The 404,939-nt window shown below is 64.0% G+C and carries 358 protein-coding genes, 4 pseudogenes and 2 riboswitches (1 of these 364 cut by a window edge); of the genes and pseudogenes, 173 read left to right on the plus strand and 189 right to left on the minus strand.

Annotated elements, in window-relative coordinates:
- From F474_RS10875 to F474_RS22665, 7 genes and pseudogenes are all read left to right on the plus strand, one after another.
- Nucleotides 1–353: the 3' portion of a ShlB/FhaC/HecB family hemolysin secretion/activation protein gene (locus tag F474_RS10875; RefSeq protein WP_305881861.1), read on the plus strand. The gene continues 1,336 nt to the left of window position 1, outside the view; only the last 353 of its 1,689 coding nucleotides appear in the window; its start codon lies beyond the left edge, outside the window; it ends in the stop codon at nucleotides 351–353.
- Between the two features lie 30 nt (nucleotides 354–383).
- Nucleotides 384–8,366, plus strand: a complete 7,983-nt coding sequence (locus F474_RS22660; RefSeq protein WP_097084422.1) for a filamentous hemagglutinin N-terminal domain-containing protein — start codon at nucleotides 384–386, stop codon at nucleotides 8,364–8,366.
- Nucleotides 8,367–8,377: 11 nt separating this feature from the next.
- Entirely contained in the window at nucleotides 8,378–8,725 is a 348-nt protein-coding gene (locus F474_RS10935) for a hypothetical protein (protein ID WP_097084423.1), read from the plus strand.
- Between the two features lie 438 nt (nucleotides 8,726–9,163).
- Nucleotides 9,164–9,391, plus strand: coding sequence for a deaminase domain-containing protein (locus F474_RS23260; protein ID WP_371916128.1), 228 nt, complete (start codon nucleotides 9,164–9,166; stop codon nucleotides 9,389–9,391).
- On the plus strand, nucleotides 9,391–9,744 hold the full coding sequence (gene imm2 / locus F474_RS10945) for an Imm2 family immunity protein (RefSeq protein ID WP_097084425.1): 354 nt from the start codon (nucleotides 9,391–9,393) through the stop codon (nucleotides 9,742–9,744). Before F474_RS23260 ends, imm2 begins: the two co-directional genes overlap by 1 nt.
- Before the next feature lie 2,236 nt (nucleotides 9,745–11,980).
- A pseudogene (locus tag F474_RS10965) lies at nucleotides 11,981–12,157 on the plus strand (MafI family immunity protein); the annotation flags it as partial.
- A gap of 83 nt (nucleotides 12,158–12,240) precedes the next feature.
- Nucleotides 12,241–12,381: pseudogene (locus tag F474_RS22665) on the plus strand (S26 family signal peptidase); the annotation flags it as partial.
- 49 nt (nucleotides 12,382–12,430) lie between these two features.
- Here the strand turns inward: F474_RS22665 and F474_RS10970 are convergent.
- Both F474_RS10970 and F474_RS10975 read right to left on the minus strand, forming a co-directional pair.
- Nucleotides 12,431–14,200: an ABC transporter ATP-binding protein gene (locus tag F474_RS10970; protein WP_097084428.1), complete on the minus strand. Its 1,770-nt coding sequence runs from the start codon at nucleotides 14,198–14,200 to the stop codon at nucleotides 12,431–12,433.
- Between the two features lie 53 nt (nucleotides 14,201–14,253).
- Complete coding sequence (locus F474_RS10975) at nucleotides 14,254–15,600, minus strand: PLP-dependent aminotransferase family protein (RefSeq protein WP_097084429.1); 1,347 nt, start codon at nucleotides 15,598–15,600, stop codon at nucleotides 14,254–14,256.
- 130 nt (nucleotides 15,601–15,730) lie between these two features.
- Between F474_RS10975 and F474_RS10980 the strand changes: the two genes are divergently transcribed.
- The gene (locus F474_RS10980; RefSeq protein WP_116562245.1) at nucleotides 15,731–16,981 is read left to right on the plus strand and encodes an MFS transporter; all 1,251 of its coding nucleotides are present in this window, start codon (nucleotides 15,731–15,733) and stop codon (nucleotides 16,979–16,981) included.
- Here F474_RS10980 and ppk2 read toward each other — a convergent pair.
- The gene (gene ppk2, locus F474_RS10985; RefSeq protein WP_097084430.1) at nucleotides 16,899–17,813 is read right to left on the minus strand and encodes a polyphosphate kinase 2; all 915 of its coding nucleotides are present in this window, start codon (nucleotides 17,811–17,813) and stop codon (nucleotides 16,899–16,901) included. The two genes, F474_RS10980 and ppk2, sit on opposite strands and share 83 nt — an antisense overlap.
- 52 nt (nucleotides 17,814–17,865) lie before the next feature.
- Nucleotides 17,866–18,888: a transporter gene (locus F474_RS10990; RefSeq protein ID WP_097084431.1), complete on the minus strand. Its 1,023-nt coding sequence runs from the start codon at nucleotides 18,886–18,888 to the stop codon at nucleotides 17,866–17,868.
- A gap of 152 nt (nucleotides 18,889–19,040) precedes the next feature.
- Between F474_RS10990 and ssuE the strand changes: the two genes are divergently transcribed.
- From ssuE to F474_RS11020, 6 genes are all read left to right on the plus strand, one after another.
- Nucleotides 19,041–19,634, plus strand: a complete 594-nt coding sequence (gene ssuE / locus F474_RS10995) for an NADPH-dependent FMN reductase (protein ID WP_097084432.1) — start codon at nucleotides 19,041–19,043, stop codon at nucleotides 19,632–19,634.
- Nucleotides 19,635–19,714: 80 nt separating this feature from the next.
- A complete protein-coding gene (locus tag F474_RS11000; protein WP_097084433.1) occupies nucleotides 19,715–20,680 on the plus strand; it encodes a sulfonate ABC transporter substrate-binding protein in 966 nt (321 codons plus the stop codon).
- A 25-nt stretch (nucleotides 20,681–20,705) separates the two neighbouring features.
- Complete coding sequence (gene ssuD / locus F474_RS11005; protein WP_097084434.1) at nucleotides 20,706–21,854, plus strand: FMNH2-dependent alkanesulfonate monooxygenase; 1,149 nt, start codon at nucleotides 20,706–20,708, stop codon at nucleotides 21,852–21,854.
- A gap of 10 nt (nucleotides 21,855–21,864) precedes the next feature.
- Entirely contained in the window at nucleotides 21,865–22,653 is a 789-nt protein-coding gene (gene ssuC / locus F474_RS11010; RefSeq protein ID WP_097084435.1) for an aliphatic sulfonate ABC transporter permease SsuC, read from the plus strand.
- Nucleotides 22,650–23,456 (plus strand): aliphatic sulfonates ABC transporter ATP-binding protein, encoded by an 807-nt coding sequence (gene ssuB, locus F474_RS11015; protein ID WP_097084436.1) that lies wholly within the window; start codon nucleotides 22,650–22,652, stop codon nucleotides 23,454–23,456. Before ssuC ends, ssuB begins: the two co-directional genes overlap by 4 nt.
- Nucleotides 23,457–23,483: 27 nt before the next feature.
- Nucleotides 23,484–23,699, plus strand: coding sequence for a molybdopterin-binding protein (locus F474_RS11020; protein ID WP_097084437.1), 216 nt, complete (start codon nucleotides 23,484–23,486; stop codon nucleotides 23,697–23,699).
- 3 nt (nucleotides 23,700–23,702) lie between these two features.
- Here the strand turns inward: F474_RS11020 and F474_RS11025 are convergent, their stop codons facing one another.
- Both F474_RS11025 and F474_RS11030 read right to left on the minus strand, forming a co-directional pair.
- Nucleotides 23,703–24,332 carry a TetR/AcrR family transcriptional regulator gene (locus F474_RS11025; RefSeq protein WP_097084438.1) on the minus strand — a complete coding sequence of 210 codons (630 nt, stop codon included), beginning with the start codon at nucleotides 24,330–24,332 and terminating at the stop codon, nucleotides 23,703–23,705.
- 105 nt (nucleotides 24,333–24,437) lie between these two features.
- Nucleotides 24,438–25,814: a glutamine synthetase family protein gene (locus F474_RS11030; RefSeq protein ID WP_097084439.1), complete on the minus strand. Its 1,377-nt coding sequence runs from the start codon at nucleotides 25,812–25,814 to the stop codon at nucleotides 24,438–24,440.
- A 605-nt stretch (nucleotides 25,815–26,419) separates the two neighbouring features.
- On the opposite strand from F474_RS11030, the gene F474_RS11035 reads away from it, so the two are divergent.
- The 8 genes from F474_RS11035 to F474_RS11070 all read left to right on the plus strand — a co-directional run bounded on the left by F474_RS11035 (nucleotide 26,420) and on the right by F474_RS11070 (nucleotide 35,645).
- Complete coding sequence (locus tag F474_RS11035; protein WP_097084440.1) at nucleotides 26,420–27,778, plus strand: glutamine synthetase family protein; 1,359 nt, start codon at nucleotides 26,420–26,422, stop codon at nucleotides 27,776–27,778.
- 40 nt (nucleotides 27,779–27,818) lie between these two features.
- Nucleotides 27,819–29,183 carry an aspartate aminotransferase family protein gene (locus F474_RS11040; RefSeq protein WP_097084441.1) on the plus strand — a complete coding sequence of 455 codons (1,365 nt, stop codon included), beginning with the start codon at nucleotides 27,819–27,821 and terminating at the stop codon, nucleotides 29,181–29,183.
- 114 nt (nucleotides 29,184–29,297) lie between these two features.
- Nucleotides 29,298–30,398, plus strand: a complete 1,101-nt coding sequence (locus F474_RS11045; RefSeq protein ID WP_097084442.1) for a polyamine ABC transporter substrate-binding protein — start codon at nucleotides 29,298–29,300, stop codon at nucleotides 30,396–30,398.
- 162 nt (nucleotides 30,399–30,560) lie between these two features.
- On the plus strand, nucleotides 30,561–31,655 hold the full coding sequence (locus F474_RS11050) for a polyamine ABC transporter substrate-binding protein (RefSeq protein ID WP_097084775.1): 1,095 nt from the start codon (nucleotides 30,561–30,563) through the stop codon (nucleotides 31,653–31,655).
- 56 nt (nucleotides 31,656–31,711) lie between these two features.
- Nucleotides 31,712–32,854 (plus strand): polyamine ABC transporter ATP-binding protein, encoded by a 1,143-nt coding sequence (potA, locus tag F474_RS11055; RefSeq protein WP_097084443.1) that lies wholly within the window; start codon nucleotides 31,712–31,714, stop codon nucleotides 32,852–32,854.
- Nucleotides 32,855–32,889: 35 nt separating this feature from the next.
- A complete protein-coding gene (locus F474_RS11060; protein ID WP_256577716.1) occupies nucleotides 32,890–33,771 on the plus strand; it encodes an ABC transporter permease subunit in 882 nt (293 codons plus the stop codon).
- Nucleotides 33,768–34,655, plus strand: a complete 888-nt coding sequence (locus F474_RS11065) for an ABC transporter permease subunit (RefSeq protein ID WP_097084445.1) — start codon at nucleotides 33,768–33,770, stop codon at nucleotides 34,653–34,655. Before F474_RS11060 ends, F474_RS11065 begins: the two co-directional genes overlap by 4 nt.
- Before the next feature lie 63 nt (nucleotides 34,656–34,718).
- Entirely contained in the window at nucleotides 34,719–35,645 is a 927-nt protein-coding gene (locus F474_RS11070) for an alpha/beta hydrolase (protein WP_097084446.1), read from the plus strand.
- Between the two features lie 5 nt (nucleotides 35,646–35,650).
- On the opposite strand, the gene F474_RS11075 is transcribed toward F474_RS11070, so the two are convergent.
- A complete protein-coding gene (locus tag F474_RS11075; RefSeq protein ID WP_097084447.1) occupies nucleotides 35,651–36,391 on the minus strand; it encodes a DUF2059 domain-containing protein in 741 nt (246 codons plus the stop codon).
- Nucleotides 36,392–36,513: 122 nt separating this feature from the next.
- On the opposite strand from F474_RS11075, the gene F474_RS11080 reads away from it, so the two are divergent.
- A complete protein-coding gene (locus tag F474_RS11080) occupies nucleotides 36,514–37,146 on the plus strand; it encodes a 2OG-Fe(II) oxygenase (protein WP_097084448.1) in 633 nt (210 codons plus the stop codon).
- Nucleotides 37,147–37,196: 50 nt separating this feature from the next.
- On the opposite strand, the gene serA is transcribed toward F474_RS11080, so the two are convergent.
- Nucleotides 37,197–38,426, minus strand: a complete 1,230-nt coding sequence (gene serA, locus F474_RS11085; protein ID WP_097084449.1) for a phosphoglycerate dehydrogenase — start codon at nucleotides 38,424–38,426, stop codon at nucleotides 37,197–37,199.
- 202 nt (nucleotides 38,427–38,628) lie between these two features.
- Here serA and F474_RS11090 point away from each other — a divergent pair, with 202 nt between their 5' ends.
- From F474_RS11090 to F474_RS11100, 3 genes are all read left to right on the plus strand, one after another.
- Nucleotides 38,629–39,297 (plus strand): fumarylacetoacetate hydrolase family protein, encoded by a 669-nt coding sequence (locus F474_RS11090; RefSeq protein WP_097084450.1) that lies wholly within the window; start codon nucleotides 38,629–38,631, stop codon nucleotides 39,295–39,297.
- Nucleotides 39,298–39,394: 97 nt separating this feature from the next.
- Nucleotides 39,395–40,288 (plus strand): SdiA-regulated domain-containing protein, encoded by an 894-nt coding sequence (locus tag F474_RS11095; RefSeq protein ID WP_256577705.1) that lies wholly within the window; start codon nucleotides 39,395–39,397, stop codon nucleotides 40,286–40,288.
- Between the two features lie 78 nt (nucleotides 40,289–40,366).
- The gene (locus F474_RS11100) at nucleotides 40,367–41,275 is read left to right on the plus strand and encodes an SdiA-regulated domain-containing protein (protein WP_097084452.1); all 909 of its coding nucleotides are present in this window, start codon (nucleotides 40,367–40,369) and stop codon (nucleotides 41,273–41,275) included.
- Here the strand turns inward: F474_RS11100 and rpiA are convergent.
- Entirely contained in the window at nucleotides 41,253–41,927 is a 675-nt protein-coding gene (gene rpiA, locus F474_RS11105) for a ribose-5-phosphate isomerase RpiA (RefSeq protein ID WP_097084453.1), read from the minus strand. The genes F474_RS11100 and rpiA overlap by 23 nt on opposite strands.
- 118 nt (nucleotides 41,928–42,045) lie before the next feature.
- Between rpiA and ilvA the strand changes: the two genes are divergently transcribed.
- From ilvA to ptsP, 4 genes are all read left to right on the plus strand, one after another.
- On the plus strand, nucleotides 42,046–43,560 hold the full coding sequence (ilvA, locus tag F474_RS11110) for a threonine ammonia-lyase, biosynthetic (protein ID WP_097084454.1): 1,515 nt from the start codon (nucleotides 42,046–42,048) through the stop codon (nucleotides 43,558–43,560).
- Nucleotides 43,561–43,575: 15 nt separating this feature from the next.
- Complete coding sequence (locus F474_RS11115; protein ID WP_097084455.1) at nucleotides 43,576–44,019, plus strand: DUF2269 family protein; 444 nt, start codon at nucleotides 43,576–43,578, stop codon at nucleotides 44,017–44,019.
- A gap of 117 nt (nucleotides 44,020–44,136) precedes the next feature.
- Nucleotides 44,137–44,616, plus strand: a complete 480-nt coding sequence (locus F474_RS11120; RefSeq protein WP_097084456.1) for an RNA pyrophosphohydrolase — start codon at nucleotides 44,137–44,139, stop codon at nucleotides 44,614–44,616.
- 23 nt (nucleotides 44,617–44,639) lie between these two features.
- Nucleotides 44,640–46,919 carry a phosphoenolpyruvate--protein phosphotransferase gene (gene ptsP / locus F474_RS11125; RefSeq protein WP_097084457.1) on the plus strand — a complete coding sequence of 760 codons (2,280 nt, stop codon included), beginning with the start codon at nucleotides 44,640–44,642 and terminating at the stop codon, nucleotides 46,917–46,919.
- On the opposite strand, the gene F474_RS11130 is transcribed toward ptsP, so the two are convergent.
- Nucleotides 46,891–47,655 (minus strand): NRDE family protein, encoded by a 765-nt coding sequence (locus F474_RS11130; RefSeq protein WP_097084458.1) that lies wholly within the window; start codon nucleotides 47,653–47,655, stop codon nucleotides 46,891–46,893. The two genes, ptsP and F474_RS11130, sit on opposite strands and share 29 nt — an antisense overlap.
- A 147-nt stretch (nucleotides 47,656–47,802) precedes the next feature.
- Here F474_RS11130 and lgt point away from each other — a divergent pair, with 147 nt between their 5' ends.
- The gene (gene lgt / locus F474_RS11135; RefSeq protein ID WP_097084459.1) at nucleotides 47,803–48,612 is read left to right on the plus strand and encodes a prolipoprotein diacylglyceryl transferase; all 810 of its coding nucleotides are present in this window, start codon (nucleotides 47,803–47,805) and stop codon (nucleotides 48,610–48,612) included.
- A 46-nt stretch (nucleotides 48,613–48,658) separates the two neighbouring features.
- Nucleotides 48,659–49,630: a thymidylate synthase gene (locus tag F474_RS11140; RefSeq protein ID WP_097084460.1), complete on the plus strand. Its 972-nt coding sequence runs from the start codon at nucleotides 48,659–48,661 to the stop codon at nucleotides 49,628–49,630.
- A 104-nt stretch (nucleotides 49,631–49,734) separates the two neighbouring features.
- On the opposite strand, the gene F474_RS11145 is transcribed toward F474_RS11140, so the two are convergent.
- From F474_RS11145 to F474_RS11175, 7 genes are all read right to left on the minus strand, one after another.
- Entirely contained in the window at nucleotides 49,735–50,916 is a 1,182-nt protein-coding gene (locus F474_RS11145) for an NAD(P)/FAD-dependent oxidoreductase (protein ID WP_097084461.1), read from the minus strand.
- Complete coding sequence (dbpA, locus tag F474_RS11150) at nucleotides 50,913–52,250, minus strand: ATP-dependent RNA helicase DbpA (protein WP_256577717.1); 1,338 nt, start codon at nucleotides 52,248–52,250, stop codon at nucleotides 50,913–50,915. Before dbpA ends, F474_RS11145 begins: the two co-directional genes overlap by 4 nt.
- Before the next feature lie 104 nt (nucleotides 52,251–52,354).
- Nucleotides 52,355–53,755, minus strand: coding sequence for a multidrug transporter subunit MdtD (gene mdtD / locus F474_RS11155; RefSeq protein WP_097084463.1), 1,401 nt, complete (start codon nucleotides 53,753–53,755; stop codon nucleotides 52,355–52,357).
- 90 nt (nucleotides 53,756–53,845) lie between these two features.
- Entirely contained in the window at nucleotides 53,846–55,612 is a 1,767-nt protein-coding gene (locus tag F474_RS11160; protein WP_097084464.1) for a molecular chaperone, read from the minus strand.
- 157 nt (nucleotides 55,613–55,769) lie between these two features.
- Nucleotides 55,770–56,633: an archaetidylserine decarboxylase gene (gene asd, locus F474_RS11165; RefSeq protein WP_097084465.1), complete on the minus strand. Its 864-nt coding sequence runs from the start codon at nucleotides 56,631–56,633 to the stop codon at nucleotides 55,770–55,772.
- Nucleotides 56,634–56,642: 9 nt separating this feature from the next.
- The gene (locus tag F474_RS11170) at nucleotides 56,643–57,458 is read right to left on the minus strand and encodes a rhodanese-like domain-containing protein (RefSeq protein WP_097084466.1); all 816 of its coding nucleotides are present in this window, start codon (nucleotides 57,456–57,458) and stop codon (nucleotides 56,643–56,645) included.
- A 45-nt stretch (nucleotides 57,459–57,503) separates the two neighbouring features.
- Complete coding sequence (locus F474_RS11175) at nucleotides 57,504–59,024, minus strand: HDOD domain-containing protein (protein WP_097084467.1); 1,521 nt, start codon at nucleotides 59,022–59,024, stop codon at nucleotides 57,504–57,506.
- A gap of 146 nt (nucleotides 59,025–59,170) precedes the next feature.
- Between F474_RS11175 and motA the strand changes: the two genes are divergently transcribed.
- Nucleotides 59,171–60,022 carry a flagellar motor stator protein MotA gene (gene motA, locus F474_RS11180; RefSeq protein ID WP_097084468.1) on the plus strand — a complete coding sequence of 284 codons (852 nt, stop codon included), beginning with the start codon at nucleotides 59,171–59,173 and terminating at the stop codon, nucleotides 60,020–60,022.
- A 3-nt stretch (nucleotides 60,023–60,025) separates the two neighbouring features.
- Entirely contained in the window at nucleotides 60,026–61,093 is a 1,068-nt protein-coding gene (gene motB, locus F474_RS11185) for a flagellar motor protein MotB (protein WP_097084469.1), read from the plus strand.
- On the opposite strand, the gene F474_RS11190 is transcribed toward motB, so the two are convergent.
- The 4 genes from F474_RS11190 to rsgA all read right to left on the minus strand — a co-directional run bounded on the left by F474_RS11190 (nucleotide 61,090) and on the right by rsgA (nucleotide 64,095).
- Nucleotides 61,090–61,575, minus strand: coding sequence for a toll/interleukin-1 receptor domain-containing protein (locus tag F474_RS11190; RefSeq protein WP_097084470.1), 486 nt, complete (start codon nucleotides 61,573–61,575; stop codon nucleotides 61,090–61,092). The genes motB and F474_RS11190 overlap by 4 nt on opposite strands.
- Nucleotides 61,576–62,535: a caspase family protein gene (locus F474_RS11195; RefSeq protein WP_097084471.1), complete on the minus strand. Its 960-nt coding sequence runs from the start codon at nucleotides 62,533–62,535 to the stop codon at nucleotides 61,576–61,578.
- 10 nt (nucleotides 62,536–62,545) lie between these two features.
- A complete protein-coding gene (locus tag F474_RS11200) occupies nucleotides 62,546–62,944 on the minus strand; it encodes a TIR domain-containing protein (protein WP_097084472.1) in 399 nt (132 codons plus the stop codon).
- Between the two features lie 122 nt (nucleotides 62,945–63,066).
- Nucleotides 63,067–64,095 (minus strand): small ribosomal subunit biogenesis GTPase RsgA, encoded by a 1,029-nt coding sequence (gene rsgA, locus F474_RS11205; RefSeq protein WP_097084473.1) that lies wholly within the window; start codon nucleotides 64,093–64,095, stop codon nucleotides 63,067–63,069.
- A 102-nt stretch (nucleotides 64,096–64,197) separates the two neighbouring features.
- Between rsgA and orn the strand changes: the two genes are divergently transcribed.
- Nucleotides 64,198–64,740, plus strand: a complete 543-nt coding sequence (orn, locus tag F474_RS11210) for an oligoribonuclease (RefSeq protein WP_097084474.1) — start codon at nucleotides 64,198–64,200, stop codon at nucleotides 64,738–64,740.
- An 88-nt stretch (nucleotides 64,741–64,828) separates the two neighbouring features.
- Here the strand turns inward: orn and F474_RS11215 are convergent, their stop codons facing one another.
- A complete protein-coding gene (locus tag F474_RS11215; protein ID WP_371916129.1) occupies nucleotides 64,829–66,085 on the minus strand; it encodes an MFS transporter in 1,257 nt (418 codons plus the stop codon).
- A 115-nt stretch (nucleotides 66,086–66,200) separates the two neighbouring features.
- Here F474_RS11215 and F474_RS11220 point away from each other — a divergent pair, with 115 nt between their 5' ends.
- Nucleotides 66,201–67,082 carry a LysR family transcriptional regulator gene (locus F474_RS11220; protein ID WP_097084475.1) on the plus strand — a complete coding sequence of 294 codons (882 nt, stop codon included), beginning with the start codon at nucleotides 66,201–66,203 and terminating at the stop codon, nucleotides 67,080–67,082.
- Between the two features lie 251 nt (nucleotides 67,083–67,333).
- Here the strand turns inward: F474_RS11220 and F474_RS11225 are convergent, their stop codons facing one another.
- The 20 genes from F474_RS11225 to F474_RS11320 all read right to left on the minus strand — a co-directional run bounded on the left by F474_RS11225 (nucleotide 67,334) and on the right by F474_RS11320 (nucleotide 84,619).
- Nucleotides 67,334–67,774, minus strand: a complete 441-nt coding sequence (locus F474_RS11225) for an excinuclease (RefSeq protein WP_097084476.1) — start codon at nucleotides 67,772–67,774, stop codon at nucleotides 67,334–67,336.
- Nucleotides 67,775–67,791: 17 nt separating this feature from the next.
- On the minus strand, nucleotides 67,792–69,021 hold the full coding sequence (locus F474_RS11230; RefSeq protein WP_097084477.1) for a beta-ketoacyl-ACP synthase: 1,230 nt from the start codon (nucleotides 69,019–69,021) through the stop codon (nucleotides 67,792–67,794).
- Complete coding sequence (gene fabG / locus F474_RS11235) at nucleotides 69,021–69,749, minus strand: 3-oxoacyl-ACP reductase FabG (protein WP_097084478.1); 729 nt, start codon at nucleotides 69,747–69,749, stop codon at nucleotides 69,021–69,023. Before fabG ends, F474_RS11230 begins: the two co-directional genes overlap by 1 nt.
- Nucleotides 69,742–70,206, minus strand: coding sequence for a hotdog family protein (locus tag F474_RS11240; protein WP_097084479.1), 465 nt, complete (start codon nucleotides 70,204–70,206; stop codon nucleotides 69,742–69,744). Before F474_RS11240 ends, fabG begins: the two co-directional genes overlap by 8 nt.
- Nucleotides 70,203–71,381 (minus strand): beta-ketoacyl-[acyl-carrier-protein] synthase family protein, encoded by a 1,179-nt coding sequence (locus tag F474_RS11245; RefSeq protein ID WP_097084480.1) that lies wholly within the window; start codon nucleotides 71,379–71,381, stop codon nucleotides 70,203–70,205. The genes F474_RS11240 and F474_RS11245 overlap by 4 nt, the downstream gene beginning before the upstream one ends.
- Nucleotides 71,378–71,863 carry a hypothetical protein gene (locus F474_RS11250; protein WP_097084481.1) on the minus strand — a complete coding sequence of 162 codons (486 nt, stop codon included), beginning with the start codon at nucleotides 71,861–71,863 and terminating at the stop codon, nucleotides 71,378–71,380. Before F474_RS11250 ends, F474_RS11245 begins: the two co-directional genes overlap by 4 nt.
- The gene (locus F474_RS11255; RefSeq protein WP_097084482.1) at nucleotides 71,848–72,591 is read right to left on the minus strand and encodes a class I SAM-dependent methyltransferase; all 744 of its coding nucleotides are present in this window, start codon (nucleotides 72,589–72,591) and stop codon (nucleotides 71,848–71,850) included. The genes F474_RS11250 and F474_RS11255 overlap by 16 nt, the downstream gene beginning before the upstream one ends.
- Nucleotides 72,588–73,835 (minus strand): NAD(P)/FAD-dependent oxidoreductase, encoded by a 1,248-nt coding sequence (locus F474_RS11260; RefSeq protein ID WP_097084483.1) that lies wholly within the window; start codon nucleotides 73,833–73,835, stop codon nucleotides 72,588–72,590. Before F474_RS11260 ends, F474_RS11255 begins: the two co-directional genes overlap by 4 nt.
- An 80-nt stretch (nucleotides 73,836–73,915) precedes the next feature.
- Complete coding sequence (locus F474_RS11265; protein ID WP_097084484.1) at nucleotides 73,916–76,240, minus strand: MMPL family transporter; 2,325 nt, start codon at nucleotides 76,238–76,240, stop codon at nucleotides 73,916–73,918.
- Complete coding sequence (locus F474_RS11270) at nucleotides 76,224–76,823, minus strand: outer membrane lipoprotein carrier protein LolA (protein ID WP_097084485.1); 600 nt, start codon at nucleotides 76,821–76,823, stop codon at nucleotides 76,224–76,226. Before F474_RS11270 ends, F474_RS11265 begins: the two co-directional genes overlap by 17 nt.
- The gene (locus tag F474_RS11275) at nucleotides 76,820–77,245 is read right to left on the minus strand and encodes a thioesterase family protein (protein ID WP_097084486.1); all 426 of its coding nucleotides are present in this window, start codon (nucleotides 77,243–77,245) and stop codon (nucleotides 76,820–76,822) included. Before F474_RS11275 ends, F474_RS11270 begins: the two co-directional genes overlap by 4 nt.
- Nucleotides 77,238–78,773 carry a histidine ammonia-lyase gene (hutH, locus tag F474_RS11280; protein ID WP_097084487.1) on the minus strand — a complete coding sequence of 512 codons (1,536 nt, stop codon included), beginning with the start codon at nucleotides 78,771–78,773 and terminating at the stop codon, nucleotides 77,238–77,240. Before hutH ends, F474_RS11275 begins: the two co-directional genes overlap by 8 nt.
- A complete protein-coding gene (locus F474_RS11285) occupies nucleotides 78,766–79,695 on the minus strand; it encodes a glycosyl transferase (protein WP_097084777.1) in 930 nt (309 codons plus the stop codon). The genes hutH and F474_RS11285 overlap by 8 nt, the downstream gene beginning before the upstream one ends.
- Entirely contained in the window at nucleotides 79,692–80,426 is a 735-nt protein-coding gene (locus F474_RS11290; RefSeq protein ID WP_097084488.1) for a glycosyltransferase family 2 protein, read from the minus strand. Before F474_RS11290 ends, F474_RS11285 begins: the two co-directional genes overlap by 4 nt.
- Nucleotides 80,419–82,089, minus strand: a complete 1,671-nt coding sequence (locus tag F474_RS11295; protein ID WP_097084489.1) for an AMP-binding protein — start codon at nucleotides 82,087–82,089, stop codon at nucleotides 80,419–80,421. Before F474_RS11295 ends, F474_RS11290 begins: the two co-directional genes overlap by 8 nt.
- The gene (locus F474_RS11300; protein WP_097084490.1) at nucleotides 82,086–82,622 is read right to left on the minus strand and encodes a hypothetical protein; all 537 of its coding nucleotides are present in this window, start codon (nucleotides 82,620–82,622) and stop codon (nucleotides 82,086–82,088) included. Before F474_RS11300 ends, F474_RS11295 begins: the two co-directional genes overlap by 4 nt.
- Entirely contained in the window at nucleotides 82,619–82,873 is a 255-nt protein-coding gene (locus tag F474_RS11305; RefSeq protein WP_097084491.1) for an acyl carrier protein, read from the minus strand. The genes F474_RS11300 and F474_RS11305 overlap by 4 nt, the downstream gene beginning before the upstream one ends.
- A 9-nt stretch (nucleotides 82,874–82,882) precedes the next feature.
- Nucleotides 82,883–83,143, minus strand: coding sequence for a phosphopantetheine-binding protein (locus F474_RS11310; protein WP_097084492.1), 261 nt, complete (start codon nucleotides 83,141–83,143; stop codon nucleotides 82,883–82,885).
- Nucleotides 83,124–83,933 carry a 1-acyl-sn-glycerol-3-phosphate acyltransferase gene (locus tag F474_RS11315; RefSeq protein WP_097084493.1) on the minus strand — a complete coding sequence of 270 codons (810 nt, stop codon included), beginning with the start codon at nucleotides 83,931–83,933 and terminating at the stop codon, nucleotides 83,124–83,126. Before F474_RS11315 ends, F474_RS11310 begins: the two co-directional genes overlap by 20 nt.
- Entirely contained in the window at nucleotides 83,909–84,619 is a 711-nt protein-coding gene (locus F474_RS11320; RefSeq protein WP_097084494.1) for a beta-ketoacyl synthase chain length factor, read from the minus strand. Before F474_RS11320 ends, F474_RS11315 begins: the two co-directional genes overlap by 25 nt.
- Before the next feature lie 302 nt (nucleotides 84,620–84,921).
- Here F474_RS11320 and F474_RS11325 point away from each other — a divergent pair, with 302 nt between their 5' ends.
- Nucleotides 84,922–85,692 carry a ParA family protein gene (locus F474_RS11325; RefSeq protein WP_097084495.1) on the plus strand — a complete coding sequence of 257 codons (771 nt, stop codon included), beginning with the start codon at nucleotides 84,922–84,924 and terminating at the stop codon, nucleotides 85,690–85,692.
- Nucleotides 85,693–85,779: 87 nt separating this feature from the next.
- On the opposite strand, the gene cadR is transcribed toward F474_RS11325, so the two are convergent.
- Nucleotides 85,780–86,229 (minus strand): Cd(II)/Pb(II)-responsive transcriptional regulator, encoded by a 450-nt coding sequence (gene cadR, locus F474_RS11330; RefSeq protein ID WP_097084496.1) that lies wholly within the window; start codon nucleotides 86,227–86,229, stop codon nucleotides 85,780–85,782.
- 88 nt (nucleotides 86,230–86,317) lie between these two features.
- Between cadR and F474_RS11335 the strand changes: the two genes are divergently transcribed.
- A complete protein-coding gene (locus F474_RS11335; RefSeq protein ID WP_097084497.1) occupies nucleotides 86,318–88,561 on the plus strand; it encodes a cation-translocating P-type ATPase in 2,244 nt (747 codons plus the stop codon).
- On the opposite strand, the gene F474_RS11340 is transcribed toward F474_RS11335, so the two are convergent.
- Entirely contained in the window at nucleotides 88,533–89,915 is a 1,383-nt protein-coding gene (locus F474_RS11340; protein WP_097084498.1) for a DUF3482 domain-containing protein, read from the minus strand. The genes F474_RS11335 and F474_RS11340 overlap by 29 nt on opposite strands.
- Nucleotides 89,908–91,275 (minus strand): DUF2868 domain-containing protein, encoded by a 1,368-nt coding sequence (locus F474_RS11345; protein ID WP_097084499.1) that lies wholly within the window; start codon nucleotides 91,273–91,275, stop codon nucleotides 89,908–89,910. Before F474_RS11345 ends, F474_RS11340 begins: the two co-directional genes overlap by 8 nt.
- Nucleotides 91,276–91,331: 56 nt before the next feature.
- Here F474_RS11345 and F474_RS11350 point away from each other — a divergent pair, with 56 nt between their 5' ends.
- Together F474_RS11350 and F474_RS11355 are read left to right on the plus strand one after the other, a co-directional pair.
- Entirely contained in the window at nucleotides 91,332–91,844 is a 513-nt protein-coding gene (locus tag F474_RS11350; RefSeq protein WP_097084500.1) for a dihydrofolate reductase, read from the plus strand.
- A 91-nt stretch (nucleotides 91,845–91,935) separates the two neighbouring features.
- A complete protein-coding gene (locus F474_RS11355) occupies nucleotides 91,936–93,009 on the plus strand; it encodes a phosphorylcholine phosphatase (protein WP_097084501.1) in 1,074 nt (357 codons plus the stop codon).
- 41 nt (nucleotides 93,010–93,050) lie between these two features.
- Here the strand turns inward: F474_RS11355 and ilvD are convergent, their stop codons facing one another.
- The 3 genes from ilvD to F474_RS11370 all read right to left on the minus strand — a co-directional run bounded on the left by ilvD (nucleotide 93,051) and on the right by F474_RS11370 (nucleotide 97,611).
- Nucleotides 93,051–94,889, minus strand: coding sequence for a dihydroxy-acid dehydratase (ilvD, locus tag F474_RS11360; RefSeq protein WP_097084502.1), 1,839 nt, complete (start codon nucleotides 94,887–94,889; stop codon nucleotides 93,051–93,053).
- A gap of 206 nt (nucleotides 94,890–95,095) precedes the next feature.
- A complete protein-coding gene (locus F474_RS11365; protein ID WP_097084503.1) occupies nucleotides 95,096–96,265 on the minus strand; it encodes an MFS transporter in 1,170 nt (389 codons plus the stop codon).
- A gap of 149 nt (nucleotides 96,266–96,414) precedes the next feature.
- Nucleotides 96,415–97,611 carry a class I SAM-dependent rRNA methyltransferase gene (locus tag F474_RS11370; protein ID WP_097084504.1) on the minus strand — a complete coding sequence of 399 codons (1,197 nt, stop codon included), beginning with the start codon at nucleotides 97,609–97,611 and terminating at the stop codon, nucleotides 96,415–96,417.
- Between the two features lie 191 nt (nucleotides 97,612–97,802).
- On the opposite strand from F474_RS11370, the gene F474_RS11375 reads away from it, so the two are divergent.
- From F474_RS11375 to F474_RS11385, 3 genes are all read left to right on the plus strand, one after another.
- Nucleotides 97,803–98,615: an HDOD domain-containing protein gene (locus tag F474_RS11375; protein WP_176510721.1), complete on the plus strand. Its 813-nt coding sequence runs from the start codon at nucleotides 97,803–97,805 to the stop codon at nucleotides 98,613–98,615.
- 1 nt (nucleotide 98,616) lies between these two features.
- Nucleotides 98,617–99,429 carry a bifunctional DNA-formamidopyrimidine glycosylase/DNA-(apurinic or apyrimidinic site) lyase gene (gene mutM / locus F474_RS11380; RefSeq protein ID WP_097084506.1) on the plus strand — a complete coding sequence of 271 codons (813 nt, stop codon included), beginning with the start codon at nucleotides 98,617–98,619 and terminating at the stop codon, nucleotides 99,427–99,429.
- A 97-nt stretch (nucleotides 99,430–99,526) separates the two neighbouring features.
- Nucleotides 99,527–99,871, plus strand: a complete 345-nt coding sequence (locus F474_RS11385) for a multidrug transporter (protein ID WP_097084507.1) — start codon at nucleotides 99,527–99,529, stop codon at nucleotides 99,869–99,871.
- Here the strand turns inward: F474_RS11385 and F474_RS11390 are convergent.
- Both F474_RS11390 and coaD read right to left on the minus strand, forming a co-directional pair.
- A complete protein-coding gene (locus F474_RS11390) occupies nucleotides 99,868–100,119 on the minus strand; it encodes a YfhL family 4Fe-4S dicluster ferredoxin (RefSeq protein ID WP_010222176.1) in 252 nt (83 codons plus the stop codon). The genes F474_RS11385 and F474_RS11390 overlap by 4 nt on opposite strands.
- Nucleotides 100,120–100,209: 90 nt before the next feature.
- Nucleotides 100,210–100,689, minus strand: a complete 480-nt coding sequence (coaD, locus tag F474_RS11395) for a pantetheine-phosphate adenylyltransferase (RefSeq protein ID WP_097084508.1) — start codon at nucleotides 100,687–100,689, stop codon at nucleotides 100,210–100,212.
- A 144-nt stretch (nucleotides 100,690–100,833) separates the two neighbouring features.
- Between coaD and F474_RS11400 the strand changes: the two genes are divergently transcribed.
- The gene (locus tag F474_RS11400) at nucleotides 100,834–101,493 is read left to right on the plus strand and encodes a TetR/AcrR family transcriptional regulator (RefSeq protein WP_097084509.1); all 660 of its coding nucleotides are present in this window, start codon (nucleotides 100,834–100,836) and stop codon (nucleotides 101,491–101,493) included.
- 57 nt (nucleotides 101,494–101,550) lie between these two features.
- Entirely contained in the window at nucleotides 101,551–102,405 is an 855-nt protein-coding gene (locus F474_RS11405; protein ID WP_097084778.1) for a sulfurtransferase, read from the plus strand.
- Here the strand turns inward: F474_RS11405 and F474_RS11410 are convergent.
- Genes F474_RS11410 through F474_RS11425 form a run of 4 tightly spaced genes read right to left on the minus strand, consistent with a single transcriptional unit; the run spans nucleotide 102,387 to nucleotide 106,777 of the window.
- Nucleotides 102,387–103,385, minus strand: a complete 999-nt coding sequence (locus F474_RS11410) for a hydrolase (protein WP_097084510.1) — start codon at nucleotides 103,383–103,385, stop codon at nucleotides 102,387–102,389. The genes F474_RS11405 and F474_RS11410 overlap by 19 nt on opposite strands.
- A 4-nt stretch (nucleotides 103,386–103,389) precedes the next feature.
- The gene (gene rsmD, locus F474_RS11415) at nucleotides 103,390–103,980 is read right to left on the minus strand and encodes a 16S rRNA (guanine(966)-N(2))-methyltransferase RsmD (RefSeq protein WP_097084511.1); all 591 of its coding nucleotides are present in this window, start codon (nucleotides 103,978–103,980) and stop codon (nucleotides 103,390–103,392) included.
- The gene (locus F474_RS11420) at nucleotides 103,980–105,428 is read right to left on the minus strand and encodes a pitrilysin family protein (RefSeq protein ID WP_097084512.1); all 1,449 of its coding nucleotides are present in this window, start codon (nucleotides 105,426–105,428) and stop codon (nucleotides 103,980–103,982) included. Before F474_RS11420 ends, rsmD begins: the two co-directional genes overlap by 1 nt.
- Entirely contained in the window at nucleotides 105,425–106,777 is a 1,353-nt protein-coding gene (locus F474_RS11425; protein WP_097084513.1) for a pitrilysin family protein, read from the minus strand. Before F474_RS11425 ends, F474_RS11420 begins: the two co-directional genes overlap by 4 nt.
- Before the next feature lie 223 nt (nucleotides 106,778–107,000).
- Between F474_RS11425 and ftsY the strand changes: the two genes are divergently transcribed.
- From ftsY to rpoH, 4 genes are all read left to right on the plus strand, one after another.
- Nucleotides 107,001–108,350 (plus strand): signal recognition particle-docking protein FtsY, encoded by a 1,350-nt coding sequence (gene ftsY, locus F474_RS11430; protein WP_097084514.1) that lies wholly within the window; start codon nucleotides 107,001–107,003, stop codon nucleotides 108,348–108,350.
- A complete protein-coding gene (gene ftsE / locus F474_RS11435; protein ID WP_097084515.1) occupies nucleotides 108,347–109,018 on the plus strand; it encodes a cell division ATP-binding protein FtsE in 672 nt (223 codons plus the stop codon). The genes ftsY and ftsE overlap by 4 nt, the downstream gene beginning before the upstream one ends.
- Complete coding sequence (gene ftsX / locus F474_RS11440) at nucleotides 109,015–110,046, plus strand: permease-like cell division protein FtsX (protein WP_097084516.1); 1,032 nt, start codon at nucleotides 109,015–109,017, stop codon at nucleotides 110,044–110,046. Before ftsE ends, ftsX begins: the two co-directional genes overlap by 4 nt.
- Before the next feature lie 116 nt (nucleotides 110,047–110,162).
- Nucleotides 110,163–111,017: an RNA polymerase sigma factor RpoH gene (gene rpoH, locus F474_RS11445; RefSeq protein WP_097084517.1), complete on the plus strand. Its 855-nt coding sequence runs from the start codon at nucleotides 110,163–110,165 to the stop codon at nucleotides 111,015–111,017.
- 50 nt (nucleotides 111,018–111,067) lie between these two features.
- On the opposite strand, the gene mtgA is transcribed toward rpoH, so the two are convergent.
- Complete coding sequence (gene mtgA / locus F474_RS11450) at nucleotides 111,068–111,787, minus strand: monofunctional biosynthetic peptidoglycan transglycosylase (RefSeq protein WP_097084518.1); 720 nt, start codon at nucleotides 111,785–111,787, stop codon at nucleotides 111,068–111,070.
- Nucleotides 111,788–111,858: 71 nt separating this feature from the next.
- Here mtgA and F474_RS11455 point away from each other — a divergent pair, with 71 nt between their 5' ends.
- From F474_RS11455 to trmB, 4 genes are all read left to right on the plus strand, one after another.
- Nucleotides 111,859–112,230, plus strand: a complete 372-nt coding sequence (locus tag F474_RS11455) for a DUF423 domain-containing protein (protein WP_097084519.1) — start codon at nucleotides 111,859–111,861, stop codon at nucleotides 112,228–112,230.
- Nucleotides 112,231–112,314: 84 nt separating this feature from the next.
- Nucleotides 112,315–112,515, plus strand: a complete 201-nt coding sequence (gene thiS, locus F474_RS11460; RefSeq protein ID WP_097084520.1) for a sulfur carrier protein ThiS — start codon at nucleotides 112,315–112,317, stop codon at nucleotides 112,513–112,515.
- Between the two features lie 50 nt (nucleotides 112,516–112,565).
- Entirely contained in the window at nucleotides 112,566–113,360 is a 795-nt protein-coding gene (locus F474_RS11465; protein WP_097084521.1) for a thiazole synthase, read from the plus strand.
- A 9-nt stretch (nucleotides 113,361–113,369) separates the two neighbouring features.
- Entirely contained in the window at nucleotides 113,370–114,089 is a 720-nt protein-coding gene (gene trmB, locus F474_RS11470) for a tRNA (guanosine(46)-N7)-methyltransferase TrmB (RefSeq protein WP_097084522.1), read from the plus strand.
- A gap of 80 nt (nucleotides 114,090–114,169) precedes the next feature.
- On the opposite strand, the gene F474_RS11475 is transcribed toward trmB, so the two are convergent.
- From F474_RS11475 to F474_RS11500, 6 genes are all read right to left on the minus strand, one after another.
- Nucleotides 114,170–114,493, minus strand: coding sequence for a DUF3392 domain-containing protein (locus F474_RS11475; protein WP_097084523.1), 324 nt, complete (start codon nucleotides 114,491–114,493; stop codon nucleotides 114,170–114,172).
- A gap of 9 nt (nucleotides 114,494–114,502) precedes the next feature.
- Nucleotides 114,503–115,666 carry a radical SAM family heme chaperone HemW gene (gene hemW, locus F474_RS11480; protein ID WP_097084524.1) on the minus strand — a complete coding sequence of 388 codons (1,164 nt, stop codon included), beginning with the start codon at nucleotides 115,664–115,666 and terminating at the stop codon, nucleotides 114,503–114,505.
- Nucleotides 115,663–116,256, minus strand: a complete 594-nt coding sequence (gene rdgB, locus F474_RS11485; RefSeq protein ID WP_097084525.1) for an RdgB/HAM1 family non-canonical purine NTP pyrophosphatase — start codon at nucleotides 116,254–116,256, stop codon at nucleotides 115,663–115,665. The genes hemW and rdgB overlap by 4 nt, the downstream gene beginning before the upstream one ends.
- Nucleotides 116,257–116,280: 24 nt before the next feature.
- Complete coding sequence (gene metW / locus F474_RS11490; protein ID WP_097084526.1) at nucleotides 116,281–116,901, minus strand: methionine biosynthesis protein MetW; 621 nt, start codon at nucleotides 116,899–116,901, stop codon at nucleotides 116,281–116,283.
- A gap of 7 nt (nucleotides 116,902–116,908) precedes the next feature.
- Nucleotides 116,909–118,048, minus strand: coding sequence for a homoserine O-acetyltransferase (locus F474_RS11495; RefSeq protein WP_097084527.1), 1,140 nt, complete (start codon nucleotides 118,046–118,048; stop codon nucleotides 116,909–116,911).
- A 67-nt stretch (nucleotides 118,049–118,115) separates the two neighbouring features.
- A complete protein-coding gene (locus F474_RS11500) occupies nucleotides 118,116–118,895 on the minus strand; it encodes a helix-turn-helix transcriptional regulator (protein WP_097084528.1) in 780 nt (259 codons plus the stop codon).
- A 201-nt stretch (nucleotides 118,896–119,096) separates the two neighbouring features.
- Here F474_RS11500 and F474_RS11505 point away from each other — a divergent pair, with 201 nt between their 5' ends.
- Nucleotides 119,097–120,458, plus strand: a complete 1,362-nt coding sequence (locus F474_RS11505; protein ID WP_097084529.1) for an APC family permease — start codon at nucleotides 119,097–119,099, stop codon at nucleotides 120,456–120,458.
- A gap of 17 nt (nucleotides 120,459–120,475) precedes the next feature.
- Nucleotides 120,476–121,582, plus strand: coding sequence for a P1 family peptidase (locus F474_RS11510; protein WP_097084530.1), 1,107 nt, complete (start codon nucleotides 120,476–120,478; stop codon nucleotides 121,580–121,582).
- Here F474_RS11510 and F474_RS11515 read toward each other — a convergent pair.
- Genes F474_RS11515 through F474_RS11530 form a run of 4 tightly spaced genes read right to left on the minus strand, consistent with a single transcriptional unit; the run spans nucleotide 121,575 to nucleotide 124,188 of the window.
- A complete protein-coding gene (locus F474_RS11515) occupies nucleotides 121,575–122,045 on the minus strand; it encodes an RNA methyltransferase (protein ID WP_097084531.1) in 471 nt (156 codons plus the stop codon). The genes F474_RS11510 and F474_RS11515 overlap by 8 nt on opposite strands.
- 2 nt (nucleotides 122,046–122,047) lie before the next feature.
- Nucleotides 122,048–122,638 (minus strand): YggT family protein, encoded by a 591-nt coding sequence (locus F474_RS11520; RefSeq protein ID WP_097084532.1) that lies wholly within the window; start codon nucleotides 122,636–122,638, stop codon nucleotides 122,048–122,050.
- A gap of 10 nt (nucleotides 122,639–122,648) precedes the next feature.
- On the minus strand, nucleotides 122,649–123,467 hold the full coding sequence (proC, locus tag F474_RS11525) for a pyrroline-5-carboxylate reductase (protein WP_097084533.1): 819 nt from the start codon (nucleotides 123,465–123,467) through the stop codon (nucleotides 122,649–122,651).
- Between the two features lie 31 nt (nucleotides 123,468–123,498).
- Entirely contained in the window at nucleotides 123,499–124,188 is a 690-nt protein-coding gene (locus tag F474_RS11530) for a YggS family pyridoxal phosphate-dependent enzyme (protein ID WP_097084779.1), read from the minus strand.
- 64 nt (nucleotides 124,189–124,252) lie between these two features.
- On the opposite strand from F474_RS11530, the gene F474_RS11535 reads away from it, so the two are divergent.
- A complete protein-coding gene (locus F474_RS11535; RefSeq protein ID WP_097084534.1) occupies nucleotides 124,253–125,287 on the plus strand; it encodes a type IV pilus twitching motility protein PilT in 1,035 nt (344 codons plus the stop codon).
- A gap of 60 nt (nucleotides 125,288–125,347) precedes the next feature.
- On the opposite strand, the gene F474_RS11540 is transcribed toward F474_RS11535, so the two are convergent.
- Nucleotides 125,348–126,070, minus strand: coding sequence for a C40 family peptidase (locus F474_RS11540; protein ID WP_097084535.1), 723 nt, complete (start codon nucleotides 126,068–126,070; stop codon nucleotides 125,348–125,350).
- Between the two features lie 248 nt (nucleotides 126,071–126,318).
- Between F474_RS11540 and F474_RS11545 the strand changes: the two genes are divergently transcribed.
- The gene (locus tag F474_RS11545) at nucleotides 126,319–126,732 is read left to right on the plus strand and encodes a TM2 domain-containing protein (protein WP_097084536.1); all 414 of its coding nucleotides are present in this window, start codon (nucleotides 126,319–126,321) and stop codon (nucleotides 126,730–126,732) included.
- A gap of 46 nt (nucleotides 126,733–126,778) precedes the next feature.
- Here the strand turns inward: F474_RS11545 and F474_RS11550 are convergent, their stop codons facing one another.
- The 7 genes from F474_RS11550 to gshB form a co-directional block, all read right to left on the minus strand.
- On the minus strand, nucleotides 126,779–128,041 hold the full coding sequence (locus F474_RS11550) for a dihydroorotase (protein WP_097084537.1): 1,263 nt from the start codon (nucleotides 128,039–128,041) through the stop codon (nucleotides 126,779–126,781).
- Complete coding sequence (locus F474_RS11555) at nucleotides 128,038–129,042, minus strand: aspartate carbamoyltransferase catalytic subunit (protein ID WP_097084538.1); 1,005 nt, start codon at nucleotides 129,040–129,042, stop codon at nucleotides 128,038–128,040. The genes F474_RS11550 and F474_RS11555 overlap by 4 nt, the downstream gene beginning before the upstream one ends.
- Nucleotides 129,043–129,052: 10 nt before the next feature.
- Nucleotides 129,053–129,568: a bifunctional pyr operon transcriptional regulator/uracil phosphoribosyltransferase PyrR gene (gene pyrR / locus F474_RS11560; RefSeq protein WP_097084539.1), complete on the minus strand. Its 516-nt coding sequence runs from the start codon at nucleotides 129,566–129,568 to the stop codon at nucleotides 129,053–129,055.
- Between the two features lie 30 nt (nucleotides 129,569–129,598).
- Nucleotides 129,599–130,027, minus strand: a complete 429-nt coding sequence (gene ruvX / locus F474_RS11565) for a Holliday junction resolvase RuvX (RefSeq protein WP_097084540.1) — start codon at nucleotides 130,025–130,027, stop codon at nucleotides 129,599–129,601.
- The gene (locus tag F474_RS11570) at nucleotides 130,027–130,596 is read right to left on the minus strand and encodes a YqgE/AlgH family protein (RefSeq protein ID WP_097084780.1); all 570 of its coding nucleotides are present in this window, start codon (nucleotides 130,594–130,596) and stop codon (nucleotides 130,027–130,029) included. The genes ruvX and F474_RS11570 overlap by 1 nt, the downstream gene beginning before the upstream one ends.
- Before the next feature lie 64 nt (nucleotides 130,597–130,660).
- On the minus strand, nucleotides 130,661–131,563 hold the full coding sequence (locus tag F474_RS11575; RefSeq protein ID WP_097084541.1) for an energy transducer TonB: 903 nt from the start codon (nucleotides 131,561–131,563) through the stop codon (nucleotides 130,661–130,663).
- 98 nt (nucleotides 131,564–131,661) lie between these two features.
- Nucleotides 131,662–132,612 carry a glutathione synthase gene (gene gshB, locus F474_RS11580; RefSeq protein WP_097084542.1) on the minus strand — a complete coding sequence of 317 codons (951 nt, stop codon included), beginning with the start codon at nucleotides 132,610–132,612 and terminating at the stop codon, nucleotides 131,662–131,664.
- 175 nt (nucleotides 132,613–132,787) lie between these two features.
- Between gshB and pilG the strand changes: the two genes are divergently transcribed.
- From pilG to F474_RS11615, 7 genes are all read left to right on the plus strand, one after another.
- Nucleotides 132,788–133,195, plus strand: coding sequence for a twitching motility response regulator PilG (gene pilG / locus F474_RS11585; RefSeq protein WP_097084543.1), 408 nt, complete (start codon nucleotides 132,788–132,790; stop codon nucleotides 133,193–133,195).
- 31 nt (nucleotides 133,196–133,226) lie between these two features.
- On the plus strand, nucleotides 133,227–133,592 hold the full coding sequence (gene pilH / locus F474_RS11590) for a twitching motility response regulator PilH (RefSeq protein WP_097084544.1): 366 nt from the start codon (nucleotides 133,227–133,229) through the stop codon (nucleotides 133,590–133,592).
- Nucleotides 133,593–133,601: 9 nt separating this feature from the next.
- Nucleotides 133,602–134,141, plus strand: a complete 540-nt coding sequence (locus F474_RS11595; protein WP_097084545.1) for a chemotaxis protein CheW — start codon at nucleotides 133,602–133,604, stop codon at nucleotides 134,139–134,141.
- Between the two features lie 21 nt (nucleotides 134,142–134,162).
- Nucleotides 134,163–136,202, plus strand: coding sequence for a methyl-accepting chemotaxis protein (locus tag F474_RS11600; protein ID WP_097084546.1), 2,040 nt, complete (start codon nucleotides 134,163–134,165; stop codon nucleotides 136,200–136,202).
- The gene (locus F474_RS11605) at nucleotides 136,199–140,428 is read left to right on the plus strand and encodes a response regulator (RefSeq protein WP_097084547.1); all 4,230 of its coding nucleotides are present in this window, start codon (nucleotides 136,199–136,201) and stop codon (nucleotides 140,426–140,428) included. Before F474_RS11600 ends, F474_RS11605 begins: the two co-directional genes overlap by 4 nt.
- The gene (locus tag F474_RS11610; protein ID WP_097084548.1) at nucleotides 140,421–140,885 is read left to right on the plus strand and encodes a chemotaxis protein CheW; all 465 of its coding nucleotides are present in this window, start codon (nucleotides 140,421–140,423) and stop codon (nucleotides 140,883–140,885) included. The genes F474_RS11605 and F474_RS11610 overlap by 8 nt, the downstream gene beginning before the upstream one ends.
- Nucleotides 140,886–140,948: 63 nt before the next feature.
- A complete protein-coding gene (locus tag F474_RS11615; RefSeq protein WP_097084549.1) occupies nucleotides 140,949–141,566 on the plus strand; it encodes a hemolysin III family protein in 618 nt (205 codons plus the stop codon).
- A 41-nt stretch (nucleotides 141,567–141,607) separates the two neighbouring features.
- Here F474_RS11615 and F474_RS11620 read toward each other — a convergent pair whose 3' ends face one another.
- Together F474_RS11620 and F474_RS11625 are read right to left on the minus strand one after the other, a co-directional pair.
- Complete coding sequence (locus tag F474_RS11620; RefSeq protein ID WP_097084550.1) at nucleotides 141,608–142,321, minus strand: 16S rRNA (uracil(1498)-N(3))-methyltransferase; 714 nt, start codon at nucleotides 142,319–142,321, stop codon at nucleotides 141,608–141,610.
- Nucleotides 142,322–142,339: 18 nt separating this feature from the next.
- A complete protein-coding gene (locus tag F474_RS11625; RefSeq protein ID WP_097084551.1) occupies nucleotides 142,340–143,746 on the minus strand; it encodes an adenosylmethionine--8-amino-7-oxononanoate transaminase in 1,407 nt (468 codons plus the stop codon).
- 214 nt (nucleotides 143,747–143,960) lie between these two features.
- Here F474_RS11625 and F474_RS11630 point away from each other — a divergent pair, with 214 nt between their 5' ends.
- Both F474_RS11630 and F474_RS11635 read left to right on the plus strand, forming a co-directional pair.
- Nucleotides 143,961–144,512: a cytochrome b gene (locus F474_RS11630; protein ID WP_097084552.1), complete on the plus strand. Its 552-nt coding sequence runs from the start codon at nucleotides 143,961–143,963 to the stop codon at nucleotides 144,510–144,512.
- 36 nt (nucleotides 144,513–144,548) lie between these two features.
- On the plus strand, nucleotides 144,549–145,154 hold the full coding sequence (locus F474_RS11635; RefSeq protein ID WP_097084553.1) for a YceI family protein: 606 nt from the start codon (nucleotides 144,549–144,551) through the stop codon (nucleotides 145,152–145,154).
- A gap of 70 nt (nucleotides 145,155–145,224) precedes the next feature.
- Here the strand turns inward: F474_RS11635 and F474_RS11640 are convergent, their stop codons facing one another.
- From F474_RS11640 to ahcY, 4 genes are all read right to left on the minus strand, one after another.
- Entirely contained in the window at nucleotides 145,225–147,111 is a 1,887-nt protein-coding gene (locus F474_RS11640) for a DEAD/DEAH box helicase (RefSeq protein ID WP_097084554.1), read from the minus strand.
- Between the two features lie 259 nt (nucleotides 147,112–147,370).
- The gene (locus F474_RS11645) at nucleotides 147,371–148,138 is read right to left on the minus strand and encodes an ABC transporter substrate-binding protein (protein WP_256577709.1); all 768 of its coding nucleotides are present in this window, start codon (nucleotides 148,136–148,138) and stop codon (nucleotides 147,371–147,373) included.
- A 71-nt stretch (nucleotides 148,139–148,209) separates the two neighbouring features.
- Entirely contained in the window at nucleotides 148,210–149,055 is an 846-nt protein-coding gene (gene metF, locus F474_RS11650) for a methylenetetrahydrofolate reductase [NAD(P)H] (protein WP_097084556.1), read from the minus strand.
- Between the two features lie 99 nt (nucleotides 149,056–149,154).
- Nucleotides 149,155–150,564 (minus strand): adenosylhomocysteinase, encoded by a 1,410-nt coding sequence (ahcY, locus tag F474_RS11655; protein ID WP_097084557.1) that lies wholly within the window; start codon nucleotides 150,562–150,564, stop codon nucleotides 149,155–149,157.
- Between the two features lie 22 nt (nucleotides 150,565–150,586).
- Nucleotides 150,587–150,686, minus strand: a riboswitch (S-adenosyl-L-homocysteine riboswitch).
- Between the two features lie 180 nt (nucleotides 150,687–150,866).
- On the opposite strand from ahcY, the gene F474_RS11660 reads away from it, so the two are divergent.
- Nucleotides 150,867–151,265, plus strand: a complete 399-nt coding sequence (locus F474_RS11660) for an acyl-CoA thioesterase (protein ID WP_097084558.1) — start codon at nucleotides 150,867–150,869, stop codon at nucleotides 151,263–151,265.
- Nucleotides 151,266–151,464: 199 nt separating this feature from the next.
- On the opposite strand, the gene F474_RS11665 is transcribed toward F474_RS11660, so the two are convergent.
- From F474_RS11665 to F474_RS11685, 5 genes are all read right to left on the minus strand, one after another.
- The gene (locus tag F474_RS11665; protein ID WP_097084559.1) at nucleotides 151,465–152,706 is read right to left on the minus strand and encodes a sodium:proton antiporter; all 1,242 of its coding nucleotides are present in this window, start codon (nucleotides 152,704–152,706) and stop codon (nucleotides 151,465–151,467) included.
- A 163-nt stretch (nucleotides 152,707–152,869) separates the two neighbouring features.
- Nucleotides 152,870–154,597, minus strand: coding sequence for a biotin carboxylase N-terminal domain-containing protein (locus tag F474_RS11670; protein ID WP_097084560.1), 1,728 nt, complete (start codon nucleotides 154,595–154,597; stop codon nucleotides 152,870–152,872).
- Between the two features lie 2 nt (nucleotides 154,598–154,599).
- Nucleotides 154,600–156,201 (minus strand): urea amidolyase family protein, encoded by a 1,602-nt coding sequence (locus tag F474_RS11675; RefSeq protein WP_097084561.1) that lies wholly within the window; start codon nucleotides 156,199–156,201, stop codon nucleotides 154,600–154,602.
- Between the two features lie 9 nt (nucleotides 156,202–156,210).
- A complete protein-coding gene (locus tag F474_RS11680; RefSeq protein ID WP_097084562.1) occupies nucleotides 156,211–156,981 on the minus strand; it encodes a LamB/YcsF family protein in 771 nt (256 codons plus the stop codon).
- Nucleotides 156,982–157,001: 20 nt separating this feature from the next.
- Nucleotides 157,002–158,234 carry an NRAMP family divalent metal transporter gene (locus tag F474_RS11685; protein ID WP_097084563.1) on the minus strand — a complete coding sequence of 411 codons (1,233 nt, stop codon included), beginning with the start codon at nucleotides 158,232–158,234 and terminating at the stop codon, nucleotides 157,002–157,004.
- 260 nt (nucleotides 158,235–158,494) lie between these two features.
- On the opposite strand from F474_RS11685, the gene F474_RS11690 reads away from it, so the two are divergent.
- Genes F474_RS11690 through F474_RS11700 form a run of 3 tightly spaced genes read left to right on the plus strand, consistent with a single transcriptional unit; the run spans nucleotide 158,495 to nucleotide 160,531 of the window.
- On the plus strand, nucleotides 158,495–159,157 hold the full coding sequence (locus F474_RS11690) for a GntR family transcriptional regulator (protein WP_097084564.1): 663 nt from the start codon (nucleotides 158,495–158,497) through the stop codon (nucleotides 159,155–159,157).
- Nucleotides 159,158–159,175: 18 nt separating this feature from the next.
- Nucleotides 159,176–160,117, plus strand: coding sequence for a DMT family transporter (locus F474_RS11695; RefSeq protein WP_097084565.1), 942 nt, complete (start codon nucleotides 159,176–159,178; stop codon nucleotides 160,115–160,117).
- A 27-nt stretch (nucleotides 160,118–160,144) separates the two neighbouring features.
- On the plus strand, nucleotides 160,145–160,531 hold the full coding sequence (locus F474_RS11700) for an MAPEG family protein (protein WP_097084566.1): 387 nt from the start codon (nucleotides 160,145–160,147) through the stop codon (nucleotides 160,529–160,531).
- 4 nt (nucleotides 160,532–160,535) lie between these two features.
- Here the strand turns inward: F474_RS11700 and F474_RS11705 are convergent, their stop codons facing one another.
- The 4 genes from F474_RS11705 to F474_RS11720 all read right to left on the minus strand — a co-directional run bounded on the left by F474_RS11705 (nucleotide 160,536) and on the right by F474_RS11720 (nucleotide 164,962).
- Nucleotides 160,536–160,919, minus strand: coding sequence for a DUF1090 domain-containing protein (locus F474_RS11705; RefSeq protein WP_097084567.1), 384 nt, complete (start codon nucleotides 160,917–160,919; stop codon nucleotides 160,536–160,538).
- 13 nt (nucleotides 160,920–160,932) lie between these two features.
- Nucleotides 160,933–162,663 carry an NAD-dependent DNA ligase LigB gene (gene ligB / locus F474_RS11710; RefSeq protein WP_097084568.1) on the minus strand — a complete coding sequence of 577 codons (1,731 nt, stop codon included), beginning with the start codon at nucleotides 162,661–162,663 and terminating at the stop codon, nucleotides 160,933–160,935.
- Between the two features lie 92 nt (nucleotides 162,664–162,755).
- Nucleotides 162,756–163,946, minus strand: coding sequence for a methionine adenosyltransferase (gene metK / locus F474_RS11715; protein ID WP_097084569.1), 1,191 nt, complete (start codon nucleotides 163,944–163,946; stop codon nucleotides 162,756–162,758).
- 20 nt (nucleotides 163,947–163,966) lie between these two features.
- Nucleotides 163,967–164,962, minus strand: coding sequence for a metalloregulator ArsR/SmtB family transcription factor (locus tag F474_RS11720; RefSeq protein ID WP_097084781.1), 996 nt, complete (start codon nucleotides 164,960–164,962; stop codon nucleotides 163,967–163,969).
- Nucleotides 164,963–165,192: 230 nt separating this feature from the next.
- Here F474_RS11720 and tkt point away from each other — a divergent pair, with 230 nt between their 5' ends.
- The 6 genes and pseudogenes from tkt to fba all read left to right on the plus strand — a co-directional run bounded on the left by tkt (nucleotide 165,193) and on the right by fba (nucleotide 171,543).
- Nucleotides 165,193–167,190, plus strand: a complete 1,998-nt coding sequence (tkt, locus tag F474_RS11725; RefSeq protein WP_097084570.1) for a transketolase — start codon at nucleotides 165,193–165,195, stop codon at nucleotides 167,188–167,190.
- Between the two features lie 60 nt (nucleotides 167,191–167,250).
- Nucleotides 167,251–168,316: pseudogene (epd, locus tag F474_RS11730) on the plus strand (erythrose-4-phosphate dehydrogenase).
- A 3-nt stretch (nucleotides 168,317–168,319) separates the two neighbouring features.
- On the plus strand, nucleotides 168,320–169,483 hold the full coding sequence (locus F474_RS11735; RefSeq protein WP_097084572.1) for a phosphoglycerate kinase: 1,164 nt from the start codon (nucleotides 168,320–168,322) through the stop codon (nucleotides 169,481–169,483).
- 5 nt (nucleotides 169,484–169,488) lie between these two features.
- Complete coding sequence (locus F474_RS11740) at nucleotides 169,489–169,710, plus strand: lipoprotein (RefSeq protein ID WP_097084573.1); 222 nt, start codon at nucleotides 169,489–169,491, stop codon at nucleotides 169,708–169,710.
- Between the two features lie 329 nt (nucleotides 169,711–170,039).
- Nucleotides 170,040–170,372, plus strand: coding sequence for an MliC family protein (locus tag F474_RS11750; RefSeq protein ID WP_097084575.1), 333 nt, complete (start codon nucleotides 170,040–170,042; stop codon nucleotides 170,370–170,372).
- Between the two features lie 106 nt (nucleotides 170,373–170,478).
- Nucleotides 170,479–171,543 (plus strand): class II fructose-bisphosphate aldolase, encoded by a 1,065-nt coding sequence (gene fba, locus F474_RS11755; RefSeq protein WP_097084576.1) that lies wholly within the window; start codon nucleotides 170,479–170,481, stop codon nucleotides 171,541–171,543.
- A 74-nt stretch (nucleotides 171,544–171,617) separates the two neighbouring features.
- On the opposite strand, the gene F474_RS11760 is transcribed toward fba, so the two are convergent.
- The gene (locus F474_RS11760; RefSeq protein WP_097084577.1) at nucleotides 171,618–172,316 is read right to left on the minus strand and encodes a polysaccharide lyase family 7 protein; all 699 of its coding nucleotides are present in this window, start codon (nucleotides 172,314–172,316) and stop codon (nucleotides 171,618–171,620) included.
- Nucleotides 172,317–172,622: 306 nt separating this feature from the next.
- Between F474_RS11760 and F474_RS11765 the strand changes: the two genes are divergently transcribed.
- The 4 genes from F474_RS11765 (at nucleotide 172,623) to F474_RS11780 (ending at nucleotide 176,459) form a co-directional block, all read left to right on the plus strand.
- Nucleotides 172,623–174,758 carry a bifunctional diguanylate cyclase/phosphodiesterase gene (locus F474_RS11765; protein WP_097084578.1) on the plus strand — a complete coding sequence of 712 codons (2,136 nt, stop codon included), beginning with the start codon at nucleotides 172,623–172,625 and terminating at the stop codon, nucleotides 174,756–174,758.
- 30 nt (nucleotides 174,759–174,788) lie between these two features.
- The gene (locus F474_RS11770; protein ID WP_097084579.1) at nucleotides 174,789–175,283 is read left to right on the plus strand and encodes a M48 family metallopeptidase; all 495 of its coding nucleotides are present in this window, start codon (nucleotides 174,789–174,791) and stop codon (nucleotides 175,281–175,283) included.
- 23 nt (nucleotides 175,284–175,306) lie between these two features.
- Nucleotides 175,307–175,621 carry a helix-turn-helix domain-containing protein gene (locus tag F474_RS11775; RefSeq protein ID WP_097084580.1) on the plus strand — a complete coding sequence of 105 codons (315 nt, stop codon included), beginning with the start codon at nucleotides 175,307–175,309 and terminating at the stop codon, nucleotides 175,619–175,621.
- Nucleotides 175,622–175,718: 97 nt separating this feature from the next.
- Nucleotides 175,719–176,459: an ABC transporter substrate-binding protein gene (locus F474_RS11780; RefSeq protein WP_097084581.1), complete on the plus strand. Its 741-nt coding sequence runs from the start codon at nucleotides 175,719–175,721 to the stop codon at nucleotides 176,457–176,459.
- A gap of 50 nt (nucleotides 176,460–176,509) precedes the next feature.
- Here the strand turns inward: F474_RS11780 and yccS are convergent, their stop codons facing one another.
- The 6 genes from yccS to putA form a co-directional block, all read right to left on the minus strand.
- Nucleotides 176,510–178,711: a YccS family putative transporter gene (gene yccS / locus F474_RS11785; protein ID WP_097084582.1), complete on the minus strand. Its 2,202-nt coding sequence runs from the start codon at nucleotides 178,709–178,711 to the stop codon at nucleotides 176,510–176,512.
- A 51-nt stretch (nucleotides 178,712–178,762) separates the two neighbouring features.
- Nucleotides 178,763–180,226, minus strand: a complete 1,464-nt coding sequence (gene selO, locus F474_RS11790; RefSeq protein WP_097084583.1) for a protein adenylyltransferase SelO — start codon at nucleotides 180,224–180,226, stop codon at nucleotides 178,763–178,765.
- A gap of 25 nt (nucleotides 180,227–180,251) precedes the next feature.
- Entirely contained in the window at nucleotides 180,252–183,554 is a 3,303-nt protein-coding gene (gene mscK / locus F474_RS11795; RefSeq protein WP_097084584.1) for a mechanosensitive channel MscK, read from the minus strand.
- A gap of 33 nt (nucleotides 183,555–183,587) precedes the next feature.
- Nucleotides 183,588–185,330, minus strand: a complete 1,743-nt coding sequence (locus F474_RS11800; protein WP_097084782.1) for a potassium/proton antiporter — start codon at nucleotides 185,328–185,330, stop codon at nucleotides 183,588–183,590.
- A 128-nt stretch (nucleotides 185,331–185,458) separates the two neighbouring features.
- Entirely contained in the window at nucleotides 185,459–187,969 is a 2,511-nt protein-coding gene (locus F474_RS11805; protein WP_097084585.1) for a dermonecrotic toxin domain-containing protein, read from the minus strand.
- A 127-nt stretch (nucleotides 187,970–188,096) separates the two neighbouring features.
- Entirely contained in the window at nucleotides 188,097–192,047 is a 3,951-nt protein-coding gene (gene putA / locus F474_RS11810; protein WP_097084586.1) for a trifunctional transcriptional regulator/proline dehydrogenase/L-glutamate gamma-semialdehyde dehydrogenase, read from the minus strand.
- Nucleotides 192,048–192,371: 324 nt separating this feature from the next.
- Between putA and putP the strand changes: the two genes are divergently transcribed.
- The gene (gene putP / locus F474_RS11815) at nucleotides 192,372–193,859 is read left to right on the plus strand and encodes a sodium/proline symporter PutP (protein ID WP_097084587.1); all 1,488 of its coding nucleotides are present in this window, start codon (nucleotides 192,372–192,374) and stop codon (nucleotides 193,857–193,859) included.
- 89 nt (nucleotides 193,860–193,948) lie between these two features.
- A complete protein-coding gene (locus tag F474_RS11820; RefSeq protein WP_097084588.1) occupies nucleotides 193,949–194,788 on the plus strand; it encodes a 23S rRNA (adenine(2030)-N(6))-methyltransferase RlmJ in 840 nt (279 codons plus the stop codon).
- A 23-nt stretch (nucleotides 194,789–194,811) separates the two neighbouring features.
- Here F474_RS11820 and msrA read toward each other — a convergent pair whose 3' ends face one another.
- The 4 genes from msrA to aceE form a co-directional block, all read right to left on the minus strand.
- The gene (gene msrA / locus F474_RS11825; protein ID WP_097084589.1) at nucleotides 194,812–195,456 is read right to left on the minus strand and encodes a peptide-methionine (S)-S-oxide reductase MsrA; all 645 of its coding nucleotides are present in this window, start codon (nucleotides 195,454–195,456) and stop codon (nucleotides 194,812–194,814) included.
- Nucleotides 195,457–195,519: 63 nt separating this feature from the next.
- On the minus strand, nucleotides 195,520–198,195 hold the full coding sequence (locus F474_RS11830; protein WP_097084590.1) for a bifunctional diguanylate cyclase/phosphodiesterase: 2,676 nt from the start codon (nucleotides 198,193–198,195) through the stop codon (nucleotides 195,520–195,522).
- Between the two features lie 376 nt (nucleotides 198,196–198,571).
- Nucleotides 198,572–200,545, minus strand: coding sequence for a dihydrolipoyllysine-residue acetyltransferase (aceF, locus tag F474_RS11835; RefSeq protein ID WP_097084591.1), 1,974 nt, complete (start codon nucleotides 200,543–200,545; stop codon nucleotides 198,572–198,574).
- Between the two features lie 11 nt (nucleotides 200,546–200,556).
- A complete protein-coding gene (gene aceE, locus F474_RS11840) occupies nucleotides 200,557–203,205 on the minus strand; it encodes a pyruvate dehydrogenase (acetyl-transferring), homodimeric type (protein WP_097084592.1) in 2,649 nt (882 codons plus the stop codon).
- Nucleotides 203,206–203,705: 500 nt separating this feature from the next.
- Here aceE and glnE point away from each other — a divergent pair.
- From glnE to F474_RS11880, 8 genes and pseudogenes are all read left to right on the plus strand, one after another.
- Nucleotides 203,706–206,513 (plus strand): annotated as a pseudogene (gene glnE / locus F474_RS11845) (bifunctional [glutamate--ammonia ligase]-adenylyl-L-tyrosine phosphorylase/[glutamate--ammonia-ligase] adenylyltransferase); the annotation flags it as partial.
- Between the two features lie 54 nt (nucleotides 206,514–206,567).
- Nucleotides 206,568–207,617 (plus strand): lipopolysaccharide heptosyltransferase II, encoded by a 1,050-nt coding sequence (waaF, locus tag F474_RS11850; protein ID WP_097084594.1) that lies wholly within the window; start codon nucleotides 206,568–206,570, stop codon nucleotides 207,615–207,617.
- Nucleotide 207,618: 1 nt separating this feature from the next.
- On the plus strand, nucleotides 207,619–208,680 hold the full coding sequence (gene waaC, locus F474_RS11855) for a lipopolysaccharide heptosyltransferase I (protein WP_097084595.1): 1,062 nt from the start codon (nucleotides 207,619–207,621) through the stop codon (nucleotides 208,678–208,680).
- Nucleotides 208,680–209,804, plus strand: coding sequence for a glycosyltransferase family 4 protein (locus tag F474_RS11860; protein WP_097084596.1), 1,125 nt, complete (start codon nucleotides 208,680–208,682; stop codon nucleotides 209,802–209,804). The genes waaC and F474_RS11860 overlap by 1 nt, the downstream gene beginning before the upstream one ends.
- Complete coding sequence (gene rfaP, locus F474_RS11865) at nucleotides 209,801–210,607, plus strand: lipopolysaccharide core heptose(I) kinase RfaP (protein WP_097084597.1); 807 nt, start codon at nucleotides 209,801–209,803, stop codon at nucleotides 210,605–210,607. The genes F474_RS11860 and rfaP overlap by 4 nt, the downstream gene beginning before the upstream one ends.
- Entirely contained in the window at nucleotides 210,607–211,341 is a 735-nt protein-coding gene (locus F474_RS11870; RefSeq protein WP_097084598.1) for a lipopolysaccharide kinase InaA family protein, read from the plus strand. Before rfaP ends, F474_RS11870 begins: the two co-directional genes overlap by 1 nt.
- Nucleotides 211,338–212,090: a lipopolysaccharide kinase InaA family protein gene (locus F474_RS11875; RefSeq protein WP_097084599.1), complete on the plus strand. Its 753-nt coding sequence runs from the start codon at nucleotides 211,338–211,340 to the stop codon at nucleotides 212,088–212,090. The genes F474_RS11870 and F474_RS11875 overlap by 4 nt, the downstream gene beginning before the upstream one ends.
- Nucleotides 212,090–213,547, plus strand: coding sequence for a lipopolysaccharide kinase InaA family protein (locus F474_RS11880; protein WP_097084600.1), 1,458 nt, complete (start codon nucleotides 212,090–212,092; stop codon nucleotides 213,545–213,547). The genes F474_RS11875 and F474_RS11880 overlap by 1 nt, the downstream gene beginning before the upstream one ends.
- Here the strand turns inward: F474_RS11880 and F474_RS11885 are convergent.
- Both F474_RS11885 and F474_RS11890 read right to left on the minus strand, forming a co-directional pair.
- A complete protein-coding gene (locus F474_RS11885) occupies nucleotides 213,534–219,566 on the minus strand; it encodes a membrane-targeted effector domain-containing toxin (protein WP_097084601.1) in 6,033 nt (2,010 codons plus the stop codon). The genes F474_RS11880 and F474_RS11885 overlap by 14 nt on opposite strands.
- Nucleotides 219,567–219,663: 97 nt before the next feature.
- Nucleotides 219,664–222,594 carry a dermonecrotic toxin domain-containing protein gene (locus tag F474_RS11890; RefSeq protein WP_097084602.1) on the minus strand — a complete coding sequence of 977 codons (2,931 nt, stop codon included), beginning with the start codon at nucleotides 222,592–222,594 and terminating at the stop codon, nucleotides 219,664–219,666.
- Between the two features lie 167 nt (nucleotides 222,595–222,761).
- Between F474_RS11890 and F474_RS11895 the strand changes: the two genes are divergently transcribed.
- The 7 genes from F474_RS11895 (at nucleotide 222,762) to F474_RS11925 (ending at nucleotide 230,846) form a co-directional block, all read left to right on the plus strand.
- On the plus strand, nucleotides 222,762–224,519 hold the full coding sequence (locus F474_RS11895; protein ID WP_097084603.1) for a carbamoyltransferase: 1,758 nt from the start codon (nucleotides 222,762–222,764) through the stop codon (nucleotides 224,517–224,519).
- The gene (locus F474_RS11900) at nucleotides 224,503–225,630 is read left to right on the plus strand and encodes a glycosyltransferase (protein ID WP_097084604.1); all 1,128 of its coding nucleotides are present in this window, start codon (nucleotides 224,503–224,505) and stop codon (nucleotides 225,628–225,630) included. Before F474_RS11895 ends, F474_RS11900 begins: the two co-directional genes overlap by 17 nt.
- Entirely contained in the window at nucleotides 225,630–226,526 is an 897-nt protein-coding gene (locus tag F474_RS11905) for a GNAT family N-acetyltransferase (protein WP_097084605.1), read from the plus strand. The genes F474_RS11900 and F474_RS11905 overlap by 1 nt, the downstream gene beginning before the upstream one ends.
- Nucleotides 226,523–227,938 (plus strand): PIG-L deacetylase family protein, encoded by a 1,416-nt coding sequence (locus F474_RS11910; protein WP_097084606.1) that lies wholly within the window; start codon nucleotides 226,523–226,525, stop codon nucleotides 227,936–227,938. The genes F474_RS11905 and F474_RS11910 overlap by 4 nt, the downstream gene beginning before the upstream one ends.
- Nucleotides 227,939–228,002: 64 nt before the next feature.
- Nucleotides 228,003–228,821, plus strand: coding sequence for a DUF6625 family protein (locus F474_RS11915; protein ID WP_097084607.1), 819 nt, complete (start codon nucleotides 228,003–228,005; stop codon nucleotides 228,819–228,821).
- Nucleotides 228,818–229,972 (plus strand): glycosyltransferase, encoded by a 1,155-nt coding sequence (locus tag F474_RS11920; RefSeq protein WP_097084608.1) that lies wholly within the window; start codon nucleotides 228,818–228,820, stop codon nucleotides 229,970–229,972. The genes F474_RS11915 and F474_RS11920 overlap by 4 nt, the downstream gene beginning before the upstream one ends.
- Nucleotides 229,965–230,846: a glycosyltransferase gene (locus F474_RS11925; protein WP_097084609.1), complete on the plus strand. Its 882-nt coding sequence runs from the start codon at nucleotides 229,965–229,967 to the stop codon at nucleotides 230,844–230,846. Before F474_RS11920 ends, F474_RS11925 begins: the two co-directional genes overlap by 8 nt.
- Here F474_RS11925 and F474_RS11930 read toward each other — a convergent pair whose 3' ends face one another.
- Nucleotides 230,847–232,670: an O-antigen ligase family protein gene (locus F474_RS11930; protein WP_165830306.1), complete on the minus strand. Its 1,824-nt coding sequence runs from the start codon at nucleotides 232,668–232,670 to the stop codon at nucleotides 230,847–230,849.
- Nucleotides 232,671–232,800: 130 nt separating this feature from the next.
- On the opposite strand from F474_RS11930, the gene msbA reads away from it, so the two are divergent.
- The 4 genes from msbA (at nucleotide 232,801) to hldE (ending at nucleotide 237,514) form a co-directional block, all read left to right on the plus strand.
- Entirely contained in the window at nucleotides 232,801–234,606 is a 1,806-nt protein-coding gene (gene msbA / locus F474_RS11935) for a lipid A export permease/ATP-binding protein MsbA (protein WP_097084611.1), read from the plus strand.
- Nucleotides 234,607–234,724: 118 nt separating this feature from the next.
- Nucleotides 234,725–235,429: a sulfotransferase family 2 domain-containing protein gene (locus F474_RS11940; protein WP_097084612.1), complete on the plus strand. Its 705-nt coding sequence runs from the start codon at nucleotides 234,725–234,727 to the stop codon at nucleotides 235,427–235,429.
- A complete protein-coding gene (gene cysC, locus F474_RS11945; RefSeq protein ID WP_097084613.1) occupies nucleotides 235,422–236,021 on the plus strand; it encodes an adenylyl-sulfate kinase in 600 nt (199 codons plus the stop codon). Before F474_RS11940 ends, cysC begins: the two co-directional genes overlap by 8 nt.
- Before the next feature lie 71 nt (nucleotides 236,022–236,092).
- Nucleotides 236,093–237,514 carry a bifunctional D-glycero-beta-D-manno-heptose-7-phosphate kinase/D-glycero-beta-D-manno-heptose 1-phosphate adenylyltransferase HldE gene (gene hldE, locus F474_RS11950; protein ID WP_097084614.1) on the plus strand — a complete coding sequence of 474 codons (1,422 nt, stop codon included), beginning with the start codon at nucleotides 236,093–236,095 and terminating at the stop codon, nucleotides 237,512–237,514.
- Between the two features lie 21 nt (nucleotides 237,515–237,535).
- Here hldE and F474_RS11955 read toward each other — a convergent pair whose 3' ends face one another.
- The 4 genes from F474_RS11955 to F474_RS11970 are packed head-to-tail and all read right to left on the minus strand — an operon-like array spanning nucleotide 237,536 to nucleotide 240,886.
- Complete coding sequence (locus tag F474_RS11955) at nucleotides 237,536–238,495, minus strand: metal ABC transporter ATPase (RefSeq protein WP_097084615.1); 960 nt, start codon at nucleotides 238,493–238,495, stop codon at nucleotides 237,536–237,538.
- Nucleotides 238,496–238,531: 36 nt separating this feature from the next.
- Nucleotides 238,532–239,341, minus strand: a complete 810-nt coding sequence (locus F474_RS11960) for an aldo/keto reductase (RefSeq protein WP_097084616.1) — start codon at nucleotides 239,339–239,341, stop codon at nucleotides 238,532–238,534.
- Nucleotides 239,338–240,513, minus strand: coding sequence for an FAD-binding oxidoreductase (locus F474_RS11965; protein WP_097084617.1), 1,176 nt, complete (start codon nucleotides 240,511–240,513; stop codon nucleotides 239,338–239,340). The genes F474_RS11960 and F474_RS11965 overlap by 4 nt, the downstream gene beginning before the upstream one ends.
- A 40-nt stretch (nucleotides 240,514–240,553) precedes the next feature.
- The gene (locus tag F474_RS11970) at nucleotides 240,554–240,886 is read right to left on the minus strand and encodes a multidrug efflux SMR transporter (RefSeq protein WP_097084618.1); all 333 of its coding nucleotides are present in this window, start codon (nucleotides 240,884–240,886) and stop codon (nucleotides 240,554–240,556) included.
- Between the two features lie 95 nt (nucleotides 240,887–240,981).
- Here F474_RS11970 and F474_RS11975 point away from each other — a divergent pair, with 95 nt between their 5' ends.
- A complete protein-coding gene (locus F474_RS11975; protein WP_097084619.1) occupies nucleotides 240,982–241,872 on the plus strand; it encodes a LysR family transcriptional regulator in 891 nt (296 codons plus the stop codon).
- A 25-nt stretch (nucleotides 241,873–241,897) separates the two neighbouring features.
- Nucleotides 241,898–243,178: a lipid IV(A) 3-deoxy-D-manno-octulosonic acid transferase gene (gene waaA / locus F474_RS11980; RefSeq protein ID WP_097084620.1), complete on the plus strand. Its 1,281-nt coding sequence runs from the start codon at nucleotides 241,898–241,900 to the stop codon at nucleotides 243,176–243,178.
- Here waaA and F474_RS11985 read toward each other — a convergent pair.
- Nucleotides 243,121–244,578, minus strand: a complete 1,458-nt coding sequence (locus F474_RS11985; protein WP_256577720.1) for a TolC family outer membrane protein — start codon at nucleotides 244,576–244,578, stop codon at nucleotides 243,121–243,123. The genes waaA and F474_RS11985 overlap by 58 nt on opposite strands.
- 149 nt (nucleotides 244,579–244,727) lie before the next feature.
- A riboswitch (TPP riboswitch) is annotated at nucleotides 244,728–244,834 on the plus strand.
- A 124-nt stretch (nucleotides 244,835–244,958) separates the two neighbouring features.
- Between F474_RS11985 and thiC the strand changes: the two genes are divergently transcribed.
- Both thiC and cytX read left to right on the plus strand, forming a co-directional pair.
- Nucleotides 244,959–246,845 carry a phosphomethylpyrimidine synthase ThiC gene (thiC, locus tag F474_RS11990; RefSeq protein ID WP_097084622.1) on the plus strand — a complete coding sequence of 629 codons (1,887 nt, stop codon included), beginning with the start codon at nucleotides 244,959–244,961 and terminating at the stop codon, nucleotides 246,843–246,845.
- Between the two features lie 66 nt (nucleotides 246,846–246,911).
- Complete coding sequence (gene cytX, locus F474_RS11995; RefSeq protein WP_097084623.1) at nucleotides 246,912–248,198, plus strand: putative hydroxymethylpyrimidine transporter CytX; 1,287 nt, start codon at nucleotides 246,912–246,914, stop codon at nucleotides 248,196–248,198.
- On the opposite strand, the gene F474_RS12000 is transcribed toward cytX, so the two are convergent.
- Complete coding sequence (locus tag F474_RS12000) at nucleotides 248,167–248,904, minus strand: RsiV family protein (protein ID WP_097084624.1); 738 nt, start codon at nucleotides 248,902–248,904, stop codon at nucleotides 248,167–248,169. The two genes, cytX and F474_RS12000, sit on opposite strands and share 32 nt — an antisense overlap.
- A gap of 184 nt (nucleotides 248,905–249,088) precedes the next feature.
- On the opposite strand from F474_RS12000, the gene F474_RS12005 reads away from it, so the two are divergent.
- The 9 genes from F474_RS12005 to F474_RS12045 all read left to right on the plus strand — a co-directional run bounded on the left by F474_RS12005 (nucleotide 249,089) and on the right by F474_RS12045 (nucleotide 258,232).
- Nucleotides 249,089–249,709: an NUDIX domain-containing protein gene (locus F474_RS12005; RefSeq protein WP_097084625.1), complete on the plus strand. Its 621-nt coding sequence runs from the start codon at nucleotides 249,089–249,091 to the stop codon at nucleotides 249,707–249,709.
- Nucleotides 249,700–250,152, plus strand: a complete 453-nt coding sequence (locus tag F474_RS12010; RefSeq protein ID WP_097084626.1) for a DUF1249 domain-containing protein — start codon at nucleotides 249,700–249,702, stop codon at nucleotides 250,150–250,152. Before F474_RS12005 ends, F474_RS12010 begins: the two co-directional genes overlap by 10 nt.
- A 109-nt stretch (nucleotides 250,153–250,261) precedes the next feature.
- On the plus strand, nucleotides 250,262–251,074 hold the full coding sequence (gene cpdA / locus F474_RS12015) for a 3',5'-cyclic-AMP phosphodiesterase (RefSeq protein WP_097084783.1): 813 nt from the start codon (nucleotides 250,262–250,264) through the stop codon (nucleotides 251,072–251,074).
- Complete coding sequence (locus tag F474_RS12020; protein ID WP_097084627.1) at nucleotides 251,074–251,664, plus strand: YqiA/YcfP family alpha/beta fold hydrolase; 591 nt, start codon at nucleotides 251,074–251,076, stop codon at nucleotides 251,662–251,664. Before cpdA ends, F474_RS12020 begins: the two co-directional genes overlap by 1 nt.
- A 12-nt stretch (nucleotides 251,665–251,676) precedes the next feature.
- Entirely contained in the window at nucleotides 251,677–253,581 is a 1,905-nt protein-coding gene (parE, locus tag F474_RS12025) for a DNA topoisomerase IV subunit B (RefSeq protein ID WP_097084628.1), read from the plus strand.
- Entirely contained in the window at nucleotides 253,578–254,558 is a 981-nt protein-coding gene (locus F474_RS12030) for an esterase-like activity of phytase family protein (protein ID WP_371916130.1), read from the plus strand. Before parE ends, F474_RS12030 begins: the two co-directional genes overlap by 4 nt.
- Nucleotides 254,555–255,082, plus strand: coding sequence for a TIGR02281 family clan AA aspartic protease (locus F474_RS12035; RefSeq protein WP_097084629.1), 528 nt, complete (start codon nucleotides 254,555–254,557; stop codon nucleotides 255,080–255,082). The genes F474_RS12030 and F474_RS12035 overlap by 4 nt, the downstream gene beginning before the upstream one ends.
- A 7-nt stretch (nucleotides 255,083–255,089) precedes the next feature.
- Nucleotides 255,090–257,348: a DNA topoisomerase IV subunit A gene (gene parC / locus F474_RS12040; RefSeq protein WP_097084630.1), complete on the plus strand. Its 2,259-nt coding sequence runs from the start codon at nucleotides 255,090–255,092 to the stop codon at nucleotides 257,346–257,348.
- A 179-nt stretch (nucleotides 257,349–257,527) separates the two neighbouring features.
- Nucleotides 257,528–258,232 (plus strand): membrane integrity-associated transporter subunit PqiC, encoded by a 705-nt coding sequence (locus tag F474_RS12045; protein WP_097084631.1) that lies wholly within the window; start codon nucleotides 257,528–257,530, stop codon nucleotides 258,230–258,232.
- A gap of 33 nt (nucleotides 258,233–258,265) precedes the next feature.
- Here the strand turns inward: F474_RS12045 and F474_RS12050 are convergent, their stop codons facing one another.
- Nucleotides 258,266–259,579 carry a bifunctional DedA family/phosphatase PAP2 family protein gene (locus F474_RS12050; protein WP_097084632.1) on the minus strand — a complete coding sequence of 438 codons (1,314 nt, stop codon included), beginning with the start codon at nucleotides 259,577–259,579 and terminating at the stop codon, nucleotides 258,266–258,268.
- On the minus strand, nucleotides 259,558–260,286 hold the full coding sequence (locus tag F474_RS12055; RefSeq protein WP_371916131.1) for a DNA-3-methyladenine glycosylase: 729 nt from the start codon (nucleotides 260,284–260,286) through the stop codon (nucleotides 259,558–259,560). Before F474_RS12055 ends, F474_RS12050 begins: the two co-directional genes overlap by 22 nt.
- 142 nt (nucleotides 260,287–260,428) lie before the next feature.
- On the opposite strand from F474_RS12055, the gene F474_RS12060 reads away from it, so the two are divergent.
- The 13 genes from F474_RS12060 to F474_RS12120 all read left to right on the plus strand — a co-directional run bounded on the left by F474_RS12060 (nucleotide 260,429) and on the right by F474_RS12120 (nucleotide 272,505).
- On the plus strand, nucleotides 260,429–261,700 hold the full coding sequence (locus tag F474_RS12060) for a glutamate-5-semialdehyde dehydrogenase (RefSeq protein WP_097084633.1): 1,272 nt from the start codon (nucleotides 260,429–260,431) through the stop codon (nucleotides 261,698–261,700).
- Complete coding sequence (gene nadD / locus F474_RS12065; RefSeq protein ID WP_097084634.1) at nucleotides 261,697–262,359, plus strand: nicotinate-nucleotide adenylyltransferase; 663 nt, start codon at nucleotides 261,697–261,699, stop codon at nucleotides 262,357–262,359. Before F474_RS12060 ends, nadD begins: the two co-directional genes overlap by 4 nt.
- 55 nt (nucleotides 262,360–262,414) lie before the next feature.
- Entirely contained in the window at nucleotides 262,415–262,795 is a 381-nt protein-coding gene (gene rsfS / locus F474_RS12070; protein ID WP_097084635.1) for a ribosome silencing factor, read from the plus strand.
- Between the two features lie 9 nt (nucleotides 262,796–262,804).
- Complete coding sequence (rlmH, locus tag F474_RS12075; RefSeq protein WP_097084636.1) at nucleotides 262,805–263,272, plus strand: 23S rRNA (pseudouridine(1915)-N(3))-methyltransferase RlmH; 468 nt, start codon at nucleotides 262,805–262,807, stop codon at nucleotides 263,270–263,272.
- 18 nt (nucleotides 263,273–263,290) lie between these two features.
- Nucleotides 263,291–265,186, plus strand: coding sequence for a penicillin-binding protein 2 (mrdA, locus tag F474_RS12080; RefSeq protein ID WP_097084637.1), 1,896 nt, complete (start codon nucleotides 263,291–263,293; stop codon nucleotides 265,184–265,186).
- 31 nt (nucleotides 265,187–265,217) lie between these two features.
- Nucleotides 265,218–266,321, plus strand: a complete 1,104-nt coding sequence (gene rodA, locus F474_RS12085) for a rod shape-determining protein RodA (RefSeq protein WP_165830311.1) — start codon at nucleotides 265,218–265,220, stop codon at nucleotides 266,319–266,321.
- A 17-nt stretch (nucleotides 266,322–266,338) separates the two neighbouring features.
- Nucleotides 266,339–267,343, plus strand: a complete 1,005-nt coding sequence (mltB, locus tag F474_RS12090) for a lytic murein transglycosylase B (RefSeq protein ID WP_097084639.1) — start codon at nucleotides 266,339–266,341, stop codon at nucleotides 267,341–267,343.
- Nucleotides 267,344–268,351, plus strand: coding sequence for a septal ring lytic transglycosylase RlpA family protein (locus tag F474_RS12095; RefSeq protein ID WP_097084640.1), 1,008 nt, complete (start codon nucleotides 267,344–267,346; stop codon nucleotides 268,349–268,351).
- Nucleotides 268,352–268,442: 91 nt separating this feature from the next.
- Complete coding sequence (locus F474_RS12100; RefSeq protein WP_097084641.1) at nucleotides 268,443–269,606, plus strand: D-alanyl-D-alanine carboxypeptidase family protein; 1,164 nt, start codon at nucleotides 268,443–268,445, stop codon at nucleotides 269,604–269,606.
- Nucleotides 269,607–269,683: 77 nt separating this feature from the next.
- Entirely contained in the window at nucleotides 269,684–269,959 is a 276-nt protein-coding gene (locus F474_RS12105) for a DUF493 domain-containing protein (protein ID WP_097084642.1), read from the plus strand.
- The gene (gene lipB / locus F474_RS12110; RefSeq protein WP_097084643.1) at nucleotides 269,959–270,606 is read left to right on the plus strand and encodes a lipoyl(octanoyl) transferase LipB; all 648 of its coding nucleotides are present in this window, start codon (nucleotides 269,959–269,961) and stop codon (nucleotides 270,604–270,606) included. The genes F474_RS12105 and lipB overlap by 1 nt, the downstream gene beginning before the upstream one ends.
- Nucleotide 270,607: 1 nt before the next feature.
- The gene (gene lipA / locus F474_RS12115) at nucleotides 270,608–271,615 is read left to right on the plus strand and encodes a lipoyl synthase (protein WP_097084644.1); all 1,008 of its coding nucleotides are present in this window, start codon (nucleotides 270,608–270,610) and stop codon (nucleotides 271,613–271,615) included.
- Nucleotides 271,615–272,505, plus strand: coding sequence for an LD-carboxypeptidase (locus tag F474_RS12120; RefSeq protein WP_097084645.1), 891 nt, complete (start codon nucleotides 271,615–271,617; stop codon nucleotides 272,503–272,505). The genes lipA and F474_RS12120 overlap by 1 nt, the downstream gene beginning before the upstream one ends.
- Nucleotides 272,506–272,551: 46 nt before the next feature.
- Here the strand turns inward: F474_RS12120 and F474_RS12125 are convergent, their stop codons facing one another.
- The 4 genes from F474_RS12125 to leuS form a co-directional block, all read right to left on the minus strand.
- Nucleotides 272,552–273,868: a lytic murein transglycosylase gene (locus tag F474_RS12125; protein ID WP_097084646.1), complete on the minus strand. Its 1,317-nt coding sequence runs from the start codon at nucleotides 273,866–273,868 to the stop codon at nucleotides 272,552–272,554.
- Between the two features lie 65 nt (nucleotides 273,869–273,933).
- Nucleotides 273,934–274,971: a DNA polymerase III subunit delta gene (gene holA / locus F474_RS12130; RefSeq protein WP_097084647.1), complete on the minus strand. Its 1,038-nt coding sequence runs from the start codon at nucleotides 274,969–274,971 to the stop codon at nucleotides 273,934–273,936.
- Nucleotides 274,972–275,016: 45 nt separating this feature from the next.
- Nucleotides 275,017–275,625 (minus strand): LPS assembly lipoprotein LptE, encoded by a 609-nt coding sequence (gene lptE / locus F474_RS12135; protein WP_097084648.1) that lies wholly within the window; start codon nucleotides 275,623–275,625, stop codon nucleotides 275,017–275,019.
- 66 nt (nucleotides 275,626–275,691) lie between these two features.
- Nucleotides 275,692–278,298, minus strand: coding sequence for a leucine--tRNA ligase (leuS, locus tag F474_RS12140; RefSeq protein ID WP_097084649.1), 2,607 nt, complete (start codon nucleotides 278,296–278,298; stop codon nucleotides 275,692–275,694).
- A gap of 207 nt (nucleotides 278,299–278,505) precedes the next feature.
- Between leuS and F474_RS12145 the strand changes: the two genes are divergently transcribed.
- On the plus strand, nucleotides 278,506–278,808 hold the full coding sequence (locus tag F474_RS12145) for a hypothetical protein (RefSeq protein WP_256577712.1): 303 nt from the start codon (nucleotides 278,506–278,508) through the stop codon (nucleotides 278,806–278,808).
- Between the two features lie 73 nt (nucleotides 278,809–278,881).
- Nucleotides 278,882–279,643: a YdcF family protein gene (locus F474_RS12150; protein ID WP_097084651.1), complete on the plus strand. Its 762-nt coding sequence runs from the start codon at nucleotides 278,882–278,884 to the stop codon at nucleotides 279,641–279,643.
- Here the strand turns inward: F474_RS12150 and lnt are convergent.
- The 5 genes from lnt to miaB form a co-directional block, all read right to left on the minus strand.
- Nucleotides 279,637–281,163: an apolipoprotein N-acyltransferase gene (gene lnt, locus F474_RS12155; protein WP_097084652.1), complete on the minus strand. Its 1,527-nt coding sequence runs from the start codon at nucleotides 281,161–281,163 to the stop codon at nucleotides 279,637–279,639. The two genes, F474_RS12150 and lnt, sit on opposite strands and share 7 nt — an antisense overlap.
- 14 nt (nucleotides 281,164–281,177) lie before the next feature.
- Nucleotides 281,178–282,017, minus strand: coding sequence for an HlyC/CorC family transporter (locus F474_RS12160; protein ID WP_097084653.1), 840 nt, complete (start codon nucleotides 282,015–282,017; stop codon nucleotides 281,178–281,180).
- Nucleotides 282,014–282,517 carry an rRNA maturation RNase YbeY gene (gene ybeY / locus F474_RS12165; protein WP_097084654.1) on the minus strand — a complete coding sequence of 168 codons (504 nt, stop codon included), beginning with the start codon at nucleotides 282,515–282,517 and terminating at the stop codon, nucleotides 282,014–282,016. Before ybeY ends, F474_RS12160 begins: the two co-directional genes overlap by 4 nt.
- Nucleotides 282,510–283,499, minus strand: a complete 990-nt coding sequence (locus tag F474_RS12170) for a PhoH family protein (RefSeq protein WP_097084655.1) — start codon at nucleotides 283,497–283,499, stop codon at nucleotides 282,510–282,512. The genes ybeY and F474_RS12170 overlap by 8 nt, the downstream gene beginning before the upstream one ends.
- 99 nt (nucleotides 283,500–283,598) lie before the next feature.
- Nucleotides 283,599–284,927, minus strand: coding sequence for a tRNA (N6-isopentenyl adenosine(37)-C2)-methylthiotransferase MiaB (miaB, locus tag F474_RS12175; protein ID WP_097084656.1), 1,329 nt, complete (start codon nucleotides 284,925–284,927; stop codon nucleotides 283,599–283,601).
- Between the two features lie 124 nt (nucleotides 284,928–285,051).
- Here miaB and F474_RS12180 point away from each other — a divergent pair, with 124 nt between their 5' ends.
- Complete coding sequence (locus F474_RS12180) at nucleotides 285,052–285,378, plus strand: DUF1820 family protein (RefSeq protein WP_097084657.1); 327 nt, start codon at nucleotides 285,052–285,054, stop codon at nucleotides 285,376–285,378.
- On the opposite strand, the gene F474_RS12185 is transcribed toward F474_RS12180, so the two are convergent.
- From F474_RS12185 to F474_RS12200, 4 genes are all read right to left on the minus strand, one after another.
- A complete protein-coding gene (locus tag F474_RS12185; protein ID WP_097084658.1) occupies nucleotides 285,379–285,930 on the minus strand; it encodes a tetratricopeptide repeat protein in 552 nt (183 codons plus the stop codon).
- Nucleotides 285,931–286,075: 145 nt separating this feature from the next.
- Nucleotides 286,076–287,356, minus strand: a complete 1,281-nt coding sequence (gene hemL / locus F474_RS12190; protein ID WP_097084659.1) for a glutamate-1-semialdehyde 2,1-aminomutase — start codon at nucleotides 287,354–287,356, stop codon at nucleotides 286,076–286,078.
- 27 nt (nucleotides 287,357–287,383) lie between these two features.
- The gene (gene thiE / locus F474_RS12195) at nucleotides 287,384–288,007 is read right to left on the minus strand and encodes a thiamine phosphate synthase (RefSeq protein ID WP_097084660.1); all 624 of its coding nucleotides are present in this window, start codon (nucleotides 288,005–288,007) and stop codon (nucleotides 287,384–287,386) included.
- Between the two features lie 22 nt (nucleotides 288,008–288,029).
- Entirely contained in the window at nucleotides 288,030–288,827 is a 798-nt protein-coding gene (locus F474_RS12200; protein ID WP_097084661.1) for a hydroxymethylpyrimidine/phosphomethylpyrimidine kinase, read from the minus strand.
- Nucleotides 288,828–289,049: 222 nt separating this feature from the next.
- Between F474_RS12200 and F474_RS12205 the strand changes: the two genes are divergently transcribed.
- From F474_RS12205 to amn, 3 genes are read left to right on the plus strand one after another with little or no spacing between them, the layout of a single operon-like run.
- Entirely contained in the window at nucleotides 289,050–291,437 is a 2,388-nt protein-coding gene (locus F474_RS12205; RefSeq protein ID WP_097084662.1) for a hybrid sensor histidine kinase/response regulator, read from the plus strand.
- Nucleotides 291,438–291,487: 50 nt separating this feature from the next.
- Nucleotides 291,488–293,122: an acyl-CoA dehydrogenase family protein gene (locus F474_RS12210; RefSeq protein ID WP_097084663.1), complete on the plus strand. Its 1,635-nt coding sequence runs from the start codon at nucleotides 291,488–291,490 to the stop codon at nucleotides 293,120–293,122.
- A 53-nt stretch (nucleotides 293,123–293,175) separates the two neighbouring features.
- Nucleotides 293,176–294,648, plus strand: coding sequence for an AMP nucleosidase (amn, locus tag F474_RS12215; RefSeq protein WP_371916132.1), 1,473 nt, complete (start codon nucleotides 293,176–293,178; stop codon nucleotides 294,646–294,648).
- 87 nt (nucleotides 294,649–294,735) lie between these two features.
- Here the strand turns inward: amn and F474_RS12220 are convergent, their stop codons facing one another.
- On the minus strand, nucleotides 294,736–295,614 hold the full coding sequence (locus F474_RS12220) for an acyltransferase (RefSeq protein WP_097084665.1): 879 nt from the start codon (nucleotides 295,612–295,614) through the stop codon (nucleotides 294,736–294,738).
- 194 nt (nucleotides 295,615–295,808) lie between these two features.
- Between F474_RS12220 and F474_RS12225 the strand changes: the two genes are divergently transcribed.
- Nucleotides 295,809–296,318 carry an ATP-dependent zinc protease gene (locus tag F474_RS12225; RefSeq protein WP_097084666.1) on the plus strand — a complete coding sequence of 170 codons (510 nt, stop codon included), beginning with the start codon at nucleotides 295,809–295,811 and terminating at the stop codon, nucleotides 296,316–296,318.
- A gap of 4 nt (nucleotides 296,319–296,322) precedes the next feature.
- Here F474_RS12225 and F474_RS12230 read toward each other — a convergent pair whose 3' ends face one another.
- Both F474_RS12230 and F474_RS12235 read right to left on the minus strand, forming a co-directional pair.
- Nucleotides 296,323–297,027 carry a PolC-type DNA polymerase III gene (locus tag F474_RS12230; protein WP_097084667.1) on the minus strand — a complete coding sequence of 235 codons (705 nt, stop codon included), beginning with the start codon at nucleotides 297,025–297,027 and terminating at the stop codon, nucleotides 296,323–296,325.
- Complete coding sequence (locus tag F474_RS12235) at nucleotides 297,024–298,961, minus strand: putative nucleotidyltransferase substrate binding domain-containing protein (protein ID WP_097084668.1); 1,938 nt, start codon at nucleotides 298,959–298,961, stop codon at nucleotides 297,024–297,026. Before F474_RS12235 ends, F474_RS12230 begins: the two co-directional genes overlap by 4 nt.
- A gap of 197 nt (nucleotides 298,962–299,158) precedes the next feature.
- On the opposite strand from F474_RS12235, the gene F474_RS12240 reads away from it, so the two are divergent.
- The gene (locus F474_RS12240) at nucleotides 299,159–299,602 is read left to right on the plus strand and encodes a response regulator (protein WP_097084669.1); all 444 of its coding nucleotides are present in this window, start codon (nucleotides 299,159–299,161) and stop codon (nucleotides 299,600–299,602) included.
- A 30-nt stretch (nucleotides 299,603–299,632) separates the two neighbouring features.
- Here F474_RS12240 and F474_RS12245 read toward each other — a convergent pair whose 3' ends face one another.
- Nucleotides 299,633–301,810: a malate synthase G gene (locus F474_RS12245; RefSeq protein ID WP_097084670.1), complete on the minus strand. Its 2,178-nt coding sequence runs from the start codon at nucleotides 301,808–301,810 to the stop codon at nucleotides 299,633–299,635.
- A gap of 195 nt (nucleotides 301,811–302,005) precedes the next feature.
- Here F474_RS12245 and F474_RS12250 point away from each other — a divergent pair, with 195 nt between their 5' ends.
- Nucleotides 302,006–302,524 carry a glycine cleavage system protein R gene (locus tag F474_RS12250; protein ID WP_097084671.1) on the plus strand — a complete coding sequence of 173 codons (519 nt, stop codon included), beginning with the start codon at nucleotides 302,006–302,008 and terminating at the stop codon, nucleotides 302,522–302,524.
- Between the two features lie 217 nt (nucleotides 302,525–302,741).
- Here the strand turns inward: F474_RS12250 and rarD are convergent, their stop codons facing one another.
- The 3 genes from rarD to F474_RS12265 all read right to left on the minus strand — a co-directional run bounded on the left by rarD (nucleotide 302,742) and on the right by F474_RS12265 (nucleotide 306,611).
- Nucleotides 302,742–303,632 (minus strand): EamA family transporter RarD, encoded by an 891-nt coding sequence (rarD, locus tag F474_RS12255; protein WP_097084672.1) that lies wholly within the window; start codon nucleotides 303,630–303,632, stop codon nucleotides 302,742–302,744.
- A gap of 26 nt (nucleotides 303,633–303,658) precedes the next feature.
- Nucleotides 303,659–304,633, minus strand: coding sequence for a serine/threonine protein kinase (locus F474_RS12260; protein WP_097084673.1), 975 nt, complete (start codon nucleotides 304,631–304,633; stop codon nucleotides 303,659–303,661).
- A 76-nt stretch (nucleotides 304,634–304,709) separates the two neighbouring features.
- On the minus strand, nucleotides 304,710–306,611 hold the full coding sequence (locus tag F474_RS12265) for a PhoX family phosphatase (RefSeq protein WP_097084674.1): 1,902 nt from the start codon (nucleotides 306,609–306,611) through the stop codon (nucleotides 304,710–304,712).
- Nucleotides 306,612–307,088: 477 nt separating this feature from the next.
- On the opposite strand from F474_RS12265, the gene F474_RS12270 reads away from it, so the two are divergent.
- Complete coding sequence (locus F474_RS12270) at nucleotides 307,089–308,309, plus strand: MFS transporter (RefSeq protein ID WP_165830307.1); 1,221 nt, start codon at nucleotides 307,089–307,091, stop codon at nucleotides 308,307–308,309.
- On the opposite strand, the gene F474_RS12275 is transcribed toward F474_RS12270, so the two are convergent.
- A complete protein-coding gene (locus F474_RS12275; protein WP_097084676.1) occupies nucleotides 308,300–309,061 on the minus strand; it encodes a TOBE domain-containing protein in 762 nt (253 codons plus the stop codon). The two genes, F474_RS12270 and F474_RS12275, sit on opposite strands and share 10 nt — an antisense overlap.
- A gap of 51 nt (nucleotides 309,062–309,112) precedes the next feature.
- On the minus strand, nucleotides 309,113–309,838 hold the full coding sequence (locus F474_RS12280) for a ComF family protein (protein ID WP_097084677.1): 726 nt from the start codon (nucleotides 309,836–309,838) through the stop codon (nucleotides 309,113–309,115).
- Between the two features lie 92 nt (nucleotides 309,839–309,930).
- Between F474_RS12280 and bioB the strand changes: the two genes are divergently transcribed.
- The 9 genes from bioB (at nucleotide 309,931) to F474_RS12325 (ending at nucleotide 320,063) form a co-directional block, all read left to right on the plus strand.
- The gene (gene bioB, locus F474_RS12285) at nucleotides 309,931–310,989 is read left to right on the plus strand and encodes a biotin synthase BioB (RefSeq protein WP_097084678.1); all 1,059 of its coding nucleotides are present in this window, start codon (nucleotides 309,931–309,933) and stop codon (nucleotides 310,987–310,989) included.
- Nucleotides 310,990–310,995: 6 nt separating this feature from the next.
- The gene (bioF, locus tag F474_RS12290) at nucleotides 310,996–312,168 is read left to right on the plus strand and encodes an 8-amino-7-oxononanoate synthase (RefSeq protein WP_097084679.1); all 1,173 of its coding nucleotides are present in this window, start codon (nucleotides 310,996–310,998) and stop codon (nucleotides 312,166–312,168) included.
- Nucleotides 312,161–312,844: an alpha/beta fold hydrolase gene (locus tag F474_RS12295; protein WP_097084680.1), complete on the plus strand. Its 684-nt coding sequence runs from the start codon at nucleotides 312,161–312,163 to the stop codon at nucleotides 312,842–312,844. Before bioF ends, F474_RS12295 begins: the two co-directional genes overlap by 8 nt.
- Nucleotides 312,837–313,628 carry a malonyl-ACP O-methyltransferase BioC gene (gene bioC / locus F474_RS12300; RefSeq protein ID WP_097084681.1) on the plus strand — a complete coding sequence of 264 codons (792 nt, stop codon included), beginning with the start codon at nucleotides 312,837–312,839 and terminating at the stop codon, nucleotides 313,626–313,628. Before F474_RS12295 ends, bioC begins: the two co-directional genes overlap by 8 nt.
- Nucleotides 313,629–313,640: 12 nt before the next feature.
- Nucleotides 313,641–314,378, plus strand: coding sequence for a dethiobiotin synthase (gene bioD, locus F474_RS12305; protein ID WP_097084682.1), 738 nt, complete (start codon nucleotides 313,641–313,643; stop codon nucleotides 314,376–314,378).
- A 33-nt stretch (nucleotides 314,379–314,411) separates the two neighbouring features.
- Nucleotides 314,412–314,678 carry a flagellar basal body rod C-terminal domain-containing protein gene (locus F474_RS12310; RefSeq protein ID WP_097084683.1) on the plus strand — a complete coding sequence of 89 codons (267 nt, stop codon included), beginning with the start codon at nucleotides 314,412–314,414 and terminating at the stop codon, nucleotides 314,676–314,678.
- A 220-nt stretch (nucleotides 314,679–314,898) separates the two neighbouring features.
- Complete coding sequence (locus tag F474_RS12315; RefSeq protein WP_097084684.1) at nucleotides 314,899–316,704, plus strand: phenylacyl-CoA dehydrogenase; 1,806 nt, start codon at nucleotides 314,899–314,901, stop codon at nucleotides 316,702–316,704.
- 202 nt (nucleotides 316,705–316,906) lie between these two features.
- Nucleotides 316,907–318,193 carry a GGDEF domain-containing protein gene (locus tag F474_RS12320; protein WP_097084685.1) on the plus strand — a complete coding sequence of 429 codons (1,287 nt, stop codon included), beginning with the start codon at nucleotides 316,907–316,909 and terminating at the stop codon, nucleotides 318,191–318,193.
- 100 nt (nucleotides 318,194–318,293) lie between these two features.
- Nucleotides 318,294–320,063, plus strand: a complete 1,770-nt coding sequence (locus F474_RS12325) for an acyl-CoA dehydrogenase C-terminal domain-containing protein (RefSeq protein ID WP_097084686.1) — start codon at nucleotides 318,294–318,296, stop codon at nucleotides 320,061–320,063.
- A 253-nt stretch (nucleotides 320,064–320,316) separates the two neighbouring features.
- Here F474_RS12325 and F474_RS12330 read toward each other — a convergent pair whose 3' ends face one another.
- The gene (locus F474_RS12330; RefSeq protein ID WP_097084687.1) at nucleotides 320,317–321,201 is read right to left on the minus strand and encodes a LysR family transcriptional regulator; all 885 of its coding nucleotides are present in this window, start codon (nucleotides 321,199–321,201) and stop codon (nucleotides 320,317–320,319) included.
- A 168-nt stretch (nucleotides 321,202–321,369) separates the two neighbouring features.
- On the opposite strand from F474_RS12330, the gene F474_RS12335 reads away from it, so the two are divergent.
- Together F474_RS12335 and F474_RS12340 are read left to right on the plus strand one after the other, a co-directional pair.
- Entirely contained in the window at nucleotides 321,370–322,590 is a 1,221-nt protein-coding gene (locus tag F474_RS12335; RefSeq protein ID WP_097084688.1) for an aspartate aminotransferase family protein, read from the plus strand.
- Between the two features lie 123 nt (nucleotides 322,591–322,713).
- Entirely contained in the window at nucleotides 322,714–322,872 is a 159-nt protein-coding gene (locus F474_RS12340; RefSeq protein ID WP_097084689.1) for a YqaE/Pmp3 family membrane protein, read from the plus strand.
- Between the two features lie 53 nt (nucleotides 322,873–322,925).
- On the opposite strand, the gene F474_RS12345 is transcribed toward F474_RS12340, so the two are convergent.
- The 25 genes from F474_RS12345 to F474_RS12465 form a co-directional block, all read right to left on the minus strand.
- Nucleotides 322,926–324,776 (minus strand): prolyl oligopeptidase family serine peptidase, encoded by a 1,851-nt coding sequence (locus F474_RS12345; RefSeq protein WP_097084690.1) that lies wholly within the window; start codon nucleotides 324,774–324,776, stop codon nucleotides 322,926–322,928.
- Nucleotides 324,742–325,893: a pyrroloquinoline quinone biosynthesis protein PqqE gene (gene pqqE / locus F474_RS12350; RefSeq protein WP_097084691.1), complete on the minus strand. Its 1,152-nt coding sequence runs from the start codon at nucleotides 325,891–325,893 to the stop codon at nucleotides 324,742–324,744. The genes F474_RS12345 and pqqE overlap by 35 nt, the downstream gene beginning before the upstream one ends.
- Nucleotides 325,865–326,140, minus strand: a complete 276-nt coding sequence (pqqD, locus tag F474_RS12355) for a pyrroloquinoline quinone biosynthesis peptide chaperone PqqD (protein ID WP_097084692.1) — start codon at nucleotides 326,138–326,140, stop codon at nucleotides 325,865–325,867. Before pqqD ends, pqqE begins: the two co-directional genes overlap by 29 nt.
- On the minus strand, nucleotides 326,137–326,886 hold the full coding sequence (gene pqqC / locus F474_RS12360; protein WP_097084693.1) for a pyrroloquinoline-quinone synthase PqqC: 750 nt from the start codon (nucleotides 326,884–326,886) through the stop codon (nucleotides 326,137–326,139). Before pqqC ends, pqqD begins: the two co-directional genes overlap by 4 nt.
- Before the next feature lies 1 nt (nucleotide 326,887).
- On the minus strand, nucleotides 326,888–327,799 hold the full coding sequence (gene pqqB / locus F474_RS12365; RefSeq protein ID WP_097084694.1) for a pyrroloquinoline quinone biosynthesis protein PqqB: 912 nt from the start codon (nucleotides 327,797–327,799) through the stop codon (nucleotides 326,888–326,890).
- A gap of 75 nt (nucleotides 327,800–327,874) precedes the next feature.
- Nucleotides 327,875–327,946: a pyrroloquinoline quinone precursor peptide PqqA gene (pqqA, locus tag F474_RS12370; protein WP_097084786.1), complete on the minus strand. Its 72-nt coding sequence runs from the start codon at nucleotides 327,944–327,946 to the stop codon at nucleotides 327,875–327,877.
- 155 nt (nucleotides 327,947–328,101) lie between these two features.
- Nucleotides 328,102–330,528, minus strand: coding sequence for a pyrroloquinoline quinone biosynthesis protein PqqF (gene pqqF / locus F474_RS12375; protein WP_097084695.1), 2,427 nt, complete (start codon nucleotides 330,526–330,528; stop codon nucleotides 328,102–328,104).
- Between the two features lie 115 nt (nucleotides 330,529–330,643).
- Nucleotides 330,644–331,723, minus strand: coding sequence for a polysaccharide biosynthesis/export family protein (locus tag F474_RS12380; protein ID WP_371916136.1), 1,080 nt, complete (start codon nucleotides 331,721–331,723; stop codon nucleotides 330,644–330,646).
- Nucleotides 331,724–331,763: 40 nt separating this feature from the next.
- Nucleotides 331,764–332,921, minus strand: coding sequence for a glycosyltransferase family 4 protein (locus tag F474_RS12385; protein ID WP_097084697.1), 1,158 nt, complete (start codon nucleotides 332,919–332,921; stop codon nucleotides 331,764–331,766).
- Nucleotides 332,918–334,030, minus strand: a complete 1,113-nt coding sequence (locus F474_RS12390; RefSeq protein WP_097084698.1) for a glycosyltransferase family 1 protein — start codon at nucleotides 334,028–334,030, stop codon at nucleotides 332,918–332,920. Before F474_RS12390 ends, F474_RS12385 begins: the two co-directional genes overlap by 4 nt.
- A gap of 4 nt (nucleotides 334,031–334,034) precedes the next feature.
- Complete coding sequence (locus tag F474_RS12395; RefSeq protein ID WP_097084699.1) at nucleotides 334,035–335,360, minus strand: hypothetical protein; 1,326 nt, start codon at nucleotides 335,358–335,360, stop codon at nucleotides 334,035–334,037.
- Nucleotides 335,347–336,657 carry a hypothetical protein gene (locus F474_RS12400; protein WP_125483379.1) on the minus strand — a complete coding sequence of 437 codons (1,311 nt, stop codon included), beginning with the start codon at nucleotides 336,655–336,657 and terminating at the stop codon, nucleotides 335,347–335,349. The genes F474_RS12395 and F474_RS12400 overlap by 14 nt, the downstream gene beginning before the upstream one ends.
- Nucleotides 336,626–337,873, minus strand: a complete 1,248-nt coding sequence (locus F474_RS12405; RefSeq protein WP_097084701.1) for a glycosyltransferase family 4 protein — start codon at nucleotides 337,871–337,873, stop codon at nucleotides 336,626–336,628. The genes F474_RS12400 and F474_RS12405 overlap by 32 nt, the downstream gene beginning before the upstream one ends.
- A complete protein-coding gene (locus tag F474_RS12410) occupies nucleotides 337,870–338,871 on the minus strand; it encodes a glycosyltransferase (RefSeq protein ID WP_097084702.1) in 1,002 nt (333 codons plus the stop codon). Before F474_RS12410 ends, F474_RS12405 begins: the two co-directional genes overlap by 4 nt.
- Nucleotides 338,872–338,883: 12 nt before the next feature.
- On the minus strand, nucleotides 338,884–339,369 hold the full coding sequence (locus tag F474_RS12415) for a transcription termination/antitermination NusG family protein (protein WP_097084703.1): 486 nt from the start codon (nucleotides 339,367–339,369) through the stop codon (nucleotides 338,884–338,886).
- Between the two features lie 29 nt (nucleotides 339,370–339,398).
- On the minus strand, nucleotides 339,399–340,136 hold the full coding sequence (locus F474_RS12420) for a WbqC family protein (RefSeq protein WP_165830308.1): 738 nt from the start codon (nucleotides 340,134–340,136) through the stop codon (nucleotides 339,399–339,401).
- Between the two features lie 16 nt (nucleotides 340,137–340,152).
- Entirely contained in the window at nucleotides 340,153–342,360 is a 2,208-nt protein-coding gene (locus tag F474_RS12425; protein ID WP_097084705.1) for a polysaccharide biosynthesis tyrosine autokinase, read from the minus strand.
- Nucleotides 342,357–342,812 (minus strand): low molecular weight protein-tyrosine-phosphatase, encoded by a 456-nt coding sequence (locus tag F474_RS12430; protein ID WP_097084706.1) that lies wholly within the window; start codon nucleotides 342,810–342,812, stop codon nucleotides 342,357–342,359. The genes F474_RS12425 and F474_RS12430 overlap by 4 nt, the downstream gene beginning before the upstream one ends.
- Nucleotides 342,813–342,815: 3 nt before the next feature.
- Complete coding sequence (locus F474_RS12435) at nucleotides 342,816–343,745, minus strand: glycosyltransferase (RefSeq protein ID WP_097084707.1); 930 nt, start codon at nucleotides 343,743–343,745, stop codon at nucleotides 342,816–342,818.
- Complete coding sequence (locus F474_RS12440; RefSeq protein WP_097084708.1) at nucleotides 343,742–345,262, minus strand: lipopolysaccharide biosynthesis protein; 1,521 nt, start codon at nucleotides 345,260–345,262, stop codon at nucleotides 343,742–343,744. The genes F474_RS12435 and F474_RS12440 overlap by 4 nt, the downstream gene beginning before the upstream one ends.
- Before the next feature lie 22 nt (nucleotides 345,263–345,284).
- Nucleotides 345,285–346,394 (minus strand): DegT/DnrJ/EryC1/StrS aminotransferase family protein, encoded by a 1,110-nt coding sequence (locus tag F474_RS12445; RefSeq protein ID WP_097084709.1) that lies wholly within the window; start codon nucleotides 346,392–346,394, stop codon nucleotides 345,285–345,287.
- A 67-nt stretch (nucleotides 346,395–346,461) separates the two neighbouring features.
- A complete protein-coding gene (locus tag F474_RS12450; RefSeq protein WP_097084710.1) occupies nucleotides 346,462–347,235 on the minus strand; it encodes a hypothetical protein in 774 nt (257 codons plus the stop codon).
- Between the two features lie 623 nt (nucleotides 347,236–347,858).
- Complete coding sequence (locus tag F474_RS12455; RefSeq protein WP_097084787.1) at nucleotides 347,859–348,653, minus strand: carbon-nitrogen hydrolase family protein; 795 nt, start codon at nucleotides 348,651–348,653, stop codon at nucleotides 347,859–347,861.
- 64 nt (nucleotides 348,654–348,717) lie between these two features.
- Nucleotides 348,718–350,400 carry an NAD(P)/FAD-dependent oxidoreductase gene (locus F474_RS12460; protein ID WP_097084711.1) on the minus strand — a complete coding sequence of 561 codons (1,683 nt, stop codon included), beginning with the start codon at nucleotides 350,398–350,400 and terminating at the stop codon, nucleotides 348,718–348,720.
- Nucleotides 350,401–350,542: 142 nt separating this feature from the next.
- Nucleotides 350,543–351,001 carry an Lrp/AsnC family transcriptional regulator gene (locus F474_RS12465; protein ID WP_097084712.1) on the minus strand — a complete coding sequence of 153 codons (459 nt, stop codon included), beginning with the start codon at nucleotides 350,999–351,001 and terminating at the stop codon, nucleotides 350,543–350,545.
- Between the two features lie 236 nt (nucleotides 351,002–351,237).
- Between F474_RS12465 and F474_RS12470 the strand changes: the two genes are divergently transcribed.
- Nucleotides 351,238–352,659, plus strand: coding sequence for a DUF2723 domain-containing protein (locus F474_RS12470; RefSeq protein WP_097084713.1), 1,422 nt, complete (start codon nucleotides 351,238–351,240; stop codon nucleotides 352,657–352,659).
- Between the two features lie 12 nt (nucleotides 352,660–352,671).
- Here the strand turns inward: F474_RS12470 and F474_RS12475 are convergent, their stop codons facing one another.
- Nucleotides 352,672–353,907 carry a TIGR03862 family flavoprotein gene (locus F474_RS12475; RefSeq protein ID WP_097084714.1) on the minus strand — a complete coding sequence of 412 codons (1,236 nt, stop codon included), beginning with the start codon at nucleotides 353,905–353,907 and terminating at the stop codon, nucleotides 352,672–352,674.
- A 160-nt stretch (nucleotides 353,908–354,067) separates the two neighbouring features.
- Complete coding sequence (locus tag F474_RS12480; protein ID WP_097084715.1) at nucleotides 354,068–354,979, minus strand: histone deacetylase; 912 nt, start codon at nucleotides 354,977–354,979, stop codon at nucleotides 354,068–354,070.
- Nucleotides 354,980–355,049: 70 nt separating this feature from the next.
- On the opposite strand from F474_RS12480, the gene F474_RS12485 reads away from it, so the two are divergent.
- The 3 genes from F474_RS12485 to F474_RS12495 are packed head-to-tail and all read left to right on the plus strand — an operon-like array spanning nucleotide 355,050 to nucleotide 357,108.
- Nucleotides 355,050–355,655 carry a GNAT family N-acetyltransferase gene (locus F474_RS12485; protein WP_097084716.1) on the plus strand — a complete coding sequence of 202 codons (606 nt, stop codon included), beginning with the start codon at nucleotides 355,050–355,052 and terminating at the stop codon, nucleotides 355,653–355,655.
- Nucleotides 355,652–356,521, plus strand: a complete 870-nt coding sequence (tesB, locus tag F474_RS12490) for an acyl-CoA thioesterase II (protein ID WP_097084717.1) — start codon at nucleotides 355,652–355,654, stop codon at nucleotides 356,519–356,521. Before F474_RS12485 ends, tesB begins: the two co-directional genes overlap by 4 nt.
- The gene (locus F474_RS12495; protein ID WP_097084718.1) at nucleotides 356,518–357,108 is read left to right on the plus strand and encodes an HAD family hydrolase; all 591 of its coding nucleotides are present in this window, start codon (nucleotides 356,518–356,520) and stop codon (nucleotides 357,106–357,108) included. The genes tesB and F474_RS12495 overlap by 4 nt, the downstream gene beginning before the upstream one ends.
- 9 nt (nucleotides 357,109–357,117) lie before the next feature.
- On the opposite strand, the gene plsY is transcribed toward F474_RS12495, so the two are convergent.
- Nucleotides 357,118–357,687 carry a glycerol-3-phosphate 1-O-acyltransferase PlsY gene (plsY, locus tag F474_RS12500; RefSeq protein WP_097084719.1) on the minus strand — a complete coding sequence of 190 codons (570 nt, stop codon included), beginning with the start codon at nucleotides 357,685–357,687 and terminating at the stop codon, nucleotides 357,118–357,120.
- A gap of 74 nt (nucleotides 357,688–357,761) precedes the next feature.
- On the opposite strand from plsY, the gene folB reads away from it, so the two are divergent.
- On the plus strand, nucleotides 357,762–358,118 hold the full coding sequence (folB, locus tag F474_RS12505; RefSeq protein ID WP_097084720.1) for a dihydroneopterin aldolase: 357 nt from the start codon (nucleotides 357,762–357,764) through the stop codon (nucleotides 358,116–358,118).
- Nucleotides 358,109–358,615, plus strand: coding sequence for a 2-amino-4-hydroxy-6-hydroxymethyldihydropteridine diphosphokinase (gene folK / locus F474_RS12510; RefSeq protein WP_097084721.1), 507 nt, complete (start codon nucleotides 358,109–358,111; stop codon nucleotides 358,613–358,615). Before folB ends, folK begins: the two co-directional genes overlap by 10 nt.
- 46 nt (nucleotides 358,616–358,661) lie before the next feature.
- Here folK and F474_RS12515 read toward each other — a convergent pair whose 3' ends face one another.
- The 11 genes from F474_RS12515 to F474_RS12565 form a co-directional block, all read right to left on the minus strand.
- Nucleotides 358,662–359,756, minus strand: a complete 1,095-nt coding sequence (locus tag F474_RS12515; RefSeq protein WP_097084788.1) for a multifunctional CCA tRNA nucleotidyl transferase/2'3'-cyclic phosphodiesterase/2'nucleotidase/phosphatase — start codon at nucleotides 359,754–359,756, stop codon at nucleotides 358,662–358,664.
- Between the two features lie 59 nt (nucleotides 359,757–359,815).
- Nucleotides 359,816–361,378, minus strand: coding sequence for a SpoVR family protein (locus F474_RS12520; protein WP_097084722.1), 1,563 nt, complete (start codon nucleotides 361,376–361,378; stop codon nucleotides 359,816–359,818).
- Nucleotides 361,375–362,646, minus strand: coding sequence for a YeaH/YhbH family protein (locus F474_RS12525; protein WP_097084723.1), 1,272 nt, complete (start codon nucleotides 362,644–362,646; stop codon nucleotides 361,375–361,377). The genes F474_RS12520 and F474_RS12525 overlap by 4 nt, the downstream gene beginning before the upstream one ends.
- 123 nt (nucleotides 362,647–362,769) lie before the next feature.
- Nucleotides 362,770–364,692 carry a PrkA family serine protein kinase gene (locus F474_RS12530; RefSeq protein ID WP_097084724.1) on the minus strand — a complete coding sequence of 641 codons (1,923 nt, stop codon included), beginning with the start codon at nucleotides 364,690–364,692 and terminating at the stop codon, nucleotides 362,770–362,772.
- Between the two features lie 282 nt (nucleotides 364,693–364,974).
- Nucleotides 364,975–365,304, minus strand: coding sequence for a thiosulfate sulfurtransferase GlpE (glpE, locus tag F474_RS12535; RefSeq protein WP_097084725.1), 330 nt, complete (start codon nucleotides 365,302–365,304; stop codon nucleotides 364,975–364,977).
- Nucleotides 365,305–365,329: 25 nt separating this feature from the next.
- A complete protein-coding gene (locus F474_RS12540; protein WP_097084726.1) occupies nucleotides 365,330–366,139 on the minus strand; it encodes a symmetrical bis(5'-nucleosyl)-tetraphosphatase in 810 nt (269 codons plus the stop codon).
- Nucleotides 366,139–366,519: a Co2+/Mg2+ efflux protein ApaG gene (apaG, locus tag F474_RS12545; protein ID WP_097084727.1), complete on the minus strand. Its 381-nt coding sequence runs from the start codon at nucleotides 366,517–366,519 to the stop codon at nucleotides 366,139–366,141. The genes F474_RS12540 and apaG overlap by 1 nt, the downstream gene beginning before the upstream one ends.
- Before the next feature lie 89 nt (nucleotides 366,520–366,608).
- Nucleotides 366,609–367,424, minus strand: a complete 816-nt coding sequence (rsmA, locus tag F474_RS12550) for a 16S rRNA (adenine(1518)-N(6)/adenine(1519)-N(6))-dimethyltransferase RsmA (protein WP_097084728.1) — start codon at nucleotides 367,422–367,424, stop codon at nucleotides 366,609–366,611.
- A complete protein-coding gene (gene pdxA, locus F474_RS12555) occupies nucleotides 367,424–368,407 on the minus strand; it encodes a 4-hydroxythreonine-4-phosphate dehydrogenase PdxA (RefSeq protein ID WP_097084729.1) in 984 nt (327 codons plus the stop codon). Before pdxA ends, rsmA begins: the two co-directional genes overlap by 1 nt.
- On the minus strand, nucleotides 368,404–369,708 hold the full coding sequence (locus tag F474_RS12560) for a peptidylprolyl isomerase (protein WP_256577714.1): 1,305 nt from the start codon (nucleotides 369,706–369,708) through the stop codon (nucleotides 368,404–368,406). Before F474_RS12560 ends, pdxA begins: the two co-directional genes overlap by 4 nt.
- A complete protein-coding gene (locus F474_RS12565; protein WP_097084730.1) occupies nucleotides 369,683–372,460 on the minus strand; it encodes an LPS-assembly protein LptD in 2,778 nt (925 codons plus the stop codon). The genes F474_RS12560 and F474_RS12565 overlap by 26 nt, the downstream gene beginning before the upstream one ends.
- A 128-nt stretch (nucleotides 372,461–372,588) precedes the next feature.
- Here F474_RS12565 and F474_RS12570 point away from each other — a divergent pair, with 128 nt between their 5' ends.
- Genes F474_RS12570 through F474_RS12580 form a run of 3 tightly spaced genes read left to right on the plus strand, consistent with a single transcriptional unit; the run spans nucleotide 372,589 to nucleotide 375,034 of the window.
- Nucleotides 372,589–373,602, plus strand: coding sequence for an aminoglycoside phosphotransferase family protein (locus tag F474_RS12570; RefSeq protein WP_097084731.1), 1,014 nt, complete (start codon nucleotides 372,589–372,591; stop codon nucleotides 373,600–373,602).
- Nucleotides 373,599–374,270 (plus strand): N-acetylmuramate alpha-1-phosphate uridylyltransferase MurU, encoded by a 672-nt coding sequence (gene murU / locus F474_RS12575; RefSeq protein ID WP_097084732.1) that lies wholly within the window; start codon nucleotides 373,599–373,601, stop codon nucleotides 374,268–374,270. The genes F474_RS12570 and murU overlap by 4 nt, the downstream gene beginning before the upstream one ends.
- On the plus strand, nucleotides 374,270–375,034 hold the full coding sequence (locus F474_RS12580) for a DnaJ domain-containing protein (RefSeq protein ID WP_097084733.1): 765 nt from the start codon (nucleotides 374,270–374,272) through the stop codon (nucleotides 375,032–375,034). Before murU ends, F474_RS12580 begins: the two co-directional genes overlap by 1 nt.
- A gap of 4 nt (nucleotides 375,035–375,038) precedes the next feature.
- Here F474_RS12580 and F474_RS12585 read toward each other — a convergent pair whose 3' ends face one another.
- A complete protein-coding gene (locus F474_RS12585; protein WP_097084734.1) occupies nucleotides 375,039–375,992 on the minus strand; it encodes an alpha/beta hydrolase family protein in 954 nt (317 codons plus the stop codon).
- An 89-nt stretch (nucleotides 375,993–376,081) separates the two neighbouring features.
- Between F474_RS12585 and F474_RS12590 the strand changes: the two genes are divergently transcribed.
- The 9 genes from F474_RS12590 to trpE all read left to right on the plus strand — a co-directional run bounded on the left by F474_RS12590 (nucleotide 376,082) and on the right by trpE (nucleotide 386,329).
- The gene (locus tag F474_RS12590) at nucleotides 376,082–378,061 is read left to right on the plus strand and encodes a PAS domain S-box protein (protein WP_165830313.1); all 1,980 of its coding nucleotides are present in this window, start codon (nucleotides 376,082–376,084) and stop codon (nucleotides 378,059–378,061) included.
- Nucleotides 378,058–378,687, plus strand: a complete 630-nt coding sequence (locus F474_RS12595; protein ID WP_097084736.1) for a response regulator transcription factor — start codon at nucleotides 378,058–378,060, stop codon at nucleotides 378,685–378,687. Before F474_RS12590 ends, F474_RS12595 begins: the two co-directional genes overlap by 4 nt.
- A 207-nt stretch (nucleotides 378,688–378,894) precedes the next feature.
- On the plus strand, nucleotides 378,895–380,007 hold the full coding sequence (locus tag F474_RS12600; RefSeq protein ID WP_097084737.1) for an ABC transporter ATP-binding protein: 1,113 nt from the start codon (nucleotides 378,895–378,897) through the stop codon (nucleotides 380,005–380,007).
- Nucleotides 380,008–380,055: 48 nt separating this feature from the next.
- Nucleotides 380,056–381,087 (plus strand): ABC transporter substrate-binding protein, encoded by a 1,032-nt coding sequence (locus F474_RS12605; RefSeq protein WP_097084738.1) that lies wholly within the window; start codon nucleotides 380,056–380,058, stop codon nucleotides 381,085–381,087.
- Between the two features lie 55 nt (nucleotides 381,088–381,142).
- Nucleotides 381,143–382,387, plus strand: coding sequence for an ABC transporter permease (locus F474_RS12610; RefSeq protein WP_097084739.1), 1,245 nt, complete (start codon nucleotides 381,143–381,145; stop codon nucleotides 382,385–382,387).
- A gap of 10 nt (nucleotides 382,388–382,397) precedes the next feature.
- On the plus strand, nucleotides 382,398–383,225 hold the full coding sequence (locus F474_RS12615) for an ABC transporter permease (protein ID WP_097084740.1): 828 nt from the start codon (nucleotides 382,398–382,400) through the stop codon (nucleotides 383,223–383,225).
- Between the two features lie 72 nt (nucleotides 383,226–383,297).
- On the plus strand, nucleotides 383,298–383,972 hold the full coding sequence (gene rpe / locus F474_RS12620; RefSeq protein WP_097084741.1) for a ribulose-phosphate 3-epimerase: 675 nt from the start codon (nucleotides 383,298–383,300) through the stop codon (nucleotides 383,970–383,972).
- Complete coding sequence (locus tag F474_RS12625; RefSeq protein WP_097084742.1) at nucleotides 383,969–384,787, plus strand: phosphoglycolate phosphatase; 819 nt, start codon at nucleotides 383,969–383,971, stop codon at nucleotides 384,785–384,787. Before rpe ends, F474_RS12625 begins: the two co-directional genes overlap by 4 nt.
- A gap of 66 nt (nucleotides 384,788–384,853) precedes the next feature.
- Complete coding sequence (gene trpE, locus F474_RS12630; RefSeq protein ID WP_097084743.1) at nucleotides 384,854–386,329, plus strand: anthranilate synthase component I; 1,476 nt, start codon at nucleotides 384,854–384,856, stop codon at nucleotides 386,327–386,329.
- Here the strand turns inward: trpE and F474_RS12635 are convergent, their stop codons facing one another.
- The 8 genes from F474_RS12635 to F474_RS12670 form a co-directional block, all read right to left on the minus strand.
- Nucleotides 386,330–386,938, minus strand: coding sequence for a response regulator transcription factor (locus F474_RS12635; protein ID WP_097084744.1), 609 nt, complete (start codon nucleotides 386,936–386,938; stop codon nucleotides 386,330–386,332). It lies immediately after the preceding gene.
- Entirely contained in the window at nucleotides 386,935–387,966 is a 1,032-nt protein-coding gene (locus tag F474_RS12640) for a sensor histidine kinase (protein ID WP_097084745.1), read from the minus strand. The genes F474_RS12635 and F474_RS12640 overlap by 4 nt, the downstream gene beginning before the upstream one ends.
- The gene (locus F474_RS12645; protein ID WP_097084746.1) at nucleotides 387,956–388,684 is read right to left on the minus strand and encodes an MgtC/SapB family protein; all 729 of its coding nucleotides are present in this window, start codon (nucleotides 388,682–388,684) and stop codon (nucleotides 387,956–387,958) included. Before F474_RS12645 ends, F474_RS12640 begins: the two co-directional genes overlap by 11 nt.
- Nucleotides 388,685–388,702: 18 nt before the next feature.
- On the minus strand, nucleotides 388,703–389,431 hold the full coding sequence (locus F474_RS12650; RefSeq protein WP_165830309.1) for a CorA family divalent cation transporter: 729 nt from the start codon (nucleotides 389,429–389,431) through the stop codon (nucleotides 388,703–388,705).
- 98 nt (nucleotides 389,432–389,529) lie between these two features.
- Nucleotides 389,530–390,438 carry a CorA family divalent cation transporter gene (locus F474_RS12655; RefSeq protein WP_097084748.1) on the minus strand — a complete coding sequence of 303 codons (909 nt, stop codon included), beginning with the start codon at nucleotides 390,436–390,438 and terminating at the stop codon, nucleotides 389,530–389,532.
- Entirely contained in the window at nucleotides 390,435–390,710 is a 276-nt protein-coding gene (locus F474_RS12660; protein WP_097084749.1) for a hypothetical protein, read from the minus strand. The genes F474_RS12655 and F474_RS12660 overlap by 4 nt, the downstream gene beginning before the upstream one ends.
- A gap of 18 nt (nucleotides 390,711–390,728) precedes the next feature.
- Complete coding sequence (locus tag F474_RS12665; RefSeq protein WP_097084750.1) at nucleotides 390,729–391,556, minus strand: CorA family divalent cation transporter; 828 nt, start codon at nucleotides 391,554–391,556, stop codon at nucleotides 390,729–390,731.
- A complete protein-coding gene (locus F474_RS12670; RefSeq protein WP_097084751.1) occupies nucleotides 391,540–391,800 on the minus strand; it encodes a hypothetical protein in 261 nt (86 codons plus the stop codon). Before F474_RS12670 ends, F474_RS12665 begins: the two co-directional genes overlap by 17 nt.
- A gap of 893 nt (nucleotides 391,801–392,693) precedes the next feature.
- Between F474_RS12670 and F474_RS12680 the strand changes: the two genes are divergently transcribed.
- The 4 genes from F474_RS12680 to F474_RS12695 are packed head-to-tail and all read left to right on the plus strand — an operon-like array spanning nucleotide 392,694 to nucleotide 395,850.
- Nucleotides 392,694–393,293, plus strand: a complete 600-nt coding sequence (locus tag F474_RS12680; RefSeq protein ID WP_097084752.1) for an aminodeoxychorismate/anthranilate synthase component II — start codon at nucleotides 392,694–392,696, stop codon at nucleotides 393,291–393,293.
- Nucleotides 393,294–393,302: 9 nt separating this feature from the next.
- Nucleotides 393,303–394,352, plus strand: coding sequence for an anthranilate phosphoribosyltransferase (gene trpD, locus F474_RS12685; protein ID WP_097084753.1), 1,050 nt, complete (start codon nucleotides 393,303–393,305; stop codon nucleotides 394,350–394,352).
- Entirely contained in the window at nucleotides 394,349–395,152 is an 804-nt protein-coding gene (gene trpC / locus F474_RS12690) for an indole-3-glycerol phosphate synthase TrpC (protein WP_097084754.1), read from the plus strand. Before trpD ends, trpC begins: the two co-directional genes overlap by 4 nt.
- 5 nt (nucleotides 395,153–395,157) lie before the next feature.
- Nucleotides 395,158–395,850, plus strand: a complete 693-nt coding sequence (locus F474_RS12695) for a biotin/lipoate A/B protein ligase family protein (protein WP_371916133.1) — start codon at nucleotides 395,158–395,160, stop codon at nucleotides 395,848–395,850.
- Here F474_RS12695 and crp read toward each other — a convergent pair.
- Nucleotides 395,847–396,485 carry a cAMP-activated global transcriptional regulator CRP gene (gene crp, locus F474_RS12700; protein WP_097084755.1) on the minus strand — a complete coding sequence of 213 codons (639 nt, stop codon included), beginning with the start codon at nucleotides 396,483–396,485 and terminating at the stop codon, nucleotides 395,847–395,849. The two genes, F474_RS12695 and crp, sit on opposite strands and share 4 nt — an antisense overlap.
- A 175-nt stretch (nucleotides 396,486–396,660) precedes the next feature.
- Here crp and F474_RS12705 point away from each other — a divergent pair, with 175 nt between their 5' ends.
- Nucleotides 396,661–397,083 carry an OsmC family protein gene (locus F474_RS12705; RefSeq protein ID WP_097084756.1) on the plus strand — a complete coding sequence of 141 codons (423 nt, stop codon included), beginning with the start codon at nucleotides 396,661–396,663 and terminating at the stop codon, nucleotides 397,081–397,083.
- A 32-nt stretch (nucleotides 397,084–397,115) separates the two neighbouring features.
- On the opposite strand, the gene coq7 is transcribed toward F474_RS12705, so the two are convergent.
- The 5 genes from coq7 to hemJ form a co-directional block, all read right to left on the minus strand.
- On the minus strand, nucleotides 397,116–397,763 hold the full coding sequence (gene coq7, locus F474_RS12710; protein ID WP_097084757.1) for a 2-polyprenyl-3-methyl-6-methoxy-1,4-benzoquinone monooxygenase: 648 nt from the start codon (nucleotides 397,761–397,763) through the stop codon (nucleotides 397,116–397,118).
- 36 nt (nucleotides 397,764–397,799) lie between these two features.
- A complete protein-coding gene (locus tag F474_RS12715; protein WP_097084758.1) occupies nucleotides 397,800–398,138 on the minus strand; it encodes a histidine triad nucleotide-binding protein in 339 nt (112 codons plus the stop codon).
- Nucleotides 398,139–398,208: 70 nt separating this feature from the next.
- On the minus strand, nucleotides 398,209–398,970 hold the full coding sequence (locus F474_RS12720) for an SDR family oxidoreductase (RefSeq protein WP_097084759.1): 762 nt from the start codon (nucleotides 398,968–398,970) through the stop codon (nucleotides 398,209–398,211).
- Nucleotides 398,971–399,058: 88 nt separating this feature from the next.
- On the minus strand, nucleotides 399,059–399,613 hold the full coding sequence (locus tag F474_RS12725) for a DUF805 domain-containing protein (protein WP_097084760.1): 555 nt from the start codon (nucleotides 399,611–399,613) through the stop codon (nucleotides 399,059–399,061).
- A gap of 77 nt (nucleotides 399,614–399,690) precedes the next feature.
- Nucleotides 399,691–400,113 carry a protoporphyrinogen oxidase HemJ gene (gene hemJ / locus F474_RS12730; protein ID WP_176510722.1) on the minus strand — a complete coding sequence of 141 codons (423 nt, stop codon included), beginning with the start codon at nucleotides 400,111–400,113 and terminating at the stop codon, nucleotides 399,691–399,693.
- A gap of 161 nt (nucleotides 400,114–400,274) precedes the next feature.
- Between hemJ and erpA the strand changes: the two genes are divergently transcribed.
- A complete protein-coding gene (gene erpA / locus F474_RS12735; RefSeq protein WP_097084762.1) occupies nucleotides 400,275–400,625 on the plus strand; it encodes an iron-sulfur cluster insertion protein ErpA in 351 nt (116 codons plus the stop codon).
- A gap of 7 nt (nucleotides 400,626–400,632) precedes the next feature.
- Here the strand turns inward: erpA and F474_RS12740 are convergent, their stop codons facing one another.
- Both F474_RS12740 and F474_RS12745 read right to left on the minus strand, forming a co-directional pair.
- Nucleotides 400,633–401,724 carry an anhydro-N-acetylmuramic acid kinase gene (locus tag F474_RS12740; protein WP_097084763.1) on the minus strand — a complete coding sequence of 364 codons (1,092 nt, stop codon included), beginning with the start codon at nucleotides 401,722–401,724 and terminating at the stop codon, nucleotides 400,633–400,635.
- A gap of 1 nt (nucleotide 401,725) precedes the next feature.
- A complete protein-coding gene (locus F474_RS12745) occupies nucleotides 401,726–403,126 on the minus strand; it encodes a peptidoglycan DD-metalloendopeptidase family protein (RefSeq protein WP_097084764.1) in 1,401 nt (466 codons plus the stop codon).
- Nucleotides 403,127–403,347: 221 nt separating this feature from the next.
- Between F474_RS12745 and tyrS the strand changes: the two genes are divergently transcribed.
- On the plus strand, nucleotides 403,348–404,547 hold the full coding sequence (tyrS, locus tag F474_RS12750; protein WP_097084765.1) for a tyrosine--tRNA ligase: 1,200 nt from the start codon (nucleotides 403,348–403,350) through the stop codon (nucleotides 404,545–404,547).
- Nucleotides 404,548–404,939 lie beyond the last annotated feature (392 nt).

Below are 404,939 nucleotides of genomic sequence, written 5' to 3' on the forward strand. Positions count from 1 at the left end.
GCATGAGCCTGGGCGGCCAGGCCTCGGTGCGTGGCCTGAAAGACCAGTACCTGACCGGCGACTCCGGCGGCTACTGGCGCAACGACCTGCGCTGGGTGCGCCCGGTCACCCAGCCTTCGCTGCAGCCGCTGTTCCAGCAGTACGGCGCCGGCATCGGCTATGACCAGGGCGTGATCGAACACGGCCGCTACAACAGCGGCGCCAGCGGCCGGGTCACTGGTAACGCTTTCGAGCTGTTCGCCCGTGGCCAGCATGTGGCCGTAAGCCTCACCTTGGCCCGCTCGCTGGAGCGCCCCGAGGCGCTGCCCAAACGCGAGCACCCGCTGTACTTCAGCGTCGATTTTTTCCTGTAACCCCGTTTACCGCTCTTTAAAGGACACGACATGGACGCCCACCCTCGCCCAGCCACCTTCTGGGGCCTGCCCAAGCGCGGCATTGCGCTGCTGTTGATCAACGCCCTGTTCTGGCAGCCCATCTGGGCCCAGGGCGCCACCGGTATCGTGGTGAGCAACGGCGCCACCCAGGTGACCCAGGCCGGTAACGGCGTGCCGGTGGTCAATATCGCTGCGCCCAACGCCAGCGGCCTGTCGCACAACCAGTTCCAGGCCTACAACGTCGGCCAGGAAGGGGTGATCCTCAACAACGCCACCAGCAACGTGCAGGCCACTCAGCTGGGCGGCATCATCGTCGGCAACGCCAATTTGCAGGGCCGCGCCGCCGGCACCATCCTCAACGAAGTGAATGGCGGCACCCCCAGCCAGCTCAACGGCTACACGGAAGTGGCCGGGCAAGCAGCGCGGGTCATCGTTGCCAACCCTTACGGCGTGACCTGCAACGGTTGCGGCTTCATCAACACCCCACGCGCCACCCTCACCACCGGCAAGCCAGTGCTCGATAGCAACGGCAAGCTCGACCACTACCAGGTCGACGGCGGCCAGGTGAGCATCGAAGGCACCGGGCTAGACGCCAGCAATATCGACCAGTTCGAGATCATCACCCGCTCGGCGAAGATCAACGGCGAAATCCACGCGCGCAAACTGGCGCTGGTCACCGGCAAGAACGACGTCGACGCCGAAACCCTGGACGCCACCGCCCGCGCCGCTGACGGCAACGCCCCCACGCTTGCGGTAGACGCCTCCGCCCTGGGCGGCATGTATGCCAACACCATCCGCCTGGTGGGCACCGAAGCCGGTGTGGGCGTGAAGCTCGACGGCAACCTGGCCGCCAGCGCCGGCGACATCCAGCTCGACGCCAACGGCCACCTGAGCGTGGCCCAGGCCGCTGCCAGCGGCAACATCGACGCCCACGGCCGCAGCGTGGAGCTCAACGGCCCCACCTACGCCGGCGGCAACGTCACCGCCCGCGCCGACGATGCACTGGCGAACCGCGGCACCCTCGCCGCCGCCGGCAACATCAACCTGACCGCCGGCGGCACGCTGAGCAACGGCAGCACGGTAGAAGCCGGGGTGAACCCGGACAACAGCCGTAATGCCACGGCAGACGTGGTGTTGCGCGCGGGGGAGATCGCCAACAGTGGGAAGGTGATTGCTGGGCGTGACCTCGATGCGAAGGCCACCGGCACGCTGGATAACCGAGCCGGCGTGCTATCGGGCCGCCAAGGCGTCACGCTGGCCGGCCAGCACCTCGACAACCGCCGCAGCGGCACCGTTGCCAGCGCTGGCGGGAACGTGAAAGCCACCTTCACCGGCACCCTGGACAACAGCGACCAAGGCGCCCTGGTTGCGCAAAACGCCCTCGACGCCAGTGCTGAGCGGTTGGACAACAGCAACGGGGTGATCTCCAGCGGCACCGCGCTGACCCTGGCCACCAGCACCGCCCTGCTCAATGCCAGCCTAGGCCTGATAGATGCCGGCACCACGCTCGACCTCACCGCCCATGGCTTTGACAACAGCGGTGGCAAAATCCAGGCCCAGGGCCTGGCCAACCTCATCCTGAGCGGCGACAGCCACAACGACCAAGGCAGCGTCTACAGCGCCACCGAGTTGGCCGTCGACAACACCGGCGCAGCCTTCAGCAACCAGGGTGGCAGCCTCAAGAGCGCTGGCGCCCTGCAACTGCTGGCCGATAGCTTCGACAACAGCCACAACGGCACCACCGCCAGCGCCAGCCTGCTCAAGCTCGTGACGGCAGGCGCCCTGGCCAACACCGACGGCGGCCTGCTCTACAGCCAGGCTGGCACAGTGGCCATCAGCGCCGGGCAGTTCGATAACAGCGGCGGCACCACCCAAGGCGAGGCCCTCAGCCTGGCCGGAGGCAGCGCCAGCAACCAGGGCGGCAGCTTGGTTGCCCGCAGCGGCGACGCCCAATTGACCGTTGCAAACTTCGACAACGGCACCGGCACCCTGGCCGCCCAAGGCCTGCTCAAGGTCGTTGGTGACAGCTTCGCCAACCACGGCCAGGTGGCCGCCAATCGCATCGAAGCGCAGCTGGCCGGCGCCCTGGATAACCAGAACGGCATCCTCGAAAGCACCCAAACCCTGAGCCTCAGCGCCGGCTCGCTCAACAACAATGCCGGCAAGGCCCGCGCCCTGGGCCGCAGCGGCAACACCCAGCTGAACCTGCAAGGCCAGCTGGACAACCAGAACGGCACCCTGGAAACGGCCAACGACAACCTCACCGTGGCGGCCGCCAGCCTGAGCAATGGCGGTGGCCAGATCACCCACGTCGGCAGCGGCCAGGTGGGCATTGCCCTGGCCCTGCTCGACAACGCCGGGGGCAGCCTCACCACCCAGGGCGCGCTGAACCTGCAAGGCGACAGCTGGACCAACAGCACCGCCATCCAGGCCAGCACCCTGAGCGTGGACGTCACCACCCTCACTCAGACCGCCAGCGGCAAGCTGCTGGCCACCAGCGGCTTCACCGGCCAAGGCCGCGACTGGGCAAACGACGGTGAAATCGCCACCAACGGCGACCTTGGCCTGAACCTGACCGGCGCCTACGGCGGTGCCGGCAAGGCCGATGCTGCCGGCGCCCTGGCACTCACCGCCGCCAGCGCCAGCCTGGCCAGCACCGCCACCCTCGCGGCGGGCACCACCAGCAACCTGAACATCACCGGCACCTTCGAAAACGCCGGCCGCGCAACCGCCGGCGGCGCCATGCTGCTGCGCGCCAATGCCGTCACCAACCGTGGCACCCTCGGCAGCGCCACCACCCTGGAAAGCTTTACCGACACTCTGCTCAACGATCACGGCCTGATCTTCAGCGGGCAAAGCATGGCCCTGCACACCCGCGCCCTGACCAACCGCTACGGCAACTTCTACAGCTTCGGTGCAATGAGTGTGAACGGCGCCGATGGTACCAGCCGCGCCGACAGCCTGGAAAACATCTCCGGCACACTGGAATCCGGCGCTGCCATGGCGCTGCAGGCCAATACCGTCACCAACCGCAAAGACGTTTTCAACAGCGTCGATGAACTCACTGCTGGCAACCTCTCGGTGACCTGCTACGACTGCGGCGGCGACCACCACAACGTCGACTACGTGGCCCATGAAACCTACGAAAGCCGCGTGACCGACGACTCCCCGGCCGCCACCCTGCAAAGCGGCGGCAACCTGACCGTAGAAGCCAGCACCCTGGCCAACCGCTACAGCACCATCGCCTCCAACGGCGACATCACGGTCACCGCTGACAACGTCACCAACGAAGGGGCCGCCAGCAGCACCACCGAACGCACTCGCACCTGGAACACCGGGCGCATCACCGACGGCACCGATGATCGTTTCCGCGGCGCCTACATCTACCCCTACAACAGCCAGGCGCTGCCCAAAACCCTGCCACTGGCCGCGCTCAACCAGTGGCGCCTGGTCAGCGACATCTCCACCGTCACCGACAACGGCACCGCTTCCAATGCCGTGATCCAAGCCGCCGGTAGCGTACGCATCAGCGGCAGCCAGAACATCAGCAACGTGGTCGAGCACCAGGCCAGCAGCGCCGGTGCCAACCAAGTGGCCAGCACCACCGCCGACGGCGTTACCCAGCCACTGGTGGTGCAGCTCAACGCCCAACTGCCACCGGACCTCGCCCAGCAACAGGTGAACCCCACCACGCTGCCCGGCTTCGTGCTGCCCAGCGGCGACAACGGCCTGTTCCGCCTGAGCGACCCCAGCACCTCCACGGGGGTGAGCGGCGTGACTGCTGCGGCCAACCCGGCCATTCCGCACCGCTACCTGATCGAAACCAACCCGGCGCTCACCGACATGCGCCAGTTCATGAGCTCGGACTACCTGCTCGGCCTGCTCGACTACAACCCTGACAGCAACTGGAAGCGCCTGGGCGACGGCCTCTACGAGCAACGCCTCGTCCAGCAAGCCATCACCGCCCGCACCGGCCAGGCCCTGCTCGACGGCATGGCCAGCAACGAGGCGCAGTTCAAGTACCTGATGGACAACGCCCTGGCCAGCAAACAGGCGCTGAACCTGAGCGTGGGCGTGGCGCTCACCTCTGAACAGGTCGCCGCACTCACCCACGACATCGTGTGGATGCAAGACCAAGTGGTGAACGGCGAGCACGTGCTGGTGCCGGTGCTGTACCTGGCCAACGCCAACGACCGCCTCGCCCCCAGCGGCGCCCTGGTACAAGGCCGCGACGTGACCCTGATCGCCGGGGAAAACCTCAGCAACAGCGGCACCCTCAAGGCCAGCGACAACCTCACCGTGCAAGCGGTGAACGACCTTGCCAACAGCCGCCTGATGCAAGCCGGGCAACGCCTGGACCTCACCGCCGGCGGCAGCGTCAGCAACCGCGCCGGCGGCATCCTCAAGGGCCGCGACGTCAGCGTGACCACCCTGACCGGCGACATCAACAACGCACGCAGCATCGCCAGCACCGAAGCCAGCGGCCAAGGCTTCAGCCAGCGCACCAGCGTGGTCGACAACGCTGCCCGCATCGAAGCGAGCAACGACCTGACCCTCACCGCCGGCCACGACATCAACAACGTCGGCGGCGCCCTGCAAGCCGGCGGCAAGGCCACCCTCACCGCCGCCAACGACGTGTTGATCGCCGCCGCTGAAGAAACCAACAGCAGCAGCCGGCAAGACAAACGCCACAGCTTCAGCCAGAGCAACACCACCCAGCACGCCAGCGAAGTGACCGCCGGGACGGACCTGAGCGTGAAGGCAGGGAATGACCTGAGTGTGGTGGCCAGCCATCTGAAAGCGGGTGGCAACGCAAGCCTTGAGGCAGGTAACGACCTGAACTTGGCCTCGGCCGCGAACGAAACGGCCAGTGCGTACAACTACAAAGGGCATGGCAAGAAGGTCAAGCAACAGGAAGACCACATCAGCCAGGTGGCCACCACCGTAGAAACCGGCGGCGACGTCACCGCCAAGGCCGGGCAGAACCTGACCCTGGTGGCCAGCCAGATCGATGCCGGCGGTGAAGCCTACGTGTACGCCGGCGACCAGCTGAACGTGCTGGCCGCGCAGAACAGCGACTACTCGCTGTACGACATGAAGAAGAAGGGCAGCTTCGGCAGCAAGAAGACCAAGCGCGACGAAGTAACGGATGTCACCAATATCGGCAGCCAGGTCAAGGCCGTCGGAGACATCACCCTGGCCAGCGGCGGCGACCAGACCTACCAAGGTGCCCGCCTTGAAACCGCGAAGAACCTGACCCTCGACAGTGGCGGGGCGATCACCTTCGAAGCGGTGAAGGACCTGCACCAAGAGAGCCACGAGAAGAGCAGCAACTCCCTGGCCTGGACCTCGATGTCAGGCAAGGGCAAGACCGACGAGACCGTACGCCAAACCCAGATCATTGCCCAGGGCGCCGTGGCCATCAAAGCCGTGGACGGCCTGCACATCGACGTGAAGCAGGTGAACCAGCAGACGGTCAGCCAGGCGATCGACGCGATGGTGAAGGCTGATCCGCAGATGGCGTGGCTGAAGGAGGCTGAGGCCCGCGGCGACGTGGACTGGCGGCAGGTCAAGGAAGTGCACGACTCGTACAAATACAGCCACTCGGGGCTGGGCGGGGCGGCGCAGTTGGTGATTGCGATTGTGATTGCGTACTTCACGGCAGGTTTGGCCAGTGGGTTGGTGGCGGGTGCGGCAAGCAGCGCAGGCGCAAGCGTGACCGCCGGCAGCGCTTGGGCCGCCGGTACTGCTGCAACCGCGACAACCGCCGGAGCTGCGGCCGGGTGGGCGAATGCTGCCGTCACGGCGGTATTGGTCGGGATGGAGACCAATGCGGCGATCGGGTTCATCAACAACGGCGGCGACCTGGGGCTGACGCTCAAGCAGGCGGTGGCCAAGGATGCGCTCAAGGGCTATGCGGTGTCTGGCATCACGGCTGGGCTGACTACCGGGCTGTATGACAAATGGACCAGCACCGAGACTGGGCAGAGCGCCGTGGAGGGGGTCGCAAAAACCTCCAGCACGACAGGTGCCTTGAGTAATACCGCCGCTGTTACCGCGAAGAATGGTTTGTCCACCTGGTCGGGTATTGGCCAGTTCGCAGCCGGCCAAACGCTGCAAAACAGCACGTCCGCGTTGTTGAACAAAGCGCTGGGGCAAAAGGGCAGCCTGGGCGATGCGCTGCAACAGAGCCTGGTGAACACCTTCGTGGCCGCAGGCTTCAACCTGGTGGGCGACATCGGCAAAGAGTACGACCTCGACGACGGCAAAGCGGCGAAGATCGGCCTGCACGCGTTGATGGGGGGCCTGGCTGCTGAAGCCATGGGCGGTGACTTCAAGACGGGTGCGCTGGCTGCGGGTGTGAACGAAGCGATCGTGAAGTCGCTGTCGGACGCCTACGGCGACATGGACCCGAACGAGAAGAAACGCCTGCTGGTGATGAACTCGCAGCTGATCGGTGTGCTGTCGGCCTCGTTGCAGGGCGGTGATCAGAAGAGTGTGGAAGTGGCGTCGGCGGTGACCAGCAGCGCTACGCAATATAACTGGTTGCTGCATGGAGAGATTGAACAGGCGGATAAGGCTCGAAAAGCCTGCGAGAGCCAGGGCGGAGATGTCGCAAGCTGCAAGGCAAATGTAACGCGCGCTATCGATGAACTCGATAGGCTGAGGGACTTGGACTACAAGAACCATGCGCGCGCGGTTCAAATGCAGGCCTACAGCGAGGGAGGGTGGACTAAGGAAGACTATGACAAGGCAGTAAATGCTGATTATTTCTCATCCAAGGGCATCGACCGAAGTGATGTGACGTTTTCGGGATATGCCCCTGCCAAGACGCCGTGGTATGTGCTTTCGAACACGGCCAACGGAGCCAAGGATTATCTCGTAAATTGGCCTGGCAACGTAGCCGATGGTATTTCGAATGTAGCTAATGACCCAATTGGGGCCGCGGAAAGCGTATGGGACGGGATGCTTGACAAGCTCAAGTGGGGTAAAGACTACCTGACCAGCCCTATTCCCGCACAGCTGATAGATCAGTCAGTAGACAATCTTCAAGCGAAAAGCCCCGAGGAGATGGGGCATTTCCTAGTCGATCAAACGACTGGGTTGATCACTGCCGAGCTGGGTGGCGTGTTGGTTAAGTGGGTGGGGGGACGTTGGGTCGAGTCAAAAGTAGGGGCCACCACGCCAGTAACGAAGGGCCCTTGTTGCTTTGCTGCGGGTACGAAGGTTTCTACACCTCAGGGTGACCGCGCCATCGAGTCGCTCAAGGTAGGGGATGTTGTCTGGAGCAAGCCTGAGAAAGGGGGTAAGCCGTTCGCGGCTGCGATTCTGGCCACGCATCAACGTTCGGATCAGCCGATCTACCGGCTCAAACTTAAAAGTGTGCGTGGCGCAGGCACAGCGGAAGGCGAGACCTTGCTGGTCACGCCGAGCCACCCCTTTTATGTACCTGCCAAGCGCGACTTCATTCCAGTCATCGATCTGAAACCGGGTGATCTGCTGCAGTCGCTGGCCGACGGCGACACCGAAAATACGTCGTCGGAAGTCGAGTCGCTTGAGCTGTACCTGCCAAGGGGCAAGACATACAATCTGACGGTCGATGTGGGGCATACGTTCTATGTTGGGGAGCTGAAGACCTGGGTTCACAATACTGGGCCTTGTGATTTGCCTCCCGGCAAGTTTGATTATTTGTTCGGCCGTGTGTCTAGTGATTCACATAATGCTGCGCGTTCGAACCAGCTTGCGCTTGAAATGAAAAGACTAGGTGTTCCGGATAATGCAGTTGGTCGTCAAATGCTGACTGACCATTTGACCCTTTCCGCCAAAGCTGAGGGTAACGTTGTTAATACTTTTACCAACCAGTATGGAAGATTTGAAGTTAGAGAGTCGCTTTTCATAGGTCCGTCAGGTAAAGCTGCGAATTTCCAAAGTACATTCCAGGTTCTTGAAGATGGGACCCGTAGGCTCAGTACATTAATACCGCTTCATTGAGGATTGCTATAATGGTGTTTCCGACCACAAATGATTTTTTAGAGATGTTTGGTATCGAACCTGTTGAGGTGGATCCGAGTTTGGCGTTTTCTCGTTATATAAAGAAGTCAAAAGATAGTGGGATTGAGGTTGATATTTCCTTCAGCGCTGTCATGGCATCCTTTCAGGTTGTGCTAAGACTTGCTATGCACGAGTTGGCAGTTATTTCTTCGGAAAATGTTAAAGCTATTGAGCTGTTGCAGGAGGGCTCGGAGGCGGGCGTTCGTGTTGTTTTTGATTTGCCCAATTCAACCTCAGAAGCTCGGGTGATATTTGAGCCTGAAGTTAGCTGTCGGTGGTGGACGTTGCGCAATATGTAAACTCCGCCGGAGACATCACCCTGGCCAGCTGGGGCGACCAGACCTACCAGGGCGCCCATGCAGTACAGGATGCGCTGGCCGCCGCTGGTCTAGGAGCCACGGCAAAAGGGCTGATTACGGCCGGGGGGGGCGTTTCTGCCGGTGGCGGCACGGTGGAGAGGGCGTATTATGCGTCTGAGCTGGTTGGACCTGCAGGAGGTGCAGGAGCGACTGCGACCGTGATTGACACTGCTCAGATGGCCCAACGGGTCATGGACGTTCGAGCTGGCTTGCCGTCTGGTTTACGGCGAAGTGGTAACGTAGCTGTCGCGGAAATAGATATACCCGGAATACCTACACAGATGGCCGCACAGCCAAGTTTCTGATGCTGGTAAGGGGCTTATCGGCTTTGGAAATGCGAATTTTGTCGCTCAATCTGTACCTAATAAGGCTGGAGACTTGGTTTATCGGGGAATAGATACTGAGTACAAAATTCTAGATAATATCGCTCACCAGTTAGGAGGAGATACCTCCGACAGAGGAACAGTAAATATCCTCATGGAGAAAGCGGCTTGTGCCAGCTGTCTGAATGTGGCGGGGCAGTTCAGGGCGAGGTATCCCAATATTAGTGTTAATATTCTTGACAATCAGGGTGTTATGTTGCGCCCTCCGAGGAAGACGCCGTAATGGAAGACAGAGTGACTTATGGTGAAATTCGGGCTTGGTTTTTGGGGCGCTATTACAGCTATTGCAAAGTCAAGCTAAGCCACCAAAGCTCATGGGCTGAAGGTGAAAGTGAAGTGGGTTATGCCTATGGTGAGCTAGAAAATTCATTTGAATTACCTGTTGAAAGGCTAATGCTAGAAGTTACAGCGCTTATTCTTTCGGCAGGGCGTTCTCCGGAAAAAGTCAAAGAATATCATCTGCATGCCATCTCTAAATTGTTAGATGATATTGAGCTCTCTTATATTTTGGAAGGCCTGCCTTCTGATGAGGTGGCAGAGCTTAAAGATGACCTTAAGTTATTAGGGATAGGTTAAGACGTTATGGTAGTTATAGTCCCAAAATATTTTGGTGCAAAAGACACAGTACTGGCCAGTACTAGTCCTAACGTGCTACCAAAACTGCAACCTTTCACTAACCACCTCAAGGGCCAGTAATTCCATCAGGCGGGATAAGTCGTCCAGGTCGGACGCCTGGGAGCACCGTTTATTACGTACCGGTAACTGATCCAAGCGCTTCCGGAAGCACCTATGCATCGACTGGTGCCTTCAGCTTCTACCCCTGCTCCTGATTTAGAAATGACAAAGCAAAGCAATACATCATCAGCAATAACCATACGCAGATCCGGGCTAATATCGGTCAGCCTGCGCTTGAGTTTTTAGGCAGTTTGCCAGGGCGCGCGATTCAAGTCTTATTGCTAAGCGCGATGGGTCAGTCATCGGCGGCCTGAAGGCTATTGACGACAGGAATGTATGGGCGCCATAGCCGATGGTGTTTCGAACGTAGTCCCTGATTTCTCAGGGGCGGCAAAGAGTGTCTGGGACGGAATCGTCGATAAGGCAGACTGGGGCTACGACTATGTGACCAGTCCGATTCCTGCCCAACTGATAGACCAATCAATAGACGAGATTCAAGCGAAAAGCCCGGAGGAGATGGGTCATTTCTTGGTCGACCAAACGACTGGGCTGGTCACCGCTGAACTAGGTGGCGTCCTGTTCGAATGGGTGGAGGGCGTTGGGTCGGGTCAAAAGGAGGGGCTGCCACGCCGGTGACGAAGGAGTCTTGCTGCTTTGCTGCGGGTACGAAGGTTTCTACGCCTCAGGGCGACCGCACTATCGAGTCGATCAAGGTGGGAGATGTTGGTAGATGGAGTTACAACTAGAAATGGGGTTGCGGTTGTAGCTATTCGCGATCCACATGGGTTCCAATATTTTAGTCCTGTCGATACCTTTCAAAGAACTTTTTCAGGTGAGGTTGTTGTTCCTAGGAGTGCACTCAGGTGAAATTAAATATTGACTTTCCTAAAACATGATTACGGATGAGTTGCTCAAGCAAGAGCGGATTCCCTGCTTTTGTAGGGTTTCAAGTGAATTTGAAATTTTATTTTCGGATACTATACCTGAGTCGTTAGGTACCGTGTCAGACTGGGATCGTAGAGAGCTAGAATTAAGAGCAGTTGCAGGGGCGGGCGGTGGATATACGCATTTCTCTAATGGTTTGATCACATTGCAGAAAGTTGATGAAAATGTTTACAGAATCCTTGATCTGGAGATGTTTTATAGAAGCTACGGTTGGTGCGTTGTCTTGCGGGATGGGGAGTACGCGCCTCCAGGCGATTTTTGGGATGAGGAGTAAGATCCCGATGTAAGGCTCGCGGCTACCTACGGAAAGAAATTCCGGGATGGCAAAGCGTTAGGAATTGTGGGAGGAGGTCTGGGATGGAGGTCTCCGATCGCTTCATTCGAACTCATAGTAGAGGGCGGGCACGCCTGAGCAACTGTCTGATGCTTGATGGCGTGCTCAGAGCACGTCACTCGGGTGCTGCATGGCGAGATGTCCCCAAATGCTCCCGCCCACTATCTAGCTTGTATCAACAGTTGGCAGCTGTCTAAATCAGGAGGACGTTCAATCAGGTGCTAAATAAAGCCCGGAAGGTGCAGACGGAGGTCAGGCTAGAAAGGTCTCCCGAGCAGCGCTTCTACTGCTCAACGATGGTTGCCGAGTGCGGGGTGTCATCGAAACGCAGCTCTCGAGACTGGACGTGAGCCCCATTGCCAAACAGCGTGTGCCTGAACCTGACTTAAACCAAGGCTTCCAACCCTCCGCAGGGAGGGGATGTCTTTGCGTCCTGGGGTGCCGTTTGCACGGCTGTTACCGCTACCCCGTCCGGCGATCCCGGTCAGAAACATACAGGGCGCTGCGCTCGGCCAGCTCCAATACTGGTTCCGAGGCCTTGGGCAGCATAGCCAGCCTCCCCCGGCGACACCACCAGCCTGCCCGGCGCTGGCTCCACCGCTCGAGTCCAGAGGCTGCCGACCACCGCCTGTAACCCTGACAAGTAGCTGATCGAAATCAACCCTGCGCCCACCGACCTGCTCCTATTCGGCGCGACCTTCGACGGCATGCTGGGCAACAACCAGAACGCCCAACATGCCAGCAGCAGCCAGACCAGCATGCGCGGCTCCAGCATCGAAGCGGGCAACGACGTGAGGTTGTTACTGCATTTCCTGATGATGCTCCAATTCCACCTTACAAACCAATCAAGTAAAATTTATGTTTGCGGATCGTATCATTAGGTTTGGGAAAAAATTTGAAGGTCGAATAAATTCCGATCTTCTCCAAGGCGCCTTGGATTATGTCGCGTATAGCGAAGAGAGCCTAGCCTTTGAGATATTGTGCGATCATATTTGCGAATATGATATTTCTATAACGGACGAAGAATATAAAGAGGCTGTTCTGCTGATTCTAGACGTGGGGCTTGATTTGGATGAAGGGCCATTTAAGCACCTGCTGGGGTTGAAGCAGCAACCAAAAGCTGGGCAGTCCCCGCCGGGTACTACTTCGTCATGGGCGACAACCGCGACAACTCCAACGACAGCCGTTACTGGGATGACCCAGCCATTGCCCCAGAGCTGCGCGCGATGGTGCCGGAGGAAAATATCCTGGGTAAGGCAGTGTTCCTACCGTTGAAGCTCTCGCGAGTGCGTTGAAACCCGCACCGCGCTACGCCAAATCGCTCTCGGCCCCAAGCTGCTGCCGCGTCCACAACCGCCAGTAATACCCCTGCCGCTCCAGCAACGCTGCATGCGTCCCATCCTCCACCAACCGCCCTTGATCGAACACCACGATCCGGTCCAGATGCGCCACGGTCGACAGCCTGTGCGCGACCACGATCACCGTGCGCCCGTCCATGATCTCGTCGAGCTTCTCCTGAATGTATCGCTCGGTCAGGGAGTCGAGGCTGGAGGTGGCTTCGTCCATCACCAGAATCGGCGCGTTCTTGAGCAGCACGCGAGCGATGGCGATGCGTTGGCGCTGGCCGCCGGAGAGCTTCACGCCGCGCTCGCCCACGAGGGAGTCGTAGCCGTGCTCCAGCCCCTCGATGAAGCTGTGTGCGCCGGCACGTTCGGTGGCGGCCAGCAGTTCGGTGTCGTCGGCTTCCAGGCGGCCGTAGCGGATGTTCTCGGCAATGCTGCGGTGGAACAGGCCGGGGTCTTGCGGGATGAGGCCGATCTGCTGGTGCAGCGATTGCTGGGTCACTTCGCGGATGTCCTGGCCGTCGATGAGCACACGGCCGCTGTCGACGTCGTACAGGCGCAGCAGCAGGTTGAGCAGGGTCGATTTGCCCGAGCCGGAGGCGCCGACCAGGCCGACGCGCTGGCCGGCGGCGATGTGCAGGTCTAGGTGCTCGAACACGGGCCGGCCGGGCAGGTAGCCGAAGCTGACGTGCTCAAAGCAGATTTCGCCGCGCTCCACCTTCAAAGGCTGTGCCTGGGGCGCGTCGGTGATGTCGTGGGGGCGCACCAGCGTGCGCACGCCATTGGCGATGTTGCCTGAGGCTTCGAACAGTTCCATCAGCCGGCGGGAGAGGCCGGTGACGTCGCTGATGATTACCATCGACAAGCTGCTGGCCATCACGAAGGTCGCCACGTCGATGCGCCCGGCCTGCCACAGCCACAGCGAAAGCCCGAGCATGCCGGCCTTGAGCAGCACGCCGCAGAGGTTCTGCAACCAGCGGATGCGCTCCATGTAGCCCAGCGAGCGGTGCGCGGCGGCCACTTCCTGATCCAGGTAACCGCCCAGGTAGCTGTGCTCGAAGCGCTGGCGGGCGAACAGGCGCACGTTGCTGAGGTTGGTCACGGCGTCTACCACCTTGCCGGTGGTGGTGCTGCGTGCGGCCGAGTGCGCACGGGCCAGCGGGTGGCTGCGGCGGGCCAGGAACCAGCACAGGGTCAAAAAGCCTGCGGCCCAGGCGCCCATGGCCAGGCCCAGCCAGCCGTCGGCGCTGCTGAGCAGCACCACCGACAGCACCAGGGTCACCAGCAACGGGATCAGGTCAAAAATCAGGATCACCAGCGTCTGGCTGGTGCCCATCGACACCTCGGAGATACGGTGCGCCAGGGCGCCGGCGAACTCGCTGCTGATGAAGCGGTGAGAGTGGCGCTGCAGGTAACCGAACAATGCGTGGGTGACGGCCCGGCGCTGGCGGGGCAGGGTGCGCACGTTGAACCAACTGGCCAGGCGCAGGCTGCACATCTCCAGCACCAACAGGCACACGAAACCTGCCACCGGCCAGGCCAGCGCTTGCGGTGCCGCCCCTTGGGTGACCAGCCGGGTGATCTGCCCCAGCGCCCAGGGGATGCCCAAGGTGAAGATCACCGACGCAGTCTGCAGCAGCAGGATGGCCAGGTAAGCCCAGCGAAAGCGCCCCACGAAGTGCAGCACGAAGCGGTAGGGTTCGGTGGGCAGGGTGTCGGGTGGCGTCTCGGTCATGGTCGGGGATAGCTGGGCTGGGTTGCCGTTGGGCCATGGGTTGGCGGTTGGGTTCAAACCTTGAAGTGCTTGGCCACCGCCGGCGTGAAGTGGGTGCAGTTGATGCGCAAATAGCGCCGGTAGTCTCGCCCCACTGAAAACGACGCGCCGGGCATCAGCAGGATGTCGTGCTGCTCAAGCCGGGCGATCAACTCGGCCTGGTCGTCCACCTGCGGGTGCGATGCCCACAGGAACATCCCGCCTTGCGGCTGCATCTCCAGCGCCCAGCCGTGCCGCGCCAACGCTTGCTGGGTGCGCACTTGCTGGGCGATGAGCTTTTGCTGCAGCTGCTTCATGTGGCCGGCGTAGGTGCCGTCCACCAGAATGGTATTGACGAAGCGCTCGCAGAACGCCGGCACCGCCACGCAAGTGAGCAGCTTCAAGCGCGTCAATGGCTCGACCAGGTGCGCCGGGCAGGCGATGTAGCCCACCCTCAGCGAGGCCGAGAGGCACTTGGAGAAGCTGCCCACGTAGAGCGTGCGTTCGAGGTTGTCGAGCTCGGCGAAGGTCTGGCGCAGGTGCGGGTTGAAGTCGCCGTACACGTCATCCTCGACCACCATGAAATCGTGCTCGCTGGCCAGGCGCAGCACCTTGAAGGCGTTATGCGGGCTGAGGTTGCCGCCAGTGGGGTTGTGGTAGGTGCTGTTGCAGTAGAACGCCTTGACCTTGTGCCGGGCCAGGTACTGCTGCATCTCCGCGATGTCGGGGCCGTCTGCGGTGCGGCGGATACCGGCCACATGGCCGCCGGCCAGCTGGATCAGCCGCACCAGGTTGCCGTTGCAGGGCTCATCCACCAACACGTGGTCGCCGGGCTGGATCAGCAGGCGGGTGATCAGGTCCAGCGCCTGGGTGGCGCCCAGGGTGGTGAGCAGTTGGTCGGGCGGCACGTCCAGGCGGGTCTGGCGCTTGAGGTGCACGCTCAGTTGTTTGCGCAAGGGCAGGTAGCCAAAAATGTCGCCGTATTCGGCCAGCGCGCTTTGCTCCAGGCGTGCGGTGCGGCGGATGGCCTTGGCCAGCAGCTCGGTGTCGCGCCAGGCCGCCGGTAGCCAGCCGCAGCCCAGCTTGGTCAGGTGCGGGCCACCTTGCAGCAGCTTGAACAGCGCATCGCCCTGCATGCGCACAGGCGCTTCGCTGGCGCTCACCGCCGAGGCTCGCGCCAAGGGCGTGACGAAATGACCGCGGCCCGGTTGTGCGCTGAGCAGCCCTTCGCTGGCCAACTGGGCAAAGGCGCGGGTGACCTGGTGATAGCTGGCATCGCCCTCGGCCACGAACTGCCGGATCGAGGGCAGGCGCTGCCCGGCAGGCCATTCACCGGCTTGCAGGCGTGCTTTGAGCGCGGCATGGAACGGGTCGGGAAACATGGGCTGATCTCAGTGTTAGAAAAAACAGCCTAACAGTTCGTGGGAAATCCCGTCGACTGTTCGCCCTGCGCGCGCAGGGCGGTGCAATGATCGCCGGGCCCATCATCCAGGAGCGCTGAGCGTGACCCCGATGCCCGAACCCCGCCGCTTGCCCGGCAAAACCTGGCTGTATTTCACAGCCCAGTCGATCAACCTCACCACCGCCGTGATGTCGGTGACCATGGCCGCGATGGTCGGTGCGGCGCTGGCGCCTGCCCCGGCGTTGGCCACGGTGCCCTATGGCTTTCAGTTCCTGCTGCTGATGCTGGCCACTTACCCGGCGGCGCGGCTGATGGCTCGGCTGGGGCGCAAGCGCGCCTTCATGCTGGGGTCGCTGGCGTTGGTGGTGGCAGGCTTGAGTGGTTACCAGGCGGTGCGGCTGGGCAGCTTCGCCTTACTGGTGCTCAGCCATTCGGCGCTGGGGGTGTACGTGGCCTTCGCCAATTTCAACCGCTTCGCCGCCACCGATGGGCTGCCTGCAACGCTCAAGGCGCGGGCGTTGTCGCTGGTGGTCGCCGGTGGCGTAGTGGCGGCGTTCGTGGGCCCGGCGCTCACCGGCCTGCTCAAGGACGCCGGCGGCTACCCGGCCTTCGCCTTGTGCTATGCCAGCTTCATCGTGCTGGCCGCACTGGCCTTCGCGGTGGCCTGGGCGCAGCCGCAGGTGCCGCGCCCGCCGCTGCCCGCCCGGCGCAAGGGCGGCGAGCCGCTGCCGCTTCAGGCGAAACTGGCCATGGCCATCGCTGCCCTGGGCTACGGCATCATGAACCTGCTGATGATCCAGGCCTCCCTGCACATGAACCACATGCACACCGGCTTCGATGACATTCGCAGCGCCATCCAGTGGCACGTGATCGCGATGTTTGCGCCGTCGTTCTTCACCGCGGCGCTGATCCGCCGAATCGGGCTCAAGGCGCTGTTGTGCCTTGGCCTTGTGCTGTTGGCCGGCAGTTCGGCGCTCAATCTCCTGGTGAGTGAGCACCTGGGCCTGGTGCTGGCGCTGGTGGTGCTCGGGCTAGGCTGGAATTTCACCTACGTGGGCGGCGGCGCATTGCTGGCCCAGGCACTGGGCAATACGCCCCAGGCGATGGATGGCCAGGGCAAGAATGACCTGGCCATCGCCGTCTGCGCCACGCTGGGGGCGTTTCTGCCCTCGGTGCTGATCGGGCTGGTGGGCTGGGCGGGCAGTAACCTGCTGTGCCTGGTGTTGCTGGCGGCCCTGTGGCTGGCCACTTGGCGCTTGCTGCCTGGCACGCAACGGCTCAGTACACCTGCGGTACCCGAATCTCCCCAGGCACCGGCTGGCGCACGTAGTCCTCGTGGCGCGCACGCGGGGGCAAGGTGACGGTGGGCAGCTCGACGCCCTCGTAGGGCACCTGATGCAGCAGGTGGTGGATGCAATTGAGCCGGGCGCGCTTCTTGTCGTCGGCCTCCACCACCCACCAGGGTGCTTCGGGAATGTGCGTGCGTTCGAGCATCACTTCCTTGGCCTTGGTGTAGGCCTCCCAGCGCCGGCGGGATTCCAGGTCCATGGGGCTGAGCTTCCATTGCTTGAGCGGGTTGTTGATCCGTGCGGTGAAGCGAAGCTCTTGCTCTTCGTCGGTGATCGAGAACCAATACTTGATCAGGCGGATGCCCGAGCGGGTGAGCATGCGTTCGAACTCCGGCACCGAGCGGAAGAACTCCTCGTACTGGTGGTCGTTGCAAAAGCCCATCACTTTTTCGACGCCGGCGCGGTTGTACCAGCTGCGGTCGAACAGCACGATCTCACCGGCGGCTGGCAGGTGCGCCACATAACGCTGGAAGTACCACTGGGTCTGCTCGCGGTCGTTGGGCGCCGGCAACGCAGCCACCCGGCACACCCGCGGGTTCAGGCGCTGGGTGATGCGCTTGATAACCCCACCCTTGCCCGCAGCGTCGCGGCCTTCGAAGAGGATCACGATCTTCTCCCCGGTTTTCACTACCCAGTTCTGCAATTTCACCAGCTCGCCCTGCATGCGAAACAGCTCGGCAAAGTAGTGGCGGCGCTTCATGCGCTCGGGGTCATGGGAAAGGTCGGCGCTGAAGAATTCGTCGAGCTGGAAGTGATCGTCGCCCAATTCCAGCTCCAGTTCTTCGTCGAAGTGGTCCAGGGTGTCCTGGTGCAGGCGGGCGTGCTGTTGATTGTTCGAATCCATGATCCGTACCTCGGGAGGGGGGCGTTAGGGCGAGCCTAAGCGCGCCTTGTGACTAATCGGTGTCGGTACGTTTTCGAAACGCCAGGCGGCCGGCCAGCAGTGTGAAGCTGGCCACGATCACCACCAGAATCCAGAAGCCATGGGGTGAGCCCGAGAGCGGAATGCCCCCGACGTTCATGCCGAAAAACCCAGCCACTATATTTATGGGCAGCGCCAGCACCGTGACCAAGGTCAGGGTGAACAGGGTTCGGTTGGTCTGCTCGTTCTGCAGGGCGGTGATTTCCTCCTGGATCAACTTGATGCGCTCCAGCAGCGCCGCCAGGTCATGGATTACCCGCGAAAACTCCTCGGTCTGCGAGCGCAGGGCCTGCACCTCTTCTTCGCCGAACCAGCGCGGCGGCCGGTTGAGCAGGCGCATCAGCGAATTGGGCTCCAGCGCCAGCAGCCGTTGCATGCGCACCAGTGTTCGGCGCACGCCGCTGAGCTCGGCGCGGTTGTAGGTCAGGCGCTGGGAGAGCAGCTGGTCTTCGATGCGGTCCACGTTCAGGTGCGTGTCGCGGATCATCTGGGTGAGGATCTCGGCCTGGTCGTCGATCAGGTGCTCCAGCAGCTCCAGCGGCGAGTCGAAGGTTTCGCCGCGCTTGACCGCAAACCGCAGGCGGTCGGCCGAGCGCAGGGGTTGCAGGCGCACGCTGACCAGCATGTTCTCGCGCACGCACAGCCACAGGGTGGCGATGTCCGAGGAGGGCTCGCCGAACCGGAACACCACATCGTTCACCACGGCGGTCAAGGCCCCCTCCACGTGCTCCAGCCGCGTGGAGCGCGAGCCTTCGCTGAGGGTTTCGAAAAAGTATTCGGGCAGGTCCAGGTGCTGCAGCATCCAGCGCTTGCACCCGGCGTGCGCCATGTTCAGGTGAACCCAGATGAACTCATCGCCCACGGGCAGGTTTTGCACGGCGTGCAGGGTGGCCTGGGCGTCCATCTCATCGCCGGCCAGGCCAGCACGGAAACGAAAGCCGCAGATCAGGCCATAGGGGTCGGCATCGGCTGCCTTGGGCGCGAGGGTCGTTTGCATGATGGCTAAATATCACCAGCCTGTGACAGTGACGTGACAGCGCTAAGAGGTATATTCGATACGGAAATAAACAAATGAATAAATATGATTTATAGATATAAAAATCTGTTGCTAAGGTGAGCGCCACTCAGTCACGCAAGGTGGAGCAAGCGATGTTGGTCGTAGCCGTAGGGGGCAGCCCCAGTGCGCGTTCACGTTCCGGCGTGTTGCTGGAGCAGGCAAGCCAAGGGCTGCAGGCGCGAGGGGTAGAAGTCGCAACGTTTCAGGTGCGCGAATTCGACCCTGTCGACCTGCTGCATGCCCGCTTCAACAGTGCCTCGGTGCTGCAATGGCAGGACGCCGTGGAGCGGGCCGATGGGTTGATCGTCTCCACCCCTGTTTACAAGGCCTCGTTCAGCGGGGCGCTGAAGACGCTGCTCGACCTGCTGCCGGAGCGAGCCCTGGAGCACAAGGTGGTGTTGCCCTTGGCCACCGGCGGCAGCATCGCCCACATGTTGGCGGTGGATTACGCACTCAAGCCGGTGTTGGCCGCGCTCAAGGCACAGGAGGTGCTGCACGGCATCTTTGCCGATGACAGCCAGATCGCCTACGGCCAAGGGAGCGCGGCGCCGCAGCTGGCCGATGTGCTCGTGCAGCGCCTGGAAAGCGCCCTCGACACGTTTTCAAGCGCGCTGGCGCGCCGGCCTCGGCCGGTAGCGCCGGGTGTGCTCAATGACCGTTTGCTCAGGTCGCATTTCAGCATCTGAGCCTTTTTATATCGCCACACCCTTCTGACCCGATCACGGGAAGCAGGCGCCGGCAGCCCGATCAGTATCAGGAGAGCGCAATGCGCACATTCTTCATACGTCAGGGGCTGGTCGCACTGTTTGCCGCGACCGTTTCCCTGGCATCCGCTTCGTTTGCATACGCCGACACCCTGCGTATCGGTTATCAGAAATACGGCACCCTGGTGCTGCTCAAGGCCCGTGGCACGCTGGAAAAAAAGCTCGCCGAGCAAGGCGTGCAGGTGCAATGGACCGAGTTCCCCGGCGGCCCGCAGTTGCTCGAAGGCTTGAACGTGGGCTCGATCGACTTCGGCGTGACGGGTGAAACACCGCCGGTATTCGCCCAGGCCGCCGGTGCAGATTTGCAATACGTAGCCTACGAGCCGCCGGCGCCCAAAAGCGAAGCGATCCTGGTGCCCAAGGCGTCTGCCATCCAGTCGCTGGCCGACCTCAAGGGCAAGAAGATTGCCCTGAACAAAGGCTCCAACGTGCACTACCTGCTGGTGCAAGCCTTGGCCAAAGCCGGCATCGCCTACAACGAAATCACACCGGTGTACCTGCCGCCTGCCGATGCCCGCGCAGCCTTCGAGCGTGGCAGCGTCGACGCCTGGGTGATCTGGGACCCCTACCAGGCCGCCGCCGAGCAGCAGCTTCAGGTGCGCACCCTGCAAGATGGCACCGGCCTTGTGGATAACCACCAGTTCTACCTGGCGGCGCGCCCTTACGCCAAGGATCACCCCAAGGTGATCGAAACGGTGGTTGAGCAGGTGCGCGAGGTGGGCCAATGGGCTTCAGGCAACCCACAGCAGGTGACCGATCAGGTCGCGCCGCTGTTGGGCCTGCCAGCCCCCATCACCCTCACTTCGGTGAAACGTCAGGGCTTCGGCGCAGGGTTCATCACCCCGGAAGTGACCCAGGCCCAGCAGAAGATCGCCGATGCCTTTTACGCCCTCAAGCTGATTCCCAAACCCTTGACCATCAAGGACGTGATCTGGACGCCCCCCGCCAACGTGGCGGCTGCCCAATAAGCGTGCCCTCAAAGGAGACCACTTCATGAGCCTCAATATTTTCTGGTTCCTGCCCACTCACGGCGACGGCCATTACCTGGGCACCGCCGAAGGCGCCCGGGCCGTTGACCACGGCTACCTCACCCAGATCGCCCAGGCTGCTGACCGGCTGGGCTTCGGCGGGGTGCTGATCCCTACCGGCCGCTCCTGCGAAGATTCCTGGTTGGTGGCTGCCTCGCTGATCCCGGTGACCCAGCGGCTGAAATTCCTGGTAGCGCTGCGCCCGGGCATCATCTCGCCCACGGTCGCCGCACGCCAGGCGGCCACCCTCGACCGCCTCTCAAATGGGCGCGCGCTGTTCAACCTGGTCACCGGCGGCGACCCGGCGGAGCTCGAAGGCGACGGCCTGTTCCTTACCCACGAAGAGCGCTACGAAGCCTCGGTGGAGTTCACCCGCATCTGGCGCCGCGTACTCGAAGGCGAGGTGGTTGACTACGACGGCAAGCACCTTCAGGTCAAAGGCGCCAAGTTGCTCTACCCGGCGATTCAGAAGCCCCGCCCGCCGCTGTATTTCGGCGGCTCTTCAGACGCCGCCCAAGACCTGGCCGCCGAGCAGGTCGAGCTGTACCTCACCTGGGGCGAGCCCCCGGCCGCCGTGGCCGAGAAGATCGCCCAGGTGCGTGAAAAGGCCGCCCGGCAAGGCCGCACAGTGCGCTTTGGCATTCGCCTGCACGTGATCGTGCGAGAAACCACCGAAGAGGCGTGGAAAGCCGCCGACCGGCTGATCGAGAACCTTGACGACGACACCATTGCCCGCGCTCAGGCGTCCTTCGCCAAGTTCGACTCCGTGGGCCAGCAGCGCATGGCCGCCCTGCATGGCGGCAAGCGCGATAACCTGGAAGTGGCCCCCAACCTCTGGGCCGGTGTAGGCCTGGTGCGTGGCGGCGCCGGCACCGCGCTGGTGGGCGATGGCCCGACCGTGGCCGCGCGGGTCAAAGAGTACGCAGCCCTGGGCATCGACACCTTCATCTTCTCCGGCTACCCACACCTGGAAGAGTCGTACCGCGTGGCCGAGCTGCTGTTCCCGCACCTGGACATCGCCCGCCCCGAGCAGCCGGCCAGTGCCGGTTACATCAGCCCGTTCGGGGAGATGGTCGCCAACGACATTCTGCCCAAAGCGGCCTCGCAGAGCTGAGGGGGCGAGCATGAGCGCAACGAAGCGAACGCTCGAACGCCTGGCACCCTGGGCCCTGCCGGTGCTGCTGCTGGCCGCCTGGCAGGGCGCGGTGGCGGCTGGCTGGTTGTCCACGCGCATCCTGCCAGCGCCCAGCGCAGTGGTAGAGGCCGGGGTGCAGTTGGTGCGCAGTGGCGAGATCTGGACGCACCTGGCCATCAGCGGTTGGCGTGCGGGTATCGGTTTCCTGATCGGCGGGGGCATTGGCCTGGTACTGGGGTTGATCTCGGGGCTTTCCGACTGGGGCGAGCGGTTCCTCGACACCTCGGTGCAGATGATCCGCAACGTGCCGCACCTGGCGCTGATCCCGCTGGTGATCCTGTGGTTCGGCATCGACGAGTCGGCAAAGATTTTCCTGGTGGCGTTGGGGACCTTGTTCCCGATTTACCTGAACACCTATCACGGCATCCGCAATGTCGACCCGGCGTTGGTGGAGATGGCGCGCAGTTACGGGCTGTCAGGCCTGTCGCTGTTCTGGCAGGTGATTCTGCCGGGCGCCTTGCCGTCGATCCTGGTCGGTGTGCGGTTCGCCCTGGGCCTGATGTGGCTGACGTTGATCGTGGCCGAGACCATTTCGGCCAGCTCAGGTATCGGTTACCTGGCGATGAATGCCCGGGAATTCCTGCAGACCGACGTCGTGGTGCTGGCCATCGTGCTCTATGCCGTGCTCGGCAAGTTGGCTGACCTGGCCGCCCGCGGCCTGGAGCGAGCCTGGCTGCGCTGGCACCCGGCGTACCAGCCCAAGCGAGGTGCCGCATGACCGCTTTCAACCAATCCCGGCCCGTGCGCGGGGCCGACCTGCGCATCGAGCAGGTGAGCAAGGCGTTCGGTGCGCGGCAGGTATTGCACGGCATCGACCTGAACATCCCGGCGGGCCAGTTCGTGGCGGTGGTGGGGCGCAGTGGCTGCGGCAAGAGCACCCTGCTGCGCCTGCTGGCGGGCCTCGACAAACCTAGCGGCGGGCGCCTGCTGGCAGGCGAGCAGAACCTCGAGGCGGCCCGTGAAGACACCCGGCTGATGTTCCAGGACTCGCGCCTGCTGCCCTGGAAACGGGTGATCGACAACGTCGGCCTGGGCCTGAAGGGCGACTGGCGACCCAAGGCGCTGCAAGCCCTGGAAGCCGTCGGCCTGGGCGAGCGCGCCCATGAGTGGCCAGCGGCGCTCTCGGGCGGGCAGAAGCAGCGGGTGGCGCTGGCCCGGGCGCTGATCCACCAGCCGCGCCTGCTGCTGCTCGATGAGCCACTCGGTGCGCTGGACGCCCTGACCCGTATCGACATGCAGCAACTGATCGAGCGGCTATGGCAGCAACACGGCTTCACGGTGCTGCTGGTGACCCACGATGTGGCCGAGGCAGTGGCCGTGGCTGATCGGGTGATCCTCATCGAAGACGGCCACGTGGGCCTGGACCTGGCGGTCGACCTGCCGCGCCCTCGCCCTCGCGGCTCCGCTGCCCTGGCGGCCCTGGAGGCCGAAGTGCTGGCCCGTGTACTGCAACTGCCCGGCGAAGAGCCTGTGGCCGAACCCGCAACCCCCTTGCCCACGCAACTACGCTGGGCCTATTGAACCTTCGTTCCTATCAGGAGTTTTGCCATGACCATCAAGGCCATCAACGTTCGCAACCAGTTCAAGGGCACCGTGAAGGAAATCATCGAAGGGCCGGTGCTGTCGGAAATCGACGTGCAAACCGCTTCGGGCATCGTCACTTCGGTGATCACCACGCGCTCTGTGCGTGAGCTGGAGCTGGGGGTGGGCAGCGAGGTGATCGCGTTCGTCAAATCCACCGAGGTGTCGATCGCCAAGTTGTGAAGCTCACAGCCCCTGGGGCTGCCTGGCCAGGTACGGCGGCAGGTAAAGCCCCAGGTAGGCGTCGAACACCCGCAGCCCTTCCTCAGCCAACCTCGGCGTGATCGCGCCGTGCAGCTGCATTGACCGGGCATAGACCCGGTCGCCCAATTCCATCGCCAGGGCAAATACGTCCACGTCTTCCGGCAGCGCCGGCAGCACGAAATACCGCCCGAACACCTGGCGTACCAGTTGCCCCAGCTCGGTGTCGTGTTGGCGATCGGCCTGCGTCACCTCACTGAGCCCATGCTGCGCCAGAATCAGTTGCCGCGCCGCAGGGTCAGCCTGGTAAACCGCCAGCATCCGCTGCTCCAGCGTTTTGGAAAGGTCACGCCAGGTGCTGGCCTCGGCCAGCTCCACGGGCGCCTGCAAACTTGCCCGAAAGGCAGCATGCACGTCCTGGGTGAGCGCGTGCAGCAGTGCCGGGACGCCGGCGAAGAAGTGATACACCGATGAGGGCGGGATGCCTGCGTGCTCAGCCACGCCATGAATGGAGAGGTTGGCCGCACCGTCGCTCGCCAGCAATTGGCGGGCTGCGTCGAGGATGGCGCCAATGCGCGCCTGGCTGGTCGCGCGAGGTTTGCGGGGGGAGGGCATGTGGGCGTCCGGTGCGTCCGTCGCCCGGCGAGCCGGCCGCCCACATGGGCAAAATCGTGGGAGGCCGGTTCACCGGGCGACGGGGGAATTGCAGTTGCGCGCAGCTTACACCGTATGCAGATACCAGTTGTACTCAAGGTCCGAAATCGAGTGCTCGAACTCTTCCAGCTCGCTTTCCTTGCAGGCCACGAAGATGTCGATGTATTTCGGGTCGATGTAGCGGGCCATGATCTCGCTGTCGTCCAGCGCGCGCAGGGCGTCTCGCAGGTTGTTCGGCAGGCTCGGCTCGGTCTGCTCGTAGGCATTGCCTTCCAGCGGCTCACCAGGCTCGCACTGGTTGGTCAGGCCGTGGTGGATGCCCGCCAGCACCGAGGCCATCACCAGGTACGGGTTGGCGTCGGCCCCGGCCACGCGATGCTCCAGGCGCACGGCATCGGCAGAGCCGGTCGGCACCCGCAGCGCCACGGTGCGGTTGTCCAGGCCCCAGGTGGGGGAGTTGGGCACGTAGAACTGCGCGCCGAAGCGGCGATAGGAGTTCACGTTGGGGCAAAGAAACGCCATCGAGGCGGGCAGGGTCTCGAGCACACCGCCCACTGCATGGCGCAATGCGGCGTTCTGCTCGGGATCCTCACTGGTGAAGATGTTTTTGCCGGCCTTGTCCAGGATCGAGATGTGCACGTGCAGGCCATTACCTGCCTGGCCCGGGTAGGGCTTGGCCATGAAGGTGGTGTCCATTTCATGGTCATAGGCGATGTTCTTGATCAGCCGCTTGAGCAACACCGCGTAGTCGCACGCCTTGAGCGCGTCTGCCACGTGGTGCAGGTTGACCTCGAACTGCGCCGGGGCGCTCTCCTTGACGATGGCGTCGGCCGGGATGCGCTGCTCCTTGGCGCCTTCGAGAATGTCCTGGAGGCAATCGACGTATTCATCGAGGTCGTCGATCAGGTACACCTGGGTCGATTGCGGGCGCTTGCCGGAAATGGGCGAGCGCGGCGGTTGCGGCCGGCCGTTCACGTTCTCCTGGTCGATCAGGTAGAACTCAAGCTCGAACGCAGCGCAGATGGTCAGCCCCATGTCGTCGAACTTCTTCACCACCTGGCGCAGCACTTCGCGCGGGTCGGCGAAAAACGGCTCGCCCTCCAGCTCGTGCATCGTCATCAGCAGCTGCGCGGTAGGGCGCTTCTGCCAGGGCTCGTTGCTCAGGGTATTGGGGATGGGGTAGCAGATGCGATCGGCGTCGCCGATGTCCAGGCCAAGGCCGGTGCTTTCGACGGTGGAGCCGTTGATGTCGAGAGCAAAGAGGGAGGCGGGCAGGTTGATGCCCTTTTCGTACACCTTATGAAGGCTGGTGCGTTCTATGCGCTTGCCGCGCACTACACCATTCATATCCGCTATCAGAAGGTCGACGTATAGAACCTCAGGGTGTTCCTTGAGGAACGCGTTCGCTTCATTGAGCTGAACGGCACGCGGGGGTACCGACATGATGCAACACCTTTTGTTAAAAATCTCAATCAATGACTGACAGCCAACTCAGTCAATCCGAAACCCGCGTGCAAGTCAAGGCGGGCAGTTCGTGCTTCCATTCATGGCAAAAAGGCGTCTTGCGGGCCAAAATGGAGCATTTTCGCGCTAAATAATAATTCAGCTTTTACAACCAAAACGTGGGCGTAGAAAATTATTTACGGCCAGTTGTGTAATAAATTGAACAGCGCTAAGCTCGATGCATCCCACAACAGCAAAAACAACGGGGACTTTCATGGCACGCCGGCACCTTGGTGGCTCTAGCACCGCGCCTGCAACGCGCCCGGCAGTGGCTCGAAGCCCACTGGCCCGGCTGGCAGATATTCTTGACGCCACCGGCGCCTACCTGAAGCGTGCCACAGTCTTGGCTGTTCATCAAAGTTACCAGCAGCCCTGGGGCGATCTTTCACTGCGTCGCAATTATCCTCTGCCCAAACCTGCCCGCTTACGGTTCAATGCATTCGTTGTGCCGGTGCAGCCTTGCCATGCCACAACTTTAGCGCCTGTTCTGCAGGCTCGCCCCGCTGCTGGGGCAACCCCTTGCCACATAGCCTTCTGAGGTCTTTATGAGCAGCAACCTCGACCAGCTCACCGATTGGTTGAAAAAACACAAGATCACCGAAGTGGAGTGCCTGATCAGCGACCTGACCGGCATTACCCGCGGCAAGATCTCGCCCACCAACAAGTTCATCGCCGAAAAAGGCATGCGCCTGCCCGAGAGCGTGCTGCTGCAAACGGTGACCGGCGATTATGTGGAAGACGAGATCTACTACGAGCTGCTCGACCCGGCCGACATCGACATGTTCTGCCGCCCTGACGAGAATGCGGTGTTCTCGGTGCCTTGGGCCATCGAGCCGACCGCCCAGGTGATCCACGACACCTACGACAAACAGGGCAACCCCATCGAGCTGTCGCCGCGCAACGTCCTCAAGCGTGTGCTCAAGCTTTATACCGACCGCGGCTGGCAGCCGATCGTGGCGCCGGAGATGGAGTTCTACCTCACCAAGCGCAGCGACGACCCCGACTACCCGCTGCAGCCCCCGATCGGCCGCTCCGGGCGCCCAGAGACCGGCCGCCAGTCGTTCTCGATCGAGGCCGCCAACGAATTCGACCCGCTGTTCGAGGATGTGTACGACTGGTGCGAGGCGCAGAACCTCGACCTCGACACGCTGATCCACGAAGACGGCACCGCGCAGATGGAGATCAACTTCCGCCACGGCGATGCCCTGCACCTGGCCGACCAGATCCTGGTGTTCAAGCGCACCATGCGCGAGGCGGCGCTCAAGCACAATGTGGCCGCCACCTTCATGGCCAAGCCCATGACCGGTGAGCCGGGCAGCGCCATGCACCTGCACCAGAGCATCGTCGACATCCAGACCGGCAAGAACATCTTCTCCAACGAAGACGGCACCATGAGCCAGCTGTTTCTGAACCACGTGGGCGGCCTGCAGAAATTCATCCCCGAGGCGCTGCCGCTGTTCGCACCGAACGTGAACTCCTTCCGCCGCTTCCTGCCCGACACTTCGGCGCCGGTGAACGTGGAGTGGGGCGTGGAGAACCGCACCGTGGGCCTGCGGGTGCCGGATGCGACGCCGCAGAACCGCCGTGTGGAAAACCGCCTGCCCGGTGCCGACGCCAACCCCTACCTGGCGATCGCCGCCAGCCTGCTGTGCGGCTTCATCGGCATGGTCGAAGGCATCAACCCCAGCGCGCCGGTACACGGGCGTGGCTATGAGCGCCGCAACCTGCGCCTGCCGCTAACCATCGAGGATGCGCTGGAGCGCATGGAAAACTGCCGCACCCTGGAGAAGTACCTAGGCAAGAAATTCATCGTCGGCTTCGTGGCGGTGAAACGTGCAGAGAACGAAAACTTCAAACGAGTGATCAGTTCCTGGGAACGGGAGTTCCTGCTGTTCGCGGTCTGATCGAGCCCGGCGCGCAGGCGCTGGGGAACAGGAGAGAGCAATGAGCGACAACGCAGCGCAAACCCAAGCCTGGCAAGCCCTGAGCGGTGAGCACCACCTGGCGCCCTTCAGCGACTACCAGCAGCTCAAGCAGAAGGGCCCGCGCATCATCACCAAGGCCCAGGGCGTGCACCTGTGGGACAGCGAAGGCCGGCAGATCCTCGACGGCATGGCGGGCCTGTGGTGCGTGGCGGTCGGTTATGGCCGAGAGGAACTGGTGCAGGCCGCTGCCCGGCAGATGCGCGAGTTGCCCTATTACAACCTGTTCTTCCAGACCGCCCACCCGCCGGCGCTGGAGCTGGCCAAGGCGATTACCGACGTTGCCCCGGCGGGGATGAGCCACGTGTTCTTCACCGGCTCCGGCTCCGAAGGCAACGACACGGTGCTGCGCCTGGTTCGCCACTACTGGGCGCTCAAGGGCAAGCCGAGCAAGAAAACCCTGATCAGCCGCGTCAACGGCTATCACGGCTCCACCGTTGCAGGTGCCAGCCTGGGTGGCATGACTTACATGCATGAACAGGGCGACCTGCCGATCCCGGGCATTGCGCACATCCCCCAGCCGTACTGGTTTGGCGAAGGCGGCCACATGAGCCCGGACGCGTTCGGCGTATGGGCCGCCGAGCAGTTGGAAAAGAAAATTCTGGAGCTTGGCGAAGAGAACGTCGCAGCGTTCATCGCCGAGCCGATCCAGGGCGCCGGGGGCGTGATCATCCCGCCGGACAGCTACTGGCCGAAGATCAAGGAAGTGCTCGCCCGCTACGAGATTCTGTTCGTGGCCGACGAAGTGATCTGCGGTTTTGGCCGCACCGGCGAGTGGTTCGGCAGCGACTACTACGGCCTCAAGCCTGACCTGATGACCATCGCCAAGGGCCTGACCTCAGGCTACGTGCCGATGGGCGGGGTCATCGTGCGAGATGAAGTGGTGAAGGTGATCGAGCAGGGCGGCGACTTCAACCACGGCTTCACCTACTCCGGGCACCCGGTTGCGGCGGCGGTGGGGCTGGAAAACCTGCGCATCCTTCGTGAAGAAAGCATCATCGAACGGGTGCGAAGCGAAACGGCACCGTATTTGCAAAGCCGCTTGCGCGAACTTCAGAGCCACCCGTTGGTGGGTGAGGTTCGTGGCCTGGGCATGCTTGGCGCAATCGAGCTGGTACGCGACAAGTCGTCTCGCGCCCGCTATGAAGGGCGCGGTGCGGGCATGCTGTGCCGGCAGTTCTGTTTCGACAACGGCCTGATCATGCGGGCGGTGGGCGACACCATGATCATCGCCCCGCCGTTGGTGATCAGCCGCGCCGAAATCGATGAGCTGGTGAGCAAGGCGCACAAATGTCTGGACCTGACTCTTAATGCGTTGCAGGGCTAGATGCTAGGCTGTGCGGCGGCGCGGGGGCAGTGCCTCGCGCCCCTACAGCACGCCCGTTGGCAGGGCCGCGCACCGAAGGATGAATTGGCTTAAACACTATTTGGAGCATCAAGCATGAAGAAGCTGGGCAAATCGCTGCTGGCCATGGCGCTGATGGGAGCGATGGCGGGTGCCGCGCACGCTGACGACAAGGTTCTGCACGTTTATAACTGGTCTGATTACATCGCCCCGGACACCGTCAAGAAGTTCGAAGAGGCCAACCCCGGCGTCAAGGTCGTCTACGACGTCTATGACAGCAACGAGACCCTCGAAGCCAAGATGCTCGCTGGCCACTCCGGCTATGACATCGTGGTGCCGTCGAACAACTTCCTGGCCAAGCAGATCAAGGCCGGCGTGTACGAGACCCTCGACAAGTCCAAGCTGCCCAACTGGAAAAACCTCAACGCCGGGCAACTCAAGGCCGTAGGTGACGCCAGCGACAAAGACAACGCCCACGCCTTCCCCTACATGTGGGGCTCGATCGGCATCGGCTACAACCCCGAGAAGGTCAAGGCGGCACTGGGCGTCGACAAGATCGACTCCTGGGACGTGCTGTTCAAGCCCGAGAACATCGCCAAGCTCAAGAGCTGCGGCGTAAGCTTCCTCGATTCGCCGACCGAGATGATGCCGGTGGCGCTGCATTACCTGGGCCTGAAGACCGACACCCAGAGCAAGGACGATATCAAGAAAGCTGAAGATCTCTACCTCAAGATCCGCCCGAGCATCGCCTACTTCCACTCCTCCAAGTACATCTCTGACCTGGCCAACGGCAACATCTGCGTAGCGGTCGGCTACTCGGGCGACGTCTACCAGGCCAAGTCCCGTGCCGAAGAGGCCGGTGGCAAGGTCAAGGTCGCGTATACCATTCCGAAAGAAGGCGCTGGCAGTTTCTACGACATGCTGGCCATTCCCAAGGACGCCGAGAACAAAGAGCTGGCCTACAAATGGATGAACTTCATCCTCCAGCCTGAAGTGATGGCCGAGATCACCAACGCCGTGCGCTTCCCCAACATCAACGACGCCGCAACGCCCCTGGTCGACAAGGACATCACCTCCGACCCAGGCGTTTACCCGCCTGCCGATGTGAAGGCCAAGCTGTATGCGATCGCCGACCTGCCACAGCCGACGCTGCGCGAATTGACCCGCAGCTGGACCAAGATCAAATCGGGCAAATAAGCCCGTGCCGAGCACAGGTGGCGGCGCTTGCGCCGTTGCCTGTTGCACTGAAACGAAATTTTTTTTTGCTGGGCAGGTTCATCACAGGTAAGTTGCGCGCCGGTTTTGGATTCGCTGGCCGGGCCGCTGCCATCCGGAAAATACATCGCGGGGGAACTGCACTTGTCTAAATCTTTGTTCTTGAAGGCCCTGGCACTGGGCGCTGGCCTGTTGGCGGGCACCACCGTGCAAGCCGCGGGCGAGGTCCACATCTACAACTGGTCCGACTATATCGGCGAGAACACCCTGGCCGAGTTCCAGAAGGCGACGGGCATCAAGCCGGTCTACGACGTGTTCGACTCCAATGAAACCCTCGAAGGCAAGCTGCTGGCAGGGCGCACCGGTTATGACGTTGTGGTGCCCTCCAACCACTTCCTGGGCAAGCAGATCAAGGCCGGTGCGTTCCAGAAGCTCGACCGTGCGCAACTGCCGAACTGGAAGAACCTCGACCCCGAGCTGATGAAACGGCTCGAAGCGAACGACCCGGGGAACCAGTACGCCGTGCCGTATCTGTGGGGCACCAACGGCATCGGGTACAACGTCGAGAAGGTCAAGGCCGCGTTGGGCACTGACAAGATCGACTCCTGGGCCGTGCTCTTCGAGCCGGAAAACCTCAAGAAACTCAGCAAGTGCGGCGTGGCGTTTCTCGACTCGCCCGATGAGATGATGCCGGCAGTGCTCAATTACCTGGGGCTCGACCCCAACAGCACCAACCCGGACGACTACAAGAAGGCCGAAGCCAAGCTGCTCAAGGTTCGGCCTTATGTGACCTATTTCCACTCCTCCAAATACATTTCCGACCTCGCCAACGGCAACATCTGTGTGGCCGCCGGCTTCTCGGGTGATGTGTTCCAGGCCCGCAACCGCGCCGAGGAAGCCAAGAACGGCGTGAAAGTGGCCTACGCAGTGCCCAAGGAAGGCGGCAACCTCTGGTTCGACATGCTGGCGATTCCCAAAGACGCCGAGAACGTCAAGCAGGCCCACGCCTTCATCAACTTCCTGTTGCAACCGGAGGTGATTGCCGAGGTCAGCGATGCGGTGGGCTACGCCAACCCCAACCCGCAGGCCAAGGCCGACATGGACCAGAAGGTCGCCACCGACCCGTCGGTGTACCCGCCGCAGGACGTGCTGGCCAAGGCTTATGTGAGCCATGAGCTGCCACCGAACATTCAACGCCTGATGACCCGTTCCTGGACGCGGATCAAGTCGGGCAAATAAAACCAGTGGCCCGCCTGTGCAGCGGGCCACCTGAACCATTGATGGGAGTGTCGTTAATGGCCGTTGCCTCCAGCGCCTACAAAAAAGCCCTCGAAGGCAGCCAGCAGCCCAAGCAGGTGCTGGTGAAAATCGATCGGGTCACGAAGAAATTCGACGAGACGGTCGCCGTGGACGATGTGTCCCTGGAAATCAACAAGGGCGAGATTTTCGCGTTGCTGGGCGGCTCCGGCTCCGGCAAATCGACCTTGCTGCGCATGCTCGCCGGCTTCGAGCGGCCCACCGAGGGCCGTATCTTTCTCGATGGCCAGGACATCACCGACCTGCCGCCCTACGAGCGGCCGATCAACATGATGTTCCAGTCCTATGCCTTGTTCCCGCACATGACCGTGGCGCAGAACATTGCCTTCGGCCTGAAGCAGGACAAGATGCCCGCCGCTGAGATCGATGCCCGCGTGGCCGAGATGCTCAAGCTCGTGCACATGAGCCAGTACGCCAAGCGCAAGCCCCACCAGCTCTCCGGTGGCCAGCGCCAGCGGGTTGCACTGGCCCGCTCCCTGGCCAAGCGCCCCAAATTGCTGCTGCTCGACGAGCCAATGGGCGCGCTCGACAAGAAGCTGCGCTCGCAGATGCAGCTGGAGCTGGTGGAGATCATCGAGCGTGTGGGCGTGACGTGCGTGATGGTGACCCACGATCAGGAAGAGGCCATGACCATGGCCCAGCGCATTGCGATCATGCACCTGGGCTGGATCGCCCAGATCGGCAGCCCCGTGGACATCTACGAAACCCCCACCAGCCGGCTGGTGTGCGAGTTCATCGGCAACGTCAACCTGTTCGACGGCGACGTGGTCGAGGACATGGAAGGCTACGCGCTGATTTCCACCCCTGAGCTGGAGCGGCCAATCTACGTAGGCCACGGCGTGAGCACCGCCGCCGAGGACAAGCGCGTGACCTACGCCCTGCGCCCGGAAAAACTGCTGGTGACCACCGAGCAGCCCCAGACCGAGTACAACTGGGCACGGGGCAAGGTCCATGACATCGCCTACCTGGGCGGCCACTCGGTGTTCCATGTCGAGCTTGCCAGCGGCAAGATCGTGCAGAGCTTCGTGGCCAATGCCGAGCGCCGCGGCGCGCGGCCGACCTGGGACGACGAAGTGTTCGTGTGGTGGGAAGACGACAGCGGGGTGGTGCTGCGGTCATGAAAGCGCGAAAAGTGAAGCGGTTCCTCAATCGTTGGGTGCCCGGCGGCCGCCAGGTCGTGATCGGCATCCCCTTCATCTGGCTGTTCCTGTTCTTCATGCTGCCGTTCTTCATCGTGTTGAAGATCAGCTTCGCCGAAGCGGACGTGGCCATCCCCCCCTATACCTCGCTGGTAGAGTTCGCCGAAGAGAAGATCAACATCGCGCTGAACCTGGCCAACTACCTGCTGTTGGGCGATGACGACCTGTACTTCGCCGCTTACTTCGGCTCGCTGAAGATGGCGTTTTTCAGCACCTTGATGTGCCTGCTCATCGGTTACCCGATGGCCTATGCCATCTCGGTCGCCAAGAAAGAGAGCCAGACCGTGTTGTTGCTGCTGATCATGATGCCGACCTGGACGGCGATCCTGATCCGCGTGTATGCCTGGATGGGCATCCTTAGCAACAACGGCTTGCTCAATGGCTTCTTGCAGTACATGGGCCTGATCGACCAGCCGCTGCAGATCCTCAACAGCAATACGGCGGTGTACATCGGCCTGGTGTATTCGTATCTGCCGTTCATGATCCTGCCGCTGTTCGCCAACCTGGTCAAACACGACCAAACCCTGCTCGAGGCCGCATCCGACCTGGGCTCGAGCCGGTTCAACAGCTTCTGGAAAATCACCGTGCCGCTGTCGAAGAACGGCATCATCGCCGGCTGCATGCTGGTGTTCATCCCGGTGGTGGGCGAGTTCGTCATCCCGGAACTGCTCGGGGGGCCTGAGACGCTGATGATCGGCAAAGTGCTTTGGCAAGAGTTCTTCAACAACCGCGACTGGCCGGTTGCCTCGGCGCTGGCGGTGGTGATGCTGGGGATCCTGATCATCCCGATCGTGCTGTTCAACCGCAGCCAGGCACGTGAGATGGAGGGCCGGGCATGAAACAGGGCGTTCGTTTCTCCAGCGTGATGCTGTGGCTGGGCCTGATCTTCATCTACGCGCCGATGGTCATCCTGGTGATCTACTCGTTCAACGCTTCGCGGCTGGTAACGGTGTGGGGCGGTTGGTCGGTGAGCTGGTACGTGAGCCTGCTGGATAATGGCCAGCTCATCTCGGCGGTGTTCCGCTCGTTGGAAATCGCCGTGTACACGGCGGTCTCGGCGGTGGTGTTGGGTACCATGGCCGCGTTCGTGCTCACCCGCGTTTCGCGCTTCAAGGGCCGCACCCTGTTCGGTGGCCTGGTGACCGCGCCGCTGGTGATGCCCGAGGTGATCACGGGCCTGTCGCTGCTGTTGCTGTTCGTGGCCATGGCCCAAGCCATCGGCTGGCCGGCCGAGCGCGGCATCACCACCATCTGGATTGCCCACACCACCTTCTGCACCTCCTACGTGGCGGTGGTGGTGTCGGCCAGGCTGCGTGAGCTGGACCTCTCCATCGAGGAGGCGGCCATGGACCTGGGCGCTCGGCCTCTGAAAGTGTTTCTGCTGATCACCATCCCGATGATCGCACCGTCGCTGGCAGCGGGGGGCATGATGTCGTTCGCGCTGTCACTGGACGACCTGGTGCTGGCCAGCTTCGTTTCCGGCCCCGGCTCGACCACGTTGCCGATGGAGGTGTTCTCGCAGGTGCGCCTGGGCGTGAAGCCTGAGATCAACGCCATCGCCAGCCTGATTCTGCTGGTGGTGTCGCTGTTTACCTTCCTGGTGTGGTTCTTCACGCGCCGGGCCGAGGAAGCGCGGCGCAAGGCGGTTCAGGCTGCGATCGAGGAGGCGGCTGCGGCCAATGCCTCCAGCACGGCACACGCCGGCACCCTGGCTCGCCCCTAGGCCTTGCCAGCACGGCCCGTGTGGCAGAACATGCCCTCACGTTCTGCCACACGGGCCGTTTTCATGTCTGCGATCTTTCAGCCCGATGCCCTGCGCCAGAGCCTCGGGGCGTTGGCCAAGGGCGATGCATTGTCGCGCCATGGGCTGGCTTACCAACGCTACTACGGCCTGGCCCTCGAAGGCTGCGAAACACGCCTGGGCGTGTTCGAGGCGGCGGGCTTTCAACTGGTGGCTCAGCTGTGGAGCCCAGCCCGGCCACGCGGCACGTTGATCCTGCTGCACGGCTATTACGACCACATGGGCCTGTACCGTCATGTGATCGACTGGGCGTTGGGCCTGGGGTTGGCAGTGCTAGGGTGCGATTTGCCAGGCCATGGCCTGTCCAGCGGCGAGCGAGCCAGCATCCGGGATTTTGCCCACTACCAGGCAATGCTCGATGGCCTTTTGCAAGAGGCGCATGCCAATGCTTTGCCTAAACCCTGGCACTTGCTTGGGCAGAGCACGGGCGGGGCGATCGCGGTCGATCACTTGCTCAACCGCCCCGACAGCCCGGTCGACGGGCAGGCCATCCTGCTCGCGCCGCTGGTGCGCCCGCGCGCGTGGGGCTGGTCGCAGTTGAGCTATCACGCCCTGCGACCTTTCGTGGGCAGCATCGCCCGGCGCTTCAGTGAAAACACCAACGACCCAACTTTCTTGCCGTTTCTGGAGGCCGACCCATTGCAACCGCGCCGGCTGCCTACGGCTTGGGTAGGGGCATTGGCCAAGTGGGTGCGGCACATCGAGCGCTCGCCGGGCAGTGGGCGTAGCCCGCTCATCGTTCAAGGCGAGCAGGACATGACCGTCGACTGGCGGCACAACCTCAAGGTGCTGGAGAGTAAATTCACCGGGCCCAGGCTACTGCGCCTGCCCGCAGCACGGCATCACCTGGCCAATGAACTGCCGGAGCTGCGCCGGGAGTACTTCGACTACCTGGCGGGCTACCTTGCCTGAGTCGCCTACGGCGCGGGCTGGCCTACTGCCAACCCCGCCTTCACCGCTGCCAGCGCGGCCTGGTAATAAGCCTTACCCTCCGCTGACTCGGCGAAGCTGACGAACTCTTCCAGCTCCGGGTCTGACAAGTCGCGGTACACGTACAGCAACGTGTTGTCCATGTCGTTGCCGATCTGCTGCATCAGCCGGGCGCGCTGGCTGTCGAGCAGGTTCTGGCTCGAGCCGCCGCCGAGCAACCCCGGGATCATCGAGCTGAGGCTGTCAGCGGCGACCCCGGCGATGGCCAGGCTCACTTCGGCACCGGCCTCCCGCGCCGGCAGGGCGCGGGCCAGGTGGCCAATCAACAATTGGCGAGTGTCGGAGGCCTGCATGTGCGGCAGGCCGCCTGCGTTTTTCGCCAACTGATCCGGGCGAGTAGCCAGCAGCTCTGCGCTGACGATCTTGCGGCCTAGCGGGCCCTGGAAGAAGCCCAGTGCCGGCTGCGGGTTGCCCAGTGCCTGGCGCAGGCGATTCTCGGCGCGTTGGTCCATCGCCTGTGCGCTGAAGCGCTGGTTGCTGTTATTGACCAAGGCCTGAAAAACCGCAGGCGGCAGGCTGTTCTGGTAACGCTGCTGGGCCGCTTTGAGCGCCGCGTTGAAGTGGGCGCGCTGGTCAGGCCAGCCGGCAGCCTTGTACAACTGATCGTAGGCATCGGCCCAGGCCGGCAGGGCGCAGCAGATCAGCAGGGTGAAAAGAAGGCGACGCATGAAGGACTCCTGTCGGCAGGCCGCTATTGTCCGTGGGCTGAACAACTTTTGTCGAGAGACGCGCGATGCGCGTGCGCATTTGCGAGCAAACACCACTGTTGCTTTGCGTGCCGTGAGCTACTATGCGCGCCATGCATACTTCCTTCGATGACACCCTGGCGCAACGCATCGTCGACGACCTGGCCGAGCATGGCTGGTCGCGGCAAGACTGCTGTGTGCCTGACCTTCTGACCGCTGCGCTGGCGCAGGAGTGCCGTCGGCGTGCAGCCGTGGGCGAACTGGCGCCTGCAGCGGTGGGCCGTGGCGACGCGCAGGAGGTCCGGGAAAGCATCCGAGGCGACCTCACCCAATGGATCGACCCCGGCGAGGCGCCATGCACCGACCGGTACCTGGCGTTGATGGATACCCTGCGAGAGGCGCTCAACCGTGGTTTGTTTCTGGGCCTTGAAGACTTCGAGTGCCACTTCGCGCTGTATCCGGCGGGGGCGTTCTACAAGCGGCATCTTGACCGCTTTCGTGACGACGACCGGCGCATGGTATCGGCGGTGTTGTACCTGAACCCCAACTGGGACGAGGGTGATGGCGGTGAGCTGCGCCTGTATTTCAAGGATGGCAGCACCCTGGACGTCCCGCCGCGTGGCGGTTGCCTGGTGGTGTTTCTGTCGGGGGAGCTGCCGCACGAGGTGCTGCCCACGGGCTGCGAGCGGCTGTCGTTGACGGGGTGGTTCAGGCGGCGGGGGAATGAGCCTTTCTAACGACTGTGCCCGGCAGCCGGCCCTGTGGGCCGGCCCGCCGGGTGTGAGGCTTAGAACAGTACGCGGCTGCGGATGGTGCCCTTGATGTGCTGCAGCTTCTCCTGCGCCAGGTCCGAGTACTCGGCGTCAACGTCGATGACGACATAACCGACGCTTTCATTGGTTTGCAGGAACTGGCCGGAGATGTTGATGCCGTTCTCGGCGAACACCTTGTTGATTTCGCTGAGCACGCCCGGGATGTTCTGGTGAATGTGCAGCAGGCGGTGCTTGCCCGGGTGCGCTGGCAGGGCGACTTCGGGGAAGTTGACCGACGACACCGAAGTGCCGTTGTCGCTGTACTTGACCAGTTTCTCCGCCACTTCCAGCCCGATATTGGCCTGAGCCTCGGCGGTGGAGCCACCGATGTGCGGGGTCAGGATGACGTTGTCCAGGCCGCGCAGCGGGCTTTCGAAGGTCTCGTCGTTGGAGCGAGGCTCGACCGGGAACACGTCGATGGCTGCGCCGATCAGGTGCTTGGCCTTGATCGCTTCGGCCAGGGCCTCGAGGCGAACCACAGTGCCGCGTGCAGCGTTGATCAGGATGCTGCCTTTTTTCATCGCGGCGATTTCGGCTTCACCGATCATCCACTGGGTGGAGGGCAGTTCAGGCACGTGCAGCGAGACGATGTCGGCCAGGCCCAGCAGTTCCTTGAGGGTGGGCACCTGGTTGGCGTTGCCCAGCGGCAGCTTGGTCAGCGGGTCGTAGAAATACACCTGCATGCCCAGGCTTTCAGCCAGCACCGACAGTTGAGTGCCGATCGAACCGTAACCGACGATGCCCAGCTTCTTGCCCCGGATCTCGAAGGAGTTCGCGGCGCTCTTGATCCAGCCGCCACGGTGGCAGGAGGCGTTCTTCTCCGGAATGCCGCGCAGCAACAGGATGGCCTGGCCCAGCACCAGCTCGGCGACCGAACGGGTGTTGGAATAGGGGGCGTTGAAGACCACGATGCCACGCTCGCGGGCCGCATTCAGGTCAACCTGGTTGGTGCCGATGCAGAAGCAGCCGACGGCGATCAGCTTCTTGGCGCAGTCGAACACCTCGGCAGTAAGCTGGGTGCGGGAGCGGATGCCGATGAAATGGGCATCGGCGATCTTTTCCTTGAGCTGGGCCTCGGGAAGGGAGCCAGTGAGGTACTCGATGTTGGAGTAACCGGCCGCCTTCAGCGTATCGACGGCGTTTTGGTGAACTCCTTCGAGGAGAAGGAACTTGATCTTGCTCTTGTCGAGAGAAGTCTTGCTCATCTGCTTTAAACCTGCGCTCCGGAGAGTAAAGTAGCGTTATGAAGGGCCGGCCAGAGGCGCTGCAGCCTGCGTGGCGGGCGCCTATGCTAGCATAGCTGCGACATTTATCGGCCAGTACGCGACGTGAAGGCTGTTCATCTGGACGATGAACAAATCACGTGGAAGGCTTGTGCCGGCATCCCTACAACGAGTGGAGTGGCTCATGAGTTACCAGCATCAATACGTCGATGGCACGCGCATCCATTTCCCGCTTGGCAAGGTGGTGTGCATCGGCCGCAACTACGCCGAACACGCCAAGGAGTTGAACAACCCGGTGCCCAGCGAGCCGCTGCTGTTCATCAAGCCGGGCAGTTGCGTGGTGCCGGCCGACGGCGGGTTCAAGATCCCGCAGGGCCGTGGCTCGGTTCACTATGAAACGGAAATCGCCGTCCTTCTCGGCAAGCCGCTGTCCACTGCGCCGAGCGAAGAAGAGGTGCTTGACGCCATTTCCGGCTTCGCGCCAGCCTTGGACCTCACCTTGCGCGATGTTCAGTCCCGCCTCAAGGAAAAAGGGCTGCCCTGGGAACTGGCCAAGTCGTTCGACGGTGCGTGTGTGCTGTCGCCGTTCGTGGCAGCGAGCGAGTTCACCGACTTCACCTCCATCCCGGTTCGCCTGACGCTCAATGGCGAACTGCGCCAGGACGGCAGCAGCGCGATGATGCTCAACCCCATCGTGCCGATGATCCAGTACATGGCGGCACACTTCAGCCTGCAGGCCGGTGACGTGATCCTTACGGGTACGCCGGCGGGCGTTGGCGAGCTGGCGGCCGGCGATGAGCTGGTGATGGAGTTGCCAGGCTCGGTGCGCGTCGAAACCCGCGTGCTCGAATAACGGGTGGCTTGACCGTTTTTTCACATTGCACCCGGATAATGCGCCGCTTCGCCTAGCGTTATCCGGTCCCGCCATGCCCGAACAGAGCTTCAGCACAATGCCCAGAATCTTCACGCCTAAGCGCAATCGCTGGTTGCTCGGGCTGCTGCTGGTGCTACTGGCAAGCTACGCAGTGGCGGTGGTGCTTCACTGGGACGACCGGCTGCGCTGGTCGTTGGCCGAATGGGCTACACCCGCCAAGGAGCGAGCCAACGCTGTTTGGCTGCCCGCCTACAGGGCCGACATCGATGCCAAGCCTATGCCAGGCCTGGAAACCGACGAAGCTTCGGACCTCTCCTACGACCCTTCGAGCAAAACCCTCTATAGCGTAATGGGCAAGCACCCGTTCCTGGTGCAGTTGAGCCTGGAGGGGGAGGTGCTGCGCAAGATCGAACTGGTGGGTTGGGCGAACCCTGAAGGTGTGGCGGTACTCGAAGATGGCCATATCGCTATTACCGACGAGCGCAGCCAGCTGCTGACCATCGTCACCGCGCCGCCGGGCGTCACGTCCCTGAACATCAAGGACTTTCCACAATTCCCGCTGGGCAAGGCACGTGAAAAGAACAAAGGCACCGAGGCGGTGGCCTGGGATGCCCAGGGCCAACGCGTGCTGTTCGGTCAGGAGCGGCCGGCTTTCCTTGAGAGCTGGCGCAGCAATGGCACTACGTTGCTGGGGCAGCCGATGACGCTGGCCGGCGGCCCCCTCGACCTTCGGAACCTTTCAGGGATGGACGTCGACCGCCGCACCGGGCACCTGCTACTGGTCTCGGCTGATTCGCACCTGATTCTGGAAACCGATTCGGCCGGCAAACCGGTCAGTTACATGACGCTGCTAGGGCATTTCAACGGCCTGGGCCAAACCATCCCGCGTGCTGAAGGGGTGGCCACCGACGAGCAGGGCACCTTGTACGTCATCAGCGAGCCCAACCTGTTCTACCGCTTCAAGCATTGATCTGAAACTGCCCTCCCGTTAAGGGCAAATTCAACGAGTTGTGCTCAAATTCCGGCCTTTTCCGACTGAGGCCTTCTAATGGCGCGCCTGGCTGTATCTTTCCGTTGGCTTGCACCCCTGCTGCTGCTTCTGCTGATTGCGCTGGCCGCTACCGGCCAGTATCTGCGCTGGTTCGAACGTGGCTGGTTCAACCTGGTGCATTGGTGGGCGCCGGCCGAGCACTCGCTGGGCTTGGCGCAATACCGCTCGGTGATCGAGGGTAAGCCACTGGTAGGTGTACCGTCGGATGTGTCGGCGCTGACCTATCACACCGAACGCAAGACGCTGTTCACCATCACCAACAAGCTGCCGGAAGTGATCGAGCTCTCACTGCAGGGCGAGGTGCTGCGGCGCATTCGGGTCGAAGGCATTGCCGACCCGGAAGCCATCGAATACATCGCTGGCGATACTTTCGTAGTGACCGATGAGCGCGAACAGCAACTGGTGCGGATCGACGTTACAGAGGGCACCGCAGTCATCGATGCCAGCAACGCCCCGCGCTTGAGCCTGGGGTTGGGCCGCAATGGCAACAAGGGGTTCGAGGGGTTGGCCTACGACCGGCAGGGCCAGCGACTGTACGTGGCCAAGGAACGCGACCCGATGCGGATTTTCGAAGTGGAAGGGTTCGCCGAGCCGGGCCTGGCTGGCAGCGTGAACATTCAGGAAGCGCCCAAGCGGGATGCCCGGCTGTTCGTGCGCGACTTGTCGAGTTTGCAGTTCGACGAGGCCACCGGCCATCTGTTGGCGCTGTCGGATGAGTCGAGGCTGGTGCTGGAGATAAACACCGCGGGCGAGGTGGTGGGCACGCTGGCTCTGCACGGCGGTGCTTCAGGCCTGGCCCGCGCGGTTCCCCAGGCGGAGGGGATGGCCTTGGACGAGCAGGGCACCCTTTACCTGGTCAGCGAGCCGAACCTGTTCTACGTATTCAGGAAGCCTTCAGCGCCTTGACGCCTTCGGCGGTGCCGAGCAGCAGCAGATCGGCAGGGCGTGCGGCGAACAGGCCATTGGTGACTACGCCGACAATGGCATTGATGTCCCGCTCCAGCGCCACCGGGTCGGTGATGCTCATGTTGTGCACATCGAGGATGATATTGCCGTTGTCGGTCACCACGCCTTCCCGGTACACCGGGTCGCCGCCCAGTTTTACCAGCTGGCGCGCTACGTGGCTTCGGGCCATTGGAATCACCTCTACCGGTAGCGGGAAGGCGCCCAGTACCGGCACCAGCTTGCTGGCGTCGGCGATGCAGATGAACGTGCTCGCCACGGCAGCGACGATCTTCTCGCGGGTCAGGGCTGCGCCACCGCCCTTGATCAGGTTGAGCCGCTCGTCGCTTTCATCGGCGCCATCGACGTAAAACTCAAGATCGCCCACCGCATTGAGCTCGTACACAGGAATGCCGTGCCCTTTCAGGCGTGCGGCGGTGGCCTCGGAGCTGGCCACGGCGCCGTCGAAAGCGCCTTTGTGCTGGGCCAGGGCATCGATGAAGCAGTTCGCGGTGGAGCCTGTGCCTACGCCGACGACGCTCTTGTCGGTGAGCTTGGGCAGGATGAAGTCCACGGCGGCCTGGGCCACGGCCTGTTTGAGCTGGTCTTGGGTCATGATGCGGGTGTCGTGTGGTGCGAAAGGGCGCGCATTATAACAGCCGCCAGCGCTGCAAGCTCGGCCCCTGGCTGGTAGACTCGCCCTCCCTGCCTTCGCCCAGCCGTGACGTTTTCCGATGCTCGAACAGTACGTAAAGAAAATCCTCACCTCGCGCGTTTACGACGTTGCCGTCGAAACCCCTCTGCAGCCGGCCGGGCAGTTGTCCAAGCGGCTGGGCAACCGGGTATTGCTCAAGCGCGAAGACCTTCAGCCGGTGTTCTCCTTCAAGGTTCGCGGTGCCTACAACAAGCTGGCGCAGCTCAGCGAGGCTGAGCGCGCCCGCGGAGTGGTCACGGCCTCGGCCGGTAACCACGCCCAGGGCCTGGCCTTGGCAGCCCGGGAAATGGGCGTGAAGGCGACCATCGTGATGCCCAAGACCACGCCGGAGATCAAGGTCGAAGGCGTGCGTTCGCGCGGGGGCAAGGTGGTGCTGCATGGCGACTCCTTCCCCGAAGCGCTGGCCTATTCGCTCAAGTTGGTGGGCGAAAAGGGCTACGTGTATGTGCACCCCTACGATGACCCCGACACCATCGCAGGCCAGGGCACCGTGGCCATGGAGATCCTGCGCCAGCACCAGGGCGACCTCGACGCTATTTTCGTACCGGTAGGCGGGGGTGGCCTGATCGCGGGCATAGCGGCCTACGTCAAGTACCTGCGCCCGGAGGTGAAGGTAATCGGCGTCGAGCCAGACGACTCCAACTGCTTGCAGGCCGCGCTGGCGGCCGGCGAGCGTGTGGTGCTGCCGCAGGTGGGGTTGTTCGCCGACGGCGTGGCGGTGGCCCAGATCGGCCAGCACACCTTCGAGATCTGCCGCGAGCATGTCGATGAGGTGATCACTGTCAGCACCGACGAGATTTGCGCCGCGATCAAGGACATCTACGACGACACCCGCTCGATCACCGAGCCGGCCGGCGCGCTGGGTGTGGCGGGCATCAAGAAGTACGTCGAAGCCCGTGGCGCCAGCGGGCAAACGCTGATCGCCATCGATTCGGGTGCGAACGTCAACTTCGACCGCCTGCGCCATGTGGCCGAGCGGGCCGAGCTGGGCGAGGGGCGTGAGGCGATCATCGCCGTGACCATCCCGGAGCGGCCCGGCAGCTTCAAGGCCTTCTGTGAGGCAGTGGGCAAGCGGCAGATCACCGAATTCAACTACCGTTACCATACCGGTACCGAGGCGCACATCTTCGTCGGTGTGCAGACCCACCCCGACACCGACCCGCGCAGCGCGCTGGTGGCCAGCCTGCGCGAGCACGGCTTCCCGGTGCAGGACCTCACCGATAACGAGCTGGCCAAGCTTCACATCCGCCACATGGTCGGCGGCCACGCCGAAGCCGTGGATGATGAAATGGTGCTGCGCTTCGAGTTCCCCGAGCGGCCGGGCGCGCTGTTCAACTTTCTCAACCGCCTGGGCGGGCGCTGGAACATTTCCATGTTCCACTACCGCAATCACGGTGCGGCCGACGGCCGGGTGGTCGCCGGCCTGCAAGTGCCGCTGCACGAGCGCGAGCAGGCGCTGGCGGCGCTGGCCGAGATCGGCTATCCCTTCTGGGATGAAACCGACAACCCAGCCTATCGGCTGTTTCTGGGCTGAAACCCGCGAGGCACCATGAACACTTTGATCACCCTCAAGGCGCTGCACATCGCCGCCACTGTGCTGCTGCTCGCCAGCATCGGCGTGGTGGTTTGGCGTGCCATCAGCGCCTGGCGTGCCGGCGACCGGCGTTTGTTCGCCAGTTCCCTTGACCGCCCATGGTATGCGGCCTGGGCGGTGATGGCGCTGTGCATGCTGAGCTTCCCCGTCAGCGGCTGGTGGATGGTGCATACCGTTGGCTGGCCGTTGGGGCAAACCTGGCTGTTGGGTGGCGCTTGCCTTTACATCGTTGGCGCCCTGGCGTGGGTCTGGCTGCTGGCGCGCGTGCGGCGGCTGCGTGCGATGCCTGCGGGCGGGGAGCCCACGGCCGGGCAACAGCGTTGGGTCATGGGCTTGGCGGCACTGGCGCTGCTGGTGCTGATCGCGTTGCTGGTGTTGATGACTGCCAAGCCGGTGTGAACAGGTGGAAACACAGCAGGGCTTTTCAGAAACCCCTCACTTAAGGTAGGCACCTCGTTGCTGGGCTGGCGGGCTTTGTGGAACAATGCCCCAACATGCGTTTGCGAGGTTGTTGCTGTGATCGACCCCGATGGTTTCCGCCCCAATGTGGGCATCATCCTGACCAACGATGCTGGCCAGGTGCTATGGGCTCGACGCATCAATCAGGATGCCTGGCAGTTCCCGCAGGGCGGCATCAACCCGAACGAAACACCCGAACAGGCGTTGTACCGCGAGCTGAACGAGGAAGTGGGCCTGGAGCGTCAGGATGTTCAGATCCTGGCCTGCACCCGAGGCTGGTTGCGTTACCGCCTGCCCCAGCGGTTGGTGCGTACCCACAGCCAGCCGCTGTGCATCGGCCAGAAGCAGAAGTGGTTTTTGCTGCGCCTGGTATCCAACGAGCAGCGCGTCAGGATGGACCTGACCGGCAAGCCAGAGTTCGACGGCTGGCGCTGGGTCAGTTACTGGTACCCACTGGGCCAGGTTGTGACCTTCAAGCGTGAGGTCTACCGCCGGGCCCTCAAAGAGCTTGCGCCGCGCCTGTTGGCACGCGACTAGACGACGGAGTCCAAACCTCAGCCATGCTCAATACGCTGCGCAAGATCGTCCAGGAAGTGAACGCCGCCAAGGATCTCAAGGCGGCGTTGGGCATCATCGTCTTGCGCGTGCAAGAGGCCATGGGCTCGCAAGTGTGTTCGGTGTACCTGCTCGACCCCGAGGCCAATCGCTTCGTGCTGATGGCCACCGAGGGCTTGAACAAAAGCTCGATCGGCCAGGTCAGCATGGCGCCCAACGAAGGCCTGGTCGGCCTGGTTGGCACCCGCGAGGAGCCGCTGAACCTCGAAGACGCCGCAGCCCACCCCCGCTACCGCTATTTCGCCGAAACCGGCGAGGAACGCTTCGCCTCGTTCCTTGGCGCGCCCATCATTCACCATCGCCGAGTGGTGGGCGTGGTGGTGGTGCAGCAAAAAGAGCGCCGGCAGTTCGACGAGGGCGAAGAAGCTTTCCTGGTGACCATGAGCGCCCAGCTGGCGGGCGTCATTGCCCACGCCGAGGCGACCGGGTCCATCCGCGGGCTCGACCGGGGTGGCAAGCGTACTCAGGAAGCCAAGTTCGTCGGTGTGCCTGGTTCGCCAGGCGCTGCCGTCGGCAAGGCGCTGGTAGTGCTGCCGCCGGCAGACCTGGACGTTGTCCCGGATAAACCTGTCACCGATATCGACGCAGAGCTCGCGCTGTTCCAGAACGCCCTTGAAGGGGTGCGCAACGACATGCGCACGCTCTCGGCCAAGCTCGCTACCCAGTTGCGCCCCGAAGAGCGGGCGTTGTTCGATGTCTACCTGATGATGCTCGACGATGCCTCGCTCGGCAGCGAAGTGACGCAGATCATCAAGACCGGCCAATGGGCCCAGGGCGCCCTGCGCCAGGTGGTCACCGAGCACGTCAACCGGTTCGAGCTGATGGACGACGCCTACCTGCGTGAGCGGGCCTCGGACGTCAAAGACCTCGGCCGCCGCCTGCTGGCCTATCTGCAGCAGGCGCACCAGCAGGCGCTGGTGTATTCGGACAACACCATTCTGGTCAGCGAGGAGCTGACCCCGGCCATGCTTGGTGAAGTGCCCGAGGGCAAACTGGCGGGGCTGGTGTCGGTTATGGGCTCGGGCAACTCGCACGTGGCCATCCTGGCGCGGGCCATGGGCATCCCGACGGTCATGGGCCTGGTGGATTTCCCCTACTCCAAGGTCGACGGCATCGAGCTGATCGTCGACGGCTACAACGGTGAGGTGTTCACCAACCCCAGCGAGATCCTCACCAAGCAGTACGCCACCGTGGTGGCAGACGAGCGTGAGCTGGCCAAGGGGCTGGATGCGCTGCGTGAGTTGCCCTGCGTCACCACCGACGGCCATCGCATCCCGCTTTGGGTCAACACCGGCCTGCTCGCGGACGTAGCCCGGGCGCAGCAGCGTGGCGCCGAAGGCGTTGGCCTGTACCGCACCGAAGTGCCGTTCATGATCAACCAGCGCTTTCCCAGCGAAAAAGAGCAGCTGGCGATCTACCGCGAGCAATTGCTGGCCTTCCACCCGCTGCCGGTGACGATGCGCAGCCTCGACATCGGCGGCGACAAATCGCTGAGCTACTTCCCGATCACCGAAGACAACCCGTTCCTGGGCTGGCGCGGCATCCGCGTGACGCTGGATCACCCGGAGATTTTCCTGGTGCAGGCGCGCGCCATGCTCAAGGCCAGCGAAGGCCTCAACAACCTGCGGATCCTGCTGCCGATGATCTCCGGCACCCATGAGGTGGAGGAGGCCATGCACCTGATCCACCGCGCCTGGGGCGAGGTGCGCGACGAGGGCACCGACGTGCCGATGCCGCCGGTGGGCGTGATGGTCGAGATCCCGGCAGCGGTGTACCTCACCCGTGAGCTGGCGCGCCAGGTGGATTTCCTCTCTGTAGGCTCCAACGACCTGACCCAGTACCTGCTGGCCGTAGACCGCAACAACCCGCGTGTGGCCGACCTCTACGACTACCTGCACCCAGCGGTGCTGCAGGCCTTGCAGCACGTGGTCAACGAAGCCCATGCCGAAGGCAAGCCGGTGAGCATCTGCGGCGAAATGGCCGGCGACCCTGCGGCGGCCGTGCTGCTGATGGCCATGGGCTTTGATAGCCTGTCGATGAACGCCACTAACCTGCCGAAGGTGAAGTGGATGCTACGCCAGGTCAGCCACGCCAAGTCCCGTGAGTTGCTGGGGCAGTTGATGAAGATCGACAACCCGCAAGTTATCCACAGCTCGCTGCAGCTGGCCCTGAAGAATCAGGGCCTTGGCCGGATGATCAATCCACAGGCGCCCAAGACACTGTAAAGCGCAGGTCGGCCTCGCCCTGAGGCTGGCCGTGCGGCCCGAAGCTGCGTTCGAGCAGGCGGTGCTCGCCGTTTTCCCAGGCGTACACCAGCGTGCTGGCCCGTGTGCCATAGTGCTCGCCCTGAATGAAGGCGCTCGCTAGCCGGCGCTCAGTATCGAGCCCTACGCCGGTGTCTGGCAGCTCCTCGTCGGCCGGTTGCGTGGTGTCGCTCAGTAACCTGAACAACGCCTCAGGCTCGGGGTTTTCCAGCTCGGCTTCCAGCGCTTGCTGCGCGCGAATGAGTTTCGGCCACGGGGTATCGAGCTGCGCGTTGGACAGCCCGTAGACCCCTTCGTTGAGCCAGCTCAGGCGGTCCTGGCTGATCCAGCACAAGCGCCTGCCATCGCTGAGCAACAGGTTGAAACCGCTGTACTGCCCGGCACGGGTGAGCACTCGCGCGGCGTAGCGGTCCAGGGTGTCGGTGCCGGCCAGCCAGTCCCGTGGCAACTCACCGCGTGAGCGCTGCCCCAGGGGCTGGGCGGGGTCGCGCACATTGGTCACGGCGGCAAAGCGGCCATCGGTGCTCAGGCCCAGCCAGGTGCCGCCGGCCTCAAGGTCGCGCCCGGCGTATACGGTCGGGGCGTCATCCCATTGCGCTGCCTGCGCGCTGGGGCGTCGATGAAATTCGTCGCGGTTGGCCGCTACCAGCAGCGGCAAGGCATGGCCGGGGCGCCAGGCGAATACGATGAGGCACATGTCGTTTCCATCAAATTGAGCTACAGGCTTTCACTCTACGCGAGCGTCAGGGTTGCTGTAACATGTGCGCCGCCCCGTATTAGCAGATGCTGGCATTTGCTGTTATCAGATGCTCCAAAGGCTTTACGCCCTGTTCGAGGATTCCACATGCTGCCTTACCCGCAGATAGACCCGGTCGCTGTCGCGATCGGGCCCCTGAAGATCCACTGGTACGGCCTGATGTACCTGATCGGCATCGGCAGCGCCTGGCTGCTGGCTTCGCGCCGCCTGTCGCGCTTCGACCCCACCTGGACGCGCGAAAAACTCTCCGACCTGGTGTTCTGGTGCGCCATGGGTGTGATCGTCGGCGGCCGGCTGGGCTATGTGCTGTTCTACGACCTGCCGGCCTACATCGCCCAGCCCACGTTGATCTTCGAGGTATGGAAGGGCGGCATGTCGTTCCACGGAGGCTTCATCGGCGTGATGCTGGCAGCGTGGTGGTTCGGCAAGCGCAACAACAAGTCGTTCTTCGAGCTGATGGACTTCATCGCCCCCTTCGTGCCGATCGGCCTGGGCGCCGGGCGGCTGGGTAACTTCATCAACGCCGAGCTGTGGGGCAAGCCCACCGACCTGCCCTGGGCGATGGTGTTTCCGCCGTTCAGCGACCCGGCGCAGTTGCCACGCCATCCGTCGCAGCTTTACCAGTTCGCGCTCGAAGGCGTGGCGCTATTCGCTATCCTGTGGGTCTTTTCGCGCAAGCCACGCCCGACCATGGCCGTTTCCGGCATGTTCGCGCTGTTCTACGGGCTGTTCCGCTTTGCTGTGGAGTTCGTGCGCATGCCCGACGCCCAACTGGGTTACCTCGCGTTCGGTTGGGTCACCATGGGCCAGGTGCTGTGCCTGCCGATGATCATCGGCGGCCTGGTGCTGATCTGGCTGGCCTACCGCCGCCAAGGGCAAACTGCCCAGGCGCATTGATTCACCCGGCGGGGCGCACAGCCCCGCCCATATTTCCGGAAGAACCATGAAGCAATACCTCGACCTCGTCGCCCATGTCATCCAGCACGGTAGCCGCCAGAGCAACCGCACCGGCATCGACACCATCAGCTTTCCTGGTGCCATGCTGCGCTTCGACCTCGCCGAAGGCTTCCCGGCGGTCACCACGCGCAAGCTGGCGTTCAAGTCGGCGGTGGGCGAGATGTGCGGCTTCCTGCGCGGGGTGAACAACGCCGCCGAATTCCGTGCGCTGGGCTGCAAGGTCTGGGACCAGAACGCCAACGAAAACAGCCAGTGGCTGAACAACCCGTTCCGGCAGGGCACCGATGACCTGGGCGAGATCTACGGCGTGCAATGGCGCAGCTGGCCGGCCTACAAGCGCGTGCCCCTGCGCAATACCGCCGCCATTGCCCATTGTGCCGCTCAGGGCTACGTGCAACTGGCCGAAGGCGAGGAGGGCGGCGAGCCCTTCGCGGTGATGTACAAGGCCATCGACCAAGTGCGCCAGTGCCTAGACACCATCCATAAAGACCCCGGCAGCCGCCGCATCCTGTTTCACGGCTGGAACTGCGCCCAGCTCGACGAGATGGCCCTGCCACCCTGCCATCTGCTTTACCAGTTCCACCCCAATCCGCAAACGCGCGAGATCTCGCTCACGCTCTACATCCGCTCCAACGACCTGGGCCTGGGCACACCTTTCAACATCACCGAAGGGGCCGCGCTGCTGAGCCTGTTCGGCCGCCTCACCGGCTACACGCCGCGCTGGTTCACCTATTTCATCGGTGACGCGCATATCTACGAAAACCACCTCGACATGCTCAACGAGCAGATGCGCCGCGAGCCGCTGCCGGCGCCGAAGCTGGTGATCTCTGACCGGGTGCCGGCGTTCGCCGATACAGGGGTTTATGCGCCACAGTGGCTGGAGAACGTGGAGCCTTCGGACTTCACGCTGGAAGGCTATGAACATCATGCACCGTTGACGGCGCCGATGGCGGTTTGATCGGTCTGGTTGAGCTTGCGGGCTGCCCGTTACTGGAATAGCTGGGGCGATGCCTGGTGTAGGCCAACGGCGTAGGCAGCCAGCGGGCTGCCTCGCCGGCCAGGTTACACTACCAACCCCGCCGCATGGCCTGACGCCCAGGCCCACTGGAAGTTGAACCCGCCCAAGTGGCCGGTGACATCCAGCACTTCGCCGACGAAGTACAACCCTGGGCTTTTCAGGGACTCCAGCGTCTTGGATGACACCTCTCGCGTATCCACGCCCCCCAGCGTCACTTCGGCAGTGCGGTAACCCTCGGTACCTGCCGGCACCACCTGCCAACAGCTCAACCGCCCGGCCACGCCTTCGAGTTCGGCGTGGGTGTATTGCTTAAGCGGTTTGGACTCGAACCAGCTCTCGGTGAGCAACTGCGCCATCTTGCGGGTGAACACTTCGCCCAGCAGGGTGCGCAGTTCGATGTTCGGCCGCCCGGCCTGTTGTTCACGCAGCCATTGCAGCGCGTCCAGGCCAGGCAGCAGGTCGATTTCAAGCGTATCGCCGGCCTGCCAGAACGAGGAAATCTGCAGCATGGCCGGGCCACTCAGGCCGCGGTGAGTGAACAGCAGGTTCTCCCGGAAGGCCTGGCCGTTGCAGCGGGCGATGCAGTCTACCGAGGTCCCGGAAAGCTCGGTGCACAAGGCCTTGAGCTGGTCGGTGATGGTAAAGGGCACAAGCCCTGCACGGGTGTGCAGCAGCGTATGGCCGAACTGGCGGGCGATGTCGTAGCCGAACCCACTGGCGCCAAGGGTGGGAATGGACAGCCCACCGGTGGCCACCACCAACGATTGGCAGCTGACTTCACCGAGGGTCGTGCGCAATCGATAACCGCCGCTTTCAACCGCAGCGATGCGCTCGATGGAGGTGCTCATGTGCAGCTCCACGCCGGCCCACTCGCATTCGGTGAGCAGCACCTGGAGGATGTCGTTGGCCTTGTGGTCGCAGAACAGCTGGCCGAGCTTTTTCTCGTGGTACTCCACGCCATGGCGTTGCACCAGCTCGATGAAGTCCCACTGGGTGTAGCGCGCCAGCGCCGACTTGCAGAAGTGCGGGTTCTGCGAAAGGAAGTTGGCGGGCTCTGTGTGCAGGTTGGTGAAGTTGCAGCGCCCGCCACCGGACATCAGAATCTTCTTGCCGGGCTTGTTGGCGTGGTCCAGCAGCAACACCTTGCGCCCCCGGTAACCGGCCTGCGCCGCACACATCAGGCCGGCCGCGCCAGCGCCGATCACCACTACATCGGCTTGTATCACAACAGGCGCACCTTCAGGGCGCGGCCTTTGATCTTGCCGTTGTTCAGGTGCGCCATGGCCTGCTTGGCGATGCTGCGCTCAACCGCTACATAGGCCTGGAAATCGAAGATGGCGATCTTGCCGACGCTGGTGCCCGGCACACCGGCATCGCCGGTCAAGGCGCCGAGGATGTCGCCAGGGCGCAGTTTGTCTTTGCGCCCGGCGGCGATGCACAGCGTGGCCATCGGCGGCACCAGAGGGCCCTCGCCTTTGTTTTTGAAGCTGTCCAGCTCTTGCCAGTTGAGCGGCGCCTTCTGCAACGCCTCTACGGCCTGGGCACGATGGGCCTCGGCCGGCGCCACGAGGCTTACCGCCACACCTTGTTCGCCCGCACGGCCAGTGCGGCCCACGCGGTGCACGTGGATCTCGGCGTCGCGCGCCATCTCGACGTTGATCACAAGGTCCAGCCCGTCGATGTCGAGCCCGCGGGCGGCCACGTCGGTCGCTACGAGCACGGTGAGCGAGCGGTTGGCAAACAGCGCCAGCACCTGGTCGCGGTCACGCTGTTCCATCTCGCCATGCAGCGCCTCGGCGCTGATGCCCTTGGCGACCAGTTGCTCGACCACCTCCTGGCACTGCTGCCGGGTAAAGCAGAAGGCTACGCAGGTGGTGGGGCGGAAGTGCCCGAGCAGGCGCGCCACGGCGTTGATGCGCTGGTCAGGGGCGATCTCGCAGAATACCTGTTGAATCTGCGTATCACTGTGCAGCGCCTCGACCTTGACCTGCTGCGGGTCACGCAGGAACTGCCCGGCCAGCTGGTCGATGCCCTTGGGGTAGGTCGCCGAGAACAGCAGCGTCTGCCGGCGCGCCGGGGTGTGTTCGATGACCGCGGCGATAGCGTCGAAAAAACCCATGTCGAGCATGCGGTCGGCTTCGTCGAGCACCAGCTTGTTCAGGCCCGAAAGGCTCAGCGTCTGTTTGTCCAGATGCTGCTGCACCCGGCCGGGCGTACCGACGATCACGTGGGCGCCGTGCTCCAGCGAAGCGATCTGTGGGCCCAGCGGCACACCACCGCAGAGGGTCAGAATCTTGATGTTGTCCTCGGCCCGCGCCAGGCGGCGCAGCTCCTTGGCCACCTGGTCGGCCAGCTCGCGCGTGGGGCACAGCACCAGCGCCTGGCAGCCGAAGAAGCGCGGGTTCAGGCCTTGCAGCAGGCCGATGCCGAAGGCGGCGGTTTTGCCGCTGCCGGTCTTGGCCTGGGCAATCAGGTCGCGGCCGGCCAGGATCACAGGCAATGCCTGGGCCTGGATCGGCGTCATCTCCCGATAGCCGAGGCTGTCGAGGTTGGCCAGCATCGCGGCGGGCAGGGGAAGGCTGGAGAACGTGGTCACAGGCGGGTACCGAGGGGAAAATGCCGCGCAGTTTAACAGTGCGGCCGCCCTCGGAACATCGCAGCGCGTCAGGTGCGCTTGCGCCCTACCTCCGGTGAAAGCTGCACGAAGATCGTCGCCGCCAGCATCGCCATCAGCCCGATGGTGAGAAACGTCAGCTGAAAGGCGCCCAGCACGGTGCTTACGCCATCGGCGCTCACGCTGGAGGTGAAACCGCCCAGCAAGGCGCCAGCGCTGGCCACCCCCAGGCTCATCGACAGTTGCGCTACTACCGACAGCAGGCTGTTGCCACTGCTGGCCTCGTTGTCGCTGAGATCAATCAGGGTCACGGTGTTCATGGCCGTGAACTGGATGGAGTTCACTGCCCCCAGCACGCCGAGGTGTATCAGCAATGCCACGTAGGGTGTTTCATCGCTCACCAGGCCGATGCTGGCCATCATCGCGCCCAGCAGCAGGGTATTACCGGTCAGCACCGTCCGGTAACCGAACCGCTCGATCAAGGGGCGTGCCAACGATTTGGCAACCATGGCCGAGGCCGCCAGCGGGATCATGCTCATGCCGGCTTCCGACGGGGTGTAGCCCAGCGCCACCTGCAGCAGCAAGGGCACCAGAAACGGCAGCGCCCCGCTGCCCAGCCGCGCGAAGAGGTTGCCCAGAATGCCCACCGCGAAGCTGCGGGTGCGAAACAGCGACGCGCTGAATAGCGGGTTGGGGTCATGTACCGCGCGCAGCCAGTAGGCGGCCAGGCAGGCCATGCCGGCAAACAGCAGCAAAATCACCCGCAGGTGTGACAGGTGCAACTCGCCCAGGCCCTCCAGCGCGATGGTGATCAACACCATGGCCGCGCCGAATAGGATGAACCCCTGCCCGTCGAAGGGCGTCTGCTCGCCGCGCAGGTCTGGCAATGCCCGCTTCACCGCCCAGCAACCCAGCGCGCCCACCGGCAGGTTGATCAGGAAGATCCAGTGCCAGCTGGCATATTCCACCATCCAGCCGCCCAGGGTCGGGCCGATCAATGGGCCGAACAACCCCGGAATGGTGATGAAACTCAGGATGCGCACCAGCTCCGAACGCGGATACGCCCGCAGCACTACCAGCCTGCCGACCGGCACCAACAGCGCACCGCCCATGCCCTGGATGACCCGTGCGCACACCAGCGTCGTGAGGTTTGGCGACACCGCACACAGCAACGAGCCGAAGGTGAACAGCCCGATGGCGCTGAAAAACACTTGTTTGGTGCCGAAGCGGTCAGCGATCCAGCCGGAGGCCGGCATCAGCAGCGCCACGGTGAGCATGTAGGAAATCACCACCGACTGCATGCGCAGCGGGTTTTCCGCAAGGTCGCGTGCCATGGAAGGCAGCGCGGTGTTGAGGATGGTGGCGTCGAGCGACTGCATGAAGAAAGCGATGGCGACCACCCAGGGTAGCCAGCGGGCGGTGGTGGGGGTCAGCAGAGGGCGTTCTGGCATAGGAAGGCCTTGTACGAGAGCAAGTGGCAAGCAGGTGTGGCGTTGGACCGCACCTCGAAGCAAAGCGCTCAACCGTGAACGGTGAGCCTGTCAGAGATCGCGCCACAACGAATCGAAGTTCTCTTCCGGCGCGCTGTGCTCGGCGCCGTGTTGCTTGCCGGCCGGGTCGCCGGGTTGTTCGAGGGTCAGGTATTCGAACTGGTTGAAGCTGCCCGTGGCGGCCACGCGCTTGCCAAGGCCGGCATTGCGCTCGTCGCCGTGGGTATTGATGCGTACCTTGTGGCCTTCCTGAAACGGCAGGCGCGGCGCCATGAGCGTTGCCGGGATGTCGATCGCACGGATTTCGGGCAACAGCAGGCCCCGCAGGTATTCGCTGTTGGGCTCGTTGCCGCGCACCAGCTGCACGCCGCACGGCTGGGCGTGAGGTGCCAGCAGCTCGATGCCCATCTGCGTGCCGCCATTGCGCACCTGGCGGATCCAGCGCACCACAGCGACGCTCCAGCCTTGGCCGGGTGCATCCTGAATGCCGACCATCTCGCCGGCCTGCAATTGTGCGGGCACTTCCCGAGGCCACGCCAGGCAGTAGCCGCCGGGGCTGTGATTGACGATCTGAAGGCTGTAGGTGGGGTAGTCACTGCCACCGGGCGCCTGCGCCTGCGGCTTGCCCTGGTCGCTTGGCCCGTCGTACTGGATCTCCTCCATCACGATGTGGTGGTCAGCTTCGAAGGTGTGCGCCCAGCTTTGGCCGCTGCCGAACTGCGCTTGCCCGGCCGAGGGCCGGCGCAGCAGCTCGACGAACGAGCGCTCACCGCCCAGATAGAAATGCAGCGCGCTCATGCCCATGCACAGGGTGAGGTGGCCGGTGCCCGGCATGCGCTCGAAGCTGCGCTCCGACACATTGCCCCAGGCTGCCGAGAGGTGCTGCAGCAGGTCGAGGCTGAAGCTTGGCGGTACCATCAGCCGTGAGGCGCTGCGCTGCTCAGGGGTGCAGGTGACGTATTCATGGATCACGTCAGACAGCCGCAGCGTGTCGACGCCTATCAGCGCCGGCCACTGGTTTTCGCCGAACATCGACTTGTAGCGCGGCGGCCCGTCCACGGCAGGTGAAATGGCGAAGAGGCTGTTCTCGGCCACCGCCGATTGCAGCCGCACCAGCGCGCTCCAGGCCTCGAGCACCTCGGCCAACCGAGAGATGGCGCTTTGGCGCATCTGATTGCAGCGCGAGCTGCCCAGCAACAGCGAGCAGACATAGGCCTGTTCCGGGGTCAGGGCGCGGGTGTTGCGGGCCAGCTCATCCGCCACGGCGGTGTGCTGCAGCTTCTGCTCCTGGGCGACCAGGTAAAGGGTGTGCAGCTCGATCCACAGGCCATCGGGCACAGGGCAGTAGAGCAGGGCCGAACGCACCAGGGGCCCGTGCAAGGCATGCAGGGCGCGCTCCAGGGCGATGGCCAGCTGCGTGTTGCGGTCGCGCGCAGCACTGGGCACCAGTTGCACGATGATCTGCTTATAACCCACGGCAAGCTGGTTCTGCAGGGCCTGGCAGAGGTTGGCGACCTTGCGGGCTCGCTCGTCGAGCACCACAGCCTGGTTCAGAAAGTGTTTTTCCAGATGCTTGCAGACGTAATACACCTCCGGCCGCAGCAGCTCGAGCAGTGGCAGGCGTATGTCGGCGGGGCAGGCTAGCTGGGTCAGCTCGGCCAGGCCTTGATACAGCAGCCGGGCGGTTTCGCCGATGTTCGCCTTGGGCAGGGCGTCGATCCAGATCTTGAAATCACGCGCGTTGGCTTCGCAGAAGGTCAGGCTCTTCTGCGAGGGCGTCGGGGCGCGCAATAACGAGTGAGGGCTGGGGCGAGGCATCAGAATCCGGGGTCCTGTTAGATTCGACGGGGGCTAGCGTACGTTTCGATCGTAGTCTGGCACCAAAATGCCACATCAGTTTGACGTCAATGTACCAGCATTGGCTCAATGTTAGAGACCCACCGCCCGCCGAGCAGTTCGGCGGGCGCTCAAGGCATTAGCCTTGGGCCGGCAGCCCCAGGCCCTGGCCCATCTTCACAGGTGCCAGGGTCGCCAGTGCATGGGCCCACTTCACCTGCTCGGGGCCGAACAGCACGATGACGGTGGAGCCCAGCTTGAAGCGGCCCATTTCGGCGCCTTTTTCCAGATGGATCGGGCCGCGTGCGGCTTCGTCATAGCGCCAGCTCTTGAGCTCGCGCTTGGGCGGGGTTACCAGGCCGGCCCATACCGTTTCAATAGAGGCCACGATCATGGCCCCTACCAGCACCATGGCCATCGGGCCGAGCTCGGTATCGAAGATGCATACCACTCGTTCGTTGCGAGCGAACAGCTCGGGCACGTTTTCGGCCGTGACCTGGTTGACCGAAAAGATGCGCCCGGGCACATAGATCATCTCGCGCAAGGTGCCGGCCAGCGGCATGTGCACGCGGTGGTAGTCACGCGGAGAGAGGTAGACGGTCGCGAACTGGCCGCCCATGAAGGGTGCGGCGTTGGCGGGGTCTCCGCCCAGCAGCTCTTGTACGCTGAAGCTGTGCCCCTTGGCCTGGAATACCCGGCCGTGTTCGATGGGGCCCAGCTGGCTGATGGCGCCGTCGGCCGGGCACAGCACCGCCCCTGGGGTTGGGTCGAACGGGCGAGCGTCGGGCTTAAGGGCGCGAGTGAAGAAGTCGTTGAAGTGCGCGTAGGCGGTCACGTCCTCGACCTGGGCTTCGCTCATGTCGACCTTGAAGTGGCCGGCGAACCAGCGGGTGAAGGTGTTCTTCACCCAGCGCACGCGGCACTCGGCCAGGCAGCCGGCCAGGCGTGAGATCAGGTGATGGGGCAGCAGGTACTGCGCAAGGATGAACAAACGATCTTTCATGAACGGTCCTTAAACATCGATGGGCGTGTCGGGGTGGTTGCCCCATTCACCCCAGGAGCCGGCATAAGCCTTGACCCGGGGATAGCCCAGCGCTTTGGCGGCAAGGTAGGTAAAACCGGAACGGTGGTGGGTCTGGCAGTGGGTGATCACTTCCTTGTCGGGGGTGATGCCCAGTGCCGTGAGCTGTTTGGTCAGGTCTTGGCGGATGCGCAGCTGGCGGGCAGGGTCCATGCCGGCTGTCCATTCCAGGTTGGCGGCGCCAGGCACGTGGCCACCGCGGGCGGCGAGGACCTTTTCACCCCGGTACTCGGCGGGGCTGCGCGCGTCCCAGATAGCCAGGTCAGCGGCGCCCAGGCGGCTTTGCAGGTACGCAAGCGTTGCGGTGGGCCCGTCACTGAGCGTGAGGGCAACCGGGCCGCCGGCAGGGGCGGGGGCGCCGGTTTCCAACGCCCGGCCTTCGGCCTCCCAGGCCAATAGGCCGCCGTCGAGGTAGTGATAGCGGGTGTGGCCGATCACATCGAGCAACCAGATGAAGCGCCCGGCCCAACCACCGCCTTCGTCGTCATACACCACGTAGGTCGCCTCGGGGCGATGGCCCAGCTCGCCGAACAGCGCTTGCAGGTCAGCCTGCGCCGGCAACAGGCCAGGCGCGGGCGGGCCGCCCAGTTGGGTGCGCTTGGGGTCGACGAACCGCGCGCCGGGGATGTGCCCGGCGCCGTAGCGGGCAGCGCTGGTCAGGTCGACCAGGATCAGCCCGGGGGCGCCAAGGCGCGCCTGAAGTTGCGCCGGTTCGATCACCAGCGGCAAGCCAGAGAAGTCAGGCATCGGTGCTCACTCTCGAAGGCAGAAAGCGACGATTGTACCCCAGCCTCACTTCTTGCGGTTGCTGAAGGCCGTAAGCGCGCGCTCGATGCATTGCGCGGTCTTGCCGAAGGCCTGCACCGAGATGTCCGCCAGCGGGCGCCCGCCCTGGTCGGCGATCACCACCATCACTACCCGGCCCCCACTGGCCAGTGAACGGATCAACAGATGCTCGCCACGAAACAGCACGCGCAGGCTCGCAGGCAGCAATGCCGACAGCTGATCGTTGTTTTCAGGCGTCACGCGCAGCTGCCCGGGTTCACTGAGCAGGCGTTTGAACAGCGGCGCCTGGTCCAGCGAGAAGGTCAGCTCGGCGGCCGGTTTGGGCAAGGCGGCGATCTGATGCGCCCTCAGGAACTCCCCGCTTTTGTCGAGCATCAGCAGCATCACCCGCTGCATGCCGCAGGCCACCAGGGCTTCACGTGCCGAGGTGGTCAGGTGGAGGGCGTTGTTGAACGGGCTGGGCTCAACCAGCAGGTCGGCACAGCGCTTGCGCCATTGCACCAGGCTCTCGGCCGAGGGCGGCGGTGCCGGGCGCGGCACCCGGCCGATACGCCGTTCATCCCAAGGCCAGACCAACCCGATTGCCGGGTGCCAGAGGTCGGGCTGGGCCACCAGCCGTGCACTGATTGCCGACTGCTGGTGCACCTGCTGCTGCACCTCTTCCAAGGGTAACTGCGCATACAGGGCGATCATTTGTTGCCAGCGCAGCACGTGGGGTGTGTTCCAGCCCTGCTGCGCCGCCAGTGCCAGGCCATTGGCCAGCAGCACAGTATTGGCCGGCTGATTGGCGAAGCGGCGGATCTGCGGTTCGGCGTCGAGCCGACGCTGCTGGCGCAGCGGGTCGTCCAGGTCGCGAGCGATCAACATCACGCTGGCCAGCGAGCGGCGTTCCTGCACCAGCGCCAGGTAACCCTGGCGCACCCACATTGGCAGGCGCCACAACTCCACCAGCGCCTGGCAGATGTCCAGCAGCGGCACGCCGAACAGTGCCTGTTCCACTTTGCGTGCCGACTCGCCACGCTGCACCACGCGGCGTTCCCACTCCTCGATCAGCTCTGGCTCGGCCAGCGCCATCGCCCACAGCGGTGAGAGGAACAGCAGCGCCCCCCAGTGGATCTCCTGCCAGAGCCGCGCCAGGCGGGCGGCGAACAACCCATTGGCCAACTGCGTGGCATGCTGGCTCACCAACTGCAGCTGGCGCAGCGCAACCGGCATCTGTTCGGGCTCCACCGACGGTAGCCGGCCCATCAGGTCGCTCGCCCGCTGCAAGCCTAGCCGGTTGAGCGCCACTTCCAGGCTTTCAGCAGGCTCGACCAGGCCCCCGCTGGCATGGGCGTTGGCTTCGCGCAGCACACTGAGTACCAGTGCCGGGCTTTCCTGCATGCGCTCGGCGATGTCCCGCAGCGAACGGCTGCTGTCGGACAGGTACGCGCATACGCGGTCGTGGCTGTGCTTGGCTACAGGCAGGCGCAGGTCACCGAGGGCTTCGGCCCAGGCCTGAACAGTGGTGGGTTTGACAGCTGTCATAGGGAGGGGCTCGCCACGTGGCTATTCTGGCTTTTCACAAGTTGTGACTATAGTCTGGCGCACTTCTGCCGATAGGTAGAAGCAGAGATTGAACCGGCCGGCCGCGCCGCCGCCACACCCCATGAATTTCGAAGTGCTCCTGACCTATGGCTAAAATTATCGGCATCATTGTCGTATTCGCGAGCGTCCTCGGTGGATACGTCCTGTCTCACGGCCAGATTGCGGCGCTGATTCAGCCTTTCGAGGTGCTGATCATCGGTGGTGCGTGCCTCGGGGCTTTCATCCAGGCCAACCCTGGCTACATGACCATGCACGTCTTCAAGAAGTCCCTGAAGATGTTCGGCTCGCGCTTCACGCACGCCTTCTATATCGAAGTGCTGAGCCTGATCTACGAGATCCTCAACAAAAGCCGCCGCGAAGGCATGATGGCCATCGAAGCCGATATCGAAGACGCCGCCTCCAGCCCGATTTTCGCCAAGTACCCAGGCGTGCTCAAAGACGCCCGCATGACCGCCTTCATCTGCGATTACCTGCGCATCATGTCGTCGGGCAACATGGCGCCCCATGAGCTCGAAGGGCTGTTCGACATGGAGCTGTTGAGCATGAAGGAAGAGCTCGAGCACCCCTCCCACGCGGTGCAGGGTATCGCCGACGGCTTGCCAGGTTTCGGTATCGTTGCGGCGGTACTGGGTATCGTGGTGACCATGGCCTCGTTGGGTGACGGCGACAAGGCAGCTATCGGCGGCCACGTCGGCGCGGCGCTGGTAGGTACCTTCCTCGGTATTCTGGCGGCCTACGGCTTCTTCGGGCCGCTCTCTCAGTGCCTGGGCCACGATGCCAAGGAAGAAATGAACACCTACGAAGCCATCAAGGCCTCGCTGGTAGCCTCTGCTTCGGGCATGCCGCCGACCCTGGCCGTCGAGTTCGGCCGCAAGGTGCTCTACCCGGCGCACCGCCCAAGCTTTACCGAGCTTGAAGAAGCGGTTCGCGGTCGCTAAGCCATGGAGAACAATCAGCCAATCATCGTCAAGCGCGTCAAGCGCTTCGGCGGCGGGCACCACGGCGGTGCCTGGAAGATCGCCTTCGCCGACTTCGCAACGGCCATGATGGCGTTCTTCCTGGTGCTCTGGCTGCTGTCCAACGCAACGCCTGAGCAGAAGATCGCCATCGCCGGCTATTTCAAGGACCCCATCGGTTTCACCGAAAGCGGCTCGCCCTACGTGATCGACCTGGGCGGCTCGCCGCAGCTGTCGCCAGATGCGACGCTCAACCCCGAGACCAAGGAGTCGCCGCCCAAGCCCGAAACCGACACCCAGTCGCAGGTCAATACCGAGCAGGCCGAGAACATCGCCGAGAAGGTCGAGAAAGATCGCCTCGAACTGTTGCTCCAGGAATTGCAGAACAAGGTCGACGAGAACCCGCAACTGGCCAAGTTCAAGGATCAGATCCTGTTCGAGATCACCCAGGACGGCCTGCGCATCCAGATCATGGACGCCGAGAACCGGCCGATGTTCGACCTGGGCAGTGCCCGGCTCAAGCCGTATTTCGAAGACCTGCTGCTGGCCATGGCCGACACCATCAAAGAGGTGCCGAACAAGATCAGCATCAGCGGCCACACCGATGCCAAGCCTTACGCCAGCACCGGGGATTTCGGCAACTGGGAGCTTTCGGCCAGCCGCGCAAACGCCGCCCGCCGCACCTTGGTGGCGGGCAGTTACCCTGAAAACCAGGTAGCGCGTGTGGTGGGCTTCGGCTCCTCGGCCCTGTTCGATCGCAAGAACCCGCTCAACCCGGTGAACCGCCGCATCGACATCACGGTGCTGACCAAGAAGGCCGAGCGCGCCATCGAGGGCGATGCCAATCAGGACGAAGCCAAGCCCGCGGCGCCTGATCAGGCCGCCCCAGGCGCCGCGCCCAGTGGTGCGCCGCAGGGCAGCGCGGCGCCGAGCAATCAGCCGGTGCAGCCGCGCGACCTGCGGGAGAAGATGAACATCTTCGACAATGGCGCATTGCAGATGCAGGGCAACGGCAACGGTAACGGTAACCCCGGTACCGGCAAGCAGCTCTAGCCTTTGAGGCGCGCCTTGAGCGCACGGTGGAAGTCGTCCGCCGTGCGCCGTGAGGCGGTGCCGAGCACCCGCTCCATGCCGGTACGCCTGTCGAAGCTTTCCATGGTCGCGACCAGGTCCTTGCGGTATTCCAGGACAAACTGCGTCAGGTCCCCGTAAGTGCGCATGACCGGCCAGTGCTCCAGGTATTCCGGCAGCGGCAGCTGGTCGATCTGGAAGGTCGAGATACGCACATCGGTGATGGTGGCCTCGCCGATCTCGAACGGCACCCACCATGAGCCCTGGGTCTGGTGCGAAACGATTACCAGCAGGTGGCTCGCGTCGCGGATACGCTGGGTGATCAAACCCGTGATGTCCGAGGTGACTTTCGACGCTTCGTCCATTACGTCCAGGTAGCAAGGCACACCCGAAGCACTCAGGCATTCCTGCACGGCCAGTGCATCGGAGCGGTTGGTGTGGCGATAGGAAATGAACACGCTCATTCAAAAGTGCTCCTTCAGGGCAAGAATGCGGTAGTAGGCGCCCAGCGCGGTCAGCCGGCAGCCCGTACCATTGATGGCGGCGAAATACATATGCTCGGCGTCTACCGGCTCGATCAGGCTGTGCCGGTTGCACCGCTGCAATTGTGCGAAAACGTCACCGTTGGCAGCGTCGAATTCAGGTGCTGTGGGCTCGAAGCTAGGGTCCAGGGCATAGATGCTTTCAGGCTCGGGGAACCACTGCGGCAGCTTGCGCAGCACCTCGCGCGCCACCAGCGGCTCGTTCTCGCGCAGGGCGATGAAGCGCGAGACGTTGGTCTTGAATACCGGCCGTTGCTCCCAGGCGCCAAGGGCGTTGTCTACGAAGGCGTAGAGCCCGCCCGGGGTAACGTCGCCCAGCACGCTGCTGGCGCCGCCATTGAGGCCCTGGATCAGCAGGCTGGTGAACACCCCGTGTGGCCCGTTCTCGCTGGCCGCCTCCGGGCGGCGGCAGGCGCTCATGATGGTCAACCCCTCGCTGATCTGGCTGTCGCCACCTCTTAGGGAGCGCGCTTCGCCCGCGGCGCCAGCCTGGCAGCAGTCGAGAATCAGGATCTTGTCGCGGATGCCGCTGGCGTTGCGCGCCAGGGTCAGAATGTCGCTGAAGCGAATGCCATCCCGGGCGCTGCGGGCGTTCTGGGGCAGCAGCAGGCCTTCTTCGAGCGAGTCGTCGAAGTGGCCGTGCCCGGCAAAGTAGAACAGCGCGGTGTCGCACTCGCCTGAAAACAGCTCCTGCAGCCTGGCTTCAAGCAGGTCGTGGTCCACCTCATCTTCGCCTGTGGTGAGCAGGCGCGCCTGGAAATTGGGCTGGCCGCCGGCGTGGCGGGCCAGGGTGTGGCTCATTTGCGTGGCGTCGTTGACGCAGCCGCGCAGCGGGTTCAGGTGTGGGTAGTCGTTGATACCGACGAAAAGAGCTTTGCGCATGAAGCCTCCCTCAAGACGCCCAGCTGATGATCGCCCTGGCGATGCTAACGCTGTTCCAGGCGCACTCCTGATGCGCGGCTTGGCGCACAGGGGCGGAAATGCGTTCGGCGCCCCAGGGCTTGATGGCGATGATGGGTTTGCCCAGCCGCTGGGCGATGGCGATTTCGCGGGTGATCCAGTAGCTGTAGGTGGCGTACACCCCGGCCATGATCAGCACCACTGAGCAGCGGCGCATCTTGTCGACCAGCGCCTGCTCAAGCTCTGCGTCGGTAGGGCAAGCGGTGATAGGCCTGTGCGAGGGCACGGAGAAGTCGCGAAACGGCAGGTGCGGCTGGCTGCGCAGCAAGCGCATCAGGCGCTCGTAGGCATCTGCGTATTTCCACGAATGGCTGATGAACAAGTGGTACATGGAGTGATGGCCTGCTCGAAGTATCGAAGGCCATCACTGTTGGGCCAGGCAGGCAGGAGGAACAAGCGAATGGAAAAATCGTTACGTTTTCCCAAACGGGGGCAGAAGTATTCCGAACCGTATCAGTATTCGTCCTTGGGCAGGCTGGCGATGATCGAGCGGTAGCTGGCCATGCGCTGCGGCTGGATACGCCCGGCTTCGAGCGCTTCGAGCAGAGCGCAGCCTGGCTCACGGTCGTGGTTGCAATCGCGGAAGCGGCAACGGCCGAGCAAGGGTGCGAACTCGATGAACCCGGCTTCGACGTCGTCACGGCTGACGTGCACCAGGCCGAATTCGCGAATGCCGGGAGAGTCGATCAGGTCGCCGCCTTCAGGGAAGTGATACAGCCGCGCGGTGGTGGTGGTGTGCTGGCCCTGGCCAGACCAATGCGACAGCTCACCCACGCGCGTGCCAACGTCCAACAGGCTGTTGACCAGCGACGACTTGCCCACACCCGATTGGCCGACGAACACGCTGGTGTGGCGATCGAGCCGGGTTTTGAGCGCCTTCATGCCATCGCCCTGATGGGCGGAAACTTCCAGCAGGGGGTAGCCCAGTTCACGGTAGCTTTTGAGCAGCACGTGAAGGCCGGGGCCATTGGCCTCGTCGATCAGGTCGGCCTTGTTCAGCAGCAGCAGGGGGCGAATACCCGCATGCTCGGCCGCCACCAGGTAACGGTCGATCAGGTTGGCATGAGGCTCAGGGGCGGGGGCGAAGACGATGACGATCTGGTCGACGTTGCCCGCTACCGGCTTGAGCTGGCCACGGGCATCGGGCCGGCACAGCTCGCTGTGGCGTGGTAGCTGGGCGACGATCACCCCGTCACTCTGATGGCCGGCGCGCCAGACCACGCGGTCGCCGGTCACCAGCGTCGGCAGGTTGGCCCGCAGGTAGCACCGGAACACACTGCCGGCCTGCTCACCCTCCAGCGCCTCGACTTCGACCTGCACCCCGAAGTGCGCAATGATCAGCCCATGCTGCTCGGGGCCCAGGTCGCCGCCTTCAAGGCTTTCCTGCGCCTGGCTCTCGCGCTTGGTGGCGCGGGCGGCGCGTTCGTTCTGGATCTTGTCGATGCGCCAGGCTTGGCGGCGGGTGAGCTGGCGTTTGGCCATGGAAATCTCGTGTGAGGGCGGTATCATCCGCCGGCTGATCAAGCCCGCGAGTTTAGCACGCCCAATCGGCTAGACTGCGTAGCAACCGCCGAGGAGCACAGCATGGTAAACCCGCAGAACCTTATCTGGATCGACCTGGAAATGACCGGGCTGGATCCGGACAACGACGTCATCATCGAGATGGCCACCATCGTCACTGACAGCGACCTCAACACCCTGGCCGAAGGGCCGGTGATCGCCATCCACCAGAGCGATGCGATCCTTGCAGGCATGGACGAATGGAACAATCGCCAGCATGGCGGCAGTGGCCTGACCCAACGCGTGCGCGAGAGCAAGATCTCCATGGCCGAGGCCGAGGCGCAAACCATCGCCTTCCTTGAGAAGTGGGTGCCCAAGGGCAAATCGCCGATCTGCGGCAACAGCATCTGCCAGGACCGCCGTTTCCTCTATCGCCACATGCGCAAGCTCGAAGAGTATTTCCACTACCGCAACCTGGACGTCTCCACCCTCAAGGAGCTGGCCGCGCGCTGGGCGCCAGAGGTCAAGGATAGCTTCAAGAAAGGCAGCACCCACCTGGCGCTGGACGACATCCGCGACTCGATCGCGGAGCTGCGGCACTACCGCGAGCATTTCATCAAGTTCTGATCGGCGCGTTGGCCGTTACACAGCGCCCGGCAAGCTGGCCTCCCACCCCTATGGCTATTCCAGCGGGAGGGCGGCTTGCCGCGCGACGCTAGGCTACGTCCCGCGCCGTGCCGGGCAATCTGGCCAGCTTCACCGCAACCAAAAGCGCCACCAGCAGCAACCCGCCAATAAACAGCCCCACGCCATTCCAACCGCCATGGGCCCAGGCCACCCCGCCCAACGTGCCGGCTACACTCGACCCCACGTAGTACGCGAACAGATACAGCGATGAAGCCTGCCCCTTGGCCCGCTCTGCACGCCGCCCGATCCAACTGCTGGCCACCGAATGCGCGCCGAAAAAGCCGAAGGTGAACAGCACCATCCCGGCCAGAATCGCCGCCACCGGTTGCGCCAACGTCACCGCCAGGCCGCCTGCCATTACCAGGATCGACACCCAGAAAGTGGTGCGCCGGCCGTAGCGATCTGCAAGGGTGCCAACCTTCGCCGAGCTGTAGATACCCGCCAGGTAGACCACCGAGAGCAACCCCACCAGCGCCTGGCTCATGTGGTAGGGCTCAGCCAGCAGGCGATAACCGATGTAGTTGAACAGGGTCACGAAACTGCCCATCAGCAGGAACGCCTCCAGAAACAGCCACGGCAGCCCGGCATCCTTGAAATGCAGCGTGAAGCCTTCGACCAGCGTCGAGGGCTGCAGCGGGCGTGGGCGGAAGTTGCGCGAGGCCGGCAGCAGCCGCGTGAACGCCACCGCCGCGCCGAGCGCGATCACCCCGATTACCAGCATTGCCGTACGCCAGTCGACGAAATCCACCAGAACGCCGCTGATCAACCGGCCGCTCATCCCGCCAATGGCGTTACCGCCGATATAGAGCCCCATGGCCAAGCCCGCATGCTCGGGGTGGATTTCCTCGCTCAAGTAAGCCATGCCCACTGCGGCCAACCCGCTCAGCGACAACCCCACCAGCGCACGCATCAGCAAGACGCCGTGCCAGGTGGGCATCACCGCGCTGAGCAAGGTGCACAGCGCTGCGCCGAACAGCGCGGCTACCATCACCGGCTTGCGGCCCACAGCGTCTGACAGCGGCCCTGTCAGTAGCATGCCCAGGGCCATCATGCCGGTGGCGATCGACAGAATCAGGCTGCTCTGTGCCGCATTGATGGAAAAGCCTTCCGACAGAATCGGCATTAGTGGTTGCACGCAGTAGAGCAGCGCGAAGGTGGCAAAACCGCCAGCGAACAGCGCCAACACCGTGCGCTTGAACGCCGGCGTGCCCTTCTCGATGAACGCTTCGGCAGCGTTATGCAGTGGATCGGTAGCGGGGCGGCAGTCGGCAGTCAGGGCTTTCACGGTCGGCCTCGGCAGGGCGTGGGGCAAGTAAAAAAATCATATAGCTGGCTAATTATTTCATCCAATATATTGTTCGACCTGATTGATAGGTGCTGCATATCGTTTTGGAGAGCCCATGGAGCTTCGTCACTTCCGTTATTTCGTTGCCGTGGCCGAGGCGTTGCATTTCGGCCGTGCGGCTCAGGCGCTGGGCATATCGCAACCACCGCTCAGCCAGCAGATCCAGGCGCTGGAGGAGCAGCTCGGTGCCCGGCTGTTCAACCGCACCAACCGGCGAGTGGAGCTCTCTGAGGCCGGCCGCCTGTTTCTCGACGAGGCTCGCCAGGTGCTGGCGCAGGTGGACAAGGCCGCCGACGTCGCCCGCCGCGCCCAGGCGGGGGAGCTCGGCGAGATGAAGGTGGGCTTCACCTCTTCGGCACCCTTTGCCGGCAACATTCCGCAAGCGATCTACCAGTTCCGCAAGGCTTTCCCGGCGGTGCAGCTCAACCTGCTGGAGATGAGCAGCCATGAGGTGGTGGATCAACTTGCCGCGGGGCATATCGACGTAGGCTTGACCCGGCCGGTGCCCCTGCCCGACAGCGTGGTGATGACCGAACTGTTCCGCGAGCCCCTGGTGGCCGTGCTCAGCGCCAGCCACCCGTTGGCCAAGGGCAGCGAAACGGGCCTGCAACTGGCAGCGTTGGCCGACGAGCCCTTTGTGTTCTTCCCGCGCGACTATGGCAGCAGCGTGTACGCACAACTGCTGCAATTGGCGCGCAATGCCGGGTTTTCACCGCGGTTTTCCCAGGAGGCGAGCGAGGCGATGACGATCATCGGCCTGGTGTCGGCCGGGCTTGGTGTGTCGGTGCTGCCGGCATCGTTTCACTGGATGCGCATCGGCGGGGTGGTCTACCGGCCGCTGCTCGACGAAGGCGCTCAGACGGCGATCTGGCGGGTGCAGCGCAAAGGCGAGGTGCCGGCGAAGGTTGCGGCGTTTGGGCGGCTGTTGGCGGGCTGATCGACGCCAGGTTTTTTGTAATAACGCCTATGTTCTGATGGAGGGCCCCCATCCTTACCGCAACGCCCAGCCGAGCATTCAATCAACGCAACTGCGCTGGCCCATGGCCTGAAGCGGGTGGCTCGCAACACCGGGGCCTTGCTTGGCCCGGGGCTGTACTGATCAACCCGTGGCTGGAACGCACGGATGTGCAAGGCCAGGCTTGAGCACTGTTGCCGTGCCGGCCTGGAGGGGCCGGCTAACCCCACCCCTTACTTGGTCTTGGCCAGGTCACCCTTGAGGGTCACACCGCCGATGATCGCGCCGGCATGGCACTCGTAGTTGGCGCTGTTGGCGTTCTCGTTGCGCTTGTAGTAGCTGACGATGTTCACCACGGCGTTTGCGCCTGCCTTCTTGGCGGCGTCTTGCAGGGTCAGCAGGGCGCTTTGCAGGGCCCAGGCGCAGGCCGCCTCATCGGTTTTGTTGAAGGCGTTGGTCTTCTTGTTGGTAACGGCATTCGGGCTGATCACCTGGGCGCTGGGGCCGGTGCCCTTGAGATAGAACTTCACGCTGCCGTCGAGCTTCTTCTCGTTGAGCATCTGCTGCACAACGGGTTGAAAGGGCAGCATCAGCAGCGTGTCGCGGGCCTGGCTGATGCCGGGCAGCACGGCCAGCGCCAGGGCCGCGGCGGTGAGGGCAAGCTTGTTGTTCATGGTGTTCACTCCTGTGGTTAATGTGCCCAGCGGCGGAAAATCAGCGAGGTGTTCACCCCGCCGAATGCAAAGTTGTTGTTCATCACGTATTCGCAGCTCAGTGTGCGCAGGCCGCCGCGCAGGTAGTCCAGCTCACCGCAGCGCGGGTCGACGCTATCGAGGTTGAGGGTGTGCACGTAGCGGTCGCTGTTGAGCATCTCGATGCTGAACCAGGATTCCAGCGCGCCGCAGGCGCCCAGGGTGTGCCCCAGAAAGCTCTTTTGCGAACTGATCGGCATGCGCGGCCCAAACAAACTGCTGGTGGCCAGCGTTTCGGCGATGTCGCCCTGCTCGGTGGCAGTGCCGTGGCCGTTGACGTACCCCACCGCGTCGGCCGCCAGGCCCGCGTCCTCCAGCGCCAGCTCCATGGCCCGGCGCATGGTGGCCTGCTCGGGGCGGGTGCTGTGCTGGCCGTCGGCATTGCTGCCGAAGCCTGCGATCTCGGCGTAGATGGTCGCACCGCGCGCCAGGGCGTGCTCCAGCTCCTCCAGCACCAGCATGCCGGCGCCTTCGCCGATCACCAGGCCGTCGCGGCCACTGTCGTAAGGGCGGGGGCTCAGGTGCGGGGTATCGTTCTTCAAACTGGTGGCATAAAGCGCATCGAACACCATCGCCTCGGTGGGGCACAACTCTTCGGCGCCCCCGGCCAGCATCATCGGCAGGCGGCCGAACTTGATCGCTTCATACGCATAGCCGATGCCCTGGCTTCCGCTGGTGCAGGCGCTGGAAGTGGGGATCAGCCGGCCGGTCAGGCCGAAGAAAATGCTGATGTTCGCCGCCGTGGTGTGCGGCATCATCCGCACATAGGAGTTGGCATTCAGGCCTTCGGCCACCGAATTGAGCAGCATGTTGCCGAATGCCTTGATCTCGTCGGTGCTGCCGGTCGAGGAGCCGCAGGCCACACCCATGCGCCCGTCGCGAATGCTCGCATCGCCCAGCAAGCCTGCGTCCTGCAGCGCGCGCTCGGCAGCGGCCACCGACAGCCGCGACACCCGGCCCATGCTGCGCAGCTGCTTGCGGGTCCAGTGAGCGGGCACCTGAAAGTCGTCTACCGGCCCGGCCAGGCGCGTGTTGAGCTCGGCGAAACGGTCCCATTCGTCCATGCGGCGGATGCCGCTGCGGTTAGCCTCGAATTGCGCCCGAATGCTCGGCCAATCGCTGCCCAGCGCGGTGATGCCGGCCATGCCGGTCACGACCACCCGTTTCATCAGCACAACCCCCCGTTGACCGAGATCACCTGGCGGGTGATGTAGGCCGCCTCGGCCGACATCAGAAAATTCACCGCCCCCGCCACTTCCTCAGCGGTGCCCATGCGCTGGGCAGGGATCATCTTGAGCATCTCTTCCAGCGGCAGGTGCTCGTCGAGCATCGCCGTGTCGATCAGGCCGGGGGCCACACAGTTGACGGTGATCTTGCGCTTGGCCAGCTCCACGGCCAGGGCTTTGGCCGCGCCGATCACGCCCGCCTTGGAGGCGCTGTAGTTGACCTGGCCGCGGTTGCCCACCAGCCCCGATACCGAAGTGATGCAGACGATGCGGCCCGCCGCGCGGCGCCGGATCATCGGCATGGTCAGCGGGTGCAGCACGTTGTAGAACCCGTCGAGGTTGGTGCGCAGCACCTGGTCCCAGTCGTCGTCGCTGAGCGCCGGGAAGGCCCCGTCGCGGGTCAGCCCCGCGTTGCACACCACGCCGTAATAGGCGCCATGCACTTCCACGTCGCCTTCGAGCACGGCCTTGCAGGCGGCGCGGTCGGCCACGTCGAATTGCAGCACGCGTGCGTTGCGGCCTATTTGCCGGATCTGTTCCTGCACGGCTTGAGCCTCGGCCATGCCGCTGCGGCAATGCAGGGCGATGTCGAAGCCTGCCTGGGCCAGGCGCAGGGCGATGGCCCGGCCAATGCCACGGCTGGAGCCGGTGACCAGAATGGTGTCAGTCATTGGAGGTTTCCTGTGCGTGGGCCAGGTACTGGGCGGCATTGGGCGGGCGGTACACGTTCAGCCGCGCCTGGGCACTGAAGCCCGGGCCTTCCAGGTGGCATTCGAACACGCCCATGCCGCTCTCGTCTTCGAGCGAGCGCAGGGCGCGCAGTGTCAGGGCGCTGCCGGCGGGGAAGCGCTCTACGGTGCATTCGTACTTGCGGGTGCCGAGCAGAAAGCCCATTTCAACCGGCTGCGCCTTCGCGCGAGCGCGACAGCCGGCATAGGCGGCGACGGCCTGCGCCATCAGCTCCACGCCCACCCATGCCGGCAGGCTGCCGTCTTCATCGCTGAACGGGGTGCCGGGGCGTACGGTGGCGTGGGCCAGGATGCCGTCATCGTCGAAGTGCTCGACCGCATCGAGCAGGATCACGTCGCCAGCGTGAGGCAGCAGTTCAGCCAGTGGCCAAGGGATCATGGTGCCTCTCCGATAATCAGGCTCACATTGTTACCGCCGAAGGCGAACGAATTGCTCATCAGCACCGGCTTCTCCAGCGCCTGGCCGGCCACGGTCAGCGGCAGGCAGGGCAAGGCTGGGTCTGCCACCCCATCCCACAGGTGCGGGGGCAGCCGCCGGTGGGCAAGGCTCAGCCAGCAGAAGGCGACCTCCAGTGCTGCCGCTGCGCCCAGGGTGTGGCCGGTCATGGGCTTGGTCGACGAGCACGGCACGCCTGCCGGGAACACCTGCACCACCGCCAGGCTTTCCATGGCGTCGTTGTGGGGGGTGGCGGTGCCGTGCAGGTTCAGGTAACCGACCTGCTCGGGCGCCAGGCCTGCCTGCGCCAAGGCTTGGCGCATGGCGCTGGCCGCACCTTGGCCGGTGGGGTCGGGGGCGGAGATATGGTGCGCGTCGGAACAGGCACCACTGCCTAGCAAGGCTATCGCAGGGCCCTGCGCCGAACGCTCGCGCGTCATCAGAAACACCGCCGCTGCCTCGCCGATGTTGATGCCTTCACGATTGGCCGAGAACGGGTTGCAGCGGCTGGCCGACACTGCGGCCAGGGAACTGAAGCCGGCCACGGTGAGTTGGCAGAGGCTGTCGACCCCACCACACACCACCGCATCGCAGGCGCCCATCGCCAGCAGCCGCTGCGCGCTCATCAATGCTCGACCGCTGGAGGTGCAGGCCGTGGAAATCACATAGGCCGGGCCCTGGCAACCGAGCCACTGCGCCAGGCACTCGGCGGGGGCTTCGAGCAGTTGCTGGTCGTAGGCGTAGCCGGTGGGCAGTTGCCCGGTGCCAACGAAATGGGTGAACCCATCGCGCGACTCACCGATGCCCGAGGTGCTGGTGCCCAGGATCACTGCGACCCGGTCGGCGCCATAGCGCTGCACCGCTTCGCGCAATGCGCTTTCGATCTGCCTGGCCGCCTGCAACAACAGGCGGTTGTTGCGGCTTTCGTGCGCAGCCAGCTCCGCCGGCAGCGCAGGCAGCTCACCGCGCACCGGCGCGACCAGCGCAGGGCCGTCGGGCAGCCAGCCGGCCTGGCTCACCAGGCCGCTGCTGTCGCCCGCGAACAAGGCGCGAGCAACGCTGGCCTGGTCCAGGCCCAACGCGCAGTTGACGCCCAGGGCATTGAGGAACGCGGTCATTCGGTGATCTCGGCGGGCAACGGGCTGACCATGTAATGCAGCCCCTGCTTGAGGTTCAAAGAGAAATACAGTGGCTGGCCATAATTGACCGACCAGCGTGTGCCCAGAGAGCGCACGGTACCGGCTCGCTGCGCCTTGGGATAGCTGGCGAGCAACTGGTCGTCGGGCGTCAGGGCGAACAGCAGCGCCGCGAACAGCTCGCGGGCCGCTGGGTTGGGGGGCAGCAAGCCATCAGCTTCCCAGCGATGCCCGATCAGCTTCTGCCGCGCTTGGGGAATGCCGAGAAAGTCGAGCAACGACCAGCGCAGCGCATCGCCTTCCTGCTGCACCACCAGCAACCAGTCTTCGCGTTGGCCTTCCTGGATGCGCTGGATGTGCAGTTGCAGCGGCAGTTGCAGGCGCGGCGCCGCCTCGGGCAGCGGCGGCCGGCCGGCGCAACCGGCAAGCAACAGCAGGGCAGCGAGCATCAGGGTGCGCAGCATGGTGCCTCCTTCGCCAATGGCTTGCGCACCACGGCGTTGACGAGCGTTTCCTCGCGCTGGCCAGGCGCGGGGGGCTTGCGCAGCTTAAGGCGCTCCAGCAAGCCGAAATCCTTCGCGCGGCTCCACCACAGGTAGGGGTAGGACACGTTCGGCTCACTGAAGACAAAACCCTGCTGGCGCAGCATGGCCAGGTATTGCGGCGCGGTTTTCTGCACCTGCATCGGGTGGCGGAAGAACCAGCGGATCACCCAGGTATCGATGTAGGCCCGGGTAGATTCGGCGAACAGCAGGTAGCCACCGGGCTTGAGCACTCGGTGAAATTCCGCCAGGGCCTGTTCCTGCTCGACCAGATGATGGAACGTCTGGTGGCAGAAGACCAGGTCGACACTGGCGTCGGCCAGCGGCAGTGCGGCGCAGTCGGCCCCGTGCAACTGCAACGCCAAGCCCTGCGCCTGGCCTTCCTGTTGGCTGAGCGAAAGGCTCAGCGGGTCGGCATCTACCCCGATCAGTTGCGAAGGGTTGAAGGCCTGCATCAGGTAGCGGAACGACTTACCCTGGCCGCAGCCGGCATCGAGCAGCACGGGTCGCTCCGGCAGCGGGTCGGTGAACAGGCGCAGCAGGTCATTGATGGCCACCCGCAGCACATGGTGCTGCCAGGTATGGGTGCGCAGGAAATGAAAACCGATGCGGGTTTCTTCCACGTACGTCGGGCTGAAGAACTCGCTCACGCCAGTTGCCCTTGGCAAACGGCGGCAAGCATGCGCAGGCGCCGGGCGGGTTCCTTGACGAAGGGGTTGCGCTCGTCCCAGGCGTAGCCGGCAAGGATCGAGCAGATCATTTCACGGATGTCTTGCTGGGCATCGGGGTAGTAGATCACGTCCTGAAAATACCCTTCGTACCAGCCTTCGACATAGGCGCGGAAGGCGTCGACGCCCCGCTTGAGGGGCTGGGCGAACTGGCTCTCCCAGTTCACCGCCTCGCCGGCCAGTTGGCGGCCAAGCAAGGCGGCTGCCATGCTCGCCGAACGCATGGCGATCGTCACCCCGGAGGAAAATACCGGGTCGAGAAATTCCGCAGCGTTGCCCAGCAGTGCGAACCCTTGGCCATGCAGGGCCTTGACGTTGGCCGAATAGCCGCCAATGGTGCGCGCCGGGGTGTCCCAGACGGCGTTTTGCAGCACCTCGGCAAGGTCTGGGGTTTGGGCGATGAAGCCCTTGAGGCAGGCGTCGAGGTCATCGAGCCGGCCTTCGTAGTGATGCTCTGCAGCCACCACCCCCTGCGAGCAGCGGCCGTCGCTGAAGGGGATGGTCCAGAACCAGACGTCGCGGTGCACCGGGTGAGTGGTGATGAGGATCTTGTTGCGGTCAAAGCCGCTGCCCGGCTCGATGCGGTCCTCGACGTGGGTGAACACCGCGCGGCGCAGCGTAAAGGCGCTGGGGGCTTCCAGGTCGAGCAGGCGCGGCAGCACTCGCCCGTAGCCGCTGGCATCGAGCACGAAGCAGGCCTTTTGCAGGTACTCGCTGCCGTCGGCACGGCGCACCCGCAGTTGCGGCTGCCCGCTGAAATCGGCCTGGATGATCTCCTCTTCGTAGCGGATCTCCACACCTTGGCGTTCGGCCTCGTCGGCGAGGAGCTTGTCGAAGCGGGCGCGCTGTACCTGGAAGGTGGTGGGCCGGCCCTTGCTGGAGGTCTGGCCGAAATCGAAGGCGGTGTAGCGGCCGTCGCAGGCGAAGGCTGCGCCATTCTTGAGCTGAAAGCCCGCCGCTTCGACCGCTGGCAGCATTCCCGCTTCCTCGACGAAGTCCAGGCAATGCGCCAGCAGGCTTTCGCCAATGGAAAACCGCGGAAAGCGCTGGCGCTCCAGGATCAGCACGCGATGGCCCTGGCGGTGCAGCAAGGCGGCTGCAATGGCGCCGGACGGGCCTGCGCCGATGATGACGATGGGGTGAAGTGGCGTGTCCTTGTCAGGCACATGGCCTCCTTGCAGGTTGAATACGGTTCAAAGGCATGGGGTGCTGCCGCGCAAACGTGGTGAGCCAGAACACAGCACGATCATGGGTGCGCCTTCCCCGCCCGCGGGGCAGCCCAGGGCGCAAGCAGAAAGCTGAAGGCCAGGCCCAGGCTCACCGACAGGCCGAAGTTGCTCACCGCAGGGGTGGCCGAGACCATCAGCAGCCCGAACGACAGCCAGGTGGTGATCGCGGCCAGCAAGGTGCCGAGCAGGCTGGTGGCCGCACCCCCCACTTGCTCGCGCATCAAGATCGCGTAGTCGACGCTGATTGCCGTGGCCAGCAGCAGGCCGAATACGCTGAACAGCGTCAGTGGTTGGCCCAGCCAGCCCAGCCCTGCCAGGCTGCACAGTGCCGCCAGCAGCGGCAACGCCACCAGCCTCGCTGCCCCGCCCAGGCCGAACGGCCAGATCAGCAGCAACAGGATCAGCCCGCAGGAGGCCAGCTTGAGTTCGGCCGCGCTGACCTGGGTTTGCGCAAATACCCGGTTCAGCTCGCCCAGGCGGTCGACCCACTGCACGCCTGGCAAGCCATCGGCCAGCGCTGAAAGCGCCTTGGCATCGCCCAGGCCCTGCAAACTGACCGTGCTGGCCACACCGTTGCCGGTGCTGCCCAGCCACAGTAGCCGGTAAGGCTCACCCAAAGGGCCGGCCAGCGCCTGGTCGATGGTCATTACCGGCATCGCTTGCAGCTCTTGCAGCTCGTGGGCCAGTGCTGGCAGCGGCACGCCCGCTGCCGCCAAGGGCTGCCAATGGGCCGGCAGGCCCTGCAAGGCCTGCCGGGTGCGCACCTGCTCGTGCTCAGGTGCCACCAGCTGGCTGAGCGCCAGGTAGCCCTGCAGGCGATGCTGGGCTACCCAGGGCGCGAGGCGCTCTGTCAATGCGCGCTCGCGCTCCAGCAGTTCGCTTTCATCGCGGCCCTGCACCAGAAAGAACTGGCTGGTGGGCTGAAAGCCTGTGATGCGCGCCACGGCCTTGGCCTGGTCCATCAGCTCGGGCGAGCTGTCGATCCACTGGCGCAAATCGTTACGGACCTGCAACTGGTAAACACCGCCCAGGCACAGCGCGAGCAGGGCCGCGAGCAGTACGTAGCTGTTCACCCGCCGCAGCACTGCCAGGCGCAGGTCGACCAGCCGCTGCGCCAGCGCCAGCGGCCAGGCCGCTGGGCGCAACGGGGTGCCTGCCAGCAGCGCCGGCAGCAAGCAAGTAGCGGTGAGCCAGGCGCCACACAGGCCGCCGGCAGAAAAAAGAGCGATCTGAGTTAGGGCCGGGAACGGCGTGAATGCCAGTGCCAGGTAGCCTATGCAACTGGTAGCCAGGCTCAGCGCCAGGCCCGAGCGGGTCAACCGCAGCGCTGCCCAGCTGTGCCACGGGCGCAGGCTCCAGGCCTTGCTCAGGTAATGCAGTGGGTAATCCACCGCCACCCCGATCAGGCTGGCGCCCAGCACCAGGGTCATCACATGCACCTGGCCAAACACCGCCACGCACAGCGTGGTGCCCGCCAGCACCCCCACCAGCACCGGCAAGAACGCCAGCAGCACGCGCCAGCGGCGGAAGGCCAGCAGCAGCATCAGCAGGATGCCCAGCGTAGCGCCGCCGCCGACCCAGGTGATTTCACGCTTGGCCTGCATCTGCCCATTGGCGGCATAGAGCAACCCGCTGGCGGCAAGCAGCTGGCTACCATCGTCGGCTGCTTGTTGCCGCGCCTGGGCCAGCAGCGCTGCCACGTGTTCCGGCAGGTTCAGGTCGAAGGCGGTGCCCACGGCGCGGGAGCGCAGCAGCACCCAGGCTTTGCCGTCACCGTGTGCTACCAGGGCGCCGCTGGCCAGGTCCAACTGCACGCTGCCGTGCTGGGGCTGGCTGTTCTGAATGCGCTGGGCCAGGCCCAGCCAGTCATCCTGATTGGGAACCAGGCTGAACCCGGTGAAGGGATCGAACAGGCTTTGCAGGCGTTGCTGGATAAACGCTTGGGGGGCGGTTTCCAGCTGCGCACGGTCAGCTGGGGAGAGCATGGCCAGGCGGCCTTGCAGCAGTTGCTTGCGCAGGGCTGGCAAATCGGCCTGCAGGCTCCATTGCACCTGCTCGAATAGCCCGCTGGCTCGCCAGCGGGTCGCCAGGCGGCGGGCGAGGGCAATGGCCTGTTCCTGGTCGGCATTGCCCACCAGCACCAGCATTTCACGTGACAGTGGTGCTTGCATGCGTTGTTCAGCCAGCTGTACCAGCGGGTCGGGCGTGGCGCCCGGCACCAGCGCCATCAGGTCGGCCGACACCGGCGGGCGGCCGTGCCACTGCCAACCGGCCAAGGCCAGCAACGCGGCCAGCAGCAGCACGAACAACCACGGCAGGCTGCGTTCAGCGCGCGAAGTCATGCTGCTCCTGCTCGCTGAGGGCGTCGCTGGCCTGGCTCGACGGCATGCGCAACACGGTGCGGTCGCCCTGGGTTTCGAACAACTCAATGCGCTCGACGAACTGCCCGCCGCTCAGCTCGATGTGATCGAACACCTGCTTGAGCAGCAACGAGCGTGGCACCAGGCTCACCTGCCAATGTTCGGCAGTGCCCTGCACGCTCAGCTCGAAGTCGTGCTCCAGCTGGCTGCTGTCACCGCGCAGTACGGCGAAGAACAGGTGGTTTTGCTGTGCGCCGGCACTGCGGGCGGGCAGGGTTTGCCAACCATTGGCATCGCGGCGGGCGATACCGGCGTCGTCGATACGGTAGTCCTGCTGCAAGGGTGCCCTGAGCAGCCACAGCAGGCCATGGTCGCGGGCGAGCACGAACTGGCCGGTGCTCGTCAGCGGCTGGGGCAGGCTGCGCAGGTGTTTTTCCTGCACGAAGGGGCCACGGATCACCGCAGGCTTGGCCAGCTGGGCGCTCAGCTCGGCGAGCGTCAACGCATGGGCCAGCAGCGGGGTGAGCAACACCACCGCCAGCAGGGAACGGATCAGGTGTTTCATCGAAGGGCTTTCTCCACGGCATCGGTGAACACCCGGGGCGATGCCAGCTGCATCTCGCGGGTGGCGATTTCGACCGCTACCTGCACGGAGCTGGCGCGGGTCAGGCGCGTGCCGGTGGCAGCGCAGGTGATCAGGTAATGGATCTTCAGACGGTTTTCCCACTCGACCAGGTCGGCCCGCACCTTCAGCCGCTGGCCAAACACCGCGCTGTGCACGTAGCGCAATTGCAGGTCGATGACCGGCCAGGCGTAGCCGGAGTCGCGCATCTGCGTGTAGTTGTGGCCGATGTGGTCAAGCAGCGCGCAGCGCGCCACTTCCAGATACTTCACGTAATGCCCGTGCCAGACGACGTCCATGCTGTCGACGTCGAAGAACGGCACCTGGATTTCGGTTTCGACCTGCAAGGCTCCGGCGCTACGCATCCGCGAGCTCCCAGGCGCGTTGGCCAATGCGCACCAGGCAGTGGCGCAGGGCTGGCTCCAGTGCGCGGTCTTCTTCGAGGGGCGCGAACTCGCCCAGCAGGTGTTCGTGCATCGCGGCCAGCCGCGGGGGCAGCGGCCGGGCATCGCTGGCCTGGCCGCGCAACCACACGCCCTGATTGGCAGCCAGCAGGGTGGCGGCGGCGACCTGCTCGGTCAGGGCCAGCACGCGCAGGGCGTCGCGGGCGGCGATGGTGCCCATGCTGACTTTGTCCTGGTTGTGGCATTCGGTGGAGCGCGAGAACACGCTGGCGGGCATGGTCAGCTTGAGCGCTTCGGCGGTCCAGGCGCTTGCGCCGATCTGCACGGCCTTGAAGCCGTGGTTGATCATCGCTCGCTCGGCCGGTGCGCCGGAGAGGTTGCTCGGCAGCCCGTGGTTGTAGCGCACGTCAACCAGCAGGGCGAGCTGGCGGTCGAGCAGGTCGGCCACGTTGGCCACCAGGGTCTTGAGGCTGTCCATGGCGAAGGCGATGTGCCCCCCATAGAAATGCCCGCCGTGCAGCACGCGTTCGTGTTCAGCGTCGATGATGGGGTTGTCGTTGGCGCTGTTGAGTTCGGTTTCGATGAAGCCGCGCAGCCAGCCCAGGCTGTCGGCCAGCACGCCCAGTACATGGGGCGCGCAGCGCAACGAGTAGCGATCCTGCAGGCGGTGCAGGGGCGCAGCCGGGCCGTCGATGGCCAGGTCCTGGCGCAGCCAGGCGGCGACCTGGGCCTGGCCCGGGTGCGGCTTGGCGGCGAACAGGCGCTGGTCGAAGTGCTCGGGGTTGCCCTGCAGCGCTACCACGTTCAGTGCGGTAATGCGGGTGGCCAGGCGCAACAGGTACTCGGCGCGGGCAAAGGCCTGGCACGCAAGGCCGGTCATGACCGCCGTGCCGTTCATCAGCGCCAGCGCTTCCTTGGGCCGCAGCACCAGCGGCTGCCAGCCCAGCTCGGCATGCACCTCGGCGCTTGGACGGCGCTGGCCCTTGTAGAGCACTTCGCGTTCGCCACACAGGGTGGCGGCCACATAGGACAGCGGCGTGAGGTCGCCGCTGGCGCCTACCGAGCCCTCTTCAGGAATGATCGGCAGCACGTCTTCGGCCAAAAATGCCTGCAACCGCTCCAGCAGCTCGAGACGCACACCCGACATGCCGAAGCACAGTGATTGCAGGCGCGCCGCCAGCACCGCGCGAGTGGCCGGGGCGTCGAGCACCTGGCCCAGCCCGCAGCCGTGGAAGGTGTACAGGTGGCGAGGCAGGGCCTCGACATGCTCGGGCGGCACGGCCACCACGCACGAGTCGCCATACCCGGTGGTCACCCCGTAGATCACCCCTTCCTTGCCCAGCAGGGTGTCGAGAAAGCTTGCGCCGCGGGCAATGCCCTGGCGCCAGGCGGCACCGGCATGCAGTTGCGGGCGCGCCCTGCCTTCGCACAGCGCAAGCACCTGCTCGATACGCAGCGGCTCAGGGCCGAAGGTCACGTGGTCAGTCATTGTCCAGGTTCCAGAAAGGGTAGAAGTTGAACCATTGTCGCGGCGCGCTCAGTGCGCGCTGGCCCAGGCGCTCGGCGAAGCGCCCCGCCCAGTGGGCGATCACCTGGTCGCGCTCGCCGCGGCGCCAGGTGATCGCCTCGGCGAACGGCTCAAGGCTCACGTGATAGCGGCCTTGCTGCTTGAGGCAGAAAAACAGGTTCACCGGGCATTTGAGCAGCCCAGCCAGCAGCCAGGGGCCTTGTGGAAAGCGCGCTGGCTGGCCAAGAAAGTCGGCCGTGACGGTGCGCCCGCCGTGCAATGGCACGCGGTCGCCGGCAATCGCCAGCCATTCGCCACGCTCCAGGCGCTGGCTCAGTTGCAGCATGATGGCTGGGTCCAGCTCGCTGACCTGTATCAGCCGCAAGTGGCTGGCCCCCGCCTCGCCCAACAGGCGGTTGAAGCGCTCGGCGTGGCGGGTGTGCACCAGCACGTTCATGGTCACTTTCTCGCCCAGCTCGGCCAGCGCCCTGCACACTTCCAGGTTGCCCAGGTGCGCGCCCACCAGCATCTGCCCGCGCTCACCGCGTAATTGCTGGCGCACCCCGAAGGGGTCGTCCAGGGCGATGTGCTCCAGGCGAAGCTTGCCGTTCCACACGTCGAGTTTGTCGAGCAGCGCCTGGGCAAAGGCCATGAACTGGCCGAACAGGCTGCCCAGCGTAGGGCGCAGCGCCGGTTGGCCTGCCCAGTTCGCCAGGTTGGCCTGGTACTGGCGCGTCGCCTGGCGGGCACGGCGGCCAAAGACGAAGAAATACAGCACGATGCCGTAGATCAGCGGGCTGAGCAGGCGCCTGCCGAGCAGGCGCACGCCCACGGCGGTGAGCTTCATCATCCAGAAACTGCCGCGTTCGCGGCGCTGCGCCCAGTGCGCGTTCGGCTCGGTCATGCCGCCCACCGCCGCCAGAGGATGGCTGGCCAACGCATCAGCATGCCGAAGAACAGCCGCGCGTGCATGCGCGAGATCAGCACGTTGTCTTCGAATGGCCGGAAGTGCGAAACCCCATCGCTGGGGTAGTGCACGCGGGTCTGCAGCCAGTGCATCGGCTGGTTGCGCCAATGCAGTCGCACCAGCACCTCGGGGTCGAAATCCATGCGCCGGCCGAGCCGGTTGGCGTCGATCACTGGCAGCACCTGCGCCAGCGGGTACACGCGAAACCCGCACATCGAGTCGGGAATGCTCAGCGACAACGTGTTGATCCATACCCATACGTGGGTGAGGTAGCGCGCATAGAGCCGGCCCTTGGGCACGCTGGCGTCGTATTGGGGGTAGCCGCAGATCAGCTCGCCGGGGCGCTGTGCCGAGGCGTCGAGAAACCTGCGCACATCGGCCAGGTCATGCTGGCCGTCGGCGTCTACCTGCAAGGCATGGCTGAAGCCCAGCCGGTGCGCTTCACGAAGGCCAGCCATGACCGCCCCGCCCTTGCCCTGGTTGGCCGGCAGGTTCACCAGCCAGGTGCCTTCGGCCTCGGCCAGGCGGGCTAGCACGGCCGCGCACCCTGGGCTGCTGGCGTCATTGACCAACACGCAAGGCAAGCCTTCGGCGTGCAAGGCCGCGACCACCGCGGGCACTGCGCGCTCGTGGTTGTAGACCGGAATCACCGCGCATGGCTTATGCATGGCCGGCCTCCAACACGATGCGGCCACTGGAACAGGCAGCGCCGCCGCGGGTGAAGGCAAAATGCAGCTTGCCACGGGCCTCATCGAAACGCAGGGCCAGGTCGAGCAGCTCGCCAGGGCGCACCAGTTGCTGGAACTTGAGCACTTCCAGCCCCGCGAAGCGCGGTGGCAGCGCAAGCAACTCATGCCCCAGGCGCTGGGCCCAGTCGACCTGCACAACGCCTGGCAGCACCGGTGCGGTAGGGAAGTGACCACTGAAGCAGGCCAGGTCCAGCGGCACTCGCAGGCAGACCTGCCACTGGCCCTCGGCCTGGTGCTGGCTCAGCACTTCAGGTGCGCGAGGCCGCGGGGCCAGCAGCAATGCGTCGATGCTCGCCTGCGGCAGCTTGCCTTGGCTGTTCAGCGGCAACTGGCTGAGCAACCGCCAGCGGCGCGGCAAGGCGATCGGCTCACAGTGCTCGGCCAAGTGTGTGCGCAGGTTCGCCAGCATGGCCTTGCGGCCCCGTTCACGCAGGGCCTGCACCCCTTGCTCGGTGGGCACCAGCAGCGCGCCGAGGCTGGCTCGGCCGGCCTGCACCATGCCCAGGCGGCATTCTTGCACCCAGGGGTGGCCGGCCAGGGCCAGCTCGAGCATGGGCAGGGAAATGCGTTTTTCCTCAAGTTTGACGATGCGGTCTAGGCGGCCCAGCAGGTGCAGGCGGCCATGGGCATCCAGCTCGGCGGCATCCTGGGTGTGCTCGACGTGCCCTGCGGGCAGGTAGGGCGAGCGCACCTGCAATGCGCCGTGCTCGCCCAGGCTCAACTCGACCCCGCTGAAGGGCTGCCACCACGGCGTGCCCTGGCGCCAGGCGATGCCGCCGGTTTCGGAGCTGCCGAGGATCTCGGCGGGCCACTGGCCGAGGCGCTCGGCCAGGCTCGCGGCGGCATCGGCCGGCAGTGCGCCGCCAGAGGAAAACACCTTGCGCACGCTGCGCAGCGCAGGCCAGTCGAGGTTGTCACCCATGCGCTTGAGCAAGGCAGGGCTGGCGACCCAGGCAAAGTCGGCCTGCTCGCGGCTGGCCTGTTGCAGGTCTTCGCTGAACGGCAGTTGCCGGCGAACCGTGGCGCGGCCGGCACACAGGGGCCAGAGCACGCGAAACAGCAACCCGTAGATATGCTGGGTGGCAACGCTGCCGATGATGGTGGCCCGGCCCAGGCTGGGGCCCCACAGTTGCTCGAGCGCCCGCACCTCGTTGGCCAGTTGCGGCAGCGACTTGTCGATGCGCTTGGGCTCACCGCTGGAGCCAGAGGTGCACAGGCTCAGGCGGCAAGCTTCCAGGCACAGCGGGGCGGCAGCCAATGGCTCGGCAGCCGGCAGGGGGCCGCTGGCGTCGGTCAGCCACAGGTCGGCCTCGCCGGCCCAGCGCTGGCGCGTCTGCGGTTGCAGGTCGGGGGGCAGCAGCACGCTGGCACCGGCGCGCCAGGCAGCGAACAAGGCGATGGACAATTGAGCGGCGTCTTCGAGGTAAAGCGCCACGCAGCGAGTGCCGCGGGCCTGCAGGGCGCCAGCCAGGGCGAGCACCTGCCGCTGCCACTGCGCGTGATCCAACGCCGGGGCCGGGGCTACCGGCCGGCCAGGGTGGCCTTTGAGCAACAGGTCTCGGGTTTCGATCCAGAGGGTCATGCAGCGGCTCTCACTCGGCGGCGCACGAGCCATTCGGCAGCGAATAGCGCGCCCATCAACAGGTAGGCGATCAGGCCGGTGTACAGCGTCCACCAGGCCAGCGGTGCCCAGAGCGTCAAGGCCGCCGTTACCAGGCCGTTGAGGAGGAAGAACAGGCACCATACCCAGGTCACCTGGCGGGTGTAACGCACCGCACGGGGTGGCAGTTCCGGCTCGCTCAGGCGGGCGAGGCGCTCGGCCACCGGCATGCCGCGAATCAGGCTGGCGCCGAACAGGGCCAGCAGCGCGCCGCTGAGCAGCACTGGGTACCAGCGCAGCAACTGCGGGTCGCCCGCCAGTGCCAGCACTGCGCAGAACAGCAACGCCGCAACGGCCAGCCAGCGGTTACCACCGCTGCTTACGGCGCGAGCCAGCCACAGCGCGCCCAGCAGCAGCCCGAATTGCCAAGGCGCGATGCGGCCTTCGCCAAAATGCACGGCCAGCGGGTAGAGCAACCCGGCCAGCACCAGCACGGCACCGATCAGGCGGCTCATGCGGCCGCGGTAACCATGCGATGCACAGCCTCGACCACGTCGCCCACGGTGCGTACGGCCTTGAAGTCTTCGGCAGCGATTTTCTTGCCGGTCTGCCGCTTGATGTGGTCGATCAGGTCGATGGCGTCGATGCTGTCGATTTCCAGGTCTTGGTAGAGGTTGGCGTCCAGCGTTACGCGCTCGGGTTCGATCTCGAACAGGTCGACCAAGGCTGCCTTGAGCGTATCGAAAATGTCTTCACGGGTTTGCATGGCGCGGCCTCAGGCGGCTTGCCTGGCGGTTACGAAAGCCGCCAGGCTCGACACGTTGTTGAAATGGTCACGGGTGCCCTTGTCGTCGGCGTCGATCTTGATGCCATAGCGCTTCTGGATGGCCAGGCCCAGTTCCAGTGCGTCGACCGAGTCCAGGCCCAGGCCTTCGCCGAACAGTGTCAGGTCGTCGCCGATGTCTTGAACGGTGACGTCTTCCAGCCCGAGTGCCTCGATGATCAGCAGTTTGATCTCAGTGTTCAGTTCGCTCATCCAGCGCGAGCTCCTTCAGAAAATAATGATGCAGATGATCGTTTAACAGCCGCGAAGCCTTGGGCGCCGGGCCCTGGGCTCCGAAGTCGGCAGGGTATATATCGGCCCCGACATGCAAACTGAAATGCACGCGACGTGCGGGGATGCGGTACCAGGGCTCGGCCTTGGTGAGCGTGGTGGGCGCCACGCGGATGGTGACCGGGGTGATCATCCGCGCGCCGCGCAGGGCGATGGCCGCCGCGCCCCGGTGAAATTCCGGCGCCTGGCCCGGGGTGGTGCGGGTACCCTCGGGGAAGATGATCAGGGTTTGGCCCCCCTGCAGCGCTGCAACGGCGCTGTCGAGCATGTCCAGGCTGCCGTCGTTGCTGATGTATTGCGCCGAGCGGACAGGGCCGTGAGTGCAGGGGTGGTCCCATAGGCTTTTCTTGACCACGCAGTTGGCGTCGCGCACCAGCCCGATCAGGAACACCACATCGATCAGCGAGGGGTGGTTGGCGATGATCATCTGCCCAGGCTGGCCCAGGCGCTCGGCACCGACCACCTCGAACGTAAGCACGCCGCTGCGCTGCATGAAGCGGATGAACAGCCAGAACAACCGGCTGATGGTGCGGCGCGCCCGCTTGCGCCGAGCGACCGCATCGCCCGGCAGGCACGCCAGCAGCGGAAAGACCACCACCCGCAGCCCCAGCCCGCAGATGCCGAACAGCAGGAAGCTGGCCGCCGTGGCGAGCAGGCGCAGGTAGAAGTGGTCGCCGCGGGGCGTTTTCATTGAGTCCGGTGCCAGTTCCATGCTCGATGTTTCCAGCAATGACGCAAATGGGAACGGCCGTTGGCCAGCGCACTGGCCAGGCTCAAGGCGTGCGGGGTGTTGCACGGCTCGCCACCGTGGCCCAGGCTCAGCTGCCAGTTATCGCCGGCGGTGATCAGCAGGCCCACCGCGTAGGGGAACGGCACGTCGTCGACCAACTCGGCATAAGGCAGCGGCGGCGACTCCTCGGCCACTACCACCAGCACCGCTGGGGCGCCTTCGGCCAGCAGGGCACAGGCTTCGACCAGGCCGTGTTCCAGGCCATCACCCTGAGCCGACAGGGCGGACATCTCGCAGGTTTGCCCACGCAAGATCGACCACAGGCCGATTATGGCGTTGTGCACCGACAGGCTGAAATGGGTGGGCGACAACGGCTCACCTCGGGCAAGCTCGGTGAGCAGCTCGAACGTGCGGGGCGTTTCACCATGGCGTGAAACGAATATGAACGGCAGGCGGTCATAACCCTCTGCCATAGGCCACGCGACATGGAACGCCATGCGCGCCAGGCGGCTGAGGCGGCGGCGCTGCATCGCGGGCAGGAACGACACATCCGGGGCGCAGTCGATCGAGGCGTCGGGCCGCGATGTTGGGCTCCAGCCTTGCCAGGCCTGCGCCGACGTAACGCCCGGGGCCCAGGCTCGCCAATGCGCGATATCGAATGTGAACACGTGAGTTTGATCCCGCCCTCTGTGGGGCTTCCAGTCCATGGTGACGCTTTGGGAATGCTGCGCGCGGGGCACAGCAAGGCGCAGGCGGCGTTATTATCCCGGTGACCCGAGTGTGTAGCAAATTGTGGTTACATTTTACTGGGGGCGATAGGGGCGATTCACAGTGCATAACACCCCCCCACAGCCCGTGAAGCCGGAGTTTACTCGGCTTTGCCCGGTGAAATTTATCCGACGGGCGTTATACATATTTCCGGGTTTTGCATAAGCTTCGGGCGGCCAATGGCTATAACAGGAGGTAAAGGATGCGCCGGGTGGTTTTCAACCAGAAAGGAGGTGTGGGCAAATCGAGCATCGCCTGCAACCTCGCAGCGGTCAGCGCCAGCGAAGGCTACCGTACCTTGCTGATCGACCTCGATGCGCAGGCCAACTCCACACATTACCTGACCGGCCTTACCGGCAGTGATATCCCCATGGGTATTGCGGATTTTTTCAAGAACACCCTCAATGGCGGGGTGGCGAAGAAAAACCAGGTGGATATCTACGAAACACCTTTCGACAATTTGCACGTGATCACTGCCACGCCCGAATTGGCCGAGCTGCAGCCAAAACTGGAGGCAAAGCACAAGATCAACAAGCTCGGCAAACTGCTCGACGCACTGGACGATGACTACGAACGCATCTATCTCGATACCCCGCCTGCGCTGAACTTCTATGCTGTCTCGGCGCTGATCGCCGCCGATCGCGTACTGATCCCCTTCGACTGCGACAGTTTCTCGCGCCAGGCCCTCTATGGGCTGCTGGCGGAGATCGAAGAGCTCAAGGACGACCATAATGAGCGCCTTGAGGTCGAGGGGATCGTGGTCAACCAGTATCAGCCCCGTGCGGCACTGCCTCAGCAGATGCTGCAACAATTGCTCGACGAAGGCCTGCCGGTGTTGCCGGTGTACCTCAACAGCTCCGTCAAGATGCGTGAGTCGCATCAGGCCTGCCTGCCGCTGGTGCACTTGGACCCGAAACACAAGCTCACGCAGCAGTTTGTGGCGCTGCATGATTTGCTGGAAGGGCACGCTTGAGGGCGCTGTTCGCCCGGTAGGAGGGCGGCCTGCCGCGCGACGCGCCTCGCGGGAGGTTCCAAACCTTGCGCGGCAGGCCATTGCTGCTCAGTGCCCGTGGGCCCGCCCTACGTGGGAATGCTCCACATCGGGTGCTACCACCGCACCATTCTCCTCAAGCCGCCGCAGGATGCCGCACGCCTCGCTCTGTGAGGGCGCATCACAGCGGTGGCGCAGTGCAACCAGTTGGGTTTCCAGCGCCTGCAAGCCCTGGATCCGCGCACGCACGTGCTCGATGTGCTCGTCCACCAGCGCATTGACCTGCTCGCACGGGTCGATGCGGCTGTCGCGCAGGTCCAGCAGGCTGCGTATTTCGTCCAGGGTCATGTCCAGTACCCTGCAATTGCGGATGAACGTCAGCCGTTCGGCATGGCTGTGGTTGTATTGCCGGTAGTTGCCTTCAGTGCGTGCAGGCAGTGGCAGCAAGCCTTCGCGCTCGTAATAGCGGATGGTTTCGACCTGGCAGTCGGTGGCTTTGGCCAGTTCGCCGATTTTCATGGCAACCTCTGAGCGGGGAGGGGGTTGACCCTATAGTGGCTACAGGGTGTGTACTTGGCAACAGTTGCCTTCCAGGAGCCCGCCCGGCATGAGCCAGCCTACCTTCACCCGTATTAAGCCCAAGCCCCTAGCACCGGCGGTGAAACCCAGCCATGGTCACAGCCATGACGCCCCTGGGCATGCCCACGGCGGCTGCTGTGCCCACGGCGAAGCCGCGCCGGCCAACGTGGCGCTGGATGGCCACGAAGGCGGCACCCTCAGCCGCTTTCGCATCGAACAGATGGACTGCCCCACCGAGCAGACGTTGATTCAGCAGGCGCTGGGCAAGCTGCCGGGCGTGCACGCGCTGGAATTCAACCTGATCAACCGCACCTTGGCGGTCCGCCATTCGCTGGGCTCCGATGAGCCAGTGACCCAGGTGATCGCCAGCCTGGGCATGAGCGCGCAACCGCTGGAGAGCGACGCACCGCCGGCACCGGCGCCTGCACGCAAGCCTTGGTGGCCGCTTGCCCTCAGCGGGGTGGCGGCCTTGGCGGCGGAGCTGACCCACCTGCTGATGCCCGGCCTGCCCTGGCTGCCAGCTCTGCTCGCGGCGGTGTCGATCGCCGCTTGTGGCCTGGGTACCTGGCGCAAGGGCTGGATCGCGCTCAAGCATCGCAACCTGAACATCAATGCGCTGATGAGCATCGCCGTCACTGGTGCCCTACTGATTGGGCAGTGGCCGGAAGCAGCCATGGTGATGTGCTTGTTCACGGTGGCCGAGCTGATCGAAGCCCGGTCCCTGGCCCGCGCGCGCAACGCCATCGGCCAGTTACTGCAACTGGCGCCGGCCACTGCAACCCTGCGCCAGCCCGATGGCAGCTGGCAGGAAGTGGCGGCGGCCAGCGTAACGCTCGGTGCTACGTTGCGGGTGCGCCCGGGTGAGCGGCTGGCACTCGATGGTGAGGTCACCAGCGGCCATTCCAGCATCGACCAGGCGCCGATTACCGGCGAAAGCCTGCCGGTAGAAAAGAACCCTGGGGACCGGGTGTTCGCCGGCACCATCAACCAGGCCGGCAGCCTGGAGTTTCGGGTAACCGCGCTTGCCAAGGACTCGACCCTTAGCCGCATCATCCATGCGGTCGAACAGGCACAAGGCGCCCGTGCACCCACGCAACGCTTTGTGGATAACTTCTCGCGCTTCTACACGCCGATCGTGTTTGGGCTGGCCGTGCTGGTTGCCGTGCTGCCGCCACTGATTCTGGGTGCTGGCTGGTTCGACTGGCTGTACCGTGCGTTGGTGTTGCTGGTGGTGGCGTGCCCTTGCGCGCTGGTGATTTCGACACCGGTGACCATCGTCAGCGCCCTGGCGGCGGCGGCGCGCCACGGCATTTTGATCAAAGGCGGCGTGCACCTGGAAAACGGCCATCGGCTGTCGGTGCTGGCCCTCGATAAAACCGGCACCCTGACCCACGGCAAACCCGAGCAGACCGATTGGATGCCGTTGACTGACACGCTGGCGCCCCAGCGCCTTCAGCAACTGGCCGCCAGCCTGGCGGCACGCTCTGATCACCCGGTGTCGCAGGCCTTGGCGCGTGACGCCTCGCCACTGCCCGTGGAGCGTTTCGAAGCGCTGCCCGGGCGCGGCGTGCGCGGTGAGGAGGGCGGCATCCTCTATCACTTGGGTAACCATCGCCTGGTCGAAGAGTTGGGTGTTTGTTCATCGGCGCTGGAGGTGCACCTTGAGCGTTTCGAAACCCAGGGCAAGACGGTGGTGGTGCTGTGCGGGCCCGAGGGGCCGATGGCGCTGTTCGCGGTGGCCGACACCTTGCGCCAGAGCAGCCGTGAGGCCATCGATCAGTTGCATGCCATGGGCGTGCGCACCCTGATGCTGACCGGCGACAACCGCCATACCGCTGCGGCCATCGCTCGTGAGGCGGGCATCGACGAGGCCCGCGGCGACTTGCTCCCCGAAGACAAGCTGGCGGTGATCGAGTCGCTGGTCGCCGAAGGGCGCGCCGTTGGCATGGTCGGCGACGGCATCAATGACGCCCCGGCGCTGGCCCGTGCCCATTTGGGCTTTGCCATGGGCGCGGCGGGCACCGACTCGGCCATCGAAACCGCGGATGTCGCCCTGATGGACGACGACCTGCGCAAAATCCCCGCTTTTATCCAGCTGTCCAAGCGCACGCGCACCGTGCTGATCCAGAACATCGCCCTGGCGCTGGTGGTCAAGGCGCTGTTCCTAGCGGTTGCTGTGGCCGGTTATGCCACCTTGTGGATGGCGGTGTTCGCCGACATGGGCGTGAGCTTGCTGGTGGTGTTCAACGGCCTACGCCTGGCTCGGCGCTAAGGCGCGCGGCCAGTTGCTCGACCGTTTGCTGGCGCTCCGGCAGGTCCAGCCGGGCGCCAGGGTTCAGGGCCGACCATTGCGGGTGTGCCCGTGCCCGGTTGAGCTCCACAGGCAGCTTGCCCTGGCGCCAATGATCCTCGCTGGGAGTGGCTACGGTCACCGAAGCGAGTGCGGCATGGCCTCGGGCGTCCAGCGCCAGCACCAGCTGCTGTTGACGCAGCGCCAGCAGGCGTAGCACGGCGTCGTCTACGGTCAGTTCGCGCTCACCCTTGAACTTGCCCAGCAAGCGCCCCCCGTAACCACGCGCAGTCTGCAACGCGCCGCCGGCAAGCGCACCGGCCAGCGCCGCCAGGCCCAGGGTCAGGCCGCCTACCATCAAATCTACCCCCGCACCGGCCGCTGCGCCGGCCGCCATGCCTCCGCCCACCCGCACGCCAAGCAAGCGCAACGTCTCAGGGTTGAACAAGTCATCGCCCCAGCGGCCATCGAGCAGTGGCAGATCAGCCGCCTGGGCGTCGCCAGGGCGAAACCGATAGAGCTTGAGCAGGGCCTCGACGCAGGCCTGTTCACGTTCTCGCACCGCTTGGCGCAGGGCATGGGTCGCCTGAGGCTGCGCCTCTTCGCTCACCCCTCGCCGGCAGGCGGCGCAGTCGATCAGCAAGCCGGCAATCAGTTGGCGGGCGCTGGCAAGCCGTTGCTGGCGCTGCGCGCGGTGGTCGGTAATCAGCCGTTGCAAGGTATCGCGCGCCGGCTCCAGCAACAACGCCAGGCTTTCATAGAGCCGTTGCTCGCCGTCCACTGGCGGGGCAACGCTGTCGAAGCGGACTCGGGCATGCAACCCCAGCCGAGCCAGTGCTTCCTGCCACTGTGCTTCTCGATGGCCATGACCGGCGACGAAGTTGAGCACGGGCAGCAGGGGTTTGCCGCACCCGGCCAGCACCTCCAGTTCGTCGCGGTATTTGGCCAGCACGGGTTCACGGGCGTCGATCACATAAAGGCCGGCATCGCAGGCGCGCAACTGGCGCAGTACTTTGGCCTCCTGTTCGAAACGCTGGCGTGCTTCGCTGCCTTGCAGAAAGCGCTCGACCCGTTCGGGGCCGTCCAGGCGCTCGCCAGGGCCGTCGAGGCGGTCGAAAAACTCAAGCAGGGCAATGGCGTCTTCCAGGCCCGGGGTGTCGTACAGCTCCACGAGCGCCTGCCCGTCGACCGAGAGCCGGGCGCCCTCGACGTGGCGCGTGGTGCTGGGCCGGTGAGATACCTCGCCAAAATCCACATCGCGGGTAAGTGTGCGCAGCAATGACGTTTTGCCAACGTTGGTATGGCCGACGACGGCCAGCTTCAGCGGTTCAGCCATGATCGGCCTCCAGCCACTGGACGGTGGCCTGTTCCAGGCCCGCCTGGGCCAATGCAGTTTGCCAGTCGGCCAGGCGTTCGGCGTTCAATGCCTGGCCAGGTGGTGCAGGCAGCAGCCAGACGCGCGCCTGGGCGGCGCTACGGGCCAGCTCTCCGAGCAATGCCAGGGTGCCGCGGTCGGGTGAGCGGCGTGGGTCGCAGGCCATGAGTAAACGCCGCGGTGGGTGCTGAGTGAACCGTTCGAGCAGGCGCTGCCGGGAAGCCCGGTCGTCGAGCACGCCGGCATCTTCGGCATCGACGGGCAGCTGGGGTGGCCAGGGCTGTTCCCCGTCCAGTTCGATCGCCACGGCCACATGGCCGTGGCCGGTGGCGTTGAGGGGCGGCGAGGGCGTGTGGGCAGCGAGTGTGGGGGCCGGGTCGTTGATGCCGAGGGGTTCGCTGGTGGGCATCAGGCGCTCGGTCAGGGCTTGCGCCCAAGGGCTGAGCATGTCGACGCTCAGGCGAGGCTTGCCTCGGCGCCACAGCGCCCAGCACAGCAGGGCCAGAGCTGCCCGAGGCAGCACGCCGTAGCACAACAGCACGCCCAACAGCCAAGTGGCCCACGGTTGGCCAGCCCCTGCCACAGCGGTTTGCCCGCTGGCACGGACGGCATCGGTATCGGGCACGCTAAAGCCCAGCAGCGAGGGCAGGGCGCCCAGTGCCTGCGTAAGGCTGACAAAGGTGTCGCTGCTCAACAATGTGGTTTCCCAGACGAAACCGTAACGGCGTGTCGCAAGCATCAGCACCAAGGTGGCGAACGCGCTGCCTGCACACAGCAACCACAGGCTGTTGGCGGCTGTTCCCAGTAGCCAGCGAGCCAGGTTGCGGCGCTGCAGCAAGAGCAGCAGTGAGGGAATCAAGTGCGCCGCCTGGGCATCGCGCGCGCATTTCTCGCTGAGCCACAGCCAGGCTCGGCCCAGGGTGCCAGCCTGGCGCTGGCCGGTCAGCAACGCGCCCAGCCACACGGCTAGCATGAGCAGGTTCAGGCCTAGCAGGCTGCCGACCGCCCAGAACACGTTCACTGGCCGCGTACCGTCGCCCAGGGCTGCGGCGGCCATGCCGGCCCCGCTGAGCACCGCCAGGGCAGCCAACAGCAGCATTGCCACGCTGGCTCCCTGCCGCCAGCGGCGCAGTGCGGTAGTCAAGCCATCGCGGTCGGCCAGCATCAGGGCGCGGTGTTGCAAGCGGGCTTCGAGGCTGCCGCCCTGCTGGCGCGCCTGGCGCACGGCTTCGCTATCGTCCAGGGGGCCGGCGTGGGTTTCGCGCCAATGAATGGCTTCGGTCAACCAGAGGCGTTGCAGTTCAGTCACAGCGTCTTCCATTCAGAGCGGCCGGGGCAGCATAACCTGCGTCAGGCCGGCTCTGTTATGCTCCGGCCATGAACAAGACACTTCCCCTGAGCCTGATCGCCGCCCACGCCGAGAACGGCGTGATCGGCATCGACAACAGCATGCCCTGGCACCTGCCGGGCGATTTCAAATACTTCAAAGCCACGACCCTGGGCAAGCCCATCATCATGGGCCGCAAGACCTGGGACTCACTCGGGCGGCCCCTGCCGGGGCGGCTGAACCTGGTCGTCAGCCGCCAGCCGGGCCTGGTGCTGGAGGGCGCCGAAGTGTTCGGCAGCCTGCCGGCGGCCATAGAGCGGGCCGAGGCCTGGGCGCGCGAGCAGGGCGCCAGCGAGGTGATGCTGATCGGGGGCGCTCAGCTGTATGCCCTTGGCCTGCCGCACGCCGACCGGCTGTACCTCACCCGGGTCGAGCTGGCTCCACAGGGTGATGCCTGGTTTCCCGAGTTCGACCGTTCGGCCTGGAAGAAAGTGCAAGATGCGCCCAATCCGGCGGTAGAGGGCAAGCCGGCTTACCACTTCGAAGTGTGGGAACGCGCCTGAAGTCGCATTGCATGCCGGCGCTGTCGCCCTTGAAATAATCGTTCAGTGCAAATCTGCTAGCGTGCTCCGATCACCCATCGGAGCGATGCCTATGAAGCCTGTGTTCAAGCCCCTCGTCATTGCCGCCTGCCTTGCGCTGGCCTCAACCGTAGTGACGGCCACGGCCCGTGCAGCCACCGAGCTCAAGCACTGGCCCGCCGAAGCGGCCAAGCAACTCGACGCCATGATTGCCGCCAATGCGAACAAGGGCAATTACGCGGTGTTCGACATGGACAACACCAGCTATCGCTACGACCTGGAGGAGTCTCTGCTGCCCTACCTCGAGAACAAGGGCGTGCTGACGCGCGAAAACCTGGACCCCTCGCTGAAGCTAATGCCTTTCAAGGACGTCGACGGCCACAAGGAGAGCCTGTTCAGCTATTACTACCGGCTGTGTGAAGTCGACGACATGGTCTGTTACCCCTGGGTGGCGCAGGTATTCTCCGGCCTGACACTCGAACAGCTCAAAGGCTACGTAGACGAGCTGATGGCGTCGGGCAAGCCGGTGCCGGTGAGCTATTTCGAAGGCGACAAGGTCGTCAAAAGCGAAGTGCAGCCGCCGAAGGTGTTCACCGGGCAGGCCGAGCTCTATAACAAATTGATGGAAAACGGCATCGAGGTGTACGTAGTGACCGCCGCCCACGAAGAGCTGGTGCGCATGGTGGCCGCCGACCCGAAGTACGGTTACAACGTCAAACCGCAGAACGTGATCGGCGTGACCACTCTGCTGAAAAACCCCAAAACGGGTGAATTGACGACCGCGCGCAAGCAGATCGCCGCCGGCCACTACGACCCGAAGGCCAACATGGGCCTGGTGATCACGCCGTACCTATGGACGCCCGCGACCTGGATGGCAGGCAAGCAGGCGGCCATCCTCACGTACATCGACCAGTGGAAGAAACCTGTACTGGTGGGGGGCGATACGCCAACCAGTGATGGCTACATGCTGTTCCACGGCGTCGACACGGCCAAGGGGGGTATCCACCTGTGGATCAATCGCAAGGCCAAGTACATGGACCAGCTCAATGCGATGATCAAGCAGAACGCCCAGGCGCAGAAAGCCGAAGGCTTGCCGGTGACTGCGGACAAACAGTGGGTAGTGGTCAAGCCTGAGGATATTCAGTAAGGCAGGCACGGGGGCCAGGCAGGCCCCCGTGTGAGGCTGGGTCAGCCGTCGAGCAGGGCTTTATCGCGTACAGCGCCTTTGTCGGCGCTGGTGGCGAGCAGGGCATAGGCCTTGAGCGCAGTGGTCACGCGGCGTGCGCGCGGCTCGGCAGGCTTCCAGCCCTCGGCGTCCTGCTCGGCCCGGCGTGCGGCGAGCTCGGCGTCGTCTACCAACAGGTTGATGCCACGGTTGGGGATATCGATCAGGATCTTGTCCCCGTCGCGCACCAGGCCGATGGCGCCACCGGCGGCGGCTTCAGGCGAAGCGTGGCCGATGGACAGGCCCGAGGTGCCACCGGAGAAGCGGCCGTCGGTGAGCAGGGCACAGGCCTTGCCCAGCCCTTTGGACTTCAGGTACGAGGTGGGGTAGAGCATCTCCTGCATGCCCGGCCCGCCCTTGGGCCCTTCGTAGCGGATGATCACCACATCGCCTTCTTTCACCTGGTCGGCCAAAATGCCGCGCACGGCGCCGTCCTGGCTCTCGAACACCTTGGCGGTACCCTCGAACACATGGATCGACTCATCGACCCCTGCGGTTTTCACCACGCAGCCGTCCTGGGCGATGTTGCCGTAGAGCACGGCCAGGCCGCCCTCCTTGGAATAGGCATTCTCGTAGCTACGAATGCAGCCTTCGGCGCGGTCGTCATCGAGGCTGTCCCATCGAGTGGCCTGGCTGAAGGCGGTCTGGGTCGGGATGCCGGCCGGGCCTGCCTTGTAGAACTCGAGCACGTCAGGGTTCTGGGTGACCTTGATGTCCCACTCGGCAATGCCTTGCGCCATGGTAGGCGAGTGCACGGTGGACACATCGGTGTGCAACAGCCCGCCGCGAGCCAGCTCGCCGAGGATGCCGAAGATACCGCCGGCGCGGTGTACGTCCTCCATGTGGTATTTCGGGGTGTTGGGCGCCACCTTGCACAGTTGCGGCACGCTGCGGCTGAGGCGGTCGATGTCGCGCAGGTCGAACGGCACCTCCCCCTCCTGGGCCGCGGCCAGCAGGTGCAGGATGGTGTTGGTCGACCCGCCCATGGCGATGTCCATGGTCATGGCGTTTTCAAACGCCTTGAAGTTGGCGATGTTGCGCGGCAGCACCGACTCGTCGTTGTCGTGGTAATAGCGCTTGCACAGCTCGACGATGGTACGGCCAGCCTTGAGGAACAGCTTCTCGCGGTCGGCGTGGGTGGCCAGAATCGACCCATTGCCCGGCAGTGACAAGCCCATGGCCTCGGTGAGGCAGTTCATCGAGTTGGCGGTGAACATGCCGGAGCACGAACCGCAGGTGGGGCAGGCACTGCGCTCGTACTCTGCGACTTTCTCATCGGAAGCGGTGGAGTCGGCGGCGATGACCATGGCGTCGACCAGGTCGAGGCCGTGGCTGGCGAGTTTGGTTTTGCCAGCTTCCATCGGGCCACCGGAAACGAACACCACCGGGATGTTCAGGCGCAGCGCAGCCATGAGCATGCCGGGGGTGATCTTGTCGCAGTTGGAGATGCACACGATGGCATCCGCGCAGTGCGCGTTGACCATGTACTCGACCGAGTCGGCGATGATTTCGCGGCTGGGCAGCGAATACAGCATGCCGTCGTGGCCCATGGCGATACCGTCGTCTACGGCGATGGTATTGAATTCCTTGGCCACGCCCCCTGCACGCTCGACTTCACGGGCAACCAGTTGGCCGAGGTCCTTGAGGTGGACGTGGCCTGGGACGAACTGGGTGAAGGAGTTGGCAATGGCGATGATCGGCTTCTTGAAGTCGTCGTCTTTCATGCCGGTGGCGCGCCAGAGGGCACGAGCGCCGGCCATGTTGCGGCCGTGGGTGGATGTTTTCGAGCGATAGTCGGGCATGAAGCACTCCGGACGGCTAATCAGGTTTGGATGAGAGCGAGCTGTCTTGGCCTGTGCGGACTTGGCAGATAGCCAGCCGCCTGGGTGTGGCCGAAGCACTGCGGGATCGCCGCGCGCCAGGGCCGAGCTCATAAACCCGCCGGGGGGTGAATGGCGATGAATGCACCGATTCTACACCGCTAGCCCAAGGAATGAACGCCCTTGTATCAAAGCTTCACAGCCTCGCGATCACTGGCCTGATGTTGAGTCACCGATGCCAGCAGCAGCGCCGCGACCAGCGTGGCGGCGAGAAACATCACCAGCACGCCCACGCGCACGTCGGCTTGGATCTGCAGCGCCACCAGGCTCGACAGGCCGGCGCATGCGAAGGTGATGCTGTTGCCCAGGGCTTGGGCGGTGTCATGGTCATCGGCCAGGGCCAGCGCCTGGCTGGAAGCGGTGGCCCTGACCAGGCAGGTGCCCAGGGTGGTGGCCAGCAAGGGGGCCAGGAACCAGGCCGGGCTTGCCTCGCGCAGTGACAGCGCCAGCGCCGCCGACGCCACCGCGAGCAGGCTCAGGCCTGCGCGCATCGAGTTGTTAGCGCTGAGTACCTGGCCTAGCGCCCCGCCGATGGCCTCGCTGGCCAGCACCGCGATGCCATAGCCCAATAGCGCGAAGCCGACCTGAAAGGGCGACAGCCCATAGACCAGGGTGCCGACCACCGGGAGCGCCAGCAACGCCGTGAACTGGCAGCCGAACGCGAGCCCTGCCAGCACCGAGTAGCCGGCCACCCCTGGCTGCGCCAGCTCGTGGCGGAAGCTGGCAGGCCTGGCTTGCCCGGCGGCGGGGGTGTCGTCGAGTACCCCGATCATCAGGCCGACCGTGAACAGCACCAGAAACTCATAGGCCAGAAATACCACCTGCCAGCCGTAACGCGCCTGCAGCCAAGCCCCCATCAGCGGTGCGATGGCGATCAGCAATGCCGCCAGCAATGCAAGAGCCCCCAGCAACTGCCGCCCTCGAACGCTACGCCCACTGAGCAGGTGATGCACCAGCACCAGCGTGCCGCAACCGAGCCCCTGAAGGGCGCGCAATACCAACAGAGCCCAGCTCTGCTCGACCAGCACGATCCCGGCAGCCGCTACACCTGAAAGCGCCAGGCCCGCTATCAATACCGCCTTGCGCCCCCAGCGTTGCACCAGGTTGCCGATCCAGGGTTGAGCGGCGGCGATGCCCAGCGCGTAGAGGCTGGCGCAAAGCGCTGCGTCGGGCAGCGCCAGGCCGAAGTGGTTGGCGATGGCGGGCAGGGCGGCGAGGGTGAGGTCCACCGGAAGGGCGCCAAGCACGATGAGCGTCAGAATCAGGAACAGAGTGGCATTGCGATTGTGGGCGGTCATCGGCACGGTACGGCTGGCAGAGAAAGACGCAGGATAGGGGCCACGTTACGCCTGTGCTAGCAGCCTATTCCCACGGGTCTGTAGGAAACTTTACCAAAAAAGCTTCCCCTGAGAGGGGGCCGCCGATCAGCCCGGCGGCCCCGGGGCGGTCAGCTGTTGGGCAGTACGCGGAAGGTCAGGCTCTTGATGTAGCGGGTTTCGCCGATGGCCGGGTGCACCGGGTGGTCGGGGCCCTGGCTGCCGCGTTCGAGCAGCTGGACGTTGCGGTCCAGATGGCGGGCACTGGTGAGCACGATGTTCTGCAGGTCATCTTCGGGCAGGTGCATCGAGCACGAAGCGCTGACCAGGATACCGTCGCGGGCCAGCAGGCGCATGGCCTGCTCGTTCAAGCGGCGGTAGGCACCTTCACCGTTCTTGAGGTCTTTCTTGCGTTTGATGAAGGCAGGCGGGTCGGCGATGATCACGTCAAAACGCTCTTCAGCCGCCTTGAGTTCGCGCAACGCTTCGAAGACGTCGCCCTCGACACACGTGAGCTTTTCGGCGATGCCGTTCAGGGCTGCGTTACGTTCGACGCCGTCCAGTGCGAAGGCCGATGCATCGACGCAAAACACCTCGCTCGCCCCGAATGCGCCTGCCTGCACGCCCCAGCCGCCGATGTAGCTGAACAGGTCGAGCACGCGCTTGCCTTTGACGTAGGGTGCAAGGCGCGCACGGTTCATGCGGTGGTCGTAGAACCAGCCGGTCTTTTGCCCCTGCATCACGGGCGCCTCGAACTTTACGCCGTTCTCTTCCAACGGCACCCACTCCGGCACCACGCCGAACACGGTTTCGACATAGCGCTCCAGGCCTTCGGCGTCGCGTGCAGAGGAGTCGTTCTTGAACAGGATGCCGCGCGGTTGCAACACCTGCACCAGTGCCGCCAGGACGTCTTCCTTGTGCGCCTCCATGGTCGCCGAGGCCAGCTGCACGACCAGGTGATCGCCAAAGCGGTCGACGACCAGGCCCGGCAGCAAGTCGGAGTCGCCATACACCAGGCGGTAGAAGGGCTTGTCGAACAGGCGCTCGCGCAGCGACAGGCACACGTTCAGGCGATGCACCAGCAGCGATTTGTCCAGCGCCAGTTTCGGGTCGCGTGACAACACCCGGGCGCAGATGAGGTTGTTCGGGCTTACGCCCACAATCCCCAGTGGCTTGCCGTTCGCGGCCTCCAGCACCGCCTGCTCGCCGGCCCCGAAGCGGTTGAGCGGGGTGGCCGCAACGTCGACCTCGTTGCTGTACACCCACAGGTGCCCAGCGCGCAGGCGGCGGTCGGCGTTGGCTTTGAGGCGAAGGCTGGGGAGGGCCATGGTGGTGCTCCGGGAAAAGGGCCGAAAGTATAGAGGTGCAGCCTGCTGTCATCAAACCGGAGTGCCGCTCGGCCAAACCCTGTGCTAAAAGTGCCGGGGCAGGAGTAGAATCCAAGGTCTATTCGGAGCGTGCCGCCATGTCGTTAGAGTTGTCCCCCGAGCAGATCGAACAGGCGCTGCAAGGCATCAGCGTGCCGCCGCAGCCGCAGATTCTCGTCGACCTGCAGATGGAGCAGTACATGCCCGACCCGGACCTGAACGCGATCGCCCGGCTGATCGCACAGGACCCGGGCCTCTCCGGCGCCTTGCTCAAGATCATCAATTCGCCCCATTACGGGCTGGCCAACCGGATCGCCTCGATCCAGAAGGCGGTGAACCTGCTTGGCAGCCGCTCGGTGATCAACCTGATCAACGCTCAGTCGATCAAGGGCGAGATGAGTGACGAAACCATCGTCACCCTCAACCGTTTCTGGGATACCGCTCAGGACGTCGCCAACTGCTGCGCCACCCTGGCCAAGCGCCTGGGCTCGCAGGCGGCCGATGAAGCCTATGCGCTCGGGCTGTTCCACGATTGCGGCGTGCCGCTGATGCTAAAGCGCTTTCCCAACTACATGCAGGTGCTTGAGCAGGCCTATGCAAATGCCGGCCCTGACACGCGGGTGGTCGACAGCGAAAACACAGCCCTCAATACCAACCATGCCGTTGTGGGTTACTACACGGCGCGTTCCTGGCGGTTGCCGGAGAACGTCTGCGCGGCCATCGCCAATCATCACAATGCCCTGGCGATCTTCGCCGACGAGTCAGCCCAGCAGGTGCCGCTCAAGAACCTGCTTTCGATCCTGAAGATGGCCGAACACATCAGCGCATCCTACCAGGTGATCGGCGGGCAGAGCGTCGACCACGAATGGGAGGCGGTCGGGCCGCTGGTGCTCGACTACGTCGGGTTGTCCGAGTACGAGTTCGATAACCTGATGGTGAACATTCGCGAGTTGGGTAGCCACTGACATGCCGGAACTGCCAGAGGTCGAAACTACCCGCCGCGGCATAGCCCCGCATCTGCAAGGCCAGCGGGTCAGCCGTGTGGTGGTGCGTGACCGCCGGCTGCGCTGGCCGATCCCCGACGACCTCGATGCGCGGCTTTCAGGGCAGCGCATCGTCGAGGTGCAGCGGCGTGCCAAATACCTGCTCATAAATGCCGAGGCCGGTACCTTGATCTGCCACCTGGGCATGTCAGGCAACCTGCGGCTGGTGCCGGTTGACCAGCCGCCGCTCAAACATGAGCACGTCGATATCGAGCTGGAATCAGGCGTGGCCCTGCGCTACACCGACCCGCGGCGCTTCGGCGCCATGCTGTGGAGCACCAACCCTCATGCCCACGAGCTGCTCAAGCGCCTTGGCCCAGAGCCCCTGACCGACCTGTTCGACGGCGAGCGGCTGTTTCAGCTATCCCGTGGGCGGATGATGGCGATCAAGCCTTTCATCATGGATAACGCCGTGGTGGTGGGCGTGGGCAACATCTACGCCACCGAAGCCCTGTTCGCTGCCGGTATCGACCCGCGCCGCGAGGCCGGCGGCGTTTCTCGTGCGCGGTACCTGCGGTTGGCGCAGGAGATCAAGCGTATCCTGGCCAATGCCATCGAGCGCGGCGGCACCACGTTGCGTGATTTCATCGGTGGTGACGGCCAGCCGGGCTATTTTCAGCAGGAGCTGTTCGCTTACGGCCGAGGTGGCGAGCCGTGCAAGGTCTGCGGGCGAGCGCTGCGCGAAGTACGGCTGGGCCAGCGTGCCAGCGTGTTCTGCGGCACGTGCCAAAAATGAATACAACTGCGCTACAGGCCGTAAACTGACAAACCCTGCGCCGCTGATATAGTGAGGTGTATTTCCACCGAGCCCCGCACAGCAGAAGGACCGTGCCATGAAGCCGTTTCGCGTGTTATCCCTTTCGCTGGCCCTGTGCCTGGCCGCGCAAGCCATGCCTGCCTGGGCCGAGCTCAGCGGCGAGACCAGCACGACCGGGGATGCCACTTATCAGATCCAGAACCCGCCTGCCTTCGCCATGATCGGCGACCTGCTCATCGCCCGGCCGTTGCTGATCGCAGCTACCGTGGTAGGGGCGGGGCTGTTCGTGGTGGCGTTACCGTTCACCGCTGCCGGCGGCAATGTGGGTGCTTCGGGCAAGGCGTTGGTGGTCGAGCCCGGCAAGGCGGCCTTCGTGCGCTGCCTGGGCTGTACTGAAAGCGGCTACAACCGGCAGCGCTAGGCCTTGCCGGTGATGCGGCGATATTTTTCCATCAGTTGTTCTTCGGTTTCCGGGTGGGCTTCATCCAGCGGGATGCAGTCGACCGGGCAAACCTGCTGGCATTGCGGCTCGTCGTAGTGGCCCACGCATTGGGTGCACAGGTTCGGGTCGATCACGTAGATCTCCTCGCCTTGCGAGATGGCGGCGTTCGGGCACTCGGGTTCGCAGACGTCGCAGTTGATGCAATCGTCGGTGATGATCAGGGACATTGAGACTCCGGCCCAGGCTTGCGCTCATGGGCATAGGCAAAACGGATGGCCCATTTTGCCCCATTGTGGCGTGCGATGCACGCCCGTGGCTTAGCGAGGAAAGCGCGCCGTCAATGCGTCGGCCACTGCCGGGTGCACGAATTTGGAAATGTCGCCCCCCAGGGCTGCGATCTCCCGTACCAGGGTCGAGGAGATGAACGAATAACGTTCCGACGGTGTAAGAAACAGGCTCTCGACGTCCGGTGCCAGTTGGCGGTTCATGTTCGCGAGCTGAAACTCGTATTCGAAATCGGACACGGCACGCAGCCCACGCAGCAATACGTTGGCCCCCTGTTCCTTGGCGAATTGCGCCAGCAGGCTGGAAAACCCCATCACCTCGACATTGGGCAGGTGCCGGGTAACCTCACGCGCCAGTTCAACCCGTTGTTCAAGGGCAAACAGTGGGTTTTTCTTGGGGCTTGCCGCTACCGCGATCACCACGGTGTCGAACAGGCGCGAGGCGCGTTCGACCAGATCGCCGTGGCCCCGGGTAATGGGGTCGAAGGTGCCTGGGTACAACACTCGGTTCATCGCGGTGTCCTGATCGAGGCCGGTTGAAGTGTCGCATGGTAGCGTAGCAACCGGCACCGGCCAAGCACGCCTGCCAAGCCGGCTTTTGCATCGGCCGCTTCGCTGGCTAAGATAGCCCCCCCAACAGACAGGTAGTTCTACTGCATGAAGACCCCTGAACGCATTGTCCAGGCCAGCCTGGAGCTGTTCAACCAGCAGGGCGAGCGTAGTGTCAGTACCAACCATATCGCTGCTCACCTGGACATTTCCCCCGGCAACCTCTACTACCACTTCGCCAACAAGCAGGCGATCGTGGCGGTGCTGTTCGAGCGCTATCAAGCGGCCGTCAAAGAGGCCATGCAGCTGCCCCAGGAGCGCGCGCCGGGCATCGGCGACCTCAGTGCATACCTTTCCTGCCTGTTGGAACTGCTATGGCAATACCGTTTCTTCTATCGCGACCTCGAGCACCTGTTGGCCAGCGACGAGGTGCTTGCCAGCCGCTATCGTGTGTTCTCCCGGCAATGCATCGCACAGGGGGGCAAACTGGTCGCAGCCTTCAATGAAGCGGGGATCGTGGTGGTAGGCGAGCGCCAGGCCGAGGCGCTGACCCTCAACCTGTGGATTGTCCTGACTGCCTGGGTGCGCTACCGCTGCACCAGCGGGCCGCAGCCCGACCGCGAGCGCGACGTCATACGCCGTGGCTGTTACCAAGTGCTATCGCTGGTGTATGGGTTTGTGCAGCCTGACTGGCGAGGGGGCGTCGAAAGTCTGATGGACGAGTTCTTCACACCGCTCATGATGGACGACGAACAAGGACTCGGCTAAGCGGAACTTGTGCCGCCGCCGCCGATCAACCCAGCATTTGCCGGAACCCAAATCGCCATGCCCATCGCCCAACTGATCACCCCGCAAGCCTTGGCCCCACGCCTTGGCGAACGCAACCTGGTCGTGCTCGACTGCCGCTCTTCGCTGGAAGACCCCGACTACGGCCGGCGCAGTTACAACGAAGGCCACCTTGAAGGTGCTCATTTCGCTGACCTGGAACGCGACCTGTCGAGCAAGGTGGTCAAAGGGGTCACCGGCCGGCACCCTCTGCCCACCCCCGGCCACCTGCTGGAGCGGCTGCAGGCGTTCGGTGTGAATGCCGACAGCCAGGTGGTGCTCTATGACGATGGCAATGGTGCTTATGCCGCTCGCGCATGGTGGCTGCTGGCCTGGCTGGGTAAGCGCAGTGGCGTCTATTTGCTCGACGGAGGCATCAAGGCCTGGCACGACGCCCGCCTACCGCTGAGCCTGGACCCTCCGCATAAAGCCCACGGGCTTTTTTCAGGCAAGCCGGATGCAAGCATGGTTGTCACCGCACAGCAGCTGCTTGATCGGCTGGGAGAGGAGCGCCTTACGTTGGTAGACGCGCGGGCCGAGGCGCGTTTTCGCGGCGAAGTGGAGCCTATCGACCCCGTGGCCGGGCATATTCCAGGCGCTCAGTGCCTGGTGTTCACCGGCAATCTGGATGAGCACGGGAGGTTCCTGGCGCCTGAAACCCTTCGCCGGCGTTTTGCCGCCGCCCTTGGCAATCGCCCGCCTGAGCAGTTGGTGGCTTATTGCGGCTCGGGTGTAACGGCCTGCCATAACCTGTTCGCCATGTGCCTGGCAGGTTACCCCCTCGGCAAGCTCTACGCCGGCTCCTGGAGCGAATGGATCACTGACCCGCAGCGGCCTCAAGCCACGGGGGCCTGAGCCATCAGCCACTGCGGAATGCGCCGCTCCAGGTAATACGCCGGGGCGCGCAGGCTGCCCTCGACGAAACCGACATGCCCGCCACGGGCATGGCGTTCGAAGGTGGTGCAAGCAGGCAGCTCGTGGGGCTCGGGCAAGCTGTGGCGAAACACGAAGGGGTCATCTTCGGCCTGGATCAACAACGTCGGCGTGGTGATGCCGCCCAGGTAGTAACGGCTGGAAGCTTGCCGGTAATAGTCCTGGGCGCTGTCGAACCCGTGCAGTGGTGCGGTCACGCGGCCGTCGAATTGCCAGAAATCACGAATGCCGTCGAGTGTGCCCAGGGCGCGCAGGCTGGCCAGGGCATCAAGGCGGCCCTCCTGTTGAAAGCGAGCCTGCTTGAGCTGCAGGTAGCCGAGCATCTCGCGCATGAAATGACGCAGGTAGATACGTGAGAAGCCCAAGGCGATGCGATCAGCGCATTGGTCGAGGCGATAGGGCACTGACACCGCTACGGCGCCCTGGATGGGAGAATCCCGGCCCGTTTCGCCCAGGTACTTGAGCAGAATGTTGCCGCCCAGCGAATAGCCGACGGCATAAAGCGGTGCCATGGGGCGGTGCGCAGCCAGCAGCGAAATGATCTCGGCCAGGTCTTCGCTGGCGCCGGAGTGGTAGCTGCGCGCTAGCAAGTTGGGCTCGCCGGAGCAGCCTCGCCAGTTGATCGCTGCACTGGCCCAGCCAACGGCACCCAGGGCGCGTTGCAGGCCTGCAACGTACGGTGAGTTCGAAGAACCTGTCAGCCCGTGCAGCACCAGCACCAAGGGGGTATGCGCCTGGTGAGGGCCGTGCCAGTCGACGTCGATGAAGTCGCCGTCAGCCAGCCAGAGCCGCTCACGTTGCCGCTCCAGGGGCGGCATTTTGCGCCACAGCGGGCCCCACAGGGTTTGCAGGTGGGGGTTCCCCAGCCCGAAGGCCGGCGTGAACGATGCAAGCGCCGCCATCGGGTCAGGCGTCGCGCTGCCACAGGGCGTAGTGCACCTGGCCAGTTTTTTTCTCCCTGTGCAGCCGCCAGTTACCAGGCAGGCCAGATTGGGAGGGTGCCGTTTCGCTTTCGGTGTACACCCATGCCGCTGGCGCTAGCCAGCCCAGGCGTTCGAGCAGCTCGCAGGTGGGGGCCAGCAGGTTCTGGTGAAAGGGCGGGTCGAGAAACACCAGGTCGAAAGCGTGAACGGGCTGATTGCTCAGGTAACGCACCGCATCGGTGTGCAGCAGTTGGCCGGTGGCGCATTTGAGCAGGTCGAGGTTCTGCCGCAGGCTGGCGATGGCCGTGGTATTGGCATCCAGCGCCAGCCCCATGGCTGCACCCCGGGAGAGCGCCTCAAGATACAGCGCACCGCTGCCTGCGAAGGGATCAAGCACCCTGGCCCCCTCGACGTAGGGTGCCAGCCAGTTGAACAGGGTTTCGCGAACCCGGTCGGGAGTAGGCCGCAAGCCTGGCCCCTCCGGGAAACTCAGGCGGCGGCTGCGCCACTGGCCGCCGATAATGCGTAGCTGGCCGGTGCCGCCGTGGGCTTTGGTTTTAGGTGCGATAGCCATCAATGCTCCGGGACGCCCATGGGTTGTACGGCCGGGGTGTCGGACGGCGCGGGCAGCGCTTGCTGTTCGACCGTTGGGCCCACCGTGACTACGACGAGCTTGTCTGCATCCAGGTGCTTGCTCATCGCATCGCGCACTTGTTCAACCGTCAGGGCCTGGGACTGGCTCATGAAGTCTTCGAGAAAGCTGGGCGGCAGGTTGTAGAACCCCATGGCCCCCAGTTGCCCGGCGATGGCAGCGTTACTGGCGTTGGTGAGCGGGTAGCTACCAGCCAGCTCGCGCTTGGCGTCGGCGAGCTCCTGCTCGGTCGGGCCGGTCTTGAGGTAGTCGCGCAGGATACTCTGCACCAGCTCCAGGGTGCCCTGGCTCTGATTGGCACGCGTTTGCAGGCTGATGCTGAAAGGGCCTTTGGCCTGCATTGCGGTGAAGCCTGCGTAAACGCCGTAGGTCAGGCCGCGTTTCTCCCGCACCTCGCTCATCAGGCGGGTACCGAAGGCGCCGCCACCCAGGATTTGCGCGCCCATGCTCAGGGCGGCGAAGTCGGGGTCGGTGCGCTGGATGCCCAGCTCGCCCAGCAGCAGGTGGGTCTGCTTGGACGGAAACTCGATATGAGTAATACCGGCCTTGGGCTCCGCCGGCTCAGGCATCGGTGGCAGCGCCGGGCCCTTGGGCAGGGCATGCGACACTTGCTCTGCGATGGCCTTGGCCTGCTCCGGCGTCAGGTCGCCCACCAGGGTGATCACCGTGTTGCCCGCCGCATAGGCCCGCTTGTGGAAGGCGCGCAACTGTTCCTGGGTAATGGCTTTCACGCTCTGGGCGTCGCCTTCGCTGTTGTGTGCGTAGGGGTGCTGGCCGTAGAGCTGTTCGGCGAAGGCACTGCTGGCCAGGTAGCCGGGGTTCTGCTTTCGAAACTCGAAGCTGGCGAGCAACTGGTTCTTGATGCGCGCCAGGGAATCGGCTGGGAAGGTAGGGCGGCCTACCACTTCGCTGAACAGTTGCACCGCAGGCTCGCGCTTGTCGCTGGCTGACAGGCTGCGCAGGGTGGCCACGGCCATGTCCTTGTAGGAGCCGTTGCCGTAGTCGGCGCCCAGGCCCTCGAAGCCCTGGGCAATGGCCTCGACGCTCTTGCCTGCGACACCTTCGTTGAGCATGGCGTTGGTGAGCAGGCCAAGCCCGGGCTGCTTGCCGTCCTGGCTGCTACCGGCGGCGAAGGTCAGGCGCAGGTCGAACATCGGCAGTTCATGGGCCTCGACGAACATCACCCGGGCCCCAGCCTCGGTCGTCCAGCGTTGCACGTTCAGCTCGCGGTGCACCGGCGCCGCCTGGCTGAGCTGGGCAACGGTTTCCAGGCCCTTGTGGGCCGGCGCGGGTTCATCGGCGATCGCTTGGGTGCCACTGGCCAGCAGGCAGGCGGCCAGCAGTGCGGAGAGTGCCTGGCGATGGCTCATTGGGCGGCCTCCTGCGGCAATACATGGGCGACGGTAAGGCGGTCGCGGGTAAAGAAGGCGCGAGCGGCGGCCTGGACATCTTCGGGAGTGACCTTCTGCAGGTCGTCTACTTCGCTGTCGATCAGCTTCCAGGACAAGCCCACGGTTTCGAGCCGGCCGATGGCGATGGCCTGGCTGGAAATCGAGTCACGCTGGAACACGATGCCGGCTATCAGCTGAGCGCGCACCCGTTCCAGCTCCTGGGCGGTAGGGGGCTTGGCCTTGAGCTCGTCGAGCTGTTGCCACAGGCCTTTCTCTACGTCGGCGAGGGTCTTGTGCTTCTGCACGTTGGGGGTGGCGCTGAGGGTGAACAGGCTGTCGCCCCGGTTGTAGGGGTCGTAGTTTGCCGAAACGCCCGACACCAGCTCCTGGCCACGTTCCAGCCGAGAAGACAAACGGGCGCTGTAGCCGCCGTCGAGCAGCGCTTCGATCAAACGCAGGGCATTGGCGCTGCGCGGGTCGCTGGCAGTGGCCAGGCCCGGCACGTTGAAGCCCATGATCAGGCTGGGCAGCTGGGTGCGCTCATGCAGGGTAAGCAGGCGCTCGCCGGGCGCTGCCAGCTCCAGCGGCAGCTTGGCCGGCGGGGTCTCGCGCCGTGGGATGGCGCCGAACCATTTTTCCGCCAGTGCCTTGACCTCGTCGGGCTTCACGTCGCCGACCACTACCAGCGTCGCGTTGTTTGGGGTGTACCAGCTCTGGTACCAGTGGCGCAGGTCTTCGATAGACATGCGGTCCAGGTCGGCCATCCAGCCGATGGTAGGGGTGTGGTAGCCGCTGGCCGGGTACGCTGCGGCCTTGAACATCTCGAAGGCTTTTTGCGTCGGTTTGTCATCGGTGCGCAGGCGGCGCTCTTCCTTGATGACTTCGATCTCGCGCTTGAACTCGTCGGCCGGCAAGGCGAGGGTGGCCATGCGATCGGCCTCCAGCTCGAAGGCGACTGGCAGCCGGTCGCGCGCCAACACCTGATAGAAGGCGGTGTAGTCGTCGCTGGTGAAGGCGTTTTCCTCGGCGCCCAGGTCGCGCAATACGCGGGAGGCTTCCCCGGCTGCCAGCTTGCTGCTGCCTTTGAACATCATGTGTTCAAGGGCGTGTGAAAGCCCGGTCTGCCCGGGCGTTTCATAGCTTGAACCGACCTTGTACCAGATCTGCGATACGGCGATCGGCGCGCGATGGTCTTCGCGCACCACGACCTTGAGGCCGTTGGCGAGGGTGAATTCAGTGGTGGGCTGTGGCTCGGCGGCGAGGGCCGCCAGGGGCAGGCATACCGCGCCGGCGAGCAGGCCTGCGAGGCGGCGTGCTAATGCGTTCATGGGGAATCCAAACCTGTCGAGGGGCCTAACCGGGCTTAGCGCGGCAGGGCGATGAGGTGCTAGGATACTGCTTCCGCCGCGCCTGGTCAGCGGATATCCCGCCAATCACCTGAACAAAACGTTACTCGTGAACGTGCCGGGTAAAATGCAGTCTGTTCTGCGATGTCGAGAATTCCTCGAAACGCCGCACTGGCGTTTCGCTAGCGTGAGATAGCCACCTTCCATGTTTGGTTCCAACGACGACAAAAAAGCCGCGGCCCCGGCCACTGAGAAAAAAGGCCTGTTCGGCTGGTGGCGCAAGAAGCCCCAGGAAGAAGCTGCAGCGCCGCAGCCAGAGGCTTCGCCCGAACCGGCTTCGGCACCAGTGCCCGAGCCTTCGGCGGCTGAAGTTTCCGCTGAACACGCGGTGGCCATGGCGCCGGAGCCGGTGCTTGCGCCCGAGCCCGAGCCCGAGCCTGAAGCCATCCAGCCCCCGCAAACTGATGCGCCCTCGGTGCCGGCATTGCCGGTGGCCTTCGAGCCCGTGGCTTTCGAACCGGAGCCAGAGCCTGCGCCCCTGCCGCCTGTGCATGGCGCTACCGAGCCTGCGCCTGAGCCAGAGCTTCCTATTCCTGCCCTTGCGGCCACGCCCGAGCCAACCAAGGCCGGTTTCTTCGCGCGCCTCAAGCAGGGCTTGAGTAAAACCAGCGCCAGTATCGGCGAGGGCATGGCGAGCCTGTTCCTGGGCAAGAAGGCCATCGACGATGACCTGCTCGACGAAATCGAAACCCGCCTGCTCACCGCTGATGTAGGGGTGGAAGCGACCTCGGTGATCGTACGTAACCTCACCCAGAAGGTTGCGCGCAAGCAGCTGACCGATGCCCAGGCGCTCTATGGCGCGCTGCAGGACGAGCTCGCCAGCATGCTCGACCCGGTCGAAAAACCGCTGCAGATCGAACCAGGCACAGGCCCATTCGTGATCTTGGTAGTGGGCGTCAACGGCGCCGGCAAAACCACCACCATCGGCAAGCTGGCGCGCAAGTTCCAACTCGAAGGCAAGAAGGTCATGCTCGCTGCCGGCGATACGTTCCGCGCGGCAGCGGTGGAGCAGCTGCAAGTGTGGGGCGAGCGCAACCGTATTCCGGTAATCGCCCAGCACACCGGTGCAGACTCCGCGTCGGTGATTTTCGATGCACTGCAGGCTGCCAAGGCCCGAGGCATCGATGTGCTGATCGCTGACACTGCTGGCCGCCTGCACACCAAAGACAACCTCATGGAGGAGCTCAAGAAGGTTCGCCGGGTGATGGGCAAGCTCGACGAATCGGCCCCTCACGAGGTGTTGCTGGTACTCGACGCCGGCACCGGCCAGAACGCGATCAACCAGGCCAAGCATTTCAATCAGTCCGTAGCGCTCACCGGCCTTGCCCTGACCAAGCTGGACGGCACTGCCAAGGGCGGCGTGATTTTCGCCTTGGCCAAGCAATTCAATTTGCCGATTCGCTATATCGGCGTGGGCGAGAGCATCGACGACCTGCGTACTTTCGAAGCCCGGCCTTTCGTGCAGGCCTTGTTCGCCGAACGGGAGCGGGCATGATCCGTTTCGAGCAGGTTGGCAAGCGCTACCCCAACGGCCATGTAGGCCTGCATGAGTTGAGCTTTCGCGTGCGCCGTGGCGAGTTTCTGTTCGTTACCGGCCACTCCGGTGCGGGTAAAAGTACCTTGCTGCGGTTATTGCTCGCGATGGAGCGGCCCACCAGCGGCAAGCTGCTGCTTGCAGGGCAAGACCTGGGGCAAATCAGCAACGCGCAGATACCCTTTCTCCGCCGGCAGATTGGCGTGGTGTTCCAGAACCACCAGTTGCTGTTCGATCGCACGGTGTTCAACAACATCGCGCTGCCGCTGCAGATACTGGGGCTTTCCAAAGCAGAAATCGCCAAGCGCGTCGATTCGGCGCTCGACCGTGTGGCCTTGAGCGAAAAAGGCGATCTGTACCCAGGTGACCTGTCCACCGGGCAGCAACAGCGGGTCGGCATCGCTCGCGCCATCGTTCACCGGCCCGCCCTGCTGCTGGCCGACGAACCCACAGGTAACCTCGACCCACGGCTGGCGGCGGAGATCATGGGTGTATTCGAAGACATCAACCGGCTTGGCACCAGCGTGCTGATCGCCAGCCATGACCTGGCGCTCATTGCGCGCATGCGGCACCGAATGCTGACCCTGCAGCGCGGCCGCTTGATCGGCGACGGGGAGGCGGGGCAATGAGCGCTACCCGCAACCCCAAGATGTCTGACCGCGTCGCGCCCAAGGCGGCCGACCCGCAGCCACCGAAAGACAAGAAAAACCGCAAAGGCGATGACGACGGGCCGGATTTCGGCACGTTGTTCCACGCCTGGCTCGAAAGCCATCGCGCGAGCATTGCCGACAGCTTCAAGCGCCTGGGGCGCCAGCCTTTCGGCAGCCTTTTCACCTGCCTGGTGATGGCCGTGGCGCTGAGCATGCCCATGGGGCTTTCGTTGCTGCTCAAGAACGTGGAGCGCTTGGGCGGCTCGTGGCAGCGCGCGGCGCAGATCTCCCTTTATATGGACATCAACGCCAGCGACGCCGACGGCCAGGCGCTGGTGGAGCGCGCCAAATCCCTCGCCGGGGTTGCCGACGCCGAGTACATCAGCCGCGCCGAGGCACTGAAGGAGTTCCAGCAGCAGTCGGGGTTGGGTGAGGCGCTCAAGGAGCTGCCCGACAACCCGCTGCCCGGCACGGTGGTGGTGACGCCGCTGGAGGTCGACAAGGCCGCGCTGGAGTCGCTACGCGAGCAATTGGCTGGGCTGCCCAAGGTGCAGCAGGCCCAGCTCGACCTGGTATGGGTCGAGCGGTTGGCGGCGATCCTGAAGCTAGGGGATCGCTTCATCTTTGGCTTGGCCGTGTTGCTTATTTCCGCGCTTCTGCTCGTGATTGGTAACACAATTCGCCTGCACATCGAAAACCGCCGGGTAGAGATCGAGGTGATCAAGCTTGTGGGCGGCACTGACGCCTATGTACGGCGGCCCTTCCTGTATATGGGCGCGATCTACGGCTTTGGTGCCGGGATCTTCGCCTGGGCGATCCTGGCCTACGGGTTAAATTGGTTGAACGAGTCCGTCGTGGGGCTATCGGAATTGTATGGCAGCGATTTCGCACTCGGCGGGGTGCCCGCCTCTGATGGGGTTTCGCTCTTGCTTGGGGCTGTCCTGTTGGGGTATATCGGGGCATGGATCGCGGTGGCCAAGCACTTGAGAGAGCTGGCGCCCCGCTGATCGGTTGAATTTTTGACGTCAAAGACCGTTCTTCAAAAAGGAACTTGGTTCTAGGTTCCCGGTCTTATTGGTCAGCGCTCCGCGGAGCGCGAGTCTGAGTTTCGGAGGTTCATTAAATGACCCAATCCTTGCAACCTGCATATGCGCTGGTCCCAGGTGCGAACCTTGAGGCCTACGTGCATACGGTCAACAGCATTCCGCTGCTGTCGCCTGAGCGGGAGCGCGAGCTGGCCGAGAGTCTGTATTACGAGCAAGACCTGAACGCAGCCCGTGAGCTGGTCATGGCGCACCTGCGCTTTGTGGTGCACATCGCTCGCAGCTACTCCGGCTATGGCCTGGCCCAGGCAGATCTGGTCCAGGAAGGTAACGTTGGCCTGATGAAAGCGGTCAAACGTTTCAACCCAGAGATGAACGTGCGCCTGGTGTCGTTTGCCGTGCACTGGATCAAAGCCGAGATCCACGAATTCATCCTGCGCAACTGGCGCATCGTGAAAGTTGCCACCACCAAAGCGCAGCGCAAGCTGTTCTTCAACCTGCGCAGCCAGAAAAAACGCCTGGCCTGGTTGAACAACGACGAAGTGCATCGCGTGGCCGAAAGCCTTGGGGTTGAGCCTCGGGAAGTGCGAGAGATGGAAAGCCGGCTGACCGGCCAGGACATGGCGTTCGACCCGGCATCAGAGGCTGACGACGACAGCGCCTACCAATCGCCAGCGCACTACCTCGAAGACCATCGCTACGACCCTGCCAAGCAGCTCGAGGATGCCGATTGGAGCGACAGCGCCAATGCCAGCTTGCACCAGGCCCTGCAAGTGCTGGATGAACGTAGCCGTGACATTCTCTATCAGCGCTGGCTGGCCGAAGAGAAGGCTACGCTGCATGAGCTGGCAGAGAAGTACAACGTGTCGGCCGAGCGTATCCGCCAGCTTGAAAAGAACGCGATGAACAAGATCAAGGGTTCAATCGAGGCTTGACGCCACCGCTGCACCGATCGCCCGGCCTTTGCCGGGCGATTTGCTTTGCGCTAGCGCCAAGGCGCGCTGCGGCTGCTGTTGAGGGTCTTGAGGTATTCATCGCCGCCCAATTGGCCCATCTGTTGGCGGATCCAGGCCGCACGCCGGGCAACGTAGGCGCTGGGGCGGCTGGCGCTCCAGTTCCGTGGGTTGGGCAGTACGGCGGCCAGCTGGCTGGCCTGCTGGCGTGAAAGAGCAGCGGCGTTTACGCCGAAGTGGTACTGCGCCGCTGCTTGCGCGCCAAATACGCCTGAGCCCCATTCTGCCGTGTTGAGGTAGACCTCCAGAATCCGCTGCTTGGGCCACATCACCTCGATCAAGGCGGTGAACCAGGCTTCGAGGCCCTTGCGCAGGTAGCTTCGCCCTGACCAAAGGAACAGGTTCTTCGCCACCTGCTGGCTCAGGGTGCTGGCACCGCGAATCGACCCCCCTTGCTCGTTGTGCAGGAAGGCTGCACGAATGGCGCTGATATCGAACCCCCAGTGGCTGGAAAATTTCTGGTCTTCGCCGGCGATCACGGCGAGTTTCAGATCGTCCGATATGCGCTCCCACGGCTGCCAGGTGCGCTGCAGGTCAATGGGCTTGCCGCTGATCCAGGACTGGACCTTGCGCTCGACCATCAGGGCGCTGCCCACCGGCGGCACCCAGCGCATTGCCAGTACCATCAGCGCGCTGATCACGACGAACCACTTGATGAGCTTGAATACGCGTTGCAGGATCACACGCAGCATGATGAGCTTGGCCCCGGCCTTCAGAGCGGGCCATTATACAGATCGAACCCCATTGGAAACGGAGCTGCCCGATGCTGAAGATTTTCCTGATGCTGGCTGCCTTTTTTGGCTTCACCGGCGTTGGGCTGGGCGCCTTCGCTGCCCACGGCCTTAAAAGCCGGCTGACGCCTGAGTACCTGGCGATCTTCCAGACCGGCGTGCAATACCAACTGATTCACGCGCTGGCACTGTTCGGGGTGGCGCTGCTGGCCAACCATTTGCCGGGGCGGCTGGTGGGGTGGGCCGGGGCGCTGTTCACACTGGGCATCGTGTTGTTTTCCGGCAGCCTCTACCTGCTGACCCTGACCGGCGTGGGCAAACTCGGCATCATCACGCCTCTTGGGGGGCTGATGTTTCTGGCCGGCTGGCTCTGCCTGGGGCTGGTCGCACTGAGCCTGGGCTGAGACGAACGGCCCCAGGGTGCCTTGGTGGCGCCGGCAGTTGTGGGTAGAATGCCAACCCCAAACGAACCTGATGGCTGCCACCGCATGCGCATTCAACTCAATGGCGAACCTTTCGAACTGCCCGACGGCACCACCGTCGAAGCCTTGCTCGCGCATCTGGAGCTGGCGGGGCGGCGGGTCGCGGTAGAGCTGAACCTGGATATCGTGCCACGCAGCCAGCATGCCGCCACGGCGCTGAACGAAGGTGACCAGGTCGAAGTGGTCCATGCGATCGGTGGCGGCTGAAGCCCTGCGCCACCCACCGTTCTTTCGCGCCAGATAACGAGGAATGCCCCATGAGCATCGTTCGCAGCGACAAGCCCTTTACCGTGGCTGGCCGTACCTTCCAGTCGCGCCTGCTGGTCGGCACCGGCAAATACCGTGACCTGGAAGAAACCCGCCAGGCCATCGAGGCTTCGGGTGCCGAAATCGTCACCGTGGCCGTGCGTCGCACCAACATCGGCCAGAACCCTGGTGAGCCGAACCTGCTCGACGTGCTGCCGCCCAGCCGCTATACCATCCTGCCCAACACCGCTGGCTGCTATGACGCCATCGAGGCAGTGCGCACCTGCCGATTGGCCCGTGAGCTGCTCGATGGGCACAACCTGGTCAAGCTTGAAGTGCTGGCCGACCAGAAAACCCTGTTCCCCAACGTGATCGAAACCCTCAAGGCAGCCGAAGTGCTGATCAAGGACGGTTTCGATGTGATGGTGTACACCAGCGACGACCCGATCATCGCCCGCCAGTTGGCCGAGATGGGCTGCTGCGCCGTAATGCCACTGGCCGGTTTGATCGGCACGGGCCTGGGTATCTGCAACCCCTACAACCTGCAGATCATCCTGGAAGAGGCCAAGGTGCCGGTGCTGGTAGACGCCGGCGTCGGCACTGCCTCCGACGCCACCATCGCCATGGAGCTGGGCTGCGAAGCGGTGCTGATGAACTCGGCTATCGCCCACGCGCAGAACCCGGTGCAGATGGCCGAGGCCATGAAGCACGCCATCATTGCCGGCCGCCTGGCATGGCTGGCCGGCCGCATGCCCAAGAAACTCTATGCCAGCGCTTCCTCGCCGCTGGATGGCCTGATCAAGTAAGAGCGCAAGATGACCGATTCGCACCAACCGCCGGCCGAGGCCGGTGGTGACCAACCGCACCGCCGCGCCATCAAGAGCTTCGTGATGCGCTCAGGCCGCATGACCGAAGGCCAGCAACGTGGCCTGGATATCGGCGGCCCTCGTTTCATCCTGCCGCTGGATGCCGGCTTGACCGACTTCGACCAGGTGTTTGGCCGCAGTGCGCCGCGCACCTTCGAAATCGGCTTCGGCATGGGCCATTCCCTGCTGGAGATGGCTGCCGCTTCGCCGGAGCTGGATTTCATCGGCGTAGAAGTGCACCGGCCAGGTGTTGGCGCAGTGCTCAACGGGGTGCTGACGCAAAACCTGAGCAACGTGCGCGTCTACGACTGCGATGCTATCGAGGTGCTCAAGCAGTGCGTGGCCGACAACAGCCTGGACCGCCTACTGCTGTTTTTCCCAGACCCTTGGCACAAGAGCCGCCACCACAAGCGCCGCATCGTGCAGCCAGCCTTTGCGGAGCTGGTGCGCAGCAAGCTGAAAGTCGGGGGCGTGCTGCACATGGCGACCGATTGGGAGCCTTATGCCGAGTACATGCTCGAAGTGATGGACGCAGCGCCAGGCTACCGTAATCAGGCGGCCGACGGAGGCTGCGTGCCGAGGCCCGAAGAGAGGCCGGTGACCAAGTTCGAGCGCCGCGGCGAGCGGCTGGGGCATGGCACCTGGGACCTGAAATTCGAGAAGCTGTAGCCCGTGGGAGGCCGGCTTGCCGGGCGACGCTCATTAGCGAAGTCACAGCTAGCCGCCCTCCCACAAAGTTGATCTACGCGTCAGTTGCGGTCCGCGACCACCCCGATCAGCACCAGCACCACCAGCAGCACCGGGGCCAGGCTGTAGTTGTTGAACTGTGACAGCCCTTTGATCACCCACGGGGTCGCATATACCAGCGCCAGCCCGCTGCCCACCAGGCACACCAGTGCCATGGCCGGGATACGCAGGGCGCCGGCGAAGCCGCCCAGGCGGCCCTCGACCCAGCTTTTGAACTGGGCACCGAACAGCACCAGCACGCAGCCCACCAATGCCAGGGAAATTTCCGAAAGGTTGCTACGGCTCCAGCGGGAAACCGTGGCGAGCAGGTCCATTATCAGGTCCATGGGCAATCCTTAATTCAAGAACAGCTGCAAAAGGTCATTCAGAAACAACTGACCACGGGGCGTTGCCGCCAGGCGCGCCGGTTCGACCTTGAGCAGCCCCTTTTGTTCAGCCACCCGGCGGGCGGTTTCCAGGCTCGCCAGCGGCAGGCCGGTGCGGGCCTCGAACAAAGCAGCGTCAACGCCTTCGGTGAGGCGCAGTGCGTTCATCATGAATTCAAACGGCAGCTCCTCGGCCGGCAGCGGCTTGTCGCCAGCCTTGAAGGGCTTGGCCAGGTTGAGGTAGTCCTTGGGCAGGCGCGTCTTCCAGGTGCGGCGAATGCTGCCGTCCAGGCCGGTAAGCTTGCCATGGGCGCCGGCACCGATGCCGATGAAATCGCCGAACGACCAATAATTGAGGTTGTGCCGTGCCTGTTTGCCAGGCTGGGCGTAGGCAGACACTTCATACTGCCCGTAGCCTTCGGCTGCCAGCAGGGCCTGGCCGGCTTCCTGGATGTCCCAGAGAATGTCGTCCTCGGGCAGCTCCGGCGGCTGGTTCCAGAACACCGTGTTCGGCTCCAGCGTGAGCTGGTACCACGACAGGTGCGCGGGGGCCAGGGCAATGGCTTGGCGCAGGTCGTCGAGCGCGTCATCCAGGCTCTGGTCGGGCAGCCCATGCATCAGGTCGAGGTTGAAGTTGTCGAAACCGGCGCGGCGCGCCATCTCGGCCGCTCGCAGCGCCTCATCGCCAGTATGGATGCGGCCAAGCTTTTCGAGCTTGGCCGGCTGGAAACTCTGCACACCGATGGACAGCCTATTGATGCCGAGCTTACGGTAAGCCACGAACTTGGCCTGCTCGAACGTACCGGGGTTGGCTTCGAGGGTGATTTCGATGTCGCTGGCAAAGCGGATGCGCGACTGAACCCCCTCCAGCAAGCGGCCCAGCGCCTGAGCACTGAACAGGCTGGGCGTGCCGCCGCCGAAGAAGATCGACGTCAGCTCGCGGCCCTGGGCGTAGGGCAGGTCTTGGTCCAGGTCGCTGAGCAGGGCGCTGACGTAGGCATCCTCGGGCAGCTCGGGGCTGGCGGCGTGGGAGTTGAAGTCGCAATAAGGGCATTTGCGCACACACCAGGGGATGTGCACATACAACGCCAGTGGCGGCAGCGTGGGCGCGCCACGGCGAATAAGCTCGCTCATGCCAGGCCCAGGCGCTCGCGCAGCAGCGCCATGGCGCGGGCGCGGTGGCTCAAGCGGTTCTTCTGCTCGGGCGGCAGCTCGGCGCTGGAGCATTCGCCCTCGGGTACCCAGAACAACGGGTCGTAGCCGAAACCGTGCTCGCCGCGAGCGGCCTCGAGGATGCGGCCGTGCCACAGCCCTTCGCAAAGGATCGGCAGCGGGTCGTCGGCATGCCGCACCAGCGCCAGCACGCAAACGAACTGCGCGCCGCGCTCGGCCTCCGGCACGCCCGCCAGCGCCTGCAGCAGTTTGGTATTGTTGGCAGCATCGCCCTGGCCATCGGCATAGCGGGCCGAATAGATGCCAGGTGCGCCGCCCAGGTAGTCCACTGCCAGCCCCGAGTCGTCGGCCAACGCTGGCAGGCCCGACAAACGGGCGGCATTGCGTGCCTTGAGAATGGCGTTCTCGACGAACGACAGGCCCGTCTCCTCGGGCTCGACCTGGCTGAACTCGCCCACGGAGCGCAAACAGACGCTGTTGCCAAGCATGGCTTGCAGCTCCTTGAGCTTGCCGGCGTTGTGGCTGGCCAAGACCAGTTCGGGAATGTTCATTGCAAAAACCTCATGCGTGGCGGCTCACACCGCCACTTTGTGTTCCGAAAGGCCGGGGCTGCTGACCCGGTATATACCGATCTCGCCAAGCAGGTTCGGCCACAGCTTGCTGCCCAGGTTGTGCCGGTGCTGGTGGTCCACCGCCAGGCGGTCGAGTACCTGGGCGCGGCGCTCGCGGCACAGGGCTTCGAAGTCCTTGAAGGTGCAGAAGTGGATGTTCGGTGTGTTGTACCAGGTGTAAGGCATGAAGTCCGAGACCGGCATCTTGCCTTTGGTCGCCAGGTAGGCGCGGCAGCGCCAATGCCCGAAGTTGGGGAAGGTGATGATGCACTGGCGGCCGACTCTGAGCATCTCGTCGAGGATGCGGTCAGGGTAGGTCACTGCCTGCAGCGCCTGAGTCATCACCACCACGTCGAAACTGTTGCTGGCGAAATTGCCCAGCCCCTTGTCGAGGTCCTGCTCGATGACGTTCACGCCTTTGCTCACGCAGGCAGTGATGTTGTCGGGGTCGATCTCCAGGCCATAGCCGCTCACACCTTTGTGGTCGCGCAGCCAGGCCAGCAGTTCGCCGTTGCCACAGCCCAGGTCGAGCACCCGGCTGCCGGTGGGGATCCATTCCTGGATGATGTCCAGATCGGCTCTCATGGGGCCCTCAAAGCTCAATACGGTTCATGTAGCTGGAAAACGCCTGCAGGTAGCGCGGCACCGGGATCAGGAAAGCGTCATGGCCCTGTGGGGCGTCGATTTCCAGGTAGCAGACGTTCTTGCGCGCGGCGATCAGCGCGTCGACCAACTCACGCGAGCGGGCCGGGGAGAAGCGCCAGTCGGTGGTGAACGACATCACGCAGAAATCGGCCTGTACGCCTTCGAAGGTTTTGGCCAGGTCATCGCCGTGGGCGGCGGCGGGGTCGAAGTAATCCAGTGCCTTGGTCATCACCAGGTAGGTGTTGGCGTCGAAGCGCCCGGAAAACTCTTCACCCTGATAGCGCAGGTAGCTCTCGACCTGAAACTCGACGTTGTGGAAGTCGTAGTTGAGCTTCTCGTTCTTCAGGCCGCGGCCGAATTTTTCCCCCATCGAGTCATCGGAGAGGTAGGTGATGTGGCCGACCATTCGCGCCAGCATCAGCCCCCGCTTGGGGATCACGCCTTGGGCCTGGAAGTCGCCGCCATGAAACTCCGGGTCGGACAGGATCGCCTGGCGCGCCACTTCGTTGAACGCGATGTTCTGTGCCGACAGCTTGGGCGCCGAGGCGATGGCTACGCAGTGGCGCAGGCGATCAGGGTAGGTGAGTGACCATTGCAGCGCCTGCATGCCGCCCAGGCTGCCGCCGACCACCGCTGCCCACACCTTGATGCCCAGGCGGTCGGCCAGGCGCGCCTGGCTGTGCACCCAGTCTTCGACGGTAACGACCGGAAACTGTGCGCCCCAGGGTTTGCCGGTTTCCGGGTCGATGCTGCTGGGGCCGGTGGAACCATTGCAGCCGCCCAGGTTGTTCAGCGACACCACGAAGAACCGGTTGGTATCGATCGGTTTGCCGGGGCCGATGCAGCTGTCCCACCAGCCTGGCTTGCGGTCGCTCTCGCTGTGGTAACCCGCAGCGTGGTGATGGCCCGATAGCGCGTGGCAGATCAGCACCGCGTTGCTGGCCTCGGCATTGAGCGTGCCGTAGGTTTCGTATACCAGCTCGTAAGCGGCAAGGGAGCGGCCGCAGGCCAGGGGCAGCGGCTCATGAAAATGGGCGGTCTGGGGCGTGACAAGGCCGACGGAATCGCCGGCGAAGACCTTGGACATCTGGCCTGCTCTCGGGTGAATGAGGCACAAGTCTAAGGATTGGGCGAGGTTTGTACCAGTGGCAGGCTCAGCTACCGGCCTCGCTGAAGCCCAGGCTGGCGATGAAGCGCGAGAACAGCTCGGGCTGCGAGGAAATGTCGAGCTTGGCGTACAGGTGGCGGCGGTGTGCCTTGATGGTCTCGGGCGAAATGCCCAGGCGCTCGGCCATGGCTTTGGAGGAGTAACCGCGGAGGATAAGCCGAGCGATTTCGAGCTCCCGCTCAGACAGCACACCTTCGCCGAAATGGGCCATTGCGTTGGCCACCGGTGCCGGTTGCGAAGCTGTCGGGGCGAGCCTTGCCCAGTGCTGGCCCAGCAAGGCCAGCACCCAGGGGCTGCAGAGCGTCAACTTGCCCAGTTCGGTCGCGCTGAAGCGCCGGCGCATGCCCAGCGACAACGACAGCACGCTGTTGCCAGGCAACTGCAGCAGGTATTGCACCTCGTCTTCCAGCACGTGGTCGTGAAAGTAGTTCAGGTAGTACTCGGTTTGCCGAAAGTGGTCCGGCGCGACCTCTTCCAGGTGATAGAAGCCGCTGCCCAGGCCTTCCCGCGCGGCCTGGTAGAACGGGTCGAGCAGATACAGCCCGTCCAGATACAGCGCGCTGGCGGCAGGGGCGGGTGCCGCATCGTACTCGTCCAATGCCAGCGCAGGCCCCTGCGCGGGAAAGTGCACAGCCAAAGCGTTGTCGAGCGGCACCCACTGGCGCAGCAAAAGCACCAGCTGGCGCCAAAAGCGAGGGCCGCCAGCGTGCTCGATGGCGCGAGCCAGGGCGGTATGGCTGGCAGCTTCCAAGAACAGGCTGTCCATGGTGGGCTCCATTGCGGGGGTAGGGCATTGGCGCGCGTTTGCCGAGGCGCTGTCAATGGGGGTACCCCTTTGGGGGAATTGCGCCCGCCCCGCACCGGTTCCTAGAGTGGGCCCTGCCCAGCGCGCCGTTCGAGCGCGCGGTGTTTCGCCGTATTCGTTCTGCCTCCACCAAAACGCGTATAACAACGTGAGGATGACGATATGCCCGCTTCTTCCGAAACTTCGGCTCTCAGCCGTACCCTCAGCGTGCCCGACGTGGTGGCTATCACCGTCTCTTCGGTCACACCTGCAAGCTCCGTATTCGTGATCGCGCCCTTCGCCATTGCCCAGGCCGGCACCGGGGTGATCTGGGCGTTTGCCCTCGGCGGCCTGCTGGCATTGATGTTCGCCCTTTGCTATGCAGAGCTGGGCCGCGCCCACAGCGCAGCGGGCGGCGAATACGTCTTCGCCAAGCGCGTGTTCGGTGGCTTGGCCGGCTATGCCACGTTCCTGACGGTGCTGGCGATGCTGCTGTTCATTCCGCCGGTGCTGGCGACGGGCGCCGCCACGTACCTCAATGCAGCATTGGGTACCGGCTTCGATAGCCAGGCGGTGGCCTTGGTCATCGTCGTGGCCAGCTACGGGCTGGGGATCCTCAACATCAAGCTCAATGCCTGGGTGACCGGCGCCTGCCTGTTTCTTGAAGTGGCCGCGTTGATGGTGATCGTGGTGCTGGGTTTTGGCCATGCGCAGCAGCCGGTCAGTGCCCTGTTGCATCCGCAGGCGCTGAGCAACGGCGTGCTGAGCGCTGCGCCTTGGGCGTTGGTGGTGGGTGCGATCGGCACCGCACTGTTTTCGTTCAATGGCTACGGCGGCGCCGTGCTGTTGGCCGAAGACATGAAATGCGCCGGGCGCGGCATTCCCAAGGCCGTGTTGTGGTCAGTGGTGCTGGTGGTGAGTATCGAGATCGTGCCGCTGGTGGCGCTGTTGGTAGGTGCGCCGTCGCTTGAGCAGATGCTGGCCAGCCCTGATCCCATCGGCTACCTACTGACCGCGCACGGCAACCAGACGCTGTCGCGCCTGGTCAGTGCCGGGATCTTCCTGTCGGTGTTCAACGCCATTGTCGCGTTGGTGATCCAGATCGGCCGGGTGATCTACAGCAGCGGGCGCGACCAGTTGTGGGTGCCGGGGATGAACCGCGCGTTTACCCGTATTCACCCCAAGTGGCAGTCGCCCTGGCTGGCCACGTTGTTTCTGGCGGTGCCCTCGGCGGCGCTGAGCTTCAGCTCCAACCTCTCCGAGCTGACCTCCTTCACCGTGCTGCTGATCCTGTGCGTCTACCTGGTAGTTGGCCTGTGCGCGCTGTTCAGCCGAGTGCTGCGCCGCGACCGCGAGCATCCGTATCGGATGCCTTTGTGGCCGCTACCGGCATTGGTCGCGGTGACAGGCGCAGGGTACCTGCTGTTGGCTAACCTGGGGGCCGCGAGCAGCCGGGACATTTTCATCCTGGTCGGCATCCTGGGGGTGTCGATGGTTCTGTATGGGGTCTATGGCAAGGCCAGCCCCGCCTTTCAGAAGCTTTAGAGCTATTGAGGTTTGCTATGCGAGCACGTGATTGGGGGATCACCCTGGGCACCGGCCAGCCCGGGCCGAACAATGCCATTACCGATGTGCCGGGCGTGCGGGTGGGCCACGCCACGCTCGATGAAACCGGCCGGGGCAAGCCTGTGCGTACAGGCGTCAGTGTGATCGAGCCCCGCCAGGGGCCGGCACGTTACGACCCGTGTTTCGCCGGCTGCCATGTACTCAACGGCAATGGAGACGCGACTGGCCTTGAGTGGATACGCGAAGCCGGGCTGTTGACCACGCCGATCGCCACCACCAACACCCACAGCGTAGGCACGGTGCGTGATGCGTTGATCGCCCACGAGCATGCCACCCTGGCCGACCCTTCGACCTATTGGTGCATGCCGGTGGTGATGGAAACCTACGACGGTGTGCTCAATGACATCTGGGGTCAGCATGTCACGGCCGAGCTGGTGCAGGCGGCACTGGCCGATGCCCAGGCCGGGTCGGTGGCAGAAGGCGCCGTCGGGGGTGGCACCGGGATGATCTGCCATGAATTCAAGGGCGGGATCGGCACCGCCTCCCGGGTGCTTGCTGCTGAGCAGGGCGGCTGGACCGTCGGGGCGTTCGTGCAGGCCAACCACGGGCAACGCCGGGAGCTGCGCATCGACGGCTACCCGGTAGGCCGAGTGCTGGGCCACCTCGCTTCGCCTTACGCCCACCAGGATACGCCCGGCATGGGTTCGATCGTGGTGGTGCTGGCCACTGACGCTCCGCTGTTGCCACACCAGTGCCAGCGCCTTGCCCAGCGGGCATCGGTGGGCCTGGCCCGCACCGGCGGCGGCACTGAGGATTCGAGCGGGGATATCTTCCTGGCGTTCGCCACTGGCAACAGCGGGCTCGCCCCCGCCGACTACAACCGGCGCGGCCTGGCCCTGGCCAGCGATATCAGGATGGTGAACAACGACCATATCTCGCCGTTATTCGCAGCGGCGGCCGAGGCGGTCGAAGAGGCGATAGCCAACGCTTTGCTGGCCGGCAGAGACATGCAAACCGAAGACGGCCGGCACGTGCTGGCGCTTGATGGCCCTCGCCTGCTCGAAGCCCTCGAGCAGGTAGGCTGGCGCAAGGGGGCTATTTGAACTTCGGCCCCGAGCGGGTGTTGAGCCCCTTGGCCATGCGGTCATAAAGCAGCACATTGACCGTGGCTGCCAGGTTCAGGCAGCCCTGGGTGGGAATGTAGACGGTCTCTTCGCACCAGGCTCGTACCTCTGGGCTCAGGGTGCCGTCCTCTGGCCCGAAGATGTACAAGGCGCGGTCGGGATGGGTGTAGGTGGTCAGGTCGCGTGCGTCGTCGACCAGCTCCACCGCCACCGGCGTGCAGCCCAGCGGGATGATCGCCTGCAGGTCGTCTACGCCGATCAGCGGGATGTCGTAGTGCACCCGCTTGGTATCAGTGACGAAGTCTTTCGAGCGCTCATAGCGTTTGCCGGTGTAGAACACCGAGCTGACCCCGAAGCAGCCGGCGGCGCGCATCACCGAGCCGACGTTCTCCGGAGACTTGGGGTTGAACAGCCCGACGCAGGCGTAGCGTTTGTTCACCACGTTCAGATCAGCCGGGAGATGACGGCGGGCATCAGCGTGGCTTCGGCCAGCGCACCGATCAGGTAGGTGCTCAGCAGCTGGATCAGCACGAAGGCAACCAGTGGCGAAAGGTCCAGGCCACCCATGGTCGGCATGATGCGGCGGATCGGCGCCAGCAGCGGCTCGCAGATCTGATTGGCCAGCTCTGCCGCCGGGTTGTGGCTGTTGGGCGCGACCCAGCTGACGATCACCATCAGAATCATGGCGAAGAAGAAGACCTTCAGAAACAGCGCGGTCACGCCGATGATCGCCCAGATCAGCATTTGAACCGGCGTACCGGTAATGCCGTAGGTCAGGAGCAAGGTCAGCGCCATCACCACCAATTGCACCACGATCGCCAGCAGCAGCGAGGCAGTGTCGAGCCCGCCGATGCTGGGAATGATTTTGCGCAGCGGCCGCAGCAGCGGCTGGGTGGCCCGAACGGCTACCTGGCTCAGCGGGTTGTAGAAATCTGCCCGTACCAGTTGCAGGATGAAACGCAGCAGCACCAGCAGCAGGTAGAGGCCGCCGAATACCTGGATCACGAACACGGCAGCGCCGTTCAAAGCCGTCATATGCAAATCCTCACTTGCCCAACTGTTCAGCCAGTTCCACCGAGCGCGCCGCAGCGGCGCCCAGTGCCTTGTTCACCAGAGCCTCGAAACCTTCGGCCTGGAATGTCTTGATTGCCGCTTCGGTGGTGCCAGCGGGCGAGGTGACGCGGCGCCGCAGCTCGGCGGCGTCAGCCTCGCCGGTCGCGGCCATGCGCGCCGCGCCTAGGGCGGTCTGCTCAGCCAGGCGTGCGGCAGTGGCGTGGGGCAGGCCCAATTGTTCACCGGCGGCCGTCATCGCCTCGATCAGCAGGAAAAAATAAGCTGGGCCGCTGCCGGAGACAGCAGTGACGGCGTCCATTTGGGATTCGGCTTCGACCCAAACGGCCAGGCCCACCGCGCCCAGCAGTTGCTCGGCCTGCTCGCGTTGCGCCTGGCTCACCGAGCTGTTGGCATACAGGCCGCTGGCGCCTTCGCCAAGCAGCGAAGGCGTGTTGGGCATGCAGCGGACGATGGGGCGGTCGCCCAGCCAGCTGGCCAGGCTCTGGCAGGTGATGCCTGCCGCTACCGAAACAATCAGTTGGCCGGGCTTGAGCGCGGGCTGCAATGCCTGGCATACACCTTTCATCATCTGCGGCTTGACCGACAGCACGATCACATCGGCGCCGTTGGCCGCGTCTGCGTTATCGGCATGCACAGCGATGCCGTGCTCGCCAGCCAGGCGCTCGCGGGTCTGCTGGCTGGGTGCGCTGGCGCAGATGTGCGAGGTGGGCACGCCTTGGGCGAGCATTCCGCCGATCAGGCTGGCCGCCATGTTGCCGGCGCCGATGAAGGCGATGCGGGGAGAGGTCATGGAAGAGTCCTTTTGCTGGGAAGGCGTGGCATCACGGCCGGGGGCCATAGTCGCGCGCGCCGAACAGGGCGGTGCCGATGCGAACCCAGGTTGCACCGTGTGCCACGGCGGCTTCCAGGTCGTGGCTCATGCCCATGGAAAGGGTGTCGAGGCTCAGGCCAAGCTGCTGCAGCAACGCCTGCACCTTGGCAAAGGCCGCGTCCTGCTCGGTGCGGGCCTCGGTGGGTTCGGGAATGGCCATCAGCCCGCGTAGGCGCAGGTTGGGCAGCGCTGCAACAGCTGCGGCGAGGGCGGGCAGGTCTTCGGGCGTGCACCCGGCCTTGCTGGCCTCGCCGCTGATGTTCACTTGCAGGCAGATATTCAACGGGGCCAGCGTAGCCGGCCGCTGCTCGCTCAGGCGTTGCGCGATCTTGAGGCGGTCCACGGAATGCACCCAATCGAAATGCTCGGCGATGGCTTTGGTCTTGTTCGACTGAATGGGGCCGATGAAATGCCAGATCAAGGGCAGGTCGGTCAGCTCTGCCTGCTTGGCCAAGGCCTCTTGCAGGTAGTTCTCGCCGATGTCGGCAATACCGGCGGCGTGCACCTCGCGGATCGCCTGCGCAGGCTTGGTCTTGCTCACCGCCAGCAGGCCGACTTCCCCGGCATCGCGGCCAGCTGCCACGGCGGCGGCCTGAATGCGGGCGCTTACCGATGAAACGTTGTCTGCTATCGTGGACATAACTTGCGCCAGCGGCTCTTGGGTCTGCGGCATTCTACCTGCTTGTCCGTATTTGGGGAGTCTCATGGACATTACCGAACTGTTGGCCTTCAGCGCCAAGCAAGGCGCTTCCGACCTGCACCTGTCGTCGGGCCTGCCGCCAATGATTCGTGTTGACGGCGATGTGCGCCGGATCAACCTGCCTGCGTTGGAGGACAAGCAGGTCCAGGAACTGATCTACGACATCATGAACGACAAGCAGCGCCAGGATTTCGAAGAGTTCATGGAGACCGACTTCTCCTTCGAAGTGCCTGGCGTGGCACGGTTTCGGGTTAATGCGTTCAATCAGAACCGCGGGGCCGGCGCGGTGTTCCGCACCATCCCCTCGAAAGTGCTGAGCATGGAAGACTTGAACATGGGGGATGTGTTTCGGCGTATTGCCGAGGTGCCCCGGGGCCTCGTGCTGGTGACCGGCCCGACCGGCTCGGGCAAGTCAACTACCCTCGCCGCCATCATCGACTACCTCAACAGCAACAAGCACCATCACATCCTTACCATCGAAGACCCGATCGAGTTCGTGCACGAATCCAAGAAATGCCTGGTCAACCAGCGCGAGGTGCACCGCGACACCTTGGGGTTCGCCCCCGCGTTGCGCTCGGCACTTCGGGAAGACCCCGACGTGATTCTGGTTGGCGAGATGCGTGACCTGGAAACCATCCGGCTGGCGCTCACCGCCGCGGAAACCGGGCACCTGGTGTTCGGCACCCTGCATACCACCTCCGCCGCCAAGACCATCGACCGGGTGGTAGACGTATTTCCAGCCGAAGAGAAGTCCATGGTCCGCTCGATGCTGTCGGAGTCGCTGCAGGCTGTGATTTCGCAAACGTTGCTGCGCAAGATCGGGGGCGGCCGGGTGGCGGCCCATGAAATCATGATCGGTACCCCGGCGATTCGTAACCTGATCCGCGAAGACAAGGTCGCTCAGATGTATTCGGCGATCCAGACCGGCGGGCAGATCGGCATGCAGACGCTGGACATGTGCCTCAAAGAGCTGCTGGCCCGCGGGGTGATCAGCCGCGAAAGCGCGCGCGAGAAGGCCAAGATCCCGGAGAACTTCTGACCCGCCCTAGCCTAGAAAACGAAAAAGGCCCGCCTAAGCGGGCCTTTTGCATTGCAGCGATCAGCGCGGGTGGCGGCTGTCGTTGCTTGCCAGGCGCATCTGCGCCTGCGGCGCAGGCTTGAGCACGCGCTTGGCGACGGCAAAATGCTCATTCCAGTACGGCTTGTTGAGGCTGTCGATGGTGACCGCCTTGCCACGGCTGGGTGCGTGGATGAACTGGTTGTCGCCCATGTAGATGGCTACGTGGTTGACCTGGCGGCCGCGGGTCTTGAAGAAAATCAGGTCGCCGGGCTTGAGGTCTTTGCGCGCGACCTCGACGCCGTGGCCGGAAGCCATGTCGCGGGAAGTGCGCGGCAGGTTCACCGATTTGACATCATTGAAGGCGTACTTGACCAGGCCGCTGCAGTCCAGGCCTTTGCCTGGGGTATTACCGCCCCAACGGTAGGGCGTGCCCAGTGCGTCCACTGCACGAGCGATCACTTGGCTACCCTGCTTGGTCGGTGCCTTGGCTATGGCAGGAATGGTTTTGCTGCCCTTGCCCCGTTTGCTGTTGTCGGCAACACGGCTGCCGCGCTTGCGCGTTTCAGCCTTGGTGACTGCTTGCACAGGCACCGGGGCATGCTGGCGCACAGGGGTATTTTCGGTATTGCTGGCTTGCGTGGTTTCGGTGCGAGCGGTGTGGCCCGAGAACCCGCTGGGAAGTCTTTGCTCACGAGTGGTGGCGTGGGCGGCCAGTGGCAATAAAAGGCAAAGGGTCAGCCAAGTCTTGATGAATGGACGCATTAGGCGAGGCTCAGTGAATGGACGCGCAATCTTATAACAGCTTTTTTTGCCGTTTTCCCCCCGCCGGTCGATCAAGTTTTGACCACTTTCGAACCTGCGCCGGCAAATCCTGTCGAAAAGATCCGCTTGAGGCCTCTGTTTCCGGGGATTACCGTTGTGTGTCCGCCTGATGACCACTTGTCGGGGCGGCTACAAAAAGTCACATACCTGAATAGAAAATTTAATTATCAGCGACCGATGGTACCCCTATGAATGGCTATCAAAACGCGCTTCATCATGACACCCACAGCAAGGTACTCGGGTACCTGCTATGGATATTCGGCTTTACCGGTGCTCACCGCTTCTACTATGGCAAGCCCGTCACCGGCACGATCTGGTTCTTCACCCTGGGGCTGCTGGGCATTGGTTGGCTGATCGACCTGTTTCTGATTCCCTCGATGGACGCTCAGGCCGACTCGCGCTTTCGGTCGGGGCGCATCGACTATAACGCCGCCTGGCTTCTGCTGACGTTTCTCGGGATCTTCGGTGTGCACCGGTTCTATCAGGGCAAGTGGCTGTCGGGGTTGGTTTACCTGCTGACCGGCGGGCTGTTTTTCCTGGGCGTGCTCTATGACTTCTGGACGCTCAATGACCAGATCTCAGTGGAGAACGCAGGCAACTGAGCAGGCGCGGCACAGCGTTGCGCTGGCCGCTGCCCCGCGCTACCTGTCAGATAACTCGCCCGTCCACCAAGGTATGGCGCACGGCCCCTGGCAGGCAGTGGCCCATGAAGGGGCAATTCTCGCCCTTCGACAACCAACCCTGGCCGGCAATGGTCGAGGCGTCGGGGTCGAACAGCACCAGGTCTGCGGCGCCGCCCACCGCCAGGCGCCCTGCCGGTAAACCCAACGCCTTCGCAGGGCCGAAGCTCAACCGGTCGAGCAGGGTGGGGAGGTCGAGCAGGCCATCCTGAACCAATGTCATCGCCAGTGGCAGCAACAGCTCGACACTGCTGATGCCAGGCTCTGTCTGCCCGAACGGGGCGTTCTTGGCGTCACGCTCATGGGGCTGGTGGTGGCTGGCGATAGCGCCGATCACGCCCGCTTTCACGCCCTCGCGCAGTGCCTGGCGGTCGGCCAGGGTACGCAGTGGGGGCTGCACGTGATACAGGCTGGAGAAGCCTGTGAGCGCTTCGTCGGTGAGGATCAACTGATACATCGCCACGTCTGCGGTGACCGGCAGGCCACGCGCCTGCGCCTGCGCGATCAGCTCCACGCCACGGGCACTGGTGACCTGGGTGAAGTGGGCGCGCACACCACTCTGCTCTACCAGCAACAGGTTGCGGGCCAGCGCGACGGTCTCTGCGGTTTCCGGGATACCCGGCAGGCCTAGAAAACTCGCAGTCGGGCCTTCGTGGGCCAGGCCGCCGGCGGCCAGGTCAGGGTCCTGGGAGTGAAACACCACGGTAAGGTCGAAGGTGGCGGCGTACTCCAGCGCGCGCAGCAGCGTACGGTTGTTGGGGAAGGTCCTCAGGCCGTTGCCGAACGCCACGCAGCCGACGTCGCGCAGGCCGACCAGTTCGGCCAGCTGCTCGCCGTCCAGGCCCTTGCTCAGCGCGCCGATGGGGTACACCTTGCAGTACCCGGCAGCGGCGGCGCGGTCGAGGATCAGCTCGGCCACAGCGCTGGTGTCGAGCACTGGCCGGGTTTGCGGCGGGCAGCACAGGCTGGTGACGCCGCCGGCAGCGGCGGCGCGGGTTTCACTTGCGATCGAGCCCTTGCGGGTATGGCCCGGCTCGCGCAGGGCCACGGATAGGTCCACCAGGCCAGGGGCGGCGACCAGGCCCTGGGCGTCGAGTCGCTGGTGGGCGGTGAAACCGGCCGGTGCGCCGCCGATGGCCAGCAGCTTGCCGCCTTCGAGGTGCAGGTCGGCGACGGTGTCCAGGTTATCGGCTTGGCTGATCAGGCGTGCGCCCAGAATGCTGAGGTTCACTGGGCGTTCTCCTGTTCGAACTGCCGCTGTGCGGCTTGGCCGCTCATTGCCATTGACAGTACGGCCATGCGCACGGCGATGCCGTAGGTAACCTGGTTGAGTATCACGGAGTGGGCCCCATCGGCCACGGCCGACTCGATCTCCACGCCGCGGTTGATCGGGCCCGGGTGCATGACGATGGCATCGGGCTTGGCCAGCGCCAGGCGCTGGGTGGTAAGGCCGAACAGGCGGTAGAACTCACCTTCGCTGGGCAGCAGGCCACCGGCCATCCGCTCGCGTTGCAGGCGTAGCATGATCACTACGTCCACATCCTTCAAACCTTGCGCCAGGTCCGTGTAGACCTTCACGCCGTATTGCTCCACACCGACCGGCAGCAGCGTGCGGGGGCCGATTACCCGGATATCGGGGCAACCCAGGGCTTTGAGCGCCAGCATGTTCGAACGCGCCACGCGCGAATGCAGAATGTCACCGACGATGGCCACCGAGAGGTTTTCGAAGGCGCCTTTGTGCCTGCGGATCGTCAGCATGTCGAGCATGCCCTGGGTTGGGTGCGCATGGCGCCCATCGCCACCGTTGATCACCGCCACCTGCGGGCAGACGTGCTCGGCGATGAAGTGCGCGGCGCCAGAGTCGGCATGGCGCACCACGAACATGTCGGCGGCCATCGCCTCCAGGTTGCGCAGGGTGTCGAACAGCGTCTCGCCCTTGCTGGTGGAGGAAGTGGACACGTTCAGGCTGATCACATCGGCCGACAGCCGCTGCGCCGCCAACTCGAAGGTGGTTCGGGTACGTGTGGAGTTCTCGAAGAAGACGTTGCACACGGTCTTGCCCCGCAGCAGCGGCACTTTTTTCACCGCGCGCGCACCGACCTCAAGGAAGGAGTCGGCGGTGTCGAGGATTTCAGTGAGTAGGTCGCGGGGTAAACCGTCGAGCGAGAGAAAGTGGCGCAGCTGGCCCTGGTCGTTGAGCTGCAGCGGGCGCTTGGCGTCGATTGGCGTCATCGCGGGACTCTTAAAGGCTGGAGGCAGTGAGGGCCTGGCGCTCGAGGGCGAGCGGCGAAGGGCCGAGCAATTTTACCCGTTCATGGGCTTGCAGCGACAGGGTCGCGCCGACTACGTTGGGGCGAATCGGTAACTGGGCGCCGTCGAGGTCGAGCAGGCACACCAGCGTGACGCTGGCCGGGCGGCCATAATCGAACAGCTCGTTCAGCGCGGCACGCACGGTGCGCCCGCTCATGAGCACATCATCGATCAGCACCAGATGCTGCCCTTCGATCTCGAACGGCAGCGCCGAGGGCCGCACCTGGGGGTGCAGCCCGCTCTGGCTGAAATCGTCGCGGTAGAAGGCCACATCAAGCGTGCCCAGCTCGGCGTCGCTACCCATGGCTGCCAGCAGGGCCTGCGCCACCCAGACCCCGCCAGTATGAATGCCGATGAAGCGCGGCTGCTCGATGCCCTTGCGGGCGAGATGCGCGGGCAGGTCCTGAGCCATCTGGCGGATCAGCGCGGCGGGATCGGGTAGGGTCATGGCGTCCTCGTGAAGTGGGAAATGAAGCGGTCAGCCGGGGTGGGCCTCCAGCCAGCCTTCGAGCAACAGGCGCGCAGCGATGGCGTCGACCGGGTTGTCACGGTAGCTGCCCTTTTGCCCGCCGCGGGCCAGGCGTTCGCCCTTGGCCTCGAACGTGGTCAGGCGCTCGTCGTGGGTGTGCACCGGCAGGTTGAAGCGGCCATGAAGCTTGCGCGCGAATTTCTCGGCACGCTCGCTCATTTCGCTGGGGGTGCCGTCCATGTTGAGCGGCAGGCCCACCACCAGCGCATCGGGTTGCCATTCTTTGATCAAGGCCTCGACCCTTGCCCAGTCGGGCACGCCGTTCTGGGCCTTGAGCGTGCACAGCTCGCGGGCCTGGCCGGTGATGGCCTGGCCCACGGCGACGCCGATCTGTTTGCTGCCGTAGTCGAAGCCCAATAACAGGCGCGGTGCAGGCATCAGGCGTGGCCCGCCTGGCTGGTCAGCAGGCTCAGGTCTACGCCCAGGCGCCGCGCGGCAGCGTTCAGGCGCAGCTCTGGCTCGGTCTCGAAGAGGATTTCGGCATCGAACGGGCAGGTCAGCCAGGCGTTATCGGTGAGCTCGGCCTCAAGCTGGCCGCTTTCCCAGCCGGCATAGCCCAATGTGATGAGGCTGTGCTGGGGCCCCAGGCCATCGGCGATGGCAAAGAGCGCGTCTTGCGAGGTGGACAGCGAGATGCCGCCCAGTTCCACCGTGGCCTGATAGCTCGGCCCGCTACTGTGGAGCACGAAGCCCCGGTCGGTCTGCACCGGCCCACCCGCATAGATCGGCACCATCTGGGCGCTCAATGGCGGCTCGACGTCTGGTTGCAGTTGCTCGAGGATGTCGGCCAGGCTCAGCTCTTGCGGGCGGTTGATGATCAGCCCCATGGCACCACTGGCGCTGTGCTCGACGATGTAGGTCAAGGTGTGGGCGAAGTTCGGGTCGGCCATGTGCGGCATGGCGATCAGGAACTGGTGCTTGAGGTAGGTGGGTTGGAAATTTTTCATGAGGCTAAGTGTGGCGCTGGGCCGGCCGACATACAAGCTGGCAATGCCCACAGGTGTGTTGCCATCAGTTGCTCGACAGCCGGTCGCCCTTTTCGAAACGCCAGGTGCGGATGATCTCCAGCCGGTCGATATCGGAAAGGTCGCCGGTGAACGGCGAGAACGGCGCCGCCAGGCGCACGATGCGCATGGCCGCCTCGTCCAGTACCGGCTTGCCGGAAGATTCGAGAATCTGCACTTCGTAAAGCGAGCCATCGCGGTTGAGCGATACCAGCATGCGCAGGCTGCCATAGATGCGCTCGCGACGCGCCTGGTCGGGGTAGTTCAGGTTGCCGACCCGCTCGATTTTCTTGCGCCAGTCTTCTTTGTACCAGGCGCCCTTGTCACGAATCGTGGACGCAGCCGTGAGCCGGTAGATGCGTGGGCGCTTGGCATAGGCCTGCTGTTCGCGGGCAAGCTCGGCCTCCAGGCTGGCGATCTGGCTGGACATCTGCGGGCTGTCGAAATCAGGCGTGGCGCTTTGCGCTTTGTCCTGTGGCTTGCTGCGATCGGGGTCGGCTTCGGTCTTGCGCCGCGCGGGCGCCACGGTGCCGACCGCTTTCTGCTTTTGCGGCGCGTCGACCGGCGGCACGCGCTGGGCCGGGGGAGGGGTCACCTGGTTGATTTCGGTGTCTTCGAACGGCGCAACCTGCGTAGTGCGCGGGATGGCTTTCTTCTCCAGCGTACCGCTGCCTTGCTGGTTGTTCTGGGCGAGGAAGTCGGCCTGCTTCGGGGCTTTGTCGCTTTGGAAGGTGGCCAGGGTCACTTCGAGCGTGCGAGTGATCTCCGGGGGCGGCGTGGGGCTGAAACTCAAGCCCAGCAGCAGCGCCAGGTGCAGCAGCGCGGCGATCACCAGGGCCAGGCCCAGGCGGTCGGACGGGCGTTGGGCAATGCGCAGCAACTGGGCGGGAATATGGGTGAAGCGGGTCATCAAGCGCCTGCGGTGCGTGGGCGAAACGAACGGCCGGCATCATAACAGATGGGCCGCCAAAGCGGCGCCTGAGGGGTGACCAAAGGCGCTGCCTGGCCTCAACGCCCCAGCTTGCGGGCGATGGCGTCCATCAGCTTGCCACCGATGTCGGTGTCGAAGGCCGCGTCGATCTCACGGATGCAGGTGGGGCTGGTGACGTTGACCTCGGTGAGGTAATCACCGATCACGTCCAGGCCCACGAACAGCAGGCCCTTCTCGCGCAACGACGGGCCCACCTGTGCGGCGATCCAGCGATCGCGCTCGGTTAGCGGCCTCGCCTCGCCTCGCCCGCCTGCGGCGAGGTTGCCGCGGGTTTCACCTTGGGCCGGGATGCGTGCCAGGCAGTAGTCTACGGGCTCGCCATCGATCATCAGGATGCGCTTATCGCCATTGACGATCTCCGGCACGTAGGCCTGGGCCATGATCTGGTGGGCACCGTGGTGGGTGAGGGTCTCCAGGATCACCGACAGGTTGGGGTCACCGGCGCGGTGGCGGAAGATCGATGCACCGCCCATTTCATCCAGCGGTTTGAGGATCACATCGCCGTGCTCCTGGGCAAAGGCGCGCAGGATGTCCTGGCGCCGGCTCACCAAGGTGGGTGGGTTGCATTGCGGGAACTGAGTGGCAAAGAGCTTTTCGTTGCAGTCGCGCAGGCTCTGGGGCTTGTTGACGATGAGCACGCCTGCGCGTTCGGCCGCCTCCAGCAGGTAGGTGCTGTAGATGTACTCGATGTCGAACGGCGGGTCTTTACGCATCAGTACGGCGTCGAGCTCGGTAAGCGCAATGTCTTGCTCCTCGCCCAGCTCGTACCAGTGGGCGGGGTCGGCGAACACTTTCAGCGACCGTGCGCGGGCGCGAGGCTCGCCCAGGGTCTGGTAAAGGTCGGGCTGCTCCATGTACACCAGTTCCCAGCCGCGGGCCTGGGCGGCCAGCAGCATGGCCAGGGAGCTGTCCTTTTTATAGGAGATGCGTGCGATGGGGTCCATGACAATCCCGAGGCGTACGCTCATTGAAAAATCCTCGATAGGGCGGGGCCGGGGCGGCCCGTGGCGATGGAAATGGTCGTCAGGGTGATGCCAGCGGCGGCGCGGGTCAAGGCGCAGGCCGTGGAACGCGTTCCCGGAGTGTGCTAAAAAGCCCTCATAGACGACACCTCGGCAGCATCCACAGCCTGATAGAGCAATCATGGAGCAGCATTCCAATGGCCTCAAGGTCCTGGTCGTCGATGATTCGAAGACCATCCGCCGCACGGCCGAAGCGCTACTGCAGGAAGCCGGTTGCCAGGTCATCACTGCCGTGGATGGCTTCGATGCGCTGGCAAAGATCGCCGACTACCGACCCAGCATCATCTTCATCGATGTGATGATGCCGCGCCTGGACGGCTATCAGACCTGCGCCTTGATCAAACACAACAGCCAGTTCCGCGGCACTGCCGTGGTGATGCTGTCATCCCGTGATGGGCTGTTCGACCGCGCCCGTGGGCGAGTGGTAGAGGCCGACCAGTTCCTGACCAAACCTTTCAGCAAGGAAACCCTGCTGGGTGCGATCCGGGCACACGTGCCCGGTTTCGGCGTTGCGCAGGGGCAGCCATAACAGCGGCAAGGCCGCCATTGAGGGAAAGAACATGGCCCGAATTCTGATTGTCGACGACTCGGCGACCGAGCTGCACAAACTCACCGATATCCTCGAAAAGCACGGCCATCAGGTGCTGAAGGCCGACAACGGCGCCGACGGTGTGGCCTTGGCGCGCCAGGAAAAGCCCGATGCGGTGCTCATGGATATCGTCATGCCGGGCCTCAATGGCTTCCAGGCCACCCGCCAGTTGGCCAAGGACCCGGCAACCAGCGCGATCCCGGTGATCATCATCACCGCCAAGGATCAGGAAACCGACAAGGTCTGGGGGACGCGCCAGGGTGCGCGGGAATACATCACCAAGCCGCTCGAAGAAGACGACCTGCTGCGGACCCTCGCCGCGGTGCTGGCCGGTTAAGTATCGAGCATGATTCCCGGGCGTACTGCTTTCGAGCTGCTGCTGGAGATCGACCGGCGATGCCGCGCCCAGGCCGCGGCGCTGCCGTCGCAGCAGGCGCGCCTGCAGAACTGGAGCGGCATCGGCTTTCGCCTGGCAGGGCACTGGTTCGTCGCGCCCATGGCCGAAGTGGTCGAGGTACTGCCCGAGCCGCGCCTGACCCAGGTGCCGGGTGTGCGGCACTGGGTGATGGGTATGGCGAACCTGCGCGGCCGTCTACTGCCGGTGATGGACCTGTGCGGGTTCTTCGGCCAGGGCCTGAGCCCGCTGAAGAAGCAGCGGCGCATCCTGGTGATCGATCACGAGGAATTGTTCACCGGCCTGATGGTCGACGAAGTCCCCGGCCTGCAACACTTTGCGATGCAGCGCCTTGACCCTTCTTCCCCACCGGGGCTGCCACCTTCGATGGCGCCTTACGTGCAGGGGCATTTCCAGCGCGAGCGCAATTGGGCGGTATTCAGCCCCCTGGCGCTCACGCACGTGGCGGAGTTCATGAATGTGGCGTTGTAATCGCCCCGCGCAGGAGGCTCGATGAAGCGGGCTGTGCAAGGTTCACGCAGTGCAGCGCAGATTGCCGGTCTGTTCGTGGCGCTGATCATCTTCATCATGTTGTTGTTCGCCAATTTCGCCTACCTCAACACCCGCGCCAACTACGACAAGCAGTACATCAGCCACGCCGGTGAGCTACGGGTGGTGTCCCAGCGTATCGCCAAGAATGCCACCGAGGCTGCTGCCGGAAAGGCCGAGGCGTTCCGCCAACTGAACGAGGCGCGCAACGAATTCGAGCGTCGCTGGCGCTACCTGGTAGAGGGCGATCGCCATACCGGCTTGCCACCTGCGCCCCATGAGGTGAGTGAAGAGATCCAGGCCGTGCAGGCTGGCTGGGATCACTTGCGCAAGAACACCGACACCATTCTGCGCAGCGAGCAGACGGTACTGTCGCTGCACCAGGTGGCCGCCACCCTTAGCCAGACCGTGCCGCAGTTGCAGCTGCAGTCGGAGAAAGTCGTCGACATCCTGCTGCGCCGCGGCGCCCCGGCCAACCAGGTGGCCATGGCGCAGCGTCAGTCGCTGCTGGCCGAGCGTATTCTTGGCTCTGTGAATACCGTACTTGCCGGCGACGAGAACGCCAGCCAGGCGGCGGAAGCCTTCGGCCGCGATGCCAATCGCTTCGGCGTGGTGCTGGCCGGCATGCTCGACGGCAACTCTGGCCAGCGAATCAGCCAGGTGCAGGACCCCGAGGCCCGGGCCCTGCTCAAGGAAATCTCCGAACTGTTCACGTTCGTTTCCGGTTCCGTGGATGAAATCCTCGAGACATCGCCGGAGCTGTTGCGCGTGCGCGAGGCCAGCGCGGGCATCTTCAACCTCTCCCAGGGCCTGCTCGACGATGCTTCGCGGCTGGCCACGGGCTTCGAGCACCTGGCCGGCGGCCGCTCGGTCGATACGGTCGGGGGTTACGTGCTGGGCGTGCTGGCACTGGCTTCGATCATCCTGATCGGCCTGGTGATGGTGCGAGAAACCAACCGGCGGCTGCGCGAAACCGCCGAGAAGAACGAGCGCAATCAGGCTGCGATCATGCGCCTGCTCGATGAAATCGAAGACCTGGCCGCCGGCGACCTTACCGTGACCGCCTCGGTCACCGAAGCCTTCACGGGCACCATCGCCGATTCGATCAACAATGCCATCGACCAGTTGCGCGAGCTGGTCACCACCATCAACCGCGCCGCTGAAGACGTCGCTTATGCTGTGCAGCACACCGAAGGCAATGCCAGCCATCTGGTCAAGGCATCCGAGCATCAGGCCCAGCAGATCAGCGAGGCCTCGCGGGCAATCAGCGACATGGCGCAGTCGATCGACCACGTATCGAACAACGCCTACCAATCGGCGAAGGTGGCCGAGCGCTCGGTGGATATCGCCAACAACGGCAGCCGTTTGGTGCACAACACCATTCGCGGCATGGAAACGGTGCGCGAACAGATTCAGGAGACCTCCCGGCGAATCAAGCGCCTGGGTGAGTCCTCCCAGGAAATCGGCGATATCGTCAGCCTGATCGACGAAATCGCCGATCAGACCAACATCCTGGCGCTCAATGCCGCGATCCAGGCGTCGATGGCCGGCGAGGCGGGCCGGGGCTTTGCGGTGGTTGCAGACGAGGTACAGCGCCTGGCCGAGCGCTCGTCCTCGGCGTTGCGCCAGATCGAGCTGCTCGTGCGGGCGATTCAGGCCGACACCAACGAGGCCGTGATGTCCATGGAACAGACCACCTACGAGGTGGTTCGCGGTGCTCGCCTGGCTGAAGATGCCGGTGTGGCGCTGGAAGAAATCGAAGGGGTCTCGGAAGATCTGGCAGCCCTGATCCAGCGCATTTCCAATGCGGCCCAGCAGCAGACGTCCTCGGCCGGGCAGATTTCCCACACCATGGCCATCATTCAGGAAATCACCACTCAGACCTCCTCCGACTCGATCGCCACCGCCGACAGCATGGCCAACCTGGCGCGTATGGCCAGTGAGATGCGCCGTTCGGTGTCTGGCTTCCGGTTGCCCGCCCCGCCGCCGGGCCGGGCGCCATGAACGCCGCGGTGGATTTCGTCGGCCTGGAATGGGTACGCCGGGCTCTGATTGACGGCCTGGCCCCTGCGCGGCAGGCGCTGCTGGCCGCCGACCCGGCCCCGGCCCGGCAATGGTTGGAGCAGGCGCGAGGCGCGATGCGGTTGCTGGAACTGGAGAGTGCCGGTGCGCTGCTCGAAGCATTGGGGCCTCTGGACGACCAGCAGCCGGCGGTGCAAAGCCTGTTGCTGCGTGTGATGGATCAACTGCCCGACTGGCTGGAACGGGTGCACCGGGCCCGGCGTGACCTGCCTGAACTGACGCTGGCATTGCTGACCGAAGCGCGTGGCTTGCGCAGTGGCGCGGCGGCCGCCACCCCGGTGCTGCCGCCTGAGTTGGCCGGCAAGCTCGAAGCAGGCAGCCGCGATGCGCTGCGGGCCGTGGTGCAAGCGCTGTGTGCCGAGCTGGTGCGCCACCATGAAAGCCTGGATGCCTGGCTCAAGGCGCCGGAGCAAGGGGCACAGGCGCTGGGCAAACGCCTGCCGGCGCTACGGCAGGTGGCCGATACGCTGGCAGTGCTGGGTTTCGAGCAGCCCCGGCGGCTGATCCTCGACCAACTCAATGTGCTGCAGGCTTTCGTGCAGGGCCAGAGAGCGCCGGATGAGGCTTCGTTGCTGGATGTGGCCAGCGCCTTGTTGTACATCGAGGCCACCTTGAGCGGCATGGTCGGGCCAGAGCCTGCCTCGGTCGAAGACTCCGGCCCCAGCACCGACATCGATGAAATCCACCGCCTGGTGATTCGCGAGACCTTGGCAGGCCTTGAGCGTTTCCGCGCCGGTGCCGAGGGCGCCTGGGCGGCAGGCTGGCCACCGGCGGAGTGCCAGGCGCTGGCCGAGCTGTTGCACCCTCTGGCAGGGGCTCTGGCGATGATTCCTCTGGCTGCGGTGGCCGCGCCGCTGGAAGCGGTGGCGCGCTGGCTGGCGCAGGCACCTCGCCGAGTAATGGCCGAGGCGCTGGCGGAAGTGATCTGCGCCTTGGAATATCACCTCGAACGCCTGCTGCTGGACCCCGAAGGCCCGCACCAGCCTAGCCTCACCCGCGCCGAGCGCGCGCTGGAAGCGTTGCGCCAGGGCATCAGCACCGCGCCTGCAGCCCCTGCCACCGCGCCGGAGCCGGTGCCTGCGTCGGCTTCGTTGCAGGCGATTTTCCGTGACGAGGCGCAAGGCTACCTGGCCGTGCTCCAGCGTTGGCTGGCCTCTCCCGAAGCGGTGCCTGGGCATGCTTTGCACGCGGCGCTGCACACGCTCAAAGGCAGTGCCTCGATGGCCGGGGCCAGCACACTCAGCGAAGTGGCGGCAGCGCTCGATCGCGTTGCCCAGCACGCAGCGCCGGATTTGCCCGAGGCCCGCGCCCTGTTCGAACAGGGCGCGGTGCAGATCGAACATCTGCTGGCAGGCGAGCCCGCCGAGCAGGCACAGGCGGTCGTTGATCGCGCCAGTGCCTTGCTCGGCGGTAGCAACGCCACACCGCCCTCGGCCGCGCAGGCCTTCATGCGTGCGCACATGGACCAGGTGCTCGACAGTGAGGCGACCCTGCGCGCCTGGGCTGGCCAGCCGCGCAGCCGGCAGCAACTGGGCACCTTGCTCGACGAACTGACCGAGCTGGCGCAAGGTGCCCATGAGGCAGGGCTGCCGGCGGTCGATCAATTGTGCGAGGCGCTGCTGGACGTCTATGGTGCGGTGGAGGAGGGCAGCCTGCCCGTCAACGAGGCCTTCTTCGAGTGCCTTGGCCGCGGCCATGAGGCGCTGATCGACCAGTTCGACCAGCTCGCCGCAGGCCAGGCGGTGGAGCCCGCCCCGTTGATGCTGCGTGAATTGCGTGGGCTGCTGGACCAGGCCCTCCCGCCCGATGCCCTGGGCCGGGTGGCAGAGGGCCAGGCGCAGGTGCTCCCGGCCCTCGAGCCGGAAGCCCCCGACCCTGACGAAGGCCGCACCGACCAGGAACTGCTGCAGGTCTTCCTCGACGAGGGCTTCGACATCGTCGAAAGCGCTGGCGAGGCCCTGCTGCGCTGGGAGGCCGAGCCTGGCAATACGCTGGAGGTGGAAAACCTGCTGCGGGACCTGCATACCCTCAAGGGCGGTGCGCGCATGGTGGAGGTTGCCCCGATCGGCGACCTGGCCCATGAATTGGAAACGCTTTACCAACGCCTGGCCGCCGGCACGTTGCTGCCCAGCGCTGGGTTGTTCAAGTTGCTGCAAAAGGGCCACGACCGCGTGGGCCTGATGCTGGACGCCTTGCGCTCTGGCCAGCCGGTACAGGCCGACCCTGCCCTGATAGCGCGCATGAATGGCTTCGGCCTGGCCCATGCGCCCCGGGGCGGCGCCCAATCACCCCGGCTGGAGCCCGCCCCGGCGGTCATGGAGCGCGGGCCGGTAGACATGGTCAAGGTCACGGCACTGGTGCTTGAGGAGCTTGGCGACCTGGCCGGCGAAGCGGCGATCGCCCGTGGGCGTGTGGAGCAGCAGGTCAACGACAGCCGCTCGGCGCTCTACGAAATGGACATGACCCTGCAGCGCATGCGCGACCACCTGCTGCGCCTGGACAGCGAGACCCAGGCAGGGCAGCGCGATCATTCCCAGGAAAGTACGGCCTACGCCGAGTTCGACCCGCTGGAGATGGACCGCCATTCCCAACTGCAGCAGCTGACTCGCGGCCTCTTCGAAGCAGTCTCCGACCTGCTCGACCTCAAGGATACGCTCGACGAGCGCAACCATGAGGCGCAGGCGTTGCTGGCGCACCAGTCACGGGTCAGCAGCCAGTTGCAAGAAGGCCTTATGCGCACGCGCATGGTGCCGTTCGAGCGGGTGCTGCCGCGCTTGCAGCGCGTGGTGCGGCAGGTCGCCGAAGAGCTGGGCAAAGAGGTGATCTTCGAGGCCGGCCATGCCGAGGCGGAAATGGACCGCACCGTGCTCGAACGCATGGTCGCGCCGCTCGAGCATATGCTGCGCAATGCCGTCGACCATGGCCTGGAGCCTGCAGCGGTGCGCCGCGCGGCAGGCAAGCCGGAGTCGGGCCTGATCAGCCTGAGCGTCTCCCACGAAGGCGGCGAAGTGGTCATCGAGCTCGCTGACGACGGGGCAGGCGTGCCGCTGGACGCGGTGCGCCACAAGGCAGCGATGCGTGGGCTGCTGGCGGCGGGCAGCGATATGAGCGACCACGACGTCATGCAATTCATCCTGCAGCCGGGCTTCTCGACGGCCGAGAAGATCACCCAGATTTCGGGGCGTGGGCTGGGCATGGACGTGGTCCATGAGGAGGTCAAGCAGCTGGGCGGCAGCATGACCATCGATTCGCGGCGCGGAGTGGGGGCGCGCTTTCAGATCCGCCTGCCGCTGTCGGTCTCGGTCAACCGCGCGTTGCTGGTGCAATGCAACGACGAGCTTTACGCGGTGCCGCTCAACAGTGTCGAGGGTATTGTGCGGGTTGGGCCATCCGAGCTGGATGCGCATTACCGGCATACCCCGCCGGTGTATCGGTACGGCGGGATCAATCACGACCTGCGCTACCTGGGCCAATTGCTCACCGGGCAGGAGCGGCCGACCTTGCTCAGCCAGGAGCATGCACTGCCGGTGCTGCTGGTGCGGGCCCACGAGCACCAGGTAGCCGTGCAGGTGGATGCCATCACCGGCTCGCGCGATATCGTGGTCAAGAGCCTGGGGCCTCAGTTCGTGGCGGTGCCCGGCTTGAACGGTGCAACGATTCTCGGTGACGGCAGGGTGGTTCTGATCCTCGACCTGCTGGGCCTGATCCGCGCTCAGCAGTTGCGCCATGGCCCGGCCCGGCCCGCCGAAGCACGGGCCGAACCGGCGCCGGCCCGGCCGCGGCGGGTGCTGGTGGTCGATGATTCGGTCACCGTGCGCAAGGTGACCAGCCGTCTGCTCGAGCGCCATGGCATGCACGTGAGCACCGCCCGGGATGGCGTCGAGGCCGTGGAGCACATGGAAGAGCAGCGCCCGGACATTCTGCTGCTGGATATCGAAATGCCCCGCATGGACGGCTATGAGGTTGCCACCTGGGTACGCCGCGACAGCCGCCTGAAGCACCTGCCGATCATCATGATCACCTCGCGCACCGGCGAAAAACACCGCGACCGGGCGATGGCCATCGGCGTGAACGAATACTTGGGCAAGCCTTTTCAAGAGCCGCAACTGTTGGCCTGCATCGAAAAATGGAGCCCTCGCCATGCCTGAACGTGCTTTCGAGCGGCGCCACAGCCTGACCGCCCTGCTGCTGCCGCTGACCGATCGTCAGCTGGTGCTGCCCAATGTGGCGGTGGCCGAGCTGATCGACGACCGCCCTGGCGTGCCGGTTGCGGGCGCGCCATCCTGGCACTTGGGGCACATCGCCTGGCGCCATCGCGAGCTGCCTTTGCTCAGCTTCGAGGCGGCCTGCGGCACCGAGCCCAAGCGTGGCGAACGCAATCATATCGTGGTGCTCAACGCCTTGAGCGGTGGGCCCTTGGCGTTCTACGCCATGTTGGTGCAGGGCATCCCACGCTCGTTCAAGGTCGACAGCCAATTGAGCTACGTGGACGTGCCGCTGGACCGCTTCGAGCTGGCAGCCGTTCAGCTGGGCGAGAGCGTGGCGCGGGTGCCTGATCTGGATGGGCTGGAGCGTCTGGTTCAGCAGGCCTGGCCAGGGCTGTAATACGCGCGCAGGCAAAGCTTGTTAGCATGGCGGCTCGATCCAGAAGAACGAGGGCCCCGCCTTATGTATCACGGCGAACGTCTCAATGCCTGGACCCATCTCGTCGGCACTGTATTGGCGTGCGTAGGCGCGCTATGGCTTACCGTGCTGGCGGGTGTCCAGGGCAACCCCTGGAAGATCGTCAGCGCGTCGGTCTACGGCATTACACTCATTGGCCTATACGCAATTTCTACCGTTTACCACAGCGTGCGCGGCCAGGCCAAGACGGTGATGCGCAAGCTCGACCACCTGGCGATCTACCTGCTGATCGCCGGCAGCTATACCCCCTTTTGCCTGGTGTCGCTGCGCGGCCCCTGGGGCTGGAGCCTGTTTGGGGTGGTGTGGGCGCTGGCGCTGCTTGGCATGCTGCAAGAGCTCAAGCCTCGGTCGTCAGCACGGGTGCTGTCGGTGGTGATTTATGCAGTGATGGGCTGGGTGGTGCTGGTTGCAGTCGGCCCGCTCTTGAGCGCCTTGGGCACTGCCGGCTTCTGTTGGCTCGCCGGCGGCGGGCTGCTCTACACGGTTGGGATCATCTTCTATGCGATGGGTGAGCGTATGCCCCACGGGCACGGCATCTGGCATTTGTTCGTCATCGCCGGCAGCCTGCTGCACTTTATCGCTATCTTTTTTTACGTCATCTGAGTGGGGGCGTTCGTCGCGCGACCTGCCGCGCGACGAGCCGGTCAGAAGTCGCCCCACAGTTGCTGCGCCAGGGCCAGCCCGACTACGGGCGCGGTCTCGGTGCGCAGCACCCGCGGGCCAAGGCGCGCGGGGTGGAAGCCTTGAGCCTGAGCCTGTGAAACCTCCGCCTCGGCGAGCCCGCCTTCGGGGCCGATCAGAAACGCCAGGCGCCCGGGCCGGGCGTGGCTGGCCAGCGGCTCTGCCACTGGGTGAAGCACCAGTTTCAAGTCAGCTTGCACCTGTTTCAGCCATTGCTCCAAAGGCACGGGCGGGTGGATCACCGGCACGCTCGAACGCCCGCATTGCTCGCAGGCGCTGATCGCCACTTGCCGCCAGTGAGCCAGGCGCTTGTCGGCGCGCTCGTCCTTGAGCCGTACCTCGCAGCGCTCGCTGAAAATCGGCGTGATCTCCTCGACCCCGAGCTCGGTTGCCTTTTGAATGGCCCAGTCCATCCGCTCACCGCGCGAAAGCCCCTGGCCGAGGTGAACCTTCAGCGGCGAGTCAGGCTGGCCGGGCAGTTGTTCGGTCAAACGCACGCTCACGTGCTTTTTGCCAACTTCCAGCAGCGTGCCTTGGTATTCCTGGCCGGAGCCGTCGAACAACTGCACGGCGTCGCCTTCAGCCAGGCGTAGCACCCGCGCGATGTAATGGGCCTGCGCCTCTGGCAGTGGATGATCGCCCAGGCTCAAGGGCAGGTCGGTGTGAAAGCGTTTCATCGATAACCCGTCAAACGGTTAGCCCGGGTCGCGAAAACCGGGGTGGAAGTCAGCCTTGACCGGCACACTCACACGGGTGCCGGTGGCAATGTCGATACCTTCGCTGGCCACTTCTGCAAGGAAGTCGATCTGCTCGGGTGTGATCACATAAGGCGGTAGAAAATACACCACACTGCCCAGGGGGCGCAGCAGGGCGCCACGGGAAAGGCCGTGCTCGAAAACCTTCAGGCCCCGCCGCTCCTGCCAGGGCCATGCCGCCTTGGTGGTTTTGTCCTGGACCATTTCAATGGCCAGCGCCATGCCTGTCTGGCGCACCTCACCCACATGAGGGTGGTCAGCCAGATGCGCGGTGGCGCTGGCCATGCGCGCGGCCAGTGCCTTGTTACGCTCGATCACGTTGTCCTGCTCGAAGATATCCAGCGTGGCGAGCGCGGCAGCACAGGCCAGCGGGTTGCCGGTGTAGCTGTGTGAATGCAGGAAGGCGCGCAGGGTGGAGTAGTCGTCGTAGAACGCCTGGTAGACGTCGTCGGTGGTCAGCACCGCAGCCAGTGGCAGGTAACCTCCGGTCAGCGCTTTGGACAGGCAGAGAAAGTCAGGGCGGATGCCAGCCTGTTCGCACGCGAACATCGTGCCCGTGCGGCCGAAGCCTACGGCGATCTCGTCATGGATCAGGTGCACGTTGTAGCGGTCGCAGGCCTCGCGCAGCAGCCGCAGGTAGACCGGGTGATACATGCGCATGCCCCCGGCGCCCTGGATCAGCGGCTCCACGATCACCGCCGCGATGCTCTGATGGTGCTCTGCCAGGGTCTGCTCCATGGCGGCGAACATCGTGCGCGAGTGCTCTTCCCAGCTCACGCCTTCTGGGCGCAGGTAGCAGTCAGGGCTGGGCACCTTCAAGGTGTCGAGCAGCAAGGCCTTGTAGGTCTCTGTGAACAGCGGCACGTCGCCCACCGACATCGCGGCAATGGTTTCGCCGTGGTAGCTGTTGGAGAGGGTCACGAAGCGCTTCTTGGCCGGCTGGCCACGGTTGAGCCAGTAGTGGTAGCTCATCTTCAGCGCCACTTCGATGCACGAAGAGCCGTTGTCGGCGTAGAACACCCGGTTCAGCCCTTCGGGGGTGAGCTTGACCAGACGCTCTGACAACTCGATCACCGGAGCGTGGCTGAAGCCTGCGAGGATGACGTGCTCAAGCTGATCGACCTGCGCCTTGATGCGCTCGTTGATACGCGGGTTGGCGTGGCCGAACACGTTGACCCACCAGGAGCTGACCGCGTCGATGTAGCGCTTGCCGTCGAAATCCTCCAGCCACACCCCCTCGCCCCGGCGTATTGGTATCACCGGCAATGTTTCGTGATCCTTCATCTGGGTGCAGGGGTGCCACAGCACGTTCAGGTCGCGCTGCATCCACTGGTCATTCAAGCTCATCGTGTTTCTCCGGGCAGCACATCTGGCCTGCTGGGCTAAATTGATGGGCAAGCCTATGCGTCATGGTCGGCGGGAGCAACCGCCGTTAATGGTTTGTTAACAGATATATCTCAGACTTTTCATCGCCTGGCTCGATAGATCAAAGCGAAAAATTCTGCTTTTTTTCGATATTTAAGCCGGTACGCTTGCTCCCACGGTTATCGAGGATTTGCCGATGCAGCTTAAGAATTCACCGGCCCGCTATGGCGCCATCAGCCTGTTCCTGCACTGGGGTACTGCCCTGACGGTATTCGGCATGTTCGCCTTGGGCCTGTGGATGGTTGGCCTGGGTTACTACGACCCCTGGCGCAAGGCCGGCCCTGACCTGCACAAGAGCATCGGCCTGACGCTGTTCTTCTTCATGTTGTTGCGGGTGGTGTGGCGGTTCATCAGTGCCCCGCCGCCGCCCACCCCCAACCAGGGCAAGTTCACGCGCCTGGCCGCAGCAGCGGGCCACCTGTTTCTGTACGTAGATCTGTTTCTGGTGATGATCACCGGCTACCTCATCTCTACCGCCGACGGTGTAGGCATCCCGGTGTTCGGGCTGTTTGAGGTTCCGGCCCTGTTCACAGGCTCCGACAACCAGGCAGAGGTGGCCGGCACAGTGCATCTCTACCTTGCGTGGGCGCTGGTGAGCTTCGCCGTGCTGCATGGCCTGGCGGCGCTCAAGCACCATTTCATCGACCGTGACGCTACCCTGATTCGCATGCTGGGCCGCAAGGCCTGACTTCTACTCACTGATCCAAGCAAAAGGAACATCGCTATGCTGAAGAAAACCCTGGCCGCCCTGGCCATCGGTTCCGCCCTGTTGACCGCAGGCCAGGCCATGGCCGAGCCGGTTAACTACAAGATCGACAAAGAAGGCCAGCACGCCTTCGTCGACTTCAAGATCAGCCACCTGGGTTACAGCTTCATCACCGGCACCTTCAAGGACTTCGATGGCTCGTTCGTGTGGGATGCGGACAAACCGGAAAACTCCTCGGTTCAGGTCACCCTGAAAACCGCCAGTGTGTTCACCAACCACGCTGAGCGTGACAAGCACATCTCCAGCAAGGATTTCCTCGACGTCGCCAAGTACCCTGAGGCCACCTTCAAGTCCACCAAGGTTACCCCGACCGGCAAGAACGCCGATGGCAAGCTGACTGCCGACGTGGCGGGCGACCTGACGCTGCAAGGCGTGACCAAGCCTGTGGTGATCAAGGCGACGTTCCTGGGTGAAGGCAAAGACCCATGGGGCGGCTACCGTGCAGGTTTCGAAGGCCAGACCACCATCAACCGCAAGGATTTCGCACCCAAGAGCATGGACCTGGGCCCGCAGTCCGATACCGTTACCCTGTACTTCACATTCGAAGGCGTGAAGCAGAAGTAAGGGTTGGCGTGAACGAAAAAGGCCGCGCTCATGAGCGCGGCCTTTTTGTTTGCAACCGGCTAAAGCTGGATCAGCTGTCGCCGCGGGTCAGCAGGGCGGGCTTTTCGCCGCGCGGCTTGCTGGTGCGTTGCAACTCATCCAACTGCTCGAGGGTCAGCGAGCTCAACCGCGATTCCTTGTGGATGATCTTGGGCTTGGGCGCATCCTGACGTGCCGATGGGATCATCGACTCGCCGCGAGGGGCGTCGCCGGTGAGCACGCGGCGGCTACCGCCATCGCGCCGGCCCTGGCCGCCGCCGTTGCTGCCACGGCGGTTGTTGTTGCCGGCTTTAGCGCCGCTACCGTTGCTGCGGGGTGCGCCTTGGGCCTGGCCCTGACCTTGGCGGCGCTGCTGGCCCTGACCTTGATTCTGAGCCTGGCCACCGGCGGGGCGGCGATTGCGGCTACCGGGCTTCTGGTCTTTGTAGGGGCTGACATAGTCGGCCCGGTTGCCGAAGTTATCGACCTCGTCGTCGCGAAACTCCTCAGGATCACGATCTGCCGGCAAGCTCGGTGCCGCGGCCTGGCCCTGTGCAGCAGGCTTCTTGCCGCCGCGCTGGCGGCGGTTGCGGCGCTCGCCGGCCGGGCGTTCACCGGAGGCCGGCTTCTCGCCACGGCTCTCGCCGGCAGGCTGGTCAGCGGCCTTTTCCTTGGGTTTGTCCTTGCGCGGCTTGTCTTTGCGGCCGCCGTTGTTATTCGCACCCTGGCCACGGCCGCGGCCTTGAGGCTGGCGTGGTTCGCGCACTTCTGGCTTCTCGGCCTCGATGGTGCTGGCGTCGAAGCCCATGGCGTCGCCATCGGGGATGCGCTGGCGGGTCATGCGCTCGATGCTCTTGAGCAGCTTTTCTTCATCGGGCGCGACCAACGAGATGGCCTCGCCGCTGCGCCCGGCACGGCCGGTGCGGCCGATGCGATGCACGTAGTCTTCCTCGACGTTGGGCAGCTCGAAGTTGACCACGTGGGGCAACTGGTCGATGTCCAGGCCACGGGCAGCGATGTCGGTGGCCACCATCACCCGCACGGTGCCAGCCTTGAAGTCGGCGAGGGCCTTGGTGCGGGCGTTCTGGCTTTTGTTGCCATGAATCGGCGCGGCGGTCAGGCCGTGTTTGTTGAGGTATTCGGCCAGGCGGTTGGCGCCGTGCTTGGTGCGGGTGAACACCAGCACCTGTTCCCAGGCACCCTGCGTGATCAGGTGTGCCAACAGCGCGCGCTTGTGCGACGCCTGCAACCGGAATACCCGCTGCTCGATACGCTCGACCGTGGTATTGGGCGGAGTGACTTCAATGCGCTCGGGGTTGTGCAGCAGCTTCTCGGCAAGGTCGGTGATGTCCTTGGAGAAGGTGGCCGAGAACAGCAGATTCTGGCGCTGCTCGGGCAGGCGTGCCAGGACCTTCTTCACGTCGTGGATGAAGCCCATGTCGAGCATGCGGTCGGCTTCGTCGAGCACGAGAATTTCGACATGGGACAGGTCGACGCTGCCTTGGCCGGCCAGGTCGAGCAGGCGGCCGGGGCAGGCCACCAGCACATCGACGCCCTTGGCCAGAGCCTGCACCTGCGGGTTCATGCCGACGCCGCCAAACACGACTGCGCTGACGAACTTGAGGTCACGGGCGTAGATCTTGAAGCTGTCGTGAACCTGTGCTGCCAGCTCGCGGGTGGGCGTAAGGACCAGCACGCGGGGTTGGCGAGGGCCATGGCGCCGGGATTTGTCCGGGTGGCCTTCAGGGAAAAGACGTTCGAGGATCGGCAAAGCGAAACCGGCGGTCTTGCCGGTACCCGTCTGGGCCGCCACCATCAGGTCGCGACCTTGCAACACGGCGGGAATGGCCCGCTGTTGCACCGGGGTGGGCTGCGTGTAGCCCGCGGCCTCGATAGCGCGGACTAGAGCCTCGGAGAGACCGAGGGAAGCAAAGGACATGGGCAATCCTGTTCATGTGGGGGCTAGCGCCCGAAGGTAATCTTGCCTGGCGCGAACGGCATGAGGATGCGCGTCGCGACCGGTACTGCCGGATCTTCGCGGCCATATTGGCGAGAGTGGCTGCCGGGGGCAGGCAGCGCCAATGGGCGTTTTTGCGGGATGGGCGTCCGGGCGTAAGCCTGGCGGGAAGGCCGAGTATAACAGAGGCTCGACCGTGGAACCGATTGTAATGGGGTTCTTGAACAAAAAACAGTCACTTTCATGAGGCGGGCTTGGCGAAGCGTGCCAGCAGCGCTGTATAAGCCGGCTCACGGCGGAACTGGCGCAGGGTGCTGGCGAAGCGCTCCGCCAACGCCTCCATCCCCGGGCCGCGGCGCAGTGCCAGGTATTGGCGGTCGCTGCTGACTGCCGTGGGCAGGGCGCTGATCTGTTGATTGAGGTTCAGATGCTCCAGCGCATATTGCCCGGCCCGTCGGTCGGTTATGACCAAATCGATGCGGCCCAGCATCAGTTTGCCCAGGTTGGCCTCCAGCGTCGGTGCAGTTTCCCGATGGATGCCGGGTTCCTTGAGAAAGGCTTCGCTGTATTGATAACCAGGTTGGGTGCCGATGATCAGGCCCTGCAGGTCGGCCAGGCTGTTGAATACGTGTGGGCGGTCGTTCGCTTGAAACAGCACGAACTCGACTTCCGACAGCGGCTCACTGGGGTAAATCAGCATACTGTCGCGCTCGCGGGTTTCGAAGATGTCGAGCACCGCGTCGGCCTGGCCCTGCCGTGCCATCGCCAGGCAGCGCCGCCAGGGCAGGAACTGCCAGTGCACCTCAACGTTCATCCGGCGGAACACTTCAGCGGCGATTTCGTAGTCCAGCCCGGTGGGCTTGCCGTCTTTGAGGTAACTGAAGGGCGCCCAAGGCTCCGTCACCAGCCGCAAGGGTTCTGCATGGGCGCTCCAGGCCAGCGTCGCCAGCAGGGCAGCGACCAGCCAGCGCAGGCAGGCGGGCAGGGTAGGCATTCGGTCAGCGAGCATGGGCGGGCCAGGTGAGGCAAACGGTAGGCATGTTAGTGCGCGCCCTACCGTTTGGCCACCCGCCAGTTTTGTCAGCTTGGCAGTTGCAGGTTGTTCCAGATCGCCAGGCTTGGTTCGGCTTGGTTCAGGGTATAGAAGTGCAGCCCAGGTGCGCCGCCGGCCAGTAGTTGCTCGCACAGGCGTGTGATCACCTCCTCGCCGAAGGCCTGGATGCTCGCGCTGTCGTCCCCGTAGGCTTCCAGCTGCTTACGCACCCAGCGCGGGATCTCGGCGCCGCAGGCATCGGAGAACCGCGCCAGCTTGCTGTAGTTGGTGATCGGCATGATGCCTGGCACGATCGGAATGTCTACGCCCAGCTTGCGCACGCGCTCGACAAAGTAGAAGTAGCAGTCGGCGTTGAAGAAGTACTGGGTGATGGCGCTGTTCGCACCCGCCTTGGCCTTGGTAGCGAAGGCGGCCAGGTCATGCTCGAAATTGCGAGCCTGTGGGTGCATCTCCGGGTAAGCGGCCACTTCCAGGTGAAAGTGATCGCCGGTTTCGGTGCGGATGAACTCGACCAGGTCGCTGGCGTGGCGCAATTCGCCCGCCGCCATGCCCATGCCCGAGGGCAGGTCACCGCGCAGCGCAACGATACGCTTGATGCCGGCGTTCTTGTATTCGGCCAGCAGCTCGCGCAGCTCGGCCTTGGTATCGCCTACGCACGACAGGTGCGGCGCTGCCGGCACGCTGACTTCGCGCTCCAGCTGCAGCACCGTGCCCAGCGTGCGGTCGCGGGTAGAACCCCCGGCGCCGTAGGTGCAGGAGAAGAAAGCGGGCTTGTGAGCTGCCAATTGGCGTGCCACACCCATGAGCTTCTCGTGCCCCGCCTCGGTCTTGGTGGGAAAGAATTCAAAACTGATGTTGTCTGATGTCGTCATGGAAGAGCCTTCACTCCGCTTCAAGCCATAAGCCTAAAGCGGCAAGGCAAAGCAGGTCCGCTTCGCCTTGCCGCTCGCCGCTAAAAGCTTGCAGCTGGATTAGTAACGGTAGGTGTCGGGCTTGAAGGGGCCTTCGACCGTTACACCGATGTACTCGGCCTGCTTGGGCGTCAGTTGAGTGACGACGCCGCCGAAGCCCTTGACCATTTCCAGCGCCACTTCCTCGTCCAGCTTCTTGGGCAGCACTTCGACGGTCAGGCGCGCGGCCTTGTCGGCGCCGGAGAGGTCAGCGAACTTCTGCTCGAACAAGTGGATCTGGGCCAGCACCTGGTTGGCAAAGGAGCCGTCCATGATCCGGCTCGGGTGGCCCGTGGCGTTGCCCAGGTTCACCAAGCGGCCTTCAGCCAGCAGGATCAGGTAGTCATCGTTTTGCGCATCGAAGCTGCCGGCGCCGGTGCGGTGAACCTTGTGCACCTGCGGCTTGACCTCTTCCCAGGCCCAGTTCTTGCGCATGAAAGCGGTATCGATCTCGTTGTCGAAGTGGCCGATGTTACACACCACAGCGCGTTTTTTCAGCGCCTTGAGCATGTTGGCATCGCACACATTGACGTTGCCGGTGGTGGTCACGATCAGGTCGATCTTGCCCAGCAGGGCGGCGTCGACGCTGGCTTCGGTGCCGTCGTTCAAGCCGTTATTGTACGGCGACACCACTTCGAAGCCGTCCATGCAGGCCTGCATGGCGCAGATCGGGTCGACCTCCGAGACCTTCACGATCATGCCTTCCTGGCGCAGCGACTGCGCCGAGCCCTTGCCCACGTCGCCGTAGCCGATCACCAGGGCCTGCTTGCCGGACAGCAGGTGGTCGGTGCCGCGCTTGATGGCGTCGTTAAGGCTGTGACGGCAGCCGTATTTGTTGTCGTTCTTGCTCTTGGTGACCGAATCGTTGACGTTGATCGCCGGCACTTTGAGGGTGCCCTTGGCCAGCATATCGAGCAGGCGGTGCACGCCTGTGGTGGTTTCTTCGGTCACGCCGTGGATGCGGTCGAGCATCTGCGGGTATTTGTTGTGCAGGATTTCGGTGAGGTCACCACCGTCATCCAGCACCATGTTCGCGTCCCATGGCTGGCCACCGCTGAGGATGGTCTGCTCGATGCACCACTCGTATTCGGCTTCGGTTTCGCCCTTCCAGGCGAAGACCGGGATGCCGGCGGCGGCGATGGCGGCAGCGGCCTGGTCCTGGGTGGAGAAAATGTTGCACGACGACCAGCGCACTTCGGCGCCCAGCGCGATCAGGGTCTCGATCAGCACGGCGGTCTGGATGGTCATGTGGATGCAGCCGATGATCTTGGCACCCTTGAGCGGTTGCTCGCCGGCGTATTTGCGGCGCAGGCCCATCAGGGCGGGCATCTCGGATTCGGCGATGATGATTTCGCGGCGGCCCCAGGCGGCCAGGGAAATGTCGGCGACCTTGAAGTCGGAAAAGCCGGCAGGCGTCATTACAGCGCTCATGAAAGAGCCTCCATTCGTTAGGTGCGAATGGGCGCCGTTGTGCGTTTGGCCGCGGAACCGGGCCGGAGCACGCCCTATCCGAGCCTGACAGGTGAACACCTGCTGCAGCGCCCCTCGGACAGGTGGCGGGACGCCCGCGGCAGTGGCGGGCGCTGAACGAAAAACGCTGTGATTATAGGGAAGGGTTTCGAAGCTGTCGAATCCTGGCGAGGCAGTTTGCTACTGCCGCCCATCGGACGATTGTGGGCACTGCGCCCGCTCTGCCATCATGGCCGGCACTTCCCCGAGAGCAGGAGCGCGCCATGAACTTCCACACCCGCAAATGGGTGAAACCCGAAGACCTCAACCCCAACGGCACGCTGTTCGGCGGCAGCTTGCTGCGGTGGATCGACGAAGAAGCGGCGATCTACGCCATTGTTCAGCTGGGCAACCAGCGGGTGGTGACCAAATACATTTCCGAGATCAACTTCGTCAGTGCTTCGCGCCAGGGCGACATCATCGAGCTGGGCATCACTGCCACGGAGTTTGGGCGTACGTCGATCACCTTGAGCTGCGAAGTGCGCAACAAGATCACCCGCAAGAGCATCCTGACGATCGACAAGCTGGTGTTCGTCAACCTCGGTGAGGATGGCCTGCCGGCGCCACACGGGCGCACCGAGATCCGCTACATCAAGGATCAATTCAGTGGCGAAGCGCCTTGAGTGAAAGAAAAAAGGCCGGGCAATTGCCCGGCCTTTTGGTGTTCAGAAGATCAGCTTGAAGGCCAGGATCACGACCACCAGGCCAATCAGAAAAATGATACCAACCGTACCGCCGAGAAACTTAAGCATAGCCCTGCTCCATATCCATAAGGGGTTCGTGCGGTAGACACTCGGGCAGGGCCAGGCGTTTCGTCGGGTTTCAACCTGCCTTGGGCGCGGTTACCGCCTTGACCACTTTGCCGATAGTCAGGCCTTGCAGCAGGATCGACGACAGCACCACGATGTAGGTAATGCTCAGCAGCAGGTCGCGCTCCGGCCCCACCGGCAATGCCAACGCCAGCGCTACCGAAACACCGCCGCGCAGGCCACCCCAGGTGAGCACCCGGATCGAGCCCTGCGGGATGTTGCGCCAGCGCCGGGCCAGGGCGATGGCTGGGGCCACGGTAATGAAGCGCGACAGCAGGATCGCCACCGCGAGCATGCTGGCCGCTGTCAGGTGCGTCCAGGAGAACGGCAGCAGCAGCAGCTCCATGCCGATCAGTGCGAACAGGGCGGCATTGAGCATGTCGTCGAGTAGCTCCCAGAACCCGTCCATGTAGCGGCGGGTCATGTCGTTCATGGCAAGCTTGCGGCCCAGGTTGCCGATGATCAGCCCCGCGACCACCATGGCGATCGGCGCAGAGACGTGCAGCTCGTAGGCAAGCGCCGAGCCCCCGATCACCAATGCCAGGGTCAGCATCACCTCCACCTGGTACTGCTCGACGCTTTTGATCATGCGGTACACGGCATAGCCGATCAGGCCGCCGAACAGCACGCCGCCGATGGCCTCATGCACGAACAGCATCGCTGTGGCCCCAACGGTGGGCGCCTCACCCAGCTGAGCGATGCCCAACAGCACGGTGAACACCACCACCGCAGTGCCATCGTTGAACAGCGACTCGCCCACGATGGTGGTTTTCAGCGGTTTGGACGCATTGGCCGTACGCAGTGCGCCCAGCACGGCGATTGGGTCGGTGGGCGAGATCAGCGCGCCAAACAACAGGCAATAGAGGAAGCTGATGTGCCAGCCGAACATGGCGAAGATGTAGAAAGCCAGGGTGCCGATCACGAAAGTGGCGATCAGCACGCCGAAGGTGGCCAGCAGGCCAATGGGCCAGCGGTAGCTTTTCAGGTCGCCCAGGTTCACGTGCAGGGCGCCAGCGAACAGCAAAAACGACAACATCCAGTTCATCAGCAGGTCGTTGAAGTCGATCTCACCAATCAGCGCGCGCACCCTGTCCTCAAGGCCCGGGTAGCCCAGCAGGCTCAAGCCTTGGAGCATCAGAGAGAACAGCAGCGCGGTGACCATCACGCCGATGGCCGGTGGCAGGCCGATGAAGCGGTAGTTCACGTACGTAAGCAGTGTGGTGAGGCAGATAAAAGTTGCGACGATTTCCAGCATTCGACATCCCGTCCTAGAGTCCGATAACGTGCCCGGGGAAGTGCGGGCATGATTTAGGAAGGCCATTACGGCCTTGAGGGCACATGGACAACATGGACGACCCTGCGTTTCATCGGAGGGGGGCGATGCGGCAGGCGCCCGCCTGCCGCATCTAGCGGCCTGTTCAGCCGGCCTTGACCTGCCCCAGCACTGCGCGCGCCTCGCAATACTCGCCCGCCGCCTTATCGATGCTCAACGTTCCTGCGCAAGGTGCCAGCACCTGCGTTTCCATCTTCATCGCCTCCATGACCGCGATCACCTGGCCAGCCTCGACCGGGGCCCCGTCGCCCACCACCCATGCATGCAGGTTGCCCGCCACCGGCGCATGTACGGCGCCTGGCTCGGCGGGCGCCGCCGCGGGTGCCTGGGCAGCCGGGGCGACTTGCGGCATTGCCCCCAAAAGGCCTGCCGGCAACCCCAGCGCATGGCGCTTGCCGTCGATCTCGACGAACGTGCGCAGGACCTGCGGCCCAGCATCGGGCGCTGTGTAGGGCGTGATGGCAATCTGCTCGGCGAAGACGGTCTCGATCCAGCGGGTGTGCACCGCGAAAGGCCCGGGGCCGGTGAAGTCGGCGTGGGCCATCACCGCGCGGTGAAACGGCAGAACCGTGGCGATGCCTTCGACCTGGAACTCGGCCAGGGCGCGGCGGGCGCGGGCAATGGCTTGTTCGCGGGTGGCGCCGGTGACGATGAGCTTGGCGATCATCGAATCGAAGTTCGCCGGCACTCGGCCGCCCCCTTCGACCCCGCTGTCCAGGCGCACCCCTGGCCCGCTGGGCGCCACAAAACCGGTAACCGGCCCGGGCGTGGGCAGAAAGCCGTTACCGGCGTCTTCGGCGTTGATTCGGAATTCGAAGCTGTGCCCGCGTGGCGCAGGCGGCTCATCGAACGACAGCGGCAGCCCGTCGGCGATGCGCAGTTGCTCCTGCACCAGGTCCAGGCCGCTGGTTTCCTCGGTGACCGGATGCTCCACCTGCAGGCGGGTGTTCACCTCCAGAAACGACAACGTGCCAGCCCCGCTGAGCAGGAACTCCACCGTTCCGGCGCCGATATAACCCGCCTTTTCGCAGATGGCACGCGCCGACTCATGAATGCGTTGGCGCAGAGCGTCGGTCAAAAACGGCGCAGGCGCTTCTTCCACCAGCTTCTGGTTGCGCCGCTGCAACGAGCAATCCCGCGTGCCCACTACCCGCACATGGCCGTGGCTGTCTGCGATGACTTGCGCTTCGATATGGCGTGGGCGGTCGAGAAACTGCTCCACGAAACATTCGCCACGGCCGAAGGCCGCCGTCGCTTCGCGCACCGCCGAGTGATACAGCTCGGCAACCTCGTCCATGCGCCAGGCGACCTTCAGCCCGCGGCCGCCGCCCCCGAAAGCCGCCTTGATGGCGATGGGCAAGCCGTGCTGCTCGGCGAATGCAAGCACCTGTTCAGCGTTTTCGACCGGCCCATCGGTGCCGGCAACCAACGGCGCGCCGACGCTCTGGGCAATCCGCCGGGCCTGCACTTTGTCGCCCAAGGCTTCGATGGTCGCCGGCGTCGGGCCGATCCAGACCAGGCCTGCATCGATCACTGCCTGGGCGAAATCGGCGCGTTCGGAGAGAAACCCGTAGCCAGGGTGCACCGCATCGGCGCCGGCGCGGGCGGCCACGGCCAGCAGCTTGTCGATGGCCAGGTAGGTGTCGGCCGGGCGCTCGCCGTTCAGGGCGTAGGCTTCATCGGCTGCGCGGACGTGCAAGGCGTCCATGTCAGCGTCGGCATACACCGCAACCGATGCCACGCCGTAATCGCGGCAGGCGCGGGCGATGCGTACGGCGATTTCGCCACGGTTGGCAATCAGAACCTTTTTCATGGTTATTCAGCATCCTGAAGGCTGGGGCGCACGGGTTCGAACGCGCCGAGCACATTGAAACGAAGAGTGGCACCTACCGGGATCTGCCCGGCCAGGTCCAGGTGATGGTTGGCGACCATGCCGATCACCGGGTAGCCGCCGGTCAGTGGATGGTCAGCCAGAAACAGCACGGGCTGGCCGTTGGCAGGTACCTGGATGGCGCCCACCGCAGTGCCTTCGCTGGGCAGCTCGCCCGGCACCTGGCGTTCCAGCGGTACTGCACCTTCCAGGCGAATGCCGACTCGGCTCGACTGCGGCGTTACACGCCAAGCCTGGGTGGCAAGAGTGCCTAGCGCCTGGGCGGTGAACCAGTCGGCGCGTGGGCCGGGCACGACATCGAGCACCACGGTACTGCCAGGGCGAGGCGGTTCGAATGCCGGTGCCTGATCGACGCTGGCCGCCTGGCCTGCGGTTCTGGGCCGGATCGCCAGCTGATCGCCGCGCGCCAGCGCGGGAGGGCCGACCTGCGCCAGGGTATCGGTGGCCACGCTGCCCAGCACCGGGGTGACCTGGAAACCACCTCGGGCCGCCAGGTAGCTGCGCAGGCCTGCGGTGGGTGCGTGAATGACCAAGCGATCGCCATTATCCAGCTGAAACGGCTGGTACAGGGCCGGCAGGCGGGTCACGCCATCGCTGCTGGTGACCTCGACCTTGCATTCGGCACCGGTCACCGCCAGCAGGGCGCCGCCATGGCACTGTGCTTCGAAGGCGCCCAGCAGGATTTCCAGGCACCCGGCGGCCGGCTCGTTGCCCACCGCCCGATTGGCCGCGCGCAGGGCGCCGCGGTCCAGCGCGCCGGATTGGGATACGCCTTCGCCAGCCCTGCCAGGGCGGCCGAGGTCTTGCCAGAGCGCTTGCATGCCGGGCGCCAGCACTTCCAGGTAAGGGCCTTCGGGAGGCGGCTGTGGCGCGCTGGCATGCTTGGCCGGCAACGGCGCCGCGCCCACCGCGACCTGGGGGCCTGCGTCGCGAAAACGTACGCGGTAGCCTGGCTTGAGCAGCGCAGGCTCGTCACGCGCCAGGTCCCACATGTCCAGCGGGGTGACGCCGATCAACTGCCAACCGCCGGGGCTGGCTTTGGGGTAGATGCCGCTGAAAGCCCCGGCCAGGGCAACTGCGCCCGCCGGAATACGCATGCGTGGCGAAGGGCGGCGCGGCACCTCGAAACCCGCCCCGCCGCTCAGATAGGCAAAGCCCGGAGCGAAGCCGCAAAAGGCCACGCTGTAGTCGCTGCCGGTGTGGCGGCGAATCAGCTCTGGCACGCTAAGGTGCAGCAGGGCCGCCACTTCTTCCAGGTCTTCGCCCTGGTAGTGCACGGGAATCTCCACCTGCTTACCGGCTGCACGGCCTTGGCTGTGCAGGTCCAGATGTGCGATGCGAGTGGCCAGGGCTTCACGGGTGATTGCCGCGGGCCTGAAATACACCAGCAGCGTGCGTGCCGCCGGTACGATCTCTTCCACACCTTCGATGGGCGCGGCCAACAGCGCGTCGAACGCGGCCAGGGTCTGGTCGAGGTTTTCCAGCTCCACCAGCAGCGCGTCGAAGTTCACGGGGTAAAAATGCACGGCGACCCCCTAGTGTGCGGCGCTGGCGAAGGCCGCGATATGCAGGCCTTCCTGATCGAAGCGTTGCTTGATCACCTGCGCCATGGCCACGGCTCCGGGGCTATCGCCATGTACGCAGATCGAGTCGGCTTCGATGGGCACCAGCGAGCCATCGTGCGCCTGCATCACCCCTTCGCGCACCCAGCGCAACAGGCGTTGCGCGACCTGCTCGGCATCGTGCAGCACTGCGCCGGGCTGATTGCGCGGCAGCAGCGTGCCTTCCGGGGTGTAGGCGCGGTCGGCGAACGCTTCTGCCACGCAGCGCAGCCCGGCGTCGCGCGCCCAGCCAATCAGCGGCGAGTTGGCCAGCGCGACCAGTGTGAGCGCCGGGTCCAATTGCAACAGGGCCTGTATCACCGCATCGGCCTGGCGGCGGTCATGGGCGATGGTGTTGTACAGCGCGCCATGGGGCTTGACGTAACTGACCTGGGCGCCGGCACTGCGGGCCAACCCCTGCAGCGCGCCGATCTGGTAGATCACGTCGCTGGTCAGTTGCTCCGAGGCGACGTCCATGTTGCGGCGGCCGAAGCCCACCAGGTCGGGGTAGGCCACATGCGCACCGATGGCCACGCCGCGTCGGGCGGCGCTCTGTACCGTACGCCGCAACCCGGCGGGGTCACCGGCGTGGAAACCGCAGGCGATGTTGGCGCTGCTGACAATATCGAGCATCGCCTCGTCATCGCCCATGTGCCAGGCGCCAAAGCTCTCGCCCAGGTCGCTGTTCAGATCGATGGTTCGCATCAGTTGCTTCTCCCTAGAATTCAGGCCGCGCCGATGTAGGCGAAAATGGCGCCGGCGGATTTGAACGCCATGTACCACGACAGCATGCAGGTCAATACCCCCAATACCAACAGCCAGCGTGGATAGTGGTAGCCATCCATCAGGTCGGCGCGGCGCCAGCCGACGTACATGAACAAGCTCAGGCCGATCGGCAAAATCAGGCCGTTGAAGCCGCCGGCGAACACCAGCAGCGCTGCTGGCGGCTTGCCCAGCACCAGGTAGACCGCGACTGCGGCCAGAATGAATGCGACCGTGGCCAGGTTGCGGCCCCGTTCGCTGATGCGCGGGGCGAAGGTGTTGATGAACGACATGGACGTATAGGAGGCACCGATGATGCTGCTGATACCTGCCGCCCACATCACCAGGCCGAAACCGATCAGGCCCGCGCGGCCGGCGGCGGCGCCAAAGGCTTGTGCTGCCGGGTTGGCACCCTGGCCGGACACGTCGATCACTACGCCGCTGGCAACGACACCGAGGATTGCCAGGAACAACACGAAACGAGCGACCCCGGTGACCAGAATGCCGTTCAGCGCGGCACGGGAGACCGCGTCGATGTGCTCCACGCCGACGGTGCCCCGGTCAAGCAGGCGATGGGCACCGGCATAGGTGATGTAGCCGCCGACCGTGCCGCCGACGATGGTGGTGACCGCCGCGAAATCGACGAAGTCGGGCCATACCGCTTGGCGCAGGGCCTCACCCAGCGGGGGGTGCGAGGCAAAGCAGGCGAATAGGATCAGCCCGACCTTGAGAATGCCCAGCAGGATCATCGCCCGGTCCATGGCCATGCCAGCCCGGCGCGATACGAAAATACCGATCGCCAGCAGCGCACTGAGGGTGCCGCCCCATTTTGGGTCTAGGCCAGTGAGGGCATTCAGGCCCAGGCCGGCGCCGGCGATGTTGCCGAGGCTGAACACCAGGCCACCGAAAATCACCAGCCCCGCCAGTAGGTAGCCGCTGCCTGGTATCGCCTCGTTGGCAAGATCGGAAGCGCGCATGCGGGTGAGTGTGACGATCCGCCAGACATTGAGCTGAACGACGAAATCGATCAGCACCGAGGCCAGGATGCCGAAGGCGAAGGCGGCGCCCAGGGTGGCGGTAAAGGTGGCGGTCTGGGTAAGAAACCCCGGGCCCATGGCGGACGTGGCCATCATGAAAACAGCGGCTATCAATGATGAACGGCGTGCTTTGGTGAATTCGGTCGCGGTCTGTGTCACGGCAAGCAATCCCGGAGTTGGAGGTCTGCAAGCCAGAGCAATAGCCATGCCACCGGGCGTGAAAACGCGGGGAATGGTTAAGGTAGAGGGCGTAGATTGTTCAACAATCTATAAGTTTGCAGCCTACAAAATGCACCAATTTGTTACCCGGGTACACGCCAGTGCTACCGGATGACGCACGGCCTGCTCCTGCCGTCCTTGTCATTGGCGCAGTCAGTAGAGGAAGATCCACCGGCCTAACGTACCCAGCCGGACGCCCCATGAACGACCTTCCTCATTCTTCCCCTCGTACCTTGGGGGAATCCGTAATTCAACAGATCCGCCGGATGCTGGAGGAGGGCGAGCTGGTGCCGGGCCAACGGTTGTCTGAGGCGGCGCTGGCGGAAAGCCTGGATATCTCGCGCAACACCCTGCGTGAGGCCTTTCGCGTGCTGACCCAAGAGGGCCTGCTCAAGCATGAGCCCAACCGCGGCGTGACCGTGGCAGTGCCGGACATGGCCTCGATCATCGATATCTACCGGCTGCGGCGTTTCATCGAATGCCAGGCGCTGGCCAAGTCCTACCCCCAGCACCCAGGCGCAGCGAAGATGCGGGCTGCGGTGCAGGCAGCACAGCTGGCCCGGGAACGCCAGGATTGGGTCGCCGTGGGCACGGCCAACATGGCCTTCCACACCGCAATCGTGGAGCTGGCCGACAGCCCCCGCCTGGTGGCCTTTTACGCGCAGATTTCCGCCGAGCTGCGGTTGGCTTTCGGCCTGCTCAACAATGCCGAATTTCTCCATGCGCCTTACGTCGACATGAACGCCGCGATCGCGCGCAGCCTGGAACAGGGCCGCGCGGGCGAAGCGACGCGCTTGCTCGACAGCTACCTGGTGCAGTCCGAGCGCACGGTGCTGGCTGCCTACGACCGCTTGAAGCGCTGACCTTTCCAAGGAGCCTCCGTGACCCATCCCAAGGCCCTCGATGGCCGCGCCATCGCATTGATGACCCTACTGTGCGCCATCTGGGCGCTGCAGCAGATCGCGATCAAGCTGGCTGCCGATCATGCCGCGCCGGTGCTTCAGATCGGCCTGCGCTCCGGTGGGGCGGCGCTGCTGGTGGGGGCATTGATCTGCCTGCAGCGCGCAGGGTTCGCCTGGCGCGGCGGCGTATGGCGCTTCGGCCTGCTGGTGGGCGGGCTGTTTGCCCTGGAGTTTCTGCTGGTGGGTGAGGGCCTGCGCCATACCAGCGCTTCGCACATGGTGATTTTCCTCTACACCGCGCCGATCTTCGCCGCGGTAGGCCTGCACTGGGTGCTGCCTGCCGAGCGCTTGCAACCGCTGCAGTGGCTGGGTATCGCCTTGGCGTTCTGCGGCGTGGTCGCAGCCTTTGCCGAACGAGCGCTGGGCGGCTTCGCCGGGGCAGGCGGCGACATGTTGCTGGGCGATGCACTGGGCCTGCTCGCCGCAATGGCCTGGGGCGCCACGACCGTGGCGGTGCGCTGTACGGCACTCGCCCGGCTGCCAGCGACCCAGGTGCTGTTTTATCAGTTGGCCACTGCCTTTGTGGCCTTGCTGGGCGCTGCCGCCCTGACAGACCAGCTGAGCTTCGAGCCGGCTGCAGTCACCTGGGCAAGCCTGGCCTTCCAGACTTTCGTAGTGGGCTTCGCCAGCTTCCTCGCCTGGTTCTGGCTGCTGCGCCACTACCTGGCGTCGCGGCTGGGCGTGCTTTCGTTCATGACACCGCTGTTCGGCATTCTGGCGGGTGTGGTATTGCTGGGTGAAGAGGTGGAACCTGGCTTCCTGTTAGGGGCGGCCTTGGTGATGCTAGGGATCATGATGGTGAGCGGGCGGGAACTGTTCGCTGCACTGTTGGCTCGAAATTCAGCGAAACGACTGCCCTGACGGGCACCCAAGCCAAGGAGCTGCCCGATGACCATTGCCTACTGGTGCGTGCTGATCGCGATCATTTTGCCGTACGTGTGTACGAGCATTGCCAAGGCGGCCAGCGGCCGCTTCGACCGCAAGGCCAACCACGACCCCCGGGGCTTCCAGGATGGCCTGCAGGGCCTACCGCGCCGCGCCCATGCCGCGCAGCTCAACAGTTTCGAGGCGTTGCCAGGCTTCGCCGCTGCGGTGATCATCGCCAGCCTGGCCGGTGGGGCGCAGCAAGGCACGGTCGACAGCCTTGCCGTGGCGTTCATCGTCAGCCGGGTGCTGTATATCCTGTGCTACCTGGGTGACTACGCCCGGCTACGGTCGCTGGTATGGATTATCGGGTTGGTGCTGGTGATTTCGCTGTTCGTGGTAGCCGCGTAGCGGGCTATTGATCCAGCTCGTCCACGGCCTCTTGCAGTTGCTTGCGGGCGTCGGCGAGCTTGTTCTTGCGCTTGTCGATCTTCTCCGGGTCGCCCTTTTTGATCGCCTTGTCCAGATCCGCCTGGCGTTGGCTGACTTCACGTTTGGCGTCCAGCACCTTGTTCTCCCGCTCCTTGTGCAGTGAGCTGTCATTGCAATTGCGCTGGATGTTCTCCAGAGCCTCTTGCAAGCCGGCCTGTTGCGCGCTCCCTGCCGGTGCCGCGGCCATCTCTTCACGGACGCGGGCTTCCTTTGCGGCACACCCCTTTAGCGGCTCGGGCTCGTCAGCCAAGGCAAGCGGGCTCAACATCAGGCCGGCCAGTAGGGGTAGAAGACGTTTGGGAATCATGGTGGCTCCAGGTTCAAGGGCGATCAAACGAGCTATTGGACCGGATAACCGGCGCAAATTCCAAGCGCGAAAAGGCTGAAACTTTCTGACGTTCAAGATAGTTGGCCAGTGCGGCAACGTCAGGGTGCGAAAAGAAGTTTTCCAGGCGTTCGGCGCGCAGGGGGCCAATGCCAGCTTCGCGTTCCCACGCCTGGCGGGAACGCTCGGCCAAGGGTTGCCAGTGTTCCCCCAATGCTGCGTTGCCCGTAGGGGGCAGCCCAAGAGCCTTGAGCCAACGGGTGAAGGGTTGTGAACGGGCCGTGGCAAAGCGCTCGGCCATGTGTTGCGCCTGGGCTGGCCCTATGCCCGGCACTTGCTCCAGCGCTGCGGCGTCGAGCTCGAGCCAGGCCAACAGATGGGGTAATCGCCCGGCATCGATCAACTTTTGCCAGCTGGCGGGCCCGATGCCTGAAAAATCCATGTGCCCGCGCTTGCCCAACCAGCTCAGGCGCGCAAGGAATTGGGCCTCGCAGCCTGGCTCGGGGCGCCAACAGCCCAGTGGGTTTTTGGCCTTGGGCAGTGCCGGCAACGGTGGCCGTGGGGCCGCACGCCAAGCCACGCTCTGAACCTGCGGGATGGTCTGCCCGGCGAGCTCGATCACCACGTGGTCCCCAGGGCGGATGTCGAGCTCGCGCCAGCGCGCGACACTGCCGACGCTGACTGTACGCACGGTGCGATCGTCGAGCCTGGCGGGCACCAGTTGCAGCATGGGTGTCACTCGCCCCGTGCGCCCCACTTTGAAATCGACAGCCTTGACAGAGGCCAGCGCGGTACGTGGGGCGTACTTCCACGCAGCGATCCAGTAGGGCGCCCGTGCTTGCCATTGGCGGGCCTGCGGGCGCCTGCTGTCGCGCAGGATGATGCCGTCGGTGGCGAAGGGCAGCGGTGTCGTGTGCCAGGTATCGCGCCACTGGATGGCTTGTTCGAGGCCTTCGACACGCTGGCTGTATTGGCTTGCCAGGCCGAACCCGAGCCGCGCCAGGGCCGCTAGCCTGTCCGGGAGCTCTGCCGGGCCCTCTGGCCAATCCCAGGCGAAAAAGCCCAGGCTCCCGGATGGCGGGCGGCCCGCGCGTTTGCGCGCCATCCATCCAGCCACCTGCGAACGGGCGTTGGCCGAGCCCCGCTCTGCCTGAACATGGTTGGCTTCGATGCGGAAAATTTCGCCCTGCAGCAGAAGATCCAGAGGTTCTGGCAGTTCGGTGGGGAGCCCGTCGATTCCTTGGGCATTGGCGGTCCAGTCGTGGCCGTGTGTGCCGTTGCCGCGGCTGATCACCTGAGCGAGGCGGCCACCCTTGTAGATTACCGTGGCAGCCACACCGTCGACCTTGGGCTGGGCCCAGACACCCTCCCGGCCATTGAGCCAGGCCGCCACTGCAGCCTCGCTTTCCAGTTTGTGCACACCGGTATGGGGCACGGGGTGGCGAACCGGCCCGCTTGCCGTGGCCAGCGGCTCAAGCCCGGCGAGCGGGATGTCGGGGTAGCAGCGGCGCAGCTCGGCCAGGCGCTGCTCGGCTTGATCGTAGGTGGAGTCGGCGACTTCACTGACGCCGTCGCTGTGGTAACGCTGATTCCAGTGACGTAGCTGCGCCTCCAGATTTCGCAGCTTTTGCGCTGCTTCCTGATGCGGCCAGCCGGGGCAGGGGCTTGCCTGAGCGGTACCGGTCAAGAGTGTGAACAGCAAAAGAACCTGCAGGGCGGTGGCCATGGAAGAGCGTCCTTGCTCGGAGTGGTCGGAGCAAGGGTAGAACGAAAAAACCTCCCGGGCAGGGGAGGTTTTTTCAGGGCGTTTCGCTGGTTTTACAGCCCGGCGCTGGCTCGCAGTGCTTCTGCCCGGTCGGTCTTCTCCCAGGTGAAGGTGCTGAAGGTGTCATCACCGACGGTCAGCTCGTACGGGTTGCGGCCGAAGTGGCCGTAGGCGGCGGTGGCGCGGTACATCGGGTGCAGCAGGTCGAGCATGCGGGTGATGGCGTACGGGCGAAGGTCGAAATGCTCGCGTACCAGCTGGATGATCTTCTCGTCGCTCAATTTGCCAGTACCGAAGGTGTTCAGCGAAATCGAGGTGGGCTGCGCCACGCCGATTGCATAGGACACCTGGATCTCGCAGCGGTCGGCGAGGCCGGCTGCCACGATGTTCTTGGCCACATAACGGCCAGCGTAGGCGGCAGAGCGATCGACCTTGGACGGGTCTTTGCCGGAGAACGCACCGCCGCCGTGGCGGGCCATGCCGCCATAGCTGTCGACGATGATCTTGCGGCCGGTCAGGCCGCAGTCACCGACCGGGCCGCCGATGATGAACTGGCCGGTGGGGTTGATGTGGAACTGGGTGTCCTTGTGCAGCAGCTCGGCCGGCAGGCAGTGCTTGACGATCAGCTCCATCACGCCTTCACGCAGGTCGGTGTATTTCACCTCCGGGTTGTGCTGGGTGGAGAGCACGACCGCGTCGATGCCCACGACCTTGCCGCCGTCGTAGCGGCAGGTGACTTGAGACTTGGCGTCCGGGCGCAGCCATGGCAGGAGGCCCGACTTGCGCGCCTCGGCCTGGCGCTCGACCAGCGCGTGGGAGAAACGAATGGGGGCAGGCATCAGCACATCGGTTTCGTTGCTGGCGTAGCCGAACATCAGGCCCTGGTCGCCCGCGCCCTGATCTTCTGGCTTGGCACGGTCGACACCCTGGTTGATGTCGGGCGACTGCTTGCCGATGATGTTCATCACGCCACAGGTGGCGCCGTCGAAGCCTACGTCGGAGCTGGTGTAGCCGATGTCGCAGATCACGTCGCGGACGATCTGCTCGAGGTCGACCCAGGCGCTGGTGGTGACTTCGCCGGCAACGATGGCGACGCCGGTCTTGACCAGGGTTTCGACGGCTACGCGGGCGTGTTTGTCCTGAGTGATGATCGCGTCGAGTACGGCGTCGGAAATCTGGTCGGCGATTTTGTCCGGGTGCCCTTCGGACACAGACTCGGAGGTGAAAAGGGAGTATTCGCTCATCTCGAGGGCTTCCTGAGTTTTTACCGATGGTGAGGAGTGCCAGAAGGCCGCTCGAAAAGGCGTGCCTGGATCTGGAAACCGTTTCGCAGGCCTACGTAGAGGCCGTCTCCGGGCACGAGGCCCGCTGCGGTGGCCCACTGGGCCAGGTCATGCTGTTCAAACCCTAGCCAGAGATCACCACAAGCCTCCCTGGCCCAATCCTGGTTGTGGCTGCATAGATCGGTGATCAGCAGGCAACCGCCCGGGTTTACCCTTGCGGCAAGCCTGCACAGTGCGGTGGCAGGGTCGCTGAAGTGATGCAGCACCATGTTCAGCACCACGCAGTCGCCCGTGATCGCCTCTGAACCCAACGCATCGGCCAGGTGCAGTTTTACATTAGACAAACGCTGGCTCTCGCACAGAGCGCGAGCCAGCTCCAGCATGCTGGCGTCGTTGTCTACCGCGCTGACGCTGCGGAACCGCTCGGCAAGGTCAGGCAGGAACTCTCCGTCGCCGGGGCCGACTTCCAGTGCCGTGGCGGCCGGGCTGAACGCGCGTTTGTCGATCAGCGCCAGCAGGCTTTCCCGATACTGCGCAAGGCCTGCGATCAGGTCTTGCTGGGCACGGAATTTCTCTTCCATGCGCGAATAGAAGTTTTGCCGCGTATGGGCTCGCTGGCTTTCCACCGAGGCCAACCGGCCCAGCGTTGCCGCAGGCAGCCCAATGCGATCGACTTCTTCGAGCAGCGCCTTGTGCAAGTGGCCGCCCAGTTGTGACGGGGCCGGCAAGGTGCGGCGATAGAAAATGGCATTGCCTTCGCGGCGGGTGGTCACCAGGCCGGCCTGGGCCAGCACCTTGAGGTGGTGGCTCATGCCCGACTGCTTGATATCGAAAATGCTGGCCAGCTCGAGCACGCCGAACGAGGAATCTGCCAGCGCCCGCAGCACGCTCAGGCGCAGAGGGTCGCCGCTGGCCTTGGCCAGTGCGGACAACTCATCGAAGGGGGCGGGCGCGAGCGCCGTGGCAATGTGGTTCATGGCCATGGAGTCTAGGAGCAGGTTGCCCACCTCGCAAGGCCTATATCAAAACTTTTTGATATAGGCTGCCGAGTGGGTGGGTTCGCGGCTGCGATGCAGTTAAAAAGCCCGTGATGCCTCGCTGGCTGAAACGATACACTTATGCTGTGCTGTCATCTTTGATTGCCCCCACGGGGCCGGTGATAGAAAATGCCGGCCTTTGCCGTTTCATCTAATACTGGAGACAAACGATGCCCAGCCGTCGTGAGCGTGCCAACGCCATCCGTGCACTGAGCATGGATGCGGTACAGAAAGCCAACAGCGGCCACCCCGGCGCTCCCATGGGTATGGCGGACATCGCCGAAGTCCTGTGGCGTGACTTTCTCAAGCACAACCCGGCCAACCCGTCGTTCGTTGACCGCGACCGTTTCGTCATGTCCAACGGTCACGGTTCGATGCTGGTCTATTCCCTGCTGCACCTGACCGGCTACGACCTGTCCATCGATGATCTGAAGAACTTCCGCCAGTTGCACAGCCGGACCCCGGGCCATCCCGAGTATGGCTACACCCCCGGCGTCGAAACCACCACCGGCCCGCTGGGCCAGGGCATCGCCAATGCCGTGGGCTTCGCCATCGCCGAGAAGGTGCTGGGTGCTCAGTTCAACCGCCCCGGCCATAACATCGTCGACCACAACACCTATGTGTTCCTGGGTGATGGCTGCATGATGGAAGGCATCTCCCACGAAGTATGCTCGCTGGCCGGTACGCTGGGCCTGGGCAAGCTGATCGCCTTCTACGACGACAACGGCATCTCCATCGACGGTGAAGTCGAAGGCTGGTTCAACGACGATACGCCCAAGCGTTTCGAAGCCTACGGCTGGCAGGTGATCCGTAACGTCGACGGCCATGACGCCGACGAGATCAAGACCGCCATCGAAACCGCGCGCAAGAGCGAGCAGCCCACGCTGATCTGCTGCAAGACCGTCATTGGCTTTGGTTCGCCCAACAAGCAAGGCAAGGAAGAGTGCCACGGTGCTCCGCTGGGGGCCGATGAAATCGCCGCCACCCGCCAGGCGCTGGGCTGGAACCATGGCCCGTTCGAAATTCCCGAAGACATCTACGCCGAGTGGAATGCACGCGAGAAGGGCGCGGCCGCCGAGGCCGAGTGGGACCAGCGTTTCGCCGCTTACTCCGCCGCCTTCCCCGAGCTTGCCAACGAGCTGATCCGCCGTGTAAGCGGCGAGCTGCCAGCCGATTTCTCCGAAAAAGCCGCTGCCTGGGTCGCCGAAGTGGCCGCCAAGGGCGAGACCATCGCCAGCCGCAAGGCCAGCCAGAACGCCCTCAACGCCTATGGCCCGCTGCTGCCTGAGCTGCTGGGTGGCTCGGCTGACCTGGCCGGCTCCAACCTCACGCTGTGGAAAGGCTGCAAGGGTGTGAGCGCCGAAGACGCCGCCGGCAACTACATGTACTACGGCGTGCGCGAGTTCGGCATGAGCGCCATCATGAACGGCATCGCCCTGCACGGCGGCTTCGTGCCATACGGCGCGACCTTCCTGATCTTCATGGAATACGCCCGCAATGCAGTGCGCATGTCGGCACTGATGAAAAAACGCGTGCTGTACGTCTTCACTCACGATTCCATCGGCCTGGGCGAAGACGGCCCCACCCACCAGCCTATCGAGCAGCTGGCCAGCCTTCGCGGCACGCCCAACCTCGACACCTGGCGCCCGGCGGATGCCGTCGAATCGGCCATCGCCTGGAAGTACGCCATCGAGCGCAACGACGGCCCCTCGGCACTGGTGTTCTCTCGCCAGAACCTGCCGCACCAGGCCCGCGATGCCGAGCAGCTGGCAAACGTCGCCAAGGGTGGCTATGTGCTCAAGGACTGCAGCGGCGAGCCGGAGCTGATCCTGATCGCCACCGGTTCCGAAGTAGGGCTGGCAGTGCAGGCGTTCGACCAGCTCACCGCGAGTGGCCGCAAGGTGCGCGTGGTGTCGATGCCGAGCACCAGCGTGTTCGACCAGCAGGACGCTGCCTACAAGCAGGCCGTGCTGCCGCTTGAAGTCAGCGCGCGGGTTGCCATCGAGGCTGCCCATGCCGACTTCTGGTACAAGTACGTGGGCCTCGAGGGCCGCATCATCGGCATGACCACCTTCGGTGAGTCGGCGCCGGCAGCTCAGCTGTTCGAAGAGTTCGGTTTCACGGTCGACAACATCGTCGCCCAGGCCAACGAACTGCTGGAAGACTGATGCACGGCCAGCCGGCACCCCGTGTGCCGGCTGGCGTCCCGCCTACCCAGAGCCTGCTCGATGCCCTCCACGCGCCCCTACAAAGTTGCACTCAATGGTTACGGTCGTATTGGCCGCTGCGTGTTGCGCGCGCTGTATGAACGGGGCGAGCGCGACGGCATCGAAGTGGTCGCCCTGAACGACCTGGCCGACCTGCCAAGCCTCGAATACCTCACCCGCTTCGATTCCACCCATGGCCGGTTTCCCGGCGAGGTGCGTATCGAAGGTGACCGTTTGAACGTGCACGGCGACAGCCTGCGCGTGCTGCGCAGTGCCGAGCCAGAAGGTGTCGACTGGGCAGCCTTGAATCTCGACCTGGTGCTGGAATGTTCCGGCGCCTGGCACACCCGGGCCGACGGCGAGCGTTTTCTCGCGGCCGGTGCGCCGCGGGTGTTGTTCTCTCAGCCCATGGCCAGCGAGGCGGATGTCGACGCCACGGTGGTCTTCGGCATCAATCAGCAACAGCTCACCGGTGCCGAGCGCCTGGTGTCCAACGCCTCTTGCACCACCAACTGCGCAGTGCCGCTGTTGCGCCTGCTGGACCGTGCGTTGGGTATCGAGTACGCCTCGATCACCACGATCCACTCGGCGATGAACGACCAGCCGGTGATCGACGCCTATCACCATGAAGACCTGCGCCGCACGCGCTCGGCCTTCCAGTCGGTGATTCCGGTGTCGACAGGGCTGGCGCGCGGGATTGAACGCCTGCTTCCGGAACTTGCCGGCCGAATTCAGGCCAAAGCGGTACGTGTTCCGACGGTCAACGTTTCGTGCCTGGACATCACCCTGCAGGTGGGCCGCGATACCAGCGCCCATGAGGTCAACCAGATACTGCACGATGCAGCCACCGTCGGGCCGCTCAAGGGCCTGCTGGCCTATACCCAGCTGCCGCACGCAAGTTGTGATTTCAACCATGACCCGCATTCGGCCATCGTGGACGCCAGCCAGACACGCGTTTCCGGCCCCCGGCTCGTGAACCTGCTGGCCTGGTTCGATAACGAATGGGGCTTTGCCAATCGCATGCTCGATGTCGCGGCGCACTTGCTCGGCATCAACTCACCCAACAGCCAAACTGCCTAAGGACTGACACATGACTGTGTTGAAAATGACCGACCTGGACCTCGCCGGCAAGCGCGTCCTGATCCGTGAAGACCTCAATGTGCCAGTCAAGGATGGCAAGGTCACCAGCGACGCTCGCATCGTCGCTTCGCTGCCGACCATCAAGCTTGCGCTGGAGAAGGGCGCGGCGGTCATGGTGTGTTCGCACCTGGGCCGCCCGACTGAGGGTGAGTTTTCCGAAGAAAACAGCCTCAAGCCGGTTGCCGACTACCTGGCCAAGGCCTTGGGCCGCGACGTGCCTCTGGTGAAGGATTACCTCGGCGGTGCCGAGGTGGCCCCCGGTAGCGTGGTGCTGTTCGAGAATGTGCGTTTCAACAAGGGCGAGAAAAAGAACGCCGATGAGCTGGCCAAGCAATACGCTGCGCTGTGCGACGTGTTCGTGATGGACGCCTTCGGCACCGCCCACCGCGCCGAAGGCTCTACCCACGGTGTTGCCAAATTTGCCAAGGTCGCGGCCGCCGGCCCGCTGCTGGCGGCTGAGCTCGACGCTCTGGGCAAGGCCCTGAAGGCGCCGGCCAAGCCGATGGCGGCGATCGTTGCGGGCTCTAAGGTGTCGACCAAGCTCGACGTGCTGAACAGCCTGAGCACCGTGTGCGACCAGTTGATCGTCGGCGGCGGCATCGCCAATACCTTCCTGGCGGCAGCGGGCAAGAAAGTGGGCAAATCGCTGTACGAGGCCGACCTGGTAGACACCGCCAAGGCCATCGCCGCCAAGGTGAGCGTGCCGCTGCCGGTAGACGTGGTGGTTGCCAAGGCCTTTGCCGAGGATGCCGAAGCAACCATCAAGGCTGTCGACGACGTCGCCGATGACGACATGATCCTGGACATCGGCCCTAAAACGGCCGCCCAGTTCGCTGAGTTGCTCAAAGCCTCCAAGACCATTCTCTGGAACGGCCCGGTAGGCGTTTTCGAGTTCGACCAGTTCGGCGAGGGCACCAAAGCACTCGCCCTGGCCGTGGCTGACAGCCCGGCATTCTCCATCGCCGGTGGCGGCGACACCCTGGCGGCCATCGACAAATACGGCGTCAGCGATCGCATTTCCTACATTTCCACCGGCGGTGGCGCTTTCCTTGAGTTCGTCGAAGGGAAGGTGCTGCCTGCTGTGGAAGTGCTGGAACAGCGCGCCAAGGGTTGAAGGCGATGAACAGGCCTATAGCCGTCCTCGGGCTCGCCGCGCTGTTGGCGGCGTGCTCGGGTAAACCGGTGTCGGAGCCACCCGGGCCCGAGGCGCCGGCCGGCGGTGGTTGTCGCCAAGCGGGGTGGCAGGCCGAGACGGCGCCGGTGATCAGCAAGCGTCAGGGCCAGGAGGCGCTGGAGCGCTACGACCCTGAGGCACAGGCAGCGGGAAGTGGCTGCCCGTAGCAATTTCAGCGCGCGCTTGTGGTCTGCATGGTTAGTGTCACTCACGTTCGTGAAAGGAGCTCACCATGAGAATTGCAGCAACGGCCCTGATCGCTTGCCTGGCTTTGCAAGGTTGTTCAGTGTTTGGCGGCGACCGCGCCAAGACCTGTGAAGTGTTCAGCCCCGCTTCGGTGGCCACACCTAGCAGCCAGGACAACCAACGTGTTCAAACCAATGCCACCGGTGATCCGACCGGAGGCGGTAACAAAATGCAAAATTGTGAGTCGCAGTAGCTTGTGTCGCGTCGGCTTGAGGGCCGGCCGGGGCGAGCAGATAGACCTGGAGTGTTGATGAGAAGGGCAGCGGGCCTTGTGTGTTGCGCGGTGCTGGGCGGTTGCGCCTGGTTCCAGCCAACGCCGCAGAAGGCGAACGAGGGCTGGTCGCACTGGACGTGCGACAGCCAGGCGGGTGTGCAGTGGCGCTATGCGTCGGCACAGCATGATGTAGTCGAGGCGCGCCTGGATGGCAGCGAGCAGCTGTACAACTTGCGTGCCGAACCAGGCGCCGCACAGGGCACCTTGTTCAGTGACGGCGTGTTGGCCTTCGATAACCAAGGTGGTGAAGGGCTGGTGTATTGGGTCGCTACCAATGACCTGATTGGCCGTGGCTGCAAGGCGAGATAACGGCAAACCTGTCGGGTGGGCCGTACGAATTTGAAACGCATGAACGGCAGGTTGCCCTTTGGCCCTGCACGGCATAAACGACCCTGGAGCGGGAGAGAAACAAACCATGGCACTGATTAGCATGCGCCAGATGCTGGACCACGCCGCCGAATTCGGCTACGGCGTGCCAGCTTTCAACGTGAACAACCTTGAACAGATGCGCGCGATCATGGAAGCCGCTGACAAGACGGACTCGCCAGTGATCGTCCAGGCTTCGGCCGGCGCTCGCAAGTACGCCGGTGCCCCGTTTCTGCGCCATTTGATCCTGGCCGCGATTGAGGAATTCCCGCACATCCCAGTGGTCATGCACCAGGATCACGGCACCAGCCCGGACGTCTGCCAGCGTTCCATCCAGCTGGGCTTCAGCTCGGTCATGATGGATGGCTCGCTCAAAGCCGACGGCAAGACCCCGTCCGACTATGAATACAACGTACGCGTCACTCAGCAGACCGTCGCTTTCGCTCACGCCTGTGGCGTGTCGGTAGAAGGTGAGCTGGGCTGCCTGGGTTCGCTCGAAACCGGCCAGGCCGGCGAGGAAGACGGCGTTGGGGCTGAGGGTATTCTGGACCACAGCCAGTTGCTGACCGACCCTGAGGAAGCTGCCGATTTCGTCAAGAAGACCCAGGTAGATGCCCTGGCGATCGCCATTGGCACGAGCCACGGCGCCTACAAGTTCACCAAGCCGCCTACCGGTGACGTGCTGTCGATCCAGCGCATCAAGGAAATCCATGCGCGCATCCCCAATACTCACCTGGTGATGCACGGTTCCTCGTCAGTGCCGCAGGAGTGGCTTGCGATCATCAATGAGTACGGCGGCGACATCAAGGAAACCTACGGTGTGCCTGTCGAAGAGATCGTCGAAGGCATCAAGTACGGTGTGCGCAAGGTCAACATCGATACCGACCTGCGCCTGGCCTCCACTGGCGCCATTCGCCAGTTCATGGCCAAGCACCCCAGCGAGTTCGACCCGCGCAAGTACCTGGCCAAGACCGTCGAAGCCATGCGCGATGTGTGCATCGCACGCTACGAAGCCTTTGGCACTGCCGGTAATGCCTCGAAGATCAAACCGATCTCCCTTGACGCAATGTTCGCCCGCTACGCCAAGGGTGAGCTGGACGCCAAGGTGAACTGATCGCCTGGTCAGCTTCCCTGCTTGAAAGACAAAGCCCGGCCAGTGCCGGGCTTTTTCGTTTCCGCCTGCGAGGCTCAGCGGGCAGCGACTTTTGCAGCGTCCGCCTTGGTGGTATGGGTGGCGGCCAGTTTATAGAACGTCACTTGGCCGCCTTCGGTGGCATAGCCGGTGTTGTCCTGGGTGTAGACGCCTGCTTTGAAATACAAGTCTTTGGTTTTCCAGCCTGAGTTCAGGGTGGTGCTCCATTGATAGTCGGCTGCGTTGACCACCAGGCTGCCCGCCTGGGTCAGGTGAATGGTGTAAGTGAAGCGGGTGCTGAGCGGCACGTTCTGCGCAATGGTAATGACCGTCGGCTCATCCTGCTCAGGCGTCTGGCGCAGTTTGGCCACGATATTGCCCAGCTTGGTTTTTTCCTTGTACTGGTACTCCACCTTCAGCAAAGGCTCGTTGCTGCCGTACTGGTGGATCTGGCCAATCACGACCTTGCCGGTAGACGGCACCATGTTCACAGCCAAGGCTGCACGCAGGAAGTTGTCGGCCTCGGGGTACTTCCAGTTATGCACCGCGCCGTTGGGGTACGTTTCGCGAAGTTCGCTGCGAGGGTACTTGGCGCTTTTGGTCACCGAGCCGGTTACCGGCGCCCAGAAGAACAAGGTGCTGGAATCAGCATGAAAATACTGATCTTTGTAGCCAGAGGCCAGTGCAGGGGTGTCGATGGTGGTAGCGGGGCTGCCGACGGGAATGCTGAGGTTCCAGGTAGAAAGATCGATCACGGTGTTCACCTTCGTAAGAGGGGCGTTAAGGTTCGTTAAACTCCGCGCTACCTGCGCTGTTGAAGGGCTGCCCTGCGCTGTGGTGCGGAAGATACTTCTTTTATCGGCAGCGTCCATAATTTGGCGTCATCCGTTTGTCGGCTTTCCATAAGCTTTTGATTGCCAAAGTTTCAGCAGCAGGACCGTTAGTCGGCAGGAGGGGGTAAGGGCGAAAATTTTTTCTCGGCAAGGGGCCGCTCGCCGGGCTAGGCTGTTTGAGTAGTTGTTCAGTTGTGGCAACGAGCCATTATTAGGTTGAGTAGCAGCATGGAATGCGCGCAGTCGAAAGCCGCCGATGATCGATCGGTACTGTTGGTCGTTGATGACTACCCGGAAAACTTACTCAGCATGCGTGCGTTGCTCGAGCGCCAAGACTGGGATGTAGTGACCGCTGCCTCCGGCGTGGAGGCACTGGGGATGTTGCTTCAGCACGAGGTCGACCTCGTGTTGCTGGATGTCCAGATGCCCGGGATGGACGGGTTCGAGGTCGCGCGGCTAATGCGTGGCAGCCAGCGTACCCGGCTCACGCCTATCATCTTCCTGACCGCCAACGAGCAATCGGAAGCCGCCGTGCTCAAGGGTTACGCCAATGGGGCGGTCGACTACCTGTTCAAACCCTTCGACCCTGAGATCCTCAAGCCCAAGGTGCATGCACTGCTGGAGCAACAGCGCCACCGCAAGGAACTGCAGCGGCTCAGCCGTGACCTGGAATCTGCCCGGGCCTTCAACGCCTCGGTGCTTGAGCATGCGGCAGAAGGGATTCTGGTGATCGATGAAGTGGGCAATATACGGTTTGCCAACCCGGCGATTTCAAGGCTGCTCGGGGCGACCATCGACGAGCTTGAAAGCGCACGCTTGCTCGATTTCATCGAAAAGCCCGGCGTCACCAGCTGGCATGATTCTGACTTTTTCCGCGCCTACACCCTGCGTGACATCCATCGCATTCATGACGCAGTGATGCGCACGTATGGGGGGCAGTCGCTGCCGGTCTCGCTTTCTTGCGCGCCACTGGCGGGCGACAAGGCGATGGTCGTGACGGTGCAGGACATGTCAGTGGTGCGCAGCCTGCATCAGCAACTGGAGTACCAGGCAGTCACCGACCCGCTCACGGGCCTGCTAAACCGACGTGGTTTCTATCAGACGGTTGAAGGCGCATTGCTGCGCAATGAGCGGCCGGACAAAACCCAAGCGCTGCTTTACCTGGACATGGACGGCTTCAAGCGGATAAACGATGCCCATGGCCACGATGCAGGCGACCGTGTGCTGCGCTGGGTGGCCGCACAGCTCAAGGAGTGCCTGCGGCCCTACGACATCGTCGGGCGCATGGGCGGGGATGAGTTCACCGCTTTGCTCGACACGCTGGACTACCCGGAGCAGGCCGCCAAGGTGGCGGAGAAAATACTGGAAAGAGTGCGGATCTGCGAACAGATCGATGGCATTGAGGTGTCGCTGGGCGTGAGCATCGGCATTGCGACCTACCCTGAATGCGGCTCTACCCTCGAGCACCTGCTGCGCGCGGCAGACATCGCGATGTATGCCGCCAAGCAGGCTGGGAAGCAACAATACCGCTATTACGATCAGGACCTGAACGTGCGCGCCCGCTCGCGCCTGCTGCTTGAGGAGAGCGTTGCCGAAGCCATAGAGCACCGGCATTTCCGGTTGTGCTTCCAGCCCCAGGTCGCGCTCAAGGATGGCAAGGTCCGGGGGTTCGAAGCGCTGCTGCGCTGGAATCATCCTAGCGTGGGCGACGTACCGCCGGACTTGTTCATTCCGCTGCTTGAGGAGGCGCGGCTGGTCAGCCGCCTGGCGACCTGGATCTATCAGGAGAGCGCGGCCACGCGCCGTACCTTGCTCGACCGCTTCGGCAGCGACGCAATCGTCAGCATCAGCCTCAGCAACGCGCAATTCAGCACGCCCAACCTGGTAGCCGAGCTGCAGCGGGCAGTCGCCATGAACGGCCTGCTGCCCCGGCAGCTGGAAGTGGAACTGACCGAACCTTCGCTGCTGCACAACCTTCAAGAGGCACGCCAGCAGTTATCGATGCTACGCGGGTTGGGGGTGCGAATCGCCCTGGATGACTTCGGTGCAGAGCACTGCTCGCTGGCGCTGCTGCGTGACCTGCCCATTGATACCCTCAAGTTGGACAGGCGCCTGATCGCGCGGCTACCTGACAGCCCCCGTGATGCCGCCTTGGTGCGTAGCTTGATCGAACTGTGTGCCAGCTATTCGATCGTGGTGGTCGCCGAGGGAGTGGAAACCCATGCACAGCAGCAATGGTTGCTGGAAAACGGCTGCGAATTCGTTCAAGGCTTCCTGGTAGCCCAGCCGATGCCAGGCAGCGAGGCCTCCAGCTTCGCACCGAGCTTCGACTGGCAGCTCGCCGACGACGGCGGGCGCGAGTAAACTGGCCGCTTTGCACGTTCGACGGCCGCCATGCTTACGCTCCGATACCTCCAGGGCTACCCTGCCGACCTTCAGGCCCAAGTGCGCCAGCTGATCGACCGCGGGGGCCTGGAGCGCTACCTGGCCGAGCGTTACAGCGGCCAGCATGGCATTCAGAACGACAAGGCGCTCTACGGCTACGTGAGCCAGCTACGCCAGCAATACCTGCGTTCGGCGCCGGCCATCGACAAGGTGTTGTTCGACAATCGCCTCGACTTGACCCATCGCGCGCTGGGGTTGCATACGGCGGTTTCGCGCGTTCAGGGCGGCAAGCTCAAGGCCAAGAAGGAAATCCGCATCGCTGCGCTGTTTCGCGAAGCACCACCGGAGTTTCTACGCATGATCGTCGTGCACGAGCTGGCCCATTTGCGCGAAGCCGATCATAACAAGGCCTTCTACCAGCTGTGCGAGCACATGCTGCCCGGTTACCAGCAGGTGGAGTTCGACCTGCGCTTGTACCTGACTGCCCGCGACCTGCGGCGCTGAGCCGCCTCACTACGGAAATTTCCATGGACGCCAGCAAGACCCGCACCAGCTTCTACCGCCGCCTTTACCTTGCCTGGCTGATCGATTCGGGCCGGGCAACCACCATTCCGGCAATCACCGAAGTGACCGGTATGCCCCGGCGTACGGCGCAGGATACGCTCGCGGCGCTGGCCGAGCTGGACATCGAGTGTGTGTTCGAACAAGAGGCCGGCAGTCGCCATCAGATCGGTCATTACCGTATTCAAAGCTGGGGCGCGGTGAACCCTGCATGGGTTCAAACCAACGTTGAACGCATCTGCCAGGTGCTAGGCTACCCAATGTCGTTTGTGGAACAGTAATCATTCATTAGCGACAAGGAGGCGGCTGGCCATTATCCCCAAGTGGGTTTTATGGCATGGTGTCCAGAGATGTGATGTCCCAGGACGGGAGAGATGCATGCGGCGATTGCTGATGGGCTGTTGTTTGCTCGCGGGGCTCTGGCTGTCATTGCCGGCCGGTGCCGTTCCCTTGCGCCTGGTGGCTGATATCTGGCCGCCGTTCACCGACGACAGCATGCCGAACAAGGGCATCGCCACCGATATCGTTACCCGTGCGCTCGCCCGGGCCGGTTACGCCAGTGCCTATGAGCAGGTGCCGTGGGCCCGTGCGCTGCAAGGGATCGAAGCGGGCCGCTACGATGTGCTGATCAACGCCTGGTTCAACCAGGCTCGCCTTCAGGCCGGGTTGTTTTCCGCACCTTACCTGCACAATCGAATCTGTTTTCTGCAAAACAGCCGAATCAAACAAACTTACGACGGCAGCCTCGCCAGCCTTGGCTCTGTCGCGATCGCGGTGGTGCGCGATTACGCCTATTCCCCGGAGTTCGACGCTGACAAGCACTTGAACAAGGTGCCGGTGCAGAATTTTTCCCAGGCGCTGCGAATGCTGGCAGCCGATCGGGTCGACATGACCCTCGAAGACGAATATGTCGCTCGCTATTACTTGCAGCGTGAGCCCGAGGCGGTGCGGGAGGCGGTGAAGTTCGTAGGGCCCCCCCTGTCCGAAAACACGCTGCATATCCTGGTCAGTCGCAAAACCCCTAATTACGAACGCATCGTTGCGGATTTTGACAAGGCGATTGATTCGATGCGCGCCGACGGGACACTCGAGAAGTTGATCGCTGCGCAGGTTCGCTGAGGCCCAGGGGCAGGCCTCACAAGCAATGAGCACGCCCTGCCGCGTGCACCCTACGCCACCTTGGCCACTGTGCGTTGCGCTTTACCGCGCACCAGGTGCGCTGCCATGTTGCGCAACGGCGCTAGTTGCCGGCAGATCAAGGCCAATTGCGTTTGAACCAACCGCTGGCTTTCGTCGACTTCCTCTGGCATCTGCTCCAGCTCCGCGGCCAGCACCTGCTCTGCCTCGTCTTCCAGCGGCACCGGCGTACGCGCCGCCAGGCCCTGTGCCAACCCTTCCAGCGAGCTTGCCAAGCGCTCGCCCACACCCAGAATCAGCTCGTTTTTGACGGGCTCGGGCAAATCGCTGCCTCGGTGCGCACCGAGGCCAGACAGATAATTGAGCAGCGTGTGCGACAACACCAGAAAGCGGAAGCCCATGTCGGCTTCCTTACGAAAGTGCCCTGGCTCCAGCAGCATATTGGCCAGTGTCGTGGAGAGGGCCGCGTCAGCGTTGTGTGCGTTACGCCGGGCCAGGCGATAGGCGAGATCATCACGCTTGCCGTTGGCGTACTGGCTCAAGATCTGGCGCAGGTACAACGCATTGCAGGTCAGGGTATTGGCAAGCACCTTGTTAAGGCGCCGGCCCTGCCAGTCGGGCAGGAACAAAAATACCGCCAGCCCCGCGATCAGGCTGCCGACCAGGGTATCGAACAGCCTGGGCAGAAACAGCCCATAGCCGTCGCCGGTCTGGTTGAAGCAGAACAGCACCATCAGGGTGATGCCTGCCGTGGACACCGTGTAGCTGCTGGTCCGGTAGATGAAGAACACCATGCCCGCACCGATCGCGAACAGTGACTGGATGACGGGGCTGGGAAATAAGTCGAACAACGCCCAGCCCACGGTAAGGCCGATGGCAGTACCGACTACCCGTTGGCCAAGCTTGCGCCGAGTTGCGCCATAGCTGGGTTGGCAAACGAACAACGTGGTCAGCATGATCCAGTAGCCTTGCGAGGGGTGGATCAGGTGAACCGTGCCATAGCACAGCGTGAGCGCCAGGGGCAGGCGCAGAGCATGGCGGAACAACAGGGACGTCGGCGTGAGGTTCTGGCGGATGCGCCCCCACATCTCCCGTAGATTCTGCGGTGCACGGTTGAGCAGGCTGCTGTCGCTGGCCTCGGCCAGGGCGTCCGGGTTGCTGGCGTCGCTGAGCAAGCGGTCCAGGGTCGCCAGGTTGGTGGCCAGGGCGTTGAGCGAGCGCAGCAGCCAACGCCACGCCGGGTTGCTCTGGCTACGCAGGTGTTCGAGTGAAGCGTGCAGGTCGCCCAGCGCCTCGGCGAAGCTGTCGTCGTATACAAAGGGCTGGCGCAGTTGCAGGCTTTCGGAGAGGCGCTGGCACGCGCTGCCTTGCTGGCGCAGCAGGCGCTGGCAGCGAAACAGCACGTCGCTGTGAAAAAACGCTTCGGCCAAGGCGTTGTAGGGGTAGTGGGAGGAGCTGGCGCGCTCGTGTACGTCCTGGGCCAGAAAGTACAGTTTCAGGTAGCGGCTGGTCTTGGCGCCTGCGCGGCTACCGCCCACTCGGTTGAGGATGATCTCCTTGGAGGCATTGAGCGCTGCCACGACCCGGCCGTTCTGCTGAGCCAGCTCCAACCGCCGGCCTTCCACATCCAGCCCGCGAATAGGTTCGAACAGCGAGGATTTGATCTTCAGGTACAGCCCCAGCTCGCGGAACACCCGCGCCAGGCTCTGCTGCACCGGCTGGTTGGCGAACAGCGCCTGCCACAGCACCGACAGCGCGCCGTACCAGGCCGCACCGGCCACCAGCAGCATCGGCTCGTGCCAGAAATCCTGCACGTCGCCACCGCGTTGGTCGACGCCGATCATCGTGTAGACCGAAAGAATCAGCGTGGCATAGGCCACGGCGTTGTAGCGCTCGCCAAGGGCGCCGAGCATCGTAAGGCAGAACGCTGCCACCGCCAATGCGCTGGCGAACAACCAAGGGTAGGGAAACAGCAGCTCTACGGCCAGTGCCGCCACACTGAAGCACACCAAGGTCACCGCAAGCGCAGTGGCCCGGCCCTGCCAGTTATCGTCGGTCTCGGCCAGGGCGCTGGCGATGATGCCCAGGAACAACGGAATCAGCAGGTGCATCTCGTTTTGCCACCAGCAAAGCGCCATGCTCCCGGTGAGCGCGATGAATACCCGAATGCTGTAGCTGAACTTGTCCAGCGCCCACAGGCGGCGCAGGGTATTGCGGAAGGACTTCTTGGCCATCAGGTATGCGAGCCCGGGTGAACGATGCGTCGATCATAGCCCGGCCCGATGTCAGGAAGAACAGCTGATTTCCAGATGCTTGCCCCAGTCAGGCGGCCGTTGGGCGAAGCGTTCCTGGCCGGGCTGCTCATCGAAGGGGCGGGTGAGCACCGTGTGCAACTGGCGCACCAGGCTATAGTCGCCCTGTTCGGCCGCTTCTATCGCTTGTTGGGCCAGGTAGTTGCGCAGCAGGTACAGCGGGTTGACGCTGTGCATCCGCTGCCGCCGGTGGGCTGGGGCCTCGGCCGGTTCGCGGGCAAGGCGCGCCAGCAGTGCCTGGCCCCATTGGTCAAAGGCCTCGCGGTCTACGAAGTCGTCGCGCAGCGTGGCAAGCGCCTGCTCGGCAGGGGCATCGCCCAGCCTGCGGAAGAACAGGTTATAGTCCACCCCGCTGTTCTGCATGCATTGCAACAGTTGCTCGACCAGCAAGTGGTCATCGGCCTCTGCTGTCGCCAGCCCAAGGCGCCGGCGCATGAGGTCCTGGTATTTGGCCTGGAAGATGGGCAGGTACAGCTCCAGGGCGCCCTTGAGCGCGTCTACCTCGATGAACGGCGTCAGCGCCTGGGCCAGGGCGCTGAGGTTCCAGTGGGCGATGGGTACCTGGTTGCTGAACGAGTAGCGGCCCTGGTCGTCGGAATGGTTGCAGACGAAGCGGGCGTCGAAATCATCCAGAAACGCATAGGGGCCGAAGTCGAAGGTCAGCCCCAGGATCGACATGTTGTCGGTGTTCATCACCCCGTGGTTGAAGCCGTAGGCCTGCCACCAGGCGATCAGCTCGGCGGTGCGCTCCACCACCTCCGAGAACATTGCCAAGTGGGGGTTCTCGGCTTCGAGGCAGTGGGGGTAGTAGGCCTGGAGCACATGCTGGGCCAGCTCGCCCAGTTGCTCGTGCTGGCGGGTGTAGTAGAAGTATTCGAAGTGGCCAAAGCGCACATGGCTGGGTGCCAGGCGCAGCAGCATAGCTGCGTTTTCGCGTTTTTCGCGCCACACAGGGGTGTCTGAGGCGGTCACGCAGAGTGCGCGCGAGGTGGGTATGCCCAATGCCTGCAGCGCTTCGCTGGCCAGAAACTCTCGGATCGAAGAGCGCAGCACGGCGCGGCCGTCGCCCATGCGCGAGTAGGGGGTTTGGCCGGCGCCCTTGAGGTGCAGGTCCCAATGCTCGCCGCGGGCGTTGACCACCTCCCCGAGCAGCAGGCCGCGGCCATCGCCCAGCCGAGGGGTGTAGCCCCCGAACTGATGCCCGGAATACACCATCGCCCGCGGCTCTGCGCTGTCCCATAGTTTGTGGCCACTGAACACCTCGGCCAACAGCGGGTTGCTGGCCTCCTCCGGGGGCAGGTCCAGCAGCGCCAGCGCTGCCTCACTGGCCACCACCAGCCGCGGTGCCTCGATCGGGTCGGGCAACACTTCGGTGGAGAATGCATCGCCCAGGCGGGCGAAGCGGTTATCGAAGCTCAGTTCGTCGAGGCGTTTCATGGCAGGGCCCAGGGCGAGTTGGGGGTCAGCATGGCTCGGGCTTGTTGCCCTTGTCTACCACCGGGAAGTGGTACTCGCCGCCTTCGGAGTTCTTCAGGTACACCTCCACCTGGCGGAAGGAGATGCGCACCCCATTGGCCTTGAACTCCCGGTTGATGGCGCGGTTGATCTCATCGAGGGCCGGATTGCGGTCGCCCAGGTCGCGTACGTGCATGCGCAGTTCGTGGTCCAGGGTGCTTTCGCCGAAGTTGAGAAAATAGACGATCGGCTCTGGGTCTTTCAGAACCCTCGGGTTGTCATCGGCTGCCTGCAGCAGCAGTTTACGCACCAGGTCCAGGTCCGAGCCGTAATCCACACCCAGGCGCAGCGTCACCCGCGTGACGGTATCGGTGAGCGACCAGTTGATCAGCTGCCCAGTGATGAACGTCTTGTTGGGTACGATGATGTCTTTCTTGTCGAAGTCGGTGATGGTGGTTGCGCGGATGCGAATGCGGCTGACCGTTCCAGACAAATTGCCGATGGTGATCGTGTCACCGATGCGCACTGGGCGTTCGAACAGGATCATGATCCCGGAAATGAAGTTGGCGAAGATCTCTTGCATGCCGAAGCCCAGGCCCACCGAGAGGGCGGCTACCAGCCATTGCAGTTTGTCCCAGCTCACCCCCAGCGTGGACAGCGTACTGACGAAGCCCACACCAGCAATGGTGTAAGACAACAGCGTAGTGGTGGCGTAGGCACTGCCCTGTTTGAGGTTCAGCCGCGACAGCACGAACACCTCCAGCAAGCCTGGCAGGTTGCCGGCCAGCACGAAGGTAATGGCGACCACCACCAGCGCACCGATCATGTCGCCCAGGCTGATGGGCACCATGCTCATGTTGGTGCCGCTGCCACTGGTGTATTGGTAGAGCACGATGTTGTCCAGGTACGAGAACACCGTGATCAGGTCGGCCCATACCCAGTACAGCACGCCGATGAACGTGCCCAGCAGCACCAGGCGAATCAGGCGCAGCGACTGCTGGTTGACCTGTTCGATGTCCAGCGTCGGCTCTTCGATCACCACGCTGTCGTCACCGCTTTCCTTGCTTGCCTGGCGCTTGCTCAGCGCGCGCTGGTAGGCCAGGCGCCGGGCGGCTACGCTCAGGCCCCGCACGAACATCGCCTCGATCACCAGCCAGGCCATCGCCAGGTAGAGCGTCGCAATCAGCCGGTCAGTGAGCTTGAGGGCGGTGTAGTAGTAGCCAAAGCAAACGCCCAGGAACAGGGCCACGGGCAGCAGGGTGAAGGCGATACCGATCAGCCTGCGGAACACCGAGGCATTACCGTGCGTGGGGCTCGCCAGCAGCAGGCGCGCCAGCAGCCAGGTCATCAGCCCGTAGCAGCCCAGCACCACGCCGATGCCCAGCACGTCGTCAGCCAGCGCCGAAGGCTGCAACTCAGCCACCGCCACCACCGATACCAATGCCAGCACCACGAAGCCCAGGCGCCGCACCCAGGCGCGCAAGAAGGCCACCTGGGCACGCTCCCAACGAAAGTGCACTTCCGCCACGCCGCTGGGGGCAAGGATCCGGTAGGCGGTGTAGAACACCAGCCACGCCTGGGCAATCTGCAACAGAGCAGAACCCAGGCTGGCGTTCTGGCCCCGGGCATCGATCTGCAAGGCCAGGCCGCCCAACCCCAGCACCAAGGCAACAGGCAGGGCCAGCAGCACATTGACCAGTACCGCCAACGGGGTGTGCCACTGGCTGTCACGCTTGAAGTGGCCGACGTCCTTGTGCACCTGGTTGAGCTTGTTGTAGAGGTAGCGGCGGCGCCACAGCAGGCCACCGATCATCAGCACCAGCGGCAGAAACAACAACGGCCGCTGGGCCAGGCCGTCGCCCAGTTGCTTCACGCTCGACCACCACGGCAGGGTGGCGACTTGCTTGACCAGCCGCTTCGGCGCACCCATCAGCCACTCGAAGTCCAGCGGCTTGTTGCTGGGGATCCAGAACATCTGCTCGTCCAGGGTGCTGCGCAGGTTCTGGGCGGTGTCCAAGAGCTGTTTCTGATTCAGTTGCAGGTTGATCGAGGCGTTAAGCAGTGCCGCCAGCTCTCGGTTCAGCCGCTCTAGCAGGTCGGCGCGGGTGACGGCGAGGTCCAGCAGGCTTTTCTTGAGCTGGGGCGTGATGTTTTCTTCGGGATGGGCGGCGATCAACCCATCCACGTAACCCTGTGGATTGCTCAGCGCCTCGCGCTGCTGGCTCACCTCGAACTGATACAGGCGAATGTCGGCGATCTGGTCGGCGAGGTTGCGATCCAGTTTCAGGTGGGGCAACGCCTGCTTTTGTGTGTAGAGGATCTTCGACAGCAACAGGCTGCCGCGCAGTACGTTGATCTGCTCGTCCAGCGCTTGGTCGGTCTGGCTCAGCGAGTCGAGCTGCTGGCGGGTCTTGAGGTCTTGTTGGGTGATCTCGTTGAGGCGGTCGGTGCTGCGCAGCAGGTAATCGGAAAGGCGCACGTTGGTGGCGCTTTCGTTGGCCAGCAGGCTGCTGTTACCGGCTTTCTGAGCTTCGGCCGATTGCTCGTTGACCGTTTGTTGGGACTGGGCCAGACGCTTCTGGTTGATCAGCGACTGCAGGTCCTGGATCTCTTGGGCCTGGCGGCCGATCTTTTCCAGCAACAGGTCGTGCTGGCTGTTGCCCAGGTCCTGCAGGGCACTGTTGCCGGCCAGCTCCTGGCGGCGCAGGGCCACACGTGCGTTGATCGACGCCAACTCGGCCAGGTACTGATTGCGCAGGTCACTGGAGAGGGTCTTGCCGGACTCCTTGCCGGTCTTGAGGATGGTGTTGATCTGCTGGATGCGGGTCTGCGCGTTGCTGATCTCGGTCTGGGCGCGCTCCGGGCGGGTCTGGGAGTTGATGATCAGCGTGTTGGCGTCGGCGAGCTGGCGTTGCAGCTCACCCTGCTGGGTGCCACGGTCGGCCAACAGTTGCTCCAACTGCGGCACGCTCTGGTTGGCGTAGCGCTGGGCCACCGGCACCATCTTGGTCGCCTTGAGCCGCTCCAGCTCTCGCTGGTTGTCGCTGCTCTGGCGTGGCGCATCGGCGATCTGCCGCTTGGTTTGTGCCAACTGCCGGGTGTCGTCGTCGGCGCTGCCGAGGAAGGTGAGCGTCTGCTCCAGCACCTGTTCCAGGGCTTTCTGGTCGGGGTCTGAGAGCTTGCGGTCGGCGATGTGGTCCAGGCTCTGCTGGACGCTTTCGGCGCTGGGAGGATCGGCAGCCAGTGCAAGGGGTGAAAGCAGGCACAGCCCCAGCAGGGCTGCGCCGAGGAAGGCGCGGAAATCGAGCATGATGGCGGCAGGCCTTGGGAAAATAGGACGATTCTAAAGGAACAGCCCGGGCCCTGGGCGGCTTCCTTCGGGGAATCTGACGCCGACTTTTGCGATCTTGTTCCCGTCCATCACCGCGACCGTCCAGACGGTGTTGTTCCACTCGATCTGATCGCCCACTACCGGCGCGCCGCCCACCTTCTGAGCGATGAAGCGGGCCAGTGGGGTGCTGGCGTCCACGCCGTCGAGCTTGAGGCCATACAGCGCCGAAACGGCACCAAGCTCGGCATCGCCCTCGAGCACGAAGTCGCCGAAAAAGCGCAGGTCCAGCCCGCGTTGCGGCGCCTGGCTGAACAGCTTGCCCAACGCCGGCAGGTCGCGCTCGTGGCCGATCACGCAGAGCATGTCGCCGACTTCCAGTACCGTGCTGCCGGACGGGTGCAGCAGTTGCTCATGGCGAAACAATGCCGCGATGCGGGTGCCTTCGGGCATCTTGAGCTCGCGCAGGGCCGCGCCAATGCACCATTTTTCGGCACCGAGGCGGTAAACGAACAACTCCCATTCACTGGTGTGATGTACCTCCAGCGCTGAACGTGAGATCGGCGCTGGGTCGGGTGGCACGGTCACCTTCAACAGCTTGGCCATCCACGGCAGGCTGGTGCCTTGCAGCAGCAGCGACACCAGCACGATGAAGAACGCCAGGTTGAAATACAGCTGTGCATTGGGCAGCCCCGCCATCAGTGGGAACACCGCCAGAATGATCGGCACGGCCCCACGCAGCCCGACCCAGGAAATGAACGCCTTTTCGCGGCCATGGAACGCGCGGAACGGTGCCAGCCCGATGAATACCGACAGCGGCCGGGCAAAGAGGATCATCCACAGGGCCAGGCCCAACGCGGGCAAGGCGATCGGTAACAGGTCGTGCGGAGTCACCAGCAGGCCCAGCACCAGGAACATGCCGATCTGCGCCAGCCACGCCATGCCGTCAAGCATGTGCAGGATGCTGTGGCGGCTGCGGATTGGCCGATTGCCCAGCACCAGGCCTGCAAGGTACACGGCAAGGAACCCGCTGCCGTGCAGGGCGTTGGTGAGTGCGAACACTACCAGGCCCCCGGCGATGACCAGAATCGGGTAGAGGGCGTGGGCCAGGTTGATGCGGTTGACCAGTTGCAACAGCACCCAGCCCCCGCCCAGGCCCAGCACCGCGCCAGTGCCGAACTCACGTAGCAGATGGCCCAGCAGGCTCAGGTGCAGGCCGGTCTGGTGCGTGGCGAGCATGTCGATCAGGGTCACGGTGAGGAACACAGCCATCGGGTCGTTGCTGCCCGATTCGATTTCCAGAGTGGCGGTCACCCGCTCGTTCAGGCCTTTGCCGCCCAGCAGCGAGAACACCGCAGCGGCATCGGTGGAGCCGACGATTGCGCCGATCAGTAAGCCCTGGATCATGTTAAGGCCAAATAGCCACGCCGCCAGCACACCTGTGAGCCCAGTGGTGATCATCACGCCGACGGTGGCCAGCGACAGTGCTGGCCACAGCGCCACGCGAAAGCTTGCCACGCGTGTGCGCAGCCCGCCGTCGAGCAGGATCACCGCCAGTGCCAGGTTGCCCACCAGGTAGGCCTGGGGAAAGTTATCGAAAACGATGCCGCCGCCGTCGACCCCGGCGGCCATGCCCACGCCCAGGATGATCACCAGGATCGGGATACCCAGGCGCGAGGAGAGTGAGCTGACAAGAATGCTTGCCCCCACCAGCAACGCACCGATCAAGAACAAGCTGTTGATGGCACTGGCGGTCAAAGGCGGTACTCCCTGAAAAGGCTGGAAAAGCATGTATCGTGCCAACCGATTCTAACCTTAGTGTTGCAGCCTCTGTCAAAGCTTGTGAAGTGAGGCCTGCGCCCTTGGCTGGCCGCAGGCCTGAGGGGTCAGGCCCAGTGCGCTGCTGGAAACAGACGCTCCAGCAACGCTGAGTCGGCGATTCGGCCGGCAAAGGCGGCGCGGTCGAACGGCGTTCCTGTGCGCAGGTCGAAAACATTCCCGCCAACAGGCCCCGCAAGCTCACGCAACCTGACTAACGTGAAGCGAAACGTCTCGCCCTCGACCGCTTTGATAGCATCGATCCGGAACACGCGCCCCGGGCTGAAAAGCGTTTCGGCCTCCTCGTCGATCATCGATAGCGGCCCGACGGGTTTACCGGAGTGGTAGCGGCCGGCTGGCAGTTCGAAAACGACCGAGGTGTCGTCAAACAGCCGCTGGTAGCTCATGCCTACCCATTGCCGCGGGGCCACGAAATCCTTGAGGGCATACGGGTTTTCGGTGAATGAGGTGATGTCGGTGGTGACCAGCGTATCGCCTGCTTCGACTTGGCCGCTGCGCAGCCATGCACCGGATGTATTGCGCAGGCCATGGCCGCCACGCCAGAGCGTGACGCCATTGCTGCCAGGCAGGCTGTCGAGAGAGTCGAACAACAGCTTCAGATAGGCGTGCAAGTCGCCATCGCCGGCCTCGAACGCGTTGGCGATACCGAAACGAAACAGGTGGTTGGGATAATGCATGTCGCTGGTGTAGATACGTACCAGGTCATTGTTGAACTGGCCACCGCGGCTGTACGTGTAGTGGGGCTGGCCGTCGACAACGGCGCAGGCATAGCCGTGGCTGTCGAAGGTCGCTGCTGTAGCCTCTGGCAGTTGGGGAAGCCCGGCGTTGGCCAACACGCCGCGTTGCCGGTCGATGGCCTGTACAGCCATTGCCCGGCTGGAAGCAGGTGCATCCGCCATGTAGGTGGCCCACATCGCCTGGTCCGGCAGTGCCGGTGTTGGCGCTCCCCCTGCCAGGCGCGGCGGGGCGAGCCATGCCCATTGCCCGTCGGCGTTCAGTTGCACCGGCCGCAGCGGCGCGAAAGCGTAAGGTGCATCAGGGCGTACCGCCAGCCAGGTCCTTAGTTCGGCGTCATAGCGCACACGGAAGGTACCTTCATCCAGCGAGATCCACGTGCTGCCGTCAGGCCGTAAGCGCACGCCTTGGAGGGGGCCTGTGCCTGGCTGCGGTGGATGCAGGTCGCCAGGGGGGCCGGCGCGTAGGTCGTCCAGCGTCTGTGCCGGCCAGCGGCCGGGTTGCCAGTCGCTCAATTGCGCTAGCTGCTCGTGGGCCGGCGCTCGGTAGCGCAGGGCTTTGAGGCTCAGGCCCAGGTCAGCGATCGAAAACAGGGTGAGCAGTGTGTCGGCAACGATCGACACCAGCGCCTCCCTGCGCCGCGAGGGCAGGCGGGCGTGGGTGAGTGCCTGGACGTCGAGCACCAGGCGCCCCGCGCCTGCGGCCAGGATGCCGATGCTCAGAGGCAGCCCCAGCGGAGCCAGCGGCGCGAAAACCGTCAGGAAGGCCCCCAGGTAGCCTCGCCACAGCTCTCGGCGTAACGCCTGGTTGTCTACCAGTTGCGCCTGGGCCTGGATCAGTTGTTCGTGGGCAGCCTGCGCCAGCGCTTGCAGCAGATGCTCCTGCACCGGCGTGGGCGTGCCGAACGGCCAAGATGGTGTGGATGGGGTGCCGATTCGTTCACGTAGCGCTGCCAGGGCTCGCGCGCCGCCGGTGCGCGGGGACAGCTCATTGGCCCAGCTCAGGCCTTGGGGTGAAGCCAGGTGTGCGGCAATGGCGCGTGTCATGGCCGAAGCGTTGTCGAAGCCCCTCAGCATCGGGTGCGCTGCAGGGCTATAGAGAAGAACGCTGCCATGGCGGGTGGTGAGGGTGAACAACGGTGTTTCAACGTGGTTTTCGTAGCGCGCGACCGTCAACACCTCGGGGCGCAGGGGCTGTTTGAGCGCTTGCAGGGTCAGCGGCTGAGCGACATCCGCGCCGCAATAGTCGTACAGCGCGGCGAGGTCGGCTGCTGGCAGTTCGGCCTGGCGTGCGGCGGCCAGCAACTGCACTTTGGCGAGCAGGATGAAGCCTGTGCCGTGTGCTTCCCAGAAGGCCTGGGTGCGCTGCCTGACCTGCGCAGCGAAATCCAGGCTCCAGAACGCGGCCATCACTGTACTGGGAAGCAGGGGGACCTCATTGCGTTCGTCGAAATACGGCGCACCGGCGTCCTGTTGGTAGAAACCGCTGTAGCTGTCCAAGGCTTGGGGCGCATCCTGAAACCCATCATCGAACCGTCTCACGACCAGTTCGGTCAGGGTCATCGAGCGAATGGGTGGCCCGGCGTGCTGCCACCCGGTAAAGGTCTTGGCGCTGTTGCTGGCGCGCTCGAAGCAGTGCCACCAGACCTTGTCGGGGTTGAAGGCTTTACCGGTGTGCTCGAGCACACAGCGGGCTGCAAGGTCGTAGGCCATGGTGTAAAGGTCGGGCCAGGCTTCGAAATAGTCTCGAGCGATCTGCAAGGTGGCTCGGGCTTCGCGAGCCGCGAGCAGGTCAGCCTGAAAGCGTGTAGGTGAGAGGCGCATTGACAGGGCTCCATTGGAAGGGGGCCGGATGTTGGCGCAGCGCTCTAGCTGAGGAGGGGTAGATAGTTACGGCCGGCAGAATCGAAAAAGCCCAGGCAGGCCTGGGCTTTTTCGCGATACGCCGGTGTCAGCCGATGCTCATCAGGCTGGCATTGCCCCCGGCAGCGGCGGTGTTAACGCTCAACGCGCGCTCGATCACCAAACGTTCAAGCGCCACCTGGGTTTCACCCTGGGCCAGCCCCTGCACGCCGATGATCGCCCCCGCACGCTGGGCGACCTGCTGGCATACCGCACGCAACTGGTCGGAGTCACCGTGGTGGATCACTGCGTCCAGTGCTACGTCATCCTTGGCCCAATCGCTGACCACGCGAATCCGCGCGACCACTTCCTTGGGCAGCTTGGCACGCAACGCGTTGCCAGGCTCGCCATTGGCCCATACGGCCATGCTGCCGACGGCCAGCACCGCAGCCAGCTGGGTCAGCAGGTCGGCTTCGGTCTCGGCAAGGCACAGCACGTGCTCGCGCGGCAGGATGATATAGCTGTTGCGCTCGCCGGTCGGGCCAGGCAGCAGGCGAGTGATGCCGCTCTGCGACTGGCTGGCGAACTGCTCGCACAGTGCTGCCAACTCGCCGTGCTGGCTGCTTGCGGCCCAAGCCTTGAGCGCGGCCAGCGGCTTGAGCAGCTCGGTTTGCGCGGTCAGGTCTGGTGCAGCGGTTTGCTTGCGCACAAAGGCGTTGCTCAGCGAATCGCTCGGTGAGGTTGAAAGCAGGCGGTACAGGTACAACGGGCCGCCAGCTTTCGGGCCAGTGCCCGAGAGGCCTTCACCACCGAAGGGTTGTACGCCGACCACGGCGCCAACGATGTTGCGGTTGACGTAAGCGTTACCGGCATTGACGTTTTCCACCACCTTGGCAATGGTCTCGTCGATGCGGGTGTGAACGCCCAAGGTCAGGCCGTAGCCGGTGGCGTTGATCTGCTGGATCAGCGCGTCAAGGTCTTTGCGGGCATAGCGGATCACGTGCAGCACCGGGCCGAACACTTCGCGCTTGAGCTCATCAAGGTTATCGAGCTCGATCAGCGTCGGCAGCACGAAGGTGCCCCGTTGCAATTCATCGCCCTGCACGCGAGCCACCTGGTACACCGCACGGCCTTTGTCGCGCATGCCCTGGATGTGCTTCTCGATGCCGGCCTTGGCTTCGGCGTCGATCACCGGGCCGATGTCCACGGCGAGCGATTCGGGGTTGCCGATGCGGGCTTCGGCCATCGCGCCCTTGAGCATTTCGATCACGCGGTCGGCGCTGTCTTCCTGCAGGCACAGCACGCGCAGGGCCGAGCAGCGCTGGCCAGCGCTGTCGAACGCCGAGGACACCACATCGATCACCACCTGCTCGGTGAGTGCCGACGAGTCCACGATCATCGCGTTCTGGCCACCGGTTTCGGCAATCAGCGGGATGGGGCGGCCCTGGGCGTCCAGGCGGCCGGCCACATTGCGCTGCAGCAGGCGCGCCACTTCCGTGGAGCCGGTGAACATCACGCCCTTGACTCGATCATCACCCACCAGCGCCGCGCCGACGGTTTCACCACGGCCGGGCAGCAGCTGCAGCACGCCTTCGGGAATACCGGCTTCCAGCAGCAGGCGAACGGCCTGGGCCGCGACCAGCGGGGTTTGCTCGGCCGGCTTGGCCAGCACCGGGTTACCGGCAGCCAGCGCTGCGGCGACTTGGCCGGTGAAGATCGCCAGGGGGAAGTTCCACGGGCTGATGCACACCACAGGGCCCAGCGGGCGATGAGTGTCATTGGCAAAGTCGTGACGAGCCTGGGCGGCGTAGTAGCGCAGGAAGTCCACGGCCTCCCGCACTTCGGCGATGGCGTTGGCGTAGGTCTTGCCTGCTTCCCGGGCCAGCAGGCCCATCAGCGGCTGGATCTGCGCTTCCATGGCATCGGCCGCGCGGTCGAGGATCGCACCCCGTGCGTCGGGTGGGGTGGCCTGCCACATGGCGCCGTGAATCTGCGCGCACTGCAGCGCGTTGCCGACGTCTTCGACGGTCGCCTCCTGCACATGCCCGACCACATCGCGATGGTCGGCTGGGTTGAGCACGGGCTCGGCGGTGCCGGCACTGGCATCGCAGCCCAGGATCGGTACTGCTTTCCACTCGGTATGGGCGCTGGCCAGCAGGGCGCTGGACAGCGAGGCCAGGCGGTGCTCGTTGGCCATGTCGATGCCAGCGGAGTTGGCCCGCTCACTGCCGTAGAGCTCGCGGGGTTGCGGGATGCGGGCGTGTGGCAGGCCGATGGCGCCTTCCTGCGAGGCCATGCGCTCGATGACCGCCACAGGGTCGGCCACCAACTCCTGAATGGAGATGGAATGGTCGGCGATGCGGTTGACGAACGAGGTGTTGGCGCCGTTTTCCAGCAGGCGGCGCACCAGGTAGGCGAGCAGCGTTTCATGGGTGCCTACCGGGGCATATACCCGGCACGGGCGGCCGAGCTTGCCTTCGGAAACCTTGCCTACCACTTGTTCGTACAGCGGCTCGCCCATGCCGTGCAGGCATTGGAACTCATACTGGCCAGGGTAGTAGTTCTGCCCGGCGATCTGGTAGATGGCCGAGAGGGTATGGGCGTTGTGGGTCGCGAATTGCGGGTAGATGGCTTCTGGCACCGCCAACAGCTTGCGGGCGCAGGCGATGTAGGAGACATCGGTGTACACCTTGCGGGTATAGACCGGGTAACCCTCCAAGCCCTCGACCTGGGCACGCTTGATCTCGCTGTCCCAGTAGGCGCCCTTCACCAGGCGAATCATCAGGCGATGGCGGCTGCGGCGTGCCAGGTCGATCACGTAGTCGATCACGTACGGGCAGCGCTTCTGGTAAGCCTGTATGACGAAGCCGATGCCGTTCCAGCCGGCCAGCGACGGCTCGAAGCACAGGCGCTCGAGCAGGTCCAGCGACAGCTCCAGGCGGTCGGCTTCCTCGGCGTCGATGTTCAGGCCGATGTCGTACTGCTTGGCCAGTTGGGTCAGCGACAGCAGGCGCGGGTACAGCTCGTCCATCACCCGCTCGTACTGGGCGCGGCTATAGCGCGGGTGCAGCGCCGACAGCTTGATCGAGATGCCCGGGCCTTCATAGATGCCGCGGCCGTGGGAAGCCTTGCCGATGGAGTGGATGGCCTGCTCGTAGGAGGCCATGTACTTCAGCGCGTCGGTTTCGGTCAGCGCGGCTTCGCCGAGCATGTCGTAGGAGTAGCGGAAGCCTTTGTTTTCGAAGCGGGAGGCGTTGGCCAGCGCTTCGGCGATGGTCTCGCCGGTGACGAACTGCTCACCCATCAGGCGCATGGCCATGTCCACGCCCTTGCGGATCACCGGCTCGCCGCTCTTGCCGATCAGGCGGCTGAGCGAAGAGGTGAGGTTAGCCTCGCTGTGGGTAGACACCAGCTTGCCGGTAATCAGCAGGCCCCAGGAGGCGGCATTGACGAACATCGACGGGCTCTGGCCCAGGTGCTGCTTCCAGTTGCCGTTGCTGACCTTGTCGCGAATCAGTGCGTCACGGGTGGCCTTGTCGGGGATGCGCAGCAGCGCTTCGGCCAGGCACATCAGGGCCACGCCTTCCTGGCTCGACAGCGAGAACTCTTGCAGCAACCCCTGCACCAGGCCAGCACGGCCGCTGGCGCTCTTCTGATTGCGCAGTTTCTCGGCGATGCCGGCGGCCAGCTTGTTGGCGGCCTCGGCTTGGGGCGCCGGCAGGCGGGCCTGCTCCAGCAGCATGGGGACCATTTCCTGCTCGGGCCGGCGATAGGCGCCGGTGATCGCTGCGCGCAGCACGGACTGAGGCAGGATGCTCTCGGCAAACTCCAGAAACGGCTGGGGGCCCGCATCGGCTGGCAACTCGCCCACGTCGTCGTGCTCTCGCACGGGTGCTTGCCCCAGCTCGGCCAGGTTGGCACCGGACTCCAGGCGCTCCAGGTAACTGAAGATGGCCTGTTTGATCAGCCAGTGCGGCGTACGGTCGATGGTCTGCGCGGCGGCCTTGAGGCGCTCGCGGGTGGGGTCGTCGAGTTTGACGCCGAGGGTGGTAGTCGCCATGTCATTGTCCTCATGCGGGCGGGGCGATTTGGTGGCGAGAGAGTATCTGGGTGTTACCTGGGGTGCAACCAGGTGCAACCCAATTTTTCCAAATGGCCTGAATGGTGGGCTCTACCTGCAATAGGCGCCCTTAAACGGTGCGATCAGCCGTTTTTTTGTCATTTTTCAATGAAAACAAACGAGTAGGAATATTCTGAAAGGGGTGTAGGAAAGTGCCTTTCAGTCTCAAACCCATTGAGCGACCCGTCGTCAGCCCGCAGGATGCGCCCTCGTGGTGCAACCCCCGGTAGCGCCTACCTTCCTAAAACAACATGGTGGCTAACGATGAGTGTGAGCAACCCTACGCTGATAACCTTCATTGCGTATACCGTCCTACTGCTGGCGATTGGCCTATACGCCTACCGTTCCACGCAAAACCTTTCCGACTACGTACTGGGCGGCCGGCGCCTGGGCAGCGTGGTCACAGCCTTGTCGGCGGGCGCTTCAGACATGAGCGGCTGGCTGTTGATGGGCCTGCCCGGGGCCATCTACCTGTCGGGGCTGTCAGCAGGCTGGATCGCTGTGGGCCTGATCACCGGTGCCTGGCTGAACTGGCGCCTGGTCGCCGGGCGGCTGCGTGTGCACACCGAGCACAACAACGATGCCCTGACGCTGCCAGACTACTTCGCCAATCGCTTCGACGACCGCAGCGGCCTGCTGCGAGTGATGTCGGCGGTGGTGATCCTTGTGTTCTTCACTATCTATTGCTCCTCCGGCGTAGTCGCTGGGGCGCGGTTCTTCGAAAGCAATTTTGGCTTGCCCTATGAGCAGGCCATCTGGGCCGGGGCTGCTGCGACCATCGCCTATACGTTGATCGGCGGTTTCCTGGCTGTCAGCTGGACCGACACCGTGCAAGCGACCCTGATGATCTTCGCCCTGGTGCTGACCCCGGTGATGGTAGTGATCGCCACTGGCGGGGGCGATGCGTCGGTTGCCTTGATCGAAACCGCCCAGCCTGAGCATTTCGCCATCCTCAAGGGTGCCACCTGGGTCGGCACCTTGTCGCTGCTGGCGTGGGGGCTGGGGTACTTTGGCCAACCACACATCCTGGCGCGCTTCATGGCCGCCGACTCGGTTAGGTCCATCACCAAAGCGCGCCGGATATCCATGACCTGGATGATCCTGTGCCTGGGGGGAGCCTGCTCGGTTGGCTTTTTCGGCGTTGCGTTCTTCGAAGCTAATCCGCACCTGGCGGCACCGGTCACCGCCAATCAGGAAGTGGTATTCATGGAGCTTTCGCGGCTGCTGTTCAACCCGTGGGTTGCCGGTGTGCTGCTTTCGGCAGTGTTCGCTGCCGTGATGAGCACCTTGAGCTGCCAGCTGCTGGTGTGCTCAAGCTCGCTGACCGAAGACTTCTATCGGCAGTTCATTCGCGGGCGTGCTTCGCAGCGTGAGCTGGTATGGGTTGGCCGGGCGATGGTACTGGTCGTGGCGCTGGTGGCAATCATGCTGGCGCGTGATCCAGACAGCAGCGTGCTGGCACTGGTGGGCTACGCCTGGGCAGGTTTCGGTGCCTCCTTCGGCCCATTGGTCCTGCTCTCTGTGCTCTGGCGCGGCGTCACCCGCAATGGCGCCATCGCGGGCATGCTGGTGGGCGCGCTGACGGTATTGGTGTGGCGCCAAGGCGCATGGTGGGGGTTGTACGAGATGATCCCCGGGTTCATCGCCGCAACCCTGGCTATCGTGATCGTCAGCCGCCTGGGGCGGGTTCCGCAGGCCACCGCCGAGCGTTTCGATGGTGCCGAACAGGCCTATCGCCAGGCATTGCGCTGATGCCATCCGGCCCCCGGCCTTTGGCCGTGGGGCCTTGTGCGGTTACACTGCGCGGCCCAACAGGTGCCACCGGCCGCCGATAACACACGATGAACTACCGTCATGCTTTTCACGCCGGCAATCACGCCGACGTCTTCAAACATATCGTTCTGACCCGGTTGATTGGGCTGTTCACTCGCAAGGAACAGCCTTTCGCCTATATCGACACCCATGCAGGCCTGGGCCTGTATGACCTCCAGGGTGACCAGGCCAGCCGCACCGGCGAGTACCTCGAGGGTATCGCTCGGCTGTGGCAGGCCGAGGGCGCGCCGGCCAGCTGCGACGATTACCTGCGCATCGTGCGCAAGCTCAACCCCGACGGCGAGCTGCGCTACTACCCCGGCTCCCCCGAGCTCGCTCGGCGCCTGGCGCGCCAGCAGGATCGCGTGCTGCTCAACGAAAAGCACCCCGATGACGGCCAGTTGCTCAAGGACAATTACCAACGTGACCCGCGGGTGACGGTACACCTGGGCGAGGGTTGGCACCTGCCCCGTGCGCTGCTGCCGGTGGTCGAAAAACGCGCGATCATGCTGGTCGACCCGCCATTCGAGCAGCTCGATGAGCTCGACCGTTGCGTCAAGGCGATGAAAGAGTCCATCAGCCGCATGCGCCAGACGATCGTTGCCCTGTGGTATCCGATCAAGGACGACGCCCGGGCGATGCGACGCTTCCATCAAGAGCTCACCAGCACCGGGGCGCCAAAGCTGCTCAAGGTCGAGCTCTACGTTCACCCCGAAGCGACCCCCAATAGCCTGAACGGCTCCGGGCTGGCCATTTCCAACCCGCCTTGGGGGCTGGAGGAAGAACTGCGCGAGCTGCTGCCGTGGTTGGCCCAGTTGCTGGGCCAGAGCCAGGGCAGCTACAAGCTGGAGTGGCTCATCGGCGAGTAGAGGCTGCGCGTCTACTCATCGATTCAGATGAAGCAGACGCCGGTGCCACCAATGCCGCAATACCCTTCGGGGTTCTTGGCCAGGTACTGCTGGTGGTACGCCTCGGCGTAGTAGAACGTGGGCGCCATCTGGATCTCGGTGGTGATACCCGCAAGCCCAGCTTCGCCGAGTGCAGCCTGATATTGCTCACGGCTGGCGAGCGCCGCGTGCAGTTGCTGCTCGTTGGTGGCGTAGATCACCGACCGGTACTGGGTGCCGATGTCGTTACCCTGGCGCATCCCCTGGGTGGGGTTATGGGATTCCCAGAACACTTTGAGCAGGTTTTCATAGCTGGTTTCTGCAGGGTCGAACACCACCAGCACCACTTCGCTGTGGCCGGTCAGGCCCGAACAGACTTCTTCGTAGGTAGGGTTTGGCGTGAAGCCGCCGGCATAGCCCACGGCGGTGCTGTACACCCCTGGCTGCTGCCAGAGGCGCCGTTCGGCACCCCAGAAGCAGCCCAGGCCGAAGATCGCGGTTTGCATATGGGCCGGAAACGGCGCCTGCAACCGGTGGCCGTTGACGAAGTGCTCGGCCGGCACGGCCATGGGCGATTCGCGGCCCGGCAGTGCTTGCTCGGCAGTGGGCAGCGCGTTCTTGTTCACGAGAATTTCAGAGCGCAGGGCCATGGGCCATCTCCTCAAGGCAGTTGATCGATAGACCACCTAGTGTGCCTGAGGGTTGCGTAGCTGTCAGGAGGCTTCGGGGCCGCGCGGGTAGCGTGCCAATGCCGTGGTGAGCTCAGTGGACGGGATGGGGCGATCGAAGAGGTAGCCCTGGCCCACGTCACACCGATGCCGGCGCAGGAAGGTCAGTTGCTCGGCCGTCTCGATGCCCTCGGCAACGACCTTGAGCTTGAGGTTGTGCGCCATGGCGATCACTGCCGAGGTGATTTCCATGTCGTCCTGGTTGGCCGGGATCTCGTTGATGAAGCTGCGGTCGATCTTCAACACATCGATCGGGAATTTCTTAAGGTAGCTCAGCGACGAATAGCCCGTGCCGAAGTCGTCCATGGCCAGCGACAGCCCCAGGCTCTTGAGCTGGCCCAAGAGTTGGTGGGTGTCATCAGTGGCCTCCAGCAACAAACCCTCTGTCAGCTCCAGCTCCAGCAGGTGCGCGGCTAATTGCTCTTCTTCCAGAATGCTGCGCACCGAGGCCACGAGGTCCGGGTCAGAGAACTGCTTGGGCGACAGGTTGATCGCCACGCCCAGATCGCCCAGGCCTTCGGCACTCAAGCGCTTGCTCATGCGGCAGGCCTCGCGGATCACCCACTTGCCGATAGGAATGATCAGGCCGGTCTCTTCGGCCACGCTGATGAACTGGTCGGGGCGTATCATGCCGCGCTCGGGGTGATTCCAGCGCAGCAGCGCCTCCATGCCCAGCAACCTGCCGCTGCGCAAGCAGATCTTGGGCTGGTAGAACACCTCCAGCTCGTTCTGCGTCAATGCCCGGCGCAGGTTGTTTTCCACAAACAGCTTGTAGTTGGCCTCTGCGTGCAGCGTCTCGGTGAACACCTGAACCTGATGCTTGCCGTTGGCCTTGGCTTTGTGCAGCGCAAGGCCTGCGTTCTTCATCAAGGTCTGCGGGTCGTGGCCGTGCAGGGGCGCGCAGGCCAGCCCCACCGAAGCGGTCACGTTGATCAGCTGGTTGTCGACGAACATGGGTTTGTCGAGCGTCTTGAGCACCTGCATAGCCGTTTGCTGGGCAGCCTCTGGTTCGGTTGCGTCCAGCAGCACCGCAAACTCGTTGCTGGCGAACCGCGCCAGGGTCCCGGAGGCGCTGAGTATGTTACGCAGGCGTCGTGCGAGGCTGATCAGCAGCTTATCCCCGGTCTGGTGGCCGAGGCTGTCATTGATGCGTTTGAAATTGTCGATATCCACCAGCATCAGGGCGATGGGGGCTTCACCGTCGCGGGTGAAGCGCTCATCCAGGCTGCGGATGAACGCCGGGCGGTTGCCCAGGTTGGTCAGGTTGTCAGTGTAGGCCAGGCGCTCGATGCGCTGTTGGGCGAGCTTGGCCTGGGTAATGTCTTCGTAGATGCCGATGTAGTGGGTCAGCTCGCGCTGGTCATTGAACACCTTGGAGATCGACAGCTGGCCCCAGTAAGGCTCCAGGTTCTTGCGCCGGCTCTTGAATTCGCCTTGCCAGCTGTTGCTGCGATCCAGTGCAGAAGGCGCATCGAAGAGCAGCTCGCCGAGGTTCTCCAGCGCGGGCAACTCCGATAGCCGGTGGCCCTGCACTTCCTCGGTGGTGTACTGGGTAATAGCGGTGAAGCTGGGGTTGACGTATTCAACCACGCCGTCGCAGTTGACCAGCAGGAAGGCGTTGGCGCTTTGTTCGACTGCACGCTGGAACAGGTTCAGCGCGTTAGTGGCCACGCGGCGGTTCTGGCTGGTGATTACCTGGGCGAACTGGTCGGCCAGCTCACCAGCGAAAGCGACCTCGTCCGATTGCCAAAGCCGTGCCGGGCCGTGTTGTTCCAGGCACAGCACACCCACCAGTTGGCCATCGACGCGGATGCTGGCATCCAGAATGGCTGTGACATTGCGCTGTGCCAGTCGCTCGGCGAGCTCGCGGGTGCGGGGGTCGGTGGCGGCGTTGTCAGCATCGATAGCGCGGCTGCCGTGGAGCGCTTCCAGATAGTCCGGGGTGCCACTGGCATCCAGTGGCTCGGCCACGGAGTGGCATTCGTCACGTGCCGACCAGGCAGTGATCGGTATGAAGCGCTTGGCGTCGAGGTGCCACAGGCTCGCACAGTCGATTTTATAGATATCGCAGGCGCTGCGGGTGATCAGCTCGCCGGCTTCAAGCAGTGGGTCGTTGGTCACATAGCGCTGGCGCGCCAGGCGCAGAATGAGGTCTTGCTGGGCCCGCGCACGCTCAAGATGCTGTAGCTGGTCCTGCTGCGCGCGCTGATTTTGCTCCAGTGCCGCTTCCAGCCGCTGGCCCTGCGGCGCGTTGCTGTCGCCCTGCGCGTCGTCGAGCATCAGCAGGTAACCGCGCAGCAGGTCGCGGTGATGCTGGCGATACGGTTCACCCAACTCCAGAACGCTTACCGCCCCGTGGTTGGTGTGCAGTGTGTAGCGAATCAGATAGTAGTTGCGATAGGCCAATTGCTCTTGAATGACATCGTGCATCTGATAGCGCTGCTCGGGCTCCATCAGGCTGGCGTAGGGGGAGCCGATCAGTGCACACAGCTCTGCCGCTGGCAGGCCGAAGTCTCGCTCGCAATTGGGGTCCAGGTACAGCAGCGCCCAGTTGGCCTCGTTCAGCCGCTCGAAACGCAGCATGCCGAGGCGCGAAGGCACCGGCAATTGCGTCACTACCTCGGCAGCCACGCGCGTGGCAGCATCGGGCTGGCTTTTCATCGAGTGCTCACTTCTAAAGTACGGGGCCAACGGCCACGCGTGGGCCAAGGTTGCATCATGGCGGCGGCGCTGACAAGAGACACGGTGGCGTAATGCCTTCAGTGTGTCGACCGTTGGGAAGATTTCTTCAACGCCAGGGGGAGGTCTTCCTTGGGCGTGGATGGGCATGAGCATAGAACGGCAGGTGAAAGGAAAATTCCATGGTGGCGCAATGATTTTATTCACTGCCTCCACTGGCCCGTCTGTGGCTCGACAGGCCGAATGTGATTGCCATGGGTGAACACCTGCCCCGTCAGCACCGCCGTTGTCCACCAGGCAAAAAAATCCCCGCCTTCCTATGAGGAAAGCGGGGATCGGTGACAGCTAGGTTACAGGTTTACAACAAGATCGTGCGGATATCCGCCAGCACATCGCCCAGCCGCTTGGTGAAGCGAGCAGCAGCCGCGCCGTTGATCACGCGGTGATCGTAGGACAGCGACAGCGGCAGCATCAGCCGCGGTTGGAAAGCCTTACCATCCCACACCGGCGCCATGGCTGCCTTGGAGACACCCAGGATCGCCACTTCCGGAGCATTGACGATCGGCGTGAAGCCGGTGCCACCAATGTGCCCGAGGCTGGAGATGGTGAAGCAGGCGCCTTGCATGTCGTCGCCGGAGAGCTTTTTGTTACGGGCCTTCTCGGCCAGCGCAGCAGCCTCGGCAGCCAGTTGCAGCAGGCTCTTCTGGTCGACGTTCTTGATGACTGGCACCAGCAGGCCATCAGGGGTGTCGACGGCGAAGCCTATGTGCACGTACTTCTTGCGAATCACGGCCTTACCGCTAGGCGCGAGCGAGGCGTTGAAGTCCGGCAGCTCCTTGAGCAGGTAAGCACAGGCCTTCAGCAGCAGTGGCAGCACGGTGAGCTTCACGCCCGCCTTCTCGGCCACGGCCTTCTGAGCGACGCGGAAGGCTTCCAGCTCGGTGATGTCAGCCTGGTCGAACTGGGTCACGTGAGGCACGTTCAGCCAGCTGCGGTGCAGGTTGGCGGCGCCGACCTGCATCAGGCGGGTCATCGGCACTTCTTCGATTTCACCGAAGCGGCTGAAGTCCACGGTCGGAATCGGCGGAATGCCAGCACCACCGGTAGGCGCGGCGGCGGAGGCGGCAGGCGCCTCTTTGGCTTTGCTCATGATGGCTTTGACGTAGGCCTGTACGTCTTCCTTCAGCACGCGGCCGTGAGGGCCGGTCGCGCTGACCTGAGACAGATCTACGCCGAACTCGCGAGCCAGCTGGCGAACCGCCGGGCCTGCGTGCACCTTGGCACCTGGCTTGGCCGAAGCGCCTGCGTGTACATGCTCGGCCGGCACTTCAGCCTTGGCAGCAGGTGCCGGGGCCTTGGCAGGTTCCGCGGCAGGGGCAGCGGCCTGAGCCGGTTGCGCGGCTGGTGCTGCGCCTTGCACTTTGAGCTTGAGAATCAGGTCACCTGTGCCGACCTCATCGTCGAGCTTGGCGATCACGCTCTCCACCACGCCTGCGGCAGGCGAAGGGATCTCCATGCTGGCCTTGTCGGACTCCAGAGTGATCAGCGATTGATCGGCCTCTACGGTGTCGCCCGCCTTGACCAGCACTTCGATGATCTTGGCCTTGCCCGAGGAGCCGATGTCCGGAACCTTGATTTCCTGAACGCTGGCAGCTGCAGGCGCCTGGGCGGCCTGCGGCGCTGCCGGTGCAGCAGCAGGTGCCTGGGCCGCTTCGGCTTTCGGGGCCTGCTCGGCCGCGGGGGCTGCTGCCCCAGCGGCGCCTTTGAGCACCAGGATCAGGTCGCCGGTACCGACTTCATCGTTGAGCTTGACGCTGATGCTCTCGACCACGCCGGCGGCAGGAGACGGGATCTCCATGCTGGCCTTGTCGGATTCGAGCGTGATCAGCGACTGGTCGGCCTCGACCGTGTCGCCGACCTTGACCTGGATCTCGATCACTTGGGCCTTGCCCGAGGAGCCGATGTCCGGAACGTTGACGTTCTGCGGGGCGGCATTGCCTGCGGCCGGCGCGGGCGCAGCAGCAGGTTTTTCCTCGGCCTTGGGCGCCTCGCTGGCCGCCGGGGCGGCCTCGGCGGCGGGCGCAGCGGCTTCGCCAGCGCCTTCGGCTTCCAGCTCGATCAGGTCATCGCCTTCCTTGAGGCGGTCACCGATCTTTACCTTGATGGCCTTGACCACGCCGGCTTTGGGCGCGGGCACTTCCATGCTGGCCTTGTCGGACTCCAGCGTCACCAGGCTCTGCTCGGCTTCGATGCGGTCGCCGACCTTGACCTGGATTTCAATGACTTCACCCTCACCGCTGCCGATGTCGGGTACGCGTATCAGTTCGCTCACAGTGCGTCTCCTTAGCAGTCCAGCGGGTTGCGTTTTTCCGGGTCGATCCCGAACTTGGTAATGGCCTCGGCCACGACCTTGCGCTCGATCTCGCCACGGTCGGCCAGCGCTTCGAGCGCGGCCAGTACGACCCAACGGCGGTCTACTTCGAAGAAATCACGCAGCTTGCGGCGGCTGTCGCTGCGGCCGAAGCCGTCGGTGCCCAGCACTTTGTATTCCTTGACCGGTACCCACTGGCGAATCTGCTCAGCGAACAGCTTCATGTAGTCGGTGCTGGCCACGACTGGGCCCTTGCGGCCACCCAGGCACTGCTCGACGTAGCTCTGTTTGGGCTCCTCGCCCGGGTGCAGGCGATTGCTGCGCTCCACGGCCAAGCCGTTGCGGCGCAGCTCGTTGAAGCTGGTGACGCTCCATACATCGGCACCGACGTTGTAGTCGTTGCGCAGGATCTTGGCTGCTTCACGCACTTCGTTGAGGATGGTGCCGCAACCGAGCAGCTGCACGTGGTGTGCCGCCTCGCGCTTGTCTTCCTCGAGCAGGTACATCCCTTTGATGATGCCTTCCTCTACCCCTTCCGGCATGGCCGGCTGCTGGTAGTTCTCGTTCATCACGGTGATGTAGTAGTAGATGTTTTCCTGCTTCTCCATCATCCGGTAGGTGCCGTCGCGCATGATCACCGCCAGCTCGTAGGCGTAGGTGGGGTCATAGCTGCGGCAGTTGGGGATGGTGCTGGCCAGGATGTGGCTGTGGCCGTCTTCGTGCTGCAGGCCTTCGCCATTAAGCGTTGTGCGCCCGGAGGTGCCGCCCAGCAGGAAGCCGCGGGTCTGGCCATCGCCAGCCGCCCAGGCCAGGTCGCCGATACGCTGGAAGCCGAACATCGAATAGAAGATGTAGACCGGCAGCATCGGGGTGTTGTAGTTGCTGTAGGCAGTACCGGCGGCGATGAACGAGGAGAACGCACCCGCTTCGTTCAGGCCTTCCTGAAGGATCTGGCCGTCTTTCTCTTCGCGGTAGTACATGACCTGGTCACGGTCGACCGGCTCGTACAGTTGGCCGACAGGGGAGTAGATACCCAGTTGGCGGAACATGCCTTCCATGCCGAAGGTGCGAGCTTCGTCGGCCAGGATCGGCACGATGCGCTTGCCCAGTTCCTTGTCTTTGACCATCGCTGCCAGGATGCGCCCGAACGCCATGGTGGTGGAGATTTCGCGGTCGCCCGAACCGTCGAGAACCGACTTGAGGATCTCCAGCGGCGGGGTCGGGATGCTGACAGTGCCGCGGTTGCGTTGCGGCAGGTGGCCGCCCAGCTTCTCGCGGCATTTGCGCAGGTATTTCATTTCCGCGCTGTCTTCGGCAGGGCGGTAGAACGGCAGCTCTTCGAGCTGGGAGTCGTTCAGCGGAATGTCGAAGCGATCGCGGAATTTCTTCAGCGACTCGATATCGACCTTCTTGGTGTTGTGCGCGGTGTTCTTGCCTTCGCCGGCACCGGTGCCATAACCCTTGATGGTCTTGGCCAGGATGACGGTTGGCTGGCCTTTGTGGTTGACCGCCTGGTGGTATGCGGCATAGACCTTGTACGGGTCGTGGCCACCACGGTTGAGTTTCCAGATCTCGTCGTCGGAGAGGCTCTCGACACGCTTGAGCAGCTCAGGGTCGGCACCGAAGAAGTGCTTGCGCACATAGGCGCCGTCTTTGGCCTTGTAGTTCTGGTATTCGCCGTCGATGGCTTGATCCATGCGGCGCTGCATGCGGCCGTCGTGGTCCTGGGCGAACAGCGGGTCCCACATGCGGCCCCAGATGACCTTGTTGACGTTCCAGTTGGCGCCGCGGAACACGCCTTCGAGTTCCTGGATGATCTTCGCGTTGCCGCGAACCGGGCCGTCGAGGCGCTGCAGGTTGCAGTTGATGACGAAGATCAGGTTGTCGAGGTTCTCGCGGCCGGCCAGCGAAATGGCGCCAAGGGTTTCCGGCTCGTCGGTTTCACCGTCACCGATGAAGCACCAGACCTTCTGTTTGCCAGCGGGGATGAAGCCGCGGTTTTCCAGGTACTTCATGAAACGCGCCTGGTAGATCGCGGTGATCGGGCCAAGGCCCATCGACACGGTCGGGAACTGCCAGAAGTCGGGCATCAGGTGCGGGTGCGGGTACGACGACAGGCCCTGGCCGTCGACTTCCTGGCGGAACTTGAGCATCTGCTCTTCGCTCAAGCGGCCTTCGAGGAAGGCGCGAGCGTAGATGCCAGGCGAGGCGTGGCCTTGGTAGTAGATCAGGTCGCCGCCGTGCTCTTCGGTGGGGGCCTGGAAGAAGTAGTTGAAGCCGATGTCGTACAGCGTGGCACTGGACGCGAAGGTGGAGATGTGACCGCCCAGGTCAGGGTCCTGCATGTTGGCGCGCATGACCATGGCCAGCGCGTTCCAGCGCACGATCGAGCGGATGCGGCGTTCCATGAACAGGTCGCCGGGCATGCGCGCTTCGCGTGTGACCGGAATGGTATTGCGATAGGGCGTAGTGATGGCATAGGGAAGCTGGGAGCCGGTCCGGGTGGCCAGTTCGCCCATGCGGGTCATCAGGTAGTGAGCGCGGTCTTCGCCTTCTTTGTCGAGAACCGACTCCAGGGCGTCCAGCCATTCCTGGGTTTCGACGGGATCGAGGTCTTGCATGGCTTGCTCCAGGGCGGAAAGGCCACCAGAATCGGATGGCCTGAGTTTGCGACTGGCCTTGTGGGCAGACGACATGAATTCTTGGATTACCGGAGGTTGGCCCGGCGGGCTGTAGTTTTACTACAAATCAATTCGGTTTTCATGTTTGGCGGCGACACGGGCAGTAGTAAAACTACAGGGATCTAGCCCATTTGCCTTCAAAGGCTTGTGAGAATAATCGATCCCGTGGCTCAAAAATAAGTCAGCAAGCGGGTATTCTTGATGATTTCTGCCAGGTTTCATTCTTCTCGAACAATATTTCACTTTTGTTCGACATGTAGCTCGGGCACTACCTCCTTCTTTCTCACTGCAATTGCCGGATTCTGCGGCTCCAAGGATAGACCATGAGCCAGCCGACTGTGATACCGCTTCCCGCTGCTCTTGATGATCTGGCCCATGCTCATCGCAGCGAGTTCATTTCTATGCTGGGGCAAGCCGCCGAAGGGTTCGATGAAGCGTTCTGGCACGCTTTCGACCGGGTGACGGCCTGCAGCGACTTCGTCGTCGAGCAGATCCGCCGCGCCCCAGCGCTGCTGCCCGAGCTGGTTGCCAGCGCAGACCTCAGCCGTGCTTTCGCCGCCGGTGAGCTGCGGGCCCAGGTGCACGCAGCGGTAGCCACGGCCCAGACCGAGGAGCAACTCGGCCAGGTGTTGCGCCAGCAGCGCGCGCGCCAGCAAGTGCGCATCGTATGGCGTGATATCACCCGTGCCAGCGACCTGGGGCAAACCTGCCGAGACTTGACCGAGCTTGCCGATGCCTGCATAGACGAGGCCTACCAATGGCTCTACCCACGCCACTGCCAGCAGTTCGGCACCCCCACCGGCCGGCGCAGCGGCGAGCCACAGCACATGATCGTACTGGGCATGGGCAAGTTGGGCGCCGGCGAGCTGAACCTGTCTTCGGATATCGACCTGATCTTCGCCTACCCCGAGGGCGGCGAAACCGAGGGCGTGAAGCGCGCGCTGGACAACCAGGAGTTCTTCATTCGCCTGGGCCAGCGCCTGATCAAAGCGCTGGACCCGGTTACCGTCGACGGCTACGTGTTTCGCGTCGACATGCGGCTGCGCCCCTATGGCTCGGCCGGTGCGCTGGTACTGAGCTTCAATGCGCTGGAACAGTATTACCAGGACCAGGGGCGCGACTGGGAACGCTACGCGATGATCAAGGCCCGCGTGGTCGGGGGTGATGCCAAGGCCGGTGCGCAGCTGCTGGAGATGCTGCGCCCGTTCGTCTATCGCCGCTATCTGGACTTCTCCGCCATCGAAGCGCTGCGCACCATGAAGCAGTTGATCCAGCAAGAGGTGCGGCGCAAGGGAATGGCCGAGAACATCAAGCTGGGCGCCGGCGGGATCCGCGAAGTGGAGTTCATCGCCCAGGCCTTCCAGCTCATTCACGGTGGGCGCGACCTGAGCCTGCAGCAGCGGCCGCTGCTCAAGGTGCTGGCAACATTGGAAGGGCAGGGCTACCTGCCTGCGGCGGTGGTCGCCGAATTGCGCCAGGCGTATGAATTCCTGCGTTATGTAGAGCATGCCCTTCAGGCGATCGCAGACCGGCAGACGCAAATGCTGCCAGCCGACGAGCGAGACCAGTTGCGCGTGGCGGTGATGCTCGGCTTTGCCGACTGGGACGGTTTTCATCGTCAGTTGGCGCATTGGCGCGAGCGGGTCGCCTGGCATTTCGGCCAAGTGATCGCCGACCCGGATGAGGACGGGAACGCCACGGTGGATGAGCCGGTGGGCGGTGAGTGGATGCCGCTGTGGCAGGATGCCCAGGCCGAGCAGGACGCGTGCCGGCAGTTGGAGGAGGCCGGCTTCACCGACCCAGGCAGGGCTTTCCGGCAGCTGGCCGATCTGCGCAACAGCCATCTGCTGCGTGCTGCCCAGCGCATAGGCAGGGAGCGCATCGATGCGTTCATCCCGCGGCTGCTGGCGCAGGCTGTGGCGCTGGGTGAGCCGAACCTGTTGCTGGACCGCGTATTGCCGCTGGTCGAGGCCGTTACCCGCCGCTCGGCCTACCTGGTGTTGCTCACCGAGAACCCAGGGGCCCTGCGCCAGTTACTGGTGCTGTGCGCCGCCAGCCCCTGGATCGCCGAGCAGATCGCGCGCTACCCGCTGCTGCTCGATGAGCTGCTCAACGAAGGCCGCTTGTTCAGCCCCCCGCAGGCTCCAGAGCTCAAGGCCGAGCTGCGCGAGCGGCTCACGCGCATTCCAGAAGATGACCTGGAACAGCAAATGGAGGCGCTGCGCCACTTCAAGCTGGCGCACAGCCTACGGGTGGCGGCCTCTGAAATCGCCGGCACCCTGCCCTTGATGAAGGTCAGCGACTACCTCACCTGGCTGGCCGAGGCGATTCTGGAGCAGGTACTGGCCCTGGCCTGGCGCCAGACAGTGGCGCGCCACGGCGTGCCGCTGCGCACCGATGGCCGGGCTTGTGAGCCGGGGTTCATCATCGTGGGTTATGGCAAGGTCGGCGGTATCGAGCTGGGCCATGGCTCGGACCTGGACCTGGTATTCATCCACGACGGCGACCCGCAGGCCGAGACCGATGGCGACAAGCCCATCGACGGTGCACAGTTCTTCACCCGCCTGGGCCAGCGCATCATTCACCTGATCACCGCGCAGACCAACTCCGGCCAGCTCTATGAGGTGGACATGCGCCTTCGCCCCTCCGGCGCGGCAGGGTTGCTGGTCAGCTCGCTGGGTGCCTTCGAGCGTTATCAGCAGCAAGAGGCCTGGACCTGGGAGCATCAGGCGCTGGTGCGCGCCCGGGTGCTGGTGGGCGATGCGCAAGTGGGGGAAGGCTTCGAGCGGGTGCGGGCCGGTGTGCTGGGCAAACCCCGTGATCTGGCGACGCTGCGCGCGCAGGTAAGCGAGATGCGCACCAAGATGCGTGACAACCTTGGCACCCGTGCCAGCAGCGCCGGGCGGGGCAGCAATGCCTTCGACGCGGCGGTGCCCTTCGACCTCAAGCAAGACGCCGGTGGTATCGTCGATATCGAATTTATGGTGCAATACGCGGCCCTGGCGTGGTCTGGCGCGCACTCCGAGCTGCTGCGCTACCCCGACAACATCCGCATTCTCGAAGGTCTCGAAGAGGCCGGGTTGTTGCCGGCCAGCGATGCCGTGCTGCTGCGCGAAGCCTACAAGGCCTACCGCGCCGCAGCCCACCGGCAGGCCCTGCAGAAGGCGCCCTCGGTGGTGCCAGGGGACCAGTTCGCGGCCGAGCGCCGCGAGGTGATGCGGATCTGGGCCGGGCTCGGCCTGGGTTAGAGTGATGGCAGCGGCCGGTGAATGAACAGCCGGCCGCGCTTTTTTGGAAAACCCATGAACATTCTGATCATCGGGCCCAGTTGGGTCGGCGACATGGTAATGGCCCAGACACTGTTCCAGTGCCTGAAGCAACGCCACCCCCAGTGCCAGATCGACGTGCTCGCACCCGAGTGGAGCCGGCCGATCCTCGAACGCATGCCAGAGGTGCGCCGGGCCTTGAGTTTTCCACTCGGCCACGGCGTGCTCGATCTCGCCACGCGCCGGCGTATCGGCCGGTCACTCAAAGGGCAGTACACCCAGGCGATCCTGCTGCCCAATTCGCTCAAGTCTGCGCTGGTGCCGTTCTTCGCTGGCATTCCCAAGCGCACTGGCTGGCGAGGCGAGTTTCGCTACGGGCTGCTCAACGACGTGCGCACGCTCGACAAAAGCCGCTACCCGCTGATGATCGAGCGTTTCATGGCGCTGGCATACGAGCCCGGTGCGCCGCTGCCGCAACCTTATCCCCAGCCGCGCCTGCGCATCGAGCCTGAAAACCGTGACGCGGCGCTGGCCAAATTTGGCCTGGAGCTGGACCGCCCGGTACTGGCGCTGTGCCCCGGTGCCGAGTTCGGCGAAGCCAAGCGCTGGCCGTCAGAACACTATGCCTCGGTGGCCGAGGAGCGCATTCGCCAGGGCTGGCAGGTCTGGATCTTCGGGTCGCAAAAGGACCACGCCGTCGGCGAGGCCATTCAGGAGCGCCTGATCCCGGGCCTGCGTGAGGAAACCGCGAACCTCTGCGGCGGCACTTCATTGGCCGAGGCGATCGACCTGATGGCCTGCGCCAAGGCGGTTGTGTCCAACGATTCGGGCCTGATGCACGTGGCCGCCGCGCTGAATCTGCCGCTGGTGGCCGTCTACGGCTCCACTTCGCCCGGTTTCACCCCACCGCTGGCCGACCAGGTCGAAGTGGTGCGGCTGGGGCTGGACTGCAGCCCATGCTTCGACCGTACCTGCCGCTTCGGCCACTACAACTGCTTGCGCCTGCTCGACCCGCAACGCGTCATCGAGGCCCTGCGCGGGCTCGAAGGGCCGGAGCCGGTCAACGTTCTGGCGGAGGTCGACTGACTTGCGCGTTCTGCTGATCAAAACCTCCTCGCTGGGGGATGTCATCCACGCCATGCCGGCGCTCACCGACGCCGCGCGGGCGATCCCCGGCATTCGTTTCGATTGGGTGGTCGAAGAAGGCTTCGCCGAGCTGCCCACCTGGCACCCAGCCGTCGACAAGGTGATCCCGGTGGCCGTTCGCCGCTGGCGCAAGAACCTCTGGCAAACCTACAAGAGCGGCGAATGGAAGGCGTTCAAGGCTGCCGTGGGCGAGCGCCGGTACGACCTGGTGATCGACGCCCAAGGCCTGCTCAAGAGCGCGTGGCTCACCCGTTACGTGAAAGCGCCGGTGGCCGGCATGGACAAAAACTCCGCCCGGGAGCCGATCGCTGCGCGCTTCTACGACCGCAAGGTGCCGGTGATCAAAGGCCAGCACGCGGTGGAGCGGTTGCGCCTGCTGTTCGCCCTGGCCCTGGGCTATGACCTGCCGCCAGGTGCCGGCCAGTACGGGCTTGACCGGTCCCGGCTGCTCAGCATTCCCAACCCCACTTCTTATGTGGTGTTTCTGCATGGCACCACCTGGGCGACCAAGCATTGGCCCGAGGTGTACTGGCGCGAGCTTGCCGAGCGCCTGCGCCTGGCTGGCATCGGCGTGCGCTTGCCGTGGGGCAATGAAGAAGAATTTCGGCGTGCGCATCGCATCGCCGCCGGCATGAACAACGTGCAGGTGCTCCCCAAGCTCAACCTGGCAGGGGTCGCCGCCGTACTGGTGCAGGCGCGGGCCTGCGTTGCGGTAGACACCGGCCTTGGCCATCTAGCCGCAGCGCTGGATGTGCCCACGGTGTCGGTGTATGGGCCTACCAACCCGGGCCTGACCGGCGCCTATGGCCGCACCCAGGTGCACCTGGCAAGCGATTGGCCCTGCGCGCCATGCCTGCAGAAGCACTGCACTTACAAACCCACGCCGGAGGACCTGGCGCGGCACGATCTCAAACGCGAAGGGCCGTTGTGCTTCACCCGCGTGAACCCCGAGCGTGTGGCAGGGCAGTTAAGCACGCTGTTGTTGGCCGAGGGCATGCGTTGATGCAGTTGGCGTTCGTTTTGTACAAGTATTTTCCGTTCGGCGGCCTGCAGCGCGACTTCATGCGCATCGCCCTGGAGTGCCAGCGGCGCGGGCATGCCATTCGCGTCTATACGCCCATCTGGCAGGGTGAGGTGCCCCCCGGCTTCGATGTACGCATCGTTCCGGCCAGGGCGTTGTTCAACCACCATCGCAACGAGAAACTCACCGCCTGGATGCAGGCAGACCTCGCCCGCGACCCGGTCGACCGGCTGGTGGGCTTCAACAAGATGCCGGGGCTGGACGTTTACTACGCCGCCGACGGCTGCTTCGAAGACAAGGCACAGACGCTGCGTAATCCGCTGTATCGCTATTTCGGCCGTTACAAGCATTTCGCCGACTACGAGCGGGCCGTGTTCTCGCCCGAGTCCAAAACGCAGATCCTGATGATTTCCGAGGTGCAGCAGCCGCTGTTCGTCAAGCATTACGGCACCCCCGCCGAGCGCTTCCACCTGCTGCCCCCCGGTATTGCCCAGGACCGCCGCCGCCCGGCGGACGCCGGCGCCATTCGCGCGGCGTTTCGCCAGGAGTTCGGCCTGGCCGAGCAGGACCGCCTGCTGGTGCAGATCGGCTCGGGCTTCAAGACCAAGGGCACCGACCGCAGCCTCAAGGCGTTGGCGGCACTGCCCGAGGCGCTGCGCAAGCGCACGCGCCTGTTCGTGATCGGCCAGGACGACCCCAAGGTGTTCCAGTTGCAGGCCCGGGCGCTTGGGCTGGGCGAGCAGGTCAGCTTCATGAAGGGCCGGCCCGATATTCCGCGCTTTCTGCTGGGCGCCGATGCGCTGATCCACCCGGCCTACAACGAAAACACCGGTACCGTGTTACTGGAGGCGCTGGTGGCGGGGCTGCCGGTGCTGGTGAGCGCAGTGTGCGGCTACGCCCACTACATCGCCGAGGCCGGCAGCGGGCTTGTGCTTGACGAGCCTTTCGAACAGGCCCAACTCAACCGCTACCTGGCGCAGATGCTTCAGGACGATGCCGCGCGTGAGCGTTGGGCCGCCCAAGGCCTGGCCTTCGCCGAGCACGCCGACCTCTACAGCATGCCCGAGCATGCCGCCGATCTGATCCTGAGCGAGGCCCAGGCATGACCCTGATGTTGCTGGAACCCTTCAAGGGCCTGTGGGCCGGGCACGATCCCTTCGAAGCCGTCGAGGCGTTGCAGGGTGAGGTGTACCGCGAGCTCGAAGGCCGCCGTACCCTGCGCACCGAGGTGCAGGGGCGCGGGTATTTTGTGAAGATCCACCGAGGCATCGGCTGGGGCGAGATCGTCAAGAACCTGGCCAGCGCCAAGCTGCCGGTGCTGGGTGCAGGCCAGGAGTGGCGCGCCATCGAGCGCCTGCACCAGGCCGGCATCGCCACCATGACCGCCGTGGCCTATGGCGAACGGGGCAGCAACCCTGCGCGGCAGCATTCGTTCATCATCACCGAGGAGCTTGCGCCCACGGTGAGCCTGGAAGACTACAGCCTGAACTGGCGCGCCCATCCACCGGCGCCTGCGCTCAAGCACGCCCTGATCGCCAAGGTCGCGGGCATGGTTGGCGGCATGCACCGGGCCGGCGTGAACCACCGCGACTGCTACATCTGCCATTTCCTGCTGCACACCGACCGGCCGATCAGCCCCTGCGACCTTCCGGTGTCGGTGATCGACCTGCACCGTGCGCAAACCCGCTCGCACACCCCTCGCCGGTGGCGCGACAAAGACCTGGCGGCGCTGTACTTCTCGGCGCTCGACATCGGCTTGACCCGCCGCGACAAGCTGCGCTTTCTGCGTGATTACTTTCGGCTGCCGCTGCGCCAGGTATTACGTGACGAGGCACGCCTGCTGGCCTGGCTCGAACGCAAGGCGGCGAGCCTCTATGCGCGCAAGCAGCGCTATGGAGACGCTCTCTGATGGCCGGGTGGAAACTGGAGCCTGAGTATCAGCACCTGGCCGAAGCCTTCGGCAGCCTGGAGGCGGTGTTCGCGTTGCAAGGCGAGCGCCTGACCAACGACAACCTCTCGGAGGTGATCCGGGTGCGGCTGGAGGGGGTGATGTATTACGTCAAGCGCTATACCGGCGCCGGCCGTGGCCTGCGCCGGTACGTGGGGCGCCCGCGAGTGCGCGCGGAGTGGCAGAACCTCAAGCGTTTCGCGCAATGGGGTATCCCCACCGCCGAAGTGGTGGCCTGGGGGCTGGAGCGTGACGGTGTCGCCTTTGGCCGCGGCGCGCTCATTACCCGTGAGTTGCCGCATACCCAAGACCTGGACCTTCTGGCGAACCAGCACGATGCGCGCCTGCGCAACCGGGCCTGGGTGGACTACGTCAGCCAGCAGGTCGCCCGCCACACCCGCCAGATGCACGATCACCACTTCACTCACAACGACCTGAAGTGGCGTAACCTGCTGGTGGACGATCAGGACACGGTGTTCTTCATCGATTGCCCCAACGGCGCGTTCTGGTACAGCTTCATGCTGCGTTACCGCATCACCAAAGACCTGGCTTGCCTGGACAAAGTGGGCAAATACCACCTCTCGCGTACCCAGCGGCTGCGTTTCTATCTCCAATACCGCAGGCGCGAGCGCCTGAACGCGTCGGATAAAAAGCGCATCCGGCACATCCTGAGCTTCTTCGAGGGGCGCGAATGAACACTTTCAATGGGGCCGATGCCCAAGCCCTGCTGGCGCGCCACGGGCTCGACAGCTTCCAGGCCCTGTGGAACCTGCAGCTGACCGCGGTGGACGAGCCCAACACCGGCCGGGGCGGGTGGAGCAGCGTTTATCGGCTGGAGCTCGAAGGCCAGGGGTTCTTCCTCAAGCGCCAGAGCGGCTACCTCACCCGTACGCTTCGCCGGCCATTCGGTGAGCCAACCTTTGCCCGCGAGTTCCGCAACATCCAGCGTTACCGCCGCATGGGTATTCCTTCGCTAGACGCTGTGTTCTACGGCCAGCATCAAGCCGCCGAAGGCACCCAGGCGGTGCTGTTGACCCGCGCGCTGGATGACTGGGCAGACCTGGAGTCGTGGAACGACCGCTGGGCCGAGGTGCCGCCAGAAGGCCGCCAGGCCATCCTCGCTGCCGTCGGCGGCCTGGCGCGTACCCTGCACGGTGCGGGGCAGGTTCACAACTGCTTCTACCCCAAACATGTTTTCCTGCGCGAAAAGGCCGGGCAGTTCCAGGCCTGCCTGATCGACCTGGAAAAAACCCGGCCGTTGATCTTCGGCCGGCGCGACCGGGTTCGCGACCTGGAGCCCTTGCTGCGGCGCTCGCACATGTGGAGCGACGACGAGATTCGGCTGATGCTGGCTGCCTATCTCAAGCAGCCTGCCGAGGGGGCCGAAGTGGGCGCCTGGCTTGAACAGCTGGGGCGCCGCCGCCGCCACAAAGGAAACCGCTGATGCAACTGGCCGAACTGCAGAAGGCCGGCCGAGCGCCGGCCGTGCCACTGAATGTGACGTTGGCCGATGCCGCCGGCATCGCTGATCTCCAACTGCTGACCCTGCTGCGCGTGCTGCCTGGCCAGCGCTATGTGGGTGCTGGTGTGTGGCGTGGCCGCCCGGTGCTGGCCAAGCTGTTGGTGGGGCCCAAGGCGAGCCGCCACTTCGAGCGTGAGCTCGAAGGCGTGAAGCTGCTGCAGGCGCAGGGGCTGACCACGCCCCAGTTGCTGGCCGACGGGCTGGAGGCAGGGCAGGGGGGCTGGCTGTTGTTCGAGCTGCTGGACCCAGTACAGAGCCTGGGCCAGGCCTGGGAAGCTGTGGAGCATCTGCCGGTGCTGGCCGATGAACAGTCGGCGGTGCTTGGCCAGGCCCTGGAAGCAGTGGCTCGGATGCACCTCAAAGGCCTGTGGCAGGAAGACCTGCACCTGGACAACCTGCTGCGCGCCAACGGCCAGCTCTACCTGATCGACGGTGCCGGCGTGCGCGCCGACGAAGCGGGCAAGCCCTTGCCCCGCGAGCGAGTGCTGGAAAACCTCGGGGTGTTCTTTGCCCAGCTGCCGCCAGCGCTGGCGCCGTTCACCGAAGAGCTGCTGGTGCACTACCTGATGGCCAATAGCGAGCATGCCTTGCCGCTGGAGGCGCTGCAAAGGCAGGTCGACAAGGTACGGGCCTGGCGCCTGAAAGACTACCTGGCCAAGGCCGGGCGAGACTGCACGCTGTTCAGCGTTGAACGCGATGCCTCGGGTTTGACGGCCATGCGCCGAGATCAGGCTGCCCCTATGGCCGAAGTGCTGGAGCACGCCGATGCGCTGATCGATGCCGGGCACCTCTACAAGACCGGCGGGGCCGCGACCGTAGCTCGTATTCAAGCTCAAGGCCGTACGCTGGTGGTCAAGCGCTACAACATCAAGAATGCTCTGCACTGGCTCAAGCGCTTCTGGCGCCCCAGCCGTGCCTGGCATTCGTGGATCGCGGCGCACCGCCTTGCCTTTCTCGGCATCGCTACGCCTCTGCCCCTGGCCGTGCGCGAAAGCCGAACCCTGGGCCTGCGTGGCCGTGCCTGGCTGGTTACCGAGTACCTCGAGGGGCCCGACATCATTGAACGGTGGGCACCTTATACCGAGAGCGGCGAGGTGCCCGAGCCCGAGCTGCTGGCGCTTGATGAGCTGTTTCAGGCCCTGATGCGCGAACGCATCAGCCACGGCGATCTCAAGGGCCACAATCTGTTCTGGCACCAGGGGCGGTGGGCGTTGATCGATCTGGATGCAATGCGCCAGCACGCGAGTGCAGGCAGCTTCGCAGCGGCCTACGCACGGGACCGCGAAAGGTTCCTGCGCAACTGGCCCGAGGGAAGCGCTCTGCGTGGGCTGCTGGAAGCCAGGGTTCCAGCAGCCCTTGGCGAGGTCAGTCGACCTTGATCATGCCGAAGTCACGCATGGCTGCCGTCAGCGCGGCGAGATCATCGAACGGTCGGCCATGCACGGTGCTCCAGCTGGGCCGGTCGACGTACAGCCGGCCATCGGCACGGGTAGTGATCGCAGTCTGGTGAACCTCCCCATTGCGGGAGCGGTGCCAGATGTACGAGCGAGCCGGGTCGCTGCTATCGATCAAGTATTGCCCAGGCCGGTGCAGGCGCTGCTCGGGCGCAAGCGGTGCGCGATGGCCATGGGGCTGCACCGCCAGCAGCAAGTCGCACTTGACCATGACTTCACGGCCCCCTCGTGCGCTGGCGATTTCGCCAGGGTCGGCAATAGCGGCATGGCCCTGCCCAGGAGGAACATCGCGCACCCTCAAGCCAATGGCGCCCTGCAATTCCGCCAGGCCAGGCACGGTTTGCTGGTAGGTGTTAGCGTGTGTGTTGCCCACCAGCGCGACCCAGTTGTGTGCGCCAACGGCCGCCTGGTGCCGCTCGATAGCCCGGTTGGCGTAGAAGTTCATCATGCGCTGGCGAGTGGTGTGCTGGGGGCCCATCACATCCATTCCATCCAGGCGGTAGGTGGCGGCGCAGTCGATCGCTCGAATATCCAGGCCTTTGTCCCGTGCACGAACCACCAGCTGTTCGAAGTTGTAGGTTTTGGCCGAGTCGGTGTGATGCCCCCAGTCAAGCGTTCTGAGGTCATCCAGCAACTGGCGGCTCATCACGCCGGTTTGCACGAAGTGGTCAAGGTCGAGCTGGTTCGCGTCGGCCAGTAGATGCTCCAGGTAAAGGGTCTTCACATTGCAGTCCAGCAGTGTGTCGAGGTTGTCGATCAGGAATTGCTTGCTACCCACGTGAGCGTGCGCCTCGCCGACCACTAACCCACGGGTTTTATCGTAGATACCGCGCAGCAAAGCGGCATCGCCCGGTATCAGGTTGACGTTGGGCAATTCCGGGCGGGGCGGCAGCACCTGGGTCAGCACTGCGTGTGAGTCGTTCAGGATCTTGGCGCGTAAAGAAAAAAACGCTTCCTGAGTGGGATGAATGCTGGTGTCGAACGTGAAGTAGTTATTGTCCAGCGCTTTGCCGTTGTGCGCCTTGATCTTGTGAAAGGTAGCGATATGCTGCGGCGGGAGATGGTATTCGGCATCCCACAAGCGCAATTGCAGTTCACTGCTCGGTTCTGTCACCGGCAAGGAGGCGTCAGGGTCAGCCACCCAGCGGCCTGCGCGGTCGCGCTTGAGCATTGCTGCGGGTTTGGCCCCTGCGCCAGGGTCGTGCCGGCGGACGTGAAGCTCCAGCGTTTTAGGGTCCAGTGTCCAGTTCACCCGCTCTTCAGGCGTCGGCACCGGTTGGGCTGCCTGCGGGGGCGCGGCCTCAAGGTGCAGGGTCAGGTCTGCTGCTGCGATGTTGCCTGTGAGCGCCGGGCCGCCGGCATCCTCGACCCTTACACTGACCACGCCCTGCACCTGCGCTACGCCTGGCACGCCGTCGTGGGCCAACGCCAATCGGTGTTCCAGGAGGGCGATCCAGCGCTCTTCGGGAGCGGCCTGGCATGCCGAGCCTATGATCCGATTGGCAATGAAGCCTCGCATCCTTGTGGCCGAGGCTGCACCTTCTGCCGCAGGCGCCAGCCCAAAGTCGTAGCTGACCGACGTATTGAGCGCGCGGACTTCGATACCGTGGCGGTGCGCGGCCTTGATCAGGTGGTAGTAGTCCAGGCCGCTTCCCTTGGGCGCCAGCAAGCCATGGTGGGCAAATGCATAGAAGTGCTTGAGCGTGCGCGAGCCACTCCGAGCACGGGCGCCGAGCGCCTTGTATTTCTGCAGTTTGGCGGCGTGAATATCAGCCAGCAGGTGTTCCAGGTAAAGCACCGTGACGCCTTGTTCTGCCAGCGCGGGCATGCTGTCGATCAACAGTTTTTTGCTCGCCGGGGAGTTCAGCGTTTCGGCGATGACTACCCCGCGATGGTGCGCCGCGATCTCGACCAGCGCCTGACCGGAGGGCCCCGCGGCGGGTGCCACCACCGAGGGCCGTGGCGGCAGCGCCAAGCCCTGGTACCAGGCCGATGCGTCGTGCGCCAGGGTGCTGCGCAGGCGAGCGTAGGTATCCTTTGCGGTCGAAACGAGTGCGTTGTGGGTGGGCGCCGCCCATTGCTCCAGCGCCCTCGCGGCGGGGGTGCCCGGCGGGCAAGCGATTGCCATGGCGTGGTTGTGCAGCTCGGTCGGTAATTCGTAGGCGCTTGTCACACTGCGTGTGGTCGCTGTACCTGTAGGGGCGCCACCGAGCAGGCCTGCTGGCGATAGCCGCGCCCACTGGCCCTGTGCATTGCGAACGACAGGCTGGCGGCCGCTGAAGGAGAATGGATTGGCAGGGTCGACGATGTACCAGCACCTGTCGGCTGCGACGTACTGAACCTGGAAATGCTGTTGCCCCATGGCTATGTAGAAGCGGCCTTCGAGCTGGACGACGCCCTGCGCGTGGCTGCTGGTCAGAGGCGTTGCGCGACTTAGGTCCACTTCCACGGCGTAGGCCTGGGCTGATGGATGAGGCGCCGACGCCGCATCCAGGCGCTGCCAGGCACCGTCTTTGTTCTGCCTGACATAACGACCGCTGCCAGTGAGCGAGCCGTCCTCGGCGGCGTGAAGCACTTCATGGACGTGCGCGCCATGGCTCTTTCCTGCATAGACCAGCTGATGTCCCAAGGGAACCGGCAGCGGGCCTGCCGGCTCCAGCAAGGGGCGTGTGGCGCGGGTGGGCCTTGCCTGGCGAATCAGATGGCCAAACCCTTTGAGCCCTGATGTCAGGTCGCCTGCCGCCCCTGCGCCATTGAGCAATGCCGAGAAGAGCAACAAGCCAGCTTCGTCTTCATTGCCCTCGGCGAACGCCTTCAGCCCTTTGGAGTAATCACGCAAGGCCAGCGTGGCACCCACGGCAAAAGAGGCAAGAGGGAACGGCAGCGTCAGCGCTGTGGCGGCCAGCTCCACGGTGTTGCGGGCGATGTTGGCGATCATGTCGCTGCGTGATGTAGTGGTATGGCGAACATCGTCGATCCGGCGCCGCAGTATTGCATCATGGCAACTGTCAGCCAGGTCGGTGCACACCTGGGGAGGCAGCGCAGGGGGTTGGCTGGCGCCGGAGTTTCTGATGTCAGCGATGAAAAAGGCGATCAGCCGGCCCAGGCTCAGGCTGCAGCGATCTTTGTAGTAGTCACCCATGCCCGGTGAGGCCAGCGTGGCCCGGAAGGTGTCCAGGCGTCGCCATTGTTGGCCATCGGGGGCATTGGGGGTATAGGCCCAGGCGTTATCTGCGGTGCCTGGATGGGGCGTGACAATGTAACAGCCCTGGATGGTTTCCAGGTGCATCATGCTGGGGAGAGGCAATAGCCGGCGGGCCTGTTCATACACGGCAACGAAGGCCTCGCCCAGCGCCGCGGCTGAGGCCACCAGCGGGTTACGAAGCTCGAATTGCATAGGGTACACAGGATGGCGCTGCCGCACCGGCAGGCGGGTGTCGGCCAGTGTCAACAGCGTTGTGTTGATCCATGTGTAGTCGGCGGCGGGGAGCGTGCCCTCCAGGCGTGCCCTGAGTGCGGAGCGTTGCATCTGCAATTGCAGGATCAATACGCTCTGCTGGCGGCGCCAGGCCCGGCCGGGGCTGTCGGGCGCCAGCAGGCGCTGCTCGATGTCGGCGATGTAGCGGTCTGCTAGCCATGCGCCGCGTACCGAGCCTGCCACCTGTTGTGGTGTGAGCGCCGAGAGGTCGACACCTGGGGGGCCGCTGAAGGTAGCTGTGGTGTCGGCGGTGGGGGTCAGCAGGCCAAGGCTATCGTCATAGCCATCGCGCAGCATCTGCGTATAGGTCAGGGTTTCTCTGGGGGTCTGGATGACGATGCTGTCTGGGTCGACCAGGTCATCTGCCCGTTCCAGCAGTGCGTTTATCTTTTCCCGTGCCTGGCTATGCACATAGCGCTCGAAGTCGGGGACGGCCGTGTGTGGGTGGCTGGCGTAGCGCTCGACGGCGCCTGCGATCTGGTCATTCAGAGCGCCAAGCTGCTGGTAGCTTGAACGTTGGGCAGTCAATGCGCCTGGCAGCTCGTGGGCTGCCTGCGCTTGAGCCATCTGAATGTGCTGGCGGGTCAGCAACCCGATGGCATCGCTCACCGGCTCCAGGCGTAGGAACGCCGCGTAGGCGGGTGTGGCTACAACGATGGGTTGGGGGTTGCCCTGTGCATCGATGTACCAAGGCCGTTCGCTGGTAGTGGCGGGGCGCTCGGGAAACGGGCGCTGCGCCAAGGCTTCCAACACCGTGCCGAAGGCTTCGCGCTGCTGTGGCAGCACATTGGCCAGGAGCAGGTCGCGGGTTGGCGCGTCGGCTGCCCAACCGACCCACTCGGCAACCAGCTGCCGCGCCGTGTCGAAGGCCATCAGGCTTCTGCCGGTCGGTGCATCGGCGCAGTACACCAGCAGCCGCAACGTTGAGCCCTCGGTATCGAGGTGGCGAATAACCAGGCTGGCCCGTAGCTCGAACCGGTCGGCCAATATCACCCGATTGGCTTCCAGGTGGCCAATGACCGGCGGCTGGCCTGCGCAGAAGGCGCTCAGCAGTGCATGGTCGGAGGGGGAGATGTGCCCCTGCACCCGTGCCAGCCAGCCCAACGCGACGAGATGCTCACGCATCAGCTTGCTCAACAGGGTGTGTGTGGAACCCAGGGCGTGCGTTTGGCGTTGCTCGAGGCAGAACGGCTGGTAGACGGCCAGTTGAGTGACCAGTTCGCCGACGTAGGCAGGGGTCAATGCGGTATAGGGTGGCTCCACAGGCCGGCCGGCCAAGCTGATGCGCGTATCGTTGAGGTAAGGCGAGTTCGGCGTGAGGTCACCGGGGTGTAAGCCGTCTATCGCCAGCTGGGTGAGGGTTTTCGTGATCTGGTAACGTTCACCGGTGATCGGTAGCGAGCGATTCAGGGTGATCTGCATCTGGTCCGGGTCTATGTCTAGCCCAAGATCATTGGCGATACGCGCGCTCAGCCGGCTGCGAGAAAAATCCTGGAGCGTCGCGCAGCCATTCAGGGCGCTGAGCAATGCCTGGCGCAGGTGATCGTAGCGCTGGAGCGCTGCCAGGCACTGCTCACGTTGCTCCGCCGGTGCATTGAGCAACCAGTCGGGGTCCGAGGGCGCCTGGTCGATCCAGGCTCGGTACAGCACCTGGGCGATGGTGGCGGGCGATAGCCTTGCCGGCGCCGTGATGGCTTGCGAAATCAGCTGTTGCAACGCCTGGCGATCCGGGGCTGCGCCGGCAACTTCGAATGCCCAGGCAAGGTCTTGCCGTTGCAGGTCGATCAATTGCTCGGCCAGGGTGTGGAACGGGCTGGCGAGGAGGGGGGTGAGCACCCAGTCGTCAGTGTCGAAGGCTTCCAGCTCCAGGCTTGGCTCCTCTTCGATGGCCTGCATGGCCTGGCGATGTTTTGCAGGCATCAGCCCGAGCAGTGGTGAGCGCAATTCGGGCTGATTGATCGAGTGGGTCAGGCCGTTGAGCAGCGCAGGCAGGGCCGGGGCCCCGACCCAGCCTGCGCCTGACACATACAGCAAGGTTGGGCCCTGTTCCCTGGCGAAGACGACGGCGCCCTGCAGGGGCGCGGTGTGTTCCTCGTTGAGCCGAACGCCCAGGGTAAACAGTGATACGCCTGGTTCATCGTGGTAGCTGGGCAGGCAGTGCCGATACGCCGTGTGGAGATTGCCCCGGGCTATCCGGGCTTCCAGCTCCTTGCGCATAGCCTGTTCCAGGTCTTTGGCGTAGTGCTCGCGACGGCGGATGTTGTCTGCTTCCCGCATGGCCCAGAAACCTGCAAGCGCACCGAGCGCTGCCCGCAAATCGGGTGCGCCACTGCTGCTGCCCAAGGCGTCAGCCTGTGGCAGCTGACGCAGGCGTGATTGCAATCGGGTGCTGGCCTCGGCCAGGCCGGCCAAGGCCTGGCGTACGAGTTGGCGGTAAAGCGTCGAGGGGGTGGTGTGGGTGGGCATAGGGTGCAGGCTCCTAGGGCAATCGAGCGCTGGCCTCGTGGCCAGCGTTTGGCGATTTAATCGGCCATCGACTGCACGCAGGCGGTAGATAAATCGTTCAGCCCCAGGTGACATCCAGCCATGCGCTGGCCATTGCCAGTTGCTTGAGCTTGGTCTGCCAGCCCGTACCGCCCGGTTTGCGTCGCAGTTTCAGCGTCAACGTGTCTCCCTCTCGCTGCGGGGTCGGATGCACCACGGTGTAACGGCCTGCAGCGAGGCTGCGACGAACCTCCAACAGCGTGCCTCCCAGTTTCAACATCTGCCGCCCTTGATCGGTGAATAACTCACCTTCGGGCACGTCGGCAGGGCCTTGGCTGGCCAGCCGGGGCCAAAGGGCCTGCAGGTCTGGAACGATGCCTTTCCAAAGGGGGAGGTCCACCATCTCCCACACCCCCTGAGCATTGCGCTGGATCGTCGGCTTGTAATGCGCGTCTGGTTTGCGTGCATCGACTACCCGCCAATGTTCGCCGTCGAAAAGGACGTGATACCGGTTACCGTGGCCGTCCCGTACGAAGTAGTCGCTGTAGCCGCCGGTCAGCACTTGTGTTTCCAGCACCCGTTCCGCGCCGCTCAATTCATAGCGCAAGCGGGTGCTGTCGGCGGGTGCGGCATACTGGGGGTGAAGCGGGCTGGCGGTATTGAAGGGGAAACTGCGCACAACCTTGCTCATCAGGGGGTTGCTCGAAAGCGTGATGGCGCCTTCGAGCAAATGAGCGTACATCTCTATCGCGTTGAGCAATTGCGCCTCTGTGCTCGATGTCTCAAGGCTTTGAGTGAAAACCACCGCAGACCAGGCGGCGCGGGCCACTGAAAGGGTGCCGACAATCTTGGCCGGCAAGACGCAACTCACCAGCTCTGCGAGCGTCAGCGCAACGCGCTGGGCGGTATCCAAGTCGATTTCCTGATTGCTGGTGGTTCTGGCGTCGGCATTGGCGATGATCATCCGGGTTTCCGACTGGTAGCCATTGATGAAAACGTTGCCCTTGATCAGGCGTGCATCGATGTGCCGGTAGAGCTTTTCGGATGCCAGCAGGGCTCGCACCGCTGCCTGCTCCGCGATGGCGATACGGGCGCACAGGTATTGTCGGATTTCGTCGCGGCTCAGCCAGTCTCGGGTCAGCGCGGCTCGGCTTTCGAACATCTTCCAGTGCCAGCGGTCGGGGTTTTCCGGGGCATAGACCAGCACTTCCCGGTTGTTGTTGTCTGGAGCCGGGCCTACCAGGTAGACGCCGTGCACCGGGGCCTCCCGGATCATCAGTTGCCAGGCCTCGATGCGCTGACCATCGACTCTGCGCAGGTCGGGGCGGCCGGGGTGGGTGAGCAGCGCCTGAACCCAGGGATGCACTCGATCCCCTGTGCCAAGGTGGCCGCGGTAGCCGTCCTTGAGGGCTTCATAGTGCATTTTCGCTTTTAGCAGGCGCTGATAACGTTCGCGGCGCCACTGGGCTTCGGGCCCCGTGCGCAGCTGGTGAGTGAGGTAGTCGACGTAGCTGCCGCCCACATTGGCCTGGCGCACGAGCCGGCGGACCACCCCTGGCCTCAAGGCAGGGATCGCTTGGCCCTGCTCGCCATGTACGCGAGCGGTCAGCAGGTAGTCCAGGTCAAGCGGGCTGAGGTTGTCCATGGCCAGCTCGATCAGGCTGCGCGTGGTCGTCACATATTCCAGCGGCGCCCCCGCCCGGTCGAGCGAGCGGCCCGCGCTGGAGCCGGTATCGGCCGGGTTGAGCGGGGAGATCAGCGGGCCGGTCGCCCGCGCGCGAGTGATGCTGACCAGAATTCGCTCCGGTTGCATCTCCACACCCGCGGCTTGCAGGCCCCGCGCCAGTTGGTCGCGCGCGAAGCCTTCCAGGCCCGCGCGTTCAGCAAAGCGTTTGAGCGGGATCAACTCGGGCGCCATCGCTGCCACCGTGGCAACCTGCAGCTCACAGAGTGCGCGGTTGAGCCTGAGCATTCGTTCGTTGCTCAGCGACTTGAGCCAGGCGGGCATCCCGGCGACCAGCTGCGCGGTGACGTGGGTTTCTCGCAGGCCGACATGGGCGAGTAGGGGCCTGATTGCGCAGTGCTTGCGCAGGTGCTCGTCAGCAGCCAGCAGCCCGTCGCTCGCCATGATGGCCTGCGCCTGCACCCAGGCATCCTGGGCGGCGTGGCGTTGGCGTTGTATCACAGCCCGGGTCAGGGCCTCGAACAGAGGCCCTTTGATCTCGACACATTCGAGCCGATCACTGCCTAGACTGTGCTGGGCATCGAGCGGAGCCATTGCCCCAAGCAGTGCAGGGCCCTGTATGTCATCTTCCAGGCGTGCGACCAGTTCAGCGTAGAGTGCCGGCCAGTTGTCGAATGCCTCGATACCCCAGGCCAGCGTCGACAACACCACAGGCTGCATCGGGTGGGTGACCGGATCGGATGCCGCCAGCACGGCCGCGCCCGTCACCCACCATGACCGCCGCTGCGCCCATAGCTTGAGCAGCCCCTGCCACGGCCGCTGGCGGGTCACGGCCGCATGGCACAACTGCAGGGCTGGCCCGGCCAGTGTTGGCCCCTGCTCCCGCAATGCCACCTGGGCCTGCCACTGCTGAGACAGCCAGCGAGTGAGCCAGTGGTAGCGAACTTCGCCTTCATACTGCTCCACATTCCAGAAGGCGTGCAGCCGGTCGAGCCATCGGCTGCGTGCGTCGCGGCTGAATCGCTGTGCAAGGCGTATCACACTGTGGCCGTCGGCTGTCGTCAGGGGAATCAGGCCTTGGGCGGTGATGCACGAAACCGGCCCTTGCGGTTCGTCGCTTGGGCCGGCGATCGCCAGGGCCAGCCAATGGGTCAGCGGCTGCTGGCCCAGGTAAATGGCATCTGGCGCCAGTGCATTGGCGGATGATGAAAGGGCTGAGGCAAGATCGGCGCTCAGCACGCTCCACGGCGTGGGTGAGGCCGTGAGCATGCGGCCCAGGCGTGTGTCGAGCTCAGTCAAGCGTGTGAAAGGGGGGGCAATCGTCATGGCGGCAATGCTCGTCGGTATGGAAAAGCCCGAAAGCCTGGGGGCTGGAAGCATCAGCCGGTGGTATTTAAGGCTATGCCCCTGGCCCCTAGGGGCGCGCGCCGCATCCTCTGGTATACTCCGCCGTTTTCGATTCAAACCGATCTGAGTTCGATGAGGCCCCCACCTTGGCATTGACGATTCTTGGCCTGTCCGGCGCCCTGAGCCACGACCCCTCCGCTGCGCTATACATCGACGGCAAGCTTATCGCTGCCGCTGAAGAAGAGCGCTTCGTGCGGGATAAACACGCGAAGAACCGCATGCCCTACGAATCGGCGAAGTTCTGCCTGGAGCAGGCAGGCATCAAGCCGTCCGACGTAGACGTCGTGGCCATTCCGTTCGCGCCCATCAGCCTGTTCGGCAAGGCCCGCTGGCACTACGCCAAGCGCTACTGGTATGCGCCCGACCGCGCGCTCGATGCGCTGCTGATGGGTAACCGCCGCTACAAGCGCTACCGCAAGAAGATCGTCTGGTGCCTGGAGCAATTGGGCTTCGATCCGAAGAAAATCAAGATCGAGCCGGTCGAGCATCACCTGGCGCACGCTTCCAGTGCCTACCACTGCTCGGGCTTCCAGGAAAAAACCGCGATCCTGGGCATCGACGGCAAAGGCGAGTACGCCACCACGTTCTTCGGCTACGGCGAGAACGGCAAGATCCACAAGATCAAGGAATTCTTCGACCCTGATTCGCTGGGCGGCCTTTATGGCGCTATCACCGAGTTCCTGGGCTTCGAAATGCTCGATGGCGAATTCAAGGTCATGGGCATGGCGCCGTACGGCGATGCCAGCAAATACGACTTCTCTCGCCTTGCCAGCTTCGAGAACGGCGAGCTGGTGATCAACACCGAACTGGCCAACGTCATCGGCCTGCGCCGCTACAAGGAAAACGGCAAGGGCTTCTACTTCTCGCCCAAGCTGATCGAATGGCTGGGGCCCAAGCGTGAAGGCGATGTCGCCGACGAGCCCTACATCCACTACGCCGCCAGCATGCAGGCGTTGTTCGAAAAGCTGGCACTGCAGATGATCGACCACTACCTGGGCGACATCCTGAAGGAAACCGGCAAACTGGCGTTCGCAGGCGGCTGCGCGTTGAACGTCAAGCTCAACCAGAAGATCATCGCCCGGCCCGACGTCAAGGAGCTGTTCGTGCAGCCTGCTTCCGGCGACGCCGGTACTGCGGTGGGCGCCGCCGCGTACGTTTCCCATGCTCGCGGCGTGCCCGTCGAGAAGATGGAGCACGTCTATCTCGGCCCTGCGTATTCCAACGAAGATGTGATCGCTGCCTGTGCGCGCCACCCCAACAAGCCCGAGTGGCGCAAGCTCGATGACATGCCGCAGCGCATCGCCCGGATCATGGTCGATGGCAACCCGGTGGCCTGGTTCCAGGGGCGTATGGAGTTCGGGCCGCGCGCCTTGGGCGGTCGCTCGATCATCGGTTGCCCCAGTGCGACCGGCGTGGCTGACCGCATCAACGAACAGATCAAGTTCCGCGAGCGCTGGCGCCCCTTCTGCCCGTCGATGCTCGATACGGTGGCACCGCAGATGATCATGGTCGACCACCCGGCGCCGTTCATGACCTTCACCTTCGAGGTGAACGAGGAGTGGAAGACGCGCGTACCCGAAGTGGTGCATGAAGACGGCACGTCCCGGGCTCAGGTGCTCAAGCGTGAGTTCAACCCTCGCTATTACGACATGATGAAGGCGCTCGAGGCGCTGACCGGCAATGGTGTGTCGCTCAATACCTCGCTCAACCGTCGCGGCGAGCCCATGATCTGCTCGCCCACCGACGCCTTGAACATGTTCTATGGCTCTGACCTGCAGTACCTGATCATGGAAGACATCCTTGTGGTCAAAGAAGGTGCTGATCCTTATGTCAGCATCGGCTAAGCGCCATGTGCTGCAGCTGTGCCACAGCTACTACGGGCCTTTCCTCGATTGTGCCCGGCAGTACGCCAGCCTGTTCCGGGGGCGCGGCTATCGGGTAACGACCGTGTTCCTGACGGGCAAGCCCGACCTGCGTGTGGTCGATGAATGCCAGAGCGACGAAGTGCAGTTTCTGGGCTTCAGCTCTGCGGCCGTGCGTGGGCTCAAGCTCGGCGCCATCGCGGCGCTGCGCAAACAGTTACGAGGCCGTGAGTATGCGTTCTGCATCGCCCACCGCTTCAAGCCGCTCTACGTGGCGCTGCTGGGTACGCGCATGCCAGTGATCGGTGTCCACCACGGTTTCGGTGACTATGAGCGGGCCGGCCGGCGTCTTTTCGCCAATATCTTCCGTAAGCGCCTGGCGTTGCTGGGTGTGTCCGATGCGGTGCGCGACGACCTGCGCCGCTGCTTGCCCAATTGGGCGCCTGAGCGTATCGAAACCCTGTACAACCGCATCGACCTCGCCGAACGGCAAGCGCAACTGTTGCCGCGTGCCGAGGCTCGCCAGGCGCTTGGCCTCCCAGGTGATGCCTGGGTAATCGGCAATGTCGGCCGCTTGCATCCAGACAAAGACCAAGCGACCTTGCTGCAGGGGTTCGCCCTGGCGCTCCCGCGCCTGCCAGCCGATGCCAGGTTGGTGATCATGGGCAAAGGCCGGCTCGAGGCTGCGCTCAAGCAGCAGGCCGAGCAGGCAGGCCTTGCAGGCCGGGTACTGTTTACTGGCCAATTGGCCCAGGCGGCGCGCTATTTTTCCGCTTTCGATACCTTCGCGCTCAGCTCCGATCACGAGCCGTTCGGCATGGTGCTGCTGGAGGCCATGAGTGCCGGGGTGCCATTGGTGGCAACCGACTGCGGCGGTGCACCCGAAGTGGTCCGGGGGGTTGGCCAGCTATTTCCACTGGGCGATGCTCAGGCGCTCGCCGAAGCGCTGGTGCGGGTCGCCGGGTTGGATGCAGAACAGCGCCTGGCGTTGAGCCGGGCGATGGCAGAACGGGTGACCAGCTGTTTCAGTGACGAGGCGGTTGCCGATGCATTCTGGCGCCTGCCAGTGGTCAAGCAGTGGGGGCTCGCCTGATGCTTGAACGTCTGGCGCTCTGGCGCGAGCGTGGCTGGGCGCCGATCGACGAGGCCGCCTACGCCCAGGTATGGGCGCGCTTTGGTGGCAGTGTCGCCACACATCCGCAGGTGGTGCAGCGGCTGGCCGGGCTGGCAGGCCTGCCAGTACGTTACCTGGGTATCGAGCGAGGGGGCGAGCTGATCGCCGCCCTGCCGGCGTGGGGGCGGCACCTCGCCCTGAGCAAGGAGGGCCTGAAAGCGGCCGGAAAGAAGGGCCTTTTCGACCTGGGGAATGCAGAGATCATCCTCCCTGCTTCGGACACAGCGCAGGCGCCCCTGCGGCACCGGGCACGGTACTTGTCGGGCCTCAATCAGGGCCGGTTCAGCGGCCTGAAGGCCCAGCCAGAGCAATTGGCGATGGCGCGCGAGCCAGAAGAACTGTCCAAGAAGTTTCGTTACAACCAGCGGCGTGAGCTGCGATTGCTGGAAGAAGCCGGCGGTGTGGTTCGCCCGGCCAGTGATTTTTCCGCCGCGGAACTGGCGCGCATTTATTGCGACCTGTTCGCCCGGCGCTGGGGGTTCCCTGCCACAGGGGCGGCGCGGATGGCCGAGGTGGTCGGGTTGCTGCAGCCCTTCATCATCGGCTCGGTGATCTTCCTTGAGGGCGAGCCGATTGCCACGCAGCTGATCTATCGCGTCGAGGCACCCCAGTGGATCAGCGTCGAGTACGTCAACGGCGGCGTCGACCCTCAAACGCGGGAGTTCAGCCCAGGCAGCGTGCTCAGCTTTCTCAATACCCAGGCGGCCTGGGAAGACGCCCGGGCCCGCGGCAAGGCGCTACGCTTCTCGTTCGGCCGGGCCGATCGTGAATACAAGGCCCGCTGGTGCAACCCGGTGGAGGTCTGGCAGGCATGAGTCGCAAGCAGGCATTGTTGCGCAGGCACCGGCGCAACAAACGTATTGGCTTGATCGTCGGGTTGCTATTGCTGGTGGTCATGGGCGTGCTTTTGGCCTGGTGGGTCATCCCACTGGGTGCCCTGCTGGCGTGGATGGCGCACGAGGCGTGGTTCAGCGACCACCTGTTCTACTCCCCGGCACAGGACTACCAGTATGCGCTGCCTACCCAGCGGCAGTGGGCTGTGAGCGTGGCGGGCGGGCGCCTGGCGCTGCCGGCGGATGCCGCGATAGAGCAGGGGGATACGTTGGTGCTGCAGGTTCGGCTGCGCAGTACGTGGCTGGGTCGCTTCCTCGACCCCTGGGTCGCTGCCGGCCATGACCGCCAGACATTCGAGCGGGGCGTGCGCGGCCTGCGCTACCTCAACCTCACCGGAGCGAACCTGGCCGAGGGGCTGGCTCTGCAGGCCCGGCATTGCCGCCTGGCGCCAGAGGCTACTCTTCTGGCATTCAGCCCTCCTGCCGGCGCCTTGGGCCGGGTGCTGGTGATCGCACCCCATGCCGACGATGCCGAGCTGGCGGCCTTCGAGCTTTACAGCCAGGCGCGCGAAAGCTGGATCGTCACCCTCACGGCTGGCGAAATCGAAGCAGAGCATTATGAGCAGATGGGCCTTGCGAAGGCTCAGGCCAGCCGGCTCAAGGGCCAATTGCGAGCTTGGGATAGCCTGGCCGTGCCCCTCTGGGCCGGCGTGCCTGCCGAGCGTTGCGTGCAGTTGGGCTACTTCTGCCTGCAACTGCCTGCGATGCGCGAACAGCCTGATACCCCCATTGCCTCTCGGGCTGCCGAGCTTGCCGATGTGCGCCCGTTTCGGCGCTTCAACCAGGTGAGCCTGCGCACCGACAGCGATGGCGCACCGACGTGGGCGAACCTGGTGGGTGACCTGATCGAGCTTTTCGAGCGTGTTCGCCCCGACGCGATCGTGCTGCCCGATGCGGGCCTGGACCCTCACCCTGACCACATCGCCGCTCGCCAGGCTACGGCGCAGGCTCTGGAGGCCACCGGCCAGGCGCCGCTGTTGCTGGGGTATGCCAACCACCTGCACGACAATGACCGTTGGCCGATGGGCAACGGCGGCGACGGCGTTGCGCTGCCTCCGCATTTCGATGCGAGCCAGCCGAGGCGGCCGTGGGTGGTGCAGGTCTCCCCTGAGCAGCAGTGGCAAAAGGCTATGGCCTTGGGCATGATGCACGACCTTCAACCACCGCTGCCGGCCAAGCGCCGCATGCGCCGCTGGTTGCAACGGCTGTTGGCGGGCCGGGAATGGCCCCGCTATGGTGAGAACGAATTTTTCCGCAAGGCGGTTCGGCGTCACGAGTTGTTCTGGGTCCAAGGGCTCGAACCAGGCCCGGCCGGCCGCGGCCCCGAGGTGTGAGGCCACTGTGAACCGCCCCCGAATTCTGTTTCTGATCCCGTACTTTGGCGCCTGGCCATTCTGGATGCCGTTCTTCCTCCAGAGTTGCCGTGCCAACCCGGATATCGACTGGTTGCTGTTCAGCGACTGCCGCGTGCCCGAGGCCCTGCCCACCAACGTTCGGGTGCGCACGATAAGTTATCGTGACTATTGCGCGCACGCTGCCGAGCGGATGGGCATTGCCTTCGCGCCGGCCAACCCCTATAAGCTGTGCGACATCAAGCCTGCCCTGGGCCATATCCACGAGGCCGACCTGCAGGGTTACGATTTCTGGGCTTTCGGCGATCTGGACCTGGTATATGGCGATTTGCGCGCCTGGCTCAGCGACGCGCGGCTGCAGCGCTACGACGTGCTCACCACCCACGCCCGGCGTGTAGCCGGGCACCTGTGCGTGCTGCGCAACACCCCACGCTACCGGCAGCTGTTCATGCGCATGAAGCAGTGGCAGCAGCGCCTGAGCGATCAGCAGCATCACGCGATGGACGAGGGCGCCTTCAGCCGCCTGTTCATGTGGCGCAAGAACTTCCCCAAACCGCTGTTCAAACTGGTGGGGCTGTTCAATCCGCTGCGCAGGGCCAGCCTGTTCATGGAGGCCTACACTACGCCCAATGGCTGCATACAATGGCGTGACGGCACCGAGCAATTCCCGCGCCGCTGGTATTGGCGCCACGGCAAAATCAGCAACGATCGGGACGATCTGCTTTATCCCTACTTTCATTTTGCCTGCTGGAAGCGCAACGAGTGGCGCCAGCAGGTGCCGCAGGGCGGGCCTGCTTTGTCCGTGATCGCAGCCAGTGGCCATTGGGCCATCGATGCCGAGGGGTTCCACCCTGGAGAGCCATGAGCAAACCCTTCAAGATTTTACAGCTGCACCCTGACTACAACATCAAGCGCCATGACTTCGCGGACCTGTCCGAACAGATCGTCAAGGCGCTGCCGGCTGAGCGCTATGAGGTGACACAGGCGTTTCTGCGCGGCCGCCCCGCCCCGAGCGAGCCTGTGAGCCGAGCGGCCCACAGCGTCTATTTCGACATGAGCGAGACCGCGCTCAAAGGCATCCGCCGGCTGGGCGCGTTGTGGCGCCTGTACCAATTCTGCAAGGCAGAAGGGTTCGACGCGGTCATCTGCAACCGGTTCAAACCAGTGAACATGATGATGCAGCTCAATCGCTGGCTGAAGATTCCGCTGTGCATCGGTATCGTTCATGGCTTTGGCGAGTACGACCGGGCCTACCGTCGGCGCCAGGCGCACAGAAGCATCGATCGGCACTGGCGTTTCATCGGTGTGTCGCCAGCGGTGCGCGACTACCTGCTCGGGCTTGAGTGCGGTTTCACCGCTGGCAATACCGTGGCGATCACCAATGCCATCGACATCGAGCAGGCCAGGGGCCTGCAGCTGGAGCGCCAGGCCGCCCGTACGGCCCTGGGGCTGCGCCAGGATGCCCGCCTGATCGGCGCCCTGGGGCGGCTGGTGCCGGTCAAGGGCCATACGTTCCTGCTGCAAGCCTTCGCCCGCTTGAAAGACCGCTACCCCAATGTGGAGCTGGCCATCATCGGTGCTGGGCGCGAACAGGCCAACCTGCAGCGGCAGATTGCCGAACTCGGGCTTGCCGGGCGTGCTCATTTGCTCGGTTTTCATGCCGACGCGCTGCAATACGTGCGCGCCTTCGACCTGTGGACCATGCCATCGCTGGCCGAAGGGCTGGGCCTGGCACTGCTCGAAGGCATGAGCGGCGAGCTGCCGGTGATCGCCTCCAACGTGCCGGCCATGCTGCCGTTGATCGAAGGTGCGGGGGGCATCGCGGTCACCCCAGGTGATGTCGACAGCCTGGTCGAGGCGCTGGATACCTACCTGGCGCTGCCGGACGATCAATTGCGTGCCAAGGGCGCCGAAACCTTCGCCTACCTTTGCCAGCATCACGCCATAGAACCGTTTCGCCGGGCCTACCTGGATTTCATCGAACATAGCCTCGCACAGGAGTGCCCCAATGGCTGACGCCCAACCCTTGGTCAGCGTGATCATCGCTTCCTACAACCACGGCCCGTACATAGAGGAAAGCATCCGTAGCGTCCTCGCCCAGGACTACCCCAATATCGAGCTGCTGGTGATCGACGACGGCTCTACCGACGACAGTGTGCAGCGCATCGAACGCCTTCAGGCCGAGCATGGGTTCGACTTTCGCGTGCAGGAAAACCAGGGCCTGACCAACACCCTCAACAGTGCGGTTTCCCGCTGCAGAGGCTCGCTGATCGCCCCCTTCGGCTCGGATGACGTCATGTTGCCCGGGCGCATCAGTGCGCAGGTTGCCCATATGGACGGCAAGCCGGAAGTCGGGATCTGCTGCGGCAACATCGAGCTGATCGATGCCGAGGGTAACCTGTACCCTGAAAAGCGCCAGAACCGCGATGTGCCCTTTCGCCGGCTGGATTTCGACGACATGTTCATGGAGCGCAAGCCCTATCCGCCGGCGCCGACCTTGCTGATTCGCCGTGAAGCGCTCGAGGCGGTGGGAGGTTTCGACCCCCGCATCCGCCTGGAAGATTTGCTGATCGAGCTGAAGATCACCCGTGCCGGGTACTACATCGACGGGCTCAACGTGCTGATGGCGCGCTACCGCAAGCACGCCACCAACTCCTACAAGAACCTGCGGTTCATGACAGATGCCATCCTGCGCAGCTACGCATTGTTCAGCGACCACCCGCAGTACGAGTACGTGAAGTACCGGTTTCTCAATTCGATGTTCTTGAAGGTATCAAGCCGTGACCGGGCATTCGCCCGTGAACTGCTGGCGCAGATTCCCTTCAAGCGCTGGAACCGCAAGACCGTCCGTGGCCTGGTGCGTTACGTGCTGCCGCGTGAGGCGCACTGATCAGGCTGCCGGCAGCGCCAGCTGGGCTGCCGCCTTGCCCCCTGCCTTGCTGGCATAGCCTGCCCTGAAGGCCTCGGCTTCGGTCGTCAGTAGCCAGTGTGCGTCTTCGGGGTAGCGGTGGATGTGTTTGAGGTTGCGCTGGCGCAACCTCGCCCTGATCGGAGACGGGAGCAGGCGCATGTCGGCCACATCGATCAAGGCAAAGCGCTGTTGCGCGTCGATCAACACGTTGCCCAGGTGCATGGAGCGAAAGTAGATGCCCAGCTCGTGCACCTGGGCCATGAAAGCGCCGAAGCCATGGGCCAGGGCTGCCGCGTCTGCTGTGCCAGCGTGCGCCTGGCGCACTGTCTGGCCAGGCAGCGGGCGGTAGCGAACCGCTGCGGCACCCCCGCCCATATCCCACAGCGCCAGCACCGTCGGGGCGCTGATACCGCGCTGGTTCAGGTAGAAGCAGTTGTCGGCGAAGCGCTGGGCCAGTGGGTAGAAGCTGTTGCTGGTAAACACGCCCCGCGCCCGGAACAGCTTGACGAAGCTGCCATCGGCCAGTTGAACCACCTTGGCGCCAAGGCCGTCAGCCTCGATCACCTTGCCCGCCTTGATCGCCTGGCGATCGCTGGCCGAGGGCACGCTCGGCTGGACGATCGGCAGCCCGCGCCCGCGGTGGGCGATACTGACCGCTGCTACCCATGCCAGCGGCAACCAAAGCAAATACCAGTGTTCATTGGGGCGGGAGAACACGCCGCCGCCTTCGGTCAGCCCGCTGCCGATACCGAAGACCACCCAGGTAGTGGCCAGTACCACCAGGGGCTGGTGGCGCAATTGCAGGCCTCGCCACAAGGCCACCAACTGCATGCCCGCCCAGGGTATGAAGCCAATGATGCCCAGATAGAACAAAGCTCCCAGCGCGAAGTTGTGCGGCTCTGCGAGCATGAAGCCGATATTGACGTCGATTTGCAGTGCCGCGTCATAGCCGTGGCCGATCCACGGGTGCTCGGCGATAAGGCCTGCCACGATCTTCCAGATATCGAATCGATAGGAGCTGCCGCGGCTCAGTAATTCCTGATGAAACATCAGAAAGACCAGTGCGCCCGCTATCAACCCTGCCAGCAGCAGCCCGATGCTGCGCTTGTCGCGCTTGACGAGCGCCAGCCAGGTGACCGCTAGCGAAAGGGCTACCAAGGGGGTGCGCGACCCTGTGGCCAGTACCGCAGCGAAGGTGATCAGAGCGCCCAGCACACAAAGAGCGATGCTGGGCAGGTTGCGCTCCCCCAGGCCCCGATGCAGCCAATAGACGCAGAAGAAACCGAAAAGGTGGGCACTGAGCAGCGGGTTGTCGAACGCCCCACCCCCCACCAGGCGCGTATCGGCGGGGTAATGTGCAATGTAACTGACCAGGAACACCCCGGTAGCCAGGGTCGTCACCGGTGCTGCCACGCTCAGCACCGCCGGCAGGGCCTCCAGGCGGTGCCGAGCGATCAAGGCCAGGGCAGGGAACAGCAGCAGCATGATCAGCGGCCGCTTGGCCAGGCCCCACACGCTGTCATCGGTGTCGCTCCAGCCAACGCTTGCAATCGCCCACAGGGCAAGTGCCAGCACCAACAGGACGATTGGCTCGCGCAGTGTTGCCAGCAACTCGCGGGGGCGCAGCAACAAGGCCGCGAGCGTGGGCACGGCTAGAAGCAGGTAATACAAGGTCTGTAACGGCCCGCGCCCCGGCAAAATGAACATGCCGCAAAGAAAGGCGAACAGCCCGAAGGGCAAGATCCACTGCGTGATCGTATCGAAAGTGCGGTCTGCATAGACCCGCGGCTGAGTGGCTGGCATGTGTCGAGCGATATCCTGTGGCCCTGTGCGGAGGCGCGATGTTAACGGTATGGCGCCCGCACTGCCACGTTCAACCGACCTGTGCTGTGTTAAAGTGCGCCATTTCCCCACGCGAGCAGTTGCCCACTCCATGTCCGAAAGCCCAGCCAGCGCCAGCCCTTCGAGCCTGAAGATCTATTTCAGGTTGCTAGGTTATGTCCGGCCGTATATCGGCCTGTTCCTGCTCAGCATCGTAGGCTTCCTCATCTTCGCTTCGACCCAGCCAATGCTGGGCTACGTGCTGAAATATTTCGTCGACGGCCTTTCCGATCCCAACGCCAGGCTCTTTCCCAGTGTACCGATCCTGCGCGACCTTCAACTGTTGCAGGCAGTGCCGCTGCTCATCGTGGTGATCGCAGCCTGGCAAGGCGTAGGCTCCTACCTGGGCAACTACTTCCTGGCCAAGGTTTCCCTGGGCCTGGTGCACGACCTGCGGGTGCAGTTGTTCAACAACCTGCTGACCCTGCCCAACCGTTATTTCGACCGCAACAACTCCGGGCACCTGATCTCGCGCATCACCTTCAACGTGACCATGGTCACCGGTGCCGCCACCGACGCGATCAAGGTAGTGATCCGCGAAGGCATGACCGTGCTGTTCCTGTTCGGCTCGCTGTTGCTGATGAACTGGCGCCTGACACTGGTGATGGTTGCCATCCTGCCGCTGATCGGTTTCATGGTGACCCGCGCCAGCCGAACCTTCCGCAAGCAGAGCAAGAAAATCCAGGTGGCCATGGGGGACGTTACACATGTGGCCTCGGAAACCATCCAGGGGTATCGCGTGGTGCGCAGCTTCGGCGGTGAAACCTACGAACGCGAGCGTTTCGATGCTGCCAGCCAGAGCAACACCGACAAACAATTGCGCATGACCCGCACCGGCGCCATCTATACGCCGATGCTGCAGCTGGTGATCTACAGCGCCATGGCCGTGCTGATGTTCCTGGTGTTGTACATGCGTGGCGATGCTTCTGCAGGCGACCTGGTCGCCTACATCACCCTGGCTGGCCTGTTGCCCAAGCCGATTCGCCAGTTGTCGGAAGTCAGCTCCACGGTGCAGCGCGGCGTGGCCGGTGCAGAGAGCATCTTCGAGCAACTCGACGAGCCCCAGGAAGTCGACCATGGCAGCGTGGCCCGCGAGAGCGTCAGCGGCCGGCTGGAAGTGCGGGGGCTGGACTTCACCTACCCAGGCACCCAAAAGCCGGTGCTGCACGACATCAACTTTGTCGCCGAGCCAGGGCAGATGGTCGCGCTGGTGGGGCGTTCGGGTAGCGGTAAATCTACCCTGGCGGCGTTGATCCCGCGGTTCTACCAGCATGGCGATGGGCAGATCCTGCTCGATGGCGTCGATGTGCAGGACTACACGCTGCTCAACCTGCGCCGGCACATCGCCCAGGTGACCCAGCAGGTCACGCTGTTCAGCGATACCGTGGCGCGTAACATTGCTTATGGCGATTTGGCCGATGCCTCCCGCGAAGCCGTCGAGGCGGCAGCCGAGGCGGCCTTCGCCAAGGGCTTCATCGACCAGTTGCCGCAGGGCTTCGATACCCCCGTGGGCGAGAACGGCGTGCTGCTCTCCGGTGGCCAGCGCCAGCGCCTGGCGATCGCCCGTGCACTGCTCAAAAACGCGCCGCTGCTCATTCTCGACGAAGCCACTTCGGCGCTGGACACCGAGTCCGAACGGCATATCCAGGCGGCGTTGGACCACGTGATGAAAGGGCGCACCACCCTAGTGATCGCGCATCGGCTGTCCACCATCGAAAAGGCCGACCTGATCCTGGTGATGGACCAGGGCCGCATCGTCGAGCGAGGTACACACACTCAATTGCTCGCGATGAATGGCTATTACACACGCTTGCACGCCATGGGGCTGGATGATCCTGACAGCGAACCGGCCAGTTGAAATAGCAAATTGCCTTTATTTGTAACTGCTTCTGCACGCAGTGGATACCACCGCTGCACAGTAAGGTAATAACGGCTTTGGTAGTGTCCCGGTTCCACAACGAACCGAGGACACTGCGATGCTGCAACGCTTCGTATGGAAGCTGCTGCCCAAGGCGCAGCGTACTTTCCTGCTTCATCGAATGCCGGTCATCGACCGCCAGGTCGTGAACCGTGCGATGTCAGGCAATATTCGTTTTCCTGCCGCCTTCGCCGAACGGCGCTGCCTCTTCATCCATGTGCCCAAGTGCGCTGGCAACAGCGTCTGCGCAGCGCTGTTCGATGATTGGTGCCCGGGCCATCTGCCTTTGTACTGGTATGAGGCGCAGTTCCCGGCCCAGTACGCCGAGGCCTTCAAGTTCGCATTCGTACGTGACCCGCTGGAGCGCGCCTATTCAGCCTATGCCTTCCTGCAGGGCGCTGACCTGCCCGAGCGCGACGGGCCAGCCCGTGCTCTGGTCAATGCATTCGGCTGCTTCGATGAATTCGTAATGGGGTGGCTGACCGAAGAGAACGTGCAGCGGCAGGTGCATTTTGCGCCGCAGACGCGCTTTCTGGTCGATGGCCTGGGCCGCCTGGCCATGGACTTCATCGGCCGCCATGAAACCCTGGAGCAAGACTTCGCCAGTGTCTGCCGGCAACTGGGGTTAAGCGCTTCACTGCCCATGCGCAACGTTTCGCCAAGGCGCGAAGTGCCCAGTGCCCGTGACGTAGCCAGCATCAGAACACGCGAGCGGATTCGCCGGGTCTATCGCCGTGACTACGAGTTGCTGGGCTATGAATGACCTCTCACAAGCCGGTTTCATCCACCCCTTCAGCCTGGCCGTGCAGCCGTGGCAGCGCGCAGCCCTCAAGGGGCAGCGAGGCCGCTGCATCTGGCTGACGGGGTATTCAGGCGCGGGCAAGTCTACCCTCGCTGCCCATTTGGAAGCAGCGCTGCTCAGCCGCGGCCGCCATACCTTCGTGCTCGACGGCGATAACGTGCGAGCGGGGCTTTGCCAGGACCTGGGCATGAGCCCCGAGGAGCGCCGCGAGAACATTCGCCGCATGGCTGAGGTGGCCCGCCTGATGGTCGACGCTGGGCTGATCGTCATCGTCGCGGCCATCTCGCCGTTCGAGGCGGACCGGCAGGCTGCCCGGGCACTGTTCGACGATCAAACGTTTTTTCTCGTGCACGTGAGCACGTCGCTCAAGGAGTGTGCCCGCAGAGATCCAAAGGGCCTTTATCGGGCGGCCCGGGAAGGTCGGGTACGCCAGTTCACAGGGGTCGACAGCCCCTACGAAGCGCCGCCGGTAGCAGATTACGTAATCGATACCACGCAGGCGTCACTTGAGCACTGTACGCAACGGCTCACCCAGGCCTTGCTTGCAGGTTGAGGGGGCTGTCGGGCCGCCGGCCGGGCTGTGCTAATATCCACGCCCTGTTCATTCTGTAGATGGGTTGGTCCATGAAGTTGTCGATGCCGCGTTTCGAGCGGGCCCCGGTCCTGGTGGTTGGCGATGTGATGCTCGACCGCTACTGGCACGGCGGCACCTCGCGCATTTCGCCCGAGGCCCCCGTGCCGGTGGTGAGGGTCGAGCAGATCGAAGACCGCCCTGGCGGTGCCGCCAACGTCGCGCTCAACATCGCGGCCCTCGGCGCACCTGCCGCCCTGGTGGGCGTTACCGGTGAGGACGAAGCCGCCGAAAGCCTGGCCGCCAGCCTGAAGGCTGCGGGCGTGCGTACCGGCTTCCAGCGCATCGCCCACCAGCCCACCATCGTCAAGCTGCGGGTGATGAGCCGCCACCAGCAATTGCTGCGTATCGACTTCGAAGAGCCTTTTGCCACCGACCCGGTACACCTCAGTGCTGAGGTCGATGCACTGCTCGACGGCGTCAAGGTGCTGGTGCTGTCCGACTACGGCAAGGGGGCACTGAAGAATCATCAGCAGCTCATCCAGGCCGCCCGCGCGCGCAGCATACCGGTGCTCGCCGACCCCAAGGGCAAAGACTTCTCCATCTACCGTGGTGCGAGCCTGATCACGCCCAACCTCAGTGAGTTCGAGGCTATTGTCGGCCGCTGCGCCGATGAGGCGGAGCTGGTGACCAAGGGCGCGACCCTGATGGCCGAGCTTGAGCTCGGTGCGCTGCTGGTAACCCGTGGCGAACACGGCATGACCCTGCTGCGCCCAGGCCATCAGGCGCTGCATTTGCCGGCCCGTGCTCGTGAAGTGTTCGACGTGACCGGCGCTGGCGATACCGTCATCTCCACGTTGGCCGCTTCCCTGGCTGCCGGCGAAGAGTTGCCGCACGCAGTGGCATTGGCGAACCTGGCTGCAGGGATCGTGGTTGGCAAGCTGGGGACCGCCGCGATCAGTGCGCCTGAACTGCGCCGGGCGATTTCGCGGGCCGAAGGCTCCGAGCGCGGTGTGCTCACCCTTGAGCAACTGCAACTGGCTATCGAAGACGCCCGGGCCCATGGGGAGAAGATCGTCTTCACCAATGGCTGCTTCGATATCCTGCATGCCGGCCATGTGACCTACCTGGAACAGGCCGCGGCCCAGGGCGACCGCCTGATCGTGGCCGTCAACGACGACGCTTCGGTCAGCCGCCTGAAAGGGCCGGGGCGGCCGATCAACAGCGTTGACCGGCGCATGGCCGTGCTGGCTGGGCTCGGGGCGGTCGACTGGGTGATCAGCTTCGCCGAAGGCACCCCTGAGAAATTGCTGGAGCAGGTGCGCCCCGACGTACTGGTCAAAGGCGGCGACTACGGCATCGACCAGGTGGTCGGTGCCGACATCGTCAAAGCCTACGGCGGCGAAGTGCGTGTGCTGGGGCTTGTGGAAAACAGCTCCACCACCGCCATCGTCGAGAAGATCCGCAGCCGCTGAGCGGCTTGCCAGGTGGCGGGGCTACAGCTTGTGCCGCGCCAGCCTGATCAACGCCCTGGCTTTGGTCGCGACTTTTTTCAGCCCACTCCTGCGCACTGCCGGCACTTCAAGCCCCTGGCGGTGCAGCCAGTCTTTCCATTTCACCCGCTCCTCGCGCACCACCCAGCCTTCCTGGCTCGCGAAGCTTTCCGCCAAGAACAGCCCGCGGGTGGGCGCGGCGTGGAGTTCGCCCTTGCGCAAGGTGTAAAGCTCCGGCAGGGGCTTTCCCCCGTCCAGCGGTATCAGATAGAGGTCAGGGCGCTTGCGGCTCAGGCGGGCCACCAGCTGGTCGTTTTCCAACCGTTCGTCCACGTGGTACAGGCTAAGGCCCTTGGCTTCCTTGGGCACTTCCAGGCGCAGGTCATAAACCAGCTGCAGCGATGCAGTGGGCAGGTGCACGTAGGCCCTTGGCTGCTCGATCAACGCTTGGGCGCCGCAGAGCACCGTGCGCGCGGCCCCGGCCTTAGGGATCAGGTCGAAGGTCGGGGTTTCGCGGTACTTCAGGGCACCGCCGTAGGCGTCCGGTAGCCAGGTTTCCTTGAAGCGCCCATTGAGCCAACCGCCGGGCGTTTCGAGCAGGCACTCTTCAGCCACTTCCTGAACGGCCGTGTGCAGCGGCAGGTTCAGCTCATGGGCTGGCACATAGCCGGAAATCAGCTTGAGCACCACATCGCCACGGTCCTCGCGGCGCTGGCGCACCAGCACCCAGTAGTCGCGGCCCTGCCAGGCAAGGGTGAGGCGTACCGAAACGCCCAGGTTGGCCAGCTCGATGGAAAACTGCTCGGGGTCGTCGACGGCGATGGGCTGGCGGCGCTCGAGGGTTTGCGTGAAATTCTGGGGCATGCCCACGCTCTGGTAGGCCAGCGCCTGGGGTGTGGCCTCCACGAACAGCGGCAGGGTCTTGAAATTGCCTGGGTTCTTGCGGATCAGCGTTTGCGGCATACAGGGTCCTTGGTCAGGGCGCCGGGCCGCGGGCGATCATCGGCCGGCAATCACGGCGGCGGCCGTAGCCACATTGTGTGCCAGGTGCACGGGGTTGATGGTCCCGACGATAGCACTGGTGACCCCCGGCTCGCCAAACAGCAACTGGAAGCTGGCGCGGACAGGGTCTTGCCCGGCCAGGCAGGCGTGCCCGCTGGCCAGCGCTTTCTTCACCAGAATGCCCTTGCCATGTGACAGGGCGTGGTCGATCACCGGGCGCTCCGTGCGTTCGTTCAGATTGTAGGTGACCATGGCGCAGTCGCCGCGTTCCAAGGCAAGCAACCCACCTTCCACGGTTTTGCCGGAAAACCCGAAGCCCAGCAGCTTGCCCTCGCGCTTGAGCTCGGCCAGCGTGTCGTAAACGCCTTCGTCTTGCAGGATGCGCATATCCTCGCCATTGGAGTGCACCAGGACCAGATCGATGCGGTCGGTCTCCAGGCGTTTGAGGCTGCGTTCCACCGAAAGCCGCGTGTGGGCGGCGCTGAAGTCGAAGCTGGACTGGCCGGCAGTGAATTCCTCACCCACCTTGCTGACGATCACCCATTCATCGCGCTGGCCGCGAAGCAGCGGGCCCAGGCGCTCCTCGCTCACACCATAGGCCGGGGCCGTGTCGAGCAGGTTGATGCCCAGGTCACGAGCCTGGCGTAGCAGCATGCGCGCTTCTTCATCGGTGGGAATAGTGAAGCCGCTGGGGTACTTGACGCCTTGATCGCGCCCGAATTTGACCGTGCCCAAACCCAAAGGCGAAACCAGAGGGCCGCCAAGGCCCAGAGGGCGATGGTGCGCGTGCAGTGTCGGTAGGCTCATGGCAGCAGGGTCTCCCAGGGGGCCTGGCCCAAGGCAGGTGCTGGCAGGGCTGGCAGGGCAGGGTGGGGTTGCGGCCGGATGTGGTCGCGTTCGAGCGCGGCGAACACGCGGTCTGAGAAGTCCGGCGCCAACGCCAGCTTGGTGGGCCAGCCCACCAGCAGCCTGCCTTGATCCGCAAGAAAGGCGTTGTCGGGGCGTACCAGCCCTGATTGTGCGGGCTCGGCGCGGTCGACGCGCAGCGTGGCCCAATGCAGGCCGCTCTGATCAAGCCAGGGCATGAGGTCGGCGAGCTCGCGTTGGGCGGCGGCGATTTGTTGCTCGGGGGTGCGGCCTACCGCGTCGCCTTCAGCGATATCGCCCCCCAGGTACCAGACCCATTGGCCATCGGCGGCCGGGTGCGTGGTCACTGTGACGCGCGGCTTGGGCCCACCGCCCAGGCAGTGTGCATACAGCGGCTTGAGCGCAGTACCTTTGGCCAACACCATGTGCAATGGCCGGCGCTGCATGGCCGGCTCCTTGACCCCCAGCGCCGCGAGCAGGTGGGCGGTACCGCCCCCGGCACTGAGCACGATGCGTTGCGCGCGAATGTTACGGCCATCGACCGCCAGGCCGACCAGGTCACCGCCTTCATGCAACGCGGTGACCTGGTCGCCTCGCAGCAGGCTGCCCGCGCCCAGCTCGGCCAGGCGGGCGATCAGGCTGGGGGTGTCGACCACCAACTCGGCCAGGCGATAGACCTTGCCTTTGAACTTGGGATGCTGAAGCGCGGGTGGCAGTTGCTCGCCTTTGACGGCGTCGACCCGGCCGCGCACCGCCTTGCTCGCGAAAAAACTGGTGAGGTTGCCGGCCAGCGTGCCTGGCGACCACAGGTAGTGGGCGCTCGACAGCAGCCGCACGGGGGAGAGGTCCAGCTCGCCATCGCCTGCCAAGGCCTCGCGCCAGCGCCGTGGCATGTCGGCAATGGCCTCGGAGGCGCCGGTGAGGGCGCCGTGCAAAGCGTATTTGGTGCCACCATGGATGATGCCCTGGGATTTCAGGCTCTGGCCGCCACCCAAGGTGGCGTTTTCCACCAGCACGGTCGAATAGCCGGCGCGGCGCAGGCGGGCGTTGAGCCAGAGCCCGGCGATACCCGCGCCCACGATCAGCACGTCTGTGGAAACAACCTCGGCCATGGGGGCTCCTCGAGAAGGGCAAAGGCGCCAGTATATCAACCTAGTGCCCGGAGGATTGCGAGAACAGCTGAATGACCAGCACCCCGCTGACGATCAAGCCCATGCCTGCGATGGCCGGCAGGTCGAGCTTCTGGCCATACACGAACACTGCCGCGACGCTGACCAGCACGATCCCCAGCCCAGACCAGATCGCATAGGTCAGGCCCACCGGGATCTGCCGCATCACCAGGGTCAGCATGAAGAATGCGGTGCCGTAGCCCAGCACCATCAGCAACAGGGGCAGCGGTGTGCTCAGGCCTTTGACGGCCTTCATCGACAAGGTGGCGATCACTTCGGCGCAGATGGCGATAACCAGGTAGTAGTAGGCAGTCATGGCATAACCCTCCGATGTGGGCCAGTGAATGAGCGAATTTTCCGGCTGAACTCAGATGGGGTAAAGTCATTACCTATCTGGTTTGGAGATAGGTTATGGCACTTCGTTGGACGCTCGAGCAGATCGAATTGTTCGTCGCCGTGGCCGCGCAGCGCTCGTTCTCGGCGGTCGCTCGAGACAGGCGTAAAGCGCAATCGGCAATCAGTGGGGCGGTCGCGGCACTTGAGGATAACCTCGGGGTGCTGTTGTTCGAGCGCAGCAGTGGCCGCCAGCCGCAGCTCACAGAGGCCGGGGCCAATCTGCTGGAGGAGGCGCGGGAATTGCTCCGCCAGAGCGAACGCCTTGATGGCCGCGCAGCAGCATTGTTGCGCGGCCAGGAGCCCAGGCTGTGCCTGGCGCACGACGAGGCGATGCCCTACCAGCCAGTGCTCGACAGCCTGGCCGAGCTTGCCGAGCGCCATCCGCTTATCGAGGTGCAACTGGCGAGTGCCGCTCAAGGCGCCGTGGTGGCCCGGTTGCTTGCACGGGAGGCCGACCTGGGCCTGGCTTTCAGCCACGAGCGCATGCCCCAGGCGCTGGAGCGTCGCGCCGTGGGCAGCGTGGAGATGGTAACCGTGTGCCCGGTGGGCCACCCGCTGGCGGGTGTCGCCAGCGTCACCCGCCGTGAACTGGCCCGGCACCGCCAGTTACTGATGGCGATGCCGCGCAGCAGCTACGCCGGCGGCGAGCAGATCAGCCCGCAGGCCTGGCGCGCAGACAGCTTCTACGCCATGGCCGAATGGCTGATGCGGGGCTTGGGCTGGGCCTGGTTACCCCGCCATGTGGTGCAATACCCCGCGTATCTGGGCCGAATGGTGGAGCTGCGCAGCGACTGGGTGCCACCGGCACTGGTGGTGGAATTGCTGTGGCGCCGTGACGAAGCGCTGGGGCCGGTGGCCAGTTGGCTGGCGCAACGTTTCGCTGCGCATCTGCGTGCGATTGGCTGACCGCCTTGAGGTACACTTCGCGGCCATGAACAGACACCTCTATACCCTGTTGTTTACCCTGGCGCTGCCGATCATCGCCCTGCGCCTCTGGCTGCGCGGTCGCAAGGCCCCGGCGTATCGCCAGCGCATTGGCGAGCGCTTCGCCCTGAGCCTGCCGCCGCTGCCTACCTCCGGTATCTGGGTTCACGCGGTGTCGGTAGGCGAAAGCATCGCGGCAGCACCCCTGGTGCGTGAGTTGCTGGCGCAATACCCGGGGTTGCCCGTGGTGATGACCTGCATGACGCCCACCGGCTCAGAGCGCATTCGCGCGCTGTTCGCCAGCGAGCCTCGGGTGCACCACTGCTACCTGCCATACGACCTGCCCTGGATGGTGCGCCGTTTCCTGAGCCACACCCGCCCTCGCCTGGCGGTGGTGATGGAGACCGAGCTATGGCCCAACTATGTCGATGTGTGCGCCGTGCGCGGCATCCCTATGGCCCTGGCCAACGCTCGCCTGTCGGCGCGCTCGGCCAAGGGCTACGGGCGCTTTCCCAAACTCACTCGGCCGATGCTGGGCGCGCTCAAGCTGATCGCGGCCCAGACCGAAACCGAAGCCGAGCGTTTTCGCCAATTGGGTGCGCGCCCGGAATGCGTGCAGGTTACCGGCTCGATCAAGTTCGATCTGAAAGTCCCCGGCCATCTTGCCAGTGAGGCGGCCCTGCTGCGGGAGCAGTGGCAGGCCACCGCGCGGCCGGTCTGGATTGCCGCCAGCACGCATGCCGGTGAAGACGAGTACGTGCTGGCAGCGCATCGGCTGCTGCTGCAGCACTGCCCTGATGCCTTGTTACTGCTGGTGCCGCGCCATCCCGAGCGCTTCGACGAAGTGCATCGCCTGGCGGTGGGCGAGGGGTTCGCCTGCGTGCGCCGTTCGAGTGGCGAGCCGGTGCAGGCCGATACCCAGGTGATGGTCGGTGACACCATGGGCGAGCTGCTGTTTCTCTACGCCTTGGCCGATATCGCCTTCGTCGGCGGCAGCCTGGTGCCGACCGGTGGGCACAACCTGCTCGAGCCCGCCGCCCTTCGCCGCCCGGTGCTGAGCGGCCCGCACCTGTTCAATTTTCTCGATATCGCCGCGCAGTTGCGCGACGCCCAGGCCCTGCGCGTGGTGGAAAACGCAGAGGAGCTGGCCGAGGCCCTGCGCGAGTTGATCGAGCTGCCGCAGACCGCCGAGCGCATGAGCGTGGCGGGGCTTGAGGTGATGCGCGCCAATCAGGGCGCGCTGGGCAGGCTAGTGGCGGCGCTGCGGGCGGTCGGCCCGCCGGTTTGAGGCTTGAGCAGCTCGCGGGCCTTGCTTTCGAGGTCAGGCGGCAGGAAGTCCTTGTCCGGGTTGTAGTCGGTCTTCAGGTAACGCCCCAGCGCTTCCAGGTCCTGCGGGCTTAGGGTTCCGGCCGCCTGCTTGAGCCTCAAGTTGTCGAGAATGTAGTCGTAGCGGCTGTTGTTGTAGTCACTGACCGAGGCGAACAGCTGGCGCTGAGCCTGAAGCACATCGACGATGTTGCGCGTACCGACTTGATAGCCGATCTGCGTAGCTTCCACCGAGCTTTGGTTGGAAATGATCGACTGGCGCCGGGCCTGCACCTGTTCCACGTCAGTGTTCACCGCCCGGTGCAGGTTGCGGGTGTTTTCCACGACTTGCCGACGCAACGCTTCGCGCTGGTATTGCGCCTGGGTAAGGCGCTGGCTGGCCTCCCGCACTTGCGAGCTGGTCAGGCCGCCGCTGTAGAGCGGGATGTTCAGGCGCAGGCCGATGGTCTGCTGGGTCACATCGCTACCGTAGCGCTGGCCGTCGCGCGGGGCGGGGTTCGACAGCTGGAAGTTGTCGTTGTCGCCGCGTTGATATTCAGCCACGGCATCGAGTGTCGGTGCGTGGCCGGCCTTGCGCTGGCGCAGCGTCTCCTCGGCTGCGTCGATGGCGTGGCTGGTGGCCTGAAGGTTGAGGTTCTGCTGCGCTGCGGTGTCTACCCAGGCTCGGGCGTCGTTGGGGATGGGCGCCAGCACCGGCAAGGTGTGCACCACCCCTTGCAGGGCGTTGTAGTGGCGGTTGGTCAAGGTTTCGAGCGCCTGAAACGCGTCTTCTACCTGGCGTTCGGCGCTCAAGCGGCTGGCGCGAGCGGTATCGTAGCTGGCTTGGGCCTGAAGCATGTCGGTGCGGTCAGTCAGGCCCACCTTGAAGCGCTCGCTGGACTGGTCGAGCTGGTACTTGAAGGCGTTTTCCTCGGCACGGGCGGTGGCCAGCCCATCCTGTGCGCGCAGTACCGAGAAGTAGGCCTCGGCGCTCTGCAGGATCAAGTTCTGTTCAGTGGCAGAGAGCTCCAGCGCCGCCTGCTCGTCGCTGGCCCGTGCGGCCTTGAGCTGGAACCAGCGGTCGGCACGAAACAGCGGCTGGCTCAAGGTGGCCCGCCAGCTGGTGCCGCTGCGGTTGGCGGTCACGTCCTGGCCGCTGACCGGGACGCTCTGGCGGCTGTCGTTGACGTCGGCCCCGGCCGAGAGGTTCGGCAGCAGCCCGGCGCGCGCCTGGGGTACGGCTTCGCTGCGCGCGGCATAGTCGGCGCGAGAGGCAGCGAGGTCGGCGTTGTTGGCCGCGGCTTCGCGATACACGCTCATCAGGTCGGTGTGGCTGGCCAATGGCCCTTCTGCCCAGGCGGGCAAACTGCCGAGCACGCCCATCGCCAACAGCCAGCCACAATGCTTGAACATCCTTTCGCTCCCTGATCAGTGCCGGCTGAGTATAGGAACCGGCGCCTTTTCCGACCACGGGCAGTGCGGTTATATCCTTGGCATTGGCTAAAAGAGCGGCACTTGGCTACACTCCCGGGCAGTTCTTGTCGGGGTGCCTCACATGAGAGGCTGAGATCGGATATGTCCGGATCCCGTTGAACCTGATCAGGTTGAAGCCTGCGTAGGGAACAAGATTGCTCGCTTCCCGGCGAGCCCTCTTGTGTTGGGCCCGGGATGCGTATTCACGCCCTCCGTGCCCGGCACGCCGCTGCCGCGCACACTGTCCTTCAGGTTCATCCCCGGCTCAACCAACCGTTGGAGAGCCTGCGATGAGTCAAAAACAACAACAGATTGCACTGAGCGAATCGGCCCAGGTCGATGAGCAGTCCGTCAAACCCTTTCCCCGTTCGCAAAAGGTCTACGTGCAGGGCTCGCGCCCGGATATCCGTGTGCCAATGCGCGAAATCACCCTCGACACCACACCCACCGACTTCGGCGGCGAAATCAACCCGCCAGTAATGGTCTACGACACCTCCGGCCCCTACACCGACCCCAACGTGCAGATCGACGTGCGTAAAGGCCTGGCCGACGTGCGTTCAGCCTGGATCGACGACCGGGGCGACACCGAGCGCCTGGCCGGGTTGTCTTCGGAATTTGGCCAGCAGCGCTTTGCCGACCCAGCGCTGGCGGCCCTGCGCTTCGCTCATGTGAACAAGCCGCGGCGTGCCAAGGCTGGGGCGAATGTGTCTCAGATGCACTATGCGCGCAAAGGCATCATCACCGCCGAGATGGAGTATGTGGCCATCCGCGAAAACATGAAGTTGCAGGAGGCCAGGGCCGCCGGGCTTCTGAAGGAGCAACACGCCGGCCACAGCTTCGGCGCCAATATCCCGAAAGAAATCACGCCGGAGTTCGTACGCCAGGAGATCGCTCGCGGCCGTGCGATCATCCCGGCCAACATCAATCACACCGAGCTGGAGCCGATGATCATCGGCCGCAACTTCCTGGTGAAGATCAACGGCAACATCGGCAACAGCGCACTGGGCTCTTCCATCGAAGAGGAAGTGGCCAAGCTCACCTGGGGCATTCGCTGGGGGTCGGATACGGTCATGGACCTGTCCACCGGCAAGCACATTCACGAAACCCGCGAGTGGATCATCCGCAACTCGCCCGTGCCGATCGGCACGGTGCCGATCTACCAGGCGCTGGAGAAGGTCAATGGCGTTGCCGAAGACCTGACCTGGGAGCTGTTTCGCGACACCTTGATCGAGCAGGCCGAGCAGGGCGTGGACTACTTCACCATCCATGCCGGTGTGCTGCTGCGCTATGTGCCGCTGACCGCCAAGCGGGTCACCGGCATCGTCAGCCGCGGCGGCTCGATCATGGCCAAGTGGTGCCTGGCCCATCACCAGGAGAACTTCCTGTACACGCATTTCGAAGAGATCTGCGAAATCATGAAGGCCTATGACGTGAGCTTCTCGCTGGGCGATGGCCTGCGCCCCGGCGCGATCGCCGATGCCAATGACGCGGCCCAGTTCGGCGAGCTGGAAACCCTCGGTGAGCTGACCAAGATCGCCTGGAAGCACGATGTGCAATGCATGATCGAAGGCCCAGGCCACGTGCCGATGCAGTTGATCAAGGAGAACATGGACAAACAGCTCGAGTGCTGCGACGAAGCCCCGTTCTACACCCTGGGCCCGCTGACCACCGACATCGCGCCGGGCTACGACCACATCACCTCCGGCATCGGGGCGGCGATGATCGGCTGGTTCGGCTGTGCAATGCTGTGCTACGTGACGCCCAAAGAGCACTTGGGGTTGCCCAACAAGGACGACGTGAAGACCGGCATCATCACCTACAAGATCGCCGCCCATGCCGCCGACCTCGCCAAGGGCCACCCCGGGGCGCAGATCCGCGACAACGCGCTCTCCAAGGCGCGCTTCGAGTTTCGCTGGGAGGACCAGTTCAACCTGGGCCTGGACCCAGACATCGCTCGGGCCTACCACGATGAAACGCTGCCCAAGGAGTCTGCGAAGGTCGCGCATTTCTGCTCGATGTGCGGGCCTAAGTTCTGCTCGATGAAGATCACCCAGGAAGTGCGCGAATACGCCGCCAGCCAGAAGATCGACAGCGTCGATGTGACGGTGGAGCAAGGCCTGCGCGAACAGGCCGAGCGCTTCAAGAGCGAAGGCAGCCAGCTGTATCACAAGGTGTGAGCGTGGCCCGGCGGTGGGGTGAGCCCGCCGCCGGGGGCGTCACTGTAGCGTTCGACCGAGACTGACATGAACCCTAATCTCTATTCTCCCAATGCCGTCGTGGCTGCCGACCAGCGAGTGCTGGGTGGCCGCGACCTGTTTTCGCTGTGGTTTTCCCTGGGCGTCGGCCTGATGGTGCTGCAGACCGGCGCCTTGCTGGCGCCGGGCCTGGGTTTGGCCCAGGGCCTGCTGGCCATCGTGCTCGGCACCCTGGTGGGCGTGCTGCTGCTGGCCGCAGCCGGTGTGATCGGCACCGATACCGGGCTTTCGGCCATGGCGTCGCTGCGCCAGAGCCTGGGCCGGCAGGGCGCGGCGCTGCCAGCGCTGCTCAACCTGTTGCAATTGGTCGGCTGGGGCGCCTTCGAAGTGGTGGTAATGCGCGATTCGGCGAGCCTGCTGGGGGCACGCACCTTCGGCGAAGGCAGCCTGGCGGCCAGCCCGTTGGCCTGGACGCTGCTGTTCGGTGCGCTTGTAACCTTCCTGGCGGTGGCTGGCCCTCTGACCTTCGTGCGCCGCGTACTGCGTAAATGGGGCATCTGGCTGTTGCTGGCAGCGTGCCTGTGGCTGACCTTCAACCTGCTGCGCCAGGCCGACCTCGGCGCGCTGTGGCGCCGCCCTGGTGACGGTTCGATGGCTTTGGCGGTAGGGTTCGACATCGCCATTGCGATGCCGCTTTCATGGCTGCCGCTGATCGCCGACTACTCGCGTTTCGGTCGCGGGGCGCGCTGTACCTTCGGCGGCACGGCGCTGGGCTTTTTTCTCGGCAACCTGTGGCTGATGGGGCTGGGTGTGGCCTACACGCTGGCGTTTGCGCCCACCGGCGAGGGGAACGCGTTGCTGCTGGCACTGGCCGGGGCCGGTGTGGGTATCCCGCTGCTGCTGATCTTGCTGGACGAGTCGGAAAACGCCTTTGCCGATGTCCATTCGGCAGCGGTGTCAGTGGGCTTGCTGGCGAAGGTCGAGGTTCGCCATCTGGCGCTGGCGATCGGGGTGCTCTGCACCCTGATCGCCGCGTTTGCGCCCCTGGCCGAGTACCAAACCTTCCTGCTGCTGATCGGCTCGGTGTTTGCGCCGCTGTTCGGTGTAGTGCTGGTGGACCACTTTTTGCTGCGCCGGCGCCGCGCCCGCCTGGCCTTGCCAGCGCTGGGCTGGCCGGCGCTGGTGGCCTGGGCGGGGGGTGTGGTGACCTATCAGCTACTGGCCAACCATTGGCCAGAGCTGGGCGCAACACTGCCTTCGCTGCTGATCGCGGCCCTGTTGCAGGCAGTGCTGGGCCGGTTGTTCAGCGGCGCGCCGGCACCAGCTCCGGCTTGATCACCCCGTTGAGCCTGGCGTAGGGAATCGCCAGCTCGATGTGCCCCAATGCGTAAGGCGCAATGCTGCTCACGTCGTACTTGAGCAGCACCGCGCGTTGCCCCAGGGCGATGTTGTCGGTGGTCTGGAACGGCCATTGCTTGACGAAGCCTGGGTCTTGGGCCAGCTTGGCATCGATGAGCCAGCCGCGGTGCGCCTCTTGGGCCGCAAGCCAAAAAGTGCTTTCCTGGCCGGGCACCAGCATGTCCTGCAGCGTCAGCGCCTTGTGCTGGGCGCGCGAATAATTGATGAAACCACGCCCGGGCTCGCCATGGGCGCCGCCTTTGTCCAGGTAACTGGACAGCTCCACGATCACCAGCCCGTCATGCTGCTCGCGTACCTTGGCTTGCAGGTAGCTGGCATTGCGCGGCGCAGCACTGGCCAGGAACTGCTGCTCATAGGCTTGCAGGCTCGCCGGTGGCGGCTTGAGGCCGGTCAGCGCCAGCAAGCGTTGCTGTACCAGCGCGTCCAGCGCAGGTTCGTCGGCAAAGTGCAGGGTGTCTATATTCACCAGGGGGCACTCGTTGCCGGTGCAGCCGGGTTTGGTGTGTTCCCAGGCCTCGCGCTGGCTGGGCAACGGTTTGTCCTGGGCAGGCTGGAACAAGCTCTGGCAGGCAGAAAGGCTGGCCACCAACAGGGCCAGTGCGGTCAGTCGGGGCAGCGACATGAATATCCTTGGGCACGTATGAAGTCGTGCTTGGACTATAAACGGCGCGCGCGGTTCGCCACCAGCCTCGGGCTTGAATTACCCGCAGATGACCCCACTTGCGCCTCTGATCCGCAAAGCGTGCGCAAGCCTTGGCACCGCGCTACGATGCGCCCCAACCCCCATGGAAGACAGGAGCATTACCATGACCGATGCCAGCGCGTCCGTACCGACCCAGGTCGAAATCGAAAAGCGCGAGAACTGCTTCAAGGGGTTCTACAAGGTTGACAAACTGTACCTTCGCCATGAGCTCTTTGCCGGCGGCATGGGCAAGCAGATCAGCCGCGAGTTGTTCGTGCGCCACGATGCGGTGTGCGTGCTGCCGTACGATCCTGTCGCCGACAAAGTGGTGCTGATCGAGCAGTTCCGCGTCGGGGCGATGCAGAAGGTCGACAATCCCTGGCTGGTCGAAATGGTCGCCGGGTTGATCGACAAGCCCGGCGAAGACCCGGAAGACGTCGGCCGTCGCGAAGCGGTCGAAGAAGCCGGCCTGCAACTTAAAGCATTGTGGCCGATCACCAAGTATTTTCCTTCGCCCGGCGGCAGCGACGAATACGTGCATTTGTACCTGGGCCAGTGCGACAGCAGCGAGGCCGGCGGCCTTCATGGCCTGGAGGCTGAAGGCGAGGACATCCGCGTGAGCGTCTGGGCGTTCGAAGATGCCTTGCAAGCCGTGCGCGACGGGAAGATCATCAACGCAGCGACGATCATCGCCATCCAGTGGCTGGCGCTCAATCGTGAGGAAATCAGGGGGATGTGGAAGTGAACAGGTTTCGCGAACGCTACCGAGTAGACCTCGCCGCGCTGCAAGCGGCCTGCGAGGCCAACTACGCCCGCCTGATGCGCCTGCTGCCCGGCATGCGCGGCGAGCAGCGTTCGCGGCGGATCGCCATGACCCAAGGCGATCAAATGCTCGGCGTGCTATTGCTGGAGGTAACCCAGGCGGGGCCCTACACCAGTACCCTGCGGGTCAGCCAGCAGCACAGCCTGCCTTGGCTCCCGGTGCCGCACATGGAGGTGCAGGTGTACCATGACGCGCGCATGGCCGAGGTCGTGGGCGCCGAGCACACCCGGCGGTTTCGCAGCATCTACCCTTACCCCAACGCCGCGATGCACCAGCCCGATGAGAAGGCTCAACTCAACCTTTTTCTGGGCGAATGGCTGAGCCACTGCCTGGCCTGCGGCCACGAATACGAAACGGTCAGGTAAGCTCCAAGCTTGTCGCTGTAAGCATCAAGCGGGGCTTGGTGGCTGGCAGTGCGCAATTTATTTGCAGCTTGGAGCTTGCCGCTCGTAGCTCAACCAAAAGGGGATGGTTTTGCCGAACGTTTACGCAACGCCTGAAGATTCGGTGCTGCTGCTGCAGTTGACCGACAGCCATTTGTTCGCTGAGGAGGACGGCGAGCTGCTGGGCATGAACACCCGTGCAAGCCTCGAACGCGTGCTGCAACGGGTGGAAGCCGACGGGCATCGCTATGACCTGATGCTGGCCACGGGCGATCAATCACAAGATGGCACCGTGGAGTCCTATCGCCGCTTCAAGGCCATGACCTCCGGTATCGATGCGCCCAAGCGCTGGATCCCCGGCAACCACGATGAGTCGGCGGTGATGCAGGACCTTTACGGGCAAAGCGAATTGCTCGACCCGGTCACCGATGTCGGCAACTGGCGCGTGATCATGCTTGATTCCTCCGTGCCAGGGTCGGTGCCGGGGCTGCTTTCGCACGACCAGCTCAAACTGCTCGAAGACGGCCTGGCCGATGAACCCACTCGCCATCACCTGATTTGCCTGCATCATCATCCGGTGTCCATCGGCTGCAAATGGATGGAGCCCATAGGGTTGCGTAACGCCGATGCCTTTTTCGCCGTAGTCGACCGCTTTCCCCAGGTTCGCGCCATTCTTTGGGGGCATATCCATCAGCAGTGGGATACCCAGCGCAATGGTGTGCGCCTGCTGGCGTCGCCGTCGACCTGCATCCAGTTCGCCCCAGGCTCGGAGGATTTCGGCGTGGAGCGCACAGCCCCTGGGTATCGGTGGCTGCGTTTGAACCCCGATGGCACTCTCGATACCGCAGTCGTGCGGGTGGAGGGTTTTGAATTTTCCCGGGATTTCGGCGGAAGCGGTTACTGATGAGCAGCGGCATCCTTTATATTCACGGCCTGAACAGCTCGCCCTTGTCGGTCAAAGCCCAGCAGTTGAGCGAGGCTGTGGCGGGCCTGGGCGCTTCAGAGCGGCTTCAGGTGCCGGCACTGCATCACCACCCGCGCCAGGCGATCATCCAGTTGCAGCAGGCCATCGAAACACTGGGTGGTAACCCATTGCTGGTCGGCAGTTCCCTGGGCGGCTACTATGCGACCCACCTGGCCCATCGCTTGGGCCTGCACGCGGTGCTCATCAACCCGGCGGTGAACCCGCACCGGCTGTTCGACGGCTACCTAGGCACCCAGGCCAACCTTTACAGCGGTGAAACCTGGGAGCTCACGCTCGACCACATCGATGCGCTGGCCGAGCTGGAAGTACCGCCGCCCGAGCGGGGTGCAGCCATCGAAGTCTGGCTGCAGTCCGGTGATGAAACCCTCGATTACCGCCATGCCGTGCAGTTCTACCAAGGCTGCGCGGTCGATGTGCAAACCGGTGGCGACCACAGCTACCAGGGCTTTGCCCAACGCTTGCCGCGCCTGTTGGCATTGGCAGGCCTGAAACCCGATTCAACCTTTTGACGACGAGACCCCATGGCCACCCCCAGCGCGAGTTCCTATAACGCCGACGCCATCGAAGTCCTCTCGGGCCTCGACCCGGTGCGCAAACGCCCGGGCATGTACACCGACACCAGCCGCCCCAATCACTTGGCCCAGGAGGTCATCGACAACAGCGTCGACGAGGCCCTGGCCGGCCATGCGAGCTCCATCCAGGTGATCCTCCACGCCGATCACTCCTTGGAAGTCGTCGATGACGGCCGCGGCATGCCAGTCGACATCCACCCCGAAGAAGGCGTGCCGGGCGTCGAGCTGATCCTCACCAAGCTGCACGCTGGCGGTAAGTTTTCCAACAAGAACTACCAGTTTTCCGGCGGCCTGCACGGGGTGGGCATCTCGGTGGTCAACGCCCTCTCCACCCAGGTGCGAGTGCGGGTCAAGCGTGACGGCAATGAATACCAGATGACCTTCGCCGACGGCTTCAAGGCCACCGACCTGGAAGTGGTCGGCAGCGTGGGCAAGCGCAATACCGGCACCAGCGTCTATTTCTCCCCAGACCCGAAATATTTCGATTCTCCGAAATTTTCCGTCAGCCGCCTCAAGCATGTGCTCAAGGCCAAGGCCGTGTTGTGCCCGGGCCTTGAGGTCACCTTCGAAGACAAAGGCAGCGGCGAGAAGGTGCAGTGGCATTACGAAGACGGCCTGCGCTCGTACCTGGCCGACTCGGTGGCCGATGTCGAGCGGCTGCCGCTGGAGCCGTTCTGCGGCAGCCTGGCCGGCAACAAGGAAGCCGTCGACTGGGCGCTGCTCTGGCTGCCCGAAGGCGGCGAGAGCATCCAGGAAAGCTACGTCAACCTGATCCCGACCGCGCAGGGCGGCACCCATGTCAACGGGTTGCGCCAAGGCCTGCTCGACGCCATGCGCGAGTTCTGCGAATTCCGCAACCTGTTGCCGCGCGGGTTGAAGCTGGCCCCGGAAGATGTCTGGGAACGTATTGCCTTCGTGCTGTCGGCCAAGATGCAGGACCCGCAGTTTTCCGGGCAAACCAAGGAGCGGCTGTCGTCCCGCGAGGCGGCGGCGTTCGTTTCCGGTGTCGTGAAAGACGCCTTCAGCCTGTGGCTCAACGAGCACCCGGAGCTGGGCCTGCAGCTGGCGGAGCTGGCCATCAGCAACGCTGGCCGGCGCCTGAAAGCCAGCAAGAAAGTCGAGCGCAAGCGCATCACCCAGGGCCCGGCCCTTCCCGGCAAGCTCGCTGACTGCGCAGGGCAAGACCCAGCACGTGCCGAGTTGTTTCTGGTCGAGGGCGACTCGGCCGGCGGCTCGGCCAAGCAGGCGCGTGACAAAGAATTCCAGGCCATCCTGCCGCTGCGCGGCAAGATCCTCAACACCTGGGAAGTAGACGGCAACGAAGTGCTGGCCAGCCAGGAGGTGCACAACATCGCCGTGGCCATTGGTGTCGACCCCGGTGCCACCGACCTCTCGCAACTGCGCTACGGCAAGGTCTGCATCCTCGCCGACGCCGACTCCGACGGCCTGCACATCGCCACCTTGCTCTGCGCACTGTTCGTGCAGCATTTTCGCCCGCTGGTGGAGGCCGGCCACGTGTATGTGGCCATGCCGCCGCTGTACCGCATCGACTTGGGCAAGGAAATCTACTACGCCCTGGACGAAGCCGAGCGCGACGGCATCCTCGACCGCCTGGTGGCCGAGAAGAAGCGCGGCAAGCCTCAGGTGACCCGCTTCAAAGGGCTGGGCGAAATGAACCCGCCTCAATTGCGTGAAACCACCATGGACCCCAACACCCGCCGCCTGGTGCAACTGGCGCTGGGCGAGTTGGAGCCTACCCGCGAAATCATGGACATGATGCTGGCGAAAAAGCGCGCGGCCGATCGCAAGAGCTGGCTGGAGGCCAAGGGCAACCTTGCCGAGGTGCTGGTTTGAGGCCATCGGCAGGGCTGCTGTTGGGGTTGCTGGCATTGCCCCTGTTCGCGGCAGCCGCCCAGCCTGAGCTGGTGCTGCAAGGTGAGCATGCCATCGACGGCATGGCCCAGGGCAATCTCTCCGGGCTTGCCGAATGTGGCGGTGCGCTGTGGGGCGAGTCGGACCGTGACGACGACCGCCTTTACCGCTTCGAGCGCGGCGGCTCGGCCTGGCGGGCTGAGCCGCGTACCTTCGACGCGCCGGCAGCCCCAGACACCGGCCTTGACTGGAAACTGCGCGCCACTGCCAGCGCCGCAGCTGTGGTGCGTGGCGGGGCCCATGACTTCGAGGGGGTTAGTTGCGATGCCCAGGGCAACACCTATCTGGTCAGCGAGGCCCATGCCGCTGTGCTGAAGATCCCTGCGCAAGGGGCGGCGCAGTGGCTGCCGTTCGCGCCTGAAGTGATTGCCCAGGCCCGTAAGGCCGGCATGCTCCAGCACTTCAATGCGATCTTCGAGGGGCTCGCCGTATCGCCTGATGGCAAGCAGCTGTGGTTGGCGGCGGAGCGCGAAAAGCGCGGCCTGCTGCGGGTCCGGGAACGCGATGGCCAGTGGGGCTGCGACGGCAGTTGCGTATTGCTCAGCGAAGGCGGCAGCCAGCCCAGTGCTGTGGACCCCAAGGCGGCCGTAAGCCTGGACTTCTCCGACTTGGCGCTGTACCGCGGCAAGCTCTTCACTCTGGAGCGCAATGCCTATCGTATCTGCCGTCGAGACGCCGCATCGGCCAAGGTGGAGGCGTGCTGGTCATTCGCCGGCACCGCGCTGGCCCCTCAGCGCCGGTATCGGGAGATCTACGGCTTGACCGAAGCCCTGGCGCTCGATGAAGACGGCGCCTGGGTAGGCACCGACAACAACCAGTGGAAGCGCCAGGACGGCGAAACCCGCCCGGTGGTCTGGCGCTTCGCCGCGCCCGCCGGGGGCTGGATGAGCACACCATGAGCGGTGCTGCGCCGCCTGGCAGCCGTGCCGGCAAGCTGCTGCTGATTGCCGCTTGGGTGGCAGGGATCTTCCTGGCCACGCGTTTTTTCGGCAGCTGGGAGGCGCGTCAGGAAAACCCCAACCAGCAGGTCGCTACGGCGCTGGCCAATGGCGTGATCGAAGTTCGGCTGCAGGCGAACCGGCAAGGCCATTTCGTTGCCAGCGGCAAGGTCAACGGCCAGCCGGTGACCTTCATGGTCGATACCGGCGCCACGCAGGTTGCGGTACCCGCCGAGCTGGCAGCGGGCCTGGGGCTGCCCACCGGTGCGCCGGTGACGCTCAGCACCGCCAATGGCCTGGCCGAGGGCGCTCGAAGCCGGGTGGCCAGCCTCTCGTTGGGCGGCATCGAGCTACGCGACGTGAGCGCGGTGGTGATGCCGGGCATGGGCGACAGCACCGTGCTGCTGGGCATGAGCGCCCTGAAACGACTTGAATTCAACCAGCGTGGCGGCACACTGCTGCTGCGCCAACATCCGACACCATGAGGCTTGCATGAGCAACTCCCTGGACCTCAGCCTGGACGGCGTAGAACGCCGCTCACTGGCTGACTTCACCGAACAGGCCTACCTGACCTACTCCATGTACGTGATCATGGACCGCGCGTTGCCGCACATCGGCGACGGCCTCAAGCCGGTTCAGCGGCGCATCGTCTACGCCATGAGCGAGCTGGGCCTGGACGCCGACGCCAAGCACAAAAAGTCTGCCCGAACCGTCGGCGACGTGCTCGGCAAGTTTCACCCTCACGGTGACTCCGCCTGCTATGAAGCCATGGTGCTGATGGCCCAGCCCTTCAGCTATCGCTATACCTTAGTCGATGGCCAAGGTAACTGGGGTGCGCCGGACGATCCAAAATCCTTCGCTGCCATGCGCTATACCGAGGCGCGGCTGTCGCGCTATTCCGAAGTGCTGCTCAGCGAGCTGGGGCAGGGCACCGCCGACTGGGTACCGAACTTCGATGGCACCCTCGACGAGCCAGCCGTATTGCCGGCACGCCTGCCCAATATCCTGCTCAACGGCACCACCGGCATCGCCGTGGGCATGGCCACCGATGTACCGCCGCACAACCTGCGTGAAGTCGCCGCTGCCTGTGTACGCCTGCTCGATGACCCCAAGGCCACGGTCGAGCAGTTGTGCGAGCACATCCCCGGCCCTGACTACCCCACCGAAGCCGAGATCGTCACCCCGCGCAGCGAACTGCTGAAGATCTATGAGAACGGCCGCGGTTCGGTGCGCATGCGGGCGGTCTACCGAGTCGAAGACGGCGATATCGTCGTCACCGCGCTCCCTCACCAGGTCTCCGGTGCCAAGGTGCTGGAGCAGATCGCAGCGCAGATGCAGGCCAAGAAGCTGCCCATGGTCGCCGACCTGCGTGATGAGTCCGACCACGAAAACCCTTGCCGCATCGTCATCATCGCGCGCTCCAACCGAGTGGATGTCGAGGCGCTGATGCAGCATTTGTTCGCCACCACGGACCTGGAAAGCACCTACCGGGTCAACGTCAATATCATTGGCCTGGATGGCCGGCCGCAGTTGAAGAACCTGCGCGCGCTGTTGCAGGAGTGGCTGGAGTTCCGCCTGCGCACCGTGCGGCGCCGGCTGCAGTTCCGCCTGGACAAAGTCGAGCGCCGCCTGCACCTGCTCGATGGCTTGCTGGTCGCTTACCTCAACCTGGATGAAGTGATCCACATCATCCGCACCGAGGATCACCCCAAGGCGCGCTTGATCGAGCGCTTCGCGCTGTCCGAAACCCAGGCCGACTACATCCTCGATACCCGCCTGCGCCAACTGGCGCGGCTTGAAGAGATGAAGATCCGCGATGAGCAGGATGCGCTGGTCAAGGAGCGCGAAAGCCTGCTGGCGCTGCTGGGCAGTGAAGCCAAGCTCAAGAAGCTGGTGCGCAGCGAGCTGATCGCCGACGCCAAGACCTACGGCGACGAGCGCCGCTCACCCATCGTAGAGCGCGCCGAGGCCCGTGCCCTGGCCGATAACGAGCTGATGCCGACCGAGCCAGTCACGGTGGTGCTGTCCGAGAAAGGCTGGGTGCGCTGCGCCAAGGGTCATGACATCGATGCCACCGGGCTTTCCTACAAGGCTGGCGACGGCTTCAAGCTCAGTGCCCAGGGGCGCTCCAACCAATTCGCCGTATTCATCGATTCCACCGGGCGCAGCTATTCAGTGGCCGCCCACACACTGCCGTCGGCTCGGGGCCAGGGCGAGCCGCTCACCGGCCGGCTCACCCCGCCGCCCGGTGCGCAGTTCGAGTGTGTGCTGATGCCCGACGACCAGGCGCTGTATGTGATCGCTTCCGATGCCGGCTACGGCTTCGTGGTCAAGGGCGAAGACCTGCAGGCCAAGAACAAGGCGGGGAAAACCCTGGTGAGCCTGCCTAACGGCGCCAAGGTGATCGCCCCGCAAGCCATCGGCGATCGCGAGAACGACTGCCTGGCGGCGGTCACTACCGAGGGGCGGCTGTTGGTGTTCCGCATTGCAGACCTCCCCCAATTGGCCAAGGGCAAGGGCAACAAGATCATCGGTGTGCCCGGCGATCGCGTTGCAAGCCGTGAGGAATACGTCACCGGCATCGCGGTAATAGCCCAGGGCGCTACGCTTGTGTTGCAGGCTGGCAAGCGTACGCTGTCGCTCAAGGGCGATGACCTGGAGCATTACAAGGGCGAGCGCGGCCGGCGGGGCAATAAACTGCCCCGTGGCTTCCAGCGGGTGGACGCACTGACGGTGGAAAGGCCCGCCTGACCCACCGAAGGCCAACCTGAGCGCCTTTGGCGGTGCCAGGTTGGCCGATCAGCCCTTGAGCACTGGAGAAATGGCGCACATTCGCGGATGATATGCGCCTTTGTTACGGCAGATTGCTCTGCCGCTTGTTCTCGTAGCTATGGCACTGCGGCGTTCATCGTTATTGCCGCCTGGATAAAATGATGACCTTTTCGCGTCTTCCTGTATTGATGGTGCTAGTGGGGCTGCTGGGCCTTGCCGGTTGTAGTTCACAGCGCCCGGCCGCGCTTTATCAGCTCGACAGCGGTAATCCGGGCCAGCCCCATCAGGCTGGCATGGCGGTATTGCTCGGCCCGGTATCGGTGGCCGATTACCTGCAACGTGAGACCTTGCTGCAACGCCAGCCGGACGGCAGCCTGAGGGCGTCGACCGAAGGGCGCTGGGCTGGCAGCCTGTCTTCGGATATCGATCAATTGCTGTTGCGCCAGCTGGCATGGCGGCTGGACAGCCAGCGTGTGATGCTGGCGCCTTCGGCAAACACTTTCACCCCTGATGTACAGGTGCTGCTGTCGATTACCCGCCTGGACTCCGGCACAGACCAGCCGGCGGTGCTCGATGCACAGTGGCGGCTGATCGACCGGCGTGGCCAGGTGCGTGACAACAAGATCATTCACCTCGAAGAAAAACATGCTGGCAGCGCCGCGGCGCAGGTGCAGGCACAGGGCGTGCTGTTGCAGCGCCTGGCCGAGCAAATGAGCGCGTCGCTCAAGCCGCTGGCCAGCCAGTCGGTTGCCGACGAGCCCCGCAAGGCGCCCGCCCAGGCCCGCAAGGACGACGTGCCGGAGAAATCCAAGATTCCGCTGGCTACGCCTATCCGTACCGACATGGAAGTGTTTCGTTTCTGATACCGCCCCCTGCGCGGCGCTGCCGCGCCAGCCTTAGTATTCGTAGCGCATCAGTGCATGCGGCAGGGCATGGGTTGCGCTGAATGCCAGCCAGGCCGCACAAACAGGAAGTACCAGCCACCAGGCCCGCGCCGGCATGGGGGGGAGGCGGTAGTAGCGTTGGCTCAGCGCGAACGAGGCCGCGCACATGGTCGCCGCGAGCAGGGCGCCGGCGATCACGTCGCTGGGCCAGTGCGCCCCCAGGTAAACCCGTGAAAAAGCTACCGCCAGTGCGGGTACACAGCCGATGAGGATCCACGCAAGGCGCATCCGTGGCGGTTGGCCTCGGCCTGCGAGCAGCGCCAGCGTCAGGCAGAAGGCGAATGTGCCGGAGCTATGGCCACTGGGCATGCTGAAACTGGTGAGCGGGTCGAGCAGCACTTCAGGCCGGGCCCGGCCGAAGAAGGCTTTGAGCACGGTGTTGCCCAGCGCGGTGGCCACCAGCGTACCGCCGGCGAACAATGCGCTGCGCCACTGGCGCGCGATTGCCAGGGTGAGCACCAGCAGGCCGCCGAGGAACAGCTGGGTACGGAAGTCGCCCAGGCGGGTCACCATGACCACTGCGTGATCCATCGCCGCGCTTCGGTGCTCCTGCACCAGGCTGCTCAGGCCTTGGTCGAAGGCATTGAGCCAGGGCCAGCCGACCAGTATTGCCAGCAGCAGGGCGAAGGCCGTACCCGCCACCAGCAGGATCGTGCGTGGCTTCTGGTGCCATGCGCTGTGCGCGCTCAGGCCCACCAGTGCGGCGATGCCGCAGGCCACCACCGCTGCCTGTGGCCAGAACCCATCGGGCAGCGGCAAGCGCACGGCAGCGCCCGCCATCCAGCCGGGCATCAGGTACGCCACCGACCAACCGGCCGCAGCCAGCAAACTGACCAGTGCAAAGCGCAATACAGGCATCTCCAGCATGCCTGCCACCATCGGCAGCATGGGCCGCAAAGGGCCGATGAAGCGCCCGATCAGCAGGCTCGCAATGCCGTAGCGTGTTACATAGCTTTCAGCGCCCGAAAGCCACTGCGGATGGCTGCGCAGGCCCGGCAGGTTGCGGATGTTCTGATGCAGGCCGCGGCCGATTGCGTACGAAAGCGCGTCGCCCAGCAGGCCGCCCAGGTACCCCAGCAGCAGCGTTTCCCCTAGGCCCAAAGCCCCGCCACCGGCGAGCGCGGCAATGGCGAAGAGCATCACGGTGCCTGGCACGATGAGCCCGGCGATCGCCAGGCACTCGATGCAGGCGGTTATGAAAACGGCGAAGCCCAACCACTGCGGGTGGGCGCCGAGCCAGGCATTCAGGCTTTCGAGCCAGGCCATAGGGGCATTCCTTCGGTCAAGATCTGGTAATCGCGGCCTTCGACCTGGCCCCGGCGAAGCGGGTTCCGGGTGCAATGGCGGGCATGGTCGGCGTCGACAAAACGATAGGGCAGGTGTTCGTCACGGCCACGGGGGATGCCCAGCCGCGTGGTCTGGATGACCCGTTGCACGGTGATGCCGCAGTCGTCGACATACAAGTGGTCAGGGTCGAAGCGCTGAGCGTCCCAGCGGGGCACTTTCAGGCCCAGTGCCCGGCACAGCAGTGTCTGCCCGGCACAAAGGCGCTCAGGTGCGCGCGGGTTGCCTTTGGCATCAGGATTGTTCAGTTGCATCTGGGCCAGGGCGTTGGCGTCGCTGAGGGAGTCGACCCAGGGGAACCCTGCCTTGATCAGCACGGCATTGCCGGGGCCGTGGGCACTGAAATTGAGCGAATCGCCGCCGCGGGCGTAATACATGTAGATGTGCCCGCCATCCAGAAAGAGCGCCTTGCGCTTTTCGGTGTAACCCAAGGAGGCGTGGCTGCCTTTGTCGGCCAGGTAATAGGCTTCGGTCTCGATGATCCGCGCCGCCAGCCACAGCGGGCCCTGACGGTGGCGGATGACCTTGCCCAGCAGGGCGCGCGCCACGCATTGCGCATCGCGGTCGAAGAAAGCGTCTGGCAGGGGGGATGGCACGGTGTGCAATGCTCGGCAGTGGTTCACGGCCACCGATGATAGCAACGCACTGCTGAATTGGCCCTTAACAGAGATTGTTACAGCTGTTTACCAACCTTCTGCCCGGCAGCGCTGGGCGTGGGGCGGCGCGCTCGCTATAATCAGCCGCTTTCCCCGCAGATCAAGCCCAGATCCCATGACCGAGTCCGTTCTTGACTACATGGCCCGCCTCGGGCGTGCCGCCCGCGATGCCTCGCGGGCTATCGCCCGCGCCAGCACCGGGCAGAAGAACCGTGCGCTGCTGGCCACTGCCGCCGCCCTGGACGCCGCGCGCCCGCAACTGGCCAGCGCCAATGCACAGGACATGGCCGCCGGCCGCGCAGCCGGGCTCGACCCGGCGCTGCTAGATCGCCTCGAGCTGACCCCGGCGCGCATAGACGGCATGATCGAGGGCCTGCGCCAGGTCGCGGCCCTGCCAGACCCAGTGGGCGCGATCCGCGACATGAGCTACCGCCCCTCGGGTATCCAGGTCGGCAAGATGCGCGTGCCGCTGGGCGTGGTCGGCATCATCTACGAATCGCGGCCGAACGTGACCATCGATGCGGCCAGCCTTTGCCTGAAGTCGGGCAATGCCACCATCCTGCGTGGAGGGTCGGAGGCCATCGAGTCCAACCGTGCCATCGCCCGTTGCATTGCCCAGGGCCTGGAGCAGGCCGGGTTGCCGCCGGCAGTGGTGCAGGTGGTCGAAACCACCGATCGTGAAGCGGTCGGCGCGCTGATCACCATGCCGGAGTATGTCGACATCATCGTGCCCCGGGGAGGGCGCGGCCTGATCGAGCGTATCAGCCGCGACGCCCGGGTGCCGGTGATCAAGCACCTCGACGGCATCTGCCATGTGTACGTGTCGGCGTACGCCGACCTGCCCAAGGCCCAGCGCATCGCCTTCCACGCCAAGACCTACCGCTATGGCATCTGCGGCGCGATGGAAACCCTGTTGGTCAATGAGGTGGTCGCCGAGGCGTTCCTGCCGGCGATGGTCGCCCAGTTCCGAGAAAAAGGTGTGGAGCTGCGCGGCTGCGAGCGCACCCGCGAGATCGTCGATGTTCAGGTGGCCAACGAAGAAGACTGGAGCACCGAGTACCTCGCGCCGATTCTTTCTGTGAAGGTGGTCGAGGACCTGGACGCAGCCATCGAGCATATCAACCACTACGGGTCGCACCACACCGACTCGATCGTCACCGATCACCAGGGCGAGGGGCGCCGCTTCCTTGCCGAGGTGGATTCCGCCTCGGTGATGCTCAACACCCCAACTTGCTTCGCCGATGGCTTCGAATACGGCCTGGGTGCGGAAATCGGTATTTCCACCGACAAGATTCACGCCCGGGGGCCGGTCGGCCTGGAAGGCTTGACCTGCGAGAAGTACGTGGTCATCGGCGATGGCCAGCTGCGCGGTGAGTCGAGCCATTGAGCGGGCAGGCAAGCGGGCTCCGGCGCACGGGAGTACTGGGGGGCACCTTCGACCCTGTGCACATCGGCCACCTGCGCAGCGCGCTGGAAGTGGCCGACCTGCTGGCACTGGACGAGTTGCGCCTGGTGCCCAACTTCCGCCCGCCGCACCGCGACACCCCGCAAGTGGCGCCGCAGCAGCGCCTGCGCATGGTCGAGCTGGCCGTGCAGGGCGCGGCGCCTTTGCGGGTCGACGGGCGGGAGCTGCTGCGCGACAAGCCCTCGTATACCGTCGACACCCTGGAGTCGATGCGCGCCGAGCTGGGGGAGCAGGCCCCATTGTTTCTGTTATTGGGCTGGGATGCCTTTTGCGGGCTGCCGGGGTGGCATCGCTGGGAAGCCTTGCTGCAGCATTGCCACATCATCGTGCTGCAGCGGCCGGATGCCGATGTGGAAGCCCCCGAGGCGCTGCGTGACTTGCTCGCCGCTCGCCAGGTGACCGACCCTCACGCGCTCACCGGGCCTGCAGGCAATATCACGTTCGTCTGGCAGACCCCCCTGGCGGTGTCTGCCACGCAAATCCGGCAATCGCTTGCCAACGGCCAGTCGGTACGGTTCCTGGTACCCGATGCTGTACTGGCTTATATCGAGGCTAACGGTCTGTACCGTAAGCCATTGTGAATACTCGCGTAGCCCCTTGCGGGCGCGCATATGACCTGAATACATACGAGTTTCTATGAACAGCAAGAACACCCTCAACAGCGAAGCGCTGGTGGAACTGGCCACCGCCGCCCTCGAAGACATCAAGGCACAGGACATCCTGTGCATGGATGTAAAGGAAAAGACCAGCATCACCGACTTCATGCTGATTGCCACCGGTACTTCCAGCCGCCACGTCAACTCGATGATCGAGCACGTGCGTGAGAAGGTGAAGGCCCAAGGCGTGCAGCCGCTCTCCGAAGAGGGCAAGGGCGACAGCGACTGGGTGCTGCTGGACCTAGGCGACGTGGTGGTTCACGTGATGACCTCCGCCGCTCGCCAGTTCTACGACCTGGAGCGCCTGTGGAAGGGCGCCGAGCAGAGCCGCGCCGCTCACGGCCCTGACGAACAAGCCTAAGCGCCTGCTGTGCGAATTCGTCTGATCGCGGTGGGCTCGCGCATGCCCGGCTGGGTGGAGCAGGGCTGGCAGGAGTATGCCAAGCGCCTGCCGCCCGAGCTGCCCCTGGAGCTTGTGGAGATTCCGTTGACCACCCGGGGCAAGAATGCCGACGTGGCGCGGATGATCCGCCAGGAAGGCGAGGCGATGTTGGCCAAGGTGCAACCTGGCGAGCGCGTCGTCACTCTGGAGGTGCATGGCAAGCCCTGGAGCACCGAGCAACTGGCTGTGGAGCTGGATCGCTGGCGGCTGGACGCACGTACCGTGAACCTCATGGTGGGCGGCCCCGAGGGGCTGGCGCCCGAGGTATGCGCGCGGGCCGAGCAGCGGTGGTCGCTGTCGCCACTGACCTTGCCACACCCGCTGGTGCGTATCCTGATCGGCGAGCAGATCTACCGTGCCTGGACCGTGCTGTCCGGGCACCCGTACCACAAATAACGCCATGCGCAGCGTGCCATGACCCAGCCCATTCGCCTCAAGGACCACGAAAAGGACGCGCGCCTGGTACGCACACGCGTGTTGGTCGGTGCCGTGGTGGTGGTGTGCCTGTTATGCGTGCTGATCGGGCGGCTGTATTACCTGCAGGTGATCCAGTACGAGTACCACTCCACGCTTTCTGAAAACAACCGCGTCCATGTGCAGCCCATCCCGCCACCTCGTGGGATGATCTACGACCGTAATGGCGTGGTAATCGCAGACAACCGGCCCAGCTTCAACCTGAGTATCACTCGGGAACGCGCGGGGAAATGGCAGGAAACACTCGATACCGTCGTGGAAGTGCTCGGCCTGAGTGCCGATGATCGCGCGTTGCTGGAGAAGCGCCTGCGCCAGGGGCGTCGGCCCTTCGAACCGGTGCCGATCCTGATGGAGCTCAGCGAAGAGCAGATCGCCCGCATCGCCGTGAACCAGTTTCGCCTGCCCGGTGTGGACGTCGTCGCTCAATTGACCCGCCATTACCCGCAGGGCGAGCATTTCGCGCATTCGGTAGGGTACATGGGCCGGATCAACGAAAAAGAGCTCAAGAGCCTGGACCCGGTGGCCTACAGTGGCACCCACCAGATCGGCAAGACGGGCATCGAGCGCTTCTACGAAGATGAGCTTCATGGGCAGGTTGGCTATGAAGAGGTAGAGACCAATGCCCGAGGCCGGGTGATGCGCGTGCTCAAGCGAACCGACCCCGAGCCCGGCAAGGACCTCGTGCTGACGCTGGACGTGAAGCTACAGGAAGCTGCTGAAAAGGCCCTGGGTGGGCGCCGTGGCGCGATCGTGGCACTCGACCCGCGTAACGGCGAGGTGCTGGCCATGGTGAGCCAGCCCAGCTTCGATCCGAACCCTTTCGTTACCGGCATCAGCTTCAAGGCCTACGCCGAACTGCGCGACTCGATCGACAGGCCACTGTTCAACCGCGTACTGCGGGGCCTTTATCCGCCAGGCTCGACCATCAAGCCGGCCGTGGCCATCGCAGGCCTTGACGGCGGTGTGGTTACGCCGAGCTCGCGGGTGTTCGACCCCGGCTATTACCAACTGGCCAATGTCGACCACAAATACCGCAACTGGAACCGCTCAGGCGACGGTTGGGTTGACCTGGACACCGCCATCATGCGTTCCAACGACACTTATTTCTATGACCTGGCTCACAAGCTGGGTATTGATCGGCTGTCTGATTATCTGGGCCGTTTCGGCATCGGCCGCAAGGTGTCCCTGGACATGTTCGAGGAGGCGCCCGGGCTGATGCCTGACCGCCAGTGGAAGCGCTTGACCCGCCGCCAGGCCTGGTTCCCTGGGGAAACCGTGATCCTCGGCATTGGCCAGGGATACATGCAGGTCACGCCGTTGCAGTTGGCCCAGGCCACTGCATTGATCGCTAACAAGGGCCGCTGGAACCGCCCCCGCCTGGCCAAGGCCATCGGCGGCCAGCCACCCGTAGATCAAGACCCGATCCCGAACATCGTGCTGCGTGACCCCGGTGACTGGGCGCGGGTTACCCACGGCATGGAGCAAGTCACCCAGAATCTGCGCGGCACCGCGCGCAAGGCGTTTCTCGGCTCGCCCTACCGGGTGGCCGGCAAGAGCGGGACGGCGCAGGTGGTCGCGATCCGCCAGGGCGAGAAATACGACCGCAGCAAGGTCAAGGAGCGCCACCGCGACCATGCCTTGTTCGTAGGTTTCGCGCCTGCCGACAACCCGCGCATCGCCGTTTCGGTGATGCTGGAAAACGGCGAGGCCGGCTCCGGCGTTGCGGCGCCGGTGCTGCGCGAAGTGATGGACGCCTGGCTGCTGGGCCCCGATGGGCAGCTCAAACCCGAAATCGCCAGCACCACCGACAGCGGGAGCAAGGCACGTGAAGAATAACTTCGACCGCATTCTGTCGAGCGAAGACGTGATGCGCCGGCGCGCATCGTTCCTGCAGCGCATTCATGTCGACGGCCCCCTGTTGATCCTCCTGCTGATCCTGGCCTCCGGCAGCCTGTTCGTGCTGTATTCGGCCAGTGGCAAAAGCTGGGATTTGTTGATCAAGCAGGCGTCTTCGTTCGGGATCGGCCTGGTATCGATGTTCGTCATCGCGCAGGTCGAGCCACGTTTCATGGCTCGGTGGGTGCCCCTCGCCTACGTGATCGGGGTGGTGCTGCTGGTGGCAGTGGACGTGATGGGCCATAACGCCATGGGCGCCACGCGCTGGATCAACATTCCCGGGGTGATCCGCTTCCAACCGTCGGAATTCATGAAGATCATCATGCCGGCAACCATCGCCTGGTACCTGTCCAAGCGCAACCTGCCGCCGCACCTCAAGCATGTGGTGGCGAGCCTGGGCCTGATCGGTGTGCCGTTCGTGCTGATCGTGCGCCAACCCGACCTGGGTACTTCGCTGTTGATTCTGGCTTCAGGTGCTTTCGTTTTGTTCATGGCAGGCCTGCGCTGGCGCTGGATACTGAGCGTGGTCGCGGCGGCAGTGCCAGCAGCGGTGGTGATGTGGTTCTTCTTCATGCATGACTATCAGAAGCAACGCATCCTGACCTTCCTCGATCCGGAAAGCGACCCGCTGGGCACTGGCTGGAACATCATTCAGTCCAAGGCCGCGATCGGTTCGGGCGGGGTGTTCGGCAAAGGCTGGCTGATGGGTACGCAATCGCACCTGGACTTTCTGCCCGAAAGCCACACCGACTTCATCATCGCGGTGCTTGGCGAGGAGTTTGGCCTGGTGGGTATCTGCGCACTGCTGTTGATCTACCTGGCGCTGATCGGCCGCGGGCTGGTGATCACCGCTCAGGCGCAGACGCTCTACGGCAAGCTGTTGGCAGGCAGCCTGACGATGACCTTCTTCGTTTATGTGTTCGTCAATATCGGCATGGTCAGTGGCTTGTTGCCAGTTGTAGGGGTGCCGCTGCCCTTCATTAGCTACGGCGGAACTTCGCTGGTGACGCTACTGTCAGCGTTTGGGGTTTTGATGTCGATCCATACCCACCGCAAATGGATCGCACAGGTTTGAGTAAGGTGACGTCAACAATGCAGTCAATGCGGGCATGGGCCACGCGACACATCCCTTGGGTCGGCCTGGCGGGCCTGCTCAGTGGCCCGGCCCAGGCGGGGGACTACGACGGCTCTGCGCAGGTGACCGAGTTCGTCGGTGAAATGACCCGCGACTACGGCTTTGCCAGCGAGCAGTTGATGGGGGTGTTCCGCGAGGCCAAGCGCAAGCAGGCAATTCTCGACGCCATCTCCCGGCCTGCCGAACGGGTCAAACCGTGGAAGGACTACCGGCCCATGTTCATCACCGACGCGCGCATTGCCCGTGGTGTGGACTTCTGGCGCCAGCACGAGGCCGCCCTGGCGCGTGCCGAGCAGCAATACGGGGTGCCGGCTTCAGTGATCGTCGCCATCATCGGCGTCGAGACGTTCTTCGGCCGTAACACCGGTAATTACCGAGTGATCGATGCCTTGTCGACACTGGGCTTCGATTACCCGCCCCGCGCAGACTTTTTCCGCAAGGAGCTGCGCGAGTTCCTGTTGCTGGCTCGGGAGGAGCAGGTCGACCCGCTCACCCTCAAGGGCTCCTACGCAGGTGCAATGGGCTTGCCGCAGTTCATGCCCAGTAGCTTTCGGGCCTACGCGGTGGATTTCGACAACGACGGCCACATCAATATCTGGAGCGACCCAGACGACGCCATCGGCAGTGTCGCCAGCTACTTCGCCCGCCACGGCTGGGTGGCGGGGCAGGGCGTGGTCAGCCGCGCACAGCTGCAAGGCAGCCGGGCTCAGAGTGGTTTGAGTGCGGGTCTGGACCCTGATCGTACCGTTGGGGAGTTGCGAGCGCTGGGGTGGTCGAGTCATGATGCGCTGCGCGACGATGAGCCGGTCACAGCGTTCATGCTCGACGGCGACCAAGGCCCTGAATACTGGATGGGCCAGAAGAATTTCTATGTGATCACGCGGTATAACCGCAGCGCGATGTACGCGATGGCGGTGCATCAATTGGCGGATCGTCTGATCCAGGTACGGGGCGGTAAATAAATGCGGTTTCTGGTTACGAGCACATCCGTGAAGCTGATGGTCTGCGGCGCGGCGGCCCTGTTGGTTGCCAGCTGTTCAACCGGCAGCCGCACGCCCTCGACCGGCTACAAGGTTGCTGCACAGCCCGGGCTCGATATCAACCACGCGCACAAGGACGGCGCCCCTTGGTGGGACGTGGACGTCAACAAGATCCCCGATGCGGTGCCTACCTTGCACACCGGGCCCTACAAGGCCAACCCCTACACCGTGCTGGGCAAGACCTACTTCCCCATGGCCGACTCCAAAAGTTACGTGGCTACCGGCACTGCGTCCTGGTACGGCACCAAGTTCCATGGCCAGAACACCGCCAATGGCGAGGTGTACGACCTCTACGGCATGAGTGCAGCGCACAAGACGTTGCCGCTGCCCAGCTACGTTCGGGTAACCAACCTCGATAACAACCGTAGCGTGATCCTGCGGGTCAACGATCGCGGCCCGTTCTATTCCGACCGGATCATCGACCTCTCCTATGCAGCCGCCAAGAAGCTCGGCTACGCCGAGATCGGCACTGCGCGGGTGCGCGTCGAGGGTATCGACCCAGCCCAGTGGTGGGCGGCCCGTGGCCGTCCTGCGCCGTTGATGCTCAAGGAACCGGTCGTCAGTACGCCGCCTCTCCAACCGGCGCTCACCGCCAGCGCCGGGACCATCGAGCAATACACGCCTCCGCCTGAGCAGCATGCGCCGGCCGTGCAGCCCGTGGCGATCGACCCAAAAAAAAACGCTTCTGCGCAAGCAACTGGCCTGTTTCTCCAGGTGGGAGCCTTCGCCAACCCGGACGCTGCCGAACTGCTCCGGTCGAAGCTGGGCTCGATGGTGAGCGCCCCGGCTTTTACCAGCCCGATCGTGCGTAACCAGCAAACCCTGTACCGTGTGCGGCTGGGGCCGATCGCCTCGCAGAACGATGCACAGCAAATGCAGAACACGATTCGCATGGCCAACCTCGGCACGCCGAGCGTGGTCACCGAATGAACGGCGGCCACGGACGGCAGCCGGCAGCAAGTGGCTCGAAGCTCGAGCCCGAACCAAGAAGATTCGCCTTAACAACCATTTCGAGAGACGGATGAACATCACCACCTTTGCCAAACGCTTGTGCCTGCTCGTTCCACTGTTGACCACGCCCGCCTGGGCTGCCGATGTCACGCAAATGGTTCCCGCCCCGCCTCAACTGGCGGCCAAGGCCTACGTGCTGATGGAAGCCAACAGCGGCCAGGTACTGGTCGAAAGCAACGGCGACGAGCGCCTGCCGCCGGCGAGCCTGACCAAATTGATGTCGGCCTACATCGCCACCCTGGAAATCCACCGGGGCCAGATCAAGGACACCGACATGGTGACCGTCAGCGAGAACGCCTGGCGCACCGGCGGTTCGCGGATGTTCATCAAGGTCGGCTCCCAGGTATCGGTCAGCGACCTGCTGCACGGGATCATCATCCAGTCGGGTAACGATGCCACCGTCGCGCTCTCCGAGCACATCGCCGGCTCCGAGGATGCCTTTGCCGACATGATGAATGCCCAGGCGCAGAAGCTGGGCATGGTCAACAGCCACTTCATGAACCCCACCGGCCTGCCGAACCCGGACCACTACTCCACGGCCCATGACATCGGCATCCTGGCCCGCGCGATCATCCATGAAGACCCGGCGCACTACGCGATCTATTCCCAGAAGGAATTCTTCTGGAACAACATCAAGCAGCCCAACCGCAACCTGTTGCTGTGGCGCGACAAGACGGTCGATGGCCTGAAAACCGGCCACACCGAAGAAGCCGGCTACTGCCTGGCCGCCTCGGCCGTGCGTGACGGCATGCGCCTGATCGCAGTGGTGTTCGGCACTACCAGCGACCAAGCCCGCGCCGCCGAAACGCAGAAGCTGCTGACCTACGGCTTCCGCTTCTATGAAACCCAGACCTTCTACAAAGCCGGCACCGAACTGGCCAAGGCCACCGTATGGAAGGGCACTGCCGGCGAAGTGAAGGCAGGCCTTGCCGAGGATCTGGCCATGACGCTGCCGCGCGGCCAGCTGAAGAACCTGCAGGCCAGCATGACCCTCAACCCGCAACTGACCGCTCCCATCGCTCAGGGCCAGGTCATCGGCAAGGTCGAGGTGAAGAACGGCGACAAAGTGGTTGAGACAAAGGATCTCGTTGCGCTGGACGCCGTTGACGAGGGTGGTATCTTCCGCCGCATCTGGGATAGCATTCGCCTATTCTTCTACGGCTTGTTCAACTGACCAGCCCTGTCGGCCCGCCCCCGCCAGTTTGGTGGGGGCGGGCTTGTTTTTAACGGCTTGATGAGGCCGTCACTGCCATGACTGATACCGCTGCAAAGCCGCCTGTCATCGAATTTCCTTGCAAGGACTACCCGATCAAGGTGATTGGTGACACCACGGTTGGCTTCAAGGACCTGGTGATCGAGATCCTGTCCAAGTACGCCGCCGTCGACATTGCTACGCTGGCCGAGCGCCAGAGCAGCAATGGCAAATACACCACTGTGCAATTGCACATCTTGGCGACCGGCCAGGACCAGCTGCGCGACATCAACAGCGCGTTGCGGGCGACCGGCGTCGTGCACATGGTGCTCTGATGCCTGGGGTGCTGGGTGTGCGTGAACTGGGCTTGGCGCCGTATGAGCCAGTCTGGCGCGCCATGCAGCATTTTACCGACCACCGGCCGGCGGCTGCTGGCGACGAACTCTGGCTGGTGCAGCATCCGCCGGTGTTCACCCAGGGCCAGGCCGGCAAGCCCGAGCACCTGCTGCTGCCGGGCGACATTCCGGTGGTGAAGGTCGACCGCGGCGGCCAAGTGACCTACCATGGGCCTGGCCAACTGGTCGCTTACCTGCTGCTCGATGTACGGGCTCGTGGCTTCGGTGTACGCGACTTGGTCAACCGCATCGAGCACAGCTTGATCGACACCCTCGCCAGCTTCGGCATCGCGAGCCAAGCCAAGGCAGATGCGCCGGGCGTCTATGTTGGTGGCGCCAAGATCGCTTCCTTGGGGCTGCGCATTCGCAATGGCCGATCGTTCCATGGGCTGGCGCTGAACGTCGACATGGACCTGGCTCCCTTCCGGCGCATCAACCCTTGTGGTTACGCCGGGCTACCCATGACCCAAGTGCGCGAGCACACGGGCCCGATTGATATGGCCGAGGTCAGTGCCCGGCTGCGCGCGCAGCTCGTCAAACACCTCGACTATGCTGAGCAGACGACCCTGACGGGCGGAATCGACTGATATGACTACTGCGCAAGATACCGTGGCAACCCTGGACCCCAAAACCGACAAGCCGCGCCCGGCCAAGGTCGAGGCGGGGGTGAAGCTGCGCGGCGCCGAAAAGGTTGCGCGCATCCCGGTGAAGATCATCCCCACCGAGGAGCTGCCGAAAAAGCCTGACTGGATTCGCGTGCGTATTCCGGTTTCGCCTGAGGTCGATCGCATCAAGCAGCTGTTGCGCAAGCACAAGCTGCACAGCGTGTGTGAAGAAGCCTCCTGCCCCAACCTGGGCGAATGCTTCTCGGGCGGTACCGCGACCTTCATGATCATGGGTGATATCTGCACCCGCCGCTGCCCATTCTGCGACGTGGGCCACGGCCGGCCGAAGCCGCTGGATGTGGACGAGCCGATGAACCTGGCCATCGCCATCGCGGACCTGCGCCTGAAGTACGTGGTGATCACCTCGGTAGACCGTGATGACCTGCGCGATGGCGGCGCCCAGCACTTTGCCGACTGTATCCGCGAGATTCGCAAGCTCTCGCCTGGCGTGCAGCTCGAAACCCTGGTGCCTGACTACCGCGGGCGCATGGACGTCGCGCTGGAAATCACCGCGGCCGAGCCGCCGGATGTGTTCAACCATAACCTGGAGACCGTGCCGCGGCTTTACCGCGCCGCGCGCCCAGGCTCCGATTACGACTGGTCGCTGGACCTGCTGCAGAAGTTCAAGCAGATGGTCCCGCACGTGCCGACCAAATCTGGCCTGATGCTGGGGCTCGGGGAAACCGACGAAGAAGTGATCGAAGTCATGCATCGCATGCGCGAGCACGATATCGACATGCTGACGCTGGGCCAGTACTTGCAGCCTTCGCGCAATCACCTGCCAGTCCAACGCTTCGTACACCCGGACACCTTCGCCTGGTTCGCAGAAGAGGGCTACCGGATGGGCTTCAAGAACGTGGCGTCCGGCCCTCTGGTGCGCTCGTCCTACCACGCCGATCAACAGGCCCACGAAGCCAAGATCAAGCTCTGATGCCGACCTGGCCCAAGCCGATGCCTGCAGGGGGCCAGTTCGCCTTGGTCGCCCCAGCGGGCCCTGGCAGCCTGGAAGCTAGCCAAGCCCATGCCTGGGCCGATCACCTGGGCTATCGGCTGCGCATCTACCCAGGCGTGTTCGAGAAAGCCGGCTATCTGGCCGGCAGCGATGAGCGCCGGTTGGCCGACCTGCACGCAGCGTTCGCCGACCCCGAGGTCGACGCCATCCTCTGCCTGCGTGGCGGCTATGGCACGCCCCGGCTGCTCGACCGGCTCGATATCGAGCTGATACGCGCCAACCCCAAGCCTTTCGTTGGCTACAGCGACATCACCGCATTGCACCTGGCGTTCAACCAGCTCGCGGGGTTGGTGACCTTCCACGGCCCGCTGTTTCGTTCCGAGTTGCTACCTGGCTTGCAACCGGGCGAGGGCGCCTTGCTGGCGATGCTCCAAGGCCAGCCAATGGGCGAGATAGCACACCCCTCAGGCTGGCCCTTGAAGACCGTAGCCCCAGGGCGTGCCAGCGGCCACTTGGCAGGCGGAAACCTCTCACTGCTGTGCGCAACCCTTGGCACGCCTTGGGCGCTCCAGAGCGAAGGCGCAGTGCTGTTCATCGAAGATGTAAACGAGCCGCTCTACCGGGTGGATCGCCTGCTTACGCAGCTGCGCCTGGCAGGTAAGCTCCATGGCTTGGCCGGGGTGTTGGTCGGGGATTTCGCAGGGATTTCGACGCAGCAGCTGCAGCCGTTGTTGGCTGAATTTTTTACGCCCCTGGGGGTGCCTGTGCTGGCCGGCTGGCGCTCGGGCCACTGCCAGCCCAACCTCACGCTGCCCATGGGCGCACAAGTGGTGCTGGACGCCAGCGAGCGGCGCCTGCTGATTGCCTGATACCGGCTAATTGGGGGGCTCCGCAGGGCGGCGTGCCCCCCATCGCTCACCGTTTGCGCAAACTGTCCAGCAACGCATGGTTGGCGTAGCCGTCGGCTGGCCACCCCCGCTGTTGCTGAGCACTGCGAATCGCCTTGCGGGTGTTGGCACCGATGATGCCGTCCGGGTTGCCAGCATCGAAGCCGCTGGCGGTCAGCAGTGTTTGCAGCTCGATGCGCTCACTGCGTGTCAATGGCAGGTCATCTTTGGGCCAAGTGCCCAGAATGTAGCCACCGGTGCCGGCCAGGCGCTGGCTGAGCAGGCTTACAGCCAGCGCGTACGATGACGAGTTGTTGTATTTGAGCACTACCCGGAAGTTGTCGAGGATGAGGAACGCCGGGCCCCGATAGCCTGCGGGCAGCAACAGCGCGGCCTGAAGGTTGCCGCTGCCAGGCGGCAATGTGGAGCCTGCCGGCAGTTGCACGCCTTCGGCGAGCCACTGGCTGACCGGCTTGCGCAGGCTGGCATCGGCTTGGGCGTAGTCGAACCCATTGGGCAGCTGCACCTCGAAACCCCAACTCTGGCCCTTTTGCCAGCCGGAAGCTGCCAGGTAGTTGGCGGTAGAGGCCAGCGCGTCGGCCGCACTGCCCCAGATGTCGCGCTTGCCGTCACCGTCGAAGTCCACGGCATGGGAGTTGTAGGTAGTGGGAATGAACTGGGTCTGGCCCATGGCGCCTGCCCAGGAGCCGCGCATGCGATCAGCGGTGATGTCGCCGTTTTGCAGAATCTGCAAGGCGGCGATCAGCTGGTCCTGGGCGAAGCCTGGCCGGCGGCCTTCATAGGCGAGCGTGGCCAGTGAGCGAATCACCGACTTGTCGCCCTGGATCTGCCCGAAGCTGCTCTCCATCCCCCACACCGCGACCAGCGCCTGGCGATCGACGCCGTAGCGCTGCTCCAACTGCAGCAACACCCCGGCGTACTGATTCATCAGGGTTTGCCCGCGGCGGACACGATTGGCGGAGATTGCGTTGTCCAGGTACTCCCACACCGGCCGTGTGAACTCAGGCTGGGAACGGTCAGCGGTGACCACCGCAGGGTCTGGCTCGACACCGGCAAAGGCCGCATCGAAGACGTCTGGGCGGATACCGGCTTGCAGCGCCTGCTGGCGGAAGCGCGCCTGCCACTCCCCGAAGGTCTCGGCCGGAACGGGCTGGCCGTCTGCGTCCATCGGTGCCAGGGTGGTGATTGGCTTGGGTTGTTCGGGGGCGCTCCCGGGGAGGGGCTCGGCAGAGGAGGGGCGATCGGAGCAGGCGCTAAGCAACACCATGCCGGTGGTAAGAAGGGCGCGGCGCCAGAAGGCGACAGAGGTACGGCTGAAGAACATGCAGGCTTCCAGTTGATCGCACAGGCCTGCACCTTATCACGCCGCAGCGCTCGGCCCCAAGCCAGTCACTGGGCGGCCAGCGCCAAGCGTTGGCCGCACATCAACAGCGCCAGCCGCGCCAGGCCTGCCCATACTGAGCCTTCGGCCTGGCCCTTGATTTGTGCATCCAGGTGTTGCGCGTCGAGTAGCAATTGCTGCCAGCGTGCCGCCGATAACCGCTGCAAGGCTTTGCTCACCAAGGGGCGGCGTTTGTCCCAGATCGGTGGGCGCATGCTGCTGAAGGCTTTATCCAGCGGCACGCCCTGGCTGAACTGCTGCGCAAGGCTACCGAGGGTGCGCAGTTCCCGCGCCAGTGCCCAGAGGATCACCGCAGGCTCCACCCCTTCGCCGCGCAGCCCGTCGAGCATGCGCAGCGCGTGGCTGGCATCACCGGCAAGAATGGCGTCGACCAGGCCGAATACATCGAAGCGGGCACTGTCGGCTACCGCGCTTTGGACGGTTTCCAGCGTCACCTGATCGCCTTCGACCAGCAGCTTGAGCTTCTCGATTTCCTGGGCAGCGGCCAGCAGGTTGCCTTCAACACGCTCGGCGATCAGGTCAACCGCCTCGGGCTGGGCAGCTAGGCCAGCCTGGGCCAGGCGCTGGCGAATCCACTGCGGCAGCTGGGTGCTGTCTATTGGCCAGATCTGCACGAACTGAGTGTGCTCGCCGTTGACCAGGGCTGCGCCCCATTTGCTTTTCTGCTGATTGCCATCCAGCTTGGGCAGGCTGATGAGCAGCACCGTGTCGTCAGCGGGGCGAGAGCAGTATTCGATGAGCGCGGCCGCGCCCTTGTCGCCGGGTTTCCCTGAGGGCAGCCGCAGCTCCAGCAGGCGCTTTTCGGCGAAAAGCGAAAGGCTCGCGCTTGCCTCGAGCAGCGCGCCCCAGTCGAAATTGGCTTCGGCGTTGAAGACCTGGCGCTCGTCGTGGCCCTGCTGGCGCGCCGCTGTGCGGATAGCGTCGAGCGCTTCCTGGCACAGCAGAGGCTCGTCGCCGCTGACGATGTACACAGGTGCCAGTTGCCCTTGCAGGTGCCGGCCCAGTTGCGCGGGAGCGAGTTTCATCGAGGCCTCGAAAAAGCGACCCCGCCACAGGGGCGGGGTAGGCGGTCATTGCGCCGGCGGCAGTTCCAGCGGCGATTGTTGCGGTGTGTTGTCTTGCACGCGCTGGGCTTCGGCGGCCGCTGCGGCTTCGGCTTCGGCACGAGCATCGGCCTTGGCCTGCAGCTCATCAAGCTGCTCGGGCTTGAGCTGCGCCAGGCGCAACATCAGCCGTTGTTCCAAGTCGCGGCGCATTTCCTGGCGGGTCTGCCGGGCTTCTTCGTCGGAGCCTGCCAGGTTGCTGCTGTCCTGCAGGTAGATCTTCTGCACGTCCATGTGATCATCGATCAGCACGCGCTGATTGCGGCCGATGATCTGGTAGTTGATCGTCGAGCTGAGCTCGACTTCCGATGCGCGCGCCGAGCCGTTATAGCTGGCGTTGCGGCGGTTTTCTTCCTGGCGGCCGAGCACCAGCTTGTAGGGCGCGCCGCCGACGATGCGCACGCCGCTGTGTTCGAGCAGTGAGCGCATCTCGCGAGTGAACGGGCCGTAAACGTCGCGCGCGGAGAAATCCATCTCCTTGATCGACATGGCGTCGACCTGGGTGCCGCGCAGCTGGAAACCGCAGCCGCCCAGCACCGTGGCAAGGCCAATGACCAGCAGGTTGCGTTTGATCATGCTTGTTGCTCCTTCAAACCTTGTAGGCCAAGCGGTAGGGGCGCCCGGCTGGGCGCCGCCGGCCGATCAGTTGGCGACGATATTGACCAGCTTGCCCGGAACCACGATGACCTTGCGCAAGGTCAGGCCCTCGGTGAAGCGCAGCACGTTTTCGTTGACCCGCGCCGCCGCTTCGATTTCTTCACGGGTCGCGGAGGCGGGCATGTCGATCTGGCCGCGCAGCTTGCCATTGACCTGCACCACCAGCGTCAGGGTGTCTTGTACCAGTGCCGTTTCATCCACCACCGGCCAGGCCGCGTCGATGGCTGCCTCCGCATGGCCGAGCTCTGCCCACAGCTGATGGCTGATGTGTGGGGTGATCGGCGCCAGCAGCAGGGTGACGGCTTCAAGGCCTTCCTGCAGCAACGCGCGGTCGGTGTCACTGGCCTGGCCTGCTTTCTCGAGCACGTTCATCAGCGTCATCACCTGGGCGATGGCGGTGTTGAACTTGTGATGAAGGCCAACATCCTGGCTGGCCTGCTTGATGGCCAGGTGAATGGCGCGGCGCACTGCCTTTTGCTCGTCGTTCAGGCTGGCCAGCTCGAGCTTGCCAGGCAGGCCCTGGCTCACGTGAGCCTGTGCCAGGCGCCAGACGCGACGCAGGAACCGGCTCGCGCCCTCGACCCCTGAGTCGGACCACTCCAGGCTCATGTCGGGTGGCGAGGCGAACATCATGAACAGGCGGCAGGTGTCTGCGCCGTACTGCTCGATCATCGCCTGAGGGTCGACGCCATTGTTCTTGGACTTCGACATCTTCTCGGTGCCACCGATTTCCACCGGCTGGCCATCGCTTCGCAGGGTAGCGGCGATGACCTTGGCCTTGGCATCACGCTCCAGGTCGACATCGGCGGGGTTGAACCAGCTCTTGCCGCCGTTGGCTTCGGTGCGGTAGTAGGTCTCGGCGACCACCATGCCCTGGGTGAGCAGGTTCTTGAACGGCTCGTTGGAGCTCACCAGGCCTTCGTCGCGCATCAGCTTGTGGAAGAAGCGCGCATACAACAGGTGCAGGATGGCGTGTTCGATGCCGCCGATGTACTGATCTACCGGCAACCAGTGGTTGGCAGCTGCAGGGTCGACCATGCCCTTGTCATAGTGGGGTGATGCGTAGCGGGCGAAATACCAGCTGGACTCGACGAAGGTGTCCATGGTGTCGGTTTCGCGCTTGGCCGGGGCACCGCATTTGGGGCAGGTGCACTCGTAGAACTCGGGCATGCGCGCCAGCGGTGAGCCGGCACCATCGGGTACCACGTTTTCAGGCAGCACGACGGGGAGCTGGTCTTCCGGCACAGGCACGTCGCCACAGGCGTCGCAATGCACGATCGGGATCGGGCAGCCCCAGTAGCGCTGGCGGCTGATACCCCAGTCGCGCAGGCGGAACTGGGTACGTGATTTACCCAGCGACTTGTTGGCCAGCGCGGCTTCGATGGCATCGAAGGCACGTTCGAAATCCAGGCCGTCGAACTCGCCGGAATTGATCAGCGCGCCATGCTCGCCGTAGGCCGCCTGCCAAGGTGCTGGGGTGCTATCGCCGGCGCTGGTGCGCACGACCGGTTTGATGGGCAGGTCGTACTTGGTGGCGAACTCGAAGTCGCGCTCGTCATGGGCCGGTACAGCCATCACCGCGCCGTCGCCGTAATGCATCAGCACGTAGTTGGCGATCCACACCGGGAGCTTCTCGCCGGTCAGGGGATGTTCGACGAACAGTGAGGTGGCGCGCCCCTGTTTTTCCTGGGTGGCAACATCGGCCTCGGCAACGCTGCCGGCCTTGCACTCGTCGATGAAACCCTGCAGCGACGGATCGCGCTGGGCGGCCAGGGCTGCGAGCGGATGCTCGGCCGCCACTGCCACGTAGGTGGCGCCCATCAGGGTGTCGGGGCGGGTGGTGAACACCTTGAGAACACCGGCCTGGCCGATGCTGTCGGTGTTATAGGGGAAGCCTACCTCCATGCCGCGCGACTTGCCGATCCAGTTGCGCTGCATGGTTTTGACTTGTTCCGGCCAGCCCGGCAGCTCGTCGAGGCTTTGCAGCAGCTCGTCTGCGTAGTCGGTGATGCGGAAGTAGTACATCGGGATTTCGCGCTTCTCTACCAGCGCGCCGGAGCGCCAGCCGCGGCCATCGATGACCTGCTCGTTGGCCAGCACGGTCTGGTCGACCGGGTCCCAGTTCACGGTACCGTTCTTGCGGTAGATCACGCCCTTTTCGAACAGCCGCGTGAACAGCCACTGTTCCCAGCGGTAGTAGTCAGGCTTGCAGGTGGTGACTTCGCGCGACCAGTCGATGGCCAGGCCCAGGCTCTTGAGCTGGGCCTTCATGTACTCGATGTTTTCGTACGTCCACTTGGCAGGCGCGACCTTGTTCTTCATGGCGGCGTTCTCGGCCGGCATGCCGAAGGCGTCCCAGCCCATCGGTTGCAGCACGTTGCGCCCCTGCATGCGCTGGTAGCGCGCGATCACGTCGCCGATGGTGTAGTTGCGCACGTGCCCCATGTGTAGCTTGCCGCTGGGGTAAGGGAACATCGACAGGCAATAGTAGGTGGGCTTGCCAGGCTGTTCACTGACTTCAAAGGACTTCTGCTCGTCCCAGAAGCTCCGGGCGGCGGCTTCGATCTCGCGGGGCTGGTAGTTTTCGTACATGGCTACTTGGTTGCTTGAGCAAGGGGCTACGACGGCCGGGCAGGTGGCTCGCCCGGCCATGAAACGCCGTAGCATACATGACCCCCGTATGGCAGGGGAAACCCTGATTGCAAGGGCTCGGCCATTGGTCGCGGCGACGAGCCGGAGGCGATGGGGCGGCTAAGCTGATCACTGGGGAGTCACTCTTGTCATCAGCGAGGTGAGTGAATGGTGAAAACGCGGACACACATGCCGGAGCCGGCGCTTTGCGAGCGCCTGATCGACCGGCTGGGCCTGGCCCTGGATGCGGTGCGCACCGCGCGCGGCCTTGGAAACGAACCCCCTGCCGAGCTTGAGCTGCGCGGGCTGAGCCATGCCGAACTCGGATGGATCAATGCGTACTTACAGGCCACTGGCACGGCTCTGGCACACGGGCCCACAGAGTGCGCTGAGCGCGACAACGTCGTCTGGCTGCGCCCGGCTTCAAGCGACAGCACCCTTCCGCCCACCCCGGCTCGCCGAGCCAGGTAAGGCCCTCCATGGCGGGCATTGCCCGCCCCTTCCTCACACGCTAGCCTGCCGGCTCCACGAAAGGAGCAGGTCCATGTTCTGGCGTTATGTGATCAAGCAATTGTCGATGCCCCCCGGCTGCCTGCTGGTGCTGATCGGGCTTGCCTTCGCCCTGCGGCGCAGGCGCCCGCGGCTGGCCCTGGCGCTTTTCGTGCTCGGCTTTGGCGGCTTGTGGGCCATGAGCCTGCCTGCGGTAGTGCAGCGCGCGGCGAAGGCGCTCGAAACCGAGCCCGCCGTGGCGCCATCGCAATGGGCTGGCTTGCGCGAGCGGGCTGACGCCATCGTGATATTGGGGGCCGGGCGTGAGCGCGGCGACCCTGCCTGGGGTGGAGAGGACCAGAATACCGCGCTGGCCTTGGAGCGCGTGCGCTATGCCGCGCGCATTGCCAAAGCCAGCGGGCTGCCGGTGCTTGTCAGCGGCGGGCTGCATTACGGCTCACCCCCCAGCGAAGCTTGGCTGATGGCGCAGTCGCTTCAGGACGATTTCGGCGTAGAGGCCCGCTGGCTGGAAGAGCGCAGCCGCACCACGTGGGAAAACGCCGAGTTCTCGGCGCACCTGCTCAAGGCCGAGGGCGTGCATCGGGTGGTGGTGGTCACCCAGGCCTGGCATGCGCCGCGGGCGCGGTGGTGTTTCGAGCAGGCGGGGCTGGAGGTGATCAGTGCGCCGACAGGCTTCGAAGGGATAGCCAACGCCAGGCCCCTGGGCGGATGGCTGCCGGAAGGCAAGGCCTTCTGGCAGAGCACCCAGTTGTTCAACGAGGCATTGGGAAGCCTGGGGTATCGCTGGTTCTACTGAGCCGAGGCGGTCTTGGCCATGCGCGAGGCCAGCAAGGCCCAGCCCAGAATCAGCGTAGCCAGTGCCATCAGCGGCCATGAGCGCCAGCGCAGGTAGGGCGTCAGGCCTTGCATGGGGGTCACCTCGCCATACAGGGTGGCCTGCTCGAACTGCGGAATGCGCTCGGTGATCTGGCCGTAGGGGTTGATCAGCGCTGTGACCCCGTTGTTGGTGGCGCGGATCATCCAGCGGCCGGCTTCCAGCGCACGCATCTGCGCCATTTGCAGGTGCTGCAGAGGGCCTATCGAGGTGCCGAACCAGGTGTCGTTGCTGATGGTCAGCAGCAGATCGCTGCCGGCGGCCATCTCGGCGGCAAAATCGGGGTATACCACCTCGTAGCAGATGAAGGGCGCGATCTCGTAGCCTTTGGCCTGTAGCAGTGGTTGGCCTTCGGGCCCGCGAGCGAAGTCGGACATGGGCAGGTCGAAAAAGGCGATCAGGCCTCGCAACAGCTCTTGCAACGGCACGTACTCACCGAAGGGCACCAGCCGCTGCTTGAGGTAGCTGCCTTCGCCTTCACCCACCACGGTGATGCCATTGAAATAGCGCGGCTGCTTGTGCACTTCCTGGCGGATGGGTACGCCGGTGATCAATGCAGCATGGCGCTCGATGGCGAAGTTGCCCAACATGTCCAGATAGCCCTGGGCCTGGTGGCGGAACACCGGCACGGCGGTTTCGGGCCAGATGATCAGGTCGGTGGGCCGTGCGTCGAAGGTCATGTCGCGGTAGAGCAGCAACTGCGCGTTGACGTGGGCGGGGTCCCATTTCACGCTTTGCCCAACGTTGCCCTGAACCGCCGCGACCGACAGCGGTTTACCCGCCGGTTGGGTCCAGGCGTGGTGCTTGAGTGCAAGCCCTGCTGCCCACGGCCCGGCCAGCAGCAGCACGCCGATGGCCAAAAACGCCGGGCGTTCGCGCAGGCGAGCCAGGTTGCACAGCAAGGCTGCGCTCAACGCCAGGCAAAAGCCGATCAGCCAGACGCCGCCCAACGGGGCCAGGCCCGCCAGCGGGCCACTGAGTTGGCTGTAGCCGCTGTACATCCACGGGAACCCGGTCAGGAACCAGCCGCGGAACACTTCCTGGGCGAACCACAACGCTGCAAAGCCCAAGGCATCGGCCAACGGGGCTTCATTACGGCGCAGCCAGCGGGCCCAGAGCCAGGCCGGCAGGGCGAAGAACCATGCCAGGCATGCCACCAGGCCAAGGGTCAGAAAACCTGCCAGCGCGACCGATGCCTCGCCGTAGGTGTGGATGCTGATGTAGATCCAGCTGGTGCCTGCTCCATACACCCCGAAGCCATAGCACCAGCCGCGCCCTAGCGCCTGGCGCGGGCTGAGCTGGCGCAGGCCGGTATAGGCGATGGCCAGGGCCACCAGTGCCAACGGCCACACATCGTAGGGGGCCAGCGCCAGAGTTGTCAGCGCGCCGGCGATCACCGCCAGCAAGTTGCCCGGCCAACCGGGGCGAGTGATCCAGCGCATGGGGTTCCTTAGTGTCAGCGCGAGGTAGGGGTCAGGCGCAGCAGGTGGATTCGGCGGCTGTCGGCGTTGAGCACGCGAAAGCGCCAGGCGCCGATCTCGATGCTTTCATTGCGCTTGGGCAGGTGGCCGAAGGCGTTCATTACCAGGCCGCCCACGGTGTCGAATTCGTCGTCGGAGAACTCGCTGTCGAAGAACTCGTTGAAGTTATCGATCGGCGTGAGGGCCTTGACCAGGAAGTCGCCGCTGGGCAGCGGTTTGATGTAGCTGTCTTCCTCGACGTCGTGCTCGTCTTCGATTTCGCCGACGATCTGCTCAAGGACGTCTTCGATGGTCACCAAGCCTGCCACGCCGCCGTATTCATCGATGACGATGGCCATGTGGTTGTGGTTTGCGCGGAACTCGCGCAACAGCACGTTCAGGCGTTTCGATTCGGGCACGAAAGTGGCGGGGCGAAGCATGTCGCTCAGGTTGAAGGCGCTGGTGTTGTCCTGAAGGATCAGGGGCAGCAGGTCCTTGGCCAGCAATACGCCCAGCACTTCGTCGTGGCTTTCACCGATGACCGGGTAACGTGAGTGGGCGGCGTCGATCACCGCCGGCAGGAACTCGCGCGGGGTTTGCGAGGCCTTGATACTGATGACCTGCGAACGCGGAACCATGATGTCGCGCACCTGCAGGTCGGCCACCTGGATCGCGCCTTCGACGATGGTCAGTGCTTCGCTGTCCAGCAGCTTGTTCTGGTGCGCTTCACGCAGCAGCTCAAGCAGCTCCTGGCGGTTTTTGGGCTCGTGGGCAAAAGCCTGGGTGATCTTTTCCAGCCAGGACTTCTGCCCGTTGCTCGATCGATCTTCGCTCATAGCGGTTTACTCGTGTTCCTTTCGTGCGTCGGGGTGGGAGTTTCGGTTTCGTCATCGGCGTAAGGGTCCGGATGGCCGAGTTCAGCAAGCAACTGCCGTTCCAGGGCTTCCATTTCCTCGGCTTCGTCGTCTTCGATGTGATCGTAGCCCAGCAGATGCAGGCACCCATGGATGACCAGGTGCGCCCAGTGCGCCTGGCTGGCCTTGCCCTGTTCGCGGGCCTCGCGTTCGACGACGGCCCCGCAGATGACCAGGTCGCCGAGCAGCGGGATGTCCAGCAGTTCGTCTGGCACATCGGCCGGAAAGGACAGCACGTTGGTGGCGTAATCCTTGTGGCGGTAAGTGTGGTTGAGCTCACGGCCTTCGGCTTCGTCCACCAACCGGATGGTCAGTTCGGAGTCGCCCGAGCGGTGGCGCAAGGCAAGCTCGCACCACTGCTGGAAGGCGGCATCATCGGGGGCGCAGGCATCGCTGGCCCGTTGCAGGTCGAGCTCAACCATCCTGGCGCTTGCCTGCCTGCTCGCCATCGTAGCGCTCGTAAGCTTCGACGATGCGCTGCACCAAAGGGTGGCGTACCACGTCCTTGGGCTTGAAGTGGGTGAAACTGATGCCAGGAACATCGGTCAGCACGTCCATCACGTGCGCCAAACCGGACTTGGTACCACGGGGCAAGTCGACCTGGGTGATATCGCCGGTGATGACCGCCGTGGAGCCGAAGCCTATGCGGGTCAGGAACATCTTCATCTGCTCGGTGGTGGTGTTCTGGCTTTCGTCGAGGATGATGAAGCTGTTATTGAGCGTGCGCCCGCGCATGTAGGCCAGGGGCGCGATCTCGATCACCTGGCGCTCGATGAGCTTGGCCACATGCTCGAAGCCGAGCATTTCATAGAGCGCGTCGTAGAGTGGGCGCAGGTAGGGGTCGATCTTCTGCGCCAGGTCACCTGGCAGGAAGCCCAATTTTTCGCCGGCTTCAACGGCCGGGCGCACGAGCAGAATGCGCCGCACCTGCTCGCGCTCCAGCGCATCCACTGCGCAAGCCACGGCCAGGTAGGTCTTGCCGGTACCGGCGGGGCCGATGCCGAAGTTGATGTCGTTGCCCAGGATCGCCTTGACGTACTTCTGCTGGTTGGCGCCCCGTGGCCGGATCATGCCCTTGCGCGTGCGCAGCGACACCGCCACTTCGTTGGCTGCAGGGTTTTCGAGGTCTTCGACCGCCGACTCCTGCAGGAACAGGTGAACGGTATCGGGCGATAGCTCCGAGCCCCGGGTTTCCCGGTAGAGGCGGCGCAACAGCAGCTCGCCGGACTGGGTCATGCCGGGTTCGCCGACCAGTTCGAACTGGTTGCCACGGTTGCGGATTTCAATGCCCAGCCGCTGCTCGATCAGCCGCAGGTGCTCGTCGAGCTGGCCGCACAGGTTTGCGAAGCGTTGGGCTTCGAAGGGTTCGAGGGTGAAGCGATGGGGGGCGATGGGTACGTTCAAGGCTGGGGATGGCCGCTCTCGGGCTTGGAAGATAGGATCAAGGATAACCCCGGATGCCAGAGCGCGAAAGCTGCCGCGCTGCTGGCATCGGTCAGGGGGCTATTGCACGATCGAGCCGCGCAGCGAGTGCGGGTAGGCCTGGTCGATGTGCACCTCGATGAATTGGCCGATGAGTGTCGGGTCGGCGCACTTGAAATTGACGATACGGTTGTTGCCGGTGCGCCCCTGTAGCTCGCCGGGGTCGCGCTTGGAAAAGTCGGTGACCAGGATGCGCTGCACGCTACCGACCATGCGCCGGCTGATCTCGAACCCCTGATGGTTGAGCAGGTGTTGCAACCGCGCCAGGCGCTCCTTCTTGACGTCTTCAGGCGTGTCGTCGGCCAGGTCTGCCGCCGGCGTGCCGGGGCGGCGGCTGTAGACAAAGGAGAAAGAGAAATCCATGTTCACGTCGGCGACCAGCTTAAGGGTCTGCTCGAAGTCCTTTTCGGTTTCGCCAGGAAAGCCAACGATGAAATCGGAGCTGATGCAGATGTCGGGCACGGCAGCCCGAAGTTTGCGCAGCTTGGACTTGTACTCGAGGATGGTGTGGTTGCGTTTCATCGCCGCCAACACGCGATCGGAGCCCGATTGCACCGGCAGGTGAAGGTGCTTGACCAGCTCCGGCACTTCGGCGTGCGCCTGGATCAGGCTGTCGGAAAACTCCAGCGGGTGCGAAGTGGTGTAGCGGATGCGCTCGATACCCTCTACCGCCGCGACCACCCGTATCAGCTCGGCGAGGTCGGCCAGCCGCCCGTCGCTGGTGGTGCCACGGTAACCGTTGACGTTCTGCCCCAGCAGGGTGACTTCACGCACACCGTGCTCAGCCAGGTGGATGACCTCGGCGATGACGTCGTCGAACGGGCGGCTGACTTCCTGGCCACGGGTATAGGGCACCACGCAGAAGGTGCAGTACTTGCTGCAGCCTTCCATCACCGAAACGAACGCGGTGGGGCCGTCGACCCGCGGCTCGGGCAGGTGGTCGAATTTTTCGATCTCGGGGAACGAGATGTCGACTTGCGGCACCTGGGTGGTGCGCACCGCGTCGATCATTTCCGGCAGGCGATGCAGCGTTTGCGGGCCGAACACCACGTCGACGTACGGGGCGCGATCGCGAATAGCCTGGCCTTCCTGGCTGGCCACGCAACCGCCTACGGCGATGACCATCCCCGGCTTGCCTTCCTTGAGCTCGCGCCAGCGGCCCAGTTGAGAGAAAACGCGGTCTTGCGCCCGCTCGCGAATCGAGCACGTGTTGAGCAGGATCACGTCGGCGTCTTCAGCCTTGGCGGTGACTTCCATGGCCTGGTGTTCGCCAAGCAGGTCGATCATGCGCGAGCTGTCGTACTCGTTCATCTGGCAGCCGTGGGTTTCGATATAGAGCTTCTTGGCCATTGCGCGTCATCAGGGTGTTCGAATGAACCGCGCATTATAAAGGGCCGGCGCCCCGGTTCCTAGGGTGGCCCGCTGTATGGCTGTGCTATGCTTCGCGTCCCTTCAACCCAGTGCTACCTGTCCGATGAGCAAACCTGAAACTGCCGTGTACCGTGTGATTTTCCTGAACCAGGGCCAAGTCTTCGAAATGTATGCCCGGCAGATCTTCCAGAGCGATCTGTGGGGGTTCCTCGAAGTGGAAGAGTTCGTGTTCGGCGAGCGCACCCAGATGATCGTCGACCCGTCCGAAGAGAAGCTCAAGGCGCAATTCGAAGGCGTCAAGCGCAGCTTCGTGCCGATGCACTCGATCGTGCGCATCGATGAAGTCGAACGGCTGGGTGTGGCCAAGATCACTGAGGCCAGTGGCAGCAGCAATGTGATGCCTTTTCCGATGCCCGTTCCGAGCAAGTGATCAGGGCAGCGGAGAGAAGGGCGTGCGCCCGCCGTCGGCGGTCTGCAGCTCCATGAGGTATTTGCGGAAAATCTGCCCCAGCACCTGAGTGGCGTTTTCAAGATCCTGCGGGCTCATCTGGGCTGAGACCTCGTCGGCGCTGTCCAGCGCGTCTTCGGCACCATTTACGGCGGCCATCTTCAATACGATATAGGCCTGAACGTTGTTGGCCGGCACCGCCTCGCCGTGAAAGAACATCAACCCCAGGCGGTATTGCGCATCGGCATGGCCTTGCAGCGAAGCTTGCTCGAAGCGGCTCAGCGCCTGTTGCAAATCCTGAGGCACGGCCTTGCCCTCGTAATACAACACGCCCAGTTCATACTGAGCCTGCGCATTGCCCGCATCGGCTTGCCGCTTGCAGGCATCGATCGCCTGGGCAAGGTCGGCCGATTGCGCATCGAGGCTGCAGCGGCCTTGCGCGGGAATCAGCAACGCATTGCCATCCGCCACGGCCAGCAAAGGCTGTACGAGCAAAAGGCAACCGAGTGCGAAGGCGCGGCCGGTGTGGTTCATGAGGGTTGGGGTACCTCTGCGCAGTGGCTAAAAGCCACCTTGGATCTGATTGCATACATTATGAAATAAGCCGGGTACTGCTTACAAAGTGTTTCCCCGGCTTTTTTCCAAAACCGCCTCAAAGGGCAGGCGGCCAAGCATTGATTCAGAGCGCGGCAAAGGCTTTTTCAGCGGCGTCGAGCGTGATCTGCAGCTCTTTTTCCCCGTGGGCGATGGAGGTGAAGCCGGCTTCGAACGCGCTGGGCGCCAAGTACACACCGCCGTCGAGCATCGCGTGGAAGAAACGCTTGAAGCGTTCGGCGTCGCTGGTCATTACGTCGTCGAAGGTGACGATGTCATCGGCGCCGCTGAAGTACAGGCCGAACATCCCGCCCGCCTGGGTGGTCACGAAGGGCACGCCTGCGGCATCGGCACGGTCTTGCAGGCCTTGGAGCATGCGCGTGGTGTAGGCGGTGAGCTCGTCGTGAAAACCGGGGCGGCTGATCAGGTTCAGCGTGGTGAGCCCTGCGGCCATCGCCAGCGGGTTACCTGACAGCGTGCCCGCCTGGTAGACCGGGCCCAGCGGGGCGATGTGCGACATGATCTGGCGCTTTCCACCGAAGCAGCCTACCGGCATGCCGCCGCCGATGATCTTGCCGAAGGTCGACAGGCAGGGCGTAACGCCGTAATGCGCCTGCGCGCCGCCCAGGGCCACGCGAAAGCCCGTCATCACCTCATCGAAGATCAGCACCACACCGTGCTGGTCGCACAGCGCACGCAGCCCCTGGAGGAAACCCGGTGCCGGCGGCACGCAGTTCATGTTGCCGGCCACCGGCTCGACGATGATGCACGCGACGTCCTGGCCGCGCTCGCCCAGCATCTGCTCTACGGCCGCCAGATCGTTGAACGGCAGGGTAAGCGTGTGCTGGGCGAAGGCTGCTGGCACGCCCGGGGAGCTCGGCACCCCCAGTGTCAGGGCGCCGGAGCCTGCCTTGACCAGCAGGCTGTCGGAGTGCCCGTGGTAGCAGCCTTCGAACTTGATGATGCTGTCGCGGCCGGTGTAGCCCCGTGCCAGGCGAATGGCACTCATGGTGGCTTCGGTACCGGAGCTGACCATGCGGACCATCTCCATGGACGGCACCAGTTTGCATACCAGGTCAGCCATGTCGGTTTCCATGGCCGTTGGCGCCCCGTAGGACAAGCCGTGGTCGAGCTGGCGACGCACCGCATCGAGTACATCGGGGTGGCTATGGCCCAGGATCATTGGCCCCCATGAGCCGACGTAATCGACATAACGCTTGTCGTCTTCGTCGACCACATAGGCACCTTCTGCGTGCTTGAAGAACAGTGGTGTGCCGCCCACGCTCTTGAAGGCCCGCACGGGCGAGTTCACACCGCCGGGGATGTGCTTCTGGGCTTTTTCGAACAGGCTCTGCGAACGGGACATGGTATTCACTCTCAAAAAACGTTGGATTCAAAGGCCCAGCAGGGCGTTGAAGGCTCGCGCGCGGCGGGTGACCTCGGTGGCGGTGTCTGCACCGAACAGCCCGCCGACCACGGCCAGCAAGTCGGCCCCGCGCTCGACCAGGTCAGGGGCGTTGGCCAGGGTAATGCCGCCGATCACGCACACTGGCAGCCTGAACCGCTCGCGCGCCTGGTTGACCAGCTCAATCGGTGCCGGGGGCGCCTGCGGCTTGGTGCCCGAGCCGAAGAAGCGACCGAACGCCAAATAGCTTGCCCCTTGTTGCACAGCTTGCTCGGCGAGCTCGAGGCTGGCATGGCAGGTGGCACCAATGGTGGCTTGGGGGCCCAGCAACGAGCGAGCTGCGGACAACGGCCCGTCGCCTTGGCCCAAGTGCACGCCGACGCCCAGGCGTGCGGCCAGCTCCGCGTCATCGTTGATGATCAATTGGCAACGGTAGGGCTCGCAGAGTTTCATCAAAGCGCTGGCTTCACGGAGCCTGCGGGATTCGTCGAAGGACTTGTCGCGGTATTGAAGCAGCACCATGCCACCGTCGAGCGCAGCCTGCACCCAGGTCAGGAAACGGTTGTGCAGCAATTGGCTGTCGGTCACGCCATACAGGCCGCGCAGTGTCATCGGAGCCTCCCGAAGTGGTGGGTCAGTTGCAGTAGTCCAGCGGCAGGCGGCGAGGCACGTACTGCCCGCGGCCGAGCCGCTCGGCGTCGCGCAGGGTGCGCCAGGTGTAGTCCAGGGCGCTGCTTACTGCACTGGCCAGCGCCTCGCCCAGCGCCAGGCGGCCGGCCAGTGCGCTGGCCAGCGTGCAGCCCGAGCCATGGTAGCTGCCCGGCAGCCGCTGGCACATGGAGGTGTGCTGCAGGCCCTCACGGCCATACAGGCGGTTGTGGATCTCGTTTTCTTCGCCGTGGCCGCCGGTAATCAGCAGATGCTGGCAAACCGGCAACAGGCGCTCTGCACACTCATCGGCGCTGCCCTCGGGCAACTCGGCGAGAATGCGGGCCTCCGGGAGGTTCGGCGTGGCGATGGTGGCCAGTGGCAGGAGCTTCTCGCGAATGGCGTAGCCCACTTCATCTTTGCCCAGGCGCCCGCCGCCGCCGGCACGCAGCACCGGGTCGCAGACCACCGGGATGCCGGGGTTGGCCTGGAGGATTTCCACGACGGTGTCGACCATCGCCAGCGAGCCGAGCATGCCGAGCTTGATCGCCGCGACGGGAGAGTCGGCCAGCACCGCATTCGCCTGGGCCAGCACCCACTCGCGGTCAAGCACTCGAAAATCGCTGACGTTGACGGTGTCTTGCACGGTCAGCGCAGTGACAGCTGGCGCAGCATGGCAACCCTGTGCCAGCAGCGCTTCGATATCTGCCTGCAGGCCGGCGCCCCCACTGGGGTCGTGGCCGGAAAGGCAGAGAACTACGGGGCGGGAGCTGTAAATATTCATGGTCGGCGAGCTTACCACCAAACCCTTGCGCTAACCTTGGCGCAGGGCGGGTTTTTTGTTTCTCCTGGCGCTCGCAGGCCTGCGCCGGTCGCCAGCCCGCCGTACATAATGGCTTAAGGCTATGCTAGGATGCCGCGACACTGATTACAGGTCTTGCGCAGCGTCGTCTCACAGGGAAACGGGGGCTCCCGACGCGTCGCGCCCAAGCCAGGTCCAAGCCCAATGCGCTACATCCTCATTCTTCTGCTGGCCTGGCTGCCGTTGATTGCCAAAGCGGTCGATTTCGACGACAGCACCCGCTCTTTGCCCCTGGGCCGCGCGCTCGATGTGCTGGAAGACCCCAGCGGCGATGCCACCATCGATCAGGTCGTGGCCAAGGCGGCCGCCGGGCAGCTGCGCCACAATGCCACCGATGTGATCAACGCAGGCTATTCGACCTCGGCGTGGTGGGTTCGCGTGGCGTTGCGCTACCAGCCGCAATTGGGCGACGGCGGGACCCGCCGCTGGCTATTGGAGCTGGCCTATCCACCGATGGACCACGTCGACCTGTACCTGCCCGATGCCGGCGGGCAGTATCAGCTCACCGAGCGCACCGGCGATGAGCTGCCCTGGGCCAGCCGGCCGATACGGCAGAACAACTACCTGTTCGAATTGCCGTTCTCGCCCGGGCAGGAGCGGGTGGTCTACCTGCGGGTGCAGAGCGAAGGCTCGGTGCAGATCCCGCTCAAGCTGTGGTCACCGATCGCCTACCTCGAAGAGCAGCCGGTGCGCTTGTATGTGCTGGGCATGATCTACGGCGTGCTGCTGGTGATGCTCGTCTACAACTTGTTCATCTACATCAGCGTTCGGGATACCAGTTACCTCTACTACATTCTCTACATTGCTTCGTTCGGGCTGTACCAGGTATCGGTCAACGGCGCAGGGGTGGAGTTCTTCTGGCCCGATAACCCCTGGTGGGCCAACGCCGCTACGCCCTTCCTGATCGGCGCGTCGGGCTTCTTTGGCTGCCAGTTCACTCGAAGCTTCCTGCAGACGGCGCGCTACAGCCGCTGGGGTGATCGCCTGCTCAAACTGCTGATGGCATGGGGCGTGCTGGTCATGGTGCTGGCGCTTTCAGCCGGCTACGGCCTGTCGCTGCGCCTGGCGACCGCCCTGGCATTGAGCTTTACCCTGGTCATCTTCTTCACCGGCGTGGTCGCCTGGGCCCGCGGCTTGCGCCAGGCTCGCTACTTCATGATTGCCTGGACGGCGTTTCTGCTCGGGGGCGTGATCAATACGCTGATGGTGCTGGGCCTGCTGCCGAACCTGTTCATCACCATGTACGCCAGCCAGCTGGGCTCGACCCTTGAGGTCGCGTTGCTGTCGCTGGCGCTGGCCGATCGCATCAACGTGATGCGCGAACAGCAGGCGCGTATCCTGCTCGACGCCGGGCAGAAGCTTGAAGCCATGAACCAGCAGTTGCAGGTGAGTAACCGCCTGAAGGACGAATTTCTTTCAACCCTCACCCATGAGCTGCGAACGCCCATGAACGGGGTGATCGGTTCCCTTGAGTTGATGCAGACCGTGCCGATGGGCACCGAGCTTGCCCAATACCAGGAGACCGCCGCCGGCTCTGCGCGCGACATGATGCGCATGATCGACGACATCCTCATTCTCTCCGAGCTCCAAGCCGGGCGTTTGAAGGTGAGCCAGGAGCCGTTTCGCCTGCAGGCGCTGCTGGAAGGGCTGCAGATGCAGCACCTGGGTGCCGCCCATGACAAGGGCCTGGGGTTCTCGATAAACCTCGGTGACGGCCTGCCCGAACGGGTGCAGGGTGATCCCAGAAAACTCGCCACTGCCCTGAGCTGCCTGCTCGACAATGCGGTGAAGTTCACCCGCCAGGGCGCGGTGGCGTTGAGCGTCACGCGGGTAGGCAGCGACCAGCAGCCGACGCTGCGGTTCTGCGTGGTCGATACCGGCATTGGTTTCGATATCGACAGCCAGGCGCTGTACCAGCGTTTCCAGCAACTGGACGGCTCGATGACGCGTGAGCATGGTGGCCTGGGTATCGGTTTGGCCATCTGCCAGCAGCTGGTGACCCTGATGGGTGGGTGTTTGCGGCATCATTCAGTGCCGGGGCAAGGCAGCCGCTTCGAGGTGGAGCTGCCAGTGGCCGTGGTAGAGGGTGCCCCGGCGCTTGTGCAGGGCGGCACGCTGGATGTGCCAGCAGGGCTGCATGAACCGCAGGCGTTCACGGTGCTGTTGAACGACAACCACAGCGTCGAGCAACTGGTGCTGCGCGGCATGCTGCTGCGCCTGGGTTACCGCATCCGCACGGCGGAAAGTAGCGAGGCTGCACTGACCTTGCTGCGCACCGAGCCGGTGGATGTGGTGGTGCTGGATGAGCCGGTGCCGGCACCCGAGTTGGCCAGGCGCGCACTGGCCCTGCGTGGGGCTGCCGACGTGCTGCTGCTGGCCGTGGGGCCAGCGTTGCAGGCCGCCGAGCGTGAGCAATGCCGCGAAGCCGGGGTGGCGGTGTTCGTCGAACGCCCGACACGCTTCGACGACGTACAGGCGGCCATGCAACGGTTACTGGCCAACCGCACCGTGCGAGTGGCCGCCAGCGTATAGGGCACAAGCGTGCTTCACTGGTAGGGGTCGATTGCCAGAGCGAGCCTGCCATGGACCTTCGTGCCTACGCTGAGACCCACAAGGTCACCAACCAGCCCCCCTTGCTGGAAGACTGCAACCTCTACCGTATCGACTTGCCCCTGCAGGCCTGGGTGCGGCACTTCGGTGCCGGTTGGGCTGAGCCCCAGATCGATGCCTATGGGGCGCTGGCGGGCGGGCCATTGATGGCCGCAGGGTTTCTCGCCAATCAATACCCGCCGGTCTTCCACAGCCACGATCGCCAAGGCCACCGCATCGACCAAGTGGCGTTTCATCCGGCTTACCACCAGTTGATGAAGGCTGCCATCGAACATGGCCTGCCTTCGGCGCCCTGGGCTGCGCCTGGGCCGGGCGCTCATGTGGCGCGGGCCGCCACGACCTACCTTCACACCCAGGCCGAACCGGGCACCGGCTGCCCACTGACCATGACCTTCGCCAGCGTGCCGGTGTTGCGCCGCGAACCGCTGATCGCCCAGGCCTGGCTGCCCAAGGTACTGGCGCGCAGTTACGACCCGCGCGACCTGCCGGCGGGCGAAAAAACCGGGCTTACCCTCGGCATGGCCATGACCGAGAAGCAGGGCGGCACCGACGTGCGTGCCAACACTACCCGTGCCTGGCCGGTGGGACAGCGCGGCTCGGGGCAGCCCTATGAACTGCTGGGGCACAAGTGGTTCTGTTCCGCGCCCATGTGCGACGGTTTCCTCACCCTGGCGCAGACCGAGGCCGGGCTGGGCTGCTTTCTGCTGCCGCGCCAGCGGCCTGACGGCAGCCGCAACGAAGTGTATATCCAGCGGCTCAAGGACAAGCTCGGCAACCGCTCCAATGCGTCCAGCGAGCTTGAGCTTCGGGGCGCCTTGGCTTGGCTGATCGGCGAAGAGGGCAGGGGCATCGCTACCATCCTGGAAATGGTCGCCCTGACCCGCTTCGACTGCATGGTCGGTTCCAGTGCCTTGATGCGCCAGGCCTTGACTCAGGCGACCCACCACTGCGCCTGGCGCCAGGTTGGGGGGCGGGTGTTGGCTGAGCAGCCGCTGATGCAGAACGTGCTTGCCGACCTGGCGCTGGAAAGCGAGGCGGCACTGGCCTTGAGCCTGCGCATGGCGCAGGCGCTGGACCGGGGCGAAGCAGCGTTTGTACGGCTGGTGACGGCGGTGGGCAAGTACTGGATCTGCAAACGGGCGCCGGCGATGATCAACGAAGCCGCCGAATGCCTGGGTGGCGCAGGCTACATCGAAGACAGCATTCTGCCCCGGCTGTATCGCGAGGCGCCGGTCAACTCCGTCTGGGAGGGGTCGGGCAACGTGCAATGCCTTGATGTGCTACGGGCTTTGGAGCGCGAGCCTGGCGTGCTCGACAGCCTGTTCGCCGAGCTGGGCGATGGCCACGGCAGCCGGCTGCTCGCCGAAGCCATCACACAACTGAAAAGTGACCTGGCCGATACTGACCAGGGCCATTACCGGGCCCGCCAACTGACCGAATCCATTGCCCTGGCCCTGCAGGCCAAGTTGCTGCTCGAGCACGGTGACAGCGATGTCAGCGATGCTTTCATCGCCAGCCGGCTTGGCGCCGCGCACCGGGCCTTCGGCACGCTGCCGCGAGGGGTGGCGGTACAGGCATTGGTGGCGCGTGCCAGCCCCATTGAGTGAGCAGGTGCAAAGCAGGCAAGATGGGCGTACGCCCGAGCACAAGGATCAACACCGTGAGCGACACCATCGATGATTTCATCCGGGTCAATACGCCTGAAGAGGCAGTCGAGCACCTGGCGGCTCTTCACGAGCACGCCACCGGGGCCTTGAACCAGGCGCTCAAGCGCTACCTCAAGGACCGTACCGAACCCACCGCCGAGCAGCGCCTGCAGTTTCGCTACCCGTTGCTGCGGGTGGTTTACCAGGCACATGGCGAGATCCCCAGCACCACGCGGGCCTACGCCAAGCTGCAAGTGCCCGGCACCTACTCGGTGACCGTTACCCAGCCTTCGGCGTTTCGCAAATACCTGCTTGAGCAACTGCGCCCGCTGCTGCGCGATTTCGGCGTTTCGCTGGAAGTGGGGCGCAGCGACCAGAACATCCCGTATCCCTACGTGGTCGACCAGGGCGACGAACTGGCCGGCACCGGCGTGACTGCGGCAGAGCTGGCCCGTGTGTTCCCCAGCACCGACCTCTCGGCAGTGACCGACAGTGTCGCCGACGGCCTGCTCGACTGGGCAGGCGCCGACGCCATGCCGCTGTCGCTGTTCGACGCGGCCCGTACCGATTTCTCCCTGCGCCGGCTGGTGCATTACACCGGCAGCGACTGGCGCCATGTGCAGCCGTGGATCCTGCTGACCAACTACCATCGCTATGTCGACCAGTTCGTCGCCCATGGCCTTGAGCAGTTGCGCGACGACCCGCGCTTCGTGCGCATGGTGATGCCGGGCAACGTGATCATCGAAAAGGGCATGGACAACGGCGAGGCCCAGGCCATCGTCGCTGGCGTGGTGTGGCATCGTTACCAGATGCCGGCCTACCACCTGATCGCCGCCGACGGCGACGGCGTGACCTTGGTGAACATCGGTGTGGGGCCCTCCAACGCCAAGAACATCACTGACCACCTGGCCGTATTGCGCCCGCACTGCTGGCTGATGATCGGCCACTGCGGCGGGCTGCGCCAGTCGCAGACCATCGGCGACTACGTGCTTGCCCACGCCTACATGCGCCGTGACGGGATCCTCGATCGAGTGGTGCCGCCGCACATTCCGATTCCGGCACTGGCCGAGGTGCAGCTGGCGTTGCAGGAAGCGGCGGCGCAAGTCACAGGGGAGCGCGGCGACGAGCTCAAGAAGCGCCTGCGCACGGGCACCGTATTGACCTATGACGACCGGAACTGGGAGCTGCGCTGGGCCCAGGAGCGCCCGCTGATTAACCTGTCGCGTGCCGTGGCAGTCGACATGGAAAGCGGCACCATCGCCGCCCAGGGTTACCGCCTGCGAGTGCCTTACGGCACCTTGCTGTGCGTATCGGATAAACCGCTGCACAGTGAGATCAAGTTGCCGGGCTCGGCGAATGCGTTCTACAACCGGGCCGTCAGCCAGCACCTGAAGATCGGCATCGCCGCGCTCGACCTGCTGCGTACCGAGCTCAACTCGCTGCACTCGCGCAAGCTGCGCAGTTTCGACGAGCCGCCCTTCCGCTGACCCCCCAGGCCGCTTGGCGGCCGCCTTCGCGCTGCTCGGCCTGGTAGTGAGGTCGAGTGATGGGAAGCCGGCTTGCCGGGCGGGCCCTTACTTGATCTGCAACCTCAGCTGCTCGATCCGCTCGTCTTTCTCGTGCCACAGCTGGTTCACCCAGCTTTGCACCTTCTCACGGAAAGCTGGGTCATTCTCGTAGTCACCGGTCATCAGCTCCGGGTCGATGTCGCGGCTCTGGATGTCGACGATCACCTGGCTCACACGCCCGCACAGCAGGTCCCAGAACCCCGGTGCCTGCCGGCTGGGGTACACCACCGTGACATCCAGCAGGCGGTCAAGCTTGTCGCCCATCGCCGCGAGCACGAAGGCCACGCCCCCGGCCTTGGGCTTGAGCAGGTTGCGAAAGGGTGAGCCTTGGGCGTCGTGCTTGGCCTGGGTGAAGCGTGTGCCTTCAAGGTAGTTCACCACCGTGACCGGCTGGCGTTTATACAGCTCGCAGGCCTTGCGGGTGATTTCGAGGTCTTTGCCGCGCAGGTGCGGGTGCTTGGCCAGGAAGGCCTTGCTGTAGCGCTTCATGAAGGGGTAGTCGAGCGCCCACCAGGCCAGGCCCAGCAGCGGCACCCAGATCAATTCCTTCTTGAGGAAGAACTTGAAGAACGGCGCGCGGCGGTTCAGGGCCTGGATCAAGGCCGGAATGTCGACCCAGGACTGGTGATTGCTCATCACCAGGTAGGAAGTGCGCGGGCTCAGCGCCTCAAGGCCTCGGATGTCCCAGCGGGTAGGCGTGCACAGGGCGAAGATTGCCTTGTTGATTTCGGCCCAGGTTTCAGCCAGCCACATTACCCCAGCCGACATCAGGTCACGGCTGCGGCCTGGGGCTATCAGCTTGAGCAGCCCCAGCAGCACCAGCGGGCCGATCAGGGTCAGGGTGTTGAGCAACAACAGCAGCGCAGTGGCCAGGCCTGTGAGCATGGGGTGACTCTTGGGAAATGGTCTGGCTGGCAATGATACGGGGGTGGCCGCCCGGCGCCAAATCGCGCCGACTGAGCGTTAGTTCATGAAATTTTTACTTTTTATTACCAGCAGCCTGCCCGTACCTTAGGCGAACCAATGTCGGTGCGAAGGTCCAATGCCTACGCACCTGGATATGAAAGGAAACCTCCGACGTGAAATACGCGCTCGCGCTGCTACCGTTCCTGGCGCTCCCTGCCTTGGCCGATGAACCGACGATCTACGGCCGCTATGAGTATTTCCAGCTGCCGGAGCTGGACCAGACGCTCAAGGCGAAGATGGACACGGGGGCGTTGACCGCCTCACTGTCGGCCAAAGACATCGAAACCTTTACCCGAGACGGTGATGAGTGGGTGCGCTTTCGGCTGGCGACCAAAGGCAGCGATGGCAAGGTCTACGAACACAAGGTGGCGCGTGTCAGCCGAATCAAGAGCCGCGCCGATGAAAACGATGGCGATGATGAAAACGTCGAGGTGGCCAAGCGCCCGGTAATCGAATTGGCGCTCTGCCTGGGCGAGGTTCAGCGCACCATCGAAGTCAACCTCACCGACCGCAGCAGCTTCAATTACCCCCTGCTGATCGGTGCCAAGGGCCTGCGCGAGTTCGGTGCTGCCGTCAACCCCGCGCGCCGCTACGTGGCTGGCCAACCGGACTGCCGCGGCTGAGCTTCTACAGGCGCGGTTGAGCTTGGCGCCGGCGCCATTGCTCCAGCCGTTGGGCCAACGCCTGGGGCGTGTCGATGCCTTCACGGCGTGCATAGGCGAACAGCATCAATGCCATTTCGGCAGTGACCTGCGCGTCGGCCACTGCGTGATGGCGCTCGGCAATGTGCAACCCCAGGTGAGCGATCCAGTCATCAAGGCCTGACCCGGGGCGTGGGCCGTTGGGAAACAGCATCGGCGCCAGCTCTGCGACGTCCAGAAACAGCGCCTGCCAGCGATGCCCCAGGCTATGTTTCATCGCCCGCGCCAGCATGTGCTGATCGAACGGCGCGTGGTAGGCGAGCAAAGGGCTGTCGCCTGCGTAGTCGAGAAAGTCCAGCAAGGCCTGCGCAGGCTCGACCCCGGCAGCCAGCGCATTCGGCCCCAGCCCATGCAGAAGTACGCTGGGGCCGGGGCGATGTTCGCGTGCCAGCGTGCACTGGAAGCTGGCCTGAAGTTTGATGGCGCCATTTTCAATGGCCACTGCACCGATCGAGAGCACCTCGTCGCGGGTCAGGTTCAGGCCGCTGGTCTCCACATCCACCACCACCCAGCGTTGCTGGGCCAGGCTCTGGTTGGCTTGCCATGGCTGCGGCGTGGGCAACGCCGCCAGGCGCGCTTGATGGGTGGGGTTGGGGTTGCGCGCACCGCGCAGCCAATCGAACAGCCTCACAGCTGATACCTCAGGCTCAGGCTCGCTTGCAGGCGTTGTGCCTGGCGCAGCGATTCCCGCAGGATGCGCCGGTCGAGGTGGTTGAGGGTGTCTGGGTCCAGCCGATTGCCCAGCGGCAGGTTATTGCGGGCCTGGCTCTGGTGCTGCTGCATGCGTGTTTGCTGGATGAACTGATACGCCTCTTCGTAGGCTGCGCCGTCATGCGGGTCGATCACCTCGCGCAGCACCAACTGGCGCAAGCGCTCCAGGGTGTTGCTGCTGTCGATGCCGTTGGCCAGTGCAAGCAGGCGCACCCCATCGACGAACGGGCCCAGCCCCTGGGTTTTGAGGTCGAGGGTGGCGGCCTTGTCGCTGCCTTTGCGGGTGAGCACGAAGTCACGAAAGCGGCCTACCGGCGGGCGCTGGCGCAGCGCGTTGTCGGCCATGAAACGCTGGAACAAGGGGCTGGCGGCGATCTGCGCAATCACACCCTGGCGCAGGTGATGCACAGGTCGCTCATCGCCCCACACCCCACGCAGGTCGAAATAGATGCTGGAGGCCAGCAGGTTTTCCGGAGTCGCTTCGCGAACCATCCCGGCGAAGCGCCGCGACCATTCGGCCCGCGACAGGCACAGCTCGGGGTTGCCGGCCATTACCTGGCCCTGGCACAACGCAAAACCGCACTGGGCCAGCGCCAGGTTGATCTGGTGCGCCAGCGGCAGCAGGCGCTGGCGGTATTGCTCGGCCTGCACCGCATCGTCGGCCTCGAACAGGATGCCGTTGTCCTGGTCTGTGTGCAGGGTTTGTTCCTGGCGGCCTTCGCTGCCGAAGGTGAGCCAGGTAAAGGGCAGGCCGGGGTCGCCCCACTGTTCGATGCACAGCTCGATCGCTCGGCAAGTGGTGTGGTCGTTGAGCTGGGTGATGATGCGGGTGATCTGAGTGGAGGAGGCGCCGAACGCCAGCATGCGTTCGACCAGCTGGCCGATCTCGCCGCGCAGCGAGACCAGTGTCTCCACCCGGGGGGCGTGGCGGATCGCGCGCGCCAGGTGCACTAGGTCGACCCGCTGCAGCGAGAACAGGTCGCGCTCCGATACCACCCCGCACAGCCGGCCGCCCTTGACCAGGCACACATGGGCAATGTGCCGCTCGGTCATGGCCATGGCGGCGTCGAAGGCGCTGGCCTCCGGTGTCAGTGCAAAGGGCGCCGGGCTCATGTGGCCCTCGATGGGGCTGGCAAGGTCTGCTGCCCCCTCGGCGATCACCTGGCGCAGGTCGCGCAGGGTGAAGATGCCCAGAGGCGCCTGCTCCGGGCCGACGATCACGATGCTACCCACCTGTTGCTCATGCATGGCCCGCACCGCGTCGCGCACGGGTGTAGCCGCCTCGCAGGTCACCGGGTGGCGCATCGCCAGGTCGCCCAGCCGGGTATTGAGTGAATACTGCGTGCCCAGGGTTTCGACGGCCTGGCGGCGCACCTGCTGGTTGACCTGGTCGAGCAGGCTGCTCACCCCGCGCAGGGCAAAGTCTCGAAACGGCTCGGAGAGCGCAAAAAGCCGGATGAAGGCCGCTTTGGGCAATTGGAAGCAAAAGGTGTCTTCACCAGCCAGGTGTTCGGTGCGGGTAGCCCGCTCGCCGAGCAGGGCGGCCAGCGGGAAGCATTCGCCGGTGGTGATCTCGAAAGTGGTCTCGGTGCCTGCGCGAGCGCTGTGGGGGCGCTCGCCCACCACCCGGCCTTGCTTGACGATATGAAAATGCTCGACCGGCCCGTCGGAGGGCTTGAGGATGCTTTCCCCGCTGGCGAAGAACCGTAGCTGGCATTGTTCTACCAGAAAGCTGAGGTGGGCCAGGTCCATCTGATTGAACGGCGGGAAACGTTGCAGGAATTGCATCGTGCCCTGTACGTTCTGCAGCACCGCCGTACGGCCGGCCTGGGTGAGAGCGTCGGCTTTGCTCATGGGCATGCACCGTTGTTTTTGTTATCGAAACCCATGCTGTGCCTTGCTCCCCCACGTGCCCATTGGACGTAAGTCTAAAAACCGAGACAAAGTGGAAATTATCGCGTCAGGGCGCACACCTCACCCTTTGCGGCGGTCAGAATAATGCGTGGTCTATCGTAGACAGAGCGCTCACTCGCTGGAAGCCGACACTGCCTATGATCGAGTTGGATATTCTCACCGACGCCGAACGCGAAGCCCTCAGCGAAGTGCTGTTGGCGCCTGAGCCAGCCGCCGGGCGGGTGCTGGTGGTCGATGACGACCGTGATTCACGGGAGCTGTTGGCGCAAATCCTGGCTTTGCATGGCATTGGCTGCCTGTTGGCCGACAGCGCCCATCAGGCGTTGGAGCTGCTGATGAGCAATCGCTCGATCAGCCTGCTGATCACCGATCTGCGCATGGGCCCCGAAGATGGGCTCAGCCTGATCCGGCAGGTGCGTGCGTCTGAGCGTGCCGCCATGCCGATCATCATCATTTCGGGCAACGCCGAGGTGAAAGACGCGATCGAAGCCATGCACTTGAGTGTGGTGGATTTTCTACTCAAACCCATCGATATCGCCGAGCTGCTTGCGCTGGTGCGCCGGGAGCTGAACCTCAACTGACCGGGGCGGCCATGGCCGCCCCGGTTCCCCCTAGCCGCGTTGCGCGGCCTTGAATTGGCGACGGCGGCGGTGCAGCACCGGCTCGGTGTAGCCGTTGGGCTGGCGGGCGCCGTCGAGTACCAGCTCCAGCGCCGCTTCGAAGGCAATGTTGTCGTCGAATTCCGGCGCCATGGGCCGGTACAACGGGTCGCTTGCGTTCTGCCGATCGACCACCGGTGCCATGCGCTTGAAGCTGGCGATGATGTCTTGCTCTGTGGTTACTCCATGGCGTAGCCAGTTGGCCAGCAATTGGCTAGAAATGCGCAAGGTGGCGCGGTCTTCCATCAGCGCCACATCATGGATGTCGGGCACTTTAGAGCAACCCACGCCCTGGTCGATCCAGCGCACCACGTAGCCCAGGATGCTCTGGGCGTTGTTGTCCAGCTCCTCCTGAATTTCCTGCTCCGACCAGCCCAGGTCGTTGGCCAGCGGAATGCGCAGGATGTCGTCCAGTGCTGCCCGCGGCCGGCCAGCGATTTCGGCCTGGCGCGCCTGAACGTCGACCTGGTGGTAATGCAAGGCGTGCAGCGTGGCGGCCGTGGGGGAGGGTACCCAGGCGGTGTTGGCACCGGCCTTGGGGTGGCCGATCTTCTGCTTGAGCATCTCGGCCATCAAATCGGGCATGGCCCACATGCCCTTGCCGATCTGCGCCCGGCCTTTCAGGCCTGTGGCCAGGCCCAGGTCGACGTTCTGGTTTTCGTAAGCGCCAATCCACGGTTCGGCCTTCATCGCGGCCTTGCGCACCATCGGCCCGGCCTCCATGGAGGTGTGGATCTCATCGCCGGTGCGGTCGAGAAAGCCCGTGTTGATGAACACCACACGCTCACGCGCCGCATGGATGCAGGCTTTCAGGTTCACCGTGGTGCGCCGCTCTTCGTCCATGATCCCGACCTTCAAGGTGTTGGCTGCCAACCCCAGGACCTGTTCGATACGGCCGAACAGCTCGACGGTGAAGGCCACTTCCTCGGGGCCATGCATCTTAGGTTTGACGATGTACACCGAGCCGCTGCGGCTGTTGCGCAGCGTGCCCTGCCCGTTGAGGTCGTGGATCGCCGCCAGCGAGGTGAACAGGCCGTCGAGGATGCCCTCGGGCACTTCATTGCCCTGGGCGTCGAGCACCGCGTCGCTGGTCATCAGGTGGCCGACGTTGCGAACGAACAGCAGCGAGCGGCCATGCAGGGTCAGCTCGCCACCGGCAGCGGCCTGGTACTGCCGGTCAGGGTTGAGCGTGCGCGTGAAGGTGCTGCCTTGCTTGCTCACGGTTTCGGCAAGGTTGCCTTTCATCAGGCCCAGCCAGTTGCGGTAAACCAGCACTTTGTCTTCGGCGTCGACGGCGGCGACCGAGTCTTCGCAATCCATGATGGTAGTGACGGCGGATTCCAGGGCCACATCCTTGATGTGCGCCGCGTCGGTCTTGCCGATCGGATGCTCGGCGTCGAACTGGATCTCGAAATGCAGCCCGTGGTTGCGCAACAGTAAAGCATGGGGCTGGGCCGCATCCCCTTGGTAGCCGATCAATTGGGCGGGCTGCTTCAGGCCGGTGCGTTGGCCCCCGGCCAGCGTTACCAGCAACGCCCCCTGCTCCACGGCATAGCTTTGAGCATCGCCGTGGCTGCCCACGGCGAGCGGCGCGGCCTGGTCAAGGAACTGCCGGGCAAAGGCGATGACTTTATCGCCCCGGGCCGGGTTGTAACCCTGGCCCTTTTCGGCGCCACCGGCTTCGCTGATGGCGTCGGTACCATACAGTGCGTCGTACAGCGAGCCCCAGCGCGCGTTGGCGGCATTGAGGGCGAAGCGGGCATTGCTGACGGGCACCACCAATTGCGGGCCGGCGATCTCTGCGATTTCCTGATCGACGTTCGCCGTGCTGGCACTGAAGTCGGCAGGCTCTGGCACCAGATAGCCAATGCGTTCCAGGAACGCTTTGTAGGTGGCCGCATCATGGGCCTGGCCTGCACGTGCCTGATGCCAGCGGTCGATCTGCGCCTGCAGGTCATCGCGTTTGGCCAGCAGCACACGGTTTTTCGGGGCAAGGTCGTTGATCAGGCGCTCGGCGCCTACCCAGAAAGCCTCGGCGTTCACGCCGGTGCCGGGGAGGGCTTCCCGGTCGACGAAATCGAACAGGGCCTTGGCGACCTTCAGGCCGCCGACGGATACGTAGTCGGTCATCGCTTGCCTCACTCTTGCGCGCAGGGCGCGTTCTTGTCGGTTTTCGTCGGTTATGTAGTGCAGGGTTTTTGATACTACATGAGCCCTGCGCCGGATGAAAATCAGACTAATGGGTCACATCCTAGGGCACTGCGGCCCATTTCGGGCTGCTGCTACAGGGTGACTATACTCAAGGCCTCTGACGGAGGAACGACTGTGGATCATCTGGTTTTGACGGTACTGGCAGCGGACAAAGCAGGGCAGGTCGAGCGCATCGCGCAGTGCATTGCCGATCACGGTGGTAATTGGCTGGAGAGCCGGATGGCGCGCATGGCCGGGCAGTTCGCCGGCATCCTTCGGGTAGCGGTGCCGCCGGAGCGCTATGCCGACTTGATCCTGGCGCTGCAAGGCCTGGATCAAGCCGGCATCCGGGTTCAGGTGGCCGAAAGCGGCGCCCAGCCTGAAGGTCAGTGGCGCCCGGTAATCCTTGAGCTGACCGGCAATGACCGCCCAGGCATCGTCCGCGACATCACCCGGGTGCTTGCAGCGGCAGGGGTGAACCTCGAAAAGTTATCCACCGATGTTCAGCCCGCACCCATGAGCGGCGAGCCTTTGTTCAGTGCGCAGGCCCACTTGGCAGTGCCTGTGGCGATCACTCTGGAAGACTTGCAGGCACGTCTGGAAGGGCTGGCCGATGAGCTGATGGTAGACCTGGCGCTGCGCAGTGACGGGTAAATTTTGCTTATTCATCAAAAACTTGCATGAGGCTGTGGATAAGCTGGGGGCCTAGGGCTGGAGCCTTAGTGCCGCGTGGCTTGTGGCGCCCTGTATAAAAAATGATCAATTGCTTGAGCTTGTGCACAATGAGCGTGGACCGGCCTGTGGATAAGCTTTGGAAGCAATGCTGCAGCCCACGCGGGGAAAGGGCTGCAACGTTATGATCGTTTTTTGATCAGCTTTTGCGACGCAGCGCTATCCACACATCGAAGCTGTAGACGGCCAGCCCAGCCCAGATGAACGCGAATGCTGCCAGAGTGGATGTGGACAAATGCTCATCGTAAAGGCCCACCGCCAGGCACAGCACCAGGGTGGGCGCCACATATTGAAGAAAGCCCAGTGTCGCATAGGGCAAATGCCGAGCCGCCGCGTTGAAGCACAGCAGTGGCACCAGGGTGACAGGGCCTGCTGCAACCAGCCAGAGGGCCTGAGAGGTGCCCCAGAAGCCTGCCTGGGTGGTCATGGCGCTACCGCTGTTGAACAGCATCCAGCCCAAGGCCACCGGCAGCAGTAACCAGGTTTCCACTGCCAGGCCCGGCAGTGCCTGCACTGGGGCTTTTTTGCGGATCAACCCGTAAAAGCCGAACGTCAGCGCCAGGGCGAGCGAGACCCATGGCAGGCTGCCGACCTGCCACACCTGCTGAGCCACCCCGGCCACTGCCAGTGCCACCGCCAACCACTGCAGCGGCCGCAGCCGCTCGCGCAGGATCATCAGCCCTAGCAGCACATTGATCAGGGGGTTGATGTAATAGCCCAGGCTCGCTTCGAGCATGCGCCCGTTGTTGACCGCCCACACGTAGATCAGCCAGTTGACCGCGATCAGGCAGCCACTGCCGGCCAGCACCGCCAGGCGCGCCGGGTTCTCCCGAAGTGAGCGCCACCAGCCGGGGTGCTTCCAGATCAGCAACGCCAGGGCGGCGAACAGGGCCGACCAGATCACCCGGGCCAGGATGATTTCCAACGCCGGTACGCTTTGCAGGGTTTTGAAATAGAGCGGGAACAGGCCCCAGGCGACATAGGCGGTCAGGCCCAGCAGATACCCGCGGCGCGGGTTGGCGGCTTGCATGGTGTTTCCTTGTTGGCAGAGTCGAATCAGAAAAGCGTCAAGGGTGCTTCGGCCAGGGCCGAGAGTTGTTCGCGCATGGCCAGCACCTGGTCGCCCCAATAGCGCTCGTTACCGAACCAGGGAAAGCTGGGGGGGAACGCCGGGTCGTCCCAGCGCCGCGCCAGCCACGCGCTGTAATGAAGTTGGCGCAGCGCCCGCAGTGGCTCGATCAGGGCCAGCTCACGCGGGTCGAAGTCGTGAAACTCCTGGTAGCCGTCAACCAGCTCGGCGATCTGAGCCAAACGCTCGTGCCGCTCGCCGGCCAGCATCATCCACAGGTCTTGCACGGCGGGGCCAGTGCGGCAGTCGTCGAGGTCGACCACGTGGTACACCTCGTCGCGGCACATCAGGTTGCCGGGGTGGCAGTCGCCGTGCAGGCGGATGCTGGTGTGAGGCGTTGCCGCCCAGCGTTCACGTACCACTTCCAGCAGGTCGCGCGCGACCGACTCCCAGGCCGGGCGCAGCCCAGGCGCGACGAAGCCGCCTTCGATCAGGGTCGCGATGGAGGCTTCCCCGAAGTTATGCACAGCCAGGTGTTCACGGTGCTCGAACGGGCGAGTGGCCCCCACTGCATGCAAGCGGCCGAGCAACTGGCCGAGACGGTAAAGCTGGTCGAGGTTGCCCGGTTCCGGTGCGCGGCCGCCACGGCGCTCGAACAGCGCAAAGCGAAAGCCGCCATGTTCGAACAGGCTCCGGCCCTCAAGCTGCAAGGGCGCCACTACCGGGACCTCATGCTCGGCCAGCTCTGCACTGAAAGCATGTTCTTCCAGAATGGCCGCATCGCTCCAGCGCCCAGGCCGGTAGAACTTGGCGATCAACGGCTGAGCGCCCTCGATGCCAACCTGATACACGCGGTTTTCATAGCTGTTGAGCGCCAGCACTCGGGCGTCGCTCAGGTAGCCCACGCTCTCCACGGCATCGAGTACCAGGTCCGGGGTGAGGGTGTCGAAGGGGTGGGCCATGTACATCAACTCCTGAGGCGGGCCGGGGCGGCCAAGCGCCCAATGGTAGCTCAGGCCGGCCCGCCACCGCAGGTTTTCAGGCGCCGATGACCCCGCCGTCGTCACGGGTGATGGCCATCACCGAGGAGCGGGGTGTACCGCCGGGCAAGTGCTCGGGGAAGGTCGAGGCGCCACTTTCGCCAGGGTGCTGGATACCCACGAAAAGGGTCTTGTGATCGGGTGAGAAGGCGATGCCGGTTACCTCGCAACCCACCGGGCCTACCATGAAACGGCGGATCTCCCCGCTCGCCGGGTCGGCGGCGAGCATCTGGTTGTTGCCCATGCCGGCGAAGTCACCGGCGTTGGACATATCGCCATCGGTGAGGATCCACAGCCGCCCGCCGTCGTCGAAAGCCAGCCCGTCGGGGCTGTTGAACAGGTTCTGGGCGGTGATGTTCGGTGAACCGCGGCCCGGCCCTTCAGGGTGCACGGCCGGGTTGCCGGCAACGGCGAACAGGTCCCATTCGAAGGCATCGGCAGCATGGTCGTTGCCCACCGGCCGCCAGCGCAGAATCTGGCCATAAACGTTCTTGGCGCGCGGGTTGGGGCCGCCCACCGGCTGGCCGTCTTCGCCCCGCTTGATGTTGTTGGTCAGGGTGCAATAGACCTGGCCATCCAGGGGGCTGATGACTATCCATTCCGGGCGGTCCATGCGCGTGGCCTTGAGCAGCGTCGCGGCCTGGCGTGCATGGATCAGCACCTGGGCCTGGCTTTCGAAACCCGCAGCGGCCTCAAGGCCATGCTTGCCATGGCTGAGCGCCAGCCACTGGCCGCGCCCGCGCGGGTGCTCGGCGCTGCCGTCGCCATCGTCGAAGCGGGCGACGTACAGCGTACCGTGGTCAAGCAGGTCACGGTTAGCTCTGGGGTTGCCTGGGTCGATCCGGTCGCGGCTGATGAACCGGTAGATGAACTCGCCGCGCTCGTCGTCGCCCATGTACACCACGGCGCGGCCATCGGCGGTCTGGCCAACCGCAGCGTTCTCGTGCTTGAAACGGCCCAGCGCTGTGCGCTTGACCGGGGTGGAATGCGGGTCGAACGGGTCGATCTCCACCACCCAGCCATGGCGGTTCAGCTCGTTGGGGTGCTTGGCCAGGTCAAAGCGCGGGTCGTGCCGGTGCCAGTTCACCTCCTTGCTGGCGGCGCTGGCACCATAGCGCTTCTGCGCCGCATCCAGTGCCAGGTTGGGGTCGCTGGAGCCGAAGCAATCGGTGAAGTTTTCCTCGCACGTCAGGTAGGTGCCCCACGGAGTTTTGCCATTGGCGCAATTCTGGAAAGTGCCCAGCACCTGGGTGCCGGTGGGGTCAGCAGCGGTCTTGAGCAGCGCATCGCCTGCCGCTGGGCCGCTGAAGCGCAGCGGGCTGTTGCCGTGGATGCGGCGGTTGTAGGGCGAACCCTGCACGAACTGCCAACGCCCTTGCTGGCGACGCACTTCGATCACCGACACGCCTTCGCTAGCCAACGCCTTGCGTACATCCTCGGCCGACTGCGGGGCACCGCCGTGGCTGAACAGCCGCTTGTAGTTGGTGTATTCGTTGTTGATGGCCATCAACGCGCGGTCAGGCTCGCCCGGGAAGGGGAACAGGCTCATGCCATCGTTGTTGTCGCCGAACTGGACCTCCTGGTCGGCGGCGCTGTTGCCGCCCTTGGCGTCGAACGCAGGGCCGTGGGCGTGCAGCGGCTGGCCCCAGCTGATCAGCGGGCGAGCGCTATAGCCCGGTGGCAGGGTGACGGTATCGGCGGTGGAAGCAGCAATGCTGCTAAAACCCAGCAGCGGGCTTGCGGCCGAAACGCTTTGCGCCAGCACGCTGCGGCTGAGCAAGCTACCGCCCAGGAACAGCGCGGCGCCGCACAGGGCGCCCATGCCCAGGAACTGGCGACGGGCAAGGCCTTGGGTAAGGGTTTCGAGATCGGTGGGGTGGTCGTCGTGAAGAAGGGTCACGGTGAAAGGCTCCCTGCGGGTTTTTGCGCCACGGTAGGAGGGAGGTGTGACAGTTTGTGGTTGCTACATATTTGGCAATAATTTGGTGGAGAGAGGGCGCTATCGAACGCAGCTTTCGGACTCTGGAAGTTAAGTGATTTTTCCTACAGAGTTATCAGAACTATCTCTGGCTACAAAGGCTTGTCTTTCTGTTGTCGTGTGCAATATTCAGCTGGCACACGATAGCTGTGAGCTGTGAGCGCCCGTAGAGTATTCGTACGGGTAAGTTTATCTTCGTCGTAACGCCTGTCTAGAGCATGAAATAACTGTAGGTGAAAGTTTAAAAAACATTAAATGTTAGTTGAGCATGAACGGCTGGCGAAGGATGCTGGGCTCTGCTGGCAAAAATATTCAATGTCAAGACGAAACATGTCAATAACAATAAGCTTTTTGTAGCCCGAAAAAAGCGGGCTCTGTAAATGGATATGGAACGTTTCCGTGAAAGTCATTTTTTCATTTGAACAACGCTTTTTACTGCTACTCGCATTAATCAGTTTGACATCTGTTTTCCCGTTGGATGTTTTCCTCGGCGCTGTGCCTGAAATAGCAAACCATTTTGCCGTACCCATTGAGTCCATAAGCGCTGACCTGGCTGCCTTCCCGATGGTCGTGGCTGTCGGGCAACTGTTTGCAGGCAAAGCGGCCGATAAATGGGGCGTCAGGCCTGTCATTCTTGCCTACGGGGTTATCACACTTTTGGCAACGGTAGGCCTGCTTTTTGCCGATAGCGTGTTCCAATACCATGTGTTGCGTGCTTTTCAGGCCTTTGGCTGTGCTGGCTATGGGCTGTCGAATGCGCTGGTTCAGATACACATGCCCGAGGCGTCGCGCTTGAGGGCCCGGGTGATCATGACCACCGCCAGTGGCGTATTTATTTCCATTGCCCCGCTGCTCGGCTCGATCTTGCAGCTGATCTGGGGGTGGCGGGGCAGTTTCATGGTGTATGGCTCGCTCGTGTTCGTACTCATCCTGGCCCTGCACTATTGCCTGGCGAGGCCTGCACGCCCCGAAACGCAAGAAGGCAGTGCGTTGAACGCCGCAGGCAACGAGCACTTTTGGTTGAACAGTGTGATTTCGGCGTTTGCGTTCGGTGTGCACTTTACTTTCATAATCGCTTCCCCCGTCGTTTTACTGGAGCGGCTTTCGATGAGCGCTTGGGAATACGCCGGCCTGTTATTGTTTTACGGCGTATTCTACGTAGTGGGCGGCTGGGTCGCTGCAAAAGTGTCTGCGCACCTTACTTTTGAACGGCAAGTGTTTTTGGGCAGCACTTTGATGATTGCAGGTGCGGCGGGCATGGTGCTTTTACAACGGTGGGGCCCCGCACATGCCTTCAGCATAGCGTTCCCTGCCATGATCAACGTTCTCGGCGTTTGTATCGTTCGGCCAGCGGCAGTTTGCCTTGCAATGAATGCACGCCCCCATCAGCCCAATACCGCGTCGACGTCACTGAGCGTAGTGACCTTTCTAATCGGTGGCAGTTTGAGCCTGGTTGCCGCGAAGTCGCTCGAAATCCACGACGCCTGGCTAGGCTATTGCCTGCTTATGCAATCCCTGGGCTGCATGTCACTAGCGATACTGGGTGCTGTACGTCACCGCCGTGAAACGCCGGGCCGCGAAGGTGAGTTGACTACCCACCCCCCTTCCCATCACCCCTGAATACCGAGCAGTACCGAACTGGCGGCAAACCGGGCGTTGACCGCCTGGCCGGCGTCGAGCGCCAAGGCCTCGACCACCTCTGGCGCGGCGAGGGCGCTGAGGGTTTGCCCGTTGGCCAGGGCGATACGCACTTCGGCTGCCTCGCCTGGGGGGCCTGGCAGCAACTCCCTCACGATGCCGGTCAGTTGGTTGCTTTCGAGCGGGGCTGTGTCATCTGGCGCATGCAGGGTCAGCCAGCTGGCCTTGATCAGCGCCACCACCCTGGAGCCTACCGCTAGCCCCAGCCGTTGCGTGCTGCCGTGGGTGATGGTTGCATGCAGGCAAAGCCCAGCGCCCAGATCAAGCGCGACCCGGTCATTGCGCCCCTGCGCTTGAATGCCGGTGACCTGCCCATGCAGCTGGTTGCGTGCGCTGGTGTTCAGCATCAAGTGGTTCAGTGCCAGTAAGTCGCCTTCTTCTTCGACCGCTTCCAGCACTTGCGCTTGCAGGGCCATCAGCTTGCGGTACAGGCGCAGCAGCCGTTCGCCTTCGGCAGAGAGCCGCGCGCCGCCACCGCCCTTGCCACCGACACTGCGCTCCACCAAGGGGTGGGCAGCCAGGTTGTTGAGCTCATCGATGGCGTCCCAGGCGCCTTTGTAGCTCAGGCCGGCCGCCTTGGCGGCGCGGGTGATCGAGCCTTGTTCGGCGATGTGCTGCAACAAGGCCAGCCGTTGCGGGCGGTGATGCAGGTAATGGGCGATGACGTTGGGCATGAGTTCAGGGCCGTGATTTTTTCGGCACGGTGCTGCAGCCTCCGGTGGACGTCAAGTGGCCCGGGGCGTACGTGCCGCGCAATAGACGTCTACCCGCGCCGCGCCCGCCTCCCGCAGCAAGTAGGCCAATGCCCGCGCTGTAGCGCCGGTGGTCATTACGTCGTCCACCAGTGCCAGGTGCAGGCCTTCAACCCGAGCGGCCGGTGCCAAGGCAAAGGCGGTCTGCAGATTGGCCTGCCGCGCCGCGAAGTCGAGGCTCTGTTGGGCTTGGGTGTGCTGGGGGCGTAACGCCCAATGCGGTTGGCTGGGCAGCCGCAAGGGCCCGCTCAGCCACTGTGCCAGCAGGCCGGCCTGGTTGAAGCCGCGCTGGCGCAAGCGCTTGCGCGACAGCGGGACCGGCAGCAGGAGATCCGGGCGCGCCAGGCCTTCATCGAAACGGTGGCACAGGTGCCGCGCCAGCAGGTCGCCCAGCAGCCGGCCAAGGGGCCATTGCCGTCGATGCTTGAAACGGCTGGCCAGCGCATCGACCGGGAAGCCATAGGCCAGGGGCGCCTCGACCCGCGTGAACGGCGGCGGGTGCAACAGGCAGTCGTGGCACAGCACGCCGGGCATGGGCAACGCGCACACGGCGCAGCCAGGAGCGAGCCAGGGCAGCTCCTGCTCACAGGCTTCGCACAGCCCAAGGCCCGGTAAGGCAGGCTCATTGCACAGTGTGCACGATTGATTAAATATTGAGCAGATGTAAACCCTGAGTTTTTCAGCAAGTTGACAGCGCATGGTCTTTCCCTGACGATTGCTTATCCGTGTAACGCCTGTGGCTATTCCCTGCCCGGCGTACCCAGCCCCAGCATAATCAAAGGAGCCCCTGCATGAGCGCGAGCACCCAGGCCCAACTGCGTCACGATTGGACGCTGGCTGAAGTCAAGGCACTGTTCACCCAGCCTTTCAACGACCTGTTGTTCCAGGCCCAGGCCGTGCACCGCGCGCATTTCGACGCCAATCGAGTGCAGGTGTCCACGCTGCTGTCGATCAAAACCGGGGCCTGCCCGGAAGATTGCAAATATTGTCCGCAGTCGGGCCACTACAACACCGGCCTTGAAAAAGAAAAGCTGATGGAAGTGCAGAAGGTGCTGGAGGAAGCTGCCCGCGCCAAGGCGATCGGCTCTACGCGCTTTTGCATGGGCGCCGCCTGGAAACACCCGTCGGCCAAGGACATGCCCTACGTGCTGCAGATGGTGCGTGGCGTGAAGGCCATGGGCCTGGAAACCTGCATGACCCTGGGCCGCCTGAGCCAGGAGCAAACCGCCTCGCTGGCCGAGGCAGGCCTGGATTACTACAACCACAACCTCGACACCTCGCCGGAGTTCTACGGCAGCATCATCACGACCCGCACCTACGGCGAGCGCCTGCAAACCCTGGCCTACGTGCGCGACGCAGGGATGAAGATCTGCTCCGGCGGTATCCTGGGCATGGGCGAGTCGCTCGACGACCGCGCCGGCCTGCTGATCCAGCTGGCCAACCTGCCTGAGCACCCGGAGTCGGTGCCGATCAACATGCTGGTGAAGGTGGCCGGCACGCCGCTGGAAAACGCAGACGACGTTGACCCGTTCGATTTCATCCGCATGCTGGCGGTGGCGCGCATCCTGATGCCGCAGTCTCACGTGCGCCTGTCGGCCGGCCGCGAGCAGATGAACGAGCAGATGCAGGCGCTGGCCTTCCTGGCCGGTGCCAACTCGATCTTCTATGGCGAAAAACTCCTGACCACCGGCAACCCGCAGGCCGATAAAGACATGCAGCTGTTCGCGCGCCTGGGTATTGAGCCCGAGGCCCGCGAAGAGCACGCCGATGAAGTGCACCAGGCGGCGATTGAGCAGGCGCTGGTAGAGCACAAGAGCAGCGAGCTGTTCTACGACGCCGCCTCGGCATAATCGGCGATGGGCTTTGACCTCAAGGCGCGCCTGGCCGAACGCCAGGCCGCCAGCCTGTATCGCCGGCGCCCGCTGCTGCAAAGCCCGCAAGGGCCGCAGGTAATAGTGGACGGCCAGCCACTGCTGGCGTTCTCGAGTAACGACTACCTTGGCCTGGCCAACCACCCGGAGGTGGTCGCCGCCTGGCGCGCCGGCGCCGAGCGCTGGGGCGTGGGCGGCGGTGCTTCACACCTGGTGATCGGCCACAGCGGCCCCCACCACGAGCTGGAACTGGCCCTGGCGGAGCTGACCGGCCGGCCTCGCGCGCTGTTGTTTACCACCGGCTATATGGCCAACCTCGGCGCAATCACTGCCTTGGTGGGGCAGGGCGACACGGTGCTGCAGGACCGCCTCAACCACGCCTCGCTACTCGATGCCGGGCTGCTCAGCGGCGCGCGCTTCTCGCGCTACCTGCACAACGATGCCCAGAGCCTGGCCAGCCGCCTGGCCAAGGCCCAGGGCAACACGCTGGTGGTGACTGACGGGGTGTTCAGCATGGACGGCGATGTCGCCAACCTGCCGGCGCTCGCGCGCGCAGCCCAGGCACAGGGTGCCTGGCTGATGGTCGATGACGCCCATGGTTTCGGCACGCTGGGGCGCAGCGGCGGTGGTGTGGCCGAGCATTTCGGCCTGGGGATCGACGCATTGCCGGTGCTGGTTGGCACGCTGGGCAAGGCCTTCGGCACCGCTGGCGCATTCGTTGCCGGGAGCGAGGAGTTGATCGAAACCCTGATCCAGTTCGCCCGCCCGTACATCTACACCACCAGCCAGCCGCCGGCACTGGCGTGTGCAACGCTCAAAAGCCTGGAGCTGGTGCGCGCCGAGCACTGGCGGCGCCAGCACCTGGCGGCGTTGATCGCGCAGTTCCGAACTGGCGCCCGGCGTATCGGTTTGCAATTGCTCGACAGCCCCACGCCGATCCAGCCAATTGTGCTGGGGGACGCGGCGCGGGCCTTGCAGCTGTCGCAGTGGCTACGTGAGCGCGGGGTGATGGTTGGCGCGATCCGCCCGCCCACTGTACCGGCTGGCAGCGCGCGCCTTCGGGTCACGCTGACCGCCTCGCACACCGCCGAACAGGTGGATCACCTGTTGGTGTTGCTGGCTGAAGGTTACGCCTCGCTGGAGCCGACCCATGCGTAAAGCCCTCTACCTGCTGCCGGGCTGGGGCCTTGCGCCCGAATTGCTCCAGCCTCTGGCCGATGCCCTGCGACCGCGCTGGGATGTGACCCTGTTGGCACTGCCCGAGCAAGGCTGCGCCCGGGCGTGCCTGGATGTGCTCGATGCGCAGGTACCGGCCGATGCCTGGCTGGCTGGCTGGTCGCTCGGTGGCATGCTGGCAATGGCCCTGGCAGCACGGCGCGGTGCCCGCTGCCCAGGGGTGGTTACGCTCGCGGCCAATGCCTGTTTCGTGGCCCGCGACCCATGGCCCGAAGCGATGCCGGTGGAAACGTTCGAGGCCTTCCTGGCGGGGTGCCAGGCCGATACCGCCGCTACGCTCAAGCGCTTTGCGTTGCTCTGTGCCCAGGGCAGTGGGCAGGCACGGGCGCTTTCCCGGCAACTGCAGGGCGCCCCCGGCGCGTTGAGCCCGAGGCTGCTGCAAGTGCTGGCCGAGCTGGACAATCGCCAGGCCCTGAGCGCCTTCGATGGCCCGCAACTGCACCTGTTCGCCGAACACGATGGCCTGGTACCGCTGGCGGCCGCCGCGCGCGTACCGTTTGGCCAGGTTCTGGCGGGTGCCTGCCATGCATTCCCGGTCGAATCGCCGGGGCTTGCCGCACAGGCCATGCTGGCGTTGCAGGAGCGGGCCGATGCTTGAACAAGTGCTACCCGACAAACGCCAGGTCGCCGCTTCGTTCTCCCGGGCGGCGGCCAGCTACGACAGCGTGGCCCAGTTGCAACGCGATGTGGGGGCCAGCTTGTTGCAGGCGTTGCCTGACCCGTGGGCGCCGCAGTGCTGGGTTGACCTGGGCAGCGGCACCGGTCACTTCAGCCGAGCGTTGGCGGGTCGTTATCCACAGGCCCAGGGGCTGGCGGTGGACATCGCCCAAGGCATGCTCCTTCATGCCCGCCGTTTGGGTGGCGCGGCTCACTACTTGGCCGGCGATGCCGAAGCCCTGCCGCTGGCCGACGATTGCGCCGACCTAGTCTTTACCAGCCTGGCGGTGCAGTGGTGCAGTGACTTTGCCGCCGTTCTCAGCGAAACGCACCGCGTGCTACGGCCGGGTGGGGTGTTCGCCTTCACCAGCCTCTGCGCCGGCACGCTGGCCGAGCTGCGCGACAGCTGGCAATCGGTGGACGGCGATGTTCACGTCAACCGCTTTCGAACCGAGGGTGCCTACCGCGCGCTGTGCGGGGCCAGCTCCCTGCAGGTCGAGCGCCTCACCGTGGCGCCGATGGTGCTGCATTACCCCGATGTGCGCAGCCTTACCCATGAACTCAAGGCGCTGGGCGCGCACAACCTCAACCCTGGCCGCCCTGGCGGCCTGACTGGTCGAGCGCGTATCGCCGCGCTGCTGGCCGCGTATGAGCGCCACCGCACACCCGCCGGGCTGCCCGCCACCTGGCAGGTGATTCAGGGTGTGCTGCGCAACCCCGCCTGAAGGAGAGGCTGCATGGCCCGTTATTTCATCGCCGGCACCGACACTGAAATCGGCAAGACCACCATCGCCGCCGGGCTGCTGCACGCGGCAGCCAAGGCCGGTTTCAGTACCTTAGGCGCCAAGCCGGTCGCTTCGGGTTGTGAGCGCACCCCCGATGGGTTGCGCAACGAAGATGCCTTGGCCTTGCTTGGCCAGAGCACGCTGCAATTGCCCTATGCCGCCATCAACCCCTACGCCTTCGAACCGCCCATCGCTCCCCACCTGGCGGCGCAGGAGGCGGGCGTTGCATTGACGGTGCAGGCACTGGCGCAGCCTATGCGCCAAGTGCTGGCGCACGGGGCGGGGTTCACGCTGATCGAAGGCGCTGGAGGATGGCGCGTGCCCTTGGCCGAGGGTGAGTATCTTTCGGGCCTTGCCGTAGCACTGGCGTTGCCGGTGATTCTGGTGGTGGGGGTGCGCCTGGGGTGCATCAACCATGCGCTGTTAACCGCCGAAGCGATCGCTGCCGACGGGCTGGTGCTGGCGGGCTGGGTGGCCAATGTGGTGGACGCTGTGACTTCGCGCTTGGAGGAGAACCTCGCCACGCTCACCGAGCGGCTGCCAGCGCCTTGCCTGGGGCGCGTGCCGAGGTTGGCCTCAGCCGCCCCTGAGCAAGTGGCCCGCTATCTGGACTTGAGGCCTCTAGGATTGCCACCGGCAGCACTGCCGCCCGACGGTGCTGGTGAAGCGACGGGCCTCGCGCTAAAGTAGTGGCATCTTGCCAAGCCACCTGAGGGTGCCGCTATGATCATTGCCTCCAACAGCCTCTACAGCACTGGCCTGAGCGCTATCCAGGCCGGGCTCTCGCAAGCCGACGGCGCGGCGCGCCAGATCGCCAGCCAGGCCACCGATTTTCAAGACCAGCGCCTGCGTGGCGCCGACCGTAGCAACCAGGACATGGCCACTTCCATGGTCAGCCTGGTGCAGGCCCAGCAGCAGGTGCAGGCTGGCGCCAAGGTCGAGAAAGCCACCGACGAGGCGCTGGGCCGTTTGATCGATACCTGGGCTTAGCCTTTCATCGGTTTTAACCAGCCGCCTGCCGTTTTATTTTCCGCCTCCGCCGCGCCCTGCCGCAGCGGGGGCGGCGTTCGTTCGGGCCTGGGTAAATTCATCATCTGCGATGGCGGTTTCGGCCTCTTGCAATCTCTCCGGCGGAAACGTATGTTTCAAACAACTGTTTGACCCGCTTGGTTCGGGTCGCCTTACGTGAATTCGCCAGCCGAGGTTTGCCATGCCCGAGTACAAAGCCCCCTTGCGTGACATTCGTTTCGTTCGCGACGAACTGCTGGGCTACCCCGCGCACTATGAAAGCCTGCCGGGCTGCGAGGGTGCCGACGCCGATACCGTGAACGCTGTGATCGAAGAAGGCGCCAAGTTCTGCGAACAGGTGCTGGCGCCGCTCAACCGCGTAGGTGACACCGAAGGCTGCCGCTGGAGCGAAACCGGCGTCACCACGCCCACCGGCTTCAAGGAAGCCTACCGGCAATTCGTCGAAGGCGGCTGGCCGAGCCTGGCCCATGACGTCGAACACGGCGGCCAGGGCCTGCCCGAGTCGTTGGGCCTGGTGTTGAGCGAGCTGGTCGGCAGCGCCAACTGGGCCTGGGGCATGTACCCCGGCCTGTCCCACGGCGCCATGAACACCCTGTCGGCGCACGGCACCGACGAACAGAAGCACACCTACCTCACCCGCCTGGTCACCGGCGAGTGGACCGGCACCATGTGCCTGACCGAGCCGCATTGCGGCACTGACCTTGGCATGCTGCGCACCAAGGCCGAGCCCCAGGCCGACGGCAGTTACAAAATCACCGGTACCAAGATCTTCATCTCTGCAGGTGATCACGACCTGGCAGAGAACATCGTTCACATCGTGCTGGCACGCCTGCCCGACGCACCTGCCGGCACCAAGGGCATCTCGCTGTTCATCGTGCCCAAGTTCCTGCCGTCGGCCGAAGGCGGGGTGGGCGCGCGCAACGCCGTGAACTGCGGCTCGCTCGAGCACAAGATGGGCATTCACGGCAACGCCACCTGCGTGATGAACTTCGACGGCGCCAGCGGTTTCCTGATTGGCCCGGCCAACAAGGGCCTGAACTGCATGTTCACCTTCATGAACACGGCGCGCCTGGGTACGGCCATCCAGGGCCTGGCCCACGCCGAGGTCGGCTTCCAGGGCGGCCTGAAGTACGCTCGCGAACGCCTGCAGATGCGCTCGCTCACCGGCCCCAAGGCGCCGGAGAAATCCGCCGACCCGATCATCGTGCACCCCGATGTGCGCCGTATGCTGCTGACCATGAAAGCGTTCGCCGAAGGCTCGCGTGCGATGGTGTACTTCACCGCCAAGCTGGTGGACGTGGTCAAGTACAGCGCTGATGAAGCTGCACGCGCCGCGGCAGACGAGCTGCTGGCCTTCATGACACCCATCGCCAAGGCCTTCATGACCGAGGTGGGCTTCGAGTCGGCCAACCATGGCCTGCAGATCTACGGCGGCCACGGCTATATCGCCGAGTGGGGCATGGAGCAGAACGTGCGCGATGCCCGTATCGCCATGCTCTACGAGGGGACCACCGGTATTCAGGCGCTCGACCTGCTGGGCCGCAAGGTGCTTATGACCCAGGGCGCCTCGCTCCGCAGCTTCACCAAGCTGGTGCACAAGTTCTGCCAGGCGCACGAGGGCAATGCCGCCATCGCCGAGTTCGTCGCGCCGCTGGCGCAGCTGAACAAGGAGTGGGGTGATGTGACCATGAAGATCGGCATGGGCGCGATGAAAGACCGTGAAGAAGTCGGTGCCGCTTCGGTGGATTACGTGATGTATTCCGGCTACGCGTGCCTGGCCTACTTCTGGGCTGACATGGCCCGGGTGGCAGCCGAAAAAGTGGCCAGCGGTGAGGGCGACACTGCCTTCTATCAAGCCAAGCTCGACACTGCGCGCTTCTACTACCAGCGTATCCTGCCGCGTACCCGTGGCCTGGTCGCGACCATGTTGTCGGGCGCGGACAACCTGATGGCGATGGACGAAGCCTCGTTCGGCCTGGGCATTTGATCCCACACGTTGTTAGAAACCGCGCCCCAGGGCGCGGTTTTTGTTTTGGGCAAGAAAAATCTGGCGGATCAAAAGCCTGACGCCAAAATTTCATCCTGGGCTTCAGCTTTTTCCCACACCGCCGATACAAATGGAGGCACAATGATATTGACCTGCTGCCCGCTCGAGCAGCGGTGATCGACGCCGAACGGGAGCACAGCCCTTGCTGCAACTCAAAGCCTATCGGATCAGCCATTTCCTGCCCTCGCTGGGGCTGCTGGCGGCCGGGCTGAGCGCGGCCTACGTGCGCGACCTGAATGTGTTCTTCACGTCGCTGTTCAACGTGTTGCCTACCCTGGTGGTGCTGCTCGGGGGCGCCTACTGTGCGGTCTACAAGCGCCAGCGCGAACTGTTTCTGATGGTGACGGTGTACACCGCCTACTTCCTGCTCGACACCCAAACCGATTATTACCGCGACAATGGCCGAGTGCGCGATGACGCAGCAGTGATCTTCCACCTGTGCTGCCTGCTGCTGCCGATGCTCTACACCCTCTACGGTTTCTGGGAAGAACGCACTCACCTGGGCCAGGACCTGCTGGCGCGGCTGGCGGTATTGCTGGCGGTCGGCGGCGTAGCACTGGGTTTGGAGCAGAGTTTTCCACAGGGCCTGCTGGCCTGGCTGGCTGACATTCGCTGGCCCAGCCTGCATTGGCCCTGGATGAACCTGATCCAGATGAGCTACCCGGTGTTCCTCATCGGCTTCGGTGTGTTGATCGCCCTTTACCTGCACAAACCCCGGCCGCTGCATGCGGCGCTGATCATTGGCCTGGCAGGGTTGTTCTGGATGCTACCCAAGACGTTCATCCTGCCGTTTACGCTGAACATCATGTGCAGCCAAGTGATGCTGATGCTTGCCGCCGCCGTGGCTCACGAGGCCTACCAGATGGCCTTTCGCGACGAACTGACCGGCCTGCCTGGGCGCCGCGCGCTGAATGAGCGGCTGCAGCGGCTGGGGCGAAACTATGTGCTTGCCATGACCGACGTGGACCACTTCAAGAAATTCAACGACACCCATGGGCACGACGTGGGTGACCAGGTGCTGCGCCTGGTCGCCAGCAAACTGGCCAAGGTTGGCGGTGGCGGCCGGGCTTACCGCTACGGGGGCGAAGAGTTCGCGGTGGTGTTCGCTGGCAAGAGCCTCGAAGAATGCATGCCGCACCTGGAGGTGATTCGCAGCGTGATCGAGGCGTACGTGATCCACCTGCGCGAGGCGGATCGCCCACAGAACGATCAACAAGGCCGCCAGCGCCGTGGCGCATCGGCCGCGACCAACGTTTCGGTGACCATCAGTATCGGTGTGGCCGAGCGCCAACCCGAGCATCGCACACCCGAAGAGGTGATGAAGGCGGCCGACCAGGCGCTCTATGCAGCCAAGGGCGCCGGGCGCAATTGCATGATGACCGCGGGTAACCAACGCCGCGGCGCCGTGCGCAACGCGAACGCAGCGTGACTTTCTAAAACTGATCGGTCACACCTTGACGCTACGTCTCTGAAACGTGCCTGGGCTACACTGGCGGCACCTGTTTCCGTGCCTATTCTGCGAGGTCCCCATGGCCGACTACAAAGCGCCGCTGCGCGACATGCGTTTCGTCATGAACGAGGTGTTCGATTTGCCTGCGCTGTGGGCACAACTGCCCGCGCTGGCGGACGTGGCCGATGCCGACACGGTTGCGGCCGTGCTGGAAGAAGCCGGCAAGGTCGCCGGGCACAGTATCGCACCGCTGAGCCGCGCGGCCGATGAAGAAGGCTGCCACTGGCATGACACCGCCGTCAGCACACCAGCAGGGTTCATCCAGGCCTATGCCACCTACGCCGAAGGCGGGTGGGTCGGTGTGGGCGGCGCCCCTGAGTATGGCGGCATGGGCATGCCCAAGGTGGTGTCGGCGCAGGTCGAGGAGATGGTCAACGCCGCAAGCCTCTCCTTTGGCCTGTACCCTATGCTGACCGCAGGCGCTTGCCTGGCCATCAATGCCCATGGCAACGAGCAACTGAGGCAAACCTACCTGCCCAACATGTATGCCGGTACCTGGGCAGGGTCCATGTGCCTTACCGAGCCCCACGCCGGCACCGACCTGGGCATCATCCGTACCCGCGCAGTGCCTGTGGCCGATGGCAGCTATGGGGTCACCGGCACCAAGATCTTCATCACCGGCGGTGAGCATGACCTGACCGAGAACATCATCCACCTGGTGCTTGCCAAGCTTCCCGACGCCCCGCCCGGGCCCAAGGGTATTTCGCTGTTTCTGGTGCCCAAGTTCAGGGTCAACCCCGACGGTAGCCTGGGTGCGCGCAACGGTGTGAGCTGTGGCTCGATCGAGCACAAGATGGGCATCCAGGCCTCGGCCACCTGCGTGATGAACTTCGATTCGGCGGTTGGCTACCTGGTAGGTGAAGCCAACAAGGGCCTGGCAGCCATGTTCACGATGATGAACTACGAACGCTTGGGCGTCGGTATCCAAGGCTTGGCCTCGGGCGAGCGTTCTTATCAGAACGCCATCGAATACGCCCGCGAGCGCCTGCAAAGCCGTTCTCCCCGTGGGGCGCAAGCCCCGGCCAAGGTCGCCGACCCGATCATCGTGCACCCCGACGTGCGCCGCATGCTCCTGACCATGAAAGCCTTCAACGAAGGCGGCAGGGCCTTTTCCACTTACGTTGCCATGCAGCTCGACATCGCCAAATACGCCGAGGATGCCGCCCAGCGCCAAGCGGCTGAGGAGCTGGTAGCCCTGTTGACGCCGGTGGCCAAGGCCTTCCTGACCGACCTGGGCCTGGAAACCACCGTGCACGGCCAACAGGTGTTTGGCGGCCATGGCTATATCCGTGAGTGGGGCCAGGAACAGCTGGTGCGCGACGTGCGGATCACTCAGATCTACGAGGGCACCAACGGCATTCAGGCGCTCGACCTGATGGGGCGCAAGGTCGTTGCCAATGGGGGCGCCTACTACCAGCGTTTTTCTGCCGAGGTGCGCGCGTTCATCGAAGCCGGCGAAGGCGAGTTCAACGAACCGCTCAAGGCTGCTTTGAACAACCTCGACAGCCTCACCGGCTGGGTGCTGGAGCAGGCCAAGGCCAACCCCGAGGAGATCGGCGCGGCCTCGGTCGAGTACCTGCAAGTATTCGGCTACACCGCTTATGCGTGGCTGTGGGCACGTATGGCGCAGGCGGCCAAGCGAGGCGAGGGCGATGAGGGTTTCTACGCGGCCAAGCTCGGCACTGCACGCTTCTACTTCGCCCGGCTGCTGCCGCGCATCCACTCACTGACCGCCTCGGTGAAGGCCGGTAGCGAGTCGCTGTACCTGCTCGACGAGGCACAGTTCTGACCCTTGTAAGCCAAGGCTTACCTTGCGTGGCGGCGTTCACCCAATAGGCACCACCGCTGCGCTTGGTTAATCTTTGTTTCAAGGACGTCGCGCAGGACAGCGCCAAGGAAAACACGGACACGTCAGGAAGGCCGCCAGGGAGGTGGCTATTCAAGGATGAACGGGAAACCGTCTATGAAACCCCGCCTCTGTGCGGGGTTTTCTTATTTGTGCTGAAGTGTTCAGCACCCTGGGTGCCGGCCCCGGTGCCGCCTCAGGTTCTGATCACTTCTTCCAACAGCTGCCGCAGCAAGGCCACCGACGCCTGCTGCCGCTGCGCGTCCCGGTATACCAGGCCCACTTTCAATGGCACGCGCGGCTCGGCCAATGGCTTCCACAGCAACTCGGCCGAGTCGCTGATCACCTGGGCGCGCCCTGGCAGAATTGTCGCCAGCTGGGTGTGAGGCAGGGTGTCGAGAATACCGGCCATGGTGTTGAGCTCTGCCTGCACCCTGGGGCGCCTGCCCAGCGTGGCCAATTGCGTTTGCCATATCTGGCGGATCTGGAATTCCTCGCCCAGCAACAGCATCGGCTGGTCGGCCGCCTGAGCCAGCGACACCTTGCGAAAGGCCTGCAAGGGGTGGTCACGTGGCACCACCAGCTGCAGCTCGTCTTCATAGAGCGCCACGCCGTGAAGGCCCGGCTGCCGGGGCGGCAGGTAGCCGATGCCGATGTCGAGGGTGCCCCCCTGCAAGCGGCGCTCGATTTCAAGGCCCGACAGTTCGTAGATTTGCACCACCAAGTGCGGTTGCACCCGGCCGATGCGTTCGAGCAGCTGCGGCACCAAACTGGGGTGAACGGTTTGCAGCACGCCGATGGCCAAGGTCCGCTGGGCCTGCCCCTGGAACGCGCGCATGGCCTGTTGCGTGCGCTGCAACCCGTCGAGCAAGGGCAAGGCGTGGCTATAGAGCGTGTGCGCTGCCAGCGTGGGCAACAGGCGCTTGCCGCCGCGCTCGAACAGGGCAAGGTCCAGGCTGTGCTCCAGCTGCCGAATCTGCTGAGACAGCGCCGGCTGCGAGATCGAAAGCCGCTCGGCAGCCCGCCCCACATGGCCCTCTTCATAGACTGCGGCAAAGTAACGCAGCTGTCGAAAATCCATAAGCTCTGCTTATCGTAAAAGGTGCTAAATCGAAATGGCCCAGGGCCAGGCAGGCGCCTAGTCTAGCCCGAAATAAAGGGCCACAAGAGCCGATGAGGAAATGAGCTGCGTGCATGGCGGTTTGAAATACATAGGTAAGCCGAAACAGATAATCCTGAGGGGGCAGGTATGAGCCTCTTCAGCCTTGCCCAGCGCCCGGCAGAGTGGGCCGGTTTCGACGCAAAGGCCGCACGGGGCCACCGCCTGCAATCGAGCACACGCCCTGAACGGGTATTCGTGCGGGGCCAGGGCTCCTGGTTATGGGATGACACCGGCCGTGCCTACCTCGATTTCACCCAAGGGCTGGGGGTGAACAGCCTGGGGCACAGCCCCAGCGCATTGGTCGAAGCCTTGCAGGCCCAAGCGCGTGAACTGGTGAACCCCGGCGCCCGTTGGGAGCATCAAGGTGAGCTGGCCTTGCTGCAACAGCTGTGCCGTGCCACCGAAAGCGACTTTGGTTACCTGCTGGGCACCGGCAGCGAAGCCTGCGAGGCCGCTGTGTTGCTCGCTCGGCAATGGGGCGAAACCCATAGGCGCGGCGCCTTCGGCATCATCACCGCCCAGGGTGGCTGCCATGGCCACGGCCTGGGCGCGCGCTCCAGTACCGCCCGGCTGCGGCATGGCCCCGGCTTGCAGGGTTTCACTCAGGTACCGTTCAACGACCTTCCGGCACTGTGCGCAGCGATCAACACCGACACCGTGGCGATCATGCTTGAACCGGTGCAGGGCGAGGCCGGCGTGCGGCCTGCCGAGGTTGAATATCTCCAGGGCGTGGAGCGCCTGTGCCGCGAGCTCGGGATCTTGTTGATCCTCGACGAAGTCGGCACCGGCGTGGGCCGCTGCGGCACCATGCTCGCTGAACAGCATTACCAGGTGCGTGCCGACATCCTTACGTTGGGCAAAGGGCTGGGCGGGGGTGTGGGCCTGGCCGCCGTGCTGACGCGAGAGCGTGCCCGCGCACTGCGGCTGGCGGACTTCGCCGGCAGCCACCACGGCAACCCGTTGGCGTGTGCCGCAGGCCGCGCCGTGTTGCAGGCGGTGCCGGAGCTGCTGGGGCGTGTGGATGACCGCGGCCGCCACTTGCGTGACGGCCTGAGCCGGCTCGCCCAGCGCTATGGCCTGCCGGTGCCACGCGGGTTGGGCCTTCTGTGGGGGTTGCCGCTGCCCCAAAGCGACGCCGCGCAGGTGGCGAGTGCGGCCTTGCAGGAGGGGCTGCTGCTCGATGCGCCCCAAGCCGATGCCCTGCGTTTCACCCCGGCGCTGTGTGTCAGCCGGGGCAACATCGACGACATGCTGGCTCGCCTGGGCCGTGCATTGGCCCGTGTGCGCACGGCACAGTTGGGCCGCTGAATACCGTCTGGCGTATTTGCGCATCGCCCCGGGCCGGAAGGTTGGGCCCGGGCGTTTTTTCAAACGCTGAACCGCTTCGCTGACCGGAGGGTCTTAAGAGCAACCACTGTTTGGGAGCTTCGCATGGACATCATCCGCCTCATCTTCGCAATCATCCTGCCTCCACTGGGCGTGTTCCTCCAGGTCGGCTTCGGCGGCGCTTTCTGGCTCAACATTCTGCTGACGTTGTGCGGGTACATTCCCGGGATCGTGCATGCGGTGTGGATCATCGCCCGCCGTTGAAGCCTGACTGCGCCGCCCGGCGGCGCCGTTCAATCCGGCAGCTGGGGAGCCTGCTACGCACCGCGGCGCTCTAGCAGCCGCTCATAGAAGCGGCACTCGGCTTCCAGCGCGTGGGCAAGGTTCACCGCCTGGCGAAAACCGTGGCGCTCCTGAGGGTAGTAGTGCGCTTCAACTGGCACCCCTTGCCGCTCGAGCGCTTCGACCATCGAGCGCGTTTGCTCGGGCACCACGACCTTGTCCAGTGCGCCCTGAAAGAACACCACCGGCACCTTGATGCGTTCGGCATGCACTAGCGGCGTGCGTGCGGCGTATCGTTCGGCATCCTGCACAGGCTCGCCGATCAGCCAGTCCAGGTAATCGGCCTCGAACTTGTGCGTGGCCCGCGCCAGCGCAGCGGGGTCACTTACGCCATAGAGGCTGGCGCCTGCACGAAATACATCGGCGAAAGCCAAGGCGCACAGGGTGGTGTAGCCGCCCGCGCTGCTGCCGCGAATAAAGGCTTGGCTCGGGTCGGCCAGCCCCTGTTCGCCAAGGTACCGTACCAGCGCACAGGCATCCTCCACATCCGACTCGCCCCAACGAAGGTGCAGCGCCTGGCGGAAGGCCCGCCCATAGCAGGTGCTGCCCCGGTAATTGAGCTGTGCCACGCTGAAGCCACGCTGGGCCCAGAACTGCACACGCAGGTCCAGCACTGGGTAGAAGCTGGAGGTCGGGCCACCATGGATGAACAACACCACTGGCGCAGGCCCCGCAACGCCCAGGGCTGGGTAGAAAAAGCCGTATGCGAAGCCGTCGCCACTGGGAAACCGCAGAGGTACAGGCTGGCTGACTGCTTTCACCGGTAGTGGGCTGGCCCCGCCGGCGAGGGTCTGGGCCCTATGGTCGTGGCGGTGGATGCGAACGACCGCCGCTGGTGCGGTCGGTGACTCGGCGATCGCATATACCCAGTCGGCGTCGAACGCCAGGCTGCGAAAGCGGCTGTAGGCACCGGTGTAGTCTTCCACCGGGCCGGCGATACGGCAGATGCCCAATCGTGCGAAGCCTTCCTCGAACCAGGTGGCCAGGTACTCGTCATCGCTGATCGGCGCGAAGCTGCTGGCGCCCAGTTGCCAGGGGGCGCCGGCATGGTCGGCCAGGGCACTGGGCAGAGGCTGCCAGCCGTCGGCGCTTTCGCGCCAGGGTTGCCAGAAGCCATTGCGGTCGGTCAGGCAATGCAGGCGGCCGCGTTCATCGAAGCAGGGCTGCTGCAGGCTCTCGGGCACCACCCCGTCACCGGCCAGGCACACCGGCATGTACCAGCCGCCGTCCGCGCGCCGCTCGGCACACATCAGGCGCGTTTGCGTCCAGGGTTGGTTCGGGCGGCTCCATTCTACCCAGGCCAACCGAGTGCCGTGGTCGCCCAGCGTGGGGCTGGCATAGAAGTCGGCGCCTTCGGCCAGCACCTGGCGGGCCCCGCTGGCCAGGGTGATCGCAACCAGGCGATGGATATCCACAGGCTCGGCCGGCTGTTCCTCTACCGCCAGCACCAAGCCTTCGGCGAACACCAGGCCGCCATAACGGTAGCGCCCATGGGTCAAGGGCTGTGGCTCACCACCTTCCAGGGGCTGGCGGTACAGTTGCTGGTCGGCGTCGTTGACGAACACCAGCTCTTGATCGGCCACGCAGAAGCTTCCGCCGCCGTATTCATATACCCGGCTGCGGGCGCTGAAGCCGTCGGGGGTGAGGCATCGGGCTTGGCCGCCGTGCCAACGCCACAGGCGACAGGCGCCGTCCTCGGGGCGATACTCGCTCCAGAACACCCCTGCGGGGCCGGCCTTGAGCTCGGCGAAGTCGATGCTGGCCGCCACCGCAGCAGCAGCGCTGAGCGGCTCAACCACGGGCGATGAGGCGTGAGTTTCGGTCATTGCGATAGGTGAGCTGGCTGATGGTGGCGGTGGCGTGCTCGGATTCCTCGCGTGCGGCGAGGATCACCCCATGGTGGGGCGATTTGCTGCACACAGGGTCTGCCTGAGTGGCATCGCCTGTCAACATGAACGCCTGGCAGCGGCAGCCGCCGAAGTCCTTCTCTTTTTCGTCGCACGAGCGGCACGGCTCGGGCATCCAGTCGTAGCCCCGGAAGCGGTTGAACCCGAAGGAGTCGTACCAGATGTGCTGGAGGCTGTGGTCGCGCACGTTGGGGAAGGCGATTGGCATCTGCCGTGCGCCGTGGCACGGCAGCGCGGTGCCGTCGGGCGTCACGGTGAGGAAGATGTTACCCCAGCTGTTCATGCAGGCCTTGGGGCGTTCCTCGTAGTAGTCCGGGGTCACGAAGATCAACTTGACCTTGCGCCCCTCGGCCTCGAACCGCTCGCGGTACTCGTTGGTGACCCGCTCGGCCCGCTCCAGTTGCGCGCGAGTGGGCAACAAGCCTGCCCGGTTCAAGTGTGCCCAACCATAGAACTGGCAGGTGGCGAGCTCGACGAAGTCGGCCTCCAGCGCCACGCACAGCTCGATGATGCGGTCGATCTGGTCGATGTTGTGCCGGTGCGTGACGAAGTTGAGCACCATCGGGTAACCGTGGGCTTTCACCGCACGGGCCATGGCCAGCTTCTGGGCGAAGGCTTTCTTCGAACCGGCCAGCAGGTTGTTCACCTCTTCGTCGCTGGCTTGGAAACTGATCTGGATGTGGTCCAACCCGGCGTGCTTGAACTCAGCCAGGCGCGCTTCGGTCAGGCCGATGCCGGAAGTGATCAGGTTGGTGTAGTAGCCCAACCCGCGCGCCTCGCCGATCAGCTCGGCCAGGTCCTGGCGCACCAGCGGCTCACCGCCGGAGAACCCCAGCTGTGCCGCGCCCATTTCCCGCGCCTGGCGCATCACCTGTTTCCACTGCTCGGTGGTCAGCTCCTGGCCCTGGGCTGCGAAGTCCAGTGGGTTGGAGCAGTACGGGCACTGCAGCGGGCAGCGATAGGTGAGCTCGGCGAGCAGCCACAGTGGCAGGCCGACTTCGGGTTTTTCAGGCAAGCTCGAGCCAGTGCTGTTCACGCGCTACCTCCATGAACTGTTCGACGTCGTCGCCCAGCTCCGGTACACCGGGAAATTGCGCGTCGAGCGCAGTGATGATCGCTGCCACCGAGCGCTGGCCGTCGATCAGGCCGCCGATGGCTGCGGCACTGTCGTTGAGCTTGATCATCCCTTCGGGGTAGAGCAGCACGTGGCCCTTCTGGGCGGGCTCGTATTGGAATCGGTAACCCGGGCGCCAGGCCGGTATTTGCGAGCGGTCGAAACTCATAGGGCGATCCCCTTGTGCCAGGCGCGTTCGCTGGTCACGGTGTGATAGGGCGGGCGGTGCAGCTCGTAGGCCATGCTCATGGCGTCCAGCATGCTCCAGAGGATGTCGAGCTTGAACTGCAGGATCTCCAGCATGCGCTGCTGGCTTTCCCAGGTGGTGTAGTGCGCCAGGGTGATGGTCAGCCCGTGCTCCACGTCGCGGCGGGCCTGGCCCAGCCGGGTGCGGAAGTATTCATAGCCGGCCGGGTCGATCCAGGGGTAATGCTGCGGCCAGCTGTCCAGGCGCGACTGGTGAATCTGCGGGGCGAACAGCTCGGTCAGCGAACTGCTGGCAGCCTCTTGCCAGCTGGCACGGCGGGCGAAATTCACGTAGGCGTCGACCGCGAAACGTACCCCAGGCAACACCAGCTCCTGCGAGCGCAATTGCTCTGGGTCCAGGCCCACGGCCTGGCCCAGGCGCAGCCAGGCTTCGATACCGCCGTCTTCACCGGGTGCGCCGTCGTGGTCGAGCAGGCGCTGGATCCACTCGCGGCGGATCTCGCGGTCCGGGCAATTGGCAAGGATCGCCGCATCCTTGAGAGGGATGTTCACCTGGTAGTAGAAACGGTTCGCCACCCACCCCTGGATCTGTTCGCGGCTGGCGCGGCCTTCGTACATGGCCACGTGGTAGGGGTGGTGGATGTGGTAGAGCGCACCCTTGGCGCGCAGGGCCTGCTCGAACTCCGCTGGGGTGAGGGCGTGGGTCATGTCACAGCTCCAGGCTCATGCCGTCGAACGCAACCTCGACCTGCCGGCGCGCAAGCTCCGCGCGCTCGGGCGAATCCTCATCGAGAATGGGGTTGGTGTTGTTGATATGGATGAGCACCTTGCGCGGCTTGGGCAAGCGCTCGAACACCTCCAGCATGCCGCCGGGGCCGTTTTGCGCCAGGTGGCCCATCTCACGGCCGGTGCGCGTGCCAACGCCACGGCGCTGCATCTCGTCGTCGTCCCACAGGGTTCCGTCTACCAGCAGGCAATCGGCCCCGGCCATGGTTTCGAGCAACGCGTCGTCGACCTTGCCCAGCCCAGGGGCGTAGAACAAGGTGCCGCCGGTACGCAGGTCTTCGACCACCAGGCCGATGTTGTCGCCCGGGTGCGGGTCGAAGCGGTGTGGCGAGTAGGGCGGCGCCGCACTGCGCAGCGGCAGCGGGGTGAAGCGCAGGTTCGGGCAGGCCGCAACGGTGAAGCTGCCGGAGAGCTCGATGCGGTGGCGTTGCAGGCCGCCATTCCAGTGCTCGAGCATGTTGAACAAGGGAAAACCGGTGGTCAGGTCTTGATAGACCATGTCGGTGCACCACACCGGGTGCGGGCAGCCTTCGCGCAGGCTGAGCAGGCCGGTGGTGTGGTCGATCTGGCTGTCGAGTAGGATGATCGCCGCGATGCCGGTGTCGCGCAGGGCGCGGGCCGGCTGCATCGGGGCGAAACCCTGCAGCTGCGCACGGATGTCGGGAGACGCGTTGCACAGCACCCAGTTCACCCCGTCGTCGGACAGCGCAATCGATGACTGGGTACGCGCCGTGGCGTTCAGGGTGCCGTCACGCAGGCCCTTGCAGTTGGCGCAGTTGCAGTTCCACTGGGGGAAACCGCCACCGGCGGCCGAGCCCAGGATTTGAATGTACATGGCCCCTCCGGCATGGGCGCGGTCGAAAAGAAAACGCCCCGGTTCGACCGAGGCGCTGTGCTGCAGCTGCGTTGATCAGCGGCTGGCGAAGTACATGGTGACTTCGAAGCCGATACGCAGGTCGGTGTAGGCAGGCTTGATCCACATGGGGGCACTCTCCTTCAGGGTAGGTTCGGGGGTACTGATATCTTGGTCCACGCCAGGGCGGGAACGTTCGAATGATCATTGGCGGCATTCTACCTGAATGAAATGCCCCGAACGGTGACTTCGGTGTAATGGACTTTCTTCGCGCATGTAACGATTCAGCGCACCGCCTGCCAGCGATCGTCCGGGGCCGGGCCATTGGCCAGCGCCAGCCACCCGCTGCTGGCCTGTTGCAACCGGCGGGCGGCCTCGGCGACGTGTTGCGGGCGCAGCGCGGCCAATGCCGCCTGCAGCGCCTCCAGGTAATCGGGGCCCTTGCCGCCCAGGCCAGCCTGCCAGAGCGTCTCGCCCAGCTGTGGCGTGTCCAGCTCATCGCGTGACAGGCGCGTCGCCAGGCTCTGGGCCTGGCTCAGTACGGTGCTGGTGCCCAGATTGTTGATCAGCCTGGGCAGTTGCTCGAAGAATTGCTCCATGTGCCCCAGGATGCCCGACAGCGCCGTGCCCGGCGATTGCACGCCAAATACCAGCCCAGCGCTGCCGCTGATCTGGCGGAAGCTGGCGAACACCGCGTAGCCCAGTTGCAGCTCGACGCGCATGCGCTGATAGAACGCCGTTTGCGCCAAATGCGCGAGCAGCCGCCAGGCGGCCTCGTCAGCCAGCGAGCCTTGAGGGGCGGGGCAGAACAGCAGCAAAGCATGCTCGCCTGTGGCGCCTGGCAAATGGCTCCAGCGCCGGCCACTCATCGGTAACACGCTGCCACCGGTTTGGCTGGCCGGCTGGCCGGGCAACTGGCGCAGGGCTTGATTAAGGCCGCTGCGTGCAGGTTCACGAAAACCGACTGCGAGGGCTTCCCAGCGGGTATCCCCCCAGAGTTTGGCCAGCGTACTGGCCTGCACCGCTTCGCGAGTGTCACGCAATTGAGTGTTGAAAAAGCCCAGGCAGTGCTCCGGCAGGCGCTTGAGCAGTTCGCGGATCGGCGCCTGTGCAGCCGGCTCGGGTGGCTCCCCCAGGCGCCAGGTCTCAGGAGGCGGGTTGGCCAGTTGCAAGGCTGCCTGCTCGAGCAGGGCCGGCATCGGCTCGGCGATGCCCGAGAGCCGCAGTTGCCAATCGTCGCCGAGCCTGTGGAAGGTCAGCCGCACCCCTGCCTGGCGCGCCTCGTCGGCGAGCCGGCGCAGGCTGTGGTCCAGCACTTGGGTGATACCGGGGTGGCGCGAGGCATGCCCGCGCCAGCGCACGAACACCTCGCCTTCTTCCGGTGCGCTGGCCGAGCCCTGGGCATAGCGCACCGAGCGCAGGTCGGGCAGGGGCTGGTCGGGCCGGCGCGTGGGGCGCAGGAAACGGTTGCGCTGCGGTAGCCGCCAGGCCACCTGCGGCACGCTGCCCTGGGGCGCAGGCAGCGGGTGCAGCAGGTTCTCGGGCTTGAGCTGCGCCAGCACCGCGCCCAGGGCGGCGGTCACCGGTTCACTGGCCGGGCAGGCCTCACGCCGCGCCAGCTCCAGGGCGCCGGCCACCAGCTGCTGGCGCTTGCGCAGCAAGGCGTACTCCTCCTCCAGTGGCGTCCAGGTGCCCAGCGCCTCGAAGAACTCCAGCCAGCTCAGGCACAGCTGCGCGACGTTGCCAGCGGCGCGTACCCCGGCGGGCGTGAGGCGAAAGTCGAAATCCAGTACGGCCTGGTCTGCATAGTGGTAAAGCACGCGCACATCCAGGCGCTCCACCCATTCGCGTTTCTGCAGTTCGGCCAGCAACCCACCGGGCTGGGGTTGCGCGGCCCAGGCGGTGAGGAAGGCCAGTGCGCTGGCGCTGTCTTCCGGCAATGCCTGGCAGGCGAACACCAGGTTCAGCCTGCGCGGGTCTGCCGCAGCACTTGCCTGGCCGCTGCCGTCGAGCAAAGGCACCGGTGCCGGCCGCGGCTGGCGCTTGCCGCTGGGCAGAACCTGCGCGCAGCGGCGCGCCACGGCCAGCAGGCCTTCGACCGGCTGCGGGCCGGCCAGGCACAGGCTCATCTGCGCACCGTGATAAAAGCGCCGGTAGAAGGCCAGCAGCCCTTGCTGGAAGTCGGCATTGCCCAGCGGCAGGCTATAACGGTTGCCAGCATGGAAGGCTCGCAGCGGATGGCGTGCCGACAGCGGCTCGCTCAGCCACAGCTGATGTTGTGCCTCGGCGTCGCGCGACCAGGCGAGAAATTCCGCATGCAGCACCTCCCGCTCCCGGCGCTGGTCGCCCAGCGCCAGGCGCGGGCGAGCGAGCATCTCGCACAAACGTTCCAGCGCACCCGAGAGCGCCGCCGGCGGGACTTCGAAAAAGAACTCCGTGTGGCGCTCGCGGGTGCTGGCATTGAGTTGCCCCCCCTGGCGCTGAACGTAGGCCATCAGCGCCTGGTCGCCGTCGTAGCGCTCGGTGCCGAGGAAGAACAGGTGCTCCAGAAAATGCGCCAGGCCCGGCCAGGCCGGGTCTACGTCATGGCTGCCCGCTTCGACCCGCAGGAACGCTGCCGCCTTGCGCAGCCGGGGCTCGTGCAGCACCTTGAGCACTAGGCCGTTGTCCAGCACCAGGGCGTTGTCGGGGGCGGCAGGTGAGAATGGCATGGCAAGTGTTCCGGTGCGTTGGGCGGGTGGCGCAACATCCTATAGGATTAATGTGCCACTACAACAGCGCCATTGGCCACTATGGCCCGCCAGTCATCACGTGCTGGCTCGAAGGTCAGTTGCTGCGCAGGGCTGCCGTGGCCCCGACCATGCTCGCCGACGGCAGCAGCTGGCTGATGAAGCGGTTCCAGCGAGTGATGTTAGCAGGCCCTACGAACACCACATCGGCCGGGCGCAGGTCGAACTGGCTGGCGAGTAGAAAAGCGGTAGGCTTTTTCGCGTCCAGGTAGAACACCGTTGGCGCCTGTTGCTCAGCGGCCTGCGCCCCTCGGATCACGTAGATCGCCTCGGCATTGGCGGTTTCCGGGGCCAGGCCACCGGCGCTGCCCAGCGCCTGCATCAGCGTGTAGGTGCTGGTGCCGTAGCTCAACGTCTGCGGGTTGCGCACTTCGCCCAGCACGTAAAGGGTATTGGCGCGGTTGTTGCCCAGGTGCAATTGGTCGCCGTCTTTCAGATAGATGCCACCGAGCTGCGAGTCGGCGCGGTTGAGCGTGTCGATGTCCAGTACATATTCATGGCCGTCGCGGCGCAGGATCAACCCGGCCAGGTTCGCGTTGTCGGCTTCACCACCGGCGCGGCTGACCGCGTTGACCAGCGACAGCGGAATATTGTTGAGCGATTGCGGGCCAGGGTTTTTGAAGGCACCGGAAAGAATCACCCGCTGGCTGTTGTAGCTTTCGATGTTCACGTCCACGCGTGCCACGGTCAGGTATTTGGAAAGCGCCTTTTGCAGGTCGTCCCGGAACTGCTCGACGGTTTTGCCGCCGGCCTGGATAGACTCGATGTAGGGGTAGTAAAGGGTGCCGTCGTTGCGCACCACGCGAGTGCTGGAGCTGCTTTGCTCGGGGCCGCCGGGTGCGTTGAGTTCCTGGTGCTCCCATACCGTCACCACCAACCCGTCGCCCGCGCCGATGCGGTAGTCGGCAGGTGTATAGGCCAGCAGCTCAGGTGCGACGGGTGCCGGAGTGTAGATCACCTGTTGCTGGCGAGCGCTGGCGCTGGTGATCTGGACGACGTTGACCGGGCCGGTGATCGCCTCGTCGCCAACGTCATCGGGGGTCATGTGTTGCCCGGGGGCAAAAGCGCAGCCTTGCAACAGCGCACCGCAAAGCAGAGTGAACAGGGCGTGGCGGATCATATCGGGTTTCCTGGGTTCGGTTTGCTGTTCAAGAGGGTCAGGCCGATGCCGCAGCCAGGCGCAGGGCCGGCTGCTCGGCGGTAAGGCCCAGATGCTGGTCCACCAGATGGCGAAGCTGGTGCTCGAAATGCCGCTCGGAGAAACGCTCGGCGTTGTCGCGGCAGGCCTGGGCGGTGATGCGGGCGTGTTCGCGCTCGAAGCGTTGAACGGCTGCGGCCAGCGCCGTTGCGCTTTGTTCCCTATAGAGCACGCCGGTCGGGTTTTCCTGTTCCAGCCCGCGCACGGTTTCCAGCACACCGCCGCGGCCGAAGGCGATCACCGGGGTGCCGCAGGCCTGCGCCTCCACCGGGCTGATACCGAAGTCTTCTTCGGCGGCAAACACGAAACCCTTGGCGTTTTGCAGGTGCTCACGCAGCACGTCGAAGGGTTGTTGGCCCAGCAACGTGACGTTGGACCCTGCCGCCTTGCGTACCTTGTCCATCTCCGGGCCGTCGCCGATCACTACCAGGCGCTTGTCGGGCATCTTCGCGAAGGCTTCGACGATCATTGGCACCTTCTTGTAAGGCACCATGCGCTGGGCGGTGACGTAGTAGTCCTGCTTCTGTGGCTGCAGGGTGAAGCCTCGCGTGTCCACTGGTGGGTAGATCACCTGGGCCTCACGCCGGTAGGCCTTTTCGATGCGCCGGGCGATGAACTGCGAGTTGGCAACAAAACAATCCACCGCAGGCGCCGTGCGTTGGTCCCACAGGCGCATGTAGTGCAGCACCATGCGTGCCACCGCCCCTTTGAGCCCCTTGGCCATGCCGCTCTCGTTGAGGTATTGGTGCTGCAGGTCCCAGGCGTAGCGGATCGGCGAGTGCACGTAGCTGATGTGCAACGTATCGGGGCCGGTGAGCACGCCTTTTGCCACCGCATGGCTGCTGGAAATCACCAGGTCATAGCCGGACAGGTCCAGTTGCTCTATCGCCAGCGGCATCAGCGGCAGGTAACGCTGGTAGTGGGTGCGAGCCTTGGGCAAGCGCTGGATGAACGTAGTGGTGGCGCGCTTGCCGCCCAGCCGGGCGCGGTCCTGGTCGCTTAAAAAGTCGATGACCGCGAACAGGTCGGCCTGCGGCCACAGGGCAAGGATCGAGGCCAGTACCCGTTCGGCGCCAGCGTAAGTGACCAGCCAGTCATGAACGACGGCGATTTTCATGCGATCTCCTTGGCCGCAGCCGGGTGAACGTTGGAATGGAGTGCCTTGCCCGGCTGCCCGAGCAAGGTGTCGAGGTGGTCGCTGATGCGCTGGGCCGAGGTTTGCCAGCTGAACCGTGCCACGTTATGCCGGCCCAGTTGGCGCAGGTGTTGGCCGATGCGGGGGTCTTCCAGCACCAGGCGCATGGCACCGGTCATCTGTTGGGTGTCCAGAGGGTCGAAATACAGCGCGCTTTCCTGCAACACCTCGGGGATGGACGCGGCGTTGGCCGCCAGCACCGGGCAATCGCACGCTTGGGCTTCCAGCGGCGGAATGCCAAAGCCTTCATAGAGGGAGGGGAACAGAAACGCACTGGCGCTCTGGTACTGGGCGATCAGCTCGGCGTCGCTCAGGCGGCCGAGGAAACGGATGCGGGTATCGCCCTTGGCCTGCTGGGCGAGGCTGTCGTCGGCAAAGATGCCGTTGGCGCCACCGACGATCCGCAATTGCACGTCGTCGTGGCCCTCCAGCGCCAGGAAAGCCTGGATCAACCGGGCAAAGTTCTTGTGGGCGCTGGGGGAAGACACCGCCAACAGGTAGCGCGTGGTGGCAGCCGACGGCTCGGCGGGCCTGAAGCTGCCTGCCACCGCATTGGGCACTACCAGAATGCGCTCGGTGGGGTAGTGGTAGAACTGGCTGATTTCACGGCGCGAGAACTGGCTGACGGTGATCAGCCCCCGGGCGCTGCGCAGCATCAATGGGGTCATCCAGCGGTAGGCCAGGCGAAAGGCACGGCTGTAGCTTTCCGGGTGGCGCACGTAGGTGATGTCGTGGTGTGTGGCCAACTGGTTGCGGTAGAACAACGGCGCAGTGGCGCCCAGCGAGAGCAGCAACGGGTGGCCATGGCTGGCCAGGTACCGTGGCAGGTCCCATTGTTCCCAGCGGTGGCCGCCATGGCTGCCGATCACTTCGGCGCCCAACGCTGCGGCCGAGGCCTGCATGCGGATGCCGGGCGGGCAGACGAACCGCAGGTCACTGCGCAGTTCGCGCAGGGCCAGGCAGATCTGCTCGGCGAAGCGCTGCACGCCGCGCAGCTCCTGGGTCAGAAAACGAGCATTGACGATGATCATCGTGTCAGTCCTGCGCAGCGTCGAAAGGCAGACCACGGGCATCGCCCAGGTCGATCACAAGCGGGAAACCGGTCAACGGCACGCTCGCCTGGCAGCGGCCGGCGGTGCATTCCCATTGGCTGGCAATGGGGCGGTAGCCCTGTTCGGGCGTGGCAAGGTCCAGGGCTTTGAGCGGCCCGGGTTGGCCGCCCTCTACGCGCACCGTGAGTGAGGTGTCGGAGCCGTCGGCCCAGACTGCCAGCCGTTGATGGCCGCCCTCGCTCAGCAGCACGGCCCAAGGCCCGCCCAGCAGGCTGCCAGCGGCTTCGAATTGGCCGCCCGCTACCTGCGGGGCGATGGCCTTGAGCACGTTGAAGGCGGGCTTGGGCGAAAGGTCAGGGTTGAGCAAGCCGAAGTGGTGCTCCTGCTCGGCCGGGTCGGTGCCATCGTCGATCAGGTCGTACCACCACATGCCCTTTATCGCCGGCAGCGTGCGAGCCAGCAAGAAACTGCGCGCCAGAAACGCCGCCTGAGTGCTTTGGCTGACCCCGCACGGGTGTCTGTCGCCTGTGCTGTGCCAGCCCATCTCGGTGAGGTACAGCGGCACCGGCTTGCCAGCCTCGGCGTCGAAGCGCGCCGACAGCTTGCGCAACCAGCCGATCCAGTGCTCGGGCTTGTAGCCGTTGTCGGATTTCTCACAGTGCACATAGGGGTGCAGCGACAGGCCGTCAGCATGGTTCATCACCCCGCCTTGCAGCAGGCGATCGGCGAAACCTGCCTTGATGCCTTCGGCGGTGATCGCCCCGGCCAGTACCTTGGCCTCCGGCGCTTGGGCGCGCACCACCGGGGCGGCCAGCTCAACCAGCTTGAGGTAACTCTTGCTGTCGCCTTCCAGGCCAAAGCGCGGCTTGGCGATGTCCCATTCGTTGTAGATTTCCCAATAGTCGACCCGGCCTTTCAACTGCTGGGTCACGAAGGCGGTATAGCCCAGAAACCCACCGCGTACGCTCTCGAACGCCGGCTTGGCGTTGTTGTTGTAGGCGCTGTTGCCGTAGCCAAGAATCAGCACGGTGCTCATCCCCAACGGCTGTAGGGCGTTCAGGTAGCGGCCCCACGCCGGGGGTACGCCCAATTGGTTTTTCTGGCGCTCCACATGGCCCCACCAGGCATCGTCGCGCACCGAGCCGATCCCGGCTTCGTGCGCCTTGGCCAGTGCCGGGCGTACATCGGTCTCGGCGTTGAGCAAGTGGGTGCCCACGCCCACGATGAAAGCAGGGGCTTGGGCCTGGGCGTGCGCACACCAGGCCACGCACAGGGCCGCGCTCAAGGCGCGCCAGTCAAATGCGCCCATGGCCGGCCTCCCGTGCGGTAACAGGCAAGGGGGCCGCTGCAGGCATCGCCGAGCGCAACAGCACATGCGACACGGCCATGCCCAGGAACAGGTTGCTCAGCGACAACTCGAGCACGTCGGTGGTCCAGCTCACCAGCACATTGCAAAAGGTGATGGTCAGGTACGCCACGGCTGCCGGTGCGCGCTTGCGCAGCAGCTCAAGCATCAGCGGCAGCACCGCCACGTACAGCGCGATGCCCGCCAGGCCGAAGGCCGCCCACAGGTACAGCACGGTGTTGTCGCAGATCGCCGGGCCGCTGGCGCCGTACACCGGAAACAGCGAAACGCTGCTGCCGACCAGGCCAAAACCTGCGCCAAACAGCGACCAGTCCAGCCCCAGTTCACTCATTTGCTGATAAACGTTGGGCCAGGTGTTCACCAGGCGGTCGTAGAACGAGGCCAGCACCGAGGTGCCGTGGGCCTGAAGCGGGTCGAAGTCGAGGGTGAGCCCCATCACCGGCAGGGCCACGCCGATGCCCACGACCACGCACAGCGCCAGCCGGCTGAGCAGTGGTGCGCGTAGCAGCGGCAGCAATAGCAGGGTGAAGAAGAATGCCGCGGCCGTGGACTTGTTGGTGGTCATGTAGACCGCGCCCAGGCTGGCGCCGAACAGCACCGCGAGCTTGAGCCAGGAGCGGGTCCAGGCGCTCAGGTACAGCGCCATGATGGCGATGATCATCGCCGCCATGGTCGATTGACGCGTGAAGCCAGCCAGGCGGTCGTCATCGCCGGTGGTCCAGGCGGTGTTGCCCTTGAGCTCGGTGTCGCCGAGGTTGTAGCTGTAGCCCTTCCACGGCACCACCGAGTAGCGGTCCAGCAGCAGGCCGAGGATCGACGCCAGCAGGCACAGCCCGATGACCCAGGCCAGCAGGCGCTTGCGGTGCTCCAGGTGCACCCCGCAGACCATACCGAACAGCAACGGGCTGTACATGAACAGGCTGAACAGCACGTTCTCCGGCGCCGCCCCGTGCAGCATCGCCAGCACGCTGGATGCGGCCAGGCCCAGCAGCGCGACCCAGAAGGTGCGGCTGACCTTTACCCGGAGCAGCTCCAGGGCGAACATCGTCGAGCACAGTGCTTTGGGCAGGTACATCAACGGCGCCAGGTGTGCCTGGTCCAGGTAGTAGCGCAGTGCCCCGGAAAAGGTTTCGGTCACGATCAGGCTGATGGCGGTCCACACCATCAATGTCGAGACGTGCACGCTCAGCCACGGCCGGGCTGCCGGCTTAGAGGCTGCGTAGGGCAAGGTCATTGTCATGGCGTGGGCTTCGTTGTTCGAGAACCTTTCGGAAGAGTTGCTGGTATTGCTCGAGCATTGCGTCCTGGTCCTGGAAGCGCTCGACGCTGGCGCGGGCCTGGCTGGCCAGACGGTCGCGCAGCATCGGCGCCTGCCACAGCCGGCGCATGGCCTGGCCGAGGCTTGCCGGGTCATCGGGGTCGCAGATCAGGCCGTTGATGCCATCGCGAATGATCTCCGGCAGGCCACCGCGCTGGCTGGCAATCACCGGCAGCGCATGGCTGCAAGCCTCCACCGCCACCAGGCCGAACGGCTCGTTCCAGATCGAGGGCACCACCGCGACGTCGATCTGGCGGTAGAAGGTGTCGGCCGACTGGTAGCCGAGGAACTGGATGTTCGGCGCGCCGTCTGCCAGGGCATGCAATTCGCGTTCGTAATCCTGCTGGCCCCGGCCGGCAATGCTCAGGGTTGCCGGGAAGGGCAACTGGCGGAACTGCTGGATCAGCCAGCGCAGGCCTTTCTGCTCCGACAGCGTGCCGATGAAGCCGAAACGCAGCGGCTGGCCCAGTTCTCGTGGGGCCTCGGCGCCCAGGCCCAACCAGTCATCGGCCGGCGGCGTGGCGCTGTAGATCACCTGGGCGTGGGCACCGCGGAAATAACGCTGGCTACGCAGGCGCTCAAGCAGGTAATTGCTCACGCCTACCACCGCATCGACCTTGGCCGAGCGCTCGGCGTGGCCCTGGCGGAAGCTTCGGCACAGCGCACAGGGGGCAGCGCAAGGGCTCTGCTTCTTGAACATGTTGCTGCCCGGGCACATCAGGTACAGGTCATGCAGCACCTGCACCACCGGCAACCCGGCTTTGTGCACCTGGTCCCACGCCGCGACCGACCAGCCGGCCAGGTTATGGCACACCACCAGCTCAACGGCTTCTCGCTCGATAACCTCCGCGATGAAGCGGTTCATGCCGCTGTTGTAGCGGTCGCGCAGGTGCCAGCCCAGGCGGGCGAGCGCCCCGGGGCGCTGTTCGCTGTAATGCCAGTAGGTGTTGAGCAGGCCGGCACGGTACACCTTGACGCCACGCACCTCGGTGATCGCCAGGCCCGGCTGCGGCCCGGTGGCCAGCACCACTACCTCATCGCCACGGGCTTGCAGGCCCTCGACGGTGCGCTGCAGCACCACCTCGGCACCGCCGCCCACATGGGGGGAATACAGGCTGCTCAGGAACAGGATCTTCATAGCGCAAAGGCCTTGTGAACACCCAGGCGCCCGGCTTCGCCGTCGCGCATGGCTTGCTCGATCAGTTGCAGGCGAGGGCCGGTGCCCTGGCGGCGCGCCACCTGGCGCAACAGGAACAGGAACAGCCCGCGGTTGAGGCGATACAGCCAGCGCTGGCCGGCCCAGACATGCTTGTCGAACCAGGCCTGGTTGCGCGCGGTGTAGTAGGCGCGCAGGTCGGAGCCACCGAGCAGGAAAGTCTCGTAGATGTTGCGGGTGCGCGCCTTGGTGTTCCACGACTCTTCCTGGTCGTCGAGCAGGGCGCCGGTCACCAGGGTGATCTGCCCACCCTGTGCGGTGATGCGCCAGGTGTACTCGGTGTCATCGGCGTACAGCACCATTTCCGAGCGCGGCAGGCCGATCTTGCGGTAGAGGCTGGCATGGGCCAGCAGGCCGCCGTAGGTGGTGAAGGGCAGGCGTACCTGGGGGGCCGGCACGGCTTTGGGCTGTGGGCGGCCGAACGGCAACCGGCGCCAGATCTTGTAGGGCAGTTGCAGGATGTGAAAGCCAAAGCAGCTCGAGCGCCACTGCACGGCGAAGGCCCGAGGCACGCCGGCGGCGAAGTCGGCCTGATGGCCGGGGCGGAAACCGATCACCGCAGCGTTTTCCAGGCCAAGCTGTGCCTGGCGCTCGGCCAGGCACTGGTGCAGGCGCTCGATGCTGCCGCTGGTGGGCGCGTTGTCGTCGTCCATCAGCCAGATGTGCTCGGCTCCGGCGTTCAAGGCCGCTTCGATGCCCACCCGGTAGCCATGGGCGGAGCCGGTGTTTTCAGCCAGCGGCACGACTTCGACCTGGCCGGGCCATTGCCGGGCCAGGCTGGGCAGGTCGGCGGTGGCCGCGTTGCTGACCACGATCACGCGGTCGATGAAGGGGCTCTGCAGTGAGCGTTCGATCAGGGTGCGCAGGTAGGCCGCGCGGTCGCCGTAGGTCAGGGTCACCAGAGTGGTTCGGGCATTCATGCTGGGGTCCTTTCAGCAGGCGGTAGCGAGGCGAGTGAGGCGCTCGCGCGGTAGGCTTACGCGCTGCTGGCGTTGCAGCAGGTTGAGCAGGATCATCGCGCGCTGGTCGCCGTCGTTGCACAGGAAGATCGCCTGCAGCTCCCCGCTACCGGCCTGCACCCGCACGGGCTCGCCTGCACGCAGTGGCGGCTGCCCGGCCAGGCGCTGGCGTACTTGCTCGACCAGCGCTTCAGGTACCGCGCACGGTGCCGGGCCGAATGCCACGACTCGGGCCACACCCCGGGTCGAGCGAATCGGGAACCAGCTGTCGGTGGGCGCCATGCGCAGGAACAGGTAACCGGGGAACAACGCCTGCTCGGCGCCCTTGGCGTCTGCCTTCACCGGGCGGTAGCACTCCAGGTGCTGGCGCCGCAGATGTTCCTCGGCACGTGCTTCTTGGCGGGCCTTGGTCTGGATGAGGTACCACTGGGGCTCGGCAAAGCGGGTGAAGGCATTCATGGTCGCGATCCTCTGCAACGTAATGGGCGTCAAGCCACGTAGCCGGTGGCGGCGCGGGCCGGCACGCGGGTGAAATCAGGCAGCCAGGCGCGGATGCGCTCAGCCGGGTTGAACATCAGCACGTCGATGATCGACAGGCTCGGCACAAAGGGTTCGCGCAATTGGGGGTAAACCACCGGGTTCATGCGGTGAAATTCCAGGCTCATGCCGGCGGCTGCGAAGTAGTCGGGGTCGTACAGGTCCAGGCCGCCGATGGGGTTCAGGTAATGGCTGCCGCCCACGCATTGCAGCGTACGGATCACCCGGTGCTGTTTGTCGGTGACCGCGCCCACGGGCAGGGCCGAGGCCACCACGATCGGCGTGTCGATCTGCAGGTAGGCGCACAGCCCGCGCAGTGTGTGACCCAGGTAGCGCGCCAGGTTTTGCTGAGGGTGCAGCAACAGCGGTTCGAGCAGCGCAATAACCTGTTTGCAGTAGGGCGCGCGGGCGTAATGCAGGCCCAGCGTGCGCAGCAATTTGCCCATGGCCGCCTCGGCGTCGCCGGCCAACTCGCGTTGGTTGATCGCCAGGCCGTGGGGCGCCTTTCTCAAGGGCAGGCTGATGATTTGAGGCTCGCCGTTGCACAGGATGCGGTTGCGGTTGATCCAGCCGTCTTTGACGTACTGCAGGTCATCGCCCAGCACGAACACGTCGGCAGCGGCGATCAGCTGAAAGTACCCTAGGTAGGGGAACCAATAGGGCTGCATCATCGCGACGGTATGGGTCATGGCCTGGGCTCCTTGCTCAGCGTTTGCGCGGTGAATAGTCATAGCCGTAGGCCGCGGTGTCGTACGCGGCGGTGCGGGCCTTGCGCTGCACGGCGTTGAAAATCGCGCCCTTGACCAATACGCCGTTCTGCTCCAGGCGGCGCTTGGAGGTTTCGATTTCCTTCTCGGTGCTCTGGCCGAAGCGCGCCACCAGCAGGGTGGTGCCGGCCTGGCGGCCGACCAGCGCGGCGTCGGTGACGGCCATGATGGGCGGGGTGTCGATCAGCACCAGGTCGTAGCGCGGCGCCAGTTCGCGCAGCAGCTTGTTGAAGTTGTCGTGCATCAGCAGCTCGGAGGGGTTGGGCGCCGCGTAGCCACAGCCGATCAGTTGCAAGTTGTCGATGCCGCTGTCGTTGATGACCTGGGCATTGGCCGCTCGCGCCGCCAGGGCGTCGGACAGGCCCAGCTCAGGCTGCAGGCCGAAGGTCTTGGCCAAGTAGCCTTTGCGCATGTCGGCGTCGATCAACAGCACGCGCTTGCCGGCTTGCGCCATGATCACGGCGAGGTTGCCGCACACGAACGATTTGCCCACGCCCGGCGTGGGGCTGGTGATCATCAGGACGTTGTTGCGCGCTTCCATCATCGCGAAGTGCAGGCTGGTGCGCAGGCTGCGCAGCGACTCGACCGCCAGCTCGGCAGGCTCGGCCACGCTCAACAGGCGCGAGCCTTCGGCCTGGCGCTGTTTCTTCAAGCGCTCCTGGTGGCGCGACAGCGGCAGCGAGGCGTACACCGGCATGCCGAGGTTTTCGATGGTTTCGGGGTTTTCCACGCCGCGGTAGAAGGCCTGGCGCAGGAACACCACAGTCACTGCCAGCAGGCCGCCGAGCAGCGCGGCCAGGGCCACGATCAGCGCGCGCATCGGCTTGACCGGCTGCTCGATGTTGCTGTCGGCCTTGTCGATGATGCGCACGTTACCGATGTTGCCGGCGCGGATGATGTCCTGCTCCTGGGCCTTGTTCAGCAACAAGGTGTAGGTCTGGGTGGTGACCTGCATGTCACGGGTCAGGCGCAGCAGCTCTTGCTGGGTCTGCGGCAGGCCCTTGATGCGCTGCTGCAAAGCGGCCTTCTGGCCTTCGAGCTGGCTGATCTGCTGGCTCAGGGCGATGGAAGCCGGATGTTGGCGGGTGTAGAGGCGGTCCATGTCGGCACGCTTGAGGCGCAGCTCCGACAGCTGGTTGTCGTAGTTGACCACTTGGTCGAGCACCGAGCGGGTTTCCAGGGTGATGTCCACCGACTTGCTCTTGCTCTGGTAGTCGTTCAGGGCTTTTTCGGAAGTTTCCAGCTGCTGGCGCACCAGCGGCAGCTGCGAGCGCAGGAATTCCAAGCGCTGGGCGGCTTCGGCCGAGCTGCGTTCGACGTTCTGGCGCATATAAAGCTGGCTCACCTCGTCGAGCACAGCGATGGCCTTGGCCGGGTCGGTGTCCTGGATCGACAGGTAGACGATGCCAGAATCCTTGCCAGACTCCGCAATCTTCAACCGGCTCTGGTATTCCAGGGCCGTGGCCAGGTTGCGATTGCGGGTGAGGTAGAACTCGGTGCCGGGGCGTGCGTGCAGCTCCGCCACTTGCAGTTGCACACCGTTGTCGTCGAGCTCTTCACCCACTGCCCCGTGCAGCAACGTGTTGCCGTCCTTGTCGCGCAGGGTGAAGGTCGAGTCGCTACCGGCCACCAGCACCAGGCGTTGGCCGATGAGATTTTCCGGCACGTTCAGCGAATACACATCCAGCTTCTCGCCGCCCCAGGCATAGCTGCCCAGGCCCAGCAGCGCCGGGGCCACGGTCTGCCCCGCCTCAGGGGTGAAGCGGCGGGCGTACCAGTGGCCGAAGCCGGGGAAGTAGTGAGGGGTTACCACGACGTCGAGCTTGAGGTCTTCGACCACCTTGGTCAGCACGGCACGCGATTTGATCAGCTCGATTTCGGTGGTGGCTTCGGACACCGAATTGGGTTTGCCGCTGATCACTGGGGTGGCTTCGATGCCGATTTTCTTCGGCTCGATCTGGATCATGGCGTTGGCCTGGAACACGGGGGTAGCCGTGACCGCATAGAGAATGCCCAGCGCGGTGCAGGCGGCGACCATCGAGCCGATCAAGGCCTTGTGATCGACCAAGGTACGCAGCACGGTGGCGATGTCGATCCGGGTGTCCTGGTACAGCTCCAGGCCTGAGCGGTTGATAGCAGCGGTCATGGGTGTTGCTCCTGGGTGGTCAGGTAGGGCAGCCAGTCGTCGACACAGCGCGACAGGTGCTCGAAGGTGTGTTGGAAGGCCTTGCGCGGCTTGCGAAAAGGATCGGCGATCTGCAGATCGTTCTGCCATTTGCCGATCAGGAACGCCTTGCCGCGCACGTGTGGCGCCAGGCGCTGCACCTGCGCGATCTGTTGGTTTTCCATCAGCAGCACCAGCTCAGCCCAGCGCAGCATGTCGGCGGTCACCTGGCAGCCCCGATGTGCCTGAATGTCCAGCCGGGCCTCGGCCAGCACGGCCTGGGCATGAGGGTCGGCAGGCACACCCACGCAGGCTTGCAGCCCGGCGGAAGCGACCTCCACCGGCTGGCCGGCCAAGCGCTGGCGCAGCAGGGCTTGCGCCATCGGGCTACGGCAGATGTTGCCTACGCACAGCACCAGCACTCGACTGAACATGGCTCAGCTCCCTGCGGCGCGCAGGTTCAGGCGCCGGCACAGGTTGCGGATGACGTTACGTAGCATCAGCCCGACGGCAAGCAGCTTCTGCCCCGGTGAGATGGCGGCCAGGGACAGGCCGAAGACCTGCACCAGATAGTGTTCGTAGAGCAGCTGGTCACCCTGGTGGTGGTAGTAGTTGGCCAGTGCCATATGGGTTTGCAGCGACATGTGGATCTTTCGCTTGTTCGAGCGCATCGAGAAGATCCCGCCGTCATGGCGGCGGTAGCCTCCGGGCTGGATGCTCTCCATGAACTTGCCCTTGCCGTGGCTACCCAGCAGTGACCACCAGCACAGGTCAAGCATGGGTGCGTGCTCCAGCTCCTTGGGCAGCACGCCCAGCACGTTGCGAAAAACAGCGGTCAGGGTGGAAATGCGCCGGCCCTTGAGCAGGTCCATGCCGGTGGCGTCGCAACGCTGCGCCTTGCTGATCTGCAGGCCGTGGGTGCCGTGCTGGTCGACGACCAGGGCGTCGTGGTAGGTCAACACGTAGTCAGGGTTGGCCTCCAGAAAGTCGACCTGTTGCTGCAGCTTGGTCGGGTCGCACCAGAAGTCGTCGCCGTCGCAATAGGCGATGTAGCGGCCTCGGGCCATATTGAACAGCGCCGGGAAGCAATATTTGCCTTGCTGGTATTGGTTCTGCTCGTGGAATACCGGGCGGATCAGGTTCGGATAACGCAACGCGTATTCGGCGATGATCTCGGCGGTGCCGTCGTGAGAGGCGTCGTCGTTGATCAGGATTTCAAACGGGAAATCGGTTTGCTGGCTCAGGAAGCTGTCCAGGGTGTGGGCGATCCAGGCGCGTTGGTTATAGGCCGGGCACGTGATGCTCACCACCGGCTCGCGCGCCTGGCCCCAGGCGAGCATGATCTGCTGCTCGGTTCTGATGCTCATCGTTCTACGCTCGGCTTGTTCAGAATAAGTAGAAGGCGCGCCGTCATGGCGCGGTCGCTGGCCAGCACCAGTGCCAGGGTGATTGCGCCGCACAGGCCCAGGCCCAACAGCGAGCTCAAGCGGCCGCCTGCGATCGCTTGGTACAGCGGCTGGGTGATCAACAGGCCCAAGGCTGTTACCGCGCTGATACGCAGAATGTCGCCCAGCCAATGGCGGTGGATGCTGGGTGCCAGGCGGCTGTGCACCACGTGCGGCCAGATGGCGAACGACACCAGACGCAGGATGAACCAGGCCAGTGCCGCGCCCAGCGCACCATGGCGCTCGACCGCCAGCAACATCACCGGCACGGTGATCGCCGCAGAGATCAGGCTGTACCAGACGTGCAGGCGGATGCGACCGTGGGCGTACTGGAGGTGATACTGGAACGCACTGGCGGCCATGATTGCCGCGCCCAGTGCGTACCACAGCAGGATCGGCGCCCCCCAGGCGGCGGCCTGGGCATCGCCGCTCCAGGCCAGCAGCAGGTCGTAGGCGTGTACGCCCATTACGGCGGCGAGGGGAAACAGCAAGGTGCAGGTGAAGCGGCTGGCACCCAGGTAGAGCTGCTGCATGTCCTGATCGCGGGCTTGGGCCTTGAGCATGGTCATGCGCGGCAGCAGGGTTTGCACCAGTGGGTTGATCAGCATCAGGATGCCGTTGGTCATCAGCGCCACCAGCGAGAAGTAGCCGTAATGCGACAACGACAGCTGCTCGGAAAGCAGCATCTTGTCGAGCTGCGTGAGCACGATCCACAGCACCGAGGTGAACGACACGCTGGCGGCGAAGGGCACGATCGGCCCTACCAGGCTCCAGTTGAAGCCACTCAGGCGCGACGGTGCAGGCAACCGGGCATAGGCTTGGGAGGCGAAGATCGCCACTTCCACCAGCGCCACGGCGAACTGGAATTCGAAGAACACCAGTGCGTCCTTGGAGATGAACGCCACCAGCACCAGGCCGCCGAAATAACGCACGGTGGCGATGAGCACGTTGGCGCCATTGAGCCAGGCGTGCATCTCAAGGCCTTGCAGCCCGCTCTTGTAGAGCGTCGCATACAAGCGCAAGCCGACCATCGCGCCCATCAGCGTGATGCACTGCATCAGGGTGGTGGTGCTCAGCGCCTGGGCGTTGAGCCAATGCGCGGCGATCCAGCCGCTGCCTTGCCATACCGCCAGCAGCGTGCCGACGGTGAGCGGCAGGAACACGATCTCGAACGAGCGCAGCAGCCAACCCGCGTCGCGCAGGCCACCCCCGGCCTGGCCACGGTGGTGGGCGATTTGCCGTACCAGCGACGCCGACAGGCCCACATCCAGCAATTGCAGCCACGACTGCATGACTGTGAAGAACCCCACCAGGCCGTAGACCTCGGCCCCCAGGTGGCCCAGGTAGAACGGCATGATCAGAACGCCCACCAGCAGTGCGTATGCCTGGCCGGCGTAGCTCAAGGTGGTGTTGTGAACAAGCGAAAGCTTTCGGCTCATGGGGTTCTCGAAAGGGGAAGTCTTAACGGGCGCCGATGAACGACGGCACGCTGATCGGGGCATGGCTGCGCAGCAGGGTGGAGACCACCAGGCGCTGCACCTCTTTGCTCAGGCCCGGATAGATCGGCAGGCACAGCACGCGCTCGGCGAGGTCCCGTGATACCGGTTGGGCGGCCTGAGGTTGCAGGTAGGCCAAGGTGTCGAGCGACGGGTAGAAATAACGCCTGGGGTTGATGCCTTGCTCCTGCAACGCCGCACGCGCGGCGAGCATGCTGGAGTGGTCGGGCAAGGCGATCGGGAAATAGCTGTGGTTCAACTGCGCACCGGGTGTGGGCAGTTGCAGTTGCAGGTGATCGCACAGCGCGCGCTGGTAGTAATCGGCAATCTCCTCGCGCTGGGCCAGGATGCTTTCGATGTCGTCCAGCACGCACAGGCCCATGGCCGCACAGAATTCGTTGAGCTTGGCATTGATGCCCAGCCCCTCGATGGTCTCGTAATCGGCGATGCCGAAGTTGCTCATCAGGCGGATACGCTCGGCCAGGTCGTCGTCCTGGGTCACGATGGCGCCGCCTTCGATCGTGTGGAACAACTTGGTGGCGTGGAAGCTCAGGGTGGTGGCGTGGCCGTGGTTGAGCACCGATTCGCCGCGGTAACCGGTCGCGAAGGCATGGGCGCCGTCGTAGATCACTTTCAGCGAGTGCTTGCGGGCGACCTTGCCGATGGCTTCGGTGGCGCAGGGGTTGCCGAACACATGGGTGGCCACGATCGCCTGGGTGTCTTCACGCAGCGCCGCCTCGATGTGCGCCGGGGCAAGGTTCCAGGTGGCGGGGTCGATGTCGGCAAACACCGGTGCAATGCCTTCCCAGGCCAGGGTGCTGCTGGTGGCCACGAAGCTGAACGGGGTGGTCACCGCTGAGCCTTCGATGCCCAGTGCGCGATAGGCCAGTTGCAGGGCCAGGGTGCCGTTGCTCACCAGCACGATGTTGCGTACACCCAGGTAATCCTTGAGCCGTTCCTCCAGCTCGCAGCACAGCGGGCCGCGGTTGGTGAGCCAGCGGCTGCGATACAGGCCGTCCACGTAGCTTTTGAATTTCTCGGGGTTGCCCATATAGGACTGGGTTACGTTGATCATGCAGCTCTCCCTGCGCAAGCCATGCGCGTGTCTGGACGTCGTCGATCCGGGATGTGGGTGCGTGGTATCAGGTGTGGGCGGTCTTGCCGGCACGGGCGCTGGCCCGGCGAGCGCGGCCCTGGTTCAGGCGCAGGATCCAGCGTGTCAGGCCGCTGCCGGCGTGGGGGTCGGCGTAGTGGAACAGCGCTGTGGCGCGCCGGGCATCGGCCGCGCAAGGCTGGTTGGCATGCAACGAGCGATAGCCCCAGAACAGGTAGGCATTGCCTGGCACCATCGGCAGCAGCTGGGGCTTGAGCCAGCCTCGGTCGATGGCCAGGCACAGCAGCTTGCGCGCCACACGGTTCTGCAACAGGGCCTTTTCGATCACGTTCAACAGCACATTTGCGCGCACGCCCCGGCTATTGGGGAACAGCACCAGGTCACCGCGTTGCTGGCCTTGAGTGGGGATGTGAATGGGCAGCAGCAGGGTGATCAGCGTCGCATCGTAGTGAAAGGCATTGGACTCCTTGCGCCCGCTGCCGCCCTGCACACAGCGCAGCACGGGGAAGATCCGCGAGTCGGCCGCCGCTTTGCCGGCGCCTGCCTGGTGCAGGCGCGCCAGGGAGCGCTCCAGGCCATCGGCTTGGGCAAGTTCCGCCAAGGGGCTGCCGGCCAGGACGTCGAGGCCGTGATAGGCGAAGTATTGTTTGCCATGGCGCTGGGCCTGCGCATCGACATAGCCGCGCAGGCGCACTAACTGTTCTGGGCTGACAGCACCTTCAATCACGGCGTGGCCATGCTGGTCCATGTCTTGTACCAGGCGGCGCGCCAGAGAGGGGTCAATATCGAGTAAGAGCGACATGGCAATCCGTTCCTTGGTTGAAAGTTCGACTTTCGTTAATGACGCCGTGGCGTATCTGCCTGCGTGTAATCGGCGTGCCTCGATAACTTGCAACTTGAAGTTGCTTTCTGGCGGCAACAGCGTGCCCTGCTCACCTCGCTGTAAGACAGCAAGGCAAGTTTCTCTCTGGTTAATAGCGCTTCATCCTGGCCAATCAGCGTCAGGTAATCGAAGGCGGTCAGGCGGCAGGCGCTCGCCGAGGTATTGAGTGTTTCATTGGGTGGATGCCCCGGTCTTTGCCGCGAGTCGAGCGCATTTATCGACGCCCGCAGGGGTGGTGTCAAACGCTTTCGTCAAAAAAGCATGCAAATTTTCACGCTAAGAGTCTTTGACTGGTTATGTATATGTTTAATAAGGAAAAATAGGTTTTATAGAGGATTTTTCCGGGGTTTTCCCGATGCTGGCCACTAAATAGTGGCACCGATGGGCTGGAAACCCCCGCCGGCATTGGCTTGAGGGCCACACCCCGGCCTTTAGCGGGCAAGACTTTGCGGCATGCGGCGACGTTTACTTGGCTGAAGAGGGTGCCAATATTTCGACATTTTGTGGCAGGCGCAGTGTATGTGCCAAAAAAATGCTGTTATCTACCCCTGGGGCTGGGTAACAAACACTCGCAGATCCTGTAGGTAAGGGTTTTCCCGCCGAGATTTTGTCAGCTCAGCGCGGTCCAGCGTTACCACTAGCAGCGTGCTCTCACTGGCAGGGGCCTCTGCCCGGCTGCCAGACGGCCCATTGACGCTGCTCAAACCGCAGTAGGCCAACTCGCCTTCTTGGCCAATGTAATTGGCATAAGCGACAAAGCACTGACTCTCCCAAGCACGCGCGCGCACGGTGACCTGAGCAATGAACTCGAAGCCGGCCATGTTGGCCGTAGGCACCAGCACCAGCTCTGCGCCGGCCTGAGCCAGGCGGCGAGTGCCTTCGGGGAACTCGATGTCGTAGCAGATCTGCAGCCCGACCGGCCAACCGGCCAGGGTCGCCACGCGCTCGCTCGCGTCGCCTTCATCGAACTGCTGGCGATCGAGCGCGCCGAACAACTGCCGTTTACGGTAATTGAGCAGCGGCTGCCCGTGGGCGTCGATCAGCTGAGCGCTGTTGAACACCTGTTCGCCTTTGCCTTTTTCTGGGTACCCGTAACACAGCGCAATGCCCAGGTGCCGGGCGATGGCCGCGACCCGCCTGGCAGTCGGCCCATCGGCCGGCTCGGCGAGCCGCGCCACTGCTTCGGCGCCAATGTTGTAGCCGGTGGTGAACATCTCAGGCAGCACCAACACTGCTGCCCCTTGCTCGGCGGCCAGGGCAGCCTGGGCCTCCAGCCGGGCCAGGTTGCCGGCGACGTCCAGCGGCAGGGGCTGGCACTGATAGAGGGCGATGCGCAAGTTTTCGGGTGAGTTCAAGAGCCGCTCCTATGGGAAACCCTGTGACGTGCCGCGCGCGGGGTGCTTAGTCTGGCAACGCCACCGGCCCAAGCTCTGCGAACACATCCCCCGGCCCTGGGTTCTCGGCCGGGGTTGTGCCACCGAAGTGCGCCATGATGCCCCATACGGCGTTGAGGGAAGTTTGCACCGCCCCTTCGACCCAGGCTGGCGTCCAGGATACATCGTCGCCTGCCAGGAAAATGCCTTTGTGAGCTTGCGGGAAATCCTGTTGCATGAAATGCGCGTACATCCGCTGGTTATAGCGGTAATGGCCGGGCAGGGCACCTTTAAAAGCGCCCAGGAAGTAGGGGTCGGCTTCCCAGGAAACGGTGATCGGGTCACCGATGATGTGGCTGGCGATGTCTACCTTCGGGTAGATCTTCTTCAATGCGTCGAGCGCCAATTTCACCCGTTTCTCCACCGGGTAGGGCAGCACCTTGAGTGCGTCGCTCATCCAGGCGTAGGAGAGGCAGATCACCCCCGGCTTGCCGGGGCCGTGATCGAACAGGTAGGTGCCGCGGGTGAGGCGGTCGGTGAGGGTCATGCTCATCACGTCGCGGCCGGTTTCCGGGTCTTTGTCTTTCCAGAACGGCCGGTCGACCATCACGAAGGTCTTGGCCGATTGCATGTAGCGGGTTCGGTCCAGTGCCATCCACAGTTTTTGCGAAAACAATGACTCGTCACAGTCGATCTGGGTGGTCAGCAGCCAGCTCTGGCAGGTGACCAGCACCGCCGGGAAGCTGCGTTCGCTGCCCCACACGTCAGTGATGCGTACCTGGCCATCGGCTTCACGGCGGATGCGCGCCACGCCCGGCCGGCTGGCGCCGCTGTGCAGGCTGCTCAGGCTGGTGCCGGCCGGCCAGTGGGCGCACTGCTCCGGCGCGTGGCGCCACAGGCCGGTAGGCACTTGCTCGACACCGCCAACCACCAGGTGCTGGTGATCGTCGCAGTTGGTCATCACCACGCGGAAGATTTCCAACATGGAATTGGGAAAGTCCGAGTCCCAGCCGCCGGTGCCGAAGCCCACTTGGCCGAATATCTCGCGGTGCTGAAAACTCAGGCTGGCAAAGGAGCGCGAGGTTGCGACGAAGTCGTAGAAGGTGCGGTCGTCCCACAGCGGCACCAGCTCGTTCCACAGCGCCTTGAGGCGCGCGGGGTCGCGCTCGCGGATCGCCTGCTGGATGCCGCTGAAGTGCGCCCGTTCCTCGAGTGCATCGGCCCAGGCGTCGGCGACTTCCTGAAAGATCGCGGGCAGGTCCTTGAGGGTTTCGGCATACCAGGTCTGCCCCTCCAGGTCGATGACCGTACTGCCGGACGCCCCGGTCAAGGGGTTGGGGAAGGGTTGGGTGCTCAGGCCCAGCTTATCGACGTAATGCCAGAAGGCGGTAGAGGAGGCCGGGAAGCGCATGCCGCCCAGTTCGGCAACGATGCCTTCAGCTGCTTCGAAAGGTTGCGAGCGCAGGCGCCCGCCCAGGCGTGAGGCCTCGTACACCACAGGCTTGAGGCCCAGTTTCATCAGCTCGTAGGCCGCTACCAACCCAGCGATGCCGCCGCCGACGATGGCCACTTCCTTGCCATGGTGCTCGGCCGGGATGTGCCCCAGCCCTGCGGGATGCTCCAGCCATTGATCGAAGGCAAACGGAAAATCCGGGCCGAACAAGGTAATGGGTTGTTGCGAACCTTCGGGGTGGCGGCTGGTTTTGAGCATGGGGACCTCGCGCTGGCCAGGATGAGCACAGGAAAACACCTGGCCATTCTAGGCAACGCAAAGCACGTTATTAAGACGAAAATTGCAGCGGTTCGCTCGTTTTAATGAGCAAAATGGCGAACTATTAAAACGATTCGACGAATCAGACCCCGCCTCGGTCTATTTTGGTGCTGAGAATGATGGACGTCGTGGTTTTCTCGACCCCTTCGATATGGCCAATGGCATCGAGCAGCCCATCAAGCTGCTCAGGCGATTCGCTGCGCAGCCAGGCCACGTAATCGAACTCACCACTGACGGCGCACAGTTGCAGCACCTGATTCATACCCTCCAGCTGGCGCAGCACTTCCTTGCCACTGCGAGGCTGCACGGTGATGCCCACATAGGCCTGCAGGCTGCCTTCCATTGCTTTACGCCCCAACCGCACGCCATAGCCGGCAATTGCCCCATTGCGTTCAAGGCGGGCCAGGCGCGAGGTGACCGTCGTGCGGGCGATGCCCAGCTTGCGTGCCAAGGTTGCAACGCTTTCGCGGGCATTGAGCTGAAGGGCTGCGATGAGTTGGCGGTCGGTGGAGTCGAGGGTCGCGAGGCTGGAGTCGTTCATCTATAAACCGATATAGCAGTGTGCCGCCTATCTTAGAGAAGTCTTTCTATAGTGTCACGGTTAACACGGTGTAGAACTTTTGACGTGGCCGATGAGCGGTCATTGCATAACTTGCGATTCTGGCGTCAAGCCAATGGCGAGTGACAAAGTGTGAATTGATATTATTAAAAATAATGTTTATTCATTACCGGTATATTGACCTGGATTAATTCATTATGCCTTGGAGTATGGCCGGAATGGGTCATTGCGACGTCGAATTGTCCAGCAAGCGCTGGGCGGCTTTGCTATTGGTACTGGCGTGCAGTACAAGTTTCTGGGCCAGTAGCGGCTCTGTTCAATGGATGGACAACGGGCAATTTCTTGCACAAGCCGCCGACCCGGCCAGCGCCGACCCTTCATTGCATCCACTGTTCCAGTGGCTGATGAGCTGGGCATGGGCGGTAGGTGGAGCACCCCTAGCCGGTGCAGCCAATGCCTGGCTATTGCTGCCTTATGCGGCCGCGACCGGCTGGTTGGCCCGGGGCCTGGGCTTGGGGCCGGCGGGCGCCTTGGCGGCCAGCGCCGCGACGGTATTGGCCCATGGGGTGTTCTGGCAAGCGACCAAGGCCAGCCCGGTTTTATTGCTGGGTTTGTGCACCACCCTGGCCTGGGCTGTGCACTGCGATCGGTCTCTACGCTTGGCGGGCCTTGGCCGCCTATGGGCCATCGGCGCCTTGGGTGGCCTCGCGCTGAGCGTGCACCCGCTGGCCCTGCTGCTGCTCGCGCCGCTGGGCGGGCCACTGTGGCAACTGCATCGCGCCAAACTCCTGCTGATCGTACCGGCAGTTGTGCTGGGCAGCGTCGCTGCCTGGCCAGCGGTGCTGGAGGATTTCAATGCAGGGCTATCTGCCGAAGCAGTGCTGCGGCATTACCTGACCGGCTTCTCGGCACTGGAGCCGGACAGCGGCCGCGAAGCCGCATTGCTGCGTTGGGACTTGGTGTGGCATGAAAAAAACTCAGTGATGTTGCTGATGCTGTCGCTCATCGGCCCGCAATTGGCGGGGGTTCTATGGCGGCCGGCGGGCAGTGACGCCCGCGCGCTGTGGTATGCGCTTTGGCTGGGGCTGCTGGCGAGCGTTTCGTTCAACGTGTTCGACCGATTCTGCTATTTCGTGCCCTGCGTGGGTATGGCTGCGGCGCTGGGAGTGCTCAACCTGCAGGCCCGGCTGGCGGCGGGGCGGCTCGCCCGGGGTGCCTTCAATGCGTCGCTGGTGGCAGGGCCGGTGTTGCTTTTGACGATGTGGGGCCTTTATGCACAAGGCCTGCTGCACCTGCCCACTCACAAAGAGAGCCTGCCCTACCGAGACGACATCCACTACCTGATGGTGCCGTGGCTGCCAGACCGTTCCGCCGCTGCCTTTGCCCATCATTACGAAAGCGCGGCGCCGGCCGGTGCGTTGATCCTCTCCGATGAAACGCCCTTGGGTGCGCTACGCTCGGCCCAGGCGGCTGGGCTGCTGCAGGGGCGACAATTCGAGCCGTGCGCCAATGCCGGTGACATCGGCATGTTCGTGAGGGGCCCCGGTGCCTACCTGCCGCGTACCAGCTACTGTGAGCGGATCGTAGAGCGCTATCGGCTGAACAAGCGGGTAGTGGGCTACCAGTTGGAGCCTCGTTGACGCGCCGTCGAGTCAGCAGGCATCGGCCATGTAGGCCAGCATGCCTTGCGCTGCCTGGCGGCCACTGGCGAAACACGCGGTAAGCAGGTAGCCGCCGGTCGGGGCTTCCCAGTCGAGCATCTCACCGGCGCAGAATACCCCGGGTAGCGCGCGCAGCATCAGGCCGTCGGTCAGGCCTTCCCGGCAGACGCCGCCGGCGCTGCTGATCGCCTCTTCCACCGGCCTGGCACGCACCAAGGGGCAGGGCAACGCTTTGATCGCCTGGGCCAGGCGTGCGGGGTCTTCGAAGGTGCCTTTGCTCAGTTGCTCGTGCAGCAGCGCGGCCTTGGCACCGTCCAGGCGCAGTTGGCTGTGCAGGTGCTTGGCCATGCTGCGGCTGCCCCGTGGTTTTTCCAAGGCAGCGCGCACCTTGCCCAGCGGTTGTTGCGGCAGCAGGTCGATCAACAGCGGCGCATGCCCGTGCTGCTCGATGGCACGACGCAGGCTGGCCGACAGTGCGTAGACGAGGCTGCCCTCCAGGCCCTGTTCGGTGAGGATCGCCTCACCGCTGTGCATCGGCTGCCCAGGCAGCCCCATGGCGATGTTTTTCAACGGGCTGCCAGCGAATTTGCGCTTGAGCAGCTCGCTCCAGCCATCGACTTCGAAGCCGCAATTGGCCGGGCGCAACGCAGCCACGGGCACACCACGTTGTGCAAGCCATGGTTGCCAGGCGCCGTCGGAGCCCAACCTTGGCCAGCTGGCCCCGCCCAGCGCCAGCAAAGTCGCAGGAGGGATGAGCCGAAGCTCGCCCAGCGGGCTGTCGAGCATCAGCCGCCCCTGTTCATCCCAGCCGCGCCAGCGGTGGCGGGTATGAATCTGCACCCCCTGCTCGCGCAGCCGCGCGACCCATGCGCGCAGCAATGGTGCTGCCTTCATATCGGTGGGGAATACTCGGCCGGAGCTACCGATGAAGGTGGCCAGGCCCAGACCTTCGACCCAGCTGCGCAGGGCCTGGGCGTCGAAGCCCTCCAGCCAGTCGGCAGCCCAGCCGGCCTGCTCGTAGTAACGGCCGACGAACGAGCGCTTGGCTTCGCTGTGGGTAATGTTCATTCCGCCCACGCCTGCCAGCAGGAACTTGCGCCCCACCGACGGCATGGCGTCGTACAACGCAACCGCTTGCCCGGCCTGGCTCAAGACCTCGGCAGCCATCAGCCCGGACGGGCCTGCGCCGATGATGGCGATGGGGGAGGGGTTGGGGCGGGTGGGCATGGCAGGCTTCACTGGCTTGAAAGGCGCGCAGTTTAACCGAGCGGCCCACTCGGGTCATTGGCCAAAAAACGAACAGTGCTCTGGCGGCCCTGTGGATAAAGGGGCCGGTGGCTTTTCACAGAGGTTATCCACAGGCACCTCCACAGCGGATGGGGGTAACTTATGGGTTTTGCCAGACCTTCATCGCGGTGTGGTGAAGAATCCCGTGCCGCCGCGCCAACGCATGGCGGTCCTTGCTGTAACCGCCGCCGATCACGCCCATTACCGGTATGTTGCGGCCCAGGCAGCGGCGCAGCACGGTTTCATCACGTCGGGCCAGGCCTTGATCAGTCAGGCACAGGTAGCCCAGCGCATCGTCCTGGTGCACGTCGACACCTGCGTCGTAAAGCACCAGGTCCGGCTGATAGAGCGGCAGCAGATAATCAAGGGCGTCTTCCACCACTTTGAGGTAGCCGTCATCGGCCATGCCGCGCGGTAGTGGAATGTCCCAATCGCTATGGGCCTTGCGGGCTGGAAAGTTCTGCTCGCAATGGAGGGAGACGGTGACCGCGTCAGGTGTGTCTTCGAGAATGCGAGCGGTGCCGTCGCCTTGGTGCACGTCGCAATCGAAAATCAATACACGCCCAACTTTGCCGGCTTCCAGCAGATACCGGCTGACCACCGCCAGGTCGTTGAAGATACAGAAGCCGGCCGGGTAATCGTAATGGGCGTGGTGCGTGCCGCCGGCCAGGTGGCACGCCAGGCCGTGGGCGAGGGCCTGCTCGGCGGCCAGTAACGAACCACCGACCGCGCGCACCGTGCGCCGGGCCAGCGCCTCGCTCCACGGCAAGCCGAGGCGGCGTTGATCTTCCCTAGGCAACTCGCCGGCCATGTAGCGCTCTATATAAGCGCGGTCATGAGCCAGCGCGAGGATGTCCGGCGGGCACAGTGCCGGGCGCAGCAATTGGTCGCTGCGCGCGACCCCGGTTTCGACCAGGTGATCGTGCAGCAGCCGAAATTTCTCCATCGGGAACCGGTGGCCGGCGGGAAAGTCTGGGCTGTAGTCTTCGTGGTAGATCAGCGGCAACGGCATGTGGGCGGCCTTGAAAAACGAGCCCCTATCTTGCCACCCCCTTAGCGCTTTGATGAACGAGGAATGATCGATGACGCCGATCCTGGAGCTGAGAAGCCCACGGTTGCGGTTGCGCCAGTGGCGCGACACCGACCTGGATGCGTTCTCGGCAATGTGCGCCGATGAACAGGTGATGCGCCATTTACCAGCACCCCTTAGCCGCCTGGAAAGCGCCGCGCTGATCGGGCGGATCCGCGGCCATTTCAATGAATATGGTTATGGCCTGTGGGCATTGGAGCACCACGACAGCGGCGCTTTCGTTGGCCTGACCGGCCTTGCGCATGTCAGCTTCGAGGCGCCGTTCGCGCCGGCGGTCGAGATCGGCTGGCGCCTGGCGCGTGAGCACTGGGGCTTGGGCTATGCCAGCGAAGCGGCAGTCGCCTGCCTGAGCGCGGCGTTCAGTACTCTGGAACTCGAAGAGGTGGTGAGTTTCACCGCGCAGAGCAATCTGCCGTCGGAGAAAGTCATGCAGGCCCTGGGTATGGCCCGTGACCAGGAAGGCGACTTCGACCACCCCGGCCTGCCTGAAGGCCATCACCTGCGACGCCATGTGCTGTACCGCATCAGCCGCGGGCAGTGGGGTGAAACCATGGGGTATGATGGCACCTTTTTACCGCTGCCTGGGAGTGCGCCATGAGCCAAGTGCTCGACGATCTCGTCCACCTGCTCAGCCTCGAAGCGATCGAGGAAAACCTGTTCCGTGGCAACAGCCAAGACCTGGGCTTTCGCCAGCTTTTCGGCGGCCAGGTGCTTGGCCAGTCGCTGTCTGCAGCCAGCCAGACAGTCGAGCCGGGCCGGCATGTGCATTCGCTGCACGGGTATTTCCTGCGCCCGGGCGATGCGGCGCTGCCGGTGGTGTACATGGTCGACCGCGTACGCGACGGTGGCAGCTTCACCACCCGCCGGGTCACGGCCGTGCAGAAAGGCAAGCAGATCTTCACCGCGTCCATGTCGTTCCAGGGCGATGAGCAGGGGCTCGAACACCAGACGGCCATGCCTCAGGTGCCGGGGCCGGAGAACCTGCCCACCGAGCTTGAGCTGATGCGTCAGCACGAGCATCTGATTCCGGCGCCGCTTCGCGACAAGCTGCTGTGTGCCAAACCCATCGAAATGCGCCCGGTGAGCGAGCGCGACCCTTACAACCCGACCCCGGGTGAGCCTGTAAAGTACATCTGGTTCCGCGCCGATGGGCGTTTGGCGCAGAACCCGGCGCTGCACCGTTGGATCCTGGCCTATGCCTCTGATTTCAACCTGCTGACGACCTCCCTCTTGCCGCATGCCAAGTCGGTGTGGCACCCCGATATGCAGATCGCCAGCCTCGACCACGCGCTGTGGTTTCACGGTAACGTGGCCGCAGACGACTGGCTGCTGTATGCCCTGGACAGCCCCTGGGCGGGCAATGCACGTGGCTTCAACCGAGGCAGCATCTACAACCGCGCCGGGCAACTGGTCGCCTCCTCGGCCCAGGAAGGGCTGATCCGCCACCGCAAGGATTGGGCATGAACCTGAAGGCGCAGCAACATTGGGTATTCGACATGGACGGTACCTTGACCGTCGCTGTGCATGATTTTGCGGCGATTCGCCAGGCGCTGGGGATCCCGGCCGAAGAAGATATCCTCGGCCACCTGGCAGCCTTGCCTGCCGAAGAAGCCGAACGCAAGCACGCCTGGTTGCTCGAGCACGAACGTGAGCTGGCCGTCGGTGCCCAGGCAGCCCCCGGTGCGGTGGCGCTGGTGCGCGCGCTGCACGCCCGTGGCTGCCGGCTGGCGGTGCTGACCCGCAACGCGCGCGAACTTGCACACATCACCCTGGCGGCCATTGGCGTGGACGATTGTTTCGATGTGGCCGACATCTATGGCCGCGATGAAGCAGCCCCCAAGCCCGACCCCGAAGGCCTGCACCTGATTGCCCGGCAATGGGGCGTGGCGCCGCGGGCACTGGTAATGGTCGGCGACTACCGCATCGACCTGGCCTGCGGCCGCGCAGCCACAGCTGGCACGGTGCTGGTCAACCTGCCTGAGAACCCCTGGCCGGACCTGGCCGATGCGCATTTCACCGATTGCGCGGCCATGCTTGAAGCGCTGAGCTGAAGCGCCGCTTCAGAAGTGCCGCTCGCGACCGGCGAACAGGTCGCGCAGATTGCCACGGTGGCGCCAGACGATCAGCAATGTGAGCACAGCCATTGGCAGCAGCGCGCCGGGGGCCTTCCAGGCCAGCAGCGGCAGTGTCAGCGGAGTGGCCAGCAGGGACGCCAGCGAGCTGGTGCGGCTCAGGTAGAACGCCAGCAGCCAGACGGCCATCGCCAGCAAAAGGGCCGGGGGGTAGAGTGCCAACAGCATCCCGGCGGCGGTGGCCACGCCCTTGCCGCCGCGGAAGCGGAAATACAGCGGAAACATATGCCCCAGCACCGCGCACAAACCGACCCAGGCCTGGCCCTGAAGCGACATCCCCAGGGCTTTGGCCAACAGCACCGGCACGAACCCTTTGGCCAGATCGCCGAACAATGTGAGAATGGCGAGCTTGCGCCCAGCCAGGCGCAGCATGTTGGTGGCGCCTGCGTTGCCGGAGCCGCTTTCGCGCGGGTCGGGCTTGCCGGCCAGGCGGCTCAGCACAATCGCGAACGAGACCGAACCAAGCAGGTAAGCGAGCAGAGCCAGCAACCAAGACATGTGGACTATTCCGGGCGGGGACGCCCCGATTCTAACGGCGCACCGCGCTGTTGTCGTGCAGTGGAGTGAAGTGTTTGGACAACGTGTTCATCGACGGCCTTGAAGTGGACACCGTCATCGGTGCCTACGACTGGGAGCGCAAGATCCGCCAGTGCCTGCGCCTGGACCTCACCTTCGGCTGGGACAATCGCCCGGCAGCGGCTGGCGACGACCTCGAAAAAGCCCTCGATTACGCCAAGGTCGCAGAGCGCGTTCAAGCGTTCGCCGACGCCTCGACGTTCATCCTGGTGGAAACGTTCGCCGAGCGCCTGGCTGAGGTGCTGATGAGCGAGTTCGGTATCCCGTGGCTGCGCCTGCGCCTGACCAAGCCCGGTGCTGTGCCGGCAGCGCGCGGTGGAGTGGGTGTGGAGATCGAGCGCGGATGCCGCTGACACGGGTTTACCTGGGCGTCGGTAGCAATATCGACCGCCATCGCCACATCGGTGCCGGGCTGGATGCGCTGGCGGGGTTTCTGACGCAGATGCAGTGCTCGCCGGTGTTCGAGAGCGAGCCGGTGGGCGTGCGCAGCGGGCCATTCTTCAACCTGGTGGTCACCGGCCTGACCGACCTTGGGCTGATGGAGCTGAGCCGTACGCTCAAATTCATCGAGGCGGACAACGGCCGTTATGCGCCCGACCGGGTCGGGCTGCCGTTGGATATCGACGTGCTGCTGTATGGCGAGAAAGTAGGCAATTTCGAGGGCCTGGTGTTACCGCGCGCCGAAATCCTCAAAAATGCCTTCGTGCTCTGGCCGCTCAGTTTGCTCGCCCCGGACCGGCTGCATCCGGTAGAGCAACGCAGCTTTGCTCAACTGTGGGAACAGGCCCGAATCGATCAGCGCTTGGTGCCGGCGCCCTTCGAGTGGCAGGGGCGGCAGCTGACGCCCTGAACCCAGGGCGTTACGTAGCCAACGGCCTTTGCACCCCTTCATCCGGTCATCGGGTGGGCTGCCTGGCAGGCAGGGCCTGGAGCCGGGCCTGCTTCAGCGCCTCGCCCAACGCCTGGCCACCGAGCCCTTGTGCAATCAACGGCTGGGCCTGAACGGCGCGTACGCGTTGCATGGCGTCGACCAGCCATTCGCGCAGGGCGAAGCCCTCGGGGTGCACTACCTCCAATACGTCCAGAAATGCCTCGAAGCGTTGCGGCCGGCGGAAGATGTCGAAATGCTGGAGCAGGTCGAGCAGCACCGCTGGCTCAAGCGTATCGGCCTGTGCGGCAAGCCCGGCATAGCGCTCAAGCAACACCGCCAATTCCAGGCACTCGCGCGGGACCTTGAGCCTTTCGCTCAGGGTACGCGCGCCGTCGCCCATGCCGTGCAGCAGGCAGGCCCACCGCCCCGGCAGCGGTAGCTTCGCCTGTGCTGTACTCTGCAGGGCGTCAGCGTGCCGCGCAGACCAACGCACCCCCGGCATCAGCTCGCCCAGAGCGCCGCAGTCCGCGAGCGTCTGGATGAACACCTCCGGGCTGGGCTCCATCAACGCCCTGGCAATTTCCTTCCAGCTTCTTTCCGGCGTGAGCGCTTGCAACTCCCCCGATTCGGCCAGTTGCCGCATCAGCTCCAGAGTATCGGGTGCCACGGTGAAGCCCAGCGTGGCATAGCGCGCGGCGAACCGTGCCACTCGCAGCACCCGCAGCGGGTCTTCTGCAAAGGCAGGCGCCACATGACGCAATAGGCGCAAGGCAAGGTCTTGCTGGCCACCGTAGGGGTCGATGACCTGGCCGTGGTCATCCTCAGCCATGGCGTTGATGGTCAGGTCGCGGCGTGCCAGGTCCTGCTCGAGGGTTACATTCGGGCTGGCATGGAAAGTAAACCCACCGTAACCCCTCCCGCTTTTGCGCTCTGTGCGCGCCAACGCGTATTCCTCACCCGTGTCAGGGTGAAGGAAGACCGGGAAGTCGGCACCCACGGGCTTGTAGCCCAATGCCTGCATCTGCTCGACGCTGGCGCCTACCACCACCCGGTCGATGTCAGTCACTGGGCGCCCCAGCAAACGGTCGCGTACTGCGCCACCGACTGTGTAGATCTGCATGCTCATCGAAAACCTCCGTCAGCGCGACAGGATACGCGCTGGCGGAGGGGCAGGGGAGGTCACAGATGGACCACGGCCATGTCCATGCGGCCGTAATCACCTTCGTTACCTTCAGTACGCGGCGGCATGTGGTGGGTTTTCATCACCTGGTCGTCCTGCACCGTTTCAAGGTGAACGTCAAAACCCCACAGCCGATGCAAATGGCGCATCACCTCTTCGGTCGATTCGCCCAGCGGCTTGCGGTTGTGCTGGGTGTGGCGCAGGGTCAGGGAGCGGTCGCCGCGACGGTCGACGCTCCAGATCTGCACGTTCGGCTCCCGGTTGCCCAGGTTGTATTGGGCAGCCAGCGACTCACGAATCTGCCGGTAGCCGTTCTCGTCATGAATGGCGGGCACCAACAGGTCGTCACGTTGGTCGTCGTCGAGAATAGTGAACAGCTTGAGGTCGCGGATCACTTTGGGTGAGAGGTACTGCAGGATGAAGCTCTCATCCTTGAAGCTGTTCATGGCGAATTTCACCGTGGCCAGCCAGTCGCTGCCGGCGATGTCCGGAAACCAGCGCCGGTCTTCGTCGTCAGGGTTCTCGCAGATCCTCCGAATGTCGCGGAACATGGCAAAACCCAGTGCATAAGGGTTGATGCCACTGTAGTAAGGGCTGTCGTAGCCTGGCTGGAACACCACACTGGTGTGTGATTGCAGAAACTCCATCATGAACCCGTCAGTAACCAGCCCTTCGTCGTACAGGTCGTTGAGCAGGGTGTAGTGCCAGAAGGTCGCCCAGCCCTCGTTCATGACCTGGGTCTGGCGCTGTGGATAAAAGTACTGCGCGATCTTGCGCACGATCCTCACCACTTCGCGCTGCCACGGCTCCAGTAAAGGGGCGTGCTTCTCGATGAAATAGAGGATGTTTTCCTGCGGCTCGGCCGGGAAGCGCGCTTCATCAGCCTCATGTGCCTTGCCCGCGCCCTTTGGAATAGTGCGCCACAGGTCGTTGATCTGCCGCTGCAGATGTTCCTCGCGATCTTTCTGGCGGCGCCGCTCCTCTTCGGCCGAGATCGGGTAGGGGCGCTTGTAGCGGTCGACGCCGTAATTCATCAGGGCGTGGCATGAATCGAGCAATTCCTCCACCGCGTCGATGCCATGGCGCTCTTCGCACTGCATGATGTACTGCTTGGCGAACACCAGGTAATCGATGATCGAGCTGGCGTCGGTCCAGGTGCGGAACAGATAGTTACCCTTGAAGAAACTGTTGTGCCCGTAGCAGGCGTGGGCAATCACCAGCGCCTGCATGCACATGGTGTTCTCTTCCATCAGGTACGCGATGCACGGGTCGGAGTTGATCACGATCTCGTAAGCCAGGCCCATCTGGCCACGGGTGTAGGACTTTTCAGTACTCAGGAAATGCTTGCCGTAGGACCAATGGTGGTAGCCCAACGGCATGCCCACAGAGGCGTAGGCGTCCATCATCTGCTCGGCGGTGATCACCTCGATCTGATTGGGGTAGGTGTCCAGCGCATAGCGCTCGGCAATACGGCTTATCTCCTTGTCGTAGGTACGGATCAGGTCGAAGGTCCATTCCGAGCCTTCGGACAGGGGCTGGCGTTTATGCTCTTTGGCGGTCATGTGGCTAACCTGCGCTGGAAGAGTTCTCGGAAGACCGGGTAGATGTCGCCGGCCGTGACCAGTTGCTGTTGGGCGAAGGCATCGGGGAACTGCTCGCCGATGCGTTCGTATTCGAACCACAGGGCCTGATGTTCGCGCGGGGTAATCTCCACATAGGTGTAGTACTGCACGAACGGCATGATCTGTTTGGCCAGAATATCCCGGCAGATGGGCGAGTCATCGTTCCAGTTGTCGCCATCGGAAGCCTGGGCTGCATAGATGTTCCACTCATTGGCCGGGTAGCGCTCGGCCATGATTTCCTGCATCAACTTGAGGGCGCTGGAAACAATAGTGCCGCCGGTCTCGCGGGAATAGAAAAACTCTTCTTCGTCCACCTCGCGCGCACTGGTGTGGTGGCGGATGAATACCACTTCGATCTTGTCGTAATTACGCTTGAGAAACAGATACAGCAGAATGAAAAAGCGCTTGGCGACGTCTTTGGTCGCTTGGGTCATGGAACCTGAGACGTCCATCAGGCAAAACATCACCGCCTTGGAGCTGGGGTTGGGGTGCTTGACCAGCAGGTTGTACTTGAGGTCGAAAGTATCGAGAAACGGCAGCCGGTGAATGCGCGCCGACAACCGCTCTATTTCCTCCTGAAGCGCCTTGATGTCGGAAAAGTTGTCGGGCTCTTCACGCAGCAGGCGCTCCATCTCTGCCTTGGCTTCACGCAGTTTGGCCCGGCTGCTGCCAGTCAGGGCGATTCGCCGGGCATGGGCTGAGCGCAAGGTACGGATGATATTGATACGTGAGGGGTTGCCCTCGCTGGCGACGCCGGCTCGCACCGTCTTAAAGGTGTCCATGCCGGCCAGGTTGCGTTTGACCAGGTTTGGTAATTCCAGGTCTTCGAACATGAACTCGAGAAACTCTTCCTGGGTGATCTGGAAGACGAATTCGTCCATCCCCTCGCCCGAATTACCCGCCTTGCCGCCCCCACGGCCGCCGCCCCCACCTTGCGGGCGGGGTATGTGTTCACCGGCGGTGAATTCCTTGTTCCCCGGATGCACCACGGTCTGCTTGCCGCCCCGGCCGTGATGCAGCACCGGTTCATCGGTGTCGCGGCCAGGGATGCTGATCTGCTCGCCATGTTCCATGTCGGTTATGGAGCGGCGGCTTACAGCTTCTTCCACGGCTTTCTTGATGTGCTCACGGTAACGCCGCAAAAAGCGCTGGCGGTTGACCGTGCTCTTGTTCTTGCCATTCAGGCGTCGGTCGATGACGTAACTCATAGGCCCCTCCGGGGGCAGCTCAAGGCTCGGTAGGTGCCGAGCCCCAAGCCGCAAGTGTGAGTCAGGCGCACGCCGGCACGGGGCCGGCGGCACTTGAGGCTTGTCGCTTGCAGCTTTTTAGCTTTACTGCGATTTACGCACGCGCAGGTACCATTCCGACAACAGGCGCACCTGTTTCTCGGTATAGCCGCGCTCGACCATTCGAGTGACGAAGTCGCTGTGTTTCTTCTGGTCCTCTTTGCTTGCCTTGGCGTTGAAGCTGATAACCGGCAGCAGGTCTTCGGTATTGGAGAACATCTTCTTCTCGATCACCACCCGGAGCTTCTCATAGCTGAGCCAGGCCGGGTTCTTACCGTTGTTGTTGGCACGGGCACGCAGCACGAAGTTGACGATCTCGTTGCGGAAGTCTTTGGGGTTGCTGATGCCTGCAGGTTTCTCGATTTTTTCCAGTTCCTCGTTCAACGCAACGCGGTTGAGAATTTCGCCGGTTTCCGGGTCGCGGTATTCCTGATCCTGAATCCAGAAATCCGCGTAGAGCACGTAGCGGTCGAAAATGTTCTGGCCATACTCGCTGTAGGACTCCAGGTAGGCAGTCTGGATCTCCTTGCCGATGAACTCGATGTAACGCGGTGCCAGGTATTCCTTCAGAAAGCGCAGGTAACGTTCACGCACTTCGGCAGGGAACTGCTCCTGCTCGATCTGGTGTTCAAGCACGTAAAGCAGGTGTACGGGGTTGGCCGCAACCTCATGAGGGTCGAAGTTGAACACCTTGGAGAGAATCTTGAAGGCAAAACGCGTGGAAAGGCCGGTCATGCCTTCATCGACGCCGGCCGAATCGCGGTACTCCTGAATCGACTTGGCCTTGGGGTCGGTATCTTTGAGGTTTTCGCCATCGTATACGCGCATCTTGGAGTAGATGTTGGAGTTTTCCGGCTCCTTGAGGCGCGACAGCGTGGTGAATTGCGCAAGCATCTTCAACGTATCGGGCGCGCAATGGGCCTGGGACAGCGAGCTGTTGACCAGCAGCTTGTCGTAGATACGGATTTCATCGCTCACCCGCAGGCAATACGGCACCTTGACGATGTAGATCCGGTCGATGAAAGCTTCGTTGTTCTTGTTGTTACGGAAGGTATGCCATTCCGATTCGTTGGAGTGGGCGAGCAAGATGCCGTTGTAGGGAATCGCGCCCAGGCCTTCGGTACTGTTGTAGTTGCCTTCCTGGGTGGCGGTGAGCAGTGGGTGGAGCACCTTGATCGGCGCCTTGAACATCTCGACGAATTCCATCATCCCCTGGTTCGCGCGGCAGAGCGCACCGGAATAGCTATAAGCATCGGCGTCGTTCTGTGGGAATTCCTCAAGCTTGCGGATATCGACTTTACCGACCAGCGCGGAGATATCCTGGTTGTTTTCATCCCCCGGCTCGGTCTTGGCGATCGCGATCTGGTTGAGGATCGACGGGTACAGCTTCACCACTTTGAACTGGCTGATATCGCCCCCGAACTCTGCCAGCCGCTTGGTGGCCCAGGGCGACATGATCGAGCTGATGTAGCGCGGGGGAATACCGTAGTCTTCCTGAAGAATCTGCGCGTCTTCGGCGGGGTTGAACAGCCCCAGCGGAGACTCGAATACGGGCGAACCCTTGATGGCATAGAAAGGTGTCTTCTCCATCAACTGCTTGAGTTTTTCGGCCAGCGATGACTTCCCGCCGCCTACCGGCCCCAGCAGGTAAAGAATCTGTTTCTTTTCTTCCAGGCCCTGGGCTGCATGCCGGAAGTACGACACGATCTGGTCGATGCACTCTTCCATGCCATGGAAGTCCTGAAACGCCGGGTAGCGGCGAATCACCTTGTTGGAAAAGATGCGCGACAGCCTGGGGTCGAGTGACGTATCGACCAGTTCGGGCTCCCCGATGGCCATGAGGATACGTTCAGGTGCCGAGGCGTAGGCGCTTCGGTCGCTTTTGCAGAGTTCGAGATACTCCTGCAGGCTAAGCTCTTCCTGACGGGTGGTTTCAAAACGTTGCTGAAAGTGGCTAAAAATACTCATGGACGTCAACCTCGCTCGATACGTGGAGCCGACGCCGGATCACTCAGCGATGCTGGCAGGTGGACGTGTCCGTGTATCCACCTGTTTCCCCCCATGCACCTGAAGCTTGGTACCGGTGACCCGCGCGCCGGTGTACCGGCTCTCCCCTGTTCTGGATGGCCTGAAATAAAGAATAGATGGGAATCACAGACTTCAAGGGAGAAGCTGCCCGAAAGTCGCCGCCGCCGTTCGTCGGGCAGGCTGGGGGCCGCATGGGGCGGGGCACGGGGCCCCGAAAAAAAATTATTTATCTACGCCGGGGGCTACGCATTCAGGGTAAGTAGAGCGCCACAGCTCGAAGCCGCCGTCGAGGCTGTACACCTCGGAAAACCCCTGGCCCGCCAGATAGGCCGCTGCGCTCTGGCTGGAGTTTCCGTGGTAGCACACCACAACCAGCGGCACATCGAGGTCGGCGCGAGTGATGAAATCGTGCAGGGAATGGTTGTCCAGATGGCGCGCGCCATCGATGTGGCCGGCCGCATAGGTATCAGGGTCGCGGATATCCACGAACACCGCGCCTTGCTCGCGCAATGCCAGGGCGTCGACCGGGGGGATGCGTTTGAATTCGGACATCTTGAGCTCCAGTAACGGACAGGGGTCAGCAGCTGCAGCGGTGCAACTGCTGGGTATCGATATTCATCAGGGTCATGGCCCCACCCCAGACGCAGCCGGTATCCAGAGCGGTCACGCCCGGTGCGTCGCAGCGGCCCTCCAGGGCCGCCCAGTGGCCAAACAGAATACGCGTTCCAGCAGCCTTGCGCTCAGGGTGGGCAAACCAGGGAGCGAAACCAGCAGGGGCTGTATCGGCGCCTTCCTTGGCTTTGAGGTCCAGGCGCCCATCTGCACTGCAGAAGCGCATGCGAGTGAAGTAGTTGGTGATCACTCGCAGCCGGTCGATACCACTGAGGGCCTTGTTCCATTTGCTGGGTTCGTTGCCGTACATCCCATCCAGGAAGCGCGGTAGCTGCTCGTCGCTCTTGAGGGTCGCCTCTACTTCGGCCGCCAGCCGTAGCGCCTTCTCTATGCTCCATTGCGGCGCGATGCCGGCGTGTACCATGGCCAGGTTGCGCGCTGGGTCGTAATGCATGAGTTTTTGCTGGCGCAGCCAGTCGAGCAGTACCTGTTTGTCGGGTGCCTCGAGAATGGCTTGCAGAGTGTCGCCACGCTTGAGGCGCTCGGGATTGCGTGCCACCGCCAGCAAGTGCAGGTCGTGATTGCCCAGCACACAGACCACGGCCTGGCGGATGCCGTAGAGAAAGCGCAGGGTTTCCAGCGATTGAGGGCCGCGGTTGACCAGGTCGCCTACCAGCCAGAGCTGGTCGCCAGCGGGGTCGAACGCTACCTCTTCGAGCAGGCACTTGAGCGGGGTCAGGCAGCCCTGCAGGTCACCGACGGCATAAGTGGCCATCAGTGCAGGGCCCCCGGCACGGCCAGGCGAAAGGGTGCGATGGGGGCTTCGAACGCCGTGCCGTCACTGGCAACCATCTGGTAGCTGCCCTGCATGCTGCCGACCACTGTCGGCATCACCGTGCCGCTGGTGTAAGTATGGCTACCGCCTGCATTGATCAGCGGCTGTTGGCCAACAACCCCCGGCCCACGTACTTCATCGACCTTGCCATTGCCGTCGGTGATGATCCAATGCCGCGACATCAAGGTGGCGGGCACGTCGCCGGTGTTTTCCAGGGTGATGGTGTAGGCGAACGCGTAGCGGCCCTGCTCTGGGCTGGACTGATCCGCCAGGTAGCGGGTGGCGACGTGAACGTCGATCTGGTAGCGCGAATCAGGCATGCGAAAACCTATCAATGCATTACACAATCAGGCCCCATGCGGGGCCCACGGCTTGAGTCTAGGCCAGATCGGCACGCATGCGACGCAGCTCACAGAGGCTGCTCACTGCCTGCCTGGTTGGCCAATTGGTCGGCCAGGCGCACGAAAGCGCCCAGGTCCAGTTGCTCGGGGCGCAGGCTGCCGTCGACGCCGGCAGCTTCGATCGCCTCGGCACTGAGCAACGCCTTGAGGGTGTTGCGCAGTGTCTTGCGGCGCTGGTTGAACGCTTCGCGTACTACGCGCTCCAGCTGCTTGGGGTCTTTGGCCTGGTGGGGCGGGGTGTCGTGCGGGATCAAGCGCACGATGGCCGAGTCCACCTTGGGTGGCGGATTGAACGCGCCCGGGCCGACGTTGAACAGGTGCTCCACGCGGCAGTGGTACTGCACCATGATCGACAGCCGCCCCCAGTCACCGCCACCGGGGCCTGCGGCCATGCGTTCGACCACTTCTTTCTGCAGCATGAAGTGCATGTCGCGGATCAACGGCGCATTGCCCAGCAGGTGGAATATCAGTGGTGTAGAGATGTTGTAGGGCAGGTTGCCTACCACTCGCAGGCTGCGTGGCTCGGCCCCCAGGGTTGCAAAATCGAACTTCAGCGCATCGCCCTGATGCAGGTTGAAGTTGCCCCGGCCTGCGAACTGGTTTTCCAGGATCGGCACGAGGTCTTTGTCCAGCTCGATCACATCCAGCTGCGCTCCGCTGCCCAGCAGGCCTTCGGTCAGCGCGCCCTGGCCTGGGCCGATCTCCAGCAAGCGCTCGCCTTCGCGCGGGCGAATGGCCCGCAGGATACGATCGATCACGCCGGCGTCATGCAGGAAGTTCTGGCCGAACCGCTTGCGCGCCCGGTGGTGGTATTGCTCGCTCATCAATGTGTCTCGGCCATCAGGTAGGCGGTTTCAAGGGCGACGCGCAGGCTGCCGGTGTCTACCCGGCCGGTGCCTGCCAGGTCCAGGGCGGTACCATGGTCGACCGACGTGCGTATGATCGGCAGGCCCAGGGTCACGTTGACCGCAGCGCCAAAGCCTTTGTACTTGAGCACCGGCAAGCCCTGATCGTGGTACATGGCGAGCACGGCATCGCAGTGCTCGAGGTATTTGGGTGTAAACAGTGTGTCGGCGGGCAGCGGGCCGTGCAGGTCGATCCCTTCGGCACGCAGGCGGGCCAGGGCAGGCTCGATCACGTCGATTTCCTCGCGGCCCATATGGCCGCTTTCCCCTGCGTGAGGGTTCAGGCCACAGACCAGGATACGAGGCTGCGCGATGCCGAACTTGTTCACGAGGTCTGCGTGCAGGATGCGCGTGACCCGCTCCAGGCGCTCGGCAGTGATGGCATCGGCGACCTGGCGCAGCGGCAGGTGGGTGGTGACCAAGGCGACTCGCAGGCCGTGGGTCGCCAGCATCATTACCACCTGCTCGGTATGGGTCAGCTCGGCGAGAAACTCGGTGTGGCCGGAAAACACCACCCCCGCATCGTTGATCACGCCCTTGTGGACCGGGGCGGTGATCATGCCGGCGAACAGGCCATCGAGGCAGCCCTGGCCTGCGCGGGTGAGCGTTTCGATCACGAACGGGCCGTTCGCCGCATTCAGCTGGCCTGCCGTCACCGGCGCGCCGAGGGGCGTGTCCCACACGTAAAGGCTGCCTGCCGGGGCCGGCACCTCGGGAAACGCGCCAGGCTCGACGGGCACAAGGCCGATCGCCACCCCCAGCTGCGTGGCCCGCTCGGCGAGCAGGTCACGGCTGGTGATGGCGATCAGGGGGTGAGGCTGGGAGTGCTGGGCGAGCAGCAGGCACAGGTCGGGGCCTATGCCAGCCGGCTCGCCGGGAGTCAGAGCGAAGCGCAAGGTCACTCTTTGATTTCCACGTAGGCCTCGTCACGGATCTGACGCAGCCAGTTCTGAAGCTCTTCGTCGTACTTTTTGCTGCGCAACAGGTTCATGGCCTGGGCTTCGCGAGCCTGGGTCGTCATGTCGGTCGCACGGCGGCCCAGCACTTGAAGGATGTGCCAGCCAAATTGGCTTTGGAAAGGGCGCGAAACTTCGTCGGTGCCGGTCTTGGCCATCACGTCGCGGAACTGCGGCACCACCGAAGCGGGGTCGATCCAGCCCATGTCGCCACCGTGCAGCGCCGAACCTGGGTCTTCGGAGAAGGCCTTGGCAAGCTTTTCGAAGTCCTCGCCAGCCTGGATGCGCTCGTAGAGGCGATCGATCAGGCGTTTGGTTTCAGCAGGGCTGCGGATTTCGCTGGGTTTGATCAGGATGTGCCGCACATGCACTTCTTCGCGTACTTCCGAAGAGTGGCCACGGGTTTCCACCAGCTTGATCAGGATGAAGCCGCCCGGTGCACGCACCGGCTGGGTGACGTCACCTGCACTCATGCTGGCCAGCAGGCGGTCGAACGGCGGCGGCAGTTGAGCAGCCTGGCGCCAGCCCATGTCACCGCCTTCCAGGGCGTTGTCGGACGCCGAGCGAGCGATGGCCATCTTGCCAAAGTCGGCACCGTTCTTGAGCTGCTGGTAGGTGTCCATGGCCTGGGCATAGGCCTGCTGGATCTGCTGCGAATTGGCGCTCTGGGGTACCGGGATGGTGATGTTCGCCAGATGGTACTCTTCGGACAACTGCGCCTTGCCCAGGTCGGAGTTCAGGAAGTTCTTCACTTCCTGTTCGCTGACCTGGATGCGATCGGCCACCCGGTGCTGGCGCACGCGGCTGATGATGATCTGCTCGCGGATGCGGCGGCGAAACTCTTCGTAGCTGGTGCCGTCGTGTGCCAGTGCCGCGCGGAATTGAGCGTCGCTCATGCGGTTGTTCTGGGCGATATTGGCGATCGCTTCGTTGAGCTCCTCGTCGGTGACGCGGATGCCTGAACGCTCGCCGATCTGCAGTTGAAGGTCGTCGAGGATCAGACGCTCGAGCACCTGCTTGCGCAGCACGTCCTCTGGCGGCAGTTGCTGGCCGCCCCCGCGCTTGGCGATATCCTGCTTGATATCGCGCACACGGGAGTCGAGTTGGCTTTGCATGATCACATCGTTGTCGACGATGGCGACAACGCGGTCCAGTTGCTGAAGCTGCGCGTGTGCGCTCGAACCCAGGAGCAGCGCGCCCAGCAACGCCGGGCGCAGCAGATTACATAGCTTGGTCTTCACGTTCACGATAACCCTGAATGCCTCTGTCGAGGAAACCTTCGACTTTTTTGCCCACAACGCCACCGAGGCCCTTGAGCACGATTTGCAGGAAGACGCCGCGGTCGCCCTTCTCGTTCTGTGGAGCGGCCTGGCTGTACTCGTCGTAGTCGACCCAGTAGCGGCTGATCAGGCGCATCTTCCAGCAGCAGTTGTCGTACTCGAAGCCACCGAAGGCCTCCAGCGTGCGGTTGCGGTTGTAGTCGTACTGCCAGCGGCTGATGACGCTCCACTGAGGCACGATCGGCCACATGACGGAGAAGTCGTGTTGCGAGATCTTGTAGTAGTCCTTCCGGTAGTTCGGAGAACCCGGGGTGCCGTAGTCGCCGCCGTACTGCCAGGTACCGGTCTCGGTATCGTAGTGGATGATGTCATCACGATACCGATAGCCGACGTTGACGATCTTGTTCGGATTGTCTTCAGGCTGATAGTGGAACATGGCGCTGGCCGAACGGGTGCTGCTGGTGTCCGGGTCCCAGTTGAAGTCGGAGTTGAAGCGCCAGTCGCGGTTGAAGCGGTATTCGTATTCCAGAGCGTAGGGCGAGACGCTCGATTGCGCATCGCTACGGTCGCGGTAGTTGATGCCCGGCAACTGAACTTCGCGATCGCGGAAGTAAACAGCCTGGCCCAGGCTTACACGCTGGCGCTCGAAGCCGTCGTCCTGAATCCAGCGGCTGGTAACGCCGAGCGACAGTTTGTTCTCGTCGCCTATGCGGTCGCCGCCGCTGAAACGGTTGTCACGGAACAGCGAGGAGTAGCTGAACGGCGACTCGGAGGTGTCGAACGACGGGATGTCGGACTGGTCCTTGTACGGCACGTAGAGGTAGAACGCTCGCGGCTCGAGGGTTTGGCGATAGTTGTTGCCGAACAGCGTGGTGTTGCGGTCGAAGTACAGGCCGCTGTCGATGCTGGCAATCGGGACGTTGATGTCGGGGGAGCTGTTGTAGCCCTGGCCAGCTTGGGCAAGGTCTCCCCGACCTTTGGCGTCCAGATCCAGGTCGTACTGGGTGTACTTGTACTTGAGCTTGGGCGTGATATAGCCGTAAGACCATTGCAACGGCAGGCTGACGGCCGGTTGCAGGTCGAGACGGGTACCGTTGGCGCGGTTGATGCCGAAGACGTTGGAGTCCAGGCGCGGATCTATCGTGCCATCTTCATTGGTGTAGAAGCCATTACGAAGATCACGCTCGAAACGCACCGCCTCGGTGTGGTAATCGAACTGCAGCCCGCCCGGGTTGTAGGGCAGGGTGCCATCGAGGGTCAGCTGCGGCAGGCGGCCGTATGGGGTTACGTCTGCGACGCTCGCCAGTTGGTAGTCCTGCACGTTCAATGCCGCGGTGTAGGTGTCGCCGCGCCAGGTCAGCTTGCCTTGCTGGTTCACGTAGTCGGTGCGCTTGACGCCGATCTGGTCGCTCTGCAGGTCCTGGAAGTAATACGGGTCGCTGATCTTGGTGTAGTCGACGAAGGTGCTCAGGCGCGAGTCCAGGTTGCCCTCGTGCTGCCAGTTCACCATCCAGCGATCTTTCTGGTAGTCGGACTGGCGCTTGCGATCGTCGCTCTCGTCGCTCAGGTAGCTGCCGCCCAGTTGCCCTTCGCTGGTAGGCGTGAGGTAGCGGAATTCACCTTCGACCTGTGTACCGCGCTTGGCCATGAAGTGCGGATACAACGTGGCGTCGTAGTTGGGCGCCAGGTTGAAGTAGTACGGGGTGACCAGCGTGAAGCCGTCCTTGCTGCTGCTCGAGAAGCTCGGCGGCAGGAAACCGGACTGGCGACGGTCGTCGATCGGGAAATAGATGTAGGGCGTGTAGAAGACCGGAAAGTCTTTCACGCGCAGGGTGGCGTTGGTTGCCGTGCCGAAACCGGTAGCTGGGTTCAGCGTGATGTTGTTGCCCTTGACCATCCAGGCGTTGCTCGAAGGCTCGCAGGTGGTGTAGGTACCGTCCTTGAGGCGGATGATGGCGTTTTCCGCGCGCTTGGCGTAAAGGGCGTTGCCGCGAACCCGCTGCTTGTGCAGTACGTATTCGGCGTTGTCGACTTCGGCAGCACCGGTGTCGAGCTTGACGTCGGCGTGGTCACCGACGATCAGCGCGCCGTTGTCACGCAGCTTCACGTTGCCGTTGAGCTCACCGCGGCTTTCGGCCTGGTGCAGGCTGGCTTCGTCTGCCTCCACCTGCATGCTGCCCTGGCGCAGCACCACGTCGCCGGCGAGCGTAGCGACCTGCTGCTCCTGCTCGTAGCGCGATGCCTTGGCATTGACGTAGGTGGGGGCGTCCTGCTTGGAAGTCTTGTCGTTCATTCCCGGGCGAACCGGTTCGACATACGCGCCTTCGCAATACGGGCCGGTTTCGGCCAGTTGCGCAGGCGTGAGCTTCTCGCGGGGCACCCAGTCAAGATGGCTGTAGTCGGCGCTGCGAGACTTCAGGCCACGGCCCTTGCTCTCGGTCACCAGCTTCGGCCCCTGGGCCTTGCCGCTGTCGCTGACCACTTCGCCGTCGGCGCGGGTGGATACGGTGCTCACCGAGCTGGCATCATGCGCCGGGCGTGGCGGCAGGGCCGCTGCTGGCGCTTGAGTCTGGCAAGCCCAGCCACCACCGGCTGCTACCTGGCAGTCGTACTGCTCGGCGGCAAGCACGTGCGAGGCTGCGATGGGCTGCATCGCGAGCAGGCTGCCAGTGAACAGCAACGGGAATTTTCTACGAAACACGGGGGATTTCAATGCCATCTTTATAATCCGGGCTTCCTGCGTGCCATCTTCCCGCGCGGGGTGCACGCCTCTCGATGGTCTGAAAAAGATGCTGGATAATAAAGCATGACCTGCTTGACGGCTAGCGCCGTCGGAGACCTGTATAAATGCAAGAAGCTGATGCACGTTTTGAAACACTCTCCCGCTGGCTAGCGGCCAATCTCTCGCAGCTCTTTGCTGCCAAGGGCTGGGGCGATGTTCCCCCCGGCCAACTGAGCGCTGCCAGCAGCGATGCAAGTTTTCGCCGATATTTTCGCTGGGAAGGCGGCGGGCGCAGCTTCGTGGTGATGGATGCGCCGCCCCCGCAGGAGAATTGCCAGCCTTTCGTGGACATCTGTGCCTGGCTCGCCAGCAGTGGCGTGCATGTGCCCACCATTCACGCCCAGGACATTGCTCAGGGGTTTCTGCTGCTTAGCGACATGGGTAGGCACACCTACCTGGATGTGATCGACGAGCACAACGCCGATGCCTTGTTCGCCGACGCCATCCAGGCGTTGCTGGCCTACCAGTGCCTGCCGCTGACGGCGCCGTTGCCCAGCTACGACACCGCCCTGCTGCGCCGGGAGCTGGAACTGTTTCCGGAATGGTACGTGCGCCGACACCTCGGCCTGACGTTCGACGCCGAGCAGCAAGCGGCCTGGGAGCGCATCAGCCAGCTGCTGATCGACAGTGCCCTGGCCCAACCCCAAGTGCTGGTGCACCGCGACTTCATGCCGCGCAATCTGATGCGCAGCGAGCCCAACCCAGGCGTGCTGGATTTCCAGGACGCGGTCCATGGCCCGGTCACCTACGACATCACTTGCTTGTTCAAGGATGCGTTCCTGAGCTGGCCCGAGGAGCGTGTGCTGGGTTGGTTGACTGGCTACTGGGAAGCCGCGCGAGCGCGAGGAATACCGGTGCAAGCGCAATTGGACGACTTTCTGCGCGCCAGCGACCTGATGGGGGTGCAGCGCCACCTTAAAGTGATCGGCATCTTCGCACGCATCTGCCACCGCGACGGCAAGCCGCGCTACCTGGCCGATGTTCCACGGTTCTTCGACTACATTCGCGCGGTGCTGGCGCGTCGGCCGGAGCTGGCCGAGCTCAGCGCCTTGCTCGGCAGCCTGGAGCCCCGGCCATGAAGGCGATGATCTTGGCTGCGGGCAAGGGCGAGCGCCTGCGCCCGTTGACCCTTCACACCCCCAAGCCGCTGGTACGCGCCGGCGGCGTGCCGCTGATCGAGTACCACGTGCGCGCGTTGGCCGCTGCAGGTTTCACGGAGCTTGTCATCAACCATGCCTGGTTGGGCGAGCAGATCGAGGCCTATCTGGGGAACGGCGAGCGTTTCGGCGTGAGCATCGCCTGGTCGCCGGAGGGCGAGCCGCTTGAAACCGGCGGGGGCATCCAGCGCGCCCTGCCGCTGCTCGGCACCGAGCCGTTCGCGGTGGTCAATGGCGACATCTGGGCCGACTACGACTTTGCCCAGCTGCGCCAACCGCTGGTGGGCCAGGCGCACCTGGTCCTGGTACCCAACCCCGCGCATCATCCGGCCGGCGATTTTCGGTTGCACGGCGGCCAGGTCAGCGACGTCGGCCCCGGCGCCGACACCCTGACCTACAGCGGCATTTGCGTGCTTTCGCCCGCGCTGTTCGAAGGCTGCCAGCCGGGCGCCTTCAAGCTTGCCCCCTTGTTGCGCAAGGCGATGGCGGCCGGCCGGGTCACCGGTGAACGTTTCCTCGGGCGCTGGGTCGATGTAGGCACTCACGAACGCCTGGCCGAGGTCGAACGCTTGCTCAAGGATGCCCACTGATGTTCTGGCCCGCCACTATCCTGGGGGTGCTGTTGGGGTTCGCCCTGGCGCACATCCCTGGCGCAATCCTCGGCGCAATGCTGGGGCAGTTGGTGGATCGCCAGTTGGCGCTGCACAGCTGGCCGCAGCTGCGCGAGCGCTTGGGCGGCAAGCCTGCCATGTCCCAGGATGAGCTGCTGTTCACCTTGCTGGGGCGGCTGGCCAAGTCCAATGGCCAGGTGGGACCTGAGCACATTCAGCAGGCGCGCGAGGAGATGGCGAGCCTGGGCCTTGGCGATCAGGCGCAGCGCCGTGCGATCGAGGCGTTCAACCGCGGCCGCGATGGGCGCGCCTCGTTGCGGCCTTACCTGCGTGGCCTGCAGCGCAAACCGGCTGCGGCTGAAGGGCTGTTACGCGCTGGCTGGCGGATGATCTGGGCGGACTACCGTGACCACCCCGTTGAGCGTGAGCTGCTGCTGGACTGGGGGCGCTGGATGGGCTGGCCTGCACGGCGGGTTCAGGCGCTGAGCGACGAATACGAGCCACGGCGCCGGCCACTGGCACGCCCGGACGACCATTACCAAAGGGCCCTAAGCCTGCTGGGGGTGGCCCCAGGCGCCCAGCCTGACGACGTCAAGCGCGCCTATCGACGACTGCTGAGCAAGCATCACCCCGACAAACTCGAAGGCGCCGGCGCCAGCGCTGGGCAGGTGGAGGCCGCCACCGAGCGCACGCGCCAGTTGCATGACGCCTACGCGCTGGTGCGCTCGCGCCTGGGTTTCTGATCAATCACTGGTCTTGCGACGGGCTCAGCCATCCACGCACCCGGCGAAACATCTGTTCCTGTGCATCACGGTTGCCGGGCATCGCGGTCATCTGCACCTGAGTGTAAGCGCCGCTTTTTTGCCGTTTGCTGGCCTGCAGGCGAGCCTTGGCCGCGGCAACCAGTGCCGGGCTGTTGGGATAGAAGAAGTCCGCGACCGGAACCTTCAGTGTTGGCGCCAGGGCGTCGAGCCCCTGGGGCGCCGAGCCCGGCGTACGCGCTTCGACCATCACCAGTTTCTGCGCCCGAGTCGCCTGCCGCTCGCTCAGGTAGCGCGCGGCCCAATAGGCGCCAGTGCCGTGGCCCAGCAACACAATGCTGCGCGCCTTCTGCTGCTGGGCGAAGGCGATGCCGGCATCGATGCGCGCGAAGATGCGCTCTGCATCGGTCTGCAATTGATCGTTGGTGCTGTCGCCCCCGGTGCTGGGGCTGTTCTCGCTGCCGGCGGCGGTGGCCGCCTCGACCGGTGCGTTGGCGTCCGGCGGGGTGCTGGAACTGCCGGCTTTCGAGGGCGCAGGCTGGGTGTCGGCGCCGCGCGGTTGGATCGCATCGCTGAGCAGGTCGGGCAGGGTCAGGCTCAGGCTGGCCCATTTCACATCCGGCAGGCGATCGCGCATAGGCCCGACCACATCCGGCCAGTTGGCGCTTTCGCCGGCGCCGGGCACGATGATCACCACCCCTTCGCCATCAGTGGCATTGGCTGGGCGCCACAAGGCGAGGAAATTATCGCCACTGGCTTCCAATTGCTGCTGTTGGTCGGCCGGCAGCGTGCGGGCGAGGTCTTGCGCCTGCTCGGTGCTGCGGTCCAGCAGGGCTGCCCTCGGCTCGGCGTTGGGGGCTGCGGGAGCATCGGCAGCCATGGCGTGAAGGCTGGCGGCCAGGCAAATGGCAGACAGTGCGAAATGACGAATTGATGGCATCGTGCTTTCCTGATCAAAATGCATGGGCCGAGCCTACGGCTAAACCTTGTGCCCGCCAACTGCGGGCTTTGCGGATACGACAATTGATGATGTTCAAGCGCTGCCTGGTGGTGATCGGCGGTTTTCTGATGGCCCTGACTGCGCTGCTGGCCCAGGGCGCTGCTGTGCCGCCGACCGGGCTGGCATCGCCGCTGCAGCAATGGCTCGGCGAGCACCGGCAATGGCGGGTAGGGGTGGTGCTGCAGGCACCCTATGCGCAATACGACCGGCGCAGCCAGCAACTGACCGGGTTGAACGTGGACGTTATCCAGGCGCTGGCGCGGGCCTTGGGCATTGAGCCACAGTGGCGCACCTTCGCCGACCAGCGGTCGCTGGAAGGGGCGCTGCGACTGGGCGAGATCGACGTTGCACCGGGCCTGGCCCAGACCCCTGCCGGCCTTCGACTGTGGGATTTCTCCGACCCGTACCTGCGCATCGCTCAACGGGTGGTGGGTGAGCGCTCCGGTGCCGGCACGCTGGACCTGGAAAACCTGCCCGAAAACGAGCGCATCGCCGTGCGCGGCCCTGGCCCGTTGGCCGACTATCTTCGCATGACCTATCCGCGCCTGGACGTGCTCACCGTGGCACAGGATCGCAAGGCGTTGGAGGCCTTGATCTCGCAGCAGGCGCGCCTGGCGGTGGTCGATGAAGCGCAATTGGGGCGCCTGTCGCGCGAGCCCGAGTTCGCCAGCCTGGCAGTGGTGGGCGATGTCGGGCTGCCGCAACTGCTGCGTGTTGGTTCGCGCCCAGACCAGCCCGAATTTGCCACGGCAATCAGCGCAGGGCTGCACGCCCTCTCGGCACGGGAAGTCGAGCAGTGGCGCGCACGCTGGTTACCGGTAGCCTACCCCTCGGCGGGGGTCTCGCCTGGCACCTGGCGCGCCCTGGCAATGCTGGGGGGCCTGGGTATGCTGGTGCTGGCAGGCATGGTGTTGCTGCTGCGCCGCCAGCAACGCCAATACGAGCGGCGCCTGGCGCGGGCCCGCGAAGCCATCGCGCAAACCCAGGCCCGCGAGGCAGCATTGCGGCTGACGCAATTTTCCATCGACCAGAGCACCGTTGGCATCCTGTGGGTCAATTGGGACAGCCACATTCGCTATGCCAACCGGGCGGCAGAAAACATGCTCGGCTACGCGCCGGAGGTGCTGGAGGATCTGCCTTTGGCCGAGCTTGAGCCGAGCCTGAGCATGGATCGCTGGCTGGAGCTGTGGCGCCGCGCCCGTGCTGGCGATGAGACGCCGGTGTTCGAAACCCGCTGCCGCAGCGCAGGTGGGGAGTGGGTGCCGGTGGACGTGGCGTTGAGCTTCCTGCGCTACGACGACGAGGAATACCTGGTGGTGTTTCTTACCGACATCACCGAACGGCATCGCGCCCAGGAACAACTGCGCGAGCTTTCGGCGCACCTTGAAAGCGTACGCGAGGAAGAAAAGGCGCGCATCGCCCGCGAAGTGCATGATGAGCTTGGCCAGGTGCTGACGGTGCTCAAGCTGGAAGTGTCGATGTGCGAGCTGGCCTATGCCGGCCTCGACGCGGGGCTTCAGGAGCGCCTGGATAGCATGAAGCGGCTGCTGGTGCAGTTGTTCCAGCAAGTGCGGGATGTCGCCACCGCGCTTCGGCCACCGATTCTCGATGCGGGGTTGGTTTCGGCGATCGAGTGGCAGGCCCGGCGTTTCGAGGCGCGTACGCAGATCCCGTGCCTGGTGCAGGCGCCCGAGCAGATGCCCGCAATCAGCGATGCCAGGGCCACCGGGCTGTTCCGAATTCTGCAGGAAGCGCTGACCAACGTGATGCGCCATGCGCATGCCCACAGCGTCGAGGTAAGCCTGTCACTGGAACAGGGCGGGTTGCTACTGTCGGTCAGCGACGATGGCCGGGGTTTCGATGTCGCTCAGCCACGGCCCAACTCTTTCGGGCTGGTGGGCATGCGCGAGCGTGTCATGATGCTGGGCGGGCGGTTGGAGCTCTCCAGCACGCCAGGGGAGGGGGCCACGCTGGTGGCCTGGGTTCCGATGAAGGAGGGGCAGGGGTGATCCGAGTATTCGTGGCCGAAGACCACACCATCGTTCGCGAGGGGATCAAGCAATTGATCGGCCTTGCCCAGGATATGACCGTCGTGGGCGAGGCCGGCAATGCCGAGCAGTTGATCGACGGCCTGCGACATACGCCGTGCGAGGTGGTATTGCTGGATATCTCAATGCCCGGAGCCAACGGCCTGGAGGCGATCGGCCGGATTCGCGCGTTGAGCCCGGCACCGGCAATCCTGATGTTGTCGATGCACGACGAGGCCCAGATGGCGGCACGCGCCCTGAAGATGGGCGCTGCCGGCTACGCCACCAAGGACAGTGACCCGGCCTTGCTGCTGGCGGCCATCCGCCGGGTGGCCGGCGGCGGCCGCTATATCGATCCGCAACTGGCCGACCGCATGGTGTTCGAGGTGGGGCTGACCGACTCGCGGCCGCTGCATTCGCTGCTCTCGGAGCGGGAGTTTTCGGTATTCGAGCGCCTGGCCCAGGGGGCGCACGTCAACGAGATCGCCGACCAACTGGCGCTGTCGAGCAAGACCATCAGTACGCACAAAGCGCGGCTCATGCAGAAGCTCAAGGTCAATTCCCTGGCCGAGCTGGTGAAGTACGCGATGGAGCATCGAATCATCTGACAGCAGGTGTTCCATTTGCGACCGGCGTGCAAAGCGCACCTACATGGCGTTGCGCCACTGCTCGTGCCAAATTGCGTCATCGTTGTAGGGCGATCCCTACACGCAGCTCTCCGCCTGGCTGAGGCGAATCTCTCTGCACCCCCGATTTTCCCTGGTTGAGCGCTTACGTACGCTTGCCCCACGCATCACCAATAAGGGTACGGGGACATGAGCGAGGCGAAGTCAGGCGCGGCCGATATTCTGGTCAGCTTTCGTGGGGTACAGAAGAGCTACGACGGTGAAAACCTGATCGTCAAAGACCTCAACCTGGATATCCGCAAGGGTGAGTTCCTCACGCTGCTCGGCCCGTCCGGCTCGGGCAAGACCACCAGCCTGATGATGCTCGCCGGCTTCGAAACGCCGACGGCGGGTGAAATCACCCTCGGCGGGCGTGCAATCAACCATGTGCCACCGCACAAGCGCGACATCGGCATGGTGTTCCAGAACTACGCCTTGTTCCCGCACATGACCGTGGCCGAGAACCTGGCGTTCCCCCTCTCCGTGCGGGGTATGAGCAAGGCGGACGTGGCCGACAAGGTCAAGAAGGCGCTGGACATGGTGCAACTGGACCGCTTTGCCCAGCGCTATCCGGCGCAGCTTTCCGGCGGCCAGCAACAGCGTGTGGCGCTGGCCCGCGCGCTGGTGTTCGAGCCGCAGCTGGTACTGATGGACGAGCCGTTGGGGGCGCTGGACAAACAGCTGCGTGAACACATGCAGATGGAGATCAAGCACATCCATCAGCGCTTGGGTGTGACGGTGGTCTACGTCACGCACGATCAGGGTGAGGCCCTGACCATGTCCGACCGCGTGGCGGTGTTCCATCAAGGTGAAATCCAGCAGATCGAAGACCCTCGCTCGCTTTACGAGCACCCGCGCAACACGTTCGTGGCCAACTTCATCGGCGAAAACAATCGCTTGAACGGCCAACTGCTCACCCGCCAGGGTGACCGCTGCGTGGTCGCACTGGCCCGGGGCGAGAAGGTCGAGGCGCTGGCTGTGAATGTCGGCCAGCCCGGCGAGCCTGTCACGCTTTCGGTGCGCCCCGAGCGTGTGCGCCTTGGCGGGCAGAGCGATCAGCTTGCCAACCGTTTTTCCGGCCGTGTGGCCGAATTCATCTACCTGGGCGACCACGTCCGGGTACGCCTGGAAGTGGCCGGCAATACCGACTTCTTCGTCAAGCAACCGATCGCCGAGCTCGATCCTGCCCTCTCGGTCGGCGATGTAGTACCCCTTGGTTGGCAAATCGAGCACGCCCGCGCACTCGACCCGTTGACCGACTGACCTGGTTAAAACAACAAGAACACCTAACTGCATAGTGGAGAGGAATTCATGCTCAAGCATTTGAAGCTCAGTGCCCTGGCCCTGGGGATGATGGCTGCGGCCAACGCCATGGCGGCAGATTTGACCGTCATCTCGTTCGGTGGCGCCAACAAGGCGGCCCAGGAAAAAGCGTTCTACAAAACTTGGGAAGACGCTGGCAACGGCAAGATCGTGGCAGGCGAATACAACGGCGAGATGGCCAAGGTCAAAGCTCAGGTCGACACCAAGAGCGTGACCATGGACCTGGTGGAAGTCGAGTCGCCTGAGCTGTCTCAAGGCTGCGACGAAGATCTGTTCGAAACCCTCGACCCGAAACTGTTCGGTGACAAGTCGCAGTACGTCGATGGCACCATCCAGACCTGCGGCGTGGGTTTCTTCGTGTGGTCCACGGTGCTGGCCTACAACGCCGACAAACTGAAGACGGCCCCTGCCAGCTGGGCCGATTTCTGGGATACCCAGAAATTCCCAGGTAAGCGCGGCCTGCGCAAAGGCGCCAAGTACACCCTTGAAATCGCTTTGATGGCTGACGGTGTGGCCCCGGCCGATGTCTACAAGGTGCTGGGCAGCAAGGACGGCCAGAACCGCGCCTTCAAAAAGCTCGACGAGCTCAAGCCCAATATCCAGTGGTGGGAAGCCGGCGCGCAGCCGCCGCAGTATCTGGCCTCGGGTGATGTGGTCATGAGCTCGGCCTACAACGGCCGGATCGCCGCGGTACAGAAAGAGAGCAACCTGAAAGTGGTGTGGGCCGGTGGCGTGTATGACTTCGACGCCTGGGCGATCCCGCGCGGCGCCAAGAATGCCGAGGAGGCGAAGAAGTTCATCGCCTGGACCCTCAAGCCGGAAAACCAGAAGGTCTACGCCGAGAATATCGCCTACGGCCCGACCAACAAGGCTGCCGTGCCGCTGCTGGCCAAGAGCGTGACCGACAACATGCCCACCACCGAGGCCAACCTCAAGGATCAGGTGCAGATCAACGTCAAGTTCTGGGCTGACAACGGTGAGCAGCTCGAGCAACGCTTCAACGCCTGGGCCGCGAAGTAAACCGCTTTGGGCGCGGCCACCGGCCGCGCCCGTCTGATCCGTCTGGAGAGTTTCAATGGCCCCATCCGCCCCGCTGGCCGACGCTGGCCCGTCCCTGAAGCAGCGCCTGATCCGCGCTGAACGCGTCAACCGCTGGAAGGCACAGGCGTTGATCGCCCCTCTGGTGATCTTCCTGCTGCTGGTGTTTCTGGTGCCGATCGGTGCGCTGTTGTACCGCAGCGTCAGCAACCCGGAGGTGGTCGGAACTTTGCCCCGCACCGTGGCTGCGATCACTACCTGGGACGGCAAGGGCCTGCCGGACGAGAACGTCTATAAAGCGTTCAGCGAGGATCTGGTAGAGGCACGCAAGAACCAGCAATTGGGCGATCTGTCCAAGCGCTTGAACATGGAAACAGCCGGCTATCGCAGCCTGCTGATGCAAACCGCCCGTGCGCTGCCGTTCAGCGAAGTGCCGGCCTCCTATAAGGAAGCCTTCGAGGGCCTGGACGAGCGCTGGGGCGACCCGGCGTACTGGCAAGTGATCCGCCGCAACACCAGCGACGTGACGCCCTATTACCTGCTGGCCTCGGTCGATCACCGCATCGACGACCTCGGCGAGCTGGCCCCTGCCAGCCCCGAACAGGCCATCTACCTCGACATTTTCGCCCGGACCTTCTGGATGGGCCTGGTGATCACCCTGTTGTGCTTGGTGTTGGCCTATCCGCTGGCTTACCTGCTGGCCAATCTGCCGGCTCGCCAGAGCAACCTGCTGATGATCATGGTGCTGCTGCCGTTCTGGACGTCGATCCTGGTACGGGTCGCAGCCTGGATCGTGCTGCTGCAGTCCGGTGGGCTGATCAACAGCGCCCTGATGGCCATGGGCATCATCGACAAACCGCTGGAGCTTGTATTCAACCGCGTGGGCGTGTACATCTCGATGGTGCACATTCTGCTGCCGTTCATGATCCTGCCGATCTACAGCGTCATGAAAGGCATCTCCCCCAGCTACATGCGGGCGGCGATCTCGCTGGGCTGCCACCCCTTCGCCAGCTTCTGGAGGGTGTACTTCCCGCAAACCTACGCAGGCGTAGGTGCCGGCTGCCTGCTGGTGTTCATACTGGCCATCGGTTACTACATCACCCCGGCGCTGCTGGGCAGCCCGAACGACCAGATGGTCAGCTACTTCGTCGCCTTCTATACCAACACCAGCATCAACTGGGGCATGGCCACTGCGCTGGGAGGCCTGCTATTGCTGGCCACCGTCATTCTCTACCTGATCTATAGCAAGCTGGTCGGCGCCAGCCGCCTGCGCCTGAGCTGAGGACACCGCCATGTTGAGCCCCTATCAGTCGCCTATCGAGCGTGTGTGGTACTACGCACTGCGTGTCCTGTGTGGCGCCGTGCTGTTGTTCCTGATCCTGCCGGTGCTGGTGATCATTCCACTGTCGTTCAATTCCGGAAGCTTCCTGGTGTACCCGATGCAGGGCTTCTCGCTGCATTGGTACCAGGATTTCTTTGCCTCGGCCGAATGGATGAGGGCATTGCGCAACAGCATCATCGTCGCGCCGGCCGCAACCCTGCTGGCCATGGTGTTCGGCACCCTGGCTTCCATCGGGTTGGTGCGCAGCTATTTCCCCGGTAAGGCGCTGGTGATGGCGCTGGTGATTTCGCCCATGGTGGTGCCGGTGGTCATCGTAGGTGTCGCCACTTACCTGTTCTTTGCACCGCTGGGCCTGGGCAACAGTTACTTTTCGCTGATCATGGTGCACGCGGTACTGGGCGTACCGTTCGTGATCATCACCGTTTCGGCCACGCTGCAAGGCTTCAACTACAACTTGGTTCGCGCTGCGGCCAGCCTTGGCGCCCACCCGCTGCTGACCTTCCGCAAGGTCACCTTGCCGCTGATCGCGCCGGGTGTGATCTCCGGCGCGTTGTTCGCTTTCGCCACCTCCTTCGATGAAGTGGTGGTGACGCTGTTCCTGGCAGGGCCTGAACAGGCGACCCTGCCGCGGCAGATGTTCAGCGGCATCCGCGAGAACCTGAGCCCCACCATTGCCGCGGCGGCCACCTTGCTGATCGCCTTCTCGGTGGTTCTGCTGCTGACCCTGGAGTGGTTGCGCGGCCGGGGCGAGCGCCTGCGCACCAGCGCGCCAGCCTGAGGTGAGTCATCGCCGCCTGGGGAGCAGTGGGGTACAATCCGCGCCACTGTGATCATAGCCGACAGGTGCGCCATGCAGCCCTATGCAATTGCTCCATCCATCCTGTCCGCCGACTTCGCCCGCCTGGGCGAAGAGGTGGATAACGTTCTCGCCGCAGGCGCGGACATCGTTCACTTCGATGTGATGGACAACCACTACGTGCCCAACCTCACCATCGGCCCGATGGTGTGCGCGGCACTGCGCAAGTATGGCGTCACCGCACCGATCGACGTGCATCTGATGGTGAGCCCGGTCGACCGCATCATCGGTGACTTCATCGAAGCCGGCGCCAGCTATATCACCTTCCATCCCGAAGCCAGCCAGCACATCGACCGCTCCTTGCAGTTGATCCGCGACGGCGGCTGCAAGGCAGGCTTGGTGTTTAACCCGGCGACCCCGCTGAACCTGCTCGAATACGTAATGGACAAGGTCGACATGATCCTGCTCATGAGCGTGAACCCAGGCTTTGGCGGGCAGAAGTTCATTCCCGGTACGCTGAACAAGCTGCGCGAAGCGCGTGCTCTGATCGATGCAAGCGGGCGTGATATCCGCCTGGAGATCGACGGCGGCGTGAACGTGAAGAACATCCGCGAAATCGCCGCCGCCGGCGCTGATACCTTCGTGGCCGGCTCCGCCATCTTCAATGCCCCTGACTACAAGGCTGTCATCGATCAGATGCGTGAAGAGCTGGCGCTGGCCCGCTCATGAGCGGCCTTGAGCAGCTGTTCCATGGGCAGTTGCCGCGCCTGGTCATGTTCGACCTCGACGGTACACTGGTTGATTCGGTGCCTGACCTGGCGGCCGCCGTTGACCAAACCCTGCGCCAGCTCGGCCGCCCGCCAGCGGGCATCGAGCAAGTCAGGCTGTGGATCGGCAACGGCGCCAAGGTATTGGTGCGCCGCGCCCTGGCTGGCGGCCTGGACCACTCGGCGATCGGCGACGAGCAGGCAGAGCAGGCGCTTGAGCTGTTCATGCAGGCCTACGGCAAGGGCAACCACAACACGGTGGTGTACCCCGGCGTGCGTGAAACCCTGAAATGGCTGCAAAAGCGCGGCGTAGAGATGGCGCTGATCACCAACAAGCCTGAACAGTTCGTGGCGCCGCTGCTCGACGAGGTCAAGCTGGGCCGCTACTTTCGCTGGATCATTGGCGGCGACACCTTGCCTCAGCAGAAACCCGACCCCGCCGCGCTGTTCTTCGTGATGAAGATGGCGGGCGTGGAGCCGCATCAGGCGTTGTTTGTCGGCGATTCGCGCAACGACATCCTCGCCGCGCAGGCCGCAGGTGTCGCCAGCGTCGGGCTCACCTATGGTTACAACCATGGCAAGCCTATTGCCGACGAATGCCCAAGCCTGGTGGCCGGTGACTTGCGGCAACTGTTGCCAGGTTGCCTGGCATCTTCCGGTGCTGTAACGTTGGGCGAATCCACCCCTTCACCTGGCCGGGAATCTATCGTGGCGGGCACCTGCAAACTCTGGATGAAAGTCATCAAGGCACTGGCGCGTTGGCGCTGGCGCGCCTGATTGCGTCTGGCCGGCCCTGCCGGTGCGTTTGCCTGATTGTCCCTTTTATCCGCCACGAGGCAGATCATGACCCGCGAAGAATTCCTGCGCCTGGCCGAGGCCGGCTATAACCGGATCCCCTTGGCCTTCGAAACCCTGGCCGACTTCGACACCCCGCTGTCCATCTACCTGAAGCTCGCCGATGTGCCCAATACCTATTTGCTCGAGTCCGTTCAGGGCGGTGAGAAATGGGGCCGCTATTCGATCATAGGCTTGGCCTGCCGCACTGTGCTTCGAGTGCATGGTTACCGTGTGAGCGTGACCCGTGATGGCGTTGAGGTCGAAAGCGCCGAGGTCGAAGACCCCTTGGCGTTCGTCGAGCAGTTCAAGGCCCGTTACAGCGTACCGACCCTGCCAGGCCTACCGCGCTTCAATGGCGGCCTGGTGGGTTATTTCGGCTACGACAGCGTGCGCTATGTCGAGAAACGCCTTGGCGCCTCGCCCAACCCTGACCCGATCGGCGTGCCGGACATCCTGCTGATGGTTTCCGATGCCGTCGTGGTGTTCGACAACTTGGCCGGCAAGGTCCATGCGATCGTGTTGGCCGACCCAGGCCAGCCCGATGCGTTCAACGCCGGCCAGCAACGCCTGCAGGCTCTGCTCGAGCAGATGCGCCAGCCGCTGGCGCCCCGCCTGGGCCTCGACATGTCGAAGCCTCAAGGCGCCGAGCCTGCGTTTCGTTCAAGTTTCACCCAGGCGGATTACGAACATGCGGTGGGGCGCATCAAGGACTACATCCTGGCCGGCGACTGCATGCAGGTGGTGCCCTCGCAGCGGATGTCCATCGACTTCGCAGCCGCGCCGATCGACCTCTACCGCGCACTGCGCAGTATCAACCCCACCCCATACATGTATTTCTTCAACTTCGGTGACTTCCATGTCGTTGGCAGCTCACCGGAAGTGCTGGTGCGTGTCGAAGAGGGCGAGGTTACGGTTCGCCCTATTGCCGGCACCCGCCCACGCGGCGCCACCGAAGAAGACGACCTGGCGCTGGAACGCGACCTGCTCAGCGATGAAAAGGAAATCGCCGAACACCTGATGCTGATCGACCTGGGCCGCAACGACACCGGCCGCGTGTCGGAAGTCGGCAGCGTGCGCCTGACCGAGAAGATGGTCATCGAGCGCTATTCGAACGTGATGCACATCGTTTCGAACGTGACCGGCAAGCTCAAGGCTGGCCTTACGGCCATGGATGCCCTGCGCGCGATTCTTCCGGCCGGCACGCTGTCGGGGGCTCCGAAGATCCGGGCGATGGAAATCATCGACGAGTTGGAGCCGGTCAAGCGAGGTGTATACGGTGGCGCGGTGGGGTACTTCGCCTGGAACGGTAACATGGACACCGCCATCGCCATCCGCACGGCCGTGATCAAGAACGGCGAGCTGCACGTGCAGGCTGGGGGTGGCATCGTTGCCGACTCAGTCCCGGTGCTTGAGTGGGAGGAGACCCTGAACAAGCGCCGCGCGATGTTCCGAGCGGTGGCGCTGGCCGAGCAAGGTCGCTGATCAGCGCGGCAGCTTTTCAAGCTGCCTGACCAGCTCCGGCAATGATGCCGCGCCCATCTTGCGCATGGCTTGGGCGCGACGAACCTTGATCGTGATCTCGCTCAGGTGCAGGTGTGCGGCAATCTGTTTGTTCAGTTGCCCTTGCACGACCATTCGCGCCACTTGCTGTTCTCCTGCTGTCAGCGTGGCCCAGCGGGCGGCCAAGGCCTCTTCCGCCTCCCGGAGCGCTCGTTGCTGCTGGTCGAGAGCCAACCCTTGATGCACGGCGTCGATCAGTTCCTGATCACGAAAGGGCTTGGTCAGAAATTCCAGCGCGCCATTTTTCATGGCCTGGACGCCCATGGCGATGTCACCGTGCCCGGTGATGAAGATCACCGGCATACACCGCTCCGAGGCCTTCAGTTGCTGATGAAATGCCAGGCCGTTCTGGCCCGGCATGCGCACATCCAGAATCAGGCAGGCCGGGCCTGGGTGCGGCGGATGGGCGAGGAATGCCTCGGTGCCGGCGTGGGCCTGGCTCGCCAAACCCACCGAGGCGAGCAGGTCCTGGAGCGCGTCTCGAATGGCGGGGTCATCGTCGACTATATGAACAAGGCATGCTGAGTTCATGTGCAAGCCTGCGTCTGAGCCGGGAGGGTGAAGGTGAATACAGCGCCAACGGAAGCGCCGGGTTGGCCATCGATTTGCCCGCCGTTGGCCTCGATCAGGGTGCGGCACAAGCTCAGGCCGATGCCCAGACCACCGGGCCGGTTGCTCCAGAAGGCATCGAAGAGCCGAGCTTGCACCTGTTTCGGGAAGCCGTGGCCGGTGTCTGTGATACTCAAGTTCAGCAATTGCCCCTCTTGCCAGGTGCGTACGCCTAGCAGGCGCACCGGTTGCTGGGCCATGGCCTGGGCGGCGTTGAGCAGCAGGTTGCTGATCACCTGTTGAACCTGTATGGGATCTGCCACCGCAGCAGGCAGGTCGCTTGCCAGGGCCTGGCTCACGTCAATGCCTTGATCGCGTAGCGTGGGCATGGCCAGCTCCAGCATCTGATGTACGGCCTGGTTCAAGTCGAATGCTACCTGCGGCCCGGCTATGCCTTGGGCCAGGTTGCGCACCCTTGCGAGGATGTCTCCGGCACGCTGCGCTTCACCGGCCACCCTTGCCAGTGCCTGCCTGGCACGCTCAGTGTCTGGGGGCTGCCGGTCAAGCCAGCGTAGGCTGGCGTGGGCGCTGGTGACCACTGCCGCCAAGGGTTGGTTGATTTCGTGGGCCAGGGTTGCTGCCAGGCTGTGCAGCGGGCGCAGCCTGGCAGCACGGGCCATTTGCCGCTGCGCGGCTTGGCTGGCGCGCTCGGCGGCCAGCCGTTTGAGAATCAGCCACGCGGTGGAGGCGATGGCGGTAACGCTCAGCGCGGTGTTGATCAGGCCGGCGCGGTAGTCGCCTTGAGCCGTGAGCATAAAGCTGGTGACAGTCAGCACCATGGCTGCACCGGCCAGCCACGGCAAGGCCTTGCGGTGCGCGGCCCTGGCAGCCCAGAGTAGCGGGGCGGTGTGAAAGACCGAAACGGCCACCTCGTAGGGGGTCACGGTGTCGACCCAGAAAATCACCAGCATGACGCCCAGCGCCGCCGCCCAGGTTGCCTCAGGCCTCATCGGCAGCGCTCCAGAACGCTTGGCGCACACCGTCGAGGACTTGAAGGCGGCGGCTGAGGGTGTCGAGCTCCTCTGATTGCACTGCTGTGGCGTAGAGCGTGAACGCCAGTTCCACATCGTGCTGGCCGAAGGGTTCGTCATCGATTTGCCGGGCGGGGTAACTGGCCTGCTCAAGGTGGGCGCTGACCTGCTCGCGCACTGCGCCGTGGTGTTGGCGTGCGCAGATCACGTAGAAGGTGTAGGTTGCCTCGCGCCGGTCGGCACGCAGGGGCATGCGGTTGATCCAGTTTGCCCAGGGCCGCAACAGGGTGTTGCTCGCCAGCACAAAAACGGTGGCGATTGCCGCTTCGGCGATCAGCCCGGCGCCAGCGCTGGCGCCAACGGCGCCTGAGCCCCAGAGTGTGGCGGCGGTGTTGAGGCCGGAGATGTTGGCGCCTTCCTTGATGATGGTGCCGGCACCCAGAAAGCCGATACCCGAGACCACGTACGCCACCACGTGCACCGGGGTTTGCCCGCCGCCGTAGATATCGAACAGCCGAGCACCCAACAACACGAAGGTTGCGGCGCCAACAGCCACCAATGTGTTGGTTCGCAACCCCGCTGTGCGCTGGCGCAGCTGCCGTTCAAAGCCGATCAGCGCGCCCAGTACGAAAGCACAGCCCAAGTGCAGCGCCGCAACGGCCAAAGCGTGCAGCCCGGTTGCATGAAACAGTGGCATCCGGTGTTCTCCTTCTCATCAGCGCAGGGCGCCTGCCTGCTTGATCATCCATATGGGTACAGCGGTCAGCGCCAGCACCGCCAGCAACTGGCTCCACAGCGAGCCCTCCCATGAAAGCTCGGGCATGACTTCGAAATTCTGGCCATACCAGTTGATCAGGGCTGTGCCGGGTATGAACGCGGCCCAGAGCACCGTAAACACTTTGGTGATGCCCAGATCGCTGGTGGCGGTGGCTTCGGCTTGGGTGCGGCCTGCGTTCCACAGCCTCTGGCGCAACGCGCGCGCGCGCTTTGCCTGTACATGCAGGCATTTGAGCAATGCTTCGCCTTGCGGGGCCGGCCGTGGCGGCTGGCTGAGTTGGCGAACACAGCGCTCTATGTCGGATACCGAGTCCATCACGAAGCCCAGCAACAGGTCTATGCGTTGTTCGTAACTACCCATTTCTTCGGTGAGTTGCTGCTGGGGTGGCCGGGTATCGGGCATGGCCCGCAGGCCAGCGACCTGGTTGCTGGCTGCCAGCTCAGCCGCGATCCTGTCGAGCACTTGTGCGATGTGGGCGGTGAGCTGATCCAGCAACATTCGCGCTGTATGCGTAGGGCAAGCGGGCATGCTGTGCGGTGGCTGCCAAGGCGCAGCACCGGCGTTTTCCAGCGTCACCAATTGCCCTTTGTCGAAGCTCCAGAGCACGTCGGTTAGCTGAGCTTGATGCTCCACCCAGCGCAGGCAGCGCAAGCGCCCTGTGGTCACTGTGCCTTGCCTGAGCCGCTCATGCGTGCGGGCCAGTGCTTGAAATTGTGCCGTTGAGCAGGCTCGCAAGCGCACCCACGGTTTTGGTGTTGGCGTGGTCATCGCAGCCACCCCTTGCGCTTGATGTATACCAGTGGCAGCAGGGCAAACAGTGCTGTCAGCGCCATGACCATCCACTCTCCCCAAGGCAGTTCAAGTTCCGGCATGTAGGCAAAGTTCTGCCCATAGAAGGAAGCCACCAGCGTAGGTGGGGTGAACACCGCCGTGACCACGGTGAAGATCCTGATGATCTGGTTCTGCTTGATGTCCAGTGTGGTCATCAGCGACTGCTGCCTGTGGCGCACTCTGCCGTGCTGGAAAAGCGCATGGCGGCGTGCACTGCCGATGTCGGCCAGCAGTGCCCGTGCCGGCGCCCCGCGGGTGTCGTCGTCAAGCCGGCGGCGCAGCCAGCGACAGGCCCTGGCGAGCATCAGTTGCGCCTGGATGACGTTGGCCATCAGCTCCTCTGCCTCGCCCAGCGCCACCGCGGTGGTGGCGATGTCGGCAACACCGGAGTGTATGCTGGGCGCTTCGCAACCTTGGGAGCCCGGATGGCTGGCGCCCAACGCGGTGGAGAGCATGGCCAGCAATGAGTGAGCTTGCTGATTGAGCGCCACCAGCACATTGAACAAATGGCGTGCCGGCGGGAGAGCGGGCCCTTGCTGAAGGGTGTCGAGAACCGCCAGACGGGCACAGGCCAGCGCCTGCGGCGCCTGCTCGATGCTGATGAGGATGTCATGCCTCAAGGCAAACAGGATGTGGGCTTGACGGTACTGGCCCTCGTCCAGATAGACCCAGTTCAGTGGCAGCAGCAGGAAACCCTGGCTGTAATGCAGGCCGTGCTGTTGGGCGGCGACCGTCAAACCGAAATGCTGAGCCAGATAAGCCTGGCTTGCCGGGTCGTGTGCGTCCATCCCTAGCCAGCCAGCTTGGAGCAGGGCGGCGCGTTGTTCGTCGAGACGGCTCATGGGGCCACCTGCTCGGCGGTCGCTTCGGGCTTATCAGGCAAAACATGGCTGCCATACAGGTGCAGTGCGGCAAAGCTGCCCAGGATCAGGGTGTAGAGTACGATCACCGCGATCATGATCTCGCGCTCGATTCGGGCAGTGCCCGGGCGATTGCGTTGAACCTGGTCGATGGCGTTCTGGCGGCGGATGCTGGCAGCGCCGGTATCTGGTTGCAGGGTAAGGTCTGCACGCCAGATCAGGCCGGCGTCGTTCGGGGTATTCGATGAATGCATCTGGATCTCCTTGGGCGGTCAGCGCAGCCACCCGCGCTGTTTGACGTAGATCAGTGGCAGCAGGGCAAGCAGTGCGGTAAGCCCGATCACCATGGGCTCGCCGTACTGCCACTTGAGGATCGGCATGTTGGCCAGGTTCATGCTGTAGTACGTCGAGATCAGCAGAGCGGGCAGAAATACGGCCGTGATCACCGAGAACACCTTCACGATCTGGTTCTGCTTGACGCTCAGGGCCATCTGATTGGTCGACTGTAAAAAACGGATACGCAGGTGCATGAATTCGGCGTGTTGCTCGACCGCTTCGATGTCTTCGATCAACACCAGCATTCGTTCGGCCAGTGGGCCCTGGGCACAGGGCTGCGCACCCTGAGCCTGGTGCGCAGCCAGGGAGAGGCGTAACTGGTTGTCGATGCAGCAGGCCAGTGCGGCTTCGAGTTGATCGAGCAGGGCCTGGGCATCGATGACATCGCTGACGCCGAAGTCGCGCCCGCGGGTCTCGAGGTTGCCCAGCACCGCACTGGTTTGCGCCATCACCTCATCCAGGTGCGTGTCGAGCGCGGCCAGCCATCGCTCTGCGGCGTCGTTGACCGTTTGCAGGCAAGTCAGGAAGCACCCGAGGGCGCAGGCCCCGGGTTGGGCCTCGGCCAGGCAGGCTTGGTCCAGGGCCACGGCAGCAGTGGCTGATTCGAATGTGGACAGCTGCGTAGGGGTTAGCTCAAAGCCCAGCGGGGCACAGTGCCAATGGGGGCCTGTCGGGCCTGGAAATTCCAGCCAGAACACGTGCTCGGCCAAAGGCCCCTGTGCCAGAGCTACCCGCTGCCACGCCTGATTATGGAGTGTGGTCATCGCGCGCCTCCTGTGCCTGAGTGGTTGCAGGGCGAAAGAACGTGCTGTGGGAGCTGGAAGTGGACGAGGTGTGGGTGTCGAGCTCACGGTTGAAGAAAAACAGGGCGGCGACGGCTGCGATCAGCAGCCCCCAGGTATAGCCGAGCATGGCGAAGGCCAAGCGCTCGTATCGTGACCAGCTGCGGGAGCGTGCTGCGAAAGAGGCACGGCAGCCCCGCCCTGGAATGGGTGGCAAGTTATGCATGAGCAGTGTCCTGCTGAAGGTTTAGGGCTAGCGGTTCAGGCGTGGCCAGCTGCCGATGCGGCGCGACGTGGCCAGCGAAGTAGCGGTGCACGAGGCGGTTGTGCAGGTGGCCCGGCGAGCAACCCGCAAGCTTGCCTCCCCAGCTGCGTGCGCAGATGTCGGGGCAGATGACGGGCCAGGAGCTGACGGTGCTCGGCACCCATCATTGAAAGCGCATCGCTGGCTTGGCGAAGAGAAACTGCGGCCAGTGTCTGAGCGACAGCTAAATGCCCATGTGAGGCGAGCATGGCGTGCAGGGCAGTGGGCTGGTGTGCTGCGATGGCTGCGCGAAGGGCGCGCTCCAGAGCGATAGGGCGGGGGGCTTTGAGCCGCATGTGAGCCTCCTGTGGCCTGCGGCTGAAGTGCTGCTAGCGTCCGCGTGGCGAGCACCTGCCGAGGTTAGGCCAGGTTGGGTGAATCCTCAGGTTTGGGGGGCAATGCAAGAATGAGTGCGCGGGTTCTGGGTCCATGGCATGGCCTCCGTATAGGTGAGTGGAATTGACCAGAGCCAGTCTGGCAGTTTCGCAACGAGACGCACATTGTTCGTCAGCATGCTTTTGCTATACCAAGGTATCGCCGGCCGCCGCAGCCTGGCTGCGTATTGCACCGGCCGCGCCCGTAGGCTACTGTGCCTGCACACTGAAAGAGAGTTCCCCCGTGTTGATCGTCAGCAAGCTTCTGATGCGCGTGATCAAAGCCGTCGCCCGTTGGCGCTGGCGCGCCTGACCCCCTCCTGGCCGGCTATCGCTGGCACTGTTCATATTTCTCGTTTCCCTGCACCGGCGGGGCGCGCCCGGTGACATCGGCCGCGAACGAGCCTAGCCGTGTGTAATATGTTTCCAGAGGTAAGCGCCATGCTGCTGATGATCGACAACTACGACTCCTTTACTTACAACGTCGTGCAATACCTGGGCGAGCTGGGCGCAGACGTCAAGGTAGTACGCAACGACGAAGTGACCCTTGCGGACATCGAGGCCATGGCGCCCGAGCGTATCGTGGTCTCCCCTGGCCCTTGCACTCCGACCGAAGCAGGTATCTCGATCGAGAGCATCCTGCATTTCGCCGGCAAGCTTCCTATTCTCGGCATCTGCCTGGGGCACCAGGCCATCGGCCAGGCCTACGGCGGTGATGTGGTGCGTGCTCGGCAGGTGATGCATGGCAAGACCAGCCCGGTATTCCATCACGATGTGGGCGTGTTCCATGGCCTGAACAACCCGGTCACGGTGACGCGCTACCACTCGTTGGTGGTCAAGCACGACACGCTCCCCGACTGCCTGGAGGTAACCGCCTGGACCCAACACCCCGATGGCAGCTTCGACGAGATCATGGGCCTGCGCCACAAGTCACTGAACGTCGAAGGGGTGCAGTTCCACCCCGAATCGATCCTGACCGACCAAGGCCACGCGCTGCTGGCCAATTTTCTTCAGCAAACCGGCGGCCAGCGTCAGGGTTAAGGAGCTCTCATGGATATCAAGGCAGCACTGGCGCGGGTGGTCGACCACCTGGACCTGAGTACCGATGAGATGCGCGATGTGATGCGCCTGATCATGACCGGGCAATGCACCGACGCACAGATCGGCGCGTTCCTCATGGGCCTGCGCATGAAGAGCGAAAGCATCGACGAAATCGTCGGCGCTGTCTCGGCCATGCGTGAGCTGGCCGGGAAGGTCGAGCTGGCGACGCTCGATCGGGTGGTCGACATTGTCGGGACTGGTGGCGACGGTGCGAACATCTTCAACGTGTCCACCGCCGCTTCGCTGGTGGTCGCTGCGGCGGGTTGCACGGTCGCCAAGCACGGTAATCGCGCGGTTTCTGGCAAAAGCGGCAGCGCCGACCTGCTGGAGGCCGCCGGCGTTTATCTGAACCTGACGCCGGTGCAGGTCGCCCGCTGTATCGACAGCGTCGGCATAGGGTTCATGTTCGCCCAGTCTCACCATGGCGCCATGAAGCACGCTGCCGGCCCGCGTCGTGACCTGGGGTTGCGCACTCTGTTCAACATGATCGGCCCCCTGACCAACCCTGCCGGGGTGGTGCATCAAGTGGTTGGGGTGTTCAGCCAGGCGCTGTGCCGGCCCGTAGCTGAGGTGCTGGCACGGCTGGGCAGCAAGCATGTACTGGTAGTGCATTCCAAAGACGGGCTGGATGAGTTCAGCTTGGCCGCACCGACCTTCGTCGCCGAGCTGCGCCATGGCGAGATCACCGAATACTGGGTGCAGCCCGAGACGCTGGGTATCCAGAGCCAGAGCCTCTACGGCCTGGAGGTTGAAAGCCCGCAGGCATCGCTGCAGTTGATTCGCGACGCCATCACCCGGCGCAAGACGGCACAGGGCCAGAAGGCCGCTGAAATGATCGTGCTTAACGCTGGCGCTGCGCTGTATGCCGCCGACCATGCTTCCAGCCTCAAGGAAGGGGTTGCGTTGGCCCACGATGCACTGCACACCGGCCTCGCTCGCGAAAAACTCGAAGAGCTGGGTGCATTCACCGCCGTTTATCAGTTGGAGAACCAAGTATGAGCGTGCCGACCGTATTGGAGAAAATCCTCGCCCGCAAGGCCGAGGAAGTGGCCGAGCGCAAGGCGCGGGTGAGCCTGGCAGAGGTCGAGAAGCTGGCAGCAGCGGCCGACCCGGTGCGCGGTTTCGCTCAGGCCCTGCAAGGCCGGGCTGCCAAGAAGCAAGCTGCCGTGATCGCCGAGGTCAAGAAGGCCTCGCCTAGCAAGGGCGTCATCCGTGAACACTTCGTGCCGGCCGAGATTGCCGCGAGCTATGAACGGGGCGGCGCGGCGTGCCTGTCGGTGCTCACCGACATCGATTTCTTCCTGGGTGCCGATGCCTATCTGCGCGAAGCGCGCGCAGCGTGCTCACTGCCGGTCATCCGCAAGGATTTCATGATTGACCCTTACCAGGTGGTCGAGGCTCGAGCGCTGGGTGCCGATTGCATCTTGCTCATCGTTTCCGCGCTGAGCGACTCGCTCATGACCGAGCTGGCTGACGTCGCCAAGGCGCAGCAATTGGATGTGCTGGTGGAGGTTCACGACGGCAACGAGCTGGAGCGAGCGCTCACGTTGCTGGATACACCGCTGGTAGGCGTGAACAACCGCAACCTGCACACCTTCGAAGTAGGGCTCGAAACTACCCTCGACCTGTTGCCGCGTATCCCCAGTGACCGCATGGTCATTACCGAAAGCGGTATTCTGAACCGGGCGGATGTGGAGTTGATGGAAATCAACGGGGTGTATGGTTTCTTGGTAGGTGAAGCCTTCATGCGGGCTGAAGAGCCTGGCGTCGAGCTGCAACGGCTGTTCTTCCCGAGCTAGCGGCGGTGGCGAGCATATTGCGTGTACCCACCGAAGCAGGCCTGGCCGCAGAGCAGCGCTTGCTCGTCGAGGTGTGTGCTGGCAATCAAACAGGCGGCGTGCTGTTCTGGCAAGCCACCGACCAGGCGCTGGTGATGCCACGCAGGCTTGGCCGCGAAGCCGGCTTCCAGGCAGGTTGCGAAGCGGCTGCAGCGCTAGGGTGGCCGGTACTGTTGCGTGAAACCGGCGGTGAGCCGGTACCGCAGTCGGCGGCGACCATCAATGTGGCGTTGGTGTATGCCGCGCCATCCCAGGACAACGACCGTAACCGTATCGAAACCGCCTACCTGCGCCTTTGCGAACCTCTTTGTGAGGTATTGCGCGAGCAGGGCGGGCAGGCGTCTGTGGGAGAGGTGCAAGGTGCATTCTGCGATGGGCGCTACAACGTCAACCTGGATGGGCGCAAGTGGGTCGGCACCGCCCAGCGATGGCGCCAAGCCAATGGGCGGGCGGTGGTGCTGGCCCATGGGGCGATGCTGATGACCAATGATCGCCAAGCCATGGTTGCGGCGGTCAATTCGTTCAACCATGCCTGTGGGCTGCCACAGCGGTGCGACCCCAATGCGCATATCGCGTTACACGAACGTTTCCCGGGCGTCGACGTGGTGCCGGCCCTTTGCGCAGCATACACCCGCTTGCTGAACCAGATCGGCGCCTAGCGGGTGCCGTACACTACCATCGTCTTGCCCTTGACCTCGATGAGCTTGCGCTCTTCCATGTCCTTGAGCACCCGCCCGACCATCTCCCGGGAGCATCCTACGATCCGGCCTATCTCCTGCCGGGTGATCTTGATCTGCATGCCCGCAGGGTGGGTCATGGCATCTGGCTGCTTGCACAGCTCGAACAGGCAGCGAGCCACGCGCCCGGTTACGTCAAAAAAAGCCAGGTCGCCGACTTTGCGCGTGGTATTGCGCAGGCGTTGAGCCATCTGGCTGGTCAGCGCATATAGGATGTCTGGGGTCTGTTGGGCGATATCGCGGAAACGGTCGTAGCTGACCTCTGCGATTTCGCACTCAGTCTTGGCGCGTACCCACGCGCTGCGCTCCTGTTGGGTGGCCGGGGGATCAAAAAGCCCGAGCTCGCCAAAAAAGTCGCCTGGGTTCAGATAGGCAACGATCATCTCGCGCCCCTCTTCGTCTTCAATCAGGATGCTGACCGAACCCCGAATGATGTACGACAGTGTCTGCGAACGATCACCTGCGCAGATCAGATTGCTTTTAGGCGCGTAGCGGCGCCGCTGGCAATGATTCAGAAATTTGTCGAGGTTTTTGATCTTGGGAACAGGCACTGCCATGGTCGGATTCCGGCAATCAGGCTGGCGGGCGATAGGGTTCGAATTCTTTGACGCCATCAAATTGGCACTACTGTATCAGAACTTGTCGGATATGCGATACGGGTGCCAATGCCCTTCGAGCCGAATGGGCATCCTGCCTATGCTAAGCTGGCGATCTTTTCCGACGGAGAGCGAGATGAAGGCGCGTATTCAATGGGCCGGCGAGGCCATGTTCATCGGCGAGTCCGGCAGCGGCCACGCAGTAGTGATGGATGGCCCGCCTGAGGCCGGCGGTAGAAACCTGGGCGTGCGGCCCATGGAGATGGTGCTGATCGGGCTGGGTGGTTGCAGCAACTTCGATGTGGTCAGCATTCTGAAGAAATCTCGGCAGCCGGTCGAAAGCTGCGAAGCTTTCCTTGAGGCTGAGCGCGCCAGCGAAGACCCAAAGGTGTTTACCAGAGTGCACCTGCACTTTGTGGTCAAGGGCCGTGGGTTGAAGGAAGCACAAGTCAAGCGCGCAGTAGAGCTATCGGCTGAGAAGTACTGCTCGGCATCGATCATGCTTGGGCGCGGAGGTGTCGAGATCACCCACGATTACGAGATCATCGAACTGGGATGAAAAAAACCGGCCTCAGGGCCGGTTTTTTTGGGTCAGATGCGGTAGGTACTGCTGGTCATGACCTTGGCCAGAAGGCTCATGCCGAATTTCACTGGTGCTGGAAAGCGTAGGCCGCCGGCATCCAGGGCATTGTCGGCATGTTGCTGCTCATCGACGCGCATCTGTTCAAGGATCGCTCGTGACTTGCGGTCGTCCTCGGGCAGTTTGACCAGATGCTCGTCCAGGTGCTTGCACACCTGCTGCTCGGTGGCCGCGACGAAACCCAGGCTCATTTTGTCACTGATCAGCCCGGCAACCGCGCCGATTCCAAACGACATCCCGTAAAACAGCGGGTTGAGGACGCTAGGGCGGCTACCCAATTGGCGGATCCGCTGCTCGCACCACGCCAAGTGGTCAACCTCTTCTCCGGCGGCATGCTCCATGGCCTTGCGTACGCCCGGCAGCCGAGCCGTAAGTGCCTGGCCTTGATACAGCGCCTGGGCACACACCTCACCCGTATGATTGATACGCATCAGCCCGGCGGCGTGGCGGCTCTGGTCTTCGTCCAGAGAGGTGTCGGGCTCGGGCGCAGCCGGTGTGGGGCGCGACGGCTGCCCGCTGAACGGCAGCAGAGTACGCGCAACGGTATCGGCCTGAAGCAGCAGTTTGTCGAGGGGGGAGTACTGGCGTTCGGCAGCCACTTTGACCTCCAGTGGGTAATGGAAAAGCCTGTTCAATCAGCCGGGTGGCCAACGCATCGAGCGCTGGCCAAGCACATGCAGGTGAATGTGGTAGACGGTTTGGCCGCCCAGTTCACCGGTGTTCATGACCACACGAAACCCTTGGTCGCACCCCAGCTCTTTGGCAAGGCGCTGTGCGGTGAAGAAGATGTGGCCAAGCAGCGGCGCATCGGCTTCGGTGACGTCGGAGAGCATCTTGATCTCTTTTTTCGGCACCACCAGAAAATGAACAGGTGCCTGCGGGGCGATGTCGTGGAACGCGATGACCTGATCATCTTCGAAGATGATCTTGGCCGGGATCTCGCGGTCGATGATCCGGGTGAATAGCGTAGCCACATCGGTTCTCCGTGAGGGGATGGTGCTCGTCAGTGTAACGGCCTTGAGCAGCGGCGCCCAGTGCTTTACGTCAAAGGCCCAGGTGCGCGCGGTTGGCTCGGGCGGCAAGCTTGCGCGCCAGCCAACGGGGCAGTGTGCGGCAAAGACGAAGCCTGAAACGGTTGCGCCAGCCGGGGATTATCAACGTGTGCCGCCTGTTGAGTGCGATTACTGCTAGCCGCGCGATCTCTTCGACACTCAGTGCCTTCCCGGATCGCTTGTTGAAGAGGTAAGGGCGTATCGGGCCTGGACACAAGGCCTGCACCCGAATACCCGTTTGCCGCAGCTCTTCGCGCAGGCCTTCGGTGAAATGCAGAACATATGCCTTGCTCGCGCTGTAACTGCTGCGCCAGGGCCCAGGGCTGAAGCTCTCCAGGCCCGCTACATTGAGGATCTGCCCACCGCCCTGTACGGCCATGGCATTGCCTACGGCATGGCACAGCCTGGTCAGGGCAAGAATGTTCAACTCGATAAGGTCTTGCTCGCGGCCCCAGTCTAGCGCGAGGAAATGCCCTTGCGAGCGCAGGGTTGCGCAGTTGACCAGCAGGTCGATACGCGTTTGGTGCTCTTCAAGTTCCAGTAAAAAACCCGACAGCCGAAGCGGCTCGGTCAGGTCACAGGCGCGAAACAGAACCTCGACGCCAAAGCGTTCGGTGAGCTCCAGGGCGATGGGCTCCAGCTCCTCACGGTAGCGAGCCATCAGGATCATCGAGCGCCCCTGCCGAGCCAGGGCTTCGGCCAGGGCCTGCCCAAGGCTGCTGGAAGCGCCGGTAATCAGGGTGTAGGGGGGCATTGCGGGTCTCCTTGCGGGCCCTGCCTAGACAAGGCCCTGTTGCCGGCGAGTTTAGCATTGGCCGGCCACGCGGGGAGCGCTGCGCTGGTCAGCGATGGTTGAGCCCTTCATTGAGGCTCGCCATCATTGCGCCGAAATAGGTCATGTACAGCAGCGTGGAGAGCACATACAGCACCACTGCCACGGTTGCGATGACCTTGACCGCCTGGCTGTTTGGCGGCGGCGGTGCACCGAAGCGGTTAGCATCTTTGTTGCCCGGCATGAAGAGCATCACCAAGCCGAACACCACGTTCACCAAGGGAACGATCATCAGCAGAAGCATCCAGGCCGACCAGCCCAGATCATGGACGCGCTGCCCGGCGATGATGACTGCAATGACCGTAAAGGCGATATAGCCGACCACGCTGATCGGCAGGCCAATCCATGGGGTGACCAGGATGTTCAGAAGCGTGCCCACGATGATCAGGGCAAGCAGTGCAGCAGTGGCCACGAACCCCCAGGCCAGATAACGAAGCCGGCCGATACGGCCGTCCATGTTTTTCCAGGTCAGTGGGCCATATTGGCCAGTGCCCTGGGAAAGGTTCGCTGCCGGTGGGGCGAAAGGCGAATTTGAAATCGGGGAGGCGTTTTCGGGCGAGCTCATGGGACGTTTCCCTGTCGTTGTGAGAGGCCGTGGATATTACAGGGCGGTTCAGTTTAGATCAAAACCGCCCCCCATCCCTAGAAAGGTTTCACAACAACTAGTATCACGATGACAATCAGGGCGAGCACCGGTACTTCGTTGAACCATCGATAGAAGGTGTGACTGCGGGTGTTTTCGTCTCGCGCAAATCGCTTGACCCAAGCACCGCATACATGATGATAGCCCACCAATAGCACCACCAAAGCCAGCTTGGCGTGCATCCAACCTTGTTGCAGCCAGCCTGGGGTGAGGTACAGCATCCAGATCCCCAGCGCGAGCGTCAGCAGCATTGAAGGGGTCATGATGCCCCGGTAGAGCTTGCGCTCCATGACCTTGAAGCGCTCCCTGCTCGCAGTGTCCTCGCTCATTGCGTGATAGACGAACAGCCGAGGCAGATAGAAAAGGCCGGCGAACCAGCAAACGACAACGACGATGTGCAGCGCTTTGAGCCAGAGATACAGCATGATTGAGCTTCTTGTTCAGGGTCACGGAAGCTTCGATGTTAGTGGTGCTTCCCGCTGGGCGCCAGCGCTGAGGGGTGGCGCATTGTTGACCAATTTACTCGGGAAAGCGGATAATGCCCGCATTTCGCAACAAGTCGGCTTGCGCCGGGAGAATCAGAATGAGTGTCGAGTCCTTTACCCCCGTAGCGTTGCAGTTCACTCAGGGCGCTGCCGTCAAGGTGAAGACGCTGGTCGAGGAGGAGGGTAACGACCGCCTTAAGCTGCGCGTCTTCGTGACCGGTGGTGGGTGCTCAGGCTTCCAATACGGCTTCACTTTCGATGAAGACGTGGCCGAAGACGACACCATCGTAGAGCGGGAGGGTGTGAGCCTGGTGGTCGACCCCATGAGCTTTCAATACCTTTCAGGGGCCGAGGTGGATTACCAGGAAGGCTTGGAAGGCTCCCGCTTTGTGATCAACAACCCCAATGCCAGTACGACTTGCGGCTGCGGGCAGTCGTTTTCCATCTAAGCCTGCTTCACGCCGGGTAGTGGGCGCCCAGGATTCGCGAGCCTGTGGCGCCGGTCACCGAGGGGCGGTTGCCATTGAGGCGCTCCAGGCAGCAATGGGCAAGCCAGCCGAAGGCCATTGCTTCCATCCAGTCAGGGTCAACGCCCCAAGCCTTTGTGCTTTCTACCTTGGTACCGTGCAGTAATTCTCCCAGCCGGTTCATCAGTGCCCGATTGTGGGCGCCCCCGCCGCATACCAACAGATGCGCGAGACTGACCCCCGCCCTTTGAATAGCCTCGGCCACACTTCGAGCGGTGAGTTCAAGGAGGGTGGCTTGCACGTCTTCTGCAGCGATATCGAGGCCATCGAGTAGGCTATCCAGCCAGGCCATGTTGAACAGCTCCCTGCCGGTGCTCTTCGGGCCAGTAGCCTGGAAAAACTCAGTTGCCAGTAACCGCTGGAGCAGGCCCTGGTTCACCAAGCCACTGCTGGCCCAGGCCCCGCTCTCGTCGAATGCTCTTGCCAGATGGCGCGAGATCCAGCCATCCATCAGCACATTCCCCGGGCCGCAGTCAAAGCCGGAAACGGGCTGGCCCTCGACCAGCAGGGTAAGGTTGGTGAAACCGCCTATGTTCAACACGCCCACAGCGTCGCCCACGTCCCGAAACAGCCAGTCATGGAAGGCCGGCGTCAAGGGGGCACCCTGGCCGCCCGCTGCCACGTCGCGACGGCGGAAGTCGGCGATCACGTCGATACCCGACAGTTCGGCGAGCAGAGCAGGGTTGCCGATCTGTACCGTGAACCCCTGCGAGGGCTCGTGGCGGATCGTCTGCCCGTGGCTGCCAATGGCGCGAATGTGCGACGCACCTAATCGCTCCTTGCTCAGCAGGGTGTTGACCCCCTCTGCCGCCAGGCGCGCCCAGGCATTCTCGGCTTTGGCAGCGCGTGCCACCTCATCCGGCCCGGGGCTGCACAGCGCGAGCAACTGCTGGCCCAGTTCTGGGGGCATAGGGATGTAATGGCTGGCCAGCAGTTGCAGGCTCGCGTCTTGTTGGTCGACCAGGGCGATATCCAGCCCGTCTAGGCTGGTGCCGGACATGATGCCTATATAGAGCGCCATGTTACCGCTTGCTCGAGGCGACGAGGGTAGAGCGCTCTTGGTCCATGCGCGCCATGAGCGTCTGGCTCTGCTGCATGAAGCGGCCTTTCTCACCCTTGGCGATCGGATCTGCCATCGGCAGTTTTTGGCCAAGCGGGTCGACGTGTACGCCGTTTACCTGGAATTCGTAATGAACATGGGGGCCAGTGGCCAGGCCTGTGGTGCCGATGTAGCCAATGACCTGGCCTTGCTTGACCGCCGACCCGCTGCGGATGCCCTTGGCGAAGCCCTGCATGTGCCCGTAGAGCGTGCGGTAGGTATTGCCATGCTGGATGATTACAGTGTTGCCGTACCCGCCCTTGCGCCCGGCCAGAATGACTTTGCCGTCGCCTGTTGCCTTGATGGGTGTGCCTCGCGCGGCAGCGTAATCCACGCCCTGGTGGGCGCGGATCTTGTTAAGGATTGGGTGAGCACGTGCGCCGGAAAACCGCGAACTGATTCGGGCGAAGTCGACAGGCGAGCGCACGAAGGCCTTGCGCATGCTGTTGCCATCGGCGGTGTAGTAACTCGAATTACCTTGCTTGTTGGTGTAGCGCACCGCGGTATAGGTTTTGCCGCGGCTGATGAAACGCGCCGAAAGGATGCTTCCGGTGCCAATCACCTTGCCGTCAAGCACGCGTTGCTCATAAATGACGTCAAACTGGTCATCCTGGCGGATATCCTGAGTGAAATCCAGGTCGTAACCGAAGATGTTGGCCAGGTCCAACACTTGGGTATGCGATAAGCCTGACTTCTGTGCCGAAAGCGACAGCGAGCTGTTTATTACTCCATGTGCGTAGGCACTGCGAATGACCGGTTTTTCAACGACCTTTTCGAAGGCAAAGGTATCACCCTTGCGGTTCAGGCGAATGCTTTCGAGACGGCTCAACTGCGAGTGCAGGCTTTGTAATTGGCCATCGGGTGAGAGTTCGAACTGCAGGACCTGGCCGCGCTGCAATCGTGTGAATTGCTTGGCCTGGGGATTGCTGTCCAGTGCGGCCTGCACATCGCTGGCGGAAAGGCCGACTTTCTGAAATAGGGTCGACAGCGTATCACCTTTGGCTACAACCACTTGGCGATGGGTTTGTGGGTCGGGCTGCACAGCCTCGGGCTCGGCCTGGGCTGCGGGCGCGGCGTCTGGGTTATCGATTTCAGCGAAAGGCGAAGGTTCTGCCTGCTCGGAGGCTTCTGTTGCCTCCAGTGGTTGCTCCTTGAGCGAATCGGAAGGGGAAGGCATATCGAGGCTGAGCGAGGTTCGCTTGGCTTCGACCTCACTAGAAGGAAATACCAGCAAGGCAAGGCTGAGCAGTGCGGCGATGCCGCTGGCTGCAACGATATGGCTCTTGGGGTAAAGCGGCGGCGTTTTGGACGGGGCTTCGGTCATGGTTTTCTAGGCTTTGAATGTGAAGAAGATGAAGAGGTGAAGGTGAACGTGATGATGAAGATGATGAAATAACTGTATAAAATATAACCAAAAGCCTACCGAGGCAACCCTCGCAGACGTTCAGAGTGTTGCAGGAAGTCACATTTGCCTTGGACTTGGCCCTATGCAGCTGATCTTGTATGTTTGCCCCCTTTGAAACTGAATCTTGCGGGCTTCCTTATATGTACTCGGTAGAAGAGCAGCTGGCGCTGATCAAGCGCGGTGCGGATGAACTGTTGGTCGAGGCCGAGCTGGTCGAGAAGCTCAAGCTCGGGCGCCCATTGCGTATCAAGGCAGGTTTCGATCCGACCGCGCCGGACCTGCACCTTGGGCATACGGTGCTGATCAACAAGCTGCGCCAGTTTCAAGAGCTGGGGCATCATGTGATTTTCCTGATCGGGGACTTCACGGGGATGATCGGAGACCCTAGCGGCAAGAGCGCCACTCGGCCGCCGCTGACTCGGGAGCAGGTATTGGCCAATGCCGAGACTTACAAGGCTCAGGTGTTCAAGATCCTCGACCCTCAGCGCACCGAGGTTGCCTTCAACTCTTCCTGGATGGACAAGATGGGGCCGGCCGATTTCATTCGCCTGACCTCGCAGTACACCGTGGCGCGGATGCTCGAGCGCGACGATTTCCAGAAGCGCTATGCCGGCAACCAGCCAATCGCCATTCACGAATTCCTCTATCCGCTGGTACAGGGCTACGACTCCGTCGCTCTCGAAGCGGACGTTGAGCTGGGTGGTACCGATCAGAAATTCAACCTGCTGATGGGGCGTGAGCTTCAGCGGGCCTATGGGCAGCCCGCTCAGAACATCCTCACCATGCCGTTGCTCGAGGGGCTGGACGGTGTGAAGAAGATGTCCAAGTCGCTGAACAATTACGTCGGCATCCAGGAAGCGCCGGGTGCCATGTTCACCAAGATTGTGTCCATGCCTGACAGCCTGATGTGGCGCTACTACGAGCTGTTGAGCTTCCGCTCCATGGAGCAGATCGAGCAATTGAAGGCTGATGTGGCAGCCGGTGCCAACCCGCGCGATATCAAGATTCTGCTAGCCGAAGAGCTGATCGAACGCTTCCATGGCCGCGAGGCGGCTGAATCTGCGCATCGTGCCGCCGGCAATCGTATGAAGGATGGTGAGTTGCCGGAAGACCTTCCGGAAGTCGTCGTCAGCGCCTCGGAAGCATTGCCCATCAGTGCTGTGCTTAATAAGGCGGGCCTGGTCAAGAATGCCGCCGCTGCCCGCGACCTCCTGGCGGCTGGCAGCGTGAAGGTCGATGGGGCAGTGGTAGATCGTGACTTCGTGTTTGCGGTGGGCTCGGTGCACGTTTGCCAGGCTGGCAAAAAGGCTTTTGCACGGATTTCCATCGAAGCTGAATGATTTTTCGAATAAACGCTTGACGGGCCGTTTCAACCCCTTATAATGCGCCCCACTTCCAGCGACAACGGAACGCGAAACTCCTTGAGATTCAACGAGTTAGCGATTTTGAAGATGCTGGAAGTGCTTCGGTCTCCGGATTGAACGCGGTGAAAAAGGTGGTTGACAGCAGGTTGTAACGCTGTAGAATTCGCCTCCCGCTTCAAGAGGCAGCGAAGCGAGTCAAGTGGTTGATGTTTCAAGAGTTTAACGAAAACTTCTGAAAATAAACGCTTGACAGGAAATGAGGACAGCGTAGAATGCGCGCCTCGGTTGAAACGAAAGAATCAACCAACCGCTCTTTAACAACTGAATCAAGCAATTCGTGTGGGTGCTTGTGAGTTGGTCTGATGGTC

It is taken from the genome of Pseudomonas sp. URIL14HWK12:I12, from assembly GCF_003097135.1.
In the GTDB taxonomy this organism is placed as follows: Bacteria; Pseudomonadota; Gammaproteobacteria; order Pseudomonadales; family Pseudomonadaceae; genus Aquipseudomonas.

Coding starts and splice junctions, on each gene's coding strand:
- F474_RS22660 (WP_097084422.1), top strand. CDS start 384: ATGGACGCCCACCCTCGCCCAGCCACCTTCTGGGGCCTGCCCAAGCGC.
- F474_RS10935 (WP_097084423.1), top strand. CDS start 8,378: ATGGTGTTTCCGACCACAAATGATTTTTTAGAGATGTTTGGTATCGAA.
- imm2 (WP_097084425.1), top strand. CDS start 9,391: ATGGAAGACAGAGTGACTTATGGTGAAATTCGGGCTTGGTTTTTGGGG.
- F474_RS10970 (WP_097084428.1), bottom strand. CDS start 14,200: ATGACCGAGACGCCACCCGACACCCTGCCCACCGAACCCTACCGCTTC.
- F474_RS10975 (WP_097084429.1), bottom strand. CDS start 15,600: ATGTTTCCCGACCCGTTCCATGCCGCGCTCAAAGCACGCCTGCAAGCC.
- F474_RS10980 (WP_116562245.1), top strand. CDS start 15,731: ATGCCCGAACCCCGCCGCTTGCCCGGCAAAACCTGGCTGTATTTCACA.
- ppk2 (WP_097084430.1), bottom strand. CDS start 17,813: ATGGATTCGAACAATCAACAGCACGCCCGCCTGCACCAGGACACCCTG.
- F474_RS10990 (WP_097084431.1), bottom strand. CDS start 18,888: ATGCAAACGACCCTCGCGCCCAAGGCAGCCGATGCCGACCCCTATGGC.
- ssuE (WP_097084432.1), top strand. CDS start 19,041: ATGTTGGTCGTAGCCGTAGGGGGCAGCCCCAGTGCGCGTTCACGTTCC.
- F474_RS11000 (WP_097084433.1), top strand. CDS start 19,715: ATGCGCACATTCTTCATACGTCAGGGGCTGGTCGCACTGTTTGCCGCG.
- ssuD (WP_097084434.1), top strand. CDS start 20,706: ATGAGCCTCAATATTTTCTGGTTCCTGCCCACTCACGGCGACGGCCAT.
- ssuC (WP_097084435.1), top strand. CDS start 21,865: ATGAGCGCAACGAAGCGAACGCTCGAACGCCTGGCACCCTGGGCCCTG.
- ssuB (WP_097084436.1), top strand. CDS start 22,650: ATGACCGCTTTCAACCAATCCCGGCCCGTGCGCGGGGCCGACCTGCGC.
- F474_RS11020 (WP_097084437.1), top strand. CDS start 23,484: ATGACCATCAAGGCCATCAACGTTCGCAACCAGTTCAAGGGCACCGTG.
- F474_RS11025 (WP_097084438.1), bottom strand. CDS start 24,332: ATGCCCTCCCCCCGCAAACCTCGCGCGACCAGCCAGGCGCGCATTGGC.
- F474_RS11030 (WP_097084439.1), bottom strand. CDS start 25,814: ATGTCGGTACCCCCGCGTGCCGTTCAGCTCAATGAAGCGAACGCGTTC.
- F474_RS11035 (WP_097084440.1), top strand. CDS start 26,420: ATGAGCAGCAACCTCGACCAGCTCACCGATTGGTTGAAAAAACACAAG.
- F474_RS11040 (WP_097084441.1), top strand. CDS start 27,819: ATGAGCGACAACGCAGCGCAAACCCAAGCCTGGCAAGCCCTGAGCGGT.
- F474_RS11045 (WP_097084442.1), top strand. CDS start 29,298: ATGAAGAAGCTGGGCAAATCGCTGCTGGCCATGGCGCTGATGGGAGCG.
- potA (WP_097084443.1), top strand. CDS start 31,712: ATGGCCGTTGCCTCCAGCGCCTACAAAAAAGCCCTCGAAGGCAGCCAG.
- F474_RS11065 (WP_097084445.1), top strand. CDS start 33,768: ATGAAACAGGGCGTTCGTTTCTCCAGCGTGATGCTGTGGCTGGGCCTG.
- F474_RS11070 (WP_097084446.1), top strand. CDS start 34,719: ATGTCTGCGATCTTTCAGCCCGATGCCCTGCGCCAGAGCCTCGGGGCG.
- F474_RS11075 (WP_097084447.1), bottom strand. CDS start 36,391: ATGCGTCGCCTTCTTTTCACCCTGCTGATCTGCTGCGCCCTGCCGGCC.
- F474_RS11080 (WP_097084448.1), top strand. CDS start 36,514: ATGCGCGCCATGCATACTTCCTTCGATGACACCCTGGCGCAACGCATC.
- serA (WP_097084449.1), bottom strand. CDS start 38,426: ATGAGCAAGACTTCTCTCGACAAGAGCAAGATCAAGTTCCTTCTCCTC.
- F474_RS11090 (WP_097084450.1), top strand. CDS start 38,629: ATGAGTTACCAGCATCAATACGTCGATGGCACGCGCATCCATTTCCCG.
- F474_RS11095 (WP_256577705.1), top strand. CDS start 39,395: ATGCCCAGAATCTTCACGCCTAAGCGCAATCGCTGGTTGCTCGGGCTG.
- F474_RS11100 (WP_097084452.1), top strand. CDS start 40,367: ATGGCGCGCCTGGCTGTATCTTTCCGTTGGCTTGCACCCCTGCTGCTG.
- rpiA (WP_097084453.1), bottom strand. CDS start 41,927: ATGACCCAAGACCAGCTCAAACAGGCCGTGGCCCAGGCCGCCGTGGAC.
- ilvA (WP_097084454.1), top strand. CDS start 42,046: ATGCTCGAACAGTACGTAAAGAAAATCCTCACCTCGCGCGTTTACGAC.
- F474_RS11115 (WP_097084455.1), top strand. CDS start 43,576: ATGAACACTTTGATCACCCTCAAGGCGCTGCACATCGCCGCCACTGTG.
- ptsP (WP_097084457.1), top strand. CDS start 44,640: ATGCTCAATACGCTGCGCAAGATCGTCCAGGAAGTGAACGCCGCCAAG.
- F474_RS11130 (WP_097084458.1), bottom strand. CDS start 47,655: ATGTGCCTCATCGTATTCGCCTGGCGCCCCGGCCATGCCTTGCCGCTG.
- lgt (WP_097084459.1), top strand. CDS start 47,803: ATGCTGCCTTACCCGCAGATAGACCCGGTCGCTGTCGCGATCGGGCCC.
- F474_RS11140 (WP_097084460.1), top strand. CDS start 48,659: ATGAAGCAATACCTCGACCTCGTCGCCCATGTCATCCAGCACGGTAGC.
- dbpA (WP_256577717.1), bottom strand. CDS start 52,250: ATGCTGGCCAACCTCGACAGCCTCGGCTATCGGGAGATGACGCCGATC.
- mdtD (WP_097084463.1), bottom strand. CDS start 53,755: ATGCCAGAACGCCCTCTGCTGACCCCCACCACCGCCCGCTGGCTACCC.
- F474_RS11160 (WP_097084464.1), bottom strand. CDS start 55,612: ATGCCTCGCCCCAGCCCTCACTCGTTATTGCGCGCCCCGACGCCCTCG.
- asd (WP_097084465.1), bottom strand. CDS start 56,633: ATGAAAGATCGTTTGTTCATCCTTGCGCAGTACCTGCTGCCCCATCAC.
- F474_RS11170 (WP_097084466.1), bottom strand. CDS start 57,458: ATGCCTGACTTCTCTGGCTTGCCGCTGGTGATCGAACCGGCGCAACTT.
- F474_RS11175 (WP_097084467.1), bottom strand. CDS start 59,024: ATGACAGCTGTCAAACCCACCACTGTTCAGGCCTGGGCCGAAGCCCTC.
- motA (WP_097084468.1), top strand. CDS start 59,171: ATGGCTAAAATTATCGGCATCATTGTCGTATTCGCGAGCGTCCTCGGT.
- motB (WP_097084469.1), top strand. CDS start 60,026: ATGGAGAACAATCAGCCAATCATCGTCAAGCGCGTCAAGCGCTTCGGC.
- F474_RS11190 (WP_097084470.1), bottom strand. CDS start 61,575: ATGAGCGTGTTCATTTCCTATCGCCACACCAACCGCTCCGATGCACTG.
- F474_RS11195 (WP_097084471.1), bottom strand. CDS start 62,535: ATGCGCAAAGCTCTTTTCGTCGGTATCAACGACTACCCACACCTGAAC.
- F474_RS11200 (WP_097084472.1), bottom strand. CDS start 62,944: ATGTACCACTTGTTCATCAGCCATTCGTGGAAATACGCAGATGCCTAC.
- rsgA (WP_097084473.1), bottom strand. CDS start 64,095: ATGGCCAAACGCCAGCTCACCCGCCGCCAAGCCTGGCGCATCGACAAG.
- orn (WP_097084474.1), top strand. CDS start 64,198: ATGGTAAACCCGCAGAACCTTATCTGGATCGACCTGGAAATGACCGGG.
- F474_RS11220 (WP_097084475.1), top strand. CDS start 66,201: ATGGAGCTTCGTCACTTCCGTTATTTCGTTGCCGTGGCCGAGGCGTTG.
- F474_RS11225 (WP_097084476.1), bottom strand. CDS start 67,774: ATGAACAACAAGCTTGCCCTCACCGCCGCGGCCCTGGCGCTGGCCGTG.
- F474_RS11230 (WP_097084477.1), bottom strand. CDS start 69,021: ATGAAACGGGTGGTCGTGACCGGCATGGCCGGCATCACCGCGCTGGGC.
- fabG (WP_097084478.1), bottom strand. CDS start 69,749: ATGACTGACACCATTCTGGTCACCGGCTCCAGCCGTGGCATTGGCCGG.
- F474_RS11240 (WP_097084479.1), bottom strand. CDS start 70,206: ATGATCCCTTGGCCACTGGCTGAACTGCTGCCTCACGCTGGCGACGTG.
- F474_RS11245 (WP_097084480.1), bottom strand. CDS start 71,381: ATGACCGCGTTCCTCAATGCCCTGGGCGTCAACTGCGCGTTGGGCCTG.
- F474_RS11250 (WP_097084481.1), bottom strand. CDS start 71,863: ATGCTGCGCACCCTGATGCTCGCTGCCCTGCTGTTGCTTGCCGGTTGC.
- F474_RS11265 (WP_097084484.1), bottom strand. CDS start 76,240: ATGACTTCGCGCGCTGAACGCAGCCTGCCGTGGTTGTTCGTGCTGCTG.
- F474_RS11270 (WP_097084485.1), bottom strand. CDS start 76,823: ATGAAACACCTGATCCGTTCCCTGCTGGCGGTGGTGTTGCTCACCCCG.
- F474_RS11275 (WP_097084486.1), bottom strand. CDS start 77,245: ATGCGTAGCGCCGGAGCCTTGCAGGTCGAAACCGAAATCCAGGTGCCG.
- hutH (WP_097084487.1), bottom strand. CDS start 78,773: ATGACTGACCACGTGACCTTCGGCCCTGAGCCGCTGCGTATCGAGCAG.
- F474_RS11285 (WP_097084777.1), bottom strand. CDS start 79,695: ATGACCGAGCCGAACGCGCACTGGGCGCAGCGCCGCGAACGCGGCAGT.
- F474_RS11290 (WP_097084488.1), bottom strand. CDS start 80,426: ATGCATAAGCCATGCGCGGTGATTCCGGTCTACAACCACGAGCGCGCA.
- F474_RS11295 (WP_097084489.1), bottom strand. CDS start 82,089: ATGACCCTCTGGATCGAAACCCGAGACCTGTTGCTCAAAGGCCACCCT.
- F474_RS11300 (WP_097084490.1), bottom strand. CDS start 82,622: ATGAGCCGCCTGATCGGTGCCGTGCTGGTGCTGGCCGGGTTGCTCTAC.
- F474_RS11305 (WP_097084491.1), bottom strand. CDS start 82,873: ATGCAAACCCGTGAAGACATTTTCGATACGCTCAAGGCAGCCTTGGTC.
- F474_RS11310 (WP_097084492.1), bottom strand. CDS start 83,143: ATGAGCGAACTGAACACTGAGATCAAACTGCTGATCATCGAGGCACTC.
- F474_RS11315 (WP_097084493.1), bottom strand. CDS start 83,933: ATGGAACTGGCACCGGACTCAATGAAAACGCCCCGCGGCGACCACTTC.
- F474_RS11325 (WP_097084495.1), top strand. CDS start 84,922: ATGCGCCGGGTGGTTTTCAACCAGAAAGGAGGTGTGGGCAAATCGAGC.
- cadR (WP_097084496.1), bottom strand. CDS start 86,229: ATGAAAATCGGCGAACTGGCCAAAGCCACCGACTGCCAGGTCGAAACC.
- F474_RS11335 (WP_097084497.1), top strand. CDS start 86,318: ATGAGCCAGCCTACCTTCACCCGTATTAAGCCCAAGCCCCTAGCACCG.
- F474_RS11340 (WP_097084498.1), bottom strand. CDS start 89,915: ATGGCTGAACCGCTGAAGCTGGCCGTCGTCGGCCATACCAACGTTGGC.
- F474_RS11345 (WP_097084499.1), bottom strand. CDS start 91,275: ATGGAAGACGCTGTGACTGAACTGCAACGCCTCTGGTTGACCGAAGCC.
- F474_RS11350 (WP_097084500.1), top strand. CDS start 91,332: ATGAACAAGACACTTCCCCTGAGCCTGATCGCCGCCCACGCCGAGAAC.
- F474_RS11355 (WP_097084501.1), top strand. CDS start 91,936: ATGAAGCCTGTGTTCAAGCCCCTCGTCATTGCCGCCTGCCTTGCGCTG.
- ilvD (WP_097084502.1), bottom strand. CDS start 94,889: ATGCCCGACTATCGCTCGAAAACATCCACCCACGGCCGCAACATGGCC.
- F474_RS11365 (WP_097084503.1), bottom strand. CDS start 96,265: ATGACCGCCCACAATCGCAATGCCACTCTGTTCCTGATTCTGACGCTC.
- F474_RS11370 (WP_097084504.1), bottom strand. CDS start 97,611: ATGGCCCTCCCCAGCCTTCGCCTCAAAGCCAACGCCGACCGCCGCCTG.
- mutM (WP_097084506.1), top strand. CDS start 98,617: ATGCCGGAACTGCCAGAGGTCGAAACTACCCGCCGCGGCATAGCCCCG.
- F474_RS11385 (WP_097084507.1), top strand. CDS start 99,527: ATGAAGCCGTTTCGCGTGTTATCCCTTTCGCTGGCCCTGTGCCTGGCC.
- F474_RS11390 (WP_010222176.1), bottom strand. CDS start 100,119: ATGTCCCTGATCATCACCGACGATTGCATCAACTGCGACGTCTGCGAA.
- coaD (WP_097084508.1), bottom strand. CDS start 100,689: ATGAACCGAGTGTTGTACCCAGGCACCTTCGACCCCATTACCCGGGGC.
- F474_RS11400 (WP_097084509.1), top strand. CDS start 100,834: ATGAAGACCCCTGAACGCATTGTCCAGGCCAGCCTGGAGCTGTTCAAC.
- F474_RS11405 (WP_097084778.1), top strand. CDS start 101,551: ATGCCCATCGCCCAACTGATCACCCCGCAAGCCTTGGCCCCACGCCTT.
- F474_RS11410 (WP_097084510.1), bottom strand. CDS start 103,385: ATGGCGGCGCTTGCATCGTTCACGCCGGCCTTCGGGCTGGGGAACCCC.
- rsmD (WP_097084511.1), bottom strand. CDS start 103,980: ATGGCTATCGCACCTAAAACCAAAGCCCACGGCGGCACCGGCCAGCTA.
- F474_RS11420 (WP_097084512.1), bottom strand. CDS start 105,428: ATGAGCCATCGCCAGGCACTCTCCGCACTGCTGGCCGCCTGCCTGCTG.
- F474_RS11425 (WP_097084513.1), bottom strand. CDS start 106,777: ATGAACGCATTAGCACGCCGCCTCGCAGGCCTGCTCGCCGGCGCGGTA.
- ftsY (WP_097084514.1), top strand. CDS start 107,001: ATGTTTGGTTCCAACGACGACAAAAAAGCCGCGGCCCCGGCCACTGAG.
- ftsE (WP_097084515.1), top strand. CDS start 108,347: ATGATCCGTTTCGAGCAGGTTGGCAAGCGCTACCCCAACGGCCATGTA.
- ftsX (WP_097084516.1), top strand. CDS start 109,015: ATGAGCGCTACCCGCAACCCCAAGATGTCTGACCGCGTCGCGCCCAAG.
- rpoH (WP_097084517.1), top strand. CDS start 110,163: ATGACCCAATCCTTGCAACCTGCATATGCGCTGGTCCCAGGTGCGAAC.
- mtgA (WP_097084518.1), bottom strand. CDS start 111,787: ATGCTGCGTGTGATCCTGCAACGCGTATTCAAGCTCATCAAGTGGTTC.
- F474_RS11455 (WP_097084519.1), top strand. CDS start 111,859: ATGCTGAAGATTTTCCTGATGCTGGCTGCCTTTTTTGGCTTCACCGGC.
- thiS (WP_097084520.1), top strand. CDS start 112,315: ATGCGCATTCAACTCAATGGCGAACCTTTCGAACTGCCCGACGGCACC.
- F474_RS11465 (WP_097084521.1), top strand. CDS start 112,566: ATGAGCATCGTTCGCAGCGACAAGCCCTTTACCGTGGCTGGCCGTACC.
- trmB (WP_097084522.1), top strand. CDS start 113,370: ATGACCGATTCGCACCAACCGCCGGCCGAGGCCGGTGGTGACCAACCG.
- F474_RS11475 (WP_097084523.1), bottom strand. CDS start 114,493: ATGGACCTGATAATGGACCTGCTCGCCACGGTTTCCCGCTGGAGCCGT.
- hemW (WP_097084524.1), bottom strand. CDS start 115,666: ATGAGCGAGCTTATTCGCCGTGGCGCGCCCACGCTGCCGCCACTGGCG.
- rdgB (WP_097084525.1), bottom strand. CDS start 116,256: ATGAACATTCCCGAACTGGTCTTGGCCAGCCACAACGCCGGCAAGCTC.
- metW (WP_097084526.1), bottom strand. CDS start 116,901: ATGAGAGCCGATCTGGACATCATCCAGGAATGGATCCCCACCGGCAGC.
- F474_RS11495 (WP_097084527.1), bottom strand. CDS start 118,048: ATGTCCAAGGTCTTCGCCGGCGATTCCGTCGGCCTTGTCACGCCCCAG.
- F474_RS11500 (WP_097084528.1), bottom strand. CDS start 118,895: ATGGACAGCCTGTTCTTGGAAGCTGCCAGCCATACCGCCCTGGCTCGC.
- F474_RS11505 (WP_097084529.1), top strand. CDS start 119,097: ATGCCCGCTTCTTCCGAAACTTCGGCTCTCAGCCGTACCCTCAGCGTG.
- F474_RS11510 (WP_097084530.1), top strand. CDS start 120,476: ATGCGAGCACGTGATTGGGGGATCACCCTGGGCACCGGCCAGCCCGGG.
- F474_RS11520 (WP_097084532.1), bottom strand. CDS start 122,638: ATGACGGCTTTGAACGGCGCTGCCGTGTTCGTGATCCAGGTATTCGGC.
- proC (WP_097084533.1), bottom strand. CDS start 123,467: ATGACCTCTCCCCGCATCGCCTTCATCGGCGCCGGCAACATGGCGGCC.
- F474_RS11530 (WP_097084779.1), bottom strand. CDS start 124,188: ATGTCCACGATAGCAGACAACGTTTCATCGGTAAGCGCCCGCATTCAG.
- F474_RS11535 (WP_097084534.1), top strand. CDS start 124,253: ATGGACATTACCGAACTGTTGGCCTTCAGCGCCAAGCAAGGCGCTTCC.
- F474_RS11540 (WP_097084535.1), bottom strand. CDS start 126,070: ATGCGTCCATTCATCAAGACTTGGCTGACCCTTTGCCTTTTATTGCCA.
- F474_RS11545 (WP_097084536.1), top strand. CDS start 126,319: ATGAATGGCTATCAAAACGCGCTTCATCATGACACCCACAGCAAGGTA.
- F474_RS11555 (WP_097084538.1), bottom strand. CDS start 129,042: ATGACGCCAATCGACGCCAAGCGCCCGCTGCAGCTCAACGACCAGGGC.
- pyrR (WP_097084539.1), bottom strand. CDS start 129,568: ATGACCCTACCCGATCCCGCCGCGCTGATCCGCCAGATGGCTCAGGAC.
- ruvX (WP_097084540.1), bottom strand. CDS start 130,027: ATGCCTGCACCGCGCCTGTTATTGGGCTTCGACTACGGCAGCAAACAG.
- F474_RS11570 (WP_097084780.1), bottom strand. CDS start 130,596: ATGAAAAATTTCCAACCCACCTACCTCAAGCACCAGTTCCTGATCGCC.
- F474_RS11575 (WP_097084541.1), bottom strand. CDS start 131,563: ATGACCCGCTTCACCCATATTCCCGCCCAGTTGCTGCGCATTGCCCAA.
- gshB (WP_097084542.1), bottom strand. CDS start 132,612: ATGAGCGTACGCCTCGGGATTGTCATGGACCCCATCGCACGCATCTCC.
- pilG (WP_097084543.1), top strand. CDS start 132,788: ATGGAGCAGCATTCCAATGGCCTCAAGGTCCTGGTCGTCGATGATTCG.
- pilH (WP_097084544.1), top strand. CDS start 133,227: ATGGCCCGAATTCTGATTGTCGACGACTCGGCGACCGAGCTGCACAAA.
- F474_RS11595 (WP_097084545.1), top strand. CDS start 133,602: ATGATTCCCGGGCGTACTGCTTTCGAGCTGCTGCTGGAGATCGACCGG.
- F474_RS11600 (WP_097084546.1), top strand. CDS start 134,163: ATGAAGCGGGCTGTGCAAGGTTCACGCAGTGCAGCGCAGATTGCCGGT.
- F474_RS11605 (WP_097084547.1), top strand. CDS start 136,199: ATGAACGCCGCGGTGGATTTCGTCGGCCTGGAATGGGTACGCCGGGCT.
- F474_RS11610 (WP_097084548.1), top strand. CDS start 140,421: ATGCCTGAACGTGCTTTCGAGCGGCGCCACAGCCTGACCGCCCTGCTG.
- F474_RS11615 (WP_097084549.1), top strand. CDS start 140,949: ATGTATCACGGCGAACGTCTCAATGCCTGGACCCATCTCGTCGGCACT.
- F474_RS11620 (WP_097084550.1), bottom strand. CDS start 142,321: ATGAAACGCTTTCACACCGACCTGCCCTTGAGCCTGGGCGATCATCCA.
- F474_RS11625 (WP_097084551.1), bottom strand. CDS start 143,746: ATGAGCTTGAATGACCAGTGGATGCAGCGCGACCTGAACGTGCTGTGG.
- F474_RS11630 (WP_097084552.1), top strand. CDS start 143,961: ATGCAGCTTAAGAATTCACCGGCCCGCTATGGCGCCATCAGCCTGTTC.
- F474_RS11635 (WP_097084553.1), top strand. CDS start 144,549: ATGCTGAAGAAAACCCTGGCCGCCCTGGCCATCGGTTCCGCCCTGTTG.
- F474_RS11640 (WP_097084554.1), bottom strand. CDS start 147,111: ATGTCCTTTGCTTCCCTCGGTCTCTCCGAGGCTCTAGTCCGCGCTATC.
- F474_RS11645 (WP_256577709.1), bottom strand. CDS start 148,138: ATGCTCGCTGACCGAATGCCTACCCTGCCCGCCTGCCTGCGCTGGCTG.
- metF (WP_097084556.1), bottom strand. CDS start 149,055: ATGACGACATCAGACAACATCAGTTTTGAATTCTTTCCCACCAAGACC.
- ahcY (WP_097084557.1), bottom strand. CDS start 150,564: ATGAGCGCTGTAATGACGCCTGCCGGCTTTTCCGACTTCAAGGTCGCC.
- F474_RS11660 (WP_097084558.1), top strand. CDS start 150,867: ATGAACTTCCACACCCGCAAATGGGTGAAACCCGAAGACCTCAACCCC.
- F474_RS11665 (WP_097084559.1), bottom strand. CDS start 152,706: ATGCTGGAAATCGTCGCAACTTTTATCTGCCTCACCACACTGCTTACG.
- F474_RS11670 (WP_097084560.1), bottom strand. CDS start 154,597: ATGAAAAAGGTTCTGATTGCCAACCGTGGCGAAATCGCCGTACGCATC.
- F474_RS11680 (WP_097084562.1), bottom strand. CDS start 156,981: ATGCGAACCATCGATCTGAACAGCGACCTGGGCGAGAGCTTTGGCGCC.
- F474_RS11690 (WP_097084564.1), top strand. CDS start 158,495: ATGAACGACCTTCCTCATTCTTCCCCTCGTACCTTGGGGGAATCCGTA.
- F474_RS11700 (WP_097084566.1), top strand. CDS start 160,145: ATGACCATTGCCTACTGGTGCGTGCTGATCGCGATCATTTTGCCGTAC.
- F474_RS11705 (WP_097084567.1), bottom strand. CDS start 160,919: ATGATTCCCAAACGTCTTCTACCCCTACTGGCCGGCCTGATGTTGAGC.
- ligB (WP_097084568.1), bottom strand. CDS start 162,663: ATGGCCACCGCCCTGCAGGTTCTTTTGCTGTTCACACTCTTGACCGGT.
- metK (WP_097084569.1), bottom strand. CDS start 163,946: ATGAGCGAATACTCCCTTTTCACCTCCGAGTCTGTGTCCGAAGGGCAC.
- F474_RS11720 (WP_097084781.1), bottom strand. CDS start 164,962: ATGAACCACATTGCCACGGCGCTCGCGCCCGCCCCCTTCGATGAGTTG.
- tkt (WP_097084570.1), top strand. CDS start 165,193: ATGCCCAGCCGTCGTGAGCGTGCCAACGCCATCCGTGCACTGAGCATG.
- F474_RS11735 (WP_097084572.1), top strand. CDS start 168,320: ATGACTGTGTTGAAAATGACCGACCTGGACCTCGCCGGCAAGCGCGTC.
- F474_RS11740 (WP_097084573.1), top strand. CDS start 169,489: ATGAACAGGCCTATAGCCGTCCTCGGGCTCGCCGCGCTGTTGGCGGCG.
- F474_RS11750 (WP_097084575.1), top strand. CDS start 170,040: ATGAGAAGGGCAGCGGGCCTTGTGTGTTGCGCGGTGCTGGGCGGTTGC.
- fba (WP_097084576.1), top strand. CDS start 170,479: ATGGCACTGATTAGCATGCGCCAGATGCTGGACCACGCCGCCGAATTC.
- F474_RS11765 (WP_097084578.1), top strand. CDS start 172,623: ATGGAATGCGCGCAGTCGAAAGCCGCCGATGATCGATCGGTACTGTTG.
- F474_RS11770 (WP_097084579.1), top strand. CDS start 174,789: ATGCTTACGCTCCGATACCTCCAGGGCTACCCTGCCGACCTTCAGGCC.
- F474_RS11775 (WP_097084580.1), top strand. CDS start 175,307: ATGGACGCCAGCAAGACCCGCACCAGCTTCTACCGCCGCCTTTACCTT.
- F474_RS11780 (WP_097084581.1), top strand. CDS start 175,719: ATGCGGCGATTGCTGATGGGCTGTTGTTTGCTCGCGGGGCTCTGGCTG.
- yccS (WP_097084582.1), bottom strand. CDS start 178,711: ATGGCCAAGAAGTCCTTCCGCAATACCCTGCGCCGCCTGTGGGCGCTG.
- selO (WP_097084583.1), bottom strand. CDS start 180,226: ATGAAACGCCTCGACGAACTGAGCTTCGATAACCGCTTCGCCCGCCTG.
- mscK (WP_097084584.1), bottom strand. CDS start 183,554: ATGCTCGATTTCCGCGCCTTCCTCGGCGCAGCCCTGCTGGGGCTGTGC.
- F474_RS11805 (WP_097084585.1), bottom strand. CDS start 187,969: ATGCGCCTCTCACCTACACGCTTTCAGGCTGACCTGCTCGCGGCTCGC.
- putA (WP_097084586.1), bottom strand. CDS start 192,047: ATGGCGACTACCACCCTCGGCGTCAAACTCGACGACCCCACCCGCGAG.
- putP (WP_097084587.1), top strand. CDS start 192,372: ATGAGTGTGAGCAACCCTACGCTGATAACCTTCATTGCGTATACCGTC.
- F474_RS11820 (WP_097084588.1), top strand. CDS start 193,949: ATGAACTACCGTCATGCTTTTCACGCCGGCAATCACGCCGACGTCTTC.
- msrA (WP_097084589.1), bottom strand. CDS start 195,456: ATGGCCCTGCGCTCTGAAATTCTCGTGAACAAGAACGCGCTGCCCACT.
- F474_RS11830 (WP_097084590.1), bottom strand. CDS start 198,195: ATGAAAAGCCAGCCCGATGCTGCCACGCGCGTGGCTGCCGAGGTAGTG.
- aceE (WP_097084592.1), bottom strand. CDS start 203,205: ATGCAAGACCTCGATCCCGTCGAAACCCAGGAATGGCTGGACGCCCTG.
- waaF (WP_097084594.1), top strand. CDS start 206,568: ATGAACATTCTGATCATCGGGCCCAGTTGGGTCGGCGACATGGTAATG.
- F474_RS11860 (WP_097084596.1), top strand. CDS start 208,680: ATGCAGTTGGCGTTCGTTTTGTACAAGTATTTTCCGTTCGGCGGCCTG.
- rfaP (WP_097084597.1), top strand. CDS start 209,801: ATGACCCTGATGTTGCTGGAACCCTTCAAGGGCCTGTGGGCCGGGCAC.
- F474_RS11870 (WP_097084598.1), top strand. CDS start 210,607: ATGGCCGGGTGGAAACTGGAGCCTGAGTATCAGCACCTGGCCGAAGCC.
- F474_RS11875 (WP_097084599.1), top strand. CDS start 211,338: ATGAACACTTTCAATGGGGCCGATGCCCAAGCCCTGCTGGCGCGCCAC.
- F474_RS11880 (WP_097084600.1), top strand. CDS start 212,090: ATGCAACTGGCCGAACTGCAGAAGGCCGGCCGAGCGCCGGCCGTGCCA.
- F474_RS11885 (WP_097084601.1), bottom strand. CDS start 219,566: ATGCCCACCCACACCACCCCCTCGACGCTTTACCGCCAACTCGTACGC.
- F474_RS11890 (WP_097084602.1), bottom strand. CDS start 222,594: ATGACGATTGCCCCCCCTTTCACACGCTTGACTGAGCTCGACACACGC.
- F474_RS11900 (WP_097084604.1), top strand. CDS start 224,503: ATGTCAGCATCGGCTAAGCGCCATGTGCTGCAGCTGTGCCACAGCTAC.
- F474_RS11905 (WP_097084605.1), top strand. CDS start 225,630: ATGCTTGAACGTCTGGCGCTCTGGCGCGAGCGTGGCTGGGCGCCGATC.
- F474_RS11910 (WP_097084606.1), top strand. CDS start 226,523: ATGAGTCGCAAGCAGGCATTGTTGCGCAGGCACCGGCGCAACAAACGT.
- F474_RS11915 (WP_097084607.1), top strand. CDS start 228,003: ATGCCGTTCTTCCTCCAGAGTTGCCGTGCCAACCCGGATATCGACTGG.
- F474_RS11920 (WP_097084608.1), top strand. CDS start 228,818: ATGAGCAAACCCTTCAAGATTTTACAGCTGCACCCTGACTACAACATC.
- F474_RS11925 (WP_097084609.1), top strand. CDS start 229,965: ATGGCTGACGCCCAACCCTTGGTCAGCGTGATCATCGCTTCCTACAAC.
- F474_RS11930 (WP_165830306.1), bottom strand. CDS start 232,670: ATGCCAGCCACTCAGCCGCGGGTCTATGCAGACCGCACTTTCGATACG.
- msbA (WP_097084611.1), top strand. CDS start 232,801: ATGTCCGAAAGCCCAGCCAGCGCCAGCCCTTCGAGCCTGAAGATCTAT.
- F474_RS11940 (WP_097084612.1), top strand. CDS start 234,725: ATGCTGCAACGCTTCGTATGGAAGCTGCTGCCCAAGGCGCAGCGTACT.
- cysC (WP_097084613.1), top strand. CDS start 235,422: ATGAATGACCTCTCACAAGCCGGTTTCATCCACCCCTTCAGCCTGGCC.
- hldE (WP_097084614.1), top strand. CDS start 236,093: ATGAAGTTGTCGATGCCGCGTTTCGAGCGGGCCCCGGTCCTGGTGGTT.
- F474_RS11955 (WP_097084615.1), bottom strand. CDS start 238,495: ATGCCGCAAACGCTGATCCGCAAGAACCCAGGCAATTTCAAGACCCTG.
- F474_RS11960 (WP_097084616.1), bottom strand. CDS start 239,341: ATGAGCCTACCGACACTGCACGCGCACCATCGCCCTCTGGGCCTTGGC.
- F474_RS11965 (WP_097084617.1), bottom strand. CDS start 240,513: ATGGCCGAGGTTGTTTCCACAGACGTGCTGATCGTGGGCGCGGGTATC.
- F474_RS11970 (WP_097084618.1), bottom strand. CDS start 240,886: ATGACTGCCTACTACTACCTGGTTATCGCCATCTGCGCCGAAGTGATC.
- F474_RS11975 (WP_097084619.1), top strand. CDS start 240,982: ATGGCACTTCGTTGGACGCTCGAGCAGATCGAATTGTTCGTCGCCGTG.
- waaA (WP_097084620.1), top strand. CDS start 241,898: ATGAACAGACACCTCTATACCCTGTTGTTTACCCTGGCGCTGCCGATC.
- F474_RS11985 (WP_256577720.1), bottom strand. CDS start 244,578: ATGGGCGTGCTCGGCAGTTTGCCCGCCTGGGCAGAAGGGCCATTGGCC.
- thiC (WP_097084622.1), top strand. CDS start 244,959: ATGAGTCAAAAACAACAACAGATTGCACTGAGCGAATCGGCCCAGGTC.
- cytX (WP_097084623.1), top strand. CDS start 246,912: ATGAACCCTAATCTCTATTCTCCCAATGCCGTCGTGGCTGCCGACCAG.
- F474_RS12000 (WP_097084624.1), bottom strand. CDS start 248,904: ATGTCGCTGCCCCGACTGACCGCACTGGCCCTGTTGGTGGCCAGCCTT.
- F474_RS12005 (WP_097084625.1), top strand. CDS start 249,089: ATGACCGATGCCAGCGCGTCCGTACCGACCCAGGTCGAAATCGAAAAG.
- F474_RS12020 (WP_097084627.1), top strand. CDS start 251,074: ATGAGCAGCGGCATCCTTTATATTCACGGCCTGAACAGCTCGCCCTTG.
- parE (WP_097084628.1), top strand. CDS start 251,677: ATGGCCACCCCCAGCGCGAGTTCCTATAACGCCGACGCCATCGAAGTC.
- F474_RS12035 (WP_097084629.1), top strand. CDS start 254,555: ATGAGCGGTGCTGCGCCGCCTGGCAGCCGTGCCGGCAAGCTGCTGCTG.
- parC (WP_097084630.1), top strand. CDS start 255,090: ATGAGCAACTCCCTGGACCTCAGCCTGGACGGCGTAGAACGCCGCTCA.
- F474_RS12045 (WP_097084631.1), top strand. CDS start 257,528: ATGATGACCTTTTCGCGTCTTCCTGTATTGATGGTGCTAGTGGGGCTG.
- F474_RS12050 (WP_097084632.1), bottom strand. CDS start 259,579: ATGGCCTGGCTCGAAAGCCTGAATGCCTGGCTCGGCGCCCACCCGCAG.
- F474_RS12060 (WP_097084633.1), top strand. CDS start 260,429: ATGACCGAGTCCGTTCTTGACTACATGGCCCGCCTCGGGCGTGCCGCC.
- rsfS (WP_097084635.1), top strand. CDS start 262,415: ATGAACAGCAAGAACACCCTCAACAGCGAAGCGCTGGTGGAACTGGCC.
- mrdA (WP_097084637.1), top strand. CDS start 263,291: ATGACCCAGCCCATTCGCCTCAAGGACCACGAAAAGGACGCGCGCCTG.
- rodA (WP_165830311.1), top strand. CDS start 265,218: ATGCGCCGGCGCGCATCGTTCCTGCAGCGCATTCATGTCGACGGCCCC.
- mltB (WP_097084639.1), top strand. CDS start 266,339: ATGCAGTCAATGCGGGCATGGGCCACGCGACACATCCCTTGGGTCGGC.
- F474_RS12095 (WP_097084640.1), top strand. CDS start 267,344: ATGCGGTTTCTGGTTACGAGCACATCCGTGAAGCTGATGGTCTGCGGC.
- F474_RS12100 (WP_097084641.1), top strand. CDS start 268,443: ATGAACATCACCACCTTTGCCAAACGCTTGTGCCTGCTCGTTCCACTG.
- F474_RS12105 (WP_097084642.1), top strand. CDS start 269,684: ATGACTGATACCGCTGCAAAGCCGCCTGTCATCGAATTTCCTTGCAAG.
- lipB (WP_097084643.1), top strand. CDS start 269,959: ATGCCTGGGGTGCTGGGTGTGCGTGAACTGGGCTTGGCGCCGTATGAG.
- lipA (WP_097084644.1), top strand. CDS start 270,608: ATGACTACTGCGCAAGATACCGTGGCAACCCTGGACCCCAAAACCGAC.
- F474_RS12120 (WP_097084645.1), top strand. CDS start 271,615: ATGCCGACCTGGCCCAAGCCGATGCCTGCAGGGGGCCAGTTCGCCTTG.
- F474_RS12125 (WP_097084646.1), bottom strand. CDS start 273,868: ATGTTCTTCAGCCGTACCTCTGTCGCCTTCTGGCGCCGCGCCCTTCTT.
- holA (WP_097084647.1), bottom strand. CDS start 274,971: ATGAAACTCGCTCCCGCGCAACTGGGCCGGCACCTGCAAGGGCAACTG.
- lptE (WP_097084648.1), bottom strand. CDS start 275,625: ATGATCAAACGCAACCTGCTGGTCATTGGCCTTGCCACGGTGCTGGGC.
- leuS (WP_097084649.1), bottom strand. CDS start 278,298: ATGTACGAAAACTACCAGCCCCGCGAGATCGAAGCCGCCGCCCGGAGC.
- F474_RS12145 (WP_256577712.1), top strand. CDS start 278,506: ATGGTGAAAACGCGGACACACATGCCGGAGCCGGCGCTTTGCGAGCGC.
- F474_RS12150 (WP_097084651.1), top strand. CDS start 278,882: ATGTTCTGGCGTTATGTGATCAAGCAATTGTCGATGCCCCCCGGCTGC.
- lnt (WP_097084652.1), bottom strand. CDS start 281,163: ATGCGCTGGATCACTCGCCCCGGTTGGCCGGGCAACTTGCTGGCGGTG.
- F474_RS12160 (WP_097084653.1), bottom strand. CDS start 282,017: ATGAGCGAAGATCGATCGAGCAACGGGCAGAAGTCCTGGCTGGAAAAG.
- ybeY (WP_097084654.1), bottom strand. CDS start 282,517: ATGGTTGAGCTCGACCTGCAACGGGCCAGCGATGCCTGCGCCCCCGAT.
- miaB (WP_097084656.1), bottom strand. CDS start 284,927: ATGGCCAAGAAGCTCTATATCGAAACCCACGGCTGCCAGATGAACGAG.
- F474_RS12180 (WP_097084657.1), top strand. CDS start 285,052: ATGAGCAAACCTGAAACTGCCGTGTACCGTGTGATTTTCCTGAACCAG.
- F474_RS12185 (WP_097084658.1), bottom strand. CDS start 285,930: ATGAACCACACCGGCCGCGCCTTCGCACTCGGTTGCCTTTTGCTCGTA.
- hemL (WP_097084659.1), bottom strand. CDS start 287,356: ATGTCCCGTTCGCAGAGCCTGTTCGAAAAAGCCCAGAAGCACATCCCC.
- thiE (WP_097084660.1), bottom strand. CDS start 288,007: ATGACACTGCGCGGCCTGTATGGCGTGACCGACAGCCAATTGCTGCAC.
- F474_RS12200 (WP_097084661.1), bottom strand. CDS start 288,827: ATGAATATTTACAGCTCCCGCCCCGTAGTTCTCTGCCTTTCCGGCCAC.
- F474_RS12205 (WP_097084662.1), top strand. CDS start 289,050: ATGCGCTACATCCTCATTCTTCTGCTGGCCTGGCTGCCGTTGATTGCC.
- F474_RS12210 (WP_097084663.1), top strand. CDS start 291,488: ATGGACCTTCGTGCCTACGCTGAGACCCACAAGGTCACCAACCAGCCC.
- F474_RS12220 (WP_097084665.1), bottom strand. CDS start 295,614: ATGCTCACAGGCCTGGCCACTGCGCTGCTGTTGTTGCTCAACACCCTG.
- F474_RS12235 (WP_097084668.1), bottom strand. CDS start 298,961: ATGAGCAAAGCCGACGCTCTCACCCAGGCCGGCCGTACGGCGGTGCTG.
- F474_RS12240 (WP_097084669.1), top strand. CDS start 299,159: ATGATCGAGTTGGATATTCTCACCGACGCCGAACGCGAAGCCCTCAGC.
- F474_RS12245 (WP_097084670.1), bottom strand. CDS start 301,810: ATGACCGACTACGTATCCGTCGGCGGCCTGAAGGTCGCCAAGGCCCTG.
- rarD (WP_097084672.1), bottom strand. CDS start 303,632: ATGCAAGCCGCCAACCCGCGCCGCGGGTATCTGCTGGGCCTGACCGCC.
- F474_RS12260 (WP_097084673.1), bottom strand. CDS start 304,633: ATGGCCCACCCCTTCGACACCCTCACCCCGGACCTGGTACTCGATGCC.
- F474_RS12275 (WP_097084676.1), bottom strand. CDS start 309,061: ATGCCCAACGTCATCGCCCATTACCTGCATCACCGCCCGCAACGGCTG.
- F474_RS12280 (WP_097084677.1), bottom strand. CDS start 309,838: ATGCGCTGTCAACTTGCTGAAAAACTCAGGGTTTACATCTGCTCAATA.
- bioB (WP_097084678.1), top strand. CDS start 309,931: ATGAGCGCGAGCACCCAGGCCCAACTGCGTCACGATTGGACGCTGGCT.
- bioF (WP_097084679.1), top strand. CDS start 310,996: ATGGGCTTTGACCTCAAGGCGCGCCTGGCCGAACGCCAGGCCGCCAGC.
- F474_RS12295 (WP_097084680.1), top strand. CDS start 312,161: ATGCGTAAAGCCCTCTACCTGCTGCCGGGCTGGGGCCTTGCGCCCGAA.
- bioC (WP_097084681.1), top strand. CDS start 312,837: ATGCTTGAACAAGTGCTACCCGACAAACGCCAGGTCGCCGCTTCGTTC.
- bioD (WP_097084682.1), top strand. CDS start 313,641: ATGGCCCGTTATTTCATCGCCGGCACCGACACTGAAATCGGCAAGACC.
- F474_RS12310 (WP_097084683.1), top strand. CDS start 314,412: ATGATCATTGCCTCCAACAGCCTCTACAGCACTGGCCTGAGCGCTATC.
- F474_RS12315 (WP_097084684.1), top strand. CDS start 314,899: ATGCCCGAGTACAAAGCCCCCTTGCGTGACATTCGTTTCGTTCGCGAC.
- F474_RS12325 (WP_097084686.1), top strand. CDS start 318,294: ATGGCCGACTACAAAGCGCCGCTGCGCGACATGCGTTTCGTCATGAAC.
- F474_RS12330 (WP_097084687.1), bottom strand. CDS start 321,201: ATGGATTTTCGACAGCTGCGTTACTTTGCCGCAGTCTATGAAGAGGGC.
- F474_RS12335 (WP_097084688.1), top strand. CDS start 321,370: ATGAGCCTCTTCAGCCTTGCCCAGCGCCCGGCAGAGTGGGCCGGTTTC.
- F474_RS12340 (WP_097084689.1), top strand. CDS start 322,714: ATGGACATCATCCGCCTCATCTTCGCAATCATCCTGCCTCCACTGGGC.
- F474_RS12345 (WP_097084690.1), bottom strand. CDS start 324,776: ATGACCGAAACTCACGCCTCATCGCCCGTGGTTGAGCCGCTCAGCGCT.
- pqqD (WP_097084692.1), bottom strand. CDS start 326,140: ATGAGTTTCGACCGCTCGCAAATACCGGCCTGGCGCCCGGGTTACCGA.
- pqqC (WP_097084693.1), bottom strand. CDS start 326,886: ATGACCCACGCCCTCACCCCAGCGGAGTTCGAGCAGGCCCTGCGCGCC.
- pqqB (WP_097084694.1), bottom strand. CDS start 327,799: ATGTACATTCAAATCCTGGGCTCGGCCGCCGGTGGCGGTTTCCCCCAG.
- pqqF (WP_097084695.1), bottom strand. CDS start 330,528: ATGCCATTCTCACCTGCCGCCCCCGACAACGCCCTGGTGCTGGACAAC.
- F474_RS12385 (WP_097084697.1), bottom strand. CDS start 332,921: ATGAAAATCGCCGTCGTTCATGACTGGCTGGTCACTTACGCTGGCGCC.
- F474_RS12390 (WP_097084698.1), bottom strand. CDS start 334,030: ATGATCATCGTCAATGCTCGTTTTCTGACCCAGGAGCTGCGCGGCGTG.
- F474_RS12395 (WP_097084699.1), bottom strand. CDS start 335,360: ATGGGCGCATTTGACTGGCGCGCCTTGAGCGCGGCCCTGTGCGTGGCC.
- F474_RS12400 (WP_125483379.1), bottom strand. CDS start 336,657: ATGACAATGACCTTGCCCTACGCAGCCTCTAAGCCGGCAGCCCGGCCG.
- F474_RS12405 (WP_097084701.1), bottom strand. CDS start 337,873: ATGAAGATCCTGTTCCTGAGCAGCCTGTATTCCCCCCATGTGGGCGGC.
- F474_RS12410 (WP_097084702.1), bottom strand. CDS start 338,871: ATGAATGCCCGAACCACTCTGGTGACCCTGACCTACGGCGACCGCGCG.
- F474_RS12415 (WP_097084703.1), bottom strand. CDS start 339,369: ATGAATGCCTTCACCCGCTTTGCCGAGCCCCAGTGGTACCTCATCCAG.
- F474_RS12420 (WP_165830308.1), bottom strand. CDS start 340,136: ATGACCCATACCGTCGCGATGATGCAGCCCTATTGGTTCCCCTACCTA.
- F474_RS12425 (WP_097084705.1), bottom strand. CDS start 342,360: ATGACCGCTGCTATCAACCGCTCAGGCCTGGAGCTGTACCAGGACACC.
- F474_RS12430 (WP_097084706.1), bottom strand. CDS start 342,812: ATGTTCAGTCGAGTGCTGGTGCTGTGCGTAGGCAACATCTGCCGTAGC.
- F474_RS12435 (WP_097084707.1), bottom strand. CDS start 343,745: ATGAGCATCAGAACCGAGCAGCAGATCATGCTCGCCTGGGGCCAGGCG.
- F474_RS12440 (WP_097084708.1), bottom strand. CDS start 345,262: ATGAGCCGAAAGCTTTCGCTTGTTCACAACACCACCTTGAGCTACGCC.
- F474_RS12445 (WP_097084709.1), bottom strand. CDS start 346,394: ATGATCAACGTAACCCAGTCCTATATGGGCAACCCCGAGAAATTCAAA.
- F474_RS12450 (WP_097084710.1), bottom strand. CDS start 347,235: ATGTCGCTCTTACTCGATATTGACCCCTCTCTGGCGCGCCGCCTGGTA.
- F474_RS12460 (WP_097084711.1), bottom strand. CDS start 350,400: ATGCTCAAAACCAGCCGCCACCCCGAAGGTTCGCAACAACCCATTACC.
- F474_RS12465 (WP_097084712.1), bottom strand. CDS start 351,001: ATGAACGACTCCAGCCTCGCGACCCTCGACTCCACCGACCGCCAACTC.
- F474_RS12470 (WP_097084713.1), top strand. CDS start 351,238: ATGGGTCATTGCGACGTCGAATTGTCCAGCAAGCGCTGGGCGGCTTTG.
- F474_RS12475 (WP_097084714.1), bottom strand. CDS start 353,907: ATGCCCACCCGCCCCAACCCCTCCCCCATCGCCATCATCGGCGCAGGC.
- F474_RS12480 (WP_097084715.1), bottom strand. CDS start 354,979: ATGCCGTTGCCGCTGATCTACCACGAAGACTACAGCCCAGACTTTCCC.
- F474_RS12485 (WP_097084716.1), top strand. CDS start 355,050: ATGACGCCGATCCTGGAGCTGAGAAGCCCACGGTTGCGGTTGCGCCAG.
- tesB (WP_097084717.1), top strand. CDS start 355,652: ATGAGCCAAGTGCTCGACGATCTCGTCCACCTGCTCAGCCTCGAAGCG.
- F474_RS12495 (WP_097084718.1), top strand. CDS start 356,518: ATGAACCTGAAGGCGCAGCAACATTGGGTATTCGACATGGACGGTACC.
- plsY (WP_097084719.1), bottom strand. CDS start 357,687: ATGTCTTGGTTGCTGGCTCTGCTCGCTTACCTGCTTGGTTCGGTCTCG.
- folK (WP_097084721.1), top strand. CDS start 358,109: ATGCCGCTGACACGGGTTTACCTGGGCGTCGGTAGCAATATCGACCGC.
- F474_RS12515 (WP_097084788.1), bottom strand. CDS start 359,756: ATGCAGATCTACACAGTCGGTGGCGCAGTACGCGACCGTTTGCTGGGG.
- F474_RS12520 (WP_097084722.1), bottom strand. CDS start 361,378: ATGACCGCCAAAGAGCATAAACGCCAGCCCCTGTCCGAAGGCTCGGAA.
- F474_RS12525 (WP_097084723.1), bottom strand. CDS start 362,646: ATGAGTTACGTCATCGACCGACGCCTGAATGGCAAGAACAAGAGCACG.
- F474_RS12530 (WP_097084724.1), bottom strand. CDS start 364,692: ATGAGTATTTTTAGCCACTTTCAGCAACGTTTTGAAACCACCCGTCAG.
- glpE (WP_097084725.1), bottom strand. CDS start 365,304: ATGTCCGAATTCAAACGCATCCCCCCGGTCGACGCCCTGGCATTGCGC.
- F474_RS12540 (WP_097084726.1), bottom strand. CDS start 366,139: ATGGCCACTTATGCCGTCGGTGACCTGCAGGGCTGCCTGACCCCGCTC.
- apaG (WP_097084727.1), bottom strand. CDS start 366,519: ATGCCTGATTCGCGCTACCAGATCGACGTTCACGTCGCCACCCGCTAC.
- rsmA (WP_097084728.1), bottom strand. CDS start 367,424: ATGAGCGAGCAATACCACCACCGGGCGCGCAAGCGGTTCGGCCAGAAC.
- F474_RS12565 (WP_097084730.1), bottom strand. CDS start 372,460: ATGGCATTGAAATCCCCCGTGTTTCGTAGAAAATTCCCGTTGCTGTTC.
- F474_RS12570 (WP_097084731.1), top strand. CDS start 372,589: ATGCAAGAAGCTGATGCACGTTTTGAAACACTCTCCCGCTGGCTAGCG.
- murU (WP_097084732.1), top strand. CDS start 373,599: ATGAAGGCGATGATCTTGGCTGCGGGCAAGGGCGAGCGCCTGCGCCCG.
- F474_RS12580 (WP_097084733.1), top strand. CDS start 374,270: ATGTTCTGGCCCGCCACTATCCTGGGGGTGCTGTTGGGGTTCGCCCTG.
- F474_RS12585 (WP_097084734.1), bottom strand. CDS start 375,992: ATGCCATCAATTCGTCATTTCGCACTGTCTGCCATTTGCCTGGCCGCC.
- F474_RS12590 (WP_165830313.1), top strand. CDS start 376,082: ATGTTCAAGCGCTGCCTGGTGGTGATCGGCGGTTTTCTGATGGCCCTG.
- F474_RS12600 (WP_097084737.1), top strand. CDS start 378,895: ATGAGCGAGGCGAAGTCAGGCGCGGCCGATATTCTGGTCAGCTTTCGT.
- F474_RS12605 (WP_097084738.1), top strand. CDS start 380,056: ATGCTCAAGCATTTGAAGCTCAGTGCCCTGGCCCTGGGGATGATGGCT.
- F474_RS12610 (WP_097084739.1), top strand. CDS start 381,143: ATGGCCCCATCCGCCCCGCTGGCCGACGCTGGCCCGTCCCTGAAGCAG.
- F474_RS12615 (WP_097084740.1), top strand. CDS start 382,398: ATGTTGAGCCCCTATCAGTCGCCTATCGAGCGTGTGTGGTACTACGCA.
- rpe (WP_097084741.1), top strand. CDS start 383,298: ATGCAGCCCTATGCAATTGCTCCATCCATCCTGTCCGCCGACTTCGCC.
- F474_RS12625 (WP_097084742.1), top strand. CDS start 383,969: ATGAGCGGCCTTGAGCAGCTGTTCCATGGGCAGTTGCCGCGCCTGGTC.
- trpE (WP_097084743.1), top strand. CDS start 384,854: ATGACCCGCGAAGAATTCCTGCGCCTGGCCGAGGCCGGCTATAACCGG.
- F474_RS12635 (WP_097084744.1), bottom strand. CDS start 386,938: ATGAACTCAGCATGCCTTGTTCATATAGTCGACGATGACCCCGCCATT.
- F474_RS12640 (WP_097084745.1), bottom strand. CDS start 387,966: ATGAGGCCTGAGGCAACCTGGGCGGCGGCGCTGGGCGTCATGCTGGTG.
- F474_RS12645 (WP_097084746.1), bottom strand. CDS start 388,684: ATGCCACTGTTTCATGCAACCGGGCTGCACGCTTTGGCCGTTGCGGCG.
- F474_RS12655 (WP_097084748.1), bottom strand. CDS start 390,438: ATGAGCCGTCTCGACGAACAACGCGCCGCCCTGCTCCAAGCTGGCTGG.
- F474_RS12660 (WP_097084749.1), bottom strand. CDS start 390,710: ATGCATTCATCGAATACCCCGAACGACGCCGGCCTGATCTGGCGTGCA.
- F474_RS12665 (WP_097084750.1), bottom strand. CDS start 391,556: ATGACCACACTCCATAATCAGGCGTGGCAGCGGGTAGCTCTGGCACAG.
- F474_RS12670 (WP_097084751.1), bottom strand. CDS start 391,800: ATGCATAACTTGCCACCCATTCCAGGGCGGGGCTGCCGTGCCTCTTTC.
- F474_RS12680 (WP_097084752.1), top strand. CDS start 392,694: ATGCTGCTGATGATCGACAACTACGACTCCTTTACTTACAACGTCGTG.
- trpD (WP_097084753.1), top strand. CDS start 393,303: ATGGATATCAAGGCAGCACTGGCGCGGGTGGTCGACCACCTGGACCTG.
- trpC (WP_097084754.1), top strand. CDS start 394,349: ATGAGCGTGCCGACCGTATTGGAGAAAATCCTCGCCCGCAAGGCCGAG.
- crp (WP_097084755.1), bottom strand. CDS start 396,485: ATGGCAGTGCCTGTTCCCAAGATCAAAAACCTCGACAAATTTCTGAAT.
- F474_RS12705 (WP_097084756.1), top strand. CDS start 396,661: ATGAAGGCGCGTATTCAATGGGCCGGCGAGGCCATGTTCATCGGCGAG.
- F474_RS12720 (WP_097084759.1), bottom strand. CDS start 398,970: ATGCCCCCCTACACCCTGATTACCGGCGCTTCCAGCAGCCTTGGGCAG.
- F474_RS12725 (WP_097084760.1), bottom strand. CDS start 399,613: ATGAGCTCGCCCGAAAACGCCTCCCCGATTTCAAATTCGCCTTTCGCC.
- erpA (WP_097084762.1), top strand. CDS start 400,275: ATGAGTGTCGAGTCCTTTACCCCCGTAGCGTTGCAGTTCACTCAGGGC.
- F474_RS12740 (WP_097084763.1), bottom strand. CDS start 401,724: ATGGCGCTCTATATAGGCATCATGTCCGGCACCAGCCTAGACGGGCTG.
- F474_RS12745 (WP_097084764.1), bottom strand. CDS start 403,126: ATGACCGAAGCCCCGTCCAAAACGCCGCCGCTTTACCCCAAGAGCCAT.
- tyrS (WP_097084765.1), top strand. CDS start 403,348: ATGTACTCGGTAGAAGAGCAGCTGGCGCTGATCAAGCGCGGTGCGGAT.